The sequence below is a fragment of the Gemmatimonas phototrophica genome, assembly GCF_000695095.2.
Classification (GTDB): Bacteria; Gemmatimonadota; Gemmatimonadetes; order Gemmatimonadales; family Gemmatimonadaceae; genus Gemmatimonas; species Gemmatimonas phototrophica.
Genome location: NZ_CP011454.1, coordinates 3741502 through 4202874 on the forward strand (window position 1 = coordinate 3741502; position 461373 = coordinate 4202874).

The 461373-nt window shown below is 64.7% G+C and carries 381 protein-coding genes (2 of these 381 cut by a window edge); 189 read left to right on the plus strand and 192 right to left on the minus strand.

All coding sequences use genetic code 11. The annotated features are described in order from the left end of the window. Both GEMMAAP_RS15820 and GEMMAAP_RS15825 read left to right on the plus strand, forming a co-directional pair. Positions 1–315 carry the 3' end of a peptidase dimerization domain-containing protein gene (locus GEMMAAP_RS15820; RefSeq protein ID WP_075071548.1) on the plus strand. 1359 nt of this gene lie to the left of the window's left edge, so 315 of the gene's 1674 nt are visible here — the last part of the coding sequence; its start codon lies off the left edge, out of view; its stop codon occupies positions 313–315. An 18-nt stretch (positions 316–333) separates the two neighbouring features. Then, positions 334–1644: a M20 metallopeptidase family protein gene (locus GEMMAAP_RS15825; protein WP_026848433.1), complete on the plus strand. Its 1311-nt coding sequence runs from the start codon at positions 334–336 to the stop codon at positions 1642–1644. A 15-nt stretch (positions 1645–1659) separates the two neighbouring features. On the opposite strand, the gene GEMMAAP_RS15830 is transcribed toward GEMMAAP_RS15825, so the two are convergent. After that, positions 1660–2094, minus strand: coding sequence for a BLUF domain-containing protein (locus GEMMAAP_RS15830; RefSeq protein WP_026848432.1), 435 nt, complete (start codon positions 2092–2094; stop codon positions 1660–1662). Positions 2095–2321: 227 nt separating this feature from the next. On the opposite strand from GEMMAAP_RS15830, the gene GEMMAAP_RS15835 reads away from it, so the two are divergent. The 6 genes from GEMMAAP_RS15835 (at position 2322) to GEMMAAP_RS15860 (ending at position 9604) form a co-directional block, all read left to right on the plus strand. Further along, positions 2322–4589: a chemotaxis protein CheA gene (locus GEMMAAP_RS15835; protein WP_053333643.1), complete on the plus strand. Its 2268-nt coding sequence runs from the start codon at positions 2322–2324 to the stop codon at positions 4587–4589. Continuing rightward, on the plus strand, positions 4586–5047 hold the full coding sequence (locus GEMMAAP_RS15840; RefSeq protein WP_026848431.1) for a chemotaxis protein CheW: 462 nt from the start codon (positions 4586–4588) through the stop codon (positions 5045–5047). Before GEMMAAP_RS15835 ends, GEMMAAP_RS15840 begins: the two co-directional genes overlap by 4 nt. Before the next feature lie 53 nt (positions 5048–5100). Then, on the plus strand, positions 5101–7209 hold the full coding sequence (locus GEMMAAP_RS15845; protein WP_053333642.1) for a methyl-accepting chemotaxis protein: 2109 nt from the start codon (positions 5101–5103) through the stop codon (positions 7207–7209). 66 nt (positions 7210–7275) lie between these two features. Beyond that, entirely contained in the window at positions 7276–7644 is a 369-nt protein-coding gene (locus tag GEMMAAP_RS15850) for a response regulator (RefSeq protein ID WP_026848429.1), read from the plus strand. Further along, positions 7641–8756, plus strand: coding sequence for a protein-glutamate methylesterase/protein-glutamine glutaminase (locus GEMMAAP_RS15855; protein ID WP_026848428.1), 1116 nt, complete (start codon positions 7641–7643; stop codon positions 8754–8756). Before GEMMAAP_RS15850 ends, GEMMAAP_RS15855 begins: the two co-directional genes overlap by 4 nt. Continuing rightward, positions 8753–9604, plus strand: coding sequence for a CheR family methyltransferase (locus GEMMAAP_RS15860; RefSeq protein WP_053333641.1), 852 nt, complete (start codon positions 8753–8755; stop codon positions 9602–9604). The genes GEMMAAP_RS15855 and GEMMAAP_RS15860 overlap by 4 nt, the downstream gene beginning before the upstream one ends. A 99-nt stretch (positions 9605–9703) precedes the next feature. Here GEMMAAP_RS15860 and GEMMAAP_RS15865 read toward each other — a convergent pair whose 3' ends face one another. After that, a complete protein-coding gene (locus GEMMAAP_RS15865; RefSeq protein WP_026848427.1) occupies positions 9704–10018 on the minus strand; it encodes a hypothetical protein in 315 nt (104 codons plus the stop codon). 222 nt (positions 10019–10240) lie between these two features. On the opposite strand from GEMMAAP_RS15865, the gene GEMMAAP_RS15870 reads away from it, so the two are divergent. Next, complete coding sequence (locus GEMMAAP_RS15870) at positions 10241–11689, plus strand: pyridoxal phosphate-dependent decarboxylase family protein (protein WP_026848426.1); 1449 nt, start codon at positions 10241–10243, stop codon at positions 11687–11689. A 10-nt stretch (positions 11690–11699) separates the two neighbouring features. Here the strand turns inward: GEMMAAP_RS15870 and GEMMAAP_RS15875 are convergent, their stop codons facing one another. The 5 genes from GEMMAAP_RS15875 to GEMMAAP_RS15895 are packed head-to-tail and all read right to left on the minus strand — an operon-like array spanning position 11700 to position 18994. Then, positions 11700–12353 (minus strand): DedA family protein, encoded by a 654-nt coding sequence (locus GEMMAAP_RS15875; protein ID WP_026848425.1) that lies wholly within the window; start codon positions 12351–12353, stop codon positions 11700–11702. A 54-nt stretch (positions 12354–12407) separates the two neighbouring features. Further along, positions 12408–15572: an efflux RND transporter permease subunit gene (locus tag GEMMAAP_RS15880; protein WP_026848424.1), complete on the minus strand. Its 3165-nt coding sequence runs from the start codon at positions 15570–15572 to the stop codon at positions 12408–12410. A gap of 7 nt (positions 15573–15579) precedes the next feature. Next, entirely contained in the window at positions 15580–16749 is a 1170-nt protein-coding gene (locus GEMMAAP_RS15885; RefSeq protein ID WP_053333640.1) for an efflux RND transporter periplasmic adaptor subunit, read from the minus strand. Next, positions 16746–18341, minus strand: coding sequence for a TolC family protein (locus GEMMAAP_RS15890; RefSeq protein WP_026848423.1), 1596 nt, complete (start codon positions 18339–18341; stop codon positions 16746–16748). Before GEMMAAP_RS15890 ends, GEMMAAP_RS15885 begins: the two co-directional genes overlap by 4 nt. Beyond that, the gene (locus GEMMAAP_RS15895) at positions 18338–18994 is read right to left on the minus strand and encodes a TetR/AcrR family transcriptional regulator (RefSeq protein WP_026848422.1); all 657 of its coding nucleotides are present in this window, start codon (positions 18992–18994) and stop codon (positions 18338–18340) included. Before GEMMAAP_RS15895 ends, GEMMAAP_RS15890 begins: the two co-directional genes overlap by 4 nt. Positions 18995–19328: 334 nt before the next feature. Between GEMMAAP_RS15895 and GEMMAAP_RS15900 the strand changes: the two genes are divergently transcribed. Beyond that, complete coding sequence (locus tag GEMMAAP_RS15900) at positions 19329–20561, plus strand: XdhC family protein (RefSeq protein WP_026848421.1); 1233 nt, start codon at positions 19329–19331, stop codon at positions 20559–20561. A 20-nt stretch (positions 20562–20581) separates the two neighbouring features. Then, on the plus strand, positions 20582–21757 hold the full coding sequence (locus GEMMAAP_RS20090; protein ID WP_053333639.1) for a DinB family protein: 1176 nt from the start codon (positions 20582–20584) through the stop codon (positions 21755–21757). Positions 21758–21881: 124 nt separating this feature from the next. On the opposite strand, the gene GEMMAAP_RS15915 is transcribed toward GEMMAAP_RS20090, so the two are convergent. Continuing rightward, on the minus strand, positions 21882–22484 hold the full coding sequence (locus tag GEMMAAP_RS15915) for a Spy/CpxP family protein refolding chaperone (protein WP_043579389.1): 603 nt from the start codon (positions 22482–22484) through the stop codon (positions 21882–21884). Positions 22485–22701: 217 nt separating this feature from the next. On the opposite strand from GEMMAAP_RS15915, the gene GEMMAAP_RS15920 reads away from it, so the two are divergent. The 9 genes from GEMMAAP_RS15920 (at position 22702) to GEMMAAP_RS15960 (ending at position 37259) form a co-directional block, all read left to right on the plus strand. Further along, positions 22702–25005: a glutamine amidotransferase gene (locus tag GEMMAAP_RS15920; protein WP_026848419.1), complete on the plus strand. Its 2304-nt coding sequence runs from the start codon at positions 22702–22704 to the stop codon at positions 25003–25005. Then, entirely contained in the window at positions 25002–25958 is a 957-nt protein-coding gene (locus GEMMAAP_RS15925; RefSeq protein WP_145979176.1) for a hypothetical protein, read from the plus strand. Before GEMMAAP_RS15920 ends, GEMMAAP_RS15925 begins: the two co-directional genes overlap by 4 nt. A gap of 38 nt (positions 25959–25996) precedes the next feature. Next, entirely contained in the window at positions 25997–28270 is a 2274-nt protein-coding gene (locus tag GEMMAAP_RS15930) for a tetratricopeptide repeat protein (RefSeq protein WP_026848417.1), read from the plus strand. Beyond that, positions 28270–29046: a DUF4159 domain-containing protein gene (locus GEMMAAP_RS15935; protein ID WP_026848416.1), complete on the plus strand. Its 777-nt coding sequence runs from the start codon at positions 28270–28272 to the stop codon at positions 29044–29046. Before GEMMAAP_RS15930 ends, GEMMAAP_RS15935 begins: the two co-directional genes overlap by 1 nt. 27 nt (positions 29047–29073) lie before the next feature. Beyond that, positions 29074–30102 carry an AAA family ATPase gene (locus GEMMAAP_RS15940; RefSeq protein WP_082821402.1) on the plus strand — a complete coding sequence of 343 codons (1029 nt, stop codon included), beginning with the start codon at positions 29074–29076 and terminating at the stop codon, positions 30100–30102. Between the two features lie 12 nt (positions 30103–30114). Continuing rightward, entirely contained in the window at positions 30115–31014 is a 900-nt protein-coding gene (locus GEMMAAP_RS15945; RefSeq protein WP_053333638.1) for a DUF58 domain-containing protein, read from the plus strand. Between the two features lie 2 nt (positions 31015–31016). After that, a complete protein-coding gene (locus GEMMAAP_RS15950) occupies positions 31017–33050 on the plus strand; it encodes a vWA domain-containing protein (protein ID WP_026848414.1) in 2034 nt (677 codons plus the stop codon). 16 nt (positions 33051–33066) lie between these two features. Then, positions 33067–36723 (plus strand): DUF4175 family protein, encoded by a 3657-nt coding sequence (locus GEMMAAP_RS20785; RefSeq protein WP_179947315.1) that lies wholly within the window; start codon positions 33067–33069, stop codon positions 36721–36723. Between the two features lie 155 nt (positions 36724–36878). Continuing rightward, complete coding sequence (locus GEMMAAP_RS15960) at positions 36879–37259, plus strand: four helix bundle protein (RefSeq protein ID WP_082821403.1); 381 nt, start codon at positions 36879–36881, stop codon at positions 37257–37259. A gap of 115 nt (positions 37260–37374) precedes the next feature. Here the strand turns inward: GEMMAAP_RS15960 and GEMMAAP_RS15965 are convergent, their stop codons facing one another. Continuing rightward, a complete protein-coding gene (locus GEMMAAP_RS15965; RefSeq protein WP_026848412.1) occupies positions 37375–39255 on the minus strand; it encodes a sodium:solute symporter family protein in 1881 nt (626 codons plus the stop codon). Between the two features lie 243 nt (positions 39256–39498). Here GEMMAAP_RS15965 and GEMMAAP_RS15970 point away from each other — a divergent pair, with 243 nt between their 5' ends. Beyond that, complete coding sequence (locus GEMMAAP_RS15970; RefSeq protein WP_158514893.1) at positions 39499–40032, plus strand: hypothetical protein; 534 nt, start codon at positions 39499–39501, stop codon at positions 40030–40032. A 12-nt stretch (positions 40033–40044) separates the two neighbouring features. Here GEMMAAP_RS15970 and GEMMAAP_RS15975 read toward each other — a convergent pair whose 3' ends face one another. From GEMMAAP_RS15975 to GEMMAAP_RS15985, 3 genes are read right to left on the minus strand one after another with little or no spacing between them, the layout of a single operon-like run. Further along, entirely contained in the window at positions 40045–42213 is a 2169-nt protein-coding gene (locus GEMMAAP_RS15975) for a NosD domain-containing protein (RefSeq protein ID WP_026848411.1), read from the minus strand. After that, positions 42204–42674 carry a methyltransferase family protein gene (locus GEMMAAP_RS15980; protein ID WP_026848410.1) on the minus strand — a complete coding sequence of 157 codons (471 nt, stop codon included), beginning with the start codon at positions 42672–42674 and terminating at the stop codon, positions 42204–42206. The genes GEMMAAP_RS15975 and GEMMAAP_RS15980 overlap by 10 nt, the downstream gene beginning before the upstream one ends. Before the next feature lie 42 nt (positions 42675–42716). Next, positions 42717–43895 (minus strand): hypothetical protein, encoded by a 1179-nt coding sequence (locus GEMMAAP_RS15985; RefSeq protein ID WP_026848409.1) that lies wholly within the window; start codon positions 43893–43895, stop codon positions 42717–42719. An 82-nt stretch (positions 43896–43977) separates the two neighbouring features. Here GEMMAAP_RS15985 and GEMMAAP_RS15990 point away from each other — a divergent pair, with 82 nt between their 5' ends. After that, entirely contained in the window at positions 43978–45516 is a 1539-nt protein-coding gene (locus GEMMAAP_RS15990; protein ID WP_043579385.1) for an alkaline phosphatase D family protein, read from the plus strand. Positions 45517–45523: 7 nt separating this feature from the next. Here the strand turns inward: GEMMAAP_RS15990 and GEMMAAP_RS15995 are convergent, their stop codons facing one another. The 4 genes from GEMMAAP_RS15995 to GEMMAAP_RS16010 are packed head-to-tail and all read right to left on the minus strand — an operon-like array spanning position 45524 to position 50057. Further along, positions 45524–47320: a cation:proton antiporter domain-containing protein gene (locus GEMMAAP_RS15995; RefSeq protein ID WP_026848408.1), complete on the minus strand. Its 1797-nt coding sequence runs from the start codon at positions 47318–47320 to the stop codon at positions 45524–45526. A gap of 59 nt (positions 47321–47379) precedes the next feature. Continuing rightward, positions 47380–48393, minus strand: a complete 1014-nt coding sequence (locus GEMMAAP_RS16000; RefSeq protein WP_026848407.1) for a DUF2891 domain-containing protein — start codon at positions 48391–48393, stop codon at positions 47380–47382. 12 nt (positions 48394–48405) lie between these two features. Further along, positions 48406–49359 carry a DUF979 domain-containing protein gene (locus GEMMAAP_RS16005; protein WP_026848406.1) on the minus strand — a complete coding sequence of 318 codons (954 nt, stop codon included), beginning with the start codon at positions 49357–49359 and terminating at the stop codon, positions 48406–48408. Continuing rightward, on the minus strand, positions 49356–50057 hold the full coding sequence (locus tag GEMMAAP_RS16010; RefSeq protein ID WP_026848405.1) for a DUF969 domain-containing protein: 702 nt from the start codon (positions 50055–50057) through the stop codon (positions 49356–49358). Before GEMMAAP_RS16010 ends, GEMMAAP_RS16005 begins: the two co-directional genes overlap by 4 nt. An 80-nt stretch (positions 50058–50137) precedes the next feature. Between GEMMAAP_RS16010 and GEMMAAP_RS16015 the strand changes: the two genes are divergently transcribed. After that, positions 50138–51085 carry a ChaN family lipoprotein gene (locus GEMMAAP_RS16015; protein WP_082821404.1) on the plus strand — a complete coding sequence of 316 codons (948 nt, stop codon included), beginning with the start codon at positions 50138–50140 and terminating at the stop codon, positions 51083–51085. A 24-nt stretch (positions 51086–51109) separates the two neighbouring features. Here the strand turns inward: GEMMAAP_RS16015 and GEMMAAP_RS16020 are convergent, their stop codons facing one another. Both GEMMAAP_RS16020 and GEMMAAP_RS16025 read right to left on the minus strand, forming a co-directional pair. Then, a complete protein-coding gene (locus GEMMAAP_RS16020) occupies positions 51110–51652 on the minus strand; it encodes a hypothetical protein (RefSeq protein WP_026848404.1) in 543 nt (180 codons plus the stop codon). A gap of 43 nt (positions 51653–51695) precedes the next feature. Beyond that, positions 51696–52409, minus strand: coding sequence for a hypothetical protein (locus GEMMAAP_RS16025; protein WP_145979178.1), 714 nt, complete (start codon positions 52407–52409; stop codon positions 51696–51698). Between GEMMAAP_RS16025 and GEMMAAP_RS16030 the strand changes: the two genes are divergently transcribed. Next, complete coding sequence (locus tag GEMMAAP_RS16030; RefSeq protein WP_082821405.1) at positions 52394–53260, plus strand: alpha/beta fold hydrolase; 867 nt, start codon at positions 52394–52396, stop codon at positions 53258–53260. The genes GEMMAAP_RS16025 and GEMMAAP_RS16030 overlap by 16 nt on opposite strands. A gap of 97 nt (positions 53261–53357) precedes the next feature. Here the strand turns inward: GEMMAAP_RS16030 and GEMMAAP_RS16035 are convergent, their stop codons facing one another. Continuing rightward, entirely contained in the window at positions 53358–56597 is a 3240-nt protein-coding gene (locus GEMMAAP_RS16035) for a WD40/YVTN/BNR-like repeat-containing protein (protein WP_026848401.1), read from the minus strand. 86 nt (positions 56598–56683) lie between these two features. On the opposite strand from GEMMAAP_RS16035, the gene GEMMAAP_RS16040 reads away from it, so the two are divergent. From GEMMAAP_RS16040 to GEMMAAP_RS16060, 5 genes are all read left to right on the plus strand, one after another. After that, complete coding sequence (locus tag GEMMAAP_RS16040; protein ID WP_026848400.1) at positions 56684–57742, plus strand: NAD(P)-dependent alcohol dehydrogenase; 1059 nt, start codon at positions 56684–56686, stop codon at positions 57740–57742. Positions 57743–57837: 95 nt separating this feature from the next. After that, positions 57838–58488, plus strand: coding sequence for a GAF domain-containing protein (locus GEMMAAP_RS16045; protein WP_145979179.1), 651 nt, complete (start codon positions 57838–57840; stop codon positions 58486–58488). Then, entirely contained in the window at positions 58485–58793 is a 309-nt protein-coding gene (locus tag GEMMAAP_RS16050) for a hypothetical protein (protein ID WP_145979180.1), read from the plus strand. The genes GEMMAAP_RS16045 and GEMMAAP_RS16050 overlap by 4 nt, the downstream gene beginning before the upstream one ends. Positions 58794–58932: 139 nt before the next feature. Then, positions 58933–59652, plus strand: coding sequence for a response regulator (locus GEMMAAP_RS16055; RefSeq protein WP_053333633.1), 720 nt, complete (start codon positions 58933–58935; stop codon positions 59650–59652). Further along, positions 59649–60764 carry a sensor histidine kinase gene (locus GEMMAAP_RS16060; protein WP_026848396.1) on the plus strand — a complete coding sequence of 372 codons (1116 nt, stop codon included), beginning with the start codon at positions 59649–59651 and terminating at the stop codon, positions 60762–60764. The genes GEMMAAP_RS16055 and GEMMAAP_RS16060 overlap by 4 nt, the downstream gene beginning before the upstream one ends. Here the strand turns inward: GEMMAAP_RS16060 and GEMMAAP_RS20655 are convergent. Together GEMMAAP_RS20655 and GEMMAAP_RS16070 are read right to left on the minus strand one after the other, a co-directional pair. Next, on the minus strand, positions 60757–61902 hold the full coding sequence (locus GEMMAAP_RS20655) for a hypothetical protein (protein ID WP_158514895.1): 1146 nt from the start codon (positions 61900–61902) through the stop codon (positions 60757–60759). The genes GEMMAAP_RS16060 and GEMMAAP_RS20655 overlap by 8 nt on opposite strands. A gap of 34 nt (positions 61903–61936) precedes the next feature. Further along, positions 61937–63046, minus strand: a complete 1110-nt coding sequence (locus GEMMAAP_RS16070; RefSeq protein ID WP_145979181.1) for a DUF4956 domain-containing protein — start codon at positions 63044–63046, stop codon at positions 61937–61939. A 117-nt stretch (positions 63047–63163) separates the two neighbouring features. Here GEMMAAP_RS16070 and GEMMAAP_RS16075 point away from each other — a divergent pair, with 117 nt between their 5' ends. Further along, positions 63164–64777, plus strand: coding sequence for an alkaline phosphatase family protein (locus tag GEMMAAP_RS16075; RefSeq protein ID WP_082821406.1), 1614 nt, complete (start codon positions 63164–63166; stop codon positions 64775–64777). A gap of 26 nt (positions 64778–64803) precedes the next feature. Here the strand turns inward: GEMMAAP_RS16075 and GEMMAAP_RS16080 are convergent, their stop codons facing one another. Continuing rightward, on the minus strand, positions 64804–65163 hold the full coding sequence (locus GEMMAAP_RS16080; RefSeq protein WP_026848393.1) for a YciI family protein: 360 nt from the start codon (positions 65161–65163) through the stop codon (positions 64804–64806). Between the two features lie 15 nt (positions 65164–65178). On the opposite strand from GEMMAAP_RS16080, the gene GEMMAAP_RS16085 reads away from it, so the two are divergent. From GEMMAAP_RS16085 to GEMMAAP_RS16095, 3 genes are all read left to right on the plus strand, one after another. Continuing rightward, positions 65179–66528: an RNA polymerase sigma factor gene (locus GEMMAAP_RS16085; RefSeq protein WP_053333631.1), complete on the plus strand. Its 1350-nt coding sequence runs from the start codon at positions 65179–65181 to the stop codon at positions 66526–66528. Between the two features lie 20 nt (positions 66529–66548). Next, complete coding sequence (locus GEMMAAP_RS16090) at positions 66549–67088, plus strand: DUF4334 domain-containing protein (protein WP_026848391.1); 540 nt, start codon at positions 66549–66551, stop codon at positions 67086–67088. 65 nt (positions 67089–67153) lie between these two features. Further along, positions 67154–68098, plus strand: coding sequence for an alpha/beta fold hydrolase (locus GEMMAAP_RS16095; protein WP_026848390.1), 945 nt, complete (start codon positions 67154–67156; stop codon positions 68096–68098). Positions 68099–68130: 32 nt separating this feature from the next. Here GEMMAAP_RS16095 and GEMMAAP_RS16100 read toward each other — a convergent pair whose 3' ends face one another. Continuing rightward, a complete protein-coding gene (locus GEMMAAP_RS16100) occupies positions 68131–69300 on the minus strand; it encodes a pyridoxal phosphate-dependent aminotransferase (RefSeq protein WP_026848389.1) in 1170 nt (389 codons plus the stop codon). 56 nt (positions 69301–69356) lie between these two features. Between GEMMAAP_RS16100 and GEMMAAP_RS16105 the strand changes: the two genes are divergently transcribed. Next, positions 69357–69812, plus strand: a complete 456-nt coding sequence (locus GEMMAAP_RS16105; RefSeq protein ID WP_158514896.1) for a DUF3429 domain-containing protein — start codon at positions 69357–69359, stop codon at positions 69810–69812. Between the two features lie 119 nt (positions 69813–69931). On the opposite strand, the gene GEMMAAP_RS16110 is transcribed toward GEMMAAP_RS16105, so the two are convergent. Then, positions 69932–70717 carry a DUF4184 family protein gene (locus GEMMAAP_RS16110; protein WP_053333630.1) on the minus strand — a complete coding sequence of 262 codons (786 nt, stop codon included), beginning with the start codon at positions 70715–70717 and terminating at the stop codon, positions 69932–69934. 257 nt (positions 70718–70974) lie between these two features. Here GEMMAAP_RS16110 and GEMMAAP_RS16115 point away from each other — a divergent pair, with 257 nt between their 5' ends. Continuing rightward, positions 70975–72468 (plus strand): type IV pilus twitching motility protein PilT, encoded by a 1494-nt coding sequence (locus tag GEMMAAP_RS16115; RefSeq protein WP_238588151.1) that lies wholly within the window; start codon positions 70975–70977, stop codon positions 72466–72468. Positions 72469–72492: 24 nt separating this feature from the next. Here the strand turns inward: GEMMAAP_RS16115 and GEMMAAP_RS16120 are convergent, their stop codons facing one another. After that, positions 72493–72972: a RidA family protein gene (locus tag GEMMAAP_RS16120; protein ID WP_179947316.1), complete on the minus strand. Its 480-nt coding sequence runs from the start codon at positions 72970–72972 to the stop codon at positions 72493–72495. A gap of 189 nt (positions 72973–73161) precedes the next feature. Here GEMMAAP_RS16120 and GEMMAAP_RS16125 point away from each other — a divergent pair, with 189 nt between their 5' ends. The 4 genes from GEMMAAP_RS16125 to GEMMAAP_RS16140 all read left to right on the plus strand — a co-directional run bounded on the left by GEMMAAP_RS16125 (position 73162) and on the right by GEMMAAP_RS16140 (position 76633). Continuing rightward, positions 73162–74850, plus strand: a complete 1689-nt coding sequence (locus GEMMAAP_RS16125; protein WP_026848385.1) for a GMC oxidoreductase — start codon at positions 73162–73164, stop codon at positions 74848–74850. Positions 74851–74864: 14 nt separating this feature from the next. Beyond that, entirely contained in the window at positions 74865–75506 is a 642-nt protein-coding gene (locus GEMMAAP_RS16130) for a gluconate 2-dehydrogenase subunit 3 family protein (protein ID WP_053333629.1), read from the plus strand. Between the two features lie 24 nt (positions 75507–75530). Continuing rightward, positions 75531–76034 carry a DinB family protein gene (locus tag GEMMAAP_RS16135; RefSeq protein ID WP_026848383.1) on the plus strand — a complete coding sequence of 168 codons (504 nt, stop codon included), beginning with the start codon at positions 75531–75533 and terminating at the stop codon, positions 76032–76034. A 92-nt stretch (positions 76035–76126) separates the two neighbouring features. Next, positions 76127–76633, plus strand: coding sequence for a TonB family protein (locus GEMMAAP_RS16140; RefSeq protein WP_158514897.1), 507 nt, complete (start codon positions 76127–76129; stop codon positions 76631–76633). A 60-nt stretch (positions 76634–76693) separates the two neighbouring features. Here GEMMAAP_RS16140 and GEMMAAP_RS16145 read toward each other — a convergent pair whose 3' ends face one another. The 5 genes from GEMMAAP_RS16145 to GEMMAAP_RS16165 form a co-directional block, all read right to left on the minus strand. Continuing rightward, complete coding sequence (locus tag GEMMAAP_RS16145; RefSeq protein ID WP_053333628.1) at positions 76694–77680, minus strand: glycoside hydrolase family 16 protein; 987 nt, start codon at positions 77678–77680, stop codon at positions 76694–76696. Next, a complete protein-coding gene (locus GEMMAAP_RS16150) occupies positions 77680–78846 on the minus strand; it encodes a PQQ-dependent sugar dehydrogenase (RefSeq protein WP_026848381.1) in 1167 nt (388 codons plus the stop codon). The genes GEMMAAP_RS16145 and GEMMAAP_RS16150 overlap by 1 nt, the downstream gene beginning before the upstream one ends. Positions 78847–78894: 48 nt before the next feature. After that, complete coding sequence (locus GEMMAAP_RS16155) at positions 78895–79797, minus strand: histone deacetylase family protein (RefSeq protein WP_026848380.1); 903 nt, start codon at positions 79795–79797, stop codon at positions 78895–78897. 59 nt (positions 79798–79856) lie between these two features. After that, the gene (locus GEMMAAP_RS16160; RefSeq protein ID WP_026848379.1) at positions 79857–80309 is read right to left on the minus strand and encodes a hypothetical protein; all 453 of its coding nucleotides are present in this window, start codon (positions 80307–80309) and stop codon (positions 79857–79859) included. 193 nt (positions 80310–80502) lie between these two features. Beyond that, positions 80503–83508, minus strand: a complete 3006-nt coding sequence (locus tag GEMMAAP_RS16165; RefSeq protein ID WP_043579375.1) for a WD40/YVTN/BNR-like repeat-containing protein — start codon at positions 83506–83508, stop codon at positions 80503–80505. Positions 83509–83571: 63 nt separating this feature from the next. Here GEMMAAP_RS16165 and GEMMAAP_RS16170 point away from each other — a divergent pair, with 63 nt between their 5' ends. The 5 genes from GEMMAAP_RS16170 to GEMMAAP_RS20665 all read left to right on the plus strand — a co-directional run bounded on the left by GEMMAAP_RS16170 (position 83572) and on the right by GEMMAAP_RS20665 (position 88584). After that, on the plus strand, positions 83572–85491 hold the full coding sequence (locus GEMMAAP_RS16170) for a M28 family metallopeptidase (protein WP_043579374.1): 1920 nt from the start codon (positions 83572–83574) through the stop codon (positions 85489–85491). 112 nt (positions 85492–85603) lie between these two features. Next, positions 85604–87835 carry an ATP-binding protein gene (locus GEMMAAP_RS16175; protein WP_145979185.1) on the plus strand — a complete coding sequence of 744 codons (2232 nt, stop codon included), beginning with the start codon at positions 85604–85606 and terminating at the stop codon, positions 87833–87835. A 49-nt stretch (positions 87836–87884) separates the two neighbouring features. Then, on the plus strand, positions 87885–88052 hold the full coding sequence (locus tag GEMMAAP_RS20660; RefSeq protein WP_158514898.1) for a hypothetical protein: 168 nt from the start codon (positions 87885–87887) through the stop codon (positions 88050–88052). Positions 88053–88137: 85 nt separating this feature from the next. After that, positions 88138–88341 carry a hypothetical protein gene (locus tag GEMMAAP_RS16180; protein ID WP_026848376.1) on the plus strand — a complete coding sequence of 68 codons (204 nt, stop codon included), beginning with the start codon at positions 88138–88140 and terminating at the stop codon, positions 88339–88341. A gap of 75 nt (positions 88342–88416) precedes the next feature. Next, positions 88417–88584, plus strand: coding sequence for a hypothetical protein (locus GEMMAAP_RS20665; protein ID WP_158514899.1), 168 nt, complete (start codon positions 88417–88419; stop codon positions 88582–88584). 3 nt (positions 88585–88587) lie between these two features. On the opposite strand, the gene GEMMAAP_RS16185 is transcribed toward GEMMAAP_RS20665, so the two are convergent. Continuing rightward, positions 88588–89160 (minus strand): nuclear transport factor 2 family protein, encoded by a 573-nt coding sequence (locus GEMMAAP_RS16185; RefSeq protein ID WP_202969153.1) that lies wholly within the window; start codon positions 89158–89160, stop codon positions 88588–88590. Between GEMMAAP_RS16185 and GEMMAAP_RS16190 the strand changes: the two genes are divergently transcribed. Next, the gene (locus GEMMAAP_RS16190) at positions 89159–89554 is read left to right on the plus strand and encodes a hypothetical protein (protein ID WP_145979187.1); all 396 of its coding nucleotides are present in this window, start codon (positions 89159–89161) and stop codon (positions 89552–89554) included. The genes GEMMAAP_RS16185 and GEMMAAP_RS16190 overlap by 2 nt on opposite strands. Before the next feature lie 27 nt (positions 89555–89581). Here the strand turns inward: GEMMAAP_RS16190 and GEMMAAP_RS16195 are convergent, their stop codons facing one another. The 6 genes from GEMMAAP_RS16195 to GEMMAAP_RS16220 all read right to left on the minus strand — a co-directional run bounded on the left by GEMMAAP_RS16195 (position 89582) and on the right by GEMMAAP_RS16220 (position 95361). Beyond that, entirely contained in the window at positions 89582–90235 is a 654-nt protein-coding gene (locus GEMMAAP_RS16195) for a phosphoribosylanthranilate isomerase (RefSeq protein ID WP_026848373.1), read from the minus strand. 24 nt (positions 90236–90259) lie between these two features. Continuing rightward, a complete protein-coding gene (locus tag GEMMAAP_RS16200; protein ID WP_026848372.1) occupies positions 90260–91099 on the minus strand; it encodes an acetate and sugar kinases/Hsc70/actin family protein in 840 nt (279 codons plus the stop codon). Between the two features lie 7 nt (positions 91100–91106). Beyond that, positions 91107–93293, minus strand: a complete 2187-nt coding sequence (locus GEMMAAP_RS16205) for a penicillin acylase family protein (RefSeq protein WP_026848371.1) — start codon at positions 93291–93293, stop codon at positions 91107–91109. Continuing rightward, entirely contained in the window at positions 93290–93829 is a 540-nt protein-coding gene (locus GEMMAAP_RS16210) for an RsmD family RNA methyltransferase (protein WP_238588152.1), read from the minus strand. Before GEMMAAP_RS16210 ends, GEMMAAP_RS16205 begins: the two co-directional genes overlap by 4 nt. A 63-nt stretch (positions 93830–93892) precedes the next feature. After that, the gene (locus GEMMAAP_RS16215; RefSeq protein WP_026848370.1) at positions 93893–94273 is read right to left on the minus strand and encodes a group II truncated hemoglobin; all 381 of its coding nucleotides are present in this window, start codon (positions 94271–94273) and stop codon (positions 93893–93895) included. A gap of 413 nt (positions 94274–94686) precedes the next feature. Next, positions 94687–95361 carry a hypothetical protein gene (locus GEMMAAP_RS16220; protein ID WP_145979188.1) on the minus strand — a complete coding sequence of 225 codons (675 nt, stop codon included), beginning with the start codon at positions 95359–95361 and terminating at the stop codon, positions 94687–94689. 257 nt (positions 95362–95618) lie between these two features. Between GEMMAAP_RS16220 and GEMMAAP_RS16225 the strand changes: the two genes are divergently transcribed. Together GEMMAAP_RS16225 and GEMMAAP_RS16230 are read left to right on the plus strand one after the other, a co-directional pair. Beyond that, a complete protein-coding gene (locus GEMMAAP_RS16225; RefSeq protein ID WP_026848367.1) occupies positions 95619–96209 on the plus strand; it encodes a YybH family protein in 591 nt (196 codons plus the stop codon). Positions 96210–96364: 155 nt separating this feature from the next. Next, positions 96365–97591 (plus strand): pyridoxal phosphate-dependent aminotransferase, encoded by a 1227-nt coding sequence (locus GEMMAAP_RS16230; RefSeq protein WP_053333624.1) that lies wholly within the window; start codon positions 96365–96367, stop codon positions 97589–97591. 77 nt (positions 97592–97668) lie between these two features. Here GEMMAAP_RS16230 and GEMMAAP_RS20670 read toward each other — a convergent pair whose 3' ends face one another. After that, positions 97669–98025 (minus strand): nuclear transport factor 2 family protein, encoded by a 357-nt coding sequence (locus GEMMAAP_RS20670; RefSeq protein WP_158514900.1) that lies wholly within the window; start codon positions 98023–98025, stop codon positions 97669–97671. A gap of 130 nt (positions 98026–98155) precedes the next feature. Between GEMMAAP_RS20670 and GEMMAAP_RS16240 the strand changes: the two genes are divergently transcribed. Beyond that, on the plus strand, positions 98156–99088 hold the full coding sequence (locus GEMMAAP_RS16240) for an N-acetylmuramoyl-L-alanine amidase (protein ID WP_053333622.1): 933 nt from the start codon (positions 98156–98158) through the stop codon (positions 99086–99088). Positions 99089–99126: 38 nt separating this feature from the next. Here GEMMAAP_RS16240 and GEMMAAP_RS16245 read toward each other — a convergent pair whose 3' ends face one another. The 4 genes from GEMMAAP_RS16245 to GEMMAAP_RS16260 form a co-directional block, all read right to left on the minus strand. Continuing rightward, complete coding sequence (locus GEMMAAP_RS16245) at positions 99127–99957, minus strand: class I SAM-dependent methyltransferase (RefSeq protein WP_043579373.1); 831 nt, start codon at positions 99955–99957, stop codon at positions 99127–99129. 113 nt (positions 99958–100070) lie between these two features. Continuing rightward, complete coding sequence (locus tag GEMMAAP_RS16250) at positions 100071–101735, minus strand: helix-turn-helix transcriptional regulator (RefSeq protein WP_026848365.1); 1665 nt, start codon at positions 101733–101735, stop codon at positions 100071–100073. Positions 101736–101902: 167 nt separating this feature from the next. Next, positions 101903–103534 carry a prolipoprotein diacylglyceryl transferase gene (locus GEMMAAP_RS16255; RefSeq protein WP_053333621.1) on the minus strand — a complete coding sequence of 544 codons (1632 nt, stop codon included), beginning with the start codon at positions 103532–103534 and terminating at the stop codon, positions 101903–101905. Positions 103535–103655: 121 nt separating this feature from the next. Continuing rightward, positions 103656–104048 (minus strand): ribosomal maturation YjgA family protein, encoded by a 393-nt coding sequence (locus GEMMAAP_RS16260; RefSeq protein WP_053333620.1) that lies wholly within the window; start codon positions 104046–104048, stop codon positions 103656–103658. Positions 104049–104186: 138 nt separating this feature from the next. Between GEMMAAP_RS16260 and GEMMAAP_RS16265 the strand changes: the two genes are divergently transcribed. Further along, complete coding sequence (locus GEMMAAP_RS16265; protein WP_053333619.1) at positions 104187–105515, plus strand: pilus assembly protein TadG-related protein; 1329 nt, start codon at positions 104187–104189, stop codon at positions 105513–105515. Positions 105516–105550: 35 nt separating this feature from the next. Here the strand turns inward: GEMMAAP_RS16265 and GEMMAAP_RS16270 are convergent, their stop codons facing one another. From GEMMAAP_RS16270 to GEMMAAP_RS16295, 6 genes are all read right to left on the minus strand, one after another. Beyond that, positions 105551–106930 (minus strand): NAD(P)/FAD-dependent oxidoreductase, encoded by a 1380-nt coding sequence (locus GEMMAAP_RS16270; RefSeq protein WP_026848364.1) that lies wholly within the window; start codon positions 106928–106930, stop codon positions 105551–105553. Positions 106931–106959: 29 nt separating this feature from the next. After that, positions 106960–107574 carry a hypothetical protein gene (locus GEMMAAP_RS16275; RefSeq protein WP_026848363.1) on the minus strand — a complete coding sequence of 205 codons (615 nt, stop codon included), beginning with the start codon at positions 107572–107574 and terminating at the stop codon, positions 106960–106962. Between the two features lie 312 nt (positions 107575–107886). Then, positions 107887–108405: a hypothetical protein gene (locus GEMMAAP_RS16280; protein WP_026848362.1), complete on the minus strand. Its 519-nt coding sequence runs from the start codon at positions 108403–108405 to the stop codon at positions 107887–107889. Then, positions 108405–109604: a DUF3179 domain-containing (seleno)protein gene (locus GEMMAAP_RS16285; RefSeq protein ID WP_043579372.1), complete on the minus strand. Its 1200-nt coding sequence runs from the start codon at positions 109602–109604 to the stop codon at positions 108405–108407. The genes GEMMAAP_RS16280 and GEMMAAP_RS16285 overlap by 1 nt, the downstream gene beginning before the upstream one ends. Further along, positions 109598–110467: an HAD-IIA family hydrolase gene (locus tag GEMMAAP_RS16290; protein ID WP_026848360.1), complete on the minus strand. Its 870-nt coding sequence runs from the start codon at positions 110465–110467 to the stop codon at positions 109598–109600. Before GEMMAAP_RS16290 ends, GEMMAAP_RS16285 begins: the two co-directional genes overlap by 7 nt. Continuing rightward, positions 110464–111063 (minus strand): DUF1697 domain-containing protein, encoded by a 600-nt coding sequence (locus GEMMAAP_RS16295; protein ID WP_075071551.1) that lies wholly within the window; start codon positions 111061–111063, stop codon positions 110464–110466. Before GEMMAAP_RS16295 ends, GEMMAAP_RS16290 begins: the two co-directional genes overlap by 4 nt. Positions 111064–111107: 44 nt before the next feature. On the opposite strand from GEMMAAP_RS16295, the gene GEMMAAP_RS16300 reads away from it, so the two are divergent. From GEMMAAP_RS16300 to GEMMAAP_RS16320, 5 genes are all read left to right on the plus strand, one after another. After that, complete coding sequence (locus tag GEMMAAP_RS16300; protein WP_026848358.1) at positions 111108–114338, plus strand: S41 family peptidase; 3231 nt, start codon at positions 111108–111110, stop codon at positions 114336–114338. A 350-nt stretch (positions 114339–114688) separates the two neighbouring features. Further along, positions 114689–114898 carry a cold shock domain-containing protein gene (locus tag GEMMAAP_RS16305; protein WP_026848357.1) on the plus strand — a complete coding sequence of 70 codons (210 nt, stop codon included), beginning with the start codon at positions 114689–114691 and terminating at the stop codon, positions 114896–114898. Positions 114899–115103: 205 nt separating this feature from the next. Then, positions 115104–115541 carry a hypothetical protein gene (locus GEMMAAP_RS16310; RefSeq protein WP_158514901.1) on the plus strand — a complete coding sequence of 146 codons (438 nt, stop codon included), beginning with the start codon at positions 115104–115106 and terminating at the stop codon, positions 115539–115541. A gap of 19 nt (positions 115542–115560) precedes the next feature. Further along, entirely contained in the window at positions 115561–115776 is a 216-nt protein-coding gene (gene infA / locus GEMMAAP_RS16315; protein WP_026848355.1) for a translation initiation factor IF-1, read from the plus strand. A 135-nt stretch (positions 115777–115911) separates the two neighbouring features. Then, positions 115912–116949, plus strand: coding sequence for an alcohol dehydrogenase catalytic domain-containing protein (locus GEMMAAP_RS16320; RefSeq protein WP_026848354.1), 1038 nt, complete (start codon positions 115912–115914; stop codon positions 116947–116949). Positions 116950–116958: 9 nt separating this feature from the next. Here the strand turns inward: GEMMAAP_RS16320 and GEMMAAP_RS16325 are convergent, their stop codons facing one another. Then, the gene (locus tag GEMMAAP_RS16325; protein ID WP_026848353.1) at positions 116959–117378 is read right to left on the minus strand and encodes a nucleotide triphosphate diphosphatase NUDT15; all 420 of its coding nucleotides are present in this window, start codon (positions 117376–117378) and stop codon (positions 116959–116961) included. Beyond that, entirely contained in the window at positions 117375–117938 is a 564-nt protein-coding gene (locus tag GEMMAAP_RS16330; RefSeq protein WP_053333618.1) for a helix-turn-helix transcriptional regulator, read from the minus strand. Before GEMMAAP_RS16330 ends, GEMMAAP_RS16325 begins: the two co-directional genes overlap by 4 nt. Before the next feature lie 65 nt (positions 117939–118003). Between GEMMAAP_RS16330 and GEMMAAP_RS16335 the strand changes: the two genes are divergently transcribed. Next, positions 118004–118546 (plus strand): DUF2231 domain-containing protein, encoded by a 543-nt coding sequence (locus GEMMAAP_RS16335; RefSeq protein ID WP_053333617.1) that lies wholly within the window; start codon positions 118004–118006, stop codon positions 118544–118546. A gap of 177 nt (positions 118547–118723) precedes the next feature. Here GEMMAAP_RS16335 and GEMMAAP_RS16340 read toward each other — a convergent pair whose 3' ends face one another. From GEMMAAP_RS16340 to GEMMAAP_RS16350, 3 genes are read right to left on the minus strand one after another with little or no spacing between them, the layout of a single operon-like run. After that, positions 118724–119365 carry a DNA-3-methyladenine glycosylase family protein gene (locus GEMMAAP_RS16340; protein ID WP_053333616.1) on the minus strand — a complete coding sequence of 214 codons (642 nt, stop codon included), beginning with the start codon at positions 119363–119365 and terminating at the stop codon, positions 118724–118726. Beyond that, entirely contained in the window at positions 119362–120219 is an 858-nt protein-coding gene (gene asd, locus GEMMAAP_RS16345; RefSeq protein ID WP_026848351.1) for an archaetidylserine decarboxylase, read from the minus strand. Before asd ends, GEMMAAP_RS16340 begins: the two co-directional genes overlap by 4 nt. Positions 120220–120254: 35 nt before the next feature. Then, positions 120255–120563, minus strand: a complete 309-nt coding sequence (locus GEMMAAP_RS16350; protein ID WP_043579369.1) for a VF530 family protein — start codon at positions 120561–120563, stop codon at positions 120255–120257. A 118-nt stretch (positions 120564–120681) separates the two neighbouring features. Between GEMMAAP_RS16350 and GEMMAAP_RS16355 the strand changes: the two genes are divergently transcribed. Further along, positions 120682–120954, plus strand: coding sequence for a hypothetical protein (locus GEMMAAP_RS16355; protein ID WP_145979191.1), 273 nt, complete (start codon positions 120682–120684; stop codon positions 120952–120954). Between the two features lie 137 nt (positions 120955–121091). Then, the gene (locus GEMMAAP_RS16360; RefSeq protein ID WP_082821413.1) at positions 121092–123614 is read left to right on the plus strand and encodes a TonB-dependent receptor; all 2523 of its coding nucleotides are present in this window, start codon (positions 121092–121094) and stop codon (positions 123612–123614) included. Between the two features lie 217 nt (positions 123615–123831). On the opposite strand, the gene GEMMAAP_RS16365 is transcribed toward GEMMAAP_RS16360, so the two are convergent. From GEMMAAP_RS16365 to GEMMAAP_RS16375, 3 genes are all read right to left on the minus strand, one after another. Then, on the minus strand, positions 123832–125181 hold the full coding sequence (locus GEMMAAP_RS16365; protein ID WP_026848348.1) for an alpha/beta fold hydrolase: 1350 nt from the start codon (positions 125179–125181) through the stop codon (positions 123832–123834). 47 nt (positions 125182–125228) lie between these two features. Continuing rightward, entirely contained in the window at positions 125229–125837 is a 609-nt protein-coding gene (locus GEMMAAP_RS16370; protein ID WP_026848347.1) for a PH domain-containing protein, read from the minus strand. A gap of 109 nt (positions 125838–125946) precedes the next feature. Then, positions 125947–126657: a hypothetical protein gene (locus tag GEMMAAP_RS16375; RefSeq protein ID WP_145979192.1), complete on the minus strand. Its 711-nt coding sequence runs from the start codon at positions 126655–126657 to the stop codon at positions 125947–125949. Positions 126658–126869: 212 nt separating this feature from the next. Between GEMMAAP_RS16375 and GEMMAAP_RS16380 the strand changes: the two genes are divergently transcribed. Beyond that, a complete protein-coding gene (locus GEMMAAP_RS16380) occupies positions 126870–128012 on the plus strand; it encodes a ketoacyl-ACP synthase III (protein WP_026848345.1) in 1143 nt (380 codons plus the stop codon). 85 nt (positions 128013–128097) lie between these two features. Continuing rightward, the gene (locus GEMMAAP_RS16385; protein ID WP_026848344.1) at positions 128098–128523 is read left to right on the plus strand and encodes a hypothetical protein; all 426 of its coding nucleotides are present in this window, start codon (positions 128098–128100) and stop codon (positions 128521–128523) included. 333 nt (positions 128524–128856) lie between these two features. Here GEMMAAP_RS16385 and GEMMAAP_RS16390 read toward each other — a convergent pair whose 3' ends face one another. Beyond that, positions 128857–131307: a zinc-dependent metalloprotease gene (locus tag GEMMAAP_RS16390; RefSeq protein WP_026848343.1), complete on the minus strand. Its 2451-nt coding sequence runs from the start codon at positions 131305–131307 to the stop codon at positions 128857–128859. Positions 131308–131493: 186 nt separating this feature from the next. On the opposite strand from GEMMAAP_RS16390, the gene GEMMAAP_RS16395 reads away from it, so the two are divergent. Beyond that, positions 131494–133488 carry a hybrid sensor histidine kinase/response regulator gene (locus GEMMAAP_RS16395; RefSeq protein ID WP_158514902.1) on the plus strand — a complete coding sequence of 665 codons (1995 nt, stop codon included), beginning with the start codon at positions 131494–131496 and terminating at the stop codon, positions 133486–133488. 38 nt (positions 133489–133526) lie between these two features. On the opposite strand, the gene recD is transcribed toward GEMMAAP_RS16395, so the two are convergent. The 5 genes from recD to GEMMAAP_RS16420 all read right to left on the minus strand — a co-directional run bounded on the left by recD (position 133527) and on the right by GEMMAAP_RS16420 (position 144261). Continuing rightward, on the minus strand, positions 133527–135371 hold the full coding sequence (gene recD / locus GEMMAAP_RS16400) for an exodeoxyribonuclease V subunit alpha (RefSeq protein ID WP_026848341.1): 1845 nt from the start codon (positions 135369–135371) through the stop codon (positions 133527–133529). Further along, complete coding sequence (gene recB / locus GEMMAAP_RS16405) at positions 135368–139039, minus strand: exodeoxyribonuclease V subunit beta (protein ID WP_026848340.1); 3672 nt, start codon at positions 139037–139039, stop codon at positions 135368–135370. Before recB ends, recD begins: the two co-directional genes overlap by 4 nt. Beyond that, positions 139036–142299: an exodeoxyribonuclease V subunit gamma gene (locus GEMMAAP_RS16410; protein WP_026848339.1), complete on the minus strand. Its 3264-nt coding sequence runs from the start codon at positions 142297–142299 to the stop codon at positions 139036–139038. The genes recB and GEMMAAP_RS16410 overlap by 4 nt, the downstream gene beginning before the upstream one ends. 94 nt (positions 142300–142393) lie before the next feature. Next, entirely contained in the window at positions 142394–142939 is a 546-nt protein-coding gene (locus GEMMAAP_RS16415; protein WP_053333615.1) for a protein-tyrosine phosphatase family protein, read from the minus strand. A gap of 5 nt (positions 142940–142944) precedes the next feature. Next, on the minus strand, positions 142945–144261 hold the full coding sequence (locus GEMMAAP_RS16420) for a Zn-dependent hydrolase (RefSeq protein WP_026848338.1): 1317 nt from the start codon (positions 144259–144261) through the stop codon (positions 142945–142947). 118 nt (positions 144262–144379) lie between these two features. Between GEMMAAP_RS16420 and GEMMAAP_RS16425 the strand changes: the two genes are divergently transcribed. Both GEMMAAP_RS16425 and GEMMAAP_RS16430 read left to right on the plus strand, forming a co-directional pair. Further along, positions 144380–146476 carry an outer membrane protein assembly factor BamB family protein gene (locus tag GEMMAAP_RS16425; protein ID WP_202969154.1) on the plus strand — a complete coding sequence of 699 codons (2097 nt, stop codon included), beginning with the start codon at positions 144380–144382 and terminating at the stop codon, positions 146474–146476. Between the two features lie 103 nt (positions 146477–146579). After that, positions 146580–147578: a transporter gene (locus GEMMAAP_RS16430; RefSeq protein WP_145979193.1), complete on the plus strand. Its 999-nt coding sequence runs from the start codon at positions 146580–146582 to the stop codon at positions 147576–147578. A 13-nt stretch (positions 147579–147591) separates the two neighbouring features. Here GEMMAAP_RS16430 and GEMMAAP_RS16435 read toward each other — a convergent pair whose 3' ends face one another. Then, positions 147592–149169, minus strand: a complete 1578-nt coding sequence (locus GEMMAAP_RS16435; RefSeq protein ID WP_026848336.1) for a Na+/H+ antiporter — start codon at positions 149167–149169, stop codon at positions 147592–147594. 110 nt (positions 149170–149279) lie between these two features. On the opposite strand from GEMMAAP_RS16435, the gene GEMMAAP_RS16440 reads away from it, so the two are divergent. Then, positions 149280–150347 (plus strand): NADH:flavin oxidoreductase/NADH oxidase, encoded by a 1068-nt coding sequence (locus GEMMAAP_RS16440; protein WP_026848335.1) that lies wholly within the window; start codon positions 149280–149282, stop codon positions 150345–150347. A 27-nt stretch (positions 150348–150374) separates the two neighbouring features. Here the strand turns inward: GEMMAAP_RS16440 and GEMMAAP_RS16445 are convergent, their stop codons facing one another. Next, the gene (locus tag GEMMAAP_RS16445; RefSeq protein WP_238588153.1) at positions 150375–150980 is read right to left on the minus strand and encodes an EVE domain-containing protein; all 606 of its coding nucleotides are present in this window, start codon (positions 150978–150980) and stop codon (positions 150375–150377) included. Between the two features lie 14 nt (positions 150981–150994). Beyond that, entirely contained in the window at positions 150995–151237 is a 243-nt protein-coding gene (locus GEMMAAP_RS16450; RefSeq protein ID WP_026848333.1) for an FmdB family zinc ribbon protein, read from the minus strand. Positions 151238–151487: 250 nt separating this feature from the next. On the opposite strand from GEMMAAP_RS16450, the gene GEMMAAP_RS16455 reads away from it, so the two are divergent. From GEMMAAP_RS16455 to GEMMAAP_RS16470, 4 genes are read left to right on the plus strand one after another with little or no spacing between them, the layout of a single operon-like run. Continuing rightward, positions 151488–153146, plus strand: coding sequence for a serine hydrolase domain-containing protein (locus tag GEMMAAP_RS16455; protein WP_053333613.1), 1659 nt, complete (start codon positions 151488–151490; stop codon positions 153144–153146). Beyond that, on the plus strand, positions 153143–153919 hold the full coding sequence (locus GEMMAAP_RS16460) for an SDR family NAD(P)-dependent oxidoreductase (protein WP_026848332.1): 777 nt from the start codon (positions 153143–153145) through the stop codon (positions 153917–153919). The genes GEMMAAP_RS16455 and GEMMAAP_RS16460 overlap by 4 nt, the downstream gene beginning before the upstream one ends. Positions 153920–153932: 13 nt before the next feature. Next, positions 153933–154847 (plus strand): NAD(P)-dependent oxidoreductase, encoded by a 915-nt coding sequence (locus tag GEMMAAP_RS16465; protein ID WP_053333612.1) that lies wholly within the window; start codon positions 153933–153935, stop codon positions 154845–154847. After that, positions 154844–156529: a dihydroxy-acid dehydratase gene (locus GEMMAAP_RS16470; protein WP_026848330.1), complete on the plus strand. Its 1686-nt coding sequence runs from the start codon at positions 154844–154846 to the stop codon at positions 156527–156529. Before GEMMAAP_RS16465 ends, GEMMAAP_RS16470 begins: the two co-directional genes overlap by 4 nt. Here GEMMAAP_RS16470 and GEMMAAP_RS16475 read toward each other — a convergent pair. Next, positions 156515–157003, minus strand: a complete 489-nt coding sequence (locus GEMMAAP_RS16475; protein ID WP_145979194.1) for a hypothetical protein — start codon at positions 157001–157003, stop codon at positions 156515–156517. The two genes, GEMMAAP_RS16470 and GEMMAAP_RS16475, sit on opposite strands and share 15 nt — an antisense overlap. A 234-nt stretch (positions 157004–157237) precedes the next feature. On the opposite strand from GEMMAAP_RS16475, the gene GEMMAAP_RS16480 reads away from it, so the two are divergent. After that, the gene (locus GEMMAAP_RS16480; protein ID WP_026848328.1) at positions 157238–159169 is read left to right on the plus strand and encodes a propionyl-CoA synthetase; all 1932 of its coding nucleotides are present in this window, start codon (positions 157238–157240) and stop codon (positions 159167–159169) included. An 8-nt stretch (positions 159170–159177) separates the two neighbouring features. Here the strand turns inward: GEMMAAP_RS16480 and GEMMAAP_RS16485 are convergent, their stop codons facing one another. Continuing rightward, positions 159178–159765 (minus strand): hypothetical protein, encoded by a 588-nt coding sequence (locus GEMMAAP_RS16485; RefSeq protein WP_145979195.1) that lies wholly within the window; start codon positions 159763–159765, stop codon positions 159178–159180. A gap of 128 nt (positions 159766–159893) precedes the next feature. Beyond that, positions 159894–162095, minus strand: a complete 2202-nt coding sequence (locus GEMMAAP_RS16490; protein WP_026848326.1) for a tetratricopeptide repeat protein — start codon at positions 162093–162095, stop codon at positions 159894–159896. Between the two features lie 45 nt (positions 162096–162140). On the opposite strand from GEMMAAP_RS16490, the gene GEMMAAP_RS16495 reads away from it, so the two are divergent. Then, positions 162141–163181 (plus strand): class 1 fructose-bisphosphatase, encoded by a 1041-nt coding sequence (locus GEMMAAP_RS16495; protein WP_053333611.1) that lies wholly within the window; start codon positions 162141–162143, stop codon positions 163179–163181. 199 nt (positions 163182–163380) lie between these two features. Continuing rightward, a complete protein-coding gene (locus GEMMAAP_RS16500; RefSeq protein WP_158514903.1) occupies positions 163381–164427 on the plus strand; it encodes a dienelactone hydrolase family protein in 1047 nt (348 codons plus the stop codon). Here the strand turns inward: GEMMAAP_RS16500 and GEMMAAP_RS16505 are convergent. Then, the gene (locus tag GEMMAAP_RS16505) at positions 164402–165562 is read right to left on the minus strand and encodes a glycosyltransferase family 9 protein (protein WP_026848324.1); all 1161 of its coding nucleotides are present in this window, start codon (positions 165560–165562) and stop codon (positions 164402–164404) included. The two genes, GEMMAAP_RS16500 and GEMMAAP_RS16505, sit on opposite strands and share 26 nt — an antisense overlap. Before the next feature lie 230 nt (positions 165563–165792). After that, the gene (locus GEMMAAP_RS16510) at positions 165793–166212 is read right to left on the minus strand and encodes an Lrp/AsnC family transcriptional regulator (RefSeq protein WP_026848323.1); all 420 of its coding nucleotides are present in this window, start codon (positions 166210–166212) and stop codon (positions 165793–165795) included. A gap of 134 nt (positions 166213–166346) precedes the next feature. Here GEMMAAP_RS16510 and rocF point away from each other — a divergent pair, with 134 nt between their 5' ends. Together rocF and rocD are read left to right on the plus strand one after the other, a co-directional pair. Then, the gene (gene rocF, locus GEMMAAP_RS16515; RefSeq protein ID WP_238588154.1) at positions 166347–167282 is read left to right on the plus strand and encodes an arginase; all 936 of its coding nucleotides are present in this window, start codon (positions 166347–166349) and stop codon (positions 167280–167282) included. A gap of 9 nt (positions 167283–167291) precedes the next feature. Then, positions 167292–168509 (plus strand): ornithine--oxo-acid transaminase, encoded by a 1218-nt coding sequence (gene rocD / locus GEMMAAP_RS16520; RefSeq protein WP_026848321.1) that lies wholly within the window; start codon positions 167292–167294, stop codon positions 168507–168509. 153 nt (positions 168510–168662) lie between these two features. On the opposite strand, the gene GEMMAAP_RS16525 is transcribed toward rocD, so the two are convergent. Genes GEMMAAP_RS16525 through GEMMAAP_RS16535 form a run of 3 tightly spaced genes read right to left on the minus strand, consistent with a single transcriptional unit; the run spans position 168663 to position 174121 of the window. Further along, positions 168663–169439 carry a DUF4397 domain-containing protein gene (locus tag GEMMAAP_RS16525; RefSeq protein ID WP_053333610.1) on the minus strand — a complete coding sequence of 259 codons (777 nt, stop codon included), beginning with the start codon at positions 169437–169439 and terminating at the stop codon, positions 168663–168665. Between the two features lie 6 nt (positions 169440–169445). Beyond that, the gene (locus tag GEMMAAP_RS16530) at positions 169446–171020 is read right to left on the minus strand and encodes a RagB/SusD family nutrient uptake outer membrane protein (protein ID WP_026848320.1); all 1575 of its coding nucleotides are present in this window, start codon (positions 171018–171020) and stop codon (positions 169446–169448) included. 23 nt (positions 171021–171043) lie between these two features. Further along, positions 171044–174121: a SusC/RagA family TonB-linked outer membrane protein gene (locus GEMMAAP_RS16535; RefSeq protein ID WP_026848319.1), complete on the minus strand. Its 3078-nt coding sequence runs from the start codon at positions 174119–174121 to the stop codon at positions 171044–171046. A 137-nt stretch (positions 174122–174258) separates the two neighbouring features. Between GEMMAAP_RS16535 and rfaD the strand changes: the two genes are divergently transcribed. From rfaD to GEMMAAP_RS16550, 3 genes are read left to right on the plus strand one after another with little or no spacing between them, the layout of a single operon-like run. Further along, entirely contained in the window at positions 174259–175284 is a 1026-nt protein-coding gene (rfaD, locus tag GEMMAAP_RS16540; protein WP_053333609.1) for an ADP-glyceromanno-heptose 6-epimerase, read from the plus strand. Positions 175285–175327: 43 nt separating this feature from the next. Continuing rightward, positions 175328–176797, plus strand: a complete 1470-nt coding sequence (locus GEMMAAP_RS16545) for an ABC transporter permease subunit (RefSeq protein ID WP_053333608.1) — start codon at positions 175328–175330, stop codon at positions 176795–176797. Beyond that, positions 176797–177567, plus strand: coding sequence for an amino acid ABC transporter ATP-binding protein (locus GEMMAAP_RS16550; protein WP_053333607.1), 771 nt, complete (start codon positions 176797–176799; stop codon positions 177565–177567). Before GEMMAAP_RS16545 ends, GEMMAAP_RS16550 begins: the two co-directional genes overlap by 1 nt. Positions 177568–177677: 110 nt before the next feature. Here the strand turns inward: GEMMAAP_RS16550 and glgA are convergent, their stop codons facing one another. Continuing rightward, complete coding sequence (glgA, locus tag GEMMAAP_RS16555; protein ID WP_026848316.1) at positions 177678–179117, minus strand: glycogen synthase GlgA; 1440 nt, start codon at positions 179115–179117, stop codon at positions 177678–177680. 94 nt (positions 179118–179211) lie between these two features. Between glgA and glgC the strand changes: the two genes are divergently transcribed. Then, positions 179212–180474 (plus strand): glucose-1-phosphate adenylyltransferase, encoded by a 1263-nt coding sequence (gene glgC / locus GEMMAAP_RS16560; RefSeq protein ID WP_026848315.1) that lies wholly within the window; start codon positions 179212–179214, stop codon positions 180472–180474. Between the two features lie 11 nt (positions 180475–180485). Beyond that, on the plus strand, positions 180486–180908 hold the full coding sequence (locus tag GEMMAAP_RS16565) for a hypothetical protein (protein ID WP_026848314.1): 423 nt from the start codon (positions 180486–180488) through the stop codon (positions 180906–180908). An 11-nt stretch (positions 180909–180919) separates the two neighbouring features. On the opposite strand, the gene GEMMAAP_RS16570 is transcribed toward GEMMAAP_RS16565, so the two are convergent. Continuing rightward, positions 180920–181816, minus strand: a complete 897-nt coding sequence (locus GEMMAAP_RS16570) for a serine hydrolase (RefSeq protein ID WP_075071552.1) — start codon at positions 181814–181816, stop codon at positions 180920–180922. A gap of 270 nt (positions 181817–182086) precedes the next feature. On the opposite strand from GEMMAAP_RS16570, the gene GEMMAAP_RS16575 reads away from it, so the two are divergent. Next, positions 182087–183541 (plus strand): nitronate monooxygenase, encoded by a 1455-nt coding sequence (locus tag GEMMAAP_RS16575; RefSeq protein WP_026848312.1) that lies wholly within the window; start codon positions 182087–182089, stop codon positions 183539–183541. 34 nt (positions 183542–183575) lie between these two features. Here the strand turns inward: GEMMAAP_RS16575 and GEMMAAP_RS16580 are convergent, their stop codons facing one another. Further along, entirely contained in the window at positions 183576–184136 is a 561-nt protein-coding gene (locus GEMMAAP_RS16580; protein ID WP_202969155.1) for a fasciclin domain-containing protein, read from the minus strand. Positions 184137–184400: 264 nt separating this feature from the next. Between GEMMAAP_RS16580 and GEMMAAP_RS20100 the strand changes: the two genes are divergently transcribed. The 6 genes from GEMMAAP_RS20100 to GEMMAAP_RS16610 all read left to right on the plus strand — a co-directional run bounded on the left by GEMMAAP_RS20100 (position 184401) and on the right by GEMMAAP_RS16610 (position 189657). After that, entirely contained in the window at positions 184401–185075 is a 675-nt protein-coding gene (locus tag GEMMAAP_RS20100; protein WP_158514904.1) for an RNA polymerase sigma factor, read from the plus strand. Further along, positions 185072–185815, plus strand: a complete 744-nt coding sequence (locus GEMMAAP_RS16590; protein WP_053333604.1) for an anti-sigma factor — start codon at positions 185072–185074, stop codon at positions 185813–185815. Before GEMMAAP_RS20100 ends, GEMMAAP_RS16590 begins: the two co-directional genes overlap by 4 nt. 132 nt (positions 185816–185947) lie before the next feature. Then, complete coding sequence (locus tag GEMMAAP_RS16595; protein ID WP_158514905.1) at positions 185948–187027, plus strand: GGDEF domain-containing protein; 1080 nt, start codon at positions 185948–185950, stop codon at positions 187025–187027. A 42-nt stretch (positions 187028–187069) separates the two neighbouring features. Next, complete coding sequence (locus GEMMAAP_RS16600; RefSeq protein ID WP_026848310.1) at positions 187070–188560, plus strand: aminopeptidase P N-terminal domain-containing protein; 1491 nt, start codon at positions 187070–187072, stop codon at positions 188558–188560. A gap of 7 nt (positions 188561–188567) precedes the next feature. Further along, positions 188568–189053, plus strand: coding sequence for a GNAT family N-acetyltransferase (locus GEMMAAP_RS16605; RefSeq protein WP_026848309.1), 486 nt, complete (start codon positions 188568–188570; stop codon positions 189051–189053). A 22-nt stretch (positions 189054–189075) separates the two neighbouring features. Further along, the gene (locus tag GEMMAAP_RS16610) at positions 189076–189657 is read left to right on the plus strand and encodes a hypothetical protein (RefSeq protein WP_026848308.1); all 582 of its coding nucleotides are present in this window, start codon (positions 189076–189078) and stop codon (positions 189655–189657) included. Positions 189658–189663: 6 nt separating this feature from the next. On the opposite strand, the gene GEMMAAP_RS16615 is transcribed toward GEMMAAP_RS16610, so the two are convergent. The 8 genes from GEMMAAP_RS16615 to GEMMAAP_RS16650 form a co-directional block, all read right to left on the minus strand. Beyond that, the gene (locus GEMMAAP_RS16615; RefSeq protein WP_053333602.1) at positions 189664–191121 is read right to left on the minus strand and encodes a CehA/McbA family metallohydrolase domain-containing protein; all 1458 of its coding nucleotides are present in this window, start codon (positions 191119–191121) and stop codon (positions 189664–189666) included. Between the two features lie 115 nt (positions 191122–191236). Then, positions 191237–191578, minus strand: coding sequence for a hypothetical protein (locus GEMMAAP_RS16620; RefSeq protein ID WP_145979197.1), 342 nt, complete (start codon positions 191576–191578; stop codon positions 191237–191239). A 30-nt stretch (positions 191579–191608) separates the two neighbouring features. Next, entirely contained in the window at positions 191609–196078 is a 4470-nt protein-coding gene (locus GEMMAAP_RS16625) for a 2-oxoacid:acceptor oxidoreductase family protein (protein ID WP_053333601.1), read from the minus strand. Positions 196079–196182: 104 nt separating this feature from the next. Then, entirely contained in the window at positions 196183–197502 is a 1320-nt protein-coding gene (locus tag GEMMAAP_RS16630; protein WP_053333600.1) for a hypothetical protein, read from the minus strand. A gap of 119 nt (positions 197503–197621) precedes the next feature. After that, positions 197622–198041, minus strand: coding sequence for a hypothetical protein (locus tag GEMMAAP_RS16635; RefSeq protein ID WP_145979199.1), 420 nt, complete (start codon positions 198039–198041; stop codon positions 197622–197624). 119 nt (positions 198042–198160) lie between these two features. Further along, the gene (locus GEMMAAP_RS16640) at positions 198161–198985 is read right to left on the minus strand and encodes a hypothetical protein (protein ID WP_145979200.1); all 825 of its coding nucleotides are present in this window, start codon (positions 198983–198985) and stop codon (positions 198161–198163) included. Further along, positions 198982–199719: a Dph6-related ATP pyrophosphatase gene (locus GEMMAAP_RS16645; RefSeq protein ID WP_202969156.1), complete on the minus strand. Its 738-nt coding sequence runs from the start codon at positions 199717–199719 to the stop codon at positions 198982–198984. Before GEMMAAP_RS16645 ends, GEMMAAP_RS16640 begins: the two co-directional genes overlap by 4 nt. Further along, a complete protein-coding gene (locus tag GEMMAAP_RS16650; protein ID WP_053333599.1) occupies positions 199716–200882 on the minus strand; it encodes an MFS transporter in 1167 nt (388 codons plus the stop codon). The genes GEMMAAP_RS16645 and GEMMAAP_RS16650 overlap by 4 nt, the downstream gene beginning before the upstream one ends. A gap of 119 nt (positions 200883–201001) precedes the next feature. Between GEMMAAP_RS16650 and GEMMAAP_RS16655 the strand changes: the two genes are divergently transcribed. Beyond that, positions 201002–203380 (plus strand): prolyl oligopeptidase family serine peptidase, encoded by a 2379-nt coding sequence (locus tag GEMMAAP_RS16655; RefSeq protein ID WP_026848304.1) that lies wholly within the window; start codon positions 201002–201004, stop codon positions 203378–203380. A 24-nt stretch (positions 203381–203404) separates the two neighbouring features. Here the strand turns inward: GEMMAAP_RS16655 and GEMMAAP_RS16660 are convergent, their stop codons facing one another. Both GEMMAAP_RS16660 and GEMMAAP_RS16665 read right to left on the minus strand, forming a co-directional pair. Next, entirely contained in the window at positions 203405–204442 is a 1038-nt protein-coding gene (locus GEMMAAP_RS16660) for a sialidase family protein (protein WP_053333598.1), read from the minus strand. A 295-nt stretch (positions 204443–204737) separates the two neighbouring features. Then, positions 204738–205976, minus strand: coding sequence for a hypothetical protein (locus tag GEMMAAP_RS16665; protein WP_026848303.1), 1239 nt, complete (start codon positions 205974–205976; stop codon positions 204738–204740). 222 nt (positions 205977–206198) lie between these two features. Between GEMMAAP_RS16665 and GEMMAAP_RS16670 the strand changes: the two genes are divergently transcribed. From GEMMAAP_RS16670 to GEMMAAP_RS16680, 3 genes are all read left to right on the plus strand, one after another. Further along, a complete protein-coding gene (locus GEMMAAP_RS16670) occupies positions 206199–206726 on the plus strand; it encodes a PAS domain-containing protein (RefSeq protein WP_026848302.1) in 528 nt (175 codons plus the stop codon). 20 nt (positions 206727–206746) lie between these two features. Further along, on the plus strand, positions 206747–207988 hold the full coding sequence (locus GEMMAAP_RS16675) for a methyl-accepting chemotaxis protein (protein WP_053333597.1): 1242 nt from the start codon (positions 206747–206749) through the stop codon (positions 207986–207988). Between the two features lie 132 nt (positions 207989–208120). Next, entirely contained in the window at positions 208121–211963 is a 3843-nt protein-coding gene (locus tag GEMMAAP_RS16680) for an ATP-binding protein (RefSeq protein ID WP_026848300.1), read from the plus strand. A 4-nt stretch (positions 211964–211967) separates the two neighbouring features. On the opposite strand, the gene cysM is transcribed toward GEMMAAP_RS16680, so the two are convergent. Continuing rightward, positions 211968–212891, minus strand: coding sequence for a cysteine synthase CysM (gene cysM, locus GEMMAAP_RS16685; RefSeq protein WP_043579361.1), 924 nt, complete (start codon positions 212889–212891; stop codon positions 211968–211970). A gap of 139 nt (positions 212892–213030) precedes the next feature. Here cysM and GEMMAAP_RS16690 point away from each other — a divergent pair, with 139 nt between their 5' ends. Genes GEMMAAP_RS16690 through GEMMAAP_RS16700 form a run of 3 tightly spaced genes read left to right on the plus strand, consistent with a single transcriptional unit; the run spans position 213031 to position 216609 of the window. Next, the gene (locus GEMMAAP_RS16690) at positions 213031–214530 is read left to right on the plus strand and encodes an amidohydrolase (RefSeq protein ID WP_082821423.1); all 1500 of its coding nucleotides are present in this window, start codon (positions 213031–213033) and stop codon (positions 214528–214530) included. A 1-nt stretch (position 214531) separates the two neighbouring features. Then, positions 214532–215950: a M24 family metallopeptidase gene (locus tag GEMMAAP_RS16695; protein ID WP_053333596.1), complete on the plus strand. Its 1419-nt coding sequence runs from the start codon at positions 214532–214534 to the stop codon at positions 215948–215950. After that, positions 215950–216609, plus strand: coding sequence for a cyclase family protein (locus GEMMAAP_RS16700; RefSeq protein ID WP_026848297.1), 660 nt, complete (start codon positions 215950–215952; stop codon positions 216607–216609). The genes GEMMAAP_RS16695 and GEMMAAP_RS16700 overlap by 1 nt, the downstream gene beginning before the upstream one ends. 7 nt (positions 216610–216616) lie before the next feature. Here the strand turns inward: GEMMAAP_RS16700 and GEMMAAP_RS16705 are convergent, their stop codons facing one another. From GEMMAAP_RS16705 to GEMMAAP_RS16755, 11 genes are all read right to left on the minus strand, one after another. Beyond that, on the minus strand, positions 216617–217102 hold the full coding sequence (locus tag GEMMAAP_RS16705) for a DUF6174 domain-containing protein (RefSeq protein ID WP_026848296.1): 486 nt from the start codon (positions 217100–217102) through the stop codon (positions 216617–216619). Between the two features lie 80 nt (positions 217103–217182). Continuing rightward, the gene (gene bla, locus GEMMAAP_RS16710; RefSeq protein WP_053333595.1) at positions 217183–219558 is read right to left on the minus strand and encodes a subclass B3 metallo-beta-lactamase; all 2376 of its coding nucleotides are present in this window, start codon (positions 219556–219558) and stop codon (positions 217183–217185) included. A gap of 31 nt (positions 219559–219589) precedes the next feature. Beyond that, a complete protein-coding gene (locus tag GEMMAAP_RS16715) occupies positions 219590–220114 on the minus strand; it encodes a GNAT family N-acetyltransferase (protein WP_043579359.1) in 525 nt (174 codons plus the stop codon). A gap of 1 nt (position 220115) precedes the next feature. Then, the gene (locus tag GEMMAAP_RS16720; protein ID WP_026848295.1) at positions 220116–220574 is read right to left on the minus strand and encodes a DUF4760 domain-containing protein; all 459 of its coding nucleotides are present in this window, start codon (positions 220572–220574) and stop codon (positions 220116–220118) included. 18 nt (positions 220575–220592) lie between these two features. Then, complete coding sequence (locus GEMMAAP_RS16725; RefSeq protein WP_026848294.1) at positions 220593–220982, minus strand: VOC family protein; 390 nt, start codon at positions 220980–220982, stop codon at positions 220593–220595. Continuing rightward, positions 220979–224335 (minus strand): amidohydrolase family protein, encoded by a 3357-nt coding sequence (locus tag GEMMAAP_RS16730; protein WP_026848293.1) that lies wholly within the window; start codon positions 224333–224335, stop codon positions 220979–220981. The genes GEMMAAP_RS16725 and GEMMAAP_RS16730 overlap by 4 nt, the downstream gene beginning before the upstream one ends. 31 nt (positions 224336–224366) lie before the next feature. Next, complete coding sequence (locus tag GEMMAAP_RS16735; protein ID WP_158514906.1) at positions 224367–225686, minus strand: metal-dependent hydrolase family protein; 1320 nt, start codon at positions 225684–225686, stop codon at positions 224367–224369. Positions 225687–225715: 29 nt separating this feature from the next. Then, positions 225716–227479 carry an alpha/beta hydrolase gene (locus GEMMAAP_RS16740; RefSeq protein ID WP_053333594.1) on the minus strand — a complete coding sequence of 588 codons (1764 nt, stop codon included), beginning with the start codon at positions 227477–227479 and terminating at the stop codon, positions 225716–225718. An 82-nt stretch (positions 227480–227561) separates the two neighbouring features. Further along, positions 227562–228029: a DUF6691 family protein gene (locus GEMMAAP_RS16745; protein WP_202969157.1), complete on the minus strand. Its 468-nt coding sequence runs from the start codon at positions 228027–228029 to the stop codon at positions 227562–227564. Positions 228030–228031: 2 nt separating this feature from the next. After that, entirely contained in the window at positions 228032–228532 is a 501-nt protein-coding gene (locus tag GEMMAAP_RS16750; protein WP_043579357.1) for a YeeE/YedE family protein, read from the minus strand. Further along, a complete protein-coding gene (locus tag GEMMAAP_RS16755; protein WP_053333593.1) occupies positions 228529–229101 on the minus strand; it encodes a pyridoxamine 5'-phosphate oxidase family protein in 573 nt (190 codons plus the stop codon). Before GEMMAAP_RS16755 ends, GEMMAAP_RS16750 begins: the two co-directional genes overlap by 4 nt. Positions 229102–229167: 66 nt before the next feature. Here GEMMAAP_RS16755 and GEMMAAP_RS16760 point away from each other — a divergent pair, with 66 nt between their 5' ends. The 3 genes from GEMMAAP_RS16760 to GEMMAAP_RS16770 all read left to right on the plus strand — a co-directional run bounded on the left by GEMMAAP_RS16760 (position 229168) and on the right by GEMMAAP_RS16770 (position 232957). Further along, entirely contained in the window at positions 229168–230436 is a 1269-nt protein-coding gene (locus tag GEMMAAP_RS16760; protein ID WP_053333592.1) for an OFA family MFS transporter, read from the plus strand. Positions 230437–230666: 230 nt separating this feature from the next. After that, complete coding sequence (locus GEMMAAP_RS16765) at positions 230667–231113, plus strand: hypothetical protein (protein WP_158514907.1); 447 nt, start codon at positions 230667–230669, stop codon at positions 231111–231113. Positions 231114–231127: 14 nt separating this feature from the next. Further along, entirely contained in the window at positions 231128–232957 is a 1830-nt protein-coding gene (locus tag GEMMAAP_RS16770) for an N-acyl-D-amino-acid deacylase family protein (RefSeq protein WP_158514908.1), read from the plus strand. Here GEMMAAP_RS16770 and GEMMAAP_RS16775 read toward each other — a convergent pair. After that, the gene (locus GEMMAAP_RS16775) at positions 232943–233335 is read right to left on the minus strand and encodes a YybH family protein (RefSeq protein ID WP_053333591.1); all 393 of its coding nucleotides are present in this window, start codon (positions 233333–233335) and stop codon (positions 232943–232945) included. The two genes, GEMMAAP_RS16770 and GEMMAAP_RS16775, sit on opposite strands and share 15 nt — an antisense overlap. A gap of 393 nt (positions 233336–233728) precedes the next feature. Then, complete coding sequence (locus tag GEMMAAP_RS16780; RefSeq protein ID WP_053333590.1) at positions 233729–236047, minus strand: carbohydrate binding family 9 domain-containing protein; 2319 nt, start codon at positions 236045–236047, stop codon at positions 233729–233731. A gap of 158 nt (positions 236048–236205) precedes the next feature. On the opposite strand from GEMMAAP_RS16780, the gene GEMMAAP_RS16785 reads away from it, so the two are divergent. Then, entirely contained in the window at positions 236206–237519 is a 1314-nt protein-coding gene (locus GEMMAAP_RS16785; RefSeq protein WP_026848287.1) for an alpha-hydroxy acid oxidase, read from the plus strand. Here the strand turns inward: GEMMAAP_RS16785 and GEMMAAP_RS16790 are convergent. After that, positions 237484–238137, minus strand: a complete 654-nt coding sequence (locus GEMMAAP_RS16790) for a hypothetical protein (RefSeq protein ID WP_026848286.1) — start codon at positions 238135–238137, stop codon at positions 237484–237486. The two genes, GEMMAAP_RS16785 and GEMMAAP_RS16790, sit on opposite strands and share 36 nt — an antisense overlap. A 120-nt stretch (positions 238138–238257) precedes the next feature. Between GEMMAAP_RS16790 and GEMMAAP_RS16795 the strand changes: the two genes are divergently transcribed. The 3 genes from GEMMAAP_RS16795 to GEMMAAP_RS16805 are packed head-to-tail and all read left to right on the plus strand — an operon-like array spanning position 238258 to position 240633. Further along, positions 238258–238860, plus strand: a complete 603-nt coding sequence (locus tag GEMMAAP_RS16795; protein WP_026848285.1) for a TetR/AcrR family transcriptional regulator — start codon at positions 238258–238260, stop codon at positions 238858–238860. After that, on the plus strand, positions 238857–240251 hold the full coding sequence (locus GEMMAAP_RS16800; protein ID WP_145979201.1) for an alginate export family protein: 1395 nt from the start codon (positions 238857–238859) through the stop codon (positions 240249–240251). The genes GEMMAAP_RS16795 and GEMMAAP_RS16800 overlap by 4 nt, the downstream gene beginning before the upstream one ends. A 28-nt stretch (positions 240252–240279) precedes the next feature. Beyond that, the gene (locus GEMMAAP_RS16805; protein ID WP_043579353.1) at positions 240280–240633 is read left to right on the plus strand and encodes a zinc ribbon domain-containing protein YjdM; all 354 of its coding nucleotides are present in this window, start codon (positions 240280–240282) and stop codon (positions 240631–240633) included. Here the strand turns inward: GEMMAAP_RS16805 and GEMMAAP_RS16810 are convergent. From GEMMAAP_RS16810 to GEMMAAP_RS16860, 11 genes are all read right to left on the minus strand, one after another. Beyond that, positions 240605–241816 (minus strand): enoyl-CoA hydratase/isomerase family protein, encoded by a 1212-nt coding sequence (locus GEMMAAP_RS16810; protein ID WP_026848282.1) that lies wholly within the window; start codon positions 241814–241816, stop codon positions 240605–240607. The genes GEMMAAP_RS16805 and GEMMAAP_RS16810 overlap by 29 nt on opposite strands. Before the next feature lie 6 nt (positions 241817–241822). Then, positions 241823–242218: a RidA family protein gene (locus GEMMAAP_RS16815; RefSeq protein ID WP_026848281.1), complete on the minus strand. Its 396-nt coding sequence runs from the start codon at positions 242216–242218 to the stop codon at positions 241823–241825. After that, a complete protein-coding gene (locus GEMMAAP_RS16820) occupies positions 242215–242679 on the minus strand; it encodes an acyl-CoA thioesterase (RefSeq protein ID WP_053333589.1) in 465 nt (154 codons plus the stop codon). The genes GEMMAAP_RS16815 and GEMMAAP_RS16820 overlap by 4 nt, the downstream gene beginning before the upstream one ends. Further along, positions 242676–244301, minus strand: coding sequence for an AMP-binding protein (locus GEMMAAP_RS16825; protein ID WP_026848279.1), 1626 nt, complete (start codon positions 244299–244301; stop codon positions 242676–242678). Before GEMMAAP_RS16825 ends, GEMMAAP_RS16820 begins: the two co-directional genes overlap by 4 nt. Before the next feature lie 13 nt (positions 244302–244314). Continuing rightward, positions 244315–245511 (minus strand): acyl-CoA dehydrogenase family protein, encoded by a 1197-nt coding sequence (locus GEMMAAP_RS16830; protein ID WP_026848278.1) that lies wholly within the window; start codon positions 245509–245511, stop codon positions 244315–244317. Between the two features lie 6 nt (positions 245512–245517). Next, positions 245518–246366: an enoyl-CoA hydratase family protein gene (locus GEMMAAP_RS16835; RefSeq protein ID WP_026848277.1), complete on the minus strand. Its 849-nt coding sequence runs from the start codon at positions 246364–246366 to the stop codon at positions 245518–245520. Next, a complete protein-coding gene (locus GEMMAAP_RS16840) occupies positions 246363–246908 on the minus strand; it encodes a MarR family winged helix-turn-helix transcriptional regulator (RefSeq protein WP_026848276.1) in 546 nt (181 codons plus the stop codon). Before GEMMAAP_RS16840 ends, GEMMAAP_RS16835 begins: the two co-directional genes overlap by 4 nt. Positions 246909–246910: 2 nt before the next feature. Further along, complete coding sequence (locus GEMMAAP_RS16845) at positions 246911–247669, minus strand: SDR family NAD(P)-dependent oxidoreductase (RefSeq protein WP_026848275.1); 759 nt, start codon at positions 247667–247669, stop codon at positions 246911–246913. Next, complete coding sequence (locus GEMMAAP_RS16850; protein ID WP_043579348.1) at positions 247666–250056, minus strand: bifunctional salicylyl-CoA 5-hydroxylase/oxidoreductase; 2391 nt, start codon at positions 250054–250056, stop codon at positions 247666–247668. Before GEMMAAP_RS16850 ends, GEMMAAP_RS16845 begins: the two co-directional genes overlap by 4 nt. A 109-nt stretch (positions 250057–250165) precedes the next feature. Then, positions 250166–251440, minus strand: a complete 1275-nt coding sequence (gene kynU, locus GEMMAAP_RS16855) for a kynureninase (protein ID WP_082821429.1) — start codon at positions 251438–251440, stop codon at positions 250166–250168. After that, a complete protein-coding gene (locus GEMMAAP_RS16860) occupies positions 251440–252552 on the minus strand; it encodes a PrnB family protein (protein WP_026848273.1) in 1113 nt (370 codons plus the stop codon). Before GEMMAAP_RS16860 ends, kynU begins: the two co-directional genes overlap by 1 nt. Before the next feature lie 120 nt (positions 252553–252672). On the opposite strand from GEMMAAP_RS16860, the gene GEMMAAP_RS16865 reads away from it, so the two are divergent. The 3 genes from GEMMAAP_RS16865 to GEMMAAP_RS16875 are packed head-to-tail and all read left to right on the plus strand — an operon-like array spanning position 252673 to position 255876. Then, complete coding sequence (locus tag GEMMAAP_RS16865; protein ID WP_026848272.1) at positions 252673–254196, plus strand: fumarate hydratase; 1524 nt, start codon at positions 252673–252675, stop codon at positions 254194–254196. Between the two features lie 24 nt (positions 254197–254220). Then, positions 254221–254535 carry a hypothetical protein gene (locus GEMMAAP_RS16870; protein WP_026848271.1) on the plus strand — a complete coding sequence of 105 codons (315 nt, stop codon included), beginning with the start codon at positions 254221–254223 and terminating at the stop codon, positions 254533–254535. A 42-nt stretch (positions 254536–254577) separates the two neighbouring features. Then, entirely contained in the window at positions 254578–255876 is a 1299-nt protein-coding gene (locus GEMMAAP_RS16875) for a M20 family metallopeptidase (protein ID WP_026848270.1), read from the plus strand. A gap of 3 nt (positions 255877–255879) precedes the next feature. Here the strand turns inward: GEMMAAP_RS16875 and GEMMAAP_RS16880 are convergent, their stop codons facing one another. Both GEMMAAP_RS16880 and GEMMAAP_RS16885 read right to left on the minus strand, forming a co-directional pair. Further along, the gene (locus GEMMAAP_RS16880; RefSeq protein WP_053333588.1) at positions 255880–256701 is read right to left on the minus strand and encodes an HTTM domain-containing protein; all 822 of its coding nucleotides are present in this window, start codon (positions 256699–256701) and stop codon (positions 255880–255882) included. Continuing rightward, entirely contained in the window at positions 256698–257120 is a 423-nt protein-coding gene (locus tag GEMMAAP_RS16885; protein WP_026848269.1) for a hypothetical protein, read from the minus strand. Before GEMMAAP_RS16885 ends, GEMMAAP_RS16880 begins: the two co-directional genes overlap by 4 nt. Positions 257121–257196: 76 nt before the next feature. Between GEMMAAP_RS16885 and GEMMAAP_RS16890 the strand changes: the two genes are divergently transcribed. Then, the gene (locus GEMMAAP_RS16890) at positions 257197–261069 is read left to right on the plus strand and encodes a hypothetical protein (protein WP_026848268.1); all 3873 of its coding nucleotides are present in this window, start codon (positions 257197–257199) and stop codon (positions 261067–261069) included. Positions 261070–261084: 15 nt separating this feature from the next. Here GEMMAAP_RS16890 and GEMMAAP_RS16895 read toward each other — a convergent pair whose 3' ends face one another. Beyond that, positions 261085–264426 carry a trifunctional glycoside hydrolase family 18/polysaccharide deacetylase/glycosyltransferase family 2 protein gene (locus GEMMAAP_RS16895; protein ID WP_043579347.1) on the minus strand — a complete coding sequence of 1114 codons (3342 nt, stop codon included), beginning with the start codon at positions 264424–264426 and terminating at the stop codon, positions 261085–261087. Positions 264427–264542: 116 nt separating this feature from the next. Here GEMMAAP_RS16895 and GEMMAAP_RS16900 point away from each other — a divergent pair, with 116 nt between their 5' ends. The 3 genes from GEMMAAP_RS16900 to GEMMAAP_RS16910 are packed head-to-tail and all read left to right on the plus strand — an operon-like array spanning position 264543 to position 267115. Then, positions 264543–264923, plus strand: a complete 381-nt coding sequence (locus GEMMAAP_RS16900; protein WP_026848266.1) for a hypothetical protein — start codon at positions 264543–264545, stop codon at positions 264921–264923. Between the two features lie 6 nt (positions 264924–264929). Beyond that, on the plus strand, positions 264930–266477 hold the full coding sequence (locus tag GEMMAAP_RS16905; protein ID WP_053333587.1) for a GMC oxidoreductase: 1548 nt from the start codon (positions 264930–264932) through the stop codon (positions 266475–266477). Further along, positions 266474–267115: an MOSC domain-containing protein gene (locus GEMMAAP_RS16910; RefSeq protein WP_026848265.1), complete on the plus strand. Its 642-nt coding sequence runs from the start codon at positions 266474–266476 to the stop codon at positions 267113–267115. Before GEMMAAP_RS16905 ends, GEMMAAP_RS16910 begins: the two co-directional genes overlap by 4 nt. Here the strand turns inward: GEMMAAP_RS16910 and GEMMAAP_RS16915 are convergent. From GEMMAAP_RS16915 to GEMMAAP_RS16925, 3 genes are read right to left on the minus strand one after another with little or no spacing between them, the layout of a single operon-like run. Then, a complete protein-coding gene (locus GEMMAAP_RS16915; protein ID WP_053333586.1) occupies positions 267104–269503 on the minus strand; it encodes an ATP-binding protein in 2400 nt (799 codons plus the stop codon). The genes GEMMAAP_RS16910 and GEMMAAP_RS16915 overlap by 12 nt on opposite strands. After that, entirely contained in the window at positions 269500–271542 is a 2043-nt protein-coding gene (locus GEMMAAP_RS16920) for a histidine kinase dimerization/phospho-acceptor domain-containing protein (RefSeq protein ID WP_158514909.1), read from the minus strand. Before GEMMAAP_RS16920 ends, GEMMAAP_RS16915 begins: the two co-directional genes overlap by 4 nt. A 22-nt stretch (positions 271543–271564) precedes the next feature. Further along, positions 271565–272989, minus strand: coding sequence for a peptidase dimerization domain-containing protein (locus GEMMAAP_RS16925; RefSeq protein ID WP_026848263.1), 1425 nt, complete (start codon positions 272987–272989; stop codon positions 271565–271567). A gap of 324 nt (positions 272990–273313) precedes the next feature. Here GEMMAAP_RS16925 and GEMMAAP_RS16930 point away from each other — a divergent pair, with 324 nt between their 5' ends. Genes GEMMAAP_RS16930 through GEMMAAP_RS16940 form a run of 3 tightly spaced genes read left to right on the plus strand, consistent with a single transcriptional unit; the run spans position 273314 to position 278612 of the window. Further along, positions 273314–277066 carry a YDG domain-containing protein gene (locus GEMMAAP_RS16930; RefSeq protein ID WP_053333585.1) on the plus strand — a complete coding sequence of 1251 codons (3753 nt, stop codon included), beginning with the start codon at positions 273314–273316 and terminating at the stop codon, positions 277064–277066. 26 nt (positions 277067–277092) lie between these two features. Continuing rightward, complete coding sequence (locus GEMMAAP_RS16935; RefSeq protein WP_026848262.1) at positions 277093–277857, plus strand: hypothetical protein; 765 nt, start codon at positions 277093–277095, stop codon at positions 277855–277857. Further along, complete coding sequence (locus GEMMAAP_RS16940; protein WP_026848261.1) at positions 277854–278612, plus strand: hypothetical protein; 759 nt, start codon at positions 277854–277856, stop codon at positions 278610–278612. Before GEMMAAP_RS16935 ends, GEMMAAP_RS16940 begins: the two co-directional genes overlap by 4 nt. Positions 278613–278628: 16 nt before the next feature. Here GEMMAAP_RS16940 and GEMMAAP_RS16945 read toward each other — a convergent pair whose 3' ends face one another. Further along, positions 278629–279504: a hypothetical protein gene (locus tag GEMMAAP_RS16945; protein ID WP_145979204.1), complete on the minus strand. Its 876-nt coding sequence runs from the start codon at positions 279502–279504 to the stop codon at positions 278629–278631. A gap of 189 nt (positions 279505–279693) precedes the next feature. Between GEMMAAP_RS16945 and GEMMAAP_RS16950 the strand changes: the two genes are divergently transcribed. Together GEMMAAP_RS16950 and GEMMAAP_RS16955 are read left to right on the plus strand one after the other, a co-directional pair. Continuing rightward, the gene (locus GEMMAAP_RS16950) at positions 279694–281040 is read left to right on the plus strand and encodes an MSCRAMM family protein (protein WP_026848259.1); all 1347 of its coding nucleotides are present in this window, start codon (positions 279694–279696) and stop codon (positions 281038–281040) included. Between the two features lie 9 nt (positions 281041–281049). Continuing rightward, a complete protein-coding gene (locus GEMMAAP_RS16955; protein WP_202969158.1) occupies positions 281050–282729 on the plus strand; it encodes an FAD-dependent oxidoreductase in 1680 nt (559 codons plus the stop codon). Between the two features lie 18 nt (positions 282730–282747). On the opposite strand, the gene GEMMAAP_RS16960 is transcribed toward GEMMAAP_RS16955, so the two are convergent. Then, positions 282748–283242, minus strand: a complete 495-nt coding sequence (locus tag GEMMAAP_RS16960) for a DinB family protein (protein WP_026848257.1) — start codon at positions 283240–283242, stop codon at positions 282748–282750. An 8-nt stretch (positions 283243–283250) separates the two neighbouring features. After that, the gene (locus GEMMAAP_RS16965; RefSeq protein WP_026848256.1) at positions 283251–284570 is read right to left on the minus strand and encodes a CitMHS family transporter; all 1320 of its coding nucleotides are present in this window, start codon (positions 284568–284570) and stop codon (positions 283251–283253) included. Between the two features lie 140 nt (positions 284571–284710). On the opposite strand from GEMMAAP_RS16965, the gene GEMMAAP_RS16970 reads away from it, so the two are divergent. Further along, positions 284711–285868: an ABC transporter substrate-binding protein gene (locus GEMMAAP_RS16970; protein ID WP_026848255.1), complete on the plus strand. Its 1158-nt coding sequence runs from the start codon at positions 284711–284713 to the stop codon at positions 285866–285868. 23 nt (positions 285869–285891) lie between these two features. Then, entirely contained in the window at positions 285892–288495 is a 2604-nt protein-coding gene (locus GEMMAAP_RS16975) for a response regulator (RefSeq protein ID WP_158514910.1), read from the plus strand. A gap of 46 nt (positions 288496–288541) precedes the next feature. Here GEMMAAP_RS16975 and GEMMAAP_RS16980 read toward each other — a convergent pair whose 3' ends face one another. Together GEMMAAP_RS16980 and GEMMAAP_RS16985 are read right to left on the minus strand one after the other, a co-directional pair. Continuing rightward, positions 288542–289492, minus strand: coding sequence for an SGNH/GDSL hydrolase family protein (locus GEMMAAP_RS16980; protein WP_145979205.1), 951 nt, complete (start codon positions 289490–289492; stop codon positions 288542–288544). Between the two features lie 22 nt (positions 289493–289514). Then, positions 289515–289841 carry a nucleotide pyrophosphohydrolase gene (locus tag GEMMAAP_RS16985; protein WP_026848252.1) on the minus strand — a complete coding sequence of 109 codons (327 nt, stop codon included), beginning with the start codon at positions 289839–289841 and terminating at the stop codon, positions 289515–289517. A 164-nt stretch (positions 289842–290005) separates the two neighbouring features. Between GEMMAAP_RS16985 and GEMMAAP_RS16990 the strand changes: the two genes are divergently transcribed. From GEMMAAP_RS16990 to GEMMAAP_RS17020, 5 genes are all read left to right on the plus strand, one after another. Then, entirely contained in the window at positions 290006–290422 is a 417-nt protein-coding gene (locus tag GEMMAAP_RS16990; protein ID WP_145979206.1) for a TonB-dependent receptor plug domain-containing protein, read from the plus strand. A 117-nt stretch (positions 290423–290539) separates the two neighbouring features. Further along, positions 290540–291466, plus strand: a complete 927-nt coding sequence (locus GEMMAAP_RS20835; RefSeq protein ID WP_202969159.1) for an SRPBCC domain-containing protein — start codon at positions 290540–290542, stop codon at positions 291464–291466. A 40-nt stretch (positions 291467–291506) separates the two neighbouring features. Further along, positions 291507–293375 (plus strand): ABC transporter ATP-binding protein, encoded by a 1869-nt coding sequence (locus GEMMAAP_RS17005; RefSeq protein WP_238588155.1) that lies wholly within the window; start codon positions 291507–291509, stop codon positions 293373–293375. 2 nt (positions 293376–293377) lie between these two features. After that, positions 293378–294397, plus strand: coding sequence for a class I SAM-dependent methyltransferase (locus GEMMAAP_RS20990; protein ID WP_075071555.1), 1020 nt, complete (start codon positions 293378–293380; stop codon positions 294395–294397). 2178 nt (positions 294398–296575) lie between these two features. Next, positions 296576–297637 carry a glycosyltransferase family 2 protein gene (locus GEMMAAP_RS17020; RefSeq protein WP_053333583.1) on the plus strand — a complete coding sequence of 354 codons (1062 nt, stop codon included), beginning with the start codon at positions 296576–296578 and terminating at the stop codon, positions 297635–297637. Between the two features lie 131 nt (positions 297638–297768). Here the strand turns inward: GEMMAAP_RS17020 and GEMMAAP_RS17025 are convergent, their stop codons facing one another. Beyond that, complete coding sequence (locus GEMMAAP_RS17025) at positions 297769–298743, minus strand: UDP-glucuronic acid decarboxylase family protein (protein ID WP_053333792.1); 975 nt, start codon at positions 298741–298743, stop codon at positions 297769–297771. A gap of 146 nt (positions 298744–298889) precedes the next feature. On the opposite strand from GEMMAAP_RS17025, the gene GEMMAAP_RS17030 reads away from it, so the two are divergent. Both GEMMAAP_RS17030 and GEMMAAP_RS17035 read left to right on the plus strand, forming a co-directional pair. Beyond that, on the plus strand, positions 298890–299471 hold the full coding sequence (locus tag GEMMAAP_RS17030) for a phosphorylase family protein (protein WP_026848248.1): 582 nt from the start codon (positions 298890–298892) through the stop codon (positions 299469–299471). After that, positions 299464–300243 carry a 1,4-dihydroxy-6-naphtoate synthase gene (locus GEMMAAP_RS17035; RefSeq protein ID WP_043579630.1) on the plus strand — a complete coding sequence of 260 codons (780 nt, stop codon included), beginning with the start codon at positions 299464–299466 and terminating at the stop codon, positions 300241–300243. The genes GEMMAAP_RS17030 and GEMMAAP_RS17035 overlap by 8 nt, the downstream gene beginning before the upstream one ends. Before the next feature lie 12 nt (positions 300244–300255). Here GEMMAAP_RS17035 and GEMMAAP_RS17040 read toward each other — a convergent pair whose 3' ends face one another. The 9 genes from GEMMAAP_RS17040 to GEMMAAP_RS17085 form a co-directional block, all read right to left on the minus strand. Then, on the minus strand, positions 300256–300654 hold the full coding sequence (locus GEMMAAP_RS17040; RefSeq protein WP_026848247.1) for an SgcJ/EcaC family oxidoreductase: 399 nt from the start codon (positions 300652–300654) through the stop codon (positions 300256–300258). 18 nt (positions 300655–300672) lie between these two features. Beyond that, entirely contained in the window at positions 300673–301194 is a 522-nt protein-coding gene (locus tag GEMMAAP_RS17045) for a nuclear transport factor 2 family protein (protein WP_053333582.1), read from the minus strand. A 7-nt stretch (positions 301195–301201) separates the two neighbouring features. Beyond that, the gene (locus GEMMAAP_RS17050) at positions 301202–302503 is read right to left on the minus strand and encodes an NCS2 family permease (RefSeq protein ID WP_026848246.1); all 1302 of its coding nucleotides are present in this window, start codon (positions 302501–302503) and stop codon (positions 301202–301204) included. Beyond that, a complete protein-coding gene (locus GEMMAAP_RS20105; RefSeq protein WP_082821435.1) occupies positions 302500–304890 on the minus strand; it encodes an FG-GAP-like repeat-containing protein in 2391 nt (796 codons plus the stop codon). The genes GEMMAAP_RS17050 and GEMMAAP_RS20105 overlap by 4 nt, the downstream gene beginning before the upstream one ends. A gap of 33 nt (positions 304891–304923) precedes the next feature. Continuing rightward, positions 304924–307482: a DUF5916 domain-containing protein gene (locus tag GEMMAAP_RS17065; protein ID WP_026848245.1), complete on the minus strand. Its 2559-nt coding sequence runs from the start codon at positions 307480–307482 to the stop codon at positions 304924–304926. A 116-nt stretch (positions 307483–307598) separates the two neighbouring features. Beyond that, a complete protein-coding gene (locus GEMMAAP_RS17070; RefSeq protein ID WP_026848244.1) occupies positions 307599–308111 on the minus strand; it encodes a GNAT family N-acetyltransferase in 513 nt (170 codons plus the stop codon). Between the two features lie 8 nt (positions 308112–308119). Beyond that, the gene (locus GEMMAAP_RS17075) at positions 308120–308959 is read right to left on the minus strand and encodes a DUF6544 family protein (protein WP_053333581.1); all 840 of its coding nucleotides are present in this window, start codon (positions 308957–308959) and stop codon (positions 308120–308122) included. Positions 308960–309042: 83 nt separating this feature from the next. Then, positions 309043–309324: an Rrf2 family transcriptional regulator gene (locus GEMMAAP_RS17080; RefSeq protein WP_075071556.1), complete on the minus strand. Its 282-nt coding sequence runs from the start codon at positions 309322–309324 to the stop codon at positions 309043–309045. A gap of 23 nt (positions 309325–309347) precedes the next feature. Continuing rightward, entirely contained in the window at positions 309348–311024 is a 1677-nt protein-coding gene (locus GEMMAAP_RS17085) for an ankyrin repeat domain-containing protein (protein WP_026848243.1), read from the minus strand. A gap of 274 nt (positions 311025–311298) precedes the next feature. Between GEMMAAP_RS17085 and GEMMAAP_RS17090 the strand changes: the two genes are divergently transcribed. The 3 genes from GEMMAAP_RS17090 to GEMMAAP_RS17100 all read left to right on the plus strand — a co-directional run bounded on the left by GEMMAAP_RS17090 (position 311299) and on the right by GEMMAAP_RS17100 (position 313183). Further along, positions 311299–311862, plus strand: coding sequence for a hypothetical protein (locus tag GEMMAAP_RS17090; RefSeq protein WP_026848242.1), 564 nt, complete (start codon positions 311299–311301; stop codon positions 311860–311862). A 113-nt stretch (positions 311863–311975) separates the two neighbouring features. Further along, positions 311976–312332, plus strand: coding sequence for a nuclear transport factor 2 family protein (locus GEMMAAP_RS17095; protein ID WP_026848241.1), 357 nt, complete (start codon positions 311976–311978; stop codon positions 312330–312332). Positions 312333–312334: 2 nt separating this feature from the next. Then, complete coding sequence (locus GEMMAAP_RS17100; RefSeq protein WP_026848240.1) at positions 312335–313183, plus strand: N-acyl homoserine lactonase family protein; 849 nt, start codon at positions 312335–312337, stop codon at positions 313181–313183. 67 nt (positions 313184–313250) lie between these two features. On the opposite strand, the gene ettA is transcribed toward GEMMAAP_RS17100, so the two are convergent. Further along, positions 313251–314918: an energy-dependent translational throttle protein EttA gene (ettA, locus tag GEMMAAP_RS17105; protein WP_026848239.1), complete on the minus strand. Its 1668-nt coding sequence runs from the start codon at positions 314916–314918 to the stop codon at positions 313251–313253. Between the two features lie 185 nt (positions 314919–315103). Here ettA and GEMMAAP_RS17110 point away from each other — a divergent pair, with 185 nt between their 5' ends. From GEMMAAP_RS17110 to GEMMAAP_RS17130, 5 genes are all read left to right on the plus strand, one after another. Then, entirely contained in the window at positions 315104–317152 is a 2049-nt protein-coding gene (locus tag GEMMAAP_RS17110; RefSeq protein ID WP_026848238.1) for a hypothetical protein, read from the plus strand. Continuing rightward, the gene (locus GEMMAAP_RS17115; RefSeq protein WP_026848237.1) at positions 317149–318372 is read left to right on the plus strand and encodes an HD-GYP domain-containing protein; all 1224 of its coding nucleotides are present in this window, start codon (positions 317149–317151) and stop codon (positions 318370–318372) included. The genes GEMMAAP_RS17110 and GEMMAAP_RS17115 overlap by 4 nt, the downstream gene beginning before the upstream one ends. A 65-nt stretch (positions 318373–318437) precedes the next feature. Next, complete coding sequence (locus GEMMAAP_RS17120; protein ID WP_053333579.1) at positions 318438–319178, plus strand: cytochrome c biogenesis protein CcdA; 741 nt, start codon at positions 318438–318440, stop codon at positions 319176–319178. 97 nt (positions 319179–319275) lie between these two features. Next, the gene (locus GEMMAAP_RS17125; protein ID WP_158514911.1) at positions 319276–319776 is read left to right on the plus strand and encodes a TlpA family protein disulfide reductase; all 501 of its coding nucleotides are present in this window, start codon (positions 319276–319278) and stop codon (positions 319774–319776) included. Between the two features lie 132 nt (positions 319777–319908). Continuing rightward, complete coding sequence (locus GEMMAAP_RS17130) at positions 319909–320943, plus strand: LacI family DNA-binding transcriptional regulator (protein ID WP_043579345.1); 1035 nt, start codon at positions 319909–319911, stop codon at positions 320941–320943. A 15-nt stretch (positions 320944–320958) separates the two neighbouring features. Here GEMMAAP_RS17130 and GEMMAAP_RS17135 read toward each other — a convergent pair whose 3' ends face one another. The 7 genes from GEMMAAP_RS17135 to GEMMAAP_RS17165 form a co-directional block, all read right to left on the minus strand. Further along, entirely contained in the window at positions 320959–325008 is a 4050-nt protein-coding gene (locus tag GEMMAAP_RS17135) for an NACHT and WD repeat domain-containing protein (protein WP_026848235.1), read from the minus strand. 253 nt (positions 325009–325261) lie between these two features. Next, a complete protein-coding gene (locus GEMMAAP_RS20675) occupies positions 325262–325666 on the minus strand; it encodes an MGMT family protein (RefSeq protein ID WP_158514912.1) in 405 nt (134 codons plus the stop codon). Positions 325667–325934: 268 nt separating this feature from the next. Further along, positions 325935–326522, minus strand: coding sequence for an OmpH/Skp family outer membrane protein (locus GEMMAAP_RS17145; RefSeq protein WP_026848234.1), 588 nt, complete (start codon positions 326520–326522; stop codon positions 325935–325937). After that, complete coding sequence (locus GEMMAAP_RS17150; protein WP_026848233.1) at positions 326519–326914, minus strand: hypothetical protein; 396 nt, start codon at positions 326912–326914, stop codon at positions 326519–326521. Before GEMMAAP_RS17150 ends, GEMMAAP_RS17145 begins: the two co-directional genes overlap by 4 nt. Before the next feature lie 356 nt (positions 326915–327270). After that, positions 327271–327753 carry a hypothetical protein gene (locus tag GEMMAAP_RS17155; RefSeq protein WP_145979208.1) on the minus strand — a complete coding sequence of 161 codons (483 nt, stop codon included), beginning with the start codon at positions 327751–327753 and terminating at the stop codon, positions 327271–327273. A 74-nt stretch (positions 327754–327827) separates the two neighbouring features. Beyond that, positions 327828–328364, minus strand: a complete 537-nt coding sequence (locus GEMMAAP_RS17160) for a DinB family protein (RefSeq protein WP_043579341.1) — start codon at positions 328362–328364, stop codon at positions 327828–327830. A gap of 76 nt (positions 328365–328440) precedes the next feature. Further along, the gene (locus tag GEMMAAP_RS17165) at positions 328441–328935 is read right to left on the minus strand and encodes a tRNA (cytidine(34)-2'-O)-methyltransferase (protein WP_202969160.1); all 495 of its coding nucleotides are present in this window, start codon (positions 328933–328935) and stop codon (positions 328441–328443) included. Positions 328936–329004: 69 nt separating this feature from the next. Here GEMMAAP_RS17165 and GEMMAAP_RS17170 point away from each other — a divergent pair, with 69 nt between their 5' ends. The 6 genes from GEMMAAP_RS17170 to GEMMAAP_RS17195 are packed head-to-tail and all read left to right on the plus strand — an operon-like array spanning position 329005 to position 337000. Then, complete coding sequence (locus tag GEMMAAP_RS17170; protein ID WP_026848230.1) at positions 329005–330501, plus strand: FAD binding domain-containing protein; 1497 nt, start codon at positions 329005–329007, stop codon at positions 330499–330501. After that, on the plus strand, positions 330498–332885 hold the full coding sequence (locus GEMMAAP_RS17175; RefSeq protein ID WP_053333577.1) for a xanthine dehydrogenase molybdopterin binding subunit: 2388 nt from the start codon (positions 330498–330500) through the stop codon (positions 332883–332885). Before GEMMAAP_RS17170 ends, GEMMAAP_RS17175 begins: the two co-directional genes overlap by 4 nt. Beyond that, complete coding sequence (gene xdhC, locus GEMMAAP_RS17180; protein ID WP_053333576.1) at positions 332864–333691, plus strand: xanthine dehydrogenase accessory protein XdhC; 828 nt, start codon at positions 332864–332866, stop codon at positions 333689–333691. The genes GEMMAAP_RS17175 and xdhC overlap by 22 nt, the downstream gene beginning before the upstream one ends. A gap of 2 nt (positions 333692–333693) precedes the next feature. After that, complete coding sequence (locus GEMMAAP_RS17185; protein ID WP_043579339.1) at positions 333694–334608, plus strand: sulfotransferase family protein; 915 nt, start codon at positions 333694–333696, stop codon at positions 334606–334608. Next, positions 334605–336098, plus strand: a complete 1494-nt coding sequence (locus tag GEMMAAP_RS17190) for a cytochrome P450 (protein WP_026848227.1) — start codon at positions 334605–334607, stop codon at positions 336096–336098. Before GEMMAAP_RS17185 ends, GEMMAAP_RS17190 begins: the two co-directional genes overlap by 4 nt. After that, entirely contained in the window at positions 336095–337000 is a 906-nt protein-coding gene (locus GEMMAAP_RS17195; RefSeq protein WP_043579337.1) for a sulfotransferase family protein, read from the plus strand. The genes GEMMAAP_RS17190 and GEMMAAP_RS17195 overlap by 4 nt, the downstream gene beginning before the upstream one ends. A 26-nt stretch (positions 337001–337026) precedes the next feature. Here GEMMAAP_RS17195 and cysN read toward each other — a convergent pair whose 3' ends face one another. Genes cysN through cysQ form a run of 3 tightly spaced genes read right to left on the minus strand, consistent with a single transcriptional unit; the run spans position 337027 to position 340680 of the window. Further along, on the minus strand, positions 337027–338919 hold the full coding sequence (cysN, locus tag GEMMAAP_RS17200) for a sulfate adenylyltransferase subunit CysN (protein ID WP_053333575.1): 1893 nt from the start codon (positions 338917–338919) through the stop codon (positions 337027–337029). After that, on the minus strand, positions 338919–339830 hold the full coding sequence (gene cysD, locus GEMMAAP_RS17205; protein WP_026848225.1) for a sulfate adenylyltransferase subunit CysD: 912 nt from the start codon (positions 339828–339830) through the stop codon (positions 338919–338921). Before cysD ends, cysN begins: the two co-directional genes overlap by 1 nt. Positions 339831–339846: 16 nt before the next feature. Then, complete coding sequence (gene cysQ / locus GEMMAAP_RS17210; RefSeq protein ID WP_053333573.1) at positions 339847–340680, minus strand: 3'(2'),5'-bisphosphate nucleotidase CysQ; 834 nt, start codon at positions 340678–340680, stop codon at positions 339847–339849. A gap of 124 nt (positions 340681–340804) precedes the next feature. Between cysQ and GEMMAAP_RS17215 the strand changes: the two genes are divergently transcribed. The 7 genes from GEMMAAP_RS17215 to GEMMAAP_RS20840 are packed head-to-tail and all read left to right on the plus strand — an operon-like array spanning position 340805 to position 348213. Continuing rightward, complete coding sequence (locus GEMMAAP_RS17215; RefSeq protein WP_053333572.1) at positions 340805–341692, plus strand: glycosyltransferase family protein; 888 nt, start codon at positions 340805–340807, stop codon at positions 341690–341692. After that, positions 341689–342789 (plus strand): glycosyltransferase, encoded by a 1101-nt coding sequence (locus GEMMAAP_RS17220; protein ID WP_075071557.1) that lies wholly within the window; start codon positions 341689–341691, stop codon positions 342787–342789. Before GEMMAAP_RS17215 ends, GEMMAAP_RS17220 begins: the two co-directional genes overlap by 4 nt. Next, complete coding sequence (locus tag GEMMAAP_RS17225) at positions 342786–343475, plus strand: sulfotransferase family protein (protein ID WP_145979210.1); 690 nt, start codon at positions 342786–342788, stop codon at positions 343473–343475. The genes GEMMAAP_RS17220 and GEMMAAP_RS17225 overlap by 4 nt, the downstream gene beginning before the upstream one ends. Then, the gene (locus tag GEMMAAP_RS17230) at positions 343472–344728 is read left to right on the plus strand and encodes a glycosyltransferase family 4 protein (protein ID WP_026848222.1); all 1257 of its coding nucleotides are present in this window, start codon (positions 343472–343474) and stop codon (positions 344726–344728) included. The genes GEMMAAP_RS17225 and GEMMAAP_RS17230 overlap by 4 nt, the downstream gene beginning before the upstream one ends. Then, positions 344725–346338 (plus strand): amidase family protein, encoded by a 1614-nt coding sequence (locus tag GEMMAAP_RS17235; protein ID WP_053333570.1) that lies wholly within the window; start codon positions 344725–344727, stop codon positions 346336–346338. The genes GEMMAAP_RS17230 and GEMMAAP_RS17235 overlap by 4 nt, the downstream gene beginning before the upstream one ends. Then, the gene (locus GEMMAAP_RS17240; protein WP_026848221.1) at positions 346338–346949 is read left to right on the plus strand and encodes a hypothetical protein; all 612 of its coding nucleotides are present in this window, start codon (positions 346338–346340) and stop codon (positions 346947–346949) included. The genes GEMMAAP_RS17235 and GEMMAAP_RS17240 overlap by 1 nt, the downstream gene beginning before the upstream one ends. Continuing rightward, on the plus strand, positions 346936–348213 hold the full coding sequence (locus GEMMAAP_RS20840; protein ID WP_202969161.1) for a thiol-disulfide oxidoreductase DCC family protein: 1278 nt from the start codon (positions 346936–346938) through the stop codon (positions 348211–348213). The genes GEMMAAP_RS17240 and GEMMAAP_RS20840 overlap by 14 nt, the downstream gene beginning before the upstream one ends. 201 nt (positions 348214–348414) lie before the next feature. On the opposite strand, the gene GEMMAAP_RS17250 is transcribed toward GEMMAAP_RS20840, so the two are convergent. The 4 genes from GEMMAAP_RS17250 to GEMMAAP_RS17265 form a co-directional block, all read right to left on the minus strand. After that, positions 348415–348930 carry a DinB family protein gene (locus GEMMAAP_RS17250; RefSeq protein ID WP_238588157.1) on the minus strand — a complete coding sequence of 172 codons (516 nt, stop codon included), beginning with the start codon at positions 348928–348930 and terminating at the stop codon, positions 348415–348417. 93 nt (positions 348931–349023) lie between these two features. Then, a complete protein-coding gene (locus GEMMAAP_RS17255) occupies positions 349024–350301 on the minus strand; it encodes an acetamidase/formamidase family protein (protein WP_158514913.1) in 1278 nt (425 codons plus the stop codon). A 285-nt stretch (positions 350302–350586) separates the two neighbouring features. Continuing rightward, positions 350587–352065 carry a pyridoxal phosphate-dependent decarboxylase family protein gene (locus GEMMAAP_RS17260; RefSeq protein ID WP_053333567.1) on the minus strand — a complete coding sequence of 493 codons (1479 nt, stop codon included), beginning with the start codon at positions 352063–352065 and terminating at the stop codon, positions 350587–350589. 82 nt (positions 352066–352147) lie between these two features. Beyond that, positions 352148–353182, minus strand: coding sequence for a DUF1835 domain-containing protein (locus tag GEMMAAP_RS17265; RefSeq protein WP_026848219.1), 1035 nt, complete (start codon positions 353180–353182; stop codon positions 352148–352150). Positions 353183–353308: 126 nt separating this feature from the next. Here GEMMAAP_RS17265 and GEMMAAP_RS17270 point away from each other — a divergent pair, with 126 nt between their 5' ends. Further along, positions 353309–354490, plus strand: a complete 1182-nt coding sequence (locus GEMMAAP_RS17270) for a mannose-1-phosphate guanylyltransferase (protein WP_082821440.1) — start codon at positions 353309–353311, stop codon at positions 354488–354490. 15 nt (positions 354491–354505) lie between these two features. Here the strand turns inward: GEMMAAP_RS17270 and GEMMAAP_RS17275 are convergent, their stop codons facing one another. Beyond that, entirely contained in the window at positions 354506–355297 is a 792-nt protein-coding gene (locus tag GEMMAAP_RS17275; protein WP_043579336.1) for an enoyl-CoA hydratase/isomerase family protein, read from the minus strand. 270 nt (positions 355298–355567) lie between these two features. Here GEMMAAP_RS17275 and GEMMAAP_RS17280 point away from each other — a divergent pair, with 270 nt between their 5' ends. Next, positions 355568–356050, plus strand: a complete 483-nt coding sequence (locus tag GEMMAAP_RS17280) for a hypothetical protein (protein WP_145979211.1) — start codon at positions 355568–355570, stop codon at positions 356048–356050. Here GEMMAAP_RS17280 and GEMMAAP_RS17285 read toward each other — a convergent pair. Then, positions 355998–356636, minus strand: a complete 639-nt coding sequence (locus GEMMAAP_RS17285; protein WP_026848216.1) for a 2'-5' RNA ligase family protein — start codon at positions 356634–356636, stop codon at positions 355998–356000. The genes GEMMAAP_RS17280 and GEMMAAP_RS17285 overlap by 53 nt on opposite strands. Between GEMMAAP_RS17285 and GEMMAAP_RS17290 the strand changes: the two genes are divergently transcribed. From GEMMAAP_RS17290 to GEMMAAP_RS17320, 7 genes are all read left to right on the plus strand, one after another. Further along, complete coding sequence (locus GEMMAAP_RS17290) at positions 356635–356958, plus strand: putative signal transducing protein (protein WP_026848215.1); 324 nt, start codon at positions 356635–356637, stop codon at positions 356956–356958. The genes GEMMAAP_RS17285 and GEMMAAP_RS17290 overlap by 2 nt on opposite strands. Before the next feature lie 24 nt (positions 356959–356982). Further along, complete coding sequence (locus GEMMAAP_RS17295; protein ID WP_026848214.1) at positions 356983–357795, plus strand: SDR family oxidoreductase; 813 nt, start codon at positions 356983–356985, stop codon at positions 357793–357795. 33 nt (positions 357796–357828) lie between these two features. Next, positions 357829–358890 carry an L-threonylcarbamoyladenylate synthase gene (locus GEMMAAP_RS17300; RefSeq protein ID WP_053333565.1) on the plus strand — a complete coding sequence of 354 codons (1062 nt, stop codon included), beginning with the start codon at positions 357829–357831 and terminating at the stop codon, positions 358888–358890. A 14-nt stretch (positions 358891–358904) separates the two neighbouring features. Beyond that, on the plus strand, positions 358905–359819 hold the full coding sequence (locus GEMMAAP_RS17305; RefSeq protein WP_026848212.1) for an enoyl-[acyl-carrier-protein] reductase: 915 nt from the start codon (positions 358905–358907) through the stop codon (positions 359817–359819). 112 nt (positions 359820–359931) lie between these two features. After that, complete coding sequence (locus GEMMAAP_RS17310; RefSeq protein WP_158514914.1) at positions 359932–361779, plus strand: ATP-binding protein; 1848 nt, start codon at positions 359932–359934, stop codon at positions 361777–361779. 17 nt (positions 361780–361796) lie between these two features. Next, positions 361797–362255 carry a hypothetical protein gene (locus GEMMAAP_RS17315; protein ID WP_026848211.1) on the plus strand — a complete coding sequence of 153 codons (459 nt, stop codon included), beginning with the start codon at positions 361797–361799 and terminating at the stop codon, positions 362253–362255. Then, on the plus strand, positions 362252–363475 hold the full coding sequence (locus tag GEMMAAP_RS17320) for an MFS transporter (RefSeq protein ID WP_202969162.1): 1224 nt from the start codon (positions 362252–362254) through the stop codon (positions 363473–363475). Before GEMMAAP_RS17315 ends, GEMMAAP_RS17320 begins: the two co-directional genes overlap by 4 nt. A 104-nt stretch (positions 363476–363579) precedes the next feature. On the opposite strand, the gene GEMMAAP_RS17325 is transcribed toward GEMMAAP_RS17320, so the two are convergent. Then, positions 363580–366828, minus strand: coding sequence for a VPS10 domain-containing protein (locus tag GEMMAAP_RS17325; protein WP_053333563.1), 3249 nt, complete (start codon positions 366826–366828; stop codon positions 363580–363582). Positions 366829–367022: 194 nt separating this feature from the next. On the opposite strand from GEMMAAP_RS17325, the gene GEMMAAP_RS17330 reads away from it, so the two are divergent. The 9 genes from GEMMAAP_RS17330 (at position 367023) to GEMMAAP_RS17370 (ending at position 379100) form a co-directional block, all read left to right on the plus strand. Then, positions 367023–367892, plus strand: coding sequence for an SPFH domain-containing protein (locus GEMMAAP_RS17330; protein ID WP_082821441.1), 870 nt, complete (start codon positions 367023–367025; stop codon positions 367890–367892). 42 nt (positions 367893–367934) lie between these two features. After that, on the plus strand, positions 367935–368126 hold the full coding sequence (locus GEMMAAP_RS21000) for a type II toxin-antitoxin system antitoxin (protein WP_026848208.1): 192 nt from the start codon (positions 367935–367937) through the stop codon (positions 368124–368126). 23 nt (positions 368127–368149) lie between these two features. After that, on the plus strand, positions 368150–369589 hold the full coding sequence (locus GEMMAAP_RS17340; RefSeq protein WP_026848207.1) for an alpha/beta hydrolase: 1440 nt from the start codon (positions 368150–368152) through the stop codon (positions 369587–369589). A gap of 32 nt (positions 369590–369621) precedes the next feature. Next, a complete protein-coding gene (locus GEMMAAP_RS17345) occupies positions 369622–371223 on the plus strand; it encodes an alpha/beta hydrolase family protein (RefSeq protein WP_053333562.1) in 1602 nt (533 codons plus the stop codon). Between the two features lie 27 nt (positions 371224–371250). Beyond that, complete coding sequence (locus tag GEMMAAP_RS17350; RefSeq protein WP_026848206.1) at positions 371251–371790, plus strand: SdpI family protein; 540 nt, start codon at positions 371251–371253, stop codon at positions 371788–371790. Positions 371791–371859: 69 nt separating this feature from the next. Next, positions 371860–372516, plus strand: coding sequence for a hypothetical protein (locus GEMMAAP_RS17355; protein WP_026848205.1), 657 nt, complete (start codon positions 371860–371862; stop codon positions 372514–372516). Between the two features lie 120 nt (positions 372517–372636). Next, positions 372637–375225 (plus strand): zinc-dependent metalloprotease, encoded by a 2589-nt coding sequence (locus tag GEMMAAP_RS17360; protein ID WP_053333561.1) that lies wholly within the window; start codon positions 372637–372639, stop codon positions 375223–375225. 523 nt (positions 375226–375748) lie between these two features. Next, positions 375749–378361, plus strand: coding sequence for a zinc-dependent metalloprotease (locus GEMMAAP_RS17365; protein ID WP_053333560.1), 2613 nt, complete (start codon positions 375749–375751; stop codon positions 378359–378361). Between the two features lie 457 nt (positions 378362–378818). Then, a complete protein-coding gene (locus GEMMAAP_RS17370) occupies positions 378819–379100 on the plus strand; it encodes a rhodanese-like domain-containing protein (protein ID WP_043579332.1) in 282 nt (93 codons plus the stop codon). 297 nt (positions 379101–379397) lie between these two features. On the opposite strand, the gene GEMMAAP_RS17375 is transcribed toward GEMMAAP_RS17370, so the two are convergent. Beyond that, positions 379398–380177, minus strand: a complete 780-nt coding sequence (locus GEMMAAP_RS17375) for a DUF2490 domain-containing protein (protein WP_053333559.1) — start codon at positions 380175–380177, stop codon at positions 379398–379400. 156 nt (positions 380178–380333) lie between these two features. On the opposite strand from GEMMAAP_RS17375, the gene GEMMAAP_RS17380 reads away from it, so the two are divergent. The 3 genes from GEMMAAP_RS17380 to GEMMAAP_RS17390 all read left to right on the plus strand — a co-directional run bounded on the left by GEMMAAP_RS17380 (position 380334) and on the right by GEMMAAP_RS17390 (position 386860). After that, positions 380334–383516, plus strand: a complete 3183-nt coding sequence (locus tag GEMMAAP_RS17380) for an efflux RND transporter permease subunit (protein ID WP_053333558.1) — start codon at positions 380334–380336, stop codon at positions 383514–383516. A gap of 14 nt (positions 383517–383530) precedes the next feature. After that, the gene (locus GEMMAAP_RS17385; protein ID WP_158514915.1) at positions 383531–384742 is read left to right on the plus strand and encodes an efflux RND transporter periplasmic adaptor subunit; all 1212 of its coding nucleotides are present in this window, start codon (positions 383531–383533) and stop codon (positions 384740–384742) included. A 72-nt stretch (positions 384743–384814) separates the two neighbouring features. Then, entirely contained in the window at positions 384815–386860 is a 2046-nt protein-coding gene (locus tag GEMMAAP_RS17390; protein ID WP_158514916.1) for a M20/M25/M40 family metallo-hydrolase, read from the plus strand. A gap of 316 nt (positions 386861–387176) precedes the next feature. Here GEMMAAP_RS17390 and GEMMAAP_RS17395 read toward each other — a convergent pair whose 3' ends face one another. Beyond that, entirely contained in the window at positions 387177–387746 is a 570-nt protein-coding gene (locus tag GEMMAAP_RS17395) for a hypothetical protein (RefSeq protein WP_026848203.1), read from the minus strand. Between GEMMAAP_RS17395 and GEMMAAP_RS17400 the strand changes: the two genes are divergently transcribed. From GEMMAAP_RS17400 to GEMMAAP_RS17430, 7 genes are all read left to right on the plus strand, one after another. Beyond that, complete coding sequence (locus tag GEMMAAP_RS17400; RefSeq protein WP_053333556.1) at positions 387739–389586, plus strand: serine/threonine-protein kinase; 1848 nt, start codon at positions 387739–387741, stop codon at positions 389584–389586. The two genes, GEMMAAP_RS17395 and GEMMAAP_RS17400, sit on opposite strands and share 8 nt — an antisense overlap. A gap of 64 nt (positions 389587–389650) precedes the next feature. Continuing rightward, positions 389651–390556: a pirin family protein gene (locus GEMMAAP_RS17405; protein WP_026848202.1), complete on the plus strand. Its 906-nt coding sequence runs from the start codon at positions 389651–389653 to the stop codon at positions 390554–390556. A 19-nt stretch (positions 390557–390575) separates the two neighbouring features. Next, positions 390576–391424 carry a DUF481 domain-containing protein gene (locus tag GEMMAAP_RS17410; protein ID WP_075071558.1) on the plus strand — a complete coding sequence of 283 codons (849 nt, stop codon included), beginning with the start codon at positions 390576–390578 and terminating at the stop codon, positions 391422–391424. A gap of 204 nt (positions 391425–391628) precedes the next feature. Continuing rightward, on the plus strand, positions 391629–392816 hold the full coding sequence (gene soxC / locus GEMMAAP_RS17415) for a sulfite dehydrogenase (RefSeq protein WP_145979214.1): 1188 nt from the start codon (positions 391629–391631) through the stop codon (positions 392814–392816). 2 nt (positions 392817–392818) lie between these two features. Beyond that, positions 392819–393382: a c-type cytochrome gene (locus tag GEMMAAP_RS17420; protein ID WP_026848200.1), complete on the plus strand. Its 564-nt coding sequence runs from the start codon at positions 392819–392821 to the stop codon at positions 393380–393382. Between the two features lie 19 nt (positions 393383–393401). After that, positions 393402–394160, plus strand: coding sequence for a DUF481 domain-containing protein (locus GEMMAAP_RS17425; protein ID WP_026848199.1), 759 nt, complete (start codon positions 393402–393404; stop codon positions 394158–394160). Positions 394161–394164: 4 nt separating this feature from the next. Continuing rightward, a complete protein-coding gene (locus tag GEMMAAP_RS17430) occupies positions 394165–395223 on the plus strand; it encodes a ligase-associated DNA damage response exonuclease (protein ID WP_026848198.1) in 1059 nt (352 codons plus the stop codon). Here the strand turns inward: GEMMAAP_RS17430 and GEMMAAP_RS20850 are convergent. After that, the gene (locus GEMMAAP_RS20850; RefSeq protein WP_202969163.1) at positions 395186–395878 is read right to left on the minus strand and encodes a PEP-CTERM sorting domain-containing protein; all 693 of its coding nucleotides are present in this window, start codon (positions 395876–395878) and stop codon (positions 395186–395188) included. The two genes, GEMMAAP_RS17430 and GEMMAAP_RS20850, sit on opposite strands and share 38 nt — an antisense overlap. A gap of 224 nt (positions 395879–396102) precedes the next feature. Here GEMMAAP_RS20850 and GEMMAAP_RS17440 point away from each other — a divergent pair, with 224 nt between their 5' ends. Together GEMMAAP_RS17440 and GEMMAAP_RS17445 are read left to right on the plus strand one after the other, a co-directional pair. Next, a complete protein-coding gene (locus GEMMAAP_RS17440) occupies positions 396103–396708 on the plus strand; it encodes an RNA polymerase sigma factor (RefSeq protein ID WP_145979215.1) in 606 nt (201 codons plus the stop codon). Next, positions 396701–397384, plus strand: a complete 684-nt coding sequence (locus GEMMAAP_RS17445; protein ID WP_026848195.1) for a hypothetical protein — start codon at positions 396701–396703, stop codon at positions 397382–397384. The genes GEMMAAP_RS17440 and GEMMAAP_RS17445 overlap by 8 nt, the downstream gene beginning before the upstream one ends. Here GEMMAAP_RS17445 and GEMMAAP_RS17450 read toward each other — a convergent pair. Continuing rightward, positions 397361–400243, minus strand: coding sequence for a CHAT domain-containing protein (locus GEMMAAP_RS17450; protein WP_145979216.1), 2883 nt, complete (start codon positions 400241–400243; stop codon positions 397361–397363). The genes GEMMAAP_RS17445 and GEMMAAP_RS17450 overlap by 24 nt on opposite strands. Before the next feature lie 60 nt (positions 400244–400303). On the opposite strand from GEMMAAP_RS17450, the gene GEMMAAP_RS17455 reads away from it, so the two are divergent. The 3 genes from GEMMAAP_RS17455 to pdeM are packed head-to-tail and all read left to right on the plus strand — an operon-like array spanning position 400304 to position 405100. After that, positions 400304–401893 (plus strand): ATP-dependent DNA ligase, encoded by a 1590-nt coding sequence (locus tag GEMMAAP_RS17455; RefSeq protein WP_026848193.1) that lies wholly within the window; start codon positions 400304–400306, stop codon positions 401891–401893. Continuing rightward, positions 401886–404423 (plus strand): ligase-associated DNA damage response DEXH box helicase, encoded by a 2538-nt coding sequence (locus tag GEMMAAP_RS17460; RefSeq protein ID WP_043579329.1) that lies wholly within the window; start codon positions 401886–401888, stop codon positions 404421–404423. Before GEMMAAP_RS17455 ends, GEMMAAP_RS17460 begins: the two co-directional genes overlap by 8 nt. After that, positions 404420–405100, plus strand: coding sequence for a ligase-associated DNA damage response endonuclease PdeM (pdeM, locus tag GEMMAAP_RS17465; RefSeq protein WP_075071559.1), 681 nt, complete (start codon positions 404420–404422; stop codon positions 405098–405100). Before GEMMAAP_RS17460 ends, pdeM begins: the two co-directional genes overlap by 4 nt. Positions 405101–405184: 84 nt before the next feature. Here the strand turns inward: pdeM and GEMMAAP_RS17470 are convergent, their stop codons facing one another. The 4 genes from GEMMAAP_RS17470 to GEMMAAP_RS17485 are packed head-to-tail and all read right to left on the minus strand — an operon-like array spanning position 405185 to position 411232. Continuing rightward, positions 405185–406072 (minus strand): DUF808 domain-containing protein, encoded by an 888-nt coding sequence (locus GEMMAAP_RS17470; protein WP_026848191.1) that lies wholly within the window; start codon positions 406070–406072, stop codon positions 405185–405187. A 41-nt stretch (positions 406073–406113) separates the two neighbouring features. After that, positions 406114–406776 carry a PAQR family membrane homeostasis protein TrhA gene (gene trhA, locus GEMMAAP_RS17475; RefSeq protein WP_043579328.1) on the minus strand — a complete coding sequence of 221 codons (663 nt, stop codon included), beginning with the start codon at positions 406774–406776 and terminating at the stop codon, positions 406114–406116. Positions 406777–406805: 29 nt separating this feature from the next. Continuing rightward, the gene (locus GEMMAAP_RS17480) at positions 406806–408059 is read right to left on the minus strand and encodes a serine hydrolase domain-containing protein (protein WP_053333554.1); all 1254 of its coding nucleotides are present in this window, start codon (positions 408057–408059) and stop codon (positions 406806–406808) included. Then, positions 408056–411232 carry a VPS10 domain-containing protein gene (locus GEMMAAP_RS17485; protein ID WP_075071560.1) on the minus strand — a complete coding sequence of 1059 codons (3177 nt, stop codon included), beginning with the start codon at positions 411230–411232 and terminating at the stop codon, positions 408056–408058. The genes GEMMAAP_RS17480 and GEMMAAP_RS17485 overlap by 4 nt, the downstream gene beginning before the upstream one ends. Before the next feature lie 69 nt (positions 411233–411301). Here GEMMAAP_RS17485 and GEMMAAP_RS17490 point away from each other — a divergent pair, with 69 nt between their 5' ends. Beyond that, positions 411302–412612: a VanZ family protein gene (locus GEMMAAP_RS17490; RefSeq protein WP_053333553.1), complete on the plus strand. Its 1311-nt coding sequence runs from the start codon at positions 411302–411304 to the stop codon at positions 412610–412612. 21 nt (positions 412613–412633) lie between these two features. Here the strand turns inward: GEMMAAP_RS17490 and GEMMAAP_RS17495 are convergent, their stop codons facing one another. Together GEMMAAP_RS17495 and GEMMAAP_RS17500 are read right to left on the minus strand one after the other, a co-directional pair. Next, positions 412634–414085 (minus strand): aldo/keto reductase, encoded by a 1452-nt coding sequence (locus GEMMAAP_RS17495; protein ID WP_043579327.1) that lies wholly within the window; start codon positions 414083–414085, stop codon positions 412634–412636. Positions 414086–414372: 287 nt separating this feature from the next. Beyond that, positions 414373–415872: an APC family permease gene (locus GEMMAAP_RS17500; protein WP_026848186.1), complete on the minus strand. Its 1500-nt coding sequence runs from the start codon at positions 415870–415872 to the stop codon at positions 414373–414375. A gap of 117 nt (positions 415873–415989) precedes the next feature. Here GEMMAAP_RS17500 and GEMMAAP_RS17505 point away from each other — a divergent pair, with 117 nt between their 5' ends. Beyond that, positions 415990–417720 carry a DUF885 family protein gene (locus tag GEMMAAP_RS17505; RefSeq protein WP_053333552.1) on the plus strand — a complete coding sequence of 577 codons (1731 nt, stop codon included), beginning with the start codon at positions 415990–415992 and terminating at the stop codon, positions 417718–417720. A gap of 19 nt (positions 417721–417739) precedes the next feature. On the opposite strand, the gene GEMMAAP_RS17510 is transcribed toward GEMMAAP_RS17505, so the two are convergent. From GEMMAAP_RS17510 to GEMMAAP_RS17525, 4 genes are read right to left on the minus strand one after another with little or no spacing between them, the layout of a single operon-like run. Then, entirely contained in the window at positions 417740–418297 is a 558-nt protein-coding gene (locus GEMMAAP_RS17510) for a dihydrofolate reductase family protein (RefSeq protein ID WP_026848185.1), read from the minus strand. 19 nt (positions 418298–418316) lie between these two features. Beyond that, entirely contained in the window at positions 418317–419066 is a 750-nt protein-coding gene (locus tag GEMMAAP_RS17515; RefSeq protein WP_053333551.1) for a LytR/AlgR family response regulator transcription factor, read from the minus strand. Next, the gene (locus GEMMAAP_RS17520) at positions 419063–420142 is read right to left on the minus strand and encodes a sensor histidine kinase (RefSeq protein ID WP_082821447.1); all 1080 of its coding nucleotides are present in this window, start codon (positions 420140–420142) and stop codon (positions 419063–419065) included. Before GEMMAAP_RS17520 ends, GEMMAAP_RS17515 begins: the two co-directional genes overlap by 4 nt. Before the next feature lie 9 nt (positions 420143–420151). Continuing rightward, positions 420152–420895, minus strand: a complete 744-nt coding sequence (locus GEMMAAP_RS17525) for a DUF3108 domain-containing protein (protein WP_026848184.1) — start codon at positions 420893–420895, stop codon at positions 420152–420154. Between the two features lie 133 nt (positions 420896–421028). Here GEMMAAP_RS17525 and GEMMAAP_RS20680 point away from each other — a divergent pair, with 133 nt between their 5' ends. Further along, complete coding sequence (locus GEMMAAP_RS20680; RefSeq protein ID WP_026848183.1) at positions 421029–421538, plus strand: CIA30 family protein; 510 nt, start codon at positions 421029–421031, stop codon at positions 421536–421538. 3 nt (positions 421539–421541) lie between these two features. Here GEMMAAP_RS20680 and GEMMAAP_RS17535 read toward each other — a convergent pair whose 3' ends face one another. Further along, positions 421542–423119: a tetratricopeptide repeat protein gene (locus tag GEMMAAP_RS17535; protein WP_026848182.1), complete on the minus strand. Its 1578-nt coding sequence runs from the start codon at positions 423117–423119 to the stop codon at positions 421542–421544. Between the two features lie 135 nt (positions 423120–423254). On the opposite strand from GEMMAAP_RS17535, the gene GEMMAAP_RS20685 reads away from it, so the two are divergent. Then, a complete protein-coding gene (locus GEMMAAP_RS20685) occupies positions 423255–423455 on the plus strand; it encodes a hypothetical protein (protein WP_026848181.1) in 201 nt (66 codons plus the stop codon). Positions 423456–423561: 106 nt separating this feature from the next. After that, positions 423562–425166 carry an alkaline phosphatase D family protein gene (locus GEMMAAP_RS17545; RefSeq protein WP_026848180.1) on the plus strand — a complete coding sequence of 535 codons (1605 nt, stop codon included), beginning with the start codon at positions 423562–423564 and terminating at the stop codon, positions 425164–425166. 26 nt (positions 425167–425192) lie between these two features. Here GEMMAAP_RS17545 and GEMMAAP_RS17550 read toward each other — a convergent pair whose 3' ends face one another. After that, positions 425193–425489 (minus strand): MoaD/ThiS family protein, encoded by a 297-nt coding sequence (locus tag GEMMAAP_RS17550; RefSeq protein WP_026848179.1) that lies wholly within the window; start codon positions 425487–425489, stop codon positions 425193–425195. A gap of 26 nt (positions 425490–425515) precedes the next feature. After that, positions 425516–426631, minus strand: coding sequence for a WD40/YVTN/BNR-like repeat-containing protein (locus GEMMAAP_RS17555; protein WP_026848178.1), 1116 nt, complete (start codon positions 426629–426631; stop codon positions 425516–425518). Positions 426632–426762: 131 nt separating this feature from the next. Here GEMMAAP_RS17555 and moeB point away from each other — a divergent pair, with 131 nt between their 5' ends. After that, positions 426763–427914, plus strand: a complete 1152-nt coding sequence (gene moeB / locus GEMMAAP_RS17560) for a molybdopterin-synthase adenylyltransferase MoeB (RefSeq protein WP_026848177.1) — start codon at positions 426763–426765, stop codon at positions 427912–427914. 15 nt (positions 427915–427929) lie between these two features. Here moeB and GEMMAAP_RS17565 read toward each other — a convergent pair whose 3' ends face one another. The 3 genes from GEMMAAP_RS17565 to GEMMAAP_RS17575 all read right to left on the minus strand — a co-directional run bounded on the left by GEMMAAP_RS17565 (position 427930) and on the right by GEMMAAP_RS17575 (position 429967). Continuing rightward, positions 427930–428181 carry a putative signal transducing protein gene (locus tag GEMMAAP_RS17565; protein ID WP_026848176.1) on the minus strand — a complete coding sequence of 84 codons (252 nt, stop codon included), beginning with the start codon at positions 428179–428181 and terminating at the stop codon, positions 427930–427932. A gap of 69 nt (positions 428182–428250) precedes the next feature. After that, entirely contained in the window at positions 428251–429534 is a 1284-nt protein-coding gene (locus GEMMAAP_RS17570) for a RuBisCO large subunit C-terminal-like domain-containing protein (RefSeq protein ID WP_026848175.1), read from the minus strand. A gap of 4 nt (positions 429535–429538) precedes the next feature. After that, entirely contained in the window at positions 429539–429967 is a 429-nt protein-coding gene (locus GEMMAAP_RS17575; RefSeq protein WP_026848174.1) for a secondary thiamine-phosphate synthase enzyme YjbQ, read from the minus strand. 78 nt (positions 429968–430045) lie between these two features. On the opposite strand from GEMMAAP_RS17575, the gene GEMMAAP_RS17580 reads away from it, so the two are divergent. Then, the gene (locus GEMMAAP_RS17580; protein WP_043579326.1) at positions 430046–430507 is read left to right on the plus strand and encodes a DUF1569 domain-containing protein; all 462 of its coding nucleotides are present in this window, start codon (positions 430046–430048) and stop codon (positions 430505–430507) included. 6 nt (positions 430508–430513) lie between these two features. On the opposite strand, the gene GEMMAAP_RS17585 is transcribed toward GEMMAAP_RS17580, so the two are convergent. Further along, complete coding sequence (locus tag GEMMAAP_RS17585) at positions 430514–431356, minus strand: NAD(P)H-binding protein (protein ID WP_026848172.1); 843 nt, start codon at positions 431354–431356, stop codon at positions 430514–430516. A gap of 129 nt (positions 431357–431485) precedes the next feature. Between GEMMAAP_RS17585 and GEMMAAP_RS17590 the strand changes: the two genes are divergently transcribed. Beyond that, on the plus strand, positions 431486–432442 hold the full coding sequence (locus GEMMAAP_RS17590; RefSeq protein ID WP_026848171.1) for an AraC family transcriptional regulator: 957 nt from the start codon (positions 431486–431488) through the stop codon (positions 432440–432442). A 17-nt stretch (positions 432443–432459) separates the two neighbouring features. Here GEMMAAP_RS17590 and GEMMAAP_RS17595 read toward each other — a convergent pair whose 3' ends face one another. From GEMMAAP_RS17595 to GEMMAAP_RS17610, 4 genes are all read right to left on the minus strand, one after another. After that, complete coding sequence (locus GEMMAAP_RS17595; RefSeq protein WP_026848170.1) at positions 432460–433131, minus strand: spermidine synthase; 672 nt, start codon at positions 433129–433131, stop codon at positions 432460–432462. Positions 433132–433454: 323 nt separating this feature from the next. Next, a complete protein-coding gene (locus tag GEMMAAP_RS17600; protein WP_075071562.1) occupies positions 433455–434216 on the minus strand; it encodes a DUF4159 domain-containing protein in 762 nt (253 codons plus the stop codon). Further along, a complete protein-coding gene (locus GEMMAAP_RS17605) occupies positions 434200–434946 on the minus strand; it encodes an AAA family ATPase (RefSeq protein ID WP_082821451.1) in 747 nt (248 codons plus the stop codon). Before GEMMAAP_RS17605 ends, GEMMAAP_RS17600 begins: the two co-directional genes overlap by 17 nt. 30 nt (positions 434947–434976) lie before the next feature. Further along, positions 434977–435276 carry a Dabb family protein gene (locus GEMMAAP_RS17610; RefSeq protein ID WP_026848167.1) on the minus strand — a complete coding sequence of 100 codons (300 nt, stop codon included), beginning with the start codon at positions 435274–435276 and terminating at the stop codon, positions 434977–434979. Positions 435277–435441: 165 nt separating this feature from the next. Between GEMMAAP_RS17610 and msrA the strand changes: the two genes are divergently transcribed. After that, a complete protein-coding gene (gene msrA, locus GEMMAAP_RS17615; RefSeq protein WP_043579324.1) occupies positions 435442–436080 on the plus strand; it encodes a peptide-methionine (S)-S-oxide reductase MsrA in 639 nt (212 codons plus the stop codon). Positions 436081–436108: 28 nt separating this feature from the next. Here the strand turns inward: msrA and GEMMAAP_RS17620 are convergent, their stop codons facing one another. Further along, positions 436109–437389 carry a hypothetical protein gene (locus GEMMAAP_RS17620; RefSeq protein ID WP_026848166.1) on the minus strand — a complete coding sequence of 427 codons (1281 nt, stop codon included), beginning with the start codon at positions 437387–437389 and terminating at the stop codon, positions 436109–436111. Positions 437390–437710: 321 nt separating this feature from the next. Beyond that, positions 437711–438598 (minus strand): LysR family transcriptional regulator, encoded by an 888-nt coding sequence (locus tag GEMMAAP_RS17625; protein ID WP_026848165.1) that lies wholly within the window; start codon positions 438596–438598, stop codon positions 437711–437713. Between the two features lie 157 nt (positions 438599–438755). Here GEMMAAP_RS17625 and katG point away from each other — a divergent pair, with 157 nt between their 5' ends. Next, on the plus strand, positions 438756–440996 hold the full coding sequence (katG, locus tag GEMMAAP_RS17630) for a catalase/peroxidase HPI (protein ID WP_026848164.1): 2241 nt from the start codon (positions 438756–438758) through the stop codon (positions 440994–440996). Positions 440997–441080: 84 nt separating this feature from the next. Here the strand turns inward: katG and GEMMAAP_RS17635 are convergent, their stop codons facing one another. The 7 genes from GEMMAAP_RS17635 to GEMMAAP_RS20395 form a co-directional block, all read right to left on the minus strand. Next, positions 441081–441533: an acyl-CoA thioesterase gene (locus tag GEMMAAP_RS17635; protein WP_043579322.1), complete on the minus strand. Its 453-nt coding sequence runs from the start codon at positions 441531–441533 to the stop codon at positions 441081–441083. 46 nt (positions 441534–441579) lie between these two features. Beyond that, a complete protein-coding gene (locus GEMMAAP_RS17640) occupies positions 441580–442425 on the minus strand; it encodes a creatininase family protein (protein WP_053333549.1) in 846 nt (281 codons plus the stop codon). Further along, positions 442425–443255, minus strand: a complete 831-nt coding sequence (locus GEMMAAP_RS17645; RefSeq protein WP_053333548.1) for a creatininase family protein — start codon at positions 443253–443255, stop codon at positions 442425–442427. Before GEMMAAP_RS17645 ends, GEMMAAP_RS17640 begins: the two co-directional genes overlap by 1 nt. Positions 443256–443465: 210 nt before the next feature. Then, positions 443466–443927: an alpha/beta hydrolase family protein gene (locus GEMMAAP_RS20855; RefSeq protein ID WP_202969164.1), complete on the minus strand. Its 462-nt coding sequence runs from the start codon at positions 443925–443927 to the stop codon at positions 443466–443468. 759 nt (positions 443928–444686) lie between these two features. Beyond that, positions 444687–445094 (minus strand): VOC family protein, encoded by a 408-nt coding sequence (locus tag GEMMAAP_RS17655; protein ID WP_026848162.1) that lies wholly within the window; start codon positions 445092–445094, stop codon positions 444687–444689. Beyond that, positions 445094–445630: a DinB family protein gene (locus tag GEMMAAP_RS17660; RefSeq protein ID WP_053333547.1), complete on the minus strand. Its 537-nt coding sequence runs from the start codon at positions 445628–445630 to the stop codon at positions 445094–445096. Before GEMMAAP_RS17660 ends, GEMMAAP_RS17655 begins: the two co-directional genes overlap by 1 nt. Positions 445631–445674: 44 nt before the next feature. Continuing rightward, positions 445675–445932: a hypothetical protein gene (locus GEMMAAP_RS20395; protein ID WP_145979217.1), complete on the minus strand. Its 258-nt coding sequence runs from the start codon at positions 445930–445932 to the stop codon at positions 445675–445677. Between the two features lie 112 nt (positions 445933–446044). Between GEMMAAP_RS20395 and GEMMAAP_RS17665 the strand changes: the two genes are divergently transcribed. Genes GEMMAAP_RS17665 through GEMMAAP_RS17675 form a run of 3 tightly spaced genes read left to right on the plus strand, consistent with a single transcriptional unit; the run spans position 446045 to position 449335 of the window. Continuing rightward, a complete protein-coding gene (locus tag GEMMAAP_RS17665) occupies positions 446045–446989 on the plus strand; it encodes an ABC transporter ATP-binding protein (RefSeq protein WP_043579320.1) in 945 nt (314 codons plus the stop codon). Next, the gene (locus GEMMAAP_RS17670; protein WP_043579318.1) at positions 446986–448185 is read left to right on the plus strand and encodes an ABC transporter permease; all 1200 of its coding nucleotides are present in this window, start codon (positions 446986–446988) and stop codon (positions 448183–448185) included. The genes GEMMAAP_RS17665 and GEMMAAP_RS17670 overlap by 4 nt, the downstream gene beginning before the upstream one ends. Positions 448186–448207: 22 nt before the next feature. Beyond that, entirely contained in the window at positions 448208–449335 is a 1128-nt protein-coding gene (locus tag GEMMAAP_RS17675; protein ID WP_026848160.1) for a TIGR03790 family protein, read from the plus strand. Positions 449336–449340: 5 nt separating this feature from the next. Here the strand turns inward: GEMMAAP_RS17675 and GEMMAAP_RS17680 are convergent, their stop codons facing one another. From GEMMAAP_RS17680 to GEMMAAP_RS17705, 6 genes are all read right to left on the minus strand, one after another. Beyond that, the gene (locus tag GEMMAAP_RS17680; protein ID WP_026848159.1) at positions 449341–450930 is read right to left on the minus strand and encodes a methyl-accepting chemotaxis protein; all 1590 of its coding nucleotides are present in this window, start codon (positions 450928–450930) and stop codon (positions 449341–449343) included. A 66-nt stretch (positions 450931–450996) separates the two neighbouring features. Next, on the minus strand, positions 450997–451266 hold the full coding sequence (locus GEMMAAP_RS17685; RefSeq protein WP_026848158.1) for a hypothetical protein: 270 nt from the start codon (positions 451264–451266) through the stop codon (positions 450997–450999). A 173-nt stretch (positions 451267–451439) separates the two neighbouring features. Further along, positions 451440–452660 carry an ABC transporter permease gene (locus GEMMAAP_RS17690; protein WP_026848157.1) on the minus strand — a complete coding sequence of 407 codons (1221 nt, stop codon included), beginning with the start codon at positions 452658–452660 and terminating at the stop codon, positions 451440–451442. Further along, positions 452657–453427 (minus strand): ABC transporter ATP-binding protein, encoded by a 771-nt coding sequence (locus GEMMAAP_RS17695; RefSeq protein WP_043579315.1) that lies wholly within the window; start codon positions 453425–453427, stop codon positions 452657–452659. Before GEMMAAP_RS17695 ends, GEMMAAP_RS17690 begins: the two co-directional genes overlap by 4 nt. Continuing rightward, positions 453427–454692: an efflux RND transporter periplasmic adaptor subunit gene (locus tag GEMMAAP_RS17700; RefSeq protein WP_053333546.1), complete on the minus strand. Its 1266-nt coding sequence runs from the start codon at positions 454690–454692 to the stop codon at positions 453427–453429. Before GEMMAAP_RS17700 ends, GEMMAAP_RS17695 begins: the two co-directional genes overlap by 1 nt. An 89-nt stretch (positions 454693–454781) precedes the next feature. Continuing rightward, the gene (locus GEMMAAP_RS17705) at positions 454782–455672 is read right to left on the minus strand and encodes a dienelactone hydrolase family protein (protein WP_026848156.1); all 891 of its coding nucleotides are present in this window, start codon (positions 455670–455672) and stop codon (positions 454782–454784) included. A 201-nt stretch (positions 455673–455873) separates the two neighbouring features. Here GEMMAAP_RS17705 and GEMMAAP_RS17710 point away from each other — a divergent pair, with 201 nt between their 5' ends. The 3 genes from GEMMAAP_RS17710 to GEMMAAP_RS17720 all read left to right on the plus strand — a co-directional run bounded on the left by GEMMAAP_RS17710 (position 455874) and on the right by GEMMAAP_RS17720 (position 459590). Beyond that, positions 455874–456395 (plus strand): hypothetical protein, encoded by a 522-nt coding sequence (locus tag GEMMAAP_RS17710; RefSeq protein WP_026848155.1) that lies wholly within the window; start codon positions 455874–455876, stop codon positions 456393–456395. Positions 456396–456551: 156 nt separating this feature from the next. After that, positions 456552–458036, plus strand: a complete 1485-nt coding sequence (locus tag GEMMAAP_RS17715; protein WP_043579313.1) for a hypothetical protein — start codon at positions 456552–456554, stop codon at positions 458034–458036. A gap of 141 nt (positions 458037–458177) precedes the next feature. Next, a complete protein-coding gene (locus GEMMAAP_RS17720; protein ID WP_026848153.1) occupies positions 458178–459590 on the plus strand; it encodes a Glu/Leu/Phe/Val family dehydrogenase in 1413 nt (470 codons plus the stop codon). A 152-nt stretch (positions 459591–459742) separates the two neighbouring features. Here GEMMAAP_RS17720 and GEMMAAP_RS17725 read toward each other — a convergent pair whose 3' ends face one another. Continuing rightward, positions 459743–461373 carry the 3' portion of a sialidase family protein gene (locus GEMMAAP_RS17725; RefSeq protein WP_053333545.1) on the minus strand. It continues 1462 nt past the right edge of the window, so only the last 1631 of its 3093 coding nucleotides appear in the window; its start codon lies beyond the right edge, outside the window; its stop codon occupies positions 459743–459745.

A 461373-nucleotide genomic window follows, 5' to 3' on the forward strand; every position in this document is an offset into this window, starting at 1 on the left:
GCACACAAGGGAGCCCTGGCTGGCGCCAAGGTGCAGGCGCTCACCGTGCTCGACATTCTGCTCACCCCGAAAGTGGTGGCCGATGCGTGGGATTACTTCAACAACGTCCAGACCAAAACGGTGAAGTACAAGCCGTTCATTCGTCCGTCGGACCAGCCCCCCATTTGGCTGAACGCCGATATCATGGCGAAGTACAAGCCGCAGCTGCAGAAGTTTTACTACGATCCGAGCAAGTACAAGACGTATCTCGAGCAGCTGGGGATCGAGTACCCCACGGTGCGCCCCATTGAAGCCAAGCCGAAGGGCAACAATTAACCGTCAGGGAACGCACTCATGAAGCGACTACTGCTTGCGGGGCTGCTGGTGGCAGCACCGCTGCGCGCGCAGCAAGGTCCGGCCAGCCCCGCGTTGCTGGCCGAGATCGACAAGCGCACGGCGGCCATCGTGGACAAGGTCACGGCGTGGCGCCACGATATTCACCAGCATCCCGAGCTGGGGTATCAGGAGAAGCGCACGGCCGCACTGGTGGCGGCGCATCTCAAGTCGCTTGGCATGGAGGTCCAGGAGAATGTGGGGGGCATTCCTGGCGTGGTGGGGATCCTGAAGGGCGGCAAACCCGGTCCCACCGTGGCCCTGCGCGCCGACATGGATGCGCTCCCGGTCACGGAGCTCGTGAACGTGCCATTCAAGAGTACTGTTCGCACGGTGTACAACGGCGTGGAAACGGGCGTCATGCACGCCTGCGGCCACGACATGCACACGGCCATGCTCATGGGCACCGCCGAGGTGCTGGCGGGGCTCAAGGCCAGCCTGCCCGGCACGGTGAAATTCCTGTTTCAACCGGCCGAGGAAGTGCCGCCACGTGGGGGAGCACAGCCCATGATCGACGCCGGAGTCATGCAAGGTGTGGACGGGGTGTTCGGACTGCATGTGGGTCCGGGGCCGCTGGGCGCGCTGAGCTTTCGTCAGGGCGCCATCAGTGCCGCCTCTGATGGCTTTCGCATTGTGGTGCACGGCAAACAGTCGCACGGCGCGGCGCCCTCGCGCGGCGTGGACCCCATCGTGGTGAGTGCCGAGATCGTCACGGCACTGCAGACCATTGTGTCCCGTTCGGTGGATCTCGGTGCGGCGCCGGCCGTGGTCACCGTGGGCGCCATACATGGTGGGTTGCGGGAGAATATCATTCCCGACTCCGTCTGGATGATTGGCACCATCCGGACGTTCGACCCGGCCGCGCGGACACTCATTGGTCAGCGCATGAAGACGCTGGCCACCAATATTGCCGCGGCGCACAATGCGACCGCCGAGGTCACGGTCGATCTTGGCTACGGCAGCACCATCAATCATGCCGCGATGGTGAGCCGTTTCTCTCCCACGCTCAAGCGTGTGGCGGGAACGGCCGGTGCTCAGGAATCCAAAACGGCGTCGATGGCCGGTGAAGACTTTTCGCGCTTTGCGGAGCTGGCCCCGGGATTCTTCTTCAATCTCGCCGTGTCGCCAGTGGGGACGGACCTGAAAACGGTCGCCAGCAACCACTCGCCGCTTTTTCAGGGCGATGACAAAGCGCTGCCCGTGGGCGTGCGCGCCATGAGCACGCTCGCCCTTGAGTTTCTCACGTCCGGAGGAATTCCGCGCGTGCCGTAAGGCACGCGCGGCCGTTCAGGCAGCGCGTCGCTCGACGAGCGCGAGCTCTTCGAGAAAGGCGAACGCCTGCGCCCCACTCATCTCCAGCGGCTCAAAATCGGCGCGTCCCGAGTGCCGTAGCACGAGGGCGCGCCGATTGGCCGTTGGTTGGTCATCCAGTCCCACCAGCTTCATGCTCCACTCGTTGAAGCTTCGCGAGACGATACGACCGTACCGAAGAATGGTGCATTGTGAGTGACGCGGATCGGGGATGATCCGATTGTACAGGCGATTCACCACGTCGCGGTCGCCCTCCAGTGCCTGGAGAAAGGCACCGTTACCGACACAGAGAATGCCGGTAATGCCCTGCGCTGCATTGTGTTCGCCGGCGGTGCGGAGGATGCTCGTCAACTCCGCATAGTCCATCCCCGTCCGTGCAACACTCGCGTAGATGAGTCGGGTGAGGTTCATACCATTAGGTGTCGTCCGGTCTGTCACCGACTTGAGTGTTCGGAAACTTGCTGTGGCATTTGCATACCCGTATGCGCTTTGTATTCGCATGACAATGCGGGAGATGAATAGGACTTTAGGTCTAGTCCGGCGTTCAAGTTCTGTGATTCCGACGCCGAGAATGGAATACACGCCTGCGAAGCCGCCGGTAGTAGGCCCACACGCCAGATGGCACGCGTGAGGCACAGATGGACGACCTGCTTCGGGATTTCCTCACCGAAAGCTCAGAAAATCTCGCGAAGCTCGACAACGATCTCGTATCGCTCGAGCAGCACCCGGAAGAGACCTCGCTGCTCAACAGCATCTTCCGGACGATTCACACCATAAAAGGAACTTGCGGTTTCATCGGACTGTGCCGCCTCGAAGGGGTGGCGCATGCAGCCGAAAATGTACTGGACGCGTTGCGTTCCGGACGCCTCGTGGTGCAATCCGCCGTGATTGGTGATGTGCTGGCCGCGATCGATTGCATCAAGGAGATCCTGGAGCATCTCGAGAAGACGGAGGCGGAGCCTGAAGGCGACGACACCGCGCTCATTGCACAGCTTGAGCAGTGGCTCGAAAGCGATGCGGCACATCACACACCGACCTCGGCAACCGAGATGGGCACCAGCGCGCCGTCGGCAGACCTCATGCACGCCGAGCACGCGGAAGCGCCTGTGGCGGCCGTGGTGCCAGCGACTCCCACTGCACCGTCTCCGCCCGCGACACCAGCCGCGAAGGAAAGGAGACCGTGGGACGGTGTGGAACGGCGCAAGAGGCCCGACGATGACGCGGTCAGCGAAAGCACGCTCCGCGTTGGCGTGCAGGTGCTCGACCAGCTCATGAACCTGGTGGGCGAACTGGCCCTCAGCCGCAATCAGCTGCTGCAGCTGATGGGCGCGCATGAGGACACCGAGTTCTCCAAGCCAGTACAGCAACTGAATCGCGTCACGACCGACTTGCTCGAAGCCGTCATGAAGACGCGGATGCAGCCCATTGCCAATGTCTGGACAAAGTTGCCGCGCATCATTCGGGATCTGTCGCAATCCAGTGGCAAGCAGATCTCGCTGGAATGCTATGGGGCGGAAACGGAACTGGACCGCCAGATCCTCCAGGCAATACAGGATCCCCTCACCCATATGGTCCGCAACTCTGCCGACCATGGTATTGAGCGGCCGGCCGATCGCAGCGCCGCCGGGAAGTCCGAGGGTGGCACGATCAAGCTGTCCGCGCGCCACGAAGGCGGGCATGTCGTGATCGAGCTCGCGGATGATGGGGCCGGCATTGATCCACAGCGTATCAAGCGCAAGGCCATCGAACGCGGGTTGGTACGCGCAGATCTGGCCGAGCAGATGTCTGATACGCAGGTGCTTCGGTTCATCTTTGAACCTGGCTTCTCCACCGCCGAACAGATCACCAACATCTCCGGTCGCGGTGTGGGCATGGATGTGGTGCGCAGCAACATCGAAGCCATCGGTGGTACGGTGGACCTCACATCGGCGATCGGCAGGGGTACCACCATTCGGGTCAAGATTCCCCTGACGCTGGCCATCATTCAGGCCCTGCTGGTGGGGACGGCCGGTGAGACCTTCGCGGTGCCGCAGATTGGCGTCGTGGAACTGGTACGCATCACCGAAGAGCAGGCGCACCTGGTGGAGATGGTGCATGGCGCCGAGTTCTACCGCCTGCGGGAATCCCTGTTGCCGCTGGTGCGACTCGATGAACAGCTCAAGCTGCGTCACGAGCGGACCGCCTGCGACTGCAACATTGTCGTCTGTCAGGTGGGAGAGAGTCGCTTCGGCCTGGTGGTGGACGAAGTCTTCGATACGCAGGAAATCGTCGTGAAGCCCGTCGGTCGCCTGGTAAAGCACCTTACCGCGTACGCGGGGTGCACCATCACCGGCGACGGCCGCGTCATCATGATCCTGGATACCACCGGCGTCGGCACGTTGGCCAACATTGCCAATCGAGTGGAAGAGGCCAAGGCTGCCGGCAACGCCACGCAGAAGCTCACTGTGGTCGATGAGAATCCAACGGAGAGTGTCCTGCTCTTCAATGCTGGCTATCCGGCGCTGCAGGCAGTCCCGCTGTCCCGCGTGGCCCGCCTCGAGGAATTCCCGCGCAACACACTGGAGCAGGCGGACGGCCGGGTACTGGTGCAATACCGCGGCGCGCTCATGCCCATCCTGCCGTCGAATCCCGCGATGGACATCATGGCCATGGACCCGCGCCCGGTCATCGTCTTCTCCAACGGCGAGCAGTCACTGGGCATCGCCGTGGACGAGATCCGGGACATCGTGGAAGACCACATCACGTTGCAGCGCGTGGCGACTCGCGCCGGCGTACTTGGAGTGACCGTCATTGCCGAGCGGGCCACTGAGGTGGTCGATCTGGACTGGTACTTCCGCGAGGCGTTGGGCACCAAACGGTCGCCATCCCTTACTCCCGTCATGGGTACCGCGAGGATTGCCGCATGAGCGCCAGCGTAACCGGCAGCATTGCCCCAACCGAGTTTGTCACCTTCCGGCTGGCGCACCAGTGGATTGGCATTCCTGTCCTCATCGTGCAGGAGGTGCTCATGACGCATCGCATTGCGCACGTACCGCTGGCACAGGAAGCCATTCCGGGCCTGCTCAACCTGCGCGGCCAGATTGTGACCGCCGTGGATCTCCGCAGTACGCTCCGCCTGCCACCACGACAGGCGGATGCCGACTACATGAACGTCGTGGTGCGCTACGAGGGTGAACTCTTTGCCTTCATGGTGGATGATGTGGGGGATGTCGTGTCGGTGGATGCCGACGCCATTGAACCAGCACCATCAACGCTGGACGAACGGTGGCGTACGGCCACCTCCGGCATCATCCGCCGGGACCGTGATCTGCTCGTGGTGATGAATGTCCCCGAGCTGTTGAAGCTTGAGCTCATAGCGATCTGACCGCCGCTGGTCACCCCTCCGTTCTGCAACGCGACTTCCCCAGGATTCCATCAATGTCAAGCAACCGTACCACCACCACCACCGCCGCCGCCCGCAACACCAAGAAGAACGCCGCCACCAAGCGTTCCGGCGGACGCGCCACCGCGACCCCCGCGCCCCGTCCACGCGGCGCCACCGTTGCCGTAGCGGCCGCGGAAGCCGCTGCCGCCGCGGCCGCGAGCGAAATTGAAACGTTCCGTACCCTGTTCTCAGAGTACGAAGCGCAGATCAATGCGATCAACACGTCGATGGCCGTGATCGAATTCGATCTCGACGGAACAGTCCTGACGGCCAACGACAACTTTCTGAACACGCTCGGCTACACGTTGGCCGAGGTGCAGGGCAAGCATCATAGCCTGTTCGTTGACGACAGCTACAAGGCCAGTGACGCCTATCGCGCCTTCTGGACGAAGCTGCGCCGTGGCGAGTTTGATAGTGGCGAATACAAGCGCATTGGCAAGGGTGGCCGCGAGGTCTGGATTCAGGCCTCGTACAACCCTGTGCGCGACGGAGAGGGCAGGCTCACCAAGGTAGTGAAGTACGCGCAGGACATTACCGAGCGCAGCAAGCAGATGGCCGACTTCGCGGGGCAGGTTACGGCGATCGGTCGGTCGAACGCGGTGATCGAGTTTGATCTGGATGGCAATATTCTGCAGGCCAACGACAACTTCCTGGCGGCGGTCGGCTACACGCTCGGCGATATCGTGGGCAAGCACCACAGCCTGTTCGTGGACGAATCCTACAAGAACAGCGCGGAGTATCGGGAGTTCTGGGCCAAGCTGCGCCGTGGCGAGTTCCATTCCGGGGAGTACAAGCGCCTTGCCCGTGGCGGCAAGGAGATCTACATCAGCGCGTCGTACAACCCGATTCGCGACCGGGATGGCAAGGTGTTCAAGGTCGTGAAGTACGCGACGGACGCGACGGAAGCGGTGCGCATGCGGGAGGAAATGGCGCTCTTCAAGCCGATGGTGGAGAATGCCAAGGTCAACCTCATGCTCTGTGACCTCGACTATACCATCAAGTACATCAATCCGGCGTCGGTGGCGACACTGCGACGGATCGAGCAGCACTTGCCGGTAAAGGCCGACCAGATTGTAGGCCAGAAGATTGACATCTTCCACAAGGACCCGGCACATCAGCGAGCCATGCTGGCCACCGACAAGCACCTGCCGCACAACGCGAAGATTCGAGTCGGCCCCGAGCACCTCGACCTGAATGCCGTGGCGATTTACGACAAGAACGGCAAGTACGTGGGACCGATGGTCAACTGGTCGATCATTACTGGTCAGGTGAAGATGGCCGACGACTTCGAGAACACCGTCGCCACCATTGCCAGTGTCGTGAGCTCCTCGTCTACCGAGCTCGAAGCCAGCGCGCAGGGCATGGCGGCGTCGTCGGAGGAGACGTCACGTCAGGCGCAGGCGGTGGCCGCCGCATCCGAGCAAGCCACGCGCAACGTGCAGACCGTCGCCAGTTCGGCGGAGGAACTCACGGCCAGCATTCGTGAGATTGCCAGCCGAGTACAGGAAGCGTCGCAGATCTCGCAGGTGGCCGTAAAGAAGGCCGGCGACACCACGGATACCATGGCGCGTCTGGGCAACTCGAGCCAGGAGATTGGCCAGGTGGTGAAGGTGATCACCTCCATTGCACAGCAGACCAACCTGCTGGCACTGAACGCCACCATTGAAGCAGCGCGGGCAGGGGAGGCGGGCAAGGGCTTTGCAGTCGTCGCGAACGAGGTGAAGGAACTGGCGCGGCAGACGGCCAAGGCCACGGAGGAAATTGGCAGCAAGATTGCCGGGGTTCAGTCAGAGACGAACAGCGCGATCGGTGCCATCCGGGAAATCACCGAGGTCATCTCGAAGATCAACGAGATCTCCACCACGATTGCCGGCGCGGTTGAAGAGCAGAACGCGGCCACCAGCGAGATCTCCCGCAATGTGGGCGAGGCCGCTCGCGGCACAGCGGAGGTCAGCTCGAGTATCTCCATGGTCACGCAGGTGGCTGCGGAAGGCGGGCGGACGGCAGAGAACATCAAGGGGGCAGCGTCGCAGCTGTCGCATGAGTCGGAGCGGCTGAACTCGGCTGTCACCGATTTCCTGACAAAGATGCGCGCGCTCTGAGCCGATACCCCAGGGCAGGCGGGCGTGCCGCACGCCGCCTGCCCTGATTTCCGATCTGAGGATCCGATGAAGCATATTCTCGTCGTTGACGACTCGCCTACGATCCGCAAGGCGATCCGCCGCATTCTGGAGCAGCTGGGCCATGTCGTGGAAGAGGTGGGAGATGGCCAGGAGGCCATCACGCGCCTGGAAGGGGGCGGACGCTTCGACGCCATTCTCTGCGACATTGACATGCCGGTCATGGACGGTCTCGCCTTTCTTGGTGAGCTGCCCAAGCACCCGCGCATTTCGGCACCCCCTATCATCATGTGCACAACGCACACCAGCTTCGACAAGATTTCGCTGGCGCTGACGCTGGGGGCGTCGGAATACATCATGAAGCCGTTTGACGCCGACATCATTGGCTCAAAGCTCGACGCCTGCGGGGTCTCGTGACCTCTTCCACTGCGCCGATCCGCGTACTCATCGTGGACGACAGCGCCGTGATCCGCGGGGCCCTTGGTCGCATTATCGATGCCGAGCGAGACATGACGGTGGCGACCACCGCGCCCAATGGGCGGCTGGCGCTTGATGCACTCAAGCACACCAAGGTGGATGTGGTGCTGCTGGATGTCGAAATGCCGGAGATGGACGGGATTACCGCCCTGCCGCGCATCCTGTCAGGGTATCCGGACACACGCGTAATCATGGCCAGCAGCATCACGCAGAGTGGTGCCGAGGTCACACTGCAAGCGCTGGCGTTGGGAGCAGCCGACTATATCACGAAACCGGCTGCACGTTCCGGGTCCAGTACCCTGGCAGCCATGCAGGCGGAAATCGTGGCCAAAGTACGGGCCATTGGACGGGCCGCCCATGGACGGAGTGCCAGGTTGGGAACGGGGGCGGCATCCAAAAACACCGCGGGAACGGCAGGTGGAACCGCGTACACGCCGCCGTCCGCGCTGCTGGCGTCAAAGCATGGCAACGCCGCCCCACGGGTACTGACCATTGCCTCCAGCACCGGCGGGCCCAACGCGCTGGCGGAGGTGCTGAGTGGACTGCCAAGCGATTTCCCGTTGCCAGTACTCATTACGCAGCACATGCCGGCGGTCTTCACGGGCCTTCTGGCACAACGGTTGGAGCGGGACTGCGGTCGGCCCTGCACCGAAGCGGTGGATGGTGAACCCATCCTGGCCAATCACACCTACGTTGCTCCAGGTGGCTTCCACATGATTGTGCGAACCGAGGAAGCAAAGCCGTACATTCAGCTGACGGTCACGGAGCCGGAAAACTACTGTCGTCCCTCGGCTGATCCGATGTTCCGGTCGGTGTCGTCGATCTACGGGGCGAGCACGCTCGCGGTCGTACTGACCGGCATGGGCGACGACGGCATGCGAGGCGCACGAGCGATCCATGAGCGCGGCGGGCGTGTGCTGGTCCAGGATGAAGCAACCAGTGTGGTGTGGGGGATGCCGGGCGCGGTGGCCAATGCGGGCCTGGCGTCGGCGATCCTGCCCCTTTCAGCAATTGCCGAGGCGATTCAGGCCTCCTGCGGAGTACCAGTATGATAGCGGCCGAGGACTATGGATTTCTGAGTGACCTGCTGAAGAAACACAGCGGGCTCGCCCTGGGACCTGGTAAGGAATATCTGCTCGAGAGTCGCCTGCCTTCGGTGGCGGTGACATACGGACACGCGGATGTTCCGCAACTGGTCAAGGCATTGCGCTCAATGCCGTCGAAGCAAATGGTGAAGCATGTCTGCGATGCCATGACGACGAACGAAACGATGTTCTTCCGCGATGGGAAGCCGTTCGTCACGCTGGAGAAGGAGTTGCTGCCAGCGGCCGCTAAACGCGCCAAGGCACAGGGGCGGAGTGTTCGCTTGTGGTGTGCTGCCAGCTCCACCGGTCAGGAGCCGTATACGATTGCCATGATCGTGGCCCAGATGGAGGCACAGCTGGAAGGGGTCCGCGTGGAGATCACGGCGACCGACTTCTCCAGTGCCGCCCTGGCCCGCGCCAAGGCGGGGATCTACAACCAGTTTGAAGTGCAGCGTGGACTGCCGGTCCAATTGCTGGTGAAGTACTTCAAGCCGCATCCGGAAGGATTCGAGCTGGTGCCGGATATCCGCAACCGGGTGACCTATCAGGAAATCAACCTGCTCGATCCGTTTCCATCCTTCTGGCAGTTCGACATCATCTTCTGCCGGAACGTTCTGATCTATTTTGATGTCCCGACCAAGAAGGACGTCATTGACCGCATGGCGAAGATGTTGATGCCTGGCGGAGGGCTGTTTCTCGGAGGAACGGAGAGCACCTTGGGAATCACCGAATCGGTGGTGCGGGTGCCGGGCAATGCCGGCGGGCTGTTCTGCCGCCCGCACGATGTGGAGCATCACGCGCCCAAGGCCGCGTGACGCAACACCACCGCCAAACGCGACGGGCCCCGGAGAGTTATCCGGGGCCCGTTGCGTGTTGGTGCGTGGTGACGCGAAAACGACCGTGCCGTGTCGCGCCTACTCCAGCCACACGTCAATCTGCCGGTGCGACTCGCTGAGTGTGAAGATCTGCCGGGGATAATGCACCGTCTGGCTGTGCAGATCGGCCATCATCTCGTCGAGCGGAATCTCTTCCGCCCGAATTTTGTTCTGCACGTCTTCCGGAATGACTTCCATGAGCCAGCGTGCGCTTTTCGCCGGCAGGGTCACCAGCACGCGCTGTTCGCCGTCGCGCACGACGCGGACGCGCAGATGCTGGGCAGGTTCACCGGGGTTGGCAGCCGGAGCGGTGCCGAAGAAGCTGCGGACCCAGGTATATGGGCAGCGGGCCATGAGCGGTGGGGTAGGAGAACACACACTGTGGCCGCGGCGGCGCGGTTACCCCAGAGTATCGGCTACACGCAGACAGAACTGCAGGTAACGGCGTTATGATAAAAGCGTTATGGGTTACCGGGTTACCGCGTTACGGCGGGAACTGCACTGGAGGTGCCGCGATTCCGCGGTTCCGCAGTTACTCGGTAACCCGATAACCCATAACCCATAACGCTGTTACCGATGTCGCTGACTGGCGATTTGTCTCCTGATGAATTTCGCGCCGCTGCTCATTCTGCAGTCGACTGGATTGCCGATTATCTCGAGCACAGCGAACGCTATCCCGTTCGCAGTGCCGTGGCACCAGGCGCCATCCGGGCACAGCTCCCCGCGTCGCCGCCACAACAAGGGGAACCGCTGGCGGCCATGCTGCATGATGTGGAGCACACGCTGCTGCCCGGGATCACGCACTGGAATCATCCGGCGTTTTTTGCCTATTTCGCCAATTCCGCGTCGTACCCCGGCATTCTCGGGGAGCTGCTGACCGCCGGATTGAACGCGAACGGCATGCTGTGGATTACGAGTCCGGCGGTCACGGAGCTTGAGGCGGTCACGCTCGATTGGTTACGGCAGCTCATGGCCTTGGGCGACGGCTGGTTTGGGCAGATCACCGATACCGCCAGTATGAGCACGTTCTACGCGCTGGCAGCAGCGCGTGAACGGGCCGGCTTTGATGTGCGCACCAAGGGGATGGCGGCACGTCCGGAGCTGCCGCGTCTGCGGGTCTATTGCAGCGAACACGCCCATTCGTCGATCGACAAGGCGGTCATTGCGCTGGGACTGGGTCTCGAGAATCTGGTGAAGATTCCGGCCGATGATCAGTTCCGGATGCGGGCCGCGTTGCTGGAGGACGCCATCGCGGCAGATGTGGCCGCTGGATATCATCCGCTCGCCGTGGTCCCGTGCGTAGGCACGACCAGTACCACGAGTATTGATCCCGTCACCGTCGTGGTGCGCATTGCGCGTCGCTACGGGTGCTGGGTGCACGTCGATGCGGCGTACGGCGGCGTGGCGGCCATTGTGCCGGAACTGCAATACATCCTGGACGGCGTGGACGCCGCGGATTCCTTCGTGGTGAATCCGCACAAGTGGCTCTTCACCCCCATGGATTGCTCCGTGCTGTACACCCGCGATGCGGCCGCGCTCAAGCGGGCGTTTGCCTTGCTCCCCGAATACCTGGTGACGCAGACGCAAGGTGATGCCGTCAACCTCATGGACTATGGCATCCAGTTGGGGCGGCGTTTCCGTGCGCTCAAACTCTGGATGGTATTGCGTGCCTTCGGGCAGGACGGACTAGCCGAACGCATCCGGTTTCACTGCGAACTGGCGCGTGAGTTTGCCGGGATGGTGCACTTCGAGGGCGGCTGGGAATTGACGGCCCCGGTCACGCTGTCGTTGGTCTGTTTCCGACTGGCCCCTTCAGGAGCAACCGAGCAACAGCTGGCCACGCTCAATGCCGCCATCATGGAGCGGGTAAATGCCCGCGGCCATGTCTACCTGTCGCACACCAAACTCGGGGACCGGTACACGCTGCGCCTGGCGATTGGCAACATCCGAACGGATCGCCAGCATGTGGAGCTGGCGTGGCGTGAGCTTCGCGAGGCGGCGGCCGCGATAACCCAGGGCGAGTAAGCGGATGTGATTACGAAGGGGTCGCGTCGGTGGGCTTGGAGCGTTTCGCCAGCGCACGACGCTCGGCCTTTCGCTCTCGGCGACGACGCTGCCAGCGCAGAAAGGCGAAGACCGCCACCGTAACCACGAGGGCGCCCACAAGTTCGCCCACCTTGTCGAGGTGACCGATTGCCTGCACCGCGGCCTCGCCGGCCACGTACCCCACGCCGGTAAAGACCGCCGTCCACGCGAGCGACCCCACCAACGACACCGGCAGGAACACCAGCAAAGGGACCTGCGCCGCGCCACACGCCATGGGCAGCACAATACGCAGGCCGAACGCGAATCGCACGAGGAACGAGGCGGTCAGCGGATTGCGTCGCACGACACGCAGGGCCACGGTGCCGGTGGCCCTTGTTCGTGGAAAGCGACGGCGAATGGCTTCCCATTTGAGACGCCCGAGGGCGTACAGCAGCGCCGTGGCAATCCAGCCCCCCAGGGTAATGCCCATGATGAGTGGCGACAGGCGCAGTTCGCCCTCGTGCACGGCAATACCGCCGAAGATGGGGGCCAGCTCTTCGGTGATGATAGCGGACGCGCCGAGGACGATGTACGTCCACGGCGCGTCGGTCAGCACGGCAAGCCACGAGGCTTCGGCAACAAGGAGGGGGACCGGCAGGCGCATACCTCGGTAATGTAATGCGAGGGTGATGCGCGTTGCCGGAACCTCCGTAACAGGTCAGTCGCCAGCGTCGGGAACGGGCATTTCAAACGTCCGGAACTCCCCGGTACGCGGTGGGGTGAGCCCCACGCGACGCGCCAGGCTGGTACGCATCTTGTCAAAAATTTCGTAGAACGTGGGAATCACGAGCAGCGTGAGCACGGTGCTGGTGATGACGCCGCCAATGACGGCGACCCCCAGTGGGGCGCGGAATTGCGCGCCTTCGCCCCGGCCCAGTGCCACCGGCACCATGCCGGCAATCAGGGCAAAGGTGGTCATGAGAATGGGACGCAACCGGATCGCCCCCGCCTCAATCAGCGCCTCGCGGAGGGGCATCCCGTTCTTTTCGCGTGCCCACTTGGCGAAGTCGATCAGCAGAATGGCGTTCTTGGCCACGATGCCGCAGAGCAGAATCACCCCAATGAGACTCATGAGGTTGATGGTGTTGCCCGTAATGGCCAGTGCTCCCATGACACCAATCAGCGACAGCGGCAGAGAGATGAGGATGGAGATCGGATCCAGGAACGATCCGAACTGCACCACCAGAATGAGATACATCAGCGCCACCGCCACGCCGAGCGCGATGAAGATGCTGCTGAAGACTTCATTCTGCTGTTCCACCTGTCCACCACTGCTGAGCGACACGCCCGGAGGGAGCTGAATGGAGGCGGTCTTCTTCTCGAGGTCGGCCTGCACCTCCGACAAGGACCGACCCGCCACGTTGGCCTGCACCTTGATCACGTTTTCGCGATCCAGGTGATTGACCACGGCAGGGCCCAGCTCACTCTTGATGGTGGCCACCTGCGCAAGCGGAATAAGCGTCGTGCTGTTCCCCTGCCCCACGGCGATGGGCAGCTGAGCCAGATCGTCACCACGCGCCCGCGCTTCGGGAGCCAGTCGCACCATGACCTTACGGGTCTCGTTGCTCGGGTCCACCCAGTCGCCGGCATCAAGTCCGGCGAAAGCCGGGCGGATGGCCTGTGCGACCTGCCCGACGCTCAGCCCCAACGACCCGGCCAGACCGCGATCGATTTGCACGGTCAGCTCAGGCTTCTGCCCCTTCGTGCTGAGTCCCACGTCCACCGCCCCCGGCGTGGACTTGAGCGCGGCCAGATACTGATCGGCCACCGACTGCAGGGCGGCCTTGTTCTGCCCACGCAGTTCGAGGGAGAACTGCTTTTCCTGTCCGGCAAAGTCGTTGGTGAAGACGGAGACCGTGGCCCCACCAATGCGCTTCACATCTTCGCGGACTTTGGCGGCCAGCTCCTCGGCGCCCAGCAATCCTGCGGATAGCCGATCGCCCTTGGGCTTGAGCTTGAGATACACACTGGCCACATCGACCGCGCCACTCACGCCACCGGCGGTAACGAAGGTGTACAACACTTCCTTGTTCTGCAGGGAGTCCGTAGCCGCCAGCGTTTCGTTGACCTTCTGACGCAGATAGTCCACGTTGGCGCCTGGCGGTGTTTCCACCGTCATCATGAGTTCGGCGTTGTCTTCCAGCGGGAAAAAGCTGCCCCCGACCCATCCCATGGCCGGCATGGCCAACGCGAACACGAACGTGCTGACGGCCAGCAGCACCATGCTCTTGGGGTGATCGAGCGCCCAGCCAATGAGCCCGCGATAACCGTTGGCCAAGCCGTTGAACCAGTTGTTGAACCGGTCGAGCAGCTTGGTGAGCCATCCCTTCTGGTGCTCCTCGAGATGCGGATCGGGCCAATAGGCCGACAACATCGGATCGAGCGAGAAGGAGACGAACAGCGACACCAGCACCGAGCAGGCAATGGTGAGCGCGAACGGCTTGAACCATTGTCCGGATTCACCCTGCAGGAACGCAATGGGCACGAACACCGCAATAATGGAGAACGTCGTGGCGGCTACGGCCAGACCAATTTCATCGGTGCCTTCGCGTGCCGCCGTGTAGTGGTCTTTCCCCATCTCCACGTGTCGCACGATGTTTTCGCGCACCACGATGGCGTCGTCAATGAGAATGCCGATGGCGAGTGACAACCCCAGCAGCGACATCGTGTTGAGGGTGAACCCGAACGCGTACACCGCCACAAAACTGGCCAGCACCGACACCGGCAGCGCCAGGCCGGTGATGACCGTGGAGCGCCACGAGTTGAGGAAGACGAACACCACCAGCACGGTGAGCGCGGCCCCTTCAATGAGCGCACTCTGCACGTTGTTCACCGAGTTGGTGACGCGCGTCCCCTTGTTCTTCACCACGTCCAGCTTGGCCCCCTGCGGGGTGAGCACCTTGTCCAGCTCATCCACCTTCTTGATGACCGCTTCGGCCACGGCCGTCGTGCTGTAGCCCTTGGTCTTCTTGATCTCAATGCCCACGGCATCGCGGCCATTGAAGAGCGCCAGGGTGCGCTGCTCTTCGATGCCGTCTTCCGCGGTGGCTACGTCGCCGAGGCGTACCACTCGGCCACCCTTTTCGGCCACCACCAGATTCATGAAGTCCTGCGGGCCATCAAGACGACCGCGCAAGCGAATGGTGCGCTCGTCGAGCGCCCCGTTCACGCGACCGACCGGCACGGCGAGATTGCCTTGCTGCAGCGCGCCCACCACCTGCGGAACACTCACGCCGGCGGCAATGAGCCGCTGCGGATCGAGGTTCACCGTGAGCTCGCGCTTTACGGCTCCGGTGACCGACACGTCGGCCACTCCGGGAATGGCGCGGATTTCCCGGGTGACCCCGGGGTCGGCGAGCAACGTGAGCTGCGCCGGTGTCAGCGTATTGGACGACAAGCCCAGCGTGACAATGGGCGCATCGGTCGGATTGAACTTGCGCAGAATGGGTTCTTCAATTTCCTGCGGCAGATCCTGACGCTTGGTGCTGATGGCGTCGCGGATATCCTGCGTGGCTTCCTGCAGGTCTTTGGAGTAGACGAACTGGGTGACGATCTGCGCGAAGCCGTCGCGGGCTTCTCCGTTGATCGACTTCACCCCGGAGATGGCCTGAATGGCCTCTTCGATGGGCTCAAGGACTTCGCGTTCCACCTGCTCCGGCGATGCGCCAGGGTAGATGACCGTGGTGAGCACCACTGGCGGCTGCACCTCGGGGAATTCGTCGGTTTGCAACTGCAGCAGCGCCACCAGTCCGAAGCCCACCAGCGCCAGCATGGCGACGACGGTGATGAGCGGACGCTTGATGGCAAAATCGGAAATGAACATGATCAGCTCAGTTCTTTGAGGGCTTCGCCGAATCCGGCGTCACAGCCGTTGACTTGGCAGACGTGCTCTTGGCTGCGGCATCAGTTGGCGCCGACACCGTTACGACCACACCCACCGAGATTCCGCGGGCAGCGCCCAGCAGCACGGTGTCCCCACCAGCCAGCCCCGACGTGACTTCCACCCGTTCGGCGGCATCGTCGCGCAGTCCCAGCTGTACTTCCACCTTCTCCACCTTGCCGTTCTTGAGACGCATGACGTTGGACACGATCCCTGTCTGGTCCACGGCCTGTTCGGGAACGAGCACGCCGACGCGCTTCTGCGCGGACACCCGCCCCTCCACAAACAACCCGGCCACCAGCACGCCGGCACTATTGGGGATGGAGGCCTGAATGGCGACCTGCTTCGTCTGCGCGTTTACCATGGGCGCAACACGCGTGATCCGTCCTTCCAGCTCGCGGTCGGCGCCGTTCACGGTGAAGCGCACCGGCGCCCCCACCTTCACGTCGCGCAGGGCGCCAGCCGGCACGGAGGCCTCCACCCGCAAACTGCGCGGATCAATCACGGTGAACATGGCGCTGCCGGGAGCCACGATGTCACCCGGGCTCACCGACCTTTCTGCCACAATGCCGCTGAACGGGGCACGGACCTGCGTGTTGCGCAGGTTCTTTTCGGCCGACGACAGCCGCGCATTGGCATCCGCCAACGCCGCCTGGGCGGACAGATTCCCCCGTTCCGCGCTCTCGACATCGCGCTCGGCAATGGCCCCTGCGGCCACGAGCGCCCGTGCCCGCTGCAGTTCCTTCTCCGCCTGCTGCGCGGCGACCGTGGCCTGTGTGACACCGGAGCGGGCCGAAATGGCGGCGTCGCGCACGGCGGCATCATCGATGCGAGCCAGCACCGTGCCCTGACTGACCGGCTGCCCCGCATCCACCATCACTTGCAGGACCGCGCCGCCCACTTCCGCGCGAATGCGGGCGTCACGATCGGCGGCCAACGTGCCGGAGATGGCCGGGCCGCTCGACAACGTGTCCACCGTCGCCACCGAAATGTTGTCCGGCCCGATGATCTGCGCGGCATTGGCCGCTTCGGGGGCGGCATTGTCGGCCGATTTGCCACACGCAGCAGCCGTGAGCGCCAGCAAGGCGAGCGGCGCCGTTCTACGCACCATATTGATCATCGCGAGATTCCAGAGTTCGTGGAGGCCGACGGCGCGGCGGACGCGCTGCCGGCCTGCGACAGCGGAAGGTAGGGAAGCAGTTCGAGACGCTTGCGCGCCACTTGCAGGTCACGTGCGGCGCGCGCCCGATTGGCGAGGGCTTGCTGCAACTGCACGCGTGTTTCGGACAATTCGAGCTGGGTGGAGATCCCTTCGCGGAAACGCACTTCGGCAATCTCGTACGCGCGCTGGGCCTGTTCCGCCGTGCCGATACTGGCTTGCCAGTTCGTTTCCGCTTCGGTGAGCTGCAATGCTCCCAGGCGGGCGTCGAGCGTGGCGCCTTCTTCGGCCAGCTTGAGTCGTTGACGGGCTTCGATCACGCCAGCTTCCGCGGCCACGATTTCGCTGCGGATCCGCCCGCCGGTAAAGAGCGGATACGACAACCCGATCCCAACCGTCCAGTTGGGGAAGAAGTCGCCCAGACTCCTGGGGAGCGCATTGACGGGATACGCCAGCCGCTGATAGTTCGTCGAGACAGACAGTTGGGGAAGTCGCTGCGACTTGGTGGACTTGAGCTGCAGCTGCGCCACTTCCACACTCTTGAGCGCCTGCCGCACCGCCGCTCGCGCCCGCGCCGTGGTATCAGTTGCGGCCACCACACTGGCCACATTGCTCTGCACGCGCGGATCAAGCGCCAGGACTTGCGCGACATCCACAGTCACCGATGTGATCGGCGCGGAGGGCAGTGCGGCAGGCGCCGGCGTTTCCGCGATGCTGTCGGTAAGCATGAGCAGTTGCGTGGCCGGCAAGTCGAGCAACTGCCGTAAGCGCAGCAGGGCGGTTTCCCGATTGGTCCGAGCCTGCAACAGCTGCGGGCGCTGGTTGTCGCGCGTCACCCGCGCGCGAATCAGCTCGAATTCACTCGTGGAACCCACGTTGCGCGTGAGTTGCACCTGCCGCAGCGTGCGCTCGGCCTGCACAAAGGCACTGTCAGCAATGGTGGAGAGCCGCTCGGTCAGTAACGCATCATAGTACGCCTGCGTGACATCGAGCTGCACCTGCGCTTCGGCGCTCGTGATTCCGATTTCGGCCGACTCACGTGCCGTCTTGGCGGCGCGCAGATCGGACATTATACGGCCGCCCGTGTACAACGGCTGACTGGCCGTGAGTCCGAAATTCAGGTTGTACTGCGAGGCAAAGATGCGGGTGATGGGATTGTCAGCAAGCGACGTGGTGTCGCTGCCTCCACCGGTGTTGGCGCCGCTGTTGCCGGACCCACTACGCTCGCTAATGGCGGCAAACTGGTTCTGCAGCTGCTTCTGCCAATTGAGCGACGTGCTGACCTGCGGCAACAGCGCGGAACGGCGTTGCCCCACTTGCCCACGGGCCCGCTGTTCGCCGGCGCGTGCGAGGGCCACGTTTTCGCTGGTCCCCTTGGCCAACGCCAGCGCGTCACTCAACGAGAGCGCCCGCGGCGCCGCTGAAGGCGCCGACTGCGCGGACAACGCGGCGGGCAGGGCCAGCCAAAGCGTGCACGCGGCGGGCAGTGCCGCCGCGCGTATCAGAGATGAGAGTGCCGAGCGCGGTGTGCGGGCACGGGAAGAAGCGATCATGCGGATGGTATGGGCTGAGGCAACGCGGAAGACGGTGCGTGTGCCGAAAGCGTCGCGGGTTCGTGCAGCGCGCCGAGGCCGCGCAGAAAGAGCCGGACGTAGGACCGCAGGCTGCCTTCTGCGGGTTGGGTGAACATGAAGGGCATGACATCGCGGTTCATGCCATCGGCAAAGACCGCGCCCATCAACATCGTGACGGCCGCTTCCATGTCGGCCGCCGATACCGCCTCGTGGTCGCCAATGAATCCCTGCGCGCGCAGCTGCAGGACATAGGCGCGCAACTGTGCCATGGCCCCGTTGGGACTTTCCGTGGCACAGGTCACGAGGTGTGGATGCTCCTGAACGTCAGACATCATCTGGCGGATGAGCGGACGCTTGCTGCACGTCTCCTGGTGGTGAGCCTGTGCCCACACCACGAGCTCCTGCTCGGGATGCTGAGGCACTTCCGGAAGCGTCATGCCTTCCTTGGGCGCCGCGAGATCGCGCATCATCTGTTCGAGCAGCGCGTCCTTGGCCCCGAACTGACGGAAGAGCGTGACTTCATTGACGCCGGCTTCCTCGGCGATGCGCTTGGTGGTCGCCCCGCGCCACCCGTGCTGGGTGTAGATGCGGGCCGCCGCCTGGAGTATTCGGTTTCGATGATCGTCAATCATGAGCGAATTGATAAGCAAGCACCTGCTTGCACGCAAGTAGGTACTTGCTTTATTGGATTTGGAACGTCGTTAGGTGAGAACAACGGGCACACGACGGTGTGGGTTTCATGTCGGACCGGTCCGGTCGGCGGCCGTACCCTTTGTTAGGCGGCGGTGTCAACAGCGCGTGTTGGGCTCAGACTGCCGGAGCGCCGGGAGATCATCGGTACGGCTGCGTTGGCGTGCGGCGCCGGTGCGCTCTATTGTTCGCTGATACGCCTCCACGTAACCGCTGAAGTGCAGGCCCCCGTGGGTTGGCGATGGATTTCTCTCTCCGTGTGACACTGGAGCGTCTGTGACCGGCTTCGTCGAACTCGCGCGTGCGGCGCAGGCAGCGCGTCAGGCGCGCCCCCAGGTGCCGTTGGCGCTCGCCACGCTGGTTCAGGTGGATGGGTCGTCCTATCGGCAGCCGGGGGCTCGGATGCTGGTGGACGCTGAGGGACGGGTTCTGGCCGGCGCCATCAGCGGGGGGTGCCTGGAGGGGGACGTGGCGGCGCGGGCCGCCGAGGTGTGTGCCAGCGGACGGGCGGCGCGCCTCATGTATGATTTGCGTGCCGACCTGGAAACCATCTGGGGGTTCGGGGCGAAGTGCGACGGGATCGCCCACCTGCTGCTGGAGCCGCTTACGGATTGGCGGTGGATGGCCCAGGCGGAAGCGGTCCGAGGCCGTCGTCTTGGCGGGGCCGTGGTCACGCTGCTGGACAGTCATGGAGGCGGCGCCACCTGCGCGTTGCTTGACGGTGATCCGTCGCCAGCCAAATGGCACGTCCTGCACGATGATGCGCGGCTGCTTTCGCTGCCGGAGCTCCTTCCGCTGGCCCATTCGACGATGCGCACCGGGCATGCGTTGCTGCACACGGTCGCCGATGAAATGACCGTGTTCATCGAGCCGCTGGTACCGGCCATCGCCCTGCATTGTGTGGGCGCCAGTCGTGGCGCCGAAGCCATTGCCCGTATTGCCCACACCATGGGCTGGCAGGTCACGATACTCGATCATCGCCCGGCGCTCCTGGACGAATTGGATCTCCCCGAGGGCGTGATGCGGCGTCGGGTACGGCAGTTGGAGGCGGTGCACAGTGCCTTGGCGGAGCTCCCGCATGACGCTCGGTCCGCGGTGGTGTTGCTGTCGCACATCTTCGATGTGGACAGCGCCTGGATGACGGCCACCTTGCCGTTGCCCTTGGGGTATGTGGGGGTGCTGGGATCACGCAAACGGGCCGGGCAACTGGTGGAGCATGCCGAAGGCGTGCTCGCCGCGCGGGGCACGCCGCTCACGGCTCGCCTGCGCCACAAGCTGTATGCCCCCATCGGCCTGGATCTGGGTGGAGAAAGTCCTGCGTCTATTGCCTTGGCCGCGATCGCCGAGATTGAAGCGGTTATGCATGCACGGCCGGCTGGTTTTCTGCGGGAGCGGCAAAGCCCCATTCACAGCCGCACGCCGTCGCCGCGGGTGCTGGAGCGCGACCAAGCGCCCACGCTCCCGGAGGTGCCCCTGCGCTGCGAACTGCCAGAGCATCCGGCTGAGTAACGCCGATCATCACGCACGGCATGTCGGACGAGAGCGTCGCCTTGGACCGGACCGCATCGCCAGCAGTCGTGGGGCTGCTGCTGGCCGCGGGCGCGTCACAACGCCTCGGCGAGCCCAAACAGTTGCTGCTCGATGACGGTGGGACGCCGGCCGTGGTCCGCATGGCGAGGGCGCTTCGGGATGCAGGGTGTGCCCCCGTGGTGGTGGTGGTGGGCGCACACGCCCCGGAGGTGATGAGCGCACTGGCCGGGGAGGCGGTCCACGTGGCTGTGCATGACGGGTGGACCGATGGCATGGGATCATCGATTGCGGCCGGCATTGGCGCTGCCCGGGAGTGGTCACCTGACGCACCCGGTGTGTTGATCGCGGCGTGCGACATGCCGACGGTGAACGCCGAACATTGTGCGAAATTGCTAGGTGCTTTTAACGGGAATACCCGTGTAGCGTCGCTGTATAGCCGCGATGATGGCGCTCGGGTGCGCGGAATTCCTGCGGTGTTGCCGCGTGCCGACTGGGACTGGCTGGCCGCTCTTGCCGGCGATCAGGGGGCTCGACCGCTGCTGCAGCAGACGGAAACACTTACGGTTTTTCTTCGGGATGGGCATTTTGATCTCGACACCCCGGGCGATGTCGCCCGGTGGCGCCGCGCGGTGCGCACTCCGCCCACCCCGCCCTTTCCCGAGACCAGGAGCACCCCCATGTCAAAGCTGTCGCAGACGGTCCTGATGGACCTCGACCAGGAGTTTGCCGGCACCCGGCGCATGTTTGAGCGATTGCCCGTCGACAAGCTGGACTTCACGCCGCACGCCAAAAGCTGGCCGCTAGGCAAGCTCGCCATTCACCTGCTCGACCCGGGGCTCTGGGGTACCGTGACTTGCACCACGACCGAGCTGGCGTTTGATGGTCCGATGCCCGCCAAGGTGGACCCCAAAACGATCGACGACTTTCTCGCCATTCACGACGAGCGCGTGGCCCAATTCAAGTCCGTCCTGGCCACCATGTCCGACGCCGACCTGCAGGTTACCTGGCAGGCCACCATGGGCGGCCACCCCGTCATGAGCATGCCACGCATTGCCGTGCTCCGCTCCGTCGTGCTGAATCACATGATTCACCACCGAGCCCAGATGACCATGTACTACCGCCTGCTGGAGGTCCCAGTGCCGGGGCTCTTCGGACCGTCTGCAGACGAACAATAAAGCTGTGTAACTGCGTTATGGATGACGGCGTTCTGGGTTATCGGGTTAACTCGTAACGGCGGGTCGCTGTCCCCCGCTGTTATCGCTTACCCGATAACCCAGAACGCCGTCATCCATAACGCCTTTACCGCCGTCTCCGCAGTTCGTCCGGGCCAAACCGCTCATTCGGCCCTCTGCCTCCGCGCATCATCCCGCGCTGCTGGCCCCGTCCGCCGCGCATCTGCTGGCGCATCTGTCCGCGCCGCTGCTGTTGCCAATTGTCCAGCTTGGTCTTCTGCGAGGCCGTGAGTACGCCGCGCACCTCCTGACGCTGCTTGAGCCCCGCAATCATGCGCTCGTTGCGCATGGCGCTCATCCGATCAAGCGCGGCCCTGGCTTTGGACATATTGCCATCGCCCTGCATGGCCTCCATGAGATCCGCCCGCGCCCTCAGCTGATCGGCGGCGTTGATCTTTGGCGCCGCACTGTTCTGCAGCGACTGGAGCTTCTGGACCTGCTCATCCGTGAGTTCGAGCTGGCTGCGCATGCGCAACAGCATGGCGGCCGGATTGCCACGGCCCTCTGGGCGTCCTTCCGGACCGCCCGCGCGCCGCCCACCCATTGGCGCGCCCTGCCCATCGCGGGGACGCGGGCCAGGGGCCCCAGTGGCACCTTGCGCCTGCAGCGGAGATACAAAGGCCAGGCCAACGAGTGTGGCCGCCAACAACTGGGAACGGATATATGTCATGGGACCCTTCCGGTTAAGTGTTGCAGTCGCCAAGCCGGCGCCCGCTTCACCCTGTTGGACGCCGTTCCGAACCCGGTGTTAAGGACCACGCATCGCGGGACGCGTTCACAACATCCGAGCGGTACGCTGCGTCTACAGTGGACGGCACGCCGTTCAGGCTGCACTGTCTGACATGCGGGTTGATGTGCGTTTACTGCCCCTCACCGGTTGAGAGCACGTGGGATCCTGGTTCGACACGATTGGCACGTGGCTCTTCAAGTATCCCCCGCGCGCCTTTGCCCGCGGGGAATTCGTAACAGCGCCCGTCCTGCCAGTTGGGCTGCTGGCCGGCATGGCGCTGCTGCTGCTGGCCGTTGTCGTCGTGACCCATGGCCGGCTACGCACGTTGTCGGTTCAGGACCGCGTCATCCTCGGGACGCTGCGCGCGCTCTCTCTCGCCGCGTTGATCGCTTGCCTCTTCCGTCCGGGCTTGGTAACCGCCGCGGCCGTGCCACAGCGCAATGTGCTGGCCGTGCTGTTCGACGATTCGCGCAGTATGCGCATTGCCGATGCCGGCACGGGTCGTGATACCACCACTCGCGTCTCGGCGGTGCAACAGCGCTTTGCCGACAGCAGTGCGCTCGTGCGCGCCCTCAGTGCGCGCTTTGCGGTCCGTCGCTTTCGCTTTGCCGCCAGCGCGACGCCCGTACGCTCCAGTGCAGAGGTTCAAGCCCTCGGGACCCGCTCTGACCTCGCACAGTCCCTCGATGATGCCCGCGAGGATCTGGAAGGCATGCCACTCGCCGGCGTAGTGCTGATCAGTGATGGCGCCGACAATGGCACGGCCTCGCTGGACGATGCGCTGCTGGCGCTGCGAGCTCGTCGCGTACCTGTTTACACGGTTGGTGTAGGGCAGGAACGCTTTGCCCGCGACATTGCCATTGAGCGGGTACAGGCACCGCGCCGACTGTTGTCGGGCGCGGCAGGGGTGGTGGAAGTGGATGTGCGCGTGCGTGGAATGGACAACGCGCGCGTTCCCCTCACCCTCGAAGCGGATGGGCGCGTGGTGGCCACCGAAACGGTGCAGCCTCCCGCACGCGGCGATCTCTCCACGGTGCGGGTGCGTATTCCGCCACTGCCAACGGGTGTGCATCGATTGGCCGTGCGCGTGCGCCCGCTCCCCACGGAAATCGTGACGCAGAACAACGAGTGGCAAACCAGCCTGGAAGTCCGGGCCGGCCCGGATCGGGTGCTCTATGTGGAAGGCGAACCACGACCGGAGTTTGCGTTCCTCCGGCGTGCCGTGAACGAAGACAGCGCCGTGCAGGTGGTTGGTCTCATGCGCAGCGCCGAACGCAAATATTTGCGACTCGGCGTGCGTGACAGTCTCGAGCTGTTGAACGGATTTCCCGCAACGCGCGACGAACTCTTCACCTATCGCGCCATCATTCTGGGCAGTGTTGAAGCAGCGTTCTTTACGGGCGAACAGCTGCGCATGCTGGCCGACTTCGTGAGTGTGCGTGGTGGCGGATTGCTGGTGCTGGGCGGGCGGGCCTCGCTGGGCGAAGGGGGCTTTGCCGGCACGCCGCTCGCGGATGCGCTGCCGCTCACCATGACGCGCGGCGAGATCAACGCCGAGGGGCCGGCACTCCCCGTCCAGGTGCGACCCACCCGTGCCGGCGAAATCCATCCCGCGCTGCAGCTGCGCGAATCGCTCATGGCGTCGCGTCAGCGTTGGGATTCGCTGCCGCCTCTCACCACGGTCAATCAGCTCGGATCGCTGCGGGCGGGCGCCACCTTGCTGCTGTCCGGTCGCAGCGAGGGCGGGCGCAGCGATATTCCGGTGCTGGCCTGGCAACGCTACGGCCGGGGCATGAGTGCGGTCTTTGGCGCGCAGGATTCGTGGCTCTGGCGCATGGATGCCGCCATCCCGGTAGAAGACCAGACCCATCAGACGTTCTGGCGCCAGATGATCCGCTGGCTCGTGGATGATGTGCCCGCTCCGTTTGACGTGACCGCGACGCCCACGCGGGTCGCCCCGGGTGAGGCGGTCGTACTGCGGGCGCAGCTGGCGTCGCCGCAGTTCGAGGACATCAACGATGCGCAGGTGTCGGCCATCGTCACGGGGCCCGCCGGTACCAGCGAAGTGTTCTCCCTTGAATGGTCGCTGCGCGATGATGGCAGTTACAGCGCACGATTCACACCGCGTGATACGGGCCGCTATACCGTTGATGCCGTGGCCCGGACCGGCCGGGATTCACTGCAGGCCGTCACAACCACGGTGCTGGTGGACGAACGCGGCGCCGACGTGGCGCAGGCCGAACTGCGCGCACCGTTACTGCGGCGCATCGCCGAGGAAACGGGCGGCGTGTACTACCCGCTGGCCGAGGCCGCCGCGCTCGCCGACGACGCCACTTTTACCAATGCCGGGGTCACGGTACGCGAAGCCAAGGATCTGTGGGACATGCCGGCGGTATTTCTTCTGGTGGCGCTGCTGTTGGCTGCCGAATGGGGATACCGTCGATGGAGAGGGCTGGCATGAATCACGCCCGTCAGGGAACGATCAGGATGCGTAGCTGCTGGAGCATAGTGAGCGCCACCATGTTCAGCCTGTTGGCTGCCTCGCCATTGTCGGCGCAGCGCACGCATGCTCTGGTGGTGGCGGGGCTCTCCGGTGACCCGGCATTCAAGACACGGTTCGGCGCTGCGGTGTCGGCAACAGAAACCACCGCCAGAACGCAGTGGGGCGTACCGGACTCCAGTCTTGTGGTGCTCACGGAAGACTCTCTGGCGTATAACGGACGTTCGACGCGCGAAAACATCGGGAAGGCGTTCCTGTCGCTGTCGCGACGGGTCTCGGCTGGCGATGTGCTGCTGGTCCTGCTGATCGGCCACGGCAGTGGCGAGGGAGCGGGCTCCAAGGTGAATCTGCCTGGCCCCGATGCAACGGCGACGGAATACGCTGCGTGGCTCGCGCCATTCGGCGAACAGCAGGTCGTCTTTGTGAATGCGGCCACCGGCAGTGGTGACTTTGTCCCGGTCTTGAGTGCACCGGGACGCGTTGTGATCACCGCCACCCGCTCGGCCGTGGAGAAAAACGACGCGGAGTTTCTGCAACACTTTACGCGTGCCCTCACCAGCGACGACGCGGATGTCGACAAGGACGGACGCCTGTCAGTGCTTGAAGCGTTTCGCTTTGCCCGTACCGAAGTCGCCAAGTCGTACACGGCGAGCAACCGGATGCTCACGGAACATGCGGTGCTGAGTGATTCAGTGGTGGCCGCGCGCATTGCCTTTGGCAAGCGGGCATCCTCCAGCGACCCGCGCGTGGCAGCGCTGCTGGCCGAGCGTTTGGTGCTGGAGAGTGAAGTGGCCGCGTTGCGGGCCCGCAAGGCCAGCATGCCAGCGGCCGACTACGAAACGGAGCTTGAGCGTCTGCTGCTGTTGATCGCAGAGAAGACCGCCGCCATCAAGGCCGCGGGAGGTGCGCGGTGAGGCGGCTCGCAAGGTATTGCGTTGGTCTTGGCCTGCCCTTGTTGCTGGCGCCCGCGTTATCGCGTGCCCAAGCGCCGAACCGCAGCGACCGTTACGCGGCGGAGGTAGCGCAAGCCGAATCGGCGGCCCGCCGCGGCGCCAGACAGGATGCCATGGTGCGGGCGCGTCGTGTGGTGATGGCCTACGAGCAGCAGGGCGCACAGACCAGCGCCGAGTATACCTCGGCCGGTCGGGCGTATGTGCTCCTTGGCAGTGGCAACGCCGGTGCCATTCGATCGGCATTGTCGGCGTTCGATCGTGCGGTGCGCGCCGATTCGGCGAATCTGGACGCACAACACCGTATCGGCACGCTGTTTCTGGAGAAGTACAACGCGCCGGAAGCGCGCGCGTCATTTGAAGGAATGCTGAAGCGGGCCCCGAACAATCCCGATGCCTTGCTCGGGCTGGCACAAGTGGAGGAGTTCGAAGGCAAAGGCACAGCCATGGTTACGGCACGCAAAGCGCTGATGACCGCACCTGCACACGCGGGCGCCCTCGCATTTGTGGCGCGCTTGCAGCTCGATGCCGAAGCCTTCGATTCGGCGCGCACCACGGCGGAGCGCGCCATTGTGGCCGACAGTGCCCTGATGGACGCCTGGGCGGTGTTGGGTGCACAAGCGTGGGTGACCGGTGACTCCGCGACGTATAAACGCGCGCTGCTGGCCGCGACCGCCCTTCAGCCACGGCCAGCGGCGTTTCTTACAGCGCTGGCAGAAGCGGCGGTGCGGCAGCGTCGCTACGCGGAGGCAGTGGCGCTGGCCCAGCAGGCAGTGCAATACGACAGCGCGTCCATTGAGGCATTGGGTGTGCTTGGCACTACCCAGTTACGTATTGGGCAGATGACCGAGGGACGCGCGGCCGTTGAACGAGCGTTTGCGCTGGATCCATTCAACCTCTGGCACAAGAATACGCTCGACCTGCTCGACAAAATGCGGACGTTCACCACCATCACGAAGGGGCGGTTTGCGGTGGTGGCGCCGGTTGACGATGCGGAGCTGCTGTCGCTGTACATCATGCCGCTGCTGGAGCGCGCCTATGACTCACTGGCGGTGCGCTATGGCTACCGGGCACCCACCCCTGTGCGGCTCGAATTCTTTCGGCAGCACGCCGACTTTTCGGTACGGACCGTGGGGCTGACCGGACTCGGTGCCCTCGGTGTGAGCTTTGGCAGTCTGCTGGCCATGGATACGCCCAATGCGCGTGAGCGGGGGACGTTCAATTGGGGAAGTACGGCCTGGCATGAACTGACGCACGCGTTTACGCTCGGTGCGTCAGCGCATCGAGTGCCCCGCTGGCTCTCTGAAGGACTGTCGGTGCTGGAGGAGCGCCGGGCCAATATCGGATGGGGGGCCCGCACCACGTTGCCGTGGATGTTGGCCTATCGCGCTGGCCGTCTGCGGAATGTGAGTCAGCTGACCGATGGCTTCATGCGTCCTCGGTATCCGGAAGAAACCTCGTTCAGCTACTACCAGGCATCGCTCTTTTGCGAGTGGGTGGAGCTGACGAAGGGGGCCGCGGCGCTCCCCGCACTCCTGGTGGCCTATCGGGACGGCCTTGATACCCCCGCCGTAATGCAGCGGGTGTTGGGGCTGACCATGCCGCAGGTGGACACCCAGTTTGACGCGTGGGTGAAGCAGCGTTTTGCAGCGGAACTTCAGGCGGTGGCCGGGAGCTCGCCCACCGACAGCAGCGGCGGCGATTTCGTTCGCCTGATGCAGCGCGCGGTGAGCCTCATCGATTCACAACGCGACTCGGCGCGGACGATGCTGGAGCGCGCCCATCGGGCGTTTCCCTCGTACGCTGGCGACGATGGGCCAGCCTGGCATTTGGCACGTCTGGCGCTTCTGGCAAACGACACGAGCCTGGCGGTACAGATGCTTGAGCAGGTCACGAGCCGCGACGAAACGGCGTACGGCGCCAACAAGCTCGAGGCGGAGCTGCGTGAACGGCGGGGTGATCTCACCGGTGCGGCGGCAGCGATTGAACGATTGCTCTGGGTCTGGCCCTACATCGCGGGGGACCATGAAGCGCTGGCGATACTCGCCGCCAGGCAGGGGGATCACGCGCGGGCCATCCGGGAACGTCGGGCCGTGATTGCGCTGCGGCCGCCCGACCTGACCGAAGCACGCTATGAACTGGCGCGCGCGCTTGCCGCCGGAGGCGATGTGGCGGCGGCGCGCCGGGAGTTGCTGGGCATCCTCGAAGACGCGCCAAGCTACGAGAATGCCCAGCAGTTGCTGCTCGAGCTGCGCAAGCGTGGAGGCGTTCGGTGATGCGGAGATGGCGTGGCGTCGTACTCGCCCTCGTGCTCCTCGCCACCGGCACGGTGCTGCCGGCCGACGCCGGCGCGCAGCGTCGGCGCGGGGCGCCGGAGTTCGAGCCCAATGTGCCGTACGATGGGCGATTTACGTGGGTGCGGGTGAAGTACATCATGCCCGACTTTTCCAGCAGCAGCGGCTTCCGCGGCGGCCGCGACTTGCCGTGGTCGCACGATTATCCGCGCGGCGAGCGGAATTTCACCAAGATTGTGAGCACCCTCTCCACTGCGCGAGTCCGCACAGGGGCGAGCAACATTCTCACGCTCGATGATGCTCAACTGGGGAAGTACCCGGTGGCCTACATGGCGGAGCCCGGGTTCTGGCGTCCCAACGACAAGGAAGTGCTGGGGCTGCGGAATTATCTCGCCAAGGGTGGCTTTATCATTTTCGATGATTTCGCCGGACAGCATTGGCTGAATTTTGAAAGTCAGATGAAGCGCGTCTTGCCGAACGTGCGGGCGGTACCGCTCGACCTGTCGCACCCCATCTTCGATTCGTTCTACAAGATCCGCTCCCTCGACTACACCCATCCGTACTACGGTCTCAAGGCCGTGTTCTACGGGTTCTTTGAGGACAACGACCCGCGCAAGCGGCTGCTGGCCATAGCGAACTACAACAACGATCTGTCCGAGATGTGGGAGTTCTCCGATGAGGGGTTCTTTCCGGTGGACATGTCGAACGAAGCGTACAAGCTGGGCGTGAACTACGTGATTTACGCGCTAACGCGCTGACCCTTCCCCACTGCACCGAGGACCTGCGTGACTGCACCCCTCAACGAACTGGACCGTCTTGACGATGCCACCCTGGCCGACCGGCTGCAGGGAGCGGGGCAACGCATTGCCAGCGAACTCCGCAAGGTGATCGTGGGGCAGGACGCGGTGGTCGAACAGGCGCTCGTCGCGCTGTTCGCCGGCGGGAACTGTCTGCTGGTGGGGGTGCCGGGGCTGGCCAAAACGCTGCTCATCTCCACGCTGGCTCGGGCGCTGGATCTCAAGTTTTCGCGCATCCAGTTCACCCCGGATCTGATGCCGAGTGATGTCACGGGGACCGATGTCATCCAGGACGATCCTGCCACGGGGCAGCGGCGATTGGCGTTCATGCCCGGACCGGTCTTTGCCAACGTGCTGCTGGCCGACGAAATCAACCGGACGCCGCCCAAGACGCAGGCGGCGCTGCTGGAGGCCATGCAGGAACGGCGCGTCACGGTTCAGGGGCGTACGTACGAACTCGACAAGCCGTTCTTTGTCTTCGCCACACAGAACCCCATTGAGCTTGAGGGCACCTATCCGCTGCCGGAAGCACAGCTCGACCGGTTCATGCTGGAAGTCATGTTGGACTACCTGCCGGAAGAGGATGAAGTGGCGGTCGTGAAGGCCACGACGGCGCTGCCGCCGGATGCGGTGCAGTCGGTGGTTTCGAAAGAGGAGATCCTCGCCTATCAGCGCGTGGTGCGTCGCCTGCCTATTGCGGATGCCGTCACGCGCTATGCGGTGAAGCTGGTGCGTTGCACCCGCCCTACCGATGTGGGTGCCCCCGACTATGTGAAGCAGTACGTGAGCTACGGTGCGTCAGTCCGTGCCGCGCAGGCGCTGGTGCTTGGTGCGAAGGCCCGCGCGCTGTTGCAGGGGCGGGCGAGCGCCAGCTTTGACGATGTGAAGGCGTTGGCGCGGCCGGTGTTGCGTCATCGCGTTCTGGTGAACTTCCAGGCCCAATCGGAGAAGGTCACCACCGACAGCATGGTGGCGCGTTTGCTCGAGTCGGTTTCGGTTCCCAAGTCCTCGCTCTGACCGGTATTGCCTGTGTCCGTAGCCCCGGCGGCCTTTCTCGACCCTGCCCTGCTCGCGAAGATCTCGGATCTCGCGCTGCTCGCGCGTACGGTCGTGGATGGATTCATGCACGGCCAGCACCGTTCCATGCGCAAAGGATCGTCACTCGACTTTGCGGAGCATCGCTCGTACCAGCCGGGCGATGACCTGCGGCGCATTGACTGGCGCGTGTACGGTCGCACCGACCGGTTCTACATCAAGGAGTATGACGCAGACACCAACGCGAGTGTGCTGTTTGCGGTCGATACCTCGGGGAGCATGAACTACGGCAGCGGGGCGGTGACCAAATTCGCCTACGCCCGCATGTTGACAGCCAGTCTGGCCTGGCTATCCAAGTCGCAGGGTGACCGGGTGGGGCTGGCCACGTTCACGCAGGAACTGGTGGATGTCATTCCGCCATCGGTTCGCCATCTGCAGCGTATGCTGCACACGCTGGCCGCGACCAAGGCGGGTGGCCCGAGTCAGCTCATTGCGTCATTGGAGAAGGTGGGGCTGCTCTCGCAGCGGGCCGGCATTCTCGTGCTCATTACCGACTGCTACGAACAGCCGGATGCGGTTGGGCGGGCAGTGGACGCGCTGCGCATGCACGGGCACGATGTGATCGTGTTTCATGTGGTAGACCCGGCGGAGCGGGACTTGCCCGGTGATGACGACACGACATTTGAGGATGCCGAAAGCGGTGCGCTGCTGCCGCTCAAGCCCAGTGCCCTGCGCGACAAGTACAAAACGCTGGTGTCCGCACATCACACCGCGCTGCAGGCGCGTCTGACGGCCGCAGGAGCGGACTACGTGCGACTCGATACCAGCGAACCCCTGGACCGGGCGCTCCACAGCTATCTCGACGCGCGCCTGACGCGCAGCCGGGTGCGCTGATCATGGGCTTCCTCGTTCCCGCGTTCCTTGCCGGACTGGCGGCACTGGCCATCCCGTTGCTGCTGCATTTGCGGCATCGTGACCGCGACAAGCCGCAGCCGTTTCCGTCGCTGATGTTCCTTGAGCAGCTCACCATCCGTACCGAGCAGCGCCAACGGGTAAGTGATTGGCCCCTGTTGCTGTTGCGGTTGCTGGCGCTCGCGCTACTGGTCCTCGCGTTCTCGCGACCGCTGTTCCGGTCGCGCGGGGTCGCCGCTGGTGATAGCCGCAGCAAAGCGGTGGTGTTGCTGATCGACCGGTCGCTAAGCATGGGCTACGAGGGGACGTGGGCACGGGCCCTTGATTCCGCGCGGGCAATCATTGGCCGCTCCGGCAACGGGGATCGCGTGGCCGTGGTCGCATACGATGACGTTGCCGAAACCCGGCAGCGACTGACCACCGACAAGGCGGCGGCCAGTGGTGCCTTGGCGGGGCTCTCCCCGCAGCCCCGCGGAACGCGACTGGCACCGGCGCTGCGGGTGGCGCGTCAGCTGCTGCTCGATGCGCCCTTTGCGGCGGCGGAGATTGTCGTCATCTCCGACTTGCAGCGCGCCGGCGCGGTAGGGGTGGCAGGGGTGGAGCTGCCCGCAGGCGTTGCGGTGCGCGGGCTCGCGGTGGGGCCGGAGCAATGGGAGAACAGCACGGTGCACGCGGTGGATGTACGCCGGGTGCTCAGCGGCGAGCGCACATTGCTGGCCGTAAAGGCGCGGATCCAGCGCCATGGGGGTACCGCACCGCAACAGCGCAGCGTGCGTCTGGTGCTGAATGGGCGTGAAGCCGCCTCGCAGGCCGTAACGCTTTCGAACAGTGGCGAGTCTGTAGTCACGTTTGATCCGGTACCCGCCCCCGAAGGGGCGGTGGCGGTACAGCTCGCCCTGTCCCCCGATGCGCTGGCCGCCGATGATACGCTCGTGGCGGTCGTACCTCGCGACAACGACGTGCCGGTCACGCTGATTGGCGGCGGTGGAACGCCGACCCTCTTTCTGGAGCGGGCACTCAGCATTGGGCGGGCGCCATCCATTCGCGTGGAGCGGGAGTCCGGTCGAGTACGTCCTTCAGCGCGGACAGGCGTACTGCTGTACTGGGATGTTGTACCCAACGAGAATATTGCGTCGTGGCTGGAAGCCGGTGGCGGGGCGGTGGTGGTCGTGGGCCCGCAACTTGGTGCGCGTCGTGGCTCCCTGTCTCCGTTGCTGCCGGTCACGGTGGCTGGCGCGGCCGATCGGTTGAGCGATCGTGGTGGCACGTTGCGTGACGTGCGTACCGAGCACCCACTCTTTGCCCCATTCCGTGAAGTGCCCGATGCTCTGGGTGCTGTACGATTGTTCCGGTACACCCGCCTTGATGCGACGACCGAGGGGGATGTACTGGCGCGCTTTGACGATGGACTGCCGGCGGTGGTTGAACGCCGCATAGGTGACGGGCGTGTGCTGGTGCTGGCCCTGCCGCTTGATAACAGCGGTGGTGATTTCCCGTTGCAGCCGGCGTTTCTCCCCTTTGTGCGGCAACTGGTGATGCACGCCTCGGGGCGCGATGCCATGCCGCTCTGGCGCACGACCGGCGAGCGGTGGGCTGTTCCGGGCACACTCACCACGCCAGTGGTCGAGGCGCCGGATGGTTCACTGATCCGGCCGATGGTCGATTCTCTTGGCGCGGCCGTGCTTCTCACCGACGCCGGCGTGTATCGCGGCTACAGCGAGCGGGTGGGTGGTGAAGCCGGCGCGCTGCTGGCGGTCAATGTCCCGACGTCCGAGTCGGTGCTCACGCCCATGGATACCACCGAGCTGTTGCTGGGCGTGCGGACAGGAATGGACAGTGCCCGCGCCACCGGCGATGCGCCGCTAAGTGATGAAGACCTTGAGCGGCGGCAGTCGCCGTGGCGTCTGTTGTTGGTGGTGGCGCTGGTGCTGCTCGCCGCGGAAACGCTGGTGGCAACCCGTGGCCGCCGTGGTACCGCCCGCCGTGTTGTTTCGCCGTCTCGCACAACCACGCCATGAAGCCGGAGCACAGCTCATGAGTCCCGATCGGCAGTTGCTCACCATTCTCAGCGCGCTGCGTCGTCAGTGGCGCCTGCGCGTGGGTGTTGAATCGTTGGTGTGGCTGGCCACTGCGGTGGTACTGGCCGTGCTGTCCGCCTTGTTGGTGACGCGCCTGTTCGCCGGGAGTGAGACCGGACCGGTGGTCGCACGGGCGGTTGGCTATGGGCTCATTGCCGGGGCGCTGGTGCGTGGATTGCTCATGCCGCTCCTGCGGCGGGCGTCCGACGAACGGTTTGCGTTGTACGTGGAGGAGCGCGAGCCCGCCCTCAAGCAGGCCCTGCTCACCGCGGTACAAGAGGCGCATGTTCCGGAGCGTGATCGTCCGTCGCCCACGCTGTCGGCGCGGTTGATGTCGCGGGCCGTGACGGCCATCCGGCCGCTCGAGTCGCAGATGTCCCTCGAGCGCCCGCAGATGATTCGCGCGGGCCAGCTCTTCGGTGCAGTGTCGCTGGGAGCCGCGGCACTGCTGATCTTTGGACCACAGGCGGTGCGAGACGGCGCCCGCGTGCTCTTCATGCCCTTCGGCACGGCGCAGGCCGCGGTGCCGGTGCGCATGTTGTCGGTGACCCCGGGCAACATGAGTGTCCCGCGCGGTGGTGCCATTGAAGTGGAAGCCGCACTGGTCGGCTTTGCGGCCTCGAATGCGGAGCTGGTGTTCCGTAGCGATAGCGCAGGCGCATGGCAGCGACTGCCCATGGCCCCCGACGCCGACTCGTCGCGCTTCAGTTCGCGTTTGTTCGATATTGTGCAGCCCACCGAGTACTACGTAGAGTCGGCCGATGTGAAGTCGGCGGTGTACACGCTCACGGTGAACGACCTGCCAGCAGTGTCGCGGGTGTCGCTGGATTTGCGGTATCCGGCTTATAGTGGCATGCCGGCCGAACACATTGAGGATACAGGAGACCTGGCCGCAGTCGTCGGCACCACCGTGACAGTGCGCGCCAAGGTGACGCGCGCCGTGGCTGGTGGCTCGTTGCGCTTTGATGATGGCCGCGCCGTGGCTATGACACGGGAGAGCGACAGCACCGTGGTGGGGAGCTTCACGGTACAGAAGAGCGGGTTCTATCACGTGGATCTGTCCACCGCTGATGGCACCATGGTGGCGGGTGGCGTGGAGTATGTGGTAGACGCCATCCCCGATCGCGCGCCCATTGTGCGCATTGAAGAGCCGGGGCGCGACACCAAAGTGACCAATACCGATGAAGTCACGATTGCCGTGCAGGCGTCGGACGATCTGGGAGTCACGTCGCTGGAGCTCCGCTATCGCGTGAATGGCGGCGCAGAACAGAAAGTGACCATGGGCAGTGGCTCGCGTCGTCCGCGTGATGCCCGCGGCGCGCACACGCTGTTCCTGGAGGAGATGTCGCTGCAGCCCGGTGATCTCGTGGCATACCACGCCGTAGCGAAGGACGGGGCCGGTCTGGTGGGGAGTAGTGATGTGTACTTCCTCGAAGTCCGCCCCTTTGGCAAAGACTATCGTCAGTCGGATCAGCGGGCGCAGCAGCAACAGCAGGGCGGCGGTGGGCAACCACAGGGTGATTCTCCTGATGGCTTTGTGGCGCGTCAGCGCGAAGTCGTCGCTGGCACCTTCAACTGGTTGCGCGACAGCGCCAGCACCAGCGACAAGCAGCGCCGGGAGAACATGACCACGCTGGCCATCGCCGAGGGGCGGTTGCGGGAAGAGGTGGACCAGCTGGTACAGCGCCTCGCCGAACGCGGCGTGGCGGCGCAAGACTCAACCTTTGCCAAGATTCGCACGGAGCTGAAGCAGGCCACCGTCGAGCTCAAAGGCGCCGAGGAGCAGCTGGGACGCGTGCGCGGCAATGATGCTCTGGGTCCTGAGCAGCGGGCGCTGCAGCGACTGCAGCGCGCCGAGGCGCTCTATCGCGATGTGCAGGTACAGATGGGTGGGGGCGGGGGCGGCGGGGGCGGTGGTGGCGGCGGACAGCAGCGCGCCGAAGACCTGGCCGATCTGTTTGAACTGGAGAACGACAAGCAGCGCAACCAGTACGAAACCGTTCAGCAGCAGCGCGCACAGGATGGCGCGCAGCCGCAGGTGGACGAATCGCTCGAGCGGTTGCGTCAGCTGGCGAGTCGTCAGCAGCAGGAGAACGAACGTATGCAGCGCATGGCCGAGGCCATGCGGCAGCGCCTGGCTCAGGAAGGGGGCGCAGCGGGTGCGACGGCCGGTGGTAGTGCCGCTGCCGGCGGGAAATCGTCGGGCAGCCCCAGCGGCAATAGCGGTGCCAGTGGGGCGCAGCGTGAACTGGCCAAACAGGCGGAAGAGGAAGCCCGTCGTCTGGAGCGACTGGCCCGCGAGGAAGACAATCAGGAACTGCAGCGGGCCGCGCAGCAGTTGCAGCAGGCGGCAGACAACATGCGCCGTGCCGCCACGGGATCGGCCGCGCAAGGCAATGCGGCACTCGAAGAACTGAATCGGGCAACCCGCAATCTCGAGGGCGCGCGCGCTTCGGGCACCACCCGTGGCATTCAGCAGCTGGCGGACAAGGCGCAGGAGTTGGAAGCGCGGCAGCAGCAGATTGCCGAGAGTGTAAAGGGGCTGCAGGGTGCGTCGCCCGGTGAACGGGCGCAGCGGCAGCAGCAGGTGGCACAGCAAAAGGATCGCTTGAGCGAAGAGGTGCGTCGCCTGGAGAGTGACGCGGATCGCCTGTCACGCGCGGCGCGCCGTGAGCAACCCAAGGCCGCTGGACAGATCGCCGGCGCTGCCGATGCCATTCGGGATACGCGTCTGGCGGACAAGATCGACTTCTCCAAGCAAGTCGCGCGCAGCGGCAGCGCGGAGTATGCGGAGTCGTTCGAGAATCAGATTGGCGAAAACCTGCGCGATGTGTCGGAGCGCTTACGGAACGCCTCCGGGTCACTACAGGGCGAATCGGCTGCTCGTGGGCAGGAGCGCACGTTGGAGCGTACGCGCGACCTGGTCGCCGGCATGGAGTCGCTGCGGGACCGCATGGCCGAGCGTGGCCAGCAAGGGGGGCAGCAGGGACAGCAAGGCCAGCAGGGGCAGCAGGGCCAGCAGGGCCAGCAGGGCCAGCAGGGCCAGCAGGGGCAGCAGGGCCAGCAGGGCCAGCAGGGCCAGCAGGGCCAGCAGGGCCAGCAGGGCCAGCAGGGACAGCAAGGACAGCAAGGACAGCAAGGACAGCAAGGACAACAGGGCGGCCGTGCCGGTGGTGCTGCACAGGGCGCGGCGCGCGGCGGCGGGCGCCCCACGAACGAGATGGGCCAGATGGGTGGTTCTGCACCCATGGGAGCGCCTCGTGGCGAGGCGGAGCAGTTTGCGCGCGAAATGCGGCTGCGCCGTCAAACGGCAGAAGACCTGCGCCGTGAAGCAGCCGCACAGGGCGTGGGCACGCAGGATCTCGACCGCGCCATTCAGGCCATGCGCGAACTGGAGAACAGCCGCGCCGGCGGCGACCCGAAGGGTGTGGAGCAGTTGCAGACGGCACTGCTGGAGCGACTCAAGGACTTTGAGTTCTCGCTGTACCGTGCCGTTGCCGGCACCGGTGAAGGGCGCCCGGCGGTCGGGGCGCGCACGAGCGCGCCGGCGGAGTACCGGCAGATGGTGGAGGAGTATTATCGGGCGCTCGCAGGGGGACGGAAAAAGCAGTAACTGCGTTATGGGTTATGGGTTATCGGGTTACCGAGTAACTGCGGGTAACTGCGGCATTGGGGTTTTGCTCGCACAGTGGCGATCGCGGCGTATTGTGGATGATGCGTGCATAAAAACGGTGACAGGGGATTCAGCGTCCTGTAGTACCGTCGTGCATGTCAAATACCACGCAACTACGCGTGCTGGACGCGGCGCTGCATATGGTGGAGGAGGTGCATCGGGAGAGCCTCCTCATGCCGGTAGAACGCGTACCCGGGCTGCGAGCACAATTACTGCGCGCCGTGGATGCGGTGCCGGCGAACATCGCCGAAGGGGCGCGGGGCTCTCGTTCGCAGTTTGCGAACTTTCTGCGCATCGCACGCGGCTCGGCCGACGAAGTCGCAATACACCTGCAAGTCGCCAGACGAGCGGGCGCCATGTCTGAGACGGCCTACTGGCGATGCGAAAACAGCCGAGTCGTCGTCTGCAAAATGCTCAGCCGACTCATTCGCACCCTCGACGAGCACGCCGCGCATGCCGTCAACGACGCGTACTGAGGAAAAAGGAAGGGCACCGGAAGCGAAGCGCCCCCGGTGCCCGTATCGCAGTTACCCGCAGTTACTCGGTAACCCGCTAACCCATAACCCATAACGCCGTTACGCCGTTCCGCAGTTACCCCTGTGCCTCTGCCCACAACTTCCTGGTAACTCCGAGCAGGACAAAGCCGCTCACCGCGAACACCGCGGTCAGAATCCACGCGTCGGTGAGCCGCGACGCATCGCCGGAGGCGTACAGGAAGTTGCCAATGGCAAACAGCGACGACCAGATCACGACACATCCGGAGATCCATCCCAGCAGCGAGGTCCCCATGCGGTTTTCCTCCGCCACTACCTGATCGCTGATCCCGGCTTCGGCGCGCTGCGACGTCCAGCCGGGTCCTGCCGGCTTCACCTTGCGCACGAAGGCCAGCAGCGTGGCACGATCGGTTTGCGGCCCCACAAAGGCCGTCACCAGCCAGGCGACGGTGGTAATGCCCACCTGCACGATGGTCGTGGTGGCAAAGTCGGCACCGGGCATGAGCCGCGGCACCGCGAGTGAGGTGACCAGCGACATGACCATCGCCACGATTTCACACCATGCCGAGACGCGCCACCAGAACCAGCGGGCGATGTACAACAGCCCGGTACCGGCCCCGATGGACAGCAGAACCTGGAACGCCTGCTGGGCCGAACTCATGGTGAGACTGAGCAAGGCGGCGAACACATACAACAGCAGCGTCGATAGCCGGCCGGCATTCACGTAATGCGAATCCGGGGCGTCCTTGCGCACGAACCGACGATAGAAGTCGTGCACCAGATACGACGAGCCCCAGTTCAGGTGCGTCAGGATGGTGGACGAGTTGGCGGCCAGCAGTCCGCCAATCATGAGTCCCACGAACCCGACGGGCAGAAACTTGAGCATCGCCGGAAACGCCGAGTCGTGTCCGATCAGCGAAGGGTCTGCCGTGGGAAACGCCGCCTTGATGGAGGCGAGGTCGGGGTAGACGATGATAGAGCAGAGCGCCGTGATGATCCACGGCCACGGACGCAGCACGTAGTGCGCGATGTTGAAGAAGAGCGTACCGCCGAGCGAATCTTTTTCCGACTTGCTGGCCAGCATGCGCTGCGCGATGTACGATCCGCCGCCGGGCTCCGCGCCCGGATACCAGTTGGCCCACCAGCTGATGGCGATGGGCAGAATGAAAATCATGAGCGCCAGCTCGGACATGCTGAAGTTGGGCATCATGTCGAGAATGGGCTGTCCGGCGCCGTCCTTGACCGACATGACCGGCTGTGCATCCCCGGGCCCCTGCACCACCTGCAGCGTGGAGAGGCGCCCCACCAGCAGCTTGAGCCCCAGCCAGCCATTGGCGTCGTTGCCCAGCCGCCGTCCCACTTCCACCAGCGAGAACCACGCGGCGGCAAAGACGGCCGTCATCTTGATGAAGAACTGGATCATGTCGATGACGAGCACCCCCCACAAACCGGAGTGCGCGGCAAACACCACATTGAGAACGCCCGTCAGCAGAATGGTCTGCCACGGCGACAGCCCGAACAGGATGTTGGCGATCTTGCAGGCGGCCAGCGTCACCATGCCCATGATGAAGCAATTGAAAAACAAGCCGAGGTACACGGCGCGAAACCCGCGCACCAGCGACGCCTCCCGCCCCGAATAGCGCAGTTCGTAGAACTCGAGATCCGTCAGCACACCGGAACGGCGCCAGAGCCGTGCAAAGAAGAACACCGTGGCGATGCCGGTGAGCACGAACGCCCACCATTGCCAGTTACCCGCCACCCCGTAGCGACGCACCTGTTCGGTCACCCAGTTGGGGGTGTCCGAGGAAAAGGTAGTGGCCACCATCGACAAGCCCGCCAGCCACCACGGGACCGACCGACCGGAGGCAAAGAACTCGGTGGTGCTGGAGCCGGAGCGCTTGGCAAGGAAGAGCGCCGGGACAAAGCACACCAGGATCGAAATGAGGACGATGACCCAGTCTATCCAGGAAATGGTCATGGGCAGGTCACCGGCGGCAGGAAACGGGGAAGGACAGGCACATGGGGCGGGAATGTGGGGGGCCGTCGCCCACGGGGCAACGAGGGAGGCCATTCTCCCCCGCCCGCCGCCGCCGGGCCGTCACCGCGGTGTCCTCGTCATCCCGTCATGACACTCCTGGCCGGGACCGTGACACATCGACCGTCCCGGCGGTCGGCATAGGCCTAAAGTCCTATGCCGGCGCTCCGAGCCTTGATTAGGGGAGTGTCATGTCTGTCGACGACGATGGCATCGCTCCCCGATGTGCCTGCCGTCCCGTTCCGTCGTTCCATGCCTCTCGATACCACCACCCGAATGCTGGCCCCGTTCCTCGACCGGTTGTCCCACGAGGAGCTCGACGCCATTCCCTATGGGGTTATTCAACTGGACGCCAATGGCGTGGTCCGGTCGTACAATCGCGTGGAGGCGTCCCATGTGGGAGGAATCCCCCGCCCCATTGGCCGAAATTTCTTCCGGGATATCTGTCCGAGCGCGAATGCCCCCGAGCTGTTTGGTCGCTTTGCGCAGGGGATCGACGACCACAAGCTTGACGACACGTTTCAATACACCTTTTCGTGCGGCGACACGCCTCGGCGGGTTCTGCTCCGCATGTACTATTCGGTACGCACCCGCTCCGTCTGGCTCTTCATTGCGAAGCCCGACGGATCGCCGCTGGACCGCAATATGGAAACGGTCATGCCCATGATCCGGCCGACGCCGTCGCACGGCATTGATCTGCGCACCCCACGCGTGGCGTAACAGCGGCCAGGGTCAATGCGGGCCGCTGCTCCCAGGTGATGGCCGGACCACCCCGCGCAGGAAATCGAGTCGCAGTTCCACCCACCCACTGACCTGCGCGTACTGCACCCGCACCCGCTGGCGGCCGCCCGGCACGGTGGCGTACGCCGGCGAGGTCTCGTGCGGCGTCCACTGGTCAATGCGCAGCGTGTCGTTCACCCACACGCGCACCGCATCATCGCTCAGAGTGCGTAGCGTATATGTGCCGGGTGGCAAGACCATCTCACTGGTGGCCTCGGCGGCGAACTTCGAGACGGGGAACGCGCGGTCGCGCGGACGGGACCAGAACCAATCCAGCCGGGGCGCCTCACGGGAAAACAACGGGGCGCCCTTCATGAGCGCGTCGAACGCCGCCGGTGCCGTGAACGGGTTGGTACTGTCGGTGAACGCAAATACGCGCTGACTCCAGCGCTGCGTGGGTTCAAAGTGTTCGTACGCAAACCGCACGGGTGTGCCCGCCACCGTGCGTTGACCACGCGGCGAAATCACCGCGCCTCCCGTGTATTCGAGGGTCACCCGCCAATCGCCCCGGGCGGCGGCCTCAGGCTCCACCGATAGCGTGTCGCCCACCGTTCCCCGCATGGCCGAGAGACGTGCCACACCGCGACGCTCCACCACGCGCCACCGACCGGCCGGCCCCAGCACGCGCAGTCGCAGCGGCGTCGCCCGCACACTGTCGAGCGGCCACAACTTTGGTGAACGCCAGTCGTACGGGCCCCACTCGTCCACCACGATGGCCTGACGATCGCGCGCGGCGTTCGGAGTCGCTGGCCACCGCAGCGGTGCACTGGGGATTTCCGGCGTGCGCCACCACGCGGTGGTGGGCACAATACGCGCGGGGTCACACGGCTCACCCACACTATCGCGTACCACATTCCGGCCGCTGTCTACCGCGCTGGTGTTGGCGATACGCCATCGCTCCGGAACGCGCACAAAATGATTCTCGACCAGACGCCACCGGGTGCTGCGGGTGTCACGGTGTTTGGGATAGCCCCAGTCACTCGGCTCAATGGAATCAGCCCAGAGGCGGATGGCGAGCGAGTCACCAACGAAGTGATTCCCGCCCACCGTATTGTCCTGTCCGTGCTCGATGGCAACAGCAATGCGGTTGTTGGCGAAACAGTTACCCACCACACGTGAGCCATAGCTGTAGCCACCCCACAGGCCGTGCGTACTGCCTTCACTGCGATTGCCAATGAACTGGTTCCTGCTGAACGTGGCCTCCATCCCATTCGTAGGGGCGAAGCTGAAATCGTTCATGAGGAACAGATTGTCGTTCGAGCCACCCTGACCGGTGTCCATGGTGTGCTGCCCGGCCCAGAGGAAGAGGCCGTCGCCACTGTGCGTCATGCTGTTGTACGCCACCACATTGTTGGAGCACTGTTCAAACATGAGCAACGCGGCCGAATCCTGTCCGCGTTGAAAAAACCCGTGCGAGGAACCGCGTACGTTGTAGTCCACGCGGTTGTTCACGATGCGATGCCAACTGGCCCGGTACATGCCAATGCCCAGCCCGGAGTTGTACGAGAAGTCGTTGTCGCGAATGTCGAGTGAGTCGCTGTGCGACAGCAACAGCCCGTTCATGGACTGACGCACCGTATTGCCGGTGAGGCGCCCTCCGGTGACCCCACGCAGATAGAGCCCCGCCCCAAAGCGCAGCCATTCGTCCTGCTCGTTCTTGTGGTACGATAGCCAGTCGTTCAGGCTTTCATGCTCCACGAGGCTGAAGAGCCGCGGCTTCCAGCTGTACGACAGCTCATTGTTCTCCAGCACCAGGGCGCGCACGTTGCGCGCCAGAATCCCCACGCGATATCCACGGGCGGTGAGCCCATGCACGCGGATGTTGCGTCCGCCGTCAATCCGTACTGCCGTCCCGCGGGCAGCATCGGGAGCGCTGTCGGCGGGCTGCCCCACAAAGGTCACGCCGCGCAAATCAACCGTGATGTTGTTGCCGCGCACGGTGAGCAGTGCGGAGTCGAGCGACACGCGCCCGGGGAGGCGATAGACACCCGGCACAATGCGCACGGATGTCGTGATCACCATGCCGGCGGTGGGCTTCACCATGGGCACGGGCTGCGCCTTCGCGGTGGCCGTCCCGGCAAACAGCGCGGCCGCCAGCAGACAGAGGCGTCTCACAGCCATCGACGGACTCGGGCACAGTAGTCGGCGTACTCCGCCGGAAAGCGTTCGTGCAAATGGCGCTCCTCTCGCACAATGACCTGCGCGTGCAGCACGAACAACACCACCGGCAGCAGCGCCAGCGCCCCAAGAGAGTGCAGTACAAGGACGCCGCCCAGATAAAACACCGTCATCCCCACATACATCGGATTGCGCGTATGCGCATAGACGCCATGGTCGACCACCAGCTTGGCGGGACGATTGGGATAGATGGCGGTTCTGAACTTCCGAAAGGTGAGAATCCCAGTGTATACCAGCGCGAGACCGGCCACGGCCAGCGCGACTCCGAAGACTTGCAGGGCGGGATGGTCAGGAATGGGCGATGGCACGCGGCCAAAGCGGTCGAGCAGCGCGCCAACCCCGAGGCCGCCCACAAACAGTGCGGGCGGCGGAAATTTCACGGCGGGTCCGAGATCCTTTGCCATGGGGCCAAATTACCTCGTCGAGCCACCGGATGCGGTACCCTGTCAGTCGCCCGGCAGCATGGCCCAGAGCGACGTCCGCCCTACGTTGCAGTGCACGACACGGGAGATAGGGGACAGGGTGCCCCAGCCTAGCCAAAGCGCATGGCGCGCCAGATGGTGCGCGTGGAGCCCCCCCAATCCCACCTGACCCGCCTTGAGTCGGGCGAGGCGGTTGGATCGCCCCGGAACCGGATGGAAAATGCGCTCCACGTTGACGGATCGCGTGGGCTCATCATCCTGCCATTTGTCGGTCAGTTCAATGCTCTGGACCACGGCCGGCACGCCGAGAGTGGACGCGACGGTGGCATCGGTGGCATACACGGCCGCGCGCGATGGTGTGGGGAGCACCAGGACGCCCAGAAACGCCCAGAGCGTCATGCCGGCCATGAGGGTCACGATGCCCGCCGCCGTGGCCGGCGTTGTGGCCGAGAGCTGCTGCACGACGACAAATCCCACCGTGTTGAAGGCCATGGCCCCCAACACTCCGCGCTGGTGTGCGCCGCTGACCGCCACGGCCTGACGACGGGCCAACTGCGCCGTAAGCGCGTCCTCCGAAAGCATACCCCAGCGCCGCGGCACCACGAGTGTGCGGGGAACCAGGCTGCTCCACCCGCCCACAAAACCTTCATCGTGGGTGTCCACCACGAGCAGTTGCGCAGGCTCGAGGCCGGCCCGTTCAGCAGCCTGCGCAAAGAGCGGTGACACGGGGTGCACACCAAAGCGGGCAATGATCCGCGCCAGGCGCCCGCGCCCGAGCGCGAGCAGGAGCTGGATACCCACGAATACCGACAGTGTGGCCACGGCACCTGCGGCCCGCGCTGTCAGCATGAGCGCGGCGGCGGTGATCATCCAGACCACCCACTGGACGGCAACGCCGCGCAACCACCCGGCGAGCCAGATTGGCGCGTTGTCCTTGCGGCGCACCACCCACGCGCCGCCCATCAGATCGAACAGGAAGAACAGGCCGGCCACCATCATGAAAAACAGTCCCACGGAGAACAATGACCGGCCCACGGATTGCTCCACACTGGTGGAAAATCCGACGGCGGGGATCTTGAAATACAGCAGGCAGGAGGCCGCCAGGACGGCGGTACCGACGCCGGAGATGCCGAGGTAGAGACGCGACCGCGCATAGGTGAGGGCGCCGATACTGGCGCTCCGGGAAAGCGAAGGAGAGGTCATGGGGACGTAACGCGCCGGTACACGTTTTGGTTTTCGGCGATTTCGCGGCTCGCGTTTTGGGTCTTGGCGCGTAGGCTACAGCATGGACCGTCGCCTCTTCGTCTCCGATCTCGCGCGCTATGCCGCGCTCTGCGCCGTCGTGCCCAACGTCTGGCGCGTCACGTCACGTCCCCGCTTCGCCGACGACCCGTTTCAGTTGGGCGTCGCGTCTGGTGATCCCACCCCATCGGGTGGGGTACTGTGGACGCGGTTGGCCCCACGTCCGCTGGAACCCGAAGGGGGGATGAACGGGCTGCGCACGACTGTCACCTGGGAACTGGCCGACGACGAGGTGTTCACGAAAATCGTGAAGAAAGGCACCGCGACCGCCGCCCCGGAATTGTCGTACAGCGTGCACGTGAATCTGGAGGGGCTCGCCAGTGACCGGTGGTACTTCTACCGGTTCATGTCGGGGGGGGCCACCAGCAAGATCGGGCGGTTCCGGACCGCGCCCGCCAGCGGGGCCACCACGCCCCTCGCTTTTGCCGTGGCCTCCTGTCAGCACTGGGAGCAGGGGCACTTCACTGCCCTGGGCCATCTCGCGCGCGAAGAGATCGACCTGGTGACGCACCTCGGCGATTACATCTACGAATACGCCGGGAACAGCCGTAACGTGCGCACGCATGTCGGGCTCGAGATACGAACCGTAGACGACTATCGCCGGCGATATGCGCAGTACAAGTCCGATCCGTTGCTGCAGGCGGCACACGAACGGTGCCCGTGGGTGGTGACCTGGGACGACCACGAAGTGGACAACAACTATGCCGGACTGATGGGAGAAAACGGCATGGAGAGCGTGGAGCAGATGCGGCAGCGCCGAGCCGCCGGGTATCAGGCATGGTGGGAGCACCAGCCGGTGCGGGTGCCACGGGTGCAGTCGTGGGCTGATCTGTCCATCACGCGCACGATTGATTGGGGCGCGTTGGCGCGCTTCTGGGTGATGGACACGCGGCAGTTCCGCGACGATCAGGCGTGCAATGATGGTACGCAGGCCATTTGCGATACGGCGCGCGATCCCAAGCGGGGCATGCTCGGTGCAGCGCAGGAGCAGTGGCTGGTGAATGGTCTTGGCGCGTCGCAGGCCAAATGGCAAGTGTTGGCGCAGCAGGTCATGATGGCCCCGTATGATGCGGCGCCTGGCGACGACGTACGCGTGTCGATGGACCAGTGGAGCGGATATCCGGTGGCGCGCGACCGTTTGCTGAACGAAGTGGCGCGTCGTGCCGCCAACCGCACGGTGGTGATTACCGGCGACATTCACACCAATTGGGTGAACGAAATCCGCAGCGACTTTGCGCGTCCGGACCGTCCAGTGGTGGCGGCTGAGTTTGTGGCCACGAGTATTTCTTCAGGGGGCAATGGGAGCGATGTTCCGACGGCGCGCCTCGATGCCATGAAGCGGGAGAACCCGCATCTCAAGTGGTTTGAAAACCGGCGCGGATATATCAAGTGCACGGTCGACACCACCACCTGGAAGGCGGACTATCGCAGTGTGCCGTTCGTGGACAAACCCGATGCGCCTATCGCTACCGCCAGTTCGTGGCGCGTGGAGCACGGGCGGCCGGGGATTGTGGCGGGGTAGCGCCTGATCACGTCCGCGGTGGTGCCTCGTTGGCCAGCATCATGGACGTGAATTCGCGCGTGTGCATGCGTCCACCACCACGTAGCTGCTGAATCACGTCGTCGGCGCGGTCATCGTCGCACCCCGCGGATCGCAGACTGTGGTACGCCATCCCGAACGCCAGTTCGCGTTCACCCATGAGCGCCTTCTCGACGCCGAGCTGCTCAAAGAGCTCCTGCTCGGTATCGGCGTGGGTGCGCACAATGATGTCAATGTGCGCGTTTTTGGCGCGCACCAGCTCAATGATGTGCCGGGCGTGATACGGGTCAGGGGACGCAATCACCAGCAGCTGCGCCGTTTCGGGGTGCGTATGGTCCAGAATGCCGGGGCGTGTCGCGTCGCCGTACACGGCATTCACCCCCAGCATCCGCATGGCGTCCACTACTCGGCGATCCTGATCGATGGCGATGAAGGGCAATCCGGCACGCTGGAATGCTTCCCCGATGGTGCGCCCGACCCGCCCGTAGCCCACAAGAATGGCATGCCTGGACGGGGTAACCGCCCACAGGTCGGTGGTGATCAGACGAGGTGCTTTTTGCCGCTCCAGGCGGTCCAGCAGGGCGGGCTTGCTGGAAAGCCATCCATCAATGCGCCCCACCACCCAGAACAGCGCCGGGTTGAGCACAATCGTGCACAGCGCACCGGCAAGAATGAGACTGCGCCCTTCTTCGGTGAGTACGCCGAGTGACACCCCGAGGGCGGCCAGAATAAAACTGAACTCGCCAATCTGGCCGAGGCTCGCGCCCAACCGTAGCGAGGCGCCCAACGGGTGGCGCAGCAACACCATGAGGACCGTGGAGACGACGGCATTGCCCACGATGATCACCCCAACCGTGGCCGCCACCTTGAGGGGCTGCTGCTGCAGCACCTGCAGATCGATGAGCATGCCCGCCGACACAAAGAAGATGACGGCAAATGCGTCCTGCATGGGGAGCGCGTCGGCCCCCGCGCGGTAGCTGAGGTCGGACTCACTGATCACCACGCCGGCGACAAACGCCCCCAGGGCAAACGACACCCCGAAGAGTGCCGACGCGCCAACCGCCACACCCAGCGACACGGCCAACACGGCGAGCGTGAACAGCTCACGCGATCCCGTGCGTACCACGTGCGTGAGGAGCCACGGCACCGCCCGCCGTCCCACGGCCCCCATGAGCAGAATGAACGCGGCCACTTTCAGGATGGTGACGACGACCACTTTCACCAGACCGCCACTGCCGGCCGCGCCAGATGTCGTACTTCCCACCGCCTCGAGCACGGCTGGTAACAGGACCAGCGCAATGACCACGGCCAGGTCTTCCACGACGAGCCAGCCAACAGCCACGCGCCCGTCCACCGAGTCCAGGAGGCCACGGTCTTCCAGCACGCGCAGCACCACCACGGTGGACGCCACGGAGAGCGACAGCCCAAAGACCACCGCGCCCCCGGGGGCCCAGCCCCACGACAGCGCGAGCCACGCACCAAGTCCGAACGCGACCGGCATCTGCAGCAGCGCGCCGGGGAGCGCGATGTGCCGCACACGCATCAGGTCACCGGGGGAGAAATGCAGTCCCACGCCGAACATGAGCAGAATGACGCCGATTTCTGCGAGCTGTCCGGCGAGGGCGACATCGACGACGAAGCCCGGCGAACTGGGGCCCAGGGCAATGCCCGCCAGCAGGTATCCTACCAGCGGGGGCATGCGCAGTTTGGCCGCGACGAGACCGAAGACGAACGCCACGCCAAAGGCGCCGGCCAGCGTGACGAGAAGAGCGGTCTCAGGATGCATGCCCCAAACTACAGCGCGGCATGGCTGGCCCACACTCCCGCAGCGTGTGGGCGGGCCAGTCAGTCGGCCAGCAATGCCAGCAGGGCAAAGGTGGCCAGCCAGTGTTCACCCATGTAGTCGCCGGCCACATGCGGCAGACTGGCCGCGAGGTGCTGCGTGGCCGCATCGCGCGCTACGGTCTGCCGTGGGTCGCCCGCCGGCAGCGCGTGCGCCAAGGAACGCCAGCACCACGCCCGCGACAGGTTGAGCCCGTCCAGATGGGCGATTTTGCCATCCGTGCGGTCACTCACATGCGCCGGTGTGAACAGTGTGCCCGGTTGCTGTTGCGCCACGCGCGGCAGAAAGGCCGCCAGCCACGCAGCAAACGACTCGGCGTCCAGCACCAGACGCATGCACTCTGCCTCCATCAACGCGGACGAAAGAAAGTCGTCGCCGCCCGGCTCCCACGCCTGGCAATCCGCATCGTTGGCGTACCATCGCAAAGCGGCCTCACGCAGCGCCGCCGCCAGCGGGCGCAGTCCCGCCCCATCGGCGTACTCCAGCGCCAGGCGCACAGCGAACGCGGTATTGAAGTGCGTGCCCACCCGAATGGGATAGGTGGCCTTGGGGAGAAATGTCAGGAAACGATCAACGAAGACATCGGTGAGGGGCTGCAGTACCGCCGCCCAGCGACGACCGTCCTCGTGCTGGTGCCGGTTGAGCTCTGCCTGCAGCATGAGCAACCACGCCCACCCGTACGGCCGCTCAAAGCCGGCGCGCGACGGGTGGGCGGCGTAGGCCACCTCGGTGGCCATGTTGCCGGTGGTGAACTGCTCGTTGAACAGCGCGGCAATGGGCTGCGACGCCATGCCGGGCTCGCGCCGTAACAACGTGGCCAGCACCCAGTACCCGTGCACACAGGAGTGCCAGTCGAAGCTGCCGTAAAACACCGGATGCAGCGCGGCGGGCCCCTGCACGTCGGTGGTGTTCAGCAACACATGATCGAGCTTATTGGGATACTCCCGGCGCACGTGCGACAGGGCGAGCTGGGCAAAGTGCGTGGCAACGGGCGGAGTCAGCGAGTACGACGTCATGACGCACGCACCTCAGCGGGGAAAGGCGAACAGCGACAGCAACACGATGTTGGCCGCCAGGAGGAGCAAGGCCGTTGGCACCTGCGCCTTGATCACGCCGTACCGGTCCCGCAACTCCAGCAGCGCTGCGGGCACGATGTTGAAGTTGGCCGCCATGGGCGTCATGAGGGTACCGCAGAATCCCGAGAGCATGCCGATGGCCGTGACAACCACCACATCGCCACCATACTGCTGCACCACCAATGGCAATCCGATCCCCGCCGTCATGACGGGAAACGCGGCGAAGGCATTCCCCATGATCATGGTGAATAACGCCATGCCAATGGCGTAGGCGGCCACCGCCGCCAAGGGTGAGCCCAGCGGCAGATACGTGGTGGCCAACGTACTCACCACCTTGCCCACGCCCGCCGCTGCAAACACGGCCCCCAGTGCGGCCAGCGACTGGGGCAGCACCGCCGCCCATCCGACGCTGTCCATCAGCCGGCGCGCCTCCACAATGGGCGCGGTCACCGGTGGGCGCAGCATGATCAATCCGGTGAGCAGTCCCAACACCGTAGCCACACCCAACGCGATTTGCGTGACCTGCTTGGGGTCCACCAGCGGCTGACCACCAATGACGATGTCCTTCAGCAGCAGACTGCCCAGGAACGTGGCCAGCGGCACCACCAGCACCGGCACAAACAGCCGGTTGCGATAGCGTAGCGCAGACGCCACCCGATCGGCTGCCGTGACGGTCTCACGCGTCCCCTGCCCCAATCCAGTTGCCGCCGTCCCCACCATGACCAGCACCAGTACCCCATTGGTCAGATCGCTGAGGTATGACCCGGTAAAAAACAGCAGCGCATAGACACCCCAAAACAGCGTGTTGCGCCAGCGGCGCGGGTTGCTGTCGTCGCGGGCATTCACCATCGCAATACCGCCGGTGAGCAGCCCCATAAGGACATAAATGGCTTCGAGGCGGATCATGTGCGTGCCCCCGTGTCACGCTCATCGGCCGCCGCGCTCACATCGGCGGCAATGCGTCGGTCGAGCAACAGCAGCCGCGCGCCATGAATGACGAACGCCACGATCGCCGTCGGGATGGCCCACCGGGCCAGCTGCAATGGCTCCACCGTGATGCCATTCTGCTCCAGAAAGCCGCGAATGAGCAGAATGGAGCCAATGGCCACAAACACATCTTCGCCAAAGAACATGCCCACGTTATCCGCACCCGCGGCCATGGCCTTGATACGCTCGCGGGTGTGCTCCGGCACCGCGCCGTGCGTGTTCTCGGCCGCTCCTTCGGCCATGGGCGCGACCAGCGGACGCACCATCTGCGCGTGCCCACCCAATGAGACGAGTCCCAGTGCCGACGTGGCCTGTCGCAGCGCGAGGTATACCAGCAGCACACGCCCGGCCGTGGCCGCGCGAATGTGGCTGATGACCTCGCGCGAGCGCTCTTTGAGCCCGGAGCGTTCCGCCAGTCCAATGACCGGCAAGGCGAGCCACACAATGGCGATGTAGCGGCTCTCCACAAACGCCTTGCCAAAGGCGGCAATGACGTCAGGCAACGATTGGCCACTGGCGAGCCCCGTGGCGAGGCCGGCCAGCGTCACCACGAGCAGCGCATTCAACCGCAGCGCGAAGCCCACGATGACAATGAGAATTCCTATCAGGGGAAGCATGGCGACACGTTACCGCCGATCAGGCTAAATTTCGAGATACTGCCCAACAGGCCTTTGTCCCGCTCCCCCGGAACACCCGCATGTCGCTTCGTCATTCCAGGACGTTGGTCCTCGCTGCCCTCTCGCTGTTCACCACAGCTTGTCTGCCGGGTGGCAAGCGGGCGTACACGCCGTCCATGAACGCGACGCCGGCGCTGCGCATCTACGACACGAAGGCCAATCAGTTCATCACCTTCCCGCAGTTCGCGTCGGCCATTGCGTCGCGTGATCTGGTCTTCTTCGGCGAACAGCACAACGATCCCGCCACGCACTCGGCCGAACATGCCGTGCTGGCGGCGCTGGGCGAACGACGCAGCAACGTGGTGGTGACGCTGGAAATGTTCGAGCGCGACGTGCAGCCGCTGCTCGATCAGTACCTGGCTGGCACCATCTCCGAAGAGAACTTTCTCGCCGGCGCGCGCCCCTGGGACAAGTACGCCACGGATTACCGCCCCATGGTGGAGCTCGCCCGCGTGCGCGGATGGCCGGTCATTGCCGCCAACGTGCCGCGCCGTCTGGCCAGTGCGGTAAGCCGCCGTGGACTGGCCGTGCTCGATACCATGAATGCCCGCGACCGCGCATACATGGCCCGCGAGCATTCATGCCCCAAGGACAGCTACTACGCGAAGTTCGCGGAAACCATGAAGGGGCACGGCGCGGGCGGTGGACCACCCACGGCTGCGGATCAGGCGGCCATGCTGCAGATGACCGATCGTTTTTACGAGGCGCAGTGCGCCAAGGACGAAGCCATGGGAGAAGCCATTGCGGACGCCTTCAAGCGTTCTCCCAAGGGCACCGTGATCTTTCAGGTGGATGGCGCCTTTCACAGCGACAACGGCCTGGGCACGGTGGAGCGCGCCCTGCGGCGCGTGCCAAATGCCACCAGTGTGGTGCTCACGGCCATTCCGGTGGCCGACCTCTCGAAGGCCAAGGGCGAAGAACACCGCGACAAGGGTGATTTCGTGCTCTTCACCCGCGCCCCCAAGTAAGGGGGCGTGGCGGCCCGGGGATGGCTATTCCCCGCTGCTGTCGGTGTAGCCGCGCTCCAGCAGGAACGCACGCACCTTGTCCGGATTGCGCTCCACTTCCAATGACCCAGGGCGCAGCCCCGTGCGGATGAGCATGCCGCGCCCTACGCTCGACGCCACCACGAAGGCGTCGGTAGTGATGCATACCACCTCGGCGGTTTCCGACAGCTGCCCCGGGTGCCCGGAAAACACCATCGCCGAGTTCTCGGAGATCCCCTCGGCCTTCATGCTGCCGTGGGGCTCGCTCCAACTCATGCCGGTGAAGAGCACGATATCGTTGTTACCGTCAATGAAGTCTTCCACGGGCACGCCGAGGATACCGGGGTTGGGCTCCAGTTCAGCGCGAACACGATACGCGTCGAAGAGTCCCTCTACATCGGCCGTATCCAGCCCCACTCGAACCGCCTGCCCATCGCGCAGAACGACGGTGATTTCATGTTCAGCGATGGCCATGCCTCGCCAGGCACCCCGCAGCTTGCGGAGTGCTTCAATGCTGTCGTCCGTGGCCTGAAATCGGTATTCGCGCACAAGTCGTCCCGGTAAAGTTCAGGACGAAATCTAGTGCGCGCGTCTAGTGCAGCTTGTGCACCGGAACCCCCAGATACGTGGACGCTGCCTCCAGATGCGTATGCTTGGGCACAAACGACAGTGGCCCCACCTGCGCGTGTGGACCGGAGGTGACCCCGATGCCGAGCACACTGCCCACCCCAATCACCGTCCCTTTGCCCAGCTGGACCCGTTTGGTTTTCAGCCGTCCGTGTTCCACGACGTGCCCGGAGAGGTGAACGTCGGACCCGATCACCACCTCGTCGTCGAAATCGAGGAGATTGTGGTCCATGAGGGACAGACTGTTCACCCACACCAGCCGACCAAGCCGGGCGCCATTGAGGCGCATGTAAAGGTTCCAGAAGGTCGTGGAGCGGAAAGCCGGACCCGCAAACACCCGCACGACGTGTATTGTCATGCTGTAGCGGCCCCAGTTGAGCACGGGCCAGCTGAATTCGTTCAGCGGCAGGTCCAGGTTGTCGGCGGTGCGCCACCCCAGAACCCTGGTGGCCAGCGCCGAGTATAGCATGAAGGAGACCGCGAAAAACAGGTAAGCGGGGATGGCCAGCGCGGAGGCCAGCAGGATCCGCGCGGTGTCGGAAGGCACGTGCGCCGCCACCGCATGCCAGGCCAGCAGCACCGGATAGAATGCTGCCGCGAAAAGCACCGTTTCCAGCAGCACCACTGAAGAGGCGGCCCACGTAAAGCGGACCGAACGTCGCCATGAGGTCGTTGCCATTGTCAGTCGCATCCTCCACCGCTGCGGAGTCACCGTTCCCGCGTTCCACGCCGGAACTGGCCGATCCTGCCCGACTGCACGTGCAGGGACAGGGTCCACCATTAATCTACGTGCCCGGTCTCGACGGCACCGGATTGTTGTTCTATCGGCAGGCGCGTCTGCTGTCGCACCGCTTTCGTGTCATTACCTACCGCCTGCGCGATGAGGCGCCTGATATGGACACGCTGGTGCGAGATATTGTATCGCACCTGGCCCGCGCCGTGCCCGACCACGCGCCCGCGGTGGTGGTGGGCGAGTCCTTTGGTGGCGCGCTGGCCACCAACTTTGCGCTGGCGCATCCCGACAAGGTGGAGCGCCTCGTCATTCTCAATTCGTTCTCGCGGATTACCCCGGCGTTCAAGCTCCCGGTCGCCGTGGCCGGGCTGTCGATGGTGCCGTGGAGCACCATGCAGTTCGTGCGGCGATACACGGCCGCCCGGCTGCACTCGAAACACACGCACGCCGAGGAGATTCAGAAGTTTCTGCTGCTGACCTCCGCGACAACCAAGCACGGGTATCTCAATCGGCTCCGCATTCTGATGCAGCACGATCTCCGTCACCGATTACACGCACTGCGAGTGCCCACGCTGTATCTGGCGGCCGACGAAGATCATCTCATTCCCTCGGTCCGCGAGGCACGGCTCATGTCTTCGCTGGCCCCGTACGCCTCCATGCAGATCCTGGCGGGGCATGGGCATGGCTGTTTCCTGGCGCCGGACCTCGACCTCAATAGCATTCTGCACGCGTGGGAGGCGAGGCTTCCACTGGGGGGTGCCTCGACTTCCGAACGGCTCGCGTGCGACGAGCACTGAAGCCGCAGCCACGCACGCGAGAGGCCGAGGGTACAAACGGAGAACGCGGGTGCCGGCGATCGTCTGCTGGCACCCGCGCGCTCATCGGTCGTTCGTGTTACTTGCCTTCGTCGTTCTCAAAACCGAACGGGTTGACTCCGCCCACGCCGCCCATGTTTTCAATGCGCAGCGTCTGCTTCTGAATGGTGTTGCCGATCTGCAGCACGATGCCGTAGTCGCCAGTGGTCGCGACACTGCCACCACCACCGAAGCCACCAAAGCCGCGCCCCTGCGCCGGCACCGGGAGGCCGATCAGTTCAAAGACCTTCCGAACGGCCGGATTGCTCGCGGCGCCCTGCATTTGGGCCGCCCGCTGCTGTAACTCAGCCACGTTCTGTCCACCGGCGGCAGCTGCCGCCGCCGGACGCGGCGTGGCTTCGGCCGGACGGGCGCAGAACGGATCCCACTGCGTAAGCGGACGCTCACAGGGGCCCTGCGCCCCACGTCCACCGCCGCCGCCACGGAAGTTGAAGCCACCGGCGGGCGGATTGAGCAGCTGCTTGGCGAGGGCCAGTGCAGTGCTGTCGTACTTGGCCTTGGCCAGCGAGTCGAGTACGAGCGGCATGCGCACGGCGCGCAGAATGCTGTCGCGCTTTTCGCTGGGCGAGAGCGGCGCACGCGGCGCCGGACGGCCCGTCACGGAGAAATTCCACGTGACCGTGTGCACACCCACTGAACCCGGGCCGGCGATGCTGGAGATCGTATCGCCCACCGCGTTGAGGATGCTGATGCGCGCCGGGGAACCCGCCTGCGTGATGCGGTAGCTGATGTTCGCACCGTAGGCCGGGTTGGGCGTGGCAAAGAAGCCCTGCGCATTCCCGTTGCCCGACCCACCACGCAGTGGCTCTTCGCCCCATTGGAACGCGGTCTTGGGCTGGAACAGATGCACTGGCTTGGCGGCCACCGTCTTGGTGATCTGCTGCAGCGGCGCCACGTCCACAATCCAGAATCCACGGCCGTGCGTGGCGGCAATGAGCTCGCGATCACGCGGATGAATCTGCAGATCGTACACCGGCACGCTGGGCAGGCCGGCCGCAAACTTCGTCCACGTCGCGCCACGATCCACCGAGGCATACACACTGAGCGACGAGCCCACGTACAGCACATCGGCGTTGGTCGGATCTTCGCGCACCACGTGCAGGAAGTCGGCGTTGCCGTCGGCCGGGAGGTTGTTCACGATGCTCGTGAACGACTTGCCACCATCCTTCGACATGAACAGGTACGGTTTGAAGTCACCGTTGCGGTGATTTTCGAACGCCACATACACCACGTTCTCGTCGAACTTCGACGCTTCAATCCGCGTGACATACACTTCGCCGTTGTTGGGCAACCCCGTAATGCGCGGGGCCAGGTTTTCCCACGTGGCGCCATCGTTGCTGCTCTTCCACACGTTGCCATCATCAGTGCCGGCGTACAGCAGCCCCGGCTTGGCCGGGCTTTCCTCGAGCGCCACCACCGTGCCGTACGTTTCGGCGCCCGTGGCGTCGAGCGTAATGCCGCCGGTAAGACGCAGCGCCGTATCCAGCTTGGCGGTAAGCCCCTTCGCAAGATCCGGCGAAATGATCTGGAGCTCTTCGCCGCGCTTGTTGGACTTGAGCACGCGGTTGCCGCCGAAGTACACCACCGACGGATTGTGCGGCGACAGGAAGAACGGGGAGTTCCAGTTGAAGCGCAACGCGAGATCGGTCGAGTCCTTGGCCTGCAGCTTGCGAAGTGCAGTAATGGCCGTCATCTGCGCCTTGGTGGCCGCCTTGAGCGGATCACCACGCACAATGGCAATGGAGTCTTCCCACTGCTTGTACTTGGCCTGCCACGACGGCTTCTGGAAGGCGTAGCGCTCACCCGTCTTGAGGTTGAGGCGCGACACGTTTCCGGCCTGCGATTCGCCGTACACGATGTTCGGATCGGTGGGATCCATGGCGGCGTAGAAGCCGTCACCACCGGAGATGGTGTACCAGTAGCCGAGGCTCGTCTGGTTCACCCGGCGCTTGGAGGGGCCACACCAGGTGCCGTTGTCTTGCGCGCCTCCGCAGATGTTGTACGGCACGGCCATGTCGAAGGCCACTTCGTAGAACTGCGCGATGGGCAGGTTCTGCGCTTGATTGAAATTGCCGCCCGCGTCGAACGTGATGGCAATACCACCGTCGTTGGCAAGGAACCAGCGCTGCGGATCGTTGGGATCAATCCAGATGCCGTGGTCGTCCACGTGCACGTTCTGCGCCGCGTTGCGCGACGTCTTGCCGCCGTCTTCCGACAGCTGCAGTTCGGTGCTCGAGAAGTACACGCGGTCCGGGTTCTTCGGATCGCTGCGCACCTGCGAGTAGTAGAACGGACGCACGTTGATGTTGTTCATCTGCGTCCAGGTGGCACCGCCGTCGGTGCTCTTCCAGAGTCCGTTGTTCTTCGGGCTCCGCTCGCCGACAATCGGGCCGGTGCTGTTCGCCGCGGCTTCGATCATCATGTACATCACATCGGGGTTGGCGAGGTTGATGTCGAGGCTCATGCGCCCCTTGTACCCGGCCGGAAAGCCACCGCCCTTCACCTCGGTCCACGTTTCACCGGCGTCGGTGCTCTTGAAAAGCCCCGAACCCGGGCCACCGCTGAACAGCGAATACGGCGTACGACGACGCTCCCAGCTGGTGGCGAAGAGCACATTGGGATTCTTGGGATGAATGGCGACATCCACGAAGCCCGCCTTGTCGCTGATGAACTTCACCAACTTCCAGCTCTGTCCGCCGTCGGTGGTCTTGTAGAGGCCACGATCGGGGTTGGAGCGCCACGCGGCGCCCAGCGCGGCCACAAACACCACGTCGGGATTGGTGGGGTGTACCACAATGCGCCCAATGTGCTCGGTCTTTTCGAGCCCCATAGGCTTCCAGCTGAGCCCGCCATCGGTGCTCTTGAAAATGCCACCGCCGGGCTCGATGGAATTGCGGGAGTTCGGCTCACCGGTCCCCGCCCACACCTGCTGCGTATCGCTCGGGGCAATGGCCAGCATGCCCATGGAGATGATGCGCTTGTCGTCGAAGGTGGGGCGCCAGGTGATGCCGTTGTTGGTGCTCTTCCAGATACCGCCGCCGGCGGCCGCCACAAAGACCGTCTTGGACGGACTCGGGATGCCGACCACGTCGGACAGGCGGCCCATGAAATTGGCCGGGCCAACCGTGCGCCAGCGCATGCCGGCCACCGTGGCGGAGTCGAGCGCCTGGGCACTGAGCGATGAGGTCAGCAGCGTACTCTGCAGCACGAGCCCGCCGGTCACCGCGGCCAGGCGCGGGATGATACGAGAAAGGGACATGGAGGGGATGAAAGGGAAACGTGTGGTAAACGTTACGCTGTCTACGTATGGAAAACGTGCGACACTGCCTCCACGTTTAGAAGACCATGATTTCAACTTTCGGAATTGCCGCGCATGACGCGGCCAGCCCGCTCGCCCCGTGGCGCTTTGAGCGCCGCGACGTAGGCGCGCACGACGTACACATTCAGATTCTCTTCTGTGGAATCTGCCACTCCGACCTTCACACGGTGCGCGGCGAGTGGGGACCGTGCCCGTATCCGCAGGTGCCGGGCCACGAAATTGTGGGCCGCGTGGTGTCCGTGGGCGCCGACGTGACGTCCTGGAAAGCTGGGGACCTTGTTGGCGTAGGGTGCATGGTGGACAGCTGCCAGCACTGCCAGCCCTGCGCCGACGGCCTTGAGCAGTACTGCGACAACGGCATGACCGGCACCTACGGCGGGACGGAAAAGGAAACCGGCCGCCCCACGCAAGGCGGCTATTCCACCGGCATCGTGGTGAACGAGAAGTTCGTCCTGCGGGTCCCGGCGAACCTCGATCTGGCCGGTGTGGCCCCCCTGCTCTGCGCCGGCATCACCACCTGGTCGCCGCTCCGGCAGTGGAAGGCCGGTCCGGGCTCACGGGTGGGCGTGGTAGGCATTGGTGGCCTTGGCCACATGGCGGTGAAGCTCGCAGCCGCCCTTGGTGCACACGTGGTTGTCCTCACCACCTCGCCTTCCAAGGCCGAGGACGCCCGCCGGCTGGGGGCGCACGAGGTCGTGGTGTCCCGCGATGCCGCCGCAATGAAAGCGCTGCGCAATTCGCTCGACCTGATCATCGATACCGTGGGTACGCCCCACGACATCGACGCCGAGATGCAGTTGCTGCGTCTGGACGGCACGCTGGTGTTGCTCGGCGGCTCTCCCCAGCCTCACCCGGCCCCGGGGGCCTTCACGTTCATCATGAAGCGTCGGCGGCTGGCCGGCTCACTCATTGGCGGCATTGCCGAAACGCAGGAAATGCTGGACTTCTGCGGACAGCATGGCATCACCGCCGACATTGAGCTCATCAAGGCCGACGCCGTAAACGAGGCGTATGAGCGCATGCTCAAATCGGATGTGAAGTACCGGTTTGTCATCGACCTGGCCACTCTGGCTGAGCCGGTTTAGGGCTCCTCAGGGTCGGTCCCACACGGTGAGCGCGGCCGGTTCCTCATGGGGAGCCGGCCGCGTTGGACTTTGGTCCCTGTGCCAATCGCTACGGTTTGCCCCCTGATTTGCCGATATCCTTCCCAGACAGGATTTCCGCCGACGGAGACGGGCAGACGTTCATGGATGATATCGAGCTGATGGACTTGTTCCCCCAATTTGCGGCCGAGGAAACCCGGACGGGCCCGAACGACGCCCAGGTGACCGAGGTATTGCAGGATCGGGAACGGTTGCGGGAAATTGCTGCCCTGCGGCTCACCGAGCCGGATGTGCAGCACATATTGCGCGATGTCTGCGCGGAGGCGTCCAAGGCCTTGGGCGTGCCCATGGGGATGGTCACCGTGGTCCTTGATGACGCGCAGTTGTTTGCGGGCCAGCACGGATTGAGCGGGTGGCTACAGGAGGCGGGCGGAACACCGGCCGAGTGGGCCTTCTGCCGGTACACCGTGGCTTCCAAGGCGCCGTTCATCGTGAACGATGCCGCGACGCATCCGCTCGTACAGGATAGCCCGCTGTTCACCCAGGATGGACTGCGCTGCTATGCGGGGATCCCGCTGGTGACCTCGCGAGGCCATGCCATCGGCTCCTTCTGCGTTGCCGGGACAACACCCCGGGAGTTTTCCGAAATGGAGATCCAGAAACTGCAGCGCTATGCATCAGAGACGATGCGGCGCCTGGAAACCCGTCGCGTGGAGCTCCAGCCGTGACGCCGAGCCTCCCGGGTTACCACTTCGAAGCCCCCTCGGCGAACATGATTCTCCGGTCGCTGACACGCTATGTGGACGATGATGAGGTGGACGCTTTGTGGCGTCAGGCCTGCCATCAGGCCGGATTTGACGTGCATCGGCTGCCGCATTCGACCGACGAACTGCTCCCGGTCGTGGACGCGCTGGAACAACTGAGTGATCTCGCGGCCGTGTGTGCCAAGGGGCTCCGGATCCGCATCATGTCCTATGCCGTGCTGGCCCGGGCGGGCAAAGGGATCACCGCTACCCCCACCGTTGGTGTCTGAAGGGTCCCCCCGAGCCGCCGTCACCGATTTGTTATCGGGCGCCCTGTGGAATTAGGATTGTCAAGGGTTGCGAGCGCTTGATCGTTCGCGACCGGGGGCCCAGAGCCCGCCCATCCCTTGTCACGATCCACGCAGCGACATGGCGCTCCAACTCGGTGAGTGGGTCGATCCGGAACGCATCCTCATCGTGGAGGATGACGACGCGTTGCGTGAAACGCTGGCGCACACGCTCGCGAGTGTGTGCCGTGAAGTTCGTACAGCGGCAACACTCGCCGACGCGTTTCACGAGGCCATCCACTCCCCTCCGGAACTCATCGTCCTTGATCTCGGGCTTCCCGATGGAGATGGAACAGAGCTCGTCACGCGACTGCGTGAAGCGACGGATGTGCCCATCATCGTGTTGAGCGGGCGGGATACCGAAGAGGCCAAAGTGGCGCTGCTGGATGCCGGCGCCGATGATTTCCTCATCAAACCGTGCGGCGGCGCGGAACTGCTGGCGCGTGTGCGCGGACAGTTGCGCCGCTCGGTCACGTCGCAGGCCGCGCGCTCCTGGTCCCACATCGAGGTGGATGGCGTGGAGATTGATCTGGTCGCGCAGCGCGTAGTGCGCGACGGACAGCCACAGCGCCTGACACCCACCGAATGGGCTCTGCTGCGGGCGTTGGTGCTGCAGGCGGGGCGCGCCATCTCGCCCAAGCAATTGTGGGACATCGTCTGGGATCGGGAATTTGGCGACTACTCGACCCATGTGCGGGTGCACATCACGCACCTACGTCGGAAGATTGAACCCAACCCACAGGTGCCGCGCCTCATCATCACCGAACCGGGTGTGGGCTACCGCTTCAACGGGCCGCAGTGACGCTGCGCACGGCAGGGGTCTGGCTCATGTGGCTGGGGCTCTACGGGCTCACCACGCTATTGCTCTATTCCATTTCGGCGCTGCCCGACATTCGCGTCTCCCACGGGGTGCTCGGCTATCTGGTCTTGATCATTGCGGCCAGCCGGCACGGCGGGCGAGCCCTGTCGCTGGCCATGGTCGCGCTGGGCTATCTGTCGGTGGATTGGTTGTTCGTACCGCCACGTTTCAGTTTTGGCCACGCCAGAGAGATGGACTGGATTGTCCTGATTGCCTTTCTGGCCACCGGATGGCTGGTGTCGGAGCTGTTCGCCAAACAGCGTGAAAGCACCCGCATTGCCGAAGAGCGCACCGCGGAAGTGGAGCGACTGAGTCGCGAACGACTGGCGCTGGAGCGGGAAGCCTCCATGGCGCAGGTGCTGGGGGAAGCCAATCGCCTCAAGAACGCCCTGCTCAACTCCATCGCGCATGACCTGCGCTCCCCGGTGTCCACGCTGTCGCTGCTGGCCGATCCCGCGTCCGGATTTACCAGTCAGTTGGCGTTGCAGCGGATCGGTGAGGAAGCGGGGCGGCTGGGGGAATTCATTGGCATGCTGCAGCGATTCGCCAACGAGGGTGGCGCCGTGCTCGCGGCCGATGCGTACGCGGTGGATCGATTGGTGCAGACGGCTGTGCGCTCCTCGGAGGCCATGCTGGTCGGCCGCACGGTGCGTCTTCCCGGCGGTGAGGCCGGCGCGACCGTCACCTGCGACTTTACCCTCTCTCTGCAGGTCATCGGCAATCTGCTGCAGAATGCCGCACGGTATTCCCCAACGACGGAAGCCATTGACCTCTTCGTGCAGGCCTCAGCCGACGTGGTGGATGTGGTGGTAGCCGACCGTGGCCCCGGTCTGTCGACCGAAGAGTTGCAACGCCTGTTCACGCCCATGCGCCGTCGTCAGCGCGACGGCCACGGCGTGTTGGCGGATTCGCGTATGGGCATGGGGCTCACCATTGCGCGCACGTTTGCGCGCGCGCAAGGCGGTGAGGTGTTGCATCGCCCGCGTGACGGCGGGGGCTCGGAGTTTGTGTTGCGGCTGCCCCGCACGCTGCCGGGTGCCGCTGTCTCTATTTGAGGCAATCGTTCAGGAGCGCCTTCTTGGCCGACTCGGGAGTTCTGATGTCCTTGTAGAACTCCTCGAAGTACGACAGCGTCCCCTTGACCGTGCCGGGCGCGATGAGCTTGCCAATGGTGTCCGCATACAGCGCTTCAATGGCCGGTCGCTTGGCCTTGAAGATCTCGTACACGGCCGGATAGGCTGCTTCATGCGCGCACCAGCCGCGAAAAAGCCGCGTGCGCACACTGCGAATGGGGAGCGACGGATCAGTGCCGGCGTAGTGCGCGTTGATGACACCGGAAAAATCGAAGTCGTAGCCCACCGGCGCGTACGTCCCGTTGGCCAGCATGACGATCTCCCCGTTGTGCAGGCCGTTGAACGAGACGTCGGTATTGGCGATGAAGTACAGAAACGTGTAGGCCATGGCGGTGTGCGCCGGGTCCACATCGTCGGCTGTCGCTCCTTTGCGGTCGAGGATTTTGCCACCCACGCGTTCGGCCATCTGGGCCGGATCTTCAATGAGGAAGCCGTAGCGGGTGGTTTCCACGGTGCCGGTGGCACTGTCGGCGTAGGCGATCCGCAGGATACGCACTTTGTGCGACAGTTCCGTGAGTTGGCGATAGACGCGATACAGCTGCGCTTCCTGCAGGTTGTACTGCTCGTACTGCGCCGTGTTGCGGCAGTAGCCGACCAGCTTGGGTTCCTCGAGGTTGGCAAACTCGGTACCATCGGCGGTCTTGCCGCCGAACTTGAGTCGCAGCGGCGGAAAGTCGCAGTGCTTGAGCCGCCAGACGCCGCGGGTCTTGGCGCGAATGGGGACGGAGACCTTCTTGCCCGATGAATCGGTGTAGCTGATGGATGCCGTGCGCCATGGGGCATCCTGCTGCTTGTCCCGCTTGATCTGCTTCATGTTCAGCGTGAGCGTCACATCGAAGGGAAGCTCACTGCGAAACAGGCGGGGATTCGGCGCTTTCTTGGCCACCGCGTCCCCGGCCGAATCCAGCTTGGGCGTTTTGGGCGTCTTGGGAGCTTTCTCCGCCTTGTCCTTCTTTTCTTTGGCGGCTTGCGCCGGCAGCATGGTGGGCGTGGCGACCGGGAGCAACACAGCCGACAGTGTCGCCCACAACAGGGGCATCAGGACGCGACGAGCAGACACGACAGACATGGGCAGAGGCCTCGTTCCGGCAGAATCAGTCAATTTCGGCAGACGTAAGCTGTGACGCACCAGCGGCACGGACCAGCGACAGCAGTTCATCCGGTCCGGATTTCTTGCGCAACTGTACACGATACTCGAGGACGGTCAGTTCATCACCCACCTGCATCCCCCCAAAGCGCCAGGTCTTGGTGAACTCCGAAAGGCGAGGCTCGAGGACCCGCCGGAGACCGTTGGCATTGGAGGTGGTCAATCGCAGCGTACGCTCTTCCACCACCACCGGCATTTCGGTGGTCATGTTGTTGGCTTTCGCACGGCGCCAGGCCCGATCGGCCAGCCCCTCCAGCTGCTCCGTGGTCATGTTCTTGAGCACCTCATCATCCATGCGCGCCACAAAGGTGCCGGTGCGCGACATCTGCTTGGCGCGGGCCAACTTGCGCTCCGCCAGACGCCCATCGAGCTCCATGGGTGCGCTGCCAAAGTCGGTGTACCACAGCGCGAGCGCGAGCACGTTGAATCCCATCGACAATACGGCCGCCACCGGCAGGTTCACTGCCGACGACAGCCCAATGGCGGTGGCGAGAAACACATAGACGGCGTCCTTGGAATCATCGAGCGAATTGCGGAATCGCACCGCCGCTACAATGCCAGCCAGTGAGAAGGCCAGTGCCAGCGAGTATTTCACCAGCAACACGATGCCCGCAACGACGGTGGGGAGCACCACCAGCAGCTGCACGACCGACTGCTGATACCCGCGCTTGGCGCGCGTGAGCAGATAGATCCAGGCCACCGGCAGCGACAGCAGGGCCGCCGCCGCCATGGCGACCCCCACGGTGAGCGCCAGCGTGGCTTCGTCGAGTCCCGAAGTGGGCGCCGCGTTCGCGAGGTCTCGGAACGAGGTCGCCGTGGGTGCCGTCTCGGCGCCCAGCCCCATGAGCGCCTCCAGCGACGGTGGCAGCCAGCGAGCCCCGCGCAGCACCAGCAGCGCCGTGCCACCCACCAGTACGGTGTAGTAGACCAGACAACGCAGGATGACGCGGGTAGCCGGTGTATTGCGCCAGCTGCCCACGCTCATGACCACACGCTCCACGAGTGACGCATCAGTTCCATGTTCGAGAAGGCGGCGTGAGCCATTCGACCGGCTCACGGGTACGACGGGGAAGGAAGCGCTGGCGCCCCTTCCCCGGCTCCTCGCCGACGGGCGGCAAGGGGGAATCGCGTCCAGTATCGTGCGTCACAGGCGTTCGCGCCATACATTCGGCCCATGAAGCGTTCCATACCTTGGGTGCCCGTGGCACTCACACTGGCCTGCATGGCGGGCGCCGCAGCTCCTTCCGAGGCTTCCACTGCGACGCGGGCCCGTCCCGCCGTGGCGCCTCGGCCGCAACCGCCACAGCGTCCGTCGCTGGTGGTCCTGATCACGATCGATCAGTTCCGGGCCGATTACGTGGACCGCTACGGGGCACAGCTGACCGGCGGCATTGCCCGTTTGGCGCGCGGTGGAGCCCGCTTCTCGGCCGCGCACCACGATCACGCCATAACGGAAACGGCCCCCGGCCACGCCACGCTACTCTCCGGGCGCTTTCCGCGCAGTACCGGCATCATGATGAACGCCATTGGCGTGGACGATGAGGCCGCCCCGCTGGTCGCGGGTGGGTATGGCTCCGGCGCGTCTCCCACCCGCTTTCGTGGGACCACGCTGGTGGACTGGATGACCGCGGCCGACAAGCGCGCGAAGACGCTCTCCGTGTCCATGAAGGATCGCGGCGCCATTTTGCCCGTGGGGCGCGCGAAAACTGACGTGTACTGGTACTCCATCGACGGCCGATTTCTCACCAGTACGTATTACCGCAAGGATCTCCCGTCGTGGGTCGCCCAGTTCAACGACCGCCAGATGGTGGCAGGGTTCGCGGGCAAGGCGTGGAATCTGCTGCTCCCCGACAGTGCGTACACCGAAAAGGACAGTGTCCCCATTGAAATGGCTGGACGCAACGTCACCTTCCCGCACGTCCTCACTGAGGACGTGATGGACGCGGGGGCCAATATCCGCATCACGCCGTTCATGGACGACATGGTGCTGGCCTTCGCGCTGCACGGACTCCAATCCCTCAAGCTCGGTACGGGTCCGCAGACGGATCTGCTCGCGGTATCGCTGTCGGCCACCGATGTCATTGGCCACAACTACGGCCCCGATTCGCGCGAAATGCACGATCAGGTGCTGCGCGTGGATCGCGCCGTGGGCACGTTCCTCGATTCTCTCTACAAGCTGCGCGATTCGTCGGCGATCACCGTGGTGCTCACCTCCGACCACGGCGTGGGCACCATTCCCGAATTGGCGCCGCCCGGCATGCAGCCCCCCCCGCGTCGGGTGTCTTTGGCCTCCATCGTGCCGGCGCTGCGCGACAAGCTACGCGCCCTCAAGGTGGATACCTTCGCCATTGAGACCGATGTGAACATCGTGCTCGCGGATCGGCGGGCGTTCCGCAAGCAAGCCGATCTCGACAGCGCCATGGCGTTTCTGCTGGACCAGATCCGTGCGGTCCCCGGCGTGGCTCGGGTAGACCGCTTTCAGGCGTTGCTGGCCGATACGGCCACCGACGTGATTGCACGTCGGTGGGCGCATCAGTTCCCCGCCACCGTCAATGTGGAAGCGGTCATTACGCTCGACCCGCTCTCCACCTGGGGCGGCAACATCGCGTCGCACGGGTCCCCCCGTGACTACGACTCCCACGTACCGTTGCTCTTTGCGGGCTTCGGGGTCACCCCCGGCGTGCGCTCCCAGTTTGTGCGCACGGTGGACATTGCCCCCACCCTGGCGCAGCTGCTGGGAGTCAAAGTGCTCGAACCCGTGGACGGCGTCGCGCTCCCCATCCGCTAACGCCGCCCCGTCGCGGGCGCCGCGTCTCAGGCGCCGCCCGTGACCTCGATTTCCCGCACCGCAATGTGCCCACTGGAGTCGGCATGTGGGCACGACCGGGCAATGGCCACGGCTTCGTCATAGTCGGCGGCGTCGATCAGGAAGTAGCCGGACACGATTTCGCGCAGTTCGGCGTACGGGCCATCGCGCACCACCAGCGCGCCGCCTTCTCGGCGCACGATTTTCCCGCCTTCGTCGCGCAATTTCTCCCCGCCACGCAGCTTCCCCTGCGCGCCCAGCTCTTGCGCCCAAGCCGAATAGCGGGCCACGATTGCCTGCAGCTCGGCGGGCGACAGTTCGGCGTAGTCGCTGGGATTGTCAGACAACAGCAGCATGAACATGGACATGAAAACTCTCCGGTTGTGACCGTGGATTCGGAAGCACCGCGTACCGGCGCGTCCTGGTATCCAGGTGACGCAGGGTTGGCCACGGAATCGACATCCGCCGTGGCCGAGGCGTCCAGCGTGATGACATTGCTGACCGATCCGCAGGGATTCCGGAGTGCGGCGGCGGCGCTGACCGCCGTGCTGCTGCGAAAGTACGGCACCGGACAGTGGGACACCGTAGAAGATGCGGTGCAGGACGCCTTTGTGGCGGCGGCCCGTACGTGGCCGGTCTCCGGGGCCCCAACCGTACCACTGGCCTGGCTAACCCGGGTAGCTCACCGCCGCTACCTCGATCGCCTCCGGGCAGGGCGACGGCTGGTGGCAGACGATGGGCAGGCCGACCAGGTCGCGTCTCCGGAACCGGATGACACCGCGAACGAGACCCCGCTGGGGGACGACCAGCTCCGGCTCCTGTTTATGTGCTGCCATCCCGCACTCTCGGCGGACTCACGCGTCGCGCTGACCCTCAAGTGCGTGGCGCAGTTGAGCGTTCCGGAAATTGCGCGCTTGCTGCGTGCGGAGGAGTCGGCCGTGGCCCAACGGCTCGTGCGCGCCAAGCGCACCCTACGCGACGCGCGGGCGTCGTTCGTGGTCCCCAGCGCTGCCGAGGTCCCGATCCGTTTGGACGATGTGCTGACGGTGTGCTACGCGCTCTTTGCCGAGGGGCACCTGGCCACCGGTGGAGATCTGCTGGTGCGTGGGGACCTGTGTCAGGAAGCGCTGCGACTGGTGACGATCCTGACCCAGTGGCCGGAGACGGCGCAGCCGCACACGCACGCGCTGCTCGCGCTGCTCTGTTTTACCGCCGCGCGACTGCCGGCCCGCGCCGATGGTGACGACGTGGTATCGTTGCGGGAGCAAGATCGGTCGCGCTGGGACGCACGGCTCATTGCTCGTGGCGTGCGGGCGCTCGATGCCTCGGCCAGCGGCGCGCAATTCACGCGCTATCATGCGGAGGCGGAAATCGCCGCCGCGCACTCGCTGTCGCGTTCGTGGACCGACACCCCGTGGGCCGTCATTGTGGCGGCGTACGACAGACTGCTTACTATCGCCCCCTCTCCAATGGCCCGTCTGTCCCGACTCGTGGCGCTCGCCGAATGTGGTGAGGTGGCGCAGGCGCTGGACGCGCTGGAGGCCGACGCCACGATGTTTGCCCACTGGCCGGAGTGGCATGCCGTGCATGGGACGCTGCGCGCGCGAGCGGGGGAGTACCACCGAGCCGTAGACGCATTCAATGCCGCACTGGCCTTGCCCGCATCGGTTCCGGTGCGGCGCTACTGGACACGCCAGCGTGAGGCGGCATTGGCCGCGGGGGCGCGCGGATGAATCCACGGGAGGAATGGCTGATGCAGGCCACGACGCGTGGCACGTCCACTGCCGACGCGCTGGCGCGTTTTGACGAACTGCCGCCTGTTGCCTGTGCGGAGCTGTACGGGCATTGGCGCGGACGCGGTCTGCCAACCGGTCATTTCATGGATGGCCTGCTCGAGTCGTATGCGTGGCACGGCAAGAGTTTTGTTTCCGACGAAGAGGTGCATCCGCTGGTGTTTCTCCGCGGTGGTGCGCGAGTGTCGGTGGATCCGTGGCGTATCCCCCTCGGCCTTGCCCGCTGGCCCTGGCTGTCGCAGAGCACGGTGGCCGGCTGGCTATTCCGCCTTGGACTGCCGCTGCTGACCACACGAGCGCCGCGCGCCCGCCTGCGGGCCATGATTGTGCGCGGTGTGGTTACCGCAACCATGGTGTACGATCACTTGCCCATCATGGACAGCTTTCGGCGCGTAGACGATCGCACGTTGCTGGGGCTCATGGATATGCGTGACGCGCCGCCGTTCTTTTTTGTGCTGGAGTTCGAGGGCGTGGTCGACGCCGCTGCGGGGGCGGCATAGCCACTCATCGGTATAAGCAACCTGTTCGCGCTTGAACGCGCAGCACCCACGTGGCACATTGCCGCATGCGCCTCGCGAAATGGTTGACCGTTGGCTTCATGCTGACCGTGCTGTTGCTGCTCGGCTACTCGGCCGTTGCGGCCCCCGACAGGACGGTGGCCGAATTGGCCCCCCGCTGGGCACCGCCGCCGTCGGTGTTCCGCCCGGTTGACGGGCTGCAGGTGCACCTGCGCGACGAAGGCCTCCAGGCCGATAGCGTGCCCGTTCTGCTGCTGCATGGCACGTCGTCGAGTCTGCATACGTGGGAGGGATGGTCGGGCACGCTGCGAGGAACCCGAAGGGTCATTTCGGTAGACCTCCCCGGATTCGGGCTGACCGGCCCCGACCCGCGCGATGACTATCGTATGGTGCGCTACACCCGCTTCGTGACGGCGCTGCTCGATTCCCTGCAGGTCGCGCGGGTAGATATCGCGGGCAATTCGCTGGGGGGAGAGATTGCCTGGAACGTGGCGGCGCGACACCCGGAGCGAGTGCGGAAGCTGGTGCTGGTGGATCCTGCCGGCTTTGCCTTCACGTCCGCCTCGGTACCGATTGGCTTTCGGCTGGCCCGCACACCGTCGCTCTCGTGGCTGTTCACCCGCATTCTCCCGCGCAGCGTGGTGGAGTCGAGCGTGAAGGATGTGTACGGCAATCCGGCGCTGGTCTCCGACGCGATGGTGACGCGGTACTACGAACTCGCGCTGCGTGCCGGCAACCGGGCCGCCGTGCAGGCGCGCTTTGCCCAATCCGCGCCGGGCGCTGATACCGCCCTGATTGCCCGCATTACGGCGCCCACGCTCATGTTGTGGGGGGGGCGAGACAAGCTCATTCCACCATCGGAGGCCGCACGCTTTCAGCGGCTGTTGCCCATGGCTCAACTGGTCATGTATCCCGAACTTGGCCACGTACCACAGGAAGAAGACCCGCGGCGCACCGTGACCGATGTGCTGGGGTTTCTGGCGGAGCGCTGAGCGTTCAGCGCCCCGCCCTCTCCGTGCAGCAGTTAGCGCCCGGCGTTCGCCCGAACGGTGAGTAAGCCCAACCGCTCTCCAGCGGCGCGCAGTGTTTCTTCACGCTTGGCGAAGTGGAAGCGAATGAGATGCTTGACCGGTTCACGGAAGAAGCTGGAGCCGGGGACGCCAGCCACGCCCACCTCCTTGATGAGCCATTCACTGGCCTTGGTGTCGTCGGCAAAGCCCAGCGCGCTGATATCCACCATCACGTAGTACGCGCCCTGCGGCTCGGTAAATGGCAACCTGGTTGAGCGCAGAATATCCAGAAAGAGTTCGCGCTTGGCGGTGTAGAGCTGCGTCAGTCCTTCGTAGTACGAGGACGGGAGCTCCAGCGCGCCTACCGCCGCTTCCATGAGCGGGGCAGCGGCACCCACGGTAAGAAAATCATGAACCTTCTTGGCCTGGTTGATCACTCCGGCCGGCGCGTGCACGTAGCCCAGGCGCCATCCCGTAATGGAGTATGTTTTGGACAGCGAGTTGCAGGTGATCGTGCGCTCAAAGGCGCCGGGGAGCGTATTGAAGTACACATGCTCGTGCGGCGCGTAAATGATATGCTCGTAGGGCTCATCGGTAATCACCCACGTGTCGTACTGCTCGGCGTACTTGAGAATGGTGAGCAGTTCGTCGCGCGTGAAGACCTTCCCGCTGGGATTGGACGGATTGCAGATGACGATCGCTTTGGGCTGCTGCGCGAAGGCCTTGGCCAGATCGTCTTCGTCAAAGCCGAAGCCCGGCGGATGCAGCGGCACATAAATGGGCTCGGCGCCGGACAGGATGGCATCGGCCGCATAGTTCTCGTAGAACGGTGAGAAGACGATGACCTTGTCGCCTGGATTGCAGGCCGTCATCATGGCCACCATCATCGCTTCGGTGCTGCCGCACGTCACGACGAGGTGCTGGTCGGGATCGACATCCAGCTTCGTGAAGTGGCTGATCTTTTTGGCCAGCGCCTGACGGAAGCGTGGTGCTCCCCAGGTGACGGCGTACTGATGAAACGGTCCGCGAGTCGCTCGCTCCAGCCCTTCCAGCAGGACCTCCGGCGGGTCGAAGTCGGGGAAGCCCTGCGAGAGATTGATGGCACCATGCTGATTCGCGAGCCGAGTGGTGCCGCGAATGACGGATTCCGTAAAGACGGACAGGCGTGTGGCTGTGGATGGCATGGGCGAGAGACTACCGCCCGATTCCGACTCGCGCCATATCGTGGCACTATTTCCGTATGCCCAATTCTCCGTCCCCGATGCCCTCCCGTGCGCTCTGGCTGATCTGCCTCTCCGGGCTGATCCCGTTTCTCGTCTGCCTCGCACTGGTATACGGCAGGGGTGAGTACGCCGAAGCGGCCAAGGTGGTGTTCCTCATGTACACCGGGCTCACCCTCAGCTTTCTGGGTGGCGCGCGGTGGGGAGCGGAACTCGTGCGAGCGCCGGACACCCCCAGCTTGCCACGGCTCATCCTTTCGGCCATGCCATCCATCGTCGGCCTGATGGCCATGGTGCCACAGGTCCCTCTGCTGGCCGGCTACGGCATGGTGGTCGCGTCGAGCGTGCTGCAGCTCGCCTGGGACCGGTCGGCCTCGCAGAGCGGGCTCCTGCCGTCGTGGAACGGGCGCATACGCACGGTCATGAGCGTTCTGGGATTACTGTGCACGATGGCAATGATCCCGGCACTGCTTTGAACTGCAGTGAACTGCTGGAAAAGCGTCATGGGTTATGGGTTATCGGGTCACCGAGTAACTGCGGAACTGCGGTTACCGCGTTAACCCGGTGACCCGATAACCCATAACCCATGACGCTTTTACACTGCCTTTCTCTGCCTTAGCCACAGGCTGATCAGCAACGCTCCCAGTGCGGCGACGTCTATGGCCCCAAACGCCAGCGCCGCCGCGGTGGCTTTGGGTGCGTGGGCCGGCTGGCTGGCCCCCAGGAGGACGCCGACGCCGGCACATACGGTGAGCACCCGCAGAACCTGGATGCCGTGGGTCCGGGGGCGTTTGGGGAGCTGCTGGGGCGCCACGTTTTTCCAGCGCCACAGGAGCCGTTGAGCGGCAATGCGGCGCCACATCAGCGCACAGGCGATCCCGAAGCCGATGGTGAGCCAGAGTTGCAGGGCGTCGTGCAACGGTGCGGTGCTGCCTAGGTGGGGAACCGGGGTGCGCAGAAAGGGAAACCACGGCACCAGCCACCCGGAATGATTGCCGTGGGTAATGCCATCGAGGACCACGTGCGACATTCCCCCGATCCAGGCAGACACGGCCACGCGCCCCCAATCAGCCAGGCCTCGTGCGGGCTCAAGGGCGGCGAGATCATGGAGCCGCAACCATGAGACGTCTCGGACGTAGGGGAGCAGCACCGGGAACACGATCCGGGTCAGGAGCCGATGCAGCACCAGAACCAACGGTACCGTAAACCAGAGCTGGGCCGATACCGTGTGACTGAAGATCCAGTCGTCGGCCAGTCGGAAGATGAACTCCAGATCTGGCGCCATACTCCCCAGGCAAAGCGCCAGCCCGGAGAAATGGCGTGGCCACTTCATCTTGAGCGGCAAGACGAGGGTCTGGTGCGCAAGCAGGGTAGCGGGCACGTATCACGGGCGAGAGGGACCCTCGGGCCATCGCGGACGTCAGGAATCATCGGCGGGCCACGCCACGATTTCCGGACGACTTCGTCCCGAAGACACCACGGTTGCGCCACGGGCGTGTGACGGGCGGCCACGCCCCCCGGCGTGCGAAACGTTTCCGAATGGCCGGTGAACTCGTCCTGTCATTGCCCGGTGGCGTTCCGAAGCCGTAACGCCTTCCGTGGCAGGTTGTCCGCCCCCTTCGCCACTGCCGTAACAGCGTGCCCCAACTCGACAAGGTCCTGCCGCGCCTGGAATCAGGCGCCGCCACACAGATTCTCCTCGAGACCAACGCGCCTATTCGCTGCATGACCCCCAATGGGTTGCAGCAGGTGAGCACGCAGGTTTTGTCGCAATCTCAGGTGCTCGCGTTGGTCGGCGAACTGGCAGGGCCGGAGGACCGCGCGGCCATTGTTGCCGCCGAGGGGATCAAGTTCACGTACACGTGGAACGAGAAGCAATGGCTGGTGCAACAGGAGCCAGACGCCTCGACGACCCGCATTCATATTCGTCCGTGGGTGGAACGCGAGAGCACGGGTGAGCCGAGCACCGATCAGAGCACTGTCCGCAAACGCGAAGGGGACGCGCCGTTTGGTCCGTTCCATTCCAATGACGCGGCCAAGGCGGCGCTCGAGAAGCTGTTGCGCATCCAGTGCTCACGCGGCGCTGCCGACCTGCACCTGCGGGTCGGAGAGCCGCCCATCTTCCGCATGGGTGGCGATCTGCTGCGTCTTGAAGACGAAGCGGCACTGGATGATCAAACCGTGACCGCCATGATGCGCTCCATCATGCCGGACAAGAACAAGAAGGAATTCGACACCCAGTGGGATACCGACTTCGCCCATGAAATCGAGGGCGTGTCGCGCTTCCGTGTGAATGTGCTGCGTGATCGGCACGGAGTGGCGTCCGTCATTCGGACGATTGCCAGCAACACGGTGACGGTGGAACAGATGGGGATCTCCCCCGAAGTGCAGGCCCTGTGCCATCTCACCAAGGGACTCGTGTTGGTGACCGGGCCCACTGGCTCCGGCAAGTCCACGACACTGTGCGCGCTGGTGGACCTCGTGAATCGGACCCGCTCCGATCACATCATCACGATCGAAGACCCCATCGAGTTCGTCCACCAGAGCAAGAAGTGCCTCATCACGCAACGGCAGGTGGGGGTGCACACGCAGTCGTTCAAGAGTGCGTTGCGGGCCGCATTGCGCGAAGATCCCGACATCATTCTCGTGGGTGAGCTGCGCGACCTGGAAACGATTGCCATTGCGCTGGAGACGGCGGAAACCGGCCACCTCGTGTTCGGGACGCTGCACACCAGCACGGCCGCCAGCACCATCAACCGTATTGTGGACCAGTTCCCCGCCGACCGGCAGGATCAGATCCGCATCATGCTGGCCGAATCGCTCAAGGGTGTCATTTCGCAGACGCTGTGCAAGAAGATTGGCGGCGGCCGCGTGGCCGCCCGCGAAATCCTGCTGGTGAACAAGGCCGTGAGCGCCCTCATTCGTGAGGGCAAGACGGTACAGATTCCCAACATCATTCAGACCCAGAAGAAGCTGGGCATGGAAACGCTCAACGACGCGCTGCTCAATCTGGTGAAGAGCAAAACGATTGAGGCCGAAGAGGCGTATGTGAAGGCCGTGGAAAAGAAGGAAATGAGCGCCAAGCTGCGCGCCCTCGGCCACAACATCGACAACGTGGCGGGCGAGGAGTAAGCCTCGCCCCTGTCCTCGGCGTGCCTATTTGGCCGCCGCGGTGCACTCCAGTTCCACCCGCGCCCCGGACAGCAGCGTGGCCTGTACCGCGGCCCGCGCCGGATACTTGCCGTTGCTGAAATACGAGCGGTAGACCTCGTTCATGGCCGGCCATTCCTTGAGGTCGGCCAGAAAGGCGGTGCACTTCACCAGCCGGTCCATTCCCAGCCCCGCCGCCGCCAGCGTGCGCTTGATGTTTTCCATCACCTGCTTCGTTTCCGCAGAGATGCCGCCCGGCACCAGCGTCAAACCGGTCCCGACGGTGCCCAGCGTACCGGAGACGAAGACCAGATTCCCGACCCGCACAGCAGGGGAGAACGGATTGGCCGGCGGACCATCGGGATGGATGTACTCCGGCTCCGCGACCGGCGTGGGGCGACGGGCACTGCATGCGGTGCCAAGGGCGGCAACGGCGAGGACGAGCGCCAGGGTGCGCACGACGCGAAACGGCGATGAGGTAGGCATGCCCCGAAGCTGATGCCACCACGGGCCACGTCAAGGCTGGGACGGTTGTTTCGGAAACACCCCTCGCGCCAGCGAGGACCACCGTACAGCTTTTGGGGAACGCTGTTTAGCGACACCGGCGCTCCCACCCCACCCCGCCGGTGAAGGACCGATCGGCCCATCCTTCCCGGGCCGCGAACAGGAGGAGCAGTGCAGGCTGCACAAACCACGGAGTTCGACGCGATTGTCGTAGGCTCCGGTATCTCCGGCGGCTGGGCCGCAAAAGAGCTCACCGAAAAGGGGCTCAAGGTGCTCATGCTCGAGCGTGGCCACAACATTGACCACATCACGGGCTACACCAACGCCACCAAGGGGCCGTGGGAATATCCCCACCGCGGCGGCCGCACCCAGAAAATGATCGCGGAGTATCCGGTGCTGAGCCGTGATTATCCGCTCAACGAAAAGAATCTCGACTACTGGGCGAACGACAAGGATTCGCCGTACACCGAGACCAAGCGCTTCGACTGGTACCGTGGCTACCACCTGGGCGGCCGCTCCCTCATGTGGGGGCGCCAGAGCTACCGCTGGAGCGACTTCGACTTCGACGCGAATGCCAAGGAAGGCATCGCGGTCGACTGGCCCATTCGCTACAAGGATATCGCGCCGTGGTACTCCTATGTGGAGAAGCACGCCGGCATCCAGGGGACGCGCGAGAATCTGCCGCAGCTCCCCGATAGTGAATTTCTTCCCGGCTTTGCGCTGAATTGCGGCGAAGAGCACGTGGCGGCGCAGATGAAGAAGAACTACGGCGGCAAGCGGCATCTCATCATCGGCCGCAGTGCGAACCTCACGCAGCCCCTGCCCGGTCGTGGCCAGTGTCAGACGCGTGATGCCTGCTGGCTGGGGTGCATCTTTGGTGCGTACTTCAGCACGCAGTCGTCCACACTGCCGGCGGCCGTAAAGACCGGCAATCTCACGCTCAAGGTCAACTCCATCGTGCACGAACTCGTGTACGACAAGGACAGCAAGAAGGTGAGCGGTGTGCGCGTGGTGGATGCCATTACCAAGGAAGCCACCGAGTACAAGGCCAAGATCTTCTTCCTCTGCGCCTCCACGCTCAACTCCACGTGGCTGCTCATGCGTTCAGCGCGTGACCTGTGGCCCGGCGGGTTGGGGAGCGCGAGCGGTGAACTCGGGCACAACCTCATGGACCACCACTTCCGCCTCGGCGCGAGTGGCCGACTGGAAGGATTCGACGACAAGTATTACCACGGTCGTCGGCCCACGGGCTTCTACATTCCGCGCTGGCAGAACCTGTTTGGCGACAAGCAGCAGTACCTGCGTGGCTATGGCTATCAGGGCAGCGCCAGCCGCGAAGGGTGGGGACGCGCGGTGGCCGAGTTGGGCATTGGCGGCGACTTCAAGGATCAGATGGCGCAGCCCGGGCAGTGGACGATTGGCGGCACGGCCTTCGGCGAGATGCTTCCCGACCACAGCAACAAGATCTCCATTGACGAGACCAAGACGGACAAGTGGGGCCTGCCCGTGCTGAAAATCGACTGCGAGATCAAGGAAAACGAAAAGCTGATGCGCAAGGACATGACCGTGCAGATGGCGGAAATGCTCGAGAGCAGCGGCGTGAAGGATGTGAAGACCTTTGACAGCGGCTACGCGCCGGGCATGGGTATTCACGAGATGGGCACGGCGCGCATGGGGCGCGACGCCAAGACATCAGTACTCAACGCCAACAACCAGGTGTGGGACGCGCTCAATGTGTTCGTCACCGACGGGTCGGCCATGACCTCGGCCGCGGCGGTGAACCCGTCACTCACCTACATGGCGCTGACCGCGCGCGCGGCGGATTTCGCCGTGAATGCGCTCAAGCGTCGCGAGCTGTAAGGAGATCGCATCCGATGACTGACTTCGAAAAGCTGTCCGGAATCGATCGCCGCGAAGCGATCAAGCGGGTGAGTGTGTTGTTGGGTGGCGTGGCGTTCGTGGGCGGCAGCTCGCTCATGACGGCGTGTGCCGGTGATCGTCCGCCGGCGGCCGACACGACCAAGGCGGCGGTAGCACCAGCGCCCATTGGCGAGTTCTCGGTGGCCGACCAGCAGTTCCTCGACGAGGTGGCCGACACGATTCTCCCCACGACCGCCAAGTCGCCAGGCGCCAAAGCGGCAGCGACGGGGCCGTTCATGGCCGTGATGGTGACGGACACGTACACGCCGGAAGACCAGAAGGTCTTCCGGGCCGGCATGACGGCGCTGGACGAGGCGTGTAAGGCCAAGCACGGCGCCAGCTTCATGCAGGCCACGGCTGAACAGCGCACGGCGCTACTCACGGAGTTGGATGCCGAACAGCACGCGTTCATGAAGACCAAGAAGCCGGAAGAGCCCACGCATTACTTCCGGATGATGAAGGAGCTGTCGTTGCTGGGTTTCTTTACGAGCGAGATTGGCTACAACAAGGCCATGCGCTACAAGGAAACGCCGGGCAAGTACGAGCCGTGCCTTCCGTACGTGAAGGGCGAGACGAGCTGGGCGTCGCACGCCTGATTTCCGCCATCATTCCCTACGCTCATGTACCACACCGTCGAAGAATTCCTGAATCACTGGGACTACGAGTCGTCAGAAACGCTGAAGCTGCTGGAGGGTCTGACCGACGCCTCGTTGCCGCAGCCGATGTATCCGGGTGGGCGCACGCTGGGGCGACTGGCCTGGCACATTGCGCAGACGGTGCCGGAGATGATGAACCAGACCGGGTTGGCGGTGGTCGGGGTCGATGAGCACGCGCCAGCGCCCTCAACGGCTGCGGCCATTGCGCAGGGCTACGCCGTGGCCGCGGCGTCGCTGGCGTCAGAAGTTCAGAGCAAGTGGACTGATGCCTCGCTCGTCTCGACCGACCCGATGTATGGCTTCACCTGGACCAAAGCGGAGTCGATGACGGCGTTGATCAGCCACCAGATTCATCACCGTGGGCAGCTGACGGTGCTCATGCGGCAGGCCGGGTTGCGGGTGCCAGGCATTTACGGGCCGGCCCAGGAAGAATGGGCCGAATTCGGGATGGAGCCGCCGGCGGTGTAGTTTTCAGGGGCAGCAACGTACAGGAAAGCGACGCCGAGTCATTCCGTGATCGGCGTCGCGATACGATTATCGCCAACAGTCAATCATATCGAATGCGCCGTATTTCTCGGCATTCATCGCTGGCCGCGCTGCTGTGCCTCGTGGCAACGCAGCGTGTGCACGCGCAAAGCGACACCCTTGCCCTCGTCGACGATCAGTCGGTGGACGCGCCGGCAATACCAACGTCATTCATGCGGTATCCCATAGCCAGCCGCAACGCGGGCCAGATGGGGTCCGTTTACGCGGTGGTCACTCTCGACGAGAATGGTCGCATCGAACCGGGATCGTCGCGCATCATTTCGAGCTCGCAGCCCGACTTCCGACGCACCGTTCGGGGGTGGCTCGACAGCGTGAGTTTCCGACCGCCGCGTAGGAAGGGAGAACCGGTGAGACACCGGGTGTGTCTGCCGATCCATTTCATTATTTCGCGCGACGCGCGGCAACTACCCAAAGTGAACTTGCCGAAGCCCGGTCCCGCCGACTATCGGGACATCGGCGAGCAGCAGCTGTGCGAACGGGCGGCTGTCATGTCGGTGGTGGCGGAGCGGCTACCGTTTTGAGGCACCCGTGAAATCCTGACTGACGGACGGCGTATTCAGGAATGAGCACGTCGTCCGCCGTCAGGGCTCCCTCGCCCTCTGATATACCCGCACCCAGTCCACCTCCAGCCTTCCCGGAAACGTCGTTCGCGAATCCGGCGGCCCAAGAAAGCGCCCCCCTACCGCGAGGTTCATCACGAGGTAGAACGGCTGGTCGAACGGCGCGGCGCCCTTGGCTTTCTGCGTGCTGTCAATGCCGCTGTACCATTGCGTCTGCGTTTGGTACGTGGAGTCGTCGACGCTCCACGTGATGCGGCCCGGCGTCCACTCCACCGCGTATTCATGCCAGTCGCTGATGCGACCGCTGTCAGGGAGCACGTAGTCCATGCCGGTGTGCACGTTGCCGGGCCACTGGCCGCCGTAGTGCAGCGTGCCAAGCACGACGTGCGGGTTCTGGCCGCGTGCTTCCAGGATATCGATTTCGCCACTCGCGGCCCACGTGCCGTACGTGTCGCGCAGCGGCAGCATCCAGAGTGCGGGCCAGAGCCCCTGTCCTTCGGGGAGACGCGCGCGAAACACCACGCGACCGTACTGTTGCGCGAACAGCGCGCGGCCATCCTGCGCGCGCGTCTTGAGGCGCGCGCTCGTGAAGTGGCACGTGGCGTTGGGATCGCGTGACGATGCATCGCGCACCGTTTCACGTAGCGCGGTGATCTGCAACGCACCATCACGCAGTTGCACGTTGGCCGCATTGGCGGTGTAGCACTGCAGTTCCTCGTTGCCCCAACCGCCCACGTACGCGCTGCTGTCGGCGTTCCAGAAGCCGTTCCCCTGCTCGGCTACCCACTTGCTGCTGTCGAGCGACGTGCCGTCGAATTCATCGCGCCACGTGAGCCGCCACCCCCCGGAAAGCGTGTCGGCGAGCGCCGTTGTTGCCGTGCTGCTGTCGGCCGTGCGCGATGCTGTCTCGCTGCATGCACTGATGAGCGTGCCCACCCAAAAACACGCCGCGATGAGCCGAAGCTCACCGCGGCGGTTGTCACGTCGAGAGCGACGTTGCGCGCGCATCAGCGCCGCGCGACGGGCTCGAGGCGCACTACCGACGTCGGCTTGCCCTGCGAGTCGTCGATCGCGAGGTAGATGAAACCGTCCGGCCCCTGACGCACATCTCGCACGCGCCCCTGGTTCTTCACCAGGTTGTCGGCCACTTCGGCCTTCTGTCCATCGAGCGTGAGGCGCACGAGACGCTGTCCAGCGAGCCCGCCCACGAATACGCTCCCCTTCCATTCCGGGAACTTGGTGCCGGTGTACACCAGCAATCCCGACGTGGCGATGGACGGCACCCACACGTTCTTGGCGTTCTCCATGCCCGGCAGCATCGTGCTGGCGTGAATGGCCTTGCCGGGGCCGTAGTTCACACCAAAGCCCACCACCGGCCAGCCATAGTTCTTGCCGGCTTCAATGAGATTGAGTTCGTCGCCACCCTGCGGCCCGTGCTCAATTTCCCACAGGTCACCGGTGACGGGGTGAATGGTGAGCCCCTGCGGATTGCGGTGGCCATAGCTCCAGATCTCGGGCTTGGCACCGGCCTTGTTCACGAACGGGTTGTCAGCGGGCACACGGCCGTCGTCCATGAGGCGGATGATCTTGCCATGGTGGTTCGACAGCTGCTGCGCCGGGTGCGCCGTGAGGTCGCCTTCGGGGCCAATCTGCCGGTCGCCCACGCTGATGTACACGTGGCCGGCCTTGTCGAAGGTGATGCGCGAGCCAAAGTGCCCCGGGCGTCCCTTGGTGTCGGCGACAAAGATGTCCTTGCCGTCTACCAGCGCATCGTTCTCAAAGCGGGCCCGGTACAGCGCCGTGGTGGAGCCGCCGGTGATCTGCTTGGAGTACGTGAGGTAGATGACCTTGTTCTGGGCAAAGGCCGGGTGCAGCGCCACGTCCAGCAGGCCGCCCTGACCGGCCGCCACCACCACCGGCACGCCAGCCACCGGGTTGGGGAGCAGCTTGCCGCCGCGCACGATGCGCAAGCGTCCCGCGCGCTCGGTCACCAGCAGGTCACCGCCGGGCAGGAAGGCAACCGACCACGGATTCACGAACCCGCTGGCCACCGTGACAATGCGGTAGTCGTGGGCCGACGACTTGTAGACCTGACCCTGCGCCTGGGCCGTTCCGCCCATCAGCGCCACCGGAAGTAGAACCGCGGCTGCAAGCCGCAGGGACGAACGACGCATCACAAACTCCTCTGAGGTGAGACAACCGGTGAAAAGTAGCGCCTATTGCTATCCCCGGGCAAAGGCGCGCAGCACCCGTACCGTGTTGAGGTGCACGGCCACGGTGTCGTGTACGTCCCGCCCGTAGCCGCCGCTCATGGTGGTGCACACCGGTATGCCCACCTCGCGGCAGGTGCCAATCACGTACCGGTCGCGCGCCAGCAGCCCGTCAAAGGTGAGCTTGAGGCGCCCCAGCCGGTCTCCCTCGTGCGGGTCGGCGCCACTCAAATACACCACCAGGTCGGGGCGCGCCTCGCGAATAACCTCAGGCAGATGCTGCTGCAGCAGCGCCAGATATTCGTCGTCGCCCGTACCGTCGTTGAGCTCTACATCGCGGGTGCCGGGCACTTTGTGAAACGGAAAGTTCTTGGCGCCGTGCATGCTGAAGGTGTACACGTGCGGGTCGCCGGCGAAACAGCCGTGCGTGCCGTTGCCTTGATGTACATCGAGATCCACCACGGCTACACGGCGCACCTTGCCCAATGCCTGTAATCGCCGAATGGCCACGGCCACATCGTTGAAGGTGCAGAACCCTTCGCCACGGTCGGGGAAGGCGTGGTGGGTACCGCCGGCCAGATTCATGGCCACACCGTGCTCCAGCGCCGACTCGCTCGCTTCAATGGTGCCCTGCACCACCCGAAACGCGCGCTCCACGAACGCCTCGCTCCACGGCAACCCAATGCGCCGCTGCTCGGCGTACGGCAGCGTCCCGTGCAGAATGTGCGCCACGTAGGCCGGCGTATGCACGCGCAGCAGGTCGTGCACATCGACCCGCTGAGGGTCGTGCAACCGTTCGGGAGACACGAGCCCCTCACGCAGAACTCCCTCGCGGAGCAGCGCGTACTTCGCCATGGGAAAGCGATGCCCCTCAGGGAGCTCGATGGCGTATTGGGAGGACGACCAGAGATGCAGCACGCTGGCAATGTGCCATGCGGACCGGCAAATAGGCAGCGTCCGCTACGTCGCGTCCGCTATGTGGCGTCTACAGGCGGCGTGCGTATCTCAGCGGTAATCCGACGCCAGTCTTCCTGATGGGTTTCGCTGCGCTCGTCGGCGGGTATGATGCCAAGGTCGTTCATCATGAGCCCTACGGAGTCGGGCACCATGGCGGGCCAGAGCACGAGCCCCTCCAGACGAACAAGGCGGCGAGACTTACGGCCACTGCCGGCGTATTTGCGACGGGCCCACAGCTCGTACACCATGGTGAGCGCGCCACCAAAGGTGGCAAAGATGCCCCACGTCACCAGCGCCTCACGCAACGGTAACTCTACCAGCATCCAAATAAGTACCCCGTAGCTGAGCACAAGCCCCATGATGCACATGCCGCGTCGGAGCGCCGCGTTCAGCAACACGCACGCGGTGGTCCACAACAGGACGCCGAAAAGCACGATGGCCCACATCAGATTTACCGAGTAGAACGTCATGCGCGAGTTTGCACCGGTCCACGGGAAATCGCCAGCACATCGCGCAACGCCATATCGCACACACGGATGGCATATCACACGCGGATAAGGCAGAACGCCACGGATGCTGATCAGTTACCGATCAGTATCCGTGGCGATCTGTTCCATCCGTACAATCCGTGGCCCGGCTAGGCCGGCCAGTCTGTTGTCTCGCTTACTTGCTCGCCTTGTCCAGCTCCGCCGCCATGCGCTTGTAGTAGCGCAGCTGCGAGCGCTGATCCGCCGTGGGCGAGCCGGTCCAACGACCAACGGCCGAGTAGAGCGTTGAAAGTCGCGCCGACAATTCCTGCGCCTGGCGCTTGAGGTCGCGCGTTGACGCATCAGTACCACTCATTCCACGCACGCGCGTGGCCACCTCGGCGAAGCTGGTCACCACGCCCGCCACATCGCGGTGGAATGCAGTCCATGCCGCACGCTCAGCCACGGTGACCGTGACGCGCGGGTCTTCCTTCACCACCACCGTGCGGCTCATGGTGCGCCCGTCGTGCACCAGACGCACCGTGTACGTACCGGGCAGCACCAGCGGCCCCGGTGTGGTGGCACGCGGTCCTTCGTCGTCGTCTTCACCGCCACCACTGCGAATGGGCAGATCGGCGTGGCGCAGGTTCCACACCACCCGGTTCACTCCACGCTTGGCACTTGGCGTAAGCGTCTGCACCAGCTGCCCGCGCGCGTCATGCACCGTAAGCGCCACCTTGGCGCCTTCGTCACGCACCCAGTAGTCCAGCAGCGCCCCGTTGGCCGGGTTCTCACCACGGAAAATCATGTCGCCGGTGTGGGGCCGCAGATTGGTGGTGCGAATCTGATGCGCCGGCTGCACGGTAAACAGATGTGCCGCACTCGACGCCACCGCCGGCGTAAGCTCCTGCAACGCGTTGAGCTGGTCGAGAATCCATACACCACGCGCGTGCGACGCCAGCACCAACGCATTGTCGCGCGGATGCACGGCAATATCGTTGAACGGCATGAGCGGCATGTTGGCGCGCAACGACAGCCAGTTCAGGCCTCCGTTGGGCGAGTAGAACACGCCAAACTCGGTGGCCAGGTACAGCAGGTTGGCGTTGCGGGGATCTTCGCGGATGGTGCGCGCCACCCGATTGGGGGGCAGATCGCCCTCGATGCGCGTGAACGTGGCACCAAAGTCGGTGCTCTTGTACACGTAGTTGCTCATGTAGTTGCTGCGGTGATTGTCAGCCACCACGTACACTGTGCCCGCTGCATGGCGCGAGGGCTCCACACCGGCAAACCACGAATCCTTGGGGAGTCCCGGAAACTTGGTCTGCGCGTCGGCCCATGACAGGCCGGCGTTGCGCGACACCCGGAAGCGACCGTCGTCAGTACCCGAGTACAACAGTCCCTTGGCCAGCGGCGACTCGGCCAACGCCGTAACGCCAGGGAAATACGGCACCCCGTCGTCCAGCGACAGTGTGGCTTCACTGGGCTTGCGTCCCATGAGCGGCAACGTGCTGCGATCAACGCCCGTGGTCATATCGCCAAGGCTCTTCCACGTGCGGCCGCCGTCACGTGAGGTGAAGAGATGCTGCATGCCCACGTACAGCGTGTTGGTATCGTGCGGCGACACCACAATGGGGGAATCCCAGTTGGCCGGATGCATGGCATTGCCCAGCACCTGCGTGGCGCCCGGCTTGCCCCACGTTTCCCAATTGCGGCGGCCGGCAATGCGTCCCGTGCTGTCGCCCGGGCGCAGGTCCTGTACCTGCCACGTCTTGGTGTCGTTTTTTTGCAGGCCAAGGAACTGCGACGCCGAGTAGACCGTGCGCGAGTTCTTGGGGTTGGGGACCACAAAGAACCCGTCGCCACCACAGAGGCGCGACCAGTGGTCATTGAGGATGCCGCTGGTGGTCCAGCTGGCACTCGGGCCCATCCAGCAGCCGTTATCCTGCAGACCGCCGTACACGTTGAAGGGCACCGCGTTGTCGAGCGCCACCCGATACCACTGCGACAGCGGTAGCGAGCTCACGAACAGAAACGAGTTGCCGCGATCGTAGCTGATGCCAATGCCACCATCATCGAGCTTGATGACGTGACGGCTGTCCTTGGGATTCACCCACACGAAGCGATCGTCGCCGTGCGTGGTAGTACGCGGCGCCGTAAACGTTTTGCCGCCATCATCGCTGAACGAATACGCGTTCAGCATGTAGATGCGTTTGTCGTCGTTGGGGTCGATGGTGGGCTGACTGGCGTACATGGGGCGCGGGTTCCAGTCGCTCATGAACGTCCAGTTCGCGCCAGCATCTTCGCTGCGATACAGCCCCGCCTTACGCTGGATGTACGCCGTGCTGGCGTTGTAGCGAGCGCCCTGCTCGATGCTCACCACCACCGTACGTGGGTTCTTGCGATACACCGCAATACCAATGCGGCCGTACTCTCCGGTGGGCAGCCCGCCGCCCACGATCTTGCCCCACGTATTGCCGCCGTCAGTGCTCTTCCAGAGGGCGCTGCCGGGCCCGCCGCCATCAAAGCCGTACGCACTGCGACGGCGCTGATAGGTGGCCGCGTACAGCACGTTGGGGTCGTTCCAATCAATGGCCACATCGGTGGCACCGGTGTTTTCGTCGGTCTTGAGTACCTGCGTCCAGGTGCGGCCACCGTCGGTGGTTTTGAAGAGACCACGTTCACCACCCGCGCCCCAGACACTGCCCTGCGCGGCCACCCAGGCCGTGTTGGGATCGGTGGGGTGCAGCTGAATGCGCCCGATGTGCATGCTCGTGCGCAGCCCCATGTTCACCCACGTTTTGCCGGCGTCGGTGCTTTTGTACACGCCGTCGCCCCACCCCACACTCTGACGGCTGGCGCGTTCGCCGGTACCCACCCAGATGATTTGCGGGTTGGGCTGGAACACGGCCACATCGCCAATGGAGTGCACCGGCGCGTCGAAGATGGACGTCCAATTGATGCCGTTGTCGGTGGTGCGCCAGAGGCCGCCCGTGGCTCCGGCCACGTACATGGTGTACGGGTTGGACTCCACGACGTCCATATCCACTACTCGGCCACTCATGGACGCGGGACCAATGGAACGCAGCCGCAGACCGTTCAGATCATCGGCACGAAAGGGGGCCTGCGCGGAAACTATCGGCGCGGCACAAGTCAGCCACAGGGCAGCCGTGGCGACGGATCGGGAAAGCGGGTGGGTCAGCATGAGCCGAATATGCTGCGTAAGTTTCATGGTTGCTGGTTGTTTCCCACCTCGTCTCTGCCTGCCGTGACTTTTTCTTTCCGCTTTGGCCAATCTGGGGCCGCGCTCCCGAGCGCCCTGCTCGCGCTGGCCACCTTGTCCGGCCCGCTGGCGCCGCCCGCCGCCGCCCAGAACCGCCCGCCAGGGGCCAAGTCGGTCCCGTCCCGCCCGGCGCCACGCACCGTGTGGCAGGACGAAGGGCCCCGCACCTGGGCGCCCCGTCCCACCAGCGACGCAATCACGGCGAACGACCTGCGCACCCGTCTCTATGGGTTCGCCGACGATTCCATGATGGGGCGTCGCATTGGCGAGCCGGGCAATTACAAGGGCACCGAATACATCGCCCGCGAATTCAAGCGGCTGGGGCTCAAGCCGGCCGGCGACAGCGGGTCGTTCTTTCAGACCCTGCCCTTCGGTCCCATTGGCTTTGACAGCAGTGCTGCCACCCTGTCGGTGGGCGGACGCGCACTGGCTTCCCGGAAGGACTGGGTGCCCACGGTGCCCAGCGTCCTCAACGGGGTAGGAGGCACTGTCGAGCTCAACGGCGTGCCCGCCGTTTACGCCGGCCAGTGGGGCGACTCCACCGTCATGCTCGACCCCAACGCCTTCCGGGGCAAGGTGCTGGTGTTTTCGGCGGCGCCGTCGGCCGGCCGAGTGGCCGCCAGCACCGGGGCGCCGGTGAGTTTCGTGAGCTGCACCGATGTGCCCGACAAGTTTGGCGCCAACGCGGCCATTGCCGAGGAAGCGCGCCAGCGGGCCAACCCCACGGCGCCTCCGGCACGCCGCCCGGTGCTCACGTCGCAGCGCGACCCGCGGGTGGCCGCCACCGGTGCCGCCGCGGTGCTGGTGATTGGCCTTGATGACATGTCGTCGCAGCAGGTGAACGCCTCGTTTGCGCAGCCCATGGGCATGCGCCCCGCCCAGCCGCTCAACGCCAACGCGCCGGGTGCTGCCACCATTTCGCGTGCTGCCGCTGAGCAGATCTTTGGCAAGGCGGCCGCCGCGCTGCGCGTGGGAGATACCGGCGCGCCCATTTCCGCCTCCTTCCGTCACCAGTGGCGCATGTCGTCTTCGCCAGCACGCAATGTGGTCGCGATGCTGCCGGGCAGTGACCCTACGCTGGCCAGCGAATATGTGCTGGTGGGTGCTCACAACGACCACGTGGGCGTAAACCCGGTGGTGGTGGATCACGACTCGGTGCGCGCCTACAACATGGTGGTACGTCGGCAGGGCTCCAACGATCCGGTGTGCACCCCCACCGCCGAGCAGCAGCGCAAGATTGACTCGCTCATTGCGGTGGCACGCAAAGTTCGCGCGCCGCGCCGCGACAGCATCATGAACGGCGCCGACGACGACGGCTCGGGCACGGTGGTGATGCTCGAAATTGCCGAACGCTTTGCCAAGCAGAAGCCGGCCCGCTCCATTCTGTTCATCTCGCACCAGGGCGAAGAAGGCGGGCTGCTGGGCTCCCGCTGGTTCACCGACCATCCCACGGTGCCGCTCACGCAGATTGTCGCGGCGCACAACATGGACATGGTGGGCAAGGGGCGCGACTGGCAGGTGAAGTACGGCGGCCCCAACTCCGTACAGATGCTGGGCGCGCGGCGCCTGTCGCGCGAGTTTGGCGACATCATTGACTCGGTGAACGCCAACAGCGCCGAGCCCATGGCGATTGACAAGAGCTGGGATGTGCCGGCCAATCCGCTCAATCGCTTCTGCCGCAGCGATCAGGTGAACTACGTGCGCAAGGATATCCCGGTGGTGTACATGTCGCTGGGCTACGCGGTGGACTATCACCAGCAGACCGATGAACCGCAGTACATCGACTACGATCACGCGGCGCGTCTGGGGCGGTTTGTGCATTCAGTCATGACGGCGGTGGCCAACCGGCCCACGAAACCAGCCATTGCCGGTCCGGACCCCACCATGCCGACCTGCAACCGGTAGTTCTCCGAGGCGTACGCTCGCCGGCACGACGGGCTGGCTGTCCCCCCCCCCGACACTGAACCCCCGACCCGGCCAACGCGCGGGGTCGGGGGTTTGGCATTACGTTTTGCGGGTGACGACGCCTCCTTTCACGCCCCCCCCTGTTGCGCGGCATGGTGTAGGCACACGCCTGCGCCGGGTGGCGATGGCCGTTGCGCTCGTGTTTCTCGCAATCGCGGTCGCCCGCGCCCGCGAACGCATGCTCGCCGAACAGAAACGCCTTGGGGAACGGGCGCAGGACAACGCGGCCACCGCGGCCCGATCGCTGGATGCGGTTGCGCTGCAGGCGCATATCCTGCTGGAGTCGGTGACGTCGCTCGTCGATCCGTCGGCCGCTCCTGAGCGCAACGACGACGTGCTGCAGTCAGTATTTCGTCGGGTGCCCACCAGATTCTCCAACTTGTATCTGGTAGATACCCTCGGGAGCAACATCGGCGCGGGGCTGCTCCCGGCCGGTGGGCGTGGTGCGATCAATCTGTGGAAACGGCAATACTTCCAGTCGGCGCTCCGGAGTGGCGCGTTCACTGTCGGTATGCCCGTGAAATCCATGACCATTGCCGGAGCACCGTGGGTGCTTCCCTTCATTCTTCCCATGAAGGATGCCCGGAGTGGACGCACGATCGCCCTCGCCGGCGCGTCCGTGGTCCTGGATTCACTGGATGCCGTGCGTGCCACCCGCCGGTTGCCCACGGGCTCGGTGTTGACCGTGCTCGACTCGACGGGCGACGTGGTCATTCGTACGCTCGACGCTGATCAGTGGATTGGACGTCAGTTTCCGAATTACCCGGCTCGCTCCGGTCGTGTGGAACCGCTGGGCAGCGATACGATCGTGCCCAGCGACATCGATCGCATCGATCGGTTATTCGGCACCGAACGGATGCGTGTGGCGAACTGGCAAGTGTATGTCGGGATTCCCGTCACCGAAGTCTTTGGCCCGTCGCGGCGGCAATTCACGCAAGACCTCCTGCTCGGCCTGATCATCGCCGTCGGAATTGTGGGCATTGGCTACTGGCTGACGGAGCGCTTTGTGGCACCCATTGCCTCGCTCACGCTGGATGCCCGCGCCATTTCCGATGGTGACATGACTCGTCGTTCGCTCATCGCCACGAGCGATGAAGTGGGTACCCTGGCGGGAGCCTTCAACCAGATGGCGGACGCCATCGTGGAGCGCAACGCGCAGCTGGCCGACTCGCAGGAACAGTTGCGTCAGGTGCAAAAGCTGGAGGCGCTGGGTGCGTTTGCCGGCGGCATTGCCCACGACTTCAACAATTACCTGTCGTCCATCATGGGACACGGGGAGCTGGCGCTTGAACAACTTGAGGCCAATGATCCCGCTCGACTGGAGGTCGCCAGTGTGCTGACGTCGGCCCAGCGGGCCGCCGATCTCACCAAACAGATTCTGATTTTCAGTCGCCGGCAAGTCGTGACCCCTGCACACCTGGATGTCAACGCCACACTGCGCACCATGCAGCGGCTGCTCGTCCGATTGCTGGGTGAGTCGATCACGCTGCGTTCTGAACTGGCCGCATCGCTTGGCAGCGTGTACATGGACCAGGGACAGCTGGAACAGGTCCTGGTGAATCTGGCCGTGAATGCGCGTGATGCGATGCACCACGGGGGACGGCTCACCATCCGCACGTCGCGCCGTGTGCTGCCGAATGGTCCTTTTGTGTGCATCGAGGTGGAAGATTCCGGCAGTGGCATCGCAGCGGAACTGCAACCGCGCATCTTCGAGCCCTTCTTCACCACGAAAGATCGGGCGCATGGGACCGGGCTCGGGCTCTCGATTGCGTACAGCATTGTGGGTAACGCGGGCGGTACGATAGCGGTGGACCCCGCCTGCACGACGGGCGCGCGTTTCATCATTCTGTTGCCAGAAGGAGAGCCCGTCGTCGCCCCCGCACTGACCGGCGCGCTCGACGTTCCCCAAGGCAACGCCGAGCGGATCCTGTTGGTGGACGATGACCCCGGGGTCTCGCTGGTCGCAGAGCGTCTGTTGCGACGCGGTGGATATCTGGTGGAAAGTGCGTCCGATGCATCACGCGCCTTGCAGCAGCTTGAGCAGGCCTCGTTTGATCTGCTCATCACCGATGTGGTAATGCCAGGCATGACGGGACCACAACTGGCCCGCGAAGCGGTGTCGCGTCATGGCGCGATGCGGGTGCTGTTCATCAGTGGCTATCCTGACGATGACCTCCTCGCGTACGAGATTGCCACCAGTCAGGCCGAGTTTCTGCCCAAGCCATTCTCCCGCGACAGCCTGTTGCGCAAGGTGCGCGAGATGCTTGACGTCCGTGATGGTTGACGAGCGGTTCGCATAAGGGGACAGCGCTCCCCCGTGCTGCCCAAACTGTGTGCGCCTCACGTCGTCGTCCGAGCTGCTGGGTATGCCGGCCAGCCGGCACTGGGCCCTGCTGGCCGACAATGCCGACGAAACGCTGTTGCGCACAGATCTGATTTTTGATCCGGGACACCAAATCAGTTGGCAGTATGTGCCGCGCTCGCAGTGTGCGCAGCTGTGACTCAATGGGCAGTACGATGGCGTGTACCAGCTCACCGAACACATTTGGGTGGAACGCAACCGGGTGAACATCCCCGAAACTCAAGGTGTGGGATACCACGGCCGTGATGGTCTCTGGCGGATACCTGCTGGAGGTGGATCAGCTTTTCGACGAAGACTTCTGCTGGGACACCCACCGCGCCGCCATGCCCGTGTGCGCCAAGAACCCCGAAACGTTGCGGCAGCCGGGGTGGGAGACACATCAGGCGCATATCACCGGGGACTTCCGGCAATTCGAAGACGCGCTGTAAGGCGCCGACGCCACGCCCGGGTGGCAGATCCGCGGTGCGCCGTGGTTTGCCCGACTGAAACAGGACCCCAACTTTGTGCAGCGCGAGAAATTGCGGTGGCAGCTGATCCGCAACGACGGCACGCTCAGCAGCTGGGTGTGGCCCAATCGCGTCGTGACCGGCTCAGACGACGGCGAAATGGCGGCTTTGCAGCAGTGGCTCACCCAGCGCACGGCGTGGCTGGATGACGCGCTCAAACCGTAGCGGCTAGCGGGTCCACTGTTCGCACCCGGTGGTGCGACGCGTATCGGAGAGCTCCAGAATCTGCCAGGCGCCACTGTCATTGCGTACCAGCAAAAAGTGATCGATGCCGCAATGGGAGAACTTTGGCCCGGCAAAGAACGCATAGTCCACCCATACGGAGGCCAGGTCACCGTCCACGCTGACGCGTTCGTTGCGGATCCGCTCGTCCCACACGTCGGCGTGCGGCGTGCCCACGGCCTTGGCAAAATTGTCGGCTCCCATCTCCACCGTGGTTCGGCGGGCGCCATTGCGCATGGTCACTGTGATCATGCGGACGCGGGGATCGAAGACCGACCGTACCATGCTGGAGTCGCCCTTGCGCATACCGTCAAACAGCGTCGTGACGACGGACATGATTGCCGCCGATTCCTCCGCCGCGCCGGAAGCCGCCTGCGCGCGGACCGTGACGGCGGGGAGCGCCGTGAGCAGGGCACTGGCGAGAAGCACTGGTGCGACACGCGCCAAACGGCGTGGAGACTGGCTGAACAGTGACATATCGATCCCGATAAGTGAGGTGAACGTGTATTTTGCGATCATGCGCTCTTTCTTGCCGATCCTGCCCCTGCTGATCGCCGCTCCGTGTGTCCTTGGCGCCCAATCGCTGAAGCCGGTGGGCACCATATCCGGGGGCAATGCCGTCGCACTGGAAACCCGCACCGTGAAGCGCGGTGCTACGGAAATTACGGCCACGCTGCGCACCACGTTTCTCAAGCCCGCCAAGGCGCCGGGCGGTGAGTGGTTCGGTTCGCGCACACTGGTCGCCGCCCGTTGTGCCAACGGCACCGTAGCGGTGCTGGAGAATCGCTACTATGGCGACGCGAAATTCCGCACGGTGGTAAACGAGCGCATCGTGAAAATCCCGGGGTATGCCGCGCCCGTCCCGGGCTCCGTGCCGGCGCTGGCGCTCAAGGAGCTGTGTCCCGCCAAGTAGTGTGGCGTCGGGCAGGACAGGCGCTCGCTAGGCCGTCACGGCCTGCATGAACGTCGTGAGTTTTCCGGCATCGAGCTGACCGTTGGTTCGTACGCCGCTGCAAAGATCCAGCCCGTAGGGGTGCACAGTGTCGATGGCGTGCCGGACGTTGAGCGCTGTGAGGCCGCCGGCGAGATACACCGGCGCAGCCACGGTGTCGCGAATACGTCGGCTCAACTGCCAGTCGTGCGTACGGCCGGTTCCGCCCAACTCCTTGACCGCCAACGCCGGATTGCCGGAATCGAGCAGCAGCGCGTCCACCGCCGGCGCACACTCCTGCGCGTACCCGACGGAGTCGTCGTCAACGACGTGAACCACCTGGACCAGGCGAACGCCAGGCAGCAGCCGACGCAGGTGGTGGTGGACCTCAACCGACACGTGATCCACCAGCTGCAGCGTAGTGGTGCTACAGCGGGCATGCTGCGCCGCAATTTCCGCGGGGGTCTGCAGGCTGGTCAGCAGGAAGGTTTCAATCCCTGCCGGGACCGCGCGAACAATGCGGCCAATCAACGCCTCGTCAATGACACCGGGGCCGCTCGGCATGTGCGAGACCAGTCCAAGGGCCGACGCGCCATGCATGATGGCCAACGCCGCTTCCGCCTCGGACATAATGCAGCAGATCTTGACCACCGGAACGGGCATGACGTGTTCGCCGAGAGACGTTGACTACTCGCCCACCTGATCACCCACCACCAGCAACGCCCCGAGCGCCGTAGCGGATCCGCCACGCTCCGGAATGATGATGCTGGCGTGATAGTACTGTCCCACCAGCTCAAAGGTGCGTCGAATGCTGGGCAGGTCCGTGAGGTGGCCAACAATGACCGTATCGGCGAGCTGCCGCGCGCGTGCGGCGTTGATGGCAATGACGGCGATAACCTGCCCCACCATGTTCACCAGTGCCGCCGCGGTGTCCTCACGCGACGCCTCCACAGCGTGACGTGCCACACGGCCGAAGTTCACCGCGGTGGTCTCCGGCGGCAGGCCGCCAATGGCCTGCCCGAGAATTTCCCCGATCGTCAGGTTGAGCGTGGTATCGCTGCCGTTGAGCGCCAACGCGTCAATCTCCCGGGGATCCACCGTTCCCACCAGGAGCCGAGCGAGGCCAACGAGGGTGCCACCGCCAACGCCGGTGCCGCTTACATGCTGTGATCCGCTGGGGCCTGCGGCCACCACCGCAGTGCCCGATCCGGCACTGGCCACCGCCGCCTGCTCCAGCCCGGCCAGGGCCAACCCACCACGTCCAATGGCCTGTACCTCCGGCACGTGAACAATGCGCCGGCCATCGAGGCTGGGCGACAGCTCCGTGCGATTGCCACCGGTAACCGCAATCCAGGCGAGATCCGCCGGGGAACAGCCACCATGCGCCAGCGCGGAGCGGATTCGCGCATCGCTGGGCTGTCCTTCGCTGGCCAATCGCCAATGACGGGTACCAGTCCCATCCTGAACAACGACGTCGGTGTTGCTGGCGCCAAAGTCAACGGCGGCGGCGGGGCGTGTGGTGGTCACCCGATGCTCACTGACCAGGCTGATAGGTGCGGACGGCGTGCTTCTCCACGTCGTCGCGATAGAAGAGCACGTCCTTGAAATTTCCGGTGGCGTACCGCTCGCCCTGATTGAAGAAGTACGGCGAATTGGGGTCGGCGTTCACCCCACCGGCCAGCACACTCTTCGCGCGCACCTTGGGGCCGAACTCCACCGCCGCCACAAAGCTGTTGCCGCGATTGCCGTAATACTTCTTGGTAGTGCGCTGGCCCGTCTGGCCGTAGGCGGCGAGCGAGCCCCAGTTGGCCGACGCAAAGGCCACCGGCAAGCTGGGCTTGCTGTCGTCGAAGGTGCCGTTGATTTCGCCGTTGAGACGCTGAAACCGATTCACGTCACCCCACGGCGTCTGCCACGAACCGAAATCGCGCGTGAGGCGATCGGAGGCGCGCGCCAAGGCACCGAGCAGGGACATCGGTGTGGCCGTGGTGGCGATGTAATCGAAGACCGGGATGCCGGCTGCCCGCGCGGCGAGCGCGCTGGCCTGCACGGCCTCGGTCCCGTAGGCGTCGGCGAGCGTCATGGCCACACTGGCCACGCCGAAGCGGTAGTCCCACGCGCGCAACGTGCGAATCTGCACCGCAAGTCTCGTGCGCAACGTGTCCTGCGCCGGCAATGCATCGTATGCGGCAATCAGCGGCGGAATGAGCTGCTCCATGGCCGGGAGATAGCTGTCGTAGGCGGCGCCAATCAGCCCGTCCAGCGTAAAGTCCTTCCGATTCTGCAAGACGCGCACGGCGTGCACACCGCGCGCATTGTCTTCGCGCTGCGCCGACATGTACACGGGCCAGTCGCCGATCTTCGGGCTATTGGAGCCGGCAGCGGTAAACGGCCAGTTGTTCGTATTCATGAGCCAGCCGTTGGCGGGACTCTTGAGCAGAATCATTTCGTCGAGCCCGTGCAGCCCCTGCCACTCCGTGCGCGGGTCGCTGCCGTCTACCGGTTTGGTGAAATCAATCCCGGCGTTGCGCTTCGGAATGAAGTTGCCATGGAAGTACGCAATCACGCCGTCGGCATCGGCATACACCGTGTTGTTCGACGAATTGGTGCGCAGCGCCATGACCTGCTTGAACGATTCGAAGTTCGTCGCCTTGGTACGGCCGTAACTCTGCTGAATGGCATCGAGCGGATTGTTCATCATCTTTACCGCCACCCACTGCGTTCCGTCCATTCGAATGACCGGGCCGTGGTGTGTGAAGTACGCCGTCACCACCTTCTCCGCCATTCCGCTGGCCGTCTTGTACGGCACGCGAATGACCTTCGACGTCACGGCACGCGTGCCGGTGCCGTACTTGTACGTCCACTGCTTGCCCTTCGGTGCGACGGTCTCAAGGTACTCGTCGATCACATCGCCACCACCGGAGGTGTGCATCCACCCCAACCGGCTGTTGAATCCCTGGTAGATGAAAAACTGCCCCCACGTCACCGCGCCGTAGGCGTTGAGTCCGTCTTCGCTCACCATGTGGATCTCGGGGCGGAAGTAGAAGGACGTGTGCGGATTGATCATGAGCAGCGCACGGCCGTTCACGGTGTTCTGCGGCGCGACGGCAAAGCCGTTGGACCCGCCGGGCTCCTGGCCGAACGGCGTCGGGGCCGCGTCGTCGTTGCGCGAAGGCGCCGGCGTGGCACTGCGCGGGCCATAGAACTGTTCGAGGCTCCGCAGATTCACGCTCTCGATGTCACCGCCGATGGAACCTTCGCTGAACGCGAGCGCCATCCACGGTTCGAATGTCGTGAGCACGCGCGGCTTCACCTGTGGATGCGTGCTGAGATAGTAGTTGAGTCCATCGGACCACCCCACCATCAACGCCTTGAGCCACGCCGGGCTGCTCACGTACAGTTTCTTGAGCTCCAGCGTATCGATGAAAAGCTTCATGCGCAGGTCGCGCCAGACCTCGCGCTCCCCTTCCACTTCGGCCAGTCGACCCAGCGCGTTGATGTAGTTCGTCTCCACGCGATTGAAGTCGTCTTCCGCCTGCGCGTAGATCATGCCGAACACGGCATCGGCATCGGACTTTCCGTACACATGGGCGACGCCCCACTGGTCGCGCATGATCGTCACGCGCTTGGCCTGCTCGGCCCACTTGGCCGGCTGGGCATGGAGGACGGTGCTCGCCAGCAGAACAGTTGCAGCGGCAACAGCGCGAAGCCGGAGGGTCATGGCTCGGTGGGTGAGTCGGTCGGCGGGAGAATCGGCGAAACCAGCGTATCGGACACGGGCGCGACCTCTGGGACAATGATCGGCGCGCGATACACCGAGATCGAGGTGTCTTCGAGGACGTGAATCTTGGCGCCCTTCGGGAGCACGTGCGTCTTGAGATGCTCGGCCACGAGCACGCGCGACCACGGGGCACGCTGCCACCGCTCGATGAGCCGATCAAGCATCCGTGATTCATACGGCGGATCAACGAACGCGATGTCGTAGCGGTCGGGAGTCAGCATGTCGGCAAAGGGCAGCGCGTCTTTCTTGTAGACGCGGCACTTCGTCGATACACGAAGCGCGGCAATGTTGGCCTTGAGCGCGTGCAGACTGGAGGGACGGAACTCCACGAAGTCCACGTACTTGGCGCCGCGCGAAACGGCTTCGAGCCCCAGCGCCCCTGTCCCGGCAAAGAGATCGGCCACACGGGCCCCCTCGAGATCTGCCGCCAGCAACTTCATCATCTGTACTCGCACCGCCTCGGCGGTGGGACGCACTCGAAAATCCTTGGGTGACGTGAGGTTCCGGCCACCAAACTTCCCACCGACAATTCGCACCGCTTACTCCGGCTGGTTGCGCATGTGATCCGCCAGCTGTTGCAGCTTCTGGCGGAGAAAGGTTTTGAGCTCGTCGGGCGCGTCGTGCCCGGCCAGCGCATGATCCATGCACCACAACCATTCGTCGCGCTCCTGCGCGCCGATGGCAAACGGAAAGTGGCGCATGCGCAGCCGCGGGTGCCCGTATTTCTCCACGTAATGCTGGGGGCCACCGGTCCACCCGCACAAAAAGAGAAACAGCTTCTCGCGCGACACCTTGAGGTTCGCCGCATGCAGGGCGCGAATGGTCGCGGCCTCAGGAGCGGTATCCATGAGGTCGTAGAAGCGGTCCACCAGCGCGCGAATGCCGGACTCACCGCCAAGCTGTTCGAAGTGCGTGTTCACTCGGGAAGGCTAGCGAACCCGAGGAGCCAAGGGCAAGCGGTATGGCCGAGCTCGCTTCGGGAGAGAGCTCAGAGACGAGAGGCCTGAGGCCGAGGTGGGAGCGTTGCGAGTTGAGCGGTGCGATGGATATCGACGGTGAGAGGGTCGAGATCACCACGACAATGAGAGGTGCGGGTGCTGGCGTCCGCATGGGAAGTGCCCCCCACGGACGCCGCTGGAACAGCGGTCGTCCCCGCTGTTACCCCAAGCGCGTGGGGGGCACATACGTGCAGAGGCAACTACTCGCACCTCTCATCGTCGTGGTGATCTCGACCCTCTCACCGTCGATATCCATCGCACGTCTGAACTCGCAACGCTCCGACCTCTAAGTCCGGCCTCGGCGGTCTCAGATCTCAGATCTCAGATCTCGTCGCTCAATAGCGCGGGAAGGTGGGCCTGACGCCTCCGCCGTTGGCGATGACGCCGCCAATGGCTCCGCCCAGCACGCCGCCGCGGGCGCCGCCCATGACTTCGCCCACCGTGATGACGCCACCGCGCCGCCCATTGCGGCCAGCCCGACGGCGATCATGCTCCTCGCAGTTGTCAACGCCGGCACTGCCACCGCGGATGATCACGCCAATCAGCGTGCCCCAGCCCCCGCCGCGTCGTCCGGTGCCAGCGCCCGCTTCGCCCTGTCCTTCGCCATCGCCGTGTCCCGCGGATGGCCCACGGGCGGTGCTGATCCCCACCTCGGGGTCGGGCGATGGGGCGTGAATCGCCGGCTCCGGAATGGGCGCCGGGGTGGGCTCCAACACGTCCGACACCGCAACGGCAGGAGCGGCCGCCTCCTCGAGCTGCGGCGTAGCAGCAACCTCCTGCACCTCCGCCTGCGGGGTAGGCCGAGGCATACGGCGGGGCGTAGGCACCGCGTCGCGGCGTCCACGGTTGGTACCGCTGGGCGCATTGGTGGGGCCGCCCTCCAGCGCCGAGACCACCGCCGTCTGCGGTGGACGCGCCTGGACCGCCAGCTGCAGATCGCGCTCCAGATCGGCCGTCATGACACCCTGATCGCGCTCGCCGCCACAGGCCAGCATTCCCAGCGCGGTCACGACGCCAACGGCAACGACTGCGGTTCGCCTGCTCCTGTTGTTCTGACGCACTGGTCCTCCGCTCCCTGCGGTGCACCCCTCCGGCCCTCGCCGGAGTGCCACCGACACCCCGTGGCAGGGCAATTGCCGGGCCAACTTCGTACGTTGCATCACCAAGAGGGGGAACGCTGGCACTAATGGCGACCGCTGTCCCCTTCCGGGGACGACACTCCCGTGAATGTGTCCACCACGTGAGATCACTGCCGGGGCTTTCCTTCATGCGTTTCCATACACCGACGCGGCGCAGTGGCGCCTGGCTCGTCCTCGCGCTGGGCACCTCCGCCTGTCAGAATGCGGAGCAAATTGCTCCCGCCGAACGCCGGGCGATCGCGGACTCGCTGAGCGCCCTGGTGGTCCAGGCCTACGATTTCTCCCGCCCCGACGCGCCGGAGCGACTGCTCGCCCTGTATCCCGACACAGGACGGGTCATTTCGGCGGTCGCGGGACATGTGACCACCACCCGGGATACCCTGGCCAGCGAAATCCGCGGCTTCTGGCAACGCGTGGGGCAGAACATGCGGACCCCCACTTTCGTGCTTGGCTCCACCTACGTGGACCTCATCACACGGAACGCCGCCGTGGTGACGCTGACGTACAGCATTCCGCATCGCACCCCTCGTGACACCCCGCATGTGGTCAGCGGCGCCTGGACGATGCTCTGGCGACGCCAGGGCGGGCAGTGGCGGATTGTGCAGGAGCATCTGTCCGACACCCCCGAAAGCTCGGCGCCCGGGCCGGCGGTGACCGACCCCATTGCACCACCGGGCGATTCGGCGGCGGGAGCTGGCAGTACGCACCAGCATCGTTGACCGGGTCGGCTGTCCGGCTCGCCAGCGGCCGTTCGTGAGCCAATGCACATGCGGTTTTCGAAAACTGGTTAGTGCGCTTCGGGCCGCCGTGTCGTAACGTATTTCGTCCCGTCCACCCCGGGATCGATGACTGACCCCAGCCCGAGGAGCACGCCATGACCCTTCGTCCGTCCAGCCCGCTTTCCCGTCGTCAGTGGCTCAAGTCCTCCGGCCTCGTGGCTGGCGGCGCCATTGCCACGCAGTCGCTGTCACCCGCGCTGCTGCCGGCCCTTGAGGCGCCCATGGGTGCGCCCGCCGTGGTGAACGGGCAAACCACCCTCGACGGCTTTCTGGCGCTCGAACGGGAAATCGAAGCCATGCGCCGTGCGGAGGGGCCCATTCGTCTGGCGTCGAACGAAAATCCGTATGGCATGGCCCCGTCGGCCAAACAGGCCATCATGGACATGTGGAAGGAGCACGCCTGGTACGGCGCGGCCGCGGTCCCGGCGCTCCGCAAGATTTTTGCGCAGCAGGTTGGCGTGCCGGAAGACTATGTGCTGGTCACCGCCGGCTCGGGCGACGTACTCTCCATCGTATCGCTGGCGTACGCCATGCAGGGCGGCGAAGTGCTGACCCCGTGGCCCACCTACGAAGGACTGCCGCGCTACGCCGAGTCGCTGGGCGCGCGCGTACACAAGGTCGCGCTGGACGGGAATCTGGCCCACGATCTGGAGGCAATGGACCGCCGGCACGTGCAGAACGTGGATCTCGTGTTCGTGTGCAACCCCAACAACCCCACGGGGACGCTGACCGATGCGACGAAGCTGCGCTCGTTCGTGAGCAATGCCTCGCGCAAGTCGGTGGTGCTGGTGGATGAAGCGTACCACGACTTCGTGACCGACCCGGGGTACACGAGCATGATCGATCTGGTGAAGGCGGGCGAGAATGTCATTATCTCGCGCACCGCGTCCAAGATTCACGGGCTCGCCGGGCTGCGTACCGGTTTTGCGATTGCACGCCCGGACATCATTGCGCGCCTGCAGCCCTGCGTGACGAGCTTTCCGGGTGTGTTTGGTGCCCGCGCAGCGGCAGCGTCACTGCAGGATACGGCCTACCAGACCATGTGTCGCGATCGCAATGCCGAAGGGCGCACCATCATGCACACGGCCGTCAAGGCACTGGGCCGTCGCATGACCACGTCGCACACCAATTTCGTCTTCTTCGACACCGGGATGCCGGTGGAGAAGGTGCAGGCGGCCATGTTGTCGAAGGGCTTCATGATCGGGCGCGCCTTCCCGCCGTACAACACCTGGGCGCGCATCAGCATTGGCACTCCCGACGAAATGAAGCGCGTGGCCGCCGTGCTGCCGGAGATCATCAAGCCGGCAACAACCGGCCAGTAAGCGCGGGCAGCGCCGCTGGCATATGCGGGGCAATCGGCAGCGGCCGGTTGCCCCGTTGTGCTGCCGACAGGGGCAGGCTACTCGAGCACGCGCACGTGGTTGATGATCCCCTGCTTCACGTGATACACCACAGCCTTGTGTGACGTGGCATCATAGCCGTGCAGATTGAAGCCGTAGACATGTTCGTCGTTGATCACGTACTCCCCCACGCGGATGCTGTTCGTCACCGAGAGCCGCAGCTCCGGACTATTGTCGAACACCGTGGCGTAGAGCCCCCGCAGGGCCGCCTTGCCGTCAATGAGCTTGTGGTCAGTGGCATCCTCCACCACGACCTCCTGGGAAAAGCAGGCCAGAAAGGCTTCAAGATTGCGCGCGTTGTACGCGTCGATTTGTGCGGTGACCGGATCCATACGTTCCTTGGAGAGGAGTCTCACGTTTTCCATATGGTGGACGGCTTGAACACGCACGTGGTCACGACCAACACACGCGAGGAATACCCACCATGAACTCCGAAATTGCCGCGCAGTGTAGCTCTCGCCGCCCCACCTGCCACAGATTGTGGATATGCCTCTGTCCTTCCTGCCTCGCGTCGTGATTGCGCTGCTCACCGTGGCCGCAACGCCTCTGCACCCCACGTTGGTGCAGCCGCCCATCATCGCGCATGCCCGCTGGCAGGCGACTGCGCCCTTGGGGCACGGTGCCGACGCCGTACGGCGAAACGTGCGTGCCGGCGATACCCTGACTTTCAAATCGCTGCAGCTCGTGGTGTTGGGCACCAGTCGCAATGCAACGGATGGCCCCCTCGCCGACAGTGTGCGCCTGGCTCTTGCCCAAGGTTCCTCGCGCGAGACGCGCAGCATGCATGAGGGCGGCGCCTTCAACTGGGCAGGCTTTCACGTGGCCGTCGTGGCCGTCTACGGTCCTGGTGAACTGGGCGCCGGACTGGTGGCGCTGGAGATCGCCACGCAGTCGTCGCTGCCCCCCTCCGTGGCCACCAGCGATTCCGCGGGCGGTGCGAGCATGCGTCTTCGCATTCCGCACACGATTACGCACGTCACGCTGCACCACACGGGCGACGCGCGCCCCTTGCAGCCCACCGAAGACCCGGCGCAGCGCTTACGCAACCTGCAGGCGTGGGGCGCGCGCGAACGCAACTGGTGGGATGTGCCGTATCATTTTCTGCTCGACCTCGAAGGCGATGTGTACGAGGGACGCGACTGGCATTTCATGGGCGAAACCAATACGGCCTACAATCCCAGTGGTCATTTTCTGATCAGCATGATCGGCAACTATGATCAGCAGGAGCCCAGCAGCGCACAGCTGGCGGCCATTGCCGATCTCATGGCGTGGGCCATCCGTGAGAACGGATTGACGGTAGACGCCATTGGTGGCCACTACCACTATGCCAGCACTGGCTGTCCCGGCAAGTATCTGCGGCCGTACCTCGAGGATGGGACCATCAAGCGCATGGTGCAGGAGCGACTCACTCGCCGGTGAGTTCCCGCGACATGCACGGAAACCCACCGGCAACTGCCTCAATCCACGTGCACAACCACGCGCAGAAACGTGGCGGGAATGTGCGTGTGATCATCTCGGCCGCTGGCGTTCTGGGCGTCGAACAACGTGTCGAGTTCCTCCTGTAGCTGATCCCGCTTGCCTGATCCCTCTGCGGCAGCGAATGCATTCATGGTCGGCCCGTAATAGTCGCGGAACCGGGCCAGCATCTGCTTGGGCCCTTCGGGCAGCGTGAAGCTCCAGCGCTCGCGAGTGAAGGTCAGCTGTGACGATGCGACACCTGCTCGTGCGAAGCGCTCAGTGACCTGCTCCTCCACCCCCCACATCATCGGGCTGATGAAGCCTTCCGGTGGCGGCGGCGTGTAGGCAGCGCTGATTCGGAGAATCTGGGCAACGAGCGTGGGATCGCCGGGAATCCAGTTCCCCATCACGATGCGTCCACCGGGGCTGGTCACGCGGACCAACTCCGACGCGACATCGTGCGGACGCGGCGCAAACATGGCGCCGAAGACACTCACGCTCAGATCGAAGGCGTTGTCACCCAACGCGTCGAGCCGCGAGGCATCGCCGTGCTCGAAGCGCAGATTGTCGAGGCCATGCTCCCGGGCGCGGGCATTGCCGGCCTCCACGAGATTGCGGGCGATGTCTACCCCCAACACCCGAGCGGCGCGGCGGGCGAGCGGTATAGCGGTGGTCCCGTCACCACAGCCTACATCAAGCACCGCCATATCGGGGCGTACGCCCAGGGAGTCCACAAACTGCTCCCCGCTCTGCCGCATGCTTTCGGCAATGCGTGTGAAGTCTCCCTTCTCCCACAATTGCTGATTGGGATTCTGTGATGCTGTTTCCATGGCCGACTCCAGTAAGAGGTTCGACCGTAGGCTACCGGTGACGCGCCGGGCGCACATCCCACAAACGGGCCATGTCGTCAGCACAATTCGCATGGCCCGTCCGGGCCGCGAGGCTATGGCACAGGGATCCCCAATTGCAGCGTCGCCGCCACGGCTGCCGCACGCGACGAGACACCAAGTTTGCTGAAGGCATTGGCGACATGACGGTGCACCGTATGCTGACTGACGGCGAGACGCTCCGCGATCTGCCGGTTGGTCATCCCTGTTACCAGAAGCGCAAGCACGTCGCGTTCACGCGCCGTGATCGTCACCCCGAAGGCGGTGGTGAGTGGCTTGGACGGTGGCGGCAACCGCTCACGACGCTCCCGCGCCTGCTCCACCAGCGACGCGGCTCCCAGAACAGCGCCTATCTGGATGACCGCGTCACGCTCTGCCCTGGCGGCTTCGTCCTGGCCACAAGAGTCAAGCGCAACAGCCAGCGCCAGTTGCGTTCGCAGGGCGTCATAGCCCACTCCGGCTTGTTCGAAGGCGGCAATGGCCTGCTCCAGCACGGCGACGGCCGCGGTTGGCGATCCCGTGAGCATCAAGGCCACACCGCGGGCCAGGCCGGCGCTCCCCAGCAGCGCCGGAGCACCGACCTCGGCGGCCAAGGTCTCCAGTTCCTGCAATTCCTGCTCTGCAACTCTGGGAGAGGTACCAGTGGCCACCGCCAACGTCACCAGCTCCAACGCCGCAGCGCGCGCCGTATGGTCGCCACGGCTTACCCGACGCAGGAAGCGGCGCCCATGGCGCTCCGCCTCGGCGTTCTGCCCTCGCTCCAGCGCGATAGCCCCAAGCCCCAACCAGGCGGTGGGAGAGGCCGCCACGCGCTCGAAGAGCATCGTCGCCTCATCCAGCCTCCCCTGCCGACGCCGCAGCTCGGCGAGCTGCAGAATGCCCAACCCAATCCATCCGGGGCGCATCGTCTCGAGTTCGGTAATCGCCGACGACACCTCCTGCTCCGCATCGTGCCAACGGCCACTGGCAATAAGCACTCCCGCATACTGCGTACGGCACACCGCAAACAGCGGTGGATGGTCCCACGCCCGACAGTACTCTCGCACACGATGGCACCACTGCTCCGCGCGTTCGAAATCGCGCACGAGCTCACACGCTGAAATGAGATGACAACAGGTCACCCCGGCCTGACTGCGATCGTCGAAATCACCGGAGACCACCGCTGCGGTTGCCTCATCGAGCAGCTGCATCCCCAACGCAACACGTCCCGCGGCGACGAGGGCCAACCCCTCGAGCGACAGCGCTGTGTATTCGAGATCGACATCCCCGTGCCGTCGGCCCAACGCGGCGGCCGCGCTGGCGCCCGCAGCGGCGGCCAGAGCGTCACGCGCCAGCAACGCATCGGCCTCACGCATTTGCAACCATCCGAACTCGGCACAATCAGGATGGGATTCGAGAAGCCGCCGGGCACGCCGCAGCCAACCAGAGGCGACGGCCGGCTCTCCGCGAAATGCCCGGTAGTCCCAGTCGAGCCACACCGCCACACGCGCCGCGCGCTGCAGAGCGCCCGCATCGACATACAACCGAAAGGCGCGCTCGCGCGACGCGAAGAGGGTATCGATGTCACTGAGCCACCAGCACGCCAATCCGAGCAGTTCCAGTGCCTCGGCGGTTTCGCCCTGCGCCAGCGACCGCTGCGCGGCGGTTTGTGCACGCGCCCACTCGCCGCGCTGGATAGCCTCCTGGGCCTCGCGAAGCGCAGCGGCTCCGATCTCATCCATCGATCACGTTCGTTTGCGGGCTCATGCTGGAATGTCGGCCCGGGCCCGCCTCGCGACAAGCGCCGCGTGGAGATCCAGAGGCCAACCGCTCAACGGAATCGCCTCCACGCTCCGTGTGATGGATGATGTTTGATCAAGACGGATGGCGACGTTTGCCGCGCGCTGGTTCAGCGAATGGGGAAGCGATACGCCACTCCCGCCCGGAGCGACGTCCCTCCGATTGTCTGACCGGAGATCCTGTTGGTCACGCGCACGGCGACATCAATGTCCACCCGTTCCCGGGGAACACGGAGCGAGGCTACTACGCCGTTGCCAGCGCCAAGCATCACGCGGGTGGCGTACACTCCGGGGGTGTAGCCGAGACCGAAATACGAGAAGTCTCCGGTCGTTCCGTACCAGCGACCATCGGTGGCGTGGGCCTCGGCGAACAGGCCGCCACGAGTGCCGTAGCGTAGCGTGCCGGTGGGAATCACCCCCGAACGACGCTCGCCGTTCCGTGAGAAATTCCCGCTCAACACACTGAGTTCCAGCTCCGCCTCGGGGGAGGCCACCAACCCCATGAGACCACCTCCCGTCATCGAGATCTTTTCTTCCGGGGGCGTTGTGACGACGCCCGAACCCAGGTAGTCCAGCCGGTCACGGCCAGTGAGCACCACCCCCTGCACCTCCACACGATTGTTGCTCGGTGTCGTGCGACGGAAGCCAAGACTTCCCCACCCGGCGACGGTGCTTCGCTCGGCACGCGTGTAGCGCGTGGCCGGAGCACACATGTCCGGGGATTCGTTGGGCTGACTGCCTACCACGACCGACATGGGTACGCCCCAGATGGCACCACCGGCGAGGATCTCGGTCCGCCGCTCGCGCTGCTTTATGCTGTCACTGGGTTGCATCAGTAGAAACGCGCCGAGCGACGGCAGCGTGGCACCCGGCCACCACAAGCGGGAGCGATGCCGTTGCTGTAGCAGCAGTGAGGTGCCCAGCACCACAACAAGAGCCAGCAGGATGGCGCGCTCCAGCAGGGTGAATTGCGTTGGGGCCAGTCCTATCGCCGCCACGACCGCAGTCCCAATGCCCAGCGCAGTCCATTCAGTGCCGGTCAAACGAACGCGCCATAGGGTGAACCGAATGCCGCTGGCGTATCGGTGCCAGAGCACCACGGCGATTGCGATGGCGCCTAGAGACCATTGGACCGGATTGAGTCCGGCCACGGTGCTGCGTCCATCACGCCAAAACTCTGTGGCTATGCGCAGGCTGGCGTAGCCCAGTACTCCCAGTCGGAACGTGCTGCCATCGCGAGCGGCTGAACCACGACGCACGAGCCACGTCATGAGCAGCACATCGCCCAGCATTTCGTAAAGCTGGACGGGGTGCACCGCGTGCTCTTCGCCGTCATAGTGCACACCCCACGGGAGCGAGGTGGCAACGCCTTTGCAGCATCCGGCGAGAAAGCAGCCCACCCGTCCAACGGCCATCCCGGCGAGTGTTGGCACCGTCAGTGTGTCCAGCGTGCGCGTCACGCCAAATCCGTAGGCACGTGCCAACACCACGACCATGAGCACGCCGGCGACGATGCCGCCGAGGTTGCTCTTCTTGCCTGGCTCCGGTGTGGACAGGTCGAGAAAGATGTACTTGGAACCGATGAGGCTCGCTATTGCGGCGGCAATGATGAGCAGGCGCCAGGAATCCGTAGCGAAGTGCTCACGGTCGCCAGCCCGAAGCGCCAGCACGACACCCGTAACCACGGCTGCAACCAGCGCCACATTGTACGGGCCAGCGAAGACCGCATTGAGAAGGGACATGGTGTGCCTCGGCTGAAGGGGGCGCGGCGCCCAGTCGGCGCCACGCCTCTCTACAGTGCGAAACGCACGCGATCACGACCATACGTCGTGCGACGTAATCGCATCAGCACATCAGGATGTGCTACTCGGGTACTCGACGTCGCAAGAATATCAGCCAGTCAATCGTGAAGGCCGCCGCGATCCCGGCGGCGTAGGCGAGCAGGTCACGCGCATCGAAGTCGCTCCCCAGGACCAGATGGCCCAGCGGGTGCGAGCGCACCGCCAGCAGCCAATCCCATCGCCACCGCTGTGAGAACTCCACCAGCCAACAGATCGCGACGGCCGAGCCTGCGCGGTGTGTACGGGCCGCGCGAGGGGCCACCACGCTGAGCAGCCACATGATCATGGTGGCCCAGAGCACGTCACCTACGACATCGCGCCAGAGCGGAGGCAGTGGCAGCACGCCGCGGTGGACCAGCAGGCCGACCACCACGGTGGCGAGGGCCGCGACGACATAGCCAGCCCGGCGGGTCATTGGGGCGAGAGATCGCCTGAGGAACGCCACATTCCATGGAGTATAGGGGTCCGGCGGCCCGGCGAGGTTGCAGCATGAAGCAATTGTCATACATTACGCCAGCCTCATTAGGATTGCTTCACCATTCTGGAGTTTGGCATGAATACGTTTTTTCGCGCCCCGCGACGCCGTGGTCTGGCGCGCCGGAACCGGCGGGGGGCCACCCTGGTTCTCGTCGCCCTCTTTTCCGTGGTTATTGTCGGGCTGGCGGCCTTCGCGATCGACGTCAGTCGCCTGTACGTGGGAGTGAACGAGCTGCAGACCGGGGCCGACGCCACGGCGCTGAACGGCGCCATGCAATTGCAGCGCGATCCAGCAGCCGATGGGCGGAGCACCACGGCGACATTTGGCGGCAACAATCAGGTCATGGGGATGCCGCTGTCGCTGACCACCAGCCATGTCGAGAGCGGCGTCTGGAATCCCGGCACCCGGGTCTTTACACCCCAGTCCTGGACCAACAGCACCACCAACGCTGTCCGGGTGTCGGCCAACAGCACGGGACGTTTGCTTTTTGGTGGCGTGTTGTCGCGAACCAACGTCGCTCCCACGCGTCGTGCCATTGCGTGGGTGGCCAATGTCACCGGGGTTGATTGCATCAAGCCGTGGGGCATTTCCCGGTCGTTGCTGGAAGCGCGCCATGGCATAGATCTCACCACGCAGGCCGGTGTGAACACGCTGCGGACGTTGCTCAACACGACCACCGGGCCGGCACAACTCACTGTGGTGTTGAGCCCGAATGTGAATGCGGGCACCGGTGGTGGTGGCAACTCGAATGGGAACGGCAACAACGGCAACAACGGCAACAACGGAAACAATGGCAACAACGGCAATGGCGGCAATGGAGGCGGGGGGCCCACGGTGACGGCGCCGACCGACAGCTACCAGGCAATTACCGGCGACGCCAATGCGTCTCCCAACTCCTATGAGGCCTTGATCACGGGCACCGGCTGCGGCAATAACGTGGCGGAGTTTCCGGTCAGCACGGTGTTCCAGCAGCCGGGGCAGGGGAATCAGGTGGCACAGCGCGCCGATGCCATTGTCCGCCAAACGGCCATGGAAAGTGGCCCCTGCAAGAAGGGGCCAACCGCGCGGGACGCCACCTGCTATGACCCCAGCCTGACAGGCTTCGTGGCGGGGCCCACGATCATCGTGCCGCTCACGATGCCTGCCGCACAGCCCAATCGCACGCAGATCGCCATGCTCACGAAGTTCCGGCTCATGTGCGCGTTCACTGATGATCCGCCAGGGAACCCCCTCGGCCCTTCACCCGAAAACTGTCCGTGGCTGCAGACCATTGGCCAGACCCCCACCGGCTACCGGCGCGGCACGATTGTCGGGTACCCGGTTTCCGGGCCCATGGAGCTCGGCAACGGCACCGTGCTGGGCAACACGATCAGCGTTGGCCAACGGCTCATTCTGGTGCAGTAACCGCCGGTCGCGCGGCGCCGCGGTGGAGGGACCGTCTACAACTGCCCGGTACTGCCCCACTGCGCCAGCTTGGCCTGGTAGGCCGGGTCGTCGTAGCGCGCCAGCAGAAACGACGAGGCCAATGGCGGCACCGCTGCGCCGGCAATCTGCTGTGCCAGCAACTCTGCAGCAGCCGGTGCGGCCATGAGCCCGAAGCCGGAGAACGCGGCACACACATACGCGCCCGGCACGCCCATGGGGCCAATGAGCGGGCGGTTCTCCGCGGTCTTGGTGTAATACCCACCATCCACGTACGCGTGGGGTAGCCGTTCCAGATACCCGGCCAGCGCGGGCACCAGCTTGGTCATGCCGCGCAACACCACTTCGGGATAGAAGGGATCGTCGGGAAGCGGAAACTCGGGCGTATCAAAACGATGCGCGCTGTGATAGTCCCACAACATCAGCACCGTGGTGGAGCGGCCATACCCTTCCGGTCGCAGGTGAATCCCCGCCGGCAGTGGTTCGGTCAACCAGCGTGTGCTGTCGTCGGCCGCCAGTTCAGCCTGTTCCTCCGCACTCCACTCCAGCGACTGCGCATCGTCGAGAATGACCAGCCCCGTGTTGCGATCCACGGCGCCCTGCGGGTCTTCAATGGCAATCTTGTAGTGGGCTTCGCTGAACAGCGGCAGCGTCACCCCGAGCAGTTCGCCCACCGACTTGGCGTATGGCCCGGCGGCGTTCACGAACACCGGCGTCGCAATGGCATGTGTCTGCCCGTCGGCCCCCTGCACCTGCACACCAGCCACACGGCCTTCCGGATAGTCAACCGCTGTCACGCGACCACTCAGCAACTCCACGCCGGCGTCACGCGCCTGCTCCAGCAGCATCATGCCCAGCTGCTGTCCGCTGAACCACCCGCATCGTCGTGCGTGCAGCACCGCACAGATCTCCGGCGACAGCCACGGGAAGTGGGTGCGAATGGCCTCGCGATCGAGGAAGAGATCTGCCCCCGCCGGATGATCGCGCCAGCCGCTATGCGACGACGGCACATAGGCTGCCGCGTCCTGGCGTGAGCGATAGATCCGCACGTCGCCCGCGCCCTGCGCACTGGCGAGCGCGGCATCTGCTTCAAACTCCGCGGCGCGCTCAGCCCGGGTCGTGGTGTAGAGATAGCCCCGCCGGTTGAGCAGAAACCGGTTGTCGCTGGCGTCAGCCCACCGCTCAAGCAAATCGATACTGCGGTTGATGAGCTGTACCATGGCATCATCAGGGCCGGGCCACCAGTTGCGATACGCCTCCGTGCTCTTGTCGCTGGTCAGCGTCAGCGGGGCCAGATCATCAACCACGAGCACGCGCAGCCCGTGTGTGACACTTAGCGCGTGCGCCACGGCAATGCCGGCAATGCCCGCTCCACAAATCACGGCGTCGGTACGCATGACCGTTGGCACGGAGGGCGCCGCCCCGCTCATACGCGGGCGCCGGCGTTTACGCCATGCGCCCACAGCGCACGTTCCACCATGGTGGCGTGCCACCCTTCTCCCAGTGCCACCGCACGCTGAATGAGTGCCAGCGCGTACTTGCGATAGTACACGGCAGTCCAGGCAATCTGCCCCATGCCATCGACATGCGGTGCCACCTGTCCGGTGACAATTTCGTCGAAGAACGGGAAACGCTCTGGCATCATGACCGCGAGCACCGCCGACGCCGTGGCCGGACCCACACCTCCCAGCGTGACCACGGCGGCCAATGCCTTGGGTGGAGTGTCCAGCAACGCCGACGCCGTGCGCGTGGCGTCTTCGACCGCGCCCGGCGGATTGTTCTTCACCAGCACCAGATTGGGCGCGCGCCAGACACCGCGCAGCATCTTCCACTCGGTAATCCGCACCATCTCGTCGTGCGTCACGTAGCCGGGCGACCGCGCAGCCATCACGGCTGGCAACTCATGCCGGTACCACTGATCGTGCTCCGGCAGCTTCCGGTTGGCCAATGCCGCAATGGCCTGATCATAGCCATCAAGCGCTTCGCGCCATGCCGACAGATTGGACGAGCGCCAGAGCGGGAGTTTTGCGAGGTCGGTCATGGGGTGCAAACTACCGCGAATACGGGTTGGGGGTACTGGCTGGGATTACGATGACGGAAAGGCAGGGAGCAACGGCTGGCGGGACCACAACAGCAGGGCGCCCTGCGGGCGCGACAACAGCATGAGTTACTGCATGACAACTGCATGACAAAAAGCGGTGTGACCGCGGGGCTCCGAAATTCCTGAACGCCCCCGCTGTTTCATGCTGTTGTCATGCTGTAAGTCATGCAGTTGCCATTCCCTGCCGTTGCCATTCCCGGCCGTTGTCATTGCCGGCAGTTGTCATTCCCCAGCCTGCCCAATTGCGACGTCCTACGGCACCTTCAGCACATCCACGCGCGACACCGCCCAGGTACCACTGCGTCGGGCCACGGTCACACGCCACGCTGAACGACAGAGCTCTCCGCACGCTCGACCCACATACACGATGGCCGAGTCCTGGAACATGCGCGGCTTGACTACCTCGACCACGCCGGCGTTGCCTGGATGATCGGCGAACCACGCGTCCCACCCCTTGGGATGGTCACGAAAAAAACGCTCCATTTCGCCCAGCGTGATGCGTTCCACCAGAAACGGCAAACCGAAGGCGGTGGTGTCTACCACTTGCAGCGCCAGCGTATCGTGATGATCCCAGGGCCCGCCAAACGCTGACAGCGTTGGGGACTGCTGGCGCGGGTCGTGCCACACCGTGATGACCTGCGCCTGTTCGCGCCGGGAAAACAGCTCCAGGAGCGTGGCCTTGAGCACGGCCCGTTCGGAGGGGTAGTCCCGTCCCGGCCCACAGGCGGAGACGGACACCAGCAGCAGGAGTGCGATGTACCGCCAGCGCATCACCGTACGCCTGCCACAACGCGCGGGAACTGATCGGTAGTGGGCTGGAATGTGCGCCAGCTGTGCCAGAACTCCTGGCTCGCATTGATGGGGACCAGCGCGCCCGCCGGCCCTTTGCCATTGAAGGCATAGCGTGTGGAAGGACCAGCACGCATCACCACCAGCGAGTCGCCATCAAGCGTGAACTCGGTGGCGGCAGTAGGACGCGCGAACGCGAAGAAGCTCACACTGTCGCTGGCCAGTGCCAGCACCACGGGTGTGTCTCCCACGATATCGTTGATCACCCGCACGCGCTCCAGATGGTTCCAATCGTAGGCGCGACTGACGCCGTTGAGCGTAATCCCCACCACCCACGATTTCTCTCGCCACGACGCGGTGTCGGTACCGGTGAGTGCCTTGCGACTGGTTCCTCGTTCGTAGGCGTAGTCCTTGGCGTATTCACTGGTGAAGGTACTATCGGCCTGCATGATCAACGAATGGGGATACAGCTGCAGCCATTGGCGCAGCGACACCTGGCGACTGGGGAGTTCGGGCATTGCCGTACCGGTGAGCGGACCGGCCACCGCCTCTCCGTTGGCCTGACGCCACCAACTGCCGGTGCGCACGTCTTCGAGCATGGCGTTGAAGTGATCCATGCCCACCAGACGGAACTGCTCCACCTGCCCGTTCACGATGGGGCGAAACACTCGACCGGTGCGGCACACGGTGCAGTAACTCACCAGCACGTCCTGACCGCCAACGGTATCCCGCACCTGATGATGGTAACCAATGAACTGCAGCGGATACGCGCGCGCCTGGCCATTGTGTTCGAAACCCACTACCAGACGGTCCGTAGCCACCGTATTGCGAGCTGCTGGCTCCATGCGCATGACCGTGGGTGGCAGGAACATCGCGTCAGCCGCCATGCGGAAGTTGAACATGTACGTCACGCCGCTCACCACCAGCGCCGTCACGCCCACCAGAATGCGCTGTCGCCCGCCGACCCGCAGGGCAGCGGTTACTCCTGCCAGCATCAGCACGCCGGCTACGGCGCGCACAGCCCAACGCAGGGAGTACAAGGTGTACGCCAACTCCAGACTGCGGGTGCGTTGACTGCCCGGCAACGGCATGATGAAATACACGTTGGCAAATTCGAACAGCATGAGAAGCGCGGCGCCACTGTACAACAACCACCGGCGGGAGTCACGATCGGTCAACATAAGTCGTTCAAGAGATAGGTTGGCGCGTGTGCCCCTGCGGCCAGCGCCTGCGCTGCCGTGGTTACGCCGGTAAGTACGATGGCGCTGGCAAGACCCACCGCGGCCGCACCGGCAATGTCGGTGTGCAAGGTGTCTCCCAGCATCACCGCATGACGGGTACCTACCATGGACAACGCCGTTGCAAAGTGGCGGGACGCCGGTTTGCCCAAGACTTCAAACGTGGGGGCCTCATCACCCAGCAGCAATTGCAGGGCGCGTTCCAGCATCCCCGCCAGCGAGCCAGCTGTGAGCCCAAAGGTGCCGGCCCCCGACGGATACACGAGATCGGGGTTGGCCAGCAGCAGCACCGTTCGCTGGCCGCGGGCGTGCGCGGCGAGAATCATGCTCAGCGTGGCGTCCAGGGTACCCAGCGTATCAAAGCCGCCTTCGTCGGCGATCACCACCGCATCCGCCGGGTCGGCCACGTCGGGGTCCACTACGGTGGCACCAATCTGCCGGGCATAGTTGGCCGAATCGCCGGTGCCCAGCACCACCACGCGCCGTCCGCGCATCCCCTGTTCGTCGAGCGCTGGCGCAATGAGCATCCCGGAGCTGAGCACATGTTCCGGTTGCACCGGAATGCCCAATCGTGTGAAGCGCGCCGAGGCCCGATGCGGCGAGCGCGACGCATCGTTGGTGACCACCAGAAACGGCTGCCCACGATCAATGAGATGCTGCACCGCCTCAGCCGCTCCGGGCAGGGCGCCCGATGCATTCACCAGCACGCCATACGCATCAAACAGGATGGCGTCGTAGCGATGCACCAGTGCCCGGAAGTCGATGCGCTCGGGCGGAATCGAGTGCGACGCGTGCGCGTGCGTCATGCGGTGCCTGTGGCAGCGGTGTCCATTCGTGCGACCAGCTTCTGCATGGTGTTCCAGTTTCGCGCGGTGATATGCATGCCCGCGCCGCGTGCCGCCTTGTCGTACACGGTGCTCGCCGAGATGCCGTCCGGGTGCCAGGTGTACAAGGCGTGGGGTCCCAGGACAAACTGCTCCACCGTGGCGGGAGCGGTGGTGAACGCCGCCAACATCGCGGGCGTCACGTGCTCGTCCCATACGGTCACCAACAAGCGTGACGGGTTGAGCTGGGCTTGCTCCTGCAATGGACAGTCGCGCAGCATGGTCACGAGTTCGTCGTACGTGCGCACGAACACCGTACTCCGGATGCCCACACGCTCAGCAATGGCCTCGTGCAGTTGCCTGGCCTCCTCCTGCGGCGCGCCGCCGTGGCTGCGGTACACGAGATTGCCGCTGTTGAGCAGCGTGGAGGGGGAGGCGAGGCCGATGGACGCCGCAATGGCCTGCAGGTCGGCCATGGCGATGTTCTTGCCGTTCACATTGACGCCACGGAGCAGCGCCACCCGGTATTCGCGGGAGGAAACGGGTGAGGCGGGGGGACGAGTGGTGCGCGGGGGCATGCTCAGAGCTAGACGCGGGGCCGTGGCCGGGCAAGGTTTGGCCTATGCGACTCTTCCCTGCCCTGCTCGCCACGGCCCTTGCGGCGCCGTGCCTCGCCACGCCTTTGGCGGGCGCTCAGCCACCTGTTGCCACACCGGCGCTGGCCGAGCCCAGCCTGTCGCCCGACGCGCGAGAGATTGCGTTGGTGAGCGGCGGCGACATCTGGACGGTACCGGCAACCGGCGGCGATGCCCGGTTGCTGGTGGCGCACCCTGCCAACGAGTCCAGACCACTGTATTCGCCGTCCGGCACGATGCTGGCGTTCGTGAGCACCCGCACCGGCAACGGCGATGTCTACCTGCTCGATCTTCAACGTGGCACGCTCCGTCGCCTCACCTTCGACGATGCGGCGGAGTCGGTCTCCGGCTGGTCGCGCGACGGGCAGTGGCTGTATTTCCATAGCAGCGCCGGCGACATCTCTGGCATGCAGGACGTGTATCGCGTCTCCGTTGCCGGCGGCACGCCCATGGCTGTTGCCGGTGACCGTTACGCGAGCGAGTTCTTTGCCGCTCCCAGTCCGGATGGTGCCACGGTGGCGCTGTCGGCGCGGGGGACGGCCAGCAGTCAGTGGTGGCGGCACGGGCGTTCGCATTTGGATGAAGCGGAGCTGTGGCTGGTGACGCCAGGCGCCGCACCGACGTACACGCGGTTGTCCGACGACGGAGGGAGCAAGGACCTGTGGCCCATGTGGTCGCCTGATGGTCGCACGGTGTTCTACATGAGCGACCGCACGGGACCGGAGAACCTCTGGTCACGCCCGATCGCGGGCGGCGCGGGTGTGCGCCTCACCGATTTCAAAAACGGCCGGGTGCTCTGGCCGCAGATGGCGGCCAATGGTGCGGCCATTGTGTTTGAGCGCGACTTTGGCGTGTGGCACTTCGATGTACGCAGTGGCAAGGCGCAGCCGGTGCCCATCACGCTGCGCGGGGTAAGCGCCACGCGTGGGGTGGAGCGGCAGACGATCGCGCAGGGGTTCACGGCCGATGTCTCCAGCGACGGCAAGAAGCTCGCGCTCATTGGCCGCGGCGAACTGTGGGCCACCGATGCGCGCGAGGGCGGCGACGCCATCCGGCTCACCCAGTCTGCCGCGCTGGAGAAGCAGCCCCGCTGGTTGCGCGGTGATCGCACCGGTGACCGCAGTGTGGTGTACGTGGCATGGAGCGCCGACGGTGGGCGGATCATGCTGCACGATGTGGTGGCCAACAGCACGCGCGCGCTGACCACCAGCGGCGATGCCACACAGCCCACACCGTCACGCGACGGCAAGCGTATTGCCTATTTGCGCGACGGCACGGCGTTGCACGTGATGAACGCCGACGGCAGCGATGATCGCCGCCTGGCCACCGGGTTGTTTGGGCGGGCGCCCTTTGACGGCGGCAAGACCATGGCGTGGAGCCCCGATGGACAGTGGGTGGCCTATTTGTCGCGGGGGAGCCGCGGGTTTACCAACGCCTACGTGGTGCCGGTGGCCGGCGGTGAGGCGCGGCCGGTGAGCTTTCTGGGCAGTTCCAATAGTGGTGGGTTGGAGTGGAGCCCCGATGGCAGCTCCCTGCTCTTCCTCACGTCGCAGCGCACCGAAAGCGCGCGTCTGATTCGGGTCAATCTGGTGCCGCGAAGCCCTCGCTTCCGCGAAGACCGTTTCCGCGATCTGTTCACCACGCCCGTGCGCGACAGTGCCCGCGAGCCAGTGCGTCGTGACACCACCCGAGCCGCCGCGCGCCCTGACAGTGCCAGTGCGCGGCCGGCAAGTGGTGCCCCCACCCGCATCGTGTTTGAGGGGATCCGCGAGCGCGCGGAAGTGCTGTCGCCGGGCATTGAGATTGGGAGTGCCACGCTTACCCCCGATGGACGCACGCTCGTGCTGACCAGTGCTGGCGGCGGGCAACCCAATCTCTACACGTGGTCGCTGGATGAACTGGCACGGGAACCCGCCGTGCCTCGCCAGATTACCACGTCGGCCGGCGGCAAGAGCGTCATTGGCGTCTCCGCCGACTCCCGTGAGGTGTGGTATACCGACGGCGGTCGCATTGCCATAGTGCCCGTGGCCGGCGGGCCGTCGCGTCCGGTGGCGGTTACGGCGTCGCTCGACGCGGACTTTCAGCAAGACAAGATGGTGGCGTTCGAGCAGGCATGGGCCACGCAGCGCGATCAGTTCTACGATCCCGCCATGCATGGCACCGATTGGAACGCCGTGCGTTCGCGCTTTGCGCCCGTGATTCAAGCGGCGAAGACCCCGGATGAATTCCGCCGGCTGCTGTCGCTGATGGTGGGGGAACTCAACGCCTCACACAGCGGCGCCAGTGGTCCGAGTGGTATGCCGTCAGCGCCGGTGGGCAAACTGGGGCTGCGATTTGATCGTGAGGCGTACGAGCGCGATGGGACGCTCCGGGTGCAGGAGGTGGTGCGTCTCAGCCCGGCCGCCATTGCCGGCGTTGCGGTGAACGACCGGTTGCTGGCGGTGAACGGTCACGCGGTGGCCCGGGGGGACAATCTCGACTCCCTGCTCACCAATGCAGTGGAGCGCAAAGTGGAGTTGCAGGTGAGCGGGCCGTCGGGCACGCGGACCGTTGTGGTGCGTCCGGTGGCCGGGAATGCCCTCAAGCAGTTGCTCTATCTGCAGTGGGTGGAGGAGCGGCGGGCGTACGTGGCCCGCGTGTCGAACGGCAGGCTGGGCTACGTGCACATGTTCGACATGGGCGAGGAGTCGCTCAACAAGCTGTACCTCGATCTCGACGCGGAGAACTTCGGGCGCGAGGGGGTGGTGATCGACATGCGCAACAACAACGGCGGCTTCGTGAACGCGTACGCGCTCGATGTCTTTGCCCGCAAGCCGTACATGACCATGACCACCCGGGGGTCGGTGTCGGTGCCGGCCCGCACGCAACTGGGGCAGCGCTCGCTCGAGAAGCCCACGGTGCTGGTGACCAACCAGCACACGCTGTCCGACGGCGAAGACTTTACCCAGGGGTATCGCACCCTGGGGCTGGGTAAAGTCGTGGGGGAGCCCACCGCGGGGTGGATCATCTACACGTCGAACGTCACCCTGGTGGACGGGACCTCACTGCGGCTGCCGTTCATTCGTGTGGATGACCACGAGGGGAAAAACATGGAGCTCGTGCCCCGCCCGGTGGACGTGCCGGTGACCCGCCCGGTGGGGGAGGCGTACCGGGGGGTGGACTCCCAGCTCGATACCGCGGTGCGCGTACTGCTTCAGCAGCTGGGTTCGGCGCGGTAGACGGCGAACCGCATTCTTCTTTTAGGAAATTCCGCCTTTTCGCCAACCTTTCGGAACGAACTGGCGGAATTTCCGTTGGCGCCATTGCCGCGCGTGCCGTGGGGGGGTACTATTCTTTTCAGCGATGCGCGCACTGTATCTGATACAACTGCGTGGACTTGTTCCGACCTACACGGGCCTGCCAAAGCGAGCGGGCCCGTTTGTGTTTGCACCGTAGCCATAAAGTTATGGCGACCGTCGTGAGGGCGATCACGAGCACGTGGAAGTCGGTATCGTTTTGCATGCGGGTCCTTCGGGACCTTGTGCTCCGACAGATCCAGCACCGATCCAGCTTTTAGGAGTACACAGCAATGCGCACGACCGGCACCGTTAAGTGGTTCAACGACGCGAAGGGCTTTGGTTTCATCACGCCCTCGAACGGCCAGAAGGACTGCTTCGTTCACCACTCGGCCATCCAGGGTCAGGGTTTCAAGTCGCTGACCGAAGGCGAGACTGTCGAATTCGATATCGTGCAGGGCCAGAAGGGCCCCGCCGCCGAAAACGTCACGCGCGCGCGCTAAGCCTCACCGGCACAGCAGCGTAGCACTGTCTCGCGGGTGGGAGCGGCATGTCCGTTCCCACCCGATGCTGTTTCCCCAGTTCGGAGGTCAAGTGATCGACCAAGCAACTCCAGTTACCCCGCCGGATTCGCGCTTCGGCCCCGACCGTACGAACTTCCTGACGTCGCACCGCGCCCAGTCTGTAGCGGCGCGTGAGTTTACCCGCTTGACCGACGCCGTGGTTGCGCTCACCAAGCGCCAGGCGACCCTCAATGCCTGCGAGCCGCCAACGACCCGGCTCTCCCCCGATCGCTGCATCGTGCAGCTCGGCCCTGTCGCCCTCACTGTGGCGCATATCCGCACCGGCAACGATATCCCGCCGGGTGGCCAGCTTCTCTGCATCATCTGGAAGGGCACCATCGCCGCCCGTGGCGATCATGTGCCTGAGCGTTCGGCCCGCCATGTGCCGCCGCCGCCCGTTTCCGTGTGGGAAGAGTCCATGGTGGTCTCGGCCGCCAGCGAAACCACGTGGCACTGGCATCCCAATGGCATTGATTCCACGGGATATACTTCCCCGGAACTCGCTGAACGGTGTGTCGAGCAGCTGCAGGCAGCATTCGAGGTTGCCCAGCGCGACGACCTGCCAACGGCACCGCTGTCCTGACCCGCCCAAAGGAGGGCGCATGAAGCAAGACATGATCGAATTTGAAGGCACCGTCACCGACGTCCTTCCCAGCACCATGTTCCGCGTCAATCTTGAAAACGGTCACGAGATCCTGGCCACCGTGGCCGGCAAGATGCGCAAGTTCCGCATCCGTATCCTGGCTGGTGACAAGGTGACGGTAGAAGTGTCGCCGTACGATCTCAACCGCGGGCGCATCACGTTCCGGCACAAGTAAGCGACCAGCAATTGATGATGGAGCGCCGGGTGCGTGAGTTTTCCGCCCGAGCGCTCCTTTTTCATTGTCCCAATGGCCGTACCCTGGCCGCGCACTGTATGAGTACGCCTGGCCTCGACCTCTAGCCTACGTCACATGCGCGCTGTTCGACTTGCCGTACCGGGTCAGCCCGTGGTTGATGCCGACATCCCGTTGCCCCGCTGCGGAGACGATGAGGTGCTGGTGCGCGTGCGCGCCGCCGGTATCTGCCACTCCGACGTGCACTACCGCGCAGGACGCTCGCCGGTAGAACCACTGCCACTCACCCTGGGCCACGAGGTGGCCGGCGAAGTGGTGGAAGTCGGCGCCAACGTCATGACCCACACGGTGGGCGAAGCGGTGAGCCTGCATTACCTCGTTACCTGCGGGGCGTGCACCTACTGCCTGGGCGGTCGCGAGATGTTCTGCGCCACGGGCAAGATGCTGGGGCACTTCACCGACGGGGGGTGGGCGGAGTACATCGTGGTCCCTGCCCGTAATGCTGTACCGCTGCCTCACAATGTGTCGTTCGCGCATGGCGCCGTCATGATGTGCTCCTCCGCCACATCGCTACACGCGCTGCGCAAAGGGCGCATACAGTCCGGCGATACCGTGCTGGTGATTGGGGTTGGTGGGCTCGGCATGTCGGCCGTACAGCTGGCCTCACTGCTCGGCGCGTCGCGCGTGATTGCCGTGGACCGTGACCCGGCCAAGCTCGCACTCGCCGTACGCTTTGGTGCGGTGGCCGTGTTGGCGGTGGACCGCACACCCGCCGAGCTTGCGAAGGCAGTGCACGTCGCCAACAACGGCCGCGGTGTTGACGTGGCACTCGAACTGGTCGGCAGCGAGAGCTGCGTCCAGAGCGCCTTGTTGTCGCTGGCACCACAGGGGCGCGCGGTGGTGGTGGGTCTCAACGCCATCCCGGTGCCGGTGGATACGTACCGGGATATCATTGGGCGCGAGGCGGAACTCATTGGCTCCAACGATCACCTGCTGAGCGAGTTGCACGAGCTCATGACATTCGCCGAGCGCGGCCAGCTGGACCTGCGCGATGTGGTGACCAACACGGTGCCGCTGGAGGCGGCGGCCATCAACGGCGTATTGGATGCCCTCGATCGCTACGCCGCGCCAGTGCGAACCGTGGTCGTACCGTAGCGGAAAGCGCTACAGATGCGGCGGCGACCATCCGCCCTCGAACAGATGGCGGATGGGCAGAAAGAGGGGCTCGGGTAGCGCATCCCACGTGTGCCAGGCCCACTGTTCGCACTTGTGTGGCTCACGCACCTCAGGTTCACCGTCGGTGCTGCGCGTAAGGACGAACAGCGTTACGTAATGCTTGTCTTCGGCAGCAAACACATCGTTGGTCCACGGGCCGTAGCCACGCACCGTGACGTGCAGTCCGGTTTCTTCGAGCGCTTCGCGGCGGGCGCAGTCGTCGACCGATTCGCCCCACTCCAGATGCCCGCCGGGAAACTGCCACACGCCGTCGCCGTGGGAGTCGCTGCGGCGCTTGCCCAGCAGCACCTGGGTGCCACGCTGCACGATGACGGCCACGCCAATGCGCGGGTACCGGGGCGCGGTCACGAAGGGAGCACCACGTCCTGGAGGAAGAACGCCGCCAGCTCGGAGCGCCCCTGCAGCCCGGCTTTGCGGTACACATCGACCGCCTGCTGACGCACCGTGCGCTCCGACCGCCCCAGCTGAGCGGCCACCTGCTTATGACCAAGCCCTTTGAGCAGCAACAGCGCCACCTCGCGCTCGGCGCGGGTGAGCTGCCAGCTGCCGAACTGCTGATCGATGGCGGCCCCGAAGCCAGTCAGCGCCTGCTCCGCACTGGCGCGCCACGCGTCGCGCTCGGCCTGCCGCTCCTGCAGCGCCTGCGACGTAGCTGCCAATGACACGCGGGCGTCTTTCAGGGCTGCGGTGGACTGGCGCCAGCGTGAGAAAATGAGAATGGCGAAGGTGAGGCTGACGAGCACCATGCCCAGTTCGACGGCAATGTGAGCCGAGAACCAGGAGGTGGGGCGATCGAGCACAATGTCGGTGACGCCGCCCACGACCACGACCAACAGGAAGCCCACCAGCAGGGGTGGCCACTTTCCGGTCAGAATGTCGTCTTCGTCGGTCACTTCGGGCGAATTCATGGTGTGTTCAGAGGGTATACGACAAGTGTCGGATGTTTTCCCACCTGCGTCCAGTCGCTTGCCGGATGTTTGGGGCGGCGGTGGCGCCCGATAGTGGAGGTGAGGCACGGGACACGGTGCCGGTCACCCACTTTCCGGAGCTACTTATGCTGAACAATCTGCCGCTTCATGCGCTCATCGTGCACATGCCGATCGCGCTGACCGTTCTGGTACCTGTCTTCGTGGTGGTCGCCTTGCTGCTGGGGCGGCGGTACATGAAACCCGCCCACGCCTGGGCGTTCCCGGTGGGCATGCTGGCGCTGTTGCTGGCGAGCGGTGTGGTGGCCGACAAGACCGGCGAGCAGCAGGAAGAGAAGGTGGAGCGCGTAGTGCCCGAGTCGGCGCTGGAAACGCACGAAGAGGCCGCAGAGCTGTTTCTGGTGGTGACCGGCGGGGTGCTCGTGCTCGCGGCCGGTGGCCTCATGAGCAACAAACTGGGGGCCACGATGCGGGTGGTGGGCGCGGTGGGGTCGCTGGCCGTGCTGGCCGCCGGCTGGAATGTGGGGCATAGCGGCGGCGCGCTTGTCTACCAGCATAATGCGGGCTCGGCGTACACGTCGCCGAAGTAGGACTGACAACTGAAAACTCGAACTGAGCACTGAGAACTTGGACTGAAAACTGACAACTCGTAGCCCTCAAGGAGTTCTCAGTGGTCCGTTGGAGTTTTCAGTTCTCAGTTCGAGTTTTCAGTTGTCAGTTCATGTCCATGTTCATGTTCATGTTCATGTTCATGTTCATGTTCATGTTCATGGCACTGATCGGCCGCGCTGGCTGAGATACCCGTGCCAGAGAATGCGCGCAGCGACGGCGCGGTACGGCGACCAGAGCGACGCAAGATGCAGCGCCTCGTTGCTGGTGGGCACCTTGGGCAATTCGCGCGCCTGTTGTAGCGCGAGGTGCAACGCGAGATCGCCGGGGGGCCAGGCATCGGGGCGCCCCAGCGCAAAGAGCAGATACACCTGAGCGGTCCATGGGCCAATGCCGGGTACGCGCTGCAGCTGCGCCAAGACCTCTGCGTCGGGTAGCGCGGCCAGCGCGCTGAGATCCAGTCGGCGTTCAATGACCTGTTCGGCCAGCGCGAACAGGTAGGCCGCCTTCTGCCGCGTTACGCCAAGTGCGCGCAGTCCATCGGCGCCAAGGGCAGCAATAGTGGCCGGTTGCAGTCCGCCGTCCACGCTGGCATCCAGCCGACGAAAGAGCGTCGCGGCCGATTCCAGTGAGACCTGCTGTTCAAGAATGATGCGCACGAGCGTCACGAAGCTCTCGTCGCGCGCCCAGAGTGTCGGCGGGCCGTGCTGGGCGACGATGCGTGCGAGTGCGGGGTCCTGCGCGCAGAGCGCCTGCACCGCCTCGTGCAGCGAGGCTGCATCAAGGCGGGGGATCGTCACGCGAGTTGGCTCTCGCTGGGCAGCGCCCCAATACGTTGGCCCATGCGCACCGGCACTCCAAGCGTAAGCGGCTCAATGACGCCGCAATCGGGCGAACAGACCAGCACCACGGTGGAGCCAAACTCGAAGTGCCCCAACGGGCCGCCCGCTTCTACAACAACGGGTGTGTTGTACACGTGACGCTGCACCTCGCGACGCCGTGCGTTGGTGTGCAGATCATCGAATACCAGTCGCGTCATGCCCACCATGGTCGCACCCACCGGCACAATGGCCATGCGCCCGCCGCGCGCGCCGTCCATCAGCACCACAATGCGCTCGTTCACGGCAAACAAGTCGGGCACGTGCATCACGGCGGCGGAGTTCACCGGCCAGAGTTCGCCCGGGATGTACGTGGCCTCGGTAATGCGCCCCGCCAGCGGGACATGGATGCGGTGATAGTCCTTGGGCGACAGATACAACGTGGTGTACGTGCCCCCCTCGAATGACTGCGCCAACGCCTGATCGCCGAGCAGCGATGTGAGCGTGTACGTGCGCCCCTTGGCTTGCACCAGCGTGTCGTTCTGCACCACACCGTAGGCGCCCACTGCTGCATCCACCGGGCTGACCATGGCGTTGGGTGCCAGCGGGCGAAGCCCCGGCTTGAGCGCGCGCGTGAAGAACGCGTTGATGCTCGGATAGGCTTCCAGCGGCTGCTCCGCCTCTTCCGGCTTTGCCCCGAAGATACGGCTGTAGCCGCGATATACGGCGCCCCGCCAGGCCACAGGAATGGTGCGCCCCGCCAGCCACCCGGCCCCACGGCTGAGGGCGTGCTTGGGGAGTACCGACAACAGGAGAATGAGCAGTTGGCCGACCATATCGGAAATGTAGCCGACTCAGCCTGTGGGCTGGCTCACGCCGGGGCGTCGGGAGAGGTCTCGGGGGTGTCCTCAACCACCACGGCCTTGGCCGCGGTCTGCTTTCGGGGATGCGCCACCGAATGCAGATACAGCGACTCCACCTTGGCCCGCGCCCACGGCGTCTTGCGCAGGAACTTGAGCGACGAGTTCACCGTGGGATCGTGCGTGAAGCAACGAATGGTGATGCGATCGCCCAACCCATCCCAGCCGTAGCGTTCGGCCAGATGTTCCACCATGGCTTTGAGCGTGACGCCATGCAGTGGGTCAACGGGTTTGGGGGCGGGCGTGGGCGCGTCGGTCATGGCGCACAATCTAGCGTGGGTGCAGGTCGGGAACCGCCCTTGTTAACTTGCAGGGACGTTGGGGCCGTCACGCGTGACGCCCCTCTAGCCACCCTGATCGACCAACTCCGGAGGTCCCATGTCGATGGCGTTTCTGCGGGACGACGCGGAAGGGGAGAAGCCCCGCCGCGACTACGGGTTGCCCGACAAGAGCGACCCCGATTTTGACCGGGTCGCCGCCCAGGCGTTGCTGGAAGCGGCCCGGGTGGGGGAGACGGAATTAGCCGAGCGGGCCACCGGGTACTACTGGGGCGAAGCGAGCCTGCGTCCGTACGTGGAGGTCATGCTGCAGGCCGCCGAAAAGGCCGGCGATGATCGACTGGAGCAGGTGGCACGGCGCTTTTTGCGCTAACGCGTAGGCAGGTGCGCCGGTGCAGCGCCGGATTGTTACGGATATGTACCGCCATCGCGACGACGACATCGGCAGGACGTGACGCTCGCTGGACTTATTGAAGAGTTGTTCTCTTTCTTCACAGCCACGAGTGTGCCATGTCTTTGTCCCGTTTCGCGTGGGGGGTTTTGACCCCCACCTTTCTTCTGGCCGTCCCGGCCGCCGCGCAAACGTCTGCCACGGTGGCCGGCGCGATTACCGCCGCCGATGGCAACCGCCCCGTGGAAGGCGCCATCGTCACGTTGTCCGGGCAGCCCGGCCGTGGCCAGACGGATGCGTCTGGTCGCTATCGTCTCACGACCACGGCTAGCGGTTCGGTGTGGGTCGTCGCCCGCGGGATTGGCCTGCTCCCCGATAGCGTGCGTGTGTCACTCGCGGCGGGGCAACCGGCGCGCGCCGACTTCGTGCTGCGTCGCTCTACCACGACGCTCCAGTCCATTGCCGTCACGGCCAACAAGCGGGCCGAGTCGATTCTCGAAGTACCGGCGTCGATCACGGCGTACGCCACGGAGTTTCTTGAAAAGCAGAGCATTCAGCAGTTCGACCAACTGTCGGCGTATGTGCCGGGGCTCAATGTGCAACTGCAGAGTCCCAATAATCCGGGGTTTGTGATTCGCGGCATTACGTCGGACGACGGCACCAGCTATGTGGAGCCCCGTGTGTCCGTATTTCAGGACGGCGTCTCCATCAGCAAGTCACGCGGCTCCGTGGTGGAGCTGTTCGATCTGGAGCGCGTGGAAGTGCTGAAGGGCCCGCAGGGCACGCTCTTTGGGCGTGGGGCGCAGATTGGCGCGGTGCACGTGATTCAAAACAAGGCCGTCAATCGTCGTGAAGGGTTTGCCTCCGTCGGCAGCGGCAATTACAACGAAGTGTACGCCAACGGCATGGTGAACCGCCCGTTGCTCGATGGCAAGCTGTTTGGTCGCGTAGCCGCGATCTACAACAAGCGCGACGGATTCATTGATAACACGGCCGGTGGTACGCTGAATGGCAAGCAGACAGCCGCCATGCGCGCCTCGTTGCGCTGGTTGCCGTCGGCCACGGCCACCGTGGACATCATTGCCAACTTTCAGCACGACGACTCGCCCGGGACCTCGTTCAAGAGTGTGTTGTACGCGCCGGTCGGTGGTACCCGCACGCCATTCCGCAGCGCCGCGCTTGGCGGTGGCGATTCCCTGGGCATCAATCGTCAGGTGGGTGGCCTGACCGTGCTGTGGAACCAGCAGTTGTCGTCCTCGGTGCAGTTCACCAGCGTGACGGCGGGACGGCGATTCTACAGCGACGAGGCCTTTGACGCTGACGGCACGCTGGCGTCGGCGCTGCAGTTTAGCGAAGTGGCCGAAGGCACCCAGGCCAGCCAGGAGTTCCGTTTGGCGTACGATCGCGGCGGGCGCCTGAGTGGCTTTGCCGGTGTGAGCGGTTTCTGGGAGCGTGGTTCGCAGCGAGTGCCGTTTCAGACGGATGAGCGCAGCTTCTTCGCGCTGCTGTCGCCGCTGCTGGGAGGGTCGGGCGTTCCGTTCGTTCCCCTCATTGGCGCGGATGGGCAGCCGAACCTCAGCGTGACCACCAATCCGCTCACGCGCCAGCCGCTCAAGACCGATCACGTGGAGCAGTACCAGAACTTTGGCGAGACGCGCGCGGCCGAAGTATTTGCGGATGCCACGTACACGGTGCAGCGCCTGAGTCTGACGGCGGGGTTGCGCGGCACGTATGAAGACGTGGACAACGGCTACGAGGTACAGAACAGTACGACGCCGGGATCGCTGGGTGTGTTGTTGGGAGCCGGACGCAACAACCTCTTCGCGCCGACGAATGGCCGGAAGAGTGGCACCGGCGCGTTTCGGTCGGCGGTAGGCCGCGGTATTGCCAGCTATGATTTTGGACGCGGATTCCTGGGCTACGTGAGCTACGCCAAGGGCCGTCGCCCCAACGTGGTGCAAGTCACGGCCGCCACGGTGCGCACGCTGAGCGATGAGCGCGTGTACAGCACGGAGGCCGGGCTCAAGGGACAACTGCTGGGCGGGCGCGTGCAGTTCGACGCCAGCGCCTATCAGTACGATTACCGCAACTTCCAGACGAGCATCACGCGTCTCACCGCCACCGGATTGGTGAACGAAACGCTCGACGCCGGCAGTGCCAAGGCCAACGGCGTGGAAGGGAGTATCCGCATGCAGGTGAATCCGTCGTTCGCGCCGTTCATTACCTACGGGTACACCGACGCACAATTCGACAGCACGGATGTGAATGGCAACCGTCAAGCGCGGGCGAACAACCGCTTCCGCCTCACGCCCATGCACAGCTACGCAGCGGGTTTTACGCTCGACGGCAAGCTCACCCGCCTTGGCCAGGGCTTCGTTTCGCCCAACATGACGTACCGCGGCAAGATCTATTTTGAAGACACCAATCTGCCGAATATCGCCGAGGTGGGCACGTTCCTGTTCAACGCCCGCGCGGGATGGCGGCTCAAGGACCAGCGGACGGAGATCACGCTGATCGGGCGGAATCTGTTCAGCGAGCCGTACATCATTGACGCCGGCAACACCGGCGGGGCGTTCGGCATTCCCACGTTCATTGCCGGTGCGCCGCGCCTGGTGTCGGTACAGGTGAGCCGGCGGTTCTGAGTCTGGCATATTTTGGTTGCGGCTCGTCGAATAGTTGGGTGAATACGACGGGCATTCATTGAAAAGCTCTCACGGAGGCCACAAAGGGACGGAGGACTCGGAGAACAGCAGATACGTGGGCTGTTCTCCGTCACCTCCGTCCCTTTGTACCCTCTGTGAGAGCTTTTCTACAATGCCAGCCGTTACACTGACGCCTGTGAGACAGCCACTGTGACGCTCAGTACAAGAACTCCGCCAGCACCAACCGCCGCTTATCGTCGGGGCGGGTGCGCACCACAATGGTTTCGCCGTTCACGCGTGTGACCACGGTGCGTGATGAATCCGTGGCGAACCAGCGGATGGCACGGTCTACCGATGGCACACCAGGCGTGATGCCACGCGCCGCTGCACCATCAAACTGCACCGTGTCGCGTCCTACGCCGAAGTAGCCGCGCGGGCGCGTGATCAGCACGCTCGTGCTGTCCTTTTTTCCGGCCGGCAGCGACGGCAGGCGAAAGTTCACCACGCGGCTTGAGCGCAGCAGCGGCGAACGGTACACATGCAACAGCACACTGCTGTCGGGCGCGACCACTTCGAACTCGTAGGTTTGTGTGGGCTGCGCGCGAAACGGCCCCCATTCGCCCATCACGCCGGTGGTGGCACGGTGCACCGCCGACCCACTGCGCATACCTGTGGTGGGGTCCACGGTATACACCGTCACTTGTGCCCCAATGGTGGGCAGATTCGTGGGGCCGTCGTTGACGTTGCGACTCACCATACCGTTGAGCACGGCCACCGTGTCGGCCACGATGGCCGTGGTGCGCGGCGCGCGCTGCGTAACGAAGCGATACTGCGCCGCAAACGATGCCGGGCCGAAGGCCACTTCGCGGTGGTCGGTGCCGGGCAACACGACATTCGTGGCGCCGCGGAGCGCTGGTCCAGTGGCATCCACGCCGGTTTTCATGGATGGATTGCCCAACCCGGCCCCGCTGGCCTGCGCATACTTGTCCAGCGAATCCGAACGCAGCGCCAGGAAGCGCACGCCGGCGACCACTTCGCTGCCGGCGTTGAGGCGCTGCAGATACTCTCCGGCCCCATTGTACTCCGAGAGGGGCTGCATCTCGCGGAGCGCAAACACGCCATGATTGGGCGAGCCGCACGTGATCACGTGCGAGACGTGCGCCGCCCCACCACCAAAGCGCACGTAGTTGCGAATGGTCATGCCGCCGCGTGAACTGCCCACCAGCACCACCTTGGGAGCGCCGGTCTGCAACAGCACGCGCGTGACGTACGCCGCCAGCGCGGCCGTTTGGTCTTCGGGGGTGCTCCGATTCAGCTCGGCCGCCCGAATGGTGCTGGACGAGAGCGGATTGGGCAGATCGACGGCGAAGAGACGATTGGCGGGATAGCCGTTGCTTTCGAAGCGCCAGATGGTGGTGTCCCAGAGCCCGGCGTGGTCGCCATTGCCATGGACGAACACAATGGGTAGAGCGCTCTGTTGGGGCGCCACGGAGCGCGCCACCGCCGTACTCTGTGCCGCGAGCGGCCGGGACAGCGGCGGCAGCAGCGTGCAACACGCCGCTGCCATCAGCCCCCCGTACCACCCGCGGTACGACCGTGTTGTCGGCCGGTGTGTCACGCGTGGATGTACTTCTCGAACACCACGCTGAAATCCTTGCGCATGTGGCGCTCCAGCACGGCCTCGTTCAGTTCATCGAGCAACGAGCGAAAGTGCGCACCCACCGCCGCCGGATCGGCCGCCCCATTGAGTTTGAGCATGGAGCCTAGTACCGACGCCGCGGACATGGCGTGCGAGCGCCCAAATTCATCTTTGCGCTGCAGTTTGCCGATGGTGTGCAACGCCTTGTAGATGTCCTTCAGCTGCTCCAGGTGATCCTTGCGCACATCGATGCTGAACAGCTTGTCGCCAATGGTGAACTTGAGTTCGATGTCGAGGTCAATTGTGCCCGCGGTTTCGATGGTCACGCCATTGATGGCGTACTGCGCGTAGTCGTAGCGCTTGATGACCCGCTTGCTCGAAATGGCCGATTCTCCGTCCACATGAATGAGCGCAAGATTCGTGAAGCAGTACTCGTCTTTCTTGGACTTGATCAGGAAGTAGATCTTTTCCTGATCTTCGTGAAAGAGATAATCGTCAGCATCAACCTTGTCGTAATCCTTCTGCGACACGATGATGCCGATGTCACTCAGCCCAAGCGCTTCAGCGGCAAACTTCTTGAACATCGGACACCTCTTGAGAATGGAAGCGGGCGACCGGGCGCCCTCCCCGGAGCGGTGCACACATCAGCACACCATGAACCACGCTCAATGTTAGCATGCTGCCCGTCCCGCATCACGTGCAGACTGGACGGTTGAGGCAGGGACCGCGGGGAGCCCCAGCGATCATCCCGGAAAAAAGTTGTTTGAATGACAGTCCCTGGAAAGCGATTGAGGGGACAATGACCAGATCGTTACGTCGCAGCCCCAGCGCCGACCGGTCATAGAAGACTCCCAATTCCAGCGAAATACCGCCGTCCCGTCCACCCAGCCGCGTCCCCCCGAACACGCCAATGGTGGGCTTGTCGCTGACGGCATCGGTGCTGAGCGGCATGATCTGGATGAGGCGGACTCCACCATAAGGCATGGTGCTGCGGGTGCTGTCTCCCGCCGAGGTAATGAGCGTGATTTCTCCGTGCGCATGCTCCCCCGCGTTCACGAAGCCGGCCCCCACCAAAATGGCCGTGGCCCGCGACTGCTTGAGGGTGACGCCATCCAGGCGGCGCTTGTAGCTGACGATGGCTCCACTGAAGGAGTTGATGCGCAGCCCCACATCCGAGCGGTCATCCAGCCCCCGGCGCCGTTCCCAGTCGAAACTGGGCATGGCCTTGCTCACGCTGTCGTTTACCCGGGCGCCCTTGGGCACCACGGTCACGATATTTCCGGTGGTTTGCTCTCCCTTCAGCAATGGCTGGGCCGTGGTGTGCACCGCGTAGGGGGTACAGGCGGTGGCAGCCGAAACGGCGAGCGCGAGGGACAGGGTACGGACACTACGAGACATGGGCATGACGCACTCCAGTGGAGGGGACAGGGTGGACACCCCGAACATCGGGGGTACCGTCGTCCAGCTCCATGCGTCGTGTGACGTACTCTCTCGCCGTGTCCGAGGTAGCCGCCCCGCCTCTGGCTTGTCCCAAACGGAGCAGGCCGGTAGCGTTCTGCAGCGATTCCTGCGCCACATCTCCCTCCCCGCGCGCGCGTCCCCTACTCTTTGCGGCCATGACACCTGCCCGCTACGCGGCCATCACCGGCTGGGGCGAAGGGCTCCCGCCCGCCGTCCTTACCAACGAAGACCTGTCCACGTTCCTCGACACATCGGACGAGTGGATCACGCAGCGCACCGGCATGAAGGAGCGCCGCATTTCCCATGTCTCGGCCATCGATATGGCCACATTGGCGAGCAGGCGCGCCCTGGCCTGCGCGGCCCTCGACGCCAAGGACCTGCAGCTCATCGTCTATGGCAGTTGCTCGCCGGACGAACAGGTGCCCAATTCGGCCTCTGGCGTTCAGGTGGCGCTGGGCGCAACACGCGCGGCGGCCATGGATGTGAACACGGCGTGCACGAGCTTTTTGTACGGCCTCTCCAGCGCCACCGCCATGATTCAGAGTGGCATGGTAGACAATGCGCTGGTGATTGGCGTGGAGTACATCAGCCCGTTCATGGATTGGAGCAACCGCAACGTGGCGGTCTTGTTTGGCGACGGCGCCGCGGCGGTGGTCCTGCAGGCCAGCGATGAACCCGGCGGCGTCATTGGCACCGTCCTGGGCTGTGACGCCGAGGCCCGACAGACGCTGCGCGTACGAGGCATGGGGTGCTCGTACGTGAACGGCGATCTTCACTACGGCGACACGCTATGGGACTTTGACGGACAGGCCATTTTCAAGCGGGCCGTGCACGGTATGAGTGATGCCTGCGGCCGCGTGATGGCCACGGCGGGTGTATCCGCCGCCGACATCGATTTGGTGGTACCACACCAGGCCAACCTGCGCATTATTGAAGCGGTGGCCAAGTATGCCGGTGTGCCAATGGAGCGGGTGATGCTCACGGTGCAGCGCTATGGCAACATGAGTGCGGCCACGGTACCGGTGTCGCTGGTGGACGCGCTCAAGGAAGGGCGCATCACTCCGGGCAGCCTGGTGTTGATGCCCGGCTTTGGCGGTGGGCTCACCTTTGGGGCACTGCTGGTCCGGTGGGGCAACCGCGTGACCCCCCTCGGGGAAAGCGACGCGCAGCATCCGCCGTTGGAGCAGAGTGCGCTGGAGATGGTGAACGCAATACGCGCCCGCCAGGACCCCCACGGCCGCTCGAAGGACGCGCTCTTGCAGACGCGGTTCATCGAAAGCCAGCTGGCGCCGGCCTAACGGCCGACCCGCGGGACCCGCAGTCCGGCAGCACGGCGCCGTCCATCCGGAACGTCCGGCTTGGCGGCGCCGTTATGTTGCCGCCATGTCGAACTGGTTCAATCCTGACGACCGAGTCGTCCTCCGCAGAATTCCGCTGGCCACCGCCTTGGCGGCGGCTGGCAGCGCCGCCTGCAATGTGGGCGTGTACCAGGCCGCGCTGCGCTATGGCCGCCTGACCATCGGGGTGCAGGAAACGGTCATCGCAAGTGTCATTGGCGCAGTGCTCGCCGGCGTCGTGTACTGGCTACTGGCCCGCTACACCGACAACGCCGTACGATGGTTCACCATCATTGCCACCATTGCCATTGGGGTCTACGGCGTGGGGCCCGTGGCCGCTGCCTACGAGCCGTACATGGAGGGCGCCGAGCGATTTACGCTCACCACCGTCGTAGCCACGGAGCTCATGCACATCGTCAGTCTGGCATGGATACTCTGGGCCCTCCTCCGCCTGGCGCGCGAAGCGAAGTGAGATCTGAGATCGCGGATCTGTGATCTGAGAGTCGGGACTCGGATGCTGAGAGCGTTGCGAGGCCAGAGCTTGCGATGGATATCGACGGTGGGAGTGTCGAGATGACCACGAGTGTGAGAGGTCCGAGTGCTGGCGTCCGCACGGAAAGTGCCCCCCACCACCGTTGTTGAACCACGGTGGTGGGGGGCACTTTCCGTGCGGACGAAGTGCTCGGAGCTCTCAACTCGCTTTCATCGGACGTCCGACATCGATATCCATCGCACGTTCGAGAATCGCAACGTTCTCACCTCAGAATCGCGATTCGGCCGTCGGAGATCTCAGATCAGAGAACGGTTACGGCCAGGGCAGCGTGATCACCGGGTACCGCGGCCGCTTCGCCGGCACGTCGTCGCCGTCAAAGAAGCGCTCGAGGTCCACGCGCGCCGCCGCAATATGCGCCCGCTGGGCATCGTCGGCGGTGAATGTCTTCGTCAGTCGCGCCTCGATCAGCTTGAGCGCCTGCACCGCCGCCGCACGCACATCGGGCAGGGCGCGGGCATCACCACCCAGATCAAGCAGGATATCGAGCGCCGCGCGCTGTGACGCACGAAGCAGCGCGCGCTCCGACGGATTGGCCGGCAGCGTGGCGCCCCACGTGCGCTGCAGGATGGCATCGGTGACTTCCGTGAGCGTCAAGGCTTTTGCATCGGTGGCCGCCGTATGCACCAGACGCGCGGCGCGATCACGATCGAGGATGTAGCCGATCACCTCGGTTGCAAGCCCGCCGCCGAGGGTGATCGCATCGAACATCGTATCGCCACTCCCCGAAATCCACGTCTGATCCGTATTGAACCCCGGCGGCGGCGGCGGAATGAGCCGCTGCACCTTCTCGGGGACCGTCAGTTCCTTCGGCGCGATGGCATCCAGCAACATCCCCAGCGCCTTCCGCTGGTCAGCCGCCGGGGTGATGGTCGTCGGAGCCTGCGTGTCCCCGCGCAACGCGAACGTGAAGTCCATCCCGCCGATGTACTTCGACAGCGCTTCGAGCGAGTACCGATGATGCAGGTACACGTGAGCAAAGCGCATGTTGAGCAGATGCATCGGCTCGCCCGGCTTGATGGCGCGCTCGTCGAAGTTGTCGATGAGCACGCGGCGTACCGCTGCGGTGCGCTGCACCCCTTCGAACGGCGTCGTGCCTTCTTCCCATCGCGTCACGAGGGGGTTGGAACCGTTGGCGTTCGCGTAGCGGTCATTGATGTAGCGGACGTTCTTCGCGATCCCCTCGCGCATCATGCTCGCGAGCCCTGTGCGCTCGGCGTTGGCATCGGGATACCAGGTGTAGCCAAGCCGGATGGCGAGCGTATCCCACGCGCCTGGGCCGTTTCGGTAGGCGTTGCGCAGGTCGGGGCGTCCGTTCGCATCGAGGGTGATGTATGGGGCCGGATACTCCATCACACTCGCACGGTTCTGCGTGGATGCGATGTAGTTGTGCTGCAGGCCGAGCGAGTGGCCAATTTCGTGTGCCGTGTGCTGCCGGCGACGCGCCATGGCGAAGGTTTCCGCATCCACATTCGGCCCGTTTGCGCCCGACGCCGGCACCGTGCCGGCCCAGATGTTGTAATCCACCAGCGAGCGCCACGTGTCCATGGCGATCATGGCGCGAATGATTTCACCGGTCCGGGGATCCTCGAGGCTTCCCGCATAGCTGGGCCCCGTTCCGGTACGATGCACCCAGTTCAGGACGCTGTACCGCACATCGCGCGGATCGGCATCAGGCGGAAGATCGAGCACGCGGAAGGCGTTCTTGAATCCCGCCGCTTCGTACACCTTGGCCCACCAATTGCCGCCCTCACGGAAGGCTTCGCGATACGGCGCCGGAATGGCCGGATCGAGATAGTAGGTGATGGGCGTAACGGGCTCCACCAGCTCGCCACGGGCATACGCCGCCGGATCTTTGGGCACGAGACGCCAGCGATTGATGAAGCCGCCGCGGTAGTTGCCGTCGAGCCCCTGCGAGAGATCGAAGAAGCTCACGCTGCCGTAGCCGAACCGCGGATCGTAGTCGCGCGGGCGATACCCCGTGGTGTCCGGCAGCATCACCAGCGAGTGGTGCTCCTCGAAGGTGAGGGCACGCGCATCCGGCGCCATGATGCCGCGACCACGCGATGGCTGGTCGGTGACGAACGTGAGTACGGCGTGCACTTCCGAGTTGCGGGGAAACGCTTTCGTGCGGGTGCCGTCGATGTAGCTGCGTGACGCGTCGACCCGGTAGGCGCCCACGCCGGCGCCCGCCGCTGTGCCACCGACACTGCCGCCGGCGCGGAGCACGTCGGCTACCCCGTACGCATCGGCGAGAAACAGCGAGGTCGCATCGACGGTGAGCACACCGGCCGTATCCTTTTCAATCGGGAGCGAGCCTACGATCGAACGGGGGTAGGCCTCGGTGGCGGCCCGCTGATTGGCCGCATCACCGCGCGGAGCACGAACGCCGAAGTTGTCGCGCACCATGAGCACCCGGTTGCCACGCCGTTCGAGGCGGACAATTCCATCCGGCCCCGACTGCGCCCGATCGAGTGCGCCATTACCGAGTCCGGTACTCAGGGAGACCTGGTGCAGAAAGTCCCGGTTCATTTGGCTGGCCGGAATCTCGAGCAGCGCGCGGTTCCGCGCCTCGTCGATACGGACCCGCAGGAAGGGGGGCTCTCCCTGTGCCTGCAGCATCAGCGGCGAAGCACACTGGGTGGCCAGCATGAGCGCCAGAGCGCGGCGCGGCAGCCGGCGAACGATGGATGGGGGAATGGTCATAGCGAGGAGATCACGGGGAGGTGGCCAGGAGCGCAACAGGCGCAGGCGTTACGCGGCGTCGCTGGCGTCGCTGGCGACGCCAAAACTCTCCGAAGCTATCGCGCCGCCCCCGGTCACGCTAACATTGGAAGGCCGATGCCGGCTGGGTGTGTCCAAAACGCCACTCTGTCTGTCGGACAGGCCACAATGTCTCTGAATGCAGCAACGCCGCCGTCGGACGACGCCGGTCATGTTTCCCCGTCCTCTGTGGCGGTCATCGCACTGCTCCAGCAACAGCTCGAAGAGGCGCAGCGCCTCGCCGGGATTGGTAGCTGGAGCTGGGATTTGGATTCCGGCTCGGTAACCTGGTCGCGCGAGACCTATCGCATATTGGGCATCGATCCGGCAACGCCCCCGTCTTTTGAGGCGGTACTGGCACTCGCGGTCGATGCCACTCGGCAAGAGCAGTTTCTGGCCATGGTCCATGCCGCACTGCGCGGCGAGCGGGAGTACGATTTCGAGGTTCCGGCCAAGCTCGGTAGTGGTCGTGTCATCACCATCCACACCCGTGGATCGGTAGAGCGTGCCTCGGATGGCACACCGCTTCGCATGGTGGGCACCATGCAGGATGTGACCGCCATGCGTGCGGCCGAAGCCACGCTGCGTGAACGCGAGGCGCAGTTCAGAACGCTCGCGGAGTCGTCCCCTACCGGTGTGTTCCAGACGAATACCGCTGGGCATACGGTCTATGCCAACCAGCGACTGCTACACTGGTTCGACTTGAGTCTGGAGCAATTCGCCGCGGGGGAGTGGTTTTCCAGAGTGCATCCGGAAGACCTGCCCACGGTCACGGAGCTCTCCATGCGCACCCGTGACCGGTTCGAGCCGTTCGATGCGGAGTATCGCATTGTGGTGCACGGCCACATCCGCTGGCTGCGCGTACGCTCGGAACCTTTCGTTGATGGTGATGGTGTCTCGCGGCTTGGACATATCGGTTCCGTGCTCGACACGAGCGCCGAACGCTTTGCCGCCGAGGAGCGCACGCGATTGCAGTCGCAGTTGCAGCAGGCTCGGCGCCTGGAATCCCTGGGACTACTGGCGGGCGGAATTGCGCACGACTTCAACAATTTGCTGGTAGGCATTCTGGCCAACGCCTCCCTCGCGCGCGACGACCTCCCGCTCGAGCACTCCGGCCGCGAGGCGTTGGATGATATTGCCCACGCCGCACAGCGGGCCGCGGACCTGACGCGCCAGCTGCTCGCGTATGCAGGGCGGGCCCGCGTAGAACGCCGTCAGGTGGCGTTGCCGGCGCTAGTCGCGGAACTCCCCAAAGTGCTCGGGGCACGCGTGCCATCGCAAATCGCGTTTACAGTCGCGGCGACGGAGCCACTGCTGGTCGATGGTGACGAAACGCAGCTCCGACAGATTATTCTGAACCTTGTGACCAACGCGGTCGACGCCCTGGGGTCGAGTGAAGGGCGGATTGAGCTCCGCGTTGCCTCACGGGAATGCACGGCGGCTGACTTGCAGCGATGCTTGTTGGGGCGGGACCGTACGCCCGGGCGGTATGCCGTGGTCACCGTGCAGGACACCGGTGCGGGTATGAGCGCCGAGGTGCAGGAACGGATGTTCGACCCGTTCTACACCACCAAACGCAGCGGGCGCGGGCTCGGGCTGGCGGCTACGCTGGGTGCGTTGAACAGCCATCTGGGCGCAATTCTGGTGGAGTCTACCGTTGGCATCGGGACCACCATTCACGTGCTGCTGCCGGTGAGCGTGAGACAAGGGACGCCGGAAAGTGTTCCGGCGATCCCCGACACCAACTACGTCGGCAGTGGCACCGTGTTGCTGGTGGACGACGATGCCAGTGCCCGGTCGGCCGCCCTCCGTATTCTTTCGCGCGCCGGGTACGACGTACGTGAAGCCGAGAACGGCGCCGACGCGATTGTCCAGTACGAAACGCTGGCGCCGCCTCCACGGTGTATCGTGCTGGACCTCTCGATGCCCATCATGAGCGGCGACGAATGCCTGCATGTGTTGCGGGCACGGGGGAGTACGGTACCGGTCCTCATGTCGAGTGGGTACGACGCCGACGATGTGGCGGGGCATCTGGTGGAGCCGGGGTCCGTGCACTTTCTGCAAAAGCCCTACACCGCAGGCGCCCTGCTGAAGGCGGTTGGCGAACTCATTGGCCCCAGCTAGCAATTGGCATGACGGACACGACGCACGGCCTGAACCGGTTACGGCCCATTCAGTTGCTCCACCAGCCCTGACGACCGCGCAACGCTCCGCTGGGTCGCCGCCCTCACCATCTCCTGTGTGCCCACAATGCTCACGCGCTCGCGGGCGCGTGTGATGCCGGTATACAACAACTCCCGCGTGAGTATCCGGGTGTCTGCCTCCGGCAGTATCAGGCGGACATGATCAAACTCCGAGCCCTGCGCCTTGTGGACCGTCATGGCCCAGGCCGTTTCGTGAGCTGGCAACCGCGATGGCGGTACCGCGCGCACACCGCCTCCGGCAATCGGGAAGTACACAAGCGGGACGCCCTCTTCGACCCATGTCGTTCCGACATCGCCATTGAAGAGCCGCAAGGCCGGATCGTTCGCCGTCACGAGGATGGGGCGGTGATGATACCATCCCGTCACGGAGAAACCACGCTGCCGCAGCCAGCGCTCCATGGCGTCGTTCACGCCCGACACCCCGGTGTCGCCGTCGCGCAGCGCGCATAGCACACGGAAGCGTGCCTGCGCGGCCAGCGCCTCCTGCGGGGAGGTCGCGTCAAGGTACGCGTGCACCTGCGGCATCAACGGCGCCAGTACGCCGTCGATGGGTGATGGCGCATCCAACGCGACATCCTCGTACGCCGCATCCTGGAGCACGCGCAGTACTTCCTGCGCATTGCCGTCCTGCGTTGCGGTGGCGAGCGCGCCAATGCCAGGCCGACGGCCGAAGCGGTAGGACACGCGCAGTCGCACCACCGCGTCCCGCAGCGGCGCCGCGATCGGTTGCGCGTCGGGCAAGACACCACTTCCGCCGCTCAATGTGCCATAGTCGGCCGACAGCGCCTGCGAATGCGCCTCCGGAAATGCTCCACCCGCTGCGCGGGCCGCACGTGTCACATCGCCCAGCACGAACCCGGTATCCACGCTGGCCAGCTGATCGGGATCGCCCAGAACAATGATGCGCGCGGCAGGACGGGTGGCCGCAAAGAGCGTATCCATCATGAGCACGTCCACCATACTGGCTTCATCCACAATCAACACATCATAGGGCAACGGGTTGCCGCGATGATATCGAAACTGCTCGTTCCACGGGGTATACCCCAGCAATCGATGCAACGTGTTCCCGACCGTGGGCAGTTGCGTGCCGACCAGTTCCTCCAGCTGCTCACGCTGCACCGCCGCGCCAATGGCCTCCGTCAGGCGCGCGGCCGCGCGACCGGTGGGTGCCGCCACGGCAATGAACAATGTTGGGGCACGATTCAGCAACAGCGCGAGCAACCGCGCGGCCACGGTTGTTTTTCCCGTGCCCGGCCCGCCGGTAACAAACACCAGCGATGACCGCAGCGCCGCCACCGCAGCCACGGCCTGCCAGTCCACGCCGTGCGATGCCTCCGGAAACAGCTTTCGAAAGAGGGGCGCTGAACGCGACAGCTCCACCGTAAGTGGTGCGGCGAGGCGATTTCGAATGGCCGTGGCCACCCGACGCTCGGCCTCAAAGAACCGACGCAGATAGAGCCGTGTGCCGTGGAGCACGAGTGGGGTGACATCGAGCGCCGCGGTCTCCTGCTGTCCAACAGCGGCACAGCGGCCACTGGCGAGCAGTGCGCTGCACCAGGCCGTGACCTCCGGGAACATTGCCCCCGACGGGTCATCGGGAATGGGACGCCCGGTATACGCGAGCAGTTCGACGCAACTGTTCCCCTGCGCACGCTCCGCACTCACCAGCACCGCGCTATGCGCCACGAGAGCGGCCACATTGTCCGGCACCCCACGGGCGACATAACGACCAAACGCACGATCGAGGGTCGAGATGTCCGGCACCTGGTGTACCGACAGTGAGTCATTGACTGTCTGGCTCATGCGCTCTCCCGCCGACCGCGACGATCCATCACGGCACTCAACGCTTCGATCAGGGCTCGCGGCGGGCGGTGCGTGAACCACCCGTGGCCACTGACCGACGCACCGGGCGCAAAGCCCCGCAGAAAGGCGTACGCGGCTCCCCCGAGATGCACATCGATGTCGTAGTGCGGTAGTCGCGTCCGCAGGTACCGGTGCAGTGCCACGAGATACAGATGGTACTGCAAGGTATAGTGGCTCGAATCCATGACCGCCTGCAGCGAGGTCTCACCATACGCGGCAGGATCGGCTCCCAGCTGGTTGGACTTCCAGTCGATCACGTACCATTTACCGTCGTGCTCACACACCAGATCGACGAATCCGGTGAGGAACCCGTGCAGTCGGGCGCCCCCGAGCTGTCGCAACATGGCCGCATAGCGCACACCATCCGGCCCGCCGTGTGTCTCGAATGCCAACGCGATGGCTTGCCGTGTAAACGCCGATTCGGCATCGGCAAAGGGCAACAGAAATTCCCATTCGTGCCGAGCGCGGTCGGTTGAGAGTTGCGCCAGCGTGAAGGACCACGATGGCAGCGGAGTGGTGAAGACGGCGTGCATCATCTGCGCCACCGCCTCCACCCGGTCGTCGATGCGATCGGCAATGATCTGTTCACGCAGCAGTTCCCCGGCCACCCGATCACGCAACAGCGCGGGGGTGTCGTCAAAGCGCGAGTGTTCGAATAGCGTATGCAACAGGGTTCCCGCACGGCGCCCCGCCGGGAACCTCCGGAAATCCGAGCGTGGCAGGGCCTGCACACTCTGCGTGGTGTTGACGCCCACGTCGTCCACATCCCGTGGAGCGGCCACCGTGAATGCGTGCGCGCCCGCCGTGAGCCCGGTAAAGCTGGTCACGGCGAAGGTATCGAAGCGTGTTCGCACGGGCACCGTGTCCGGCAACAGGCGCGCGGCAAAGTGCGGCGCCTGCGGAGCAGTACCAGCGTGCAGACGAACCGGCGGTTCCAACGTATCGATCATTTCCAAGGCCATGTGTGACGGATACCGACGGACCAGCGCCTGCAGCGCCGCTTCGTATCGCGTGCAATCACTCCGGAACCACTCGGCCACTGCCGCCGGCCGGTCAGACGTTGGCTGCTGATCAAGACCCGGCTGATCCGACAGCAAGTAGGCGAGCGCCGAGAACCACGCGCCGGACACTTTGCTGTTCGTGTTGCCCACGGCCCCCCATCCCACGTAGGTGCGAAATCGGGCACGGGTGAGTGCGACATAGGCCAGCCGACAGTCCTCGGCCAGCCGTTCCACCTCGGCCTGTTGCTCCCGTGCGGTACGGTTGGCGGAGCCGTGATCGAAGACCACCTGTCCACCTTCGTGGACCAACAGCGGCTGGGTGGTATCGGTTGGGCGACCGCGGAAGAGTGTGGGACAATAGACGAGGTCGAACTGCAACCCCTTGCTCTTGTGAATCGTGAGAATCTGTACCGCGTCGGCATCTGTCTCGAGACGCAGCTCGCTGATGTCCGCCTCACGGGGACGCTCGGCCCGCTGCTGGCTGATCCAGCGCAGGATCCCTTCACTGTTGAGCGATTCATCCACGGTGGCGTGATGCAGCAGCTCCACGGCATGCCGCAGATTGGTCAGCCGACGGTCGCCATCCCGAAAGGCCAGCACCCGCTCGGCCACGGTCCGCTGCGCCAGCAGTTCCTGTGTCATCTGCAGAAACCCATGCGAGACCCATGTATCGCGCAGCGCTGTCAGCGACGCGACGACCGCATCCCATTCCGCTTCACAGCCTGCCTGCGACATTTGCTGCACCTCGGGCGCGCCGCTTCCCCAGAGATGCGTGGCCATCGCGGCCCGCACGCGTGCCTCGTGACGGGGCGAGGCCACCGCCTCCAGCACCAGCTGCAACTCCAGCATCTCTGCCGACTGCAGGATGTTTCCCATCCCCGAGACGACGGCGGGGATATCATGGGCGCGGAGCAGCTCGGCCATCGCCTGCCCTTCGGCGGCTGTGCGCACCAGCACGGCCATGTGGCGCGGCTCCCAACCATCGCGGATCTGCTGGGCCATGTGTCGCACGCACGCCGCAAAGATCAACTGGCGCGCCGTTCCCTGTGACGTAACCGTCCACTTGCCGCGCCGCTCTTCGGGCCCCACGAAGAGCCAGTGCAACGACTGCGTGCCGGAGAGGATGGCTGGCGGGCCTTCGTTGCGCGCCGCCGTGGCCCCGTGAAACCCAATGGCATCTTCTACGAACGGCTGCAGGCGTTGCGAGAAGACTGCATTGACGGCCTCCACCATGGCTGGCGTGCTGCGATAGTTCTCACCAAGGGTGAACTGCGGAGACGCGCGTTCGACCGCCGCGAGATAGGCATGCACGTCGGCCCCGCGAAAGGCGTAAATGGCCTGCTTGGGGTCGCCAATGAGGAAGAGGGGGCGTCCGGCAAACGCCGTGTCGAAGATACGGAACTGGTGAATGTCCGTATCCTGAAATTCGTCAATCAGGGCCGCGTGGAACTGCGAGCGGATGGCCGTGGCCAGCAGCCCGTCAGCCCCCTGCGCGGCAAGCACCGTACTCAGTGATTCGAGGAGATCGTCGAACCCCATTTGGTTGCGCCGGCGCTTCTCCTCCACGAGCCACGCCCGCACGTGCCCCAGACAGTCTACCCGCACCGCTTGCTGCATCGTCTCGAGCGTTGCACCAAGTCGTGATGCCGCCTGCGCCACCGGCCACTCCGCGATCTGGTCGCGCTTCGCCTTTTGTGCGTTGCTGCGTTTCGCCACCACGTCCTGCAGCGACTCCACGCAGAGTGCACGGCCCACAACCTCGGCGGCCCCCAGGCGCCCTGCCTGCGCCTCGGCGGCCCGGCTCATGAGCTCGTCGAACTGCGCCGGGTCGTGGAAGGGGGACTTCTGCGTCCACTCCATGTCGGCCACCAGCGAACGGAACGCGCGCTCGTCCCACACGGCGGCAAAGGCCTCGATCGCCACCTGTGCCTGCTGACGCGCCTCGTCGAAGGCGGGGGTGGGATCTACGCGAACATCCGGAAAGCGTGCCCAGAGCCGATAGTCCGACAGAAACGTGTCCGGCTGCCAACTCCGCTGTACCGCGTAGCCGGCCAACGCGCCGTCGGCGTAGAAGCGCGTGCGCCACCAATCCTGCAACGCGTTCAGGAGCAACGCCTCTTCATCCTCGAGCAGCGTGGCTCCGAAAGCGGTCCCGCTCTCCAGCGCGAACTCGTCAAGGATGCGCTTGCAGAACCCGTGGATCGTGAATACGGCCAGGGTATCCAGCTCGGCCAGCGCACGCGCGAGCCGCTGCTGCGCGTATTCCTCGCGACCATCGAAGAGGCGCAGCAACAGCTGCTGCGTATTGTACGGTGCGTTGGTTGGGCGACCATGCGACACGTCGTAGGCCCACCGCAGCAACCCCCGAATGCGCTCAACCAATTCGTCAGTGGCGGCAACGGTAAAGGTGACCACCAGAATGTTGCCGATGTCCTTCACCACCGGTTCGCCGTGCGCATCCTTTTCAAGCAGCAGCCGGATGACGCTCATCGCGATGTTGAAGGTCTTGCCGGTTCCGGCGCTGGCCTCCACAAGCGATACGCCGGGCGCAAAGGGGCTGGTATCTACCGCAAACTGTGTTCTGTCAGGAACCGCGGTGCGTGTCATGAGCCGGCCACCTCATCGAAGGTGGACCAGAACCCATCGGCCAGGGCACTGAATTGCTCGGCGCACTCTTCCACCGGGTTCCATCCGCGCCAGAGGAGCTGCACGTAGGGATCGGCAATATCGCCGCGTCCGAAATCATCGTCCTTGGCGAAGGCAACTGCGGCAGCCGGAATACCCGGTTCGCCTTTCCGCACCTTGTCGCGGTAGGCACCGGCCGCCTCGATGAAATAGGGGAGCGGCGTGGTCTGCACCGCGCGCACACCCTGCACCAGAAAGTCGAGCTGCTGCATGGCGTTCGTGAGCGGCGGCAGCAGCAACTCTTTATCCCGCGCCATCACGCGGGTGGTTACCGGCGAGGTCGCGGCACAGCGGACGACGTGGGCAATCCATGCCCGCGCTTTGTCTTTGACGTTCAACTTGGCCGCGCGCACGCGCCACTGTTCGTGGGGCAACTGATTCCCGAGGTGACCACGGAGCACCCAGTCGCTGCCGGCAACATCCACGACCAGCGGATCAAGAAATCGCGGGGTCCCCACGCGGTGCAGCAGGGGCGCCAGCTCACTCCGCAACCGCTCGTACCACTCCGCCCCCAACGCGCCGGCCGGCAAGGCGCCACCGGCGACCGCCAGCGCCAGCTCGCGGGGGAGGTCGCGACGAGCGTGCAAGGCCCGGTCGAGCATCTCCTGTTGGAGCTGATAGCGAAGCAGCCCATCCATGGCCATGGGCTCGACATCTTCCACCAGCGTGTCATCGGCGGCGACCGTCAATTGCAGGACACGCTTGCAGTACACCTTGGCCGGGTTGAGCCAGGTGTCCACGAGATCGTCGATGGTCAGTTCCAGCAGTGGCTCAGCACCACGCTGCCAGTCGCGCGCGAGTGTACGGGCCGGCGGCAGCGCAGGAAGAAATGGCGGGGCATCATGCCGGATGGCGCTGCCGGCGACACTTGCGGCAAGGTGGGCATCAAAGCTGAACAGGCGCGTATCCCCTCCCTCGGGCTGCGCAAAATAGTCCGGGCTGAATGGCTGCAGTCGATGCAGCACACGCAGATGTTGCGAAGGGAGCACGGGCCCCGGGCACATGAGATCGAGCTGATCGAGCAGCTCGGCCACTACAATGCTGGGCGCAAGCTCCGCGTTGTTCTTCTGCGATCGGCCCACGTAGGACAGCAGCAGTCGGTCTCCGGCGCTCATGATGGTGTCGAGCACCAATTGGCGATCGTCGGCACGCGGATCGCGGTCACCCAGCCGAATGTCCGAGGCCATGATGTCAAAGGCGGCGCGACGCAACCGGCGTGGGTAGGCCCGATCATCAAGTCCGAGCATGGCGATGATGCGATGCGGGATGGCCCGCATGGGCTTCATGGCGCAAAGCGTGAGTCCTCCCGTGAGGAATCCGCTGGTGTGTTCATCACTGGCCAGTGCATCGAGCACCCAATCGCGCACCACCTCAAACGTCACCGACTGATCGGCAGCAAAGAGTGCAGCGCGGCCATCGGGGCGGCCGGTGGCGAGTTCACCCAAACGTTCCAGCTGTTGCCCAACCAGATCGATGGCGGCGCGTTCGTTGGCGTCGTCAGATGCCACCAGCCACGCGAGACATTCACGTAGTGCCCGTGTCCAATCCACAAGCGGGCGATCCGCCTGCAGGGCATCCACCTGCCCAAAGAGCTGCTCGATCCACGCGACGAACGTGCCCAAGAGGTCGGTGTCGCCGACAAGATCCCCCGCAACGGGCAGGACACCATTCACCAACGCCTCCGTACGCCCCGCGGCATATCCGGCCAACAGGCGATCGAGTCCGTTGCGCCAGCTGTTTTCCTCAAAGGGCGGCACACCGTGTCGCGAGGCGCGTGCGCTGCCATCGTAGCCCCAGCGAATGGCGGCCTGTTCAATCCAGCCGGTAACCTGATCCACCTGCGCGGCCGTCATGCCAGCTGCCTCGCGAACGAGAGGCTGGGACAGCAACTCCAGCACTTCACTGGCGGTCAGACGCGCATGAACAAGCGTGAGCAACGTACTCACGGCCCGTGCTGGTGCGGACTCACGGGCCATTGTGCGGTCGGCCACCCGGAACGGGATGCTGGGGCGCTCCTCGGCATTCCGGGAACGGGCGTGCCCGAAGATTGCTTCCATCAGCGGCGCGTACTGCTCAACATCCGGTGCCATCACGAGCACATCGTGCGGACGCAGGGTTGCGTCGTTCGCGAAGGCATCGAGCAGCTGATCGCGAAGCACCTCAAGCTCCCGCATGGGCGAATGACAGACATGCACGGTCAACGATCGATCATCGGTGGCCATGGCCAACGGCGTGACCGTGGCGGTGCGCAGTCCGCTCTGCAACTGCTGCAGCAGGTGAGAAGCGCCGGTGTGTCGCGGTGTGGCGACGTGCTCCGTATGCGGTGACTCCCCCTGCGCGTCGGGGGACAGCAGGGTGGTCAGCAGATCGCGGGACGATTGCCCGAACCGCTCGAACAACGGATGGCCGGAAGCCCCCGCCTTCCAGCTGTTCGCATCCGGGAGCAGCACATAGAACGTCACGGGAACAAAGCGGGCGACCGCCCGCAGCAGACGCACGAACAGCGGCGGGAGCGTGGACACGCCGAACACGGAAACACGTTCCGGGAGTCCCTGCGGACGCTCGCCGATCTCCTCGAGACGTTCGATGGTGCTTAGAAACCAGCGGGCAAAGTGCGACGGCCGTTCGGCCCCGAGCAGTTCCCGCCACAGCGACGCCTGCCACGGCTCGTGCACGTTCTGCGTGAGATCGTTGCGCCCCTCCTCCCAACCCACGAGCACATCCGGGCGATACAACCGGTACTCGTCGAAGCGGGCTGCAATACGCCGCGCCAGTCCGTAGCGTTTCGCGTCCGTGGCCCCCTCGAGGAAGGCCCGCAAGGGCTCGTAGATGTCGTGCGCCAGGAGCGCGGGGTCTTGCAACAGCGCAAACAGGCGCCAAACGAGGGCCTGTTCTTCATAGCGGACATCGATCGTGATGCCATCACCGGTGGCGAACTGCGTGTCGCGCTGGAGGCCAACGGCCAGACGCCGGCAGAAGGCGGCCGGAAAGGGCATGACCAGCGAAGCCGCACACCCTTGGCGCAATGCCAGCTGCTGCCGAACCCACCGCTCCATGCCGAGCGACTGCACCACGATCCATTCGTCGTCGAACGGGGGCAGGGGGACGGCCGCCAGCTCCTGTTCCATTCGTGCCAGCAGCGTGGCTGGCGAGTCACCCGTGATTATGGCCAATTGCGTCATGCGTGTAATGTGCCGCCCGGGTGTGACAATGTGGTATGGCTCTGCGGGCGACGGTGGGCCGGCACGGCACGGCGGGCGCCAGCCACCGAAGCGGCTATGCCCCTTTGGTCCAGCGCCGCACCATCTCCCGTTGCTCCTCCGTCTGCGGTGACCCATTGGGCCCGAACCGGCGCAGCTTCTGTTCGGACATGGTGGAGAAGAGCTCACGCACTCGCTCCAGCGCCGCCTCGCCATCCATTCCATGACGCACCAGCCAGCAGCCGATGGTCATCCCGGTGCGCCCCACGCCACCCCAGCAGTGCACGTATACGCCGTGCCCTTCGGCCAACCGGGCATCAATGGCGTTCAGCACCTTGGTCATGTGCGCGTCGTCGCAGACATCCATGTCCAGGATGGAGAGACTGTCGTGCACGGCGTGCACCCCCGCCTGCGCCGCCAGCTCCAACAGCCGTGGCGCGTACTGATCCAGCGGGTCATCATCGTGCGTCAGATCGAGAAATGCCGTGACGCCGGCATCAAGAAAGGCCTGTAGCCGCACGTCGCGCATGGTGCGCGGGGTGCCCCACGCCATCCCGGGATATTCACCGGCCACCAGTCTGGTGCCGGGAATGACGTACGAGTTTTCGATGGGCCGCTGCACGATACTCAGGGAAGCACGGTGTCAGCCGCGAGTACGGCGTTGAGCAGCACGTTCGCCCCGTTGGTGATATCCGCCGCGCGCGAGAACTCCTTGGGCGAGTGACTGATACCGCCCACACTCGGCACGAAGATCATGCCCATCGGGGCAATGTGCGCAACTTCCTGCGCATCGTGTCCGGCGCCACTTGGCATGCGCTGGTGCGATAGCCCCAGTGCTGTGGCACTCGCCTCAACGGCCTGCATGATGCGGTTGTCGCTCAGCGCCGGCGTGCTGTTCACCAACTGGGTGAAGGCAAAGCTGGTACTGGTGGCGGCACCAATGTCACGCCCGAGCTGTTCAAAGCGGGCGGTGAAACGATCAATCTTGCTCTGGTCCAAGTCACGCAAATCCACCGTGAGCACCACCTGCCCGGGGATGACGTTGGTGGTGTTGGGGAGCACGTTCAGGCGCCCCACCGTGGCCACCTGACGACCGGCTTCACTGCGCACGGCATCATTCACCGCTACAGTAAAGCGGGCCGCCGCCAGCATGGCATCCTGTCGCTGATCCATGGGCGTCGCCCCCGCATGATTGGCGAAGCCGGTAATGGTGACTTCAAACCAGCGCAGCCCCACGATGCCTTCCACCACGCCAATCTGCCGGTTGGTTTTCTCCAGCTGACCGCCCTGCTCGATGTGCAGCTCCAGGTAGCCCGCAAGGTCGCCTTTCTTGCGCACACTCTCGGCAATGCGTGACACATCTCCGCCAATGAGGCCGATGCCTTCACGGACCGTCTTGCCGCTGCGGGCCACCTTGTCGAGATCGGCCGGCGTGAGCAAGCCCACGGCAATCTTGCTGCCAATGGTGCCGCCCTCTTCATTTTGCCACACCACTACTTCGAGCGGGTGGCGCAAGCGGACCTTCTGTTCGGCGAGCGAGCGTGCCACCTCAATGGCGCCGAACGAGCCCACGGGGCCGTCGTAGTTGCCACCGTCGGTGACGGAGTCGATGTGCGACCCGATCAGGATGGGCTTGAGCGCCGGGTTGGTGCCCGGTACGCGCGCCAGAATGTTGCCGGCGGTATCGAGGCGCCACGTGAGCCCGCTTTGCGTAAAGAGCTCCTTGGTGAAGGCGCGACCGGCCAGATCGGCCTCGCTGTACGCCACGCGATTGATACCGGAGCCGGTACGCCCAATGCGATCGAACTGCGCCAGCCACCCATTCAGCCGGTCCCCATTGACCTCGCGTGCCTTGGCCTGATGGCCCGGCACCCAATCGAAACGGCCAAGTGCCGGGAGGGCGGCCAGTGCGGCAGCCTGCTGCACGAAATGACGACGACGCATGAGCGAGAAGGGACAGGAGGGACAGCGTACCGCATTCGCGGCGTGCACGGTGGGCGCCCGTGCGCTTCAGGCGGAACAGCAGACCAACAAAGATGCAGTCAGCGAGGTACCTTCCGCTATGTCCTTGCGCGTGCATCACCCCATTGCCGGGCGGTCCCCCATGCTTCGTCGTCTGCTCCTCGCGTCACTGGTTGCCACCCCTGCGGCAGCGCAAACGGTCAACTGGCCGGTGTATCACGGCAACGATGACCACACGCATTACACCACGCTGTCCCAGATCTCACCGGCCAATGTGAAGCAGCTCAAGGTGGCGTGGACGTTCGATACCAAGGACGCCTTTGCGGGGTCAGAGATGCAGGCTAACCCGATCGTGATTGACGGGGTGCTGTACGCCACGACGCCCAAGATGCAGGTGATTGCGCTGAACGCCGCCACGGGGCAGCAGATCTGGCGCTTCGATCCCCTCAACGGCGCGCCGCCGGTGTCGCGCATCCGCCACCGGGGGGTAGTGGTGACGGGTGATCGGGTGCTCTTCAACTACCGCAATCGTCTGTACGCGCTCGACCGGTCCACGGGGCGTCCCATCCGGACGTTTGGCGACAGCGGCTGGGTGGATTTGCGCGAGGGGCTGGGGCGTCCAGTCGAGGGACTCTCCGTGAGTGCGTCGTCTCCGGGCGTGGTGTTTGGCGATCTGCTCATCATGGGCAGCACGGTGCCGGAGCAGCTGCCCAGTGCTCCCGGTGATATTCGGGCCTTTGATATCAACACCGGCAAGCTGCGCTGGAGCTTTCACACCATTCCGCACCCGGGGGAGTTGGGCTATGAGACGTGGCCGGCCGAAGCGTGGAAGGTGGCCGGTGGGGCCAACGCGTGGAGTGGGGTGACGCTGGATGCTGCCCGCGGCATGGTGTTCGCCGCCACCGGATCGGCCAGCTACGATTTTTATGGTGCCAATCGACTGGGCGATAATCTCTACGCCAACAGTGTGCTGGCACTCGATGCGCGCACCGGCCAGCGCCTCTGGCACTATCAGGTGCTGAAGCACGATTTGTGGGACCGGGATTTGCCGGCTGCGCCCATACTGGTGACCGTGCAACGTGACGGGCGCAACGTGGACGCGTTGGCGCAGATCACCAAGACCGGCCATACGTTCCTCTTTGATCGCGTGACGGGGACCCCGCTGTTTCCCATTGAGGAGCAGCAGATGCCGCGGCAAACGCTGCCCGGTGATCAGACGGCGGCCACGCAGAGCTTTCCGGTGAGCCCGCCACCGTTTGCGCGGCAGCGCCTTACGCGGGCGGATCTCACGCGCCGTACGCCGGCGGCGTATCGCGCGGCGCTCAAGACCTTCAACGAATTCAACACGCCACATCCGTTCACGGCACCCACGGGCAAAGGGATCATCATTTACCCTGGCGTGGATGGCGGCGGCGAGTGGGGCGGCCCCGCTTTTGATCCGCAGACCGGACTGATGTACGTCAACTCGAACGAAATGGCGTGGCTGCTCAAGCTGGTGCCGCGCAGCGATGCCTCGCTCTACAGCGCAAACTGTGCCGGCTGTCACGGGGATGCCCGGAAAGGCACGGCCATTGGTCCGTCGTTGCTGGACATCGCGTCACGCCGGTCCCGCGAACAGATCGCGCAAATGGTGCGCGAGGGCACGGGTCGAATGCCGGGCTTTGGCGCCGCCATGGATGGCGGGGCAATCAACGATATCGTGAACTACCTCGTGACCGGGAAGGATGAGACCAAGGCCAAGGCCGCCGCTGCTCCCAACCCGTACGCCCTGCCCTATCGCACCGCCTACTTTGACATCTTCCTCGATCACGAGGGATACCCCGGGGTGAAAACCCCGTGGGGGACCCTCAACGCCATCGACCTCAACAAGGGGACGATTGCCTGGTCTATTCCGTTCGGGGAATACCCAAAACTGGCCGCCAAGGGCATCAAGAACACCGGAACCGACAGTTACGGCGGCGCGGTGGTGACGGAGAACGGGCTGCTTTTCATTGCCGCCACCACGTACGACAACAAGATCCGGGCCTACGACAAGAGCAATGGGCGCCAGCTGTGGGAGGCCACCTTGCCCTTTGCCGGCAATGCCACTCCCAGCACCTACATGGTGAACGGCAAGCAGTATCTCGTCATTGCCTGTGGCGGCGGCAAGAACGGCACGCCCAGCGGCGGGGTGTATGTGGCGTTTGCGCTGCCCTGAGCCTGTGAGAAGGGGCTAGCTTACCGTTGTACAGCATCTTGAATATTGCCGTATTCGCAGTGAGGCCGACTCCGTGACACCAGCTCAAAACTCTGCAGCCCGTGTGGCTGCTCAATCCTTTGCGACGGCATCGGCGACTGAATCCGACCTCGGGTTCGGCCGCGTGGCGGCGCAGGCCGTCCGTGGACGGTTTCTTTCCCCCGATGGCCACTCCACGGCCAGAAAACTTGGGTTGCGGGGGCAGCGCACGGAGCAGTTCTACCTGCGCGCCCTCAACATTCCCTGGCCCCGATTCCTGCTCCTGCTCGTGGGTGGCGTGTTGCTGCTGAACGGGCTCTTCGCCCTCGGCTACCGGGCGCTGGGGCCGGGGGCGCTGGCCGGCACCACGTCGCTGGGGCTCGACGACCCGTTCATGCGCGCCTTTGTGTATAGCGTGGGCATGTTCACCACCTCCGGCATTGACGGCATGCACGCCGTGGGTCCCACGGCCCATGGCCTCACGGTCGCACAATCACTGCTCGGACCGCTGGTGGGGATGATCACGCTGGGGCTCATCGTGGCGCGCCTTACCCGCCCGCGCGCCGCCATTCGCTTCAGTGAATCCGCGGTGATTGCCCCGTACGAAGGGGGGCGCGCCCTCATGTTCCGCATTGTGAACGAACTGCCCAGTGAGCTCACGGACGTCACGGCCAGCGTGAGCATGACCTGGTTTGAAAACATCGAGGGCCAACGCGAGCGCAACTTTCACCAGCTCGCCTTGGAACGGAACAACGTCACCTTCTTTCCGCTGCACTGGACCATCGTGCACCCCATTGACGAGCACAGCCCACTGCGCGGCGTCACCCCCGAGCGCCTGCGCCGCGGGGAAGCGGAAATTCTCATTCTCATCAGCGCCCACGAAGAAACGTTCTCCACGCAGGTCTCGGTGCGTCATTCGTACGCCTGGGATGAAGTCACGTGGGATGCGAAGTTCACGAACGTCTTCATCAATTCCATCGACGACACGCTGGCCATTGATGCGGAGCGGCTGAGCCGCTTCGATCGCCTCCCGGAAAACAGTACCCGCGTGCCGGCGCCGGACGAAGGCGCCGCCATTTCCTGACGCCAGCGTCCGCTCAATGCGCGTGCGCGGTGAGACTCTCGCCGCGCATGGCATCAAGATCGAGTTCCTGCTCCAGCTCCCGCAGCACTTCGTCGGAAATCGCACCTTCATTGCGCAACCGCACCAGCATGCGGCGTTCCGCCTGACGCATCCGCGCGCGCAACTCGTGACGCGTAGAGGCCCGCTGGGGATCCCGATGGCTCTCCAGACGGTCCCTGAGCTCGGCGCGCAGCCACGACACATCATCGTCGTTGGCCCACCCTTCGCGTGAGGCATCTTCGAGCTCTTCGTCGGCACGACGAAGCGCCTCAATACGGGCGAAGCGTTCTTCCTGTGCGTGGAAGGTTTCCTTGGCGAAGGCAAACCGCTTGATGATGGGCGCGAGCGTACACCCCTGCACCACCAGCGTGAAGAGAATCACGCTCATCGTGATGTAGATCAGCTCCTGTCGGAACGGAAATGGGGAGCCATCCGTCAACGTGAGGGGCAAGGCGAAGGCGGTGGCCAACGACACAATGCCGCGCATACTCGTCCACGCGACCAGCGCCACGGCCTTGGGGCGTGGGACCGGGTCTGTCCGCGCGATTTCCTTGCTGAGCCAACGCGGTGCCCACGTGGCAACCGGCACCCAAATCAGCCGCACCACCACACACACTACGCTGATGATGAGTCCCGGCGCCAGCAACGTGGGCAGTTCGTGCAACGACGTGGCCTTGAGCAGCGCCGTGAACTGCATGCCGAGCAGCACGAAGATCATGGCGTTGAGCACGAAGACGAGCAGCTCCCACACCGCCTTCGATTGCACGCGGGAGCGGGGCCCGACCGCGAGCGAATAGTGCTGCCGCACATACAGCCCACCCGCTACACAGGCCAGCACCGCCGACACGTGCAGTTCTTCGGCGAGAATCCAGGCGGCGTAGGGGCCCGCGAGCGTGAGCAGTGTTTCCGCCAGCTCATCGCGGGTGCGCTTGAGCGCCCACACCAGCACCCATCCAATTGCCAAGCCAACGAGGATGCCCACGCCGGCATCCAGGAAAAAGCGTACGATCGATTCGCCCAGACTGAACACGCCAGTCACCGCCGCCGCGACGGCCGAGCGATACAGCACCAGCGCCGAGGCATCGTTCACGAGGCTTTCCCCCTCGAGAATCACGATCACGCGGCGCGGTACCGGCAACCGCGACACCACGGCCGCGGCGGCAACCGCATCCGGCGGCGAGACAATGGCACCGAGCGCCACCGCTACGGCCCATGGCATGCCGGGAAACATGGCACGCGCCGCAAACGCCACCCCGGCCGTGGTGGCCACGACGAGGCCGATGGCCAGAAGGCCTATGGGGCGACGGTTGGCGTTGAACTCGCGCAGCGACGTAAAGAACGCCGCCGCCCAAAGGATGGGCGGCAGGAAGACGAAAAACACCAGGTCCGGCTGCAGCGCCGGGAGCGCCACACCGGGAATGGCGGCGAGGACGAGGCCGGCCAGCACCTGCAGCACCGGTGCAGGGATCGGCAACCGCCGACCGAAGGCCGTGAGGGCCACGACGATCGTGGCGAAGGCCAGACCGACCAGAATGGGCGAATGGGATTCCATAGGGCTGTTGATCAACCTCGCACGACGTTGCCGGGTTCGCACCTGCTGCTGCCATATTTCACGCATCACACCCGCAATGGCGAGTGTGGCACCTCCAGACCACCGCCACCATGTCCGTGCTCTTCACGCCACTCACCCTGCGCGACCTGACCCTCCGGAACCGCATCGGGGTGTCACCCATGTGCCAGTACTCCGCCACGGATGGGTTGGCGAACGATTGGCATATGGTACACCTGGGCGGGTTGGCCACGGGCGGTGCCGGTCTCGTCTTTACCGAAGCCACTGGGGTGCTCCCGGAGGGGCGTATTTCGCCGGCCTGCCTCGGCATCTGGAGCGATGAGCAGATTCCGGCGCTGCGCCGCATCACCGATTTCATTCACACGCAGGGCGCGGTGGCGGGTATTCAGCTGGCCCACGCCGGCCGCAAGGCCAGCACCAAGCGTCCCTGGGACGGCAGCGGGGCCGTGGCCATTGCAGACGGCGGTTGGACAGTGCGTGGACCAAGCACGTTGGCGTTTGCGCCCAATTACCCGCAACCGGTGGCGCTGTCAGCGCTGGATATCGACGAAGTGGTGCACGCCTTTGTCGCGGGGGCACGACGGGCGCTGGCGGCCGGCTTCAAGGTGGCCGAGTTGCATGCGGCGCACGGCTATCTCCTGCACCAGTTCCTGTCGCCGTTGTCCAACGATCGCACCGACTTGTACGGTGGCGCCTTCGAACATCGCATTCGTCTGCTGTGTGACGTGGCCGAAGCGGTGCGCGCCGTGTGGCCTGATGGATGGCCACTAATTGTGCGTATCTCAGCGACCGACTGGGCCGAGGGCGGATGGGATCTTGACCAGTCGGTGCAACTCTGCACACGGCTCGCGGCGCGGGGGGTCGATCTGATTGACGTGTCGTCCGGTGGGCTGACCACGCAGCAGCAGATCACAGTGGGGCCCGGCTATCAGGTGCCCTTTTCCTCGCGCATTCGCCACGAGGCGGGGATTGCCACGGCAGCCGTGGGCGTCATTACCGACGCGCATCAGGCCGAACGCATTGTGGCCGACGGCGAGGCCGATATGGTGCTGCTGGCGCGGGAACTGTTGCGCAATCCGCACTGGCCGCTGGAGGCGGCGCACCAGTTGGGCGCGGCCGGTCCGTGGCCCAATCAGTACGTACGCGCCCGCAAGGCGTAAGCGGCGCGCACGGGGCGGCGTGGAGGGTCAGACGCCGCCCAGCCGGCACACATAGGCCCATTCTTCGGCGGTAACCGGCACCACCGACAGGCGCCCCACCTTGATGAGCGCCATGTTGGCCAGCTGCGGATCGTCCTTGACCTGTTGCAGCGGTACCGGCGTGACGAAGGGTTGCACGGCCTTCACATCCACCATGAACCAGGTAGGAGTGTCGGGATCGCTCTTGGGGTCGAAATAATCGTGCGACGCATCCCACGCCGTGTGATCGGGGTAGCCTTCGCGCACAATTTCGCAGATCCCCACAATCGCCGACGGATCGGCGTTGGAGTGGTAGTAGAACGCCAGGTCGCCGCGCTGCATGCCGTCGCGCATGAAATTGCGCGCACTGCTGTTGCGTACACTGTCCCAGCAGGTGGTCTGCTTTGGGGCGCGGGTGAGATCATCATACGAGAACACGTCAGGCTCAGACTTGATGAGCCAGTAGCGACGCTCGCCCGGAGCACGGGGGGCAAACACGTGCGCCCACGCCCCCTGTTCGTAGGGCATCGACTTGGGCGCTTTTTTCGCGGGCAGCGTGGGAGCTTTCTTGGCCGGCGGCTTGGGGGCGGCGCTGGCCTGTTTCTTGGCGGGCATGCGGAGCAAACCCGTTAGTGCATGCAGCAGTTTCCGGACCCGCACCCGCCGTTGGAGACGGCCCGGGGGGTTCCGCACGCCGCGCCGCCCTGCGGGCTGTTCACGATGACCAACCCGGCCGACAGAATGCGACGCACGGGCACCCCCGACTCGGGGTGCTGCGTGAGCGGCGCCTCGGCCATGGACTGGCGGACCTCAAACCGTTCCGGGGCCACGTTTGGGGTCGTGGGAAGGGTTTCGTAGACGTAGATGGGCATAGCTGGATTGTAGCGTCGGTACGGAGTGAGGTGAATGGGCTGGTTGGGAGGAACAGCTCTCACGGAGGTCACGGAGGGACGGAGGGCCACGGAGCCTACCTCTCATAAACCCGGGGTATGTCCCGTTGGCTCATGCTGTTGTCATGCTTCAGGTCATGCCGTTGTCATTCCGGCTGTTATTGAGGTTTGCCAGCGGCTGGATTGCCAGCCAGCCATAGCGCCATAGCGGCAGCGCTGTAGCTTGGCGCTCATGCGCATCCTCTCCCCTGCCCCTACCACGCTCTTGGCGGCCATGGCCGCGCTCAGCGCCGCCTCCCATGCTGGCGCCCAGCCAGCCCCGTCAGCTGCCGGGCTCACCGCGATTACCGACAAGATCTTCAGTGCCTGGAACAGCACCCACAGCCCCGGCTGCGCCGTCGGTATTTCGCGGGGAGGTACCACGCTGTTGGAGCGAGGCTACGGCATGGCCGATTTGGCCGGCGAGCGCCCCATTACGCCGTCCACCTTCCTCGAGTCGGGGTCGGTGGCCAAGCAGTTCACCGCCACGGCGGTGATGCTGCTGGTGGCCGACGGCAAACTGGCGCTGGACGACGACGCGCGCCGCTACCTGCCGGAGCTGCGGCAGTACGATCGCCCCATTACCGTGCGCCACCTGCTGACGCACACCAGTGGATTGCGCGAGTGGAGCAATCTGGTGGCGTGGCAGGGGTGGCCGCGCGGCACGCGCGTGCACACACAAGGCGACGCGTTCCGCATCATTACCGACCAGCAGGCGCTCAACTACCCGGTAGGTGATCACTACTCGTACACCAACTCCGGGTTCCTGCTCACGCGTACGCTGGTGGAACGCGTGAGCGGCATGGACTTCGAAGCGTTCACCGCTGCCCGCATTTTTGCGCCGCTCGGGCTCACGAACACATCATGGCGTGGCGACTTCACGCGTATCGTGCCCGGCCTGTCGCAGGCATACCGCCGCAATGGCACCGGGTGGCGCCTGGACATGCCCGGCGACAACGTGATCGCCGCCGGCGGGCTCTGGACCACCGTGGGTGATTGGCTGCGCTGGAATGAGCATCTCACGAAGAAGACACTTGGCAGCGCGGTGGTGGATTCCCTCACCCGGCAGATGAAACTCACGAGTGGGCTCGAGATTTCCTATGCGCTGGGGCTCATGGTCGGCCAGTACCGCGGCACCACGCAGATTGGCCACTCCGGCTCCACCGCCGGCTACAGTACGTATCTCGCCCGCTATCCGCAGCTCGGCAATCTCTCCATCGCGGTGCTGTGCAATTCGGCCGGCGCTCCGGCCACCGCGTACACGCACGCCATTGTGGATGCGCTGCACCCCGAGCTGACTCGCACGCCGGCACCTGACACGGTCGCCGCCAACCAATCCACCTTGCTGGCGTGGCGTGGCTCTTACGAAGACGGTCGCTGGCACACCATGACGCGCCTGGATACCAGCGGTGGCGTCTTGCGTATGGGCACGACCCCCGTGCGTACGCTGCGCAACGGCGCGGTGTTGCTTGGCAATCAGGAAACGCGACTGGGACTGTCGGCCGATGGCAAAACGCGGACCCTGCGCGCCGTGACCAGCGATGGCGACAGCGTGGTGTGGACCCTGCGCGCGACTGAACAGTGGACCCCTGATGCCGCGGCGCTGCAGCCGTTCGTCGGGCGTTATCGCAACGAGGAAATCGGCGTGACGTTTACCGTATCGGTGCTGAATGGCGCGCTCACCGTCAGTCCGCGCCGCGGAGTCACGGACACCCTCACGCCCACGGTGCGCGACGCGTTCAACAGTAAAGGTGGTGCGGTGTGGTTTACCCGCGGTAAGGGCGGCGCCATCAGGGAAATGCATTTTGGCGAGTCCCGCGTATGGGACTTTGTGGCGGTACGCGTTCCATGACGAACTGTGACAACACCCCGGTGGTGCTCATCACCGGGGCAGCGACCGGCATTGGTGCGGCGTGTGCCCGCGCCTTTGCGCGCAGCAACTGGCGGGTGGCCATTACCACACTGGCCGCCACAACGGCCGAAGCCGAGGCGGTGCGCGCGGAGTGTGAAGCGATGGGTGCGGCCGCTCTGGTCGTTGCGCTCGACGTGACCAACGACGACAACTGCCGCGCCGTGGCGTTGGAAGTTGAACGGCACTTCGGTCGCCTGGACGGACTGGTGAATTGCGCAGGTGTGACGCGATTCATTCCGCACGCCGACCTTGAGGCGTTGCCGTCGAGTGAGTTTGGCCGGACCAACGATGTGAACGTGCTGGGGACCTTTCAGATGATCCGCGCCTGTCGCGGGGCGCTGGAGCGCAGCGGCAACGGCGCCATCGTGAACTATTCCTCCATTGCCGGCCTGTCCGGGGTGGGGTCGAGTGTCGCCTATGCCGCCAGCAAGGGCGCGGTCATTTCGCTCACCCTGAGCATGGCCCGCGCGTTGGCGCCACACATTCGGGTGAACGCGGTCGCACCGGGCTATGTGGCGGGGGGGTTGCCGAGTCGGGTGCTTGAGCCGGCCGCACTGGCGGCGGTGGAAGCCAAGTACCTTGAAACACAGCCGCTCAAGACGTTGCTGCAACCCGATGACATTGCCGCACTCACTGTGTTCCTGGTGGCCGGACCGGCCGGTATCACCGGCGAAATCATCCGAATGGACAACGGGCTTCACCTGAACGGCTGACGCCAGGGTTTTCATGCACACGCAACACAGCTCCGATGTGGTGGAAGCGGTACGCATCGGCTTCATCGGAACAGGACTGATTGGCGCACCCATGGTGGAGCGCCTGCTGGAGTGTGGACGGGACGTAACGGTGTGGAATCGCACGCCGGACAAGTGTGCGGCGCTGGTGGCAGCGGGGGCACGCCAGGCGGAGTCTGCCGCGCAGGTGGCACGAGACACCGATATCGTCTGTCTTTGCCTTACCGATACGCAGGCCGTGCGCGACGTGATGTTTGGCAGCGGCGCGATGGCCGCAACGCTGCGCGAAGACTCGCTGGTGATAGATCTCTCGAGCATTGCCCCCGATACCACCCGCGAGATGGCCAGAGCTCTTGAGGAGGCCTGCGGGGCGCACTGGCTTGATGCCCCGGTATCGGGTGGAGTGCCGGCCGCGCGCCGCGGCGCCCTCATCGTATTCGCCGGCGGGGAAGCCGAGGACATTGTGCGCGCGGCACCGGTCTTTGGAGCGCTGGCGCAGCGTGTCACCCATATGGGCGGGCATGGGGCCGGTCAGCTGGCCAAGAGCTGCAACCAGCAAATTGTGGCCTGCAATCTGATGGTCATCGCCGAGATGCTGGCGTTTGCCGAACGCTCCGGCGTAGATGCCGCCCGTTTGCCCGAAGCATTGGCGGGTGGGTTTGCCGACTCGTTGCCATTGCGCATCTTTGGCCCGCGCATGGCCGCCAACGTGGACCAGCCCCGACTCGGTGCGGTGGGGACCTTCCGCAAGGACATCGAGCAAGTGGTACGTCTGGCCAGTGAAGTGGGAGCGCACGTTCCGGTAACGCGAGCGGCACTCGAACAATACCGCGCCGCCCTCGAACACCCGTCGATCGGTGCGGACGGTGATGCGTCGCGACTCATTCGTCTGCTGCGCCCCAGCACGTGACGCGCCGCTTTCGTTCCAGCGCGATTTACGAAGGCACTCTGCGCGCGACGACCCACGCGTTCCTGCAGGCGCTTGGACAGGATGACGACGAGATTCGTCGTCCGCATATCGGGGTGTTTCACACGGGCGGTGAAATGAGCCCGTGCAACATGAACCTGCGGGATCAGGCGCAACACGCCAAGACCGGGATCTATGCCCACGGTGGCATGCCGCACGAGTGCCCCGTGGTGTCGGTGTCGGATGGGCTCTCGGTGGCGCACGCCGGCATGCGCTACTCTCTCGTGTCGCGCGAACTGATTGCCGACAGCGTGGAAGCGAGCACGGAGGCGCACCAATGGGATGGGATCTTCGCCATTGGCGGCTGCGACAAGAATCTCCCCGGTCTCATGATGGGGATGCTGCGGTGCAATATGCCCGCCGTGTTTGTGCATGGCGGCGCCGCCTTGCCAGGCCATTGGCAGGGACGCGATACCAACGTCGCCGAAACGTACGAAACCATTGGCAAAGTGCTCGCGGGCGACGCCACCGAAGACACGTTGCGGGCGCTGGCCCACGCCTGCCTGCCAACGGCGGGCGCCTGCGCTGGACAGTTCACCGCGAACACCATGGGGATGGTGTCGGAGGCGCTGGGGCTGGCGCCGGTTGGCTCCAGCATGGTTCCGGCAGTGTACAGTGAGCGCGCGCCACTCATGCGACGCGCCGCGGCGTCACTCATGCGCGCCGTCATGGAGGATGGCCCGAAGCCTCGGGATATCGTCACCCGCGCCGCGCTGGAGAATGCCTGTGCCGTGGTCTCCGCCACCGGCGGCTCCACCAATGCCGCGTTGCATCTGCCCGCTCTCGCACATGAGGCAGGTATTCGCTTCACGCTGGCGGATGTGGCCGCCGTGTTTGCGCGCACGCCGCTCATTGCCGACTTGCAGCCGGGCGGACGCTACCTGGCGCGCGATCTGCACCACGTGGGCGGCGCCGGTGTCGTGATGAAAGTGCTGCTGGAGGCCGGCGCATTGCACGGCGAGACGCTCACGTTTACGGGGCGCACGCTGGCCGAGGAGTTGGCAGCGGCGCCGGCGCCGGACGGGCGGGTGGTGGTGCCGGTGAGCGCCGCACGTTCCCCCGACGGGGGCGTGACGGTGCTCACCGGCAATCTCTGTCCAGATGGCGCACTGCTGAAAACCGCGGGGCTGGCCACCTTGGTGCATCGTGGACCGGCGCGAGTCTTTGAGAGTGAGGAAGCGGCGCAGGTGGCGGTGACGCAACGGGCCTATGCGGCAGGAGAGGTGCTCGTCATTCGGAACGAAGGGCCGCGCGGCGGACCAGGGATGCGCGAAATGCTGGGGATCACGGCGCTGTTGTACGGGCAGGGGGTGGGCGACAAGGTGGCGTTGCTCACCGACGGTCGCTTCAGCGGCGCCACGCGTGGGCTGTGCATTGGCCACGCCGGCCCCGAGGCCGCCGACCGCGGGCCCATTGCCCTGCTGCGCGACGGTGACGTGATCGATATCGACGCGCGCCCCACGGCGCGGCGCATCAGTGTGGAACTGAGCGACTCGGAGCTGGCGGAACGGTTGGCAGTGCTGCCGCCGCGTCCGTCACCGGTGCGAGGTGGTTTGCTGGAGAAATACCGGGCGCAGGTGGGTGCGGCCCACCTGGGCGCCGTGACCCACTCAGGGCCGGGCTGACGGGCTCGACGCGGTACTGTCGCGTGGCGCGGCAGGCATGGCTGGCAGGCACATTACGTACACGTGATACCGCTGCTCACCGGCGGCGAGGGCACGTGCGGTGCTGGCCTGATCTTCCGCCTCCGTCATGAGCATGGCGTTGCCGTACACATTGAACAGGCAATCCGCCGCGCCCTGCCGAAAACGCAACGACCCTTCGTTGGGCGCATCGCGCGGGTCGGGCGTACGTACCCACCCCACGGCCCGGATGCGCTCGTAAAAGCCCACCGCTTCGGCCTGCAGCCCGCGCGTGGTGCCGCCCGCTGCCGTGATCTTGCACCCCACCACTTTTTTCCGGGTGCGCCAATCGTCTATGGTGTCGGCTTCGACAATGGCCGACATCTTCCGGTCGGTTGAAAGAAACGCGGCCGCCGCCGTGCAGAGGGGCTGCGGTGGCTGGAGTGGTAATGTCAGGAGCAGGACAGTGAGAAGCATGCCTGAATTCTGGGTAGAAGCCGCAGCTCCGCCAAGGCCGTGCTGCAATTCCCTGAACAGCTCTCACGGAGGCCACGGAGGGACGGAGGGCGCGGAGAAAGCATAACAATCAGCATGCAGGGTCGGCTCCATGACCTCCGTCCCTCTGTGATCTCCGTGAGAGCTTTTTCAACCCAACCAGCCCGTCAGGCATTTCCCCTCGACAAGCACGGCACGGCACCGAATGTTCAGCCCATGACCGACCCACGCGATGCTTATACGGAGGCCTATCTGGCCGCCCGCGACAATCCGGAACAGTTCTGGGGCGAGGCCGCCCGGGCCCTGCATTGGGATGTGCCGTGGGAGCGTGTGCTCGACGACACCAAGGCGCCGCTCTTCCGCTGGTTCACCGGCGGCCAGCTGAATACCTGCCATAACGCCATCGATCGGCATGTGGCGAACGGGCGCGGAGCACAGGCGGCGGTCATTTACGACAGCCCGGTCACCAACACCATCCGCACCATCTCGTACGCAGAGTTGCTGGACGAAGTCGCTCGCTTTGCCGGAGTCTTGCAGTCACTGGGCGTACAACGTGGCGACCGGGTGGTGATCTACATGCCCATGACGCCGGAAACACTCATTGGCATGTACGCCTGTGCGCGCATTGGCGCCGTGCATTCCGTAGTGTTTGGCGGATTTGCGCCGCACGAGCTTGCCGTTCGCATTGATGACGCCGAACCCAAAGTCATCCTCACGGCGAGTTGTGGCATTGAAGTGCAGCGCATGGTGCCGTACAAGCCGTTGCTCGACGACGCACTGCGGCTGGCGACCCACCAGCCGGCGCATGTCGTCGTGTTGCAGCGCGACGTACATCGCTGCGAACTCACGCCGGGGCGGGACCACGACTGGGCCCAGGTCATGCGCAATGCGCAGCCGGTGCCGTGTGTCCCGGTGCTCGCCACCGACCCCTTGTATGTGCTGTACACCAGTGGTACCACCGGTCAACCCAAAGGGGTCGTGCGCGATCACGGCGGACACGCCGTGGCCCTGCACTGGAGCATGCAACACGTGTATGGCATGCAGCCTGGTGAAGTGTTCTGGGCGGCCAGCGACTTTGGCTGGGCGGTAGGCCATTCGTACATTGTGTATGCCCCCTTGCTGTATGGCTGCACCACGGTCGTACACGAAGGCAAACCGGTGGGCACCCCCGATGCCGGTGAATTCTGGCGCGTCATTGAACAGCATGACGTGCGCGTATTGTTCACGGCGCCGACCGCCTTTCGCGCCATCAAGCGTGAAGATCCACAAGGCACGTTCTTTACCCGTTACGATCTCTCACGCTTTCGCGCGCTCTTTCTGGCCGGTGAACGGCTCGACCCGGATACCTATCACTGGGCGCGGGCGCTGCTGCAGAAGCCCGTGGTGGACCATTGGTGGCAAACGGAAACCGGCTGGCCGGTGGCGGCCAATTGCCTGGGGCTCACGGCGTTCCCCGTGAAGCCAGGATCGCCCACCAAACCGGTGCCGGGGTATACGGTGCAGATTCTCGACGACGACGGTCATGAGGTGCCGCCCAACAAGGAAGGGGCCGTCGTCATCAAGCTGCCACTGCCACCAGGAACGTTGCCCACGCTCTGGCGCAACGACGCCCGATTCGTGGAGACGTATCTCTCCCGCTATCCCGGCTACTACCTCACCGGTGATGGTGGCTACATCGATGAAGACGGATACCTGTTCATCATGGGGCGCGTCGATGACATCATCATCGTCGCAGGGCACAATCTGTCCACCGGGTCCATGGAGCAGGCGCTCTCCGGACATCCCGATGTGGCCGAGTGCGCGGTCATTGGCGTGAAGGACGCGCTCAAGACACAGTTGCCGGTGGGGCTGGTGGTCCTCAAGGCCGGTGTGCAGCGCGACGCCGCCTCGTTGCAGGCCGAATTGGTGCAGCGCGTGCGCGAACAGGTTGGGCCGGTGGCCAATTTCCGTCAGGTGGCGATTGTGGCACGCCTGCCCAAGACCCGCTCCGGCAAAGTGCTCCGCAAAACGATGCGCGCGATTGCCGATGGTGACGCGTGGTCGGTGCCCGCCACCATCGACGACCCGACCACGCTGAGTGAAATCACGACGGCCCTGCAACAGCTTGGACTGGCTCGCGCGCCGATCATTCAGATTGGTGGCGAGTAGTCCATCGTTCAGCGCCGCCGCCCACCGCCACCGCTGCGACCGCCCACGACAATCGGCACGCCGACAAAGCCGCTGTAGAACGGGCGATATCCAAAGCTGCCGAACCCGCCGCCCCACATACCCCACGGCGCAAAGGCGCCGTAAAACCACGGGTCGAAGTACGGATAATTCGCGTACGTCCGGCGCCCCTTGTCCGCATCAGCGCTCACTTCGAGTGGAGCCACCGCCACCGAGGCGTTGCCCTGCACATCCTTGCACGCGCGTTTCTCCTTCTCGGCTTTGGCGACCAGCTTGCCATCAATCCAGAGCTCCACGTCCTCCTTGGAGGTGGAGGTGAATTGCACCTGTTCGTGCGCCGCCAGCGACATGGGCGTCTGCTCGCCACTCTTGGTCACACCGAGCGAGGCTTCGACGGGCTTCTCGCCATCGTTGCGCAACACGAACGTGTCGTCGCACAGATAGCCGAAGGTGAGCCGCGAAATGTCGGCCACCGCGCTGCGCTGTACGTTGGCAATCTGGGCGTGAACCGTGGCAGCAGTGGTGGTGCTTGCCCCAACCACCAGGCCAATCATGGTGCGTACGGATATGGACGTCACGAGGATCTCTCCTGCTGCGACAGGGCAGCGGGACGGGGTACGGCGAGGCGCAGCGACCCGTCGTGGCGCGCGCACTCACCCCAGTGACACCAACCGTACAACGGCACCCTACGCCAGCGCGTGTCCCTCTACTTGCGCAGGAATCCGAACCATGCCGAGGGCAATGGTGCCGTCATGCCGCGCGCCTGCACCTCAGCACGATAGAGCCCCGGCCCGAGGACGCGTCCGTCACCTCCGCGTGCATCCCATTCAACGGTCCCCCCGCTGTTGGTCGGCACCGCCAGCAGCAAGGTGCCATCGGGAGCGAACACCAGCACAAATCCGTTGGGCGGCGTATTGGTGAATTGCACCGTCGCTGACGTCCCGGCCCGAATGCCAAACGCCGCAGGCCCGCGTGCGGCGCTGCGCACCATGGGCAGCGGAGACGGTACCCGCGTCAGCTGTCGGACTCGCGTGTCACTCCCCTCGACCTGCAACAGCGCATCCAGCGCGGTGGCGTAGGCCGGTTCCAGTGCCACGGCCTTGAGCAGGGCCGTGGAGGCGGTAGCCACCTGCTGCTGCGCCAGTAACGCCAGCCCTAGGTTGAATGACGCGGCAGGAAGACTGGGCTGCTCGGCCAGTGCGGCCGCATACTCGCGTGTGGCGTCTGCAAGTTCGCCATCCCACTGCAGCACATCGGCGTATTCGGCGCGCATCCAGGCAAGCGCCGGCTGCATGGCCAGCGCGCGCTCGTACAGCGTGCGGGCCGCCGAGTGATCGCCAAGCCGCAAGCGCGCCTGCGCCAACGCCCGCAACACATCGGGGCGATCGTCACCAAGACGCACGGCCTTTTCCAGTGCCTCGGCGGCTTCCTTTTGCCGACCGCGCATCTGATGGGCGACACCGAGCAGAAAATGCGCCTGCGGGTGTGCATCATCGCCCGCCAGCAATGGGGCGAGTTCCGTGGCAGCCTCGTCGAAGACCTTGCCGTCGTTGGCCAGCGACGCAAAGACGACCTTCCCCATGGCCGTGTAGAGTGCTCCCTCGGGTCCCGTGCGGTCGCGCGCGAAATAGGGATCAATGGGTCCCGCCACGGAGGTGGCAGATGGGGTATCGCGCCCGGGCACACGAATCCAGTGATCACTGAACGTGCCATGCGGGACCGTGCGCTCCTTCACTACCGGCATGTGACAGCCAACACAGTCCGCTGCCGGCGCGTGAGTACGCTTGACGCTGGCTGTGGTGAAGCGCGCCGTGAGCGCACTCCCCGTGTGACAGGAGAGGCAGGGCTGATTGCGCGTGGCCCTGGTGGGTGGCGCTGCGTGTGGATTGTGGCAGGTGGCACATTCCAGCGGTTTTTCGCTCTGAACGGCAGCCCGGAAGCACGCGCTCTGCTTGAGGCGGTCGGCGTGCGAGACCAGATCGATGTCGCCACCATTCTTGAAGTACGCGTATTGCGCTTCGAGCTGCCGGGCAGGCGTGAAGTCAAACGCCGTGCGCTGTTCGCGCAGCACCGCCACCGAGGTATGCACGTGGCATTGTTCGCACACATCCATCCGGCGATCCAATGGCAGGCGCGCCGGATTGACGATGGTGGCGTCGTACGCACGTGGAATGGCCGCAAGAGCGGTGCTGTCACGCCCGGACGACCGGCGCGTGGCAACATGCAGCGCACCGGGCCCATGACAGCGCTCACAACCGATACCGGGGCGCACTACCGGATATTTGCCTTCGAGATGTGCGGCCGGCGTAGGGTAGCTGGCGTGACAGGCGATACAGCGGTCGGGGATCACCCGCGAAAAACGGGCATTGTTGATTTCGTAGCCGGGACTGAAATCCCACCCGTGGTTGGCATACCAGGTGAGCGGCAGCTGAAACAACCGTCCGTTCTCTTCGGTGAGGTAGGTGCGCGCCAGCCGCCCGCTCCCTATGACGTAATCGATACGCCGACGCAATTCATGGGTGGGCGCAGCCGCATCACCGGGGCGTGTCTCCACCTGCCAGAGCGCCCCGGCGCTGTCCACCACTTTGTAGGCATAGCCGCTGGGGGCATTGCGCAGCGCCTCGACCATGGCCTGTTCCACGCGCCCGTCGGCGGCCCACGGGTGGAAGGACTTGGCCATGCTATGCTGCGCGAACGATGCCGCCGCCGCTGCGTGGCACCCCACGCAGGAGGAGTCCCCCACGTACTCCACGGCATTCGCCAGGTTGCGGAATTGGGCCTCCACACTGTCCGGCGCAGAGCGGACCGTGCGCGGCGGCGCGGGGCGATCACACGCGGCACCGCTGACTGCCGCCGTGAGCGCGAGCAATGCCACGACCGCGCGGAACGGCACAAGGGGAGAGGTCATCTGCCAACAGTAGCGTTGGAGACACCCCTCCGACAATTGTTCGGGATGCAACGCACCTCGCCCACCGGGGGCCGCCCAACGCTGGCCCAGTTTCTGATTGAGTCTCATCGCCAGGTTCCGGACGCCACTGGCGACTTTGACGGATTGGTGACGGACATTGCCCTCGCCTGCAAAGCCATCGCGGTGCAGGTGGCGCGCGGCGCCCTGGCGCAGCCGGCCGGCTTCGTGGAGACACTCAACGGGCAAGGCGACATCCAGCAAGCGTTGGATGTGGCGAGCAATGACCTCTTTCTGCAGGCGTGCGAATGGGGTGGCCACCTGGCGGGCATGGTCTCGGAAGAGCTCGATGCCCCCTACCCCATCCCCTCCGCCTATCCTCGCGGGAAGTATCTGCTGTGCTTTGATCCGCTCGATGGCTCATCGAACATCGACGTGAACATGAGCGTGGGCAGCATCTTTTCCGTACGCCGCGCCCCCCGTGGGGTGGAGGATCCCGTCGCGGAGGACTTCCTCCTGGCTGGCACAACCCAGGTGTGCGCGGGCTACGCACTCTACGGCCCGGCGGCCATGCTGGTGCTGACCGTCGGCCAAGGCACCCATGCCTTTACACTCGACCCGCAGCTGGGAGAGTGGGTGCTGTCACATCCGCACATTTCCATCCCGCCGGCCACGCAGGAGTTTGCCATCAATGCCTCCAACCAGCGTCACTGGGAGCCGGCCGTATCGCGCTATGTGCGGGAATGCCTGGACGGTGCCGCCGGGGTCCGGGGGGTGAATTTCAACATGCGATGGATCGCGTCGCTGGTGGCCGAAGCACACCGCATCCTCATGCGGGGTGGGGTCTTTCTGTATCCGCAGGACGCGCGGGAGGGGTATCAGAACGGCCGGTTGCGCCTGTTGTACGAAATTCACCCCATGGCCATGCTTATTGAGCAGGCGGGGGGCTGGGCCAGTGACGGACACGCCCGGGTACTCCCGGTGGCCCCCGAGTCGCTCCACGAGCGCCGGGCGTTCGTCTTTGGCGCCCGTGACGAGGTGGCCCGCATTGAGCGCTATCACCGGGATGGGGTCGGATACGCAACGTAAGCTCGCGACAACCGTAGTGGGATGCCGACCGTAATGCGCATCATGCCTGGGCAAGCATCTGCTGACTATCGTCTGGTGGGACTCGGCGGCGTCAGCAGGAGAATCCCCGCCTGAACGGTGAACAGACTTCGGCAACGTTACATTGCCGGGGTCTTTTCTTACCTATGAGGTCTTCATGCTTCGTGTATCGACTCTCAGCGTGGCTACGCTGATACTGGCCGGCGCCTGCACCCTGCAGCGCTCGGCGCCCTCCACGCCGGGATTCTCCCGTTCTTCGCAGCTCGCCTCCACAGGTGCAGGGATGAGCGCCGATGAGCATGTGGCCCACATGAGTAGCGCGGACATGGTGGCCCCCACGGCCACGATGACAGTGGCACAGCAGAATCCCACGTTGCCCGCCAGCAACAACGGCGCGGCAGAGCGGCTGAAGAACAGCCCGCGCCACGCCGAGTGGGTGAAGATCGCGTACGAGCCCGGCTCTGCCGATTCCCTCATGGCGTGGGTGGTGTACCCGTTCAGCAAGAATGCGCGGCAAAAGGCGCCGGTGGTGGTCGTCGTCCACGAGATCTTCGGGCTCTCCACCTGGGTGCGTGGTGTGGCCGATCAGGTGGCTGCCGACGGATTCATTGCGGTAGCGCCGGACTTTTTGTCGCGCGTTCGCGGTGGACCGAGCACGGTGGAAATGCCGGCCGCCACGGCACGTGGTCTCATCGCCGGCGTGAACACCGGAGAACGGAACACGATCATCAAGGCGGCGGCCAATTACGCGATGATGCTGCCCAGCGCGCAACAGAAGTATGCGGTGATCGGGTACTGCTGGGGTGGCACCACGACATGGGCGCACGGCGTGAACGGTGGCCTCAAGGGATTTGCCGGCGGCGTGGCATATTACGGTGCCCCGTATACCAAGGGCGGTACGCCGGCGACCGCCACGACGTCGGCCGTCCCGGCATCGGTTGACGCCGATTCCCTGGGAAAGATCTCTCAGCCCATGTTGATGCTGAACGGGACAGCGGACGCACGCATTGCCGCTCTGATGCCCGCGATCGACTCGGTAATGAAGGCGAAGGGCAAGACGTACACGGGCGTGAACTATGAGGGGGCGGTGCACGGCTTCCTGCGGGCGCAGAATGATCCGCGCGCCGAGAACCGCAATGCAGCAGAAGAAGCCGCAAACCTCGCCGCGACACAGGACGGCTGGCCGCGCACGATTGCCTTTCTCAAGCAGCGGTTGGGTGTGAAGTAACGTTAGCGCGGCGTTGCTGCAGCATCACTTCGGTGAGGACCTGCTGCAACGCCGCACCGGCTTCGGATGCGGGGAGAGACTGCAGGGAGTCATCAGGGCTTTCCAGATTGACGCCAGGCGCACGGTACAATCCCCACTGGGAGGCTTTCCCGGTGAGCAACATGTCTACAGTGGGGACTCCAAAGGCTGCCGCGGCGTGCGCCACACTGGTGTCGGGAGTAAACAGCACGTTGGCGCGCGACACGACCGCGAACGCGTCACGCAGGGAGTGTGTGGCGACGTACCGCCCCTGCGTGGTTGCCGCGAGAGACTCTCCCAACGCCCGATCGTGCGGCGCCGACATGATGCAGAGTTGCAGGTCGGGGGTCACCGTGCGCGCGGAGTTAATGACGGCGGCGTAGGAGGCGAGTGGCCACCGGCGCGACGTTTTGCCGGCCGAGATATTCACAAGCAACCGAAGCCGTGACTCGGTCGTCGCGGCGGACTCGCGGGCGGCGTTCCACACGCTCTCGGCCTGGGCACTCTCGTCATCCCGCAGCACCAGAACGGGGCGGGGATCCCGCAGCGCGGCATCGGTACGAAATGGTGCCACGAACAGCGCCAGATGATCAACGATGTGCGCCTCGAGCGGCAGCGAGGGCGTGGCCGGGGAAAAGATCTCGTCGATCCCCCGCCCCGACGTGCCCACACGGCGACGCGCGCCCGAAGCCAGCATGAGCATCAGCGTGGTCACCGAGGGTGCCGTGGGCATGCAATCCACGACAACGTCGTAATCTTTCGCCCGCATCTCCCTCACGATGCGCCACACGTGCGACCACCGTGAGCGGTCGAGCACCAGCACCTCGCGCACTTGCGGTTCGTGCGCCAGCACCGGCGCATTGGCAGGTGACGCCAGGACGTCCAGCACCACGCCGGGGGCACTGCCAATGGCACGCAGGACGCCCGTGGAGACGATCATGTCGCCGATGCGATCGGGGCGCAGAAACAGGACACGTTGCGGCCCGGGACGACGTGGCGTAGCTGGATACCGCGTTCGCAGCCGATCGCGACCGCGCAACAGCGCGGCGAAGAGGCGCACCATGCGCCGCCGCCACCAGAGCTCCAGTCGTCGGCCCACCCGTTGGTCAGCGGACATATTCAGCCTGCGCAGTCACTGAGGGTCGTTGGAGACCATCTATTCCTTCCCTGCGAAGGACACTGGGATTTTCGCAGAAATGGCACAACATTCATTTAACTTAACGTCGTTTTTCTAAATGCAACACCCACTGGCACAATAACAATCCGGAGGCACGTGGGGCGACTGCTGATGAGGAACCGGGCTCGCGCGCGTCGTCCCGCTAAGGTGCGGCCACCGCCGCAACCGACTTAGAGCTTGTGCGTCGACAGCAGCAGACTGGTTTCGGTATTGGCGACACCGCGCACCTTGCCGATCTGCCGGAGGACTTCGTCGAACTCCTGCAGGGTGTCCGTTGCGAGTTCGGCGACAATGTCCCAGCGCCCGTTGGTGGTGTGCAGGGCGCGCACCTCGGGGTAGCCGCGCAACGTGCGCAGCACCTGATCGGCGTCTCCTTCCGTGCGCACCATCGTGATGGCCCGAATGCGATGGGACGCTGCTTCCGGCGTGGTGCGCACGGTGAACCCCAGCAGGATGCGCTCCTCAAGCAGCTTGTCGATGCGGTTCTGCACCGTCCCGCGCGACACTTTGAGCTGCGTGGCGAGAGTGGAAATCGGTATGCGGGCGTTGGCGCGAAGCAGCGAAATGAGCTGGGTGTCGAGGGTGTCCATTGGCGTCTTTATTGAAACTGCAGAGATGACCTTACAAACTGTTCAGCAAAGATGAGCAGTTTGTACGACTGATTGCAATATTTGTGCATTTTTCTGTCTTGTTGCTGGCACAGGAAACGCGGCATTCTGTGTTCATGATGACTTCAGCCCTTAGTCGACCGCCGCACTCAGGCACGGTCCAGCTCATTGGGGTACCCCTCGACCTTGGCGCCAGTCGCCGCGGCGTCGACATGGGCCCCTCGGCGATGCGGGTCTCCAGCCTCGTGCGGCAGTTGGAGCGTTTGGGCATCGTGGTCCAGGACACGGGCAATGTGACCGTGCCCGACCGAAGCGCGCTGGACGACAGCCCCACCGCCTTTCTCGACGCCATTACCGGCGTCTGCGCAAACCTGGCCCAGCGAACGGCCGCCGCCGTTCGCAGTGGCGTGCGCCCGCTGGTCTTGGGGGGCGATCACTCGCTGGCCGCCGGCTCCGTCGCGGGCACGGCCACGGCACTGCACGAGCGCGGCCAGCGCACGGGACTCATCTGGCTCGACGCCCACGCCGACATCAACACACCGGTCACGAGCCTCAGTGGCAACGTGCACGGCATGCCGGTGGCGCACCTGCTGGGCTATGGCCATGCACCGCTGGCCGGTCTCAGTGCCGCTTCGCCGGCAGTGCTGCCCGAGCATCTGGTCTACGTGGGGCTGCGCGATCTTGACGACGCCGAAAAGGCATTCATACGCGAGCTCAAAATCACGGCCTTCACCATGCGCGACATCGATGAGCGCGGGCTGCGCGCCGTGATGAACGACGCCGTACGCATCGCCACCACCGGCACCGGTGGGGTGCACCTCTCCTGCGACGCCGACTGGATTGATCCGCAGGAAGCCCCCGGTGTGGGAACGCCGGTGCGCGGCGGCGCCACACTGCGCGAGGCGCATCTCGCCATGGAAATCATTCACGACACCGGCGCCCTGGTGGCGATGGATCTCGTGGAGATCAACCCGATTCTCGACTCCCGCAACGCGACGGCAGAACTCGCGGCGGAACTCATTGCCAGCGCCTTCGGGCGACACATTCTCTAGGATCTCCTCATGGCCACCGCTACGATGTCTCCCACCACGGATTTCATTGCACGCGAGGACGCGTGGGGCGCGCACAACTATCACCCGCTGGACCTTGTGATTGCCGAGGCCAAGGGGGCGTGGGTCACCGATGTGGAAGGGAATCGCTACCTCGATTGTCTCAGCGCCTACAGCGCGGTGAATCAGGGGCACTGCCATCCGCGGCTGTTGCGCACGCTCGTTGAACAGGCATCGCGTGTGACGCTCACCTCGCGTGCCTTCCGCAACGATCAGCTGGGCGGGTTCTGCGAGGACCTGGCACAGTTGTGTGGCATGGAGATGGTGCTCCCCATGAACACCGGCGCGGAAGCGGTGGAAACCGCCATCAAGGCCGCCCGTCGCTGGGGGTATCGCACCAAGGGCATTCCCGACGGCCAGGCGCAAATCATTGCCTTCGAGAACAACTTCCACGGGCGCACGACCACCATTGTGGGGTTCTCCAGTGAGCCGGCCTATCGGGCGCAGTTCGGGCCGTTCGCGCCGGGGTTCGTGCTGGTTCCGTTTGGTGATCTGGACGCGGTACGACGCGCGATGAACGCCAATACCTGCGCGGTGCTCATTGAGCCCATTCAATGCGAAGCGGGCGTGCTCATGCCGCCCGATGGCTTTCTGCCGGCACTCTCCGCACTGTGCGCCGAGCAGCAGGTGCTGCTCATGGCAGACGAAATCCAGACGGGACTCGGGCGCACGGGCACGCTCTTCGCCTGCGATCACGAGGGCGTTACCCCCGACGTCTATATCCTTGGCAAGGCGCTCAGCGGCGGCTTCTATCCCGTGTCGGCCGTGGTGTCGCGGCGCGAGGTGCTGGAGGTATTCGGCCCGGGGTCACATGGCAGCACGTTTGGTGGCAATCCACTCGGCTGCGCGGTGGCGCGAGAGGCCATGCGCGTGTTGCACGACGAGGCGCTGGTGGAACGCAGTGCTACCGAAGGGGCGTGGTTGCTGGAGCAGCTGCGAACGCTGCGTCATCCGGCCATCAAGGCGGTGCGTGGGCGAGGACTCATGTGTGCCATTGAACTGCACGAAGCGGCGCGCCCCTACTGTGAAGCGCTGCAGACACGCGGCGTCTTGTGCAAGGAGACGCACAGCACGGTGATACGCCTGTCACCACCGCTGGTGGTGGCGCACGACGATCTGGTGTGGGCGGTGGAGCAGCTGCGGGCGGTGTTCGACGAACAAGACCGTTAACAGAAAAGCTCTCCCGGAGGTCTCGGAGGGACGGAGGTCACGGAGAACAGCACATGCCGTCGCTGCTTGCCCCGTGACCTCCGTCCCTCCGTGTCTCCGTGAGAGCTGTTCATACCCACTCAGCCAGGCGCCGAAGCCTGGCCGGCCAAACACTTACCGATTCACAGAGTTATCCAGGAACGGGCGGTTGGTGGCCGTGGTTGACGTGACCGTCATATCACCACGCGCCGTAATCGTGTAGACGCGACCCGCAATGAATGACACGCCGGTGCGGGAAATGGCGTTCGTCGTTGCCCCGGCGGTACGGGCGAACAAATCGTACGCGCCTGCTGGCAGTGCCACGAATGCTCCGCCGGCCTTGTAGGCTACCGACGCACCCACCGTGACATCGGCTGTGGCCGTAGAGCTGCGCGCGGACAGCTGCATGGGCTGTGAGTTGGGGCTCGCGTTGACGAAGCGCACCAAGGCACTGGTGTAATCGAACGCCGTGGGGAAGGCATCTTCCACCACAAAGCCTTCCACCTGCTTCGTGGTGGTGTTGTAGAACCCGCTCAAATACACCGAGTAGGCCTTACCGGCCTCCAGCGTACCGGCGATGGTGGAGATGGGCAGGTCCTTGTCTACCGTAGCGGAGATTCGTCCGGAGAAGCTGGCCGCGCCGGCCGGCAGGTCCACGTACAGGTTGCCCGCCGCCACGGCGCCGTAGGCTACCCCCGTGGTCGCCTCGGCGGTGGTCGTGGAGGAAATGGCCGTGACCTTGGTGGTGCCGTTGTAAAAGTTCACCGGCGGCGCATTGATGCCGAAGTTGAAGAACTTCACCCGGGCACCGGTCGTGGGCTCGGTAATGCTGTCGATCTGCACGGCGTTCTTGTCACATCCCGCAAGGGCGACGAAGCCGAGCAGCATCGCAAAAGATCGGATGGTCTTCATCGCTGATTACGGTTGAGTGATCCAGAGCGGCTTCGTATGGAAATCGAGTTCAAGCCCGCCGATGACCTGGAGGGCGTCGCGATTCCACACGTATTCCGAGTTGAAACGGGCACGGATACGCTGCACGATCTTGCCATTGTTGTCGGGGAACAACACCGCCGGCGTGGAGAACCCGGGGTAGATCTGTGTACCCGTGACCGGATCGAGGCCGGTGTAATTGTAGCGACGCATATCCATCCACGTTTCCACGTGGCCCCAGGCCCACTGGGCGATGTACTTCTGCGACATGATCTGCGAAAGCGTCAGATTGCCGGCGGTAGGAATGATGCTCGCATTCGCCAGGAAGGCACTCTTTTCGGACGCACTGATGGCCGTCACCGCCTGCCCGTCGTCGGTATTGCGCGCGTTCACGAAATCGATGTGTGACGAGACCCCATTGGTATACGCGGCAAGTGCCAGGGCCCGGTTCCCGGCCTTGTACGCCGCCTCTGCCTTGATGAACTGCAGCTGCGAATACGTCATGATGGGGAAGCGGCTCTTGTCGGCAAACAGGTAGCGCGACGGGAGCCCGGCACCGGCGGTACCAACCGAACCGAAGAAGTTGTTGGGACGCTGCGTAAGGGGCAACGCCGTAACGCCGCTGTTCGGATCCCATCCGCGGTACACGCCATCAGGAGCGGGGGACAGCATCCGTGAAAGCCGCGGATCGACGACCCCGCCGAACGCCGTACCGTTGAGCAGCCCGAGGACGAACAACGTTTGACGGTAGCTGTTGATGTTGCCGCGGCGCGGCCCCCAGAAGTTACCGTCGGCATTGTCGGCGCTGGTGCCCGAATACGGCAGCAAGGCATCGTCGGCATTGCTCGTGAACGACTGGTCGATTGCCGCAATCACGTCCTGCGATTTGTACGAGGACTTGTTGCTGAAATGATTCAGCGCCATGCCCTTGAGGCCGTATGCGAACTTGAGCCACTTCGTGCGGTCTCCACCGTACACACGATCATAACGCGACAAGTACGCCTGGTTCACCGCCCCGTCAGTGCGCGACAGGTTGGCGATGGCCGAATCGAGCAGGCGGTTCACTTCCTGATAGGCGAACTCCTGCGTGTCGTAATTGAACGTGAACTTCGACTGATCAAACGCTTCCTTGATGATCAGCTCACCATGCACGTCGGTGACCTTGAGCCAGCCCCACGCCTTGATCACCTGCCCAATTCCGAGCAAGTCCCAGCGCTCTTCGGCGCCGGCAAGGCGGTTCATGTCGACGAGGTTCTGACCAATGCTCCAGTACACGTCACGCCAGAGCTGTCCGCCGTTATCGCTGGAGGGGTCGTAGCCCATGCGATCCCAGGTGCTGGGGAGCGTGGCGCCGGATGGCAGGGTCCAGTTCTGCGTGAAGCGGCCAATGAACCGGCCGTCGAACTGCTCAGACGTGGACACCCAGTGCAGGATCGGCGCGAGGTAGAGATTCGCCGAGACGGTTTGCGGCGCGTTCGGATTTTCGTTGACGTCCAGGAAGTTCTGACAGCTGGCCGTCACGGCAAGGGCGCCAACCAGCAGCGCGCCGCGGGCAATTTTCATGGTCGGAAGTGAAGGGCGCATGATCAGTACCCCAGCGTGATGCCGAACGAGAATCCGCGCGGCATGGGGAAGTTGCCGAAGTCGATGCCAACGGCACCCGAACCACCCACAGCGGCGGTGTTACCGTTCACAATGGGGTCGAGCCCGGAGTAGTTGGTGAAGAGCAGCAGGTCGGTGCCGCGTACGAACGCACTGGCCCGGCGGGCCTGCAGATACTTGCCCGGCAGCTCCATGCGCACCGTGATGTCACGCAGGCGCACCCAGTTGATGTTCTTCTCCACAAACAGCTCTTCGCTCATGGCGGTGTAGAAGCCCGGCTGCACCTGCGGAATGACCACGATGTTGTTCGGCGTGGGCGTGGCGCTATTCTGCTTGCCGTCACGCAGCACGCCGGGAATGATCCGTGGCGTTTCGCGATCCAGCGTCTGCATGGACAGGCCGCGCGCCGTGAGCAGGTGCTGCGTGGCGTTGAACACATCGCCGCCGCGGCGGAAGTCCCACAGCATGGAGATCGTGGCCTTCTTGTACTTGATGTTGTTCGTCACGCCCATCGTCCACAGCGGCTGTCGGTCGTAGCCCGCATCAATGAACGCCGTGCTGCGAATCGGGAGCCCCGTGGTGGGATCGATGAGCAGCTTGCCTTCGGTATTGCGCTGATAGAACAGGCCGGTCATGGAACGCGTGGACAGCCTGGGCGCGACCCCGTTGCGGATGTTGCCGTACAGCCATGTGTCCGACACATAGGACTCGGGGAGCGCGTTGGGCAGCGCCACTACGCGGCCCTTGGCCTGTTCGTAGTTGGCAATCACTTCCCACGAGAGGTTGTTCGTCCGCACGGGCATGGCCCGCGCGACCACTTCCACACCCGTGTTCTTGGTCCGCGCCCCGTTCAGGTTGAACAGAATGAAACCCGTGCCGTAGCTGCCACGAATGTCATTGACGATCTGGTCGCGCGTCTGCTTGCTGTAGTACGTCGCGTCGAGCCCGAGGCGATCGTCGAACATCGACATTTCAAAGCCCCCTTCGGCCGACTCGGCGAACTCCGGCTTGAGGCCAAGATTCGGACCGGTGAAGCCATAGCCATAGCCCCCGCCGGTGGTCGTCTTGGATTCGAGTGCCGGTCGGTAGGCGTACGGGCGAGCATCACGCCCCACCTGCGCCCAGCTGGAGCGCAGCTTGAGCGTCATGTGACGGCCGATGGCCGGCACGGCATCCGAAAGAATGAAGCTGCTCTGGACGGAGGGGTAGAAGAACGAGTTGCGTTCCACCGGAATCGTGGAGGTCCAGTCGTTGCGGCCGGTTACCGTGACGAACCACAGATCCTTGAACCCCACCTGCGCCTGCCCGAAGACACTCACGAGGCGACGCTGCGCGATCGTGGTGCGCGCAAAACGGGTGGCCACGTCGGTGTTGTTGATGGACACGAAGTTCGGGTCGAGCCAATTGCGGCCGCTTTCGGCGTTCACCGTGGACTTGGAATCGCTCAGCGCGTGGCCGAGCAGGCCGGAGAACGAGAAGTTCTTGCCGACATCCCGACGGTTGATGTTGAAGAGCGTCTGCGTGTTGATGTTCCGCGTCACGTCCACGGCGTTGTCCAGAATGCCGTTGTTGTTGAAGCCCACCGCGCTTTCCGGGTGGCGGACGATGAGGTTGGAATTGGTATAGTTGTCAACGCCGATGTTGGTCTTAATGTAGCCCCACGAAAACGGCGTGACGGTCAGACCGAGGTTCGGAAAGAAACGCGTGGTGCGTGCGTCAATCTTGTTGCGGCTGATGCTGAAATACGGGTTGTCCGTTTCGCTGTTCGCGGCCAACGTCGTGATCCGGCGCCGCGTGCCGGCCGGCGACAGGAAGTCGGAGGCATCATCCGTCTGCGGCCAGAGCAGCAGCCCCAGCAGCGGACCATTGCCTCCCTTTTCCGGCTGATTGTTCTCCGACTGCATATACAGCATGGAGAGATCGGCCTTGAGGTACTTGTTCACCTGAGCCTGGGAGGCACCGGTGAGGTTTATACGCGTGAGATCCGACCCGGGGATCACACCATTATTGCGGTTGAGATTGCCCGAAATGCGGTAGTTGACGCGATTGTCAGGCGATGCACCGCTGAACGTGAGCACATGTTGCTGCGAGATCGCGGTGCGGAAGAATCCGTCCACGTTGTCGAAGAACTGGGTACCGGCTGCATAGGGCGCGCCGAAGTACTGGAAGGACCCCAGCGTGCCACCGGTGTTGGTGGTCGGCCCGTAGATCTGCTGAATTTCGGGCTGCGCGCGCGTGGCATCCATGCGCACCCAGTTGCTGTACTCGAAGCCCCCGGTGCCGGCCTTGCCCCGCCTGGTGGTAATCACGATCGCGCCGTTGGCGGCGTCGATGCCGTACAGAGCGGCGGCTTCCGGGCCCTTCAGCACCACGAGGCTTTCAATATCCTCAGGATTGATGTCGGCGGCGCGGTTGGTAAAGTCTACGCCACGATTGCTGAAGGCGGTCGCCGATCCCGGCGCATCAGAGGCCAGTACGCCCGTGTTGAGCGTCTTGTTGTCGAGCGGCAAGCCGTCGACAATCATGAGCGGCTGGTTGCTGCCGCTGATGGAGCTCACACCGCGAATGGTGATGCTGGACGAGGAGCCGGGCACGCCGGAGCTGCTGGTCACATCGACACCTGCCACACGACCAGCCAGGGCGTTGATGAAGTTTTCGCGACCGGTCTGGGCGATTTCCGGCCCGCTCACGGTTTGCTGGGCGCTACCGAGGCTTCGCTTGGTGGCCGTCTGGCCAAGGGCCGTCACCACCATGGCATCGAGGTTGGCGGCGTTCTTTTCCAGTTCGATGTTGATCGTCGCCGCCGTGCCCACCAACCGTTCCTGCGGCACGTAGCCGATGAGACGGAACTGGAGCGTCTGCCCCTGGGTGACGGTAATGGAATAGGTACCGCGTGTGTTGGTCTGCGTGATCTGGCTGGTTCCCTTCACCACGACGGAAACGCCGGAGAGAGGGACAGAGCCATCGCGCGTCACAGTGCCGGTCACGGTCCGCTGCTGCGCGTCAAGACTGGACGCAGCAAGGAAGGTGGCCAGCAACACCGCGTGGATGCGAGTGTGCATGTGGCTGGGGCGTAAGGGTGGGTAGATGGCCAACCTTACTACTTAACCGCGCGGCGCGCTACTCTTATCCCAGCGCCGTGCCTCCCGTCCCACGGAGGCAATCACACCCCCAGATGACACAACCCGCCGCTGCCGCGATGTCTTCGCTTCCCCTCCCCGCCCTTCCTCCGCGCCTGCCCTCCCGCGTGCTTGTCACCGGTGGTGCCGGCTTCATTGGCAGTGCCCTCGTCTGGGCACTGAACCAGCTGGGCGTGGAACGCATTGTGGTCACCGACCGCCTTGGCCGGGACGAAAAGTGGCGCAACCTCGTGCCGCTACGGTTCGAAGATTACCTCGAGGCGGACGACCTCATGGCCCCACTCACCAGCGGCGCGCTGGGGCATTTTGACCTCGTGCTGCATCTGGGAGCCTGCTCGGCGACCACCGAGTTGGACGCGACCTATCTCGCGCAGAACAACTTCGCCTACACCAAGCATCTGGCGCACTGGGCGCTGGGGCATGAGGTGCGGTTTGTCTATGCGTCCAGCGCCGCCACGTACGGCGACGGGGCGCTGGGAATGGACGACCGCGACAACAGCACGGCCGGCTTGTCCCGTCTGCGGCCGCTCAATGCCTACGGGTATTCCAAGCACCTGTTCGACCAGTATGCGGCGGGCATGGGCGTGCTGCCCAACGTCGTGGGGCTCAAGTACTTCAACGTGTACGGCCCCAACGAAGCGCATAAGGCAGACATGCGCTCTCTGGTGCACAAGGCGTTCGGGCAAATCGAGGAGACCGGGCGCGTCAAGCTGTTCAAGTCGCACCGCCCGGATTTCCGCGACGGGGAGCAGCGCCGCGACTTCCTGTATATCAAAGATGCCATCGCAATGACGTTGCACCTCGCCATGTCGCCGGAGGCCGGTGGGCTGTACAACATTGGCAGCGGTGAGGCACACACCTGGCTGGAGCTCACGGGGGCGCTCTTTACCGCCCTGGGCAAGGCGCCAGTGATTGACTTCATCGAGATGCCGGAGAGCATTCGCGCCAAATACCAGTACCACACGCAGGCGGAGATCGCCAAGCTGCGGGCCACCGGATACACCGCGGCTGTCACGCCGCTGGCCGATGCAGTCCGCGATTACGTGCAGGGGTATCTCGTAGGGGATCACCGCCTGGGTGATTGAGCGGTCGTTGAACGGCAGAGCGTTCGGGCCGATACATTCCGGCGTGCTCCGCCACCTTTTCCTCGCGTGCGCCCTGCTGCTGGCTGCCTGCGCCTCTCCCTCGTCGGCGCCGTCCACCGTACTGCGGTGGGGCGGCGACGCCGAGGGCGGGGCGCCTTTTGTGGAGGCCGACCCCGCAGACCCGGCGCGTGTGCGCGGCTTCGACGTGGAGATCGTCGAGCAGCTGGCCCGGGGGCTGGGGCGGACGCCGCAGTTTGTGCAGGTGGCATGGGCCAACATTGAACAGTCGGTGGAGCGCGGGGACTTTGCGCTGGGACTGTCGGGGCTCGAAGACCGTCCAGAGCTGCGCGAGCGCTACGCGGTCAGTCTGCCCTATTTCGAGTTCCGCGAGGTGCTGGCGGTGCGGCCGGCAGACACGACCCGCTATCACACGCTGGGCGATCTGGCCGGCAAACGGGTGGCGACGCTGGGCGCCACGCAGGCGTATCGACTGCTGCTCGACGCGCAGCGCGCCGACGGGGTGGTGCCCGTGTCGTACGACGACGATGTGCACCCGTATACGGACCTCCTCGAGGGACGCGTGGACGCGGTGCTGTTGGATCATGTGATTGCTGAACGGGCGCTCAAACGGACCCCGGGCTTTGTGATTCAGCCGGGAACGATTGCCGTTGGCCACTACGTCGCTGTATTCGCCAAGCGGAATACAGCGCTCCGCGATTCCGCCGATGCCATTTTGCGGGCGGGGCTCCGCGACGGGACGCTGGCGGCAATGTTCCGGCGGTGGGGGGTGTGGGATGCTCAGCAGGCCGCCTACCAGCAGCGTTTGTTGTCGGACAGTGCGGGAGTAGCCCGGGGACGGCCGGTGGTGGCGGGTGCGACAACCGTCTTCTCCTATCTGCCCGCGCTGACTCGCGCAGCGGGCATTACCCTCGGCATTTCGTTCGCGGCCATGCTGCTGGCCGTGTTGCTGGGCGTCGGCATTGCGGCCGGACGCGTGTACGGGAATGCGGCCACCCGGATGCTGCTGAGCGGCTACGTGGAAGTGGTGCGCGGCACGCCGGTGCTGCTGCAGCTGTTCGTGCTGTACTACGGACTGAGCGCCTTTATAGCCCTGCCGGCGCTGCTGGCCGCGATCATTGGATTGGGGCTCAACTACGCGGCGTACGAGTCGGAGATCTATCGCAGTGCCCTGCTGGCCATTCCGCGGGCGCAGCTGGAGGCTGGGCGCACCCTGGGGTTATCGGAGTGGCAAATCTTCCGGCTGATTCGCGCCCCGCAAGCGCTGCGGCTCGCGCTGGCGCCCATGACCAATGATTTTGTGGCGCTGCTGAAGGACTCGTCGCTGGTGAGTGTGATTACGGTGGTGGAGCTCACCAAGCAGACGGCGATTTACGCCACCAACATTGGCAGCTGGTTTGTGCCGGGGCTGCTGTGCGCGGCCATGTATCTCGCCATGTCGCTGCCCCTGTCGCGGATGGCGCGCGCCCTGGAAGCGCGCTGGAGTGTGCGCTGATGACGCCGGTGTCCCGTTCCGTGCTGACCATTGAAGGGCTGCGTCTGACGCGCACGCACGACGGCATAGCCCGTGATGTGCTGCAGGAGGTGTCGCTGTCGCTGCAAGCGGGTGAGATTTGCGCGCTGATGGGCGTCTCCGGGGCGGGCAAGAGCACGGTCCTGCGAGCCGCCGTGGCGCTCGAGCCTTTCCAGGCAGGGCGCATTGTGATTGATGGGGTGGCGCTCACGCCGGGGCCGGTACCGCAGGAGTCGGCGCTCCGCAATTTCCGCCGCAAGGTGGGCATGGTGTTTCAGCAGCACGCCCTGTTTACGCATCTCACGGTGCAGCAGAACGTGGCGCTGGCGCCGCGTCATGCCCTGGCTCAATCGCCAGCACAGGCGGCAGAGGTCGCCATGGCCTTGCTGGACTCGCTGGGCGTGGTGCACCGCGCGCAGGCGTATCCGTCGCAGATCTCCGGTGGCGAAGCGCAGCGGGTGGCCATTGCGCGGGCGTTGGCGCTCGACCCGCCCGTGTTGCTCATGGACGAACCCACCGCCGCCCTCGATCCCGCGCGTCGCGGCGCACTCGCGGACACACTGCGGGCGCTCGCCGCGCAAGGGCGCAGTCTGCTGATCACCACCCACGACCTCGCGTTTGCGCGCGCCGTTGCCGACACCGCAGCCGTGCTAGCAGACGGAGTGGTCGTGGAGCGGGGGGCTGTTACCCAAGTCCTCGACACGCCAAGGCACGAGGAGACGCGCAAGCTCATGGCGGTAGACGCGCAGTAGACGCGCGTAAAAGCGTTATGGGTTATGAGTCATCGGGTTACCGAGTAACTGCGGGAACTGCGGTTACCGCGTTAACTCGGTAACCTGATAACTCGTAACCCATGACGCAGTTACCGTATCAACTGCGTCGCCCACGTGTATACGCCCGCGTACTGCCGGGCGGCCGTGGTCCACGAGTGGTCCTCTCTCATGCCGCGTTCCCGCACGACCGCCCATGAGGCGGGGTCACGGTAGCATTGCAGCGCGCGCCAGATGGCGTCGCCGAAGTCCTTGGGGTCGTAGCGGTGAAAGACAAACCCGTTGCCCTCCAGCCCTTCGCGTACCGTGTCCACGAGCCCACCGGTGGCGCGCACAATGGGGACGGTGCCGTAGCGCAAGGCAATGAGTTGCCCCAGCCCGCACGGCTCGAAGCGTGAAGGCATGAGAAACGCATCGCTGCCGGCGTAGATCTGCTGCGCCAGCGCCGCGTCGAAGCCAATGCGCACCGCCACCCGGTCACCATGCTGCTCACCGTGCCGCAGGAAGGCCTCCTGCAGATACGGCTGCCCGGAGCCCAGTACCACCAGCTGCGCGTCCGTCTCGCGCAGCAGCCACGGCAGGATCTTGTGCAGCAGATCGAGCCCCTTCTGCTCCACCAGGCGGGACACGATCCCGAGCACGGGGCGCTGCGGGTCGACCGCCAGCCCGCACCGCTGCTGCAGCGCGGCTTTGCACGCCGCCTTGCCCGCCATGTCGCCAGCCCCGTAGGGGGCCGCCAGCTGTCTGTCCGTCTGCGGGTCGAACACCGTGGTATCGATGCCGTTCAAAATTCCCACCACACGATCCTGCTTGCTGCGCAGCAGCCCGTCCAGCCGTTCACCGTACTCGGTGGTGAGAATTTCCCGGGCGTAGGTCGGACTCACGGTGCTCACCACGTCGGCGTACAAAATGCCGCGCGCCATGATGTTGAACGAATTGGCGATCCCCGGCCCCATCCCGTTTTCCACCAGCCCGCCCTCGGCGAGACCGGCCAGCTGCGCCACGTCCGGATGGACCTGTCCCTGATAGGCCAGGTTGTGGATGGTGAACACCGTGGCGATGTGGCCGAAGGTGTAGGCGTAGTAACTCTTGAGGTAGTTGATCACCAGCGCCGCGTGCCAGTCGTGACAGTGCACCACATCGGGCTGCCAGCCGTCCACCTCGCGCAGGTGCTGCAGACAATCCATGACGCCGCGGGCAAAGAGGATGAAGCGCCGGGCATCGTCGGGCTCGCCATACACCGCGGCCCGTTCAAAGGCGGCGGGAATGTCGAGGAAATAGACTGGGGTCTCGCTCCCCGTGGCCCGCCAGATGCGCTGTTCCTCGGCGCGCACCCCCACCGGCAGGAACGACGCCCCTATGGGCCCCGCCATGGGAACGCCCTGTTCCCGGAGGGAGCGGTAGCGCGGCATCACCACGCGCACGTCATGACCGGCCGCCCGGAGGGCCGCCGGCAGGGCGCCGGCCACATCGGCCAGACCGCCAGTCTTTACAAACGGGGCCACTTCGGCCGCCACAAAGAGAACGTTCATCCCCCTACCTTACGCGAAGCACGCGCGTGACGCAAAATGTCGCGGAGCCTGGTTGCTCCCCACCCCTGCCCTCAGAGTTGGAGAAGGATCTCGCATGACGCCGTATACCCGCGGAACGCTCTCCCGTCACGCCATGGCCTATGTGCTCGCCGGAGGGCGCGGGTCACGCCTGTATGAGTTGACCGACCGCCGGGCCAAGCCCGCCGTGTACTTTGGCGGCAAGACGCGCATCATCGACTTCGCGCTGTCCAATGCCATCAACTCAGGGATCCGCCGCATTGGTGTGGCGACCCAGTACAAGGCGCACAGCCTCATCCGCCATTTGCAGCGCGGCTGGAACTTCCTGCGCCCGGAGCGCAACGAAAGCTTCGACATTCTGCCGGCGTCGCAGCGGGTGAGTGAAACGCAGTGGTACGAAGGCACCGCGGACGCCGTGTACCAGAATCTCGATATCATCGAGGCGTACCACCCGGAGTACATGGTCATTCTGGCAGGCGACCATATCTACAAGATGGACTACGAGCTCATGCTGCAGCAGCATGTGGCGCAGGGAGCCGATGTCACGGTGGGGGTACTGGAAGTGCCGCGCATGGAGGCCACCGGCTTTGGCGTGATGCACGTGGACGAGCACGACCGCATCGTGCACTTCCTCGAGAAACCGGCTGACCCGCCGGGCATCCCCGGCAATCCCGACATGGCCCTCGCCAGCATGGGCATTTATGTCTTCAAGACGAGCTTTCTGGCCGACCTGCTGCGACGCGACGCCGTGGATCCGCACACGACGCACGACTTCGGCAAGGATCTCATTCCGTATGTGGTCGCCAACGGCAAGGCCGTGGCCCACCGGTTCAGTGACTCGTGCGTGAAGGCGTCGCGGGAAAGCGAGGCGTACTGGCGGGACGTGGGCACCATTGATGCCTACTGGGAAGCCAACATCGACCTCACGTCGGTGCTCCCCGGGCTGGACATGTACGACCACGACTGGCCCATCTGGACGTACGGCGAGATTACGCCCCCGGCCAAGTTTGTGCACGCGGAAGAAGGGCGTCGTGGCTTTGCGCTCGACTCCCTGATTTCCGGCGGGTGCATTGTGTCGGGCGCCGCCGTGTTCCGCTCGCTGATGTTCACCAACGTGCGCATCCACTCCTATGCCCATCTCGACGGCGCAGTGCTGCAGCCCGACGTGGATGTGGGGCGTGGTGCCCGCCTGACGAACGTCGTGGTGGATCGTGGGGTACGAATTCCTCCGGGGCTGATTGTGGGCGAAGACCCGGCGTTGGACGGCGCCCGGTTTCGCCGCAGCGACAAGGGCGTCGTGCTGATTACGCAGCCCATGATTGACCGACTTTCTCTCTGATCCCTGCTGTCATGTCCACGTCACGACGGACCTCACGCCGCTCGGCGCTCCTGCTGCTCCTGGGGGCGCTGGCTGGCACCACGGCCTGCTTCAGCAAAGGGGCGTCCGGCTCGGGACAGCCGTCCGTCATTCTCATTGCCAACAATCGCGGGTTCTACGATGTGAACATCTATTCGGTGCGCTCTGGGCAGACCCAGGGGCGCCGACTGGCCACCGTGACTGGCAATTCAACGCAGACCATCAAGGTGCCGGTGACGGAACTGCAGCCCGGCAGCATGCTGTCGGTGCAGGTGCGTTCGGTGGGGGGCCGGTATTCGTGGATCAGCCCCACCGTGCAGATGGGCCCTGGCGTTATTGCCCGGCTCGATGTGATCCAGACCGCAAACGGCACCCTCAGCCAAAGCCAGATGTATTCACAGGTGGCGCCGCAGTAGAATCCGACGTGTTACCGTGGCGCGACGGGCGTCCAGTGCGCGGCAACCGCTTGTCCAATTCGCGCGATGACCGCATTCCCTTCCGAATCGGTCCAATAGCGTTTATCCACGTTCTCCCTCGTGAGCACGCACGCCACCACACGCGCCGGCAGATAAAGGACGCCACAGTCCGTGCGTGACTGATCCACGTCACCAGTTTTGTGCGCCGCGCGCACGCCGTAATTGAAGCGCATGAGCTTCGAGTCGTCTTCGTTGTGCTCGAGGATATCCAGCATTACGGAGTCGGCCCGCGGACTGACCGCCTTGCCATGCGCCAACAGCGTAAAGAGTTGCGCCATTTCATTGGGCGTAGTAACGCCCAGTCCGTACTTGGCCGAACTGTCGGGGGCCACACTGGCAATGCGGGTCATGCTCCCCGAGTGCACCTTGGTGCGCGGCAAGCCCAACGCTTCCATTTTCTGCCAGACGCGCCGGATCTTGATGCGGTCGAGTACCAGATTGGTGGCCGTATTGTCGCTCAACGTGGTCATGAGCCACGCGGCGTCCCACAGCCGCAGCGTGAGCGGCGTGCGCAGGTACTGCAGCTGGCCGGCACCGCCCACCTTGTCGATGGCCGTAAGCACCACGGGATCCTCAAGCGACAGCTGTTGCTGCTCGGCCAGATCAAACAGCGCCACCAGAATAGGCACCTTGATCAGCGACGCGGTGGAGAACGGCTCGTCGCCGCGTCGCTCCAGATGCTCGTTCGTTTCGAGATTGGTGATGCTGTAGCCCACCACGCCGCGGTGCCCGTCGGCAATGCTGTCGATGGTGCGGCGGAGGGTCGCTAGGGATTGCGCGGCGGCTGGCGCACCAGGAAGGGCGCCGGCCAGCAGGCCCACGCAAGCAAGAACGGGGAGGAGTCGCATGCCGGGAACTTAGAGGTTCCCTCAGCGCCTCGCTCCCCGTTTTCCGCTCCGGCCTGTCCCTCAACAGTCGAAGCGGTTTCCCCCCTGCTGCCCAAGAGACACGTGAGATCGAACGCCCCCTATGTCGCCGACACCGCGCCGTCACCCGTTCCCCTACAAAGGCGTCGGGCGTTTCACGAATTACAGAACCTGCACCTGTCGGTCCACATTGCAGTGGATAGCCCCGACCGCATCGGGCTGCCTCTCCCGTGCCTTCATCCCAGCCCGACCATGGTGACCACCGAGACCACTTCGCCCCCGACGCTCCCCCAGATCATTCAGGGGGGCATGGGCATCGGCGTATCCAACTGGCGGCTGGCCAACGCCGTGTCGCGCCTCGGCCAGTTGGGGGTGGTATCGGGAACTGTCATCGACACCGTCCTCGTGCGTCGTTTGCAGGATGGCGATCCGGGCGGTCACATGCGGCGAGCCCTCGCCCACTTCCCCATTCCCGGGATCGCCGACGAGTTGCTGCGGCGCTACTTCCTGCCGGAAGGACGGGCACCGGGTGCTCCGTACCATCTGCTCCCCATGTACAAGCAGGTAGTGAGCAGTGCGCGTCAGCGCGTGACCGTGGCGGCAGGCTTCGTGGAAACGTGGCTGGCACGCGAGGGACACGAGAACGACGTGGGGATGAATCTGCTGACGAAGGTGCAGATGCCCAATTTGCCCACGCTGTACGGCGCGATGCTGGCGGGTGTGGCTACCGTGATCATGGGCGCCGGTATTCCGCGCGAGATTCCCGGCGCGCTCGACGCACTCGCTTCGCACCGCAAGGCCACGCTGCGTTTTGACGTGGAGGGGCTGGCCCGCGACGACGCCGAGTGGCTCACCTTCGACCCGGCAGAGATCTGGCCGGAGGGGACGCTTCCGGCCACGCCGTTGCGCCGCCCGCACTTCTACCCTGTGGTCTCGGCGGTTTCGCTGGCCGCGACACTGGCGCGCAAGTCCAACGGCCGGGTGGATGGGTTTGTGGTTGAGGGCCCCACGGCGGGCGGGCACAATGCGCCCCCACGCGGCGCCATGCAGCTGGATGCGCTAGGTCAGCCCATTTACGGGGAACGCGATGCGGTGGATCTGGTCAAGCTCGCGGAGCTGGGGCTGCCCTTCTGGGTGGCCGGTGGCGTGGGCACTCCCGATGGGCTGTGCGCCGCTCGCGCGGCCGGCGCGGCCGGCATTCAGGTGGGAACCCTGTTCGCCTTCTGCGACGAATCGGGGTTGGCCCCGGATATCAAGCAGGAAACGCTACGCGGAGTACTGAGCGGCACGGTGGAAGTGCGCACCGACCCACGGGCCTCGCCCACCGGATATCCGTTCAAGGTGGTGCAGCTCCCTGGCCACGAGCAGGACGCCGCCGAACGCGAACGCATTTGCGACCTGGGCTATTTGCGTGAAGCGGTGAAGCGGGACGATGGCCGGATGATTTATCGGTGCGCAGCAGAACCGGTGAACACGTACATGCAAAAGGGTGGCACCTTCTGCGACACCGATGGACGCCGGTGCCTTTGCAACGGGTTGCTGGCCGACGTGGGGCTGGCGCAGGAGCGCGATGGCCACGTGGAACCACCGCTTGTCACGAGTGGAGACGACCTGGCCTCGCTGGCCCACTTCGCCTCACCGGAGGGCTACACCGCCGGTGAGGTTCTCGAGTGGTTATTGCACGGCACCCTGGTCGCGACGGCGTAGGGTCACGACACGGACCATGGCCGGCGCGCGGTACTCACCAGCCACGCCGCGCGCTGCTGCTGTTGTTGTCGCACGGCGGCGCCTGCGGCATGAGCACGCGATCAATCACGTGAATGAGACCGTTGCTCGCGGGAATGTCGGCAATGCGCACCACGGCGTTGTTCACGCGCAACTCGCCGTCCACATCACGCAGCTGCACCTTTTGATTGGCCACCGTTTCTGCGCTGGACACGGTGCGCGCCTGCGCTGCGGTAACGCGCCCCGGCAACACGTGGTACGTGAGCAGCGTGACGAGTTTTTCGCGATTCTCCGGCTTGAGCAGATCGGTGACGGTGCCGTTGGGCAGGCGCTTGAAGGCTTCGTCTGTAGGCGCGAATAACGTGAAGGGGCCGCGACCGATGAGCGTTTCCGTGAGCCCGGCCGCATCGACGGCTGCGAGCAACGTGCTGAACTGCCCCGCGGTGCGTGCGACCTGAGGAATGTTGGGGCCGCGCGCCGGGTGCTGCGCAGCACTGACGGACGGACGGGCAACGAGTACGAGAGCAGCAAGGGCCGCCGCACGGGACAGCAGGCGGACAACATGGCGCATAGACATGGGCACTCCGGTGTTGGGATGACTGGTGAGGCCGCGGAGAACTTGTGGGATCCGCCGGCCGTGCATCGCTATTCGTCCGGTGTGTTGCGGTTGGATGCAGCGCCTGCCCAGTCTCCACGTTCCAGACGGTGGATGGCGGCGATGGAGCGTGACTCCTCAGGCACTGCATCCAAATCGGGGCCCGGAGCGAAGTCTCTGGTGTCCCCTGTCCAGTCTCATGGAGAACGTGTGGAATTCGGCCGCCGGCCACAGCTTGCCTCATCCGTGTCTACAGATCCGCCAGAAGTGCCGTCGACCGACGCGTTGGCGTCGCGGGCGCGTCTCGCGCTCGTGAAGGAGTCGCCTGCCACGACGAACGCCAACGTGGTGGTGAGCGACGTCGTGCACGTCCTGCCGCGTGTCGCCGCCGGAGACGAGCTGGCGGTACGCGAATGCGTGGAACGCTACGGCTCCCTCATCTGGGCGCTCGCCCGTCGCTGGTCCCCCGACCCGCGCGATGTCGAAGACGCCGTGCAGGAAGTCTTTGTTGACCTGTGGCGCAGCGCCGGTCGGTACGATGCCACACGCGCCACAGAAGCGGGGTGGGTGGCCATGGTGACCCGGCGCCGTCTTATTGATCGTATGCGCCGGCGGCAGCGGGCGGTGGAACTTGAACCGCTCCCGGAAGATTTTGACCAGGCCGATGATCGCGAGATCGATCTCGACCGCCAGGTCCGCGTTGAGCAGGCCCACGCCGTGTTGCAGGCGTTGCCGCTCAACCAGCGCACCATGCTGGAGCTCTCGTTGCTGCATGGTCGCACGCACGATGAAATCGCACGGGAGACCGGCACTCCGCTGGGCACCGTGAAGTCGCACATTCGTCGCGGGCTGCAGCGCGCCCGTGATCTGCTGCAGGCCGCGCCGGCATCGCGCGCGGCGCTTGAGGACACTTCCGTATGACTGCCAACACGAACGACACCATGCCCGACGCTTTCGAGCCAACCGGGCACGACCTGCTCGCCGGAGAACTGACGGCGGCCTTGCTGCCCGATACGCTCGGCGCCGAAGACGTCCTCCCGCCAGCGTTGGCGGCGCGCATTACCGCTACGGGCGAGGCGCTGGTGCGCGCTCGCACGGTGCCGCCCATTGTGACGCCCATTGGAGCGGCTGGAGCGGCGCCCATCGCGCGCCGTAGACCGGCGTGGAGCACGTGGGGTGGCTGGCTGGCCGCCGCCGCGCTGCTCGCCCTGTTTGTGCGGGACCGTGGTCCCACTGCGTCGGAATCCCGCCCCGTCTCCGTGGTGGATGCGGTGGCCGCGCTACGCGACTCCCTGCTCAGCGACAGCACGCTGTTGCGGCGCACGTGGACCGTGACCACCGACAGCACGTCCACCACCGCCACGGGCGAAGTTCTCTGGGATGCGCGCAGCCAGCGTGGCGTCATGCGCTTTGCCGGGCTCGCCCCCAACGACCGCGCCAAGTGGCAGTACCAGCTGTGGATCTTCGACAAGGCCCGCGACGAACGATACCCGGTAGATGGCGGGGTCTTTGACATCCCGGCCAATGGGGGCGAAGTCCTCGTGCCCATTCGGGCCCGCCTAGCCGTGGGCGAGGCGGTGCTCTTTGCCGTTACCGTCGAGAAACCGGGCGGTGTGGTGGTCTCCGGGCGGGAACGCATTGCCGTGCTGGCAAAGATTTAACCGGAACCAACCGATACTCGGTGGAGGGCCTATGGCTGGCCCAGCTTCCCTTGGGCCCCTCCCGTCGCCAGCATGTTCTTCAAGCGCTCCAGTCCGTCCACCACGCCCCACGGTGCCGCCGATACCCCAGCCATGCCTGATAGCGATCAGGCGCTGCTGATTCTCGACACCCTCGGGCAGATTCTCGCGTCATACATTCACGGCTGCATTGAGACGCCGCGCGGCAGCGATGCCGCCGCGCAGGAAAGGCTGCAGGCCTGGCGTCGGCACGCACTGCTGGGTGTCCCCGTTGCCGAGGCAGACGAGGGCCAGGAGGCGCCCACCCCTCACGCCTCGGGCGGGGCGATCGCGCAACGGGACTGGAAAGGGGTCTCCAGCACCTTTGCCGAGCACCGCCGCGACGAGCAGCATTTTGTCGAGCACGCGTTGGCGGACTTGCGTGACGCCCTCTGGACGTGCGTGGAACGTACCCATCTGGCTCTGCAGCGGGAGCATCAGGCCGACGATGCCTCAGCGCAACAGGTACAGCGCGTACGGGGCGCGCTCGACCGGTTGGATACCAGCGCCGTGAAAGACGAGATCTCGCAGGCCATGACGACGCTCGAGGCGATCACGACCGAACGGCAGAACGCGCAGAGCGGCATTTATGCGGAGCTGGCGGCGCGAGTGGAGCATCTGGGCATCGAACTGGAAGCGGCACGCAAAGCCAGTGAAACCGATCCGCTTACCGGTCTGGGGAATCGCTTGGTCTTCGATCGGACCACCTCACGACAGGTGTATCTGCATTCGCTCGGTGGACAGCCCGTCTCGCTGGTTATGCTGGACCTCGACATGCTGAAGCCCATCAACGATACGTGCGGGCATCACGCAGGCGACCAGGCGCTGCTGCACCTGGCGAACGCCCTGTCCAAGGTCTTCCTTGGCGACGCGGATGTGCTCTGTCGCATTGGCGGTGACGAGTTCGCGGTGGTGCTCCCCAACACGCCAGTCACCGTGGCGGAGCGACAGCTCGCTCGGCTATCGGCTGTCCTGGAACGTGTGGACTGGCCCTTCACGGACGCTGGCGTGCCACTGTCCGCCAGTGTCGGCGTTGCCGAGTGGAAGAAGGGCGAAACGGTTGCGGACTGGATCCGGCGTGCCGACACCGCCATGTACGAGAACAAGCGCAGCAAACGGCATCCCACACCAGCAGCCGGGCAGAACGCGGCGTAAGTTGGGGAGGAGTTGTGCTCCGTCCTCCCTTTTCCCGCCGCCATGCGTCCTTCCTTTCCCATTCTGGCCGTCCAGACGGCCGTTGCACTGGCCGTTGCGCTGGCCGGCACCGCTCCCGCCCTGCGCGCGCAGTCTGACACCGCCATTTCGCGGGCAGAAGTGGCCGCGCGACGTGCGGCGTTTGCCGAACGGGTGGGGAACGGCGTGGTGGTGGCCTTTGGCGGCCGTGCCCTGGTGCACGACTTCAGCACGTTCTACCAGTTGGCGGCGTTCCGGTATCTCACGGAACTGAACGAGCCCGATCACGCCATGGTCATGGTGGTGCGCGACAAGGTGCCTAGCACCACGCTCTTTCTTACCAAGCTCGAGCCGCGCTCGGCGTTCTACTACGGGCAGCGTACCGACTCCGCCAACAGCGTGCAGCGCACCGGGTTGCCCGGGCGTTCGTACGACGCGCTGTGGCCGGTACTCGATTCACTTGTGGCCACCGGGCTGCCGTTCTTCCACATCCCCGATGTGGAAACGATGGATTTCTCGCGCAACGATACCCTTACCCGCGGACAGGAAGCGGTGAAGGCGCTGGCGCGCAAGCATCCCACACTCACCGTGCGCAACGCCATGCCGCATGTCCTTGCGGTGCGTGGCAAGAAATCGGCGGCCGAGCTGGCGCTCATTCGCAAGGCGGTGGAGATCTCCAGCGAGGGGCATCGCGCGGCCATGCTGACGGCCAACCCGCTGCACGAGTATGAACTGCGCGCCGCGTTGGAGTACGAGTTCACTCGTCGCGGGGCGGAGCGGCCGGCGTACGGTTCCATTGTGGGGTCGGGGTACAACGGCACCACGCTGCATTACATGCGAGATATGGACCCGGTGAAGCCGGGGGACCTGGTGGTGATTGACGCCGGCGCAGAGTTCCGTGGCTACGCGGCCGATGTAACGCGCACCATTCCCGTGAGTGGCCGCTACACCGCCGAGCAGCGGCAATTGTATTCGCTGGTGCTGAATGCGCAGCTGGCCGCCGAACGGAACAGCAAGCCCGGCATGAGCATTCGCGCGGCGGCGGATAGTTCGGTGGTGGTACGCACCAAGGGCTTGGCGGCGCTGGGACTGATAGAGAGCGAAGAGGCCCAGTACGATCCGCCCTGGCGCGTGGATTGTGTGGCCAGCCCGGCGTCTTGCAAGCAGGCCAACCTATGGATGATACATGGCATCTCGCATGGCATTGGCCTCGCAGTGCACGACCCGCTGCAGGGCGATCAGAACGGCGGCAAGTTTGCCGAGGGAGACGCATTTACCATTGAGCCGGGCATTTACGTGAGCACCCGTGCACTGGACGTGCTTCCCGATACGCCGCGCAACCGGCAGTTCAAGGCCAAGGTGCTGGCCAAGGTGAAGCAGTTCGAGAACACCGGTGTGCGCATTGAAGACGATTACATCATTACCGAAAAGGGACTCGAGCGCATTTCCCTGGTGCCCCGGGAGATGGACGAAATTGAAGCACTCATGCAGCGTCGTCGCGTGATTCAGCCGTGAGGCTCGCGTGATTCCCGGCGTAACCCTGCGGCCGCTGCGCGTGGGCGATATGGGGTGGATTGTGCACCGTCAGGCCCTGTTGTACGAGCGCGAGTACGGGTGGGGCGTGCGCTTTGAGGCGTTGGTGGCGCGCGTGGCCGCCGACTTCATGCAGCACTTTGATGCGCAATACGAACAGGCGTGGGTGGCCGAGCGTGGTGGTGAGCTGGTGGGCGCCGTGTTTCTCGCCAAGGTCAACGAGCGCACCGCCAAGTTGCGCATGCTCTATGTGGAGCCCTCCACCCGTGGGTTGGGGCTGGGGCGGCATCTTGTACAGACCTGTATTGCCGGTGCCCGGGCGCGTGGCTACCAGACCATGACGTTATGGACCAACGCCGTGCTCACGGCGGCGCGGGCCATTTATGTGGCCGAAGGGTTCACCCTGGTGCACAGTGAGGTGCACGAGCTGTTTGGCCCGCAGCAGGTGGGGGAGACGTGGGAGTTGGTGCTGTAGTCTTGCTACGTTTGGAGTCTGAATGACTATGGGGATCATCGTTCTGTTGGCGGCTGGACTGCTGCTAGTCCAGCCCCCGAAGGCGCAGGCGCAACAATCGACGGACCGCCAGTTGGTTCTGTCCGCCATCGCCTCGTTTGTCGATTCAATTGCTACCGTGGACCCGCGCTTCACCTGGCCTTCCTTGAGAAAAATCAAGATCTCGTCGGAGCTTTGCTCAAATGGCGGGCTGCCAAACGACTGTGCTCTCGGCGGCTGGCAAGGACGAGCAGCGGAGGCTGAGTGGGCACCCGATGTTGAGACCGCACTTCGGGAGCGAGTACCGCGGCAGGGCATTGATTGGCGAGTCGGGCAGAGCACGCGCTACACGGGATCGTTTTCAGTCAGCGACGTTCGATGTGCCGCAAAGGAGCTCATTACCTTCGTCACCCCAGTGGACACAGACCGGGAGGAGATACGCGTCCCGCTCCGACTGTCGGTGCAGCCAGGTGACAGCCAGTGCACCCTGTTGCCGAATTGGAGCGACGGAGTGCTGGTGTTCGTGAAATCTGTGAACGCGCTGCGCCTGAAGAGCTTCAGCGGCTTTCGCCATTCCGGCTCGTAGTACGCATTACCTCTTTGGCACCGTGATGAAAATGGGGTTGCTGTAGAACCACAGATCCGACCACGGATTTTCGCCGCGCTGGTCGGGTAACGGTTCCAGTTCCGTGGTATTGGTTCCACGCACGCGGATGTAGCTCGAGCTGCTTACGTTGCGCAGCAGGTACGTCACGGTGACGACCTCGCCGCGGCGCTGCCAATCCGTAGCCGTGAAACGCTGCACCACCCGCGTGCTGGGGTTCTTGTCAGCACTGCGGTCAGACACCGGTCCCGTCACCTCGCCAATGATAAGATCGACCCGAGCCACCGTGGGCCGATCTCCGTGATGATTGGTGGTGTCGGGGTCGCGAAAGCGAATGGTGACGCGTACATCGCCACCCGCGGGCAGCGAGAGTTCGCCACCGATCTCCGCCTGCGCCCGTGCGCCTGAAGCCGCCACGGCCACCACGTCCAGCTCCTTGATGAGATCGCCGGTGGTGACAAAGATGCGGCCGCCACGCAATCCATCCAGAATGTCGGCGTGCGTATGCTGTGCCCGGACATAGGTCTTGGAGTATTCGCCCGGCCAGAAGTCGCTGCCACCGTCGCGCCAATTGACGTGCGAGTCAGAGGTGGACGTGATCCACCACCGGCGTCCTTCACCCAGCAGGGAGTCCCATAGTCCACCTACCTTGGCGGTCATCTGATCGAATCCGCCCAGCGTTGGGGAGCGGCTGTACCCACCGCGCGCGCCCGCAGAATCGAGCGATCCATCTTTGTTGATCGCACTAGCCTGGTGGCCGGGCGCCCCTTCCATGCCAATGGCCACCGTGGGCGCCGTGTCGTTCCAGTTGCGGAACTCCGCTGGTCGGTCAAGTCCATACATGCCGAAGCCCGTGGCCGAGCGCGAAGGATGATGGGCAATGACCACCGGCGGCATGGTGATGCTGCGCATGAACGTCAGTGCCTCAAGCATCTTGGGCTCGGTGTCCCACGAGACGTCGCTCGGATACGGCTCCCGCTTCGAGAAGCGCGATTCGATATCGCGAAGCGTTGTCCGCTCGGCATCGGATTTGGGCACAATGATGCTGCTATGATCGGCCCCCGGCGTATCGAACTCCATGCCGTAGAACTGCACGACTTCCGGCACCTCGTCGCGCGCCTTGAGCAGCGCCGGATAGGCCTGCTCGTAGTTCAGTTTGGAGTGATTGGGTCCGCCATGATCGGTGGCCACCATCCAGCGCAACCCGTGCTGCCGCGCCATCCACGCGTTGAGCGGAATGGAATAACGGCCGTCGGCGCCGAGCACCGGTTTGGGGGGTTCGGTGGTACCGGCCGGCGGCGCCTCGTACCCCACGCTGAACTCGCTGTGAATGTGATGGTCACCGGCCAGCCATTCCCGACCGGCGGCGAACGGAACATCGGTACCGCGCGGGATGGAGGGACCAATGCACGCGCCAAACACCGGAAGCACGGCGATGTGCAGCATGCGACCGAGCTTCCTCCGCTCAACGATAGGGATCATTTACCTGAACTTTCCCTTCACGTGCATTAATGCAAGTAGCCGTGCGAGATGTTACCCGCACGTGCCACAGCGACCAGTGTTACAAGACAACCTCCCACGGCCGCGTCGTACCGCACACCAGACACGACGCACGGTTCTCACCCACCAGCGCCAGCTCGGATTCCAGACCACAGGCGTCGCAGTACCCGCTCACCCGAGTGAGCTGGTCCGTGGGCAATCCATGGCGAATGAGCCGGTGCACCATGGCACTCGGCTCGGCGACGCCCAGCGGGCACAGCGTGCCGGTGCAATGCGTGCCCACTTCTAGGCAGGCCAACTCCTCGCCGGTCACGTTGGCCTGGGCATCATCGGGGGCGCTGTCGGTAACCACCACGGCCACGTCCCGGTCGCAGCCACTGCAGTACATCGTGGTAACGTTCATGATGTGCTCCTGGTGTGAACCCATGCGGGCTCACACCGTTGCGGTGAGAGTGGGAAATGACGCTTTGAGCGCACTGATGCGGCTTTCGTACTCGTCGGTGAGCGTCTTGAGGCGGAGCTGATAGTCCTTCTCCAGCGTGTCGGTGAGCCGCTGCTTCACGGAGTCGGCCACTTCCAGGCCGGCCATTTGCCGCAGCTCATTCCAGTACTGCTGCCGTTCGTCGGCCAGACGAGCCATCTCCTCGGACACGCTCAACCGGTGCAGCGTACGGTCGTCGAAGGTGGCGTAGATGAACGGCACCTTGCCCACACGCTCCTCGCGGGACAGCAGCAGGTACTCGTGGAAGAGCATCTGGTTGTCGGCCGTGCCTTTGAGCTCCTTGAAGTGTTTCTTGAAGCGCCCCTCGGTGGCCGCCCAGTCGGCGGTGGTGAGCGGCAGCTCCATGCGCTGCTCCGTACCGTCGCCGTCGAGGTAGCGCAGCGAATACTGCGGCCACGCGGTTTTCACGCTGGGATTGCCATTGAGGCTCAGGCAATCGGCCATGGTGGGGCCGGCGTCGGGATCGTACGTGATGAACGGGAAGGCCCGGGACTCGAGCGCCAGCTTGGCGGCATGCTGCGCCAGGTTGTCGGCGAGACCGTGCTCCACCGGGCACGGGGTGTAGATGTTGAACAACGCCGGACGCCGCTTCTGCAGACCGCGCAGGACACCGGCAATGAGATGTGACGGGGTGGCTTGCGAGGTCTGGTGCACGTACACGCCACGGTGCGCAATGGCGATGAGCGCCAGCTCCTTGCGCACTTCGGTTTTTCCGTGCTGCGCCGACCCGAAGGCTGACATGTCCGCCACCTGACCGGTAAAGCCGCTCGTACAGGCTTGCCCACCGGTGTTGCTGTACACCTGCGTATCCAGCACCACCACACGAATGGGTTTCCCACTGGCCATGAGCCGCGAGAGATTCTGGAAGCCGATGTCCAGCATGGCGCCATCCCCACCCATGGCAATGACCGGTGGGCACATGGCAAACTCCTCGTCGTCGAACTGCTTCCACATGAAGGTGGAAAGCTCAGGCTCAAGCACGGCCGCATCGTACGTGCCGTTGGCCAATGCCTGCGCCCGGCGCACATGTACAAAGCCATCGGCCATCTTGCGCATGTGCCCTTCAAAGACGCCAATCGCAATGGATGGCGCATCCTGGAACAGGTGGTTCACCCACGGGAAGGGGTACGGATTGTACGGATATGTGCTGCCCCACACCGACGAGCAGCCGGTGCTGTTGGCCATGGCGAGATGCGCGCGGCCCTTGCCGCTGGGGCCAACCGTATAGCGCCAGAGCAAGTCTTTCAGACCACGCAGCGTGCGCGCCACGACCTCGCTCTGCTCCTGCTGTTCCAGCGTGGCAATGAGCTGCGTGAGACGGTCCACATAGGCGGCCGCGCGAGGGCGCATCATGGCTTCCACCGCCGACACCACCAGGTGGACCGCCGTCTTTTCGCCGCACCCCATGCAGGCCCCGTCGCCGCCCACCATACTGCGATACGTTTGCTTTTTGAGCAGCAGACTCGTGAGCACACCTTTTCCTTCTTCGAGATCGCTCACCTTGATGTAGCGATCGCTGGTATCAGGGAGATGCTCCCAGAACTCGAAGTTGCGGCGCATCGTGCTGAGCGTTGGCGCATCCTGCTTCATTGTGACCAGTGCCTCTTCCGGGCACACCTCCACACAGAGGTTGCACCCTTTGCACGATTCCGGATTGATGGTGATGGACAGCAGTCCCCCACTGCCCTTGGCATTCTTCTCCGGCACGTTCCAGAACGGCTTGGTGCGGGACAGGGGTAAGGTGCTCACCACCTCGCGAACCCGGTCCCATTCGTCGTTGAGTGTCTGCACGTCGGCGGCACTCAACGAGAGCGTATCACGCACCGTGGGAAACGCCGCTTCCAGTGCTTCGGCAAAGCTGCTCTCGGGGCGGGCGTCCAACTGCGCGCGCACCTCAACGGACAGCTTCGCCGAGAGCCGACGCACATGCGTTTCCACTCCGTGGGCTGCCGCCGTGTCAATCGCAGCGTGCACCACTTCTTCCACGCTGTTCACCAGCGCCGGGATGGCCGAGTCGGGGCACTGCGTCCAGCAGTTGGCGCAGCCGGTGCACTTGTCCGCGATGTACCTCGGGACTTCCATGCGCACGCCCGACATGTCGCGCAACACGCCGGTGGCCGCGGGAAGGGCACTTACCGCAGCAAAGGGGTCGGCAATGCCGTCGGTGGAAACCTTGCACACCGCGCACACCTGATCAAAGAACCGATTGGGGTTGGCCAACCCATCGGCCGCCTGGGGAGAGTCGAACGACGACGGGATAACTGGCAGGTCGCGCACATGGTCGTCACTCATGATGGCACCGTGCGCCACCTCCTGTACTTCGTCGAAGCCGCGACGAATCACGCGCAGGTTGTCTTCCACCACGCGCTCGCCCTTGCGACCGAACTTCTTGGTGAGCTGCTCACGAATGCCGTTGAAGAGACTGGCTTCGTCCAGATGTTCGCGTTCCAGCAGCGGCGACACCCGGAAGAACGCGCCCATGAAGGCCGTGCCCTGCATGCGATAGCGCAGCTCTTCGTCACTGGCTTCAGACGCTGCAATGGCAAAGGCGTCGAGCGTGAAAAGCCGGATCTGCCGCTCCACCATCTGACGCTGCGCCCACCCGGGGAGACTGTCCCAGAGTTGATTGGCGGGCAGTTCGCTCTGCAGCACGAATACGCCACCGGTGGAGATTCCGGCGAGCGGATTGGAGTTGCGGAACACGTTGGGGTCGGGGCTGAGCACCACATCCACGTGCTTGAGTTCCGCGTTGAGCTTGAGCGGCTCATGCGCAAGCGTGGCGAAAAACGTGGTGGGCTGTCCCTTCTTTTCCGATCCGTACTTGGGATTGGCCTTGATGTGCAGCCCAAACAGTTCGAAGGCCGTCAGCGCGAGGTTCTTGCCCATGGTAATGGCACCCCACCCGCCCACCGAGTGGATGCGAATGGACATGGCCCCGTTGGGCATGAGATCAAAATCTCCTGCCGATGGAAGCGCCATGCTGGCCAGGTGCGGATACGCCTGCACCAACTCGTCCTGCCAGGCATCCAGCTTCTCAAGCGACGTGCCGCGCCGAATGAAGTCGATGCCGAGATAGAACTGGCGGCGCTGCGCTCCGCCGGGGAGCATGTTGTTCACGGCGGCGACAATGTCGCCCGGCTGGAGATCACGGCTGCCCAGCCCAAAGCAGCCGCTGTAGAACAGCGGGACATCGTCGGGGGCGATACTGGCCAGCGTGGGGAACGGCCGTGCCTTCCCCGGCGCCGTGCGGGCGTTCTCGGTGCCCTGCCCCATGGCGGCGCGAATCTCGCGCAGCAGCGGTGGATCGACGGCCAGCGGCTGGTCGGTACGCTCCAGCACCACCACCGCTTTCTTGCCGCGCAACAGTTGCGTGACCAGATCCGCTGGGAAGGGCCGGAACATGGTGAGATTCACCACGCCCACCTTGAGCTGCTGCGTGGCGCGCAGATGGTCGACCACGGCTTCGGCGTTGGCACACACCGACCCCTGCCCCATGATCACGTACTCAGCGTCGTCCAACCGGTAGCCGCTCACGCGCGCATAGTGCCGGCCACTCAACGCGGCGTATTCGGCCATGGCCTGGTCGGTCAGTTCGGCCACATGATCGAAGTAGAACGGCCGCTGCGCCGCCACACCCTGCGCGTAGCTGTCCTGGTTCTGCACCGTGCCCAGCATGGCCGGATAGTCGATGTCGTACATCTCCGGAATGCGGCGACGCCGCGCGCCAAACACCAGGCGCTGCGACGGCGTGGGGGCGTCAATGAGATCGGCCGGATCGCCAAGGAAGGCTTTGATAAGCCCCAGCTCAGGGAGCCGCATGGACTCAATGACATGACTGGTGAGAAAGCCGTCCTGCGCACAGATGCCCGGATTGAGCGAGAGCTCAGCGATCCGATGCGCAATGAGATTGAGGTCGGCGACCTCCTGCACGTCTTTCGCAAAGAGCTGAAAGAACCCCGTGTCGTCCACGGCGTGATAGTCATCGTGCCCTGCGTGCACATTGAGCGCGTGTTTGGTCATGGCGCGCGCGGCCACGTTGAGCACGTACGTGAGCCGCTTACCTACGGCGGCGTACAACGATTCGTGCATGTAGGCGATGCCCTGGCCACTGGAGAAATTGGTGGCGCGCAGCCCCATCATGCTCATGCCGGCGGTCACCGCCGCGGCGGCATGTTCGCCTTCCGGTTCAAAGAAGAGCAGACGGCGCCCGTTCACATTCTCGCGCCCTTCGGCCACTGCGACGGCCCACCCCTCACCCATTTGGGTACTGGGGGTAATGGGGTACACCCCGGCCGCTTCACTGGCGGCGGTTTCCATGGCCACCACGGCGCTGCTGCCGTCGAGCGCCTCTTCAACGCCGGGGAAGGGGACGGACGGCGGGGTGTTTTGCTGGACAGACATACGGAGGGCTCCACGAGAGGACGAATCCGACACTGATGTCGAATTTCGGCCCGGAGCACACCGGCGTCTGTCAGGTTGCCGGAAGGGGACGTCGGGGAAAAGCCCTACTTGAGCGTGGTGAACTCCGCCAACGTGGTCTGCAGAATCCCGGTGACCGCCTGCCGTTCCTCGTTGGTCAGGTCACTGGCTTCGCGGGCCTCCAGCACGTCGCGCAGGCGTGCGTACACGGCGCGGCGGGCCATGGTGGGAAGGGCACGGAACGCGTCGGAGTAGATGAGAAAGCTGCAGGGGTACTTGAAAAGCCGATGACTGAGATCGAAGTCACGCAGCGAACGACCCTGCGGGTCGCGTATGGCGCGTCGCGAGAAATCCTCGGCGAACGTCGTGCTCCCCTGCATGGGTGCCGTGAGGCGCGCCTCGCGCACAAACAGCAGCGCGCGGGTCAGATTGTCCACGGCGCCGCGCAGCCGGGGCGTTACGGGGGCAGACAAACTATCCATGCGGACGGCGCCAATCTGTGCTTCCAGAATGGCTTCGCGGGCCGCCTCCTGCACCGCCATGATGAGGTTGTGCACCACAGTCTGGTGTGTAAGCACCATGAGGGCCACGACGTCGCTCTGCCCGGAAATGTACGCCGTGGTATCAAAGAGACTGTCGAGCGTGCGGCGTGAGTTGGCGGCCGCGCGCTGGAACTGTACGGAAAACTGCGTGCGAAACGCCGGCTTATCGTGCACCTCGTGCCCCAGCAGCGTCGCGTACACGTTGCCCGCGTGGGGGCCGGAACCGGTGACGTAATACCCGCCAAAGCGCTGGGCGACGGGCGTGACATCGGTCGTGGAGCCTTCGTGCACACCCGTGATGGGATAGCCGTGCCGATCGGCAATGGTACTGAGTACCATGAAGCCTGGCACGCCCCCCGTCGCGCCTTTGCTCGAATGGCACATGAGGCAGGTGGTGGTTTCGCGCTGAAAGTTCGAGCGGGCGCGCGGCGCCTGACTGAGCGTATAGAACATGCCGCCCTTTACGGGGTCGACGGCACCGATTTCGAGGAAACGGCTGTCGAGCACGTAGCCCACGTACACGTCGTCGTTGAAGTACAACGCGCGCGGCGACCACGGGGTGATCTTGTCGGTCTGCAGACTGGTGCGAGAGAAGACGAGCGTCTGCGAAGAGACCGGAATGTCGAGTGCCTTGAGCAGGGCGGGCAAATATCCCAGCACGCTGTCGTGGGCCAAGGTCACCGTGCCGGCGGCGAGTTGGGCCTGTAATCGGGCGATTGGATCGTGCGACACGCTGGTGTCGGCGGCCAGACGGGGGACTACCGCGGTGGCTGCCCCGTTCGCGCCGCGTTGAACGGTTGCCAGCGCGACCGTGAGCAGCGCCAGCGACCAGCGCAGCCGGTGACGGCCGGCAGCGGAACGCATTTCACGGAGCCAACGAGCAGACATGAGGCGGCGGGCAGGGGGGCGAGAATACCAGTATCCCGGTTACTGGATTCTACCCCTCATTGGCGGACCGGCCAGCAGGTGATCCCTGACAGCCGTCAGCGGGCGTCGCTTTTGCGCTTGGAGGCCATGGCGGCGGCCGAAATGAGCGCAAAGGGGCTCACGGTGGCCACGAACACGCTGGCGATGAAGACCGAGGTGCGGGCCGGGATGGTCTCGTGCGTATTGTCGGGCTCGCCACGAATGAGCGTGACCGCCAGCATGATGAGCGGCTGGGTGGCCAACAGGATGGTGGCCCAGCGCCAGGAGCGGTCAGGGTGGAGCCAGCCGCACAGTCCCGACGCGACGATCACGAACGCCAGCCACAGAAACTGGACCGCACCGGTGGGGATGCCGTTGGCGGTGAACCAGGGGGTGGCATCGATAATGACGTACGCTACCACGCCGAGGGCGGCCGCCAGCGCGGCAGTTTGCGGCGTGCTGAGGGAGGTTGGGACGGACGTGGACGGGGCGGACATATCGATCTGCATCGGGGCCGGCGGCTGAACGGACGTGAGGGGCAACGCGGTCCGGTGAAGTGTAGTGGGCGGGACGGGCTTCCGGGAATTCCGGGGGTGGCGGTGCCTGCACGGCGCCCCTATCGGACGAGCGGCTCCAGCCACGGCGCCAGCGTGTCGTACACCCGAACGCCGGTCCTCACCCATAGCGGATGTCCAATGATGGACACTTCCGCGAGGTGCAACAGGATGAGCAGGACACCAACGTTGAGTAGCACCGTCTGAATGTGCCCACGCGTGAAGCGATCGTGCAGCCACGCCACCACAATGAGACTGTCGGCCAGCACCACCCCCAGCCACACATCCGGGTCAGGGACCCACGGCAGGAAGTGGCGCCACCGGAACCAGGCTGGCCAAATGACCACAATGGTGGCGAGCAGCATGAGGCGCTTATGAATGGTGCCGTGGCGGGCATACAATGCTCCGCCCAGCACCAGCAACAGGAACTGCGCGGCGCTGCTGATGGCGCCCAGGATCATGGCCCGCGCCACGTTGCCACCGCCTGACATCGCATCGCGCGTGGACGCGAAGAACTGCGCAGGGACCATCGTGACGGCCACACCAATCGCGAGCGCAACGCCAAGGATGCCCAGCCAGCGGTGTACCGGTACGGCGTTATAGCGTATCAGCCACGGCTGCACGGCAAAGAGCAACACCCAGCCCATGGCGAAGGCGCCGTGCCAGTGCACAATGGCGGGCGCCTTGAAGGTACCGCTCTGCATGGGGCGCACATACGTCCCCTGAAAACCAATCAGCACCGCACTGAGTGCGATCAGCCCCATGACGATGAACAGCCAGCTTCTACTGCTCTGGGGGATGGAGCGATCCGCGACAGGACGCGGTGCGGTAACCACCGTTGCTCGCGCCGGCACCTGCTCCGCCGAATTCGCCTCAGGGGATGTCATCGTCCGAACGTCCCCGCCGCCATGGGCTCCGTGTCCATGCCCTCAATCAAATCGCAATACTGAAAGCGATCGTCGCGCAGCAGCTGCTCACCGGTGTGCACCACAATGGGCGTGCGAAAAATGGGCCCATCGGTCACGCACGTATGGAACTCGCCATTCTCGCCGCACGGATCGACCGACATGGGGAGCGTGTCCAGCAGCGCGTCGTTGAACGGCCGTCCGGCAAAATCAGGCGCCAGCTGGTGCGTATCGACGCACGTCAGTGTCGCGATGTAGCCACGACGAACGAAGTAGCGCGCCAGCGCTGGCGTGGCTTCACCCCACAACGGGTACACGCCCAGCCATCCGTGTTCGCCAAGCAACGTCTCGCGATATTGGCGCACGTCGGCGAGGTACAGATCACCGAACGCCATGGTCCGGATGTCAGGATACGCCTGCTCCAGCGCCCGCAGCCCTGCCGCAAACGCCGCGGCATAGTCGTCGTTGGATGAGGTGGCTCCCAACAGTATTTCGTGCAGCGGCAAGCCCAGACTCGACGCCTGCGCGCGCAGGATGGAACGACGCACGCCATGAATGCTGATCCGGTCGTACACCGACGACACCGTGGTGATGAGCGCACGGACCACGACGGATGGGTCATCGAGGAGACGCTCCAGCATGAGCGTGCTGTCTTTCCCACCACTCCAGGAGACCACGACTGGCGTTGGCATCACGTTGACCGCGGTAGTCATCATGGCGGGCTCGTGGCGCGCCCGCCGCCAAGGGGAATCCGGGTGGCCCCCAACATCAGAATGAGGCTGGCGCCAATGAGCGTGCACAACGCCCAGGAGAGGCTGGCGGCATGCGCAATGCCGCCCACCAACGGCGGACCGATCATGAACCCCACGTAGCCAATGGACGACGCCGACGCGATGGCGGCGGCGCGACTGACGCCCGGTACCTTGGTCGACGCGTTGTACAAAATGGGCACCACCGTAGCCAACCCCACGCCTACGAAAGCGAACCCCACCAGCGCCGCCATTTCACTGCGCGCCAACAGCACGATACCCATGGCGACAGACGCCAGCAGCGCCCCGGTCATCACGATCGTTCGCTCCGGCACTCGCGCCCGCACCCAATCCCCGGCGAAGCGCATGAGCGCCGTGGCCCCCGAAAAACTGACGTACGCCATAGCGGCCCGCTCCGGCAACGCCCCCAACTCCTGCTGCACGTACAACACACTCCAATTGTACATCACCCCCTCGGCCATCATCCCCGAGAGAATGAGCAAACCGATCATGAGCAGCAGCCCCGTGGGCCAGGCGAAGTGCGCATCGCCCGAGGGCGCCGGCGGATGCATGGGCAACATGCCGCGCGCCGCCACCGACAGCCCGGCAGCGACCACCATCCCGACGGCCAGCAGCTGCATGGACGGCGGCACCTGCCAGCGGAACATCACGGCCGCAGCACCAGCGCCCAACATCGCCCCCACGCTGAACATTGCGTGAAAACCACTCAACACCGCCCGTCCGCCGAGAATCTCCAGCATGGAGCCCTCGGCGTTGATGGCAATATCGTAAAGGCTTTCGCCAGCGCCGAGCGCACACATGACCGGATAGACCAGCCACGGCGAGGGTAGTTGCAGCAGGGCCATGAGCGACAGACAGAACGTCCATCCCGCCACGATGGTGGTGGCCCGTGCCCCCATCCGCGCAATGATGCGCCCCGCCAGCAGAAGCATGCTCACGGAACCGGCCGTCGCCGCCAGCAGCGCCAGGGCAATGCGCTGCTCGTTGAAGGCATACCGCGCCGCCATGGACGGAACGTGCGCGCCAAACAGGCCGGCAATGATTCCGAGGTGCATGAACTGCGCGCGGGTAGACCACCGGGCACGGGCCAGCGACTGGGGGAGCGTCATGGGCAAAAACTAATGCGGTGACCGCGCAGAATGGTGGTGCAGGCAGCACATTGCAGAGGCGGTACCCGCCGCGTTCCCGACACGGTCACTTCATGTCATGCGTTGAGGATACGAACTCCATGCGCCCGTTCCTTCTGTGGTGTTGTGCGATGGCCGTGATGGCTGTGATGGCGCCGGGTACGCTGCCCGCGCAGGGGCGCGCTGCGGATTACCAGCGTTCCGACAGTTTGAACAAGCGGTTCCAGGGGCTCGCCGTTGGCATGACCGAAACGCCGCGCTGGGTGTCCGACACCCGCTTCTGGTATCGTGTCTCCGCGCCGGGCGGCTTTCGCTTTGTGCTGGCCGATGCCGCCGCGCGCCGCACGGCGCCGCTCTTTGATCACGCCAGAGTAGCAGCCGCGCTCTCCCACGATACCGTGACGTTCACGCCGGTCACGCTGCCGTTTTCGGTGGTAACTCTGGAGGGCGACAGTGCCTTCACGGTTGTGGTGGAGCGCATGCTGTGGCGTTGCGCCCTGCCCGACACGCGCTGCATCAAGGTGGGACCGGCCCCATTGCCTGAAGGAGGCCCTCGCGGCGGCGCCCGCGCGCCGGACGTGCATGATTCGTTACCCGACGAGGGTCCTTCGCCGGAAGAGCAGGAGGCACGGGAGGAAGTCTCCCGGCTGTTCCAGCCACCGGTACGCGGGCAGCAGGACACGCCACGCAAGAGTCCAGATGGCGCTCTGGAGGCGACCGTACGCCAGTTCAATGTGTACACCAGGCGCGTGACGGGCCCGGATACCGCGTGGCAGCCACTCAGTTACGATGGCCGCGAGTCGTCGCCGTATTCGGCCGCGTCTATCCGCTGGTCTCCCGACAGCCGGAAGCTGGTGGCGTGGCGGGTCACCCCCGGCGATCGCCGCATGGTGAAGTATGTGCTCTCGTCGCCGGCCGATCAGTTGCAGCCACGTGATACGGCACGCTTCTACGAGAAACCCGGCGATGCCCGCGATCTGCGCGAACCCGTGCTGTTCGACCTCGCGTCGCGTCGCGCCATTCTCATTGCGCAGACCCACTTTCCCACTCCGTATTCCATTTCGCAGCCTGCGTGGCGCAATGATTCCCGCGCCATCTCGTTTGAGTACAACGAACGCGGGCATCAGCGATATCGCATCATCGAAGCCGACGCGGAGTCGGGCGAAACGCGTGTCGTGCTCGAAGAGCAGGCCAGCACGTTCATCTATTACAACACGACGAACGATGGACTTTCATCGGGGAAGCGCTACCGGTTTGACATCGGTGACGGCGCCGAAGTGCTCTGGATGTCCGAGCGGGATGGCTGGAATCATTTGTACCTCATGGATGGCGCCACGGGTGCCGTGAAGCAGCAGATCACCAAGGGGGCGTGGGTCGTGCGCCACGTGCAGCGCGTTGACACGGTGAGCCGGCAGATCTGGTTCTCCGGCAACGGACGCAACAGTGGCGAAGATCCGTACCTCCTGCACTATTATCGCGTGAACTTCGACGGCTCCGGACTGGTGGATCTGACTCCCGCCATTGGCAATCATGCGGTGACCTGGTCGAATGACTTTGCCTATTTCGTGGATCAGTACTCACAGGTGAATACCGCGCCGATTACTGAGCTGCGCCGCGCCGATGGGACGCTCGTGATGCCGCTGGAACAGGCCGACCTGTCGGCGCTTGTGCGGGCCGGCTGGCGCGCCCCCGAGGTGTTCGTGGCCAAAGCGCGCGATGGGGTGACGGATATCTGGGGGGTGATGTTCCGCCCCACGAATTTTGATCCGCGAAAGCGCTACCCCGTCATTGAGAACATCTATGCCGGACCGCAGGGATCGTTCGTCCCCAAAAGCTTCAGTGTCATGAACGGCATGCGTTCGTTGGCCGAGTTGGGCTTCATCGTGGTGCAGATGGACGGCATGGGGACCTCCAATCGTTCCAAGGCCTTCCACGATGTCGCGCACAAGAATCTGGCCGATGCCGGCTTCCCTGATCGCATTCGCTGGCATCAGGCCGCGGCCGCACGCTTTCCCTGGTATGATGCCTCACGCGTCGGGATCTACGGCACCTCCGCCGGTGGTCAGAACGTCATGGGAGGCATGCTGTTCCATCCTGCCTTCTACAAGGCCGCGTTCTCGGCCGCCGGCTGCCATGACAACCGCATCGACAAGATGTGGTGGAATGAGCAATGGATGGGATGGCCAATTGGCCCGCAGTACGCGGCGAGCTCAAACACCGAGCATGCGGCCAAGCTCCAGGGGAAGTTGCTGCTGGTGGTGGGAGAATACGACACCAACGTGGATCCGGCGTCCACCCTGCAGGTGGTCAATGCCCTCATCAAGGCCAACAAGACCTTTGATCTGCTGGTCATTCCCAACGCCGATCACACCAGCGGTGGCCCCTATGGTGACCGCAAGCGCAACGATTTCTTTGTGCACCATCTGATGGGACTGGAACCACCGGATCGTAATCGTGCCGCAGATCAGGCCCGCAAGTGAGCCGCGTGGCTGGGGATCTTCACGTCAACGACAGGTCCCCAGCCAGTTGGCGGGAAAGCGCACGAAGCTGATGGCGTCGTACGAGCCACGCTCGTAGAGCATCCCCACGGTGTGTTCATCGAGGAGCGCCATGGTGGAATACGCCGAGGGGCCGGGCACCATCACCTTGCTGAATGGCCAGGTGCGTCCGTTGTCGCACGACAGCCGCACCGTCAGCCGTTGACGCTCGGCGCGGTCGCCCGTGTTGCTGAACAGCAGCGCTCGACGCGCGCCCTGTCCTATGGCCAGCAGCCCCGCGTTGTTGGCCGGATCCACCCGCAGGGAATCTGGCCGCGGTGTACTGTAGGTCACGCCACCATCGTGGGAGTCGGCCACGAGACGAAAGGGACGGGCCCGCGAGTCGAGACGCACGGTCCCGTCGGGGAGTTCCACGAGTTCATGCTCGTCCATGCCCGGGCCAACGAGTGCGCCCATCCGCCACGTGGCGCCGTGGTCATCGCTGATCAGCGATGCGGCATACACGCCCTCTGCCCGCTTGATCACCACCGGCTGCAGCAGCCGGCCGCGATGCTTTCCGACCGCCAGCTGCACCCCCGCTCCCGACGATCCGAACAGCCCGCCCCACGTCGGATCTTTCACCTGAGAGGTGAGCCGTCGATGCTGCCACGTCTGGCCCTCATCGTCCGAGGCACTGACATCAACGTGCAGGATGTTCGGATCGTCATCACGATTACCGGTGCTGCTGCCAAAGAAGCCCTGGCGAATGGACGCTACGTGAAAGAGAAATACGCGTCCGGTGTGGTGATCGACCACGAAACTCGGATCGCCATATCCGTACGGAACGGTGTCGCGACGCACGGTCTCACGAGGCCCCCAGCTGCGCCCGCCATCGGTGCTGCGTCGTAACACGAGGGCAATGTTGCTGGGGACATCGGCCATGGTGGGGCGAGCATCGTAGGCGGCGAGTAACGTTCCGCGTCGCGTGACTGCAAGGGCCGGAATTCGATAGACTGGCGCGCCGACGCCCCGGACATCGAGATCCACCACGTGCGGGACGAACAACGCGGAGTTCTCGCGGTGTGCGGACCCATGACGACATGCGGCAGCGAATACAGCGGGACTCACCAGCAGCAGGTGGGATAGGAGGCGGAACCAGCGACGCCGGAGCCCACTCATTCCCCTGAGTTGTGGCTTTCGCATGTGGCGGTGCACGTCCGGATTGATCACGGTGCTGCGTACACGCTGTTGCGCCGCCACACAGCACGGCGACCGCAGGCCAATGCTGAGTCCTGCGACGAAAACACGCGGTCCGGCCAGCGGTTCCAGAAGACCCCCGGATTGACGATGGACGCACGCACTATTTTGCCTGGCGACGACGCGCCGTCAGGAGAACGGCGATTTCATCCGGCCGAGGATTCACGAAATCCAGCCGGGTACGGCCGTCCGGAAGCGTGGTGAGTGTCGCCGGGATGCTGCTGTTGGTGAGTATCCATCCGGCGGGAAGCACAACCGCATTGGCTGGACGGCCAAAAACGCGATCCCACACGAGCAGTTCGCCGTCAAGGCGGTAGCGGGCGGCGTCGGTGTATGTCTCTGACATCCGGAGTCGTACACTGGAGCCCGGCCGCACGGGCGGAAACCGGAAGACAACCGCCTCCGTGGTGGCGGTCACGTCGGAAACGTTCAGTCGGGCCGCGGTTATGGCGCTGCCCTTGAGGATGTCGAATGCCAGTCGCTCACCGGTATCCAGATTGCGCGCTGACGGATTGCTGACGGTGCTGCCGGCGCGAACGACGTTGATATAGTGATCAACGCCCTCCCGATCTTCGGTGTAGTCGTGATACAGATCAAACGCGTGCGTTTCCGGCTGCTGGAGGAAGTACACGATCTCCCGGTTTTGCACCGCCCGTTCCTGCAGCCGTGACACCAGGGGAGCGGGCAGGGGCGCCGCGGTACGCTGCATGGCTGACGATGGCAGCGCACGCAGCACCAGGGGAGCTTCCGCAGGCGTGATGTTCCAGAAGCTCACGGTCAGACGTCTGTCGGCCTCCTGCAACAGTTGCGAGGGATAGTTGCACGACAGCAGTTCATACCCGACTGGCAACACAATGGCATTACGCTTGATACCCAGCGGCCGATCAAACACGATGGTATCACCACGAACGAAGTAGCTCTTGTGATCCTCATACGTTTTGTCGATACGTACGCGGGCTTCGCCCCCACTGTCCGGCACCGGACGAGCCAACGTGACGCGGATGTACTGTTGTGACGTGTCACTTACACGCACACCGCCGGCCCGGGCCACACTTCCGCCTACCACATCAAAGACCAGTGGCTGTCCTGACGCCCGATCGACGACGCGTTCGTCGGTGGCGATGCTGCCGGTGCGAATCGGATTGAAATAGTAGCGCGCCCCGGCGGTGGTGGCGGTGACGTCGTACAGGATGCGAAACTTGCCGCTGCCCGGCGCCAGCAATTCATAGCGGGTGTAGGCGTCCGCTTCGGTTTGACGAAGCGGCACCTGTCCTGCTGCTGGCGCCCCTGCCAATACACCGGCCAGCGTGAGTATTACGGTGAACACGCGCGCGGTAGTCATGGGCAAGGTGAGGAGAAGCGATGAAGTGTGTTTGGGCTCCGCAGTGGCGATGCAGAGTCAGGTGCTGCTGAAACTACTGGTTGCCCCCACGCTCCGCGATTCGCACCACGAACTGGGAATTCCGTCGGGGAATGCCTGATGAAGTCACAAGCGGAGTGGACGATACCAGTATCCGGTGCGCCCGACGTTGAGCGCGGCAGGTCCCTTTCTTCGAACTCCACCATGTCCGCCGCCACACGCGCGACGCCGACCGGCATCGAACGCCCGTTTGCGCTTGAAGAGATCATTGTCTCCAAAACCGATCTCAAAGGGCACATCACCTATGCCAACGACATCTTCGTCCGGGTGTCAGGGTACGAGGAGCACGAGCTGATCGGCCAGCCGCACGCCGTCATCCGTCATCCGGAGATGCCGCGGGCCGTTTTCAAACTGCTCTGGGACACCGTTGAGTCAGGGCGCGAACTGTTCGCCTATGTGAACAACATGGCGCGCAATGGGGATCACTACTGGGTGCTGGCCCATGTCACCCCGTCCTATGATCGCGAAGGGAAAATCGTGGGGTATCACTCCAATCGCCGTGTCCCCGAGAAGAGTGCACTGGCCAAAGTGATTCCGCTGTACGATGCGCTCCGCGCGGCTGAACGCCGCCATAGTGACCGAAAAGATGGACTCGTGGCGTCAACCGCGATGCTGGAAGGCGTCCTCGCACAGGCGGGCATGTCATATCACGAGTGGGTCTGGACTCTCTGAGGACGCGCGCCATGGGCACTATGATCATCGAACTCGACACGTTGGCCACTGTCACCGCGGAGCGGGATGCGCTGCGCGCCGAGTTGGCGGCGCTGCACGACGGCATCGCGCGGATCGTTGACGTCTGCGAGCGTACCGCGGAAGGCGATCTGGAACCCCGAGTGCTGGGGATCCCGCGCGATGGCCCTCTGGGTGGATTATCCAGCGGGATCAATCGACTGCTGGACTTGACGGACGCCTTTGTGCGGGAGGCGCGGGCGTCGCTGCAACACGCCAGCCGCGAACAGTACTGGCGGCGCGTGCTGGAACGCGGATTGCCCGGTACCTACCGTGGCGCGGCGCGGTTGATCAACGAAGCCACCGATCAGATGTCCGCCAAGACACAGCAGCTCAAGAACGCGGAGATCTCACGCCTGCGGCTGGCCGATGAGTTTGAAGCGGCGATCAAGGTGGTGGTGGATAATGTTGCTGCGGCTGCCACCGAAGCACGGGCCACCGCGGAATCACTCCTGGGCACGGCGGATCACACCACGACCCGTTCTACCATCGTAGCGGCGGCGGCGGAAGAGACCAGCCGCAGCATGGATGCCGTAGCAGCCGCCAGTGAAGAGATTGCGGCAACCGTGAGCCATATTGAGGGACAGTCCCGTCAGGGGCTCGACGTGGCTGGCGAAGCAGTGATGGCCGCGCGACATGCGGGTGCCGTGGTCACGGGCCTGGCGCAGGCGTCGGGGCAGATCTCTCGTGTGGTAAAGCTGATTACCGATATCGCGAGTCAGACGCGCCTGTTGGCGCTCAACGCCAACATTGAGGCGGCACGCGCGGGCGAATACGGGCGCGGTTTTGCCGTCGTCGCCAGCGAAGTGAAGACGCTGGCGACGCGCACCGGCGATGCCACGGGCGAGATCGAGAAACAGGTCCACGACATTCAGAAGGCCACCAACGATGCGGTCGAGGCCATTGAATCGATTGGTGGCGCCATCAGCCGTATGCACGATGTGTCGTCGTCGGTCAACGAGTCTGTGCAGAGTCAGCGCCTGGCCACCGACGACATCACGCGCAACATCCACGAGGCGGCGACCGGCACGCGCGAGGTGACGGTCAGTATATCGGCCGTGTCACAGTCGGCGGCCGATACGAGTACCGCCGCAGGGCACCTGTCGCAGGCGTCCGGTGAACTGTCCCGTATGGCCGAGCTGTTGCAACAGGAAGTGGCGCGGTTCCTGGCGGGCGTGAGGAGCGGAACGTCCCAAGCGACGTGACATTGCAGTGCGTGTCAAATGGCTGGCGAGTTGCCACGGCAGAGTTAGCTTCTGCAGATGAGCACCTGCATAACTGGTAGTCGGCGGCCTCGGCGCGGCGCAGGCCGAGCGAGATGGTTGCCAGTCGCACTGGTGCTCAGCGCTGTACTGAGCGCGCCAGTGCCCGGGCAGCAGGTGCGTCCCCTTCAGATTGATGATGCGGCGTACACCTTGCTTGGCCGCCGCGAAGGGTTGCCGGACGGTCCGTTGTATTGGTTGTCCACGGGCAACGACGGCCAGCTGCTGGCGGGAACGTCCGATGGCGCGAGTCGATATGTCGGCGGCGCCTTTGTGAAATTTCCCGCTATCCCAGAGCGCCTGCGACCTACGGTGCGGGTGGTGTACGATCAGCGGAACGGCGACCGTGTGTTTGCGGACGTGTTCAGTGTTCACATCCAACGGAAATCCGCGTTCATCACTCACGCCCCCGTGGGCGAAGAGCGGGGCACCATTTTCTCGGCGCTGTCGATGCCATTCGACGAGCCGTCCGAACAGGTCATCGTGGGCACCAGCACCGGGCCCTACGTACTGCGTGCGTCTGGACAGTTCGCCTCCCTGCCACTGCCCCCCACCATGGAGCGGGCTGACGCGATGGTGGCCACACGGTCCGTCAACGGGACGGATGAGTTATGGGTGGGCACCCGGGGCGGCGGTGTGGCACGCTGGCGTGCAGGCGAGTGGAAGCGCTTCACGGTAGCCGACGGCTTGAACGACCTGCGTATTGAACACATCGCGATGGCGCCTCCAGGTGACTCAGCCATTGCGATCGCGTCTACGCCCAGCGGTGCGTTTGTACTCGTGGGGGCACGCTGGCGGGCCGTTGGTCCGCGGGTTAACGCATCACGTGCCCTCCGAGTGATGGTGGGCGACCGGCTCGAAACGTGGATTGGGACGTTCAGTGGGGAGCTGTACCGGAGTCTCGACGATCAGCACTGGCGTGCCCTGGATGTGCCGGCGCGCGGGTCACGGGTGCAGGTACTGCAGGCATTTACGCACGGTTTGGATCGCCCCGTCGTCTACGCAGGATTCCGCAGTGGCCTCTTGCTGCGATTCCGGGTCGGTATTGCCGGCCGGGCGCTGCTGCCAACTCCGCTGGATAGTCGCCCGGTCACCGCCGTATCACAAAGCGCCTCCGACGGATCATTTTGGACGTGGCACATGGGTATTGGCGCGGTACGTTTTCCCGATTTGTTGGAGCGCCGCCCTACCGTTCAGCCGTTCATTGAAGTGAATGGGCCAGTCCGCCTGAGCCTCGCCCCCGGCGGCCCTGTCCTGCCTCTGTATGTGGCCACCGACCACCTCATTGATCGATTCGAACCTGGCGGCGGTACCCGGGTATTGACGACCCCCGTGGGTTCCGGCATCCGGGATGTCCAGCAGCTGCAGATCCCGGAGATGGGGGCGCGGGTTGTGGCCTATGGCTTGGACCAAGGCTGGTACACGGACGGCGGCGGACGGTTGCTGCCGTGGGTCGGTTTTCCGACTGCGACTCGAGTCCTGATCGAAGACCGTACGACCACGCCGAAGCGGCTGTTGGCTGTGCGTCAAGACCGGGTAGTTGAATATGCACGGGGACGCTGGACGTCCTTGGCAGGCAGCACACTGCCACTCGCGGGATCTGTGCTCACGGCTGCGTCCCTCCGCTTGGCCAGCGGCGAGTGTGCCCTGTTGGTGGGAATGACCGAGGGGATTGCGCTGCATCGGACCTGTGGGGGGCCTCCCCAGTGGCGCGTCTTTGCCGATTCGACGCTCCCCGGGCTGCCGAGTAATGAAATCACCGGTATCACGATCTTGGCCGGGGATCTGGTGGCTCTCGGAACCTCGCGCGGAGTGGTCGTGGTTCAACCTGGACCATCGTACAAGGACGGGCTGCGTATCGTGCGGACCTTTACGGCGGCCGATGGCTTACCGGCGTCGAACATTTTCGCATTGGGACCGGTGGACCGGGACGGTCGCCTCTGGGTGGGGACCTCCCTCGGGATGGGATTTGTTGATCTGTCAGTGCTGCCGATCCCCATCGCACTACCAGAAACTCCCGAGCTCAGCATCACCCGCGGTCCGGATCAGCGCATCGCCGATGGGGCGTCGCTCGCCGCCACGACCACGTTTCTGGATCTGGAGGCATTCGCCACCACCAACCATCGTGATGACGAATTGCGCTTTCGTTTCGAGCTTGATGGTGAGGCCCTGCACACGACGGATTGGATTGAGCGCAATTCGATTCGTCTGACCAGCCTCACTCCCGGTCAACATGTTGTCGCTGTACAGGTCCATGATTACGACGGGCGCCGATCCCTCGTGGCCACACGAACCTTCACCGTGTTGTTGCCATGGTGGCGTCGGCCGGCCTTCCTGCTGCTGGCACTGTTCGGAACGGTGGGATCAGCCATTGTTTGGGAGCGGGCGCGGCTTGCCGCCACGAGGGAGCGGGCGCGTGTCCTTGAGGAAAATGAACAACGGCTTGCCGCAAGCGAACTCCGTTTCCGCCGCCTCTTCGAGGGAGGGACGGCGCCGCAACTCCTGCTGACGGAAGGGCGGATCCGTCAGGCGAACGCCGCCCTTGGGACAATGCTGGGAGTGTCGGCGGACACTTTGGCTGGCGCCGATGCGGAATCGCTGTTGCCGGGGCTGGCTTCACATCTGCACACGACATCGGTGAGTGCGGTCTGGGATGGCGTCCTGACATACGGCGACACCCTTCACATGCCGGTGGAACTGCACCGTACACGCATTGTGCTGCCGGAACAGGTGATCGAGCATCTCGAGGTACACGACCTTCGTGAACAACAACGGCTCGAGCGCGAGCGTGAGGCCCTTGAAGTACAGCTGCGCACTACGCAGCGTCTCGAATCAGTGGGCACCCTGGCGGGCGGCGTTGCCCACGACTTCAACAATCTGCTCACGGTCATTCACACCAACGCCGAACTGGTGGCGAACGACGTCTCTCCGTCGAGTGACTCTGGTCAGGCACTGCAGCAGCTCTTGTTGGCCAGTACCCGCGCCCGGGAAGTCGTGCGACAAATTCTGACGTTCAGTCGCCACGCGACCCCGCAGCAGGTGCCCGTGATGGTGAAGACGCTTCTAGAGGAAACGGAATCACTGCTGCGGGCTACGGTCCCCACCACAGTCCGATTGGTGATCGACAACACCGCAACTGATGCGGTAGTGCACGGCGACGAAACACAGCTGCAGCAAGTGCTGCTCAACCTCGGCTCAAACGCTGAACATGCCATGCGAGCGACCCTTGGTGGTACGCTGCGTATTTCGGCTGCATGGGTTGAGGACGCGGAACGTCCATTGCAGATGAGCGTCCAGGACACCGGCGTTGGCATTCCTGACGATGTGCGCTCTCGGATGTTTGAGCCATTTTTTACGACCAAAGCCGTTGGTGAGGGCACCGGGCTTGGCCTCAGCGTGCTGTACGGCATTGTCCAGAGCCACGGCGGAACGGTGCACGTGCACTCACATGTTGGCGAAGGTACGCGGGTGGATATCCGACTCCCTGCATCGCGAACAACACTGTCGGCAAGCACCGTGGCCGCTCCGGTATATGCTGCTGTGGGCGACCCTGCCCGGATCCTCGTTGTGGATGACGAAGAGGCGGTGCGCACGTCCGTGGCTCGCGTGTTGACCCGTCGTGGATTTGTGGTCGATACCGCAGGACATGGCGAGGAAGCGCTGGCGCGGATCGCTACGTCGCCTGCGTTTGCCTTGGTCATTACTGATCAGACCATGCCCGTCATGACCGGGTGGGAGTTCGTTTCGCGACTCCGCTCCGCCGGCAACAGTATTCCGGTGATCATTGCGTCCGGGTACGGACTGAGCACGGATCAGTCCACTCTTGAACAGGTCCCCAAGCTGTGGCGTATTGACAAGCCCTTCAGCACCGACGAGCTGGTGGGACTTATCCACACCATCCTCGAGCAGCGCGCTTGAGCACTCATCCCGGGAAGATGCCGGTGCTGAGGTAGCGGTCACCACGATCGCACACGATGAAGACGATTGTTGCGTGCTCCAGTTCGGCCGCCAGACGCAGCGCAATCACGCACGCCCCCGCCGCCGATGGGCCACAGAAAATGCCCTCCTCGGCCGCCAACCGACGCGCCATCTGCTCCGCATCTACCTGCGAGACCAACTCCACCCTGTCCACCCGGGCCGGCTCATAAATGGTGGGCTGGTATGCTGCTGACCATTTGCGGATCCCGGCAATCTGCGAACCGTCAGCGGGCTGCGCCCCCACGATGGTGATGTTCGGCTGCACCTGCCGCAGATAGCGCGAGACGCCCATGATGGTCCCCGTGGTCCCCATGGCACTCACGAAGTGGGTAATTGTCCCGCGCGTATCGCGCCAGATTTCCGGACCGGTGGTTTCATAATGCGCGCGCGGATTGTCCGGATTGCCAAACTGGTCCAGCACACGCCCTTCACCTTGTGCCTGCATTTGCATCGCAACATCGCGAGCGTACTCCATGCCACCGGCCGCGGCCGGCGTCAAGATGAGTTCGGCCCCGTACGCCTTCATGCTGGCGCGCCGTTCGGCGCTCAGGTTATCCGGCATGATGAGCGTCATGCGATACCCGGTCATGGCGGCAATCATGGCCATGGCAATACCGGTGTTGCCGCTGGTCGCTTCGATCAGGCGGTCGCCGGGCCGAATCTCACCACGTGCTTCAGCTCCCCGGATCATGGACAACACCGGACGATCCTTGACCGACCCTCCCGGGTTGTTCCCCTCGAGCTTGCCGAGCAGGGTGACCCCGCGCGCCTCGATGGTGGGGCCGGGCAACCGCTGCAAGCGCACTAATGGCGTATTGCCGATTGTCCGGTCAATCGTGGGAAAGGGCTGTCCGGGAGCGTAGGTCATGCTTCAAAAATAGCCGATGGACCAAGGCGAACGGGGCGCCACTCGACCGTCTCAGCGCCCACCGGGGACTATCCGTCAGTAGTATACGCGTGGTGGCGCCGTCGTTCGCCGCCCAGCCCCTTTCGCCGAGGATTGCTCGATGACCCGCTCCCCTGCCCGCTGCACGCCCGCTGTGCGTGCGGTGGCGCTTTCCCTCTTGTGGACAGCCACGCCGCTGGCCGCAACGCTGGGCGCCCAGGCGGCGCTCCCCAAGCCGGCGGCCAACACGGCACCGATGCTTACCGGACTGGATGCCGCCACCGAGAAGTACGCGGCCATTGCCAAGCAGATCTGGGGCTTTGCCGAAGTGGGCTATATGGAAGAGAAAAGTTCAGCGCTCCTCCAGTCCGAACTGCGGAGTGCCGGCTTTGTGATCACCTCCGGAATTGCCGGTGAGCCCACCGCCTTTGTGGCAGAATACGGCAGTGGCAAACCCGTCATCGCCATTCTGGGCGAGTTTGATGCCCTGCCGGGGCTGTCTCAGGAGGCCGTGCCGGAACGCCGGCCCATCAAGCCAGGAGCCCCCGGGCATGGGTGCGGGCACCATCTCTTTGGGACCGCCAGCACGGCCGCGGCCATCTCCATCAAGCAGTGGATGATTGCCAATCACGTGAAAGGCACGCTGCGCATGATCGGGACCCCCGCCGAAGAAGGCGGGTCCGGGAAGGTGTACATGGTGCGTGACGGCGTTTTCAATGACGTGGACGCCGTGATTGCGTGGCATCCGGGGGATGAAAACGCGGCCACCGGCGAGCGTACCATGGCCAACATCACCGGCAAGTTCCGCTTTCACGGCATTTCGTCGCATGCCGCCGGTGCGCCGGAGCGGGGCCGGTCGGCGCTCGACGGTGTGGAAGTCATGAACGTCATGACCAACTTTCTGCGCGAACATGTGCCCGACGCCACGCGCATTCACTACGTGGTGACGAATGGCGGCAAGGCGCCCAACGTCGTGCCCGATGAAGCGGAGGTGTACTACTACGTGCGCCACGTGGACATGAACGTGGTGAAGGACGTCTGGAGCCGCGTGGTGAACGCCGCCAAGGGGGCCGCCATTGGGACCGGCACGACGTACGACCTGCAACTCATTGGCTCGGTGTACTCACTCCTCCCCAACGAAACGCTGCTCCGTGTGGAACAGCGCGCGCTGGAACGTGTGGGGGGCTACACCATGAGTCCGGAGGAGCGTGTCTTTGCCGAGAAGCTGCAGAAGAGTGAAACGTTCGTCCCGGTGGCGCTCGAGGCCACCCAGAAGATCAAGCCGCTCGTGATTGGCCAGGCCGGCTCTGCCTCCACCGATGTGGGCGATGTGAGCTGGGTGGTCCCGACCGTACAATTGGGGACGGCCACTTGGGTCCCCGGCACGACCGCGCACTCGTGGCAGGCCGTAGCGGCGGGCGGCATGAGCCTTGGCACAAAGGGCATGATGGTGGCAGCCAAGACCATGGCGCTCACGGCCGCTGATCTGTTTGTCTCGCCGGCCACGCTGGCCGAGGCGAAGAAGGAATTCGACGCCAAGCGCGGCCCGAACTTCAAGTATGAAACGCTCATCGGCAACCAGAAGCCGCAACTCGATTACCGCAAAGGCACCTCCAACTGACATGAACGCACTTCGCATGTTGTTCCGATCGGCCAGTGTTGGCGCGGCGCTGATCCTGGTCACTTCTCACGCGAGCGCGCAGGACGTACGTCAACGCGCCACGGTGAAAACCACACGCCCCGCCTCCTCACGCGCGTCGATGCGCGTTCCGGAAGCGGATGCCTTGCTCCCCTTTTCACAGCAGATTGCGATTCGCGAGCAGTGGCTCAGCAAGCGTCATGAGATGCTGTTGCCCATGATGCGCAAGCATGGCATTGGGATGTGGGTCGTGGTGAACGAAGAGTTCCACGATGATCCGCTCTCGCAGTATGTGGCGCCGCCGCGCCCCTACACGGGGAACCGGGATTTCTTCGTGTTCATCGACGCGGGGAGCGAAGGGCTGAAGAAGTACGCCATTACCGGCTATACCGAAGAGAATCTGGCCCGATTCTTTGACGCGCCGTTTACCGAGCCCCGCCCACCGGCGGCTACGCTCCGTGATCTGTACGCCAAGTTCAAACCCGCCACGGTGGGACTGGGGATCCGCGGCACGCGCGGACAGACCCGCTCGCTGGGCTATGACAGCTACCGCTTCCTGGCGGAAACACTGGGCCCGGATGCAGAGAAGACGTTTGTGAGTGCCGGCGAACTCGTGCAGGAGTATCTGGACACGCGCATTCCTGAAGAGATGGAGCACTACCGGACGGCGGTGAGCGTGACCGAAGCCATTGTGAAGCGCGCACTGTCCAACGAGATCATCACGCCGGGCAAGACCACGGTGGGTGATGTACGCCGGGCCCTCTTTGACATGCTGTGGGCTGCCGGCGTGCGCACGTGGTTCCAGCCAGACCTGCGGGTGCAGCGGGCCAGCGGCGACGTGGCCACCTCACGGGGCTTTTTAGCCGTCGCGCCGGAGGGGACGGTCATTGAGCGCGGCGATGTCGTGCACATTGATTTCGGGATCAGCTACATGGGCTTTGATACTGACTGGCAGAAGATGGCGTACGTCCTCAAGACCGGCGAGAAGGAGGTCCCTGCCGGACTGAAGCAGGCCATGGCCAACTCGAACACACTGCAGGACGCGCTCATGAAGCGTCACTCCCGTCCGGGGGCTACCGGGGGCTCGGTGTTCAACGCCACGATGGCCGAGATGAAGCAGCGTGGGATTGAGGCCATGATCTATTCGCACCCCATTGGTGCGCAGGGGCACGGACTGGGGGCATCCATCGATTTTCGGAGTGCGCTGCGCAGCGACACCACGGCGCAGAACTCGCGCCTGCGCAATGGCTCGTACATCAGCATTGAGCTCAACACCGCCACGCCTGTTCCGGAGTGGGGTGGCAAGAAGGTCTTTGTGATGTTCGAAGATGATGCGCATCTGACCGAGAGCGGCTTCACCTTTTTCCGACCGCGGCAAGAGCAGTTCTATCTCATTCGCTGATGTCGCACTACGTCGATCTCAGTCATCACATTGAAAGCGGGAAGGTGTATTACAAGGGCCTTCCCGCGCCCGTGATCTGCGACTATCTCAGCCGCGAGGCCTCACGGGCATTGTACGCCGATGGCACTGAATTTCACATCGGCCGCGTCGAGCTGATTACCAACACCGGCACGTACATCGATTGTCCATTTCATCGCTATGCCGACGGGAAAGACACGGCATCCATGGCGCTGGAGCGGTTCGTGGATCAGCCGGCGCTGGTGGTGGACGCCACCGCGCGCACGGGGCGGGCCATTGGTGCCGAGCTGTTTGCAGGGCTGGCGGTGCGCGGCAAGGCGGTGCTGGTGCACACCGGATGGAGTGCGCATTGGCAAACCGACCAGTATTTCGAAGGGCATCCCTATCTCACGGAGCAGGCCGCCTGTTGGCTGCGCGATGCCGGGGCCGTGCTGGTGGGGATCGATTCCATGAACATCGACAATACCGACGGCACCACGCGACCGGTGCATTCGGTCTTGCTGCGCGAGGAGATTCTCATTGCCGAACACCTGACGAATCTGTCGGTGCTCCCGCGTGAGGGGTTCACGTTCACGGCGGTGCCCCCCAAGCTTGTGGGCGTTGGCACGTTTCCGGTGCGCGCGTTCGCGAAAATCGGGTAGGGGTGCCTCAGGGCAGCGAAGCGCTCGCCGAGAACGACAGCCCTTGCAATTTTCGCGCGTACGTTGCGCCGCCGGCATCGGCAATGCGCGACGAGTAGAGGAAGTTCATCTCCACCGGATAGCCGAACTCCGCGTCAAACTGCACGGTGATGTCCTCGAGTTCCGACTCCCCCGTTCTGATCAACTGCTCAAACAGTTGGTCTACCGTACGGTACCAACTCCAGCGGTTGCTGGGCAGCACCGTTCCCGCGGCGTTCTTCACCGACACAACGGCACCGTTGCGTACCGTCACGGTGTGCCACTCGGTCACCTCCGGCGGGCAGAAGCAGGATTGACGCACCTCAAACTGATACTCATTCCGGATCGAGCTGCCGTTCCATTTGGCCCGTGCAAGAGCCAGCTCGCGTACCTCGCGTGGAGAGAGGGGGTCCGTCATCTGTTCGCATCCCCCCAGCAGCAACAGGGCGAAAACCAGCGGAACGGCTTTGATCATGGCGATTTCCTGGTGCGAGAGGGCTGGCTGGCATTGGTGGACGATCCATCACATGCCATACCCGCCCACCCCAGTTGCCGTCACGGCACCAACGGGACAGCGAAGAAGCTCTTCGCACGCCACGATGGACGCGTCGCGCGATTGGCCACCCGTAACGCCAAATCGGCGTACATGGCGTTGAAGCGGGCCGCCGTCTCGAAGTTGACCGGCTGCGTAGTGTCGTCCGAGAGCTTGTGATAGTGGTCGCGAACCCACGCCTGCCAGATCGTGGCTTCGGGCGTACCCGGTGTATATCCGACCTTGAACGCCAGCGCCGGTATGCCGCGCCGAATAAAGCTGTACTGATCGCTGCGCACAAACCGGTTTTCCTGCGGCTCCGGGTCGGGGAGTACGGCAATCCCCCGCTCTCTCACCACGGCGTCGAGATCGTCGGCCAGATCCGATTCCTCGTACCCGTATGCGAAGACGCCCTTGAGCGGGATGAGCGGCAGAAACATGTCGGTGTTGAGATTGGCCACGATGGTGCTGGTGCCGAGCGACGGATGCGCGGCGAACCAACGCGACCCCAGCAACCCCTTTTCCTCGGCCGTCACGGCGACAAACGCCAGCGTCCGCTTGTTGCCACCGCGCTGCGCAACGAGCCGGGCGGTTTCCATGAGTGTGGCAGCCCCGGACGCGTTATCCATGGCGCCGTTGAAGATGCTGTCACCGGTGAGCACCGGGCCCTTGAAGGTGCCCACGTGATCGCTGTGCGCCGAATACACCACCACCTCGTGGCGCAGCGCCGGATCGGTGCCGGGAATGATCCCGACCACATTGGGTGACGTGAGCGTACGCCGGTGGGTTGGCAGCGTGGCCTGCAGCGACGTGGTCAAGGCACCCGTGGGCAGTGGATCGCCACGACTGGCCCGGGCGGCCACACTGTCCCACACCAATGCACTGCCCGCAAAGAGCCGCGGAATCAGTGCGGGATTGATGGTACCGCCCACCCGTTGGCCACGGGCATCATCCAACAGGCTGTCGGCAAGCGAAAGACTCGACGTGGCGCCGGCGCCGTTGCCCCACACGCCGGCACTGCCAATGGCAATGATGCCGACGGCGCCGGCGTCACGCATGGCCGCCCAGCGATTGCGGGAGCCGTGCGCCTGCAGGGCCGGCGACAGACCGTTTGGCACTCCCGCCATGTGCACCACGATCTTGCCCCGGAGGTCGAGCCCGTTCAGATCGTCCACGCCGGCCTGCGGCAAGGAGAGTCCGTAGCCAGCAAATACCAGGGGCGCATCAACGTTGCCGGTGGCCGGGCGCGGCGTAAGCCGAAGATCACGACCGAGCACCAACGGCGTACTCCCAGTGGGCGTGCGCAGCGCCAGCTGCACCCGAGGCTGATCAAGCGTGACTTCAACAAACGGGATGCGCTGAAACCAGCCGTCCGTTCCCGATGGTGTCAAACCAGCCGCCGCGAACTGCTGCGCGATATACCGGGCCGCACTTTCGTGACCGGGCGACCCTGTGTCGCGTCCCTTGAGCGAATCGTGCGCCAGCACTTGCACATGGCGCCACCATTCGGTGGCTGGGGGCGCTGGAGGCGCGGGTGCGGCCGCCTCGGTCGCCAGGCGATTCTCCAACGCCACTCGAGAACTGACGGCCAATCGCTTGCACCCCTGCGCGTCAATAAGCGTGCCCTTGGCCACCCGTTCCCACAGCTGCGCGGCCCCGGGATGCGGCATCACCAGCAGGTCACAGGGCATCGTCTCAAACAACGCATGCGCCTTACGGAAATCCTGCACACCGGTGGAGTAGGTGCGACTGTCCGTGTACCGAAAGCCGTTCGCCGAAATCGGCGTCTGACTGTCCGCGTACACGACATCGACGCACGTGCTACCGTCGCAAGAGCGCCAGCTCCACGACGTACCACCGGGCGTGTGACCTCCGGTGAAATGCGCCGTGAGCGCCAGCCGTCCCACTTGCACCACTTCGCCGTCGCGCAGCACCCGTACGCGCGGGACAGCTGGGAACGGGGCGTTCAAGCCGAACTGCGGATCATCCTCGAGCGCCGCCCCCGCCATGAGCCAGCGGGCGCTGGGCGCACTGGCGGCCACGGTGGCGCCGCTGAGGCGGGCCAGCATGGCAATACCACCGGCATGATCGTTGTGCGCGTGTGAGTTCACGATGAGCTTCACATCGCTCAACTTGAAGCCGAGGGCCTCGATGTTGCGGCGAATCAGCGGCGCCGACTCCGGCAGTGCGCCATCCAGCAGCACATGGCCATCTGGGGAGGTGACCAGCAGGGCCGCGAGTCCGTTGGTCCCGACGTAGTACGTATTCCCGAACAGCTTGAGCGGTTCATGTGGCGTGTTCCATTCGGCACACGAGGCGCAATTCGGCGTGGGGGGCACCACATCGCGATCCTGCGCCGCAGCACCGGCGGGGAGCAGCAACGCAAACAACAGGAGCATCCTCATAAACTCGCTCGGGAATGAAGTGTGCTTACAGACTCGGCTGATACAGCATTACGGGATCGAGGCCAGGCGCTGAGGTCACCAGCGCATCGGCGCGGTACCCCAATGATTCGACCACGCGAATGGATGCCACATTTCCCGGTGCCACAATGGCAACGACGCGAGGCAGCTGCAGCGTCTCGCGGGCATACTGCAATACACCGGCGACGGCCTCACGGGCATATCCCGCGCCCCGGGCCTCGGGGACGAGGGCATACCCCACGTCCACGTCGTCCAGCGTTGGGCGCTTGAGCAGCCCACAGGTGCCAATGGGTACGCCGCCATCGCGATGTTCCACGCACCACAGTCCGAAGTTGTTTGCCTCGTAGGAGGCCAACGGACCGAAATCGAGATACTGGCGGGCGTCGGCTTCCGTCCGCACACCACGGTCCCCGATGTGCAGCAGGAAGGCGGGGTCATTCAGCAACGCGACGAGAAATGGCGCATCTTCGTACGTGAAGCGACGGAGCCGTAATCGTGCCGTGGTGATCACGACTCCGTCGACGATGCTCATATCATCCCTGCGCTGCCTTGGCCGCTGCGAGATGGGCCTGCACGCGCTTGCGGAACCGTTCGGCGATCAGTCGCCCCAGGTCGGTCTCTTTGGCCACCCATTCGGCGTTGCGAAACGCCAACGGATTGCCGATGTGCTGGCGATACTGGTCCAGCCACGGTTCGATGCGCGTGAACAGCAATAGCCCTTCGCCACTGCTTTCCATCATGAACTCCCCATGCATTACGCCGTGGCGGGCCATGGAGTAGACCATTTCCCAGTAGGTGGAGCACTGACGGAACGCCGCATTGAGTGGATGCTCCGGCTTGGTGACTGCCAGCACGTCGTCCCAACTGGCAGGGAGAAACCGGGCGACTACCGCGGTCCGTGATTCGCGCATGACCGCTTCACGGCGCAGGTCGTAGAGCTTGATCGCCAGGTCGGCGTCGTGATGATCCGGATGTTTCTTCTTGGGAGGCACAGTGCTGATGGACAGAGGTCAGATGGCGGACACAAGGAGTTCACGGAACTGTACCACGTTGCCTTCCGGATCGCAGGCGTTGCAGGCGCGGAACCGCCGGGAGGTGAACTCCCGCTCGGGGGGAAAGACGAACCCTCCCAGCAGAGGGGCCATGTCTCGGGCCTTGGCCAAACTCCCGACCACGAAGAATGGCTTGATGGCCGTGTCTTCCCGCGGCTCAGGAGCCGCCCCCGACGCCGCCGGCGCCAGCACCTGAGGCGGCACCCCATGAATGACCAGTTCGGTACGATCTGAGGCGATGACCCGCAGCCCCGGCTCGACATACACCGGGGACATGGTGAGGATCACTTCGTAGAATCGCGCGACACGGTCCACGTTGGCCGCGAAGATGACGGCACCATTGTTCATCGAGGATCCTTCTTGTCGTGGTGCTCAACTTTTTTGCGATTCTGCTGCAGCATGTCGTCGTTCACCCAGTACGTTGGTCCAAACGGCACGGCTTTCGGCCAGATCTGATCGAGGGACATGGCATCATAGAGCATACCGCCCTTCATCACCAGTTGCGCGTCGGCCGTGCTCCGAATGTTCTCGAGTGGGTTGCCGTTGAGCACAAGCAGATCGGCGACCTTGCCCACGCTCAGGCTTCCCAGATCCTTGTCGGCGCCAAGGAATCGAGCGCCGTGCATGGTGGCCACTTCCAGTGCGCCGTGATTTCCGAGCGCTGAGGCGCCCATCCACAGCTCCCAATGCGGGGCCAGACCATGATGCTCGCCGTGACTGCCCAGCGCACCCCAGCCCCCTTCGGCGATGATGTCGGCCATGGCCTGCGCGATAAAGGGGAAAGAGTAGTCGGTGGCGGGACGCAGGATACGGGTGCGCGTGTGCGGCACCAGCGCCCGCCACGGGAACCATTTCCGCTGCTTGGCATCCTTCCAGACATCCGACTCCTGGAACCAGTACTCAATGCTCCAGGGCCCCGGACCGGCAACCACGAGCGTTGGTGAATACGTGGCACCAGCTTTACCAAGAAACTTCGCGCCATCGCTGTACAGGGGGAGCTCGCTGAAGGCATGCTCCCATCCGGTCTGGCCGTCCATGATGAAGCCAAGGTTCTCGAAGAAGAACCCGCCTTCGGAGGTGAGGTTGGCGCCCACCGTGCGAGCCGCGTCGGCCATCCATTGGCGTTGATCGCGCCGCGGTTGTGCGTATTGCTTGATGGCGGTGGCCCCCCACGACACCATTTTGGTCACGGCCGCGAGTGCATCCCGCGGATTGTTGATTTCGTTCGCGCGCGCGCCGTCGCCAGCCGTGATGTTGTCCCCCGTACTGAAGCCGCGGGGACCAATGATCTCGCCCACCTCAACCAGTTCGGCGGTGGGAAACATGTTCTGGCTGTACATCGACACATCCATCGTGGTGGTCACACCATACGCAAGATAGATGGCCTGCTCGAAGTCGTGCCGCGGACGCATGCCACGCCACTCGCGGTAGTGGTGGGAGTGCATATCCACCAGCCCCGGCATGATGGTCTTTCCGGTCGCGTTCACCACGCGATCCACACCGGTTGTGCTGCATGTTCCCACACAGGTGATGCGGCTGCCCGTGACGACCACGGTTCCGTTCTCAATCACCTGACGATTGTCCATGGTGATGATGCGCGCGTTGGTCAATGCCACCGACCCCGTGGGGACGGCACGCGGCGCCGACAGACGCATGGTCAGCGTATCGGTTTTTCCGGTGGTCACGTCATGCACGAAGTGCAACGCACCGCTCGCGTATTCGAGCATGGTTCCCGTGCGCCAGCGTGGGAATAACCCGCCATCGCGGGTGAGCGACGTGACCGGAATCTGCCCGCGTCGCTTCTCAATGCGCGGAATCGCGCTCCCCACGCCGCCCCACACCATGGGCGTGACGTACACGTTGTCCCCTTCCTGGAAGGCCAGCCACGCGCCATCGGGAGAGGGCAAGATTTCATCGGCATTGGGGAGCACCACATGATCGCGCAGATCGGTGCCGTTGGATGCCACACTGCGGAGCGTGGTACCACGCACGCCCGTACGTTGCTCCGGCCAGAAGATGCGCCCCTCTGGGCCCACCGACGGTCGTGGCAGCTGGCGACGTGCTTCGCCCCCCACGGACGTGCCCGATGGGCGATTGATGGTGGCGAGCACCACACCAGTGTCTCCGCCCGCTGCCACGGCGTCAAAGCGCGTGATGTCGTACCACACGTTGTGCGTCATGGTGCGGCCGCGGGCCGTGGCGCCTTCGCCGCGCGCCACAATGACGAACCGCCCGTCGGCGCTCCACACGGGGTCGGTGTAGTCACCGGGATCGCGCGACAACCGCTGCGGCGTACCACCCACCGACGGCACCTTCCACACGTGTCCGCGCGCGCTGTCATCCCAGGTGACAAACGTGATGAACCGCCCGTCGGGGCTCCATGACGGCGCAAACTCCAGCGGACCAAAGGCGGCCGGCGTGAGACGGCGCGGCGTTCCCGCGACACCGTCCTGCACATGGACGCGACCCAGCGCCTGAAACGCCAGGCGCTTCCCGTCGGGGCTGCTGGAAGACCATCGGAAGAACTTCGCCTGCACAGGATCATCGCTGAGGCGGAATTCCTTGCGCGCCATCTGCGAGATGGTGCGATGCACCGTCGCCGTGAAGGGAATGGTGCTCACGGCGCGCGTCGCCACATCCACCCGACGCACCTTGCCCCCCTGCATCAGCACCAGGCTCTTGCCATCGGCCGCCCATTTGTAGCGCGGCAGCACCCCCAGCGTTTTCGAACCGCTCGCCGCCATGGGCTCAATGGGATCCATCAGCAATCGTTCGGCCCCCGTTTTGAGGTCGCGCAGCCACAACGAGGTGCGCGGTCCGAACTGATGCCCCTTGAATTCCAGCGTCCCGTCGGGAATGTGCCGGGCAAACGCCAACCATCGCCCATCGGGAGAGATCTCCGGTGCGGCCCCGCCCCCGCTCGAAAAGCGCGACGCGGCGGCATCGCCGGTTTCGCCGTTGGTGATGTCCACGATCTCACCATTGGCGAAGGTGAAGCGCCGCAGCTGCTGCGCCCCGCCCACCGGCTCGCGAGGTTCCACGGGCATGGAGACGTGGTAATACAGGTGCTTCCCATCCGGTGACACGCTCGGCCACGACGGAGCGCCATTCACGCCGCCCGTACCGGCCGCCACCAACGGCACACCCGACCCCCCATCCTTGTGGTACATCCACAATCCGCCCGCCGGCGCCGCCCCCTCTCCACCACCGCGCCCGCCTTTGCGCACCACGATGAATCGCCCATCCGGGGTCCACGCGGGCTCGAAGGCCGTTGCGTTGAGATCCGTGAACACCGGGCGCGGGTTGCTGCCGTCGGCGTTCATCACCCAGAGATTGTACTGCCCGCGGCGATCGGTGATAAACGCAATCGTTTTGCCGTCGGGCGAAATACGGGGCTGCATGTTGAGTGCGACGCCAGTGTTCTGCGTGAGCACTGTGGCTGCACCACCAGTACTCGGCATGCGATACACATGACCGAGCAAGTCGAACACCAGCCAGCTCCCATCGGCGGAGATGTCCACCGACATCCACGTCCCCTCACTGGTGGTGAAGTCGATATCTCGCGTCGTGCCACGCGCCTGCGTGACATCCCAGCGTGGCTCAGTGGCGGGCGCCTGCGCCACGAGGACGGGGGCGCTGCCTATCACCAGTGTTGACGTCACGACGATGCGCAACGTGGTCGAGGCCAATCGAGTGGACATGGAGAGGGGAGTGGAGGGGGATGGCCAGCAATCAGTGAGACGCATCGTGGCGGTGAATCACGCCACCCTTCATGACAAAGCGTACGCGCTCAAGCGCGGTGATGTCCGCCAGTGGATCGCCGGGGACAGCAATCAGATCAGCCAGCTTCCCCGGGCGCAGCGTACCAAGCTGGTCCTGCAACCCGAGAATCTCGGCGTTGAGCGCGGTGGCCGAGACGATGGCCGCCATTGGAGATTCCCCAAGCCGCACCCGCTCGCCAAACTCGCGGGCGTTCTGTCCGTGGGGGATGACCATGGCGTCGGTGCCAAAACCAATGGGTATCCCCGCCGCCAGCGCGCGACGAAAGCCGGCATCCTTGATGGCACTGACCTGACGTGACCGCACCCGTTCGCTCTCGGGCACGGGGCTGTCAGGTCGATCAATCGCGGCCGATGTATACAACGTGGGCACGTAGAACGTGGCTCGGTTGGTCGCCTTGAGCAGTGCAATCGCTTCGTCGTCGAGATAGGATCCATGGTCCACCGTCCGAACGCCGGCGCGTATGGCGGCCTTGATGCCATCGGCCCCATGGGCGTGCGCCGCCGCTGGGCGCCCCCATCGACGGGCCTCGGTCACCGCCGCCTGAATCTCGGCATCCGAATACTGCTGGGCCCCCGGACTGATCCCCTTGGACAGGACCGCGCCGGTGGCGAGAATCTTGATGTGATTGGCCCCCTGCTTGAGGTTGGTGCGCACGGCCTTCGTCACTTCGTCCGGCCCATCGGCGAGATTACGCACCATGGGGACCTCCACGTACGGACTGAACTGCCTGGCATCGCCCGCACCGCCCGTAGACGACACATAATTGCCGGCGACCAGCAATCGTGGGCCCACGACAAGCCCTTCGTCGATGGCGTTGCGCAATGCCACATCCACAAAGGGCCAGGTGGGCCCCATGTCGCGACAGGTGGTGAACCCCGCCAGCAGGGTAATGCGGGCATTGCGGGCGCCCCACAGCGCATCGTAAGCCGGCGTCGTCTTGAGCAGCCCGTCCTCCCAGTGCACCCGCTCATCACCCGTGAGATGGGTATGCAGATCAATCAGTCCGGGGAGCAACGTCGCATTGCCGAGGTCGATGAGCTGGGCACCAGAGGGAACCGGCAGCGACGTACCGACAGCGGTGATGCGCTCGCGCTCGATGCGCACCATGGCCGGCGACAGCACCGCTCCACCAGTGCCATCGATGAGTCGCGATGCGCGCAGCACAATGACCGTGGAAGCCGCGGGCGTCTGCGCGGCGGATTGTGCGGCCGCAGGGCGCGGGGCGCTGGACAGCATCGTCAGTACGCCCGCCGCGATGCCTGTTGCCACGCGCCCTGATCGAACACGCGCGCGGACCATCAGTAGCGCCAGCTCAGCGTATCCGCACCACGCGGCGCCCGCGCGCGCATGCGGTCGAGAATGCGCGGGATATACATCTGGTGATAGCGCAGCCGCGAATACGCGTTGCTTCGCGTGGCATCACCGTTCCAGCAATGCTCGGCGCGATCCCCGTAGGTGATCTCGCCACTCCACTTGGGCGTGCTGGTGCCCTTCAGGAAGTCCTCCACGAGATACACGGCATTGTTGAGATAGTAATTGTCCATGTCTCCGACATAGATGTTCAACTTGTCGTGCACCTTGGGGCCCAGTGTGGCCCAGTCGCGGCGCAGGATATACGACAGATCGAAGTGCTCGCGCCAGTACGCAGCGACTTCCTTATCGATCACGCCGGTCTTCTTGTCCCAGATGGGCTTGGGATAGCCATCGGCGCCCATGGGTGAATAGGTGGCCTGCCAGATGTCCCACTGATCACCACTGCGCCCCTTGCTGCCCAAAGCCGCTTCGCGTCGATTGGCCTCTTCCATGGTGGTCTGCACCTGCCCGAGGTCGTTGCGATGCGCCGGGCGCGGCGTGCGCTTCCACTGACTGTCGAGGAAGAACGCGTTCGTCTCCTCGTACAGATTGAAGACCGTATTGGCGCGGAAGTCGATGGGGTCGGGGCACGCAATGTACGCCCCGTTGAATTCGTCCGGGTAGAACATCTGCACGGCCATGGCTTCCCAGCCACCGGTGCTGCCGCCGTATGTGATGCGCGCCCACCCTTGCCCGAGGCCGCGGAAGCGCTTCTCCACTTCGGGGATGAGTTCGTACATGATGGCGTCGCCCCACGGCCCCTGCGACGCGGAATTCACGGCGTACGAATCGTCGTAGTACGGAGTGGGGTGACGCACTTCCATGAGCAGCACACGCGGGAAGTTCGGCCCCGTCCAGTCCTTGTAGAACTGGTGGTTGAGCTCCTGCTGAATGCGGTTGTACCCGGCGAGATTGAAGCGCGCCGAGAAATCCGGCTTGAGATTCGGATCGGGGGGTGTCTCGCGAAACCCTTCGAAGGTGGCCGGAAAGTGTCCGTGGTAGACCACCAGCGGATAGCGTGCCGCGGCATGTTCGTCAAAGCCTGCCGGGAGCAGCACGTTGGCCCCGATATACATGTCGCGTCCCCAGAACTTGGAGAGCCGCTCACTGCGGATGGTGACGTGCTTGATCCACTTCGTGTCCTGCGGCGGCGCAATGGCCGGGATTTCCTGATCGAGCACCACCGTTGGCAGCATCCGCTGACGCGCATCGAGCGTGACCCAGCGTGGCGTGCTGTACAAATTGCCCGGCTTGCGGCTCCACTGTTGTCCTTCGCCTTTGTCGGGCGGGAGTTTGACTGTGTGTCCGGTGCTCAACGTGAAGGTTTCGTAGCGATTGAGCAGCGCCTGCACCCAGTAGCGCCCGCGCGGCAGATCACGCAGCGAGGCGAGGGGATACGCGTCGGCGCGTTCGGTCACCATGCGAGCGCTCCCTGGCTGCCAGCGCTCGACATCGGTACCGAACACCAATTGCGATTCGGCGCCATCGCTGATCTGGAAGCGTGGCTCGCGGGTGCTGTCGGTGGAGATGAGAAGCAGCAGCCGTCCATCCAGCGGCGCCGTGGCTTTTCCCGTAGGCAAGGTGACCTGCACCTGTACCGACGGCCGCGGTGGGGTGGGGGTCGGCTGCGCCGGCAGCAGAGGCGCCCCCAATGGCAGCGCCAGCGTTAGGATGGCAGCGCGAACGGCGAACGGGCGGGCAGGCAGCATGGCATTTCCCGGAGTCAGGGGGGGTGGTGTCCCGCCTAACATACGCCCGGGTGGAGTGACCTGCTGCTGCGTGCCCTATCGCTCAGCGCTTGGTGGTGATGCCCTGCAGCAAGGCGCCAAGGGCAATACCGGCAATGGCCCATCCCAGCTCATAGCTGCCGGCGCCGAGGCCCGCGATGGCGGGACCGGGGCACACACCGCACAGCCCCCAGCCAATGCCGAAGATGGCGGCGCCGACAACAGTAGGGCGATCAAGCGCGGCGGCGCGAATGGCGAACACGCCACCAAGCAGGGGGCGGGTGAGAAAGCGCGGCGCGAGTTGGTAGGCAATGAGTGATACCACCACCCCGCCGCCCATCACCAGCATGAGGCCCATGTCCTGGAAGCGCAGAAAGCCCAACACGACGTCGGGGCGAATCATGGTGGAGAGCGCGAGCCCGAAGCCGAAGAGCACGCCAGCGACCAGCGCGGTCAACAGCAGCGCAGCGGGCTTGACCGACGTGACGCGCTGCCCGTCGCGTGTGAGGGTGGGGATGACCGTTGATGCCATGATCAGCCGCCGGTGGTGAGGAAGCGCGCCATGACGTTCGCGGTCAGAATCGCGGTGGCCATGAACGTGCAGACGGCCACGAGTGAGGGCCGCGAAAGGGATGCGAGTCCGCAGATGCCATGTCCGGAGGTGCACCCCTGCGAGAGGCGTGCTCCGTAGCCGACCAGCAGCCCCCCAATGAAGAGCTGCCACGTAGGAATCGTCACGGCCACGCGTGCAGGTTGTTGAGACAGCATGAACCAGAGCGCGGCACCGGCCACCAGGCCGACGGCGTACACCAAACGCCACGCCCGGCTCCCCACCAGCGTCGGCTGCTGAAAGAACGGGCGGCGTACCACGAACGACCAGGTGGACGAGAAGACGGTGCTCATTCCGCCAATCATGCCGGTGAGCACAAAGAGCAGCGCCACGCCGGTGCCAATGATCAGACCACCCTGCAGATACTGGAGCCAGCCGTGTGGAAATACGCCGTTGGGAAACACGACAACCTCTGCCGGCGTCATGGCCGGCGCTTGGGAACGAACGATTGCGGACGCCACGTGCGCGGGTCGCTGTTGACGCCGGCCGAAGGACTGACCAGCTCCACCCGCAGGGGCGTGACCGCGACCAGTACAACACTACTATCGCGATCCGGATAAAACGCGTTCCACGCCGCATCCCAGTGCGCATCCACTGTGGCGCGGTCGCGCACCAGCCTGGCCCGTCCCGAGATCGCCACATAACTCTGCGTCACGGGGTCGAAGTAGTGGACCGCCACGCGGGGGTTTCGGCGGATCTCCTGCACTTTTCGGGTGCGCGGATTGGTGGCAAACCAGATCTCCCAGTGCGCATTGGGCGCCAGCGGCTGGACAGTCCGCGCCTGCGGCCGGGCTGCGCTATCCACCGTAATGAACGTTGCATAGGTGGCCGCACCAATGATCCGGCGCGCGACACTGTCGAGACGAGGCAGGGCCAGGGATGGCGCCGCTGGCGACTGTGCGCCCAGCGTCGGGAGCGGGTCAGCCGCCGCCAGGGCGACCCCAAGAATCGCGGCCACGCGGGCCGCCAGCGAGCAGTGCCGGGAGAAAGGCATCGGTGAAAGGTATCATGCTGACAAATCCGGCAACGGAATGCCGAGGTCGCTCGTTCAAGGAGCCATATGGGAACTCGCCGTTGGACCATCCCGCTGGGCGCCATTCTCGTGCATCTGGGCATTGGCTCGGTCTACGCTTGGAGCACCCTCAACCGTCCCATCATGACGGCTCTGCCCACGCTGCCGTGGTGGGCCAGCCCCCCGTACACCACCTTCACCAGCGCCCTGGTGCTCTTGGGGCTGAGCGCCGCCACATGGGGTCCGTGGGTGGAACGTCGCGGCGCGCGGGCGGCCGGGCGACTGGCGGCCCTCTGCTTCTCGTGTGGCCTCATTGTCGGCGGCGCCGGACTCCTCCTCCGTCAGCCACTGCTGCTGTTCCTCGGCATGGGGATTCTGTGCGGGATTGGCTGCGGCATTGGCTACATCGCGCCGGTGAGTACGCTGGTGAAATGGTTCCCCGACCGGCGCGGCATGGCCACGGGGTTTGCCATCATGGGGTTTGGCGGCGGGGCCTTCCTGGCGGGGTACGCCAACGCGTTCCTCATTGAGCGGGTCGGTGTGGCCAACACCTTGTTCGTGTTGGGGGGCGTGTATCTGCTCATCATGCTGGCCGGTGCGAGTTTATTGCGACCAGCGCCCGCGTCACCGCGTGTGGAGGCGGTAGCCGCCACGCCGTCCAATCACCCACGCATCGTCTCCGACGGCATGACCCGCGCGGCAGCCGTGCGCACGCCGCAGTTCGCGTTGCTGTGGGGCATGTTGTGCATCAATGTCACGGCCGGCATTGGCATTCTCGCGCAGGCCAGTCCCATGATGCAGGATCTGTTTGGCCGGTCACCCAAGGAAGCCGCAGCGGTGGTGGCCATCATCAGCGTGTTCAACGCCGGTGGGCGGTTGCTCTGGTCGAGCGCCTCCGACCTTATTGGACGACGTACGACGTATCTGGTGTTCTTCGGCGCCCAGATTGGGTTGTTTCTGCTCATACCGGTACTGGCCAAGCTCGGGGCGTGGTATCCGTTTCTGGCGTGCCTGCTGCTGGTGTTCACCATGTATGGCGGCGGGTTTGCCACCATTCCAGCGTTCCTGGCGGACCTGTTTGGGACCGCGAATGTCGGAGCCATTCACGGCGCGCTGCTGACGGCATGGAGCGTCGCCGCGGTCCTGGGCCCGGTCATCATTACGGAGCTGTCATCACGGGCGCGGGCGGCGCTCGCCCCTGGCATGTCGAACGTGGCCATCTACGACCAGCCGCTCCGGCTGCTGGCTGGGTTGCTGGCGGTGGGGCTGGTCCTCACGCTCCTGGTCAAGCCGGTGCGAGCGAGATCCGGGACGTAAGACGACCGCACCACGGATAAGAACCGAGGGGTCGCGGAATATGCGCGGATACATCGCGCGCTTGCGGCAGTAACCTTCCGATACGTCCAGACGATTTCATTGCTGGATCCGTGTGCCATCGGCGACCATTCTGTTCCCTTCCATAGGTGCTGGTTAGGTGTGTTGCTCCGCCTCAATGGGTGCTACATTCGCGAGCTCAACCCTCTCGCCCGCGAGCCCATATGCGCCCCATGCTTGCCCTGCTGTTGCTGATGGTGTTGCCCACCGTGGCCGCGTCGCAGTCGGCCAACCCGCGCTTTGGGCGGTGGCTGCTCAAGAGTGATGCGCTCGCCCCCATCAGCAACATCATGACGTACGAGCCATTTGGTGAGACGGGCATGAAGGTCACCATTCAGGCGGTGAACGCCAAGGGCGACACCACGCGCTGGTGGTACACGACCGCGTTCGACGGCCGCGAAATGCCGGTTACGGGGAACGCGTCGCAAACGCACGCCGCAGTACGCACGATCTCGCCCTTCGTGAACGAGATTGTCAACCTGAACAACGGCCGGATCACGCAGCGGCTCACCAATGTGCTGTCCCCCGACCACAACACGATTGCCGTGATCTACATGCGCCAGGATGCGGCCGACAAGACCACAGCGGTCACCTTTGCGACGTACCTGCGCATTCCTTGAAGCGGAGAATGTCCATGCGCCCCTTGCTCCTGCTTGCGACAACCACGGCCGTTGCCACTGCGCTGCGCGCCCAACCCGCTCCGTACGACCTGCTTCTGCGCGGCGGCACCGTTATCGACGGCACCGGACGCCCAGGGGTGGTGGCCGATGTTGCCGTTCGCAACGGTGTGATTGTGCGTGTTGGCGACCTCTCCAGGGTCCGTGCCACAACGGAACTGGATGTGCGCGGCCGCATGGTCGCTCCGGGCTTCATCAACGTGCACAGTCATGCCGATGTGCGTGGCCTGGCAACAGCGGCCAACATGCTCACACAGGGCGTGACCACGGAGTTACTCAACGCCGATGGCGGCGGGCCGTTGGATCTCACTACGCAGGCGGCGCAGGTGCAGCAGAGTGGACTGGCTGTCAACGTCGCGGCCAGTGTGCCCTTCAACAGCATCTGGGCGGCGGTGAACGGTGCGTCCAATACCCGTCCCGACAGCGCGCAGCGGGCCCGCATGCGGTCCATGGTACAGCAGGGGCTCGCCGCCGGCGCCTTTGGCATCTCGGCGGGGCTCGACTACAAACCGGCGTACTTCGCCTCCGTGGCTGAGGTAACGGATGTCCTCGGCGTGGCGGCGCCGTGGCGGACGTTCTTGACCAACCACGATCGGCTCACGCCGGAAAGCGGCTTCAATTCGCTGGTCGGGATGCACGAAACCATGGCGATTGGCTTTGGCACGTCGCTGGTGCCCGTGTTCACCCACATGAAGCTGCAAGGGCGCACGCAAGGGAACGCGGCCCGAATTCTCGACACCATGCATGTCGAATCGCGCCGCAATCGCTGGGTGGCCGGTGATGTGTACCCTTACCTGTCCGGGCAGACAATGCTGGTGTCACTCATCATCCCCGGTTGGGCGCAGGATGGTGGGCTCGCCCCCATGCGCGCCCGCTTTGCCGATCCGGTGCAGCGGGCGCGAATTGTGCGCGAATCGGACGACGCCATTGCCGCCCGGTTCACCGGGGCGGCGGGCATACTGCTGGGCGATGATGGCAGCACGTTGCAGCAGTACATGATGGCGCAGCAGATCACATCACCGGGCGAGGCGGTGGTGCGCATTCTCGAGACGCGCATGCCGTCGGCCATTCTGGGGTTTGGCGCCGAGGCGGATCTGGCGCAGTTGATTGCCGATCCCGACATCGCCATTGCCTGTGATTGCGGAGCGGCCGCGGCGCAGCGCGTTTCGCATCCTCGCTACTTCGGGACCTTCCCGCGTGTGCTGGGCCGCTATGTGCGTGAGCAGCGAGTGCTGTCCTGGGAAGCGGCCATTCGCAAGATGACCTGGCTGCCGGCCTCCCTCATGGGGCTGCTCGACCGGGGACTTATTGCCCCGGGCATGGCTGCCGACCTGGTAGTGTTTGACTCAAGTACCGTCATGGATCACGCCACGTACGCCAACCCCACGGCGCCCTCCACCGGTGTGGTGCATGTGGTGGTGAATGGCACGCTGGCGCTGCGTGAGGGTACGCCCACTGGTGCACAGGCAGGGCGCACGCTGCTCCGTCCGACCGAGGGGATCAGCCGGCCAGCCGCGATGCTCACGCAGACGGATACCGACCAGCGGGTGCGGAACGCGATTGCCGTGGCCATGGGGACGAACCAGCGATTCACCATCACCGCGACCGGTATTCCGCAGCGCGCTGGTCAGTGGTGGAGCGTGACCGGGGTGGGAGGCTTCAGCGCCCGCGAAGAGCGCCCGTTTCTCGTGGTCTACGACGACAAGGATCCCCGTCAACCCGGTCGAGCCACCGTGTCGGTGTGGCTGGACGGGCAGTACAGTACGCAGCCGCTACGCGCGCGGTGACGATACAAACGCTTCCTGCACAATTTCCCATCCCATCGCGCCCAACTGCCATTCGGCGGTGTAGCGCCCCTCTTCCACGTGGGCGCGCCCCTTGACCCGCCACCGCCCCACCCAGTGGCCGATTTCGCTGGCGTGGGTGCCATCGTCGGCAATGGTGATTTTGTCGGGCGTGCGGACGTAGCCGCCAACGCCGGTCTCAGCCATCTGTTTTTCCCAGGCCTCGCGGTTGGCTGCCTTGCCACGCAATTCAGGGCCGCCAGCGACCTGTACCACGATGTCGTCACTCATGAAGGAGATGACGTAGTTGGCATCGAGTGATGCGATGGCGGCGTTGGACTGACGGCGCAGTGCACGAATATCGGCGGAATGGTCTCGCATACGGGGAATATCACACCGAGCACCCCAGATAAAAACAGAAAGCGCCGAGCAGTCATGCTCGGCGCTTCCCTGTGCCATCCGCAGAGAACTTGTCGGCCTGAGGCCGCGATGGCGCCTGCTGCCATCTAAGTCCGCGTTGGCACCCGATTGGCAGGAGCTCCAGATCCTGCCAACGGTGCGTTCCACACGGAGGTGGAATGAAGCAGCGGGTCAATGCACGCGGTGCCTTCTCGCTTCGCCTCTCAAACCTCGAGGAATCGGGATCGATCCCCGACCCGCCGAACCATCGTGGAGGCATCGCCCTCACTCTGCACCACAAACATGGTATTGGCGGAGACGGTGCACCATAGGGAAAACCCGGACACTGGGTCTACCACTGCGGCAGCGGCCACCTCAACCGGTGGTACCGAACTGCCGCGTGAACTTCACAAAGATACTGCGCTGCTGCGGGCGAACCCAATTGAAGAATCCGGTCGCATCACGGCCATCGTTGAGCACGACGAAGAGGCCGGTGCCGGCCGTATTGAGCCAGCCGAAGCGTACGTTCGCGGACCAGATGCTTTGCTGATTGTTGTACTGCGTCAGCGTTTGTACGAAGATGCGCGGCGTGAAGAAGTAGTTGAGTCGCACGGCCTGCAGCGTCCGCTTGAAGTTCCCTTCCGGCAGGCGGACATCGTTGTGGTCCACCGTGAGTGAGCCGGAGAAAGTGGCGCCGCGACGGACCGTGAGGGTGCCGCTCCCCCCGTTGCGTGTGCCCGTCCAGAAGTTGCCGAAGTCGAAGCGACCAGTGGCCGTGATGTTTTCGCTGGGGTCGGTGGTGTAATCGAAGCCCAACGTGCCCCACTGGTACTGGCCCGCTGGCAATACCACTCCTGGCGAGATCTCAAACGGCTGCGTGAGTCCTTCCTGCGAGATGTTCCATTCGGGACCGAAGCGTGAGCTGTTGGCGAACTCGATTTCCGTCACGTCGATATGCCAGTATCCCGTTTGGCGAAAGCCATCTTCGATATCGTAGAAGCCGCGATAGCTGACGTGCGGATTCCATTGCCGAAACCATGCCCACTCCGGCTTGCGCCAGAGATACATCGCCATGGCGTCGAAGGCCCGGTATCCAGCGGGACGACTCATGAAGCCCACTTCCGGATTGAAATCTTCCCCGATCTGCGCGACCCGCGCGTTTGCGTTGAAGACGTTCGTGGCGAATGCCGCCCGCGCACTGTATGCCATGTCGTCTCCGGCACGCCCCGGCGTGGAGGTCTTCGCGGCCCACACATCGGTGGTCCACTTCTGCCCCAGTCCCCAGCGACCATCAATGGCAAACGTGCGATTCACATTGCCCGCGTCTTCCGTGGAAAGACGCTGCACGGCCATGAGCCCCAGACGCGAGCGCGCGCCAACTTCCCGTATGGCACGCGCGACGGAATAGGATTGGCCGGAGGTTCCAGCTTCCGGTGCGTCGGTCACCATCTGCAACAAACCAATGGTCGTATTTCCCACACGTCCCGACAGTCGCCCACCACCGAGAATCGGTTGCGGCGTTCCAGTCTCGGATATCCCAATGCGTCGCGTGAAAAAGAGATCCACCGCCTGTGGCGTGCCGGCGGAGAACACGCCGGCGTTTTCGAGGAAGAACGGCCGTTTTTCCGGGAAGAAGATCGGGAAGCGCGTGAGGTTCACCCGTTGATCATCCACTTCGACCTGCGCGAAGTCGGTGTTCACGGTGAGATCGAGCGTCAGCGCCGGGGTAACCCCGTACTTGATCTCTCCACCAAACTCTGAGGGAGAGGTGGACGACTTGAGACCACTGTTCCAGCGCGCCTGATTTGACGTCAGCACGTAGGGGGTCACCGTCTGAATACGCCGCACGGGGAGCGTGAGCTCCGCCAGATTACCGGCCAGCGACAGACGATAGAGGTTGAACTGGCGGGGAATGAACGACCAATACAGCTCTTCGTTCTTGCGACGAATCATACGTGCCACATTCAGCCCCCACGTCTGCTCGCCATTCGCCGACTGGTAACGCAACGTGGAGTACGGAATGCGGAACTCCGCACTCCACCCCAGAGAGTCCACCGTTGTCGCCACCGCCCAGCTGGCGTCCCAGTTCACGTTGAAGCCGCCCATGGCGCCGGCCTGCATACGGTTCTGCCCAGGCACGTTGGTCCCCCCCCCTTCGCCTTCCCGGATCACCTGCCCATCGTACTCAATGCCCGCCGGCGTGGTCGCAAAGACGAAGCCGTTCTGATGATCGTGGTAGGTGTCGAAGATGAACGCGACGTAATCGCTGTTCGCGAGCGTCACGTCGCGGATCTTTTCTCCGGGGATGATGAGCGACGGCTGCCGATCATACATGCGGGCGCCGATGTACAGATACTTGCCATCGCTGGCGAAGCGTACATCGGTGCGCTCAGACGCGGGCACCCCTTCGTTCAGTTCGCGCTGCACGAATTCGGAGACCGGGGTACCCTGTTGCCACAGTGCCTCATCGAGCCGGCCGTCAATCACCGGGGTCGCTCCGTCGGCCATCTTGATCACATTGACCGTGGGACGCGGGCGGGCACGCGCAGCGCGGGCAAAGGAATCGGCTACCGCGGCGTCAAGGCGCATGCCGCCAGCCGGCGGTGCAGGTTGCGCGGCGGCACCGGAGGCGGTGAGCGCAATGGCAAGACCGGCCAGAGACAACCGGGAGGTGCGGGAGGGGAGCGTCGGCATGTGATGCGGTAGGGTGTGAGGCGGAACCTCCCAATGTACGCTTTCCGGCGGCCAACCGTTCGGCGGGCATAGCGCCTCCGAAGCCCAGACCACGCCTTGCCGATCGCCGGTGGGAGTCTGCACTGGACAGAACGGCTCCACGGCAGCCGATTACCCCTATGTCTTCTGACCCCTCTTCCCGTCGCCAGTTTCTGGCGTTCTTGGCCGCCAGCCCACTCGCGGCGGCGGCTGGCATTGATGGCGAATGGCTGGCCCGTCTGGGCTACTCCACGGCGGCCAGCGACGCGGTGCTGGGGGCCGCCGATACAATGGCGTCACGCGCGATGGGCACGCACGGCGTGCTGCAGCCGCCGTTGATCAGCAAAGCGGCGGATGCGCTGGATGTGTTCGACTTTGAAGGCGTGGCCAAACAGAACATTCCGGTGGCGCACTGGGGCTATCTCATGACGGGCACCGATGACGACGGCACCATTGCCGCCAATCGGGCCGGCTTTGATCGCTATACGCTCAAACCGCGCCGACTGATCGACGTAAGCAAGGTGGACGCCAGTGTCTCGTTCTACGGAACCCGATATCCATCCCCCATTGTGATCAATCCCCTGGGGAGTCAGAAGGCGTTTCACAAGGAAGGGGAGGTCGCCGTTGCCAAGGCGGCGCGGGCCAGAGACCACCTGATGGTACTCTCTACCGTGGCGACCACGTCCATTGAGGACACCATTGCGGCCCGTGGTGGCCCGGTGTGGTTCCAGCTGTACCATCAGAGCGACTGGTCGGTGACGAAGCAGATGGTGAAGCGCGTGGAGCGTGCGGGTGCGCCCGCCATTGCCTTCACGGTGGACCTGCTGGGCGGCAGCAACCGCGAAACCATGATTCGCGAGGCGCGCAAGGACACCCGTGATTGCATCAAGTGCCATATGGGTGGCGCGCCGCTGCCGGGGGTAAGCGGACGGGTGGACGACCGCGACAACCGCCGCAAACCCAATCTGGTGGGCTACGAGAAACTCCCGCCGCAGCTCGAGAAGGGGACTCCCACGTGGGAGTTTGTGGATCGCCTCAAGCAGAGCACCGGCATGAAGGTGCTGCTCAAGGGCATCGTGACCGCCGAAGATGCCGCTCTTGCCGTTGAACATGGCGTCGACGGACTCTTCGTCTCCAATCATGGCGGACGCGCCGAAAACTCCCGACGCGCCACCATTGTCTCCTTGCCCGAAGTGGTGATGGGTACCGGCGGCAAGATCCCCGTGATCTGCGACGGTGGGTTCCGCCGAGGCACCGACGTGTTCAAGGCCATTGCTCTCGGCGCCACCGCCGCCGGTATTGGCCGGCCCTACATCTGGGGGCTCGGCGCCTTTGGACAGGAAGGGGTGGAAGCGGTGCTCGCCATTCTGCGCAAGGAGTTTGAACTCACCATGAAGCAGAGTGGCACCACGTCGCTGTCACAGATCAACGTGCGGCACATCGGGATGGCGTAACGTCCAGGCGGTCCACAACATCCACACGGACTGCGCCACCACCACGGCCCCGAACCCCTGCACATCCAGGCGCAGATGCCCGCTGGCCATGCCCAGCCCCTGGGCAGCCGACACGATTATCCCCAGCAACCAGAGCCCACGCGGAAAACGCCCGTGGGCACGCATCGCGAGCGACCAGAAGAGGAACGCCATGGACGTGAGTCCCACGAACACCTTGGCGAAGGCTTGATTGATCGTGCCGGTATAGTGCAACTGCTGCAGGAAGAGCTCGCGATCGCTTCCAGCGGCTGACACAAGGCGCTCGGCCACGGCCGAGGCAATGAATCCGCTCGTAGCGGCGGCAATCATGATGGCAACCACTGCCAGCAGGTATGACACCGTGCCCGTCAGCGATAACACGGCCTGATGTCGCAGACGCCAGGCAACGGCCAGCATACCGGTGGTGAGGAGCGGCATGGCTCCAATGGCCAGCGCGTGCACGAAACGCCCAAGTGATGCTTGCAGGTGTGCCGACGGACCTTGCACCATATCGGCGCCCGTGGGATGAAACGCCATGGTGATGAGAATGGCCGCCGATCCGACCGCTAACGCAAGGGCTGCCTGTGAATCCCGTGACATGAATACTCCCGTAACTGGTTGCGGAGGCGTAGTGCAGTGCGAAGCTTTGGGGCTGGGCTGTGTAGCTCCGTGCACCTCGTTCCCGCGCAGGGTACTGCGCTTTCCATTGCTGCGTCTGCGATGTCGAACAAACCGCGGTCTGCTGTTCAACAACCCGGAGATGACGACGCTCGCGTCGAGCGGAGCCTCCGCGCGCTGCGCGTGGCGATTGCGGAGCTGTTGACGGAGCGCGCATTCAGCGACATCACGGTACAACAGATCATTGATCGGGCCGGTGTGGCCCGCGCGACGTTCTATGCACATTTCCGCAACAAGGACGATGTGCTGTACAGCAGCTACGAGCGCATGTTTCAGGGGATGGAAGCCCACCTCGATCGCGCGCCGTCGCGGCCGCCGCGGCTGGCACCCATGGCGGAGTTGCTCACCCACCTTGGTGAGTCCGGCACCGTGTTTGCGTCACTCAAGGCATCCGATCGGCTGGAGCCTATCTGGAGTCTGGGTACCGATTTCCTGGCCGACATGATTGAACGACGCATGAACCGGTTTGGGGGAATGCCGGTGATGGACCCGCGACTGGCGGCGCGCATGCTGGCTGGCGCCTGCATCGAGATGACGAAGTGGTGGCTTGAGCATCCGGGACAACTCACGGCGCAGGAAATGGACGCCAACTTTCACACCATGGCCCGTCGCGTGTGTTCGGCGCCTGGCGTCGTGCGGTCATGAGGCGATGCGTGGGCACCTGGAAGGTGCGACTGCGTAGGCTGCTGCCCCTTTTTCTTGTGGTCCCGACAGGGCTGCTGGCGCAGTCCGCAACGGGGGCACCAGCACCAGCGCACGATCTGTTCGCTCCGCTGAAGAACATCGCCCTTGCCGGTGATCGCCCGCTGGTACTGACCGTGGGAGGACAACTGCGCTGGCGCGAAGAGTTCTTCCGCGGATTCAATACGCTTCCCCTGGCTGACGATCATGCGCAAACGCGCGTGCTGCTCACCACCGAACTCGTGGCGGGGCGGCGCACCGGCGCCTTCGCGCGTCTGTACGCCGAAGGGCGTGATGCACAGAGTTACGGTCGCAACTTGCCGGGTGGGGTGCGCAGCAACGACGCCGACCGTGCGGATTTTCAGACGGCCTACATTGATGCCGGGTATCGCAGCTCTCTGTTACGGGTAGGTCGCCAGGAAATTGGACTGGCACGCGAGCGCATGTTCGGAGCGCCGGACTGGTCCAACACGCGGCGCAGCTCCACCGGGGCCCGCTTGCAGCTGGTGCATAAAGCGTTCGCCCTGGAAGCGGTGGACGCACGTCCCATCATTGTGCGATTGCGTAAACCCAATGTGGCCGACAGCACCCAGCGCTTCCGTACCCTGTCCATTGGCAGCAGTGCGGGGGCGCGGCCGTTGGCACGCGGACTGCCTTCGCTGTGGCAGAGCTATTGGTACGAGCAGTCCGTTCGCCCGGCGTCAGGTCTGGCCAATCGTGCCTATCGCCTGACGAGCGGCGGTCGGGTGCAGTGGCAGTGGCGCACGGCCAAAACGCACGCCGTCAGTCACTCGCTGGAGTTTGAGGGCGCCCGGCAGTTCGGCACGGTGGGCACACGGGACATTCAGGCTGGCTTCTGGGTTGCCGAAGCGCAGTGGCAATTCAAGCGGGTGCTGGGAGCACCAACGCTGGCGTTGGGGGTGGAAGAAGCCTCCAGTGAGCGTCCCGGCACCAGCAATACGCTGGAAGTCTTCTCCGTGATGTATCCCGCGGCGCACCAGCACGGTGGTTACGCCGATGTGATTGGGCGCCCCAATGTCCGGGAGTTGCACGCCATCTCGCAGTGGAATCCACATCCTGCCCTGGATCTGCGTGGGGCGCTGTACTGGTTTGATCGCCTCCGGTTGGACGATGGCGTGTATACCAAACAGAACACCCTGTTCCGTGCCGCGGGCACGTCCCGAGCGCGCCATGTCGCGGAGGAAATCGACGTGACCGGTACCTGGCGGGCGACCACGCACCTGCGGGTCATCTTTGGCGGCGCGTTGGTGCTGCCTGGCGCGTTCCTGCGCGAAACGTTGGCCGACACGCAAACAGAGCGGTGGGGGTTCGTTGGCACTACCTTCGTATTCTAGACGTGCCATCACCACTTGCTCATTGATCATGTCCGACGACACTGCATTTCCACCCTGCCCGTCCTGCTCGTCGCCCTACACGTACGAAAGCGGCACGCTGCTGGTGTGCCCGGAGTGCGCGCACGAATGGACGGCCGGTCCGGCGGCGGCCGTGCCTGCGTCCGAGAGCACCAGCATCCGGGATGCCGTAGGCAATGTGCTGGCCGATGGCGATACGGTGACCGTGATCAAGGATCTCAAGATCAAGGGCACCTCCTCGGTGGTGAAGGTGGGCACCAAGGTGAAGAACATCCGTCTGGTGGGCGGCGACCATGACATCGATTGCAAAATCGATGGCATTGGCCCCATGAAGCTCAAGTCGGAGTTTGTGAAGAAGGCGTGACGCTCGCGCCATGGGAGGCGTGCCACAAAACGCCTCCCCGGTAGCGCGGAAAACCAGCGTACTTGATGCTGGCAATATCACAGTCGGCCGCAGCGCAAGCGCTGCCGGCGTCCAAGGCCTGCTGTGCAGCATCCTCCATGGCACCAACGCAGTGCGCAACGATATCCTGAGGGCCAGCTGCGACGGGCGATGAGTCATTGACCGTCAGCCCCCAGGCGGCGAGCGTGCCGTATACGGTTTCTCGCGCGTGCCCCTGATGCACCAACTGCTCAATGGAAGCGTCCCGTGCGTTTCGGATAATGGCGCCGAGTGCCGCGACATCGACACCTGACTTTTCCGACTTTCGCACATCCCGTTCCGCAAAGAATGCGTACACCAACGCCTGCCGCTGGGGACTGGCGAGACACTCCATGAACGCCGCGCTTTCGTACGCGCTCCCGCTCTCAAAGTCGAGCGTCACTGCAGCCTCAACGCAGTCCACGATGCGGGCGGGTGAATAGAGATTGCGATATGCCGAGGGCAATGTGGCCCGTGCCGCAGCGATCTCAGCCCCCGCCAACGAGGAATCCTGCAGCGCCTTTCCCTCTCGCGCGCGGCGCAGCGCACCACCCTCCCGCGCGAATGCGTGGGCGCGCGACATCGCCTCGACCACCGGTTGCTCATGCACGACATCCAGCAGACCGGCCTGCACCGCCTCATTGGCCGCCAGGCGGCGGGCAGTCAACATGAGATCGAGGGCCAGTGCAGCACCCGCCAACCGCGGCGCGCGCTGGGTTCCGCCGGCTCCCGGCAACAGTCCAAGCAATACTTCGGGGAAGGCGATCTCTACGGCGGGTGATGCCACCCGATAGTGGCACGCCAACGCTACCTCCAGGCCACCGCCCAGGGCCGGCCCCTGCATGGCCGCGACGATCGGCTTGCGGCACAACTCCATGCTGTTGCAGACCGTGTTCAACATGGGATCAAGCCGTGGACCGGCAAACTCCCGGATATCCGCGCCGCCAATGAACACCGTGCCGGTACTGCAAAGCACCATAGCACCCAGCGTGGCATCGGCTTCGAGTTGCTCCAGGGCGTCCATGAGTCCGACCCGAACGGCATGACTCAGCGCGTTGACAGGCGGATGGTCGATGGTCACCACGAGGACATCGCCGTCGCGGACGGTCTGTACCAGCGCAGTCATGTGTACTCAGTCCGGAATAACGGCCGTCACTTCAATCTCCACCTTCGCCCGTTCTTCCATGAGGGCCACCACCTGCACGGCCGTCATGGCAATGTCGTAGTGGCCGATGAGCTCACGAAAGGCCGCACCTATCCCCGGCAGCGCCTCACGATACTCATCGCGATTGGTGACATACCACGTCATGCGGACGATGTGGTGCGGTGTCGCCCCGGCTGCCGCCAGCACTTCCACGACATTGGCCAAGGCCTGTCGCGCTTGCAGTGCAAAATCATCCGTGTGAAAGATCTCGTGCTCGTCCCAGCCGATCATGCCGGCGACATGGATCTGTTGCCCGCGCGCCGCCACGCCATTGGCGTACCCGCGGGGCCGCTTCCAGCCTACGGGGAGAAGTGGGGTATTCATGCAGACTCCGTCGGTGTCGCCATGAACGTTTCGATGGCGTCGCGCAGATCAGTGGGAAAGGCCATGGAGCGATGGGTGTCGAGATTGGTGCAGACAATGACTTGTCGCGCCTCAACACGCACGCCGTTGGGACCGTGCACCATGAGCTGCAGGGTGAGGGATTTGTTCCCGAGCTGTTCCACTTCGAGGCCGAGTGTAATGAGGTCGCCCATGGTGCTGATGGCCCTGAAGTCTGTTTCGAAGCGCACGGTGGGGAGCCCCACCCGTCGGGGGCCCAGCAGGTCACCGTACGCGATGCCAAGCCCTTCAGTGACCCAGTCATCGACGAGATTCTGAAACATCACGTAATACTGCGCAAAGAACACGATGCCAGCCGGATCGCAGGCGCTAAAGGGCACCCGCATCTGTTTGGCGAAACGGGGACGCGCTGGAGAGGTCTCAGCCAATGTGAGGACGGTCATGGCGCATACCCCGACTCAAGTTCGTGCAGACGGAAGCGCTGCAACTTGCCGGTCGTCGTTCGCGGCAGCTGCGCCACAAACGCCACAGCGCGCGGATACTTGTACGGCGCCACCGACTGTTTCACGAAATCCTGCAATGCTTTTACCATGGCGCCATTTCCTTCGTAGCCGGGACGCAGTACCACATACGCCTTGACGATCTGCCCGCGCTCCGCGTCGGGGACGCCGTACACGCCGCATTCGGCCACTGCCGGATGCAGCAGCAGCACATTCTCCACTTCCGGGCCCGCAATGTTGTAGCCGGAAGAGATGATGATGTCATCGGTGCGGGCACTGTAGTGAAAGTATCCGTCCACGTCGAGGAAGTACGCGTCGCCGGTATAGTTCCAACCGTCTTTCACATACGACCGCTGCCGTGTATCGCGCAGGTAGCGGCATCCGGTGGGTCCTTTCACCCGGAGCTTGCCCACCGTACCCACCGGCACCGGTTGACCGGCATCATCCACCACCTGGGCCACATAACCCGGCACGGCCTTGCCGGTGGCGCCAGCCCGCGCCGTGGCTTCGTCGGCAGAAATGAAAATGTGCAGCAGCTCCGTGGCACCAATACCATCAATAAGCTCAATCCCGGTGATATCACGCCAGAGTGCCCGGGTCGCTGGCGGCAGCGCCTCGCCAGCGGAGACGCATTTGCGCAGCGTGGTCTGGTGGAGGAGCTCCTGATGCTGCGCCATGGCGCGATACGAGGTGGGCGCCGTGAACAACACGGTGGCCCCGAACTCCCGAATGGCCTCCAACAGATGCGGTGGCGATACCTTCTCCAGCAGCACGGCAGTAGCACCGATCGTCATGGGGAAGAGCACCAGCCCGCCCAGCCCGAAGGTGAAGCCCAGCGGTGGACTTCCCATGAAGACATCGTGCTCGGTGGCGCGCAGCACATGCGGAGGCCAACAGCGGCAGATGGCGAGCACATCCCGGTGAAAGTGCATGGTGGCCTTGGGCACACCCGTGGTGCCGGAGGTGAAGGCCAGCAGGCAGGTATCGTTGGCCGCCGTATCCACATTCACAAACGGCACATCATGACGGGCCATTGCCGCTTCGAGACCGCCCGGCCCGGCGTCGTGATAGCAGCAGAGTTCCCGCAGCCCGGGCGCCGTACGCTGGGCCTCGCGCAACTCCTCCACCAGCGTGGCGTCACACAAGGCATGCGACACCTCCGCAATGGCGATCATCGTGGACAGTTCCTTGGCGCGCAGCATGGGCATGGTGGTGACCGCTATCCCTCCAGCTTTGATCACGGCAAACCAGCACGCCACCAGCATGGGATGATTGGCGCCGCGCAGCAGCACCCGATTGCCGGACACCAGTCCCATGTCCTGCACCAGAACGTGCGCAATGCGATCGGCCCGCTCCTGCAATTCGCGATACGTCCAGCGAATGCCTGGCGCCAGCAGACATGCCCGATCGCCCCATCCGCGCTGCACCGCGCGGTCCAGCAACTCCGTCGCGCAGTTGAGCTGTTCAGGGAACTGCAGCGAGGGGAGCGTGAAGAGAAACTCCGGCTGCTCCTCGACTGGCGGGAGGTGATCGTGGGCGAAGGTATCGACGTGGGCGCTAGGCATCGGCGGGCGCGTGTCAGGTGTGGGAGGCGGACAGCGGCGTAGTCGTCGTTCTGGCATCGCGGAGCAACTCACGGGCGATAATCAGCTGCTGCACTTCAGAGGCGCCCTCGTAGATGCGCAACGCGCGGATCTCGCGGTACAACCGCTCAACTGGGACTCCCGACCTGACGCCCATGCCACCCCAGAGCTGAAGCGCCGCGTCGATGACCTCCTGTGCCCCTTCCGTAGCCACGTACTTGGCCATCGCGGCTTCACGCGTAACCGGTTCTCCCTGATCCCGCTGCCAGGCTGCGCGGTAGGTCAGCAGCGCCGCACTGTCGATGGTGGTCGCCATGCGGGCGAGACTCGCCTGCGTGAGCTGCAGATCGGCCAGCACGCCGCCAAACATCTCACGCGTGATGGCGCGCTGCAGCGCTTCATCCAGCGCCCGCCGCGCAAAGCCCAGCGCGGCGGCAGCCACGGACGTGCGGAACACATCCAGCGTGCGCATGGCGATCTTGAACCCTTCGCCAGCAGCACCGATGCGCTGACCCACCGGCACACGACAGTCGCGGAAAACCAGCCGAGCCAGCGGATGGGGCGCCATCACGTCCATGCGTTCGGCAATCTCCAGCCCCGGAGCATCGGCATCCACAATGAACGCCGAAATACCGCGGGCACCTGGGGCTTCGCCGGTGCGGGCGAACAGCACATAAAAGTCGGCGATCCCCCCGTTGGAGATCCACGTCTTTTCGCCGTTCAGTACATAGTGCGCAGCATCCAGTTGTGCCGTGCACTGCAGCGCGGCCGCATCAGAGCCGGAGGTAGGCTCCGAGAGGGCGAACGCGGCAATGGCCTCGCCCCGCGCCACACGAGGCAGATACGCCGCCTGTTGTGCCGGCGTCCCCGCCAACGAAATCGCACCGGATCCCAGCCCCTGCATGGCAAACGCAAAGTCGGCCAGTCCATTGTGCCGCGCCAACGTTTCGCGGGCCAGACAGATGGCGCGTGTATCAATGGCCTCAGCCGCACCGCCCCATTGCGTGCCGGCAACGACATGCGTGAGCCATCCCGCTTCACCAAGCAGACGCACGAGCGTCCGGCAGTCGCCGTCGGTATCGTGGCTATGAATATCAGCCACTTGTTCCGCCGCCCAGCGGTCGAGCGTGTGGGCGAAGGTGGCATGCTCCGGCGCAAAGAACGGCCACGAGAGATAGCGCGTATCAGCCATGAACGGTCACCGCCCCTGAAAGACCGGTGACTGCTTGGCGGCAAAGGCGTGGTACGCCGTGCGGAAGTCTTCCGTAAGCATGCACAGCGCCTGCGCCTGCGCTTCGGCCTCAATGGCCTGCTCGATGGTCATGCTCCATTCCTGATGCAGCATGGTCTTGGTGATCCCATTGGCGAAGGTCGGGCCGGTACGCAGCTGGTGGGCCATGGCCTGCGCTTCACCCAGCAGTGCGTCGGGTGCCACCAGTCGGTTGAAGTAGCCCCAGCGTTCCGCCTCCTCGCCGCTCATGGAGCGTCCGGTGTACAGCAATTCGCTGGCGCGCCCCTGCCCAATGATGCGCGGCAACAGCGCGCAGGCACCCATATCGCAACCGGCCAGTCCGACCCGATTGAACAGAAACGCCGTCTTGCTGCGGGCGGTGCCATAGCGCAGATCGCTGGCCATGGACAGAATGGCGCCGGCGCCCGCGCACACGCCATCCACGGCCGCGATAATGGGCTGTGGACAGGCGCGCATGGCCAGCACAAGATCCCCTGTGAGCCGGGTAAAGCGCAGGAGATCCGGTGCGGCGAGCGAGACCAATGGCCCGATGATCTCGTGCACATCACCGCCGGAACAGAAGTTGTCTCCCGCTCCGGTGAGCACCACCGCATGCACGTCGGTCGCGCTGCGCAGCGCACGGAAGCAGTCGCGCAACTCGGCGTAGCTCTCAAACGTGAGCGGATTCTTGCGCGCGGGTCGGTTGAGCACCACCGTGGCCACACCGTCGTGCAGCGTCCAGCCGAAATGCGTGGCGGTGTAGTCCGCCATCTGGCGGGTCGTGCCAGCGTCGAGTCCTGCCAGATAGGCCGTCATGACGCGCGCTCCTTGCGCGGAGTGTTCGTAGAGGATTGCGGGGCAAGGTGCACCCGCAGCCGACCCAACTGAGAGTACAGCGCCTCGCGATGCGGCGCGTCGAAACCATCCAGGAGTTCCGCTAGCCATCGTTCATGTTCCACCGCCATGCGCAGAAATCGTTTGCGCCCGTTCGGCGTGAGCCGGACAATGGTGGATCGCCCGTCGCTGGGATCGGGAATCCGCTGCACGAAGCCGTCGGCAATGAGCTGGGTGGTCAAGGCGGTCACGTTCCCTCCCGTCACCATGAGATATCGCGACAGCGCATTGAGACGCAGGCCATCGCGATGCCGTTCGAGCTGAGCCAGATAGTCGAAACGTGGCAGCGTGGTCCCAAAATGCTCGCGCAGCCGTGTGCGGATGTGCTGTTCGATTTGGGCACTGCACGACAGCAACCGCAGCCACAGTCGCACGGCGGAATGGTCGCTCGACGAGGCGCGGGCCTCCTGACCAATCTGCGCATCATCCACGACATGCACGCGGGCGAATCGTCCGGTGGCCATTGCTACATCACCTCGCCGCCGCTGATAGGCACGGCCAGGCCGGTCATGGCCGCGGCATCGGGGGCACACAACCAGCTCACCGCAGCGGCCACGTCGGCAGGCGAGACAAAGCGCCCCTGGGGATTGAACGCCGACAACGACGCCCGCGCCTCGGCTTCTGAACGCCCCGTACGGGCCACAATATTGGCCACACTGTCGCGCAACATGTCGGTATCCGTGAAGCCGGGGCAGACTGCGTTGACCGTAATGCCTTTGCCGGCCACCTCAAGCGCCAGCGAGCGCGTCAGCCCCAATACGCCGTGCTTGGCCGCCGCGTAGGCGGCCACGTACGGATATCCGCGCAGCGACGCTGTACTGGCGACCGACACGATCCGCCCCCATCCGGCCGACAGCATGCTCGGCAACACGGCGCGGCTGCAGTAGAACGTGCCGGTAAGGTTGACCGCGAGCATGCGTGCCCATTGCTCATCGGTCGTGCGCGCCACGGGCGCACTCTCGGCTTGTCCGGCGTTGTTGATCAGCAGCTGGACAGGTGGGATTTGCCCAATGGCCTGCGCCACCTGCTCGCTGCTGGTGATGTCACAGACGACCGTGCCGACCACACCGGCCCCCAATCGTTGGGCGAGTGCCGACAAGGATGCCTGCGTGCGTCCGAGGAGCGTCACCGTGGCCCCATCGGCAATAAGCCGTTCAGCGATCGCGGCGCCAATGCCACGTGCGGCGCCAGTGACGAGCGCGTGCTTTCCGGCAAGCGGGGTCATAACGTCCCCCGCGCGCTGGGGAATCCGTCCGTCGCAGGTGCCGCCACCGGAGCCGCCGCCCTGGCGAAGCCCGCTTCCAGCTGCGCCTTGGCGGTCCGATACTGTTTGGGCCAGACAACATCCCGATAGCCAATACGCGCCGCTTCGGTGAGCGTCCACGCGGGGTTGGCGAGGTGAGGCCGAGCCACCGCACACAGGTCAGCACGTCCGGCGGCAATGATGGAGTTCACGTGATCGGCTTCGCTGATTGCACCAACGGCAATGGTGGCGATCCCGGCCTCCTGCCTGATCCGATCCGCAAACGGCGTCTGAAACATGCGTCCGTACGTGGGCTTCTCGCGCTTGCTCACCTGCCCTGATGAACAATCGATCAGATCGGCGCCCGAGTTTTTGAAGGCACGGGCAATCTGCACCGCGTCGGCAGGCGTGATGCCTCCGTCTACCCAGTCGTGCGCCGAGATACGCACCGACATTGGCAGATGATCCGGCCACACCGCACGCATGGCACTGAAAACCTCGAGCGGATACCGCAGCCGGTTCTCCAACGAGCCGCCGTATTCGTCATCACGCTGGTTGGTGAGCGGCGAAATGAAGCTCGACAGCAGATAGCCATGCGCACAGTGCAGTTCGAGCCAGTCAAACCCGATGGCGGCAGCACGCTGCGTGGCGGCCACGAACTCCTCGCGCACCGTCTCCATGTCCGCACGGGACATGGCGTGAGCCCGCGGGCTGATGCCCGGCAGATACTCCTGGGGCGACGCACTGATGACCGGCCATGCGGGCTCCGGCCCATCAGCTGGCAGCGGCTGGTCGATACCATCCCAGGCCAGACGGGTGGAGCCCTTGGCCCCGCTGTGCCCCAGCTGCAGCGCAATTTTTGCGTCAGTGTGACCATGAACCCACTGCACAATGCGCTGCCACGCCTGCTCTTGCTCGTCGTTCCAGAGTCCGGGGCAACCCGGGGTAATGCGCGCCGTCGGGCTGGGCGCCGTCATTTCGGCGACCACCATGGCCGCACCGCCCATGGCCCGTGCGCCCAGATGCACCAGGTGATAATCGCCGGCCACACCGTTCACGGCGGAGTACTGCGCCATGGGAGAGACCACCACGCGATTCTTGAGCGTGACTGAGCGAACCGTGTACGGCGTAAACATGGGAGGCACCGGCCGCGCCTCGCGCGAAGGCGTGTCACCGTCAACAGCCAACGGCGTGCGCGCCGCAAACCACCGCTCATACCCCTCCAGCCACCCGCGATCACGCAGACGCAGATTCTCATGGCTGATACGCTGACTGCGCGTCAGCAACGAATACATGAACTGCTCCGGCTCCAACTGGTCGCAGTAGCGTTCACCGCACACCTCGAACCACTCCATGGCGTTCCACGCAGCGTTCTGAATGCGCAGTGTTTCAATGCGCCGGAGCTCCTGAAACGCCGTCAGTACCGCGGGAATGTGCTCGGGCGTATCGCCCTGCTTCTGGAATTGGCGCACCAGCTCAATGGCATCTTCGAGCGCGAGTTTGGTACCGGCGCCAATGGCGAAATGGGCCGTGTGCACCGCGTCGCCCATGAGCACCACGTGACTGCCGTGTACGTTGCGCAGCCACCACTGCTCACACACGACGCGCTGAAAGTTGAGCCACGCCGACCCCCGCAGATGACGGGCGTTGGTCATGAGCTTCTCTCCGCCCAGCGAATCGGCGAACAGCTGTTCGCAAAACGCGATCGACGTGTCCTGATCGGCGGTGTCCAGGCCGTGAGCCCGCCACACATGCTCAGGGCACTCCACGATGAACGTGGTGGTCTTGTCGTCGAACTTGTAGACGTGCGACTGGAACCACCCGTGTTCGGTGCGCTGGAACTCGAAAGTGAACGCGTCGAACAGCTTATGGGTCCCCAGCCAGATAAATCGATTGGGACGCACCACGATGTCCGGCTTGAACGTCTCCGCGTACGCCGCGCGAATCTTCGAGTTGATGCCGTCGCTGGCGATAATCAGGTCGGCGTCGGGAAAATCGAGATCGGAATCGACCTCCTGCTCAAAGCGCAGCTCCACGCCGAGCGCCTCACACCGCGCCTGCAGGATATTGAGCAGATGCTTGCGCCCGATGCCCACAAATCCGTGGCCGCCAGACCGGATGCGCTGTCCCTTGAAGCGCAGCTCAATATCATCCCAGTGACTGAACGACTGCTCGATGGCCTCGCACGTATCGAGGTCCCATTTCCGCATGTTCTCCACGGTGGCATCGGAGAACACGACCCCCCAGCCAAAGGTGTCGTAGGGCTTGTTGCGTTCGACCACCGTGATCTGATGCCGGGGGTCGAGCTTCTTCATGAGGAGGGCGAAGTAAAGGCCGGCCGGCCCCCCGCCAATACAGACGATGCGCATGGACAGAGCATACGGCCACTTACTTCAAACCTCAAGTAATTATCGTCGCCCCGCCGCCGGCGGCTACAACAGACCGGCAAGGGAGGGCGCGGCCCATGTCGCCACGGCGTTAGGTGACCGCCTGCCGAACCTGATATTCCGGGGCACGCCACGACTCGGTGCGCAGCACATCTTCGAGAACATCCACGGCCTGCACCACGTCGGTGAACCGGAGATACAGCGGCGTCAAGCCGAAACGCATGATGTCCGGCGCCCGAAAATCACCAATGACCCCGCGTGCAATGAGCGCCTGCATGATGGCGTACCCCTCGGCATGCCGGAATGACACATGACTGCCGCGCGGCGCGCCCGGTGGTGGCCCCACCAGCGACACGCCGTACGGGGCACAGCGCACCGCCACCTGATCCATGAACAGCTGGGCAAGGGCGCGGGACTTTTGCAGCACCACCTGCATGTCCACTTCAAGGTGCAGATCCACTCCGCTCTCGAGGGCGGCGACCGCCAGAATGGGCGGAGTGCCACAGAGAAAGCGCGAGATGCCGGTCGCGGGTTCGTAGTGATCCACGAAAGCGAATGGACGCGCGTGCCCCATCCAGCCGCCCAACGGCGACACCAGCGTGGCGTGGTGGCGTTCGGCGACGAATAGGAACGCCGGCGCTCCCGGTCCTCCGTTGAGAAACTTGTAGCCACACCCCACGGCCAGATCGGCGCCGCAGTCGTTGAGGGCCAATGGCACGGCCCCCACCGAGTGACTGAGGTCCCACAACACCAGTGCGCCCTTGGCGTGCGCCGCCGCCGTGATGGCCGCCATGTCGTACACGTCCGCCGTCTTGTAGTGCACGTGCGTGAGCAGCACGAGTGCCGTGTTGTCCGTGATCTGCTCGGCAAGGGTGTCCCGCGGTGCGAGCTGCAGCTGGCGGGCGCCACCCAGGGTGGCCAGCGCCGATTCCACCATGTACAGATCAGTGGGGAAGTTGCCCGGTTCCGACAGCACCACCGTGCGATCGGGACGCGCCGTGAGCACCGCCATGATGAGCTTGGACAGATTCACCGACGTGGAGTCGGCCACCACTATTTCATGGGGCCGAGCGCCCACCAGGCGGGCGATTTTGCCGCCCACCCGCTGCGGGGCACCAATCCAGTCGGCGCTGTTCCAACTCCGGATAAGTCCGGTCCCCCATTCGTGCTGCATCACCGCCTGAACACGGTCGGCGGTTTGCCGAGGGAGCGCGCCGAGGGAATTGCCGTCGAGGTAGATCACCCCCTCCGGCAACTGAAAACGGTCACGGTACGAGGCTAGCGGATCGGCGGCGTCGAGCGCGGCGATGCTGGACGATGAAATGACGGCGTGGTCCACCGCAGACTCCGTGCTGGGCTGTGTCATCAGACGTGCGCGTTGCTGGTGGAGCGGTGTGCGCCACGAAGGAATGAATCGAGGGCGGTGCCACCGGTTCCCGCCATATCGCGCGTGGCGCCCGACGGGGCGACGATGTAGTCGTGGGCAAGGCGCATGTGTGCCTCACGGAAAGTGGCGATCGTGGCGAGCGCCTCGTTGTACCCCTGCTGCAGCGCCGGCGTCCCCCCGACAACTCGCTCGCGGACCCGGGTATCGCGCTCGGCATCTTCCACGAAGGTCCGATGCGGCGGCGGCATATAGCCGCGCACGGCGCGCAGATAGGCGCCCGCCGGGGCGTCCGCATGATGAACACCCAACATGGCGTCAAAGAGTTGCAGGAGCGCACTCTGCGCCGCACTGCCGCCAATGAATCGCCGTGGTTCGTCAGAGACGCCTTCGTACACCACCCCGGGCTGCGGCCAGCCGGCCACAAACGGGCGAACGCGCAGGTAGTAGGTGGCCGGATCGCACCACGTGCGTACATGCTCCAGCGCGGCCTGCACCCCAGCCATTCCATGCGTGAACTGCTCAAGGGCGCGCGTCAGTTCGGCATCACTGCCGTCGCGCGAGGCTTGCAGGGCATCGGCCACGACTGGCAGCAGCGGCGCCCCCGCCAGCTCCACGCCCATGGACGCAATGAAGAACCAGTCTTCATCTACCCCGCCGAGGAACTGGATCTGGGTGCGCGCGTTGTCCACTGACACCGGCTGTGTGGGGTCTACCAGCCGCCAATTGGTCAGGGTGGTGGTCGCATAGTGCGCGATGGGCTGTCGTCCCATCTCCGCGGCCAGAGCACACAGCGGGACGGCCACGGTGGCCGGCAATTGCAGGTCGGCGCTGTCGCCGCTCCAGACATAGCCATTGGCAAAGTGCGTGAGCAGCAGCAGTGCCCGTTCGCGATCTCCCTCGAGGACCAGTTCCCCAATATCCAGCATGGGGAGCGCCCGCAGCGCGGCGCGCAGACGACGGGCGCGGATCAGTGCCGACATCTCCGGGACCAGCGCATCCCAGACGGCGTAGCTGGCCGGCAGGTGGTGCGGGAGGGGGACCGGGGGGACAAAGCCGGTGACCGGATGAACATGGTAGTGGGAGAGGTCCATCCGAATGATTGTAGGGCGGGACGAGCCGGGATGTCATTCGGGGTTTGTTTGGGGCCATCTTCGATGTGCCGGTCTTTGGCGTGCAGTTCACCAATCCAGCCCCAGCGCTTTTCTTTAGGTATGACCACCATCACCCAATCCGACTTCATTCAGTCCATCGCGGACGCCCTCCAGCACATTTCGTATTACCACCCGCTGGATTACATCCACGCGCTGGGAGACGCGTACGAGAAGGAACAGTCGCCCGCTGCCAAGGATGCGATTGCCCAGATCCTCACCAACTCGCGCATGTGCGCCGAGGGGCATCGCCCGATCTGCCAGGATACCGGCAGTGTGGTGGTGTTCCTGAAGGTCGGGATGAACGTGCGCTGGGACGCAACGCTCTCCATTCAGGAGATGGTCGACGAAGGGGTGCGCCGTGCGTATCTGTTGCCGGAGAACATCCTGCGGGCATCGATCGTGGCGGACCCGGCGTTCTCACGCAAGAATACGCGCGACAACACGCCGGCGGTGGTGCACGTGGAGTTGGTGCCGGGTGACACGGTGGACGTGAAGCTGGGCGCCAAAGGCGGCGGCTCGGAGAACAAGTCCAAATTTGCGATGCTCAATCCGAGCGACAGCATCGTGGACTGGGTGCTCAAGACCGTCCCCCTCATGGGCGCCGGCTGGTGCCCGCCGGGTATGCTGGGCATCGGGATTGGCGGCAGCGCCGAGAAGGCGATGCTCATGGCGAAGGAATCGCTCATGGAGCACATCGACATGGCGCAGCTCAAATTGCGCGGCCCGCAGAACAAGATAGAGGAACTGCGTATCGAACTGCACGACAAGATCAACGCCCTGGGCATCGGCGCGCAGGGGCTTGGTGGGTTGTCCACCGTGCTCGACGTGAAGGTCTGGGACTATCCCACGCATGCGGCCTCGAAGCCCATTGCGATGATCCCCAACTGCGCGGCCACTCGGCACGCGCATTTTGTGCTGGATGGCAGTGGGGTAGCGCAGTTGCCGGTTCCGAAGCTGAGCGACTGGCCGGATGTCACATGGCGTCCGGACGTGAACGCCAAGCGCGTGGATCTCGATTCGCTCACGCCGGCCATTGTGGCTACCTGGAAGGCGGGCGATCGGCTGTTGCTCAACGGCAAGATGTTGACGGGCCGCGATGCGGCGCATAAGCGCATCGCGGATTTGTATGCAAGCGGTGAGGGGCTGCCGGCCGGGGTGGATTTCACCAACCGGGTGATCTACTACGTGGGGCCGGTTGATCCGGTGCGTGATGAAGCCGTGGGCCCTGCTGGCCCAACGACGGCGACGCGCATGGACAAGTTCACCGAGATGATGCTGGCCAGGACCGGTCTGATTGCGATGATCGGCAAGGCCGAGCGCGGTGTGGCAGGGCTGGAAGCCATCCGCAAGCACAAGGCGGCGTATCTCATGGCGGTGGGCGGCGCGGCGTATCTCGTGTCCAAGGCCATTCGTGCGTCCAAGGTGGTGGCATTCGAAGACCTTGGCATGGAGGCCATCTACGAGTTCACGGTCGAGGACATGCCGGTCACGGTGGCTGTGGACTCCGCCGGCGACAACGTGCACGAAACCGGTCCAGCGCTGTGGCAGGACAACATCCGGAAGGGCCTGCCAGTGTTGGCGTGATCGCAACGCGTTCCGCTTTGGGCGATGATGATGAGTACCGATAGAGATCTCAAAGCGCTCGAGGCAGAAAACGAGCGTCTCCGAGCGCACATTGCCGAACTGCAGGCGAAAGCCTTGGCACCGGTCGCAGCGGCGACGGCAATGTCGAAGGCAGACGCGCAGCCGCTCGCCCCCCTCGCACGGCGTGTCCTTGGCCGTGCCATCGGTGTGATCATTTTTCTGGCTGGCATCGGCATAGGCTTCGGCATCGCACTCCGCAATCCTGAATTCCGTCGCGGTATTCAGGACGGTTGGCAGGAATCAACACAAGGGGCGCAGACGTCGCCTCCCGCACGATAGACGCTCGCCGTTTTCCAATTTCACTCCTTTCACGGGATCCCGATGATCACTCGTTTTGCTGTCGCGGTGGTTGCCTTGTGTGTGGCGATGCCACTCGCAGGACAGCAGGCCCCGCAGTATCCCACCAGCTGGGACCCCAAGCTGATGGAGCGTCCCGACATCAAGTCGGCGATGGCGCTCATTGAGAAGAACTTTCCGCAGCAGGTGGAAGAGTGGGTACGCATCACGGAGATGCCCGGGAAATCGGGGCTGGAACAGGCGCGTGGGGCCTTCGTGAAGGCGGAGTTTGAAAAGCAGGGACTCAAGCCCACGGTAGATTCGATCGGCAACATCATTGCGGTACGCAAGGGAACAGGCGGCGGACCGACCATTGCCATCATGGCGCACATGGACGTGGTGTTCCCCAACGAAACGAACAAGAAAGTGCGCCGCGCTGGCGACACCCTTTTTGCGCCGGGCGTTGGCGATAACACGGCCTCGGTGGCGAACATGCTCGCCACCCTGCGGACGATGAACGCCACGAAGTTCTCCAGCAAAGGCGACATCATTTTCATTGGCACCACGCAGGAAGAAGTGGGCCTCAAGGGCGCTGAATACTGGCTGCGCACCAATCCCCGCCCGGACCTGCTGATCGTTCCGGATGGTTCGTACGGCAGCGTCGCGTATGGCGCGCTGGGTATCTACTGGACGAAGTACGTGTTCACCGGCCCCGGCGCCCACACGCTGGCATCGCGCGGCCGCCCTTCTCCGGTCAAGGCACTCGCCGAGGCCATTGAGCGTCTGTACAAGCTCGAGTTCCCCGCCCTGCCCAATGGAGCGGTCATGAACATTGGCCAGGTGCACGGCGGCAACATCTTCAACGCCGTACCGCAGGAACTGTACTTCACCGTCGACCTGCGCAGCAGCGACCCGGTGCTGCTCGACTCCCTTGATCGCACCATTACGCGAGTCACCAAGGAAGTGGCGGACGAATTCAAGGTGGGATTACGCGTGGAAGTGGAGCAGAAGAACCAGGCAGGCGGCACGGAGAAACAGCTGGAAGGTGCCCGCGCTCACCCGCTGGTGCAGACGGCCGTGGATATCAATCGTGCCTTGGGCATGAGTGCCGGGATGCCGGGGGCGCAGGAAGCCGTCGCCACCGGTGCCACCGATGCGAACCCCGGCGTGGTCCGCAAGATTCCCAGCATCGCCATTGGTGGGTCCAAGGCGAGCGGGGCCCATCAGCTGACCGAATACGCCATCGCCTCAAGCGCTCTGCCCAGCACGAAGCTGCTGTATCTGCTGACGGCGACCTTTGCCGATGGCGTAAAAGTCGTGCTACCGGCCAAGATCGTCCCGTAAGAGCTACGACTGCACCAGATGCACGGCGAACCAGACTGACGGGAGCGCCGCGCTCCACACCAGCAGAAACCGATTGAGCCCGAAGATCAACGCGGTGGTCAGGTGAAAACACCAGGCCACCGCGCTGTATATCAGGCAGGTCGTGGTGTTGAACAACGCGAGGGGGGCCGCCAGTTCAAAGAGGATTACCATCACCGACACCACGCGCAACAGCGCCGGAGCCTGCGGCACCCACGTAGGCACACCGTACGCCGGGATGGCCAGAAAGCTCCGTAAGGCCTCGCCTGTCCACCAGCTGGGCTGCCTGGCTTTCACCAGCCCGGCGCGAAAATAGGACAAGAGCAGCTGAGCCGCGACGAACAGCACGGCGCCCTGCGCCAGCCGCGGGGAGGCCATGGGAGCCGTGGCCACGGCGAGACCCACGAGCACCGTAAACAACATGCCGTCGCTCCCGCCGTTCACCGTGCCGCGAAAACGAACCGCGGTGAGCCAGAGAGTCATCGCGAGCGCCGCCGCTGAGAGCGAACCGCCAAGCGTCGATCGATCAGGCCGCGTGGCGACGAATAACAACGTGACAGCCAGCAGTCCCTGCAGGCGCGGCAACTGAAGGAGCGCCGCCGATTGCAGGAGTGGGCGCCGCCACCCCCACCAGGGCGCCAGCAGGTCGGCTCGCCATACAGCGTGCATCAGGCCGCGCCGCCACAGCGCCTCCTGCTCAAGCGCAATCGTACAGCACGCCACGGCCGCCAGCGCTTGCATGATGCGAACCACCGCTGGCCAAGTCGCAGACACCAACGCCGGCGGCATTTCGGCCAGCAGCATCATGACGGGAAAGCCTCCGGCCGGCTTTCGTAGATCGTGCGCACCGCGTGCGGGTGCAGTGCATCCACCGCAACAATGCGCCACTGCCATTGGCCGTGCGCGGCCCCCGTATGGTCGGAGCGTTCATGCGTGCGCTCCTCAAGGCTCCACGCTGCGACGGCTGCCACCAGAGCAACGGTAGTGCCATCGTGCTCTCCCGACTCCTGCTCAACCGCCAGACGATCCACGATCGCTTGCATGGCCAGGTGCGCCGTCCCCTCCGGATGGTAAAGCACGGCCCAGCGTCCTCGCGCGGGAGCAGCCAGCGCTGCACGCCACGGACCGGCGACACCATTCTCGGTGAGCCCGCGAATCTCAAGTCGGGGCACATCGGTAATGGCATCGAAAAAAGCCCACGACGGAAAGAGCAGGCGCCACAACATGCTGGACTATAGCATAATCTCCGGCCGCCGCCGTTCGCCCATTCGACAGCGGGCGTTCGCCGGTGCATCGTCAGGGATGCGCTTGCTTGCTCGAATCAGTGCCTGCGTCGCCGCCATTGGGCTGCTGACCGCGGCACAGTCGGCTGATGCCCCCTCGCCACCGTCCGCCACCCAACGGGCGGGCGCGGGCTCGCGCACCCTGGTGTGGGCCGTGGATGGGCTCAGCTTCGAGGCCTTTACCGAGGCCCGTCGGCGCGGCCTCTTTCGCCAATTCCAGTACGCAGGGCGACATGTGGCCCCCTATCCATCCATGAGCCACCCCTCGTGGACGGAGATCACCGGCGCTCGGCGCCTGTTTGGCGCACGGGGAACCATGCGGTCGATCGAAGCAAACTGGTTTGATCTGGACGCCATGCGCGTGCAGGATGATCCCCGCGAGGTGTTTGTCCGACAGGCCCACCCCTTCAACTACATGCGGGCCTTCGACTGGTTCTTTGATCCGCTCGTGGAGCCGCTCATGTATTTCGACGGGGGCCGCCTCGTGGAGCGGGAACTGGCCGAGGCCGAGCGGAATGTGCTGGAGCAATTCACCGGCACGCATCATGTAGCCTTCCTCGGCGCGGCCGATGCGCTGGCCCATACACACCTCAACGGCCTGCACCCGTATTTGCGTCGGCTGGACGCCATGATGACCCGCGTCCTGGATTCGCTATCCCGCCGTGGTGGTCCCCCGGTGGAGAGCTGGATGCTCTCCGATCATGGAAACGCCGGCGCCTTTGCCGAGGGGGCACCGGAGCGACGGCTCACCCCTGTGTCGCTGGACGCCGCATTCCGTGCGGCCAGGCTCGTGCGCAAGGACTCCGGACAGTTGACGCGCGCGAATGAAGCGAGTGTGGTGACCCTCGCGTTGGCCAGTATGATCAACGTCTACTTCGCCGATCTGGAGCGACGGCGTGCCTTTGCCGTGGCGGCCGCCGCACATGGCGCAGTGGATCTGGTCACGTGGCTCGAAGTGCGTGGCGATGATCGCTACGTCGTCATCTACAGTGCGGTGAAGGGCGAAGCCACATTGCGCTGGCGCGAGGACGGCGCCGTCGCATACACCGCCCACACCGGGAACCCGCTGGGAATCGCCGAGGCGCTGTGGTCGGCACCGGGGGCCGCACCTCGCTGGGTGCCTGATGCCACCATGCGCGCGGCAACCATGAATGGCGCCTACCCTGACGCCCCGTTCCGTCTCATGCGTAGTGCCGGCAAGGAGGTGGAGAATGCCCCAGATCTCATTGTGAACCTGCGCGACGGATACTGCTGGGCGGGTCCACTGGGACGCTACGTACAGATGGTTCGCACGCATGGTGCGCTGGGTGCACGCGCGACGCTTGGCCTGGTGGCGAGTACACACACGGCGGTACCTCACTCCGTGCGCAGTCATGAGGTGCTCGCCCTTACCGGCCTCACCGAGCGTGGGCTCTTCAATCGGGTGCTGTCGCTGGCGCCGCACGACGCTCGCCAGTTGGCCGAGAGTCTGTCCACCGGTTTGCCAATGCTGGCCACCGGACGCGACGACGACCACACCGACGCGGCGTTTTTGCGCCGAGTTCGCCCCCTGACCCTGTCGGCGGCCTTCTTTGACTGGTCTGCGCTCCGCGATCTGTCGGCAGCGGTGCGCGGCCCCCCCTCAACACGCGCCGCGCAGCAACGACGCGTCTCGCGTTCGCGACAGGCGTTGCAACAGGCACGTCTCGTGGATGGGGTGACCACGCACCTCGATACGCTGCTAGCGCTTGCCGACGAGATTCCGACCGCTTCGACGGCCACCGACACTGACCTCTCACGACTGGCGGAGCGCACGACGGCACGGCTGCGCGCGATACCCGAACTGTCGCCCCTGGCCACGCTCTACGACCTCTGGTTTGGTCGGCGTACAACGGCCGCGACGCTGCCGGGTAACGCCGTCCGGCGCGCGGCAATGGCCGTCTGGACGATGCCCCATTTTCTCGATGCCGCGCTGTACGCCCCGGAAACCGAATCCATTCCCGACACGCGCGACCGCGTCTTTGCCCTGCACTGGCATCGCGACCAGCGTGACAAAGTACGGGCCGGTCCCGGCATGTTGCTCAACGACAGCACGGTGGCCCCTCGTCTGTTTACCCAGATCCTGGCGGAACGGGAACTGACACGTCGGGTGGAAGGCGCGAGCGTTCCCTTGCTCTATGACGCGCCCGTCGGTGACATCACGGTGGTCTACGCGCCCGGCATCTTTGGCGAGCTGTTCGACGATGAGATCTGGCAGCGGGCGTTGCGCAGCATCCGCGAGCGGCTCGGCGTGCGCGTGCTCCCGGCAGGGACCGATGGGCGATGCCGTGCCAGCGACAACGCCGGGCGTCTGCTGCAGCAGTTACGCGACGATACGCGCCGCCGCACGGGGCGCGGGTATGCCCGCCCCCGCTATGTCATTGTGGGGTATTCCAAAGGCGGCGTTGACGCCAGCGAGGCGCTGCTGCGCGACACGGTACTGGCGCGTGAACAAGTCGCGGCGCTGGTGACCATTGCGTCGCCGCACCTCGGCACACCCGTGGCCGAGCGCGCGGATATTCCCGAGGCCGTCTTCCGGTGGTCCGTCGCCCGACCACGTCCGGCATCATGTGACACCACGCGCGCAGTGGAGTCGCTCTGGCCCGCCAATCGGGCCGGCTTCTGGGGAGCGGCGGGGCGATCGCTGGGCGACGTTGTGCCGCTGTATTCGCTGTCGCTCGTGTCTGACATGGCCGACGCACATCCCTGGATGAAGATCACCAAGCGCATTGCCCGGTTCTCCGAAGAGAATGACGGCGTGGTCGCGCAGTCATCATCGCGCTTCCCGACGGAGATTCCGTCGGTTCATCTGGGAGCGGTACGTGGTGATCATATTGCCGCGCGCAGTGCGTCGGCATTTCCGCAGGAGAGTGTGTTGGAGAGTGTGCTGCTGACACTCAACGAAGTGGGGGCCTTGGAGCCACAGGCGGCAAATGCGTGGCGCCGTGCGGTAGCAGCACGGACGCAAGTCGCGGAGACCTCGAACGCAACGACGTTGGGACCGCAAGCACAGGGCGAGGGGGCCACCACCCTGCCGTTGACGTCTCGGAGCGTCGCACGCCAGCGGCAAACACTTCCGGGTGGCACCGGTGGGTGGACCGCGCAGCGCACGTTTCGCATGAACGGGCTGGAGTCACTGGCCGAAGGCACGGTCACTGAAGCCACACCGGCGTTGCTGCCTACGGGCATCCGCCTGTATTGCGATCAGGAGTCCATGTCGGCGTTCCGCGAGGAGTACGCGTTTCTTTACGACGCCGGGAATGGCGGCAGCGAGAACAACCGCGCGAACGGATTCTCGATTGTAGGGGCCGATACCCCCAGCGGTCGCGCCTGTCGGCTGCGGACCCAACGCACGGCCATGAAAATGACAACCGTGGCATTCCGCTTTGCACCGGCCGATTTTCCGGAGTTCTCGCTCAGAGTGCGCGTGGACAGCGGCGTGGCTGGTGTGGCCCCCGGCAAGGGCGGCCGCGGCCGGAACGATGCCACGATCAAGGTGTGGTACGTCCTGCGCGACGAGCGACCGGCGAGCAAGAAGCGTCGCCTGCTCTTTGGCTATACGTGGGGAGCCCGTGACGCCAATGGCAACACTCCCGCGGCGGATTCACTCATGGAGGCCGGTGCGTCCAGACGGCGCATTGCGTTCTCCGTACTGCCGGAAGCGTGGGTGATCAACATTGGCGGACCGTCGGCAGAGGGCCGCTGGACTGAGATCCGTCGCGATTTTGCCGCCGATGTACGACGGGCGTTTCCCGGAGTGCCACTGGACGCTCTGCGGGTCATTGCGATCACCGTGCAAAGCGACTCCGACGACTCACGCGGTCTCACCGACGTGCTGCTTGATGCGCTCATCATGCAGCCCCTGTCGCGCTAGCCACACGGGCTGCGGTCAGGTGGCCTGCACGCGCCCGGTCCGCTCCAGCTTGCCCCAGCCCGGTGCCCATCCCTTGAGCGCCGCACGCATGGCTTTCAGCAAGGCCACATAGAGCACCTGGCGATACGCAACGCGCTGCAGCGGTACCAACAGGGCCTGCGAAAGTTTTTCGCCCGGCTCGAAGGCCACGCCAATCAGCGCCGTGACGGTGTCCACCGCGAGGAAGAACAGATACAGGAGCGCGACCGGCTCCGCATGCGCCCACGCGGCATGTGCGCCCAGCACGGGGCTCTCCACGAGGAATCGTGCCAGCGTGGCCAGCAAGGCCACGTCGGCCGCCGGTGCCAGCAACGGAAACAGCAACTGAAAGAGCCAGATGTTGGGGAGCCCCACGAGACCCAGCGCACCCGAGCGACGACGCCCCAACGCCGCGCGATGCTTCCACGCGCACTGCAGCGTGCCAAAGCTCCAGCGGAATCGCTGCTTGAGCAGCGCTTCAAACGTTTCCGGCGCCTCGGTCAGTGCCACTGCCTGATCGGCCAGCGCCACGCGATGGCCGCGCCGCAGCAGTGTCAGCGTGAGGTCCTGATCTTCGGCCAGCGTGTCGGTACGAAATCCGCCCGCGTCCAGCACCGCGGCGCGCCGCCACGCACCGATGGCGCCAGGCACCACGGTAATGCAATTGAGCATCACGAACGCCCGGCGGTCGAGGTTTTGGCTCGTGACATACTCCACGGCCTGCCACCGCGTCACGAGATTGACACGATTGCCAACCTTGGCATTGCCCGCCACGGCACCCACCCGACGATCGGCGAGCGGGCGGACGAGATGGCGTATGGCGTCAGGGGCCAACAGCGTATCGGCATCAATCACCACGATGATCTCGCCGGTAGCGACGGTCATGCCGTGGTTGAGCGCGGCGGCTTTCCCGCCGTTCGGCTTTCGGATGACGCGTACCCGCGGATCATCCGTCGCCAGTTGCGCGGCCGCCGTCGTATCGTCGCTGGAGCCATCATCCACCACGATGATCTCGAACTGCGGATACACCTGCTGTAGTACCGACCGCACGGTGCGCCCAATGACCCGCCCTTCGTTGTACGCGGGAATCACCACGGACACCAACGGCAGGAACTCGGCGTCTTCGGCGCGCCGTCCGTATCGCGGCCGCGCGAAACGCGGCACGAAGCGCTGCAGCCCGGCGAGGCTGCCAATCGCCACCAGGCGCAGCACGCCGAGCACCAGCGCGAGCAGAAACGTACCGACCAGCAGCGCTTCGCCAATATTGGCGACATTGATGGCGGCCAGATTGAGCGCACGCTGTGGCGCTTCATCACGCGGAGCACTGGGGGTCCCCGCTTGCGGAGTCACGTTCAGCAGCCCCGCAACGGTGGTGAGTTCGAAGCCCCGTGCGCGCAGGGAGTCAATGAGCGGGCCGAGTGCCGCAATGGTGGAGGCACGATCGCCACCCGCGTCGTGCAGCAGGATGATGCGTCCGTTTTTGCGCTCCAGCGCCGATAGTGCATTCGCGATGATCTTCTGCGGGTCACTTTCGAACCAGTCCTTGGTATCGATCTCCAGTGCAGCCACGCGATAGCCCAGCTCATTGGCGATTGCCATGGGGCGCAGCCGTTCATCAGTAGCGGGACGCGCATCGCCAATGTACGGGGGCCGGAAGAGCAAGGGCCGATGGCCGGTGACGGCCTCAATGGCCCGACCGGTGGCGGCGAGCTCCATGCGCACCGCTGGCGCGCTCAGGGTGGCGAAATCCGGATGACTCCACGAGTGATTCCCGATCTCATGGCCTTCTGCCACGATGCGACGCGTGAGGTCAGGCAAGTGTTGCACCTGACGACCCACCACGAAGAAACTCGCCACGGCGTGTCGCGACGCCAGCGTGTCGAGGATGGGGGCGGTGAAGGTGGGATCAGGCCCATCATCAAAGGTGAGCGCGACCCGGTTGACCGCACTGCCTCCTCGCGATACCAGATAGCCCCCGGCTGGCTTCTCCAGTGACTGTCCTTCCACATACCCGGCGGAATCGACCGCGACGCTGCGCAGTCCAATGCCTTCGTGACCTTCCACGGCGAGGATCTCGCCCTCGCCAACAATCACCGAGACGCCGTCATTGGGGAGCGCGCGCAAGGAGTCGAGGTGCCCCTCCAACCCTTCGCGGCCCAGCACACGCCAGAGCGTGACATCTTCCCCACCCAGTCGCCAGAGCGCCATACCGGCCACGCCCGTAGCACGGGCAGCCCGCAGCTGATTCCACGTGGTGGTGGCATCGAGATACCACACGCTGTGGGTAATCCCCTGAGCATCGCGCCAGGTGGCATTCGGATTCCGGGTGCGTCCATCAAACCACGGGCCTCCCTTTGCCGCTCGCCCCAGCGCCATGGCTTCGCCCACACTCACCGTGGCCGCCTCCGGGCGGTCGCTCCGCCAGTGGTAGCCATACTGGCCCAGCCCCACCAGCAGCTTGTGCGCCGGGATGGCGTCGAGCACAACATCGAGTCGGTCGGCAAACCACGACGCGCTGGCCACGGGCCCTGGGGTATTCACGCCGGCATGCTCGTCGTACAGCATCGGAATGACGTAATCGAGCGCGTCGCCGTACTGCGCCAACGGATAGTGATCGTCGGCGCTGACAGGCAGTGCGGCCGAGACCACCGCTTGCAGCGGCCGGAGAGCAGCGCGGAGGTCGGTGATGAACGCCAGTACCTGCGGATGCGCTGCGGCCGGGACCAATTCAAAGTCTACGGTGACTCCCTGCAATCCATGCTCCTTCACCACATCCACGAGCTGCCGCACCGCGCGCTGACGCGCCGCCGCGGTGCCAACCACCGACATGACAAGGGAAGAGTCAAACCCCGAGGCGCCGAAGTTGGTCAGCATGAGGTGAATATCCGCCTCATGCTTTCGCGCATCGTCCAGGAGATCTTCGTCGAGCGTGACGGTGATCTCGTTGCGCTTGCCTCGGCCCAGGAACGCGCCTTCGATGATGATCCAGTCCAGTCGGTTGCCGTAGCGTTTTACCGAGGCCCGACTGGCAGCATCCCACTGCACGGCAAAGCCGGCAATAATGGGGTCACCGACCGGCGCCGCCTGATGCCGCGGGCGCGCCATGGCCGGACAGCCCTGCGCAGGGCACGCCGGTGCGGGCGCCGCCTGCGTTCGGCTCGCCCGCACCACGGCGGACCCGATGGCCATAGGCAGCGGATCCACCACCGGTGGATTGAGGACGCCAATGGCAACAGACCCGACCAGCAGCGCGCCAATGGCACTGATGGCAACGAGTACCGAACGGAGCGATTTGCTCCGCTTTCCTGACGGATCGTGGAAAACTGGACGAGGAGACACCCCAATAGCATCGGCCGCTGTGCGCTCCGCTTGACCCTTTGGCGAAACGACGGTGATTGCCGCGTGGAGTGAGGCCCCAGCTTGTTCGCCGGACGACGAGCCCGTACGTTCGCGGCATGGAACGTCGCGCCTTTGTTCGCACCACGCTGAGCGTCGCCGGTGTCACCGTCCTTGCGGGCGGCGGCGCGGCCTGTGGCGCGCCATCTATCCCCCCGGACGGGGTGAATACCCCGGGGCTGCTTGCCAGCATGGGGCACGAGCGTATCGTGCGGATTGGCCGGGCCTATCTGGCAGCCGTTCCGGCGGAACACACCCCGGACCTGCTGCGAACCGCGATTGGAAAGGACCTGGCACCGTGGCCCTGGAGTGCGCCGGTGGCCGTTAACGATCGTGTCGTGGACGACTTCGCGCAGGGCCGCACCGTGCAGGCCGACGGATGGATGCTGTCGGTGACTGAAGTGCGGCAGTGCGCCCTGTACACGCTGATGCACAGCTGACGCGCTATGCATACCGATGCCCGAACCCTACCCAACGGCCACCTGCTGCAGGGAGATCTCTGCATCGTAGGTGCCGGCGCGGCGGGCATTGCCCTCGCCCAGGAGTTCATCGGCCGATCGGAACGGGTCATCCTGCTCGAAGGCGGCGGTTTCGATCTCGAGGGGCCAGTCCAGGCACTGTATAAGGGCGAAATTGTGGGCCGTCCCTACTACCCGCTGGAGGCGGCACGGCTGCACTACTTCGGTGGCACCACCGGGCATTGGGGCGGCTACTGTGCGCCACTCGACCCCATCGACTTTGAGGTGCGCTCGTGGGTTCCCCACAGCGGGTGGCCCATTACCCGGTCCGACCTCGACCCGTACTACGCGCGGGCACATCCGCTGCTCGATCTCGGGCCATTTGCCTACGACGTACCATTCTGGCAGGCCCGCAATCCGCAACGTGAGCCGCTGCCGTTGGACCGCGCGGTGCTGCAGGAAAAACTCTGGCAGTTCAGTGCGCCCACGCGCTTCGGCAGCAAGTTTCGCCAAACGCTGATTTCGGCGCCCAACGTACATCTGTACACACATGCCAACGTGGTGCAGGTCAATGCCAACGACGACGCCACGGCTGTGACGTCGGTGACCGTCCGGCAGTTTGACGGGCGTGAACTCACGGTCCAGGCGGGGCGCTTCGTGCTGGCGTGCAGCACGATGCAGAATGTGCGTCTGCTGCTCGCCTCCAACTCGCGCCTATCGGCCGGCCTGGGCAATCAGCACGATCAGGTGGGACGGTGTTTCATGGAGCATCTTGAGATGCCCGGCGGCAGCGCCATCCTGACCCGTCCGCAATCCATGTATCTGTACACGTATGATTTTGGCGTGACACCGGTGCGAGCCGAATTGCGGTTGTCCGATACGGTCCAGCGCAGCTCGCAGGTCCTCAACGCCACGGTGGCCATCGAAGCGCCGCCCACCGAGGGGGAAGCCCGCAGCACCTTTGAATCCATGCCTCCAGAAGACGTTGAACTGTTCCGTCAGGAAACGCGTGACAGCCTCACCGCCTCCATGCGCGGCGAGGCACGCCGTTATGATGCGAACAGTGTTCGGCAACAGCCGCTGTTTTCGCTCTATACTCGACAGGAACAAGCGCCCAATCCGAACTCCCGGGTGACCCTGAGTACAGAGCGTGACGCGCTAGGCGTTCCGCGGGTACGCTTAAACTGGCAGCTCACCCGTCTCGACAAGCAGACCATGCGGAACTTGTACACGACGCTGGGTCGTGAATTTGGCCGCTGTGGCATTGGACGTGTGCAGATACGTGATTGGTTGCTGGCGGACGACGATACGTGGCCCACGCTGGTGAGTGGCGGATGGCATGATATGGGCGCCACGCGTATGCACCGGGATCCCAAACAGGGTGTCGTGGACGCCACGTGCCGCGTGCATGGACTCGGCAATCTGTATCTCGCCGGCGCCGGGGTGTTCACCACGGCCGGCTCGGCGAACCCCACCTTGACCATTGTGGCGCTCGCGCTGCGCCTGGGCGATCACCTCAAGCGCCACACGGCATGACCACCCTGCTGTCGGTGAATGTGGGGACGCTGGCGGCACTGCATCACGATACGCCACGCAAGCGGACCGGCATCTTCAAACAGCCGGTCACGTTTCCGGTGGAGGTCACGCCGCTGGGACTTCTGGGAGATCGCGTAGGAAATCTCACGCACCACGGCGGCCCTGATCAGGCGGTGTATCTCTACAGTGCCGAGGATTATGCGTGGTGGGCCGCTCAAGGGATCACACCGACCAGCGCCGGCAGCTTTGGAGAGAACCTGACCCTTGATGCGTGGTGGCCCAACGTGCGCGCGGGAGATCAGCTCACCGTCGGCGATGTTACGCTGGAGCTCACGGCCCCTCGTATTCCATGTGGCACGCTGGCTACGCGCATGGGCGACCCGCAGTTCGTGAAGCGCTTCCGGCATGCCGAGCGGTGCGGCGCGTACGCGCGGGTCCTCCGGCGCGGCACGGTACAGGGCGGCCTTTCCGTTACCGTGGAGCGGGCCCCCTCAGACTTTCCCACCATCGTCGAGCTGTTTCGGTACTGGTACGATCGCCCACACGACCGTGCTGCTTTGACGCACGCATTGCGGACACCCATTGGGGCGCGACTGCGCGCCACTTTTGTGGAGTGGGTCAACAGCTCATCCGCCTGAGCGACCAAGGGCAGACCGCACGGCGCCCGTGAGGCTCGCGGTCGAAAACGGCTTCTCTACCACCGCGTTTACATCCTTCAGCCACTCGTCGCTTCCGTCGCCTGCGGCCACGAAACCCGTCACGCAGATGATCGGCAGCGTTGGCCGCAACCCTCGACTGAGGGTCACTAGTTCGCGACCGGAAATTCCGGGCATCATCATGTCGGTCAGCAGCAGATCCAGTGGCACAGATTGATCAGCGAGCAACGCCAGAGCGTTGGTGGCGTTCTCCACGTCGATGACCTGGAAGCCCGCCCGACGGAGAATGCGGGCACTCACCTGACGCACTTCGCGGTCATCATCAACGAGCAGAATGGTGTGCGCGGAGGGCGTTGCCGGTGCAGCCACCGTTGGCGTGCGACGTTCAGGCGCCGTATCCACCACCTCATCGGCAAGAGGTAGTTGCACAGTGACCCTCGTGCCGACCTCCGGCGTCGAATCAATGGATACCTGCCCCCCAGCGCGTTGGACCATGGCCGCGACCATGGCCAATCCAAGGCCTGTACCCCGCCCTGTTGGCTTGGTCGTGAAGAACGGATCAAAAACGCGCGCTTGTACCTCCGGCGTCATCCCACAGCCCGTGTCCGTCACCTCGAGCCGCGCCATGGGCCCCTCCCGCCTCCACGCGATGCGTACGACGCCACCGTCAGGCATCGCGTCGCGTGCGTTCGTCACCAAATTGGTGATGACCTGTTCGAACTGACTGACCTCAACGCGCACTAGCGCACCGGTTTCGCGATGGCTGACATCCAACGTGATCCCACCGGGGAGCAAGCGCAGCAATACGGGGACGAGGTCAGATAGCACTTGGGCGCCATCCACCAGCACAGTGCGTGCAACGTGCGCATCACTGAACCCCAGCAATTGCCGCGTAATGGCAGCGCCCTTGGCAGCCGCCGAGTGAATGCTGGTCACATCGTTACGAAGGGGCGAGGTAACGGGGAGCGCTTCACCCAGCAACTCAGCGCGGCCAATTACCGAGGAGAGCAGGTTGTTGTAAGCATGCGCCACGCGTCCGGCCATGTCGTGCAGCGCCGCCAGCTTTTCCGAATGCCGTACGCGCTGCTCCAGCGCCAATTCCATGGAGCGATCCCTTCCAACCACCACCCAGCCGCGAATGTGTGGATCATCACGGCGATCCTGCTTTCGGAGTTCGACGGTATTCCCGGGCGCCGCGCGCAACCGACAGCGCAGCGGTCCTGGTGGGCCGGTGGTACTGTCGAGCCAACTGCGAATCTGCTCGTGCTCCATATCCTGAAACAGCGAGAGAAAACCATCGCCGATGCGCAGCAGTTGCGCGCGCTCGACGGCAGGCCCCAGGAAGGCAACACGGAACTGTGTATCAATCACAAACACGAAGTCGGTGGCCTGCGCCAGGAGCGCCCGGAACCGTCTGAGTTGTGAGGCCGCCTGTTTCGTCAGGTCCTCGGTATAGTGCAACTCCATCCGCTGCCGGATGAGCAGCAGTACCGTCATCGTCACGGCCACAAACCCCAGCAGCCGGACACTGTCCGTTCGCCCAAGGACGGCCGCCGCCACCAGGGAGATGTACGTCCCCGCCACAAAAGCGGCCGGGGTAATCCCGCGGGCCCCTTCGTTACGCGGCTCCATCTCCGTGGATGCGTATTGCGACAGGGCGAGATGTGCCGCATACCATCGCAATCCCCAGGCGAGGAACCAGGGCGCATCCACCCACGTACCGGGCAAATAGCGCGGGGACAACGCCTCCCACAGATAGTCCGCCGACGCCGAGAGCGCAGCGGCCCCCAACCACAAACCAATCGACGCCCGCAGTGCCGCGTTCCCCACGCGCAGGTATACCCAGGCCACAACCATCAACTCCGGCGCCGTGACGAGCAGCAGGATCCACAGGTCGGCGGGAACCTCGCCGCGGATTTCGCGGATGGGCTGCACAAGAAATAGCCATACCATCGCACTGACGGCCACGGCCAGCAGCAGACTATCCAGAATGGCGCGGCGGTCGCGCCACCAGGGCGGCGCGGTGCGCGGAAAGCAGAGGAGTCCGGTCACAACCAGCGCACTCGACACCACGTCGAAAGCGCTGTCGAGCGGGAATGGACGATCATTGATCATCGCCCATGTCCAGATCTGCCCGCCAACCCAGAAGCAGGCCTCGCCTGAAGCCAACAGCTGCCAGGCGAGTCGCTCCCGCATGGATGTTGCCGCCCGTCCGGCGTGCCACATGGTGAAGATCGCCACGAGCCCGATTGGGATAAATCCGATGGCGAGCACCGGTCCCATTCCCGGAAACACTAGCGAGAGCAGCGTGGCGCCGAGGTATACCAGCAGGTACGCCAGCATGACCGGCACCGGTACGACCGACATCATGTGCGACCTCCTACCGGCAGGTAGGTGAAGACGGTTCCATTCTCCACCACGCGCTGCTCTCCGCCCACCTCCCGGGCGGCCGCCCGCGCCAGCAGCAATGCCAGCTGCGCCGCACTGCCGTCCCACGTTGGCAAGGCTGACTTACCCGCCACGACGGCCTCCGGCAGGCCGGACAACCCGATACGCACATAGCGGCCTGGCTCCACCTGCAGTTCGTCTGCGTCAGAGCGATCGATGGTCACGGAGTGCACGTGCAGGTCCGTGCGCACTTCCGGTTCCGCTTCCAATACCGCCAGCAGCAGACTGTCCACGGCCAAATGGCAGGCGCTCTGATCCATCTGCAGCGACGTCACGGTGTCGTCGCACACAAGGGTCAGCCGTTCGTCCAGCCCTGCAGACGCAAGACGTGTCCGCAGCATGGGTTCCACGTTGATACTGACTTCGCGTGACTGCTTCTGACGAGAGAGTGCGAGCAGGCCCCGCGTAAAGCGCCGGGCGCGCTGCGAGGCAACCCGGATGGCGGAAACATCCTGCTGCAATTGCAGATTGAGCGGGAGATCCTCCTCCAGCATTTCCGCATGCGCATCAATGACCGTCAGGATGTTGTTGAGATCGTGCGAGAGCCCGCCGGCAAACACACCGAGGGCCTCCAGTTCCTGGGTCTGCCGCAAGCGGCTGGACAGCTCCGTTTCGCGAGTGATGTCCTGCGCATGCAGCAGAATGGCGCCCGCCTCGTTGTCCTCACGGCGGTCCACGATGGTCAACGTGAGCTGACGCCAACTGTCCGGCGTATCGCCGTGCACCCGCAGCGCCAGGCTGGTCGGCCCATCTCGAGCGTCACGCAAGGCACGGCGAAAGGCCAGCTGGTCATCGGGGTGTACCAACTCCATGAGCGCCCAGCGCGATGCCGGATGCGCCGAGCGGAGAAGGCGGTGCGTTGCCGGACTGATATCCAGACTGTTGCCGTCGGCATCCAGCACCATCACGTAGTCATTGGAATCGCGAAGAACGGCACCGTACCAGCGTGCTTGCTCATCCTGGGCGCGTTGCACCCGGCTCTGCTCCCGAAGCTCAATGAGCTGACGTACCACCAGCAGCATGGAGAGCGCCGCCACGCTTACCACGAGCGGCAACTCACGCTGCTGCGGTACGCGGGTGAGCTGCACCATGAGAACGGCGCTCGCCAGCATGACAAACGCCGTGGGCACCCACCCGCTCTGATACGATGCGTGGACCTGTATTGCCTCACGAGTGGGATGCCGCAACACCTGCACGGCATAGCGTGCAGCGGCGGCTTTCAACATCCACACGCTAAACCACAGCACCGCGATGTTGTCACCCGGACGGTACGAATAATTCGTTTTTCCAACCCACAGCAGAATGTCCGGCACGGTCTGCAACAGCGCCGCGAAGAGCAGAAAGGTGGCCACCCGTCGGAAGTACTGTTGGGAGCGGCGCAGTACGAGGAGAGCGGCGACAACGGCACTCGCCGAGTCGGCCAGCAAATACAGATAGTCCTCAGCGCGAGGTACTTGCGCGCCGGTCGCCGCGAAAAACGGCCCGAGGGCCGCAAACCAGAGCACGGTGCCACTTCCCACCAGCACAATGACACCATCGATGGACCGACGCAGCCGGTCAACCGCCAAGCGGCGTTCCCCGCCAAACGCAAGCAGACCAGCCAGCACCAGCAGCAGCGAACTCGCACTTGCCAGCAACAGCCACACCGGGCGTGCTTCACCCGGGTGATCGGCAAGCCACAGCGACCACACAACCCCGTTCACCGTCCGCAGGACCGAAGAGGCCGAAAGCAAACGCCAGGCAACGCGTTCGCGACCGAGCGGGCTGGCCTGTGCCGCCTGAAACTGCAGGAGGCCCACGACCAGTCCAATAACCACGAAGGCCACGTAGTCGATCGCGTAATCGACCGTGGCCTCCCCGGGGCCTTGCCACACCCACACGAAAAACACGGTCACGACCAGCAGCAGCACCGCATCGAGTGCTCCTGCCGGCCGCCAGAGTGGCCCGGGACGAGGCTCCACGGTCACCATCATGGCCTGGGCACTATGGTGCCTTGATCACCGGCAGCGTGTAGGCCTTCCGCAGCGCGTCCTGGTACTCCCCAAAGAGCACCTTGATCGCGTCAAATTCCTGCTTCACGGCGGCGCGAAACGCCGGACGGGTTGCCACATCGAAGAGGACCGCCGACATGGCCTTGGCCTGCACGATGAACCCGTTGTGTCCCACGGCGGTGAGTGCATCGGCCTCCATTTCGTACGTATGGAAGCCCCCGTTGGAGGTCCAGGTGCTGATGCCCACCCCGGGGATGGCACTGGACACACTCCCCGTTTCTTCCCACCCCTGTGGTTTCTGCGGCTCGGTCAGCACCTTGCCACCGCCGTAGCGCTTGACGTGCGCGAAGGCGAGCTCATTGAGTGTGCCCAATGACACGCCATCGCGCATGGATCCGTACGTTTCGATCGTGACCTTCGTACCGGTGGCCTGCGCGGCAGCACGCGCCGCATCATCAATGAGCGTTCGCATCTGGGCGAGATACACTTCGTCGGGGTAGCGAATGTAGAAATCCGCGACGGCGCGATCGGGAACCACGTTGGGGGCTTTCCCCCCCTCGGTGATGATCCCTTGCACCCGGGCTTCGGGGCGGAAGGTGCCACGCAAGGCATCAATGTTGCTGAACAGATGGCGCACCGCCGTGAGCGCATTGCGCCCATCCCACGGCGTCATCTGATGCGCCGGAGCGCCAGCGAAGGTAAACCGCACGCCGTCAATGTTGAGGCAGCAGGTACCAAAGCCCGGCGCGGCCCGCTGCGTGTTCAAGCCGGAGTGACTGCGGACAATCACCTCAATGCCGTCGAACACCTTCTGGTTGTGCATCACGGTCTTTACCGGCGGCGGCATCATCTCTTCGGCCGGTGTGCCAATCACCACAATCTGTCCGGGGCTCTTGGTGGCGATCAGCCATTCGGTCATGGCCTGTGCAGCTGCCAGTCCTACCGGTCCCTGGGCAGAATGCTGGTCACCGTGAAAGTCCCCCTTCGTTCCACGAAGGGCATCGTACTCCACCACCACGCCGTACACCGGCCCTGTGGCGGTCCCGGGATGCCGTGCCACAAAGGCTGTGGCGAAACCGGCGGCGTTGGGGGAAATCACCCACCCGTGTGCAGAGAGCCAATCCGTCACCAATTTCATGGATCGCGTTTCGGCGAAGCCGATTTCCGGATGTCTGGTGATATCATCGCTCATCGCCAGCAATTCGCCGCGCATCAGCGCCTCGGCGCGCTCAGCGACCTTGTCGCGCGTGGCATTCGGTGCGCCCAACCGGTTGGTCCATCCCGCCACATCCACCGACTGCTGCAACGCCGAGAGTTTCTGCACGACGCCGCGTGCCGCCTCACGCTCGGTGGGTGTTTCCTGCGCCGACAGCGTACCGACTGCGCCCAGCAGCGCGGCAGTGAAGGACGCCGACATGCGGAAGACCTGTGAACACCGGGATGTGCACATGCGCAGGGGATTGAGGGAGAGACACCAGGCAACGCGCTACCGCTCTAGTAAACGGTAGCATCGGCGGGTCGGCAATCGCGCCCAAGCGTTTCCGGTTACAGGAATACATGATACACCCTTTGGGTAGGGTCCGCTCCGGTCAAGTTGCGTACGGCACGGCCGACACTCGTAGGCGCGAGGCGGTATCTGACCGTCGAGCCGTTGAGCAGGTGACATCCCCGAGAGGAAACAATGCGTAATTCAACGCAGCGCAGCCGGTGGCCTTTGGCCCGCTGCGCTTCGTGGGTTTGGGTGGCGCTGGTAATCGGGCTGGCGCCCGTCAGTGCGCGTGCCCAGAACATCATCAGTGTGCCCTTCACCAAGGGATTCATCGGGACACGCGGTTCGTCGGCCGGTACGGCCAACAACGTGCTGACCTACACCACGCTGGGAATTGCCCGCACGTTTTTCATTCAGAATTCGTCGAGTACGACCTTCGAATTGCAGGGAAATGACATTCCGGGAACGTTACGGATTGTCCGGACCGATGGCAGCACGCTCGACATTCCCGCGTCGGCCAATTGGCGGAACAGTGGTGGCACCACCTACCTCATTGGCATTCTGCCGCGCCCGGTTACGCCCATCACGTTCACCTATGGCGGCGGCTCCATCCAGATCACTGATGGGTCAAGCAATGGCGGCAGCAGCGTGGGCGGTTATTCCGCTGCCTACGCGGGCGCCACCCTCGCTGATGGTGAAAGTACCAGCGGCAATGCTGCCCAGTCACAAGTACTGAATGGTTTGAACGCCTACCTCGCCACGGTACTCAGTTCACGCCCCAGCGGCCCCGTCACGGTGGCCACGCTCAGTACGTCCGACAACACGCCAACCCTCACGGGGACGGCGACGCTGCAAAGCGGCGAGAACCTCACGGTCGTGGTGAATGGCGTACAGTACTCCACCAGCACATCGCCGGCGCTGAGCGTCAGTGGCGGCACCTGGTCCCTGACGCTCACCTCCTCGCTGGCCGCCGGCAGCTACGACATTTCGGCCACCATCACCAATGCGGATGGGTTCACGCTCAGCGACGCGACCACCAACGAGCTGACGATCGCGCCTGCCGTGACCATTGGCGGCAGCTTCACTGCCAACAACAAGGAGTACACGGGCACGACCGCAGCCACCGGCGTTACCACCGGGCTCACGTTGAGCGGCGTGGCTGGTGGCGACAACGTCACCATTGCCTCCGTCACGTTGGCGTTCGGCACCGCCGGCGTAGAAGACGGGAAAACCGTTTCCATTGTCAGCGTGACGCTCGGCGGCACCAATGCCGGATCGTATACGGTGGATCTCACCGGCGCTCCGACCGCTACCGCGAACATTACCACACGCGCCCTGACCATCAGCGGCGTGAGTGCTCAGAACAAAGTGTATGATCGCAGCAACGCGGCCACCCTGTCGGGCACGGCGGCCTACGTTGGGCTGCAGAATGGGGAATCGTTTGTCGTGACCGGCACACCCGCGGCGACTTTTGCTGATCCGAATGTTGCCAACGGTATTGCCGTGTCGGTCAGTGGGTATACCGCGCCCAGTGCGAACTACTCGGTGACTCAGCCGGCGTCGTTGACCGCCAATATCACGCAGAAAACGCTCACGGTCTCCGGGACGTTTACCGCACCGGATAAACCGTACGATGGCACCACCAGCAGCAGCATTGCCACCAACAACCTGACGGTGGGGACGGTAGAAACGGGAGATGATGTTTCCATTGATGCCGTCGTTGTGGCCTTCGGCAGTGCCGGCGTCGGCAGCAATAAAACGGTATCCATCACGTCGCTCACCTTGGGTGGCAGTGCCGCTGGCAATTATCAGATCAGCCTGACCGGTGCCCCTACCACCACGGCCAGCATCACGTCCAGTGGCCCCACGCTCACGCTGGGCGGCACCTTTACGGCCAGTAACAAGACGTACGATCGGACGCTCGCCGCCACGGGTAACACGACGGGGCTCACCCTCGTCGGCGTGAATGGCGGCGACGAGGTGAACATTGCCTCCGTCACGCTGGCGTTCACGTCGGCCACCGTCGGCACCGGCAAATCGGTGGAGATCACTTCCGTGACCCTCGGCGGCGCCCAGGCCGGCACGTACGCGCTGGATCTGACCGGAGCACCATCTGCCACGGCCAACATCACGCCGGCGGAGCTGACCATTGGCGGCAGCTTTACCGCCAACAACAAGAGCTTTGACGGCAACACCAGTGCCACCATTGCCACCAACAGCCTCACCCTGACGGGCGTGATTGCCCCCGACGCCGTGTCGCTGACCGGCGTCACCGCCGCGTTCGGGACGGCATCGGTGGGCAACGGCAAGTCGGTTGGACTCAGCGCGGCCAGTCTCACCGGTGCCGCCGCCGGAAACTACACCGTGAGCCTCACCGGTTCGCCCACAACCACCGCGAACATTCTCGGTACCCCAACCGTCACCATTGGCGGTGCGTTCACGGCCTTCAACAAGGTGTATAGCGGCACGGTTGCCGCCACCGGAAACACAGCGGGGCTCACGCTGTCCGGTGTGAATAGCCCGGATGAAGTCACCATTAGCACCGTCACGCTGGCCTTCCAGTCAGCGACGGTCGGCACCGGCAAGTCCGTGGTGATCACGGGCGTCACGCTCGCAGGTGCGCAAGGTGCGCTGTACGCCGTGAATCTCGCCGGTGCCCCAACGACGACGGCAAACATTACTCCGCGCCCCGTCACCATTGGCGGATCGTTCACGGCGCGCGACAAGACGTTTGACGGCAATACTTCAGCGCAGATGGTCACCAATGCCCTGACCGTAGAGGGCGCGGTGAATGGCGAACAACTGTCGCTGGGGTCCGTCTCCATTGCCTTTGCCACCGAGGTCGTTGGCCCCGCGCGTCTCGTTTCCATTCAGGGCGCTGACCTGCTGGGTACTACCGCGGGCAACTACGTGCTGTCCCTCGACGACGCACCAACCACCACGGCAAGCATTCGCGGCCTTGAGCCCCCAGGCATGCCGCGTACCCTGCTCGTCACTCCGGGTGATGGCAGTCTCAGTGTGACATGGACGCTGCCTTCGGTGGAAGGCTGTGAGGCCATCACGGGATTTGCGCTGGAGCACAGCAGTGATGATGGCGCCACGTGGACACGGATTGCCGTGAACTCACGAGTACCGGGAGCGGTTTCGATTGCGCCGGTGGCGAACAATCTCACGTACCGCGTTCGTGTTGCCGCCATCAACAGCTGCGGGATGAGCGGGTTTGCCGAAGCCACACCCGTCACGCCCACAGGTCCGGCCCGCGAGGGGAATGGCGGCCCGCGACAGAATGGTCCGGGCACCAACACGGTCACGCGCAATGGCACCGACGTGCCGGTCACCACGACGGTGGTCGCCGATACGGTGCTGCTGATTATGGCCCCCGATTTCACGCTGCAGGTGCGATCGGCGGACACTACGGGTGCGCCCGTGCCACCCGATAGCCTCACCCTGCAGCTTGAGCACGGTGGCACCGCTTTCACCAGCGGCACCGGGTTCGCACCGTCCAGCTGGGTATCGCTGTATATCTACGGCCTAACCGGTACGCCTCGCTTCCTTGGCAAGGTTCAGGTAGACGCCGGCGGCAACTTTGCCACCTCGGTACCGATTCCGAGCGACCTCGCCGAGGGCAACTACACCCTGCAGGTGAATGGAGTGGACACCGCGCGGCGCGCCCGAACGGCCACACTGGGCGTGCAAGTCGTTGAACCGTTGCCCGACCTCGTGCTGGCATCGGTGCCAGATCGTACGGATATGACGGTTGGAGACACCGTGACCTTTGCCCTTACGGTTACCAACACCGGACGTGGTGCCGCTACGGATGTGGTCATTCCACGCGCGTTTTCGGAACCGGGCTTCCGCTTCGTCTCCGCGACACCGGTGGACGGCAGCTATGACGCGACCACGGGCAGCTGGACCATTCCCCGGATTGCAGCAGGCGGCGTAGCCCGCCTTACCCTCCGAGCGGTGGTATTGGCCCCCTCGTCATCCGGGAGCGTCGCGCCGTGACCTCCATTCCTCAAACTTCCTCTGTGATGATGGCTCGCGTACATCACTCCCGTCTCGTACTGGTTCTTGCCAGTACGTTGCTTACGGCCTGCCAGTCTGACCGCGCGCTGGCGCCGTCCGACGCGATTCCCACCCGCTTGACGCTGACCGCCAACACGAGTGTCCCGTTGTCGAGCTTTGGGGATAGCACGATCATTCAGCCGCGGGTGGTAGACGCGAACGGGGCGGTCCTCACCGACGTCCCGCTGCGTTGGACCCTCCGCACCCCAGGCGTATTGGAGCCACTGGGTAACGGACAGTATCGGGCCGCACGCAATGGGCAGGCCACCATTGTGGTGCAACTTGATCCCTCGAACACGGGCGCCAAACCGGCCGGCTACTTTGCCGATCTGCTGACCGACAGCGTGATTGTTTCGGTACAGCAGCAGCCCGCTCGCATTGTGCCGCTGGCAAACGACACGGTCTTTACGCTACTTGGCAGCACACGCACCCTGCGCTTCCACGTCACGGACGCGCGTGGCAACCGTATGACCGATGGCTGGTCGGCGCAGTGGCAGTCCGCCAATACGGGTATCGCCTCGGTCGACAGCGCAGGCACCGTACGCGTAGCGGCCAACGGGTCGGCACAGCTGTCGTTGCGTGTTGGCGTTGCCACCTGGTCCACCACGGTCTCGGTCAACGCCACACGCCCGCATGTCTCGTGTATGCGATACCGGCAGCGTCGGTCGGCTCGCGAACAGTGCGTCACCAATACCGTCACGCTGTTCGCCGCGCCGGAGCGTGCCCCATGAACCGGCGTCATGGTATTCCGTCGCTGCTGTCGGGACTGCTGCTGTTGTCCGCAGGAGTCGCCGAGGCACAGACTGCGTCGTCGCCGACCGCCACGACATCGGCCGCCACATGGCCCTCGCGGCTTGGAGTCAGCGTACGCGGCGGAGAATTCCGACTGGCGGGCAACAGTGAAGCTTTTCGGCTCTTCGATCAGGCGCTCACGGCCGGCACTGCGCAACTGGCGCCGCGCGTGGCGGGGGCAGAAGTACAGGTGCGTGTCTGGCGTGCACTGAGTGCCGTGGCAGGCGCCGAGACGGGGAACCGAACCGCCGCGTCCATCAGTCGGGTGGCACCGACGGCCAGCAGCACTCCCGTAGCGCAGCGCACATCGTTCGAACTGTCGTCGGTGCAGCATGCTGGCGTGCAGTGGCAGGCATGGCAGTGGCAGCGGTCGGAACGGTCCGTCGAGCGGCTCCGCGTCGTGCTTGGCGGTGGCCTCGGACAGGCACGCTACGCCTTGCGCCAGTGGGGCAACTTCGTTGATGCCACGCGACGGGTGGAGTTCAGTGACGATCTCCAGTCCAACGGCCGCGGTACGTTTCGGTATCTCGCCGCCAAAGTTGAAGTTCCCGTGTCCCGCCGGCTGGCGATGCAGGGCGATGTGCGGCATCACTCGGGCAGCGCGAGCATGAACGGCGACTTCGCAACGTTTGACCGTCTTGATTTGGGTGGCATGCGTCTGGGCCTTGGGGTCGTGGTGACCCCGTGGCGCTAATGGGGATGGCGAGCGCTTAACGCCATACGTCGCGCAACAGCTCCGGCATCGCGTGGAGATGATCCACGTGGTCCGGTGCGCTGTTGCCGGCGTATCCCCGTACGACAAACGTGCCTCGGCGGGCCTCGCTGAGCTGCTGCATGCCACGCGGCCCCCACTTGAGGACCGGTTTTCGCAGCACACCGGTTTCGCGCAGAAGCCAATCCGCCGTTTCTGTCGTGCTGGCGTACGTGCCGGGGAAGATTTCCGAGTGGGAGATCAACATCCTGGCGTCGCCCGCGGCAGCGCGCCGGGCGTACGCCGTGAGCGCCACCAGATTGGCGCTATCCAATGCTCCGCCGTTGGCGAGCGTGGTACCCTCGGGCACGTACGACGTGTGCATGCCGTCCAGCAACAGCACCGCCGAGACCTGTGCGGCCAGCGCCGGCGTGCGCAGAATGCGTCGAATGGCGCCGTGCCCCGCCGAGAATCCCGACAGGGTGATGCGACGCCATTGCACCGGCTTTCCACGCTGCTGTGCCGCCGCCTGTGCGGCGCTGCTCAAGAGCTGTGCAAAGGCATCGGCCGCGGTAAACGTCCGGTCGTACACCGCGGAGCCACTGCCGAGATTGAGCACGAGCGCCGCCGTGCGGTTTCGTGTGGCCACGGCCTGGTGTACCAGCCATGGCGCGCCATGAAAGTGCACCACCAGATCGAGCGTGGCTGCCTCATCGCGGGGCAGGTACAGAGCGGCAGGAGACGCCGCCGCCCACAGGACCCGCACCGTATCTCCCGGAAGCGCCGCAGGGCTCAACCGTTCATGTCGGCGCGTAGACTCAGCCATCGGTGACGCCTGCTGTGGCGCCATAGGCGGCGCCACGGGCGGCGTTTGTGCCCCGAGGGAGGAAGCCATGGCAACCGCCAGCAGGACGCAGGCGGGGCAGCCCACCCGAATGGGACGAACGAGTCGTCTGACTAGCGCGGAGTACATGGCGTGGTAGCTTGGAGAGAATCTTCGCCGAGAGCAATGTCTATGCGTGCATCAAGCTATTCCGCCCTCCTGGCAGCCCTGTTGCCGCTTTCCGTGGCACCATCTGCGGTAATGGCTCAGCCAGTCGCGCCGTTCTCGACGGCGGCGGCGGAGCGCCCGAGCGCCCAAGGCATGCGCATCTCCGGCATGGTACACGACAGCACCACCGGCTTTCCATTGGTTCGCGCGGTGGTCCAGCTGGTGGACAACGCGGGCAGGACGGGCGGTCGCATGACCGTAACCGATGCGGACGGACGGTACTCGTTCAGCGATGTCCCCGCCGGTCGCTATCTGCTGGGGTTCCACCACCCAGTGCTCGACTCGCTGGGACTCGACCCGCTGGCGCGCGGTCTCGATGTGTCGCGTGACCTGTCAGATGTCTTGCTCAGCGTACCGTCGGCTGTGCGAATCCGCGAAGGCGTGTGTGGTGCACCAGCACCAGGAAATCCTGGCACGCTGATCATGGGGTTTGTGCGCGATGCCGAAACGCGTGCCCCGTTGGCGAATGCCACCGTGGCCGTGGAATGGCTGGAGTATGAGTTGGGCGGGCGGCGGATGGTGCCGCGCATTGCCCGCCGGGTCACCGCGACGGGGGCGAATGGCTGGTATGGCGTGTGCAACATCCCGAGCGACGGATTTGTCCAACTGGCGGCGCGCGCCGGTGAAGACAGCACAGCGTTGGTGGAAATTCCGATCGTGTCGGATGCGCTGTTGCGGCGCGAACTGTTTGTAGGACGTGCCGCCACCATGCCCATCACGGGAACGGTCCTGCGCGAAGGGAGTGGCCGACCGCTGGAGAACGCCACAGTGAGTGTGGTGCATGGGCCAACCACCCGCACCAACGCGAAGGGAGAGTTCGTCATCCCCGATGCGCCGGCGGGCACCCGCCTCCTCGAGGTGCGCGCCGTTGGATATTATCCGCAGCGCACGCCGCTCGATGTGGTGGAGAACGCACCAGCGGTTCTCGCCGAGATGCGCACGTTCAAGTCGGTGCTCGACACCGTCAAGGTGCTGGCCAACTACGAGCGCTACAGCACCCTGCAGGAAATGAAACAGCGCGCGCAGTCCGGTATTGGGCGCTTCTTTTCAGCCGAAACGATTGCGCGTCGGAATATCGTGGTGGTGTCGGAACTCATGTGGACGGTGCCCGGGGTGTATGTGGAGCGTGCCGGTGGTCCGGAGCAGGAGCTGTCCATGCGCGGATTGTTTTCACCGCGCTGTACTCCGTCCGTTTTCCTCAACGCGTTCCCGGTGCAGCTGGCCTTCAACGGCATCGCCCCCTTCTCCATTGGCGACATCGACGCGATGGTACGTCCGTCGGACCTGATGGGCGTGGAGATCTATGCCGCCGGACAAGTGCCGCCTGTTTTTGGCGCTGGCATGACGGGGTGCGGTGTCATCGCCTTCTGGACGAAGTAGACCGCGCGAGTGACGGATCGTCGCACGTTTCTGCGGAACGCCTCGGCGCTCCTGCCAGCGTTATGGGTGGCGCCGGCGTGCGTCCGGGGGCGCCTGACGCCGGCCGCGGAGTCCACTGCCGATCTGGTTATTGTTGGCGGAGGTCTTGGTGGCTGCGCCGCCGCACTGGCGGCCTTGCAGCGTGGCCTTCGCGTGATCATGACCGAGGAGACCGACTGGATTGGTGGCCAGCTCACACAGCAGGCGGTCCCCCCAGATGAGAACGCGTGGATTGAATCCATTGGCGGCACCCGGAGTTATCTCGCACTGCGGGACGCGATTCGGAGCTACTATCGCACGCAGACCCCACTGACGGCCGCCGCCCGCGCCAACCCGCGGCTCAACCCGGGGAACGGCTGGGTGTCGCGACTGTGTTGCGAGCCACGAGTCTCGCTGGGCGTATTGGAAGCGCAGTTCGCGCCCTATGTGGCATCGGGACAGCTCCGCCTTTTGCTTCAGCATGTGGCGCGTCAGGTGCAGGTGCAGGGTGATCGCATCCTTGGTGTGGAAGTGCGTTCACTGCTCGACGGAGAGCGTCGGTGGCTCACCGCCCCCTTCTACGCCGACGCCACGGAGCTGGGGGACCTGCTCCCCATGAGTGGCACGGAGTACGTGACTGGCGCGGAATCGCGGGCGATGACCGGCGAACCCCATGCCAAGGACGTGGCGGAGCCCGATAACGTGCAGGCCTTCACCGTGTGTTTTGCCATGGAGCATCGCGATGGTGAGGACCACGTGGGAGATCGCCCGGCGGCGTACGAGACATGGCGCAACACCATGGTGCAGGTGCCAGGTAGTGATACGCCAACCCGCTTGCTCAGCTTTGATGATCCGGGGTCGGCACGACTGGGCTTCAATCCCGTAGCACGTACCGGTTATTGGTCATACCGGCGGATCATTGACCGCACGCAGTTTGTTCCGGGAACGCACGCGAGCGATGTAACCATCGTGAACTGGGGGCAGAACGATTATTCCTTTGGCTCACTGATTGACGTGTCACCCCAGGAAGCAGCACAGCATGTGTCGCGCGCCAAAGAGCTGGGCGTCTCCCTGCTCTACTGGTTGCAAACGGAATGCCCGCGTCCCGACGGCGGCGCGGGCTGGCGTGGTTTGCGGCTGCGACATGATGTCATGGGGACGACCGACGGCTTCGCCAAGTACCCGTACATTCGGGAGAGCCGGCGGATCCGCGCGCGCTTCACCGTATGCGAGCAGCATGTGACCCTCGACGCGCGGCTTCGCGAGACCGGTGCCTCCCGCGAGGCCGTGACCGCGGCACCATTTGCCGACAGCGTTGGCATTGGGCACTACAGCATGGATCTGCATCTGACCACCCGCGGTGATCGCGGGCAGTACGGGGCAACGCTGCCGTTTCAGATTCCGCTGGGCGCCCTGCTTCCCGAGCGCATGGAGAATGTGCTCCCGGTATGCAAGAACATTGGGGTGACACACCTGACCAACGGCTGCTACCGGCTGCATCCGATTGAGTGGAACATTGGCGAAAGCGCCGGTCATCTGGTGGCGTACTGTCTGGCGCAGCGTACCACCCCACATGCCGTGCATGCGCAGGCCGCGCACATCGAAGCGTTGCAGCGCCAACTCATCACGGCCGGTGTGCCGTTGGCCTGGCCACATCCGCTCCCGAAGTAAGTCGGCGCGACTCCCGGGTTACCGGCGCAGTGCGCGGGCCATCAGCACGATCTGCCCGGCGTGATACACGTTATGCTGCACGACCCCATTGAGCATCACGATATACGTGACACCGGTACCCAGGGGCGCATCGTGCATCGCGCCCTGCCCTACATAATCCGAGAGTCTGGCGGCGGGAAACACCGAGAGGTCGGCATCGAGGGCAGTGGCCGTATGGGCAACGAGTTCGCGAACCGCGTTCCATTCCTCCGCTGTTGCCGTTGTTCCCTCCGGCCAATCGCCCCGCGTCGGCATCCCCGGTTCGGCGCCCGTGAGACGACGCTGTACTTCCTCCATCCAGGCCACCGCGTGCAGCGCGATATCGCGGATGCTATGCGCCCCGGGAATCGCAACCGCCGACGCATCGTGCGGACCAATCTCTGCGAGTGCCTCCAGCAGCGACGGGCCATGCCACGCGCCGCCAAAGACCGAGCGCGACAACTCGCCACGCAGCCAGGAGATGTGATCGTACATGGAGGTCCTCAGCGACGTCCGATGAGAGGGATGACCAGCAAGGCGAGGCCGGCGAGCAGGAGCACCAGCGTCGAGAGCAGCGCCCACTTGAGGGTAAAGCGCTGATGATCGTCAAAGTCCACACCCGCCAGGCCAACGAGGAGAAACGTGGACGGCACCAGAGGGCTGAGGAGATGCACCGGTTGCCCCACGAGCGACGCACGAGCAATCTCGGCCGCCGTGATGCCGTAGGCCTCACCGGCCTTCGCCAGAATGGGCAACACGCCAAAGTAGAACGCGTCGTTGGAAATGAAGAACGTGAACGGAACGCTGAGCACGCCCGTGACGATGGCCAGATACGGACCAAGCGCGGGCGGCACCAGCGCCACCACGCTGCTCGCCATCGCGTCCACCATTTTGGTGCCCGACAGGATGCCGGTGAAGATGCCCGCCGCAAAGATGAGCCCCACCACTGCCAGCACATTCCCCGCGTGGCGTGACAGCAGCGCTTTCTGCTGATCGATGCTGGGATAGTTCACCATGACCGCCACCGCAAAGCCCAGCATGAACAACACCGGCAGCGGCAGGAGCGCCCCGATCAAGGCGGCGAGCAACACGACGGTGAGCACCGCGTTGACCCACAAGCGGTCCGGCCGACGGTGCGCGGTGTCCTCATGGTACGTGGGGTTGGCCAACTCTTCCTGCAGTACTGCCTCACCCGCCACGGCGCTCGTCCCGGCCAGTCGGCGCCGCTCCGCCACTCCCAGTCGGTAGGCCGCAAACAGGACCCACGCCACACCGGCCGCCATCACGGGAACCATGGGAATGAACACGTCGCTCACGTCCACACTCAATGCACTGGCGGCGCGCGCGGTGGGTCCGCCCCAGGGCAGAATGTTCATGATCCCCGATGACAACATCGTCACGCAGGCCAGTATCAGCGGACGCATCCCAAGCGCGCGGTACAGCGGCAGCATGGCCGCCGTCGTAATCATGTAGGTGGTGGAGCCGTCACCGTCCAGCGACACCACCAGCGCCAGGACAGCCGTCCCCACCACGACCTTGACCGGGTCGCCGTGCACCAGCGACACCAGGCGCGACACAATGGGCGCAAACAGCCCCGCGTCAATCATGACGGCAAAGAACAGGATCGCGAACAGCAGCATCACCCCCGTGGGGGCGAGCTTCGTGATCCCCTGGATCATCATTTCACCCAGCGTAGACCCAAAGCCGGCGAGCAAGCCAATGGTGGTGGGGACCAGAATCAGTGCCGTCAGCGGTGAGAGCCGCTTGGTCATGATGAGGGTCATGAACACGATCACCATACCGTACGCCCAGAACGTCAGCATGGGACCCGCGCGGCGATTAGCATTCTCGTATCTGGAATGAGTCGGAAGGACATAGCAGGAACATGCGCCGCTTCGCGTCTTTCTGCATCGCGGAGCAATGATCGCATTGCCAACAATTCCTCCGCTCCCTATCGTCCCCCATGCTTCTTGCTCGCCGACGTTTTTCCTGCCCGTTCATTCTGCTCGCCGCGGCATGCGTTGGCTGCGAGTCGCCGCGGGACCCAGAGCTGCGCATCGGCCTCATTGGCGTCTTTGAGGGAACGGCCCGCACCTCTTCAGGAATGCCTGCGCGTCTGGGGGCCCGGATGGCGGTGGAGGAACTCAATGCCACCGGCGGCGTGGTGATTGGCGGGGTGAGTCATCGCATCACGTTGCTGGACCGGGAAACGGCGAATCGCCCGGATGCCGCTGCCGCCGCTGCGCGGGCGCTGATCAATCTGGACTCCGTCGACGTGCTGGTTGGCCCCCAGTTCAGCGGTCTCGCTCTTGCCGCGGGCGCGGTGGCTGAAGCGTCCCAGATTCCGCTGGTGGCGCCAATGGCCTCCAGCCCCGCCGTGACGGAGGGACGAAGCTACATCACGCGACTGGCGTTTCTCGACGCGGATCAGGGCAACGCGCTGGCCCGGTTCGCCTACGATTCGCTTGGGGTGCGACGCACCGGGGTGCTCTTCAATGCCGCCAGCCAGTACGGCCGGGGCATCATTGAGCTCTTTAGCCGAACCTTCACGGCGCTCGGCGGGCGCATGGTTGGGATTGAGACGTACAATGTGGATGATCCTGCCGACCAACGGGCGCAGATCATGCGCCTGCTGGCCGGAAACCCGGATGCCATTTTGCTCCCCAACTTTTCGGTGCGGGACTCCTCGCAGGTGCGCATTCTGCGCGGCGCCGGTTTCCGCGGACGACTGTTGGGCAGTGATGCCTGGGACGCCATTGCGTTGCGTGGGCGGGAGCAGGTGAACGGCAGCATCATCGTAGGCAATTGGGATGGCCGCAGTGATCGCGATGGCGTCCGGATGTTCCGTGACCATTGGGCGGCGTTGTATTTGGGAGAACGCCCGCGGGCCACCGGCGCCGCCACCTATGACGCCATCCGCCTGATTGCCCGGGCCGCTGAAAAGGCGCGCGCCAAGTCCGGGGTGTCGTTGGTGCGTGCGTTGCAAACCGGGGCGCCCTTCGACGGCGCCTTTGCGAGCTACCAGTTCAACGGCACCGGAAGCCCGATCCGCGGCGCCACGCTGCTCGAGATGAGTGGTGATTCACTGGTGTTTCGCGTGACGCTCGATCCGCGTCGTTGATGCCGGGCACGCGAAATGGGAGTTTGACCGCCAGACTGTCAGCGGCTGTCTTTGCGGTCAGCTTCGGCATTGCGGCATTGGGCGGGTGGGCGTCATACCGCACGGCGTCGGCCGCATTACGGGAGCGCGTCAGTCGACAACTGGAGACCGATGCCACCGAGGAGGCCCAAAGTGCCGCGCAGTGGCTTGCACAGCAGCAGTCACTGATGCAGTTGGAGGCGGCGCGGTGGTCCGAGAGCGACACCCCGCTCCCCACGGACATTGACCGCAACGCGTTTCGCCCCGCGCTGGCTCCTGTTCTGGATGTTGAGGAAGTCCAACAGATCCTCGTCCCGGGAGGACTCGTCGTTCGCTCCACCGATAGTACATCGTTGGGGCGCTATGCCGTGGAGGAAGAGTTCTATCTGGAAGGACGCCGAGGCACGTACATCCAGAAGATCTACCTGAGTGCCACGACCGGTCGGCCGCGACTCACCATTGCGGCCCCGATCCGGCGAAACGGCACCACGGTTGGACTCCTGGCGGGCCATCTCGATCTCACGCGCATGGAAGCGGTCGTGCGGCACCCGGTCAGTCTGTCGCTCCCCACCGATGCGTATCTGGTCAATCGGTTTGCCGAATTTGTATCGGCCCAACGATTCGGCCGAGATGGGGTGAGCCGCGGTGTGCATAGTCTGGCAATCGACCTCGCGCTCAAGGGCGGCACCGGCACGGGCATCTACGACGACTACGCCGGCCGCGCCGTACTGGGGGCATGGCGCTGGATTCCTGAACTGGAACTCGCGCTGGTCGTGGAGACGCCGCTGGCGGCGGCCTTGGCGCCAGCGCGGAAACTCCTCACCGAAACGCTGTTGTTGGGGCTCGTGGCCACGGCGTTGCTCGCGCTTGGCGTCACCGCCATCACGCGTCGATTTACGGCGCCGGTACTCAGCGTTGCCAATGCGGCGTCGAAAGTGGCCGCCGGGAACTTTGGTGTGCGTACGCCAGTCACGGGTGACGATGAGGTGGGACAACTCGCCGACGCCTTCAACGTCATGACGGAACAACTGGATTCATTGTACGGTCGCCTGGAGTCGCAGGTACAAGCCACACAGACCGCATTGGTGGAAGCGCAGAGCAGTCGTGCGTTGCTGCAAGACCTCGTGAACAACACGGCAACGCTCGTACTGGTGGTGGGATTGGATGATCGCATCCTGCTGGCCAATGCGCGTGTCGCGTTGCTGACGGGTGTGCCGGCCGGGGCCGCGTCGGAGCGGATGTTGCCTGACCTGTTCGGCGAGTCCACGTCTCTCATTGCGTCGCTGCTTGCACGTTCACGGGCAATGGATGGCGTGGTGGAACAGGAAGTGGAGCTGGAGTTGCTGGGTGGCACCCACGGCTGGCAGATGGTCGCGTTCCCCTTGCTCCGCGACGACGGTACTACCTACGCCACAGGGCTTATTGGCACAGACCTCACAGAGCGGGCCCGCGCGGAAGCCGAGCGACGCGCCCGGGATGCCTCGGTGCAACAGGCCCAGAAGTTGGAGAGTCTGGGCATCATGGCCGGCGGTATTGCCCACGACTTCAACAACATTCTCGGGGCGATCATCGGCAACGCCGATCTGGCACGCGAGACGGTGGCCGATGAGTCGGAGACGGCGCAGGCGCTCGATCGCATCACGGTGTCCAGTCGGCGGGCGTCCGAACTCACCCGCCAGATGCTGGCGTACGCAGGCCGGGCCAGCTTGCGACGGGAAGTCGTCGATGCGCGAGAGATCATCAGGGATATTCTGCCCATGGTGCAGGCGTCGCACTCCAAGAAAGTGGAGCTGGATGTAGCGGCCATGCCCGACGCGCTCTGGGTGGAGCTCGATCCGGCGCAGTTGTCTCAAGTGTTCCTCAACCTGCTCACCAACGCCGTCGAGGCCATCGGTGATCATCCGGGGCGTGTATCGGTACGCGCCGCAGCCTGCGAAGCGCCCGAGGCGCAGAACCTGGACACGACGGCGCCCCATGGATGGTGGCAGCTGAGTGTGGAAGACACCGGAACTGGAATTCCCGACGTCGTGCGCGCGCGGATCTTCGATCCGTTCTTCACCACCAAGTCATCGGGGCGCGGACTGGGGCTCAGCGCGGTACGCGGCATTATCGGTACGCTCGACGGCGTCCTGGCCTTGGCCCATACCGGCGCCGACGGCACCCGCTTCGACATTTTTCTGCGCCAGGCCGCGGCGCCCGCGACGGCGGAAGGCCGTCACTCGGCCCCCCCGCGTACTGCACTGTCCGGCACCCTGCTGGTGGTGGATGACGAAGCGCCCATTCGCGAGGTGGCCGCTCGGGTAGCCCGACGCATGGGGCTCAGTGTGGTGGAGGCAGAGAATGGGGCGCAGGGGCTGGAGCAGTTCCGTCGCCATGCGGCCAAGGTGTCTGTCGTGTTGCTCGACCTCACCATGCCGGGCATGGGCGGCGCGGAGGTCCTGGCCACACTGCGCACCTCGCATCCGACATTGCCCGTCATCATTGTCAGTGGTTACGATCGGGATGACGCGCTGACGCAGATTAGCGATGATCCCGCAACCCGTTTCCTCGCCAAACCGTTTGGCGTTGGCACGCTGCGGGATCAGATCATTGAAATGATGCAACGGTAGCGGCAGACGAGCGGGAGGCCGTGGAGCCGCTCGCCTGGCACACGGTTCAGCGTCCCAGGGCAGCCAACGCGCGCTGCGACACGATTTTGCCCGCGGCTTCTGTGGGATGGAAATCATCCCAGAAGAGATACGTGGCCGGTGCACTGCACAGCGCGGCGGGTGACCGGGACAGGCACGCCGCGGATACATTGGTGAATCCGAACGACGACGGATTGGCCACAACTTGCGCCGTCAGCGCCCCTTGATCCACCAGATAAATCGTGAGCCCCGGTGATGCGGTGCGCAACGCGGGCAACTGCGCCGAGAGCGCCGCGTTGAACTGCAATGACAGCGCCGTGGCCGTTGAGGCGGCAAGCAGCCCCTGAGCCGCGACCAGCGGGGTGCGGCCGATGTCTGTGCTGTTGAGCAGCAGAATGTGACGGGCGCCAGCCGCGTACAGCTTGCTCACCATGGTGGCCACGTTGGTCACCGCGCCCGCAATGACCGTAGCGGGCGCCTGCGGATTGGTGCGTCCCAGCAGCAGACCGTCCACGATGTCGTTCCCCACCGTGGCCGCATTGATCACGTAGAGCGTGATATCGCGGTACTTCGTGTCGCCGTTCTCCGCATAGAGATCCACCTGCTGGATCATGTTGGGGGCGGCCTGTGTGGTGCCCGTAATGGGGCCGGTGCGGGCGCTGGCGAACGCGTAGTTGGTCCCACCGCCGCGCGCCGGCGCTACGCGGGCGTTCAGCGCCGTGGCCATTTGCTCCACCCAGAGCGGCCCATTTGAGTAGCGGGCATTTGCGTACGGGAACGGTGGGCACGCCGTGGGCAGGGTATTGCACGCGTTGCCCGTGTCATCAAGACTCGCGCCGAACACCACCACGGTTTCAAACAGCTCGGGTGCCGGTGGTTCGGTGCTGCTGTCACCACACGACACCAACAGCGCCGCCGCGGCCGCAGAGAGCAGCGTGCGGGCGAGTCGGAACGGCAACGAAGAAACAGGAGCAGGCATTGAACAGATCCAGCGTGGAGGGTCAGGGCAGCGAAGGCTTGCGGGTCCAGCGATTGGCGTCGCGCGTCTCCACCTTCGTCATCATGCGGGCAAACGCCTCGTCGAGATTGATCCCTTCGCGATTGGCCATGCAAATCAGCACGAACATGATGTCCGCCATTTCCATGGCCAAATCGGCGTCAGGCTCATCGGCTTTCTTGGTTTTCTGGCCGAACCGATGATTCACTTCGCGCGCGAACTCACCGACCTCTTCCGTGAGTCGGGCAAGATTCGTGAGCGGATGGAAGTAACCTTCTTCGAACTGGCTGATCCAGCGGTCCACCCGCTGCTGATAATCGGTCAGAGGCATGCGACCTATGCTAGTCAAGTCTGGCAACGGACAACAGCGTGTCAATCTGCCACCCTCCCGCCGTCGGCCCCGGCACACTGGCGAATCCTCTGTCGTCGCCGCCAATTGCGGGGGCACCACGTCACCTGATCGCTGCGCCCCACCTCTGCTGGAGCAAGTGCCTCATGTCCCGTACTCCTGTGCTGCTGCTCGTACTCGTGCTCAGCGGCTGTGCCAGCGGCGGCGGTTCGGCAGGGACGTCCGCCACCGCCTCCATGACGGCGGCGGCTGGCCCCCGCGGCAGCGCCAATGTGATTGTGGCGGCCGAGATTCCCGGCACGGGGGCGCAGAACGCGCTGGAGGTCATTCAGCAATTGCGCCCATCCATGCTACGCACCCGAAACGGTTCTACGGGCGAGGGTGCGACCGGCACCAACATCGTGATTTACGTAGACGGCGTGCGGGCCGGAGAACGAATGACACTCACCGCCGTCCCCGCCGCCAATATCCGGGAGATCCGCTTTCTCAGCGCGTCCGATGCCACGACCCGTTTTGGCACGGGTCACCCGGTGGGCGCCATTCTGGTGGCCACCAAGCGATAGCGCATGGCCACGGCACCTGCTCCTGCCGTAGTCCCGCGAGGGCGTCGTACATGGGGACAGCACTAAGCACGCCAAGGAGCAGGACAGTGCTCCGCATACACTCTTTCCGTTCTCCTCATGCCTCCGTTGTCGCTGACCTGTGAGTGTCTCCTGCCCCACCCCACGTCCCGCGTGTACCTCGCGTGGACGACCGGCTGGGGCTTGTGGTTTGCCGAGGCGGAGAGTGTCCGCCTGTCACTGCAGGTCGGAGCGCCATTCTTTTTCGAGGTGGTGGAGCCGGCAGCCGAGCCAACCGCACCCACGCGCCATCCGCATTACGGCCGCTTTCTGGCGCTCGAGTCGGAGCGACTGATGCAGTGCACCTGGGTAACCGGAACTCTGGGCACGGAAGGAGCGGAGACGGTGCTCACGGTGCGTCTGGCGCGCGAGGATGACGGTCGTACGCGCTGTACCCTCACCCACGAAGGGTTCAGCTCCGTCGCCGCCCGCGATCGCCACGCCGTGGGGTGGCCCCTGGTGCTGGACGCACTGGGCCAGCGGCTGACGGAGCGGTTGGCGGACCAGTGGGCGGCGGTCGAACGCACCACGGCCGCACCGCTGACGCGCAACCGATCCATGCCCGACGCGACACTGATCCCGACCCGCAGCTACCCGGACGTTGAAGCGGCGGCGCACTGGCTACGCGAGGTCCTGGGGTGCGAGGAGCGGCTGCGGGTCCCCGGCGAACGGGTGCAGTTGACGGTGGGGAATGGCGCGGTGGTGGTGGCCGCGTGGGACCCGGCAAGCGCGCCCGCCACCGGTGGTCGGCCGCCGGCCACATTGCTCATCCGTGTCGCCAACGTTGATGATGTGTACGCCCGCGCCCTCGCGTCGGGGGCCAGCGGGCTCTCAGCGCCGACCGACTACCCCTTCGGAGAGCGTCAGGCCACCGTGCGGGATCCTGCTGGTCACGCCTGGACCCTCTCGCACACGGTGGCCGATGTAGATCCGTTCACCTGGGGTGGTACGCTCGTGGACCCACGCGCAGCGGCCGTTCGCCTGTAGATGGTGGTGCCAGCTGTGCGGGTTGCCCATCTTTGCTGGAATGTCTTCACCCTTCCGGATGATCCCGCGCGGCGACCGCAACCTGAATGCGGAAGATCTGCTCGACGCCCCGCAGCCTGGCGCCGGCACCGGGACCATGCGTACCGTGGCGTGGGGTGAAGCGGCGGCACTCTTCCGGCAATACCGCACCGTCTTGCTGGGGGGCATTGCCCTCACGCTTGTTGGCCGGCTGGCTGGTCTGGTCCTTCCCGCGTCCTCGCGGTGGTTCATTGATCACGTGCTGGTGGAGCGTCGCACAGAACTGCTGATCCCACTCGCACTGACGGTGCTTGGCGCCACGGCGGTGCAGGCGCTCAGCGCTTTTCTGGTTGGCCAATGGCTTGGGGTCACCGCCCAACGGGTGGTGAGTGACTGGCGCCGTCGTCTGGCCGCCCATGTCTTGCGATTGCCCACCACGTATTTCGAGTCGGTGCAGACCGGCGCCCTGACATCGCGCATCCTCTCCGATCCGGACGGAATCCGGAATCTCATTGGGTCGGGTTTTGTGCAGCTGGTGGGCAACCTCATCACCAGCCTCGCGGCATTTGGTGTGCTGATGTGGCTGGATTGGCGCATGACGCTCGTGATGCTGCTGTTCATGGCGCTCATCGGGGCCGGCGTGGCGTATGCCTTTGCTCAGCTGCGTCCGGTGAACCGGGCGCGCAGTGTGGCGTTTGCCAAACTGGCCGGACGGTTGGGCGAAGCGCTGGGCGGGATTCGCGTGGTCAAGACGTACGTGGCCGAACGGCGCGAAGACGTGGTATTCACGCGCGGCGCTCACGCCATCCTGCGGCTGGTGGCACGTACCGTGACGGGGTGGTCGCTAGTGAGTTCGTTGACCACGCTGGCCGTCGGGGGGATCAGTGCCACCCTCATCGTGTTTGGGGGGCGTGCGGTGCTCGCGGGGTCACTCACCGTGGGTGAACTCGCGATGTACGCGCTGTTCACCGGACTGGCCGCCGCGCCGCTCATTCAGGTGGCCCAGATCGGCACACAGCTGTCCGACGCCATTGCGGGGTTGGAACGGGCACGGGAGCTTCTCGATCAGCCCACGGAGGACCAGCTGGCCACCGGACAGGCAGCCGTTCCTCCGCTCACGGGGCATGTGCGAATGGAGCACGTGAGCTTCGCGTACCAGCCGGGCGTTCCGGTGTTGCGTGATATCAGCTTCGACGCGCCCGCCGGCAGCACCACCGCGCTCGTCGGAGCCAGCGGGTCCGGCAAGAGTACACTCCTGGGGCTGCTGGCCACGTTTCATCAGCCGGCATCGGGGCGCATCGTGGTCGATGGGCTCGATCTCTCCACGCTGTCGCAGCGCGGCTTCCGATCGCAGGTGGGCATTGTGTTGCAGGACACCGTGCTTTTCGACGATACGATTCGCGAGAACATCCGCTTCGCACGTCCTGGCGCCTCGAACGATGATGTCGATCGCGTGGCCGCGCTGGCCCATTGCGATGAGTTCATCACGCGGTTGCCCAACGGCTTTGACACCGTGGTTGGTGAGCGTGGCGTGAAGCTCTCCGGTGGCCAGCGTCAACGCGTGGCCATTGCGCGCGCGCTGCTGGCGGACCCCGCCATTCTGCTGCTCGACGAAGCCACCTCCAGCCTCGACAGCGAAAGCGAAGCCCGCATTCAGGCCGGGCTGGAACGGCTCCGAGCCGGGCGTACCACCTTTGTCATTGCACACCGACTCAGCACCATCGTGGGCGCCGATCAGATTCTGGTGCTCGAACACGGCGCCATCATTGAGCGCGGCGCACACGACACCTTGTTGGCCCAACAAGGGAGATATGCGCAACTCTACGCGCAGCAGCAGCGCGTGGTGCGGGAGCGGTTCGTCAATCCTGGCGAAGAGCTGGCCGCCCTGTGAGCATGCAGGAGCCGTCTTCGCAGCAGCAGGCGTATTGGGATGGCATTGCCGATCACTTTGGCACCGACCGGCAGTCGTCCACCTGGCGCGCGTACATGCAGCAGTGCTACACCGCACTGGCCGACCGCTGGTTTACCGGCACACCCGAGGGGCTGACGCTCAAGACCGACCTGTTCGAAGAGGCGGTCACGCCACTGCACCTGTTCGGGGCGCTGGGGCAGAACGCCGTCGGCATGGACCTCTCGTTGGCCGTCGTGCGGGCCGCCTCCGAGCGCCTGCGCCGCGAACGAAACACGACGCATGCCCCCCCGCTCGCCGTATCAGACCTGCGGACGTTGCCGTTCGCGAATCACAGCGTTGCCCGCATTTTGTCCGGGTCCTCACTCGACCATTTCGAGCGGCATCACGATATCGCCGTCGCCTTGGCCGAACTGGTGCGCTGTCTGCGTCCCGGTGGTTGTCTGGTGGTCACCTTCGACAATCCGCACAACCCACTGGTGTGGCTCCGCAATGCGCTTCCGTTTTCGTGGCTCACGCGCATTGGGCTGGTGCCGTATTTCGTGGGGGCCACCTACAGCCGCGCGGATGCTCGACAGACACTCACCGCGCTGGGGCTGGAGGTCACGCACGTGGGCAGCATGGGGCACGTGCCGCGCGCGCCGGCCATCTGGGCCAGCGATTGGTACGCGCGACGGAGCAACAGTGTGTCTCCGCTGCTGCTTCGTCTGTTCGGATGGTGGGACCGGTGGCTCAACGATACCCCGCTGCAGTTCCGCAGCGGCTACTATCTCGCGGTGCGGGCCATCAAGCCACTCGACGCAGCCACCACTGTGCCGGTGCGTCCATCCGATCTTTCAGCAGCGCCACCGCCACCACCACCACAAGGCCAAGCAGCAGCAGGGGAAGCTTGGCCGGATGGGCGCGATAGCGTGCCGCAATCCGGTGGGCGCCAGGTGCAACATCCACCGCCAGAAAGCCGGGAGACACCATATACGGCTGCACCGCGGCGCCATCCACCGTGACCTCCCACTGCGGGTGGTACGACATCTTGAGCGCGACAGCCAGCGTGTCACCGGAAGGCGCAGCACACCCGACGTCCACCATCACCGACTGACTGGTGACCTCTTCCCGCACCGTGCGGGGATTGCCGGGACAGAGTGCGCGGGGCACGTGAGGCGCCAACGGCACACGATAGTCCCAACGGGTCACCAGGTGCGACGCCGCACCGCCGGCGCGCACCCAGGCGTCGTGTGCGAAATACAGCGTATCCTGACGATTGGTCGCTCGCCGGGCGTTCACGCCCACATACTGTGCCACTCCCGACGTGGGCACCGCATACAGCGCGTAGTCGCCCGCCTTGAGTACCGGCTGCAGAAATGACGGCACCACGCGATCGCTGCCAATGACCACCGTGCGCACGTCAAAGAGATCGTACATCGCCGGATTGCCAGCCGGGATCTCCTTGATCAGACCAGATGACAGGGCGAGCCCCTGCATGGGATTTCCCACCGTGGACACGCCACGCGCATTGAGCAGATCCGAAACGCACAAGCCGGGGCCCACTCGCATGGGGCAGCTGCGTGTGGTCACAGGCCCGGCGTAAACACGTCCCCCCGAGGTCGCCTCCACCCGCGCCAGCACCTCGGCGAGTCCCGGTGCCGCCGCCAGTGCCGCCCGCGATTCCTCCACGACATCTCGCTGGTCGCGGTAATAGCCCCAGCGCTCCACTAATGCCGGGGTAAGCAGCAGCCCAAACGCCAACAGGCCAACCACGGCGCCCGTTGTCCCGCGCAGGGTCGGCACCCGCGCCATGAGACGCCACAGCGCATCGGCCCCGAGGCCCATGACCAGCACGGACAGCACGCCAATGGCACTCAGAAAGCGATAGCTCACAAAGCCGTTGTGCGCCGGCAGCAAACGTCCCAAAACGGTCGCGTCGGGGCGAACCAGGTACAGGGCGACACAGACCAGCAGCCCCACGGCCGCAAAACGGGAGCGCGCGTCCCGTGAGATAGCGGCCGCAACAACGCCGGCAGCGACCAGGAACGTCAGAACTGGTAGGCGCCCCAGATCGTACATGCCCCCGCTCAATGTCTGCTCCGTGACGCGCCACGATGGCGTTCCACTGAGCTTCACCCAGGGCATGGTGCTCAACCACGCCTTGCTGGAGAGCACAAAGGGAATGAGCATGTACGACGCGAGCACGCCGGCAACCATCCCTACGACGGCCAGCCGCACCAGTCGCGGGCCCCATGTCCGCGGATGATCGCCGAGCAGCCAGAGCAGCACACTCAAGACGGCGATGATCACCCCGAACAGCAGATGCGAGAGGACGAGCGCCGCCAGGGACAGCGCCGCCGCCGCGTAGCCGCGTCCCTCACGCAACGTCACGGTGAGTGTGGCGAGCGTGATGAAGGTGAGATGAATGGCCACCAACTGCGAAAACAGGCCGTAGCCACGCGAGACATAGCTGTTGTACTCAAGCCCCATGCGATTGTCGGCCACGAACAGCATGGAGGCGGCCCCGCCAATAGCACTCGCCACCAGCGAAAAGCCCATGCGGCGCATGGACCAGAGCACGGTGAGCGGCATCCCTACCAGCAGCAGGTAGCGGAAGCCATGGAACAGGGTCTCAACAGACACAATGCCAAAGCAGGCGCGATGAACAAGCGCGAGCAACAGGTGCGGCAGGTGCTGGTAATACAGGAACTGCGGAAAGCCGAGCTCCAGCTGCGGAATCCAGAAATCCAGCGGATTGCTCCCGGCAGCCAGCGCGTCGCTGGCCCCACGCACCATCAGCAGATGAAACATGCTGTCGTTGCGGGTAGGCACATCGGTGGCCAGCTCCGGCACCAGCGCGACCGCGTGCACCAGCATGACCATCCCCACCAGCACCATGGGCCACCACGTGGCAAACCACGTGGGTGTTGCGGCAGTCGTCGTGCCGCGCCCGGTCTCGGGGCGTTCCACGGAAGCGCTCTGAGGAGCAGTTGTCTGGCGGCGCGGTCGTGCCATATCGGATATCGAGGTGGCGAGACGCCGAGGAACGGGCCAATGGCGGCGACGCCAATCATGGCTGCCCCATGCACAGTGGACGCTCCCGAGGATAGCTTCCCCAAGTTCCAGTTTCCAGTCCGTTCCGTAGACGACCCCTGCTGCGTGCCCTGCCTGCGACCCCACGCCTTATCGAACCACCACCTGTGACGGCTGCCCTGCCGCTGGTATCCGTCGTGATGCCGGCTTATCGGTGCGCCGGTCAGTTGCGTGAAAGCATGGCTGGATTGCTGGCCAGCCCACTGCCTCGCGAGCAGTGGGAGTTCATCGTGGCCGACGATGGCAGCCTCGACGATACCGGAGCCACCGCAGCGCTCGTGGCCGACCGGGTGGTCCGCGTAGACGACGGCCCGCGGGGACCGGCCCATGCGCGCAACATGGGGGCACGCGTGGCCCGCGGTGCCATTCTCCTGTTTGTCGATGCGGACGTGGTGGTGCATCCCGACGTCCTACCCATGGTCGTGGCCCATTTTCAGCGCGACCCGACCCTCGGCGCCGTCTTCGGCAGCTATGACGATCAGCCGTCGGCCAGTGGCCTTGTGTCACAGTACCGCAACCTGCTGCACCGACGGGTGCACCTCGCGCACGCGGGAGCGTCACAGACGTTCTGGGCGGGGTGTGGTGCCGTTCGTCGTGACGCGTTCATGGCGGTGAGCGGATTCGATGCCGCACGCTTTCCCCGTCCGCAAATTGAAGACATCGACCTCGGCTATCGGCTGCATGATGCCGGCGAACGCATTCTGCTCGACCCGACGCTGCTTGGTACGCATCTCAAGCGCTGGACGCTCCGGGGTATGTTGCGTACCGATCTCCGCGATCGGGCTATTCCGTGGATGCACCTATTGCTCGAACGGCGCACGGCCCTGCACGCCGGTCCGCTGAATACCAACCGGCGCGAACAGCTGCTGACGGTGCTCATGGCGTTATGCCTCGTGCTCTTCTCCGCTGCGATGATCTCGCACTCCGGAGCGCTGCTCACGCTCGGCCTGGCGGCGCTGGCCCTCGTGCTGCTAGGCAACGCCGCCTTGTTCCGCTGGTTCGCGCAGGTGCGCGGCGTGCCCTTTGCGCTGGCGACCGTCCCGTTGCGGTTGCTGTTCTACATGGTCAGCGCCGCCGGCGCGTCCTGGGCTATCGTGACCCAGCCGTGGCAGCCGTCGCGTCATCCGCGCACATCACTGACGCTCGACGGATCGGTCGCGTCGCCCTGATTAGTAAGGCCGCAGTCCACCGTGCCGTTAAGAGGCAGCATGGCCACGCCACGGATTGGGGGAATGGGACTGACAACACGGATTGGCTAACCGCGGGACACGCAGGAGCGTTCAGGACACGAACGCCTGGGCTAGCGCACGTCGCGGACGGCGGGAGGCACCGGCTGCTCCAGCAACTCGGCAAAATAGCGAATGGTGTGCCGCAAACCGTCGTGCAACGACACCGTGGGCGTCCACCCCAGAAGCTGCCTGGCTTTGGTGATATCCGGGCAGCGCTGTCGCGGGTCGTCTTCCGGGAGCGGTCGATACGTGATCGTGGAGCGTGAACCGGTGAGCTCGAGCACCAGCTCGGCCAGTTCACGAATAGTGCTCTCGGTCGGGTTGCCGATGTTGATCGGACCGGTCACGTCATCGGTGGTGTCCATGAGCCGCAGCAACCCGTCAATCAGGTCGCTCACAAAGCAGAAGGAGCGCGTCTGTGAGCCATCACCCTGAATGGTGATCGCTTCGCCACGCAGTGCCTGCACCACGAAGTTGGACACGACACGCCCATCGTTGGGGTGCATGCGCGGGCCGTACGTATTGAAGATGCGCGCGACCTTGATGGGCAGCTGATACTGGCGACGATAGTCGAAGAAGAGCGTTTCGGCGCAGCGCTTGCCCTCGTCGTAGCAGGAGCGGATCCCCACCGGATTCACATTGCCCCAGTACTCTTCAGCCTGCGGGTGCACGATGGGATCGCCGTATACTTCCGACGTGGACGCCTGCAGAATGCGGGCGCCGCGACGTTGTGCGAGATCGAGCATGTTGATGGCCCCGTGCACACTGGTGCGCGTGGTTTGCACGGGGTCCTTCTGGTAATGCACCGGCGACGCCGGGCAGGCCAGGTTGAAGATGCGATCGACCTCCACCACCAGCGGCATGGTGACGTCGTGCCGCATGAGCTCAAAACGCGGATTGGCGAGCAGGTGCTCGACGTTGGGGCGCGTCCCGGTGTAGAAGTTGTCCACGCACAGCACTTCGTGCCCGGCATCCAGCAGACGGTCACATAAATGTGAACCGAGGAACCCGGCGCCTCCCGTCACGAGGACACGCTGGGAGGTCAGAACGCTCTTGGGCATGGCTTGGGGAAATGCGGGGCACACAGTGGCGGATAGTGGCACAAGATACCCGGCCCGGAGGGCGCAGGACAGCCAATCACGCCATCAATCTCATCCTGCCAGCGAGGGGTGTCGCGCTTTACACTTCACACATGGATCCCGCCCCTCGTATTCTGGTTCTGGCAGCTACGGATCGTGAACTGGCCCCGCCTCAGGGATGGCTCGCCGCGTTGTGCGGGGTAGGTCCCGTGGAGGCCGCGGTTTCGGCTGCACTCGCCATTGCTGAGCACCGCCCCGACGTGGTAGTTCAGGTGGGTATTGCCGGTGCGCGTCGCAGTGCGAACCTCGCCCCCGGCACGCTCGTGATTGGGAGCGACGCGCTGTATTGCGACCTGGCCGATCTGCCGGCCGCCTGGGCGACCGCTTCCATTGCGACCAACCCTGTCCTCGTGGAGGCGCTGCAGCGCCAGTTCCCCGGCGCCGTTACGCACCCCATTGGCACCAGCGGACACGTCGGCGGCACCAGTGCGTGCGATGTTGAGGCCATGGAGGGATTCGGTGTGTTGCGCGCCGCCCAGCGAGCCAACATTCCGGCTATTGAGGTACGCGCCATCTCCAACGAAATCGAAGAACCGGATCGTGCGCGCTGGCACTTTCAGACGGCCTTCCACGCCATCACGTCGGCCACGCCCATGCTCGTGAAGGCGCTGCAGGAGGCGTTCCATCGTGCGTGAGCTGACTTTCGGCTATTCGCCGTGCCCCAACGATACCTTTGCCTTTCATGCGCTCACGCATGGCCTGGTGGATACGTCACTCACCATTCGTCCGGTGCTGCTCGATATCGAAGAGCTCAATCGGCGGGCACATGATGGCGCGTTCGATCTCACGAAACTCAGTGTGGGAGCCTTCGCCGCTGTTGGCGATCGGTATTCGCTGCTGCGCAGTGGCGCCGCCCTGGGCAACGGCGTGGGACCCTTGGTTGTTACACGCACGCCAGTGAGCTTCGACCTCGCCGTCAGCGGCCGCCTAGCCATACCGGGGCGTGAAACCACCGCCTACCGGTTGTTGCGACTGGCCGCCCCGACGCTAGGCGAGGTGGTGGAATTGCGCTACGATCGGATTCTGCGGGCGGTTGCCGATGGCGAGGTGGACGCCGGGCTCATCATTCACGAGAGCCGTTTTACCTACGCTGAGCACGGCCTGCACAAGGCCATCGATCTGGGCGACTGGTGGGAGCAGACCACGCAGTTGCCGGTGCCGTTGGCGGGCATCTGCGCCCGCGCGGAGCTGGCCGCGCCGGTTCGTGCGGAAGCCGAGCGCGCCATCAGGGCATCGGTGCAATACGCCTTCGACCATCCGGAGGCGAGTCGCGCGTATGTCCGCGAGCATGCCCAGGAGATGTCGGCCGAGGTGTGCGCACAGCACATTGCGCTGTACGTCAACGAACACAGTCTGGACATTGGCAACGACGGGCTCGCGGCGATTCAGCGACTGGTGAACGCCTAAGCGCGAGTGGTCTTAGCGTCCGTGAAGCTGCCGCTCGTATTCCGCCACGTCAAAGGAACCCACGGAATCGGCAATCGTGCCCTGCGCATGCATGCGCCAGGCCTCACGCCCCGTAATGCGTACCGCGCGCCCGGTACCACCCGGTCCCGTGTTCGTGCCAATCAGCGTCCAGTCGTAGCACACGCGACCGTCGTGATCGTGCAACGCATCGAGCAGCACGACCAGGTCCGGGAAGGCCGTCATGAACGCCGCGGCTGAAGCGGTAATGGCGTCGCGTCCAATGCTTGGCGTCCCTCCATTGATGGTGAGTACACCATCGGGCGCGAAGAACTCCGCCACCTGCGACGGCTGCTGGCTGCACCAGGCGGCCGTGTAGCGTTCGGCGAAATGCTGGAGTGGGTGTGAAGTCATACCGGCGAAACTACCCCGTCAGGGACGCGCGCGGCAATACGCCCCACCTTCGCAGCGCAGCGGCACAAAGAGTTCGCCCTGAATGCGCCACAGGCCATCGATCTGGCGCCACTGCGCCTCGTAGCTGCCGCGAATGACCACCGGTCCGTCGGGTTCGGTCCACGTGCCCACCCACTGCCCTCGTTCTGACGCCACGCCCCATGCGTCAAAGACAGCGATGCGCTCCGGCGTACGCACCCACTTGGTATCGGGACGGCGCGCGAACTGCGCCGCCATGCGCGACACGTTGATCGACATCCCCATGCCCATGGAACTGGTTGAGGACACCACGGTGACATCGGGCATCATCTCCCGCGCAATACCCACGGTGTCGTGACGGGCAATGGCCGCGTTGGAACGCGCACGGGCCGCCACAATGGCCCGCACATCGGGGGTAGAGTCGGCGCGACTGGTGCCCTGCCCTTCGAGGTGCAGGGGCGCCAGCAGCAGCACGCCTCCAAGCAGCGCCCGATACAGGCGCCCACCACGGGACGTGAGCATTCGCTCCTCAGTGATAGGGATACACCGCATAAAACAGCAGCGAGAGTGCCGCCAACCACCACATGGGTACCGAGACTTCCTTCACTCGCCCCGTGAACAGCTTGAGCACGGGATAGCTCACCAATCCCGCGGTCATGCCCACCCCGATGTTGAAGGTGAAGCTCATCAGCACAATGGTGAGAAAGGCGGGAATCCACTCGGTGTGATCCTTCACGGGAAGAGTGCTCATGCCACTGAGCATCAGCGCGCCCAACGCCACAATGGCCACCCCCGTGGCATGGGCAGGAATGGCCGTGAGCAGCGGTGCAAAGCCGAGCGCCGAGAGAAACAGCAGCGCCACGACCACGGCGGTTACCCCCGTGCGACCTCCCTCTTCAATACCCACGGCGGACTCAATGAAGGCACCACACGTGGTGGTCCCAAGCACCGGAGCCACCATGTTCACCACGGCGTCGGCGAGCATGGGCTTCTCCATATCCGGCAAGTTGCCGTTGGCGTCGAGCAACCCCGCCCGTGCGCCCAGGCCAATCAGTGTGCCGATGGTATCGACAAAGGCCATCACAAAGACAATGACCACCACGGGGAGCGCTTTGAGGGTGAGTGCGCCGCGAATATCCAGCTGAGCAAACAACGGCTCGAGCGACGGCGGCATGCTGACGACACCGCTGGGAAGTGGCGTTACGCCGGTCGCGAACGACAAGACCGCCGTGACGGCAATCCCGATGAGCAACGCCCCCGTCGTACGGCGCACCAGCAGCACGGCCGTCAGCGTGAATCCCGAGATGGCGAGCACCGTGCTGGGAGCGTTGAGGGCGCCAAGGGCAACGGGTGACCCCGGCACGCCCAGCTGCACCATACCAACGGCGTTGAGTCCGATGAACGTGAGAAATAGCCCAATGCCAACGGTAAAGCTGTGTTTGAGCACCACAGGAATACCGTTGGCCAACCAACTGCGCACGCCGAACACGGTGAGCACGGTAAACAACAGCCCGGCCAGAAAGATGGCTCCCAGTGCCGTCTGCCACGGGAACCCAAGGCCCTTCACTACCGTGAACACAATGAACGCGTTTTCGCCCATGTAGGGTGCAATGGCAAAGGGGCGCTTTGCGTACACGCCCATGATCAGCGTGCCAAAGGCCGCCGACAAAATGGTGGCGGTGATGGAGGCGCCGCGCGGCAGCCCGGCGGCTTCCAGGATGGCCGGGTTGACCACGATGATGTAGGCCATCGTGAAGAACGTGGCGATACCGGCGGTGACTTCCGTACGCCACGTAGCGTCGTGCCGATCAAATTCGAAGTACCGTCTCACCGACGACGACTCGGCGGAAAGGCCGTGGGCGGCAGCGCCTTGAGAAACGCCATGACCACAGCGGCCGAATTGGCGGAGGCGAGGACACCGAACGTCCGCGCTTCGTTGCGGTCCCCATTCCCACCGGCGAGATCGGACAACGAGCGGAACGCGATATACGGAACAGCATTCTCCTGCGCAACGAGTGCGACGGCCGATGTTTCCATGTCCAGCGCATCGGCACGGAAAGTCTTCCAGACCCACTCCCGATAGGCCGCATTATCCACGAAGGTGGGCCCACTCACTCCGTTGCCACCCACCACAATGCGCGGCGCATGCGCGAGACAAGTGCCGCCACTGGTACAGCGGGAGAGTGTCACCTGTGACGCGACTGTGCGGGCAATGGCCAGTGACGTGGAATCGGCCTGGAACCAGAACTGGCGCACCAGTGAATCGGGCGGCGCGCCTGCGACCGTGACCGATGTCCCCTGCGGGAACATCATGCCATACCCGCCAAAGTCGGTCGTCCGCCTTGCCGGCTCAAAGCCCTGCGCTGTTTCGCGGGCAAATACCTGCTCCTGATAATTGCCCCACTGCGCGGGCACCGTCACGTCTCCCACGTTGAGCCCTGGGTTCACGCCGCCGGCAATCCCGCTGAACACAATGGCTTTCACCGGAATACGATCGAGCAGGGCCTGTGTGGTCATCGCGGCGTTCACCATGCTGAATCCACTCAGCAGCAACACCACATCATGGCCTGCCAGACGGCCGAAATAGTACGTGCGGTTGTTCACCACCCGTGAGCCGGTAATATCCGTTGCCGCCCGGAGCGCCTGCCATTCGGCGTCGAACGCCGACATGATGGCAATGCGCGGAACGTCAGGGCTCGGCGCGGTCGTGGCGTTCGGCCGCGCGCTCCGCACCACGAGCGATTTTCCGGCGTAGTCCGACGCGCGCACGTTCCGCACCCACGTGGTATCGCGTCGCCCGCCGGCCGGCCAAACGACCGCGACATCCAGCCGCCCGCCGCGCGGCAGCCCCGCCGGAATGCCGAAATGCACCGGGAGCTCACTTTGCGCATCGTATCCCGATCCACTGTCCACCAGGCGCATTCCCAGCAGCCGGCGGCTTCCCGCGACATACAGCTGCACCTCAGCCCCGGCCCGCAGCGCCCGCCCATTGGCATTCACCACGGCCACCTGCAAGGAACGGCCAGCGTCAGCCTTCTCGGGAGCATGCATCCACACCCCGTGCAGCCCTCGCTCGGCCGTTCCGGTGAGTGCCAGATCCAGCGCACCGTCAGCATTCACATCCAGCCACTGCACGCCATGATCGGCGCCGAGCGACGCCAGTGACGCCGGGGTGACATCGTCAAAGCCGGTTCCGGTATTGCGCAACAGATAGTCGCGGTAGCTCACGCCGCCGGTCACCGTCCCGTTTACGTACAGGTCGAGCCGTCCATCGTGATCAATATCGGCAAAGGCGCAGGCATCGAACTTGGCCTCGGTATTCACTCGCCAAGCGGCCGATACGTCTTCGAAGGTGCCGTCGGCGCGTGCCAAGAGCAGGCCGTTGCGGCCGTAGTTGGCCCCGAAGAGATCGAGCCGTCCGTCACCATTCACATCGGCGGCGCAGGGGCGAACGGTGCCATTGGTGGGTTCACGTGGGGTGCGTCCAGCCCAGGCCGCGCCAGTCTGTTCGGCGACATCGGTGAACTGGCCGTTCACGTTGCGATACAGGCCGTTGGCATCACCATCCATGTTGCCCACGTACACATCGAGGTCGCCATCCTGTTCGTAATCGAACCAGACGGCGCCTACCGAACGGCGGGGGTCGGCCAGACCGCGAGCCGCCGCCACATTGGCAAACTGCCCGTTTGCCTGCTGCTCGAAGAGCGCGTTGGGGCGGTCACGGAACGCGACAAACAGATCGAGATCGTCGTCGCCATCAACGTCGATCATGGAGAGCTGCCGGACGGCCCCGGAGTCCTGCGCCACGCCGAACGAGCTGGTCACATCGGCAAAGCGGCCGCCGTCGTTGCGATACACCACCAGCACCGATCCGGCACCGGGCGCGAACCCCACCACGAGATCCGGATCACCGTCGGCATCGAGGTCGCCCCACGCGGCCGCGCGGGTGGGGCGAGTACTGGCCAGACCAACGGCGGCCCCAACTTCCTCGAACTGTCCCCCGGTGTTGCGATACAGCCGGTTGGGCAGGCCGTTGAAGCCCACGAACAGGTCGGCATCGCCGTCGCTATCGTAATCGGCGGCCGCGTTGGTGAGGGTGGCCCCGGCCGTGAACAGCTCCGGCTGGAGCGGCGTGAAGATGGGGCGCCGCGGTTGCAGCAGGGGCACGCCGAGGGAGCTGACCAGCAGGGCGAGCGCAGACCAGTGGTGTCGTGACATGCCCGAATGTACCGTGCGGGCGGCACGAGCGTATCACCGGCCCAGCCAGTAGCTCGCCTTGATCAGGAACACGTTTTCGGGACGACGGGAGAACACATCACTGTACCCGCGCGTGACGTCGAAGCGCTCGGCGTTTCCGTCGTAGGCGTCTCGTCCTTGTGCCCACACGAAGAACAGGACGGAGCCGGGGCGGTACTCCCAGCGTACCACATTGTTGGTGCGCAACTGCCCAAAACGGAAACCGGCGGGCGTACCGCGTGCGGTATAGGGGCGGAAGCGTTCGTCGCGATCCTCGGCGGCGCCGTTGTCGATGGCGCGCCAGTCGGTGTACCGTCCGGTGCTCACGAACGGCTGCACATAACTCTCCACACTCAAGGTGGGAGTCACCGTGTAGTTGAGCCGCATGGTGACGGAGCTGGTGGATTGGTAGAGACGGGCAAAGGTGTACGCCGGCACGCCGGCATCAACGAAGTTGCCGTACCACTGCTGGTCATCGATGTTGCGGCTGTAGGAGAGGTTCACGCTGCCGTTGAACTGCGACCCCACTCGCAGCTGCGCGCCGCCACCCACCTGCCAGTTGCTCCCCAGACCATCAAAGCGACGCCCAGCGAACGCATTGATCTGCGGCGACACGCTGCGACGGCGATCGCCACTTATCCCGGCCCACGTATTGAGGCGTTGCGGCACGAACAGCGCCGGCCCTCCGCGGGCGTCACGGTCGGAGAACGAACGCACCACGTTGTTCACGCCCACGCCGGCGTTGACACTCCAGAAGCTCTTGAGTTCACCCCAGCCGTTCACATTGCCGCCGTTCCCCAGCAGCATGCCCGAGGTGTTGGCAAAGCCCCAGCCGTTCAGGTTGAGCTGCCCCTGACGGAAGATGCCAATGGGCTTAACCGGACGAATCCCCATCCAGGCGGAGGCGCCCATTTCATCGCTGCGGGTCCGGAACCCCACATCGTTGATCTCAAAACCCGGCGCGATATACCAGGTACTGACGTTCATGCGCGTGATTCCGCCGCCCTGCTTGTTGAGCGACCCCTGCGCCATCCATCCGGACATCGTGGTGCGCGTGCTGTCGTACGATAGATGCTCCGCGTCGCCACGTTGGTACAGGTGCACCAGCGACCGTTGCGTTGCGGCAATGGCGGCCGCTGTGCCCCCAACGCGAGATCCGGCCAACTGTCCACTCAGCTGCCAGCGATTGCCGGCAAAGCGGTGTCGGGCATCGAGCCCACCGGTCCACGCAGTATTGCGCAGCACATCGCGCGTCCATTGGTCAGTCTGTCGCGCCGTGTTGGTGAGCATGAAACCCACGCCGCTGTTGCCGCCGGCCAGATCCTGCTGCAGGCGCACCACAGCATAGTTGGTTTGCGGCTCAATCGTGCGCTGCAGCGTGCCCTGCTCGCGATTGGTCACCGCATCAATGACCCCGATGGACAGACCGTTCTTGAGACGCCCCGTGACCTTGGCTGCCCCGACGATCTGCGACTGTAGCGGAGAGGCTGCGTCGCCGTAGCGCCCCCGCAGTTGCGGCGTCCGACCAATACGACGTGAATAGAACAACCCGGTGCAGCTGCCATCGTTGCAGTCGATATCGTAGCGAAAGATGCCGCTCCCCTCGAGAAAGAACGGACGCCGTTCGGCGAAGAACTGCTCAAAGGCACTCAAGTTGAGCACGCCGGGATCGGCCTCCACCTGCCCGAAGTCCGGATTGACTGCCGCATCGAGCGTGACGTTGGACGTGAGCCCCAGTTTGACATCGGCCCCCGCCTGTGCCTTGGCGGCATTGCGTGGCGTACCGTCGCCACGCGGACTCGCGCCGTAGCGCCCCACCGTGTACGGCATGATTTCCATGCGGCGTGGCGCGGGCAGCGCACTGAAGCCGGAGGTGGCAGCCCACTGACTCACATGCCCGGTGCGCGAACGCCGAAAGAGCGGGTAAGCCGTGCGTTCCCCGGTGCGTGCCACGCGGCGCATGACCAGAATGCCGAAGGTGTTGTCACCGCGTGGGACATAGCGCAACTGACTGAGCGGCACGCGAAATTCGGCAATCCATCCCAGCGAATCAACGCGTGACGAACCCTCCCAGACCGCGTTCCACCCCCAGTCTTCCTCACCGTCGTTGAAGACATAGCCATCGGCCATGGTCCCGGCGGCCGAGAGGCGAAACATGTACCCGGTGCGCTTGTCGTTGTAGGAATCGATGCCGATCACCACGTCATCGGAGAGCGACATGCCGTCACGCCGCTGCAACACCGCCAGAATGCTGTCCGGGCGCGGGTCGTAGTTGCGCACCAGGACGTAGAGGTTGCGCGTGTCATAGGCAATGCGCGCTTCGGTCCGAAAGGTAGGCTCGCCATCCTCAGTCGGGTCGAACTGCCGAAAGCGCGTAATGGGGTCTACCGTCTGCCAGATCTCGTCATCATCACGCCCGTCAATTTTTGGCGCGCGCGGCGCAAACACGGGGCCGGGGGCCGCCTTACCAGTGACGACCGACGGCGCACTTGTGGGATAGCCGTGGGGCTCACCCGTGAGTGACTGCGGCAGCGGCGCAGCGGCGATCTGAAGAAGCAGCGGGACCAGCAACATCGGCGAGCTCGCGAAGAAAGTGACGAGATGCGAGGGAACGCCGGTTGGACATCAGGTTGTCGGGAATGGTTGGAAGTCGCGGGCGCCGAGTCGAAACGACACGCCGCAACGCGCGCTTACGCCGCCGAAGTATCGATGACGAAGTACGCACAATCGCGTCCACCTCGCGCTGCATCCTGCAGCGTGGTGTGGCTGTAGTGGGCTCCGATTTTCCTGAGCGCACGTTGCGAGCGGATGTTTTCTGTGCCGACGTGAAACCAGATGCGCTGGGCATACTGGAACGCGTGCTGCAGCATGAGCTGCTTGAGCTCGCCGTTCACGCTGCCGCCCCAATGGGATCGGGCGAGGAACGTGTAGCCAATGGCCACCTCACGCGCGGCCGGGTTCCATTCGTACCAGCGCGAACTGCCGATCACATGTCCCGTGTGCGCATCACTCACCAGCAGAGCGCCCTCACTGGCGAGGGCGCCATCAAAGAAGCGGGTAAAGACGTCACGCTGCCAACGCGTAGACTCCGGATGTTGCGCCCAGATGAGCGGATCGCTGGCCGTCGCATAGAGCGTCTCGAAATCGTCGGGGCGCAACGGGCGCAGCGCGACGTGGGTGCCGAGGAGGGTAGGTTGCCACATGCCCTACCCTACGACGTGGCGTGCCCCTCCGCCAGCGCCTTGGCGTGCGGCAACTCCGGCGCCGGCACGTTGTAGCGTACGGAACGGATGTGGAACTTGCCGTACGTCCACGCCGGCCTGTCGGTGTAGTGCCACACCGCGTCGCCTTCGCTGGCCAGGCGGGCGACGCCGAACTCGTGATAGGCGCGCAGCGGCGTGGTCCAGACATCGCCGTCCCCCGGCAACGCGTGACGATCATCTGACGAGAAGTCGATCAGATCCCCGTCGTCGTTGAAGCGGAGGCTCGCCGAGACCACTCGCGCACCATTGTGGAACGTCACCCGCGCTTCGTGGGCATTGATGGGATGCCATACGAACCGTTCATCGATCAGTACGGCCGGCGCCAGAACGCAGAAATCGTTGAGCACCGTGACGGTTTCGGCGCGGGCAAACGCATCCCCGTCCGCATCAACCAGGTGCAGCAGACTCAGGAGCCGGATATGCATACTGGCCCCTTCGTCGGAATAGCTGTGCAGTCCGCTTACCGGCAACCCATGCATGGTGGTCCGCAGCAGGAACAGTCGCGCGGGGTGGTCCACGAAGCTCACCTGCAGCACCGGCGTGTGCATCCATGGCTGCCCGGGTCCGCGACTCAGCTCGGCGTCCATCTCCACCACGAAGTTGTGCACCCGGGGGCGCCCCACGACTCCGGCGCGTCGGAGGTATCGGGCCACCGGGGCCGGCAAATGGGCCAAATCACGTTCGGTGACCGGGACAACGTGGGGGAGTGGCTGGTGTTGCGCCTCCGCGTCCACTGCGCGGTCGAACTGGGTGGTGACGGGGGTGAGATCGGGGAGCAGACGAGGCATGGTGATTCCTGCGAAGCGGTGAGGGGTTACCTCACGCTAGGGCGTGTTTCATGCCACGATATCAGGTCGTCCCCGACAGGGCGTCAGCGTCGTTGCGCCCGCCATACCTTGGCGGCCACTTCGGCCACCGTGGTCTGCATCAACGATTCCCGCATCGCCGCCTCCGCCATCTGCAATGGCGAATACAGGGCCAGAAACATCTCGCGACCAATGGGACAGGCCGCATTGCCGGTATGCATGGGCAGCGCGGGCAGGTCGTCGTACACCGCCTGGTACACCTCGCCGAGGGTGACCTCGGTGAGACGGCGCTGAAGGCAGGTCCCACCATGAATACCCGCTGGCCCCGGTGTGAACGACGACCGCACTGGCAGCGCTCCCGGGCGCCCGGTCAGGGAGCAAAAGCCGCCATACGCTGCGCCATCAGATCAGCGGCCTCATCCAGGCCCCGCCGGCGTGCCGCCTGCTCCGCCGTCTGCCCGGCGGCGTTCTTCGTGGCCGGATTGGCACCGTGGAACAGCAGCACCGTGGCGACCGCAGCGGCGTCATGTTCGTCGTCGGGCAGGCAGAACAGCGGCGTGGGTTGGTCCACCGTGGGGATCTGGTGGTTGGCCAGCGCCGGCGACTCCTGCAGCACCTCCTGCAGCCGCGCCAGCCGCGCAGTGCGTGCCAGCGCACGCACGTCGCGAGTGAGCGGAGCCAGGCGTTCGGCTACGGCATGTCGCCCGAGCACGCACGCCCAGCTCATGGGCGTCCCCTGCCACTTGCGCTCACGCACGTCCACCTCAGCGCCGGCGCCCAGCAGGACGTCCACCACGGCGAGCGAGCCAGCGTGGGCGGCCTGATGCAGCGCTGTGGCCCCTTCGAAATCGGTGGCGTTGACCGCGGCCCCCAACTCGAGCGCCAACGACACCGCAGTGGCGTTGCCCTTGCTGGCCGCTGCGTGCAGTACGGCAGGGCTGCGCAGCGCCGACGGCTGCGTGGCCACGAGTGCACGCACGGCGGCCTCCTCGCCCGCCATCAGCGCCGCCATGAGCGCCCGCTCGCCCTGCAGTGGCTCCACCGTGGCGCCATGCGCTTCCAGCAGCGCGGCCATGGCCGTGTTGCCAGCCAGGCGCGCCATGGTGTGCACCCGATGCCCCGAATACGAGTGCACGGTGTTCGCACTGGCGCCGTGCTGCAGCAGCCACTGCGCGCGCAGCAGATGCCCGCTGCTGACAGCATTCCCGAGCAGGTAGTTGAGGGTACCGACCTTGATCTTGCCGCCCAGGGCCGGCCCATCCACCCGCGACCAGACGGCCATGCGCGTCGACGGGTCGCACTGCTCCCAAAGCAGCGCCGTCCACGTGACGTCATCATTCACGATGGACGTGTTGTACAGGGCCTGCGTATCAAACGGATCGGCGCCGCGCTCGAGCAGCAGTGCCGTAAGCGCAGCGGCCTGCGGATGCGTGGGTTTGACCCCTTCCCCCTGTCCAATCACGCCGGTCACCGCCGTAAACGGATTCCCCCAACCGTCGTCGAAGCGGGCGTTGGGGTCCGCTCCGGCATCAAGCAGTAGCTGCGCGATGGCCACGGCCTGTTCCGCGTCCAGCCGACCATAGGCCACGTGCAGCAAAGCGGTCCAGCCGCGCGCCGGGTCCGTGGCGTGAGCAAGCGCCGCGTCGTTCGCGAGCAGTCGGCGCACCTCGTCTACCTCACCACACGCCGCGGCCACAAACAGATTGTCGCGCCGCACCGCGGGGTACCGGGCCACGATGCGCCGCGCGAGCGCGGCATCGCCATCCCAACCGTGACGCAACAGGACGGCTACCCGTTCCGCGTGCGACTGGCGGTCGAGCGCCAGGGCGTCAAGCGCCACGAGCAGCGCCTTCCAATCCGCCATCCCATACTCGCGGGCGAGGGCCTGCTGCACATCGCGGAGGGTGGGGGCGGCCGGGGCGGTAGGCCACACGGCCATCAGACGGGCGCGGGCATCGGGTTCGGCACGACGGAGTGCCGCCAACCAGCGCTTGGCGTCCTGTTTGAGGACGTCCACGGAGCTCTTCGGCGAGAGCGATCGGGTCATGGTACACCTTCCTTCCGTTACGGCCAGCGTCCGCTTACGAATGGCCAGGAAGAAGGGCTCGTAAGGACTGCAACAGCGCTGGGTGGGAGCTGGCTCCCTTGCCGCGGACAGGAGGCGCCCCAGTGGCGCGCTGATCCAAAACTGTCGCGCCGGGCGGTGATGTGTCAACTCGACGCCAGCTCAGGAGGCCGGTACGCCAGTTGACGTATGGCCACGACATCCTGTGCCATGCATTCTCAAGTCAGATCCCCTCCCCCTCTGCCTCCGGTGCTGCATGCGTGTTCCTTCCGTCATCCTGTTGCTGGGCGGTCTGTCGCTCCTGCCGGCCCAAACGCTTTCGGCCTCCTGCCCGCGCACCGGGGGCGAAAAGACCCGTCGCGTCGTGGCGTCGCTGGCGTTCTATCCGGCGGCCCCGTTCATCTACTTCCGCGGACAACGCGCGGTGCCCATGCCTGTGGCAGGCACGAGCGTGCGGGTGAGCCACGAGGTAGAGGGAAAGGTGCACTTCGCCGAGGGGCTGTTCGTGTCCGCCGCCGATTCGGTGCTGCGCATTGCGACAGCGACCGGAGACACCGCCACCTTTCCCTATCAGACGGCGCGGTGCCTGCAGGTGCGCCGCCAGAGCGGCGCCCTCGGGGCCGCCTTCGGGCTGGCCACCGGGTTTCTGATTGGTACCGTGGGGGGTACGGCCATCGGAATGGTCGCCGCCGGCAGCGAGCCCTCGGCACCGATCGGCGGCATGTTTCTCGGGGCCGCCGCCGGCATCGTTTTGGGGCCCATTGTGGGCTACCGGAAGGGCGCGACCGTCTGGGATGTGGCATGGGAGCGCAAGCGATAGCGCGTGCCGAAACACACTGCCCTCGGCAGCCTGTCACCTCTCGTGACCTATTCGTGATGGACAGCGCACGCACGACGCGCAGATTACCCGCACACCCCTACCGGAGACCAGAATTGGACACCAAGGACATTGCCAATCAGCTCGTCGCTCTGTGCCGCGAAGGACGCAACATCGAAGCGATCGAGACGCTGTACGCGGATGATGTGATCAGTCTCGAAGTGATGGAACCCATGCGCGAAGTTCACGGACGGGAAGGGGTGCTTGGCAAGGCGCATTGGTGGCAAGGCGCCCACGAGGTGCACGGCGCCAGTGTAGACGGCCCGTGGCCGAACGGCGATCAGTTCATTGTGCGCTTCCAGTTCGACATTACCCAGAAGGAAACAGGGAAGCGGGTGCAGATGGACGAGGTCGGGCTCTACACCGTGCGCGACGGCAAGATCACGGAAGAAAAGTTCTTCTACGCCACATGAGCATGCCGCGCCTTCTCTCACACACCACCGCGATCATTCCCGCGATTGCCACGGTGTGGCTCGCTGCGCTGTCCACGGCAACTGTGGTCCACGCGCAACCGGCAACTACGGCGCCCGCCGTGTCCCTCTCCCGTCTTGAGTGCGGCACCAATGCCGCGCCCACCGATGTGGGGCTGCGCTTTTCCGACACGTACGCCTACAACGGGCTCAAGGTGCAGCTGGTGTACAGCTGCTACGTCATACGCCACGGCGACGACGTGCTCATCTGGGACACGGGGTTTGCCAAAGGCAACGCCCCGACGGCCCCCAAGGCGAGCATTCCAGAGCTGTTGCCGCAGCTCGGTGTCACGCCGGCGCAGATCAAGTTCGTGGGGCTCAGCCACTCACATGGCGACCACATTGGCCAGACGAGCCTCTTTCCTCAGGCCACGCTGCTCGTGGGCAAAGGCGACTGGGAAGTACTCTCCGACGCCAAGCTGACGCCCAACCAATCGTCCATTGCGCCCTGGCTCACCGGGGGCAGCAAGGTGGAACCGCTGACTGGCGATCGTGACGTATTCGGCGACGGCTCGGTCGTCATTCTGAACATGCCGGGGCACACGCCTGGCCACCGCAGCTTGCTCGTGCGCCTGAAAGAGACCGGCAACGTGCTGCTCACCGGTGACCTCGCGCACTTCCACGAGAACTACAACAACAACGGCGTGCCGAGCTTCAATACCGATCGCGCGGCCACGCTCGCGTCGCTCGATCGCTTCAAGCAGATCGCCCGGAACCTCAAGGCGACGGTCATCATCCAGCACGACCAGCGCGACATAGCCAAGCTGCCGGCGTTCCCGGCTTCAGCGAAGTAGCTGCGTCAATGCAAAACGGCCGGCACCGCGAAACTTCGCGGGCCGGCCGTTTTGCGTGGCACGTACGTTATCGCACCAACTTCCGATACTTGATGCGGTGCGGCTGGTCGGCATCGGGGCCTTTCCTCTTTTTCAAGTCCTCGATGTACGCGCCGTAGTTCCCCTCAAACCACACCACTTCCGAGTCACCCTCGAACGCCAGAATGTGCGTGGCCACACGATCCAGGAACCAGCGATCGTGAGAAATGATCACCGCGCAGCCGGAGAAGTCGATCACCGCTTCTTCGAGCGCGCGCAGCGTATCGACATCAAGATCGTTCGTCGGTTCGTCAAGCAACAGCAAGTTGCCGCCCTGCATCACGGTCTTGGCCAGATGCAACCGGTTGCGCTCACCACCCGACAGGTTGGCGACCAGCTTCTGCTGGTCGGCCCCCTTGAAGTTGAAGCTCGCGGCGTACGCGCGGGAATTGAGTTCGCGCTTCCCCACCGGAATGGTTTCGCGTCCACCGGAAATCTCTTCCCACACTGTGCGCTTCCCTTCCAGCGTGCGCTGCTGATCCTGATACGAGATCTGCACCGTTTCGCCCACCGTCAGCTCGCCGCCGTCCGGCTGCTCCAGCCCGTTGATCATGCGGAACAGCGTCGTCTTACCGGCACCGTTGGGGCCAATGATCCCCACGATGCCCGCGCGCGGCAGATCGAAGTTGAGATTCTCGAAGAGCAGCTTGTCACCGAACGCCTTCTTCAAACCCTTCGCGCGCACCACATCGTTGCCCAGGCGCGGTGCCGGTGGGATGATGATTTCGTTGCTCATCACGCGATCGTTCTGCGCTTCACTGGCCAGATCCTCATACGCCTGCAGACGCGCCTTGTTCTTGGCCTGCCGTGCACGCGGCGACATGCGCACCCACTCGAGTTCCTTCGTGAGCGTCTTCTGACGCGCACTGGCCTGCTTTTCTTCCAGCGCCATACGCGCCTGCTTCTGCTCCAGCCAGCCGCTGTAGTTCCCCTCGTACGGCACACCCTTGCCGCGATCGAGCTCGAGAATCCACTTGGCCACATTGTCCAGGAAGTAGCGATCGTGGGTAATGGCCACCACGGTGCCCGCGAACTTCTCGAGGAAGTGCTCGAGCCACGCCACCGACTCGGCGTCCAAATGGTTGGTGGGTTCGTCCAGCAGCAGCATGTCCGGCTCTTCGAGCAACAGGCGGCACAGCGCCACGCGACGCTTTTCACCACCCGACAACACCGTCACGTCGGCATCGCCCGGCGGCAAGCGCAGAGCGTCCATCGCGACATCGATCTTGTTGTCGAGATTCCAGAGGTCGTGCTGATCGATGTACTCCTGCAACTTGCCCTGACGCGTCATCAGCACATCAAAGTCCGCATCGGGTTCGGCGAACTTGAGCGAGATCTCGTTGTACTCGTTCAGCGCGTCACGATGGGTCTTCACGGCGAGCTCCACGTTGCCACGCACATCCAACGACGCGTCCAGCTCCGGCTCCTGACTCAGGTAGCCGATGCGCGTGCCCTTGTGCGCCCACGCTTCGCCCTGAAACTCCGTATCCACGCCCGCCATGATGCGCAGCAACGACGACTTACCGGCCCCGTTGGGACCGAGGACGCCGATCTTTGCGCCGGGGTAGAAAGACAGCCAGATGTCGTCGAGGATGATGCGCGAAGGTGGAACCACCTTGCGCAACGCCTTCATCACATAGATGAACTGCGGAGCCATGGAAACGGAGACGGAGAAGGAACGCCGGAGCCGGAATGGCAATGGCATATACGGGGCGTAATCTACCCGGGTCCGGAAGCCTGCCCGCCGCAACCGACCCGCCTGGCCTTCCCCATTCCGAAATTTTTAACCTCCCCAGCCATCCAGTTCTCCTCGCCGGCGGTCGATATTATGAAGCAACCGCCATGTCCACTTCCGTCGCCGCGTCCCCCGATGCCACCACGTTGGTCCAGTCGCTGCTGTCTCGACTGGCCATTGCGATTGCGCGTCGGCGAGCGTATGCCGACGCGCACCCCATGGCGGTGCAGGCCGATCAGGCGCTGACCGACGCCCTGACCCAGTACCTGACCGGCGAGCCGACCCTCGCACTCGCGGTGGCCAATCGTGAGCTCCTGGTAAACGGCACCCTGCTGCAGGCCGGCGGCAACGTGGTCCGCGAGCTGGCGTCCCGTCTGCACAGCATGGGCATTGGTACCGTCCGGCTCCAGCGCGGTGTCACCCTTGAGGCGGTAAGTCACCTGGTGCGGCTGCTTTCGCGTCGCCTCAACGACCCCTCATTGCAGGAGCCACTGCCGGTCATCGCGGGGATCGCGCTTGGCCGCATTGACTACGAGCAGCTGGGGCTCGCCGACGAGGAAGCCATTCGGGTGGAGATCACCCAGCTCTGGCGGGCGCTGGCGGAACGCATGCTCGACACCGCCGCCAACCCGGGCGCCAACCCGTCCGACACCCCCGACAGCGCGTCGGCCTCCACCCTCGCCACAGCGCTCTCCGCCGCGTCCACCAGCGACACATCGGCCCAACGGGCCTTCGACGCCCTCAGCACCCTGGCCGATGGGGTCTCCATGGCCCCGCGCGCCGTGCGCGATACCATCGGCGAACGGCTGCAGGAGCTACTGTCGGCCACCGACCAGGGCGCCATTGTCGCCACCCTGCGCGTCGCCGGCCGGGCCGATCGCTCACGCCTCGTACGGAACGTGGTCAACGTGCTCCCCGCCGCTGCGGTCGTACGCTGGCTCCACTCGGCCGCCGGTGCCACCGGACAGGACCTGTCGCCACACCTGTTGCGGCTGCTGTCGAAAATGTCGGTGCACTTTCGCGGCCGACGCCCGGAAGCGGTTGATGATGCGCTGCGCGAAACCGCCGCCGAACTGGTGGGCGGATGGGACATGCAGCACGCCAACCCGGCCGAACACGCCGCCCTGCTGGATACCCTCGCCGAGTGGAGTGCCCGCGACGGTAAGCCAGCCAAGGACGCTGCCGTCCAGTTCGATTCGGCCTCGCAGGAAGCGGCCCGGCTGGTGCAGATGGCGTGTGAGATGGACCTGGTCTCGGAGGACGCGGCGCTGGCCGTGAAGCGACTGGCCGACACCGGACACTCCAGCACCGTGCTGGCGTGGGCCGACCGCGCCCAAAGCGAACCCACCAGACGCCAGCTGCGCGACCTGACCCTGACCCCCAGTGCCATCTCGCGTACGCTGCTGGCCAATCCGCTGGATAGTGCGGCGGCCAAACAGCTGCTGGACGCCACACACGAAGATGTGGCGCCCGTGCTCATTGACGCCCTCGAACAGTGCGACACCCGCGCCGGCCGACGGTTGATCTTTGATCGCATGCGGACGATGGACAGCAGCATCATCGACGCCGTGTTGCAGCGGTTGGCAGCGCCCATGCCCTGGTTTCTGGCGCGGAATCTGTTGTCGCTGCTGCGCGACCTGCTGGTGGCCACCCCAGAGGCATCGGCCCGGCTCATGGTAGGCCCGCTGCTGCTCTTTCAACGGCATGAGCATGTGGCCGTGCGGCGTGAAGCAATTCGACTGCTCGCCTCGGTGCCGTCTGTCCGCGCCTCGGCGCTGCGCCGCGCCCTCGACGACAGCACGGCGGAGGTACAGCACGCCGCCGTTGACGTGGCCTATGTGCAACGCAAGGACGAGTTGCCCACTGACGTCGCGCTCCGGCTGCTGACGCTGGCCGACCAGGAAAATCTCCCCCTCGAACTTCGCGACAAGGCCGTGCGCGCCGTGGCCGGCACACGTCAGGCCGAGGTGCGCAGCTGGCTCATTGCCCACACCACCCGTCGCGCCCGTCTCACCGGGTCCACAAAGCTGGCGACCCTCACCGACACGGTGCGCGCCGCACTGCATGTGCTGTCCACCACCTTCGCAGCCGACCCTGAGGCCGCACCGGTGCTGACACTGGCGCGCAAAGCCGGTGCCCTGGGAGCCGCCGCATGAGTACCGAACTCGCCACCTCGCCGGCGGCCACGGCGATCGTCTCTGAGTGGCTCACCACGCTGGGCCAGGCCTTGGCGGCGATGGCCCTGTATGGTCCGGGACACCCGTCCCGCGCCGCCAGTCGGGCGCGGGTACACGAGCGCCTCTGGGCCGCTTTACAGGCCGTACACCCCCTTCGACTGACGTTCCTGGACGGTGATGTCATTCTCGGCGTTCACCCGCTGCACGATGTTCGCGCGGGAGAACTCGCGCAGCGCCTTGGCGCGGCCGGCATCCAGCGGTTGGAGTTCGACGGGGAACTCCCGGACGACGAGACCATTGGAGAGCTGCTCGAGACATTGCATGCCGCCGCCGGGCCACACGGCACCCCAATCAGTCATGTGCACACGTTTCCCGGCATCCGCCTGGGGCCGGTGGGGTTGCTGAGTGATGGCCCCGGTGAGTCCTCAGGCCAAGCGCCCCGCGCCGCTGGCGCGCGCGCGGACGATGGCGGAGAATTGATGGACGCCCTCATCGCCGACGGGCTTCAGGAAGAGCTGGAGACACTCACCTGGATTACCGCCAAGGCCACCAGCGATTCCCGGGTGCCCATGGCGGAAGTCGAAGCGGTTATCCGCGGGCTATCGCTGGCCATGCAGGCCGAACACGGTTCGTTGCTGCCGCTGGTGTCGCTCAAGTCGGTGGACCAGTACACCACGGTACACGCCTGCAACGTGTCGATGCTGTCCATGGGGCTGGCCGAGCAGCTGGGCTTCGGATCGCGGGATGTGCGGGCTGTTGGCACGGCGGCTCTGCTGCACGACATCGGCAAGGTGCGGCTCCCGGAAGCGCTGCTGCGCAAGAACGGTGGGCTGTCCGACGCCGAGCGCGAGTTGATGCGTACACACCCGGTGGAAGGTGCCCGCCTGCTGAGCGACCGTGGGGCCGGCAACTCGCTGTCTGCGATCGTGGCGTATGAGCACCATGTCTGGGCGGACGGCACAGGAGGCTATCCCGCCTTCCAGTTCCCGCGGCGGACGCACTACGTGAGCCGGCTGGTGCAGGTGTGCGACGTGTACGACGCCCTCAGCACGGAACGCCCGTACCGTGCGGCGTGGCCGCGCGCCCGTACGCTGCATCACATGCGGCTGCAGGCTGGCCGGGAGCTCGACTACGATTTGCTGCTGGCGTTCTTCGACCTACTGGACAAGGCCGAACGACGGCAGAGCAGCCTCAAGTAGCCCAGGACGCCCTCCCGCACTGCCGAAGCGGGAACGCTGGCGCCCCCGGGGCCGTATTGTCGGCAATGCCTGCACTGCTTCAGATCTCCGACCTCACCGCGCAGCTCTCCGGCAACCCGGCGGCCGCGCTCCCGTTCCTGTTCGGTGCGGGGGTGCTCACCAGCCTCACGCCGTGCGTCTATCCGATGATCCCGATCACGGCCGCGATCGTTGGAGGACAGTCATCATCGGAGCAGTTGGGCGCCACCAAAGTGTCACGATGGCGCCCTCTTGGCCTTTCCATGCTGTATGTGGCGGGATTGGCGAGTGTCTATGCCGGGCTGGGGTTGCTGGCCGGGCTCACCGGAACCATGTTCGGGACCGTGTCCGCGAACCCGTGGGCGTACTTCACCATGGCCAACCTGCTCATGGTGGCCGGACTGTCCATGCTGGACGTGATTCCGGTGCGGGTGCCATCGGCCATCATGCAGCGCGCCGCCAATGCAGGGACCGGCGGGCGGGCCGCTGGCGCACTCATCATGGGCGCCGCCTCCGGGCTTGTGGCCGCCCCCTGTTCGGCGCCGGTCATGGCGGCCGTGCTCACTTGGGTTTCCACCACCAAGTCGGCGCTGCTGGGCTTCACCTACCTCTTCACCTTCTCCCTCGGCATGTGCACCCTTCTGGTGCTGGTCGGGGTATCAGCCGGGACACTGTCGCGATTACCGCGCGCTGGTGCGTGGATGCTGACGGTTAAAAAAGGCTTTGCGTTTGTGATGATCGCAATGGCCGAGTATTACCTGGTGAAAATGGGGCAGGTCTACTTTTAACCGCCCGTGTGGTTCAACTGATCAGTTTCGGGTAATGGGTTCGGGTCCGGAGTACCGGGTCGAACCACCCACGACCCGAAACCCCAACCCGGAACTCATGACTGATCTGTTCAAGCGTTTGCGGGTCGCCGCAATCGCCATCGCCCTCACCGCCGCCCCCGCTTTTGCCCAGGACCTCGGCATCGCCGTTGGCGAGCAGGCCCCCGGCGGGCCCCTCGAAACACTGACCGGACAGACCGTGGACCTCTCGACGCTGGTGGGCAAACAGCCCGCCGTGATCGAGTTCTGGGCCACGTGGTGCGGCAACTGTAAGCAGCTGGAGCCTGCCATGCGGGCGGCGCACACGAAGTACGGCAAGAGCGTCCGGTTCGTCACGGTGGCCGTGTCGGTCAATCAGTCCATCGAGCGCGTTAAGGCGTGGCAGGCGGCCAACAAGCTCCCGGGCGACCTGCTCTACGATCGCAAAGGCACCGTTAGCGGCGCCTACGATGTGCCGGCCACGAGCTATGTCGTGGTGGTGGACAAGTCTGGGAAAATCGTCTACACCGGCGTTGGCGGCACCCAAAATCTGGATGTCGCAATCAAAAAGGCGATGTAACGACCTGAAAACAGTTGAAATTTTCTGAAACGCGTTACATCATTTAAAAATAGGAACGCCAGTCCGAACCCCGCGTCACGCAGCCCTGCGCGACGCGGTTCTCGTTTCCCGCCTCCCTCGGTCGAGATTCGCGTGAGCAGTCGCCCCACTCCCACCATTCGCGACGTCGCCAAAGCCGCCGGCGTGTCCATTGCCACGGTGTCCCGCGTGCTCAACGATGCGGCCCGCGTGACCGAAGACACCCGCGATCGAGTGCGCTCGGTGGTGGACAAGATGGGCTACGCCCCCCACGGCGGAACGCGGGCGGTGGTGGTGCGACGCACCAGAACGCTGGGCGTGCTGCTGCCTGAGCTGTACGGCGAGTTCTTTTCCGAGTTCATTCGCGGCATTGATGAAACCGCCAAGAAGCATGGCTTTCTCACGCTGGTCACCAGCGCGCGGCGCGAGGCCAACGAGATTGCCGCGGCGGTGAGCAACATGCGGGGGCGCGTGGATGGCTTTCTGGCGGTGTCTCCGTCCGTAGCCGCCCGTGCAACATTGGCTGAGGTCGCCGAGCGCTACCCAACGGTTCTGGTGGGCGCCGGCAGCGATGTGGGGGCGTTTGCCGCCTTGTCGGTGAACAACTTCCAGGGTGCGGCCGCCATGATGAAACATCTGCTGTCGCTGGGGCATCGCAAGATTGTGTTCTTGCGCGGACCCGCCGGGCAGGTGGACGCCAGCGAGCGACTGCACGCGGTGCGTGAAGTGGCCAACTGGTACGACGACTGCGAGCTCACGGAACTCTCTGGTGAGTTCCGCATGGACACCGCGTACGAGGTGGTTACTCAGCTGCTGCAGAGCGGTGCCCGTCCCGATGCCATTTTTGCCGCCAACGATACCATGGCGGTGGGTGTCATTTCGGCGATCAAGGACGCCGACCTGCGGGTGCCGGACGACATTGCCGTGACGGGCTTCGACGACACGCCCATGACACGCTATCTGTCGCCGCCACTGACCACCGTCCGCATGCCCATTTTTTCGCTGGGCGAGCGGGCGGCACTGCGCCTCATTGAGACGCTGCGTGGCGGGGGCACGGCGGTACCGGCGAATCATGAGATTCTGCCGGCACAGCTGGTCATCCGCTCAAGCTGCGGCGCCGCTCACAAGATGATGGAAGCCGCCGGCTGACCCGCCGGCGTTCGGTCAGCGCTGCCGCGCTGGCCCCGCCGTGCTCACATCAAAGCGACAGGTGGAGGCGTCACGGGTAAACTCCCGCGACGCCTCGTTGAACAGCGACGCAAAATCTACGCAGCGGCTCTGCCACTGGTCGGCCTGCTGCCGCACGAGATTGGCGTCAAGATCCCAGGACATACGGCGCGAGGGCTGCCCGGGCAGGTGCATCACGGAGTGCAGCCGCTTCCCGTCGCGCGAGAAGACGGTGGCAGCCATCTGCACCGGCGCGGTGCGTGGGACGCGGGGAGTATGTGTCCGCTGCAGGAGCGGGCGGGCCTCCATGCGGCTCGCGGCGGCGTCCCACCACAATTCCCACACATACACGCCGCCAAAAGCGGTCGTGGCCACCAATCGCAGGCCGGTGGAATCGAACGCCACGTGACGCACGGCGTCGTTGTTGCTCAACCGCATGGTGAGGGGCACCTGCCGCAGTGAGGTGGGCAACACTTCCAGCAGATACAGCCCGCCTTTATCGGTGACGTACGCAAACACGTATTCATCGGCACGCGCCGCGAGCGTTTCAATACGCGTGCCCGGCGCGCCGGTAAATGGCGCCCGCGGCACGCTGTCAGCCGCCCGCGCGAGTTCGCGCAGCTGCAACCGACCGTCCGCCTGCATCCACAACAACCGTTTGCCCGACGGAAAGAGCAGCTGCGACACCATGGGGGCGGCCCCACTGCGCGAAAACTGACGCACCAGCTGGGCGCTGTTCACCGCACGCACCTGCACGCCACGCGCGTCCGTGTACGCCACCAGCGCCCCCGTGCTATCAAGACTGGGCGCGGACCACACCGGCACCGCGCCCCACGCCGCCAAGGGACGCTCGATCATGGTGGCGGCGTTCAGCACCGACACGGACGAGTCGGCATGCACGGCAAACAACACCGCCCCATTGGTGCTGTAGCGCATGCCATTGGCGCCAAAACCGGCACGCAGCGGCACCAGCGGCTTCGCGGCAACATCCGCACGATCACTCCACGACCAGCGCTGCGCGCTGCTGTCTCCCAGCACAGCCGACGTACCGCCGGGAGAGGCGGCCAGCAGCTGCACGCTACTCGCGGGCAACGTCGCGGCCGTGCGCACCCGTTGCGAATCCTCCACCACCAGCGAGCCGGCCAAAGTCGTCAGCACCCGCTCGCCAAAACGGCTGAGCAGCAGAGGGGCCACCGAACTGCGCGCACCGTTCAGGAGATATCGCTGGTACCAGTCGGCAGGCCGCCAACTGCGCAGTCGGCCGTCGTCGTCGAGAGTGATGAGCAAGCCGTGACTGCTCTGCGCACGGGCCGCCTGCACCGGAGCGCGATGGCCCAACAGCGCATACCGGCGTGAGGGCTCATCGCGCGATGTCCACCACAGCGTGTTGTCGGCCGCCGCGGAGAGCACGTAGCGCCCCCCTTCCAGGTAGACGGCAGAGGAAGCGTCGGCGTGTTGGGTGAACGGCACCGGAGTGGTGAGCCGCCCGGGGAAAAGCACATCCACCCGTCCCTCCACCGAACCGACCAGCACTTGCGCCAAGCTGTCCGGGCTCACCGCCAGTCCGGTGGGATGGTAGTTCGCCAGCGTGGAGCGTTCGCCGTTGGCCCGCACTTCCAGCACATCCGTGTTCACAATGGCGAGCACTCGGCCGTCGGCGGGCAACGCCACCGCCCGCACGCTGTCGGGCAGGTCGGTGGCAATCGGTGTGAACACCGGCACCTCGCGCAGCCCCGACACGGCCACGAGTCGGCCGCTGCGCCGCGCGGCCGAATCCGTCCGCAGCGAGGCATACACCAGTCGATCGCCATCGACCGCGGCAAAGGCCACGGCCGTGACCCGCTGTGAGTCGGCCACCAGCACCGGTCGGGCGTTGGCCTCTGATGACCACAGCCGCAGACGCCCATCCGCCGTGCGCATGGCCATGGCGCTGCTGTCGGCCGACACGCGCAGCTCCACGACGGCAGCGCCGAGCGAATCACGCCTCGCCAGCGCCGTAGGCGCCCGCAAATTGTCCAGCCGGAACGATTCCACCACGCCAGCGGCGTCCACGGTCACCACGGTGCGATTGGGGCGCAGCGCCAGCCACGTGACCGGCATGGCCGTGCTGCGACGGGGCAGCGCGCCAATGCGCTGCTGCGGCACGGTCGTCGTCACAATGGCCACATCCCCGTTGGTCAGCGCCGTGATCAGATGCGTGCTGTCGAGAATCGCCGCCGCCGTTACCCGTGGCAACTCCAGAAGCGCGCGCGGGTGGTCCTGCAGGCGGGACACAGACTCACGCAGCGAATCTTCCGAGAGCTCCACGCCCACGAAGCCCGCCAGCACGGCGCCGTACGTGGGATCGGTGTCGGCAAAGCGCTGCAGACTCGTGTACAGCGATGTCTTCAGCTGTTCCTTCTTGATGTGCGCCTGCGCCTGCGTGATCTGGAACTGCACGAGGGCCACAACGGCAATCAGCAGCGCGGCCACGCCCCCGCGTGTCACCGTGCGTCGCAAGCGGGCGCCTCGACTTACCTCGACGAACGACTGAATCAACCGCAGCGGCGCGTCCGCATCGTCGTATCGACCGGCAATCCACGCCTCGGAGATGACGCTGTGCAATCGCTGGCGGGCCAGCTGCCACGACGGGCGCGGCAACAGTTCCACCTCCGCGCCGCGCGCATACCGCGCCGCACGATCGGCGATCGCGTAGAACCACTCCGCCAGGGCACGCTCTTCGTCCATCCACGTCTGGAGCGTGAGCCACTGCCGCAGGAGACAGTCGCTCGTGAGCTCATAGCGCGGATTGCTTGCCGTCTGGTCAGGCACGCAGGTGAGGATATTGCTGCCGTCCTGCGTCAGCGCCGCCAGCAACTCGTCGAGTCGCGCCGATGCGGCGCCGCGCCGCCCCGTCACGTCAGGGAGTCCTGCAGGTGATGTGCCGGTGTCGTCCGGTGGCAACAGCAGGGCACGCAATTCCTGCCGCCGCACACTTCGGCGGCGGCGCCGTCCACTGACATCGGTGTCGGTGAGGCGCTTGAACAGCCGCGACACCAACTCGCGATCGTAGCCGGTGAGGAGCTGCTCCACGTGCGCCGGTAACGCCAGCGCCAGCCCACCCACGCCATCCAGGTGCGCGGATTCAAGCACGGTGGCGGACGGATCGGCGGCGCGTAGGGCGTCCCAGCTGCGATACAACGCGTGTTGCACCGCCGGCAGCAGATCGGGATACCCTCCACCATGCGCGAGCAAGTGCTGCGTCAGCTCCGGCGCCACCTGCCCACCCGCCAGGAGCGCAGGCTGCTCAATAGCCGCCGTGAGCTGCGCGTCGCTGAGTGGGGGGACCAGATATCCGTCCCGATTGATGCGATCAGGCAGCCCCTCGAACTGGTCACAGGCACCAATCACGTCGGAGCGGATGGCGCACAGCACATACACCGGCACGTCAGACGCACTGGTGAGGGCCAGCAGAAGCGCCACAAACCGCTGCGCATCGGCAAGACGCTGCGCCCGGTCGGTGGCCCGTTGCTGCTGGACGGCCAGGTCGATGGCGCTGCCGTCGCCCGTTCGCCCCAGCGGCGGCGTGGCGGTCAGCAGCTCCTCGAACTGATCGACGATCAACAGCAGCGGTCCGTGCCCCTCGCGGCTGTCGTTGCCGTTGGCAGACGCCCGGAGCAGGGGCCAGAGGGCGTCCACCCCGTCGGTACGCAGGCGCTGGGCCAACGCCTCCGCCGCCTCGTCTGTCGAGGCGCCGGGTGGCTCCCCGCCGACGGTGAGAAGGGCGCGAGCCAGCTGGAACAGCGGCGCGGCGCCAGGGCGGCACAGCGCGGTGATCCATCGATCGCGCGCGGCGGTAGCGGGGGTGGTTGGCAGCGCGGGGACCACACCGGCCAGCATCAACGATGTCTTGCCGCACCCCGGGGCTCCCAACAGGGGAACAAAGCGTGCGCGCGGCAGTCGCTCCATCAGCTCGGTGATCTGCGGGCGTCGTCCAAAAAAATACGGCGCATCGTCCGTGCGGAACGGACGGAGACCAACGTATGGATTGGCGCGCGGAAGTTTCACAAACTGGGGACGCGTGACCTGGGATCGCTCTGACGCCGGAGCGTGGCCATCTGCCAATGGCCGCGGCCTCATCGGGAGGCCGCCGAATACTCGCGGGCTATTCCAGACCGGGCAAGGCGGCGAGCCTCACCGGTCCGTTCTCCCCCTCGTGCTTATCCCTGGAAAGATGCACTGGTCCAACGCCCGGGCGGATGAGGCGGAATACACGATCCTCCCTCGGCCCGCCAACGCCCTACCCCACTGGGCCACCGGGTCAGCGCACCACGGAGGGGAACCCCATTCCCAAGGCTCCCGGGGCCACGTAATGGGCCGCGTAATCGACAATGCGGCCGCGAAACCCCACCACGACCCCTTCGGCGGCCAGACATTCGGCCTGCGAACGGCCATCCGCGTCGAAGAGCGGGCGGCCGAGGGCGCCGCGATGCGCCAGAACCCGGTACCACGGTGCGGGGCCGTCGCCACACGCAAAACGCCGTGCCAGCAGGAAGGACACGTGGTGCGCGGGCACACCGAGGTACTGACTGATGGCGTCCACCGTGGTGACGCGACCAGCAGGAATGGCCCGCACGACACGCAGGATGTCGTTGTGCATGCGGGTGTAGTTGGCCTTCAACGCGAGCGCATTACCAACCAGCGTCTCGCGTGCGACGGGCATCATCGTGGTCATCGGACCTGTACCAGCTTCAGGCGGATGGAGAACCAGACGGAGGGGCGGGACCCAGATTCGGGCGCGGATATCGTAGGGGTCACCCCGGCGGGCACGCAACCGTTCGTCGGGGGCGTGCCCTGAAAACGAGGCGGATTTTGGGTCGCGGAGCGCGTTTGTTACAGTGAGAGCACGCAGACCGGAACAGCAGTCGAAGCCGACGGGTTTATCTGAAATCCGCTCCCCGGCATCGGCCGTGCACGAGTCGCCAGCAGCCGGGTTAGCGATGGCGGGGCGCATCCCCAACCGGCCTGCGGAGCTCCCGGAGGATGGCGGCGGTCAGGTCGATTGCCGGGGCCGCATCGCGCAACGGACTGTCGTCGGCAATGTCGAGCAGCAGATCGTAGCCCTCACGGTCGCGCACCACGCGCATGGCGTGCCGCAGCCGATCAATCATCGGCTGGCGCAGACCGGTGAAGGTGCGCTGTACCTCCTGATCGAGACGTGCCACGGTCTCCTCCACCAGAAGTTCCCGCGCGCGCAGATGCAGAGTCATGGCCTCGCGTTCGCGCGTGGACATCGTCTGCTCAAATCGCGCAAGGTCATCCACGGCGGCGCGCAACGAGTCCTTGGCAGACTCCAGCGTCACGCGCGCCTGGGCCTGAGCCAGCGCCAGCTCCGACTCGGCCCGACTCCGCTCCGGCATCGAATCGAACACCACCCGCGAATTGAAGACGGCGACGCGCGTGCCCCGGGCGTCGGGGCGCGCGCTTCCGTTCGTCGTGGATGGCCGCTGCGCATTGGCCGTGGAGGCCAATGTCACCCCCGCCAGCAGCAGCGCCGCGAGAATGTTGCGCACGAGCGTCATGCCACCCCCGCCAGCGTGCGCCCACGGACCGGCGCGCGCGACGTGCGCTGAATCAGGGCCCGCACTTCGGTGGCAAACAGACGGGCGTCGGCGGTGCACTCCGCCATCAGCACATGGCGTCGATGGTGCGTGACCATGCGCAGCAGGGCGTGCGGCGCGTCATCGATGAGGTCGAGCCGATAGAGACTGTACGGTGGCGTCCATTGGACCTGTGCGCGGATCCGTCCACTGGAGATGGCGGTGAACATCACGACCATCAGACCATTGCTCGTCAGAAGCCACGCCAGTTGTCCGTCGGCCGTGGAGCGCCCGCGTACAACCGCCAGCAGCTGCGCATCGCGGGGGACCCATCCGTCCAGCGCGTCGCGTTCCATTTCGGTCAGGGACTGCATAGGTGCGCCCTCATGGTGGGCCACGGATAACATTGGCAACAGCACCACGCTATCCACGGCACAGATGTGCAATGGTCTCGCGCAGTGCCTTGACGGCGACCGTGTCCATTGCCAGGACACGATGCCGTCATGGCATGCTGGCAACCGGAGGCAAGGCCTCGTGCTGACGGTCGCCAACCCCACACCGGACGGTGCGAGCGGCTACTCCCCACTCGACAACGCCCCCGCGCCAACCCGGGACACGTGTCGTCTTTCAGAGTAGGGGATGCCGGTCTCTCTTCACAATCGTCCAACGCATCGAATGTTTCGATGACCCCAGGCAGCGCACTGAATGAGCCGCCAGCTCAGACGAGGCGCTATTTCGCCACCAGCACGAGGACCCGCTCGAGAAAGCGCTGCTCTACGTTGCCACTGCTGCCGCAGGGCAACCGATCGCCGCTGGCGCCGCCCGCCACGTCACGGGCGGAGGCGGTGAAGGTCATGCTGACCACCGCCTGGCCCTGTGCATTGGCTTTGACCGTGGCCAGCATGGACATGAAAATCCGGTAGGTGGCGGCGTTGGGACCGGTAATCCCCGACCCGCACGAGACCAGTTCCACCATGGGGCGCCCCATGAAACGCGCGGACCGATAAAAATCGGGATTGCCGATTTGTCCGGAGGTGGGATTGTTGAGCGTCACCGGAATGCTGTAGTCGGTGAAGGCCTGTTGCACCGCCGTGCGTGCAGCCGCGACCGGAACGGTAAGGGTCCGCGTAACCGCCAGCGGCACATCGGCGTACATCGTGGGCGCTTCCGGTCCGGAGAAGATGGTGGCCGCACGCTCGGGCGCCGTGTTCACGGTGGCGCCACTGCCAGCACAACCCATAACGCTAGCAAGAAGCGCCAGCCGGGCGGCCATTGATCCTGTTGGGATCACGGCCCCTCCGGCACGACAGCACGTGAATCCTGCGCGGCCACCACGCGCGCCGTCACCACCAACTGTCCCAGATGCCGCATCCCATGTTCTGCGGCGTGCACAATGCACCCCAAGACGGTACTGGGCAGCTGCGCCCGCCCAATGGTACGCACATCTCCCAGGATGGCCGGATCAATGGTGCGCACTTCGTCGAGCCGCGATTCAAGCTGCGCGATCAGCGCGTCAAGCAGTCGATCCCGCGTGTCCTCGGTCAGCGGTGCCGCCTCCGCTTTGAGGGCGACCACCTGCGCCTCGGTGAGCGTAGCGCCACGGGCATAGGTAAACAGTCGATCCAGCACGCCGGCCACGTGACGCACATGGAACGCCACGGACGCAACACCGGCCGGTCGGTCGTTCCACTGTGCCCACGACAGCGGCGCCACCACCGTGGGCACCTCATCGCGCAGCTGCAGCAGCATATGCGCCACCGGCTGCAGGGCATCAGGCACGCCGGTCACCGGTCCGCGCTGCCACCATTCTGGAGTTGGAGTCATCTCCAACGCTGCGCGTCGGGCCGGGTTTGTGCAACAGGGCTCGGGTGAAGCGCTGAGTGCGTGGCCTCCCCGGCCTCTACCGCCCCAATGCCCGACGTTGACGCAACACCTCGTAGACCCCCACCGCCACACTGGTGGACAGATTCAGTGATCTGATGTGCGCCGAGTGCATGGGCATGGTGACAAAGCGATCGGCGTAGCGCGCGTGCAGCTCCGCGGGGAGTCCCGCCGTCTCGCGACCGAACACCAGCACGGCGCCGTCGGCATCGCCCAGCGGCGCGTCCCAAAACGAGGTCGTACCCTTCGTGGAAAAGAACCACGGTTCACCCAGCCTGGGCATCTCGGCCTCGAACAGGTCCCAGTGTTTCCAGACACGCACGTCCACGTGTTCCCAATAGTCGAGCCCGGCCCGCTTGACCTCCCGTTCTGACAACGAGAATCCCAGCGGCTCGATGAGATGCAAGGTCGCGCCGGTGGCCAGGCACGTGCGCCCGGCGTTGCCGGTGTTCCAGTGAATCTCGGGATGAACAAGGACAACGTGCAGCGACATGGCCGGAGTGATATAGATCATGAAGGTGAGACAAGAAAAGCCGTTATCAACGCTTAGCTTTCCCGAATGTGGCCAATAGATTCCCCAAATATGTCGAACGCTCAGGTCATGGTCTGGCTCAACGGGGAATCACGGGTGGTCGAGGGGCCGGAGGCCCTGCTTCCCGTGTCGTCATGGCTCCGCACCGTCCTTCACCTGAATGGGACCAAGGTAGCGTGCGGCACCGGCGATTGCGGCGCCTGCACGGTGCTCGTAGCCACACCGGCCAGTGAGGTTGACGCCACCGTTCGGTGGCATCCGCTCAACAGCTGCGTGCGATTTGTGTTCCAGTTGCATGGGTGCCACGTGGTCACCATTGAAGGCATGTCCTCCGCCGAGGCACTGGCCCCCGCGCAGCGCTGCCTCATGGCGTGTCATGCGTCGCAGTGTGGGTTCTGCACGCCGGGGTTCGCGCTGACCATGACCGCCGCACTCGAACACAGTGGGAAACCGGTGGACTGGCGAGCGGCGCTCGCGGGGAACGTGTGTCGGTGTACCGGCTACAGCGCCATTCTTGAGGCGGCCGAACAGGCCGAATCCCTGGTCCAGTCGGAAGGCAGTGACCACTGGCTCAACACACGCTTCCCGCCGGAACGCTGGCAGTCGAAAGCCCGGGAGTTGTACCACCAGACGCTCAGCGTTCCCGGCCACGACGGAGGCAGTGCACGCACACCAGCGCTCTATCGCCCGTCGTCGGTTGACGAGGCGCTGGCCTGGCTGGCGCACGAACCGCACGCGCAAATTGTGGCTGGCGCCACGGACCTTGGCGTCGAGGGGCTTGATGCCACTCGGCCAGTGTTGTGCATTGAGCACCTCACCGGGCTGGCCGAATGGTCGGTGACGTCGCACCCCGACGTGTCCAATCACGAGACGGTGCGGCAGACGCTGATGCTGGGCGCACTCGTCCGGTGGCAGGAGTTGCCAGCAATTTTTTCGCGGACCGCGGGCGTTCACGCCGCGTCGCTGTCGGCACTGGTCGCGCGCGTTGGCGGACCACAGATACGGGCTGCCGGAACCGTGGGAGGGAACATCATGACCGCCTCCCCCATTGGCGACCTCTTGCCGTTGCTCCTGGTGCTGGAGGCACGCGTGGAGCTGCGCAGCGCACGCGAAACGCGAGTCGTGCCGTTGCGTGAGTTTGGCCGTGGCTACCGCGCCACCATGCGCCGGTCGGATGAGTTGCTTACGCGGGTGTTCGTGACGCTCCCGCAAGCCGACGAGCAGGTGCGTCTCGAAAAGGTCTCGCGGCGCTACGAGGTGGATATCGCCACGGTCTCTCTCGCCGCGCGGTGGCGCGACGATCACGGCATCCTGCGCGATGTGCAGCTTGCGGCAGGTGGTATGGGACCAGCCGCCGGGCGACTGGTTCACACGGAAGCGGTCCTGAACGGGGCCACCAACGTGGCCGACAGCTGGGCCACCGCAGCCGCCACCTGTGCGCAGGATGTCACGCCGCGCAACGACGTGCGAGGCTCTGCGTCGTATCGCTCGCTGGTGCTGCAAACGCTCATCGCCCACCTGTCGCGTTCACCAGGGGGCGCCGCATGAGTGGCGTTGGGCAGTCGCTCCCCCACGAATCGGCGGAAGGGCACGCCACCGGACGCGCGTCGTTCATTGATGACATTCCGCGTCGCCAGGACGAGCTCCTGGTGGGGCTGGTGACGAGTCCCGTGGCCTGTGCGCGGCTGGTGCGCGTTGAGAGCACCGCAGCGCGTGCCATTCCTGGGGTGATCGCCATTCTCACCGCACAGGATATTCCCGGGGCCACGCATTTTGGTCCGCTCGTGCAGGATGAGCCGATTCTGGCGTTGGACACCGTACGCTACATCGGGCAGCCCGTCGCCATCATTGCGGCCGAATCGGCAACGGCACTCCAGGCGGCCCGCGCCATGGTGCAGTTGGAGTTCGACACCATCGCCCCACCGGTCCTCAGCATCGAGGAGGCCATTGCGGCCAACCGGTTTCTCACCGAACCGCACGTCATTGCCCGCGGCAATGTCGAAGCGGCGCTGGCGAAGGCCCCCATCGTACGTCGCGGGGTGTTTCAGTGTCTGGGGCAGGAACACCTGTATTTTGAAACACAGGCGGCGGTGGCGATGCCCGGTGATGACGGCCAGATCCAGCTGCACGTCTCCACGCAGGGCCCCTCGGAAACACAGCACGTGGTGGCCGAGACGCTGGGCAAGCCGCTCAATCACGTCATTTGTACCACGCGCCGACTGGGTGGTGGATTTGGCGGCAAGGAGACACAGGCCAATCTCACCGCCGCCTGCGCGGCGCTGGTCACGCAGCATACCGGCCGGGCGGCACGGTTGGTGTACGAGCGCGGCGAAGACATGCGGAATACCGGGAAGCGGCATCCGTTCCGGGTGGAGTGGGAAGCCGGTGTGGACGCGTCGGGACGCATTCAGGGGTTGCGCGTGTTGCTGTTCTCCGACGGCGGGGCCTACACCGATCTCTCACCTTCGGTGATGGACCGGGCCATGCTGCACATCGACAATGCATACTTCCTCGAGCACGTGTATATCGAGGGACGCGTGTGCGAAACGCACCACGCGCCGGCGACCGCGTTCCGTGGCTTTGGTGGTCCCCAGGGCATCGCCACCATGGAAACCATTGTGCAGGAACTGACGCTGGCCTTGCGTGAGATTCCCAATGCGCCGCGTCATGCGCTGGCCCTGCAGCAACAGAACCTGTACGGCCGCGGAGAGCGCAACAGCACCCCTTACGGACAGATCGTGGCGGAGAATCATCTGCCGGAGATCATGTCCATGCTGGTGCAGGAGAGCGACTTCGACACCCGGTTCGACGCCATTGAGGCGCACAATCGTACGGACTCCCGGTGGCTGCGGGGAATGGCCGTCTCTCCGGTGAAGTTCGGGATTTCGTTTGTGGCCACGTTCATGAATCAGGCCAATGCGCAGGTCCTGGTGTATCCCGATGGTTCCGTGCAGGTGTCTACCGGCGGCACCGAAATGGGACAGGGGCTCAACACCAAGATCCGCCAACTCGTGTCGGGAGTGTTTGGTATTGATCCGGCGGCGATTGCCATGATGGCGACCTCTACCGACAAGAACCACAACACGTCCCCCACTGCCGCATCGGCCAGTACCGACTTGAACGGCGCGGCGGCAGTGCAGGCGGCAACGACCGTGCGCGACCGGCTGGCCCGCTGGGCGCTGCAGCAGTGGGCACCCGGCACTGACGCGCCAACCTCGCGCGTGAGCTTTGCCCACGGCTTGCTCTTTGATCACGAGTATCCTGAGCGCCGGATCCCGTTTGCCGACGCGTGTGCAGCCGCGCGCTTTGCCCGGGTGGATCTTGGCGCCCGTGGCTTCTACGCCACGCCGGGCTTGCACTTTGACCGCAGCACCGGGCGTGGCGCGCCCTTCCTGTACTACACGCAGGGGGCGGCCGTCGCCGAAGTATGCATTGATCGTTTCACCGGTATGGTGCGCGTGCCGCGCGTGGATCTGCGCATCGACATTGGGCAATCCATCAATCCCGGCATTGACCGTGGCCAGATCATTGGTGGCTTCGTGCAAGGACTGGGTTGGGTGACCACAGAGTGCCTGATGTACGACCCGAACGGCGCGGTGCTCACCGATTCCTTCTGCACGTACAAGGTGCCCCTGGCGAGTGATGTGCCGCCCCATTTTTCCTGCCACTTCCACGAGACGGACGGTCCCGCCCACACCGTGGCGCGCAGCAAGGCCGTTGGCGAACCACCGCTCATGCTGGCCGTGAGTGTCTTCAGTGCGGTACGCCATGCGCTCGGCTGCGTCTCGCCGGCGGCGGCCCAGCGCCTCTGTTTGCCGGCGACTCCGGAAGAAGTGCTCCGGGCGCTATCGCTCGCTCACGTGCCCTTCTCGCACGATGATGCCATGCGGTGGCAGCACAGCGCCAGCATATGGCAGGGCACATCGGCGTGACCGCCATCCCGGCGCACGCCCGCGCGTGTCTGACCACGCTGGCCACGCTACAACAGCCGGTGGTGCTCGTGACGCTGGTCTCGCGCGTGGGCAGCACTCCACAGGACGTTGGCGCCAAGATGCTGGTAGATGCCAGCGGTCGCCTTGAGGGCACGGTTGGTGGTGGGCGCATTGAAGAGCGCGCGATTGCCGAGGCGAAAACGTGGCTGGCCACTGCGCAGGGCGACGCGACCACCCCGCCCTGCCTGCTGCGGGAGTGGAATCTGCAGCGGGACATCGGCATGACCTGCGGGGGCGTGGTGACGCTGCTCTTTGAAGCGTTCAACGTGGCCCCGTGGCGTGTGGTGCTCTTCGGAGCCGGCCATGTGGCGCAATCGCTGGTGCGCAGCCTGCTGCTACTCGACTGTCACGTGGTGTGTGTCGACAGTCGCGCCGAATGGCTGCAAAAGCTCCCCGCCACACCACAGCTCTCCACCGTGCAGTTGGACGATCTGCGCCTATATGTGCCCCACGTACGAGCGCAGGATGCCGTCATCTGCATGACCATGGGACACGCCACCGATCAACCGATTCTGCAGGCGTTGTACGCGCAGGATCTGACCCCGGCCTACCTCGGCGTGATTGGCAGTGATGCCAAACGAAAGGCGCTGGAGAAAGGGTTGCGGGCACTGGGGGTGAGTGAGCCCTGGTTGGCCCAGTTGCGCTGTCCCGTGGGATTGCCTATTGGAGGGAATCAGCCGGGAGAAATTGCCATCAGCGTGGCGGCGGAGTTGGTTGCCCTGCGTCATGCGGTGGCGGCCGAGTGACCATGACGTGGCAGCATCCCCCACACTTTCTCGTGATTGGGGCAGGTCGCGCCGGCACAACGTCGCTGCACCACTATCTGTCGCAACATCCGCAGATCTTCCTGCCACGCGTGAAGGCGCCCAGCTATTGGTACGCTGTCGGCGTCCCGGACGCGATGGCCTCTACTCTGCCGGCGTCCTTTGTACGCGACGCCGCGGAGTATGATGCCCTCTTTGCGAACAGTTCACCGGGCCATGTGCGAGGAGAGGTGTCGCCGGTGTATCTGGCGTCCACGGCGGTCGCACAGCGCGTGGCTGCGACGCTGCCGGCCATCCGGATCGTGGTCATGCTGCGCCATCCGGTAGACCGGGTGTATGCACGTTGGGTGGCGCGTCGTCGCGATGGGCTGGAGCCGACGGCAACCTTTGAAGCGCTCATTGCCCAGGAACGCGACCAGCCCCTCATTCGCCCCGATGCACACGCCACGTATCTGGCAGGCGGCATGGTCAGCCACGTGCTTCGTAGCTGGTACGACGCCATTCCAGCGGACCAGCGTCTGGTGCTGTGGTTTGATGATTTTGCGCGTGACAGTGCCGCGAGTATGCGCACCGTGTGCCGCTTTCTCGGCGTGGACGACACGGTACCTCTGGATACGTCCCGCTCACACAACCGGAGCGGCGGGCGCATCCGGAACCCGATGGTACGCGCCGTGTGGTCGGCCAGCTATCCACTGCGCCGGAGTGTGCGCCCCCTTGTACCACAGGCACTCCGTGACCGTGTCTTTCAGTTGGCCACCAGCCAGGTGGATCGCCTGCCGTTGGCCGACGAAACCCGCGCGCAGCTCACGGATCTGTATCGCGACGAGATTCTCGCCCTGGCGAACCTCACGGGGCGAGACTTGTCCTCATGGTTGGCGCTGCCCGCCAGAGCGGTATGAGTCTCGAGCTGCGATTGCTGCTGGCGCTGATGGCCGCGGCGGCCCCCGCCACGCTGGCAGCGACCGTGCTGCGCGGCGCGTATCGCCAGGCTGTTCTGGGACCACTCGCCCGGCTCGGCCTGGCGGCTGCAGGGTGGTGCGTGGTGACCGTGCTGGTCGCGGTGTGGGCACCGACGGTGTTGATCGTAATGGCCGCGCCCGGGCTGGCGCTTGGACTCTTCATGCTGCGTGGGCGAATGGCCGGATGGCGGGTGCGTGGTCCGATGGCGCCCGGCACGTTGTCGTTCACCGCTGGCGTACGCGCCCTCGGTGACCGGCACTACTACCTGTCGCAGTTCGCGCAACATGGTCCAGTCTTTCGCATGAGCCAGTTTGGCGCGCCAACGCTGTGTGTGCTGGGGCTCGACCGGCGGCAACAGCTGATGCGTGACCATGGCAGCAAACTGGGCCCCACGCCGCTGCCGTTTGCCACCAGTGTGTTGCGCGGGTTCCTGCGGTACATGGACGAGCCGACGCACAACCGCTATGGCACGGTCATGCGCCGAGCCATGATTGGCGAATCGCCCGCGCTGCTCCAGGGCGATGTGCGCGAGCTGTTCCGGCGCATGCTGCACACGCAGGTGACCCAAGGATCGTCTGTGCCAACCGAGGCGCTCACCCGCGTCACGCGGCACGCGCTGGACGCGTTGCTTTTTGGACTGCCTACCGGGTCGCTGGCCCCCGATGCCAACACGCAGCACTACTCGAAAACGGCCACCGCGTTCTACGGCGTGGGCACCGGCAAACGCCTTGGCGCTCAGGAAGAGGCGATGTTGGACACGTTGGTGGAGCAGCTGGCCCGTCAGGAAGCGCGATTGCAAGGCACCGAATTGGCGCCGCTGGTGCCGTTGGGACGATTGCGTGCGCTCGACGCCTCGCTCCCCGACCTGACATGTCTGCAGAATTTCGTCTTCATGCACCGCATTGCCACCAACAACGTGTCGTCGTTGCTGGCGTGGTTGCTGGTATATTGGGCATCGCAACCCGGCGAGGTGCAGCGCATTCGCACCGCGCCACCGGAAGAACGCCCCCTGCTGCAGCAGCGTTTTCTGGCCGAAACGCTCCGCCTTTCGCAAAGCGAGTATACGTATCGCTCCATTCGCGAAACCTTTGAAGATCAGGGCGTCACCTACCCGGCCGGGTGGCTGGTGCGCTTCTGCGTGTGGGAAAGCCACCGCACCACGACCGCACTCGATGCGCCAACCACGTTTCTGCTGCGCACGGGAGTGACGGATTACGAGAAGGCGCATTTTGCCCCCTTTGGTACCGGCCGGCACGCCTGCACGGGCGCCGACCTCAATGAAACCATTTGCCTGGCGCTGCTGGAGCTGCTGACCACCGAATTCGAGATTGCGGTGGACAAGGTCGAGCCCGTGCAACGCGCCGGCCGACACTGGGGACATTGGCAACCCAACCGGGCCATGACGCTGACCGTCCGTGCGCGTTCATGAGCGCGAGACGTCCTGACTTCGTGGTGGTGGGTGGGAGCCGCTGTGGCACTACCAGTCTGCATGCCGCGCTCGTACGTCACCCGTCGCTCTTTGTACCGGCGGACAAGTCGCCGAATTACTTCACCGCTCCGGATGTTGCCGCGCTTCCCGACTCCACGGCGCTGCGGGCCATGAAAGGGCACAGCGTGACCACCGAGCGCGAGTACCTGCAGCTGTTTGCGCAGGCACCGGCGTCGTTGCTGGCCGGCGAAGTATCGCCTGTCTATCTGCAGAGCATCCACACCGCCGCTCGACTGGCCTCGCTCGCTCCCGAGTCTCGCATCATCGCGATGTTGCGCCATCCGGTGCACCGCGCCTATGCGCACTGGCTGGGCCGCCGTCGCGATGGGCTCGATCCGCACGACCAGTTTGCCGCCGCCATTGCCGACGACCTCGCCAATCCGGCGCCTCGCGACGTGGCCTTCAATCACTATCTCGCCATTGGTCGTTACGCCCACTACCTCGCGCCGTTCTACGCGGCGTTTCCGCGTGAGCGGATCAAGGTGGTGTTCTTTGACGATTTCGCTTCGTCACCACGGGCGGTCATCGACGACGTGTGTCAGTTTCTGGGGGTCCCGCCCCTCGGTGAGGAGATCCCCATGGAGCAGCGCAACAAAGGCGGCATTATTCGCAATCCGCTGCTGCGCGCCATGTGGACGCGCACCGCCCTGCAACGGGCGCGCCTGCGTGGCATTCTCCCGGCGTCCGTACGCGACGCTGTTGGACACATCGTACTGCGCGATCTGGAGCGGCCGCGGCTTGAGCCGGAGCTGGCGTCCGCGCTGGTCGCGTACTTTCTGCAGGACATCAGCGCGCTGGAGCAACTGGTCGCGCGCGAGTTGCCGGCATGGCGCCGTGCCTGATGTGGCATCGTGGCTGGTGCCGCGCGCTACTCCTGTTGCAGTCGGCGCCTGATCATGGCCAGCACCACATCCACTGCCGTGTCCACACTCATCGCGTCCGTGTCGATGTGCAACTCGGGAGCCACGGGGGCCTCGTAGGGCGTCGAGATGCCGGAGAGCCCAATCGTTCCGTTAGCAGCCTCGCGTGCGTAGAGTCCTTTGGGATCGCGCTGCCGCAACGTGTCTTCGCTGGCGGAGACGTGCACCTCCACAAACCGGGCGTCGGGATGCAGGGCCCGCACCGCATCGCGATCACGCGCGTACGGCGAGACAAACGCGCACAGGACGACATGCCCCGCCTCGAAAAAGAGGCGCGCCACTTCGCCGGCCCGCCGGATGTTCTCGGCGCGGTCGGCAGGACTGAACCCCAGATGCTTGTTCAGCCCGTGTCGCAGCTGATCGCCATCCAGCAACATGGTGCGCCGTCCCTCGGTGAACAGGGCGCGCTCGACGGCCATGGCAATGGTGCTCTTCCCCGCACCGGAGAGACCGGTAAACCACACCACCAACGCGCCGTGCCCCTGCTGCGTTTCACGCTCGTGCCGTGGAATGTTCCAGTCGCTCCACGTCACATTGGGCGACGCCGACGCGCCGGCCCGTTCGGCAACGTTCACGGGCCCACGAATCATGCCCGCCCCCACGGTAGCGTTCGTGGCCGGGTCAATCAGGACGAAGCTGCCGGTGGCCCCGTTCACCCGGTAACTGTCAAAGCAGAGAGGCTTGGCCGTCACCACTTCCACACGACCGATTTCGTTGAGCCCCAACTGCGTGGTTGGCTCTCGATGCATTGAGTCCACGTCCACCCGATACTCGATGCGCTCCACAAACGCGGTCAGTTCACGCGTGGTGTGCATAAGCACATACGAGCGTCCAGGCTGCAGCGGCTCTTCGTGCATCCAGCAGAGATAGGCATCAAAGCGGTCGGCCACCACCGGGCGATTCCGGCGACGGACGAGCATGTCGCCGCGAGCGAGATCAATCTCCCGATCCAGTGTGACGACTACGGCATCACCAGCGATCGCTTCGTCACGGGCCCCATCAGCGGTCCCGATGGACTGCACCACTGCTTCCGTGCCGGATGGCAGGGCCACCACTTCGTCGCCCGGGCGCATGGTGCCGGAACTCACCGTGCCGGCATAGCCGCGAAACTGCTGGTTGGGGCGGATGACATACTGCACCGGGAAACGCAGGTCGATGGTGTTGCGACGACGGCCGGCCGTGACACTCTCCAGGATATTGAGCAGCGGCCCCCCCTGATACCACGGCATCCGTGGGGAAGCCGTGACCACGTTGTCCCCTTCCAACGCCGACATGGGCACGAAGCGAATGTCGTTGGTGGTCAGACGGGCCGCAAACTGCGTATAGTCGTCCACGATGCCGCGATAGACGTCTTCCGACCATGCCACCAGGTCCATCTTGTTGATGGCCACGAAGATGTGTGGAATCCCCAGCAGCGAGGCAATGAACGAGTGGCGCTTGCTCTGCGTGAGTACGCCGTGGCGGGCGTCAACGAGAATGATGGCCACGTCGGCGGTACTGGCGCCGGTCACCATGTTGCGGGTGTACTGCACGTGGCCGGGCGTATCGGCCAGAATGAACTTGCGGCGCGGCGTGGCAAAGTACCGATACGCCACATCGATGGTGATTTTCTGCTCGCGCTCCGCCCGTAAGCCATCGGTGAGCAGAGCGAGATTCACCCCGGACTCCCCCAGACGACGGCTCGCGCCCTCGATTTGGGCCAGCTGGTCCTCAAAGATGCTCTTGGTGTCGTAAAGCAACCGACCAATAAGGGTACTTTTGCCGTCGTCCACACTGCCGGCCGTGGCAATGCGCAACAGATCCATATCGGCGTAGTGCACCGAGGCGGAGGTGGTCGGCATCAGAAGTACCCCACGCGCTTGCGGTCTTCCATCGCCGCGTCCGACCGTTTGTCATCGGCGCGCGTCCCGCGCTCCGTCACCCGGGCCGCCGCCGTTTCCTGAATGATCTCGTCTACGCTGGCGGCCGTGGAGCGCACCGCGCCGGTGCAGGTGGCATCGCCAATCGTGCGAAAGCGCACCACGCCGCGCTCAACGGGTTCGTGGGCCAGCGGCGGCAGAAAGTCCGTGACGGCATAGAGGACGCCATCGCGCACAAACACCTCGCGTTCATGCGAGAAGTAGAGCGACGGCATGGGAATGCGTTCGTGGGCGATGTACTGCCAGATATCCATCTCCGTCCAGTTGGAGATGGGGAATACGCGAAAGTGCTCACCGGGGAGCTTGCGCCCGTTGTAGAGCGACCAGAGCTCCGGCCGCTGGTTGCGTGGGTCCCATTGGCCAAAGCGATCACGGTGCGAGAAGAGACGTTCCTTGGCCCGCGCTTTTTCCTCGTCACGGCGCGCCCCACCCATGGCACAGTCGGCCTTGAGCGCCTGCAGGGCATCCAGCAGCGTCACGGTCTGCAGCGCATTGCGGCTCGCGCCTGGCCCCTGCTCTTCCTGCACCCGCCCGCGGTCAATGGAGTCCTGCACCTGCGCAATGTGCAACGTGTACCCCAGTTGCTGCGCGTAGGCATCACGGAAAGCGAGCGTTTCGGGGAAATTGTGCCCCGTATCGACGTGCAGCAGCGGGAACGGCGGTGGGGCCGGATGGAACGCCTTCCGGGCCAGCCACGACACGACAATGGAGTCCTTGCCCCCTGAGAAGAGCAACACGGGGCGCTCGAACTGCGCCGCCACTTCCCGCAGCACGTGAATGGATTCGTTCTCCAGCGCCAGCAGATGACCGCGGCGAAGGGGACTGGGCGTCACGAAGGTCATGGCATGCCTACGGAATAATGGACGAGTCGGTCACCACCGCCTGCCATGGGAAGGTCGGGTCGCCAACGGCCACGAACATGGGATTCAGCGTACGCAACGAGGGGTAGCGCAACGGCGCACCCGTCAGCGCAAACACCTCCCCACCCGCCGCGCGCAGCACGGCGTGCGCCGCTGCCGTGTCCCACGGCATGGTTGGCCCGTCGCGGAAGTACAGGTCGGCCCGCCCCTCGGCCACCAGACAGAACTTGAGCGAACTCCCCACCGACAGGGTCTGCGCATTGGGCAGCCGCTGCAGCATGGCCTGCACCAGTGGACCGGCATGGTCACGACTGGCCACCACACGCAGGGCGGCAGTGGGCGCCGGCGTCCGGGTCGCGAGCTTTGTGGTCCCCGTGGGCCCAATGACCCATGCGCCATTGGACGCGGTGTACCAGGTGTGCCCACTCACCGGAGCATGGACCACGCCCAGCACCGGCTCGCCACGGTGCACCAGCGCGATGTTTACCGTGAACTCGCCGGTGCGTTTCACGAACTCCTTGGTGCCATCGAGCGGGTCTACCACCCAGCAGACGGTCTCATCCAGTGCGGTTGCCGGGGCTCCTTCTTCAGAAACGACCGGGACCCCGGGAAACCGGTGCGCGAGCGCCGTCGCAATGACCTCGTGGCTGCGAACATCCGCCTCGGTGAGTGGCGAATAGTCCGCCTTGTACGACACACCGTTCAGGTCGTGGCGCTGGTACACCTCCAGCACGGCCGCCCCCGCGTCGTGGGCAATGGCCACGACTTCGCCTACGCGTTCTCCCAGCGCTTGGAGTATCTCGGCAGACGGCGACTGTGTCATGTACACAAGCTAGAGAGATTGCGAAGCCGCGGCCACGGCGAGTCACAAACGACGGTGGCCGGTGTCCACAATCGGTCTCGGTGGGCATATTCCCGCAGTGACCACTGCCCGGCCTCTTCCCCCTGTGCTGCTCCTGGTATTCAACCGGCCCGCCGTGGTTCGTGAGCTGGTGGCCGCACTGCGCGTGAATAAGCCTCCCGTCGTGTACGTGGCGGGCGACGGCCCACGCACGACGCACCCTGCAGATACCGCGCGCTGCGCCGAGGTGCGCGAGGTGATCGCCCGCGATATTGACTGGCCATGCTCGGTGCGCACGTGGTTCCGGGAGACCAATGTCGGCCTGCAGCGGGCGGTGGTCTCCGGCATTGATTGGCTGTTCAGTCACGAAACCGCCGGCGTGATTCTCGAGGATGATTGTCTGCCGGCCCCCGACTTTCTGCCATTTGCCGGCGCGATGCTGGAACGCTACGCGGACACCCCCTCCGTGATGCAGATCTCGGGAGTGTCCATGCGGTCCGCCTCGACGCGCAGCCGCGAGAGTTATCACTACGCGCAGGTCGGACATATCTGGGGGTGGGCGACCTGGCGCCGCGCCTGGGCGCAGTATGACCCCACGCTGTCGACGTGGCCGGCCGTGCGCGACAGCTATCGGCGGGACCCGAGTTCTCTTCGCCGCGCCCTCGCCGCAAAGTTTGCCTCGGCCCACGCGGGACGGAAATGGACGTGGTCACGCGCGTGGTACTGGAGCACCGTGCAGCAACGGGGATTGTCGGTCATTCCGTCGCTAAATCTCATTCACAACGTAGGCGACGGAGAGGATGCCACCCACCAGCACGGCGCACGCCACCCGCTGCGCCGTGTGCATGAGGAAGGCTTGACGTGGCCGCTCGTGCATCCGCCGCGACTGGTCACCGACGACGCGTACGACCAGCTCTTGACACGGTATCATCGAGGTTCGTTCAAACAGCAGCTGACGGAACGCTGGTGGGCACTGCGGGAGCAGCTGGCATGACAGTGGTCCCGCCCGGCTCACGCATCATGCTGTTGATTCACCGCGCCGACATTGGCGGGGTGGAGCGCCGTCTCTCCATTCTGGCGGACCAGTTCGAGGCCGCGGGTATTACGTGCACCTTCGTCGCCGTCAGTGGCGCCTCGACGGATCCTGGACCGCTCGCCCATCGGACCGTGTTGGCGCTCGATCCGACTCGATCGCGCACCCTCTGGCGCAACCTGCGCCGCTGGTGGCGGCTCCGGCGGCTGCTGGCCCAGACTCCTCACACTGCACTACTGACCTTCGGACACCACGCCAACGCACTGGGGGCACTGGCCGCCGCTGGCACCGGTATCCAGGTCATCCTCAGTGAAGTCCTGTCGCCCTTTGTCCGTCATCGCCGGTGGTGGAACCGCACCACCATGTGGAGCTACCGACTTGCCGATGTCCTCGTGGTGCAGACACAGCGACTTGCCGACGACTTCCGTCAACGGTTGCCGCAACCGAGACGGGTCGTGGTGATTCCCAATCCGCTGCACCCTTCAACGATTGTCCCCACGGCAGATGGCGCACGGCAACCGGTCATCCTCGGCCTCGGGCGCCTCGTTCCCCAAAAACGCTATCAGGACCTGATCACCGCGTTTGCCCGTGTGGCGCCCGATTTTCCGGACTGGCGCGTGCGGATCATCGGGAGCGGCCCGGAACTGTCCGGATTGCGCGCCCTTGCAGAACAGCTGGACGTGGCGGCGCGCGTTGAATTGCCCGGCGCTACGACCAATCCCTGGCCGGACCTTCGGAGCGCATCGGTGTTGGCGCATTGCGCCGCGTATGAGGGGTTCTGCAACACAATCATTGAGGGACTCGCCAACGGTTGCGCGGTCGTTGCCAGTGATTGCCCGTATGGGCCCCGCGAAATCCTCGCCAATGGTGAGGGCTTGCTGTATCCCGTTGGCGATATCGACGCCCTGAGCAGTCACCTGCGGCTCTTGATGGGTAACGAACCCTCGCGCGTTGCAGTGGCGCGCGTTGGCCATGCCTCAGTTGGTCGATTCCGCCTGGACGCCAACGTGCGTATGTGGCAGGCCCTCTTCATCCCGACGCCGCCGGTCCGCTCGTGAGACGCGCCTCCCCACGCTTCGTGATCTACGCGCAAGGGCGCACGGGGAGCCACCTGCTCATGAGTCTCCTCGGGTCACATTCGCAAGTGGAGTGCGCCGGTGAACTGCTCAACCGGCAGGATTGGACAGGATGGCGGCAGTATGCGCGGCGCGCAGTCTTGCGCGCACCGGATCTGTATTTGCCGCTGCGCTCTCGAGCGGCGACGCGCCTGTGCTGGGGCGGGAAGGTGCCCATTGCCACGTCCGCGCGGGGATTGGCCCGCCTGCAGGCGCAGGGCTGGTGCGTGCTCTTTCTGGAGCGCACATCGATATTTGACCGAGCCATCTCGTGGTGCGTAGCCACGCTGGCTGGACGCTTCCAATCCACCGGCCGGGAGCAGGCGCCGCGACTCCTCGTTCCCGAACCGCTATTCCTTGAGCAGCTCGCATTTCGCGCCTACTGGGATCGGGAATCACAACGTGTCATGCAGGACATCCCACATCTGCGGCTGAACTACGAAGCCGATCTGGCGCAACCGGCGCTGTGGCAGCAGACCGCCAGCCGGGTCTGTGCCACGCTCGGCGTGACCAGTGAGCCACTTGCAGGCCAGACCGCACGAAGCTGGGATCGTCGCTATGACGAGATCGTCGAGAACTACGACCGGTTGCTGCGTCTCTACGAAGCCACGGTGACCACGGCGCCATGAGCACCCGCACGTTGCACGTCGTTGCCGCCGTTCAAAGCTACGCTCCCGCCGTTGGCGGCGCGCAGCATCTTCTGGCGTCGATATTGGAGTCTTGGGTGGCCCAGGGTCATCGCGCCACGGTCATCACGTACAACGCAACATCCACCCGTGAGCTGAAAGGGCGCGGCGCCGGATTGCCGCCCAGCGAGACGTTGAATGGCGTCGACATCATCCGCGTGTCACCAGCGGGGGGATGGCCGTCGCAGCTTCTCTATCAAGTGAGCCGCCGCCGAGTGCTCGGCGGCATCACCCGCGCACTCACGGGGCTCGACGCGCCCTACTGGGGCGACCGCCCCAACGCGTTCGCTCTCAGCCACGCACTTCGTCGTTGTGATCCCGATGTACTGCTTTCCGTGGGGTGGTTCTCTCGGCACGTGCCACTGACACACGCCGTGGCGCGCGCGCGCGGAATCCCCATCGTCGGACTGCCTCTCTTTCACCTGGAACGTCCGTCCGCGTCGTGGCCGCGCCATCGCTGGCTATGCCGATCGACTTCGGCACTGGTTGCGTTAACCCCACCCGAAGCGGTACACGCGCAGACATTGGGAGCACGCGACGTACAGGTGATTGCACCCGGAATCGCGGCAAACTGGGCTGCCCATGCAAATGGACCATCGTGGAGAGCCGCCCGGGGCATTTCCGCCGATCGACCTGTCGTGCTGTTTGTGGGTCGTCAGGTGCGCCACAAAGGCGCGCCACTGCTGATTGCCGCGATGCAGCAGGTGTGGCACGAATGCCCGGAAGCGCTCCTCGTTTTTGCCGGCCGATCACACAATCGTGACGCGGAAACCACCGCCGCCATGGATCAGCTGCAACCGGCTGAGCGTGACCGCGTCCTGCTCGCCGATGATTTCTCCAACGAAGAGGCACCGTCTCTTCTGCAAAGCTGCTCCGTTTTGGCCATGCCGAGCGTTCAGGACTCCTTTGGATTGGTGTACCTCCAGGCGTGGTCCGCCGGGCGACCGGTCATTGGTGCCGACGTTGCCAGTACACGATCCATCGTGAGGCACGGCGAAAACGGATTGCTGGTACCTCCAAACGACAAATCCGCGTTGGCCCAGGCCATACTGTCGTGTGTTCGCAATCCCGCCTACGCCGACCAGCTGGGACGGGCCGGACAGGAACGCGCCAACTCGGCCTATCCCCTCCGGGCGCAGCACGAAGAGTGGCGACTGTTGTTGGAACGTATTTCTCACTCTCGGAGCAAGACGTGAAGCGTCTCGTGATGTCGGTATTGGCGTTTGTATCGATGCAGCTGTGGCCGGGTGTGGTGGACGGACAAACCGTCTCCGAACCACAACCACTGGACGCGGCCTCCATTGCGCAGGTGAACGCCGCCATGGATGCGGGACAGCTCACATCGGAGCAATTGGTCCAGCGCTATCTTGCACGCATTGCGGCATACGATCGCAAGGGCCCGGCGATTCATGCCGTCATCAGTCTCAACGCCAACGCCCTGAGCGAAGCGCGGGCGCTCGATGCGGAGCGGAAGTCCAAAGGGCGACGTTCGCCACTGCACGGCATCCCACTGGTCCTCAAGGACAACTTCGATACGCGGGACCTCCCCACGACGGCAGGTTCCGTCCTGCTCGAGGGGCATCAGCCATCGCGCGATGCCGCCGTTGTGCAACAGCTGCGAAATGCCGGCGCCATCATTCTGGCCAAGGTCAATCTGTCAGAGTTCGCCTCCGGCGGTACGTTCAGTTCACTGGGCGGGCAGACGCTCAACCCGCACGCGCTCGCCTATTCGCCCGGCGGCAGCTCCGGGGGCACTGGCGCAGCCGTCGCCGCCGCCTTTGCCCAATTTGGACTGGGAACGGATACAGGCGGCAGCATCCGGGGCCCTGCCACGGTCAATGGGATTGTAGCGCTGAAGCCCACCCTCGGACTGATCAGCCGAACCGGCATCGTCCCGCTGGCGCTCTCATTCGATACCGGTGGCCCCATGACCCGGTCGGTGAGTGACCTCGCCCTGGTGCTCGGCATCATGACCGCAGCAGATCCCACCGATAGCAGCACCCTGGTGTCGTCCCGTCGTGTCCTCACCGACTACACGCCTCACCTGAAAGCAGATGCACTGCGCGGCGCGCGCATCGGAGTCCTGCGTGATTTCGTGGGATACGACACCGACGTGGACTGGGTGGTGGAGGCGTCGCTCGATGTGATGCGCCGTCAGGGCGCCACGGTGGTTGACGTTCGCCTACCAGCGTGGGTGCTCACCGCCAAAGACGCGTGGTACACGGCCGTGCGCTTTCCCGAATTTCCGGTGCAGTTGGCCGAGTACCTGCGCACCACGGGAGACACGTTTCCCAAATCCCTCGATGAGCTGGTGACCCGGGCACGCGAACACACTTCGCTTGGTACCAACGGGACTGGGCCCAATCCGTCGCGATGGTCCCGCTTCCTGGCCGAACAGCGTAGTGGTTCGCTGAGCGATGTCCGTTATCGGTCGGTGAAGGAGCACGCGCTCCCCCTGCTGCGGCAGCTGCTCACCGGCCTCATGGACGAACAACAGCTGGATGCGTTTGTGTATCCCACCCAACCGGTAAAACCGGAGCGACTGGACGCTGCATCCACGGGTGCTGCGCCTGATCCCATGAATCTGGCCAACCTTTCGGGATTCCCGGATCTGATCGTGCCGGCCGGATTCAGTGGCAACCACCTCCCCATTGGCCTGTCGTTCATGGGTCGGGCTTGGAGTGAACCGCGACTGATTGAACTGGCGTTTGCCTTTGAACAGGCCACGCAGGCGCGACGTCTACCGGTGCATACCCCACTCCTTGGCCACATGTCAGGCACTCGCCGTGTGCCCAACACGCCGTGATGCGACTCACTGCATTCTTCGTGGTAGTAAGCCTGGCCGCGCTGCTTGGGCTGTCCACCTGGGTCGAATCGCTGATCGAGGCCATCCTGATCTTTGCGGTGTTCTCGCTGCTCCTTGTGCACCGCCCCCTGCTGACCGTCCTTGGGCGCGCGCCCCGTGCTCTTCGCCTTGCGGCGCTGACAATGGCCGGGCTCTGGAGTTGGTCTCAGCTGCACGAAGTCGTCATTGACTCGTACCCGTTCATTTCGTGGCGCATGTACGGGGAGGCACCCAAGTACCAGGACTATTCAGGCTATCGACTCGTCGGCGAGCGCTGCACGGGTGAAACCATCGTGCTTCCTCCATCAAGCCGGGCAACCGGACGCCGCCCCGTACTCTCCCTCGCCGTGCGGCGTGCCTACGAAGAATCCCAGAATGCGTCGGGCAATCCGGCGCGGGCCCGGCAGAGGATGGACAAACTGCTGTCGGCCATCCTGACACAGTGGAACAGCAATCGCCCAACCCTTGAGCTCTGCGCCCTGCTGCTGCAGCAGACGAGCATCAACGTAGGTGAGAGGGCCGGGACCACCCCGGAACGCTACACGACGGTACGACGATATGATGCGCGATAAGTCGCTCATCCTTCACGCCGAGGCGTCGGCACAGTCGGTGGCAATGTTTCGCGTGGGTGTCTTTTTGCTGTGCGCCGCCGAAGCCCTCTTTCTCAGTCGGCAAGTACTCACGCTTCCACCTGATACGCTGTCTCTCTTCGGATTTCTGGCGTATCTCCCCAGCGCAGTCATCGACTGGGTACACACCGCCAATGGGCAGTACGCCAGCCTTGGCATGGCGTTTGCCTCGGCGGTTGCGGCGGCGCTCGGGATCGCGCCGCGTCTTTCAATGCCGCTGGCCACAGTGTTTTTCATCTTTACGCAAGCGCTGCCACGGGCCCTGATGGGCTCTTCCAATCATTCCCAGTTGCCCGTCATGATGGCCGCGATCCTGTTGTCGATCGGCCCGTCGACCGATGCACTGGTGCTATGGCCCAGGAAGGGTCGCCCTGCTCAGGCGCATCCTCCCGACTACCAATCCACACTGCTGCTCATCGCCCTCATTGTATGCACCAGCTACACCTTCATTGCCGCGCACCGGATTGCGTATGGAGGCTGGGCGCTTTTTGCAAGCGAAAGCATGTCGCAATGGATGGTACTCTGGAATATCGGGGAACCGAACCCTGAAGCGACACTGGGCATGCACGTGGTGCGCTCGCCGTGGCTTGCCAAGGCGGCCCAGATCAGTTTCCCGATACTGACCGTCGTGGAGTTGCTGGCTCCATTCAGTCTGATCTCCCGGCGCTTTCGCTACGTCTTTCTGCCCACGATGCTGGCCATGCACACCAGCATCTATCTCCTCATGAACGTCAGCTTTTCGCAGCTCGCGTGCCTGTATGTACTGTTCATCGACTCGGCGCGCTGGTCGCCGCGCCGCCCGGCCGTCGATGCGCAAGGACATCCGCAACCGCTGCTGGTCCTCTTTGATGGTGTGTGCGGTCTCTGCAATCGCTTCGTAGACTTTCTCGTCGCACGCGACCCTGGCAACGCGCTGCGCTTTGCCTCGCTGCAGGGCGCCACGGCCGCATCCATCCCGAACCTGCCCAATGTGGACTCGGTGGTCGTGGCCGACGGCGAGGCGTTGCACATTCGCAGTGACGGGGCCATTGCGGCGCTCAGTCGCCTCGGCGGCCTCTGGTCATTCTTCGCGGTGTTCGGGCTGGTGCCCAGACCCATTCGTGATGCGGTGTATGTGTTTATCGCCAACAATCGCTACCGCTGGTTTGGCAAGTACGACGCCTGTCGACTTCCCACCGCAGCCGAGCAGCACTGGTTTCTGCCGTAGCAGAACCCCTCTATGCATGAACTTTCGACCCCGTCATTTCAGCACCCCCGTTCCTGATCGAAAGAGGTGATGAGGGATGGAAGTGGACGTTGTCGATGACCCTCCCCAACTCTGCGGCTCCCCACCTCCCTCGGTCAGGCCCGTACCAGACCGGAGGAGGTTACGAGTACAGGAGGTGGCAAGGCCTGCGAATTCCAACACTCACGGCCGATCAAGAATGGGCAGATACGCCCGCCACGGCCCTACCTCGACGCGATACTGCTTGGCCAGAACGCGAGCAATCTGAGCGGTATGCCCGAGATCATGCACGGCCCACGTGGCCAGCAGTTGCTGCAGCGTCACACGCCCGAAGGCCGGATGCTCACCGGTCAGGGCCAGCTGGGAAGCTGAAAGGTCCCAACTGCGCAGTTCGGCGAGGTTGGCCACCCGCAGCATCGAAAATTCATCGAGCAACTGCGCCAGCGTTTTGCCGGCGCTCTCGTGCACCTGCGCAAAGCGATCGTACGGCGCAAACCGTTGCTCCGGACCCTGGGCCAGAATGATTCGCGCCCGCGGTATCCAGTCGGCACGCTCGCCGTGCACGAGGTGCCCAACATTGTCGAATGCGCTGAACGTCTCCGGCCCTTCGTTCGGATCTGTCCAGCGGTGCGACAATCCGGCGAGCATTCCGTGCAACGCATGCGGTGTGCGCTCGAGGATGTCGAGGGTGTCAGGCAATGAGAATTGCATACTGCCGGAGGCGTCGTTCGAGAGTGGTACCGAGTACCCGGGAGAGCCGACGGAACGTACTCCCCGGCCAACCAGACGCAGCTATTTCCTTGTGGGCCGCACCAGCGTGCGCAAAGCCGCCTTGGGAATGCGGGCCGTCACGCCAAATCCGGGCGGCACGACGTCGGGAATGTCGAACTGCAGGGCAAACCCCATCACCAGCGCGACATCGCTGGCGGTCAGTCCGTAGTCCGTCGTCAGCCAGCGGGCCATGTCGCTGGAGGCCCGTCGCATGGCCGCATCGAGCGACCCGGCAACCCCAATGCTCATGATGTCGGTGGCATCTTCTGCTCGCGTGAGCTCCGCGAACCCCCATCGCTTGATGGCCACGGTAAACGACACATCGAGACTGGTCTCCATCGCGTCTCCGGTAAGCTCACCGCTCCCCTGTGCGGCATGCCCGTCGCCCAGATACAGCTGCGCGCCCATGGTGCTTACTGGCAGATGGATGGTGGTACCTTCGCGCAGACGCGCGCTCTCCATGTTGCCGCCGTAGCTCCCCGACTCGCGTGAACTGGGCGCGTATTCCGTGCTGGCGGCCGTTGCCACGACCCCCAGAAATGGCGACAACGGCACGGTAAAGTCACGTAGCGCCGGCGATGGCGCCGTGAGACGACCCTGCAGCGCGACGGTATCCAGCGTCCACTTATTGTCGGGCGGTGTCGCCGGTGTTTGGCGCTCGGTGGCATACGACGGATCGATGGCCGTTTCCACCAGCGACGTACCACTGAAGGCCCAATCGCGATTGAGGCGCACGCGGTGCAACGTGACCACCAGTACATCGCCCGGCACGGCCCCCTCCACGTAGAAGGGACCAGTGAGGGGATTGCCCCCCGGCGACCGTTTGTTCCCGCGCGCACCGAAGGCGCCACGCCCCCAGCCGCCGGCATCGAGCGTGGTCGTGTGCACGGTGTCACCGGCAGCAATGCGCAGCACAGGTGCCGTGGTTCCGCTGTACGCCCGTGGGAATGTGGACGGATCGACCTTGAAGGCGCGCGGTGCTGCCGGAGGTCGGAATCGCACCCCCGTCCAACGAGAGGAGTCGGGAGCAATACCAAGCCAGCCGACCAACGAATCGCCGCGCACCGTGCCACGCCAGCGGAAATCGCCCACGCTGAACTGCACACGGTTGGCCGCTAGGGACACCACAAACGACTGACCATAGACCGCACCACGCAGTGTATCGCCATTGAATGCCAGCACGACTCGCTGCGGCTGCGCATCGCCGTCCATTTCGAAGATCCACTCACCTGCAAGGTTCAGCGCGGCAACTTTTGACGACTGTTGCGCCGGTATCGGCATGGGGGACAAAAGCGTCACCGATGACAAACCGGCCACAAGCATTCGTCGGCAAAAGCAAACGGGCATTCGAGGCACCTGTTGCGAAGATGATGGGAGCTGTGCGTGCAAGACCCTTAGAAATGACGGCATTTCTGACATGTTCGCACGCCACTGCGACTTGGATGCAAGGCGGCGATTTCGCCGCTCCACGTCCCTTCCCACCTCCTCAGCTCCCCACCTCCTTCCGTCAGGCACGGACCAGATCGAAGGAGGTGCAGAGGAGAGGAGGTGCAGAGCAGACCCTGATGGCGCTGCAGAGCGGGCTCAGCGATGATGTTTGAGCACGTAGGCCGCTTCCGCCTCAAGCCCTGCCACCAGTGCCTCGATGTGCGCCACATCAGTCCGTGCATTCATCACGGTCACGCGCAGCACCCGTCGCCCATCGAGCGTCGTGGCGGTAATCCAGCCACGCCCGCTGCGGTTGTACCGCTCCCGCAGCGCATCGGTGAGCGCATCGCGATCGGTCACATCGGCCTCCGGCGGGTTCCACGCAAAGCACAGAATGTTGCTCTCGGGGACATGCAGCGGCACAAACTGCGCATGCCCCGTCAGCAACGTGTGCAACGTGGTGGCCATACGGCACAACCGGTCGTATAACGCGGCCAGCGCATCCGCCCCGTAACGCTCGAAGGCCACCCACAACTTCACCACATCGGCCCGGCGGGAACACTGAAACGAGCGTGGCCCAATGTCCCAGGCGCGCGCGTCGTCATTGGGATTGAACAGATAGGGCGCCTTCTGCGAGAAGGCGGCTTCGAGGTCGTGCTCTTCACGCATGAGCAGGAGCCCTGCGGCCAATGGCAGCAGCAACGTTTTGTGCGGGTCCCACGCAACCGATCGCGCGCGGGCGATACCGGCAATGCGTGCGGCATGCGTTGGCGACAACATCGCCGCACCACCGTGCGCGGCATCCACGTGCAACCACAGCGGACCATTCGCGTCGGCAAACTCCTCACAGGCATCGGCCACGGCATTGAGGTCGTCAAACGTACCCGTGGCCGTGCATCCCGCCGTGGCCACCACCGCCATGACCCGTGTCCCCGCCGTGCGCAGCTCCGCCAGGGTCTTCCGCAGCAGTGGAACGCTGAGGCGATGATCCGCGCTGGGCACGGTCACCACGTGACGCACGCCCAATCCCATCTCGCCAGCCGCACGCATGACGGCGTAGTGGGCATGCTCCCCGCACACCAGCACCGGCGGTTGCACGCCGACACCCGTGCGCCACACATCGGGAATGGCCCGGCTGCGTGCCGCCAGCAGCGCCGTAAAGGTGGCTTCGGTGCCGCCACTGGTCATGGTGCCACCTGCCCGCGAGTCCCACCCCACGAGATCGGTCATCCACTCCACCACCTGCTGCTCCAGTGGCGTGAATGACGGCGACATTTCGCGCACCGCCATGCTCTGGTTGTAGGCGCTGATCAGCGCATCAGTCCACACCGCCGCCGGCAACGGCGCCGACACCTGGTGGCCGATGTACATGGGGTGCGCCAGGCGGTTCACATCGTCGAGCAGCAGCTTGGACAACCGCCGGGCCACGTCCACCAACGGACGCGAGCGGCGCGGCAGCGTTTCGCTGAGGCGATCGGCAATGACTTCGGCGCTGTGCCACGTGGAGACCGGTCCTTCACCGGCGCGCGTGCTGGACAGGTACTGCGCCGCGAGTTCGAGAATCGGCCGGGCCGCCTCGAGGGACGTATCCGCCTCGAGGAGCGCCAGCGGATCGACAACGTCGTCTTCAGTCATGGCAGGGTCAGGGCCGGTCGGGGAAGGCGCTCCGCGCACGCAACGCAACAGGCACGGCCACAACGGCCTGCCCCGCTGCAACCTAACGTTTGACTTCGTGCAGAATGAGCTGGTAGTGGTGCGGATCCCAACGCCAATGGCGCGAGGTCGTGTTGTACACACCGCCAATCCAGCGATCGATCCCGTTCCGCTTCACAAAGTCCGCCCGGTCGCGCACGATGTCCTGACCGAGTGGCGTGAGTTGCACCTGACGCTCCCAGAACGACTTGCCGTCGGAATCGCGCAACGGCGCAATGACCCGCGACCCGTTGGCATGCACGACCAGCGGATGCGCACAGTCGCTGAGCCGTTGCACGTACCAGGCAAAGCTCCAATCGCCGAGCCACACCCACGACTCCGCGCTTTGATGAGCGGTAAACAGCTTGGCCAGCGTGAGCGCCCCCGGCGACAGGGCCTCACACAGCTGGCGCTCGCAGCGTGAGAGCCCTGCCTGCGTATCGGGATACTCTTCAAGCTGACGCCGCAATGCCGGGGCCAGATGGGGCAGCCGCACGTAGTCATCGTACGCGTAGGCCCGCGCGCCTACTTCCCGATCGATCCGGTCCGTGATGGCCAGCAACGAGTCCGGGGTATCCGCCGTGAAGGCGTCCCAGGCGGCCGACGCCACGGCAATATCACCGGCCGAGATGGGACGCCGAGCGGCAAAGAGCGGCGTGAACTTCTCCGGCTGCAGCGGCCCCAGAAAACAGTCGGCCGGCACGATGCTCACCACGGGGCGCTCGGCCAGCGGCCGGCGCTCCAGCCGCGCCAGGATCTGGATGAGCTGGAGCTGATCGTAAAGATCGGGCTCGAACCACAACACAAGCTCGTCACCGGGGCCGGCGCTATCGAGCCGCGCATCGCGCTCGACAAAATCGGCCACCGCGGCCGACTGGCTCTGCCACCCCCGACTGGCCAAGAATTCGCCGCGCACGCGCCGGAACGCCTGCAGGTCGCGATCAGAGGGCACGGGGCCGTCATGGAGCAGGTCCCGCCACGACAGAATGTCGCCGGGGAGCCCCGATCGGGCCAACGCTGTCGCGGCGTGATCGCCGTTGGTAAGGTGCAGGGTAAGCATAAGTTGACGTATGTTGGACGTATGTTGCCGGAACCGGGACCGATTCGCTAGGTCACGGCAAAGCGAGTCCAAATCCGGCCCCGGGCTCCCCAGGGCTGTTTTTTCAACGACAGAGAACGCCGACCGATGTCCGAGACCCGTGTCGTCAGTCCAAATCCTCCTTCGTCGGTCACAGCCCACACCGGGGTGGCCGCAGGGACCTTGGACGAGGTGGAAATGGAGGCGCTGCTGGAAACGGGCACCGCCATGTGGGCGGTGGTCTTTGCCGGCGGTATCGGCACCCGCTTCTGGCCACTGAGCACGCCACGGCGTCCCAAGCAGGTCCTCGCCCTCGTCAACGAGCGACCGCTCATTGCCGACACGGTAGCCCGCCTGTCGCCCCTCGTGCCCGCCGAACGGGTCCTGGTGGTCACCAGCGCCGATATTGTGGAGGCGTTGCACGACGCCATTCCCGAGGTACCGCTGGCCAACATGCTGGTAGAGCCCCGCCCACTGGGTACGGCGGCGGCACTGGCCTGGGGCGCTCAGGAAGTCTCCCGCCGCGCTGGCCCCGACACGGTGTTCGTGGCCCTGCACGCCGATCTGGCCGTGGGCTACCCCGATGTGCTACGCGATTCTCTTCGCCGCGCCGCGTCCATTGCCCTCGCCGATCCCGTGCTGGTGACGCTCGGCGCCCGTCCGTCGCGGGCCGAAACGGGCTTTGGCTATCTGCAGCCCGGCATGCCGATTGATCCGCTGGTGGGACGCGCTGAAGGGGGCGCTTGCCGCGTGGAGCACTTCGTGGAGAAGCCCAGTGCGTCGCTGGCCGACGTGCTCATTGACAAAGGCGCGCTCTGGAATACCGGCATTTTTGTCTGGCGCGCCAAAGTGGTGCTCGAGGAGCTGGAGCGGCACACGGCGGAGCTGCAGCATGGCCTCCCCAAACTGGCCGCTGGGGAGATGACCGCCTTTGCCTCCCTGGTGACCAGTGTGTCCATTGATCGTGGCCTGCTGGAGCGCTCTCAGCAGGTGGTGGTGCTCCCCACGGAAATGGAGTGGGACGACGTCGGCACGTGGGCCTCGCTACGCCGCGTCCGTGAACTCGATGACACCGGGAACGGGGTCATGGGGCAAGTGCACTGCGTAGACTGTAGCGGCAACGTGATCCACGCCGATGGGTGCTGTGTGGTGGCGTACGGCATCAGCGGCATGATCGTGGTGAGCATTGACGGACTCACGTTTGTCACCACGCAGGACCGTGCTACCGAACTGGGGCCGCTGCTCGATGCACTCCCGGGGAGCTTGCGCTTCAACCCGGGACGTCACTGAGCTGCTGCTGCACCACTACTGACCGCGAAACACCGGCGCGCGTTTTTCCTTGAACGCCGCCATGGCTTCACGCACATCGGCGCTGGCAAAGCAGGTCTTGATGTGCGTGAGCTCTTCGCGGAGTTGCTGGTCCAGTGACGCATCGGCACTGGACAGCAGCAACCGCTTGCTGAGCGCATACGCGAGCGGTGGGCCACCTGCCAGTTGTTCAGCGTAGGCAGTGACGCGTTCCGCAAATTCTTCGGCGGGCCACGCGGCGTGGACCAGGCCAATGCGTTCCGCTTCTCCGGCCGTCACGTCGCGTCCGGTGAGAATGATGTCGGTGGCGCGGGCCTGCCCAATAAGTCGCGGCAGAAACCAGCTGACGCCAGCGTCGGGAGAGAGGCCACGACGCACGTAGCCGGCGGTACACACCGCATTGGCCTGCATGACGCGCAAGTCACAGCTGAGCGCGAGCCCAAACCCGGCGCCAGCCGCCGCACCATTGATGGCGGCGATGACAGGTTTCTCGCACTGCGTGATGGACTGCACCCACCGCCCCACCCAGTAGTACGGATCCAGGCGGTCCGCGCGCGTCCCCGACGGCGGATTGGGATCCGCCAGGTCGAGCCCGGCACAGAAGCCACGCCCGGCGCCGGTAATCACCACGACCCGCACCGCGTCATCAAGCGCCGCCTCGTGCACCGCCTGCGGCAGTTCGCTCGCCAACAGAGGATTCACCGCATTGAGCCGATCGGGACGGTTGAGCGTGATAGTGCACACGCCGGAAGCGGACGTGGAAACGAGGAGATGTGCGTATGGAGGCATGGACGGAATTAACTACGTAACAGCGTCATGGGTTATGGGTCAGCAGGTTACCGAGTAACCGCGGGAACAGCGGTGTCGCGCAGTTTCACCGCAGTAACGCGGTAACCCAATAACCCATAACCCATGACGCCGTTACCCTTCGACTGCAGTTGTCTGGATTCACGTACCCAATCATCCCCCCCCACTACCGTCTGTGCGGGTCCGCTCGCTAGATCACAGGCAGTGATGTCGTTCAGGTGCTCTTCTCGTGCGTCCCGTTCTCCCGGTCTCATGGCTCCCTCCCGCTCTGCCGCTGCACTCGCTGACGATCCGTCGGCGGTAGCACCCAGCCCGCTCTCCTGTTGCGATGCGTTGGCTCGAACTGCTGTTGAAACGTGGCGCCAGCACGAGCGCCTCGCCCGACTCATGCAACTTGGGGTGGAACAGCAGGAGCTCGAGGCCGCCCACGCCATGGTCGACACCATCGACCTCGCGCTGGCCGAAACGGTAAAGATCTTCGAGCGCGTCTGCGCCACCATTCCCGTGACGGATCAGGCCGACCTGCGCCAGGCGGCCAACGCCATGTGGTTGTCGGCCCGCGAATACCTGCGCCGGCACAGCATCGCCGAACGGGCCTCGCGCCAGATTGCCCAGCGGGACGCCGACACGCTGGGCGATCTGCAGATGGAGTACGAACTGGAAGCGTCCGCTCTCCTCGGGCTCAAGCAGGCGACCGCGACCTACCAGAAGCTGCGTCCCGAAGCCCGCTGCTGATCCGTTCCCCACGCGGGATCACCACCGACGGCGCGCTCTCCACGGGCGCGCCGTTTTGTGCCAACAGGGGGAGCGTGAACAGCAGTTTGCTGGGCTGCGGATCGCGGGTGAGATACACCTGCAGCGTGTCGATAATGGCCGGGGCCGCCACGCGGACAGCCAACAGCTCCCGCTCCGTCTGCGGCGTAAGCGTGGGGTAGAACGTCAGCGTACAGTGCGGTGAAAACAGGAACCGCGAACGCTTGAAGGGCAGTCCACTGCGCGCCAGTCGCTCATGCAGCAGCCGCAGCGGCCCATTGGGGTCGAGCGGCAGCGAAATGATGTCGGTCTGCATGAAGCGATGCGGCTTGCCCAGCGGCAGCGACATGGGGGCCGTGCTCGCGGCGATCGGCTCCAGCGCCGCCCGGATTCGTTCAATGGGCGTGTCCGTAGGGATCGCCCCCACTCCCGACGACCCCACCAGCGTCACATGCGGCGGGGTCAGACGTGCCAACTTGGGATCGTAGCGCTGCTGAATGTCGAGCACGGCCGCGCCGGCTTCCCCTGGGAGCTCGGCGAGCACGAAGATTCCGAACGAAGCGGGCATGCAGAAACATAGCGACCTCACGAAGCCCTGTGGCGAATGCTATTTTCGCCCCATGGGTGAAGCCATGGTGGTCATTCGCGAGTACGTCAACGAGATGGAAGCGCTCGTAGCGCGGAGCGTGCTCGAGGCACACCAGATTCCGGCGGTGGTGCTGCGCGACGACGCCGGTGGGATGCTGCCGGCCATGCGTCTGCTGTACCCCGTGCGGCTCGCCGTACGAACCGTGGACTCGGCGCAGGCACTGCGCATCCTGGACGCGCCGTTTGAGAATGACGGCCCGACCAATCACGGTGTCTCCTTTGGCGGCCCCCTCGATCGCTGATTGCGGTCCCCTTATCCCGTTGCCATGCCCGTACGCTTTGCTGGACAGGTCGTACTCATCACCGGCGCCTCCACTGGTATTGGCGCCGAGCTGGCCCGCCAGTTTGCAGCCGCCGGCGCGCGCGTAGCGCTGGCGGCACGCGATGCCGACAAGTTGGAATCGGTGGCGGCCGCGTGTCGCGCCCAGGGCGCCGAGGCCTTGGTCGTCACGACCGACATCACCATCGAAGACCAATGCCGGGAGATGGTTGCACGAACGGTGCAGCACTTCGGCCGCCTCGACATCCTGGTAAACAACGCCGGCATGAGCATGAGTGGTCGATTCGAAGACATCACCGATCTGTCCATCTTCGAAAAACTCATGCGCCTCAATTTTCTGGGGAGCGTGTGGTGCACCGCCTTCGCCCTGCCACATCTCAAGCAGTCACGCGGTCGGGTGGTTGCCATCTCCAGTCTTACCGGCCTCGCCGGCGTGCCCAAGCGCACGGCGTACGCCGCCAGCAAGCACGCCATGGCCGGCTTCTTCGATTCGCTCCGCATTGAACTCGAAGACAGTGGCGTGAGCGTGACCGTGGTGTATCCCGGATTCGTGTTCTCCGAGATCAACGCCCGGGCCTTCTCCCCCGACGGCACCCCCTTTGGCGATCGCGCCTATCAGCGCCGTCCCGGTGAGACCATGGAAACCGCGGAGTGCGGTCGTCTCATTCTCAACGCCGTCGCGCGACGGGACCGGGATCTGGTCATGACATGGCGCGGCAAAGTGGGGCGGCTTCTCAAACTCATTTCGCCGCGACTGGTGGACCGCATCGCCAAAAAGGCCATCGAGGCCAAGCAGTAGGGGCCGGCCCTCCGGTGCGGCTAGCTTACGCCCATGACTGTCGTCCCTGTTAATCCGCTGCACCCGGAACCTCACCTCATTGCCGCGGCCGCCGAGCAGCTGCGGGCCGGTGCGCTGGTGGCGTTTCCCACGGAAACGGTCTACGGACTGGGCGCGAATGCGCTCGACGCGGAAGCCGTGGCGCGCATTTATGCGGCCAAGGGGCGTCCCGCGTGGAACCCGGTCATTGCCCACGTCCCCTCCGTAGCCGCCGCAAAGGCGCTCGCCCGCCACTGGCCGGCGACCGCGCAACGGCTGGCCGATGCGTTCTGGCCAGGACCGCTCACTCTGGTGGTGCCCAAGGCTCCGCATGTGCCGGGGATCGCCACCGCCGGACTTGATGCCGTCGCCGTGCGCATGCCCAATCATCCCGTGGCACTCGCGCTGCTGGAAGCGGCCGCGCGGCCCATTGCGGCCCCCAGCGCCAACCGCTTCACCCAAATCAGCCCCACCACCGCGGCGCACGTGGAGCGTTCGCTGGGAGATCGAGTGCCGCTCATTCTCGATGGCGGGCCCTGCGCCGTGGGAATCGAAAGCACGGTCGTGGACTGCACGGGTGAAGATGTCGTCATTCTGCGTCCAGGGATGCTGGGACGTGAGTCGCTGGAAGCGGCTCTTGAGGGATTGGGAGTCGTGGTCAAGCATGCCACCCGCCGCGCGGTGTCCCACCAGCTCGGCGACGACGCCGCGCCCCTTGGCGGCGCACCACGCTCCCCTGGCATGGTCGACCGCCACTATGCCCCCCGCGCTGAAGTGTGGCTGTTTGAAACCGGTCAGGAGGGCGAAATGCGCCAGGCGCTCGCACAGCGTCGGGATGACCACGTTTCGGACAAGCCGGTCGTCGCCCTCGTGCGCACCGTCTCGTTCGCCAGGGACGCCACGCCGGTGCAAATGCTCCAGATGCCCGGCGATCCCCAGGCATACGCCCGCGAGCTCTACGCGGCGCTCCATCACGCCGACGGCATTGATGCGGGGCTGGTGCTGATCGAAGCCCCACCCATCAATGATTCCGCCTGGGACGGCGTGCGAGACCGCCTCACACGAGCCGCGCGGTAGGCTATCTTTTCCCGATGCTACCCATCGACCTGACCGGCAAACGCGTCCTCGTGGCGGGTGTTGCCGATGACAACGGTTTTGGCTGGGCCATCGCCAAAGCGTTTGCTGAAGCCGGCGCCAACGTGTGCGTGGCCACCTGGCCGCCGGCGCTCAACATCTTTCTCAACCTCCTCGAGCGCGGCAAGCTGGACGACTCGCGGCAGATGCCCGACGGATCCATGCTCACCTTCGAGCGCATTTACCCGCTCGATGCCGTGTACGACAATCTCGAGAGCACGCCGGCCGACATCCGCGAAAACAAGCGCTACAAGGAGCTCGGCGATTTCACCATCGACGGTCTCGCCGCGCGTCTCGTCGCCGACTTCGGTGAACAGCCGCTGGATATCGTCTTCCATTCGCTCGCCAACGGCCCCGAAGTCAAGAAGCCGCTGCTCGAAGTGAGCCGCGCCGGCTATCTCGCCGCCTCCAGCGCCAGCGCCTATTCGCTGGTGTCCATGGTGCAGCGCCTCGGCCCGCTCATGCGTCCTGGTGGTGCCGTCTGCTCGCTCACGTACATGGCCAGCGAGCGCGCCATTCCGGGCTACGGCGGCGGCATGTCGTCGGCCAAGGCACAGCTGGAGAGCGACACCCGGGTGCTGGCCTTCGAAGCCGGCCGCAAGTGGGGGGTGCGCGTGAACACCATTTCGGCGGGCCCGTACGCCTCGCGCGCGGCCAGCGCCATTGGCATCATCGACACCATGGTGAAGTACTGCGCGGCCAACTCGCCGTTGCCCGAAGAACTGTCGGCGCGTGAAGTAGGCACCACGGCCGCGTTCCTCTGCAGCCCGCTGGCCAGCGCCATCACGGGATCCACCGTATACGTGGACAAGGGGTATCACTCGATGGGCATGGCCGTTGCCCCGCCGACTGAAGACCGCGCCCCCCGATAACCATCCTCTGCTGAGCGCCGATCGCGTGCCCGATACACCCGTAACACGCGTTCCCACGATTCCCCCGCCCGAGAGCGCCGCTGCGCCCTCGGCGCGGGGGATTGGTTTGCGTGTGCGATTGCTGCTCATGGTGCTGGTAGCGCTGCTCCCGCCCACGGTGGTGGGGATGCTGTTCGAGTTCGACGCGACCTCCTCCACCGGGATGGTCATGCTGTTCGGGTCCATTGCGCTGTCGTTCGGTCTGGCGTATGCCGTGGGCTCCATCATCGTCAATGCGGTGGAATCACTCATTGCCGATGCGCACGCGCTGGCAGCCGGGGTTGATGGACACCGGTCCGTGATTCGCTCAAGCGACGAAATTGGACAACTGTCAATCGCGCTGAATCAGATGGCTGACACCGTGGAGCGCCGGAGCGCCGCGTTGGCGGACAACGAACGGCGCTATCGGTTCCTCTTCGATTCCAATCCCCTCCCCATGTGGGCGTGGGATGCCGACTCCGGCAACATTCTGGCAGTCAACGAAGCGGCGATTGAAAAGTACGGGTACCCGCGCGATACGTTTCTGACGCTCAAGATCACCGATCTGCTCGACCCCGAGGAACTGCCGCGTTTCAGTGGAGCGCGCCTCCCTTTCTCCGAGTCCCGACAGAACGCCGGCAGCTGGCAGCACCGCACGGCCGACGGACGCCGTCTGGAAATCGAAGTCATTACCACCAGCTCGCGACGCCTGGGGCGGGCCAGCTGGTTGAGCGTCGGCATGGACATCACGGCGCGTCGGGAGGCCGAGCGCGCGCTCGCCCGCAGTGAAGAGCAGTTGCGGCAGTCGCAGAAAATGGAGGCCATCGGGACATTTGCCGGTGGCATCTCGCACGACTTCAACAACCTGCTGACCGGTATGCTGGGGTACTGCGATCTGTTGCTGGTGCAGATGTCAGCAGACGATCCCATTCGCACCGATGTCGCGGAAATCCGCGCACTGGCGGTACGCGGCACGGAGCTGTCACGGCAGATTCTTTCGGTGAGCCGGCGGCAGATGGTGCAGGCCACGGTGCTCGATCCCAACGACGTGGTGCGCGGACTGGATCGGCTTATTCGCCGCGTGATTGGCGAGAACATCGAAGTCCATCTCGCGCTGGACACACAGATCGGAACGGTGCGCGCCGATGCCGCACAGCTCGAGCAGTCGCTGTTGAATCTCGTCAGCAACGCACGCGATGCCATGCCCAAGGGGGGACGTCTGACCATTGAGACGGCCGTCATTGATGAGCGGGAAGTCCGACGGCTCAGCCTCGACCAGCAGCTGGACTGGATTGCCATCCGGGTGCGCGATACCGGCATTGGCATGGATGAGGAGGTGAAGGCGCACATCTTTGAGCCGTTCTTCACCACCAAGGAGCGCGGAAAAGGGTCTGGTCTGGGTCTCGCACTGGCCTACAGCGTGATGGACCAGAGCGGTGGTGAGATTCGAGCAGACTCCGCGCCCGGGCATGGAACCACCATGCACCTGCTGCTCCCGCGGTTGACCGAGGCTGTTACACCGTCCTTCATCCGCGACGACGCACCGGAGCAGCTTAACGGACAGGAAACCGTGCTGCTGACCGAGGACGAAGATGCCGTTCGTACGGTGGCCGTGGCCGCGCTGGAGCGGCGTGGCTATCGCGTGCTGGCGGCCGCCGACGGTGATGCCGCGATTGCCATTTCACGCGCCTTTCCCGGTCGGATCGACTTGCTCGTGACCGATGTGGTGATGCCCGGGATCAGTGGTCGTGAATTGGCCGATGCGCTCACGCGGGCGCGCCCCGGGCTGCCGGTGCTGTACGTGTCGGGGTATACCGAAGACATCGAACTGCTGGCCGGGTTGTCGGGAGATGAGCGTTCGCTGCTGCCCAAGCCCTTCACATCGCTCGAATTGGCACGACGCGTACGGAGTGCGCTCGACACCGTTGTTCGGAGCAGCTGAGTGAGGGCCGCAGGCCAATGATGAACTGGATCCTGCTCGTGATGGCGGCAATCGCGTCGGTCGTGGTGGCGCTGATCCTTGGCGGGCTGGCCACGGCGCGTACCCATCGCGCCACGCGTGACCTGTACTTTCGCGCCCCCATTGATGCGGTGTGGACGTTGGTGCGCACGATCGACGAGACACCGGCATGGTGCGCGAGTCTCCCGGCCATGACGGTGCTCCAGGAGCACGCGCCGCATGCGCTCACCACGCAACTGCTCGATGACACCGGAACGCCGATGGGCACCTGGACACTGACATTGCTCGCGCAGAAGGGCGGCACGCAGCTGTCAGCGGCCGAAGAAGTGGATGTCCGCAATCCCATTCAACGGTTTCTTCGCTCCTTCGGTGCGCACTCGCAACGGCTTGACGGCTTTGTGGAGGCACTCGGCCGCCAACTGGGAGAACCCGTGAACGAAGCCAACACGGCAACGTGAGCGAGACCGCCCGCACGACCGTCGCGCCGGACACGGATCCTGCACGATGGCGCATGCTGGCGTTGGTCGCGCTGGCAGAGCTCCTGGGTATGTCGCTCTGGTTCGCCGCCAGTGCCGTGTCGGCGCAGTACCAGACGCGCTGGCTGCTCACCAGCAGCGAAGCCGCGTGGCTCACCACGGTGGTGCAATTGGGTTTTGTGGGCGGCACCGCCATGTCGGCGCTGCTCAACCTCGCCGATGTGTGGCCCACCAAACGACTGTTCACCGTCAGTGCCCTGCTGGCCGCTGTGGGCAACGCCATGGTACTCACCGCTTCGGATCTCTCCACGGCGTTGCTCTGGCGGTTCCTCACCGGTTTCTGCCTCGCCGGTGTGTACCCACCGGCGATGAAGATGATTGCCACGTGGTTCCGGGCCCGCCGTGGCCTCGCGGTGGGCACGGTGGTGGGTGCCCTCACCGTGGGCAAGGCGCTCCCCTATTTGGTGAAGGCGCTCCCGGGCGCGACCATCACCAATGTCACGTTGGCCGCGTCCGTGGGCGCTGTGCTGGCTGGCTGTGCCATTGCGCTGGGCTATCGTGATGGCCCGTACCCCTTTCCGCCGCGACGCTTCTCGTGGACGCTGGTGGGTGAGGTGGTACGCACACGACCGTGGCGGCTGGCCATGGGGGGCTACCTCGGGCACATGTGGGAGCTGTATGCCGCATGGACCTGGCTTCCGGTGTTCATTGCGGCCAGTGTGACGGCCCGCGATCCGCAGGCTCTGCACTCCGGCGCGGCGACACTCATTGCGTTTGCCGCGCTCGCTGTGGGCGGTGTAGGGTGCGTCTGGGGTGGCATTCTGGCCGACAAACGCGGGCGCGCGTGGCTGGTGAATTTGTCGATGGCGATCAGCGGCATTTGTGCGCTGCTCATTGGCCTCACCTTTGGGCGTTCCCTTTGGCTGTTGGCGCCGCTGGCGCTAGTGTGGGGATTCTTTGTCATTGCCGACAGCGCGCAGTTCTCCGTGATGGTCACGGAGGGCGTGCCGCCCCATGCGGTGGGCACGGCACTCACGCTGCAAACGTCGCTCGGGTTTCTGCTGACGGCCGGCGTCATTCAGCTGGTGCCAGTGCTTGCCGACCAGCTGGGGTGGCCCTGGGCCTTTACGATCCTGGCAGTGGGTCCGGCGTTGGGGATTGCGGCCATACGGCGCTTGAGCGTCCAACCGCCCGCTCCCTAGCCAAACCGCACGTCGTCAGGCCGTATCCCGGAAAAACCAGAACGTCTCCGATGGCGGGGGAATCCGCCATCGGAGACGTGGGCCACAGAGAAAAAATGTGGCGATTACTGTCCGGTGATCTCCTCGGCGCTCGTCTGGCGCGCCTGCGGGGTGTCGGCCGGCTTCACTTCAATGACCGGGTGCCCGTGCTTCTTGAGAATCTCGTCGATGGGCGGAAGGAGCTCCTTGTACGCCTTTCGCAGCTCCACGAGATAGACCTCGAGCTCCTTGGTGAGCAGCTCGAACACCTGCTGCGACTGTTTGGTGGGGCGCGCTTCGGTGCTCCCCACCACACCGGCCAACGCCGCGATCTGGTTGTTCACCTTGATCGGGAAGTTGAGCGGGTCCTGGCCGGACTGATTCTTCACCTGATAGATCTGCGCTTCCATCTCGCTGATCTTGGCGTCGAGCGACTTGACCAGGCCGGCGTAGGCGGCCGAATCGCTGCCCACCTGGTTCATGCGCGTAACCGCCTGCTGGCGCACGTTGCGCACGGTGCGCACGGCGTCGTTGGCGTCGGTGGTGCGATCGCGGATAGCCATGAGCAGCTTGTACTGCGCCACCAGATCCAGCGGCGTCGCGTCACTGCGCGGATCCTTCTTCACCAGCAACTTGGCATCGCCAGCGGGAGCGCCGTCAACGAGCAAGCGCACGGTGTAGTTGCCCGGCAGTACCAATGGACCCGTGGTCACACCGGCCCACATGATCATGCCGTTGAACGTGGTGGCATCCGGCTCGCGCAGGTTCCACGAGAAGGTGTTCATCCCCACCGTGTTGGTGGGCGGACGATCACCGGCCACCGCCCGACGGCCCCCGGGACCACCGGCAGCGACGACTTGATCGCTCGAGAACGACTTCACGGTGCGTCCGGTGCTGTCACGGAACTCGATCGTGACCTTGCCGGCCTTCTCCTTGAGCCAGTAGTACACAATCGCGCCGTTGGGCGGATTCTGCCCCACCGGGCTGGTGGGCGCACCAATCTGGAAGCCACCGCCCCAATTAATGCGATACGACGGACGCGGCGTAAACAAATGCGCCTTCTTGGCCAGCACCTCGGCCGACAGCTGACGCAGCACACCGATGTCGTCGATCACGTAGAACGAACGACCATGCGTTCCGGCAATGAGATCGCCTTCCTTGATGGCGAGATCGTGCACCGGCACGATGGGGAGATTGCGCTTGAGCGAGAACCACGTCGCGCCGTCATCGAGTGAGGCGTACACACCGCGCTCGGTGCCGGCGAAGAGCAGCCCCGGACGCACGTCGTCTTCGCGAATCACGCGCGTAAACTCGGTGTTGGGGATGCCCGTGTTGATGCGCGTCCACGTCTTGCCAAAGTCAGACGTCTTGAAGAGGTACGGCTCCTGGTCGTCCATCTGGAACCGATTGGCCGCCACATACGCCGTGCCGGCGTTGAAGTGCGAGGCCTCCACAATGGAGATGCGCGCCCACTCCCGTTCCTTGAGCAGCGGCGGCGTCACGTTCGTCCACGACAGGCCACCGTTGCGCGTCACGTGCACCAGGCCATCGTCGGTCCCGGCCCAGATCGTTCCCTTGGCAATGGGCGACTCGGCAATGGCGAACACCGTGCCGTAATACTCCACGCTCGTCTGGTCCTTCGTGATCGGACCACCCGACGGACCCAGCGTGCGCGGATCGTTGCGCGAAAGGTCAGGCGAAATGGCGGTGTAGCTGTCGCCTTCATTGGTGGTCTTGAAGAGCACACTCGATCCCACATACAACGTCTTGGGATCGTGCGGGCTCACCACGATGGGGAAGGTCCACTGCATGCGGTACTTCGCATCTTTCGCGTCGTGCCCCATGGGATTGAGCGGCCACGGATTCACGTCGCGCTCCATGCCGGTACGCATGTCCTTGCGCGTAAGGAAGCCGCCGTAGCTGCCGGCAAACACGATGTCCGGATTGTTCGGCAGCGCAGCAATGAAGCCCGACTCGCCGCCGCCGGCGTCCTTCCACATATCGATCGTGATGCCACCACGCGCCCGCGACGGACCGCACAGCGTGCTGTTGTCCTGCTGCGCGCCGCAGATCTGATACGGGAAGTGATTGGTGGTGGTGACGTGATAGAACTGGGCCGTGGCGAAGTCCTGCGCCGTCCACGTTTTGCCCGTGTCCACGCTCACCGAGGCACCACCGTCGTCGCCTTCAATCATGCGGCTTGGATCATCGGGGGCAATCCACAGGTCGTGCGAGTCACCGTGCGGCGGATTGAGGTTGCTCCACGTCTTGCCGGCGTCCTTCGACACCTGGAACTGCACGTTTGACGCGTACACCACGTCGGCGTTCTTGGGGTCGGCGTAAATCTTGGTGTAGTACCACGCGCGCTGACGCAGCTTGCGTTCGTCGTTCACACGCTCCCACGTGGCGCCGGCATCGTCGGAGCGATACACACCGCCCTGATCGGCTTCAATGAGCGCGTACACGCGGCGCGGATTGGCGCCGCTGACGGTGATGCCGATATTGCCCCAAAGGCCGGAGGGGAGGCCGGGATTCTTGGTGATTTCGGTCCAGGTGTCGCCACCATCAGTGGTCTTGAACATCCCCGAACCCTTGCCGCCGGAATAGAGCATCCATGGCTTGCGGTACGCCTGCCAGAAGCCGGCGTAGAGCACGTTGGGGTTGCTCGGGTCCATGACCAGATCGGCCGCGCCGGTGGAGTCATCGCGGAAGAGCACCTTCTGCCACGACTTGCCGCCGTCCTTGCTGCGGAACACGCCGCGCTCGTTGTTGGGGGCCCACACATGCCCCTGCACTGCGGCGTACACCAGATCAGGATTGGTGGGGTGCACGCGCACCTTGGCAATCTGCCGCGAATCGTTCAACCCGATGTTCGCCCACGTCTTGCCACCATCGGTGGTCTTCCACATGCCGTCGCCGTGCGACACGTTGCCGCGAATGGCGAACTCCCCACCGCCCACATACACCACGTCCGGATTGCTGGGGGCCACCGCCACGGCACCTACAGTGCCGCCAAAGTAGCGGTCGGTCATGGGCATCCAGCTTTCACCGCCATCGGTGGTCTTCATGACCCCGCTGCCGGTGGTGCCCATCCAGTACTCCTTGGGGCGGGCCGCCGATCCGGCCACGGCCACGGAGCGGCCACCGCGGTAGGGGCCAATTTCCCGCCAGCGCACGGCGGAGAGCGCGGCGGTATCGAACGAGGCGGCCAGCGGGGACGGCGCCGCGGCGCGAGCCACGGGGCGAGCCGCCGTGGGGCGGGCGGTCTGCGCTGACGCGGAGGCCAACGGGACCATCGCGCCGAGCAGCAGAGCGAAGCGCGGGGAGAAACGCATCACAGCAAAACCTCCAGGGGAAGGAGCATGAGCATCCGTATTACATGAAAGCTACGCCCCAACCGAAGCAGCGTTGGGGGGCGCGCTTGCCAGTATTTGGCACGCACAATCACCCTGAAACCTGCGGTTACCCCTCGCGTATTGGCTATTGAAGTGATATCACTTCAATACCACCCTCTCCGAGGTTCTCAGTAATGCTCCGCGAAATTTCCGTCAAACCCACCAGCGGCGTGCTGGCTGCGGTTGTGCTGTCCGTTGGCCTGCTGGGCGGCCTGTACGGGTTCTATGTAGGCGCCCGGGCCGATGACTTTGCGATGGCCATTCCCGCCCTCCTGGTAGGCTCGCTCTTGGGGCTGGGGCTGCCCGGCCTGTTCACGGTGGAGCCCAACGAAGGCAAGGCGCTTACGCTCTTTGGCACGTACAAAGGCACGGTGCGCGAGCCCGGGTTGTGGTGGGTCAATCCCTTCATGAGCAAGACCGGCGTGTCGCTGCGCGTGCGCAACTTCGAGACGAACAAGCTCAAGGTGAACGACGCGTACTCCAACCCGGTGGAGATCGGCGCCATTGTCGTGTGGCGCGTGACCGATACCGCCGAAGCGCTCTTTGAAGTGAACGACTATGTGCAGTACGTGGCCGTGCAGAGCGAATCGGCGCTGCGCGCGCTGGCCACGCAGCATCCGTATGACGCCCACGGCAACAACGAGATTGCGCTCAGCACACACCAGAACGAAGTGAACAAGGGGTTGGCCGAGGCCTTGGTGGACCGCCTGGCCAAGGCCGGCGTGGAAGTGATTGAAGCCCGCATCAGTCACCTCGCGTATTCCCCCGAAATCGCGGCGGCCATGTTGCAGCGTCAGCAGGCCAGTGCCATTGTGGCGGCGCGGCAGACCATCGTGGAAGGGGCCGTGGGCATGGTGCAGATGGCGCTCGACGCCCTCAAGGAACGCGACATCGTGGAGCTGGACACCGAGCGCAAGGCGGCCATGGTGAGCAATCTGCTCGTCGTGCTCTGTTCGGAGCGGTCGACCCAGCCAGTGGTGAACACCGGCTCGCTGTATACCTGATTCCGGTATTGGTGATCGTGCCTTTTTCGACCGGCCTGCCTCATGGCTGAACGTAAGTCATTCCTGCTGCGTGTGGACCGCGAGACGTTGGACGCGGTGCAACGCTGGGCCAATGACGACCTGCGCAGTCTCAACGGGCAGATCGAGTTTCTCTTGAGGCGCGCGCTCCGCGATGCGGGGCGCGCGCCGAAGGGCGGCGGGATGCCGGATACTGCACCGGAGTCAGAGACATGACGTGCTCACTTGTCAGATTATTCATGCTCGGCGGTTTGTTGGTAGCGGGGCCTGACGAGAGTAGCGCGCAAACCACTGGATCACCCTGGCAGGTGACGGCACGCGGGGACTCCGTGCAGTTCGACACGCTCTCCGTACGCCTGCGCAGCGGGGAACGGGTGGCGGTTCGCGGCACATTGCGCGTACCGGAGTGGCGACGTGGGACCAGCGCACGCCGGGTCACTCTCCGCTGGCTGCGCTTCAGCGGCAGCGTTGGCACGAGTGGACCGGATGCTCCGCCTATTGTCTTTCTCGCGGGCGGACCTGGTGACGCGGGCACGCGCGCCATCTCCACCATGCCCGTCGCCTTGTTGGATTTTCTGCTCGTCGCAGGGGATCTGATTGCCTTTGATCAGCGGGCCACAGGCACATCCATTCCCTTGCTTGTCTGTGCGCCATCGGCTGCCGTGTCCCCTGATCTGCGGCTCACTCGTGCACAGCGCGATTCGCTTTCGCTGTCCGCAGCACACACCTGCCTCGCACAGTTGCAGGCGAGCGGTGTTCAGCGGGCCGGCTACAGCACGGGAGAAAGTGTCGAGGATCTCGAGTCACTCCGCATTGCGATCGGCGTTCCCAGCGTGTCCTTGTATGGTGGCAGTTACGGCACGCACCTCGGGCTCGCGTACATGCAGGCGTATCCCAAACGGACCGCGCGCGCCGTATTGGCCGGGGTTGAGGGCCCGGATGACACCTTCAAACGGCCGAGTCGAATCGACGCGGTGTTTGCGGATATATCCCAGGTGGCATCACGAGACCCGCGGTTCGCCGGTCGCAGGCCGCTGTTGGAGGTTTTCGATTCGCTGCGCACGCAACTCGCGGCAACGACACCGGTGGTGACGGTTGGCAGCAGCGAAATCCGCCTGGACGCCTTCGATTTGCAACGATTCGTGACGGATGCGCTGGGCGAGCAGCGGACTATTGTGACGTTGCCGTCGCAGCTTTACGCCATGGCCGAGGGAAAGCTCGAGCTGTTGGCGCCCACCGCCATGCGCCTGCGCGCCGCCCGACCGCTCAACGCCATGAATTTGCTGGTCAACTGCGCGTCTGGTGCAAGCGCGGCACGGTGGGCCGCCATTGATGCGGACATCCGCACGGCTCGACTTGGCGATGCCATGGACTTCCCCGCCAACGTGCAGTGCCGGACGGATGAACTGCGATCAGCGAGGGCAGCGGGCAGTACGCGCAGCAAGGCTGTACCAGTTCCGGTGTTGTTCATCAGCGGGACGTGGGATGGCCGGACCCCAGTGGCCAATGTGGAGGAGTTGTTGGCGACCTTCACCTTCGGCCGTCATCTGGTGGTGCCATTTCAGTCGCACGGTCTGATGGGTGATCCGGATGTGGTCGAAGCGTCGCTGCGTTTCCTGCGAGGGGATCATGTAGCGGGTGCACGACTGATTCGAACCGCCCCCGCATTTAGGCAGTAACCCACTTCCGTTTACTCACAACACCCACAACCATGCTGCACCTCGCCTTCAAGCGTTCCCGTAGCGCCGGGACGGTGGCACTCGTCCTCACCGTCCTTCTTGTCGTGGCCGGCCTCATGCTCTCGTCAGTGGCCAACGCGCAGGGGGGGCCGGTGAGCTTCGTGTACCTGCGCGGCGCCGATACCCTTGGCACGGAACAGATCACGCCGGGCAATGGCGTGGTGCGCGGTGTGCTGCAGTATCGGGGGCAACCGCGCGTGGAGTGGGAGCAGGTGCGCACGCCGCTGCGGCTCACGTTGAACGTGTTCGCGCCTGGTAGCGCGGCCGATGCGGCGCCGGTACAGGTGGCCAGCTTTGCGCCGCAGGGCGATACCCTGCAGGTGGAGGTGGGCACCCGCGGGGCCATGCGCCCGCAACGGGTGCCCATGCGCGCCGGGGCGGTGCCGCTGATCAACAACTCCCTGTTGCACAGTGCCCTGCTCACGCAGCTGGCGCGTGAAACCGACCGCAGCACGCTCCCGGTGATTCTCACGCAGGGCGCGCAGACGCTGGACGCCATCATGGAACGGCGTGGCGACACCACCACCATGACGATGGCCGGCATGGCGCTGCACATCGTGTGGGCCGACGGCGCGCCAGTGAGTGTCACGGTGCCCGCGCAGAACCTGCGGGCCGTGCGAGCGGGCGCGCCCATTGCGGTGCCGCCAGCCGCCGCCGTGAACTACGACGCGCCCGCCAACGCACCGTACACCAGTGAACACGTCACCATTCCCACATCGCGCGGCTATACGCTGGCCGGCACGCTCACCCGCCCCAAAGGCGTGACCGGGAAGGTCCCGGTGCTGGTCACCGTGAGCGGCAGCGGGCCGCAAGATCGCGATTCCCGCATTGCCATCGTGAAGGATTACGCGCCGTTTCGCGATATCGCCGACACCCTGGGACGCCGTGGCATTGCGGTGTTGCGCTACGATGATCGCGGCGTTGGCCAGAGTGGTGGACGGTCGTCACGTGATTCCGCCACCAGTGCCGACTTTGCCGATGACATGCTCAGTGCCGTGCAGTTCCTGCGGACCCGCCCCGACGTGGACGGCGCGCGCATCACGGTCGCGGGGCACAGCGAAGGCGGAATCATTGCGCCACTGGTGGCGGTCAAGGATCCGCTGGTCAAAGCAGTTGCCATCCTCGCCGGTCCGGCCTACGACGGGCGGCGCATTCTGCTGTACCAGAACGACCTGGGCATCAAGGCGGCGCCCGGACTTTCGGAGAGTCAGCGGGATTCCCTGCGCCGCACCGTCCCGGCGTCGCTGGATTCGCTGCAGCGCACCAACCGGTGGATGCGCTACTTCATGACCACCGATCCGCTGGTGACCGCGCGCGCCGTCAAGCAGCCGGTCCTCATTCTGCAGGGCGACACCGACATGCAGGTCACTCCCGAGCAGGCGGATACTCTCGCCGCCACCATGAAAGCCGCCGGCAACCGCAACATCACCATGAAGCGCTTCCCGGCCACCAATCATCTGTTCCTCGCCGATCCTTCTGGCGCCCCCCAAGGCTACGCGACGTTGAAAGACACGCACGTGCGCCGCGATGTGCTGGGTACGCTGGCCGACTGGGTTGTGCGCGTCTCCCGCTAACACACGCTGATTCGCAGGAAACGACCAATGTCAATCATTCGCCTGGGGGTATTGGGTGGTCTCGTGGCGCTCGTCGCGACGTCCATCCTGCTGTATCCGCAGCTCCCCGACATGATTCCGCGCAGCATCGACGCCAACGGTCGCGCCGGGGGCATGATCGCACGCTCGCCCTTCTCATGGGGCTTTCCGATCGCCATCTGCATCTCTGTGGCGCTCGTAGTTGAGGTCATCCGTGCCAAGCTGCCGACCCGACCGGATCTGTTCAACTTTCCCGGGAAGGAGCAGCTGCTGCGCTTGCCCGCCGAGTATCACGGGGAAGTCGTGTCGCAGATGCAGCTGTTCATGGATATCACCAATGCCCAGATGCTCGTGGTATTTGCGCTCGTGCAATGGATGCTCTGGCGCGGTGCCCATGGGCAACGCAGCGAAGCGCTCACCATTGCGCTGCTGGTCCTCCCGGTATTGCTGCTGGTGGGGATGGGGCTGCTGCTCAGTCGCCTCCAGGAAGCCGTCGACCGCGCGCAGCGCCGATACGACAGCCGACGGAATCCCTTAAATACGGACTAGCCGAGGCATACGAGGTCTCTGAGCATACCCCTCCTGTGATCTTGGAAGACGCGCTGTACATTTGCGCCTATGCGTCGCCTCATTTGCTTGTTCATCGCATTGGTGGTCCCCTCGGCGGCGCACGCGCAGTCGGCCGCCGACACCGCTTCGGCTGCCGCACCAAGCAGCGCCGTCTTTGCGTACCTCCAATTGGGCGACACCATCGCCTTTGAGGCGGTCCGCAGCGATACCGCCATGGTGCGCGGGGCGTACATCATTCCCGGGCAGATCCGCCTCAGCTGGGATCAATTGCTCACCAAGGGCGCGCCATCGTCACTCACCATTGGCGTGTTCCCTCCCAATGCGCCGGCCGAATTCCGTCCGGTCAGTGAAACCGATTTCGCGACACGCGATGACAGCATCGTGGTCACCTCCTATGCGAACGGGAAGACCACCAGCGACACCCGCCCCACCGTGGCCGGAGCCCTCCCGGTGCTGGGACGCTCCATGATCCACCTGTCATACCTCGCCTTCTACGCGGCGCAGCTGCGAATGCGCACAGTCCCGCTGTACCTCACCTCGTCCGGCAAGACGGTCAACGCGCAGGTCGAGGTCTTCGGGGAACGCGTGACCCTGCTGGTCGAGGGGCTTCGGATTGACGCGCTTTGGGACGACGGCGCGCTGGTGGAGGTGCACGTGCCCAGCCAGCAGCTGGTCGTTCGCCGGGTGATGCTACTCCCCCAGTAGCAGGCTCTGGGACCACCGGATCAGCACGGCCGTGGCGCCATGCGTATTACATGGGTCGCGGCTGATCATTGTCGCGCCCGTTTCACATCGTAGCTTCCCTCCAGCAGGACAGACTCACACATGCGTCATCGTTCTTTTACGCTGGCCGCCGCCGGGCTGACGCTCGGCGCCTGCGCGCCCAAGCCGGCGCCCGCGCCAGCCCCTACTCCCACTCCGGCTCCCAGTGGGGCACCTACCCCCGCCGCCGGACGTCCCGCTGGCGCCCCCGGCGGATTTGGCCAGGGTGGCGCGGGTGCCCAGGGTGGCGGTGCCGCCGGTGGTCAGCAGGATCCGCAGCCGCGTCCCTATGGCGCCGTCATCACGCCGCGGGCCACGACCAAAAACGGCGTGTTCAAGGTGCACCAGGTGGGCGCGCGCCTGTTCTTTGAAATTCCGCGCGCCGAGTTGGGCAAGGACTATGTGATTGTCACCACGCTGGCCGGCACGCCAGACGAAATCGGCATTCGCGGCACCCAGGGTGGCAATAACCTCGTGCGCTTCGAACGTCGCGACAATCGCATCTTCGTACGCGAGGCCGATTACCGCGACATCATCGCCGACACCGCCGCGTCGCAGAAGCTCGCCGCCGATCTTATTGGCGTGACCAAGATTCTCGCCGCGCTCAACATCGAAGCATACGGGCCGGACAGCAGCGCGGTCGTGGAAGTGACGCGCATGTTCACCGGCGGCGTCGCCGAATACACCGCCCTTGGCCGTCGCGCCCAGGTCGATGCGGCGCGCTCGTACATCGAGAAGTTCGCCGCGTACTCGCGCAATGTGAACGTCACCGCCGTGCAGAGCTTTACGCCGCAGGGTGGCGCGCCCGGTGGTGGTGGTGGCTTCCCCGGCGCGGCCGGCGCGGCGACCGCTCCAACCACGGAGAAGTATACCTTCTCCATTGCCAAGCTCCCCGAGAACCCCATGAAGCCGCGTCTGCTCGACGAGCGCGTGGGCTACTTCGGCGTGCAGCAGCGTGATTTCAGCGGCGCCACGCAGCGCGTGGAGACGCGTCGCTTCATTGGCCGCTGGCGTCTCGAGTGCAGCGACAAGAAGGTCGGCAACCTCTGCGTCCCCATCAAGCCCATCACGTACTACCTCGACCCCGCCACGCCGGCGTGGATCAAGCCGTGGATCAGGAAGGGCATTGAAGACTGGCAGGTGGCCTTCGAAGCCGCCGGCTTCTACAAGGGCATCATCGCCGCCGAACCGCCGAAGAACGACCCCGACTTCTCGGGTGAAGATGCCACCGTCGCCATGGTGCGCTGGCTCCCCAGCGCCACCGAAAACGCCGTTGGTCCGTCACTGCGCGATCCGCGCACCGGCGAAATCATTGACGCCGATGTGCAGACGTATCTCAACGTGATGAACCTCAACCGGTCGTGGTACTTTACGCAGGTGGGCCATCTCGACAAGCGCGCGCAGAAGCTGCCGTTCCCCGATACGCTCATGGGGCGTCTCGTGGAATACGTCACGGCGCACGAAGTAGGACACACGCTGGGCTTCCCGCACAACTTCAAGGCGAGCTCCATGTATCCCGTGGACTCGGTGCGCAGCCGCACGTTCGTGAAGACGATGGGGCACACGCCCACGCTCATGGACTACTCGCGCTTCAACTACGTCGCGCAGCCGGAAGACAACATCGCGCTCGACGATCTCATTCCGAAGGTCGGACCGTATGACAAGTACGCCGTGATGTGGGGCTACACGCCCATCCCTAACGCCAAGACGCCGGAAGACGAAAAGCCGACGCTGGAGAAGTGGACGCGGATGCAGGACACCATCCCGTGGTATCGCTTTGCGAGCGACGCCGGCGCGGGCGGTGCGGATCCGGGCGAACAGTCGGAAGCCGTCGGCGATGCCGACGCCGTAAAAGCCACCACGCTTGGCGTGAAGAATCTCAAGCGCACGATGGCGCTGCTGGAAGGCGCCACGGCGTGGAAGGACGGCACGACGTTCGACGACCTCGAAGAGCTTTACGGCCGCACCGTGGGTCAGTGGGCCACCGAGATGGGGCATGTCGCGCGCATTCTCGGCGGTCAGTACAAGCAGGAGAAGTACGTCGGCCAGAAGGGCCCGGTCTATCGTCCCGTGGAGCCGTCGCGCCAGAAGGACGCGCTGCAGTTCCTGCTGGACAACGCCTACACGACGCCCACGTGGCTGCTCAACCAGGACATCCTGCGCAAGATCGAGCCGAGCGGCAGCCTGAATCGGGTGGGCAACGCGCAGGCGCGGTCGCTGGCGGCACTGGTGGCGAACGAGCGCCTGCAGCGCATGGTGGAAATGGAAGCGATGGCCACGAGCAAGGGCGAGGTGTATCCGGTGGCCGACATGCTGGCCGATCTGCGCGCCGGACTCTGGAAGGAGATCGGCACGGGCGCGCCCATCGACGCTTTCCGTCGCCGGCTGCAGCGCGTGTATCTCGAAGCGATGGCCAGCAAGATCAATCCGCCCGCTGCACCCGCCGCCGCACCGGGCGGTGGTGGCGCCGGCGGACGTGGCGCCGCCGCTCCGGTGGGCACTGCAGACTTCCGTCCGATCCTGAAGTCGGAAATGCGTGCCCTCGATGCGGACCTCGCGACGGCGATCGGCAAGACGAGCGATCGCATGAGCAAGGCGCACCTGGAAGACGCGCGGGACCAGATCAGGAAGATGCTGGACAGCGACAAGTAGGGGGTTTGTTCGGAGTGAATGGGGGCAGCGGACGTCGTCCGCTGCCCCCGTTCCTTTTTGCACGGATCTGAGACCGAGACCGCCGACTCCAGACTGCTAGACGTGGACGATGCGAGTTGTGATGATCGAGGTGCGATGGATATCGAATGTGAGAGGGTCGAGACAACGACGACGATGAGAAGTCCGAGCACTGGCGTCCGCACGGAACTGCCGCGACTCCCGACGCGCACCAGCGCGAAGCGCGCCGTGCGCCCCCCGCCCCCAACCGGCCGGTGTGGGGCACATCCGCGCGGAGGAACTGCTCGGACTTCTCATCGTCGTGGTTATCTCGAGACTCTCACATTCGATATCCATCACCATTCGATCGTCACAACTCTCACCGTCTGCCTCTGTCAGTCTGAGGTCTCCGATCTCGCCCCCGCGATCTTAGCCCTCCCTGTAGTTCCCCTACGGAATGCACCCGCCTAGACTCCGGTGTCCCGCCAAGTGAGCGGGCGTTCCTCCCTCCTTTTCGTCAGGTCCAATGCGCTTTCGCTCCACGCCGCTGGTGCTGGCCGGTTTGGCTTTTGCCGCCTGCAAGCCCGCCAAGCAGTTCGTGTCGGCGCCCGCTCCCACGCCTGCGCCTTCCGGCGCAAACACCCGGCCCGCCCCGCGCGCGCCCGTGCCTGGACAGCCCACCCCCACGCCGGGCCAACCCGGCAATGGCCAGCCGCCCGCCGGCCTGCCCAACATTCCGGGCCTCGCCGGCGCCCTTGGCGCCCAGGGCGAGCCCAATCCGCGCCCGTACGCGCAGGTCATCACGCCGCGCGCCAAGAGCAAGAAGGGCGTGTTTGACGTGCACCAGGTGGGTTCGCGCCTCTATTTCGAAATCCCCGCTTCGCAGGTGGGCAAGGATTTCGTGATCACCAGCGTGCTCGCGGGCACCCCCGCCGGCATTGGCCTGAACGGCACGTTGGGCACCGATCGGCTCATCCGGTTTGAACGTCGCGAGAATCGCATTCTCGTGCGCGATGTGCGCTACAACAATGTGGCCACGGACAGCCTGCAGCAGACCCGGCGCGCCATGTCGCTGATCGAGTTCTACCCGATCATTGCCTCGCTCAACGTCGAAACGTACGGCAAAGACAGCGCCGCCGTCGTCGAGGTGACGCGCATGTTCACCGGCGGCGTGCAGGAGTTCATTGCCAACGGCCGTCGTGCCACCGTGGACGCGTCGCGCTCGTACATCGACAAGTTTGCCGCGTTCTCGCGCAACGTGAACGTGACCGCCATTCAGACGTTCACGCCCATTGGTGGCGCAGGTGGCATTCCGGGACTTCCCATTCCGGGCTTTGGCGGCGCCGCACAGGCCACCACCGAAGCGTACACCTTCTCCATTGTCCGGTTGCCGGACGAGCCCATGATGCCGCGGCTCATGGACGCGCGCGTGGGCTACTTCGGTGAAAACAAAACCGATTTCGGCTCCAACGAGCAGCGCGTGCTGCCGCGCCGCTACATCGCGCGCTGGCGCCTTGAGTGCTCCGACCAGAAGGTCGGCAATCTCTGCGCCCCCAAGAAGCCCATCACGTACTACGTGGACCCGGCCACGCCCAAGTGGCTCGTGCCCTTCGTGAAGGCGGGCATTGAGGAGTGGCAGCCGGCGTTTGAGCAGGCCGGCTTTGCCAAGGGCATCGTATCGGCCGACGCGCCCAATGATCCCGATTTCTCGGGTGAAGATGCCAGTGTGGCCATGGTGCGCTGGTTGCCGTCGCCGGTGGCCAACGCCGTGGGCCCCAGCACCACCGATCCGCGCACCGGCGAAATCATCGACGCCGACGTGCAGATGTACCACAACATCATGGACCTCCAGCGCAACTGGTACTTCACGCAGGTGGGTCATCTGGACCCGCGCGCGCAGAAGTTCCCGTTCCCCGATTCGCTCATGGGGCGCCTGGTGCAGTTCGTCGTGGCGCACGAAGTGGGGCACACCCTCGGCTTCCCCCACAACTTCAAGGGCAGCTCGATGTATCCGGTCGACTCCATCCGCAGCAAAACGTGGGTGGCGAAGATGGGGCACTCGCCCAGCATCATGGACTACGCGCGCTTCAACTACATCGCGCAGCCGGAAGACGGCATCGCCCTCGGCGATCTCGTGCCGAAGGTGGGCCCGTACGACCGCTACGCCGTGATGTGGGGGTACAAGCCCATCCCGGGTGCCAAGACGTCGGAAGACGAAAAGGCCACGCTCGACAGCTGGGCGCGTATGCAGGACAGTGTGCCCTGGTACCGCTTTGCCAGCGACGCCGGTGCCGGCGGCGCCGATCCGGGTGAGCAGTCGGAAGCCATTGGCGATGCCGATGCCGTGCGCGCCACCACGCTGGGCTTCAAGAACATCGCCCGCGTCATGAAGCTCGTGGAAGCCGCGGCGACGAACAACAAGCTCGCCGACTACTCGTTGCTGCGTCAGACCTATGGCGAAGTGATTGGCCAGTGGGCCACCGAAGCGGCGCACGTCACGAAGATCGTAGGCGGTTCGGACAAGCAGGAAAAGGCCGTGAGCCAGGGCGGTCCCGTCTTTACGCCGGTGCCGCGCGCCCGTCAGAAGGCGGCCGTGAAGTTCCTGAACGACGAGGTGTTCACCACGCCGTCGTACCTCATCAACGTGCCCACGCTGCGCAAGTTCGAAGCCGACGGCAACATCAACCGCATCACCGGCGCACAGGCGCGTTCGCTCTCCAGCCTCGTGAACAACACGAAGCTGCAGCGCATGGTGGAAGCGGAAGCCACGGCGTCCAACAAGGCCGACGTGTACTCGCTGGGCGAAATGCTCACCGATCTGCGTCGCGGCCTGTGGAAGGAGATCTACGGCGGTCAGCCGGTGAACGCCTATCGTCGTCGCCTGCAGACCACGTACCTCGAGGCCATGGCGAGCAAGATCAAGCCTGCGCCGCCCAGTGCGCAGGACGCACTGCTGGCCCAGTTCCTGGGGGGTGGCATCGTGAACACCCGTGATTTCCGTCCCCTTCTCAAGGACGAAATGCGTGTTCTGGACCGGGAGATCGCCGGCGCCGTGGCCCGCACGAGCGACCGCACCACGCGGGCGCACCTGCAGGACGCGCGGGACCAGATCAAGGCCATGCTCGACACCGACAAATAAGCGATCGGAGATCACAGGAAGCGCGGCCGGACGGTGTCCGGCCGCGCTTCTTGTTTTCAGAGGTGTGACCTCAGAATCCGACGATGCGATGTCCGAGGTCGGACGATCGAGTGTTGCGATGGATATCGATGTCGGATATGCGATAACTACGACGGTGAGAGGTCCGAGTACTTCGTCCGCCTGGAGAGTGCCACTTACCGTTCTCGTTCGACTGCGGGGACGGCCGCTGTTCCAGCGGCGTCCGTGGGGGGTACGGTCGTGCGGACGTAAGTACTCGCACTGCTCATTGTCGTAGTTGTCTCGACCCTCTCACATACGATATCCATCGCACCTCGGGCGTCGCAACGCTCGCACCTCAAGATCCCGCCTCGGCCGCCGGCGATCTCAGATCCCGCCCCTTGCCGGCGATACGAACTCAGCTTATACTTATGTAAGCATATCTTAAACTGAGGAGTTCATGCCTACGTTTCGCAGCAAGCCGGTCGATGCCGTTATTGACGTCCGCTCCAAAGTCGAGTTTTGGCTCGGCCATCTCCCGGGCGCGCAGTGCATTCCCGTGGACACGCTCCCCGCCGGGCTTGAGGGCGTGGCCGGCGTCTCGAAGCAATCCCGGATCCTCGTCTACTGCGCCAGCGGGGCCCGTTCGGCCATGGCGAAGCAGATGCTGACGGCCGCGGGCTACACCAACGTGACCGACGGGGGAGGCATAGCCAGCGCCCGCCCGGACTTCGCCGAGTAGGTGAGAGCTCGGATCTGAGTTCGCCGATCTGAGATCTGGAGGTGAGAGATTGCGAGTCGCGAAGGTGCGATGGATATCGATGTCGGAGGACCGACAACCACGACGATGAGAGGTCCGAGTAGTGGCCTCCGCACGAAGCGCCCCCGCTGGTGTGGGGCACTTCCGTGCGGACGCCAGCACTCGGACCTCTCATCGTCGTAGTCATCTCGACCCTCTCACCCTCGATATCCATCACATCTCGGGCCTCACAACGCTCGCACCTCCCAATCCCGCCTCGGCAATCTCAGATCTCAGAACTCACCGCGCCATGCCCGTGTAGTGCAGCGAGATCCAGAGGGTGTGATTGATCTCGTTCGCCCGCCGCGGCGCGAACGCGTTGTACAGGTTCATGTAGCCCACTTCCGTGCGTGTGGTCGCTGAGAGCGGAATGCCCACGCCCGCCGCCGCGCGATTCTGGCCAATGGTGAACGCCTGCGTGGGTCCCCCCAGCGGCATCAGGAGTTCGTCCCAGACCCACCCAATCACCGGACGACCGTTCACCTTGGCTGAGCCCAGATTGGCCTGCGCCCGCGGCATGTAGCGCAGGCGGTTCTGATAGGTGGTGGGGCCGGCCTCTCGCTCGTCATCGCCGGCCACCGAGAGCAACGGGTAGATCCACCGCTGCTCCAGTCGGTACCGGTGGCTCACCGTAAAGGCGCCGGCCTTGTGCGATAGCAGGAGCTGCTGCCAGGTGCGGTGCTCGCGCGTGGGATTGGCAATGGGCAGACTTCCGTAGGGCTGCGTGGCAATCCAGCCGTACCCGGCCGCCACGCGTACCCCTGGCGCCACCGTGAGCTGCACCCCTGGCCGCACCAGCAGCTGCTGCGGCTCCTCCCCCAGGGCGAGACGTCGCCACGACCCATCAAACCACAGGGCGGTGCGCTTGGTGATGGGCTGGTCCACAAACGTGCCCGCCCACAGGGCATCCTGATGACGGGTGATCCACGGCTGCGCCGGGAGCACGACGGGGACCGCTGCCATGAGGCACCCGGCGGCACCGCGACGCGCCGCGCGGCGGAGAAAGGCAGTGACGTGCATACCGGAAAGTATAGACGGTGTGACGGACGGGGCTGAAGGGCGCACAACAAACGTCACGAGGCGGGGGCGATCAAGCGGAACCCGTGAGGAGCACGTACTATCGGAAGAACCGGGCGATCCGTTTCGCCCACCGTTGGCGTCTCCCGCACTCCGTCCATGTGGATTGTCACGCTCGCCCTGCGGCGGCCGTACACGTTTATTGTTGGCGCTTTGCTGGTGGTGCTCTTCGGGGTGCTCTCGGCGCTGCGCATGCCCACCGACATTCTCCCGGAACTCAACATTCCGGTGGTCTCGGTCATTTGGTCATACAACGGGCTCCCCCCGGAGGAAATGGAGCGCCGCTTCGGGACGCCCTTCGAGCGCTCGCTGACCACGACCATTACCGGTATCGAACACATCGAGTCACAGTCGATGGCCGGCATCTCGGTGGCCAAGGTGTACTTCCAACCCGATGCATCCGTCGAGTCGGCCGTTTCCCAGATTGCGGCGCAGTCGCAGACCATTCTGCGCATCATGCCGCCGGGCGCCTCGGCCCCCCTCATCATTCGCTACAACGCCGCCAATGTGCCGGTGTTGCAGCTCGCCCTCGGCGGGGACTCGCTCTCCGAACAGCAGCTCAATGACCTGGGCACCAACGGCATTCGCACCCGGCTGGCCACGGTGCGCGGGGCGAGCGTCCCGCAGCCGTACGGCGGACGCTCGCGACTCATCAACGTCGATCTCGATCCGGCGCAGCTGCAGGCCCGCGGTCTCTCCCCCACTGACGTCAGCGACGCCATCAGTGCGCAGAACCTCGTGCTGCCCGGCGGCACCACCAAGATTGGTGAGCGGGAATACGCAGTTCGCTTGAATGGCAGCCCCACGGTCGTGGAGGCGCTGAACGACCTCCCCATTCGTGTCGTGAACGGTGCCCTTGTTCGTGTGCGTGATGTGGCGCAGGTGCGCGACGGCTATGCCGTGCAAACCAACATCGTGCACCGCGACGGCGTGCGCGGCGCGCTCGTCACCGTACTCAAGTCGGGCGGCGCCTCCACCATTGACGTGGTCAACCGCGTACGCGAAGCACTTCCCGGCATTCTGGCGGCCCTGCCATCGGCCCTCAAGGTGGATGTACTGGCCGACCAGTCGCTGTTCGTCAAGGCCGCGCTTGAAGGCGTCGTCATTGAAGCGCTCATTGCCGCCTGTCTCACCGCGGCCATGATTCTGCTCTTTCTCGGCAGCTGGCGCTCCACGCTCATTGTCGCGCTGTCCATTCCGCTCTCCATTCTGGTGTCGGTGACGGTGCTCGCCGCCTTGGGCCAGACACTCAATGTCATGACCCTTGGCGGTCTTGCCCTCGCGGTGGGTGTATTGGTGGATGATGCCACGGTGGGCATTGAGAACATTCACCGCGTACAGGAACACGAGCCGGACATCGAGCAGGCCATTCTGCTGGGCGCCGGACAGATTGCCGTGCCCACGCTGGTCTCCACGCTGGCTATCTGCATTGTGTTCGTTCCCATCTTTTTTCTCAGTGGTGCGGCCGGCGCGCTCTTTCGTCCGCTGGCCATGGCGGTGGTGTTTGCCATGATGGCGTCGTACGTCATCTCGCGCACCCTGGTTCCCACGCTGGTGAAGTTCGCCATGCAGCGCGAACGGGCGCTGGAAGCGAAGCGCGCGGGGCTGCCACACGCACCGGGGCCCTTTGCGCAGATCCACTATCGCTTTGAGCATTTCTTTGAGCGCATGCGCGTGCGCTACCGTCTGGCTCTGGCGTCCACGCTGGGCAAACCAGCCTCGCTCGTCGTCATGGCACTGGTCGTGCTCGTGTCCGGTGCCGCCCTGGCGCCATGGCTGGGACGCGACTTCTTCCCGCAGGTCGACGCCGGACAGATCCGCCTGCACCTGCGCGCGCCGGTCGGAACGCGCATTGAAGAAACCGCACGGTTGGTCGCGGCGGTGGAGGCGCGCATCCGTACCATCATTCCGCCCGAAGATCTGGGTACCATTCTCGACAACGTGGGCATTGCCTCCACCAGCCTCACGAATCTCGCCTTCAGTGACAACCCCACCACGGGGGTCACCGACGCCGATCTGCTGCTGGTGCTCACCGACGAGCGACGCGGGAACACCGCCCACTACGCGAGCGAAATTCGTCGCGTCTTGCGTGATGAATTTCCGCAGATGCTGGTATTCTTCCAGTCGGCCGACATCATTGGACAGATTCTCAATGCCGGTCTTCCCGCTCCGGTGGATGTGCAGGTCACCGGGAGCAACCGGGCCGAGAACATTGTGGTGGCGCGGGCACTCGAACAGCGACTGCGCCAGATCCCCGGCGCGGTGGATGTGTATCTGCAGCAGCGACTCGAAGCGCCGCAGCTCAATGTGAACGTGGACCGTGTGCGCGCGAGTTCGCTGTCATTGACGCAGCGCGAAGTGGCCAATGACCTGCTGGTATCGCTCGCGTCCAGCGGACAGGCGCAGCCCAACGTCTGGCTCAACCCGCAGAACGGCGTGCAATACACCGTCAGCGTGCAGACACCGCAGTACCGCATGTCGTCGCTCGAGGCGCTCAGTCTCACGCCGATTGCCGGCGCGGGCGGCGGCGCAGCGCAGTACCTCGGGAACCTCGCCGCCATCACGCGTAGCAGCGGGATGGCGGTGGTCAGTCACTACGATGTGGCGCCGGTGTTCGATGTCTTTGCCAATGTCCAGCATCGCGACCTCGGCGCGGTCGCCAAGGACATCGACATGGTGCTCGACTCGGTGCGCCCCTCGCTTCCCAAGGGCACCACCCTCGTGATGCGCGGCCAGGTGGCCAGCATGCGTGAGTCGTACCAAGGGTTGGTGACCGGGCTGTTCTTCGCGGTAGTACTCGTTTATCTCATCATGGTCATCAATTTTCAGTCGTGGCTCGATCCGCTCATCATCAGCAGCGCCTTGCCGATGGCGCTGGCCGGAGTTGTCTGGGCGCTCTTTGCCGCCGGCAACACCATCAGTGTGCCGGCCTTCATGGGCGCCATCATGAGTGTGGGTGTGGCCACCGCCAACGGCATTCTGGTGGTGGCGTTCGCCAATGAGCGTATGGACGATGGGCTCAGCGCACTCGATGCCGCGCTGGATGCGGCGGCGACGCGGTTGCGCCCCGTCATCATGACCGCCGCCGCCATGATTGTCGGCATGATTCCCATGGCACTGGGAGTGGGAGAAGGCGGAGAGCAGAATGCGCCGCTGGGGCGCGCCGTAATTGGCGGTCTCACCTTTGCCACCTTCGCCACGCTCACCGTGTTGCCGTATGTGTATAGCCGGCTGCGCGCGGGTCGCGCACGCACCGCTCATTTGCCCGGACTGGCTTCGTGATGCCCCATTCAGTGATGCCCCACTCGCTCCGTCGTCGCCACGTTCGCCGTGGCCGCATGGCCCCCATTGCGCTGGTGCTCGTTTTCGGTGCCTTGCTGGCCGCTGGCGCAGTGCCACGACTGGCCCAATCGCGAGCCCGCGAAACCGAGCGCACCGAAGTGAACGCCACGCCCACGGTGTACACCGAGAAAGTGCGCCGCGATACCACTGGCACCCCCTTTGAGTTGCCCGGCACCGTAACGGGGCTGCACGAAACGTCCATCTTTGCGCGCGCCAACGGCTTTGTGCAGTCGCTGCGCGTGGATATCGGGTCGGTGGTGCGACGGGGCGATACGCTGGTGGTGCTGGATATGCCGGAAATTCGCGAACAATCGCTGCAAGCCGCCGCGGTCCTGGAACAGGTGGAGGCCAGTGCCGCCCTCAGCCGCGCCACGCTGACCCGCTGGAAGCAGCTGGCAGCACAGGGGGTGGTCACTCCGCAGGAACTGGACGAACGACAGGCGCAGGCGTCGGTCGCCGACGCCAATGTGCGGGCGGCGCGGGCCAACGTCGCCAACCTGCGGGAAGTCCTGCGGTTTGGGGCGCTCACCGCCCCGTTCACTGGGCTGGTCACCGCCCGCTCCATCGATCTGGGCTCGCTGGTGGTGGCTGGAGCCGCTGCCGGCGCCCGCCCGCTGCTCACGCTGGTGCAAACCGATACGCTGCGCGTCATGCTGCAGGTGCCGCAAAGTGCTGCGCCGCGCGTACGGGTGGGGCTCACGGCACAGGTCATGGCCCGCGAAGTGGGAGACTCCGCATTCCTCGGGACCGTGGTGCGCACCGCCGGTGCCATTGAACCCGGTACGCGTACGCTGCTCACCGAAGTGCACATCCCCAATCGCGATCGTCGCCTGCTCCCCGGCATGTTTGCGCAGGTGGCACTCAGCATTCCGAGCAGCGGCGCCTCGCTGCGTATTCCGGCCATTGCGCTCATCGTGCGCGCCGAAGGCACACTGGTCGCGCGGGTGGAAGGGGACAGCGTGCAGCTGGTGCCCATTACACTGGGACGCGACTTCGGCACCACCATCGAAGTCCTCGATGGTGTCCAGGCCGGTGACAACCTCATTGTCAATCCGGCCGAATCACTGGCCAGTGGCATGCGCGTACGTCCCGTAGCGCGCGGGACGACCAAGACGGCCGAGCAGCCAGCGGCGAAGTCGTCGGGGAAGCCTGCCGACAAGCCGTAGCGTGCTTTTCTGATGCGCCACACTCCGACCCCCAAACACCGTATGCTCCGACGCGCACTCGCGCTTGCCACGATGCTTGTTCCCGTCGTGGCGCCGGCCCAACAGCAGGCGCTCGCGTCATGGATTGCACTGGATGCACCGGTGGGGCTGGAGCGGCGCACGACCGTGCCGCTCATCCCGGCACTCACCCGCGCCACTGGTGGCAGCTGGCAGGGCGATGCCCTCGGCAATCTCACACTGCGCAAAGGCAGCGGGTTACCGCGACGTGTGGTGGCCTGCGCCATTGATCGCGCCGGCTTTGCGGTCACGCACATCACCAGCACCGGCATGCTGCGCCTGCATCGTGTCGGCAACGTGGCGCATCCCTTGTGGGATCAGGCACACGAAGGGCAGCAGCTGGAGATTCTCACCGAACGCGGCGCGGTCCCGGCCGTAAGTGCCATTGCCAATGGGCACTTCGCGCAGCAACACCGCAAGGATTCGCTGGTGGTCACCGCCGACGATCTGTGGGTGGATGTTGGTGCGAGTTCACCCGCCGATGTCGCGGCCCTTGGCATTCGCCTGCTGGATCCGGTGCAGCGGCGGCTCGACGCCTTTCGCTACGGTGACCGCACGGCCGGGGCGCAGGCAGGATTGCGCGCCGGGTGTGCCGCGTTGGTGGCCGCCGCAACAGGTGCGGTCACGACCGGTGAAACGATGTTCGTGATTTCCGTGCAGAGCGCCTTCGGATGGCCCGGCGTTGGGGGCGCGGTCGCGCGCAGCGGCTTTGCCCCTACCGAAATCACCCTGCTCGCCAACGGGCGTGCGGAACGGCAGCAGCGCTGGGTGCGCGCCGGCCAGTTTGCGGCGGTCAACGTGGGCACGTTCCGGGCGATGCGTGCCGACTCAGTGCGCATCGTGTCGCCGGCGGTGCGCCACGCCGGCACACTGATGGAAAGCATTGGCGACGCTGACGCCACGTGGTTGCTCGAGGCCGCGGCGGCGGCCGCTGGGGTGAGCACACCGTCATCTGCGGCATGGGTACCAGTGGCGACGCGCCATCGGAGCAGCGCGGCGCTCGATGCGCCGATGCCTGGCGATCCGTTTGCCACCCTCACGCGCTCGCTGGCGCAACTGGCCGATCTGCCCGGTGTGCCCACGCACGAGTGGCGGGTGCGCGAGGCCATTCTGGCGCAGTTGCCGGCGTGGGCGCGCGACCGCGCGGTGGTGGACAGTGTGGGCAACATCATCGTGAGTGCCGGGCCCGCGCGCGACACGGTGGTGTTCATGGCCCACATGGACGAAGTGGCATATCACGTGGCCGCCATCGTGCGCGACGGCACGGTGAGCCTGCGTGAACGCGGCGGCGTGATCAACAGTGCGTGGGAAGGGCAGCCGGCAGTGCTGCACTTTCCCAAAGCGGCCACGGGCGCTCCCGATACGCTGATGGGGGTCTTTGTGCCACGGGATTCGGCGCGCGTGAAGAATCCGCGGGCACTGACCGCCTGGTTTGGTCTCGACTCCGCCGCGCTGGTGGCGCGGGGGGTGCGCGTGGGACTGGGAGTCACCAGCCCCAAAGTGAGTGTGCGTCTGTTTGGCTCACGCTTTACCGGCCGCAGCATGGACGACCGCGCCGGATCGACGGCGTTGCTCATGGCGGTGCGCACGATCAACCCGGCCTCACTGAATCATGCCGTACTGTTTGTGTGGTCGGTGCAGGAAGAAGGCGGTCTGGTGGGGGCTCAGGTGGTGGCGGCTTCGCACGGTGCGAGCACGACGCGCATCTACAGTATCGACACCTTTGTCAGCTCCAACACACCGCTCGAGTCCCCGCACTTTGCCTTTGCGCCGCTGGGCAACGGCCCCGTGCTGCGGGCCATCGAGAACGGCAGCATCTCACCGCCGACGGTGCGGGCGCAGGTGCAGCGCGCGGCCGCCGCCGCCGGCATTCCCCTGCAGATCGGCCTCACGCAGGGTGGTACCGACGGCACCACGTTCACCTTTTTTGGTGCCCCCAATACCGGACTGTCCTGGCCCGGCCGCTACAGCCACACACCGGCCGAAGTGCTGGACCTGCGCGACCTGCAACGGCTGGCCCGCTTGATCGCCGCAGTCGCGCAGCAGCGACCGGAGAAGTAAGACGGGTAGATCGCCGAAGCGGGACGGCGATCTGGAGGGGAGAGCGTTGGGCGTCGCGAGGTGCGATGGATATCGAGGGTGAGAGGCCCGATGACAGCGAGGTGTGAGGTCCGAGTGCTGGCGTCTGCGCTCCCGTGCCGCACACGGGCTTGGGGAAACAGCGGGGACGACCGCTGTTCCAGCGGCGTCTGTGGGAGGCACATACGGGCGGAGGCAACTACTCGGACCTCTCACCATCGTGGTTATCTCGACCCTCTCACCTTCGATATCCATCGCACGGTCTCGCCTCCCAACTCGCAACTCCACGTCCCAGATCTCAGATCTCCCGTCTCACCCGCGTCAGCTGCAGCCTTTGGATGCTCCGCGAACGCATCGTGACTACGCCCTCCGTCGCCGGCAGGTCCTCCGCGGTAATGATCTCCTCTTCCAGCGTGTCTCCCCGCACCCGCAGATGCGTAACCAGCAAAACCCGCCCGGCTTTGAACGACGAGACCAGCACGTCACCCAGCAGCGAGGTCTGGAGCGTAACGCCGCCCCCCTCATCCACAAAAAGCGACTGGGGTCCCGTGCCACGACAGAGCCGGTAGTCCTTGGTGGCGCGCACGGTGTCCCGTTCGCTGTAGGTGGTTTTCCACGGCACACACTGGCCATCGGCGGTGGGCAGGGCCCCCAGCTCCATCGTGACTTGCACCGGGGTGGCGTTCGGGCGCAGGGGCAGGTTCACCAGGGTGCCCTTCCACACCCCGGCGAGGTCGGGGGCGGGCTGGGCCCGGGCGGCGGGGGCCACGGCGAGGAGCAACGCGGGCAGCAGGACCCGCCGCGAAACCTTCAGGGTGCGCTGTAACAATCGCCGGTCCTTCGCGTAGGTTGGGGGGAACATGACCATGTCAGAAAATACCGCGCCGGACGCGGTCCCGGCGTTCCGTACCGCCCTCCGTGGCCAGTACGACATTCAGCGGGAATTGGGGCGTGGCGGCATGGGTATCGTGCTGCTAGCCCGCGACGAGCGACTCGACCGTTCCGTCGCTCTCAAGGTGCTCCCGCCGCAGCTGGCCGAGGATGCCGACACGCGCGAGCGATTCCTGCGCGAAGCGCGCATGGCGGCGCAGCTGTCCCATCCCAACATCGTACCGGTGTACCGGGCCGATGACATCGGCGGCTTCGCCTTCTTCGCCATGGGGTACGTGGACGGCGAAACCCTTGGCGATCGCATCCGCGACCGCGGCACGCTGTCGGCCCCGGATACCGTACGCATTTTGCGCGAAGTGGCCTGGGCGCTCGCCTATGCGCATGCCCGCGGCATTGTGCACCGCGACATCAAGCCGGAAAACATTCTGCTCGATCGCCAGAGCGGCCGCGCCATCGTGACCGACTTCGGCATTGCGCGCGCCGACTTTAACCCGGCGCTCACGCAGGACGGCCTCGTGCTGGGCACCGTACACTACATGAGCCCCGAGCAGGCCACCGGCGAACCGCTCGACGGCCGCAGTGATTTGTACGCGCTGGGGTGCATCGGCTTCCTCGCCTTGAGCGGTCGCTTGCCGTTCGATGGGACCACTCCGCAGGGCGTGCTCGTGGCCCATGCCACCAAGGAACCGCCGGCGCTTCGCTCCGTAGCGCCCTCGGTCTCCCCTGCCCTCGCGTCAGTCATTGACCGCTGTTTGCGCAAACGCGCCGACGAACGCTTCGAGACGGGTGAGGCACTCGCCGATGCCTTGGGCAAGGCCCTCGAAGCCATCGAGCAGGATGCCCGGGGGCAGGCCAGTGCCGTCGTGCTCTCCAGCGAATCCGCCATGGCCGTCTGGCGGCGCGCCGCAGAATTGCAGGCTGAAGCAGCCGCTCGACTGGAAACGCGAATACGTAGCAACGAAACGCGCGCGTTGGCCCCTGCCACCGACAGTAGTGCGTCTGCTGGGGTGACACCCACGGATGCCTATCGTTTGCGTGATGTGGAGGCCGCCGCCGTGGAAGCCGGCATTTCGCAGCGATACGTGGCCCTCGCGCTGGACGAAATGCGCAGCATAGCGCCGGGGGAAATGGCCAAAGCCGACGTTTCCCCCTTTGCCGAACGCCTCGCCACGCGCGTGTTCGGCACGTCGCAGCGCACCGTGTCCGTTTCTCGTGTCTTCCGAGCGCCGCCGCGAACGGTGCTGCAGTCGCTGGGGCGCTCGTTGCAGGCTTCACCATGGTTGCTTTCGCTGCAGGACACCTTGGGCGGCCATCCGCTGGACGGCGGCGTTTTGGTGTTCAGTATCCCCGACATGGTGGCTGGCAACTACAAATGGACATGGACGAAGTACGGCGTGTACGCCCCTGACGTACGGGTGACGATTGCCGGTTTGCCTGGCGACTCGCGTGCCTGCGAGGTCACCATGACCATCGATTTGCGGAAGGGACGGAAGCCAAACTTGTGGGGCTACGGGATCATCAGCGGCCTGGGAGCGGCAGGAGGGGCCGGCATTGGTGCCGTCATTGGCAAGGCGGCCCTGGCCTTGGCCGGCGCGGCCCTCTCAGGCCCGGCGATGGCCGGCGCCGTCGTGCTCGGCATCGGGTGTCTGGCCGGCACCGGCCCGTGCTACCGCTGGGAAATCCGCAAAGCCGTCAGCGAATTGGAGGCCGCGCTCACAGCCATCGATGCCTCCATGCGCGCCTTCGACATCTTTGGGGAGAATCCGCCGCCGCCACCACCGCCGGTGGCCAGTGCCGGCGGCGACATGTTCTTCTGACCGTCAGGGTAGACAGTGCCTCAGTAATAAGATATATTTCTCCGTACTCCAACCTGAGGTCTGCATGTCCATTCGTCCGGTCAAACGCATCGTTACCGCCCAGCCCACCATGGAAGGGGCCGGTGTGCACCTCCATCGTGGCTTCGGTTTTGGCGAAACGGCCGAGACCGACCCGTTCCTGCTCTTCGACGATTTCCGTGGCGACGCCCCGGCCCAGTATCAGGCCGGTTTTCCCTGGCACCCGCACCGCGGCATTGAGACCATTACCTACGTGTTGGCCGGCAACGTTGAGCATGCGGACTCGCTGGGGAACCGCGGCATGCTCGGCGCTGGCGACGTGCAATGGATGACCGCCGGCAGCGGCATCATTCACCACGAAATGCCGCACGGCGACCCGCAGGGACGCATGCATGGGTTCCAGCTGTGGGCCAACCTGCCCTCGGCGCAGAAAATGGTCGCGCCGCGCTATCAGGACGTGCAGTCGAAGGAAATTGCGGAGATCATCGACGATGATGGCACCACGGTACGGGTGATCTGCGGTGAGTTCTGGGGCAAGACGGGGCCGGTGGATGGCATTGCGGCTGATCCCTGCTATCTCGATGTGTTTGTCCCGGCTGGCGTGAAAAAGTCACTGCCGGTAGACGCATATCGCAGCACATTCGCCTACATTTTTCAGGGCAGTGGTACGTTCCGGCACGCGTCGGATCCGATGGGCGTGCTGACCGAACGTACGGCCGGCAACGACGATGACCTCGTGCGCGACATGTCGGGGAATCGCTCGCTCATCTTTTTCGACACTGGCAACGAAGTGGTCGTGCGCGCAGGCGAGGAAGGCATTCGCTTCCTGCTTGTGAGCGGTGCGCCCATCAAGGAACCGGTTGCATGGTACGGGCCCATCGTGATGAACACCCAGGCCGAGTTGCAGGAGGCGGTGCGCGAGTTGCGCGCGGGGACGTTCATCAAGCATTGAACGCTCAGCCTTTGTCGTCATGACTGTTCGCACAGTGGCCGCTGGTTTTTGGACGATGTTGGGGCGGGGCTCTCTGAGCCTCGCCCTTTCGCCGTGGCTGGCCATGGCGCAGCCGGCCCAATCGGCCGCTGCGGCATCAGCGGCGAGTGCCGCCAAGCCGGCCGCCAAACCGGCCTCGCCAGCGCCCAAGAAAAAGAAGGTGGAGTTCACCGGCTCCATGGGCTTCTCGCAAACCAACGGCAACGCCAACGCGATGGCCGCCAACGTGACCAACAAGGTGAAATACTCGTTGGCTGGCTGGAGCTTTCAGCAGGATCTCGCGTTCTTCTACGGCGAAGCCAACGCCAAGGTCAACACGAACTTCTGGAACGGTGGCCTGCGCGGCGAGCGCGTGGTGGCCGAACGCGTCTCCCTGTTTCTGGCGTCACGCTACGACCGGAACGTGGTACAGGGTGTCGCCAATCGCTATCAGCAGGGCTTTGGTGTGACCGTCAAAGCGGTGGAAGACCACGCCAACAAGCTCAATGTCGCGGTGGGCGGATCGCTCTTTCAGCAGCAGCTGACGGCCGGCAGCACGGCCAAAGTGTCGCGCGCGTTCCCGGCGGCTCGCGCCGCGATTGACTACCGCCGCAAACTCACCGACCTCGCGTACGTGCAGCAGACGGCCGAGTATCTGCCCGCCATCGGTGATACCGCCACGTCGTATTTCGTGAATACGGAGAGTTCCGTTGTGGCCCCCATCTCCAAGAGTGTCGGCCTCAAGGTGGGGTATGTCATTCGCTACAATAGCGAACCCCCCATTCGCAACAACATCCAGTTGCGCGCCATGGACACGTTCTTTTCGTCGGGGCTGACGCTGACGTTCTGAGTGGTGCTCCAGGAACCGATGGCACGGAGGCATCCGTGCGGTCAGTTCTACGGACTCGCCCAAGCACACGGAAGTTGAGGTACATTCTCGCCCATCAGAACGTCCTCATCACGATGTGCCACCGGCAAGGAAGACGATATGGGGCAGCGCATGGGCGACCAGAAGCCAGATCAGGGTCTGGCATCGCCGAGCAGAAGGACCCTCATGCAAACGGGCGGGCTGTTGGCTGGCGCCGCCATAACGGCACCGCTGGTGCGAGCACTGGCGCAAACGCCTATGCCGCCCGATCCCACACGCGTGCCCGGTGCCCCCAGCGACTCACTCGGCATCCGTTCGCCCTTTGAACAGCCGCGGCTCACGCCGGTCGGTGTGGTGCAGGGCTCGAGTTGGACCCCGCATCAGGACCTGCACGGAACGCTCACGCCGGCGGAGCTGCACTTTCAGCGGCATCACAATGGCATCCCGGCCATCGACCCCTCCACGTATTCGCTTACGCTGCACGGGATGGTGGAGCGCCCACTCACCTTCACGCTCGCTGAACTGAAGCGGTTCCCGTCCATCACGCGCACCTATTTCCTCGAGTGCTCCGGTAACGGTGGGCGCGCGTGGAACAATCCGCGGCCGGACATGTCGCCGCAGGTGGTCGACGGACTCACCAGCAACACGGAGTGGACCGGCGTACCCGTGTCCACGTTGTTGCGTGCCGTCGGTGCGAAACCCGGCGGGCAGTGGGTGCTCGCAGAGGGCGGCGACGCGGCGGTCATGACGCGCAGCATTCCCATGGACAAGATGCTGCGCGATGCGCTGGTGGTGTACGCGCAGAACGGCGAGGCGCTGCGCCCCGGCAACGGCTATCCGGCACGGCTGCTGCTCCCCGGATGGGAAGGCAACATGTGCGTGAAGTGGTTACGGCGACTTGAGGTCCTCGATGCACCGGTCATGTCGCGCGAAGAGACCTCCAAGTACACCGACCCGCTCCCCGACGGCACCTCCCGCCAGTTCAGCTTCGTGATGGATGTGAAGTCGGTCATTACCGCGCCCGCGTATCCCGCCGTGCTGCCGGAAAAAGGATGGCACGCCATCCGCGGCATTGCCTGGACCGGACGGGGCACGGTATCGCACGTGGACGTGAGCACCGACGGCGGACGCACCTGGCATCAGGCCACGTTGCCGGCCGGCGCGACTCCACTTTCGCACACCCGCTTTGAGTATCTCTGGCGCTGGGATGGCAAGCCCGCCCGCCTTCTGAGCCGGGCACACGATGTCACCGGAGCCGTGCAGCCGACAGCGGAAGAGTTTCGGAAAGTCCGCGGCAAGGCCCCGGGGTATCACTTCACGTCTATTCGCTCGTGGGATGTTGCGGCCGATGGCACTGTCACCTTTGGAGGCTGACCATGCGACGCGCACATCTTGGGATCGTCGTGCTGGTAATTGGCGCCTGTTCCACCCCCTCCGACCGCGCGGATCCGACCTACGGCCTGGGCAAAACACCCAACGTCGCGCAGCTGGCCGCGATGGATCGCGACGTGGACCCACGGGGCCGTGGGCTGCCTGCGGGCGAGGGGACGGTGTCTCAGGGGGCTGTGGTGTACGCGGCCCAGTGCGCCTCCTGTCACGGTGCCCGTGGCGAAGGGCGCGCACCGTCACCCGCATTGGTCGGCCGCACGCCGGCCGCCGGGCACGTCTTTGCGCTCGACAACAAAGCCCCGCGCACGATTGGCAACTACTGGCCGTACGCCACCACCGTGTTCGACTACGTACAGCGAGCCATGCCGCAGTCCACACCGGGCACCCTCACGGCGGCTGAAACGTATAGTGTCGTGGCCTACCTGCTGAACGAAAACGGCATCATTGCCCCGGATGCCGTGATGAACGCGCAGACACTGCCGGCCGTCGTCATGCCCGCAGCCAGATTCTTTGTGCGCGACAACCGCACCGGTGGTCGTCTGTTCCGTTGACTCCTTGCCACGTTCACGTATGACACACTTCGCGCGCACCTTGGTCATCACGGCCGCCATCGCGGCCTCCGCCACTGCTGTCATGGCACAGGACGCCGCCAAGAAGAAGAATCTCGAGGTGTCCGGCACGGCCGGCTTTGCGCAGACCAACGGCAACGCCAATGCCCTCAGCACCAACTTCGGCAACAAACTCAAGTACTCACTGAAAGGGTGGATCCTCAACGAGGATCTGGCGTTCTTCTACGGCGAAGCCAACGACAAGGTGAACGCCAACTTCTGGAACGGTGGCCTGCGCGCGGAGCGCACACTCACGCCGCGCATCGGTCTCTTTGTGGCCACCCGGTTTGATCGCAACGTGCTGCAGGGTATTGCCAGCCGTTTTGAAGAAGGCTTTGGTGTGGATGCCAAGCTGGTTGCGGAAAAGCGCGAACAGCTCTCGGTGCAGTTGGGGGCATCCATGTTCCAGCAGCAGCTCACCGCCGGCTCCACGGCCAGCATCAAGCGCAATTATCCCGCGGCACGCGCCGGGCTGGATTACAAGCACCTCTTCTCCGACCTGGCCTTCGTGCAGCAGACCGCGGAGTATCTGCCCAATCTTTCGGACGGCGATTCGTATCTCGTGAACACCGAAACCTCGCTGGTGGCGCCAATCTCCAAGCGCATTGCCGTCAAACTGGGCTACGTGATCCGCTACAACAGCACGCCGCCGGTCCGCGCCGGCATCGCCCTCAAGTCCACGGATACGTTCTTCTCCAGCGGCCTCACGTTTTCGTACTGAGTGCATGCTGCTGCGTACCACCGACCGCGGGCTCTACTGCGACGCGGGCGATTTCTACATCGACCCGTGGTCACCGGTGGAACGCGCGGTCGTCACACACGCCCACGGCGACCACCTCACGTGGGGCTGTGAGTCGTATCTCGTCAGTGAACCGGGCGCCGCCATTTCGCGCGAACGGCTCGGTGCCTGGGGACGTGGCCTGTCGTCGCTACCATACGGCGAAACACGCACCATCAACGGTGTACAGATCTCACTGCACCCGGCAGGCCATATCCTTGGCTCGGCCCAGGTGCGAATTGAGCATCACGGCGAGGTGTGGGTGGTCTCGGGTGACTACAAGACCGACGCCGACCCCACCTGTACGCCGTGGGAACCGGTGCGCTGCCATACGTTCATCACGGAAAGCACGTTTGGCCTCCCCATTTATCGGTGGCCGGCGCAACAGGAGGTCTTTGCGCGTATCAATGCGTGGTGGCGGGCCAATGCGGCGAATGGCGCGGTGTCCTTGTTGTGCGGCTACGCGCTGGGTAAAGCGCAGCGACTGCTGGCCGGTCTCGACCCAACGATTGGCCCCATTCTCACACATGGTGCCGTGGAGCGCATGACGTCGCTCTACCGCGCCGGAGGCATCGCGCTTCCCGTCACACGGCACGCCAGCGATGCCCTGCGCGACACGCAGATTACCGGCGCCATGCTGATTGCGCCGCCCAGTGTGCTGGGCTCTCCGTGGCTACGCCGCTTTGGCGACGTGCGCACGGCGTTTGCCAGCGGGTGGATGCAGGTGCGCGGCGCGCGACGCCGCCGCAGTGTGGATGCCGGCTTCACCCTCAGCGACCATGTGGATTGGCCACAGCTGCTGGGGGCGGTTAGTGCCACCGGTGCCGAGCGGGTGTGGGTCACGCACGGATTCACCGGGCCGGTAGTGCGGTGGCTTACCGAACAGGGGCTCGACGCCCGCGCCATCGCCACTCGCTGGGAAGGCGAGCGCGATGACGCGGCCGTTGATGCCGCGGAGACCGACGACGCTACGCCCGCTGACGCCGACGGCGCTGCACCAGCATGAGCACGCCCAGACCAGCGGCCATGAGCGCGTAGGTGGAGGGCTCGGGGACGGTGGAAACGGCGTTGGCAGTGACGGAGAAATTGTCGAGGCGGGAAGAAAACGAGGCAGCACTGCAGACTTGTCCAACAAAGGGACAGTCTCCCCCCCCGCTCATGATATACCCAAATTCCATTGTTGTGCCGTTCACTGAAAAGTCTGGACGAAGCAATCCACTTTGATTGTTCGGATCAACCCAGTTCGTAACACCCGCACTAGTGATACTGTAGGTTGCCCAACTTGTGGTTGGACGCAACGTTCCGTTTGACAAGAAGAAGAACAATCCGTCCTGCCTCAGTGTTGGCACGTAATTGCCAAAAAAAGGCTCTGAGTAACCGGCAGTAGATAGGCCCAGCAGGTCATAGGAAAAGCTGAGCGAGGCGAGCGCGCCATTCACCCGAGGATCGTAGGTAAAGGTGCTGTTGATGTTCGCAACCCGGTAACGGTTGGTTCCGCTTGCCTGAGCAAGAGTGGAGGAATGAAACCAGTTACTCCCCAGGTTCCCTCCTGTATCCTCCAACAGCTCGGTACCAGTTGTGAATGGGGTCTTCGTAATCTGTGTGAAACTCCATTGCGCAGCGACGAACTCCCCCTGCGAATAGCTCACGGACTGGGCCACCAACGGATTGGCAGCGGCGAAGCCAATGGCGCACAACAGGGCAGTAGCACAACGATGTGACATACGTCCTCGGGAAGGTGTCTGAGTGATATTCTGGTACAGCTACGCCCCCTGCCCTCCGGGATTCTCACTCTTCCAAATTCCGTGGCGTACACGCCACACACTCGCCTCGTTTGGGTGCACGACGTATCGTTTCCTGCGTCCATTGCATCTACCCAGCCCGCTTGTCCGTTACCCAACCTCCGCACCCCACCCCACCCCACGGCTTCCCCCCGCTGTCCGCCACCGCCCCCTCGGCGACGGTGGAGATCGGGACGGCCTTGGAGCGCCTCATGGCGCGCTTTTCGGCGCTCGCCATGCGCGCGGCCAGGGCGCGCGGGCTGCCCACGGACGAGATTGACGAAATCCTCCAGGACGTCCGCATCCGTTTGTGGAAGGCGCACCCGGAAAGTGAGAATCTGGAGCGCCTGAGTGCGTCTTATTTCGTCAAGGTGGTGTCATCGGCCGTCGTGGACCGAATCCGGCGCCAGCGGCGTTCGGAGACCAGTCTTGATGTGGCCACGGCCGCGACGATGGTCCCGGACGCGTTGCGGGTACTGCCGCCCGATGCGGCGGAGCAGGACGCGCTGGCCGCACGGCTGGAGCGGGCGCTGGCAACGTTGCCACGCAACCGTCGATTGGTGGTGCAGCTGCACCTCGACGGCTATCAGCGACAGGAGATCAGTGGGATGACCGGCTGGACGGAGGCCAAGGTGCGCAATTTGTTGTATCGTGGCCTCGACGACCTTCGGGCACACCTGCGGGCGGAGGGAGACCAGAACGATGCATGACGACGAACTGAAGCAAGCTTGGGCCGCCCTGCAGGCGCAGCGGCGGACGGCCAACGATCCCTCGCGTCCGGCGCCGTTGCCTGAAGTGGTTGAAGCCGCACTCGACGGCACGCTCTCCGCGGACGAACGGGAGCGCGTGTTGGAAGATCTCCTGACGAAGGGTCGTAGCAATGAATTGCGGCTACTGCACACCATGCGCCACGCCGCAAACGAAAGCACCATCTCCGTCCACCGCCCACCGGCCCCCACCTGGCGGCGGTGGTGGCCAGCGGCTGCCGCAGCAACACTCATGGTGGCTGTTGGCCTCCCCACCTGGCGTGCCCAACGGACAGAAACGGCAAGTGCCTCAGACTCCGCCACGTACCGCAGTGCCACGGCCGACGCCGTGCAACTGATCGCACCAGCCAGTGGCGTCACGTGGTCTGGCTCCGGTGCTGACACGCTGCGCGTGATCTGGCACCCCGTTCTCAACGCGGTGTCCTATCGGGTGGAGCTACTCGATGCCAACGGTCGCGTCGTGGCGTCGCGGGAAGTCGCGGGCGACACGACGGCGCTCTTGCCAACGCCTGCTGACGGCTCCACGACCGCGGCGGCTGGGTGGTGGGTCTACGCGTCACTCGCCAATGCACGCGAGGTACGCAGTGAACTGCGCTTACTTGAGCCCCGCCGCCCGTAGCCATCCACGCATGGTGTGGCCCAGGCGAGACCACCACGGCCGCGGCGGCATAACGGTAATGCGGAGCGTTGGATCGCCGACATAGTCGAGGTTGGCCCAAATGGCTGGCGAGATGCCCTCCCGCATGGCATCACGCTGCACGCGGTGCACCGCGGTCACCACGTCATCGCCGCGCTGCAGCGCCTCGTAGAGCCGGACCATGTGCGGCACGATGGCCGTATCGTTGAGCGCCCATCGCGTGGCCACCACGCCGCGGGCACCGGCATCCAGCGCCGTGCTTACCAGTCCGTGCAGCGATTGACCGGCCAGCATCACTCCCTCGCCACTCGCGCAGGCGGAGAGTACGACCAAGTCGAAAGGCAATGGCTGCGCCTGTAGCCCGGCCAGCGACAAAAACCCATCGTCGGTGTCTGACGGCTGCAACACCAACCCGTTGTTCACGAACGAGGCCGGGTTGGCCACCGCATGCGTGGCCACATGCAAGACCGGTCCGCCGCGTACGAGCCGTTTGGTCACGGCATCGCGTGTCGCGGACACTCCGGCCAATTGCTCGCTAAACCCCAACAACCGGGCCACGCGGCGCGCCTCCTCCCTGGCGCCCGGCAACCGCCCCCACGGCATGCCGGTCACCGCATTGCGTGGCATCTCGGCCGGCGCGCCAATCACCACCGACGACGCCCCTGACCTCCGGGCCACGCTCACGGCACCACCCAGCGCATCCTCCACGGACGGCGCGGTGACGAGTTCGTATCGCTCCAGCACCGATTGGCCAAGTGGGTCATTCAAGGCCACGAACGGGAGGCGGTGCAGATCGCCATCGGGCACCAGAATCACCCGTGTCACGGTGGCGGGCAGCTGTTGCAACACCGGCACCAACACCTGTGCGGAGAGCGTTGCCGTGAGGGCCGCTGGGCGTGCGCCTGCCCGCAGAAAGGCGGTGAACGCAGCGATTGACGTGGACAGCGAATCGATGGGCGGCAGCCCCACGTTCACCAGGGTGTCGCGTGTGAGCACATAGGCCGTTGTGGGCTCACCCCCTCGACCCGTCATAAAGGCCACAACCGCCTGAGATGGCAGCAAGCGCGCACGGGCCAGGGTGGGGAGTCGTGCGGGATCTACACGGCTACTATCCACCACGCGCACCACCGTGCCACTGGACGGAGTACTCTCCACCGACAATGCGCCGCGCTGCAATTCGATCTGCTGCGCGGCACGCAGTCTGCGCCATTCGGCCATGGCCAGCGCTTCCGCCGGGCGTCCTGCCCGTGCAAATAGCGCCGCGGTGGTGGCCAGCCCAAGATCGCGATCCCAGTCAAACTGCCGATCACCGATGGCCGCCAGCGCCTGCTCGCGCGTGCTCTGTGACAGGCGCCAACGATCGAGCGCGATGGCCCCTTCTGTAAACGCTCGCCATGCAGGTTCAAACCGGCCGAGCGTCGCCTGTGCCTCGGCCCGTCGACTCACCACTTCAAATCGCGCGGGCGGCCGCAGCGTACGATGCTCGCGCAGCAGCGTGTCCCACTGCGCAATCGCCCGCTCCGCCCGTCCCGCCGCCAGTTGCTGCAGGCCGGTGAAGTAGCGCCATTCTGCCCGCCACCCCGGCATGTTGCGCGCGGCCATGAGCACGACCGCCGAATCCAGCAACGCCGCACTGGCCACCAGATTGCCGGATCGGCGCGCGATGTCGCTGCGGGCCAGCACCCCTTGGACCGCCAGCTGCGGCGCCACCCGGTCGGCCCGTTGGAGCAGGCCACGCCATTGGGAATCCGCCGCCGCGAGTTGGCCATCGACGTGATGCAATCCGGCCATGGCATAGTCGGCGTAGGCCTGGCCGGTGGCATCACCCAACGTGGTCATGAGTGCGCGGGCACGCCCATACTGCTCAATGGCGTCGCCGGTCGCGCCGAGCTTACGGTCCACTTCACCCAGCTGCAATGTGGCCCACGCTTCGCCGGAGAGGCTGGCACTGCGACGGGCGGCGGCGAACGACGCGGTGAGTCGTTCGCGTGCCTCCCGATAGCGCCCACGACCGATCAATGAGTTTCCCTGCCACTGCCACGTGGCCGCCACATTGCTCCATTGGCGCGAGCCACGTTGCAGCTCGGCCACGGTGTCGAGCAGGGCAAGCGACGCGGCAGCCATTCCACTGTTCTCGAGGTACTGCGCGCGACTGAACAAGCAGGTGCTGTATAGCACCGGCCCCTGTTCCCGCGCTGCCCGCTCGCGGGACTGCCACACGCTGTCGGCAATCTTGGCCCCCGACCGCACGTCGACCTGCAGCTGTGTGCAACCTGCCCGCGCCTGCAACCACGCATCACGCGCCGGAACCAACGCCGTGGCCTGCCCCATCAAACTGCGAGCGGAATCCACGCCATAGACCCGCATGGCGAGGAGCGCCCGTCCCATGAGCGCCTCCGACTGCCCGATGGAATCGCCCCGTTGCACCGACAGGCGTGTGGCCTGTGCCAACAGGGCCAGCGCCTCCCGCAACGCCCCATGGTTGGCCACGGTGTTGGCCAGCCCCACCAGCGCGTACGGCGCCCCCGGCGCCAGGGTATCCCGAGCGGCCTCGCGATACCGCGCGGATGAGGAGTCTTCCTGAAAGGCCAATCGGAACATGGTGCCGTCCAGCAGCGCCAACATGGCCGCGTTCCCCGCCAGACGCGTGCGCCAGATGCGCACCGTATCTTCGTCGGTCCCGTACTGGTAAGCATTGTGCAGGGAGCGTACGAGGTCTCTGGCCAATACCGGCTGACGCACCAGCGCTGCGGGCTGCGCCCCGGCATTCGGCGAAGCTCCCAGCCACATGGCCGAGAACAAGACGGCGACGGTAGCTATTCTGTTGCAGAGGCTTTGCATTACCGGGAATGTGCGGTGCTGTCCTGGTGATTGTCGAGCACACGTCCCCGTCCGTTACCCATGCAGCAATTCGCCGCCCTGTACGACGCCATTGATGAGAGTACCGCCACCAATCACAAGGTGGCGGCACTGGTGGCGTATTTCCGCGAGGCCCCACCGGCGGATGCAGCGTGGGCGGCAGCGTTTCTATTGGGACGCCGCCCCAAGCGTCTGGTCAAGGCACCCCATTTGCGCAGCTGGGCCGCCACCGCTGCTGGCGTGCCCGACTGGCTCTTTGAAGAGTGCTACGCACAGGCCGGCGATCTGGCAGAAACCATGGCGCTGCTGGTACCGCACGGCCACACGCTCAATGATGAATCCTTCACGTGGTGGGTGGAGACGCAGTTGCTCCCGCTCGCGCAGTGCGAGCCCGACGAACAGCACCAGCGGTTACTGACGGCGTGGAGCACACTGGGGGGCTCGGCACGGTTTGTCTTCAACAAGCTGCTCACCGGCGCCTTTCGAGTGGGCGTCTCTGATGGACTGGTCGTTCGCGCACTGGCGCAGATGAGTGGGGTGCCCGCAGAGACCATCGCGCATCGTCTGATGGGGGAATGGGAGCCCACTGCGGCGTGGTATACGCAGCTCATTGGCACGGAAACCACCGACGCAGATTGGAGCCGCCCGTATCCGTTCTTTCTGGCACATCCGCTGGAAGGCCCGGCGGAGTCGCTGGGCGACGTACACGACTGGCAGGTGGAATGGAAATGGGATGGCATTCGCTGTCAGCTGGTGCGACGTCGTGGACGCACCTTTCTCTGGAGTCGCGGCGAAGAGTTGCTGGCCGGTCGCTTTCCCGAAGTGGAAGCGAGCGCCGAGTGGCTCCCGGATGGGACCGTGCTCGACGGGGAGCTGCTGGCGTGGCGCGATGAGCAGCCGCTCCCCTTTGCCGAATTGCAGAAGCGCATCAACCGTCGCACCGTTGGCAAGAAATTGCTCGCCGATGTTCCGTGTCATTTGCTGGTGTACGACTGCCTCGAAGCGCAGGGCACCGATGTGCGCGCGTTGCCCATGACGGATCGCCGTCAGCAGGCCGAGCAGGTGGTGCGGGCGTTGCCCGGCGGCGCGCGCATTGGCCTCTCGCCAGTCATTGCTGCAGACACGTGGGAGGCAGTCAGCGCGGCGCGGCTGGAGGCCAGACGCGCTCAGGCCGAAGGACTCATGCTCAAGCGCGTGACCTCGGCCTACGGCGTGGGGCGCAAGATGGGCGAGTGGTACAAGTGGAAGGTGAACCCGCTCACCGTCGATGCCGTGCTGGTCTATGCGCAGGCGGGGCACGGACGACGGGCCGGGTTGTACACCGACTACACGTTTGCCATCTGGGACGGTGACACGCTCGTCCCCTTCGCGAAGGCGTACAGTGGACTGACGGACGCCGAGATACGACAGGTGGATCGTTTCATCCGCGCCAACACCATCGAGAAGTTCGGCCCCGTACGCACCGTGAAGGCGGAACTCGTGTTTGAGCTCGCCTTTGAAGGCATTCAGCGCAGCCCGCGCCACAAGAGCGGTATTGCCGTGCGCTTTTCGCGCATTGCGCGCTGGCGGCAGGATAAGCCCTCGCAGGAAGCAGACACCCTCGCCACCGTAAAGGCCCTGCTCGATGCATGATCGGGTGGAGGCGTGGTTCGGTGCGCGGGGCTGGCGTCCGTTCGATTTTCAGCGGGAGGTGTGGCGTGCGTATGCGAGCGGCGAATCGGGACTCATTCACGCGGCCACCGGCACGGGAAAAACATACGCCGCCTGGATGGGGCCACTCATTGAGTCGCTGAACGACACGCCGGTCGTCCGGAAGGCGCGACGTCGGGCCGATGCGCTGCCGCTGCGCGTCCTCTGGATTACGCCATTGCGCGCGTTGGCCGCCGATACTGAACAGGCGCTCCGACTGCCCGTGGACGAGCTGGGGCTCCCGTGGACCGTGGAATCGCGCACCGGCGATACCTCGCAGGCGCGTCGCGCGCGCCAACGGGAGCGCCTGCCGACGGCACTGGTGACCACTCCGGAATCGCTGTCGCTGCTATTGTGCCGCAAGGACTCGGCGGCGCTGTTCGCCGACCTGCGCTGTGTGGTCGTGGATGAATGGCACGAACTGCTGTCCACCAAACGTGGCGCGCAGGTGGAGCTCGCCTTGGCGCGATTGCGGCAGCTGCGCCCGACACTGCGCACGTGGGGGGTATCTGCCACGCTGGGCAATCTTGATGTGGCGGCGCAGACCCTTCTGGGCTACACCAACACCGGTGCACCGCGCACGCCTCGGCTCGTACGAGGCATTGTACCCAAGGACATCGAGGTGGAGGCACTGGTCCCCGAGACCATGGATCGCTTTCCGTGGGCCGGGCACCTGAATACCAAGCTGCTCCCCGAAGTCATGCAGCGGCTTGCACAGGCGGAGAGCGCCATCGTGTTCACGAACACGCGCTCGCAGTGCGAGATCTGGTTTCAGAGCATCATTGCCGCCAACCCGTCGTGGTTTGAGTTCACGGCCATTCATCATGGCTCACTATCGCGCGCGCAGCGCGAAGATGTGGAAGACGGCCTCAAATCCGGGCGATATCGCGTGGTGGTGGCCACCAGTTCCCTCGATCTGGGCGTGGACTTCACGCCGGTGGACCTGGTGATGCAGGTGGGAAGCCCCAAGGGGGTGGCGCGTCTGCTGCAGCGGGCTGGACGCTCCGGACACTCGCCGGGGCGCGTGTCGCGCATTGTGTGTGTACCCACCCACGCCTTCGAACTGGTGGAGGTGGCCGCAGCGCGCGATGCCATGCGTGCCGGCGCCATTGAAAGCCGCGACCCGGTGGACCGCCCACTGGATCTGCTCGCGCAACACCTGGTGACGCTGGCGTTAGGTGGAGGGTTCACGCGAGCAGGGGTGCTGGCGGAGCTGCGCACCACGCGCGCCTATCGTGATCTCACCGGGGACGAGCTGGACTGGGTCATCGATTTCGTCACGCGGGGTGGTGAAGCGCTGCGGGCGTACCCCGAATATGCCAAAGTGGTCTGTGTTGATGGCGTGTACATCGTGACCGATCGCCGAGTGGCGCTGCGGCATGTGCTCAACATTGGCACCATCGTGAGTGATGCCGCCATTGCCGTACGGTATCTCAAGGGTGGGCGACTTGGCACAGTCGAAGAGTCGTTCGTGTCGCGGCTGTCACCCGGCGACAGGTTCATCTTTGCCGGTACGCCCCTCGAGTTTGTACGGTTGCGTGATCTCACCGCCTGGGTGCGCAAGGCCAAAGGGATGAGCGGGGCCGTTCCGCGCTGGCAGGGGGCGCGCATGCCGCTCTCCACGGAACTCGCGGCCGCCGTGCGCGACAAACTCGAAGAGGCACGACGCGGCGAGTATCTGTCGCCGGAAATGCGGTCCGTGAAGCCGGTGCTGCTCATGCAGGCGGAGCGCAGTGTCATTCCGCGCCCGGATGAACTGCTCATTGAGCGCACCGAAACGCGTGATGGTCATCATCTGTTTGTGTATCCCTTTGAGGGACGGCTGGTACACGAAGGGCTGGCGGCGTTGTGTGCGTACCGCATGGCGCAGCTGCAGCCCTTCTCCTTCTCCTTCAGCTGCAACGACTACGGGCTTGAGCTGTTGAGCCCCGAGCGGGCACCGCTGGAAGAGGCGTTGGAGGCGGGGCTCTTCAGTATCACCCATCTACTGCACGATGTCACGCATAGTCTCAACGCGGCAGAGTTGGCGCGGCGCCAGTTTCGCGAGATTGCCCGCGTGGCGGGACTCATTTTCTCCGGCTATCCCGGACAATCCAAAAGCGTAAAGCAGCTGCAGGCATCGAGCGGCCTGTTGTACGATGTCTTTGTGAACTACGACCCGGAGAATCTGCTCGTGGCGCAGGCGCGCCGCGAAGTGCTGGAGCGCCAACTTGAGGCCAGCCGATTGGGGCGGGTGCTGGACCGGCTGTCGCGCGCGACGATTCGCGTGGTGGATGTAGAGCGCCCCACGCCACTCGCGTTCCCCCTCATGGTGGACATGACGCGGGCCAAACTCAGCACCGAAAAGCTGGCGGACCGCGTGAAGCGCATGACCGTAGCGGCGGAGAAGCCGACCAAGTCGGGGGTGATGTCGGTGTTCCGCATTGACGAGACCGTGACGAAGCTCATGGGTCCGAGCGGCGGCGAACGGTGAGCACAGCAGACGAGCCAGTGCCGGCGGGCGCCCTCTCCACCACGGTAGCTGGCGAGCACGTGGTCATGCTCCCCGAGCGCGCCCTCTGGCTACCGGCGCAGGACACCTTGTGTGTGGCCGATTTGCACTGGGGTAAAGCGGCGGCCTTTCGCGCGGCGCATGTGCCCGTGCCCATGGGCACCACCTCCCGTGATCTGGCACGGCTCTCCAGCGCGCTCGAGGTGACCGGCGCATCACATCTGGTTGTGCTGGGGGACTTGCTGCACGCACGCACCGGTCGCCACGACGAAACGTTCCGCACGATCGCGGCGTGGCGCGAGGCACACTCGGCGTTGCGTATCACCCTCGTGCGTGGCAATCACGATCAACACGCCGGCGATCCGCCGGCCGACCTGCGGATTGGCTGCACCGACGATCCCCTACCGCTCGGGGCCTTCGTAGGCATGCACGAACCCATGGGGCATGCGAACGGCTATGTGCTCGCCGGCCATCTGCATCCCAGCGTGACCGTTCGCGGGCGCGGCCGACAATCGCTTCGCCTCCCCTGTTTCGTCTTTGGCGATGGCGTAGGCGTGTTGCCCGCCTTCTCGAGTTTTACCGGTGGGGGCATGTACCAGCAGTCGCCCGGCGACCGGCTCTTTGGCATAGCCGGCGACTCGGTGGTGCCGCTGAACTAGCGATGCGCTGACTCGAACCTGGCAGGTGCCCGAGAATTCTGTGAACCGATCGCACAACGAGCCGTGCCTCGCTTCTTCGCGAAATCAGTGCTTGCCGCGGGCCTTCTGCACCAATGTGTAGACCAGCACCAAGGCACCGCCGCACACGACGCCCAGCAGCGCGTCAAGCACCGGCTTGGCAACCACCGCCAGCGGCCCCGTGGTGTGTGCCCACGCTTCCAATATCACATCCACCGCGTGCCACCCGTGCGCGATGATGCCACCGCCCACAGTGAACATGGCGGCGGTGCCAAGCACCGACAGCGCGCGCATGAGCATCGGCGCGCCCTTGAGCAGTACGCCACCAATGGCGCGACCGCGATTGTGCAGCGCGAGTCCCAGATCGTCGATTTTCACGATGCCCGCGACCAGTCCATACACAAACACCGTGGCGCCAAGACTGACCAGGCTCAAGGCCAGGACCTGCTCACCAATCGGGGCCGTACTCATCGTGCCCAGCGAAAGAATGATGATTTCCGCCGACAGCACGAAGTCCGTGCGAATGGCGCCCTTGATCTTGCCCTGCTCCACCGCCAACAGCTCTTCTGCACTCAAATCCGGATTGGCAATTACCGGTGAGGGCGCATCGACCTCGTCCTTGTGGAGGTACTTGTGCACCAGCTTCTCCACCCCTTCGAAGCAGAGAAACAGGCCGCCCACCATCATGAGTGGCATCACCATGGATGGCGCAAAGGCACTGATCACCAGCGCCACTGGCACCAGAATGACCTTGTTCCACAACGAGCCCTTGGCGACCGCCCACACCACTGGCAGTTCACGCTCCACCCGTACACCACTCGCCTGCTCGGCGTTGAGGGCGAGATCATCACCCATGACGCCACTCGTTTTGGTTGCCGCAACTTTGGTCAGCACCGCGACATCATCCATCATGGACGTGATGTCATCGAGCAGCACGAGCAGACTGGTAGCCATGTATTCGGAATGAAAGACGAAGGACGCTGCGGTTTAGTGCTTTAGCGGACGGTGACCGCGACCGGCGCCGAATAGAAGAGCACCGCGAAGTAGTGACAAATGCTGCCGCCGAGAACAAACAGATGCCATACCGGGTGTGTCCACGCCCGGCGCTTGTCCACGTAGAAGACCACGCCACCGGTGTAGAACAAGCCACCACCAACCAAAAGTGCCAATCCAGCCTTATCCATGGAGGCGATGAGTGGCTTGGCGGCAATGATGGCCACCCACCCCATGGCCACGTAGACCGCTGTGGAGAGCTTGGCCATGGCGCCGCTGCCGAAGAGCACCTTGAACAGCACCCCCAGTGCCGCCAGCGTCCACACAATGCCGAAGAGGGTCCATCCCCACCGCCCACGCAATACGCCCAGCGTGAACGGCGTGTACGTGCCGGCAATCAGCAGATAGATGGCGGCGTGGTCGAGTACGCGCATTTTCTGCTTGAGCGTGGGGTGCGAGATGGCATGGTACAGCGTGCTGGCGGCGTAGAGCGCCACCAGCGCCGCACCAAAAACGCTCGCTCCCACAAGGGCAGTCCGCTCGCCGCGGTTGGCCGCCGAGAGCACCAGAATAGGCAGGCCAATCAGACTGGCCACAAAACCGGCCCCATGCGTGAGAGCGTTGGCGAGCTCTTCACGGGGGCCGGCAGTTCGACGCTGAGACATTCCTGAAATCTAACCGACCGAGCTGGTGGTTACCGTAACGACCCCAGCAGTCGCGCCACGAAGCCGTTCAGGCTGGCCGTGGTATCCATCCAGCGAATGACCGCCACGACGTCATTGACGGGATCCACGTAGATGAAATTGTTGCCGGCGCCGACGTGGACAAACGCCTCCGGCGGCGCGGCAGCCAGATACGACCGGTCGGGGTTCACGAACCAGTTCATGTAGCCGTAGGTCTTTTGCGCCGGAGTGGGGGTGAGCGCCTGCGTCACCCACGCATCGCTCAGCAGCCGCTTGTCACCCCACAGGCCCCGCCGCTGCGTGAGCAGGCCAAAGCGAGCCATGTCCCACGCGTTGAGCACCATGCCGCCACCCCAGTGGCCACCGCCGCTCACGCTCTGTACCTCACGCCCGTCCAGCACGATCCACGAATTGTCGTAGCCGTACCAGCGCCACGTGTTGGACGCCCCAATGGGGTCCATGATGCGCTCCTTGAGCACCTCCGGCAGGGGCCGCCGCCACACCTGCAGCGCCGCCAGTGCGAGCACATTCACGCGAGTGTCGTTGTACTCGTAGGCACTGCCTGGTTCCACGCGCGGGCGTGTGGTCCAGGTGGCCGCGTTCTGCGCCGGTCGATCGGCCCACTCCGGCTTGCCCCACAGCGTGCCTTCCCAATCACTCACCTGGCGCAGCAAATGATCCCACGTGAGCCGCTTGTTGTGCGGCGTGTCGAAGGGCATGAGCAGCTTGTCGGTGCCAGGCCAATCGCGGCTGTAGGCGGTGCCGTTCGGACGTGCCCGCACAATGGGTGGTACGTATTTGGCCACCGTGTCGTGCACGCTGCGAATGCGCCCTTCGTCCACGGCCAGCCCCACCACCGTGCTCACGAAGCTCTTGGTCACGCTGTTCGTGATCTCCTCTGCTTCAGGATCACCCCAGGTCGCCACCACATAGCCGCGACGCACCACAATGCCGGTCGCCACTCCACGCGGCGGCAGCGGCCCAATGGCATCTCCCAACGGTTCGCGTCCGAAGCTCTGCAGATGATTGAGCTCCAGATCACGCGGCGTCTTGCTTTCCTTGCTGATGGCGAAGGCCACCGCATCCGCGAGCTTGGCCGAGTCCATGCCGACTGCAGACGGCGCCCGACGCTCCCAGCTTCCGGCCGGCGGCACATAGGGCGCCACCGAAGCACTCTTCTTCTGCGCCGACGCCGGTGAGGCAAGCCCCACCACCAGCGTCGTCGCACCCACAACCCGATACCCAATACTCCGAACTGTGGTCATGCGATCGGCCCCTTCCCCTTCGCCTTGCCAATCACGCCCGGCACGTTGTTCGCCTTGAGCAGGGCGTTGAACGCCGGCACATCCACGTTTTCGATCTGCTCCACTTCAGCGCGAATGGCACTCCACACCTTCTCCAACTCGGCCAGACGATCCTTCACCGGCTGCGTGAGCGCCGTGTTCCCTTCCACCTGCCCCATGAGGAAGCCGTACTGCCCGTTGATCCCGTTGGCGTAGTTGATGATGTCCTGCCCGTTGGCCGCCTTGGTGGTCAACCGCGGGTCCATCTTCTCCAGCTTGCCATTCAACGAACGGCCAGCCTTGGCAATGGTATCAGCGGCGCTGGTTTCCTTCGCACGCGCCACGTAGCCCTGCACCTGCGTCTTCACATCACGCAGCCGCAGCACGGACTCGTGAATCTCGGTAATGCGCGTCGCCAGCAGGTTGGCCACCGAATCGCGCTCCGCAATCACGGCCACCGGCGCATCAATGCGCGGATCCATCTTCACCACGAGTGGCTGCGTTTGCACCGTGCTTCCCACGGTGAGCCGAACGGTGTAGTTGCCCGGCGTAACTCGCGCGCCGCCGTCGCTCGGTGCGCCGAAGAGCAGCACATTGCCCACGCGCGTGGGCATGGGGCGGCGCAGGTTCCACGTGAGCGTATTCAGTCCCGCCTTGGCGGTGAGTCGGCTCAGGGAATCCTTGGTCGCGTAGGAGCGCACCACCATGTTCTTGCTGTCGAGAAACTCGACCGACACCGCCGTGGCGCTGTCCGGCGCCGCGGCCAGTCGGAAATACACGGTCGCACCGTTGGGCGGATTCTTGCCGGCGTTTTGCGGCGTACCAAAGCCACCGCCACCCGCAAAGAGAATGGCCTCGCGTGGTGCGTACAGATGCGCAGTGGCCTTCTCCACACTCTCGGCCCGCTGACGCAGCACCGACAGGTCGTCGAGAATCCAGAACGCGCGCCCTTCGGTGGACGCAATGAGATCGCCGTGCTTCACCTGCAAGTCCGTAACCGGTACCACCGGGAAGTTGCCGCGGAATGGCAGCCACTGCGCGCCCGCATCGTACGACACGTACACACCCGTTTCGGTCCCCGCGTACAACAGCCCTTTCTTCACCGGGTCTTCGCGCACGACACGCACCGGCTCTCCATCACGCAGGCCATTCACGATGCGCGTGAAGGTGGCCCCGTAATCCTTCGATACGAAGATGTGCGGCGTGGGATCACCCACGCGGTCCTTGCGGAACGACACGTACAGCGTGGCCGGATCGTGCGGCGAGATGGCAATTTCATTCACGAGGCCATCGCCCCACGCAGCCGGCGTGACGTTCGTCCACGTCTTGCCACCGTCGCGCGTGCGCTGAATGAGACCGTCGTCGGTGCCCACGTACAGTGTGGACGCATCGTGCGGTGACTCTTCGATCACCACAATGGTGGCATACACCTCGCCACCAGCGCCTTCGTTGGTGATGGGGCCACCACCCCACCCCTGCCGCGTCTTGTCGTTGCGCGTCAAGTCGCCGGAGATCGGCGTCCACGCCTGCCCACGATTGGTGGTGCGGAAGAGCACGTTGCCGCCGTGGTACACCACCTTGTCGTCGTGCTGCGACACCTCAATGGGCGCCGTCCAGTTGAAGCGGTACTTCGTCTTGTCGGTAGGCTCGGTGAGGTTCATCTCGGGCCACGGCATGATGGCGCGGGTGAGCCCCGTGTTGGCATCCTGCTCTTCGATGATGCCCTGATAGCAGCCACCGTACACGTAGCGCGGGTTCTTCGCACTCACACCCATGTTGGCGCTTTCGCATCCCGGGCCTTCCTTCCAGTCGCGCAACCCGATCGCGCCGCCGTCGCTGCGGGACGCAATGATGACCGAGCTGTTGTCCTGCTGGCCGCCGTACAGCTTGTACGGGAAGTCGTCGTCCACCGCCACATGGTAGAACTGCGACGTAGGCTGGTTGTCCTGCGTGCTCCAGCTCTTGCCACCGTTCAATGAAATGCTGGCGCCACCGTCGTTGGCATTGATGAGATACCGCGAATCACGCGGGTTGACCCAAACGCCATGATTGTCGCCGTGCATGGCCGGCAGCACGGCAAACGTGCGGCCACCATCAATGCTCTTGAGCAACGGCGCGTTGCTGATGTACACCACGTCGGCGTTGGTGGGGTCGGCCGTGATGTGCATGTAGTACCAGGAGCGCGTCTGAATCAGCCGGTCGCCGCTCAGCAGGCGCCACGACTTGCCGGCGTCATCGCTGCGGAACAACCCACCGGCTTCCGCTTCCACAATGGCGTACACACGGTCGGGATTGGCCGGCGACACGGACACGCCAATCTTGCCCATCAGCTTGGGCAGTCCTTCGGTGAGCCGTTTCCAGGTATCGCCGCCATCGGTGCTCTTCCACATGCCGCTGCCGGCGCCGCCGGAACGCACCATCCACGGCGTACGCTGGTGATCCCAGAACGCCGCATACAGGATGCGCGGATTGGTGGGGTCCATGGACAGGTCACTGGCGCCGCTGGTGGCGTTCTCTCCCTTCAGCAGCAGTGTCCACGTCTTACCGCCGTCGGTGCTGCGGTAGATGCCACGATCGGTGGTCCCTTTCCAGCGATCGCCCTGCACGGCGGCGTACACAACATCCGGATTGGTGGGGTGCACCCGCACCGCCGAGATCTGCCGTGACGCCTCCAGCCCCGTCCGGGTCCAGGTGCGCCCCTGGTCGGTGCTCTTGTACATGCCGTCGCCGTAGGTGCTCGACTGGCCGCGAATGGCGTGCTCGCCGCTCCCCACGTACAGCACGTTCTCATCGCTCGGCGCCACGGCAATGGCCCCAATGGAGCTCGACGTGAAGAAGCCGTCGGAGATGTTGCGCCAGTTCATGCCGGCGTCGTCGGTACGCCAAAGCCCCCCGCCGGTGTAGCCGGCGAAGTACGTCATGGGGTTGCTGGGCAGGCCGACCACGGCCACCGACCGGCCCCCACGCCACGGGCCAACGTTGCGCCACGAAAGCGCCGCAAAGGTCGTGGAATCGAACGCGGACAGGGCGGGGCGAGCGGCGGCCTTGCCTGCCGTCTGGGCGTTGAGCGAGGCCGGGAGGGCCAAGGGAAGCGCCAAGGCCAGCGCCAAAGACGCCCGGCGGGCGGCGAGGTGGGGACGACGATGACGGGGCATCGGGTCGAGCTCCTGAAGGATCGGAAGGGGCAGGTCGAAACTCCAAGCTATCACCTTCACCTCCAAGTCGTGTCCCTGCTCCAACCCTCGCCAGCATCCACCACGTTCCGCTACCGACGGACCGCCGATTTCACGGCGCTCCGCCTTGGCCGGGCCATTCTGGGATACCTCGCGGTCATCGTCGCCATCATCACGCTGGCCCCGTTCCGCTTTGCCAGTGCCCCGGTGCACGGGCTCACCAGCCTCTGGAACTGGCAGGATCTCATCCTGAACGTGGTGATGTTCATGCCGTTCGGGTTCGTCTACCAGCTTACACGCCCGCGGGGAACGCCATTTCGCTGGCCCAAGGTGCTGCTCTTGGGCGCGGTGCTGAGCGGGGCCATAGAAATCGCCCAGCTCTTTGCCCCCACGCGGTATACCTCCCTGTTGGATCTGGCCACGAACACGACCGGGACCTTGCTGGGCGCCTGGGCATTCAACGCCCTGGCTGCGCGGGTCCGCGGAGATGCCGCCGTCCGTCTGCTCGCCCTCGAGTTGCCGCTTATGGGACTCGTGTACCTGCTGGTGCCGCTCTGCTGGCTAATTGGCCTGGGCAGCGAGGCCGAGGTGCGTCGTCTGTTGGTGCTGGGCCCGAGTGTCATGGCCGGCGCCATTCTGGGCACGGTCCACGCGTCCTTTGTCCGGCACGAACCGGGGGGCGGGCCACGACGCTTCACCCCACCGCCCCGCGGGATACCGTGGTGGCTGGTCGCCTCGACGCTGGGCTGGTCGCTGGTGGCCCTGGTGCCGGGGGCGCGGGGGGACCTGTCGGTCATTGTGTCGGGGACCCTGCTCACCTTGGCCAGCGGCTTTCTGCGCGACATTGGAACGCGTCGAATCGTGCGCGCCGGGGGCTCCCGCCGCCTGGAGCTACCCACCCTCCGGATGGTGCTCCCCATTTTTGCCGCGTACCTCGCGCTATCGGCACTCTGGCCCCTCACCGACGCCACACCCGTCTGGCACGGTGCGCTGGCGCTGACCCTCCCCGGCGTTCCCCTCTCCCAACCGCTGGTCTATCGTGCACTCGAACAGGTCGCCGCTTTTACGCTGGTGGGTTACATGGGCGCCGAATACCATGGCCGCGAAGACACGAACGGCGGGACCGGGGTGCTCCGTCTGGCCTTCTGGAGCGGTGTCGCCGCCGTGCTGCTCCAGGCGGCCCGCGGCTTCCATGAATCGCACGGGGCCAGCCTGTCCTTACTGGTGCTCACGCAGATCGCGGGCGTGTTTGGCCAGTGGGTATACATCCTGCAGCGGGCGCACGTGCAGGCGCTGGTGAAACGCCGCGCGCTGCTGGAGCGCCTTCGTCAAGCGACCAGCATGCAGCGCGCGGCGGCCTAGCCGTAGAGACCTCTCGCCGAATCAGGCCGGACCGAGGTCGGCATCGACCTCGATCTCCACCAGATACTCATCCCCGATGAGATGCGCCTCCACCATGGTGTTGGCCGGCAGGATGTGACCGAAACGCTCGCCATGCGCACGAGCCACCGCCTCCCAGTCGCGGTTGACGTTGCTCACAAAGACACGCGAGCGCACCACATCTTCCAGACGACCGCCGAGCGACTGCAGCGCCCCGGCGATCTTGTCGATGCAGAAGTGGGTCTGCGCGGCCGCGTCGGTGCCGCCAATGGCGCGGCTGCCGTGGGTGGCCGTGGTACCCGACACATGAATACGCTGCCCCTTCCGCACCGCGCGGCTGTAGCCGGCCATTGGCTCCCACACCGTCCCACTCAAGGCGAGCGTACGCCCATCGTGTCCCGGGCGGGTGCTGAACGGCGCCGGAAAGCTGGACAGGTGGTGTGACAGATCACCACTGGCTGTGAGATACGGCGGCGTGCGGTATTCATCGCCACAGTCGCCGGGAATGGGCAGCAGGGCCGCTTGTGCCGCTGCAATGGCGGAACGATCGGCGTCATCCATCGCGAAGGCAAAGATGCGCGCGGTGTCGCCCACATGCTGCGAATGGCTGAGTCGCGCCCCCACAATCACCCCGGCCACGCCAGGTTGGTCGAGCACCCACCGGCTGGCCACGGTCGCAATGGACACCCCATGCTTCTGCGCTACCGCATGCACCACCTGCAGTAGTTGTTGAAAGACCCCCCAGCCGCCGGCGGTCCGGATGAAGCGCCCATATTTCATTTGCGACCAGGTATCGAGCGTCTCCCAATTGGGCTCCGGGGCGCCCAGCCACTTCTCACTCAGGAATCCGCCAAGTACGGTGCCATAACACAGGACACCGACACCGTGCTCGCGCGCATACGGCGCCAGCGTCCTGGTAAAGCGCGTATCCACCAGACTTCCGCTCACCTGATTGCTCACGAGGCGGATGCCACTGGCAATGGCCACGCGCAAATGGGCGGTATCGAAGTTGGTAACCCCAATCGCCGTGATCCGCCCGGCATCACGCTCCGCCTCGAGATGCCACAGCGCGTCCAGCCAGCGCGGATCGGCAAAGGTCCAGGCATGGAACTGCAGCAGATCAATTGTGTCCGTCTGCAGGCGGGAACAGGCGCGCTCCACGGCCGTCCGGGTATCCTCCGCACTGACCGGCCCGGGCTCAGGCACCCACTTGGTAAGGCACTGCACCGCGGCCGACGAGGCGCGGCGGAATTTCCCGGCGACAAGTTCGGCCGAGCCGTAGTGATCGGCCATATCGAACGTGGTCAAACCGGCCTCCACGTACGGCGCCATGGCCTGCGCCGCCGCATCGAGATCCAGCACGCGACCATCGCGCTCCATATCGGCAATCTGCCAGAGGCCCGTGAGCACACGGGAGATCTCGAGACCAGGCGCCAGGGTAGTCCGCTGCATCATTGCTGTGTGAAAAGTGAGAGGGGAGATATGGGAATCAGACGTGCGGGGGGCGATGGAAACAGCGTCATGGGTTATGGGTTATCGGGTGACCGAGTAACTGCGGTAAGAACTGGGACGACCGCTGTTCCAGCGGTGTCCGTGAGGGGCACGTCCCGTGCGGACGCCAGCACTCGCACCTCGCATCGTCGTGGTTGTCTCGACACTCTCACCCTCGATATCCATCGCACCTCGCGACTCGCAACGCTCTCACCTCCACGTCTCACCTCGGCCGTCTCACGTCTGTTGTCTCATTCCGGGGGCAGGACGCGGGTGATGGCCGTGAGATCTCCTCCCCGCCGCGCCAGTGCCCGCGTTTCGCGCCAGTACACGAGTGTGCCCAGTGTCATGACCACCAGCCAGACCAGCGTGGAGTGCGCATACCATCCCGGTACCGTTGCGGTGAGATCGCGGTAGCACTGCACCACCAGCAACGCCGTCAGTGTGATGAGCGCGAGTACGGCCACCACGATTTGCAGCGGCCGGGATCGCAACACCTGTACCTCGCGGGCCAACGCCGGGTTGTACGACGGCAATCGCAGCACCGACAACGCCATGATGACGAAGTTGACGAGCATGGCTGTCACCAGAATCTCCACGCCGAGAAAAAAGTCGCCGGCAAAGTGTCCGCCAAGAATGCCCAGCGTAGACAGGATGGCTGACGAGAAGAGCGCGACCCTCGGCGTGCCCGTGGCCGGGTCCACCACCGACATGGCGCGCGGAAATACGCCGTCTTCCGCCCAGGCAAAGCAGAGCCGTGAGACGCCCAGCAGCATCCCCGGAAGATCCTTGATGAGCGCGAGCGCCGCGCCCGACATCATGAGCACGCCGACGGCCGGTGAGACCAGCGGTGTGAGCAACCCGGGCGCGGTCACGTCGCCCTGCGCACTCGCCGACGCGATGTACTGCCAGGGGACCGCCCGATACACCGCACCGGTAAAGGCAAAGTAGAACACCCCCACCACGCCAATGGCCAGAAAGATGGCCATGGGCAGCGTCCGCGACGGATTCCGCGCCTCGCCGCCCGCCTGTGCAATCACGTCAAAGCCAATGAAGCTCGAAAAGAGCACCGCAGCGGCCGGAGGCACCACGGTCCAGAAAGCGCCGGGCGTGCCCAGCAGCATCGCACCTTCGCCGCGTGCCTCGACCAGCGTGCGGTATTCCTCCGGTCCGTGCGTAAACCCGGTCACGATCACGAGCCCGCTGCACAGGAACACCAGCACCACGAGGGGCACGAGCGTGCGGGTTACGGCTTTTACCCCCCGCAGATTCACCACGACAAAGGTCCAGAGGAACCCCAGCGCGAGAATCAACCTTATGGTGCGCTGCTCCAGCACGACGGCCAGTTCCGTCCATTGCGCGGCCTTGGCGGTGTCCCGCAGGAACGGCGGGATCACATACGACACCACCCCAATGGCGATGCACAGGCCAAACCACTGCGAGAAGCTGGCCAGAAACCCGGTATACGGGCCAATGGAGCGACTGGCATAGACGTACGAGCCACCGGCCCTCGGCATCGCGCTCCCCAGCATGGCGTAGCAAAGCGCGGCGAGCACCGCCGGCACCGCCGCCATGAAATAGGCAGGCAAGACGTAATCCCCGATCCCCGGCACCGAGCGCTGCAGCGCAAAGGGCACGATGTTGATCCCGGCGCCCACCATGGACCCGATGCCGGCGGCCGCGAGGCCGACCAGCCCCAGCTCCCGTCGCAACCCGGTGCGGGGGGCGCCGTCTGGCAATGCATCACTCATGAACGTCCGGGTTGAGAGCCTGTCGCACTTTCAGGGGATTCTTCCAGTCGGTACGATGCGCTCGCTGCACGGCTCCCGCCACTGGCGGCCTGACGAACCGGTCCACAGCTTCGTGGCATGACTTCTCTTCGCCTGCAGCTTTTCACACTTGGATTCCTGGCCGCCGCCGCCACGGCCCCCATTGAAGTGATGCCATTGGGCGTCGCACCACTGGGAGCACAGGCGGCACGAGGCGCCAGCTACGGCGATCTCAGCGCCCTCTTTACCTCCTGGCGCGCCTTCGAGGAGGCCCCGCGGGTCAATGGCATGCCCGACTACACCCCGGGCACCTCCGCCCGCCGGTTGGTCGAACTCCGGGCCCTGCAACAGAAGCTCGCCGCCATCGACACCACCGGCTGGACGGTGTCACAGCAGGTCGACTGGCACATCGTGCGCGCCGAAATGAACGGCATGCTGTATCACCTCACGGTGCTGCAGCCGTTCGCCCGCGACCCGGCCTACTATGCGTCGGTGCGTACCGACGAAAGTGATACGCCAGCGGAAGAGGGACCGACCATTCACGGGGCCGTGCGCCTCTGGCGCTATGGTATCTGGCCGCGCACCGCGCTCGACACCGTACGCAACCTCACCGCCGACGAAATCACCAGACTCACCACCGAGCTGCGCTCGGTCCCACCGCTGCTGACGCAGGCGCGCGCCAATCTGGCCGACGCCAACGCGAAGGATTTGTGGGTGGGTGGTGTCCGCGCGTTTGAAGAGCAGCACGATGCCCTCGGCGTGCTCGCCGATCGCGTGAAGGCGCGGCATCCCAAAGAGGCGGCACTGGCGCGCACCATCGCCGAGGCGAGGACCGCCACCGAGCAGTTCACCACGTGGCTGCGCGCCGAAGCGCCGCGCCGCACCGGCCCTTCGGGTATTGGCAAGGCACAGTACACCTGGTACCTGAAGAACGTGCAGCTCATGCCACTGACGTGGGAAGACGAAGTGGTCATTCTGCGCCGCGAACTGGCGCGGGCGCATACCTCGCTGCGGTTCGAAGAAGCGCGCAATGCGTCGTTGCCGCCAATGAAAACGGCGGAAAGCCCGGCCGAGTTTGCGGCGCTGCAGGAGAGCATGCTGCCGCGTTACCTCGGGTTCTGGCGCGACAAGCAGCTCATGACCATGGAGCCGTGGATGGAGCTGGCGCTGCGCGAGCGCTTTCAAAGCTTCTCGCCGGAACCGACGCGCAACTTCTTCTCGCAGGCCACGCACCGTGATCCGCGCACGCTGTGGACCCACCTGTTTCATTGGTGGGACAACATGCGTATCAAGGTAGCGCCGCACGCCAATCCCATTCGCCGCGAACCGTTGCGCTACAACGTGTGGATGAGCCGCGCCGAAGGGATGGCTACCGTCATGGAAGAGTGGACCATGCACGCCGGGCTGTACGACGACAGCCCGCGATCACGCGAGATTGTGTGGGCCATGCTTGCCGCCCGCGCGGCGCGCGGGCTCGGCAATCTGTACGCGCACTCCAACGAACTGGACATGGCCGGTGCCGGCGAACTGCACGTGGGATGGACACCACGTGGCTGGATGCGGCGCGATCCGCTACTGGGCTTTGAGCAGCATCTGTATCTGCGTCAGCCCGGCTACGGCGCCACTTATGTGAGCGGCGGGCGACTATTGGAAGAAGCCATCGCCGAACGGGGCCGGCAGCTCGGCGCACAGTTCACGATGAAGCGGTTCTTCGATGAACTGAACGCCGCGGGGATGATTCCCGTGTCGCTCATCTACTGGGAACTCACCGGCGATGATCGCATGATTCGCGAGCTCAAGGACGGTCAGGGGCCGCTGCCGTTCCGGTAAGTCCGGTCCCCCCGCGCTATCAGGTGGCGCGCACCACCTGATAGCGCAGCTGGGCAAATCCGCTCCCCATCTGCCGTACGTCAGTCAGTGCCAACGGCGGCGTGACAATGCGGCGCGGCAGCAACGGCATGCCGCGCCCCAAGGTGACGGAGGCGAGCGTCACAATGATTTCGTCCAGCAGGCCGGCGTCGTGGAATTGTCCGGCCAACTCGCCGCCGCCCACAATCCACACGTGCTGATCGCCGGCCGCCGCCTGCATGGCTTCGTACACCGGCCGCACGTCGCCACGCACGAAGGTGATGTCGGCCCCGGCAATGTGCGGCAGCGTGCGCGAACTGAACACCCACGTGGGCTGCGTATACGGCCACGCCATGGGCTGCGGCGCATCAGGGGCGATATGGTGACGCCACAGCCACTCGTACGTATGTGAACCCATGCAGAGCGCACCAACCTGCTTGATGAACTGCAGGTAGTCGGGTTCGCCTTCCTGCGGAAACTGAAACAACCAGTCGAGCGAATGGTGCTCATCAGCCAGGAAGCCGTCGAGCGATGACGCGGTGTAGTATTGCGTAGCCATCCGTTGGCATCCTCTGGGTTCAGGGAACTGAGGGGTGGTCACGGTCTGGGGAGATCAACGCGTGCCGCAGCGCACTCACGCGATCACGGGCCACCTTGACCCGTGTGCCAGATCGCAACACCACGGCCGGATCTCCGGCCGCCGGTTGCTCCAGCGTGAGAATGGCCGACTGTCGTACCAACGCCGATCGATGCACGCGGAGGAACCCGTGCATCCCCAGCCGCTCCTCCAGCTTGTGCATACGCTCCCGCACAATGTACGAGCGCTTCGCCGTGTGCAGCCACGCAGAATAGCCATCGGCCTGCACCCATTCAATATCCTTTACGGGGACGGTGTGCACACTGCCCCGTTCCACAACGATCAGGCGTTGCTCCGCCGTATCCGACGCTCCAGCCCGCTCCGCACGTACGCGTCGTACTCGCTCTACCGCTTCGGCCAGACGCGAGCGACGTGCCGGCTTCAATACATAGTCCACCACATCGGCGCCGAACGCCTGCACCGCAAAGTGCGCATGCGCACTCACAAACACGACGCACAGCTGTGGCGTGTGTGCTCGCAGCGTTCGGGCCACTTCCAGCCCATCGTGTTGCGGCATGGCGATATCCGTAAAGCAGGCATCGGCGGCGTAGCGAGCACAGGCGGCAACCGCGTCGTCCCCACGTGCGGTTATGGCCACCACGTCGCACCCCAGTCGCGAGAGATCGTCGGCAAGCACGGCGGCAGCCACCGGTTCATCATCCGCCACCACCACACGCAGTGGAACCGTCACGGAGCCTCCGGTCGTCGCGCCGGAAGTACCAGCGTGGCGCACATGCCACCGGGGCGCTCGGTGAACGCAAGCGAGGCGGCACCACCGTACAGCAGCGCGAGCCGGCGGCGGGTCGTGGCGACCCCAACTCTCAGCCCACCAAATGGCGACGGCTCGGCGTCCACTCCGTCCTCCGGCCCGTCGGCATCCACCGTGAGCGTCGCGATGTCGTTCTCACAGTGGGCAGACAGCACCACGCGCCCCGGGGTACTCCGGCGCGCAATTCCGTGCCGAATGGCGTTCTCCACCAACGGCTGCCAAACCAGCGCCGGCAGCGCGACGGGTCGAACGCTGGCGTCAATGTGCCACGTGATGTGAAGCCGATCTCCCAGCCGCGCTTGCTCAATGGCCAGATAGCGCTCCACAATTTCCCGTTCGGCATCGAACGGTACCGCATCGCTCGATTCGGTCAGGGCAAAGCGCAGCAGATCGCCGAGATCAGCCGCAACCTCACTGGCCCGTTCACCCTCGCCGCGACGGGCCAGCCCGGACACGGTATTGAGCGCATTCAACAGGAAATGCGGTTCCAGTCGCGCCCGTAACGCCTCCAGCTCTGCCTGCACCAGTGTGGCCTGCAGGACGGCCTCGCGGTCGGCCGCTCGTGCTCGTTGGCGCCGTGCGTCGGTCCAACTTCCAACCAGTGAAATGAGCCCGGCCGTGATGGCGTGCGTGGGCAGCCACCCCAGCACCACCAGTTGCCAACTCGTACTCCACCGGTAGGGCGAGGGGGGTTGGACAATGAGCAAAATGATCGCCGACGCCACGCCGCATATCACCAGCGCCACCGTCGCCAGCACGGCGAGTGCGCGCCCTTCCGAGTCTACGAGCGACCAGCGGTGAGCGAGCGGTTGCGCAAGCAGCAGCCACAAAACAGCGGTTGCCACCTGTGCCCAGAGGGCGACCGGCACCATGGACGCCACACGCACATACTCGAGCGCCTGCACCAGGGGCGTAAGTCCCAGCACGGCGCACAGCAGCACCGTGCCCACGAGCCACCAACGAGCACGAAAACGAGTCCCGGCAGAGGCGACGGTCATAAGCGAAAGCTAGCGCGGCGTGTTCCGCGTGGACACGAGCACGATGTCCAGCGACATGCCGCTCTCCTGCATGCGCACCAGTCGGTATGGTGCCGTTCGGGTGACAAAGAGCGTGACCATGCTTCGTTCCGCCTGCTGCTCAATACGCCACACATCGAAGTGTCCGGCCGGCACGGTCACCGTATCCGCCCGCAGTACCCGCAGGCGATACTCGGCGACCGTCCCCTTGCCACTGGTCAGGACAGGAACGCGAAGGTCCAACCCTTCGCGCCACCGCACCGCGGCGAGCAGCGGGGTGACGGCATTGTCGTCCACCGTGCCCACGGGCACCACGGTATCGATCGCCAGCACACCCCCTGCGGAGGTGGGGGTGGCGGACTGCCCGATAATGCGCACCCCATCGGCCGCCGGAACGAAATCCAGTGCAATACGCATGGGGGCGCCGCGCATCACACCGCTTTGCCGCAACGTGCGCTCCGCCAGCGTGGCCGTGAACGACAGGATGCTTTCCTGATTCACCATGCCCCCGAGGGCAATGGCATCACGCAGCTCCCACCCCATCGTCTGACTGTCGCGCGTGCGCGCGAGCGTCTGCCATCCCATGGGTGTGCCGCGCATGAGCACGGCAAAGGAGTCTACGCCGACCTTCAGCCGAGCGGGATCCACCTGCGTGCTCAGGGCGGTGGCTTGTGCGTGCGCGGTGGAACCAAGGCCCGTGGCGAACACCACGGCCCACAACACGGTACGGATCATGATCGGTCTCAGCGTCGGCGGTGAAAAGGGAACAGGCGGTGTACCACCCTGTCCGAAGCTGTACGCGGCAGCGAAGTTTGGGAGTCACCGCTGCAACGAACGGCCCGCCGCCTGCAACGAATTACCTGCATTCATGCCCCTGCTGCTCGACGATTTCACAGAAGCGTCCGAGGTGATTGCTGCACGCTGGTCGGTGTTCAGCGATCGCGTCATGGGCGGTGTCTCAACGGCGAACGCTACGCTGGGATGGGTGGATGGCCAATATGCCTTGCGGCTCACCGGCAATGTCTCCCTGGAGCACAACGGGGGATTTGTGCAGGTGGCGCGAGCCCTGAACAACGGGGCGGGGCGACCGTTCGACGCCAGCGGATACGATGGCATTGGTCTGCGCCTCTGGGGCGCGGGCGGCCCGTACTTTCTGCATCTGCGCACGGAAGACTGCCGCGCCCCGTGGCAGTACTACAGCGCGCCGCTCCCGGTAGATGGGGCCTGGGAAGAACTGGTCGTCCCGTGGCACGAGTGCGAACCCGTTTCACTGCGCGAACCACTCGATCCGTCCCGACTGATCCGCCTCGGCATTGTCGCGGCGAAGCGGGCCTTCAGCGCCAACGTGGCTGTGGCGCGCGTGACCTGCATTCCCTGAGGCTCAGGTAGGCTCAGTCTGCTCGGGCCAGAGCTCGCCGTACAAGGTGGGGCCGCACGACTGGCAGATGGCATGACTGAACGTCGCATCCGAGTGCGTGGAGATATACGACTCCACCGCTTGCCAATACCCCTGGTCGTCACGGACGCGCTTGCAGTTGGCGCAAATGGGAATAAGGCCGGAGAGCGTCCGCACATCGTTCAAGGCCGTGCGCAGCTGCGTATTGGTCGCCGCGAGCGCTTCTTCGCGGGCCCGTCCCAAGCGGTTGAAGCGCACGAGTTGATAGACCAGGATCGCCACCAGCACAAACACGGCCAGCCCCAACAGTCCCGTGACCCGTTGCCGCGCGATGATGGCCGCCTGCGCCTGCTGCGCCTCGCGGAGCCTGGTCGTTTCTTCGCGCTGGCGTTCACGTTCTTCGCGGTCTTCCTCGGCGGTGAGTCGTTCGGCCGTGGACCGATCAAAAATGGTGTCGCGCATGGCGGTGGCTGCGCGTAACGCCCGCAGCGAGGCCACGGAATTCCCGGCCCGCTCCTCCACCTGCGACAGCGCCTCGAAGGCCTGCAACATGAACACCCGCTGCTCCACACTGCGCGACAATTCGAGCGATTCCATCAAGCGCGAACGCGCCACCGGCAGCTCCCCCAATTGGGCGTGCCCCTCACCCATCAGCAGCAGCGCGCGGGCCCGGCTGCGGATATTGCCGTTCTCCTTGCCCATGGCCGCCAGCGAATCAAGCAGCGGCAAGGCCTCGCGCGCTCGACCCTGCCGTAGCAGCGCTTCACCGCGCGCCGCCGCGTTCAAGCGCCACCCGCCAAGGGAGTCCACCACGGAGATCTGTGGCGAGCCGCTGGAGTACGCCGCCAGCGACCGGGCAATGGTCTCATATGCCAGCGCGAACTGCCTGGTATCCACATAGACGAGGGCGAGCGTATTGAGCGCATAGCCGAAAATGGCCTGATCGCCGGACGTACCTGCCATGGCCACGGCTTCCTTGAGTCGGGCTTCAGCACGCCCGTATTGGCCCCAATCCTGGTATACTTTGCCAATATTGGTCAGGACACGCGCAATGCCTACCGTGTCATGTTGCCGACGACGTCCGTCGAGCGACTGCGAGAAGGCGTACAGCGCTTGTTCGTAGTTGCCAAGCTGGTAGTGCGCGGAACCGGTGTTATTCCAGGTACGCGATGCCCCCACCGTATCACCCAGCGCCAGACGCATGTTTCGCCCGCGCTGCACGTACCCCAACGCACTTTCGTTTTGGTTCGCGCGGAGCAGTTGCGATCCCATGGACAGTATGGCGTCGGCCTTGAGCGGGGAATCCGGTAGGCGCTCGGCCAGCGTAATCGCCTGCCGAGCGGCGACGACCCCCGAATCCACCTTCCCGGCCCGCGAATAGGCATCGGCCAACCCCCGCCAGGCCTCAATCAGCCGTTCCGGTTGGTCCCGGATCGCGGACAGACTGTCCACCGTGGCACGCCACTGGTCCACCGTCCGCACAGGAGTCTGCGCAGAGACGGGCGAGGTGATGGCAACGATCAGCGTTCCGAAAACGAGAAGGAGTTGGCCGGCGCGATTCATGGGTGGGGACGTCGGGATCCGGGCAAACGCCGGATAGCTGGTGCGTGGGACTGCAGTTGGAAGCGACACCGGCCGATATTTGAACAAGTTGGTCCCGTTTCCGACTTTGTTCAACAACATCCGGGCATCCGATTCATGTTCAACGATCTGTGCGACGATGCGCACGAAGCGCATTCGCTGAAGGCTATCCACCGCGTCGTGATGGTGATTGGCGTGGTGTTCCTGACGTTTGGTGGTTTTGCCATTAGCACGCGCCTTGGCCAGTCTCAGCCGCCCGCCTCGGCGGCGTACGGCACCAAGCAGGCGCAGCCCGACGCGGCCGTATTCGGCGACTGAGGGTCCTGAGGGTTTAAAGCGACGACGGGGCGTGATGCTGAGGCATCGCGCCCCGTTGCCGTTTGGGCCGCGATCTGTAGGCTTCGGTGACCTCACTTCCCCACGCATGTCTGACCAGCAACTCCCCCGGCGCACGTTCCTCGCCCGATCCCTGGCCGCTGGCGCAGGGCTGACCCTTGGCCGAGCCGGGCTCTGGCTGCCATCCTCGGGGGCACCGGCCGTGGTGACCAGTGAAAGACGACGCCCGGTACTCCCCAACGGGGTGCAGAGTGGCGACCCCTGGCCCACCCGCGCCGTGCTCTGGGGGCGCACCGATCGTCCGGCGCAGCTGGAGGTGGAGTGGTCCACCACGGAAGCCTTCCGCACCGTCCACCGCGTGCGCGGGCCGATCGCCCGGGCGGAAGCCGCCTTTACCACCCATCTCGATCTCACCGGGCTCCCCCCGGGAGAAACCATCTTTTACCGCGCGCGCTACGAAAGTCTGGAGACGCCCGGGGCGTTCAGCGAACCAGTGACCGGGCAGCTGCGCACCCCTCCTCGCGCGTCGGCACGCGCCACGAAGCCGGTGCGGGTGGCCTGGTCGGGGGACATGGTGGGTCAGGGTTGGGGCATCGATGCCTCGCGCGGTGGCATTCGCATGTACGAGGCGCTGCGACGCGCGGAGCCCGATGTGTTTGTGCATTCGGGGGACAACATCTACGCCGACGGTCCACTGCAGACCGAAGTGCCGCTGGATGACGGCACGGTGTGGCGCAATCTGGTAACCGACGCCAAGAGCAAGGTGGCGGAAACGCTGGACGAATATCGCGGGGCGTTTGCGTACAACCTGCTCGATGACAACGCGCGTCGGTTCGGGGCACAGGTGCCCGTGATTGCGCAGTGGGACGACCATGAAGTCGTGAACAACTGGTTTCACGATCTGGTGCTCGAGGACGATCCACGGTACACCGAGAAGAACGTGCGGGTGCTCGCGCAGCGGGCGCAGCAGGCGCTGTTCGAGTTTCTCCCCATCCGGCGGAACGCCGCCGAACCCAACCGGATCTACCGGTCGTTTTCCATGGGGCCATTGCTGGAAATCTTCGTCGTGGATCTGCGCAGCTATCGCGGCGCCAACTCTCCCAATCGGCAAACCAGCGCGTCACGCGAGACCGCGATCCTGGGCGACGCGCAGTTGGCGTGGCTGGAACGCGGGCTACGGCAGAGTCGGGCCACCTGGAAGGTAGTTGCCTGCGACATGCCGATTGGGCTCGTCGTGGAGGACCGCCTGCGCGAGGGGGTGCGCAACTACGAAGCCATTGCCAACGCCGACGCGGGTGTCCCTCTTGGCCGCGAACATGACATCGCCCGGTTGCTGCGCGCCCTGCAGCAGGCGCAGGTGCGCAACGTGGTGTGGATTACGGCGGATGTGCACTACTGTGCCGCACACCAGTACGCGCCGGAGCGGGCCGCCTTCACGCAGTTCGATGCCTTCTGGGAATTTGTGGCGGGCCCCATGCATGCCGGCACCTTTGGGCCCAACGCGCTCGACGGGACGTTCGGGCCTGAGGTGCGCTTCGCCAGCGCGGCGCCGAAACCCAACCGTCCGCCCAGCGACAACCTGCAGTTCTACGGCACGCTCGACATCGACCCACGTACCCGTGCGCTGACGGCCGGACTATGGGATGTCACGGGCACGCGCTTGTGGAGCGTAGAGCTGCCGCCCGCGAACTGAGCCGCTGGCCCGCACGTTTCGCGCGGTTATCCGCCGGCCATGGCTCCGACAATGAGCAAGGGCTCACGCCCCGTCTGCACCGCCTCCGGCAGCAGGTCATCCGGTGAGGCGAGCGACAGGTCCTGCTCACAGGCGTAAAAACGCACGAATGCGCGTCGCCTGTGCGTACCATGATCACGAATGGTCCCGCGCAACACGGGATAGGCGGCCTCCAGCGCATCCAGCACGGCGCGCAGCGACAGTGGCCCTGTCACCGACAGGGCCAGTTCACCGGTGTGCGACAGCAGCGCGCGCAGTGGCGAAGGAAGCACCACGCGCACCACACGCGCGGCCACGGTGGCTTGCTGGGTCACGGCAGCGTCTGCACTTCCACCGACAACACCGGTGGCAGGTCATGCACAATCGCCTGCCAATGATCACCGCCATCGGGAGACACATACACCTGTCCACCGGACGTCCCGAAGTAAATCCCGCAATCGTCCAGCGTGTCCACGGCCATGGCATCACGCAGCACGTTCACGTAGCAGTTGGCCTCAGGCAACCCGTTCCCCAAGGCCTCCCATTCGTGTCCGCCGGTGCGACTGCGGTAGACACGCAGCTTCCCGTCGGGTGGGAAGTGGTGCGTGTCACTGGTGATGGGCACCACGTACACCGTATCCGGTTCGTGCGCGTGCACATCAATGGGAAAACCGAAATCCGTGGGCAGATTGCCACTCACCTCATACCAGCTGTCGCCACCGTTGTCACTGCGCATCACGTCCCAGTGCTTCTGCATGTACAGCCGTTGCGGGTTGGCGCTGTGCATGGCCAGACGATGCACGCAGTGCCCCACCTCGGCATCGCCGTCGGGAATTTCGCCGGAACGCAGCCCCTTGTTGATAGGCATCCACGTGGCGCCGCCATCGGTGGTACGAAATGCCCCGGCGGCAGAGATGGCGATGTACATCCGCTGCGCATCGGTGGGATCCTGCACGATGGTGTGCAGGCACATGCCCCCGGCACCCGGCTGCCATTGCGACCCCGACCCGTGCTCGCGCAGCCCCGAGAGCTCCTGCCAGCTGGCGCCACCGTCGGTAGACTTGAACAGCGCCGCGTCTTCCACGCCGGCAAACACGGTATCGGCTTCCGTCAAAGATGGCTCGAAGTGCCAGACCCGTTTGAATTCCCACGGATGCGGCGTGCCGTCATACCACATGTGCGTGCCGGGAATACCATCGTAGGCGAAGCGATTGTCCATGGCCTGCCAGCTGCGGCCGCCGTCGTCGCTGCGTTGCACCAGCTGGCCAAACCATCCGCTCGACTGTGACGCATAAAGCCGGTCAGGATTGAGTGGCGATCCCTTGAGATGGTACATCTCCCAGCCAGGAAAATGCGGCCCGTCCACGGTCCACTTCGTGCGCGTCCCATCAGCCGACAGGATGAACGCACCTTTGCGCGTACCGACCAGCACTCGAACCCGGCTCATCACATGCTCCTGGTCACAGGGAGAATCAAGCGGTTGTAAACATACGTGGAGATTCCAGCGGTCTGCACGTACCTTGGACCACAGATCCCACGCAAACTCATCGTGGGACCAACCGCCGCCGCGATGTACCCATGCCCACAGCCACGTCCCAGTCCCTGCCCCCGCTCACGGCAGAGGAATCCAACCGCTACCGCCGGCATCTCATCCTCCCGGGCGTGGGACCCGAGGGGCAGGCGCGCCTCAAGGCGTCCCGCGTGCTCATTGTCGGGGCCGGTGGACTGGGGTCGCCGGTCGCGCTCTATCTGGCTGCCGCCGGCGTGGGGACCATCGGGCTGGTGGACAACGACCGGGTGGACGCCACCAACCTGCAGCGTCAGTTGCTGCACGGCACCAGCGACGTGGGGCGCAGCAAACTGGAGTCGGCACGCGATCGGCTGCACGACGTCAACCCGCATGTGCATGTGGTGTTGCACGCCTCGTGGCTCACGTCGTCCAATGCGCTCGACATCATGCGTGGCTACGATGTGGTCGTGGACGGCACCGACAATTTTGCCACCCGCTATCTCGTGAATGATGCCTGCGTACTGTTGGGAATTCCCAACGTGCACGGGTCGGTCTTTCGCTTTGATGGGCAGGCGTCGGTGTTCGGTCTCCCCGATGGCCCCTGCTACCGCTGCCTCTATCCCGAGCCGCCGCCGCCGGAGATGGTCCCCAACTGCGCCGAAGGCGGCGTGCTGGGTGTGCTGCCAGGTATGGTCGGCACCATTCAGGCCACGGAAACCATCAAGCTGCTGCTCGCACTCGGCGACTCACTCTCCGGCCGCCTGCTCATGATCGATGCGCTGAGCATGGCGTTTCGAACCGTCCGACTGGCACGTGACCCCGAGTGCCCCGCGTGTGGCACGCGCACCATTACGCAGCTGATTGACTACGACCAGTTCTGCGGCACGCCGGGACTGCATGCCGACGCCCACGCCATCGTGGAGGAAGTCACCGCCGCCACGCTGCGCGACTGGCTGGCCAGCGGGACCCCCCTGCAGCTCATTGATGTGCGCGAGCCCAACGAGACGGCCACCGGCACGATTGCCGGCGCCCGCTGCATTCCGCTTGGCACCCTGTCCGAGCAGCTGCCAACGCTGGCCACCGACGTCGTCACGGTATTGGTGTGCAAAAGTGGCGTGCGCAGCGCGCGCGCGGCCCGGCAACTCATCGCCGCCGGCTTCGCGCAGACGCGCTCACTCGCAGGAGGCATGATGCACTGGGACACGCCTTACCCGCGTTGAGATCTCAGATCTCCCTCACTCCGGGAGTACGTCGTCCGGGAGTTCTCTGGGTTCCGCCAGAATCGCCTGGGCCTCGGCCAGTCTCTTGGCCGGCACCAGGATCGTGACGCCGCGGGACGTAGCCCCCTGAAATCCGGGTCCGAAAATCCCCACGGTATCATTGCCATCACGCTCGGCCGGAATGTCGTGGGCCTCCAGCAGGGCAATGGTGATATCGGCTTCAAAGCCCGACGCCAACGTTACGAGTGATGTCCAATCAGCGTGCATACATCTCCTGCCGGGAGTCAATGAAGTAGTGATCTTCACACCGGTGTTGCGGCGGGATCGCGAGAAGTGCTAGCGCAACGCGGCCCGTAGTTCAGCATACTGCTGCGCGTATTCGCGCACCGGGATGCCCTGCGCGATGGCGTCCCACGCCTGGCGCAGACTCGCCGCACCGCCACGTGGGCCCATGGGATGGCCGAAGACCCCTCGCCCCGGCACGAAGCCGAAGTCCACCGATCCTATGCGGCGGTACACCCCCTCCAGCGTGGCGGCCGAGTCACTGCCTCCCGGCACCGGCAGACTCGGCTTGAGATGTCCCATGGGCTCTAGACAGGCCTGCACATTCTCCATCACCTCGTGTTCCGGCGTCATCATGCGATCGCCGAACCCCGGCATGATGATGACATCGGCACCGGCGAGACGCTGTAGACGGGTGATCACGCGCGAGTGGACGCCGTGCAGCGGCAGCCGACTGAACGACGCAATGAACGGGAAGTGGGTGACCAGAGGCACGCGAGCGTGACGACGGAGTGCCCGCACTCCGCTCAGCCCCACCGGCATGGTGTTCACCATGACCATGGTGGCTCCTGCGGCGACGGCCGTGTCGTGGAGCGCGTGCAGCGCGTCCACTTCGTCCGTGATGTTGGCGAGGTAGCCTTTGGGCACACCAGTGGCAACTTCGGCCCGACGACGTGCATCCCCCAACAACGCGGCCCGTGTCGCGAGCGGCGAGTAGGGCGCATCCGCCAGCATCTCATCGTCCTTGGCCACATCCAGCCCACCCATCCACCCTTCGAAGCCCAACTGCGCAAACGGCTCGGGGGGCAGGCCGATGTTGGGCTTGATCACGCCGAAGAAGAGCGGGCGCCCGTAGACCTGCAGCTGGTCACGCACCCCCTGCACGCCAAACTGCGGCCCTTCGAACGCCGCAAGGTAGGAGGCCGGAAAACGAATGTCTTCCAGTCGGATGAGCGGGATGCCGGGGGCAAAGAACACACCTTCGCCGAGCACTGCGGAAATCAGATTGGGGAGACGCGGGCCGAAATTGCCGTGCGGGTGCGCAATGACCGCGCGGCAGGCGTGGACGGCGCCCGCTGGCGCGGCTGGCACCGGTACGGAGAACCCTGCGGGGCGCGGTGACGACACAAGCGACAGCACCCGGGCGGCAAACTGCGGGCGGAAATCCTCCGCGACCCCGATACGCTGCCATTGTGCCGTGGACTGCTCACTGGCCAGATGGGCGGCCGCGGCGCGCGGATCACCGGCGCACTCGAAGGTGAATTCCAGTTCGATGTACTGGTCTGTGATCAGCGCATCGCGGGACGCAAAGAAGGCGTCGATGTCCTGGGGGGTCACTGCTTCACTCGGTGCGCAGCAGATGCAGATGCACCTCGCGCGCAGTGCGCGGGCCATCGAGCTCCACCAGAAAGAGCGATTGCCATCCGCCCAGCTCAAGCTCGCCATCTGTCACCGGAATGGTTTCGGTGGCGTTGAGAAAGAGCCCGAGCAAATGCGCGTGCGCATTCAGTCGATCGTCCACCGGTGCCCGGTTATGACCGTAGGCAGCGGTCGCCGGCGCCAGCTGTTCCAGCCAGCGGATCATGTCCTGCTGCAACTCCCCTTCCCGCTCATTGAGCGTAATGCGTGCCGTGGTATGCGGCGACATCACGGTCAGGAGGCCATGTTGGACGCCACTCTGACGTACCCATTCTCGCACCGACTCGGTGATATCGAGCAGGTCAATGGGCCGCGTCGTGGTGAGGGCCAGACGGTGGCGAAGCGGAGGCATGGGAGACGGGCTCAGTCAGACGGACAGGTCGCGACGATTGCGGTGAAATATACCGCGGCGTGCCATATACTTGAGACCATGCCTGTCTATCCTAATCTCTTCGAGGCGGCCGAGGTGGATGCCGCCGTGCAACGTCTTGCTGCCCTCACCCCCAAAACGGTGCCCGCGTGGGGGAGCATGAGCGTCGCCACCATGCTCGCTCACGTGAACGTCGCCTACGAGATGGTATACGACGACAAGCACCCCCGCCCCAATGCGCTCATGCGCTTCGTGCTCAAGCGCATTGTGAAACAGAAAGTGGTGGGTCCGGATCCCTATCCGCACAACACGCCCACCGCTCCGGTGTTTCGCATCAAGGACACGCGCGATTTTCACACGGAGCGGGAACGTCTGGTGGCCTATCTGCGCCGCGTGCAACACGACGGGCAGCGTGCCTTTGAAGGCCGGGAGTCACTCTCCTTCGGGCCGCTCACCGCCGCAGAATGGAACGGGCTCTTTTCCAAACACCTTGATCACCATCTGCGGCAGTTTGGGGTCTAGCGCGGCTCAGACCGCGGTGAGCGCGTACGCGTCCCGATAGTCGCGCACGTACGCCTCAAACGTGCGCGGCGCCTTGCCGGTGATGTGTGCCACCGCATCGGTAATGCGTGCGGCGTATCCCAGCTTGAAGTACTCGAGAATCACGAGCAGGTTTTCGGCGTATGCCGGTGGAAGGCCTGCGGCGAGCAGTCCGCCGCGCATCGCGTCCGGCGAGATATCCTCGTAACGAATGTCGCGCCCCAACTCACGCGTCAGAAGCGCGGCGACTTCGTCGTGATCGAGCGCTTCACCGCCGGTCAGATCAAAGGCCTGACCATCAAGGTCTGATCGCTGCAGCAATGAGGCGGCCACGGCCGCGATGTCACGGGCATCAATGAAGCTGCCCTTGGCCGTACCCGTGGGCAGTTGCACCGCGTTGGCGTGGGCAATGCCCTGCAGCCAGAACGTGTGGAAATTCTGCATGAACCAGTTGGGCCGAATGACGTTCCAGGCTAGCCCCGACGCCTCCAGATGGAGTTCGGCTTTGCGCAGCGGCGCGCTGGGATCGGCATCGACGCCCATGGCCGTCATGAGCACGATCTTGCGGACACCACGCGCCTTGGCTTCTTCAATCACACGGCCCAGCAGCTCATCCTGATTGACGTAGCCTGGCGGTGACAACAGGAACGCCCCATCGGCGCCCGTGAGGGCTTCGGCCAGCCCATCACCGCTCACCAGATCCACATGGACCTGTCCGGCTCCGGCCGTCCTGCTCGTGGCGCGGCGAACCGTGTGACTGGCCTGCTCCAACAGGGTGCTCAGGGTGCTTCCAACGTTGCCGTTTGCGGCAAGAACCAGAAATGTCGACATGGGTATGCTCTCGGGTGTCCGGAATGGAACGACAGGTGACACCCAGATAATGGGGCCAGAGCTCAGGACGCCAAATGGCAAATCGTCGCATTTATTTGTCTAATCGTCCTGTTATTGGTACGTTTGTGCATGGATTTGCTCACCGACTTGTTCAAAGATGCGGGGCTGCGCCGCCGCCTGCTGGATGTGCGGCAGCTCCGTACCGACCGGGCCCTGCGCTTTCCCTGCGACCGCAGCGTGGGTTTCCACGTGGTGCTCGAAGGCACGGCCTATGTCCATGCGCCGGCGCTCGCCGAGCCGCTGGCCCTGCAGGCCGGGGACATTGCCGTGATGGGACGCGGCTGTGAGCACATGCTCTCCGCGCAGCCCCAGATACGTGATGTGCCGGTGCAGACCATCGCACTCGCCGCCAACGAAGAGAGCGACGCCCCCGGTGAGGTGTCCGTGGTGAGCGGCGCCTACCAGCTATGGAACACCCCGGTGCATCCGTTCTTCACGGAGCTGCCCCCCTGGTTTGTGGTGCGTGCCGAACGCACGGCCCGCCTGGAGCCGCTTGGCCTCACGGTCTCCATGCTGGCCAGCGAGGCCCGCAGCGACGCGCTGGGACGCGAAACGGTGGTGCACGGATTGCTGGACATCCTGTTCACGTATCTCATGCGGGAGTACGTGGCACGCCGAGGCAACGAGGTTGCCGGGTGGAGTCACGCCGTGCGAGATCCACAGGTCCGTCAGGCAGTTGCCCAGCTGCACGAAGACTGCGCCCTGCCGTGGACGCTGGATACGCTGGCCCGTGCGGTCGGCTCATCGCGCAGTGTGTTGGCGGAACGGTTTCGCGAGGCCATGGGCGAAACGCCGCTCGCGTATCTTCGCACGTTGCGACTGCAGCGCGCCATGCGCCTGTTGTCCGAAAGCGATCGCACCTTGGAGCAGGTGGCGCTGGCGGTGGGGTACCACGACGCGTTCGGGTTTTCGAAAGCGTTCAAGCGCGCGGTTGGCGTGTCGCCCGGCGAGTATCGCAAGCGTGATGCCGCCGAGCGCGATGTGCCCTGGCGATTCCGCGCCGACGAAGCCGTGGGCGCGGGGTAAGGCGTCCGGTTTCCCGCTCAGTCTTTCATGTGAGCGACATACAACGTGTGCCACGGCCCTGACGTGGCGTGGGCGCGAACGCTGATGGACTGCACCGTGAGCCCAACCCGCTGGAGCGCCCCCACAAAGGCCGGGTCCGCACTCACAGACCAATAGGCAATCACCCCGCCGGGGCGCAGTGCCGTGATCGTGGCGGCCAAACCCTTCGTGGCGTAGAGCCGCGAGTTCTCCTTCATGATCATGCCGTCGGGACCGTTGTCCGTATCGAGCATGATGGCGTCAAAGCGCCCCGGATTATCCTTGAGCACCTTCACCACATCCTGATGCACAATGCGCACACGCGGATCGGCCATGGCCTCCGCCGAAAGCGCATACGCCGGATTGGCGTTCCACTCAATGACCTCTGCCACCAACTCGGCCACCCACACTTCGGCGTCAGCGCCCACATGACGCAACGCTTCACGCAGGGTAAACCCGAGCCCCAGGCCGCCAATGAGCACGCGCACCTTGGGCTTGGCCGCCAACGGCGCACACGCCACCTCGGCCAGCTTGTCTTCCGACAGATGGCGACGAGTGGACATCAGCTCCACCCCATCCGCGCGAATGAGGTACGCTCCATCGTGGCGATACAGCTGCAACACCGACCCGTTCGGGGTGCGGGCCTCGCCCAACTTCTCCAGTGGCTTCATCGCCAGAAGTTAGTACAGAGAGTTGAGAAAGGGGATCTGAGACGATGCGATGGATATCGAGGGTGAGAGTGTCGAGACAACCACGACGATGAGAGGCGCGGGTGCTGGCGTCCGCACAGATGTGCCCCACACGGACATTGGGTAACTGCGGGGACGACCGCTGTTCCAGCGGCGTCCGTGGGGGGCACGGCAGTGCGGACGAAGTGCTCGGACCTCTCAATTCGCTGTCATCGGACGTCCGACATCGATATCCATCGCACTTTGATCATCCCAACGCTCGCACCTCTGCATCCCGCCTCGCCCGTCCCAGACGGGCGATCTCATTAATGGGTCAGCCCGTAGACCACGTAGTTCGTCGCAAACTTGTACGCATCGTTGGAGAGGTTCACGGGGTACCATCCTTCGCCCGACCACTCCATGTAGTCACCAATGTCATTGTTGAAGTTGATCACCACCTGCAGCCGCTTCGCCGGATCATTGTCTTCGTGAATACCCAGATACACCGCCTTGGCGGCCGGCGTGGCCGGGTGTGTCATGCCATCCAGCGTGCGGATACTGAAGAACGAATGGAATACCGGGTGCGACACCTTCAGCGGCTCAATGCGCGCCTCCGGCAACACTTTGCGCATGCCCGCCTCAAACACGGCCCACTGTCGCTCGAAGTAAAAGTCGTCCACAATGAGAAACCCGCCCTTGAGAATCCAGTTGCGCAGCGCCAGCGCCTCTTCGTCGGTAGGGTACCAGTACCCGGGCTCCGTGAGATACGCCACCGGGTAGTGTGCCAGCTGTGGATCATTCAACACGTGCACATTGCTCCCCTTCCGATGCACGCGCATCACCGACAGATCGCCCAGAATGGCCATGAAGTTGCGCTCCATAGCCGGATAGTCGGCACTCCACGCCATGCGATACCCTTGGGTATAGCGCAGGCGGACGAAGGTAAACCGCCCGTCGTACGGCACGTTGGGTTCGACAAAAGCTCGACGCTGCGACCAGGCCAATGGGGCCACGCCGAGGACGATCAGGCATCCCAGCAACAACGACCGACGGAGCCTTCGCCGGGCCGGACTAGGATTCGTCGTCATCGGCGTCCTCCAGCAGATGCCGGTAGTAGCGCTCCGGCGCTTCCAGAAAGGAGCGGGTCAACTGATAGTGTTCGGTTTCCGTATACTCCACCTGCCGAAGCGTCCCACCCTCCAGACTGAGGATCGTCGCTCCCGGGAGCGTGAGCAGCATGGGAGAGTGCGTCGCGATAATGAACTGGGCAATGCGCGGTGCGGTCAGACTGTGCAGAATGCGGAGAAAGGCGAGCTGGCGCTGCGGCGACAGTGCGGCTTCGGGTTCGTCGAGAATGTAGAGCCCGTCTTCAAAGCGGTGCTCGAAAAGCGCCAGAAACGCTTCGCCGTGCGAACGGGTATGCAGCGACTGTCCACCGTAGCGTCCAAAGGCCGTGCCCGTGGCTTCCAGTTCACTGGCGAAGTGATAAAACGTTTCGGCCCGGAGGAAGAATCCGTCGGTTGTGCGCTGTCGCCACCCCAGGGACAGGGCACGCCCCAGGGCATATCCATCGGTGTGTTCTTCAAAGTGCTGGTCCCGACTGCCTCCCAACGCTCCGAATCCCACGCTCCACGCCAAGGCTTCCAGCAGCGTGGATTTTCCGGTGCCATTGTCGCCCACCAGAAACGTGACCGGCGTGGTGAATTCGAGGGAGAACTCACCACGCAGCAGCGGAATGGTAAACGGATAGTCGTCCGTTGCCCGCTCGCGCCGCAGCGCCACGTGCGTCAGAAAGGGACTGCCGCTCACCCGTGACATGGTCGTCCTGAAACGAGACGCGCCTGGGACTTAGCCGATGGAGTCAAAAATGCGCACACTCGCCCAGAGTGGCTTGCACTCCGCCACGAACTGCTGATGCACTGGATCCACCTGATAGGCATCATGCTGCGCTTCGTCGGTAAAGACGAGCACGAGCGCGTAGCTGTAGCTGCGCTCAATGACCGGTCGATCCGTCGCGGCGGGCACACCCACATAGCACTGCTCGGCGCTTTTGATGGTCTTGAGACGCTCGAGACCAGCCACAAACTGCGCCTGCTCGGCGTCGGTCAGGTCGGGGCGCAGCCAGAAATAGACGGCGTGAACGAACATGGAGAGGGGACGAGGGGAATGGTGAGCGGCGCCACATGGCGACGCCCTTAATGCTCACCCCTGGGCTACGTACTGGCCAGTGACGGCGCTGCACGGGAACTTCGGCGCCGCGCCGCGGCTACACTTGAGTGTATCCGGTTGCCTCTGCCTCCCTTCCCGCCTCCCATGCGTCTGCTCTCTGCCTGTGCCCTGCTCTGTGCCACGTTGGTCGCCCCCGTTGGGCTGGCCGCGCAGGCCGCCAAATCACCCGCCCCTGCGCTGGAAACCGCCGTGTTCGCCGGTGGCTGCTTCTGGGGCGTCGAAGCCGTGTTTGAGCACCTCAAGGGCGTGCGCAGCGTAGTCTCGGGGTATACCGGCGGGAACGTGGTGAATCCCGGCTACGACTACGTGAGCAGCGGGCGCACCGGGCATGCCGAGGCCGTTCGGGTGACCTTCGATCCCAAGGTCGTGAGCTACGAAACACTGCTCACGGTGTTCTTCACGGTGGCGCACGACCCCACGGAGCTCAATCGGCAGGGGCCGGACATTGGGACGCAGTACCGCTCGGCCATCTACTTCAGCTCCGCCGACCAGCAGCAGAAGGCGGCGGCGGCCATTGCCCAGCTCAATGCCGCCAAGACCTACCGCAAGCCGGTGGTCACACAGGTGGCACCGCTGGAAAAATTCTACGACGCCGAGCGGTACCACCAGAACTACTTGTACTCCCACATGGACCAGCCGTACATCGTGTACAACGATCTTCCCAAGATTGACGCCTTGCGGAAGCGCTTCCCCAGCCTGTGGGAAGACACTTCCGGCAAGTGACGGCGTGAATCGTTGGGGGACCGCGCGGTCAGAAGAAGAAGAACGAGAACCGGCCGCCGCTGGCGCCGAGGCTGCTGAAGCGCTGGTTCACGATTGTGTTGTAGATCGAACCGAAGGTGTAGCGGATACCGATGTTGGTCGTGATCCGGAAGCCGGTCTGCAGCGCCTGACGCTGCAGCAGGATCTCCTCTTCGGTGTTACCCTCGCGCGGCAGATAGATCTGATCGTTGATGCGCGCGGCCGACCCGCCGATGTTGAGCGAGAAGCCGCGACCGAGGCGCAGGTCGACGTTGCCGCTCAGCGTGAGCGCATGGCGGTTGAAGTCGTGCAGGTAGTTGAGCCAGTCGAGCGACACGTTGCTGGACCCCCACGACTGCCGCGCCACATATGACGCCGTGGCCTGCTGGCTGAAGCGCGTCTCGCTGTCCCGGTTGTACACCGTGGTGCGCTGGTAGTCGTAGAAGTTGGGCCCAATGTTATACAGGAAGGTGAGCTGCCGGCGCGTCTGCTCGCTCCAGTTGAACACGTTGTACTCGATAGCAGGCTGCAGGCGCAGCGCGATATCCTGATTGAGGAAGTCGGAGTAGCCGGCGCCTACTTTCATGCCCGCCGACCAGTGCGACGACAGCGTGCGCACGATGAGCGAATTGGCGTTGTACGTGCGCTGCTCATTGGTGACCGTGAACGACGGGCGGGTCGCCGTCTCGGGAATTTCGAAGCGTTGCTCGTTCACGTTGCCGCTAAGCGAGAAGTTCATCTTCCACTTCTCGGTGGCCCGGTTCGCGGATAACGAGAGCGACCCGTTGATGGACTGCTGCTGGTCCTCGGCGCGAACGAAGGCGTTGAAGTTCGTCGTGTACGTCCAGAGGTTCCACTTGTCCTTCAGGTTGGCCGCCGAGGCCTGCTGCTGCTGCATGCCGAACGGCGCCATGTAGGCCATCTGCAGACGCGCGGCGATGGGCGACTTGGCCACGTAGCGCGCGAGTCCCAGCTTGAAGGTGCGCGCCAGTTCGCGGCGGATGCGGTCGTCGGGGTCATTGGGCAGCGTGTTGAGCACGAGGGTGTCGGCCATCCCCTCGAAGCGGCGACGCCCAATGAAGGTGATGGTGTTCTCGGTGCCGCCTCCTCCGTTGGTAAGCCCGGAAACGAGGATCTGCACGTCGGCGTCAAACCGGTCGCGCATCCAGTTCACGAAGTTGACATCGGTGACGATGAAATCCCGGTCGCAGCCGCGCACGCGTCCCTGACAATCGAGAAAGACGCGAATGGCCTGGGACTGCAGGGTGGCCGAGTCGGGCCGGGCCATCATGGGCGGGCCACCCGGGCGGCCGGTGGGGGGGCCGGACTGGGCGGCGGAAAGGGCTGGCGCGGTAAGGACCGCGAAAAGGGCACAAGAGAGGCTCAGGCGAGCCAGTCGGAAAGTCATAACACGGGGCGGGAGTTCGGAGGGCACCAACAACGTCGCCGGAGCCGCTGGGTTAGCGAACGGCGGAGCGGCCCGTTCTGTGCCCACCGGTCCGGACCGCCCCTCCCAAGCAGAACAACCCTCAACCCGAAACCAGAACCCAGGACCCGGAACTGATCAGTTTCGAGTTCCGGGTTTGCGTTGTGGGTTGTGGGTCCCCTCCCCCTACCAGCCCCGGACGACCTCGCGGACGCAGTCCACGAACGCCCGTGCCGCCGGTGTCTGAATGGCCCCCCGACGCCATACCGCCACGATTTCGCGCTGCAGCGTATGCTCGGCGAGCGGCACGTAGGCGGTCTGCGGGGTGTTGTGGCGGGCGGCTGCCATGGCGGGCACAATCGAGATACCGACCTCCGCCCCCACCAACTCCAGCACGGTGGCCAGCTGCGCACTGCGGCACACAACCGACGGATGCACCTGGCGGCTGGAACAGAACCCTGCCACCTGCTCACCCAGGCAATGGGCGGGATCGAGTGTGACCGCGGGGGCGTCGCGAAGCTGCGCCAGGGTGATGCGCCCAGCTCGCGCCGCGGGATGCGCCGCGGGCACCGCCACGACCAGCGCATCGGAGCCGAGCGGTTCCGCATCCAAATGCTCGAAGGCGTACGGCAGGGCAGCTATTACCACATCAAGAACACCATCAAGCAACTGACGCGCCAGTACGGCGCTATAATCCTCGCGGAGCTCAACTCGCAACGTGCCGTTGCGAACGCGCAGCCGTCGCAGCGCGGCGGGTAATACGTACGGCGCGACCGTCGGAATGGCGCCCACACTGAGCGTGGCTGCCTCGTCCTCCCCCTCCCGGCGCACCGCGTGCTCGGTCTCCCGCAGTTCATCCAACAGGCGTAAGGCGCGGGGGTACAGCGCTTTGCCCGCCTCGGTCATCGTCATCCCGCGACCATGCCGGGTAAAGAGCGCGGCACCGAGATGCCGCTCGAGTCGCTGGATTTGCGCCGTCAGCGACGGCTGCGACAACCCCAGGAGCCCCGCAGCCCGGCTCAGTGAGCCGGCGTCGGCAGTCTCCACGAACGCCCGCAAAAGTATCCCGTCCATAAGCTATAGCATACGTCTATATCCAGTATAGGTAAACCCCTATTGCTGGCTATGGCTTGAATCCGTATTCTTACCGAAAGAGATCACGTGCGATCGTGCTCAGGCGTGTCATGCCCCCGAGCGCTCAACTACCGCAACGACATTCGGAGAACGGACTATGGAAGGACAGGCTGGTGGGAACGGGGGCAAGTGCCCCGTGATGCATGGCGGTACCGAGCGGACGGGCTCCACCACCACGCGCATGGCGGCCGGCCGCAGCAATCGCGACTGGTGGCCCAATGCCCTCAACGTCGGCATCCTCCGCCAGCACTCGTCGCTCTCCAATCCGCTGCCGGGGTTCAAGTACAGCGAGGCGCTCAAGTCGCTCGACGTGGAGGCACTCAAGGCCGATCTGGTCGCGCTGCAGACGAACTCGCAGGACTGGTGGCCGGCCGACTACGGTCATTACGGGCCGTTTTTCGTGCGCATGGCGTGGCACAGCGCCGGCACGTATCGCACGGCCGATGGTCGTGGCGGTGCCGGCAGTGGGACGCAGCGGTTTGCACCGCTCAACAGCTGGCCCGATAACGGCAATCTCGACAAGGCGCGTCGCCTGTTGTGGCCCATCAAGCAGAAGTACGGCAACACGGTATCGTGGGCGGACCTGTTCATTCTCGCCGCCGACATCGGTATGGAAACGATGGGCTTCAAGCCCTTCGGCTTCTCCTTCGGCCGTGAAGACGTGTACGAGCCCGAGCAGGACATCTACTGGGGCAGCGAAGGGGAGTGGCTCGCGACAAGCGAGAAGGAAAACAGCCGTTACTCGGGCGATCGCGAACTGGAGAACCCGCTCGCAGCCGTACAGATGGGGCTCATCTACGTGAACCCCGAAGGCCCGGACGGCAAGCCGGACCCCATGGCGTCGGCGCGCGACATCCGCGAAACGTTTGCGCGCATGGCGATGAACGACGAAGAGACCGTTGCGCTCGTGGCCGGTGGCCACACCTTCGGCAAGATGCACGGCGCCGGCGACACGGCCCTCGTGGGTCCGGAGCCGGAAGGCGCGCCCATTGAAGCGATGGGCTTCGGCTGGGCCAACTCGTTTGGTACTGGGAAGGGCGCGCACACCACGACCTCGGGACTCGAAGGCGCGTGGACGCCCAACCCCATCAAGTGGGATAACGGCTACTTCGACACGCTGTTCGGCTTTGAGTGGGAGCTCACCAAGAGCCCGGCCGGCGCCCACATCTGGGAGCCCACGGACAAGGACGCCTCGCTGGTCGTACCCGATGCGCACGATGCCAGCAAGAAGGTGCGTCCGGCCATGAGCACCGCCGACATCGCGCTGCGGACGGACCCGAAGTATCTCGAAATCTCCAAGCGCTACCACGCCAACCCGCAGGAATTCCACGACGCTTTTGCGCGCGCGTGGTTCAAGCTCACGCACCGCGACATGGGCCCCAAGACGCGGTATGCCGGCCCCTGGATTCCGCAGGAAGAGCTGCTGTGGCAGGATCCGATTCCCGCCTGCGAGCATGCGCTCATCGATGCCGACGACATGGCCGCCCTCAAGGGCAAGATCCTCGCCTCGGGGCTCCCCATTTCGCAGCTCGTCTACACCGCGTGGGCGTCGGCCTCCACCTTCCGTGGCTCCGATCGCCGCGGTGGTGCGAACGGCGCGCGCATCAGTCTGGCGCCGGCCAAGAGCTGGGAAGTCAACCAGCCGGCCAAGCTCACGCGCGTGCTCGACATCTACCAGACCATCAAGGCCGAGTTCAACGCCATCCAGACGGGTGGCAAGCAGGTGTCGCTGGCCGATCTGATTGTGCTGGGCGGTGTGGCCGCCATTGAAGTGGCGGCGAAAAAGGCCGGCCACGACATCACGGTGCCGTTCACGCCGGGCCGCATGGACGCGACGCAGGACCAGACGGACGTGCATTCGTACGCCGTGCTGGAGCCACAGTCCGATGGTTTCCGCAATTACCAGAAGGCGTCGTATACCAAGTCAGCAGAAGAGCTGCTGGTGGACAAGGCGCAGCTGATGGGACTGACGGCGCCGGAAATGACGGTGCTGGTGGGTGGGATGCGCGCGCTGGGCGCCAACTACGGCGCGTCCAGGCACGGCGTGTTCACCGACCGTCCGGAAACGCTGACCAACGACTTCTTCGTGAACCTGCTCGACATGGGCACGAAGTGGGCACCCCTCTCGGCGGCGGGTGATGTGTTTGAAGGACGTGACCGCGTCACGGGTGACGTGAAGTGGACGGCCACGCGTGTAGATCTCATTTTCGGATCGCACTCGGAGCTGCGCGCGCTCGCCGAGGTGTACGCCCAGGACGACGCGAAGGAGAAGTTCGTGCACGACTTCGTGTCGGCGTGGACGAAGGTGATGAACGCCGATCGCTTCGATCTGGCGTAATTGCCCAGGTGGCGAGTAATGACAAACGGGGGCGCACCGGGAATTTCCGGTACGCCCCCGTTTGCGGTTCCGTGAGCCCAAAGATCAGGGCGCCGCACTCGAGCCACTCACATCACGCACCTGCCAACCCGCAAGCCGTACCCGGGCAGGCTCATCGAGCGGCATGCCGCGGCGTGTGGCCGTGCTGATGTGCACAATCACCGTCTCGGCCAACGCCACGCACCGGTCGTCCTGATACACTGCCTGCGTGAGGGTGACGGAGCTGGCGCCGACACGCGCGACGCCGGTGCCAATCGTTACGGTGCCCGGCCACTGAATTTCACCGCGGAACTCCAGCATGAGGCTGGCGATCACGAACTCGCCATCGGGGTGCGCCAGCGGGGCCTGCGGATCGTAAAGCACCTCCACCCGGCCCGTCTCCAGAAACGTGCTGAAGGTGGCGTTGTTGACATGTCCCTGACGATCGGTGTCGGCGTACCGGAGCTTATCGGTGGCGTGGCGGGGAAAGTCCGCGAGGGGACGGATGGGGAGTGGCATGAGTGATTCGTGAATGCGACGGCTGATGGCGTGCCGTGGGGCGAGCCTACGGCTTCGCGCCACCGGATGACGCGCGAAACTGTGCAAGCGCCGCATTGACTTTGAAGTCGATGGCGATCTTGCCAATCTCCGCGCTCGCCTTGGTGGGATCCCCCTGCACACCGGCGTCGGGGCTGCCGCCGTTGAGCGCCAGCTTGTCCGTGCGAATGCCCTGAGCGAACACATACAGCAGCTGTGACGTGTCGCTGGTGCCGGCGTGCGACCCAACCACCTGCTCGCTCCACCCGTAGGTCTTGTTGAGGTAGTCGCGAATGAGAGTGCGCCCCTGCTCGTAGTAGTCGGTGATGGCGTGCACCCGCACCCCGCTGCCGCCCCACTCGGTATTGAGCACCTTCGCCACGTTGACCATGCCGCGCTGATTCCCGCCGCTGTCCCCAATGAGAATGATGTCGGTAAAGCCGTGCACCTTGAGTGAACGCACCGCGGCATCGAGCACCTGTTCGTAGGCCGGCTGCAGCAGGGAGATCACGCCGGGCTTGTCACCAAAGCCGGGACGCGTGTAGTCGCCTTCGGGGACATACTGCAGCGTAGGCGCCACCAGGGCGTTGCCCAGGCGGTTGGCCAGTACGCCGGCGGCAAAGGTGACGATGTAGTTGTGCTTGCCCATCACCATGTGCGGGCCATTCTGCTCGGTGCCGCCGGTGGGGATGATGGCCACCTTCCGGCCGGCTCCAATGGCATCACGAATCTCCGTCCACGTCATGGCTTCCATGTACGGCATGGCCAGCGGATCGGGACGGTCCTGGGCGCGCAGCGGCAGCGCCACCGAAGTGGTGGCGAGAGCGACGGCCAGAGCGACCTGCCGGAGCGGTGCGTTGTGACGTGACAGCATCAGCGGCTTCCTCCGGCACGCAGGGTTTTGATCTGGTTGAGCGCGTTGTCGATCTTGATCTTGAGCAGCTCGGCACCAATCTCGGCAGACGCCTTGGTCGGATCCCCACTGACCCCGCTGTCCCGACCACCACCGTTCGGCGCGAGACGTTCCTTGCGGACCAGCTTGGGATTCACGTACAGCAGCTCGGAGGTGTCGAGCATGCCGGCATGGCTGCCAATATCAGCGGGCGTGTACCCCTTGCCCTGCAGATAGGCGCGCATGTCGTCACCCGCCTTGGTGTAATAGTCTCCAATGAAGAGGGCGCGAGCGCTCCCCTGCCACTCGGTGTTGAGTTGCGTGGCCGCTTTCTGCATCCCAGACTGATTGCCGCCAGAGTCGCCAATGTAGATGACGGTGGTGAAGCCACCGGCCTTGAGCGACCGACCGGCGTGCAGCAAGAGCTCAACGAAACGCTCCTCGGGGAGCGTGATGGTGCCCGGCTTCGTCATATGCCCGCGTGGCGGATCCCAGCTGCCCTCGGGCACATACGTGATAATGGGCGCGACCAGCGCATCGCCCAACGTGCGGGCAATGCGCGCCGTGGTGTGCTCCAGCACGTAGCGGTGCTCTCCGTCCACCATGTGTGGCCCCTTCTGCTCTTGTCCGGCCGTGCCAATGATGACCGTGCGGGTCCCCGCCTGCTGTCGATCCCGGATTTCCATCCAGGTGAGCTCGTCGATAAACACCTTTGTACTACCCGGCGGCGAGAACTGCTGTGCCAGCACGGGCGCAGGGAGACAGGCCAGCAGACTCGCCAGCGCGAATGATGCCGAACGAACAGGGAACATGGAGCGCTCAGGAAGGAGGAGCGGACGTGCGCCGTAACTGCGGGACCGGGCAAACTTCGCCCACAACCGGGAGAGAGGCAACTGCGACCTCCGGGTTGAGAGGTGGGACCTGGAGGTGAGAGCGTTGCGAGTCGAGACACTCGATATCCATCACACCGCTCGACTCGCAACGCTCTGACGTCTTGGTCCCGCCTCGGCCGTCTGATTGTCTCAGATACCGCCACGCAGGAAGGCGACTATCTCCGCGTTCATCTGTGCGTGAAAGGTGCGGCGATCGAAGCCCGGGGGGTCCTGCGAGGGAGGAAAATCCGGACGCGTCATGCTGGGCGGAAATGGTGTTTGAAACGCATGATGTCCCGCATCGTCCACCACGATGTGTTTTACCCGTTCGGGGTGCGCGACTCCGCTCAGCACCAGATCGGCGTGAAACAATGGCGTGACATGATCCTGTGCGCCGCTGTACATCAGGATGGGGACCTGCACCGGTGCCAGCGCCCCCGGCACCGTGAACCATCCGCAGGCGGGAGCCAGCAGCACCAGCCTGCTCACGCGCGTGTCTGGGGTGACCAGCACCGGCGTCACCGCATATGACGGCTGGTCGGGTGTCATGGCGTTGGGCACCCCGCCCGCCACGGCCAGTGCCGTATAGGCGCCAATGGAATGCCCAATCACGCGCACCCTGTGTGCCTTGGACGTGGTCCCGGAACACCGCATCCGCCAGCACCGCATCAATCGTGAGCGAGAGGTGCCGCGGGCGATGTGCCAGCATCGCCGCGGTGCCTGCCAGCGAGCTGTCGCTCCGACTGTTGCCCAGATGTTCAGGCATGGCCACCACACAGCCCGCGCGCGCCAGCGCGATGGCCGTATCACGATGCGTAAGCGGTGACCCGTTGTTGCCATGACTGATCACCACCAATGGCATGTCCTGCCCTGCCACTGGGGCATCGGTCGCCACCGTCATGGTGTACGGTCCAAAGGACTGGTCCTGCCCGGACGAGACGGTGGGATACAGCACCCACACCGGCAACGTGACACCCTGCACGGCATCGGGCGCAGCGACACGGCGACAGCCGACTGTCATTGGTGAGAGTTTTGTGGGGGGGGAGATTGGAGAGTGGAGAGGTCAGCGGTCGGAGTCGAGACACTGCGATGGATATCGAATGTGAGAGGCCCGATGAAAGCGAGTTGAGAGGTCCGAGTGCTGGCGTCGGCACGAATGTGCCCCACCCGGACGCCGCTGAACAGCGCCAGTCCCCGCCCTTACCCGGACGCCGCTGGAACAGCGGCGTCCCCGCAGTTCCCCACAGCTCGTGTGGGGCACTGCAGTGCGGACGAAGTGCTCGGACCTCTCATCGTCGTGGTTATCTCGACACTCTCACACTCGATATCCATCGCACCTCTGGCATCGCAAACCTCTTAACTCCCCCCGTCTCAACTCTCGAGATCTGTCATGCCCAGCAGGTCCCAGCGGTTCCCTTCCAGGTCTTCGAAGACCGCCACGGTGCCGTATGCTTCCACCCTGGGCACGCCGTGAAACACCACGCCGGCGTCGCACAGACGTGCGTACTGCGCCGCGAAATCGTCCACGCGCAAGAAGAATCCCACGCGTCCTGCGGTTTGCTTTCCCACTACCGCTTCCTGTGCTTCCCCGTCGGCACGGGCCAGCAGCAGTCCAGTCACGGCTCCTCTCGGGCGCACCACCACCCATCGCTTCGCCCGGCCATCATTGGTGAGCGATGCATGATCTTCCACCAGATCGAAGTGCAGCACGTCCACAAAAAACCGAATGGCCGCGTCATAGTCGCGAACCACCAATGTCACCAGTTCAAGATGTGGCATCAGTTGGGGAGCTCGGGCAGGTAGAACAACAGGTCCAGCGACGGGGGCGTGATATTCTGCTGCCGCAGTAGCAGGCAGATCTGCGCGGTATGCCGCACCTCATGCAGCATCACGTGCCAGAGCAACCGCTCGGCGGTGTACTGCTCATTCGGCGCATCATGTACCGTCACCACCCGGGCGAGTTCGTCCGCCGTGGTAGTGGAGAGATACGCCTGCATACGCGCTTCAACGGCACGCCAATAGTCCAGCAACACGGAGAGTGCGACATGGCCGTACTCGGGGCCACCGGTGGTGGCCGCCAGCAGCGGCACACTGTCAATGACCGGCGGGACCCGCAGGATATCCTCGTGCAGCCACCCGTCTTCAACGGCTGCCACATGGAACAGCAGATCCTTGATGCAGTGAAATCGCTCACCGTCCAATTGGGATCGGGAAATCACCTCGTCGGGCACGGCCTCCAGTGCCGCCCAAAGATCACGACGCGCCCGGCCGAGATACTCGTACATGCGGGCAGGCGAGAACGGCACCGTGGACATCTCCGCTTACTCCGGCGGAAGGCGTCGGGTATGCATAATGGCGATCAGCACCACACCACCCATCGCAACGGCGGAGCAGCCAAATACGGCGCGACAGACTGGCGTGCAACACCACGACCGAACCGCTCCACCGAGAGCTCCTGCGCAAGCTCCGGGGAGAGCACCTTGACCACCACCTTGCGGCCATGGGTGTTGTCACGGGCCATGAACACGCGGCGCATCCCTCCCCTTCCCAGCTCACGCCCGGGTTGGAACGTAGTGCCGAGTGCAAGCCGGAGCGGATCGCGGAAGGAGGCTGTCATGATGGGGATCATAACCGCTGGCGCCGACGGCCGCCGGATCGGCGGAACTCTTTGGCGATCGCCTTCGTAGGGAACGATGGGAATCCCTGTTGTCCCCTCATCCCGGTTGTCCATGCTGACTGTTGCGCAGGTGCACCGTCGTTTTGCTCGGGTTCACGCCGTCAATAACATTTCGTTCCACGTTTCGGCAGGGGAGATCTTCTCGCTCCTTGGGCCCAACGGCGCCGGCAAGTCCACGTTGCTCCGCATGCTGGTGGGCATCACCCGCCCGGACAGCGGACACATTGCGTGGCAGCTGGACGGCGCCACGCACACGCGGCTGCCGTCGCACGCCATTGGCTATCTCCCCGAAGATCGCGGTCTGTATCAGGACCAGCCGCTCATTGCCGTCCTCGAGTATTTCGGCACGTTGCGTGGCCTCACGCCCGCTGAGGCCCGGGCCTCCGCCACGACGTGGCTGGAGCGTCTGGAGTTGGGCGCACGACTGCGCGACAAGGTGGGTTCGCTCTCCAAGGGGAACCAGCAGAAAGTGCAATTCGCCGCTGCGGTGCTGCACCGCCCGCGCTTTGTCATTCTCGATGAGCCGTTCAGCGGACTGGACCCGCTCAACCAGGAAGTCTTCCTCGGGTTCGTGCGTGCCTTGCGCGACGACGGTACCACGGTGCTGTTCAGCGCTCATCAGATGGCGTTGGTGGAACGTCTGGCCGATCGCCTGTTTGTCATGCAGCATGGCCGCGAAGTGCTGCATGGTACTATCCCGACAGTGCGGGAGCGCTGGGGAAGCGGGCGACGGCTGCTGTTGCAGGTCACGCAAAGCCCCGACGAAGCGCTGACCATCCTGCGTACGCACGCTGCTGCCAGTGACGTCGAGCGACGGGACGACGGCACCATTGTCATTACGCTCGACGCAGCACACCCGGTGGGGGACCTGCTGGCGCGCTGCGCGCAGCTGCTCAGCATCATCGACGTGCGCACCGAACAGCCATCACTCCACGACGTGTACATCAATACCGTCGGTGCCGTAACGGCACCCACCGCCGCATCGGAGGACGCATGACGCGTTGGCAACAGGTAGGACGCATTGCCCGCTGGGAGTTCAACCGCTTTGTGAAGTGGCGTCAGCAGGCCTACGGCATTCTCATCATGCTGGTCGTGGGTGGCATTTCCGGTGGCCTTGGGAAAATGGCCAAGGAAGCACGAAGCAAGCCGGCACGCGTCGCCGTCATCGGTAGTGACCGCCTGGGATTTGCCATGCCACCAGTGGATGGGGTGAGGTGGGTCGTCAATCAGTTCACCACCGAACCGCTGGCGCGGGCGGCCATTTCCGCCGACTCCATTGCGGGGGCGCTGGTGGTCGATGGTCCAGGCGCGGCGCACCTCGTGTTGCGCAAACGCAGCGCGTGGTCCGCCTCGGTGGCGCGTGCGATGACTGCTGCCCAACAGGCCGCGCTCTACACGGCTCTGCCGCTCGACGCCGCGCAGCGTACGGCCATGACCACGCCCTTCGCGGTAGAGGTCAGCACCATCACGCTCAAGAACGGAACCTCAGATTCCGCCACGCGCCTGTTTACCGGCATCATCCTGTTCTTCGGCGTGCTGGTCCTCTTCAACGGGTTTGCTTCGCTGTTCGCCGGGATTACCGGAGAAAAGCAGCAGCGCATCACCGAGCAGATCATCGCCATGGTGTCGCCGCAAACGTGGATGGACGGCAAGATTCTCGGGCTCGTTGGTGCGGCACTGGTTGGCACGCTGCTGTTTGCCGTGACGGGCCTCGCAGTCGCGAAAGTGCTGCCGGCCGTGCTTGGCAGTACCCCCTTTGCGATTTCGGCGCCCTCTGATCCGCTCTCCCTCCTCATTGTGCTCCTCGTGACGGTGCTGGGCGTAGGAATGTGGTTCTCGTTCATGGCCGCCATCGCGGCCACGATCGACGACCCCAATTCGTCTCCGCGCTCTGCCATGCTGCTCATTCCCGTGCTCCCCATGGGGCTAGCCTTTACCCTGCTGTCCCGCCCCGACACGTGGCTGGCGCAACTGCTGGCGGTCTTTCCGCTCACTTCCATGGCGGTCCTGCCGGTGCGGTTGCTCATGACCAGTGTCCCGTGGTGGGAACCGCTACTTGCCGTGCTCCTGCTCGCGACCGCCACGTGGGCGTTCCGCCGTGCCGCCGGCAAGATCTTCGCCATTGGCATCCTCATGCATGGCAAGGAGCCGTCGCTGCGCGAAACCTGGCGCTGGCTCCGCGAAACGGAGTAGCGCGCCGTACATTGGCCAGAGCATGTCGTTCACTTCTCTGGCCTCTCGTGCCGTCGTGTTGCTTGGTGGTGTCCTGATGCTGGGGTGTCAGGCACCACCACGCACCGAAAAACTCGCCCCGGCTACGGGCGCGCAACGCACCGTCGTTGTGATCAATCGGCGCAGCCCGGCCAGTGATTCGGTGGGGCGGTATTACGCGGCACAGCGCAACCTCGACTCGTCGCACGTGATCGTTATCGACGTGCCCGTTGAGGACGAGATTGGGGATATTGCCCTGCGCACCGACATCATCGCACCGGTGCGTCACGCTATCGAGGCGCTTCCGCACCGCATCGATTTCATCGTGCTCACCAAGGGCGTGCCTTTGCGGGTGGCCCGCAAGAACGGCTATAGCGTGGACGCCCTGCTGGCGGGCATGCACCTCAGCATTCCTCCCATGGTGGGACTCGACACCACCTGGCTGCGACGTTACCGCAATCCGTATTACAACGCGCAGCTGCCATTCAATAGCGAACGCTACGGCATGTATCTGGTGACGCGCCTCGACTGTGCGCGCACGCTGGATTGTCTGGCACTGGTAGATCGTGCCACAAACGCGCGGCCGGAGACCGGACCGTTCTTTTTCGATGCCATGCCGCTGCGCGAGAGCACCGACGGCTACGCCCTCATGAACCGTCGGCTCTATGCCGGTCACTTTCTGGTGCGGTTGCAGGGCTACACTGCCCACATCGATTCCAGTGCGGCCTTTGTCGCGACCACCGAGCCGCTCATGGGCTACGTCAGCTGGGGGAGCAATGATGCACGCTTTGACAGCGTGGCCTACCATGCCCTGCGTTTTCTCCCCGGCGCGCTGGCGGAAACGTTTGTCTCCACCAGTGCCCGGACCTTCGCCCCCGTCACCGGTGGTCAGAGCCGTATTGCGGATCTCATTGCGCAGGGCGTTACCGGCGTGAAGGGATACGTGAGCGAGCCCTACACGCTCGCCCTGGCGCGCCCGGAGATCCTGTTTGATCGGTATCTCCGGGGTGCCACCCTGGCCGAGGCGTTCTATGCCGCGTCACCCATGGTCCTGTGGAAGGACGTGGTCATTGGAGACCCACTGTGTGCGCCGTACGCGCTGCAACTCACCGGCGGATTGGTGGGACGGTAAGCCGCTCAGGCAGCGCGCCGCTGGCTCTCACCCCGGTGCAGGTGATTCTTTCGCACCGTAAACGATCCCATCAGCACATTCAGGGCGTCGCTCTGACTGCGCAGCTCTTCCGACGTGGCGGCCGTTTCCTCCGCCGTGGCCGCTGATTGCTGCGTAATGACATTGAGCCCATCGACCGCCTCGGAGATCTGCGACACATGCTGCAGCTGTTGCGCGCAACGGGCGCTCACGGCCGCCATGATCTCCGAGAGCGATGCCACATGTGTTTCGATACCGGTAATCCCGAGAACGGCGCGATTACCGGCAGACACGCCATCCAGCACGGCCTGCACGTTCTCTTCAATGAGGTGACTGGCCTGCCGAGCCGATTCGGCGGCGCGGAGGGCCAACGCGCGCACCTCTTCGGCCACCACCGCAAAGCCGCGACCGGCATCGCCGGCGCGCGCCGCTTCCACGGCCGCATTCAGGGCCAACAGGTTGGTCTGGAAGGCGATCTCGTCGATGGCTTTGACCACGCGCGAGGTGGCATCGGCCCGATCCTTCATGGTGCCGAGCGCCTCGGAAAGCGCGCGCAGCTCCTTGGTGCCAGTACTGGTCGCAGTGCTCACATCCGCCGTGGAACGACGTCCCCGCTCCGCTTCCTCCGAGATGGTCATGGCATCGGCCCGCAACTCTGCGGTGCCGGCCGCCACTTCCTCCAAGCCGGCAGCCTGCCGCGACGCGCCGGTCGCCCCGACTTCCGCCGACTGGGCGATTTCGTTGCTCGCGCTGTTCACTTCCTCGGACGCGGCCTTCACCGCCCCCACGGTGGTTTCCAGGTGTGACACGGCATCAGCGAACGCCTGCACGATTGGCGCATGATGGCCGGTGCGATCGGCCGATGGGCGGACCGTGAGGTCTCCCTTGGCGAGGCCGCGAATCCCGAGGTGCAATTCACTCATGGCCACCGACATCGGTTTCAGGACACCATCAAGCGCCTCATTCACGGCCTGCGCGGCTTCCTCAAAAGCCCCCTCGAACTGGCTGCTGTTGATGCGTGCATCCACCTTGCCTTCAAGAATGGTCGTTCCCAGCGTTTGCACTTCATCGGCCAGCGTACGGACCTTGCGACGGGTTTCGTTGTACGCATGCATGGCAATATGCATGTTCGCGATCATGGCATTCACAGTGACCGCCAACTGCCCCAACTCATCGCGACTGCGCAGGGTGATGGGTTGGGTCACCGGTTCGGCGCGTTGGCTGGCATCGCCCTGCGCCAGCGCCCGCAGCCCATTGGTCACGGCCTTGATGCAGTGCTCACTCAACGACTCCGCCCGACGTTGTATGCTGGCGAGTCCGCGAATAATGCTTCGCGAGACCCCCACGGCAACGCCCATACTGATGAGTGTGGCAGCCAGCAGAATGAGCTGTGCCGCGAGCACCGAACGCTCCGTTTCGTTACCGGCGCTCGTGAGTTCTTCGCGAGCAACGCGCACCTGCAGCGCCATCAACAGGCGCATGCCATCATCAAGGGCATGGTGCAGCGCCTCGCTGCGGACGGCCGCGGAGGAGTCACCACCGATCGACGCCCGCGTAGCTGCCAGCCACTCTTTCATGGGGGTCCGCAAGCCATCCACCAGCTGCGACTCTTCTGCGGTCAGATAGGTGGCGAGGTAAGCAGTCTATATGCTGTCCACCTGCTGCACCATGACCGCCGGTGACGTCTTCTCGGTGGAGCCGCCGGACGACGTCAGCCCATCGGTCACCGCATTGACGTTGTGCAGCATCAACCCGAGTTGTTCGAGCGGCACCACGCGGTCGGCGAAGACGGTCGCGAATCGCGCCTGGGCACCGCGGGCGGCCTGAATGGGCTGAATGGTGGCAACAACGGCCAGCACAATAGCCACGGCAAACGCGGCCAGCAACTTGGTGGAAATGGAGTGCAGTTTCATAGTCGGTGGCTCGTGTACATGCCTCAGCGCATGCCTCTAGGCCCCACCGGGCACTCAAGTGGGACCGCTTCCTGCCCAGTGGTGTCGGCTTGGGGACAGCCCAACTTTAGGGTGTATTCCCATACTCGAATGTTTAACGTTTCCGGAATGAGGATAGACGTACACAGTCGACGCTATTCGTAGCGCAGCGCCTGGATGGGATTGAGTGATGCTGCCTTTCGGGCCGGGTAATAGCCGAAGAACACGCCCACGGCCGCGGAAAACCCGATGGCGATGAACGCGGCGGAGAGTGGGGTGGACGTGGCCCATCCCGTGATCCGACCCACCACTGCCGCCCCGCCAATTCCCAGCGCCAATCCTCCAAGGCCGCCGAAGATGCTCATGACCACGCTTTCCACCAGAAACTGGGTCAGTACATCGGAGCCACGGGCACCTATGGCCATGCGAATGCCGATCTCGCGCGTTCGTTCCGTGACCGACACCAGCATGATGTTCATGATGCCAATGCCACCGACCAGCAAGGAAATGGACGCAATGGCCGCCAGGAGCCCGGTCATGACGGACGCCGTACTCGTCGCCGCGGCGGCAATGGCCGTCTGATCGCGCACCGTAAAGTCGTCGGGCACATTTCCGCCGTTGAGTTGATGCACATCGCGCATGAGCTGCGTGACCTCCTCAATGGCCGCCGGCACCGCCGTGGCCGACGTAGCACTCGCCAGAATCTGCGAGACGAAACTGAAACCACTCAGCCGGTCCTGTGCCGTGGTGTACGGCACCAGCACCACATCATCCTGATCACTGCCGGTCGCCGTTTGCCCCTTGGCGTTCAGCACACCAACCACCACGAACGGTGAACGCCCGAGCTGCACGGTGGCTCCCACGGCATCATCATCGGCAAACAGATTGGCGGCGACGGTCTTCCCCAGTACCACCACGCGACGCTTCGCCCGCACATCGTCGTCCGTGAACAGCGCGCCGCTGGCCACGCCCCAGTCACGAATCGTGAGGTAGTCGGTGGAGACCCCATTTACACCAGTCCGCCAGTTTCCCGAACCGCCAATGATCTGGGTTCGCGTGACAATGACCGGCGAAATCGCCGAAAGCTGCTCGGCGTTGGCGCGCAGAAAGTCCGCATCCTCCACGCGGAGGCGATTGAAGGTGCCCGCGCCCTGACTGGCTCCCCCTTGTGTCGTGGTACCGGCCGTGATGACGATCATGTTGGTACCGAGACTGCTGATCTGCCGTTCGATCTGCGCCTGTGCGCCGTTGCCGATCGCGACCATGATGATCACGGCGCCCACTCCAATCACGATACCCAGCATGGTGAGGGCGGTGCGCATCCGGTTCTTGAGGATGCTCTGGGCCGCGACTTTGAACAGAGTGGAGCTCTTCATAACGCCCCCGTGAGCACGACGTCCTGTTGCAGCGCTGCCAAATCGACGGCGGCGTCACGGCGCCCCACCACCGGATGATCCCGGATAATGCGGCCGTCCCGCATGTCAACGATGCGCTTCGCGTACTGCGCCACCTCCGTTTCGTGGGTCACAATGAGAATCGTGATCCCCTGTGCGTTCAGCGCCTGGAACAGCGCCATGATCTCGACCGTGGTGTGACTGTCCAGATTGCCGGTGGGCTCATCGGCCAAAAGGAGTGTCGGTTTCGTGACGAGGGCGCGCGCAATGGCCACCCGCTGCTGCTGTCCCCCCGACAGCTCGCTGGGGTCGTGATCAAGACGGTCGCCCAACCCTACGCGGTGCAGTGCGGCGGCCGCCAGTTCGCGCGTGTTCGTCCAGCGCGCGGTACGATCGTACAGGAGTGGTAACTCCACATTGTCCAGCGCGGACGTGCGCGGCAGCAGGTTGAAGCCCTGAAACACAAACCCCAGTTTCTGGTTTCGCAGATCAGCCAGCGCGTTCCGACTGAGGCCATTCACCGCCACACCATCGAGCGCGTAACGCCCGCTGGTCGGGACATCGAGACACCCCAGCATATTCATGAGCGTGGACTTGCCGCTCCCGGAGGCCCCCATAATCGCGAGCATCTCTCCGGCGTCCACCTGCAGGTCCACACCACGGAGGGCCAGTACCTCGGTGCTCCCCATGAGATAGCGCTTCACCACCTGCTGCAGCGCAATGACCGGGGGCCCGTTGGACGACGCCATCAGAAGGCCCCTCGCGGTCGTGGCGCTCCACCACCCTGCTGCGTCGGCTGAAACGGATTGCTGGTGGCGGCTGTCGCCGCCGCGCCGGACGACGCGGTGGTGATCCCAACAATCACCTGCAGCCCTTCCGTCAGGTTGGGTCCGCGCACCTCGGTGCGTTGACCATCGCTCAGGCCGGTGCGTACCAGCAGACGGGCAAAGGTGCCGGTGGAATCACGCACCCAGAGCGTACCGGTGGAGTCGCCTCCCGGACGTCGCCGGACCGACGCAGCGCGGCGTGCAGCGGTATCGCCCATCGTTGTCGGCCGTCGCGACGCCGTGAGCAGAGCGCTGTCCGCACCAAGCATGGCGGCCGTGGGCGTGAATCGCAGGGCGGCAGTGGACACGGCCAGCACATCCGGCGCGCGCGCGGTAAGAAACTTTACGGTGGCCGTCATGCCGGGGAGCAATTTGCCATCCCCATTCTCCACCCCAACGACGACGGTGTAGTTCACCACGTTGTCGGTGATGGAAGACAGCAATCGAACCTGCTTCGTGATACCGCTGAATGTCCTCCCGGCGTAGGCCGCCACGGTAAAGGTAACCGGCTGCCCCACCGCAATCTTTCCGATGTCGCTTTCATCCACCGACGCCAGGATCTGCATCTCCCGGAGATTCTTGGCAATCCGGAACAGCTCGGGCGCAGACAGACTCGCCGCCACTGTTTGTCCGATGTCCACCGTACGGGACACAATGACCCCTTCAATCGGCGCGTAGATGGAGGTGTACGACAGATTCTGTCGCGCGCGGTCGAGGGCAATCTGCGCCGATCGGACATTGGAGGTGGCCACCGCGTAGGTCGCCTCGATGGCGTTGAACTCGCTGGCGGTAACCACCTGGGCCTCAAACAAGGTCCTGGTGCGGTCGTACTCCGCCTTGGCCTGCGTGAGTTGGGCGTTGGCCCGCTCCAGGCTCGCCTGAGACTCGGCCACGGCCTGTTGCTGCAGAATGGGATCGATGCGAGCGAGCAACTGCCCCTTCTTCACGCGATCGTTGAAGTCCACCAGCAGTTCGCGCACCAGCCCGGACACCTGCGTGCCAACCTGTACCGTGCGGACGGCGCTAAGCGTACCGGTGGCCGCCACCGTGGCCTCAAGCGTGGTGCGCTCTACCGTGGCGTAACGAAACGTGGGGGCGTCGCTGGTCTGCGCGCTCCGGTAGTACCAGGTGGCCAACGCGGCCACACTGAGGACGACAATGCCGATGGCGAACGGCCGGCGGTTCATAATTCGACCTCTGTTCAATGAGATGCGTACTTCCGGAACACGGGCCCCGTGAATGGATCACACTCACGGGAGCCATGTTCCGCGTGCGGCTAGCTTCGTACGTGCTGCCGGAAAAAGGCGAGCGTACGGTCCCATGCCAGCTTGGCTGCGGCGGCGTCGTAACGTGGTGTGGTGTCGTTGTTGAAGCCGTGCTGGGTACCTGGATACAGATGCCGTTCATAGGGCGCCTTGGCCGCCTTGAGCGCTTCTTCAAACGCTGGCCAGCTGGCGTTGATGCGCGCATCGGTTTCGGCCGACTGGATCATGAGCGGCGCCCGGATCTTGGGCACATCGGCCAGATCGGGAGACGACCCGTAGAATGCGACACCGGCCGACAGCTCGGTGCCGAGTCGCGTGGCGAGGTAGTTCACCATACCACCACCATAGCAGAAGCCTACTGCACCAATCTTGCCAGTGCACTCGGGACGTGCCTTGAGCCACGCGGCAGCGGCCACGAAGTCTTCACGCGTTTTCGGCTGCTCGAGCTTGCCAAACTGTTCGCGGGCTTTGTCTTCATCGCCAGGATACCCACCCAATGGAAAGAGGGCATCCGGAGCAAACGCGACAAACCCGTCCACCGCCAGTCGCCGAGCGATGTCTTCGATGTGCGGGTTGAGACCGCGATTCTCGTGAATGACCAGAATGCCGGGCGCCCGGCCCGCCGTGGCGGGCTTGGCCAGGTAGCCCCGCATCGTCCCGTAGCCGTTGGGCGACGCGTATTCGACGTACTGCTGTTGAATGCGGTCGTCCTCGGGCTTGATGACTTGCGCTTCGAGGAACTTGGGCGTGAGCTGCTCGAGCAGCATGAGCGCCGTGACGCCTCCTACAGCGTATTTGGAGGCCCGGTCCAGAAAGGTCCGGCGATCAATACCGCCGTGGACGTAGGCATCGAACAGGATGAGCAGATCCTGATCGAAGTCGTGCGCCGTCTTGCGTTCCATAGTAGGAAGTCCTCGGAGTGGCCAGAAGGTGACGGCACGACGGTGGCATACCGCGTTCGCGTCTCTTCAAAAAGTACCGTTCAAGGCGTCGCTTCGTTGAACGGGGCGGGCGGACGCCGCGGCGAAGTTGGACAGCGAGCGGTGCCGGGCGTTGATTGATGGTGCGATGTCTTCGTTTCTCCTCACGCTCTTCCAACACCCATGCGCCGCTCTCCCCTGCGCTCCGCTCTATTGCTCACGGTGGCATCCGCTTTGTCCGCGGTGCCGTTGCGGGCCCAGACGTACGACACCGTGGCGGTCCGCCGGGCGGTCCTCGCGGTGGTAGACTCCGCGCTCGGGTATATCAACACCGGGAACATGACCGGGCTCAGCGATATGATGACGGCCGACGGTCAGGTCTACGCCGCCCGGGAGCGCGTCGGTGTGGGCGGGGCCTTTACCATGCGCACGGCGGCGGCGCAGCGGGTTACCGCCCAACGCGCACCAATCATTGAGCGGGGCTTCAATCCGACGGTCCACCTTGCCGGCACCATTGCCTCCGTCTGGCTTCCGTATGACCTGTGGGCGGAAGGGAAGTGGTCGCACTGCGGCATTGATCACTTCACCCTCGTTAAGGTGGAGCGCGCGTGGCGGATCGTGAATCTCACGTACACCATCGAGCAGCCCCCCTCCTGCCGCATGCATCCGGACGGCGTGCCGCCGGGGCTGAAGCCGCCAGTTTGAAGGCGACTGCCCGAACACGAGGAACCGTCAGGGCCGGGGGGCTTTGGAGGTATAAAGCGTGCAGGGGTCGTGCCTTATCCTTCCATGCGTACCACGCGTCCGGATCCGCGTGCAATGTGTGACTCATCAGTTCGTGTTGCCCTTCATGGTTACTCCATGCCCAAGTGTCTCGTATTGCCGCGACATCATTCTCTTGCCTGCGCGGCGCTCTTGCTCACGCTGTTCGTCCCGCATGTCGGCGTCTCGTGCGCAACCCAACTCCACGCACAAACGGCCCCGGTTATCGAATCGCTCGTGGCGTTTGACGATGCAGGGCGGGTCACCGTTGTCACCCCCACCTTGGCGGCGCGCCTGGGGCTGACGGCGCCCGCGTGGCCGGTCACCACGGGCTTTCGCGAAGCACGCCTCTACCTCACCGACAGCGGCACGCACGTGCTGTCGGTCCAGCGCATTGATGGCACGTTTGCCCGCTACGCGCTCTCCAACGAGGCCACCACCGCCATCCGGCGTGCGATCACCGATGGCGTACTGGCCCAGGGTCGTGGCGGTGAACGTTTTGTGGGGACCGGTACCGGCCTTGATGTCTCGCAACCCGCCGGCAATACCTTTGTCCGAAACCAGACGGTCCTCGGTCTTATCGCGTACGGGCCAGCCACAGCGGCCCTGCTCAGCAAGACGAATGGCGCCGTTGCGGGTGGCGGGTATCTGCTCGCCGCCGGCACCTCGTTCTTTATTGCCGCAAATCTGGGAAAACAGCGGACCATCACCCGTGCCCAGGCGAGTCGTACCGCGCATGGCGGCACACGTGGTGCGCTCATGGGTCTTGGACTCGCGGCGATCATCGATACGGATGGGGCCCCGGCACGCGGCGCACTGGTACTCGGGAGTGCCGTTGGCGGCTCCATGGCTGGCTTCCAACACGCCCGCGGACTGAGTGATGGCGAAGCCGCCGGCGCCGGTCTCTTTGCCGATCTTGGCGCGGTGGCAACGGGTGGTATTGGTGGTGCCGCCGGCGCATTCCGTGGACGCACCATCGTGCAGTATCGCGATCCGCTGCGTCCTGAGTTCGGGACCTTTACCCGGACCGACAACACCCTGCGGAACGCCGGCAAAGCCACGATCGCGGCGGCCCTTGGTGCCAACATCGTTGGCTATACGTTGGGACCGCGTTACGCCCGACGCGCCGGTTACAACGTGACCGCCGGCGATGTCACGATGGTATTTACCAGTGCACTCCTTGGCGCCGCCGCCCTTGGTTCACTACCCAGCGAACGCTCCAATTCCCCCGCCGTCTATGGTGCCGCTACGGTGGGACTGCTGGGTGGTGCCTGGCTGGCCGACCGCGGGTTTGTGCGCAGTGCAGACCGCACCAGCGCCGATGGCACACTGGCCCAACTCGGCGCAGCCGCCGGTGCCCTGATGGGGGCCGGTGTCGCCACCCTGGGGAGCGCCGATGGACAGGTCACGTTTGGCCTCGCGTCGGCAGGTGGCCTGATCGGACTGCTTGCCGCCGACCAGATCATCGGGCCAGCCAAGGATGCCGGCCCCCTGCGTGGTGTCATGCAAAGCACGTCGCGCGCCCTCGACGGCCGTCTCACGGTGTCGCTCGGGCCGCTCACGACCGTGCGGTTCACGTTCTGATCTCCAAAGGCTACCAACGGGGCGCATTACCGAATCCCGCCAGTATCGTCTAGTTTCCATACACCCTCCCCCACCGCCGGTGACCGCCGCCGAAGCTGGCTCGCCTCACGCGGCCGTGTTTTATCCTCTTGCTCTCGACGCATGTCAACGAGCTTTTTGGCGCAGGTTGATGCGGCCTTCAACCGTGCCGCCGCCTTTACCAAACACGACCCCACGCTGCTCGAACAGATCCGCGCCTGCAATGCGGTGTACTTCGTCAGCTTTCCCATTCGCCGTGACAACGGCACCATCGAAGTCATTCAGGCCTGGCGTGCGGAGCACTCGCAGCACAAGTCGCCCACCAAGGGCGGCATTCGCTACGCTCCCAATGTGAGCGACGATGAGGTGCAGGCACTGGCCGCCCTCATGACGTACAAATGCGCCATCGTGGACGTGCCGTTTGGCGGCGCGAAGGGCGGCGTCAAGATTGACCGGCGCAAGTATTCCGAAGCGGAATTGGAGCGCATCACGCGCCGCTATACCTTCGAGCTGGTGCGCAAGCGCTTCATCGGCCCCGGCATTGACGTTCCCGCACCAGACTACGGCACGTCATCCAAGGAAATGGCGTGGATTGCCGACACTTACGCTTCGCTCGCCAACGGTGAGCTCGACGCGATTGCCTGCGTCACCGCCAAGCCGCTGGCGCAGGGTGGTATTCGTGGTCGTACGGAAGCGACCGGCCGCGGGGTGTACTACGGGCTGCGCGAAGCGTGCGATGATGCCGAAGCCATGAAGCGCCTCGGCCTCACGCGTGGCCTCGAAGGCAAGCGCGTCATTGTGCAGGGATTGGGGAACGTGGGCTACTGGGCTGCACGCTTTCTGCAGGAGGCCGGCGCACTGGTGGTCGCGGTTGCCGAGTACAATGGCGCGGTGGCCAACGACAAAGGCCTCGACATCGTGGCGCTTGATGCCTGGCGCAAAGCCCATGGCTCGTTGCTCGGCTTCCCCGGCGCCACGGATATTCCCGAAGCGCTGACCGCGCTGGAACTGCCGTGCGACATTCTGGTACCGGCCGCATTGGAGCATCAGCTCACGGCAGAAAACGCCCCGCGCATTCAGGCCAAGATCGTGGCCGAAGCAGCCAACGGCCCTACGACGCCGGAAGCCGAAGCGGTCTTTGCACAGAAAGGCATCCTGGTACTCCCCGACGTGTGGCTCAACGCCGGCGGCGTTATCGTGTCGTACTTCGAGTGGCTCAAGAATCTCTCCCACGTACGCTTTGGCCGCATGCAGAAGCGGCACGAGGAAGAGACACTGCGCAAGCTGCTGCGCGCCATTGAGGACAAGACCGGTCAGCGCTTTACCGATGCGGAAGCGCTGTCATTGACCGAGGGTGCCGACGAAGAAGATCTCGTGGCCTCCGGGCTCGCCGAGTCGATGATTGTGGCCTATCGGCAACTCACCGAGGTGCATCGCCGTATCGATGATCCCAAGGTCACGCTGCGCACCGCCGCCATGGTAAGCGCCATCGACAAGGTGGCCCAGTCGTACGTGGACATGGGCATCTTCCCGTAAGCGACTTGCTCGGCTGGGTTGAACAGATAGCACGAAGGCATCAAAGGCATTCAAGGCATCCAAGGCCACACAGCGTGAGCCTCGGATGCCTTGAATGCCTTTGATGCCTTCGTGTGATCAGTTCAAGGCACTCGCCGATACGCGGGGCCTTGCTACATGGTGATCCCCATCCGGTTGAGCTGACGCGCTACGGCATCCAGTGCGGTACGCAGCTCCGTCGCCAGCTCGGTAGACAAGCCGCGCTGCGGACCCGTTGGCGCCGCATTGATGGCTTCGAGATTGCGAAGCAGGTTCCCCAGGCGGTCGGCAATGCGCGGGCCTTCACTCCAGTACGGCGCCGTGGACGGCTTGGCGAGCATATCGAGCAAGTCGTTCACCGCCTTGAGTTCGGCACCGAGCTTCTCGGCGACCTGCTTGCCGCCGCCATCGGGAATGGCGTCGGCAGCACGCTTGCGAGCCACCAGCTCGGCCTGACGACCGTCCAGTGCCCGCAGCGTATCGTTGACCAGTGATTGCAGGTCGCGCAGCTGCATGGCCAGCGTGAACTGCTCCTTGAGCGCCTCGGCCGTCACGGTCACCGTGGGGTCTACGCGCACGGTGAGCGGCTGCTCTACCTGCTGGTCACCCACAATGAGCCGTACGCGATAGCGTCCGGGGAGCACGCGCGGGCCGCTCAGCGCGCCGAAGAACGCCACCTCGGGATCGTCGGCGGCCACCGCACGGCGCGCCCGTGGCGCCTCGTAGGCGAGATTCCACGACGTGGTGTTCACCCCGGCTTCTCGCGGAATCGTATTCAGCGCACGCACCAGCGTACCCGCGGAATCACGGACTTCAATACGCACCGGTGTGGCGGCGTCCGGCTTGGTGGCCAGGTGATAGCGAATGATGGCGCCGTAGGGCGGGTTGGCGCCGCGGAAGAGCGCATCGCCAAGTGATCCGGTCTTGGTGGTCTTGGTGGCAAAGCGTGTAGCCGTGCGCATGGCGAACAGGTGCATCGGCTTCTGCGGTGCGGCCGCCAATTCCTGAATGACCGACGCGTCGTCGAGAATCCAGATCCCGCGGGCGTGCGTGCCCACAATGAGGTCGTTTTCGCGGCCATGCACCAGCACTTCGTGCACCGGAACCGCCGGCAGGTTCCCACCCAGACGGAACCAGCTGCCGCCACCATTCACCGTGACGTAGAGACCGATCTCGGTGCCAGCGTACAGCACCTGCGCGTTCTTCGGGTCTTCACGCAGCACCTGCAGATAGGCCATGGCCGGCAGATTGCCTGCGACACTCGCCCACGTGGCGCCGCAATCGGTGGTGCGGAAGACATACGGCTTGTAGTCATCCATGAAGTGGCGTTCGAAGGTGGCGTACGCCGTGCACGCCGCGGTCCGCGACGGCTCCACGTGCGACACCACCGCCTCCGGGCCCACGCCGCGCACATTCATGTCCACCCGCGTCCACGTTTTGCCGTCATCACGGGTCACGTGCAACATCCCGTCATCGGCACCGGCCCAGATCACGCCGCGCTGCGCCGGCGATTCGGCAATGCTGTACAGTGTGTTGTAGTACTCGGCCGTGGTGGCCTCCGTGATGACCGGACCACCTGCCGGACCGTGACGCGTGGTGTCGTTCTTCGTGAGATCAGGGGAGATGGTTTCCCACGTCGAGCCGAAGTCCTTCGACCGGAAAATGACCTGCGCGCCGAAGTAGAGGATCTTGCCGTCGTGCGGCGACGCCACGACAGGCGCGTTCCAATTGAAGCGGTACTTGAGCGTATTCACCGGGCCGCCGT

What these genes read in the sequence shown, in the direction of transcription:
- GEMMAAP_RS15825 (WP_026848433.1), top strand. Translation starts at nt 334, where the DNA reads ATGAAGCGACTACTGCTTGCGGGGCTGCTGGTGGCAGCACCGCTGCGC.
- GEMMAAP_RS15830 (WP_026848432.1), bottom strand. Translation starts at nt 2,094, where the DNA reads ATGAACCTCACCCGACTCATCTACGCGAGTGTTGCACGGACGGGGATG.
- GEMMAAP_RS15835 (WP_053333643.1), top strand. Translation starts at nt 2,322, where the DNA reads ATGGACGACCTGCTTCGGGATTTCCTCACCGAAAGCTCAGAAAATCTC.
- GEMMAAP_RS15840 (WP_026848431.1), top strand. Translation starts at nt 4,586, where the DNA reads ATGAGCGCCAGCGTAACCGGCAGCATTGCCCCAACCGAGTTTGTCACC.
- GEMMAAP_RS15845 (WP_053333642.1), top strand. Translation starts at nt 5,101, where the DNA reads ATGTCAAGCAACCGTACCACCACCACCACCGCCGCCGCCCGCAACACC.
- GEMMAAP_RS15850 (WP_026848429.1), top strand. Translation starts at nt 7,276, where the DNA reads ATGAAGCATATTCTCGTCGTTGACGACTCGCCTACGATCCGCAAGGCG.
- GEMMAAP_RS15860 (WP_053333641.1), top strand. Translation starts at nt 8,753, where the DNA reads ATGATAGCGGCCGAGGACTATGGATTTCTGAGTGACCTGCTGAAGAAA.
- GEMMAAP_RS15865 (WP_026848427.1), bottom strand. Translation starts at nt 10,018, where the DNA reads ATGGCCCGCTGCCCATATACCTGGGTCCGCAGCTTCTTCGGCACCGCT.
- GEMMAAP_RS15870 (WP_026848426.1), top strand. Translation starts at nt 10,241, where the DNA reads ATGTCGCTGACTGGCGATTTGTCTCCTGATGAATTTCGCGCCGCTGCT.
- GEMMAAP_RS15875 (WP_026848425.1), bottom strand. Translation starts at nt 12,353, where the DNA reads ATGCGCCTGCCGGTCCCCCTCCTTGTTGCCGAAGCCTCGTGGCTTGCC.
- GEMMAAP_RS15880 (WP_026848424.1), bottom strand. Translation starts at nt 15,572, where the DNA reads ATGTTCATTTCCGATTTTGCCATCAAGCGTCCGCTCATCACCGTCGTC.
- GEMMAAP_RS15885 (WP_053333640.1), bottom strand. Translation starts at nt 16,749, where the DNA reads ATGATCAATATGGTGCGTAGAACGGCGCCGCTCGCCTTGCTGGCGCTC.
- GEMMAAP_RS15890 (WP_026848423.1), bottom strand. Translation starts at nt 18,341, where the DNA reads ATGATCGCTTCTTCCCGTGCCCGCACACCGCGCTCGGCACTCTCATCT.
- GEMMAAP_RS15895 (WP_026848422.1), bottom strand. Translation starts at nt 18,994, where the DNA reads ATGATTGACGATCATCGAAACCGAATACTCCAGGCGGCGGCCCGCATC.
- GEMMAAP_RS20090 (WP_053333639.1), top strand. Translation starts at nt 20,582, where the DNA reads ATGTCGGACGAGAGCGTCGCCTTGGACCGGACCGCATCGCCAGCAGTC.
- GEMMAAP_RS15915 (WP_043579389.1), bottom strand. Translation starts at nt 22,484, where the DNA reads ATGACATATATCCGTTCCCAGTTGTTGGCGGCCACACTCGTTGGCCTG.
- GEMMAAP_RS15925 (WP_145979176.1), top strand. Translation starts at nt 25,002, where the DNA reads ATGAATCACGCCCGTCAGGGAACGATCAGGATGCGTAGCTGCTGGAGC.
- GEMMAAP_RS15935 (WP_026848416.1), top strand. Translation starts at nt 28,270, where the DNA reads ATGCGGAGATGGCGTGGCGTCGTACTCGCCCTCGTGCTCCTCGCCACC.
- GEMMAAP_RS15950 (WP_026848414.1), top strand. Translation starts at nt 31,017, where the DNA reads ATGGGCTTCCTCGTTCCCGCGTTCCTTGCCGGACTGGCGGCACTGGCC.
- GEMMAAP_RS20785 (WP_179947315.1), top strand. Translation starts at nt 33,067, where the DNA reads ATGAGTCCCGATCGGCAGTTGCTCACCATTCTCAGCGCGCTGCGTCGT.
- GEMMAAP_RS15960 (WP_082821403.1), top strand. Translation starts at nt 36,879, where the DNA reads ATGTCAAATACCACGCAACTACGCGTGCTGGACGCGGCGCTGCATATG.
- GEMMAAP_RS15965 (WP_026848412.1), bottom strand. Translation starts at nt 39,255, where the DNA reads ATGACCATTTCCTGGATAGACTGGGTCATCGTCCTCATTTCGATCCTG.
- GEMMAAP_RS15975 (WP_026848411.1), bottom strand. Translation starts at nt 42,213, where the DNA reads ATGGCTGTGAGACGCCTCTGTCTGCTGGCGGCCGCGCTGTTTGCCGGG.
- GEMMAAP_RS15980 (WP_026848410.1), bottom strand. Translation starts at nt 42,674, where the DNA reads ATGGCAAAGGATCTCGGACCCGCCGTGAAATTTCCGCCGCCCGCACTG.
- GEMMAAP_RS15985 (WP_026848409.1), bottom strand. Translation starts at nt 43,895, where the DNA reads ATGACCTCTCCTTCGCTTTCCCGGAGCGCCAGTATCGGCGCCCTCACC.
- GEMMAAP_RS15990 (WP_043579385.1), top strand. Translation starts at nt 43,978, where the DNA reads ATGGACCGTCGCCTCTTCGTCTCCGATCTCGCGCGCTATGCCGCGCTC.
- GEMMAAP_RS15995 (WP_026848408.1), bottom strand. Translation starts at nt 47,320, where the DNA reads ATGCATCCTGAGACCGCTCTTCTCGTCACGCTGGCCGGCGCCTTTGGC.
- GEMMAAP_RS16000 (WP_026848407.1), bottom strand. Translation starts at nt 48,393, where the DNA reads ATGACGTCGTACTCGCTGACTCCGCCCGTTGCCACGCACTTTGCCCAG.
- GEMMAAP_RS16005 (WP_026848406.1), bottom strand. Translation starts at nt 49,359, where the DNA reads ATGATCCGCCTCGAAGCCATTTATGTCCTTATGGGGCTGCTCACCGGC.
- GEMMAAP_RS16010 (WP_026848405.1), bottom strand. Translation starts at nt 50,057, where the DNA reads ATGCTTCCCCTGATAGGAATTCTCATTGTCATCGTGGGCTTCGCGCTG.
- GEMMAAP_RS16015 (WP_082821404.1), top strand. Translation starts at nt 50,138, where the DNA reads ATGTCGCTTCGTCATTCCAGGACGTTGGTCCTCGCTGCCCTCTCGCTG.
- GEMMAAP_RS16030 (WP_082821405.1), top strand. Translation starts at nt 52,394, where the DNA reads ATGAGGTCGTTGCCATTGTCAGTCGCATCCTCCACCGCTGCGGAGTCA.
- GEMMAAP_RS16025 (WP_145979178.1), bottom strand. Translation starts at nt 52,409, where the DNA reads ATGGCAACGACCTCATGGCGACGTTCGGTCCGCTTTACGTGGGCCGCC.
- GEMMAAP_RS16035 (WP_026848401.1), bottom strand. Translation starts at nt 56,597, where the DNA reads ATGTCCCTTTCTCGTATCATCCCGCGCCTGGCCGCGGTGACCGGCGGG.
- GEMMAAP_RS16040 (WP_026848400.1), top strand. Translation starts at nt 56,684, where the DNA reads ATGATTTCAACTTTCGGAATTGCCGCGCATGACGCGGCCAGCCCGCTC.
- GEMMAAP_RS16055 (WP_053333633.1), top strand. Translation starts at nt 58,933, where the DNA reads ATGGCGCTCCAACTCGGTGAGTGGGTCGATCCGGAACGCATCCTCATC.
- GEMMAAP_RS16075 (WP_082821406.1), top strand. Translation starts at nt 63,164, where the DNA reads ATGAAGCGTTCCATACCTTGGGTGCCCGTGGCACTCACACTGGCCTGC.
- GEMMAAP_RS16080 (WP_026848393.1), bottom strand. Translation starts at nt 65,163, where the DNA reads ATGTCCATGTTCATGCTGCTGTTGTCTGACAATCCCAGCGACTACGCC.
- GEMMAAP_RS16090 (WP_026848391.1), top strand. Translation starts at nt 66,549, where the DNA reads ATGCAGGCCACGACGCGTGGCACGTCCACTGCCGACGCGCTGGCGCGT.
- GEMMAAP_RS16095 (WP_026848390.1), top strand. Translation starts at nt 67,154, where the DNA reads ATGCGCCTCGCGAAATGGTTGACCGTTGGCTTCATGCTGACCGTGCTG.
- GEMMAAP_RS16100 (WP_026848389.1), bottom strand. Translation starts at nt 69,300, where the DNA reads ATGCCATCCACAGCCACACGCCTGTCCGTCTTTACGGAATCCGTCATT.
- GEMMAAP_RS16105 (WP_158514896.1), top strand. Translation starts at nt 69,357, where the DNA reads ATGCCCAATTCTCCGTCCCCGATGCCCTCCCGTGCGCTCTGGCTGATC.
- GEMMAAP_RS16120 (WP_179947316.1), bottom strand. Translation starts at nt 72,972, where the DNA reads ATGCCTACCTCATCGCCGTTTCGCGTCGTGCGCACCCTGGCGCTCGTC.
- GEMMAAP_RS16130 (WP_053333629.1), top strand. Translation starts at nt 74,865, where the DNA reads ATGACTGACTTCGAAAAGCTGTCCGGAATCGATCGCCGCGAAGCGATC.
- GEMMAAP_RS16135 (WP_026848383.1), top strand. Translation starts at nt 75,531, where the DNA reads ATGTACCACACCGTCGAAGAATTCCTGAATCACTGGGACTACGAGTCG.
- GEMMAAP_RS16140 (WP_158514897.1), top strand. Translation starts at nt 76,127, where the DNA reads ATGCGCCGTATTTCTCGGCATTCATCGCTGGCCGCGCTGCTGTGCCTC.
- GEMMAAP_RS16145 (WP_053333628.1), bottom strand. Translation starts at nt 77,680, where the DNA reads ATGCGCGCGCAACGTCGCTCTCGACGTGACAACCGCCGCGGTGAGCTT.
- GEMMAAP_RS16150 (WP_026848381.1), bottom strand. Translation starts at nt 78,846, where the DNA reads ATGCGTCGTTCGTCCCTGCGGCTTGCAGCCGCGGTTCTACTTCCGGTG.
- GEMMAAP_RS16160 (WP_026848379.1), bottom strand. Translation starts at nt 80,309, where the DNA reads ATGACGTTCTACTCGGTAAATCTGATGTGGGCCATCGTGCTTTTCGGC.
- GEMMAAP_RS16165 (WP_043579375.1), bottom strand. Translation starts at nt 83,508, where the DNA reads ATGCTGACCCACCCGCTTTCCCGATCCGTCGCCACGGCTGCCCTGTGG.
- GEMMAAP_RS16190 (WP_145979187.1), top strand. Translation starts at nt 89,159, where the DNA reads ATGCGCTCTTTCTTGCCGATCCTGCCCCTGCTGATCGCCGCTCCGTGT.
- GEMMAAP_RS16185 (WP_202969153.1), bottom strand. Translation starts at nt 89,160, where the DNA reads ATGATCGCAAAATACACGTTCACCTCACTTATCGGGATCGATATGTCA.
- GEMMAAP_RS16195 (WP_026848373.1), bottom strand. Translation starts at nt 90,235, where the DNA reads ATGCCCGTTCCGGTGGTCAAGATCTGCTGCATTATGTCCGAGGCGGAA.
- GEMMAAP_RS16205 (WP_026848371.1), bottom strand. Translation starts at nt 93,293, where the DNA reads ATGACCCTCCGGCTTCGCGCTGTTGCCGCTGCAACTGTTCTGCTGGCG.
- GEMMAAP_RS16225 (WP_026848367.1), top strand. Translation starts at nt 95,619, where the DNA reads ATGCGTTTCCATACACCGACGCGGCGCAGTGGCGCCTGGCTCGTCCTC.
- GEMMAAP_RS16230 (WP_053333624.1), top strand. Translation starts at nt 96,365, where the DNA reads ATGACCCTTCGTCCGTCCAGCCCGCTTTCCCGTCGTCAGTGGCTCAAG.
- GEMMAAP_RS16240 (WP_053333622.1), top strand. Translation starts at nt 98,156, where the DNA reads ATGCCTCTGTCCTTCCTGCCTCGCGTCGTGATTGCGCTGCTCACCGTG.
- GEMMAAP_RS16245 (WP_043579373.1), bottom strand. Translation starts at nt 99,957, where the DNA reads ATGGAAACAGCATCACAGAATCCCAATCAGCAATTGTGGGAGAAGGGA.
- GEMMAAP_RS16250 (WP_026848365.1), bottom strand. Translation starts at nt 101,735, where the DNA reads ATGGATGAGATCGGAGCCGCTGCGCTTCGCGAGGCCCAGGAGGCTATC.
- GEMMAAP_RS16255 (WP_053333621.1), bottom strand. Translation starts at nt 103,534, where the DNA reads ATGTCCCTTCTCAATGCGGTCTTCGCTGGCCCGTACAATGTGGCGCTG.
- GEMMAAP_RS16260 (WP_053333620.1), bottom strand. Translation starts at nt 104,048, where the DNA reads ATGACCCGCCGGGCTGGCTATGTCGTCGCGGCCCTCGCCACCGTGGTG.
- GEMMAAP_RS16265 (WP_053333619.1), top strand. Translation starts at nt 104,187, where the DNA reads ATGAATACGTTTTTTCGCGCCCCGCGACGCCGTGGTCTGGCGCGCCGG.
- GEMMAAP_RS16270 (WP_026848364.1), bottom strand. Translation starts at nt 106,930, where the DNA reads ATGCGTACCGACGCCGTGATTTGTGGAGCGGGCATTGCCGGCATTGCC.
- GEMMAAP_RS16275 (WP_026848363.1), bottom strand. Translation starts at nt 107,574, where the DNA reads ATGACCGACCTCGCAAAACTCCCGCTCTGGCGCTCGTCCAATCTGTCG.
- GEMMAAP_RS16280 (WP_026848362.1), bottom strand. Translation starts at nt 108,405, where the DNA reads ATGCGCTGGCGGTACATCGCACTCCTGCTGCTGGTGTCCGTCTCCGCC.
- GEMMAAP_RS16285 (WP_043579372.1), bottom strand. Translation starts at nt 109,604, where the DNA reads ATGTTGACCGATCGTGACTCCCGCCGGTGGTTGTTGTACAGTGGCGCC.
- GEMMAAP_RS16290 (WP_026848360.1), bottom strand. Translation starts at nt 110,467, where the DNA reads ATGACGCACGCGCACGCGTCGCACTCGATTCCGCCCGAGCGCATCGAC.
- GEMMAAP_RS16295 (WP_075071551.1), bottom strand. Translation starts at nt 111,063, where the DNA reads ATGCCCCCGCGCACCACTCGTCCCCCCGCCTCACCCGTTTCCTCCCGC.
- GEMMAAP_RS16300 (WP_026848358.1), top strand. Translation starts at nt 111,108, where the DNA reads ATGCGACTCTTCCCTGCCCTGCTCGCCACGGCCCTTGCGGCGCCGTGC.
- GEMMAAP_RS16305 (WP_026848357.1), top strand. Translation starts at nt 114,689, where the DNA reads ATGCGCACGACCGGCACCGTTAAGTGGTTCAACGACGCGAAGGGCTTT.
- infA (WP_026848355.1), top strand. Translation starts at nt 115,561, where the DNA reads ATGAAGCAAGACATGATCGAATTTGAAGGCACCGTCACCGACGTCCTT.
- GEMMAAP_RS16320 (WP_026848354.1), top strand. Translation starts at nt 115,912, where the DNA reads ATGCGCGCTGTTCGACTTGCCGTACCGGGTCAGCCCGTGGTTGATGCC.
- GEMMAAP_RS16330 (WP_053333618.1), bottom strand. Translation starts at nt 117,938, where the DNA reads ATGAATTCGCCCGAAGTGACCGACGAAGACGACATTCTGACCGGAAAG.
- GEMMAAP_RS16335 (WP_053333617.1), top strand. Translation starts at nt 118,004, where the DNA reads ATGTTTGGGGCGGCGGTGGCGCCCGATAGTGGAGGTGAGGCACGGGAC.
- asd (WP_026848351.1), bottom strand. Translation starts at nt 120,219, where the DNA reads ATGGTCGGCCAACTGCTCATTCTCCTGTTGTCGGTACTCCCCAAGCAC.
- GEMMAAP_RS16350 (WP_043579369.1), bottom strand. Translation starts at nt 120,563, where the DNA reads ATGACCGACGCGCCCACGCCCGCCCCCAAACCCGTTGACCCACTGCAT.
- GEMMAAP_RS16355 (WP_145979191.1), top strand. Translation starts at nt 120,682, where the DNA reads ATGTCGATGGCGTTTCTGCGGGACGACGCGGAAGGGGAGAAGCCCCGC.
- GEMMAAP_RS16360 (WP_082821413.1), top strand. Translation starts at nt 121,092, where the DNA reads ATGTCTTTGTCCCGTTTCGCGTGGGGGGTTTTGACCCCCACCTTTCTT.
- GEMMAAP_RS16365 (WP_026848348.1), bottom strand. Translation starts at nt 125,181, where the DNA reads ATGGCAGCGGCGTGTTGCACGCTGCTGCCGCCGCTGTCCCGGCCGCTC.
- GEMMAAP_RS16370 (WP_026848347.1), bottom strand. Translation starts at nt 125,837, where the DNA reads ATGTTCAAGAAGTTTGCCGCTGAAGCGCTTGGGCTGAGTGACATCGGC.
- GEMMAAP_RS16375 (WP_145979192.1), bottom strand. Translation starts at nt 126,657, where the DNA reads ATGCCCATGTCTCGTAGTGTCCGTACCCTGTCCCTCGCGCTCGCCGTT.
- GEMMAAP_RS16380 (WP_026848345.1), top strand. Translation starts at nt 126,870, where the DNA reads ATGACACCTGCCCGCTACGCGGCCATCACCGGCTGGGGCGAAGGGCTC.
- GEMMAAP_RS16385 (WP_026848344.1), top strand. Translation starts at nt 128,098, where the DNA reads ATGTCGAACTGGTTCAATCCTGACGACCGAGTCGTCCTCCGCAGAATT.
- GEMMAAP_RS16390 (WP_026848343.1), bottom strand. Translation starts at nt 131,307, where the DNA reads ATGACCATTCCCCCATCCATCGTTCGCCGGCTGCCGCGCCGCGCTCTG.
- GEMMAAP_RS16395 (WP_158514902.1), top strand. Translation starts at nt 131,494, where the DNA reads ATGTCTCTGAATGCAGCAACGCCGCCGTCGGACGACGCCGGTCATGTT.
- recD (WP_026848341.1), bottom strand. Translation starts at nt 135,371, where the DNA reads ATGAGCCAGACAGTCAATGACTCACTGTCGGTACACCAGGTGCCGGAC.
- recB (WP_026848340.1), bottom strand. Translation starts at nt 139,039, where the DNA reads ATGACACGCACCGCGGTTCCTGACAGAACACAGTTTGCGGTAGATACC.
- GEMMAAP_RS16410 (WP_026848339.1), bottom strand. Translation starts at nt 142,299, where the DNA reads ATGACGCAATTGGCCATAATCACGGGTGACTCGCCAGCCACGCTGCTG.
- GEMMAAP_RS16420 (WP_026848338.1), bottom strand. Translation starts at nt 144,261, where the DNA reads ATGCGTCGTCGTCATTTCGTGCAGCAGGCTGCCGCACTGGCCGCCCTC.
- GEMMAAP_RS16425 (WP_202969154.1), top strand. Translation starts at nt 144,380, where the DNA reads ATGTCCTTGCGCGTGCATCACCCCATTGCCGGGCGGTCCCCCATGCTT.
- GEMMAAP_RS16435 (WP_026848336.1), bottom strand. Translation starts at nt 149,169, where the DNA reads ATGGAATCCCATTCGCCCATTCTGGTCGGTCTGGCCTTCGCCACGATC.
- GEMMAAP_RS16440 (WP_026848335.1), top strand. Translation starts at nt 149,280, where the DNA reads ATGTCCGTGCTCTTCACGCCACTCACCCTGCGCGACCTGACCCTCCGG.
- GEMMAAP_RS16445 (WP_238588153.1), bottom strand. Translation starts at nt 150,980, where the DNA reads ATGCCCGCCAAGAAACAGGCCAGCGCCGCCCCCAAGCCGCCGGCCAAG.
- GEMMAAP_RS16450 (WP_026848333.1), bottom strand. Translation starts at nt 151,237, where the DNA reads ATGCCCATCTACGTCTACGAAACCCTTCCCACGACCCCAAACGTGGCC.
- GEMMAAP_RS16455 (WP_053333613.1), top strand. Translation starts at nt 151,488, where the DNA reads ATGCGCATCCTCTCCCCTGCCCCTACCACGCTCTTGGCGGCCATGGCC.
- GEMMAAP_RS16460 (WP_026848332.1), top strand. Translation starts at nt 153,143, where the DNA reads ATGACGAACTGTGACAACACCCCGGTGGTGCTCATCACCGGGGCAGCG.
- GEMMAAP_RS16465 (WP_053333612.1), top strand. Translation starts at nt 153,933, where the DNA reads ATGCACACGCAACACAGCTCCGATGTGGTGGAAGCGGTACGCATCGGC.
- GEMMAAP_RS16475 (WP_145979194.1), bottom strand. Translation starts at nt 157,003, where the DNA reads ATGCTTCTCACTGTCCTGCTCCTGACATTACCACTCCAGCCACCGCAG.
- GEMMAAP_RS16480 (WP_026848328.1), top strand. Translation starts at nt 157,238, where the DNA reads ATGACCGACCCACGCGATGCTTATACGGAGGCCTATCTGGCCGCCCGC.
- GEMMAAP_RS16490 (WP_026848326.1), bottom strand. Translation starts at nt 162,095, where the DNA reads ATGACCTCTCCCCTTGTGCCGTTCCGCGCGGTCGTGGCATTGCTCGCG.
- GEMMAAP_RS16495 (WP_053333611.1), top strand. Translation starts at nt 162,141, where the DNA reads ATGCAACGCACCTCGCCCACCGGGGGCCGCCCAACGCTGGCCCAGTTT.
- GEMMAAP_RS16505 (WP_026848324.1), bottom strand. Translation starts at nt 165,562, where the DNA reads ATGTCCGCTGACCAACGGGTGGGCCGACGACTGGAGCTCTGGTGGCGG.
- GEMMAAP_RS16510 (WP_026848323.1), bottom strand. Translation starts at nt 166,212, where the DNA reads ATGGACACCCTCGACACCCAGCTCATTTCGCTGCTTCGCGCCAACGCC.
- rocF (WP_238588154.1), top strand. Translation starts at nt 166,347, where the DNA reads ATGATGACTTCAGCCCTTAGTCGACCGCCGCACTCAGGCACGGTCCAG.
- rocD (WP_026848321.1), top strand. Translation starts at nt 167,292, where the DNA reads ATGGCCACCGCTACGATGTCTCCCACCACGGATTTCATTGCACGCGAG.
- GEMMAAP_RS16525 (WP_053333610.1), bottom strand. Translation starts at nt 169,439, where the DNA reads ATGAAGACCATCCGATCTTTTGCGATGCTGCTCGGCTTCGTCGCCCTT.
- GEMMAAP_RS16530 (WP_026848320.1), bottom strand. Translation starts at nt 171,020, where the DNA reads ATGAAAATTGCCCGCGGCGCGCTGCTGGTTGGCGCCCTTGCCGTGACG.
- GEMMAAP_RS16535 (WP_026848319.1), bottom strand. Translation starts at nt 174,121, where the DNA reads ATGCACACTCGCATCCACGCGGTGTTGCTGGCCACCTTCCTTGCTGCG.
- rfaD (WP_053333609.1), top strand. Translation starts at nt 174,259, where the DNA reads ATGTCTTCGCTTCCCCTCCCCGCCCTTCCTCCGCGCCTGCCCTCCCGC.
- GEMMAAP_RS16550 (WP_053333607.1), top strand. Translation starts at nt 176,797, where the DNA reads ATGACGCCGGTGTCCCGTTCCGTGCTGACCATTGAAGGGCTGCGTCTG.
- glgA (WP_026848316.1), bottom strand. Translation starts at nt 179,117, where the DNA reads ATGAACGTTCTCTTTGTGGCGGCCGAAGTGGCCCCGTTTGTAAAGACT.
- glgC (WP_026848315.1), top strand. Translation starts at nt 179,212, where the DNA reads ATGACGCCGTATACCCGCGGAACGCTCTCCCGTCACGCCATGGCCTAT.
- GEMMAAP_RS16565 (WP_026848314.1), top strand. Translation starts at nt 180,486, where the DNA reads ATGTCCACGTCACGACGGACCTCACGCCGCTCGGCGCTCCTGCTGCTC.
- GEMMAAP_RS16570 (WP_075071552.1), bottom strand. Translation starts at nt 181,816, where the DNA reads ATGCGACTCCTCCCCGTTCTTGCTTGCGTGGGCCTGCTGGCCGGCGCC.
- GEMMAAP_RS16575 (WP_026848312.1), top strand. Translation starts at nt 182,087, where the DNA reads ATGGTGACCACCGAGACCACTTCGCCCCCGACGCTCCCCCAGATCATT.
- GEMMAAP_RS16580 (WP_202969155.1), bottom strand. Translation starts at nt 184,136, where the DNA reads ATGTCTATGCGCCATGTTGTCCGCCTGCTGTCCCGTGCGGCGGCCCTT.
- GEMMAAP_RS16590 (WP_053333604.1), top strand. Translation starts at nt 185,072, where the DNA reads ATGACTGCCAACACGAACGACACCATGCCCGACGCTTTCGAGCCAACC.
- GEMMAAP_RS16595 (WP_158514905.1), top strand. Translation starts at nt 185,948, where the DNA reads ATGCCTGATAGCGATCAGGCGCTGCTGATTCTCGACACCCTCGGGCAG.
- GEMMAAP_RS16600 (WP_026848310.1), top strand. Translation starts at nt 187,070, where the DNA reads ATGCGTCCTTCCTTTCCCATTCTGGCCGTCCAGACGGCCGTTGCACTG.
- GEMMAAP_RS16610 (WP_026848308.1), top strand. Translation starts at nt 189,076, where the DNA reads ATGACTATGGGGATCATCGTTCTGTTGGCGGCTGGACTGCTGCTAGTC.
- GEMMAAP_RS16615 (WP_053333602.1), bottom strand. Translation starts at nt 191,121, where the DNA reads ATGCTGCACATCGCCGTGCTTCCGGTGTTTGGCGCGTGCATTGGTCCC.
- GEMMAAP_RS16620 (WP_145979197.1), bottom strand. Translation starts at nt 191,578, where the DNA reads ATGAACGTTACCACGATGTACTGCAGTGGCTGCGACCGGGACGTGGCC.
- GEMMAAP_RS16625 (WP_053333601.1), bottom strand. Translation starts at nt 196,078, where the DNA reads ATGTCTGTCCAGCAAAACACCCCGCCGTCCGTCCCCTTCCCCGGCGTT.
- GEMMAAP_RS16630 (WP_053333600.1), bottom strand. Translation starts at nt 197,502, where the DNA reads ATGCGTTCCGCTGCCGGCCGTCACCGGCTGCGCTGGTCGCTGGCGCTG.
- GEMMAAP_RS16635 (WP_145979199.1), bottom strand. Translation starts at nt 198,041, where the DNA reads ATGTCCGCCCCGTCCACGTCCGTCCCAACCTCCCTCAGCACGCCGCAA.
- GEMMAAP_RS16640 (WP_145979200.1), bottom strand. Translation starts at nt 198,985, where the DNA reads ATGACATCCCCTGAGGCGAATTCGGCGGAGCAGGTGCCGGCGCGAGCA.
- GEMMAAP_RS16645 (WP_202969156.1), bottom strand. Translation starts at nt 199,719, where the DNA reads ATGATGACTACCGCGGTCAACGTGATGCCAACGCCAGTCGTGGTCTCC.
- GEMMAAP_RS16650 (WP_053333599.1), bottom strand. Translation starts at nt 200,882, where the DNA reads ATGACGCTCCCCCAGTCGCTGGCCCGTGCCCGGTGGTCTACCCGCGCG.
- GEMMAAP_RS16655 (WP_026848304.1), top strand. Translation starts at nt 201,002, where the DNA reads ATGCGCCCGTTCCTTCTGTGGTGTTGTGCGATGGCCGTGATGGCTGTG.
- GEMMAAP_RS16665 (WP_026848303.1), bottom strand. Translation starts at nt 205,976, where the DNA reads ATGACTACCGCGCGCGTGTTCACCGTAATACTCACGCTGGCCGGTGTA.
- GEMMAAP_RS16670 (WP_026848302.1), top strand. Translation starts at nt 206,199, where the DNA reads ATGTCCGCCGCCACACGCGCGACGCCGACCGGCATCGAACGCCCGTTT.
- GEMMAAP_RS16675 (WP_053333597.1), top strand. Translation starts at nt 206,747, where the DNA reads ATGATCATCGAACTCGACACGTTGGCCACTGTCACCGCGGAGCGGGAT.
- cysM (WP_043579361.1), bottom strand. Translation starts at nt 212,891, where the DNA reads ATGACCTACGCTCCCGGACAGCCCTTTCCCACGATTGACCGGACAATC.
- GEMMAAP_RS16690 (WP_082821423.1), top strand. Translation starts at nt 213,031, where the DNA reads ATGACCCGCTCCCCTGCCCGCTGCACGCCCGCTGTGCGTGCGGTGGCG.
- GEMMAAP_RS16695 (WP_053333596.1), top strand. Translation starts at nt 214,532, where the DNA reads ATGAACGCACTTCGCATGTTGTTCCGATCGGCCAGTGTTGGCGCGGCG.
- GEMMAAP_RS16700 (WP_026848297.1), top strand. Translation starts at nt 215,950, where the DNA reads ATGTCGCACTACGTCGATCTCAGTCATCACATTGAAAGCGGGAAGGTG.
- GEMMAAP_RS16705 (WP_026848296.1), bottom strand. Translation starts at nt 217,102, where the DNA reads ATGATCAAAGCCGTTCCGCTGGTTTTCGCCCTGTTGCTGCTGGGGGGA.
- bla (WP_053333595.1), bottom strand. Translation starts at nt 219,558, where the DNA reads ATGCTCCTGTTGTTTGCGTTGCTGCTCCCCGCCGGTGCTGCGGCGCAG.
- GEMMAAP_RS16715 (WP_043579359.1), bottom strand. Translation starts at nt 220,114, where the DNA reads ATGAGCATCGTCGACGGAGTCGTGATCACCACGGCACGATTACGGCTC.
- GEMMAAP_RS16725 (WP_026848294.1), bottom strand. Translation starts at nt 220,982, where the DNA reads ATGAACAATGGTGCCGTCATCTTCGCGGCCAACGTGGACCGTGTCGCG.
- GEMMAAP_RS16730 (WP_026848293.1), bottom strand. Translation starts at nt 224,335, where the DNA reads ATGTCCACTCGATTGGCCTCGACCACGTTGCGCATCGTCGTGACGTCA.
- GEMMAAP_RS16740 (WP_053333594.1), bottom strand. Translation starts at nt 227,479, where the DNA reads ATGCTGCCTGCCCGCCCGTTCGCCGTTCGCGCTGCCATCCTAACGCTG.
- GEMMAAP_RS16745 (WP_202969157.1), bottom strand. Translation starts at nt 228,029, where the DNA reads ATGGCATCAACGGTCATCCCCACCCTCACACGCGACGGGCAGCGCGTC.
- GEMMAAP_RS16750 (WP_043579357.1), bottom strand. Translation starts at nt 228,532, where the DNA reads ATGACGCCGGCAGAGGTTGTCGTGTTTCCCAACGGCGTATTTCCACAC.
- GEMMAAP_RS16755 (WP_053333593.1), bottom strand. Translation starts at nt 229,101, where the DNA reads ATGCCTTTCTCCCGGCACTGCTCGCTGGCGGCCCGCGTGGCCGCGATT.
- GEMMAAP_RS16760 (WP_053333592.1), top strand. Translation starts at nt 229,168, where the DNA reads ATGGGAACTCGCCGTTGGACCATCCCGCTGGGCGCCATTCTCGTGCAT.
- GEMMAAP_RS16765 (WP_158514907.1), top strand. Translation starts at nt 230,667, where the DNA reads ATGCTTGCCCTGCTGTTGCTGATGGTGTTGCCCACCGTGGCCGCGTCG.
- GEMMAAP_RS16770 (WP_158514908.1), top strand. Translation starts at nt 231,128, where the DNA reads ATGCGCCCCTTGCTCCTGCTTGCGACAACCACGGCCGTTGCCACTGCG.
- GEMMAAP_RS16775 (WP_053333591.1), bottom strand. Translation starts at nt 233,335, where the DNA reads ATGCGAGACCATTCCGCCGATATTCGTGCACTGCGCCGTCAGTCCAAC.
- GEMMAAP_RS16780 (WP_053333590.1), bottom strand. Translation starts at nt 236,047, where the DNA reads ATGCCGACGCTCCCCTCCCGCACCTCCCGGTTGTCTCTGGCCGGTCTT.
- GEMMAAP_RS16785 (WP_026848287.1), top strand. Translation starts at nt 236,206, where the DNA reads ATGTCTTCTGACCCCTCTTCCCGTCGCCAGTTTCTGGCGTTCTTGGCC.
- GEMMAAP_RS16790 (WP_026848286.1), bottom strand. Translation starts at nt 238,137, where the DNA reads ATGTCACGGGATTCACAGGCAGCCCTTGCGTTAGCGGTCGGATCGGCG.
- GEMMAAP_RS16795 (WP_026848285.1), top strand. Translation starts at nt 238,258, where the DNA reads ATGTCGAACAAACCGCGGTCTGCTGTTCAACAACCCGGAGATGACGAC.
- GEMMAAP_RS16800 (WP_145979201.1), top strand. Translation starts at nt 238,857, where the DNA reads ATGAGGCGATGCGTGGGCACCTGGAAGGTGCGACTGCGTAGGCTGCTG.
- GEMMAAP_RS16805 (WP_043579353.1), top strand. Translation starts at nt 240,280, where the DNA reads ATGTCCGACGACACTGCATTTCCACCCTGCCCGTCCTGCTCGTCGCCC.
- GEMMAAP_RS16810 (WP_026848282.1), bottom strand. Translation starts at nt 241,816, where the DNA reads ATGACTGCGCTGGTACAGACCGTCCGCGACGGCGATGTCCTCGTGGTG.
- GEMMAAP_RS16815 (WP_026848281.1), bottom strand. Translation starts at nt 242,218, where the DNA reads ATGAATACCCCACTTCTCCCCGTAGGCTGGAAGCGGCCCCGCGGGTAC.
- GEMMAAP_RS16820 (WP_053333589.1), bottom strand. Translation starts at nt 242,679, where the DNA reads ATGACCGTCCTCACATTGGCTGAGACCTCTCCAGCGCGTCCCCGTTTC.
- GEMMAAP_RS16825 (WP_026848279.1), bottom strand. Translation starts at nt 244,301, where the DNA reads ATGCCTAGCGCCCACGTCGATACCTTCGCCCACGATCACCTCCCGCCA.
- GEMMAAP_RS16830 (WP_026848278.1), bottom strand. Translation starts at nt 245,511, where the DNA reads ATGGCTGATACGCGCTATCTCTCGTGGCCGTTCTTTGCGCCGGAGCAT.
- GEMMAAP_RS16835 (WP_026848277.1), bottom strand. Translation starts at nt 246,366, where the DNA reads ATGACGGCCTATCTGGCAGGACTCGACGCTGGCACGACCCGCCAGATG.
- GEMMAAP_RS16840 (WP_026848276.1), bottom strand. Translation starts at nt 246,908, where the DNA reads ATGGCCACCGGACGATTCGCCCGCGTGCATGTCGTGGATGATGCGCAG.
- GEMMAAP_RS16845 (WP_026848275.1), bottom strand. Translation starts at nt 247,669, where the DNA reads ATGACCCCGCTTGCCGGAAAGCACGCGCTCGTCACTGGCGCCGCACGT.
- GEMMAAP_RS16850 (WP_043579348.1), bottom strand. Translation starts at nt 250,056, where the DNA reads ATGCGCATCGTCTGTATTGGCGGGGGGCCGGCCGGCCTTTACTTCGCC.
- kynU (WP_082821429.1), bottom strand. Translation starts at nt 251,440, where the DNA reads ATGACACAGCCCAGCACGGAGTCTGCGGTGGACCACGCCGTCATTTCA.
- GEMMAAP_RS16860 (WP_026848273.1), bottom strand. Translation starts at nt 252,552, where the DNA reads ATGGACCTCTCCCACTACCATGTTCATCCGGTCACCGGCTTTGTCCCC.
- GEMMAAP_RS16865 (WP_026848272.1), top strand. Translation starts at nt 252,673, where the DNA reads ATGACCACCATCACCCAATCCGACTTCATTCAGTCCATCGCGGACGCC.
- GEMMAAP_RS16870 (WP_026848271.1), top strand. Translation starts at nt 254,221, where the DNA reads ATGATGATGAGTACCGATAGAGATCTCAAAGCGCTCGAGGCAGAAAAC.
- GEMMAAP_RS16875 (WP_026848270.1), top strand. Translation starts at nt 254,578, where the DNA reads ATGATCACTCGTTTTGCTGTCGCGGTGGTTGCCTTGTGTGTGGCGATG.
- GEMMAAP_RS16880 (WP_053333588.1), bottom strand. Translation starts at nt 256,701, where the DNA reads ATGATGCTGCTGGCCGAAATGCCGCCGGCGTTGGTGTCTGCGACTTGG.
- GEMMAAP_RS16885 (WP_026848269.1), bottom strand. Translation starts at nt 257,120, where the DNA reads ATGTTGTGGCGCCTGCTCTTTCCGTCGTGGGCTTTTTTCGATGCCATT.
- GEMMAAP_RS16890 (WP_026848268.1), top strand. Translation starts at nt 257,197, where the DNA reads ATGCGCTTGCTTGCTCGAATCAGTGCCTGCGTCGCCGCCATTGGGCTG.
- GEMMAAP_RS16900 (WP_026848266.1), top strand. Translation starts at nt 264,543, where the DNA reads ATGGAACGTCGCGCCTTTGTTCGCACCACGCTGAGCGTCGCCGGTGTC.
- GEMMAAP_RS16905 (WP_053333587.1), top strand. Translation starts at nt 264,930, where the DNA reads ATGCATACCGATGCCCGAACCCTACCCAACGGCCACCTGCTGCAGGGA.
- GEMMAAP_RS16910 (WP_026848265.1), top strand. Translation starts at nt 266,474, where the DNA reads ATGACCACCCTGCTGTCGGTGAATGTGGGGACGCTGGCGGCACTGCAT.
- GEMMAAP_RS16915 (WP_053333586.1), bottom strand. Translation starts at nt 269,503, where the DNA reads ATGATGTCGGTCGTACCGGTGCCGGTCATGCTGGCGTACCTGCTGGTA.
- GEMMAAP_RS16925 (WP_026848263.1), bottom strand. Translation starts at nt 272,989, where the DNA reads ATGTCGGCGTCCTTCACTGCCGCGCTGCTGGGCGCAGTCGGTACGCTG.
- GEMMAAP_RS16935 (WP_026848262.1), top strand. Translation starts at nt 277,093, where the DNA reads ATGATGGCTCGCGTACATCACTCCCGTCTCGTACTGGTTCTTGCCAGT.
- GEMMAAP_RS16940 (WP_026848261.1), top strand. Translation starts at nt 277,854, where the DNA reads ATGAACCGGCGTCATGGTATTCCGTCGCTGCTGTCGGGACTGCTGCTG.
- GEMMAAP_RS16945 (WP_145979204.1), bottom strand. Translation starts at nt 279,504, where the DNA reads ATGGCTTCCTCCCTCGGGGCACAAACGCCGCCCGTGGCGCCGCCTATG.
- GEMMAAP_RS16950 (WP_026848259.1), top strand. Translation starts at nt 279,694, where the DNA reads ATGGCTCAGCCAGTCGCGCCGTTCTCGACGGCGGCGGCGGAGCGCCCG.
- GEMMAAP_RS16960 (WP_026848257.1), bottom strand. Translation starts at nt 283,242, where the DNA reads ATGTACGATCACATCTCCTGGCTGCGTGGCGAGTTGTCGCGCTCGGTC.
- GEMMAAP_RS16965 (WP_026848256.1), bottom strand. Translation starts at nt 284,570, where the DNA reads ATGCTGACGTTCTGGGCGTACGGTATGGTGATCGTGTTCATGACCCTC.
- GEMMAAP_RS16970 (WP_026848255.1), top strand. Translation starts at nt 284,711, where the DNA reads ATGCTTCTTGCTCGCCGACGTTTTTCCTGCCCGTTCATTCTGCTCGCC.
- GEMMAAP_RS16980 (WP_145979205.1), bottom strand. Translation starts at nt 289,492, where the DNA reads ATGCCTGCTCCTGTTTCTTCGTTGCCGTTCCGACTCGCCCGCACGCTG.
- GEMMAAP_RS16985 (WP_026848252.1), bottom strand. Translation starts at nt 289,841, where the DNA reads ATGCCTCTGACCGATTATCAGCAGCGGGTGGACCGCTGGATCAGCCAG.
- GEMMAAP_RS16990 (WP_145979206.1), top strand. Translation starts at nt 290,006, where the DNA reads ATGTCCCGTACTCCTGTGCTGCTGCTCGTACTCGTGCTCAGCGGCTGT.
- GEMMAAP_RS20835 (WP_202969159.1), top strand. Translation starts at nt 290,540, where the DNA reads ATGCCTCCGTTGTCGCTGACCTGTGAGTGTCTCCTGCCCCACCCCACG.
- GEMMAAP_RS17005 (WP_238588155.1), top strand. Translation starts at nt 291,507, where the DNA reads ATGTCTTCACCCTTCCGGATGATCCCGCGCGGCGACCGCAACCTGAAT.
- GEMMAAP_RS20990 (WP_075071555.1), top strand. Translation starts at nt 293,378, where the DNA reads ATGCAGGAGCCGTCTTCGCAGCAGCAGGCGTATTGGGATGGCATTGCC.
- GEMMAAP_RS17030 (WP_026848248.1), top strand. Translation starts at nt 298,890, where the DNA reads ATGGATCCCGCCCCTCGTATTCTGGTTCTGGCAGCTACGGATCGTGAA.
- GEMMAAP_RS17040 (WP_026848247.1), bottom strand. Translation starts at nt 300,654, where the DNA reads ATGACTTCACACCCACTCCAGCATTTCGCCGAACGCTACACGGCCGCC.
- GEMMAAP_RS17045 (WP_053333582.1), bottom strand. Translation starts at nt 301,194, where the DNA reads ATGCTCACGTCCCGTGGTGGGCGCCTGTATCGGGCGCTGCTTGGAGGC.
- GEMMAAP_RS20105 (WP_082821435.1), bottom strand. Translation starts at nt 304,890, where the DNA reads ATGTCACGACACCACTGGTCTGCGCTCGCCCTGCTGGTCAGCTCCCTC.
- GEMMAAP_RS17065 (WP_026848245.1), bottom strand. Translation starts at nt 307,482, where the DNA reads ATGTTGCTGGTCCCGCTGCTTCTTCAGATCGCCGCTGCGCCGCTGCCG.
- GEMMAAP_RS17070 (WP_026848244.1), bottom strand. Translation starts at nt 308,111, where the DNA reads ATGTGGCAACCTACCCTCCTCGGCACCCACGTCGCGCTGCGCCCGTTG.
- GEMMAAP_RS17075 (WP_053333581.1), bottom strand. Translation starts at nt 308,959, where the DNA reads ATGCCTCGTCTGCTCCCCGATCTCACCCCCGTCACCACCCAGTTCGAC.
- GEMMAAP_RS17085 (WP_026848243.1), bottom strand. Translation starts at nt 311,024, where the DNA reads ATGACCCGATCGCTCTCGCCGAAGAGCTCCGTGGACGTCCTCAAACAG.
- GEMMAAP_RS17090 (WP_026848242.1), top strand. Translation starts at nt 311,299, where the DNA reads ATGCGTGTTCCTTCCGTCATCCTGTTGCTGGGCGGTCTGTCGCTCCTG.
- GEMMAAP_RS17100 (WP_026848240.1), top strand. Translation starts at nt 312,335, where the DNA reads ATGCCGCGCCTTCTCTCACACACCACCGCGATCATTCCCGCGATTGCC.
- ettA (WP_026848239.1), bottom strand. Translation starts at nt 314,918, where the DNA reads ATGGCTCCGCAGTTCATCTATGTGATGAAGGCGTTGCGCAAGGTGGTT.
- GEMMAAP_RS17110 (WP_026848238.1), top strand. Translation starts at nt 315,104, where the DNA reads ATGTCCACTTCCGTCGCCGCGTCCCCCGATGCCACCACGTTGGTCCAG.
- GEMMAAP_RS17115 (WP_026848237.1), top strand. Translation starts at nt 317,149, where the DNA reads ATGAGTACCGAACTCGCCACCTCGCCGGCGGCCACGGCGATCGTCTCT.
- GEMMAAP_RS17120 (WP_053333579.1), top strand. Translation starts at nt 318,438, where the DNA reads ATGCCTGCACTGCTTCAGATCTCCGACCTCACCGCGCAGCTCTCCGGC.
- GEMMAAP_RS17125 (WP_158514911.1), top strand. Translation starts at nt 319,276, where the DNA reads ATGACTGATCTGTTCAAGCGTTTGCGGGTCGCCGCAATCGCCATCGCC.
- GEMMAAP_RS20675 (WP_158514912.1), bottom strand. Translation starts at nt 325,666, where the DNA reads ATGATGCCCGTCGCACGCGAGACGCTGGTTGGTAATGCGCTCGCGTTG.
- GEMMAAP_RS17145 (WP_026848234.1), bottom strand. Translation starts at nt 326,522, where the DNA reads ATGACGCTCGTGCGCAACATTCTCGCGGCGCTGCTGCTGGCGGGGGTG.
- GEMMAAP_RS17150 (WP_026848233.1), bottom strand. Translation starts at nt 326,914, where the DNA reads ATGCAGTCCCTGACCGAAATGGAACGCGACGCGCTGGACGGATGGGTC.
- GEMMAAP_RS17160 (WP_043579341.1), bottom strand. Translation starts at nt 328,364, where the DNA reads ATGACTCCAACTCCAGAATGGTGGCAGCGCGGACCGGTGACCGGCGTG.
- GEMMAAP_RS17165 (WP_202969160.1), bottom strand. Translation starts at nt 328,935, where the DNA reads ATGATCTATATCACTCCGGCCATGTCGCTGCACGTTGTCCTTGTTCAT.
- GEMMAAP_RS17170 (WP_026848230.1), top strand. Translation starts at nt 329,005, where the DNA reads ATGTCGAACGCTCAGGTCATGGTCTGGCTCAACGGGGAATCACGGGTG.
- GEMMAAP_RS17175 (WP_053333577.1), top strand. Translation starts at nt 330,498, where the DNA reads ATGAGTGGCGTTGGGCAGTCGCTCCCCCACGAATCGGCGGAAGGGCAC.
- xdhC (WP_053333576.1), top strand. Translation starts at nt 332,864, where the DNA reads ATGGCAGGGCACATCGGCGTGACCGCCATCCCGGCGCACGCCCGCGCG.
- GEMMAAP_RS17185 (WP_043579339.1), top strand. Translation starts at nt 333,694, where the DNA reads ATGACGTGGCAGCATCCCCCACACTTTCTCGTGATTGGGGCAGGTCGC.
- GEMMAAP_RS17190 (WP_026848227.1), top strand. Translation starts at nt 334,605, where the DNA reads ATGAGTCTCGAGCTGCGATTGCTGCTGGCGCTGATGGCCGCGGCGGCC.
- GEMMAAP_RS17195 (WP_043579337.1), top strand. Translation starts at nt 336,095, where the DNA reads ATGAGCGCGAGACGTCCTGACTTCGTGGTGGTGGGTGGGAGCCGCTGT.
- cysN (WP_053333575.1), bottom strand. Translation starts at nt 338,919, where the DNA reads ATGCCGACCACCTCCGCCTCGGTGCACTACGCCGATATGGATCTGTTG.
- cysQ (WP_053333573.1), bottom strand. Translation starts at nt 340,680, where the DNA reads ATGACACAGTCGCCGTCTGCCGAGATACTCCAAGCGCTGGGAGAACGC.
- GEMMAAP_RS17220 (WP_075071557.1), top strand. Translation starts at nt 341,689, where the DNA reads ATGACAGTGGTCCCGCCCGGCTCACGCATCATGCTGTTGATTCACCGC.
- GEMMAAP_RS17230 (WP_026848222.1), top strand. Translation starts at nt 343,472, where the DNA reads ATGAGCACCCGCACGTTGCACGTCGTTGCCGCCGTTCAAAGCTACGCT.
- GEMMAAP_RS17240 (WP_026848221.1), top strand. Translation starts at nt 346,338, where the DNA reads ATGCGACTCACTGCATTCTTCGTGGTAGTAAGCCTGGCCGCGCTGCTT.
- GEMMAAP_RS20840 (WP_202969161.1), top strand. Translation starts at nt 346,936, where the DNA reads ATGATGCGCGATAAGTCGCTCATCCTTCACGCCGAGGCGTCGGCACAG.
- GEMMAAP_RS17260 (WP_053333567.1), bottom strand. Translation starts at nt 352,065, where the DNA reads ATGACTGAAGACGACGTTGTCGATCCGCTGGCGCTCCTCGAGGCGGAT.
- GEMMAAP_RS17265 (WP_026848219.1), bottom strand. Translation starts at nt 353,182, where the DNA reads ATGCTTACCCTGCACCTTACCAACGGCGATCACGCCGCGACAGCGTTG.
- GEMMAAP_RS17270 (WP_082821440.1), top strand. Translation starts at nt 353,309, where the DNA reads ATGTCCGAGACCCGTGTCGTCAGTCCAAATCCTCCTTCGTCGGTCACA.
- GEMMAAP_RS17275 (WP_043579336.1), bottom strand. Translation starts at nt 355,297, where the DNA reads ATGCCTCCATACGCACATCTCCTCGTTTCCACGTCCGCTTCCGGCGTG.
- GEMMAAP_RS17280 (WP_145979211.1), top strand. Translation starts at nt 355,568, where the DNA reads ATGGCTCCCTCCCGCTCTGCCGCTGCACTCGCTGACGATCCGTCGGCG.
- GEMMAAP_RS17290 (WP_026848215.1), top strand. Translation starts at nt 356,635, where the DNA reads ATGCAGAAACATAGCGACCTCACGAAGCCCTGTGGCGAATGCTATTTT.
- GEMMAAP_RS17285 (WP_026848216.1), bottom strand. Translation starts at nt 356,636, where the DNA reads ATGCCCGCTTCGTTCGGAATCTTCGTGCTCGCCGAGCTCCCAGGGGAA.
- GEMMAAP_RS17295 (WP_026848214.1), top strand. Translation starts at nt 356,983, where the DNA reads ATGCCCGTACGCTTTGCTGGACAGGTCGTACTCATCACCGGCGCCTCC.
- GEMMAAP_RS17300 (WP_053333565.1), top strand. Translation starts at nt 357,829, where the DNA reads ATGACTGTCGTCCCTGTTAATCCGCTGCACCCGGAACCTCACCTCATT.
- GEMMAAP_RS17305 (WP_026848212.1), top strand. Translation starts at nt 358,905, where the DNA reads ATGCTACCCATCGACCTGACCGGCAAACGCGTCCTCGTGGCGGGTGTT.
- GEMMAAP_RS17315 (WP_026848211.1), top strand. Translation starts at nt 361,797, where the DNA reads ATGATGAACTGGATCCTGCTCGTGATGGCGGCAATCGCGTCGGTCGTG.
- GEMMAAP_RS17325 (WP_053333563.1), bottom strand. Translation starts at nt 366,828, where the DNA reads ATGCGTTTCTCCCCGCGCTTCGCTCTGCTGCTCGGCGCGATGGTCCCG.
- GEMMAAP_RS17330 (WP_082821441.1), top strand. Translation starts at nt 367,023, where the DNA reads ATGCTCCGCGAAATTTCCGTCAAACCCACCAGCGGCGTGCTGGCTGCG.
- GEMMAAP_RS21000 (WP_026848208.1), top strand. Translation starts at nt 367,935, where the DNA reads ATGGCTGAACGTAAGTCATTCCTGCTGCGTGTGGACCGCGAGACGTTG.
- GEMMAAP_RS17340 (WP_026848207.1), top strand. Translation starts at nt 368,150, where the DNA reads ATGCTCGGCGGTTTGTTGGTAGCGGGGCCTGACGAGAGTAGCGCGCAA.
- GEMMAAP_RS17345 (WP_053333562.1), top strand. Translation starts at nt 369,622, where the DNA reads ATGCTGCACCTCGCCTTCAAGCGTTCCCGTAGCGCCGGGACGGTGGCA.
- GEMMAAP_RS17350 (WP_026848206.1), top strand. Translation starts at nt 371,251, where the DNA reads ATGTCAATCATTCGCCTGGGGGTATTGGGTGGTCTCGTGGCGCTCGTC.
- GEMMAAP_RS17355 (WP_026848205.1), top strand. Translation starts at nt 371,860, where the DNA reads ATGCGTCGCCTCATTTGCTTGTTCATCGCATTGGTGGTCCCCTCGGCG.
- GEMMAAP_RS17360 (WP_053333561.1), top strand. Translation starts at nt 372,637, where the DNA reads ATGCGTCATCGTTCTTTTACGCTGGCCGCCGCCGGGCTGACGCTCGGC.
- GEMMAAP_RS17365 (WP_053333560.1), top strand. Translation starts at nt 375,749, where the DNA reads ATGCGCTTTCGCTCCACGCCGCTGGTGCTGGCCGGTTTGGCTTTTGCC.
- GEMMAAP_RS17370 (WP_043579332.1), top strand. Translation starts at nt 378,819, where the DNA reads ATGCCTACGTTTCGCAGCAAGCCGGTCGATGCCGTTATTGACGTCCGC.
- GEMMAAP_RS17375 (WP_053333559.1), bottom strand. Translation starts at nt 380,177, where the DNA reads ATGCACGTCACTGCCTTTCTCCGCCGCGCGGCGCGTCGCGGTGCCGCC.
- GEMMAAP_RS17380 (WP_053333558.1), top strand. Translation starts at nt 380,334, where the DNA reads ATGTGGATTGTCACGCTCGCCCTGCGGCGGCCGTACACGTTTATTGTT.
- GEMMAAP_RS17385 (WP_158514915.1), top strand. Translation starts at nt 383,531, where the DNA reads ATGCCCCACTCGCTCCGTCGTCGCCACGTTCGCCGTGGCCGCATGGCC.
- GEMMAAP_RS17390 (WP_158514916.1), top strand. Translation starts at nt 384,815, where the DNA reads ATGCTTGTTCCCGTCGTGGCGCCGGCCCAACAGCAGGCGCTCGCGTCA.
- GEMMAAP_RS17400 (WP_053333556.1), top strand. Translation starts at nt 387,739, where the DNA reads ATGACCATGTCAGAAAATACCGCGCCGGACGCGGTCCCGGCGTTCCGT.
- GEMMAAP_RS17395 (WP_026848203.1), bottom strand. Translation starts at nt 387,746, where the DNA reads ATGGTCATGTTCCCCCCAACCTACGCGAAGGACCGGCGATTGTTACAG.
- GEMMAAP_RS17405 (WP_026848202.1), top strand. Translation starts at nt 389,651, where the DNA reads ATGTCCATTCGTCCGGTCAAACGCATCGTTACCGCCCAGCCCACCATG.
- GEMMAAP_RS17410 (WP_075071558.1), top strand. Translation starts at nt 390,576, where the DNA reads ATGACTGTTCGCACAGTGGCCGCTGGTTTTTGGACGATGTTGGGGCGG.
- soxC (WP_145979214.1), top strand. Translation starts at nt 391,629, where the DNA reads ATGCAAACGGGCGGGCTGTTGGCTGGCGCCGCCATAACGGCACCGCTG.
- GEMMAAP_RS17420 (WP_026848200.1), top strand. Translation starts at nt 392,819, where the DNA reads ATGCGACGCGCACATCTTGGGATCGTCGTGCTGGTAATTGGCGCCTGT.
- GEMMAAP_RS17425 (WP_026848199.1), top strand. Translation starts at nt 393,402, where the DNA reads ATGACACACTTCGCGCGCACCTTGGTCATCACGGCCGCCATCGCGGCC.
- GEMMAAP_RS17430 (WP_026848198.1), top strand. Translation starts at nt 394,165, where the DNA reads ATGCTGCTGCGTACCACCGACCGCGGGCTCTACTGCGACGCGGGCGAT.
- GEMMAAP_RS17445 (WP_026848195.1), top strand. Translation starts at nt 396,701, where the DNA reads ATGCATGACGACGAACTGAAGCAAGCTTGGGCCGCCCTGCAGGCGCAG.
- GEMMAAP_RS17450 (WP_145979216.1), bottom strand. Translation starts at nt 400,243, where the DNA reads ATGCAAAGCCTCTGCAACAGAATAGCTACCGTCGCCGTCTTGTTCTCG.
- GEMMAAP_RS17455 (WP_026848193.1), top strand. Translation starts at nt 400,304, where the DNA reads ATGCAGCAATTCGCCGCCCTGTACGACGCCATTGATGAGAGTACCGCC.
- GEMMAAP_RS17460 (WP_043579329.1), top strand. Translation starts at nt 401,886, where the DNA reads ATGCATGATCGGGTGGAGGCGTGGTTCGGTGCGCGGGGCTGGCGTCCG.
- GEMMAAP_RS17470 (WP_026848191.1), bottom strand. Translation starts at nt 406,072, where the DNA reads ATGGCTACCAGTCTGCTCGTGCTGCTCGATGACATCACGTCCATGATG.
- trhA (WP_043579328.1), bottom strand. Translation starts at nt 406,776, where the DNA reads ATGTCTCAGCGTCGAACTGCCGGCCCCCGTGAAGAGCTCGCCAACGCT.
- GEMMAAP_RS17480 (WP_053333554.1), bottom strand. Translation starts at nt 408,059, where the DNA reads ATGACCACAGTTCGGAGTATTGGGTATCGGGTTGTGGGTGCGACGACG.
- GEMMAAP_RS17485 (WP_075071560.1), bottom strand. Translation starts at nt 411,232, where the DNA reads ATGCCCCGTCATCGTCGTCCCCACCTCGCCGCCCGCCGGGCGTCTTTG.
- GEMMAAP_RS17495 (WP_043579327.1), bottom strand. Translation starts at nt 414,085, where the DNA reads ATGATGCAGCGGACTACCCTGGCGCCTGGTCTCGAGATCTCCCGTGTG.
- GEMMAAP_RS17500 (WP_026848186.1), bottom strand. Translation starts at nt 415,872, where the DNA reads ATGAGTGATGCATTGCCAGACGGCGCCCCCCGCACCGGGTTGCGACGG.
- GEMMAAP_RS17505 (WP_053333552.1), top strand. Translation starts at nt 415,990, where the DNA reads ATGACTTCTCTTCGCCTGCAGCTTTTCACACTTGGATTCCTGGCCGCC.
- GEMMAAP_RS17510 (WP_026848185.1), bottom strand. Translation starts at nt 418,297, where the DNA reads ATGGCTACGCAATACTACACCGCGTCATCGCTCGACGGCTTCCTGGCT.
- GEMMAAP_RS17520 (WP_082821447.1), bottom strand. Translation starts at nt 420,142, where the DNA reads ATGACCGTCGCCTCTGCCGGGACTCGTTTTCGTGCTCGTTGGTGGCTC.
- GEMMAAP_RS17525 (WP_026848184.1), bottom strand. Translation starts at nt 420,895, where the DNA reads ATGATCCGTACCGTGTTGTGGGCCGTGGTGTTCGCCACGGGCCTTGGT.
- GEMMAAP_RS20680 (WP_026848183.1), top strand. Translation starts at nt 421,029, where the DNA reads ATGCCCCTGCTGCTCGACGATTTCACAGAAGCGTCCGAGGTGATTGCT.
- GEMMAAP_RS17535 (WP_026848182.1), bottom strand. Translation starts at nt 423,119, where the DNA reads ATGAATCGCGCCGGCCAACTCCTTCTCGTTTTCGGAACGCTGATCGTT.
- GEMMAAP_RS20685 (WP_026848181.1), top strand. Translation starts at nt 423,255, where the DNA reads ATGTTCAACGATCTGTGCGACGATGCGCACGAAGCGCATTCGCTGAAG.
- GEMMAAP_RS17545 (WP_026848180.1), top strand. Translation starts at nt 423,562, where the DNA reads ATGTCTGACCAGCAACTCCCCCGGCGCACGTTCCTCGCCCGATCCCTG.
- GEMMAAP_RS17555 (WP_026848178.1), bottom strand. Translation starts at nt 426,631, where the DNA reads ATGAGCCGGGTTCGAGTGCTGGTCGGTACGCGCAAAGGTGCGTTCATC.
- moeB (WP_026848177.1), top strand. Translation starts at nt 426,763, where the DNA reads ATGCCCACAGCCACGTCCCAGTCCCTGCCCCCGCTCACGGCAGAGGAA.
- GEMMAAP_RS17565 (WP_026848176.1), bottom strand. Translation starts at nt 428,181, where the DNA reads ATGCACGCTGATTGGACATCACTCGTAACGTTGGCGTCGGGCTTTGAA.
- GEMMAAP_RS17575 (WP_026848174.1), bottom strand. Translation starts at nt 429,967, where the DNA reads ATGCCTCCGCTTCGCCACCGTCTGGCCCTCACCACGACGCGGCCCATT.
- GEMMAAP_RS17580 (WP_043579326.1), top strand. Translation starts at nt 430,046, where the DNA reads ATGCCTGTCTATCCTAATCTCTTCGAGGCGGCCGAGGTGGATGCCGCC.
- GEMMAAP_RS17585 (WP_026848172.1), bottom strand. Translation starts at nt 431,356, where the DNA reads ATGTCGACATTTCTGGTTCTTGCCGCAAACGGCAACGTTGGAAGCACC.
- GEMMAAP_RS17590 (WP_026848171.1), top strand. Translation starts at nt 431,486, where the DNA reads ATGGATTTGCTCACCGACTTGTTCAAAGATGCGGGGCTGCGCCGCCGC.
- GEMMAAP_RS17595 (WP_026848170.1), bottom strand. Translation starts at nt 433,131, where the DNA reads ATGAAGCCACTGGAGAAGTTGGGCGAGGCCCGCACCCCGAACGGGTCG.
- GEMMAAP_RS17600 (WP_075071562.1), bottom strand. Translation starts at nt 434,216, where the DNA reads ATGACGACGAATCCTAGTCCGGCCCGGCGAAGGCTCCGTCGGTCGTTG.
- GEMMAAP_RS17605 (WP_082821451.1), bottom strand. Translation starts at nt 434,946, where the DNA reads ATGTCACGGGTGAGCGGCAGTCCCTTTCTGACGCACGTGGCGCTGCGG.
- GEMMAAP_RS17610 (WP_026848167.1), bottom strand. Translation starts at nt 435,276, where the DNA reads ATGTTCGTTCACGCCGTCTATTTCTGGCTGCGCCCCGACCTGACCGAC.
- msrA (WP_043579324.1), top strand. Translation starts at nt 435,442, where the DNA reads ATGCGTCTGCTCTCTGCCTGTGCCCTGCTCTGTGCCACGTTGGTCGCC.
- GEMMAAP_RS17620 (WP_026848166.1), bottom strand. Translation starts at nt 437,389, where the DNA reads ATGATGGCCCGGCCCGACTCGGCCACCCTGCAGTCCCAGGCCATTCGC.
- GEMMAAP_RS17625 (WP_026848165.1), bottom strand. Translation starts at nt 438,598, where the DNA reads ATGGACGGGATACTTTTGCGGGCGTTCGTGGAGACTGCCGACGCCGGC.
- katG (WP_026848164.1), top strand. Translation starts at nt 438,756, where the DNA reads ATGGAAGGACAGGCTGGTGGGAACGGGGGCAAGTGCCCCGTGATGCAT.
- GEMMAAP_RS17635 (WP_043579322.1), bottom strand. Translation starts at nt 441,533, where the DNA reads ATGCCACTCCCCATCCGTCCCCTCGCGGACTTTCCCCGCCACGCCACC.
- GEMMAAP_RS17640 (WP_053333549.1), bottom strand. Translation starts at nt 442,425, where the DNA reads ATGCTGTCACGTCACAACGCACCGCTCCGGCAGGTCGCTCTGGCCGTC.
- GEMMAAP_RS17645 (WP_053333548.1), bottom strand. Translation starts at nt 443,255, where the DNA reads ATGTTCCCTGTTCGTTCGGCATCATTCGCGCTGGCGAGTCTGCTGGCC.
- GEMMAAP_RS17655 (WP_026848162.1), bottom strand. Translation starts at nt 445,094, where the DNA reads ATGCCACATCTTGAACTGGTGACATTGGTGGTTCGCGACTATGACGCG.
- GEMMAAP_RS17660 (WP_053333547.1), bottom strand. Translation starts at nt 445,630, where the DNA reads ATGTCCACGGTGCCGTTCTCGCCTGCCCGCATGTACGAGTATCTCGGC.
- GEMMAAP_RS20395 (WP_145979217.1), bottom strand. Translation starts at nt 445,932, where the DNA reads ATGACAGCCTCCTTCCGCGATCCGCTCCGGCTTGCACTCGGCACTACG.
- GEMMAAP_RS17665 (WP_043579320.1), top strand. Translation starts at nt 446,045, where the DNA reads ATGCTGACTGTTGCGCAGGTGCACCGTCGTTTTGCTCGGGTTCACGCC.
- GEMMAAP_RS17670 (WP_043579318.1), top strand. Translation starts at nt 446,986, where the DNA reads ATGACGCGTTGGCAACAGGTAGGACGCATTGCCCGCTGGGAGTTCAAC.
- GEMMAAP_RS17675 (WP_026848160.1), top strand. Translation starts at nt 448,208, where the DNA reads ATGTCGTTCACTTCTCTGGCCTCTCGTGCCGTCGTGTTGCTTGGTGGT.
- GEMMAAP_RS17680 (WP_026848159.1), bottom strand. Translation starts at nt 450,930, where the DNA reads ATGAAAGAGTGGCTGGCAGCTACGCGGGCGTCGATCGGTGGTGACTCC.
- GEMMAAP_RS17685 (WP_026848158.1), bottom strand. Translation starts at nt 451,266, where the DNA reads ATGAAACTGCACTCCATTTCCACCAAGTTGCTGGCCGCGTTTGCCGTG.
- GEMMAAP_RS17690 (WP_026848157.1), bottom strand. Translation starts at nt 452,660, where the DNA reads ATGAAGAGCTCCACTCTGTTCAAAGTCGCGGCCCAGAGCATCCTCAAG.
- GEMMAAP_RS17695 (WP_043579315.1), bottom strand. Translation starts at nt 453,427, where the DNA reads ATGGCGTCGTCCAACGGGCCCCCGGTCATTGCGCTGCAGCAGGTGGTG.
- GEMMAAP_RS17700 (WP_053333546.1), bottom strand. Translation starts at nt 454,692, where the DNA reads ATGAACCGCCGGCCGTTCGCCATCGGCATTGTCGTCCTCAGTGTGGCC.
- GEMMAAP_RS17705 (WP_026848156.1), bottom strand. Translation starts at nt 455,672, where the DNA reads ATGGAACGCAAGACGGCGCACGACTTCGATCAGGATCTGCTCATCCTG.
- GEMMAAP_RS17710 (WP_026848155.1), top strand. Translation starts at nt 455,874, where the DNA reads ATGCGCCGCTCTCCCCTGCGCTCCGCTCTATTGCTCACGGTGGCATCC.
- GEMMAAP_RS17715 (WP_043579313.1), top strand. Translation starts at nt 456,552, where the DNA reads ATGCCCAAGTGTCTCGTATTGCCGCGACATCATTCTCTTGCCTGCGCG.
- GEMMAAP_RS17720 (WP_026848153.1), top strand. Translation starts at nt 458,178, where the DNA reads ATGTCAACGAGCTTTTTGGCGCAGGTTGATGCGGCCTTCAACCGTGCC.